We start from the raw sequence: 461,373 nt of genomic DNA, 5'->3' as shown, positions 1-461,373 counted from the left end.
CTGCAGGGCCGTCGGCTCCGGTGCAGTGCAATACAACCAAGTTCGGGGGAGAAGGCTGACGCCTTTTGATAACACTCCTTAAAAATGCCAGTGGGACCCCGTTCCCGTGAAACCTTGCGAGCTGATTCGGGTTCCTAACCCGGCTCCTTTAATCAAGGTGCGCGAATTGTAGAAGCCACTTTATATCAAGTCAATACTATTAAATCGATTTAATATAACTTTTAAGTCTTATTTTTGAGGGGGTATCCCTCCAAAAATCAATAGAATCAACCGTTTGCCCGGTCTACCTCATCTAAGGGCTGTACTCAAGAAAACCAGCGAAAAAAAATGAAATACACTGATTTACGCGATTTTATTTCGCAACTGCAACTTTCCGGAGAATTAAAACACGTCTCCGTACCCGTCTCTCCCTACCTCGAAATGACGGAAATTTGCGATCGCACCCTGCGCGCCTCCGGGCCGGCGCTGATTTTCGACAAGGTCGATGGTAAAAATATCCCGGTCCTGGCGAATCTTTTCGGTACGCCGCGCCGTGTGGCGCTCGGCATGGGCGCTGAAGATGTCAGCGAATTAAGACGCATCGGCCATTTGTTGGCGAAGCTGAAAGAACCCGAGCCGCCCAAGGGCTTTAAAGATGTCATGGGACTCGGCACGCTGGTCAAGTCGCTTTGGGACATGGCGCCCAAGGAGCGGAGTTCGGCCCCGTGCCAGGATATCGTCTGGGAAGGCAACGACGTCGACCTCGACCGCTTGCCTATCCAGCACTGCTGGCCCGGCGATGTGGCTCCTCTTATTACCTGGGGTCTGGTGATCACCAAAGGCCCTAATAAGAAGCGCCAGAATCTCGGCATCTATCGCCAGCAAGTCATCGGCCGCAACAAGGTCATCATGCGCTGGCTGGCGCATCGCGGCGGCGCGCTCGACTTCCGCGAGCACTGCATCGCCAACCCCGGCAAGCCTTATCCGATCGCCGTCGCTCTCGGCGCCGATCCCGCTACTATATTAGGAGCGGTCACACCGGTCCCGGACAGCCTGTCCGAATACCAGTTCGCCGGCCTGCTGCGCGGCAGCCGAACCGAACTGGTCAAAGCCATCGGCAGCGAGCTGCGCGTGCCGGCATCAGCCGAGATCGTACTGGAGGGGCATATCTATCCCGATGAGTCGCATCCCTCCGGCTACGAGCATGCGCTGGAAGGTCCGTACGGCGATCACACCGGTTACTATAATGAGCAGGACTGGTTCCCGGTCTTCACCATTGACCGCATCACCATGCGCCGCGATCCGATCTACCACTCCACCTACACCGGCAAACCGCCCGATGAGCCGGCTGTGCTAGGCGTTGCGCTCAATGAAGTGTTCATCCCGCTGCTGCAAAAGCAGTTCAGCGAAATCACCGACTTCTACCTGCCGCCGGAAGGCTGCAGCTATCGCATGGCGGTGGTGCAGATGAAGAAATCCTATGCCGGGCACGCCAAGCGCGTGATGTTCGGCGTATGGAGTTTCCTGCGCCAGTTCATGTATACCAAGTTCATCGTGGTGGTTGATGAAGACGTCGATATCCGCGACTGGAAAGAAGTGATCTGGGCCATCACCACGCGCGTCGATCCGGTACGCGACACGGTCATGGTCGACAACACGCCGATTGATTACCTCGACTTCGCCTCACCCGTCAGCGGCCTCGGCAGCAAGATGGGCATTGACGCCACCAACAAGTGGCCGGGTGAAACCAACCGCGAATGGGGCACCGTCATCACCATGACAGATGCGGTCAAGAAGCGTGTGGACAGTATCTGGGACGAACTCGGGATATAAATATCGGATGGCGTCGGAAGCAGTGCAGCTTGCGGGACATTGCAAGCTGCGCTTCATCAAAAAGTCAGTTGCGATCTTTGCGACTGCTGCAATTTATCCTGTCGCAGAGAACAGCGCTCGCGCCAGCGGCGCAGATGAGGTACAATTCCTGCCGGCGGGCCCCTGCGCATTGTGGCATGGTCAACCTGGTCAGGTCGGGAACGAAGCAGCCACAGCCATTTCCTGCAAGTGCCGCAGACAAGGCTCGCCTCTTCCTTCGAAGTTTTCTTCAGGAAGCATTCAACAAGTCGTGACGAATTCAATCCGTTACCGACAGTCCGGCTCTACCTTCTCTCAGCTATTTCAGTTCTGCAGGAAATCAATCAGCAATCAGCCTCAGGCCGCTTTGCCGCCGACAGTGAAGCCTATCGTCGTCATGCCGCCTCTGCTTGCTGCGAAGGCGGTGCCGCCATGCATCAGCGCAATCGCCTTGACGATGGCCAGGCCGAGTCCGTGGCCGTGGATGCCGTCGACTTCACGGCGTGCGGTGTCGACGCGATAGAAACGGTCAAACAGGCGCGGCAGATGGCGTTGCTCGATCGGCTCGCCGGGGTTGGAGACGGCGACCTGCACATCCTTGTTCTGCGCATCAATGGATATCTTGATGCGCGCGCCGGTGGGCGAATGCTGGATCGCATTCTGCAATAAATTGGTCAAGGCGCGACGGAACAGCGCTGTTTCTATCATTGACGTTGCGTCGATGTCGCCAGTGACTTCCACGCTCATTTCCATCTCGTCGAGCACGAATTCAAAGAACTCAATGGTCTTTTGCACCTCATCGGCAATTACCGTGTGTACCAGACTGGTAGCGGCTTCACCCTGATCGCAGCGGGCCAGGAACAGCATGTCGTTGATGATCGAGCGCAGCCGGTCCAGCTCTTCCAGGTTTGATTGCAGAACTGTTTCAAACTCGGGTGCGCTGCGTTCGCGCGACAGTGCAACCTGGGTTTCGCCGATCAGATTGGCCAGCGGCGTACGCAACTCGTGCGCAACGTCGGCATTGAAGGCTTCCAGCTGTTTATACGCATTTTCCATGCGGTCCAGCGCGCCGTTGAAAGCTTGCGCCAGGTCCGACAGCTCATCCGGCAGGGCAGAGATGGTCAGGCGCTCGGACAGGTTCTTCGGACTCAGCGTCTGCGCCTTGTCCGACATTTTCTTGAGTGGTTGCAAGCCGGTACGGGCAATCCAGTAACCGAACAGGATTACCAGAAAAACACCGATCAGCGACAAGCCGATCATCGCCGCAACGAAAGTGCGCAGCGTTTCAAAATAAGGTTCCGTATCCACGCCCACCGTGAGACGAATGGCGGGGCGGTCGAGATAGGCAGGCAGGATTTTGGTCAGCGTATGCAGTGGAAATTCTTTACCCTTGATGCGCAGCCTGCCGATATTCTTGGGGTCGTAGTCGAACTCGTGCAACTCGGCCAGATCCTTGCCATAGCTAAAGCGAGGGTCGTCGCTGAACACCCAGAAACGCACCTTGCCATCGGCCGGAGTCAGCGTATCGAGCTTGGCTTGCACGCGCGCCCAGCGGTCGACGGTACCGATGCGCGAGACCATGTATTCGATATCGTTGAAGGTGGTCACCAGGCCGTCGCGCTCATGACGCAGCAGCTCGTTCTTGACCACGGCATACAGCACGCCGCCGATCAGCGAGAAAATGATCAGCGCCGAAGCAGCAAACATCATCACCAGGCGCGTGATAATGGAATGCTTCATCCGTCTTCCTCTTCGTCATTGGCCTCATGTGCATCGTGTGCCGGCACCACCGCGCGCGGCTCAAGCACGTAGCCCATGCCGCGTATCGTATGCAGCAGCTTCTGTCCGAACGGTGCGTCGATCTTGGCGCGCAGGCGCTTGATGGCAACTTCCACCACGTTGGTGTTGCTGTCGAAGTTCATGTCCCACACCAGTTCGGCAATCGCCGTCTTAGACAGAATCTCGCCCTGGCGACGCGCCATGATTGCCAGCAGCGCAAATTCCTTGGCGGTCAGGTCGATGCGGACATTGTTGCGGAATGCCTTGCGGCTCAGCAGATCGATCTGCAGGTCGCCGATACGCAACTGCGCCGGTTCCTGCGAACGCCCGCGCCGCGTCAGCGCCTGCAGGCGCGCCAGCAGTTCGAGGAAGGAGAAGGGTTTGATCAGGTAATCGTCGGCGCCGTCGTGCAAGCCTTTGATGCGGTCTTCCACGCGGTCGCGCGCCGTCAGCATGATCACCGGCGTCTGCTTGACGGTGCGCAGCGAACGCAGCACCGAAAAGCCGTCCAGGCCGGGCAGCATCACATCCAGCACGATCACGTCGTAATCGTGCTGGATCGCCAGATGCTGGCCGTCGATGCCGTTGGCGGCCAGATCCACGGTGCACCCCTGCTCGGTCAGACCCTTGCAGAGGTACTCCGCCATCTTGTGCTCGTCTTCGACAATCAGAACTTTCATTCCTGCTCCTGGTACCGCGGTCATAGGCATGTGACTATTAGTGCGATTCTATTACAGGTGTGGAGCCTTTTTTGGCTGCCTTGCGTGCTGCGCGTGCTTCTTTCTTGTTCATGTACCAGTAGTGCGCGCGATCCAGATACAGATAGATCACCGGCGTCGTGAACAGCGTCAGCGCCTGCGACAGCACCAGGCCGCCGACCATTGCATAACCCAGCGGACGGCGCAGTTCGGAACCGGCGCCATGGCCCAGCATCAGCGGCAGACCGGACAGCAATGCGCACATGGTGGTCATCATGATCGGACGGAAGCGCAGCAAGCATGCCTGATAGATCGCTTCTTCCGGCTTCATGCCATGCTGGCGTTCCGCAGTCAGGGCGAAGTCGATCATCATGATGCCGTTCTTTTTCACGATACCGATCAGCAAGATAATGCCGATGAGGGCAATCACGCTGAGGTCGTAGCCGCCCGCCATCAGAATCAGCAGAGCGCCCACGCCGGCCGACGGCAGCGTCGACAGAATCGTCAGCGGATGGATGTAGCTCTCATACAGCAGACCCAGCACGATATACACAGCAATCAGCGCTGCTGCAATCAGGTAAGGCTGCGACGCCAGCGATTCGCCGAAAGCCTTGGCCGTACCCTGGAAGGCACCGGTCAGGGTGGTCGGCACGCCCATTTCCGCCTGCGCCTGATTGATGGCGTCGACCGCTTCACCCAGCGCTACGCCAGACGCCAGGTTGAAGGAAATCGTCACCGCCGGGAACTGGCTTTGGTGGCTGATCGACAGATACGCGGTCTTGGTCGTGTCGACCTTGATGAAGGTCGACAGCGGCACTTGCTGGCCGGTGATCGGCGAGGTCAGGTACAGCTTGTTGAACAGCGCCGGATCCTTCTGCAGCTCAGGCGTGACTTCCAGCACCACGTGGTAGCTGTTGATCTGCGTGAAGTACTGCGCCACCTGGCGTTGGCCGATCGCGTCGTAGATCGTCGCATCGATCAGCGACGGCGAGATGCCGAAGCTGGACGCGCGTGCACGGTCGATGGTGATGGTCGCCGTCGCCGCATTGTTCTGCTGATCGGACGCGACGTCGGTCAATTGCTTCATCTTGCGCAGGCGATCCACCACCTTCGGCGCCCAGGTGTTGAGCTCGTCCAAATTGGAATCGGTCAGCGTGTACTGATATTGCGTACGCGCCAGACGGCCGCCGACGTTGATGTCCTGGCTGGCCTGCATGAACAGGTTCACGCCCTGGATCTTGGCCACTTGCGGGCGCAGACGCGTGATGATCTCGCTGGCGTCGGCGGTGCGGCCTTCATCCTTCGGTTTCAGCGCAATGAAGAAGTTACCGGTATTGAAGGTCGTCGAACCGGCGCTCATTGCAAAACCGGTCACGTCGGGATCCTTGCGCACCACTTCGGCCACTTGCAGCAGACGGCGCTGCATGGCTTGTGAGGAAATATCCTGTGCCGATTCGGCAAAACCGACGATCACGCCGTTATCCTGTTGCGGGAAAAAACCTTTAGGAATGATCACGAACAGGAAGGCGGTGAACGCCACGGTGCCGATGAAAGTCAGCAGCGTGATGAACTGATGGCGCATCACGACATCGAGACCGCGCTTGTAGCCGTTCAGCAGAATGTCGAAGAAGCGCTCAAACAGCTGATACATCTTGCCATGTTGCTCGGCATGGCTGTTCTTGAGGAAGCGCGAGCACAGCATCGGCGTCAGCGTCAGCGAGATGATCACCGACACGCCGATGGTCAGCGTCACGGTCACGGCGAATTCGCGGAAGAGGCGGCCGACGATGCCGCCCATCAGCAGCAGCGGGATGAACACCGCCACCAGCGACACCGAGATCGAGATGATGGTGAAGCCGATTTCGCTGGAACCCTTCAACGCCGCTTCCATCGGCGACATGCCTTCTTCGACGTAGCGGTAAATATTTTCCAGCATCACGATCGCATCATCGACCACGAAGCCGACCGCAATCGTCAGCGCCATCAGCGACAGATTATCGAGACTGTAACCGACCAGGTACATCACGCCGGCCGTGCCCATCAGTGCCAGCGGCACGGTGATGCTTGGGATCAGCGTCGCCGCAACGTTGCGCAGGAAAACGAAGATCACCATCACCACCAGTGCGATGGTCAGGATCAGCGTGAACTCGACGTCTTGCACCGAAGCGCGGATGGTCTGGGTACGGTCAATCAGCGTGTTGATGTGTACGCTGGCTGGAATCGCAGCGCGCAGGCGCGGCATCGTCGCCTTGATGCGTTCCACGGTTTCGATCACGTTGGCGCCTGGCTGCTTGGTGATGGCCAGCACGATCGAGCGACCGTTGGTGAGCGTGTTGTCCTCCGCTGCTGCCGCGCCGGCAAAGGCCCATGCTGCGATCTTGTTGTTTTCCGGACCGTCGACGGCGGTGCCGATATCGCGCACGCGGATCGGCGCGCCGTTCTTGTAAGCGAGGACCATGTCGTTCCACGGTTCGGCGCTCAGCAACTGATCGTTGGTGTAGACGGTGAAACTCTGATGCGGGCCGTCGACCGTTCCCTTAGGCTGATTGACTGTGGTCGTGGCGATCACGCCGCGCACGTCTTCCAGACTCAGCCCCATCGTCGCCAGCTTGGCCGGATCGACCTGAATGCGTACGGCAGGTTTTTGCTGGCCGTTGACACTGACCAGGCCGACGCCGGAGATCTGCGAGATCTGCTGCGCCAGAATATTGTCGGCGTAATCGTTGACCTGCGTCAGCGGCAGTGCGTCCGATTGCACCGACATGATCATGATCGGCGAATCGGCCGGGTTGACCTTGCGGAAGGTCGGCGGGTTGGGCAAGTTGGCCGGCAACTGGCCGGTCGACGCATTGATCGCGGCCTGCACGTCCAATGCGGCGGCATCGATGTTGCGGTTGAGGTCGAACTGCAGGGTGATCTGGGTGCTGCCCAGCGCACTCTGCGAGGTCATCTGCGTCAGACCTGCAATCAGCGAGAACTGCCGTTCCAGCGGCTGCGCCACGTTGGACGCCATGGTTTCCGGACTGCCGCCCGGCAAGCTGGCGGAGACCTGGATGGTCGGAAAGTCAACCTGCGGCAGCGGCGCCACCGGCAGCAACGGCCAGACGGCGATACCGACCAGCAGGATAGCGATCGCGAGCAGCGTGGTGCCGATCGGACGCTTGATGAAGGTAGCGGAAACACTCACTTTGCGGATCCTTTCGCAGCAGCGGCGTTAGTTTTTCCTTCGACGATGCGGCTACCCGGTTTCAGCTTGTACTGACCGTCAAGCACGACGCGCTGGCCGGACTCCACACCCTTGGTGATGACCGCGATGCCGTCCTGAATGCGCGCCACCACGACCGGCTGGATGGCGGCAGTCTCGTCGGCCTTGACGATGTAGACATAGGTGCCTTCCTGATTACGCTGGATAGCTGCCGCCGGCAGCGTCAGCGCCGTGCCGTGATCGTCCATCTGCAGGTTGACGTTGACGTACTGGCCCGGCCACAGCGTGTGCTGCGGATTGGTGAAGCGCGCTTTCAACTGTACCGTGCCGCTGGTGGTGTCGATCTGGTTGTTCAGCAAAATCAGGTTGCCGGTACCCAGCGGGTCCTTGTTGTTGGTGCGCGCATAGGCGGTTACTTTGAGCGACTTGTGATTGGTCAGCTGGGCGCGGTTGATGGCGGGCACCGCATCTTCCGGCAAAGTGAACTGCACGGTGATCGGATCGATCTGGTTGATCACCACCAGGCCGTTCACATCGGCGGCGTGCACGATATTGCCGGCATCCACCAGACGCGCGCCGACACGGCCGCTGATCGGTGCGTTGATGGTGGTGTAGCTGAGCTGCACCTTGGCATAGTTGATCTGTGCTTCGTCAGTCTTGACGGCGGCTTCCAGCTGCGCGACCAGCGCTTTTTGCGTATCGAGCTGCTGTTGCGTGGCCGCGTCTTGCTGACGCAGTGTGGTGTAGCGTTGCAGGTCGATCCTGGCGTTGGTCAGTTGCGCCTGATCCTTGGCTTGCTGCGCCTGCACCTGCGCCAGCTGGGCTTGCAGCGCGCGTGGATCGATTTGCGCCAGCAACTGGCCGGCCTTGACGTCCTGGCCTTCGGTGAAGGCAACCTTGTCGAGCTGGCCGTCGATGCGCGCCTTGACGGTCACGCTGGCGTTGGCGGTGACGGTGCCGACGCCGGTCAGATACAAAGGCACATCGCGCTCCTCCACTTTTGTGGTGGTCACGGAAATTGCGGGACCTTGCTGTGCCTGCGGATTAGGCGCAGCGACGGCGTCGGTGCGATGCATCAGGGCCCAGGAGCCGCCCCCCACGAGAACGACAACCGCAGCGGAAATCAACAGAGTGGAACGTTTTTGAATGAATGAAGTAGTCATACTTTAACTCGCAAGATTGTTTTTCTTAGTTGGCTTTGGCGGCGGTTGTGTCTGCTGCCGCTGTTGCTGCCTGATTGATTTCACCGACGCGCCAGCCGCCGCCGACCGCCTTGATCAGCGCCACGCTGGCAACCAGCTGGCGGCCGAGCAAGGTCACGGCGGTGCGTTGATTGGTCAGCGATGCGGCCTGGGTCGTGACCACCGACAGATACGTCGTGGTGCCGGCCTGATACTGGCTCAGCGCCAGTCGTTCAGACAGCTGGGCCGCCTTGACCGCCTGGTCTTGTACCGCGCTTTCCTGATCCAGCACGCGCAGAGTCGAGAGGTTGTCTTCCACCTCTTGCAGGCCGCCGAGGACAGTCTGCTTATACGTCGCTACCGAAGCATCGAAAGCAGCTGTCGCCTGATCGTTGCGGGCGCTGCGTGCGCCACCGTCGAACAGCGTTGCCGCCAGCGTGGCGCCCAGCGACCAGACCCGGCTCGGCGTGTCGAACAATTGAGAGAAGGCGACCGCGCTATAACCGCCGGTCGCGCTCAATGTCAGCGTCGGGAAGTAAGCCGCGCGCGCCACGCCGATATTGGCATTGGCGGCGGCGGCCAGACGCTCGGCGTTGGCGATGTCGGGACGGCGTTCCAGCAGATCGGATGGCAAACCGGTCGGGGTCGGCGGCATGCTTGCCTGCAAGGCTGCGCCGTCGGTGGTTACCGGCGCCAGTGTAAATACGGCAGGCGCTTTGCCGACCAGAATGGCGATGGCATGCTCAAGCTGATTGCGCGTCGCGTCGAGGTCGATCAGCTGCGCCTGTGCGGAACGCAATTGCGTTTCCGCCTGCGCCACGTCCGACCGGAGGGCGACGCCGGCTTCATATTGATGCTGGGTCAGTTGCAGCGAGCGGGTGTAGGCGGCTACGGTGCGCGCGTACAGATCTTTTTGCAGATCGGTCACGCGCAACTGCAGGTAATCCTGCGCCAGCGTCGCCTGGATGCTCAGGCGCGCCGCCGCCAGGCTGGCCGCGCTGGCTTCGCTGGTCGCGTCGCCTGCTTCCACCGAGCGCCGCACGCGGCCCCAGATATCGGCTTCCCACGACGCATTCAGACCGACGGCATAGGTGTCCGTCAACCGGCTGCCTGATGTCGCGCTATTGGTCCGCGCACGGCTGGGACCGCCGGAAACACCGACCGTCGGCCACAGGCTGGCGCGCGCGATGGCGGCGGTGGCTTGCGCCTGGCGATATTGCGCTTCGGCAAAGCGGATGTTCTGGTTGGCTTTGTTGGCCTGATCGAGCAGATCGTTCAGCACCGGATCCTTATAGGCTTCCCACCAGCGGTGATTGCTGTCGATCTGGCCGGGTTCGGCGATTTTCCACGGGCCCTGTTCTTTATAGGCAGTGGGCAGATCCATTTGCGGACGAACGTAATCAGGGCCGACGGCACAACCGCCGAGCAAGGCGGCTGCGGCCAGGGTGATTGCGGACAAAGCTAAGGTTGGCTTGAATGCAGAGCTGGGTGGCGATTTGGCGGTCGCTGTCATTGGTAGATTCCGAAACATGGTTGGACGTGCATTTGGCTGACGATCATGGGATCAAAGGGAAATGCCGATGGGTGTAAGGCAGGATACCGGTCGACACCTTTCTACAGCATTACTGTAAGGGAGGGCTGTCAACGGGAGGCTGACGGAAATATGACAATTCTGTCAGTTTCGGGATGGCGGGTATGTTAGAGGCCTGGTTTCTTTTCGGCATTGTTTTTTCTGTGGAAGCTGATGCCGTGTTTTCTTCGATCACGCGTGGTTTGCCGGGCTACCCCCCGGCAGGGTTGATCGAAGAAGGAAAAGACGAGGCTACCTGGAAATAAGGTTGGAACAAAACACAGTCTCACCCCCTACGGCAAATTCTCCCGCAAAATTACACTGATGCGTACCGCCTCCACCCCCGACAACGCCTCCCGCCGCTCCCGCAAATTCCCAAATATCCGCACACAGTTGAGAATCATGTTCTGCGGATGCTGCGTCAAAATCGCGTCCATGGTGCCGTCGATCAGCAGCCCACGCGTGTCAGGCGTCAGTCCATGCCCGATAAAGACAATTTTCTGCTCGCGCCCGCTTTCCTTCAACGCCCGCCCGACGCCATCGGAAGCGCCGCCGATGTTGTACATGCCGGCCAGGTCGGGATGCTGTTCCAGCAGGGTACGTGCCTGCTTGTAATTGGTGTCGGCGTCGTCATGGCCTTCGCGCAGACCGACCACCTGCAGACGCGGGAACATCTCTTCCAGCACATGCAGGAACCCCATCTCGCGCTCTTCATGGCCGCGATAGCTGAGACTGCCGGCGATCATCGCAATCTTCATCGGCGTTTTGGGATTGCCGAGAAAGCGTCCCAGTAAATAACCTGCGGTCCGCCCGGCGGCGCGGTTGTCCATGCCGACGTATGCTGCCCGGCGCGAGTTGGACAGATCGGAGATCAATGTGACGACATGGATGCCTTCGGCGACCAGCGTATTGACCGCCTCGCGCACCAGCGGATGTTCCAGCGCCATGAAGGCGACTCCATCCGCCTGGCGGCCGTAGTGCAGCAGACGCTTGGCCAGCACGCTGGGATTGAAACCCTCGATGTGATGGCATTTGCACTTCACATTGAACGGCGCCAGCTGGTCTTCGGCGAAGGCGATGTAGTCGCCCAGCATCTGCATGAAGCGATTGCTCTGCGGCGGCAGCAAAAACACCAGCCGCATCGGCCGCGGCTGCATCGCTTTGTAAAGATCGGCTTCGGGCAGATAGTCCAGCGCGGCGGCGGCCTTCAGCACTTTTTGCATGGTCGCGGCGCGTACGCCGGGGCGCTGGTTCAGCACGCGGTCGACCGTGGCGGTAGAGACACCGGCGGTGCGTGCGATGTCGGTCACGCGTGCACGGCCGGTGCCTGGATAGTCGGAGAGGTCGTCGGAATCGATGGAGGTCGGCATGGTGTAGTTCAGTTGGTCACATCAAAAACCATCATTAATCAGCTTTGACGAGTACGGCTGTGAGGGAATATTCTCTGCATCAAGCAATCAGGTTAAATCAAATAACATCAAAAATATAGAGGGAGACAGCCTCGCTTTCCAAGGTGTCGGCGCGTGGTGCGGTGACACTGGCGTTGTCTTCCTCCGTCGAGATTCAACATAGATTCAAGACAGATCAATAACAATCCAGGAGATACCGCCATGCACGCAATGACCCGCCGCCGCTTCCTGCAAACCGCCTCCATCGCTTCGGCTGCTGCTGCGACCGGACTGTACGCAGGTCCGGCCAGCGCCGCCGCTGAGTTCACGCTGAAGTACGCCAACAACCTGCCGATGACGCATCCGATGAACGTGCGCGCCAAGGAAATGGCCGCCAAGATCGCCGCCGAATCCAAGGGCCGTGTCGACTTGCAGGTTTATCCCAACGGCCAGCTCGGCACCGATACCGACATGCTGTCGCAGGTGCGCGCCGGCGCCATCGACTTCTTCACCATCTCGCCGGAAGTGCTGGGCACGCTGGTGTCGGCCGGACAGATCAGCGGCGTCGGTTTCGCCTTCAAGGATTACAACCAGGTCTGGGCCGCGATGGACGGCGACCTCGGCGCCTACGTACGCAAGCAGATCGCCGCGACGACCTCGCTGTTCGCCTTCGAGCGCTGCTGGGACAACGGTTATCGCCAGGTCACCACCAGCACGCGTCCGATCATCAAACCGGAAGACTTCAAGGGCATGAAGCTGCGCGTGCCGCCGAGCCCGCTGGCGACCTCGCTGTTCCGCGCGTTCGACGCGGCGCCGACCAGCATCAATTTCGCCGAGGTGTATTCGGCGCTGCAGACCAAGATCGCCGAAGGCCAGGAGAATCCGCTGGCGGTGATTTCCACCGTCAAGTTCTATGAAGTGCAGAAATACTGTTCCATGACTAACCACGTGTGGAGCGGCTTCTGGTTCATGGGCAACAAGAAGTCGTTTGAAAAGATGCCGAAAGATTTGCAGGACATCGTCACGCGCAACATCAACGAAGCCGGCATGAAGCAGCGCGTTGACGTCAAGGCGCTCAACGAATCGCTGGTGGCCGAGATGAAGGGCAAGGGCATGCAGTTCAACGACACCGACAACGAAGCCTTCCGCACCAAGCTGCGCAGCGCCGGCTTCTATACCGAATGGCACAAGAAGTTTGGTCCCGAGGCATGGGCGCTGCTGGAAAAGTACACCGGGAAACTGGCGTAAATGGAAGCTGCAATGAACTACGCTGCACCATTGCCAGGCAACCCGCTGGCGCGTCTGCTGGCGGGCGTCAACCGCGGCGTAATGCACGTTGTCGCCGCCGTTGCCGCAGCACTGGTGGTGGTGGAAACCGCGGTGCTGCTGGCCGGCGTGATCTACCGCTACGCGCTGCACGATCCGCTGATCTGGTCCGATGAGCTGGCCTCGACGCTGTTCATCTGGCTGTCGATGCTGGGCGCGGTGCTGGCGCTGGACCGGGGCGAACACATGCGCCTGACCGCCATCGTCAACCGGCTCTCGGATAAATGGCGTATCTGGCTGGAGACCGTGGCGGCATTGATCGTCTGCATCTTCGTGCTGATGATTATCCATCCGGCTGTCGATCATGCCTCGGAGCAGATGGCGATCACCACGCCTGCATTGGAAATTCCTGACGGCTTGCGTGCTGCGGCCTTGCCGGTCGGCGCGATCCTGATGTTCCTGGCGGCGATTGCGCGCATGGCCAGCCGGTCCAGCATCAAACAGGTGGCTTCTGCGATAGCGGTGGTGGCGGTGATCGGTGCAGTCTTATGGATCAGCAAGCCGGCTTTGCTGGCGATGGGCAACTACAACCTGATCGTGTTCTTCGTGCTGCTGATCGGCGCCTGTGTTGCGGGCGGGATTCCGATTGCGTTTGCCTTCGGGACTGCCACCATGGCCTATCTGACGATCGCCACCGGCGCGCCGATGATGATTGTGGTCAGCCGCATGGACGAGGGCATGTCCAGTCTGATCCTGCTGTCGGTACCATTGTTCGTGCTGCTCGGTTCCTTGCTGGAAATCAGCGGTCTGGCGCGCACCTTGATTGATTTCATGGCGGCCTTGCTGGGCCATGTCCGCGGCGGCCTGCAATACGTGCTGCTGGGTGCGATGTTCCTGGTGTCCGGCATCTCCGGCTCGAAGGCGGCCGACATGGCGGCGATTGCCCCGGCGCTGTTCCCGGAAATGAAGAAGCGCGGCTCCAAGCCGGAAGAACTGGTGGCCTTGCTGTCGTCCTCCGGCGCCATGACCGAAACCATTCCACCGAGTCTGGTGCTCATCACCATCGGCGCGGTATGCAGCGTGTCCATCACGGCCTTGTTCATCGGCGGCCTGATGCCGGCGGTGATTGCGACCATTGCCATCGGCATCATCTGCTGGTTCCGCGCCCGCCGCGAACCGATGCCGGATGTCAAACGCGCCACCATCGGTGTGATCGGCAAGACCTTCATCGCCGCGATTCCTGCACTGGCCTTGCCGATGCTGATCCGCGTGGCGGTGATCGAGGGTGTGGCAACCGCAACCGAAGTGGCGACGATTGGCGTGGCCTACGCCATCATTGTCGGCCTGATCATGCATGCCTTCATGAAGCATCTCGACTTCAAGCGCATCTACCCGATGCTGGTGGAAGCGGCGACTTTGTCGGGCGCGATCCTGCTGATCATCGGCATGGCGACCTCGATGGCGTGGGCGCTGACGCAGTCGGGCTTCTCGGCCAAGCTGGTGGCGCTGATGCAGGGTGTGCCCGGCGGCGGCATGGGCTTCCTGCTGATCACCATCGTCATCTTCATCGTGCTGGGCAGCATCCTGGAAGGCATTCCGGCCATCGTGCTGTTCGGGCCGCTGCTGTTCCCGGTTGCGCGTTCACTCGGCATCCATGACGTGCACTACGCCATGGTGGTGATTCTGGCGATGGGCATCGGCTTGTTCGCACCGCCGTTCGGCGTCGGTTTTTATGCCGCCTGTGCGATCGGCAAGGTGTCGCCGGACAAGGTCTTCAACCGGGTCTGGAGTTATCTGGCGGCGCTGGTGGTGGCCTTGCTGGTGGTGGCTGCGGTGCCTTGGATTTCCATCGGATTTTTGAAATAACACATCGGTATTACAACGAATTTAACGAGACAAAGAGGTGAGCAATGAGCCGTTTTCTGGGTGAGATCAAACAATTGGGCTACGTCGTCGAAGACATTCAGGCCGCAATGAAATACTGGAGCGAAGTGCTCGGCGTCGGCCCGTGGTACTACATGGAGCGCGTGCCGCTGAAAAACTATCGCTACAAGGGCGAGCTGCACGACATCCATTCTTCGGTGGCGCTGGCCAACTCGGGCAACGTGCAGGTCGAGCTGATCCAGCAGCGCAACGACGCGCCATCGATGTATCAGGACTTTCTCAAGGCAGGCCGTACCGGCTTGCAGCATCTGGCCTACTGGACGGAAGATTTCGACAACGACCTCGCGCGCCTGCTGGAGAAAGGCTGGAAGATCGGCATGAGCGGTGAAGTCGGCGAGCGCGGCCGCTTCGTTTATTTCGAGACCGAATACCATCCCGGCACCGTCATCGAACTGTCGGAAATCGCCGGTCCCAAAGGCACGGTGTTCCGCATCATCCGTGAATCGGCCGAGGGCTGGGACGGCAGCGACCCGGTGCGTACGTTTCCTGATCTGAGCAAGATGTGATGGCGGGGATGATGGATAACAATCGTTTTTACGCCGACTACCTGATCGAGACGCCGCTCGACCCGATGCAGGTGGCCGAGGTGATGGCCGGTGAACAATCCTGCGGCACTTTCGTCCGCGTGCAGGGCGAGACCGAACAGCTGCGCGAACGCGCACGCGCGGTGGTGGTGTCGGTGGAAGAAACCGAAAGCGTCGCCGTGCCAAGCTTGCCCAACGCCTGGCAGCAACGCCAGAACATGCACGGCCCATATCGTCGCGCCAAGGTGCGCATCTCTTTCCCGATCGACAATGTCGGCGCCAACCTGCCGACGCTGGCGGCAACCGTCGCCGGCAATCTGTTCGACCTCGGCGAGGTGACGGGTTTGCGCTTGTTGTCGCTGTCGCTGCCGGAAAGCTATCGCAAACAGTTCGACATGCCGCGCCACGGCATCGCCGGTACGCGCAAGCTGGTGGGAGTGCCGCAGGCGCCTTTGCTGGGCACCATCATCAAGCCCAACGTCGGCCTGAGCGCCGCGCAGACCGGCGAGCTGGTCACGCAGTTGTGCGAAGCCGGCGTGGACTTCATCAAGGACGATGAGGTGTGCGCCAATCCGACCCATGCGCCGCTGGAAGAGCGTGTACGCGAAGTCATGAAGCGGGTGCGCGCCTATCAGGACAAATCCGGCCGCCGCGTGATGGTGGCTTTCAACATTACCGACGAACTCGACGCCATGCGCCGCCATGCGGAGCTGGTCGAGCGCGAAGGCGGCAGCTGCATCATGGTCGGGCTCAACTGGTGCGGTTTCTCGGCGCTGCAAAGCTTGCGCCGCAGCAGCGGTCTCGCCATCCACGGCCATCGCAACGGCTTCGGCATGATGTCGCGCCAGCCGGTGCTGGGCATGTCTTTCTCTGCGTATCAAAGCCTCTGGCGTCTGAGCGGCGTCGATCATCTGCATGTGCACGGACTGGACGGCAAGTTTTCCGAATTCAATGATGAGGTGGTGCAGTCGGCACGCGACTGCCTCACGCCGATGAGTCGCGGAGAAAATGGCGATGATGAAGTGATGCCGGTGTTTTCATCGGGGCAATGGGCGGGCACCGTGCCGGCGACCTTCGATGCGGTCAAGAGCACCGACGTCATCTTCCTGTCCGGCGGCGGCATTCTTGCGCATCCGGACGGCGCCGGCGCCGGCGTCGCGAGTCTGAGGCAGGCATGGGAAGCGGCGCGCGACGGTGTCAGTTTGCAGGAGCATGCACGCCACGCGCCGGAATTGCAGCGCGCGCTGGATTTTTTCGGTCCTCGCCTGAAGTGACAATGAAAGTGAAAGCGCTCCAGTGAACGAAACAATCCACCCGCCCAGGATCTGCTTTTACGGCGACGATTTCACCGGCGCGACCGATACGTTGGCGACGGCGACGGAAGCGGGGATGCGCAGCCTGTTGTTTCTGCGCATCCCCGATCAGCAGCAATTACAGGCCGCGGGTGAACTTGACTGCCTCGGCATCGCCGGCGCGGCGCGCTCGATGGCGCCTGCGGCAATGACGGCGGAACTGGAACCGGTGGCGCGCTTCTTCTCCACGCTGCAGGCGCCGGTGACGCACTACAAGATCTGTTCGACCTTCGACAGCGCGCCGCACGTCGCCAACATCGGCGTGGCCTTGTCGGTGTGGCGGCGTCACATCGCCAGCGACTTCGTCCCCATCGTGGGCGGCCAGCCGAATCTGCAGCGCTACTGCATCTTCAGCAACCTGTATGCGGCGGTGAACGCCGGTGGAGAGGTATTCCGCATCGACCGTCATCAGACCATGCGCAATCATCCCGTCACGCCGATGCATGAAGCGAACATGTGCGTGCATTTGCAGGCGCAGCAGATGAAGGTGGCCGCAGTGCATTTCCCGGCTTACGATCATGACGCCGGGCGCTTGAATGCCGAAATTGAAACCCTGCTTGGCGATGCGCCGGATGCGGTGTTGTTCGACGTGACGGACTCGGCCGATTTGCCGGTGATCGGTGCGCAGATCTGGCAACGCGCGCAGCGCCAGCGCTTGCTGGCCATCGGCGCCAGCAGCGTGGTGCAGGCCTTGTGCAGCCATTGGCAAGAAACCGGTGAGCTGGCTCGCAGTCTTGGGTCCGTTTCACATATTGCACCTGCCGACGGTCCGGTATTCGTCCTCGCCGGCAGTCTGTCGCCGGTGACGGCGCAGCAGGTCAGCGCGGCCGTGTCGTTTGAACGCGTCCAGCTGGATGCGCAGCGTCTGGTTGACGGCGACGGCGACTATGTGGCGGCTATGCTCGCGCAGGTTGCCCAACTGTTGCAGGATGGCCGGCATGTACTCGCGTGCACGGCAGACGGCATGCAGATCACCGGCGACCACGTGACGTACCGGCTGGCGCAGGCATGCGGAGATTTTTTGAAACGCCTGCTGCCGTTGACGACAGTGCGCCGCATCGGCGTCGCAGGAGGCGATACATCCAGCCACGCCTTGAAGGCGCTGGATATCTGGGGATTGTCCTATCTGGGAAAGCTGTCGGCAGGCGTAGCGCTATGCCGTGCACATGCAGATGGCGTGCGGGAGAACGGGCTGGAACTGATGCTCAAGGGCGGGCAGATGGGCGGCGAGGATTTGTTCGAGACGCTGGTGCGCGGTACGTCCTGATCATGCCGCTCACTGCGGCCAGGCACGCTGCAAGATAGCCTGTTGCAGCGCTGCCGTGTCCGTCGTGCCTGCGGGCAGCGTGCCATAGACACGGCCGTTGGCGGCGTCGCTGCGGCTGAGCACGAAAGCCTGCGCCATGGCTGACGGTGCATGCTGCAACATCAACGCGCTCTGAACGGTCAGGATCAGTTGCTGCACCAGCCTGCGCGCCAGCATTTCGCGTTGTTCCGGCGGCGTGGTCAGCAACTGCTTGAGCGCATTCAGCGGGGCCTGCAATAGCTCGTGGCCATCGGCGACACGCTGCAATTCTTCCAGCAACAGGACGCAGCCTTCCGGTTCGCGCTCCATGGCGCGCAGCACGTCCAGGCACATGACGTTGCCCGAACCTTCCCAGATCGAATTCACCGGTGCTTCGCGGTACATGCGCGCCATCGGCGCCGTTTCGACGTAGCCGTTGCCGCCCCAGACTTCCATGCATTCGCCGGTAAATTCCAGCGCGCGCTTGCAGATCCAGAACTTGGCCGCCGGCGTGACGATGCGCCGCCATGCGCGTTGCAGCGGATCGCTGGGCGATTCGAAGGCGCGCGCCAGGCGCAGCATCAGCAGCGTCGCCGCCTCGTTTTCCAGTGCCAGATCGGAGAGCACGTTGCGCATCAATGCCTGTTCGGCCAATTGCTTGCCGAAGGCGCTGCGATGGCGCGCGTGATGGATCGCTTGAATCAGCGCATAGCGCATCAGTCCGGCGCTGCCGATGACGCAGTCCAGGCGCGTGTGATTGGCCATTTCGATGATGGTGGGAATACCGCGTCCTTCATCGCCGACCATGACGCCATAGGCGTCGTCGAACTCCACTTCACTGCTGGAATTGGAGCGGTTGCCGAGCTTGTCCTTGAGGCGCTGCATCAGCACGCCGTTCTTTTGTCCATCGGGACGCCAGCGCGGCACGAAGAAACACGACAGACCGTTGCCGGTGCGCGCCAGCACCATGTGCGCATCGCACATCGGCGCCGAGAAAAACCATTTGTGGCCGATCAGCGTGTATGCCGCGCCGCGTCCGCTGCCATTGAGCGGGCGCGCAGCGGTGGTGTTACTGCGCACGTCGGAGCCGCCTTGCTTCTCGGTCATGCCCATTCCGATCAGCATCGAGCGCTTTTGCTCCAGCGGCAGGTCGCGCGGATCGTGTTCGCGCGAAAACAATTTGTCGCGCACCATCGGAAACAGCGCCTCTTCGCTGCGCAGCACCGGCAGCGAAGCAAAGGTCATGGTGGTCGGGCAGAGCGATCCTGCTTCCACCTGTGCATGCAGGAAGTAGCCCGCAGCGCGCGCTACATGCGCACCCGGCATGCCCTCGTAGGCAGGCATCCACGGCAGCGCGTGCAGGGCTTCGCGGCGCAGCAGCGCCAGCAGCGCATGCCAGCTGGGGTGGAAGTCGATGCGGTCGACGCGGTTGCCGAAGCGGTCGTGGGTTTGCAGTTCGGGAGTGTGGCGATTGGCCAGTTCGGCCAGTTGCAGCACATCGGCGCTGCCGAGTTCGGCGCCGTAGTTGGATAGCGTCGCGGCGTGCCAGCCGGCCTGTTCACGCTGCACGCCTTCGCTCAGGGTCAGATCGGTGCTGTACAGATTGACATCTTTCAGCTCGGGAACCTGGTTGGTGACTTCGTGCGTTTTCATTGCAGCTCCTCAGGATGGGCGGGCAGCCAACGGCGCGGACAGTGTACGGCATTCCCCGCAGGGAAAACTGCATTAGGTGAATTTGCTATAACTATATAAGTATCTTGTCGCTAGGGGCGTCCGGCACATGACAAAGACTCATATTAAAATGAGGCTTCTGAAAGGATTCCTCCGACCATGCCTTACCTGACCATCGAAGATACCATCGGCAATACGCCCTTGATTCAATTGCAACGCATCGGCGGCGAAGAAGTCGCGCGACGCAACAACATCATCCTCGGCAAGATGGAGGGCAACAACCCCGCCGGGTCGGTCAAGGACCGCGCCGCGCTGTCGATGATCCGCCGCGCCGAAGAACGCGGCCAGATCAAGCCGGGCGATACGCTGATCGAAGCCACCAGCGGCAACACCGGCATCGCACTGGCCATGGTCGCGGCAATGCGCGGCTACAAGATGGTCTTGCTGATGCCGGAAAACCTCAGCGAAGAACGCCGTCAAAGCATGGCCGCTTATGGCGCCAAGATCGTGCTCACGCCCAAGAGCGGCGGCATGGAATACGCGCGCGACCTGGCTGAACAGATGCAGAAAGAAGGCCAGGGCCTGATCCTCGACCAGTTCGCCAACGCCGACAATCCGCAGGCGCACTATGAAACCACCGGTCCCGAGCTGTGGCGCGACACCGAAGGCCGCATCACCCATTTCGTCAGCGCCATGGGCACCACCGGCACCATCATGGGCGTGTCGCGTTACCTGAAAGAACAGAATCCGGAGATCCAGATCATCGGCGCCCAGCCGGAAGAAGGTTCGTCGATCCCGGGCATTCGCAAGTGGCCGGAAGCGTATTTGCCGAAGATCTATGAAAAACCGCGTGTCGATCAGCTGGAATACGTGAGCCAGGCCGCAGCCGAAAACATGGCGCGCAAGCTGGCGATGGTCGAAGGCTTGTTCTGCGGCATCTCCGCAGCGGGCGCATGTGAAGTCGCGTTGCGCATCGCGCAGCAGGTGGAAAATGCAACGATCGTGTTCGTCGTCTGCGATCGCGGCGACCGCTATCTCTCGACGGGCGTGTTCCCGGCGTAAGCGCAGGGGAAAGCTTAAGTTGTCAATGAGGGATGAAAGTGGTGAACGGATGTTCGTGTGTTCGCCACAATAAAAAACGGAGCCTGAGGCTCCGTTTTCTTATTCGATACCCGGTGTCGCAGGCGAACCTGGCTTCGGCTTGAACTGCTTGTCGCTGATGCGGAATTTTTCGCGGCGATCGCCCATCAGTTCGCGCAGTTCGCGGATCGACAGTTCGCTGACTTCATGCATGCGAATCAGCAGCGACGCGCCTACCGGCAGGCGACGGTGACGGATCTTGCTGATCACCGGCGGAGCCACTTCCAGCGCGCGGGAGAGGGCGGCATCGTTCTTCAGATGCAGCTTCTCGATCAATGCGTCGAGCAGGTGGTTAGGATCATAGTTGACTTGATCCGAGAGAGAAGTATCGTTGGTGCCATTAGGTGTAGTCATGATCGGACGTTCCATTATGCAGATGTTTATAAGGGCCTTGTTTGTGCAAGTGCTATTAGTTCTTGGTAAAACTGCAAAACGTGGTTAACCAGTTTCCATTAAAGGTGCCATTCTTTTCCCACTGCAACATACACAACTCGAACCAAGGCCATCGGGATCAGTCGGTCTGACTTGCCAGCCTTCACTATTCGTTTCTTTGTTTCACACTTGGGTACTGGCAAAACGTCAATGTTGACGGCAGTACATCCAGTGAGAAAAGTCTATTACAAAATAGTTGCGAAAAATCACCTTGAATTTGTAACAGATATTAACAGGATTTTTTCTACATTTGGTGTTGTTTCTTTGATACGACAAAAGACAGCTGATTCCAGCCGTTTAAGCCGAGATCTCGCATGGTGGCGATGTTTCGCTCAAAAATGGCGCTTGCTTCGGGGAAAGCCTGGACCGCTTTATCGATGCTGCTTTCTCGCAACAGGTGCAAAACAGGGTAGGGAGAACGGTTGGTGAAGTTGTCGATATCGTCCGGCAGGGCGTCGGCGAATTGATAGCCGGGATGGAAACTGGCGATTTGCAGCTCGCCTTCCAGACCGGCATCTTCCAGTACCTGGTCGGCAACATCGAGGAAGCTGTTGTAGTCCAGAAAGTCTTGCAAGACCCGCGGATGGATCAGCACGGTGGTGTCGATCAGCTCCGGGTCGCTGTCTTGCAGATGCTGCAACTCGCGCGACAACTCTTCTGCGAGATCGGCTTCGGTTTCGGCGCGGCTGACGACGTAGCGGATCTGGTTCTTGACGTAAACCGATTTTGCAAAAGGACAAAGGTTGAGGCCGATCACGGCCTCGCTGATCCAGGCTTGCGTGAGCGCAATGACGTCGTCGTCGGAGGGAAACGGTGCGGTATTCATGGCGGCATTGTCTCATGACGTCTCAAGGGCAAACAGTAAGCAGAGCGAGGGAAACAGCGGAAACCGCCTGAAATCGGCTATGCTTCACATCCTCGTTTTCAATCTACGCACAAAATAAGACCTCCATGGCGCTCAAAGCAACCATCTTCAAAGCCGATCTGCAGATCTCCGACATGGACCGGCACTACTATCAGAACCACGCGCTGACCATCGCCCGCCATCCGTCGGAAACCGACGAGCGCATGATGATCCGCGTGCTGGCCTTCGCGCTCAACGCCAGTGAATCGCTGACCTTCGGCAAAGGCTTGTCGGATGTGGAAGAGCCGGACATCTTGCAAAAGGACCTGACCGGCGCCATCGATCTGTGGATCGAAGTCGGCCAGCCTGACGACAAACGCATCCTCAAGGCCTGCGGCCGTGCCGCACGCGTGATCGTCTACAGCTACAGCAGCGTCAGCAATATCTGGTGGAACCAGACCGGCAGCCGCGTCGAGCGCGCCAAGAACCTGACCGTCGTCAACATTGCCTCCGAAACCAGCCAGGCGCTGGAAAAGCTGGCGCAGCGAAATATGCAGCTGCAATGCACGATTCAGGACGGCCAGATCTGGCTGGGCAGTAATGAGGACATGGTGCAGATCGACCCGCAGGTGATCAAGCCGTAATCGCTTGCAGCGCCGTCAGCAGGCACCGGCAAACAGATAGCGCACCGACGGCAGCGTATCGAGTGATTTGAGGCGGGACAGCAACTGTGCGGCATCGCAGCCGCCACTCTGGGTTCCAGCTGCGACGCATTTCATGAACTTGTCCTCGATTTCTTCCTGACGCATCGGGCATTGCGCCGCACCGCGCGCATACGCCTGGAATCCTTCCACCCAATCACGGCCCGCGGCCTTGACCTGCACGTTGGCGCCTTCGGGCGCCGCTTCGCAGGCGCCGGCCAGACTCCAGCGCGGTCCGACGGTCATTTTGACGCGCGTCATCAGTGCAATGACGCGCGGGTCCTGCAGGACCGCGCCGTCCAGATGCGCCAGCGCCACGGTCCCATATAGCAGTGACACCGCCACGGCGAAGGGCATGCTGAACTGCGCTTCCTGCCGCGTCGCGGGTTTGTTGTAAATCAGATTGGCAAAAACAATTTGCGGCACGTCGCAGACGATTTCTTCAATGTCGTCCACATGAATGCCATGCCGGGTGACGATGCTCATGGCGGCATCGACGGCGGCATGCGAAGACAGACAGAGCGGAATGCGCTTGAGATCGACGCCGGGCGACTGCATGAACCACTGTGAACCGAGCTGCGCAATCATGGCAACGTTGAATTCGCCGTGATTGAACAAGCCGGTGAATCCGTTCCAATGTTCGAATGCATCATGCGGACCGCTGGCGCCTTGCGCCGCCAATAGCGCCGCGACCACGCCGGCTTCTGCTGCGCGGCCCGCCATCAGGGGCTTGGCGTCGGTGCCGAAGCAGGCTTTTAGTCCGCCCGTGCCGGCCACTGCCAGTCCCAATGCCGAGGCGGTCTGTTTGCGGTCCAGCTTGAGCAACCAGGCTGCCGCCGCGCAGGCGCCGACCGGGCCGAGCACGCCGGTAGTCCACCAGCCATGATCGTAAAGAATGCTGTTGGTGGCGGCGCCGACGGCGTATTCACATTCGGAACCGACGATGAACGCCGTCAGCAGATCGCTGCCGGAGGTATTGCGTTTTTGCGCGACTGCGAGGGCGGCAGGTGCAATTACCGCAGAACCATGGACGAAACCGGCATAGCAATTGTCGTCAAAGTCCAGTGCATGTGCCGATGCGCCATTGACGAACGCTGCCGCAGGCGCAGAAAACAATTGCGGACTGCCGACGATGGCGGCATCGCCGCGCGAACCGGCATCCGCGGCGATGGCGCGCGCGGTGCGGGCCACGGCTGTCGCCGCGCCGGCGAAAGCCACGCCGATGGCGTCGAGCAGGCAATTGGTGGCGATGGTGCGGACCGGGACAGGAATGTCGCTGTGCTGCAGGCCGCAGATCCAGTCGGCCAGGCGTTCAATGGCGGTAGGGTGAGTCATGGCGTGACGCTGTGTCGTGGAGGAGAAAATCGGCGAAAGCAGAGGAAGGCGCAGAGGTATGGCCTGCCTGATGCGATGCTGTCGCCGGAGCTGGTCCGGGGCAACACCGCATCAGGCAATGACGACGCAGGGGAACTGCGTCGCAGGCATGCTCCCGGCTTAATCCGGATTAAGCCTGATTATTCCGGCAGCGGACCTGCAGGTGCGCCCAGCCACTTCTTCGACATCTCGTCGATGGCGCCGCTGCTCTTGGCTTCGCGGATGATTTCGTTGAGCTTGGCGACCAGCTGCGGTTCACCCTTTTGCACGCCGATGTAGCACGGCGCGTTGGACAGGATGACTTTCAGGTCCATGCTTACCGACGGATCCTTGGTCTTGATCGTGGCCGCCACTGCGGTACCTGTCGCAAACATCTGCGCCTGGCCGGCGAGGAAAGCCGAGACCGTGCCGTTGTTGTCCTCGAAGCGCTTGATCACGGCGCCCGGCGCCAGACGCGACAGTTCTTCATCCTGCATCGAGCCGCGTGTCACGGCGATGACTTTGCCGGTGAGTTCACCATAGCTCTTGGCGATGATTTCCTGCTTGCCGAAGACCGCGTCGAAGAACGGTGCGTAGGCAATGCTGTAGTCGATGACTTTTTCGCGCTCAGGCGTTTTGCCGAGCGAGGAAATGGTCAGGTCGGATTTCTTGGTCTGCAGATAAGCGACGCGATTCGGGCCGGTGACGGGGATCAGTTCCAGTCTGACGCCAAGCTTCCTGGCGACCAGTGCCGCCATGTCGATGTCGTAACCGCGCGGCGTCATGTCGGTACCGACCGAGCCGTAAGGTGGATAGTCGGTCGGTACGGCTACGCGAATCACCTTGCGTGCAAGGATGGTGCTGAGGGCGTCCTCCGCCATGGCATTGCCGGAGACAGCGGCGGCAATCGAGACGGCAATCAGGCTAAGCAGGAGAGAGCGGCGTTTCATTTCGATATCCTTTCAGTGATATGCGTGGTGCACAAGTAAGTAATGAGGTGCGTCATGAAGTGCGGGTAGTGCTGAAGCGAATTCTTTGGTTTCGTTCTTGAACATCAGGTGTCGTTTTTGCGCATACGGGCTTTAGGTAATTCGCTATCTTCCGCGCCCCACCATTCGCCCATGCTCCACAGATTCCTTTCCGTCTCGGAGACTGAGGCCTTGACGTCGACCCTGGAGGTCGCCGCCATCAGCGCAACCAGGATTTCACTGACGAGAAAGGCGGGGACCAAGGTGTCGAAGAAGGAGGCGTTCTGTTTGCCGACCAGGATGGTCTCGGCCGCCATGCGCGCAATCGGCGAGCTGTCGCTGTCGGTGATGGCGATCAGCTTGACGCCGGCCTTGGCCAGATGCCCGGCAATCGACACCGCGCGGCGCGAGTAAGGCGCGATGCAGCAGACGAACAAGGCATCCTTGGAACCGGCCTGATGCATGATTTTCATCATGCCGCTTTCGCCGGCGCCGTCGATGAGCGTGATGTTCCTGGCGAAGTATTCCGAGACGTGAGAAAACTGAAACGCCACCGGAAACGACGAGCGCAATCCCAGGCAATAGATCGTGCGCGATGCCGAGAGGATTTTCACGGCACGCACGATGGCGGCCAGGGTGTCGGCGCTGCACAGCGCCTGGATATGTGCGATGGCGTTGTTGGCGACGTCCAGCGCGAGTGCGGTTTCGCCGATCTTCTGATTCAACTCCACCAGGCCGTGGGCGCGCTGGCTGTACTCGTTGCTGCGTGTGCGCAGATTGTTCTTGAACACTTCGCGGATGTCGTCGTAACCCTCCATGCCCAGAAATTTGGCGAGGCGCGTCATGGTCGACGGTGGAATGCCGGCCAGTCGCGCCTGCTCACGCATGGACATCACAGCCACTTCATGCGGATGATCAAGGACGAAGCTGGCAGCCAGACGCACTTGCCGCGGCAGGCTGTCGAAGCATTGCTTGATGTGCAGCACCAGCGCTTGCTGAGACCGCAGGGATTCAGACGGTTTCTGTGACTCTGGCGATGCTGATGTGGCTTGATTCACGTTGATGCTCCGCAATCGGGATATGCAGGGCATCAAGCAACATATGTGCCAATATTTTTTGTAAATGATTCAAATGAATCATTTTTGTGGCGCATTTCAGCGTTCAGGAAAATTGCTGCGCAGGAGAGTTTTGATTTTGATGATTCAAAAACAGATGGCTGCGTGAATCAAATTGTCCGCTGCAGGAGCTGCGCATTCCGTGACATGCATCGCCGATGCGCCACGATGGACATGGCGGCGCTGCAACATGGTGAGCTTAGTTTGAATTAGTTGCCCGGATGCAGTTCTCTGAGGATGTCGAGGAAGAGGTCGGCGCGATACGTCGATGGGCGAGACGATTCGGTGACGGCGCAAATCGGATGATGATAGGACGGACTGCCGCTTCTCACCTTGAGCGCATAGCGTTTGCCGAGCAGTTGTACATAGTGCACCGGCAGGATGCCGAGATAGCTGCCGGTTGCAACCAGCAAGCCGATAGCTTCCAGGCCGCCGGCATCCGGTCCGCGCGCGTAGCCTTCGGTCGCCAGCGCCTGGTCGACATAAGGATGTTGTCTGTATACCAGCGGCAGATCGTCGGCGCCGCGCTTCGGTTTTTTTGCCGCGCTATAGACGCGATGAGTTTCCGAGAACAGCGGCAGGTAGTTGAATTCCCCCTCGCGCGGATACTTGCCACGGATCGCAATGTCGACACGATGTTCGCGCAAAGCCTGGTTGAGATCGGGGAAGGTCATGACACTGATTTCCGGCCGCACGTTAGGTGCGCGCTCGCGCAGGATGGCCAGCGCCTCCGGGATCTTGCAATCGGGGTGCGTCAGCGTGTGTTCGACGATGCCGATCGACAGCGAGCCGGACAACACGCCATGCACGGCGTCGATCTCGGAACGGATCCGTTCCAGCGAACGCAAGGCATCCGACGCCAGCTTGAGCGCCACTTCACCCTCGGGCGTCAGCTTGAAACCGGCCGGGCCGCGCTCGCACAGGCGCACGCCGAGACGTTCTTCCACTTCGCGCACGTGGCGGCTGATGGACGCCTTGGACATGTGCAGACGCTTCTCCGCAGCGGCGAAGCCACCGGCCTGAGCTGCATTGCAAAACACGCGCAGAGAGCGCAGGTCGCGTTCGTCGAAGTCCAGATGGATCATGGTTGCCTGCCGGGAAGGTGACTAAATAAGTAGAGAGAGCAAAAAATGAAAGGTATTGAATTTCAAGACTATACCTGCAAAACAATCATTTTTTATTATCTGCATTGCTTGCTAGAGTCAAACGCACTCGGCTGTGTCGACACATGCGCTGGCGTTGATCTTGCATGGACATTGGTTGATTTTTCTCTCGCTTTTATATTCCGTCTACATTCCGCCCAAAGGATCCCAGGTCATGGAACAACTTACCGTAGCACCGCGCACCGGCCACAAAACACTGCTGTATTCGGAGCTGGTCACCGACATGACTGATCTGAAAGCGGACATCGCGATCCTCGGCGTGCCGTTCGGTTCGGCCTACACGCCGCGTCAATTCACCAACGATCAAAGCAATGCACCGCAAGCGATCCGCGACGTCACCGACCGCATCGTGCGCGCGCCGGAGCATTACGATTTCGACATCGATGGACCGATGCTGCAAGGACGCAGCGATATCCGTTTTGTCGATTGCGGCGATGTGCTGCCCGATCTCGCCGTGCCCGGTGATCATCAGCGCCGTGCCGAACTGGCGATCCGCCAGATCCTGCGCGGCGGCGGCATGCCTATCGTGCTGGGCGGCGATCACGGCATCACCAATCCGGTCTTGCGCGGTTTCGACGAAGTGGGGCCGGTGACTATCGTGCACATCGATGCACATCTGGATTGGCGCGACGAAGTCAACGGCGTGCGCGACGGTTTGTCGAGCGTGATTCGCCGTGCGTCCGAACTGCCTTTTGTGAAACACATTGTGCAGATCGGTTTGCGCGCACAGGGCAGCGGACGTCCTGCCGATTACGAAGCGGCCAAAGCCTGGGGCGCTGATCTGATCTCGGCGTATGAGCTGCACGATATCGGTATGGATGCAGTGCTGGCGCGCATCCCTGATGGCGGTAACTATTACCTGACCATCGATGCCGACGGTCTTGACCCGACAATCATGCCGGCCGTCGACGGCCCGGCGCCAGGTGGCGTGAGCTTCGTGCAGGCACGCAAGCTGATTCACGGACTGGTGAAGAAGGGACGCGTGGTCGGCATGGACATCGTCGAGATTCAACCGGTCAAGGACAATGCCAGCAAACTGACTTGCGTCACGGCCGGCCGCCTGATCGTCAATCTGATCGGCGCGACGATTCGTGCCGGCTATTTCGACAAGAAGAACAAAGCGTAATCAACTGACTCACTTCACCCCACACTTTCACTGAGGCTCTCATGGAACACACGCGCATTCGCAGATTCAATACCAAAGATACCTATCCGGAGCAAAAGATCGACAACGACCTGTGCCAGGCAGTCGTCGCGCGCGGTACGACCGTATTCCTGCGCGGTCAGATCGGACAGAACCTGGATACCTCGGAAAGCGTTTGCATCGGCGACGTGAAAGGCCAGACCGAGCAGGCGATGTACAACATCGACATGCTGCTCAAGGAAGCCGGCGGCAAGCTGGAGCACATCTGCAAGGTGACGATTTACATCTCCGATCCACGCTACCGCGAAGATGTGTATCGCGTGGTGGGACGTTGGCTCAAGGGCGTGTTCCCAGTGTCGACCGGTATCGTGGTGTCGGCATTTGCGCGTCCGGAATATCTGGTGGAGGTCGATGCGACCGCCGTCATTCCGGATTGATCATCACTGATTAAGAATGGCTGCGCGCTGCCCGATCTGTTCGAGCAGCCGCTGTCCTTCTTCGCTGTTGAACCAGGCTGCATGACCGAGGTAGTAGGTGTCGTAGGCCAGCGAGGCATTCTTCGCCGAGCGCGTGATGCCATGGAAGTAGGCCAGTTCGGCCAGCGCAAATTCTGCATGCACCAGCGGCAGCAGCGCGGCCAGAGCTTGCCATTGACGTGCGCTGAGCGGACGGATCAGGTGGTAGCCGTCCAGCATGGCGTCGAGCAGATCGGGATGGACCACGTTCTGCTTGCCCGTCTGCGCATGCTGTATTTCTTGTATCGCCAGCCACTCGATGACGTTGCGCTCGATCGCCGTCGCCAGATCGTGCAGAGCGCAGGTACGGTCGCTGAGACCGAAGTCGAGGATGGTTTCCACACCGGCGGCAGCGCTGCGGTCGGTCCACAGCAGATTCGAAGCGTGCCAGTCGTTGTGCGTCCACAGTGGGGTCAGTTCGTCCAGATAAGGACGCAGTCTGTCATGGAAGGGCTGCAGTGTCGTCGCGGTTTCTTCAAGCCAGTGGCGATGCTTCAGATAATCGCCGATGGCCGGACGCTGTTCGACATAGCGTTGCAGCGCCGGCAGCGGATCCTGCTGAGAAAAAATCGTGAAGCTCGACACCAGCGTCTGCGCCTTGCGTGCGGGCGCGGCGTAGTCTTCTGCGGCCAGATGCAGGCGCGCCAGCGCCTTGCCGGCTTCGTGCGCGTGCACGCGGCTGCTGAACGGCGTCCATGACACGGCATCGCGGTACAGGTCGATGCCCGAGGCGACGCCGTGCACTTCATAGGTCCAGTGATCGTCGGTGATGGCAGTAGCGCCGTCGCTGGTGGTCAGTATTTCGCTCACGGCGATGCCGCGGCTGCGCAGGTGATTGATGAAGCCGTGTTCTTCGCTCAGACCGTCGACGTCGCGCACCGAGATATGGTGGCGCTTGACGAACACTTCCATCGTTGACGTCGTCATCACGCAGCCTGCCGAGAACGGACGCGGGCTATGCCACACCAGACGCTTGGGGATTCCAGCCTGCGGATAGTGCTGCAGCACGCGCGTGACTTCCGCCGACGTCAGCGCCGGCCAGTCCGAAATCACCGCATCGGCATTCATGCCGTGGCTAAGGACGCGGGTCAGGTGATGGGAAGCGGCTTCCATGCAGGCGCTCGCCGGTCAGAAGTCGTATTGCACCGTCAGGCGCGCCAGACGCGGCGCACCGAGGTGCAGATAGCTGTCGCCAAGCGATTCGCCGGTGTCTTTCCAGTAACGCTTGTCGAAGATGTTGTCGACGGTCAGGCGCACCGTGGTCGGGTGTCCGCTCACACTGGTCTGATAGCGCAAGCCGGCGTTGAAGATATGGTAAGCCGGTACAGTGGCGCTGCCATCGCGCGTAGCGGCTTTGCTGCCGCTATACAGCCAGCTGCCTTGCAGGTTCAGGCCGGGCAGGGCCGCCAGTGCATAGTCGGCATATACCGCGCTGCGCACGCGCGGCACGTTGATCGCCTGCTTGCCGTCGTAAGCCGGCGTACCGGTGCCATCGGCGCGCGCCTGGATGAAGGCCACGCTGGCGGCCAGGCGCAGTTGCCGGGTGACATTGCCGGAGGCGCCGAGTTCGATGCCAGTGTGGGTTTCCTTGCCCTGTTGCACGTAGGTGAAAGTGGTGCCGCTGGCATCCGGTTGCGGATATTCGTAGGCCTTCTTCATGCGGAAGATTGCCGAGGTAAAGCTCAGGTCCTTGCTCCAGTCGTATTTGTAGCCGGCTTCCAGTTGGCGCGCCACCGACGGCGGCAGTGTGGTCGGGTAGTTGCTTTCCCAGAACGCTGCCGACGTACCCATGCTCAGCGTTTCGGCATAGCTGCCGTAGAGCGACATATTGGCTTGCGGTTTGAAGATCAGCGCAAGTTGCGGCAGGAATTGGTTGCGGTCGGTATCGCGGGTGGTGGTGCCGGTCGCGTCGTAGGTTTTTTCTTTCAGCCAGACCTGGCGTCCGCCGGCCAGTACTTGCCAGCGATCGCTGAACTGTATGCGGTCGGTAAAGAAGATTGCTTGCTGGCGGCTGTCCAGATTGCGATACGACGCCGGGATATCTGCACCCGATGGCGGCAGTACGGCAGGTGTCGCGCTGTAGATATTGTCGCTGCCGACCGGAATCGAAATGCCGTCCGACTTGTCGACCACGCGGCGCGACATGCTCAGGCCGGCGGTCAGACTATGCTTGACGAAGCTGGTGTTGAAGTTGCCCTGCAAAACCGCCTGGCCTTCGTCATTGCGCCGGGTATCATCGGGGCTGCGATAGTCGTAGACGTCAAAGTCGCCGTTGGCGGCGAAAGTCGGCGAGAAGCTGGTCGCGACATTGCTGCCGTACGGGAAGGCCAGATAGTCGTCGATGACGGCGCGGCTGCGGCCGACATTGAGGTAGGCGCGCCAGTCGGCGTTGAGCTCGACGTCAAAGCGCGTATTCATGTTGAGCGAATCGATGCGCACCGGCTGTGCCCAGGATTGCGGCGACAGCATGGTGCTTGGCGACACATTGGTCGGCACGGTTTTTCCGCCCAGCAGTTGATAGCCGGCGACCGATTTCTGCGCTTTTTTCTGATACTCGATGTTGAACTGCAGATGCGCCGTCGGCGTGATGTCCCAGTTTGCTGCAACCGAGGCGAAGTCGCGATAGCCGTCGCTGTTGTTGACGTAGGAATTGATGTCTTCGTGTGCGGCGTTGACGCGCAGGCCGAATTGCTTGTGGTCGCCGAACAACGTGCCCAGATCGGTCGACACATAGCGCGAACCGTTGGAGTCGGTGCCGAACATGACCGAGCGCACATCGGCCGGACGCTTGGTCACGTAATTGACCAGACCGCCGGCGTTGACGACACCGCCTTGCAGCCCGGACAAGCCCTTGATGATTTCGACCTGTTCCTTGTTCTCCAACGCGATGTTCTGTTCGCCGACGACGGACAGGCCGTTGATACGATAACCGCTCGCCAGATCCAGCGGAAATCCGCGCACGCTGATGTTCTCGTAATAACCGACCGGCGCATAGTTCTCACCGATGCTCGCGTCGTTCTTGATGATGTCGCTGAGCAGGCGGGCTTGCTGATCCTTCAGTTGCGCTTCGGTCACGACGGTGACGGAAGCCGGCGTATCGAGCAGCGGCGTGTCGCCGAAACCGGCGATGCTCGACGAGCGTGCGCGATAGGTCGGCGCGGCGGCGCTTTCGGCGGTGACGCTGACGGTCGGCAGCGAGCCGGCTTCAGCAGGTTCTTCGGCGCGGGCGCTGGTCGAGAAAACGCATGGCGCGCTGGCCAGCGTCAGGGAAATGGCGAGAGGAGAAAAACGTTTCATCGGTATTGCTTTACTTTTTTGAAGACGATACGAGCGGAAGATCGCTGATTATTGACTATTGCCCGCGCGCGGTACGCACAGCGCGCGCCAGGTCGACGACTGACATGGCGTAAAAATAGCTGCGGTTGTACTGCGTGATGGCGAAGAAGTTGTTGGTCGCCAGCCAGTGGTCAGTCGGCGCCGTGCCGTTCTGCAAGTCGACCACGCCGTAGCGCAGGCCGGCAGGCAGTTCGGCTCCCGGCACCACGCCGGCGGCTTTCAGCTCATCCGGTGAAAACTTGGCTTCGAGGCCCTGGTTGATCAGGTCTTCGGCTTTGGCTGTATCGGTGACGGTGGCCGGGAAGACGGTCGGTTCGCCGCGTTGCCAGCCATGAATCTTGAGGAAATTGGCAACGCTGCCGATGGCGTCCACCGGCGAGCTGCGCAGATCGATCTTGCCGTTGCCGTCGAAGTCGACAGCGTACTGGCGGATGCTGCTCGGCATGAATTGCGGCCAGCCGATCGCGCCGGCGTAGGACCCCAGCAGCGAGAACGGATCGACGTTGGATTCACGGGCAAACAGGAGAGTGTTTTCCAGTTCGCCGCGGAAGAAGGCCATGCGCGCGTCGCGGTTGGCGGTCTTGGGATAATCGAAGGTCAGCGTAGTGATCGCATCCATCACGCGGAAGTTGCCGGTGTTGCGGCCATAGACGGTTTCCACGCCGATGATGCCGACGATGATCTCGGCCGGCACGCCGTATTGGGCTTCCGCGCGCGACAGCGCCAGTTCATGCTCATTCCAGAAGTCGACGCCGGCATTGATGCGCTTCGGTTCGACGAAGCGGGCACGGTAGGCTTGCCAGTTCTTTGGCTTGCCGCTTGGCGCGGGTTTGATCAGCTGGATCGCGGTGTCGAGATAGCGGGCCTTGCTGAAGACCGCTTGCAGAGTCGCCTTGTCGAAGCCGTTGCGCTCGACCATTTCGTCGATGAAGGCGTTGACTTCCTTCCACTGGCTGAAATTGGCGAATTCACCGTCGTCGGCTTCTGCGGCCTTCTTCTTCGGCCTGGCTTTTTGCTTCGAAGCTTTGCTGCCGCCCTTGCTCTTTGACTGTGCCGTCGTCGATTCTGCATGAACGGCCGCCGGGTTCAGGCAAGCCAGGGAAAGTACGAACAAGCCAAGCAGGGAAGAGGGAAAACTGAAGCGGAAGCTATGTTTCATCGGCATGGGTAAGCGCAAGGTCAGGGAAAATCGGGATGTCCGGTCGCGCCGTTGTTCGTAAGCTGGCTGACAGGCAAGTCAGCCAGTATACATGAACGACTGGGCGGTCCGCGCCACGCCCGCCTCGGGGATGTACACTAGCACGACTCCGGTGTCTTTTGAGACGGATGCCAAGGAGATTGAGACAAGTCTGAGCGAGACAGGCCGACGCCTGATATTAAAGACAACAATGACCACCGCTTTCTACACCCATGCCGACTGCCAGCGCCACGAGATGGGCGAATGGCATCCCGAGACGCCGCTGCGCCTGCAAGCGATTGAAGATCAACTGATCTCCAGCCGCATCGACCAGTTCCTCGATCGCCGCGAAGCGCCGCTGGCCGAGATCGCGGACATCGAACGCATCCACACCGCCAATGCGGTATCGCTGATCCGCGACAATGCTGCTGCGCTGGCTGAGAACGGCGCCGCGCACTATCCGCTGGATGGGGACACCTCCCTCAATCAGCACAGCTGGAAGGCGGCCTTGCGCGCTGCCGGCGCCGCCGTGGCCGCCACCGACGCCGTTATCGCCGGCGAGCTGGAAAACGCTTTCTGCTCGGTGCGTCCGCCGGGGCATCACGCGACGCCGACCACGCCGATGGGTTTTTGCCTGTTCAACAACGTCGCCATCGCGGCGCGGCACGCCATTGATATGCACGGGCTGGAGCGTGTAGCTATCGTCGACTTCGACGTGCATCACGGCAATGGCACCGAAGAGGCTTTCAAGCATGATCCACGCGTGCTGATGGTGAGTTTTTTCCAGCATCCGTTTTACCCGTTCAGCGGCGCCGATCCGGCCGAGCCGCACATCCTCAACGAGCCCTTGCCGGCCTATACCGCAGGCGACGTGGTGCGCAAACTGGTGACGGACAAGTGGTTGCCGGCGCTGCATGCGCATCAGCCGCAGATGATCTTCATCTCAGCCGGTTTTGATGCTCACCGCGAAGACGACATGGGGCAAATGGCGCTGGTCGAGGCGGACTACGCCTGGATGACGAGACAGATCATGGACGTGGCGCGGCAATATGCGCGCGGCCGCATCGTCAGCTGCCTTGAAGGCGGCTACAACCTGTCGGCGCTGGGACGCAGCGTGGTGGCGCATCTCAAGGTGCTGGCTGATCTTGATTGATTGTTTCGGCCCAAATCCGGATTACGGCGCTTCCAGCTTGTCGTAAGCGGTGACAATCGCGTCCGCCACGGCACGCACGCGGGCGGTGCGGTTGAGGTCGTCATGCAGCACCAGCCACATGTCGTAAGGCTCGGAACGTTCCGGCCAGAGCCGCACCAGCTGAGGCAGCGTCTCCGCCATGTATGTGGGCAATTCCCCGATCCCCAATCCGGCGGCTACTGCTTCGATCAGCATCAATCCCGAACTGACTTCCATGGCTACGCGCGCGTTGGCGGTCGATTCGCCGCAGATGGTTTCGATTTGCGATGCATAAATGGCGCGCTGGTAGATCACGACGTCGTGCCCCGCCAGGGCGGAACCGGGCTGCGGTATGCCGCGTTTCTTCAGATACGCCTTTGACGCGTACAAGCCGACGGCCAGCCGCTTCAGGTGGCGCGAAATCAGATCGGGGCTGGTGGGGCGCAGGCTGCGCACGGCCAGGTCGGCTTCGCGCCGGGTAAGGTTGGAGACTTGCGTGGAGGTGGTCAGCACGACGCGGATAGCGGGATGTTCAGCCGCCAGCTGTTGCATGGCCGGCATCAGTATGTGCTTGGCCATGGTGTCGGTCGCCGCTACGCGCACTACGCCGCACAGGCGCTCGTCGATGCCCTGCATCTGGCGCTGTAGCTGGTCGGCGGCTTGTTCCATCTTTTCCACGGCGGCAATTGCCAGATCGCCCGCAGGCGTGGCGACGTAGCCGGCTGGCGTGCGCAGGAACAGACGCGCGCCCAGCGATTTCTCCATCGCGTTGAGGCGGCGGCCGACCGTCGCCTGGTCAATCTGCAATTGCTCAGCCGCGCCGCGCAATGTGCCGGCTCGCTGGATTGCCAGAAAAATACGGGCGTTATCCCAGTCCATGATCCCAGTCCATGCTTGCTTTCGAAGGAGTTGCAGGGTAATTGCGTGATGCATTTTTGCATCAGAGTCATGAGGTTATGCTTATTTATTGCATTGCGCAAGAAGCATAGAATGGCACCTTGCTCGTATTCCCGGTTGCCCGGCGGGTCTTGAGAAACAAGTTTGCCGGCAGCTCTTACAGAAAGAGAAGTGCCCCATGTCAACACAATGCCCCTCACAGGCGGCCACCGCCACCGCAGCCGCAGCAGCGATACCAGTAGTTGTACCCGCTGCGGCCAAACCACATGCGCATATCGGTTTGCTGCCCCTGATCACGCTCGCCATCGGTTTCGTGATGGCGATGCTGGATGTGACCGTCGTCAACGTCGGTCTGTCATCGATTGAGAAAAGCCTCGCTACGCCGCTCAGCATGCTGGTGTGGATCGTCGATGGCTACACGCTGAGTTTCGCCGCCATGCTGCTGGTCGGCGGCGCACTGGCGGATCGTTACGGCGCCAAGAATATTTACCTGCTCGGTCTGGTGCTGTTCGTGGTCGCATCGCTGCTGTGCGGTGCGGCGCCCAACGGCGGCATGCTGGTCGCGGCACGCTTGCTGCAAGGTTTGGGCGCGGCGTTCTTCATGCCAAGTTCGCTGAGCTTGCTGACCCATGTCTATGAAGACGACCGCGTGCGCGCCCGCATGCTGGGCGTGTGGTCGGCGACGGTCGGCGGCGCGGCGGCTGTCGGCCCGCTGGTGGGCGGCATCCTGATTCACTCGTTCGGCTGGCGCAGCGTGTTCCTGATCAACGTGCCGGTCGGCTTGCTGGGCCTGTTCATGGCGGTCAAGATGATTCCTGCGGTGGAGAAGCACATGCGCGCGCTGACCATCACCAGCCATTTCCTCGGCGTGCTGATGCTGGCGGCATTGAGCTTCGTGCTGATCCAGGGCCCGGTCTATGGCTGGACATCGATGCCCATCGTCACCGCCGTCATCGTGGTGCTGCTGGCGCTGGGGACGCTGGTGCAGCGTGAGCGCAGCGGTTCGGCGCCGCTGTTGCCGCGCGCCTTGTTTGCGACGCCACAGTTCGCGGCAGCCAACGGCATCGGCTTCCTGATCAATTTCGGCGTGTACGGCCAGTTCTTTTTCCTGGCGCTGTTTCTGCAACAGGCGCGTGGGGCAGATGCCTTGCAAACCGGTTTGCAGATGGTACCGATGATGGCTGTGATCTTTATCGGCAATCTGAATTCGGGGCGCATGACGGCGCGTTGGGGCCCTCGCTTGCCGCTGCGCCTCGGCCTGACGGTCGGCGCGGTGTTTTCGGCGTTGCAGATGGCGCTCACGCCCGAGACGCCTTACTGGATGGTGGCCGTGGCCGGCGCACTGGCCAATCTGGGCATCAGCACGGCGATTCCGGCGATGACCACTGCGGTGATGCAAGTGGCGGGCAAGGTCAATTCCAACAGCGCCGCCGCTGCGCTCAACGCCAATCGCCAGATCGGGGCGCTGGTCGGCGTGGCGCTGATGGGCGCGATCCTGCACACCTTTACCGGCTGGACGACCCGCATCGTGCTGGCTTACGGCGTGATTGCCATCGTCTATGTGCTGGCGCTGGTGCTGGTGTTGCGGTACGTTAATGCCCGCTCGGCCGCGACTTCTGTGGCCGGTGCGTCAGCAACGAAATAAGCGTCGGATTGACTTCTTTTTAAGAGCAAATGAAGGGTAAATAGGCCGCAGGCCGTAAAATAGCGGCTTATTTTGCAAAAAGAAGAATTCCGCATGTCTATTCAATGGTTCCCAGGTCACATGAACGCCGCCCGCAAGAAGGCGGCGGAAGCAATGGAAAAGGTCGACCTGGTCATCGAGGTGCTCGACGCGCGCCTGCCGCAGGCCAGCTGCAACCCGATGATCGAACAGATCCGTCTGTTTCGTCAGCGTCCCTGCCTGAAGATCCTCAACAAGAGCGATCTGGCCGACCCGGCCGTCACGCAAGCCTGGATCAATCACTACAACAGCCAGAAGAACGTCAACGCCGTCGCCCTGAGCTGCAAGAAGCCCAGCGACGTCGCCAAGGTGCCGAAGCTGGCGCTGGCATTGGCGCCGCACCGCGGCACGCCATTGAAGCCGCTGCGCATGATGATCATGGGCATCCCCAACGTCGGCAAATCGACGCTGATGAATGCGCTGCTCAAGAAGCGTGTGGCCGCCGTCGGCGACGAGCCGGCCGTGACCAAGACCCAGCAGCGTCTTTACCTCGGCAACAACATGGTGCTGATCGACACGCCCGGCATGCTGTGGCCGAAGATCATGCATCCCAGCGACGGTCTGATGCTGGCGGCCAGCCATGCGGTCGGCAGCAACGCGCTGATCGAAGAAGAGGTTGCCACTTTTCTCGCCGGCGAATTGCTCAAGCGTTATCCGCAGTTGCTGGCGGCGCGCTACGGTTTCAAGACCGAAGGCATGGACGGTGTGGCAGTGGTGGAGGGCGTGGCAGCCAAGCGCGGCTTCCGTCTCAAGGGCGGCGACTTCGACTACGAAAAGGCGGCGCACACTTTCCTGCAGGATTACCGTACCGGCGCGCTCGGACGCATCACGCTGGAAACACCGCAGACGCGTGCTGAACTGCTGGCGGCGTACCAGGAGGAACTGGCGATTGCTGCCGCGGAAGAGGCTGCCGAACTCGCAGCAGCCGAAGCGGAGGAAGCGGAAAGAAATCGCGGCCGTCCGGAGTAAAGGCGCCGTGTTCCGGTAAGGAAGAAAGCTCGCTCAGGCGGGCTTTTTTATTGCTGCCATGTATCAGATCGCACGCGGCCGTAATGAGTTGTAAAAACGTGGTCGCCGGGCATGCTTCGGTTTTACAGTACAGCGTACTCAACATTCCATCTTTACCGCTAAAGCGGGCGTGGATAGTCTTATTGCGGTGACGGAGCAATTCGAGCCCTCCATACAGGAAACGATGCATCTGCGGCGTTGCGGGTTTTATTCCTGGCATGCAACGACTGCGCGTACAGGAGGTAATCATGGCTGATAGCGTTTTTCTCAAGATCGAGTTTTATCTTCTTATCTTTTTCTCGCTGGTGCTGCCGGCAGCCATCTTCGCCACCATGCTGTTGAAGCGGGCGCTGGCGCGTTCCATCGTTCTGCTCTTCGGCATGTTGCTGCTGGTGCTGGCGGGGATTGATATCGTGCTGCTGAAGAAGCTGGCGTGGCTGGCGAGAGCCTCCTTGTCGTCGCTTGACGACAGCTTCTTCAATTCGGAAATGTCGCTGTGCCTGTATCTGCTGCCGGCCTTTTTGGGCGGTATCGGCACCAATGTGATCTCGCACATCCTGATCCGGCATCTGCGCGAGGCGGAGGACAAGTTCGATCGCGAGCAGCCGGGGCATTGGCGTTAGCGGTGATGCCCGAGAGAAAAACCATAAAAAAAGCCGCCCGTAGGCGGCTTTTTTTTGCAGCGTCCTGATTACCAGGAAGTCACGACCGAGTTCTTGTACTTCTCGGTGACAAACTTCTTGATTTCCGGGCTGTGGTAAGCCTTGATCAGCTTGGCGACCCATGGCTTGTCCTTGTCTTCGACGCGCACGGCGATCACGTTGACGTAAGGACCCTTGGCGGCTTCGATGGCGATGCCGTCCTTGGTTGGCGACAGGCCGGCGGATTCAGCGAAGTTGCCGTTGATGGCGGCAGCGTCGAAGTCATCCAGCGAGCGCGGCAGCTGAGCGGCGTCCAGTTCGACGATCTTGACCTTCTTCGGGTTGTCGATGATGTCCAGCGGCGTTGCCTTCAGGCCAGCATCAGGCTTCAGCTTGATCACACCTTGTGCTTGCAGCAACAGCAGCGCGCGGCCGCCGTTGGTCGGATCGTTTGGCACGCCGATGCGGGCGCCGTTCTTCAGATCGTTCAGGGATTTGATTTTCTTGGAGTACACGCCCATCGGGAAAGTGATGGTGGTGCCGACGCTGACCAGCTTGTAGCCGCGATCCTTGACTTGCGCGTCCAGGTACGGTTGATGCTGATAGCTGTTGGCATCCAGATCGCCGGCAGCCAGAGCGGCGTTCGGTTGGATGTAGTCGCTGAATTCAACGATTTGCAGCTTCAGGCCGTCTTTCTCGGCGAGCTTCTTCACTTGTTCCAGGATTTCAGCGTGCGGGCCGCCGGTGGCACCGATCTTGATCGGCTTGTCTTGCGCCAGGACGGGAGCGGCGACCAGGCTGGCAGCAACGCCGAGACCTGCGAAAAACTGGATTAATTGACGACGATTCATTGTTTCCCTTTCATTCTTCAAAGATGGCAGCGGATAGCTGCTTATATTTTTAACGCCTTAGCCGTGGTCAGTGGTGACTTAACGGTGGCTTAAGCGCCGCACCAGGATATCCCCCAGCGTTTGCACCAATTGCACAAATACGATCAGGATCAGCACCACCGCCAGCATGACTTCCGGCAGGAAGCGCTGATAACCGTAGCGGATGCCGAGGTCGCCCAGGCCGCCGCCACCGATCGCACCGGCCATGGCCGAGTAGCCGACCAGGCTGACGAAGGTGATCGTGAGACCCGCGACGATACCAGCAAACGCTTCCGGCACCAATACTTTATAAATGATTTGCCAGGTGGTCGCGCCCATGGCCTGAGCTGCTTCCACCAGGCCGTGATCGACTTCGCGCAGCGCGGTTTCCACCAGGCGGGCGATGAACGGCGCCGAGGCAATCGTCAGCGGCACGATCGCGGCGGCAGTGCCGATCGAGGTGCCGACGAAGAAGCGCGTGAACGGGATCACCGCCACCAGCAAAATGATGAATGGTGTTGAACGCACGGCATTGACCAGCAGGCCGGCGATGCGGTTGAAGGCGAGGTTCGGGAGGATGCCCTTGCGTTCAGTCAGATGCAGGGCGATGCCCAGCGGCACGCCGAACACGGCGCCCAGCAGGCCGGAGATGCCGACCATCATCAGGGTCTCGCCGAAGGAGCTGATAAAGAGATCAATCAGTTCAGATGACATGGTTCAGCTCCTCCACCACGACGCCTTGCGCACGCAGGTAATTCATTGCATTGGTAATGTTCTCAGGGGTGCCGTTGGCGAGGATCGCCAGCGAGCCGAACGCCTGACCCTGGATTTCATCGATCTGTCCGTGCAGGATGTTGAAGTCCAGGTCATAGCGACGCACCGCTTCCGACAGATGCGGCTGATCCACGCCCGAGCCGGTGAAGGCAAAACGGAACAGGTGATCGGTGCTTGCGCCATCCTTTGTATTGGCCAGACGCTCACGCAGGCGCGCCAGCACGCCCTTGGGCAGCTCATGCGCGATCACGTCGCCGATCAGGGCGCGCGTCACTTCATGCTTGGGTTCACGGAACACGTCCAGTACTTCACCCTGTTCGATGACCTGGCCGGCTTCCATCACGGCGACGCGGTCGCAGATCACCTTGATGACTTCCATCTGGTGCGTGATAAGGACGATGGTCAGACCGAGTTCCTTGTTGATCTTGCGCAGCAGTTCGAGGATCGAACGTGTGGTTTCCGGATCGAGGGCCGAGGTGGCTTCGTCCGACAGCAGCACTTTCGGATCGTTGGCCAGCGCGCGGGCGATGCCCACACGTTGTTTCTGGCCGCCGGAAATTTGCGCCGGATAGCGGTTCTTCAATGCGGTCAGGCCGACCAGCTCCAGCAGCGGCTCCACTTTCTTGGCGATCTCGGCCTTGGACAGGCCGGCCAGTTCCAGCGGCAGGGCGATGTTGTCATACACCGTGCGCGAGGACAGCAGGTTGAAATGCTGGAAGATCATGCCGATGTGGCGACGCGCATCGCGCAGGTCGTCGGACGACAGCGTGGTCAGATCCTTGCCGTCGATAACGATATTGCCGGTGGTGGGACGGTTCAGCAGGTTGATGGTGCGCACCAGCGTACTCTTGCCGGCGCCGCTGCGGCCGATGATGCCGAAGACTTCCCCCTTGCGGATGGACAGGTTGACGTCGCGTACTGCGTCCACCGTACCGTTGTCGCTTTGGAAGCGCTGGGTGACCCCCCGTATTTCAATCATATTGCTTTCGTTCATGTTGCAATGAAAAAGGCAGCAGGCCGGCCTCGTGGACCACCTGCTGCCTATATTTTTTATATAGAAGCGTGATTTTATGAGGATTTCGTTACACGAGGAACTACATTTTGCATATTCCCTAATGAGTAAAAGGCATAACCACGCGGTTTTGTGGGCGAAAAGACGAGAATAGAGCGATTTCGCCGATTGGTTTTTGAGGATATTGCCAAAAACGCAAGTGTATTTCTTGCAAAGCAAGACCGTGGGGCCGGGGGCCCGTGCGATCCGGCGTGATGGAACCCCTGCCCTGAAAGTTCTGTCTTCACACGCTAAGATAGCGGGCATCGTGTTCGGTGTTCAGTGTCCGGTGTTCCACCGCGGGTTCAAGGAGAAGCATGTCATACGTCTATAAAACAATGGAGTCGCCGGTCGGTCAATTGACGCTGGTAGGGCGGGGCGGAAAGCTCGCCGCCATCCTGTGGGAAAACGACAAGCCGACCCGGGTGAAACTCGGCGAACTGACGCCGGAACCCGCCAGCGCCGTCCTGCTGGAGACGGAACGCCAACTGAACGAATACTTTGCCGGCAAGCGCCAGCGCTTCGAGGTGGAGCTGGACTTCACCGGCACCGATTTCCAGAAGCGCGTGTGGGCCGCCTTGCTGACCATCCCCTTCGGCGAAACCCGCAGCTACGGCGACATCGCCCGCCAGCTCGGCGACATCAAGGCGGTGCGCGCAGTCGGCGCGGCCAACGGCAAGAATCCCATCTCCATCATCGCGCCCTGCCACCGCGTGATCGGCGCCTCGGGCGAGCTGACGGGTTTTGCCGGCGGCCTCAAGGCCAAGGAGCTGCTGCTCACGCTGGAAGGCGCGCATGCCTTGCATAACAAGCCCGGCACAGGTGTTCCGCAAAAGCGCCGCAGCAAGCTGCCGGATCCGAATCAGAGTTTGCTGTTTGCGGACTGACTGCGCATGACGGCGTAGAAGTAGAAATTCTCCGGACAATAAAAAAGGCCTCGATTGCTCGAGGCCTTTTTTGTACAGCGCGAAGCTGGTGTGGAAAGGTCTGTGCTTTCCGGTGCGCCCGCATTCCGGAGAATGCAGGCGCAGCCGAATTACATCATGCCGTCCATACCGCCCATGCCGCCCATACCACCCATGCCGCCTGGCATACCGCCAGCCGACTTGTCTTCCGGCAATTCAGCAACCAGTGCGTCGGTTGTCAGAATCAGGCCGGCAACCGATGCTGCGTTTTGCAGAGCGGAGCGGGTGACCTTTGCTGGGTCCAGAACGCCCAGTTCAACCAGATCGCCGTAGGTGCCGTTGGCAGCGTTGTAACCGTAGTTACCCGAACCAGCCAGAACCGCATTGATCACGACCGAAGGTTCGTCGCCTGCGTTGAACACGATCTGACGCAGTGGCTCTTCGACAGCGCGCAGAACGATCTTGATGCCGGCTTCCTGATCGGCGTTGTCGCCCTTCAGGTTCTTGACGTTAGCGCGAGCGCGCAGCAGGGCAACGCCGCCGCCTGGCACAACGCCTTCTTCGACAGCTGCGCGAGTAGCGTGCAGAGCATCTTCAACGCGTGCTTTCTTTTCCTTCATTTCGACTTCGGTGGCTGCGCCAACCTTGATCAGAGCAACGCCGCCTGCCAGCTTGGCAACGCGTTCTTGCAGCTTTTCACGATCGTAGTCGGAAGTCGCTTCTTCGATTTGCGCGCGGATTTGCTTGACGCGTGCTTCGATAGCGATGGCTTCGCCGTTGCCGTCGATGATGGTGGTGTTTTCCTTGCCGATTTCGATGCGCTTGGCTTGGCCCAGTTCAGCCAGAGTGGCTTTTTCCAGAGTCAGGCCGACTTCTTCAGCGATCACCTGGCCGCCGGTCAGGATAGCGATGTCTTCCAGCATTGCCTTGCGACGGTCGCCAAAGCCAGGAGCCTTGACAGCTGCAGTCTTCAGGATGCCGCGGATGTTGTTCACAACCAGAGTTGCCAGTGCTTCGCCTTCGACATCTTCAGCGATGATCAGCAGCGGACGGCCGGCCTTGGCCACTTGTTCCAGGATTGGCAGCAGGTCACGGATGTTCGAAACCTTCTTGTCGAACAGCAGGACGAATGGGTTTTCCAGAGCAACAACTTGCTTCTCTTGGTTGTTGATGAAGTATGGCGACAGGTAGCCGCGGTCGAATTGCATACCTTCGACGATGTCCAGTTCGTTTTCCAGCGACTTGCCGTCTTCCACGGTGATGACGCCTTCTTTACCGACTTTGTCCATTGCCTTGGCAATGATGTCGCCAATATCGGAATCCGAGTTAGCCGAGATCGAGCCGACTTGAGCGATTTCCTTGCTGGTAGTTGTTGGCTTTGCCAGCAGCTTGACTTCGCCGACGATGGCGGTGACAGCCTTGTCGATGCCGCGCTTCAGGTCGGTTGGGTTGAAACCTGCTGCAACGTACTTGAAGCCTTCGCGAACGATAGCTTGTGCCAGCACGGTAGCGGTAGTTGTACCGTCGCCGGCGTTGTCGGAAGTCTTGGAGGCAACTTCTTTAACCAGTTGCGCGCCCATGTTTTCCAGCTTGTCTTTCAGTTCGATCTCTTTCGCAACCGAAACGCCGTCCTTGGTGACGGTCGGGGCGCCGAAGCTACGCTCCAGAACCACGTTGCGGCCCTTAGGACCCAGAGTTACCTTAACTGCGTTTGCCAGGATGTTGACGCCATTGACGATTTTTGCACGTGCGTCATCGCCGAAAATTACTTGTTTTGCTGCCATGTTGGATTCTCCAAAATTCGTTTGTATTGCGATTGAACCGGCTTATTCAGCTTCGATCCGAGTGTTCGCTGCAGGCGCAATGCGTTTACATCGCGCCAATGCAGAGGAGGCCGATTATTTTTCGACGACGGCGAACAGGTCTTCTTCGCGCATGACCAGCAGTTCCTGGCCATCGATCTTCACGGCTTGGCCGGAGTACTTACCGAACAGAACGCGGTCGCCGACCTTGACTGCCAGCGGACGGACCTTGCCGTCATCCAGGATCTTGCCGTTGCCGACTGCCAGGATTTCGCCTTGATCTGGCTTTTCAGTTGCTGCGTCAGGCAGCACGATACCGGATGCGGTCTTGGTTTCTTGGTCGAGACGCTTGACGATAACGCGATCGTGCAAAGGACGAAGGCTCATGAAAACTCCTTAAAATTCAATAAGTTATAGATAATTGCGGCATTGGCTGCAAAGTTGTACTTAAGCCCTGCAGCAAGAAATCCGTGCCACATCGGAAAAGTGGGTAGGTCAGGAGGAGTTGTTAGCACTCTCCCCTAACGAGTGCTAAGTATAGGGGCGGAGTGGGGGTTTTTCAAGAGCGGGGTTGATTCAGGAGTTAATTAAACCGATCCCGGATCTTTGCCTGCGGTCTGCGCTGAGAGATTTGCATGTTGAAAACGTTCCGCCAGAGAGTCGACAGATGCTCGCATCCGGGGTGTCCACTTGAAACGACCGGCGCAGAAAACAATGCGACAGAGCCTCAGGCTGATGCCGCACACGCAAGATCGCGCGGCGTGTTGTCCAGATGCCGCGCCAGCACATCCAGAAATGCCTTGACCTTGGCAGATCCTCGCCGGCTGGCGGGATACATCGCATACACACCGACCCCCATCGGCCCCGGATTGACGCTGTAGCCATCCAGCACCCTGACCAGCGTGCCTGCTGCGATCTGGTCGCGCACCAGCCAGTCGGCGAGCATGGCGAGGCCGATGCCGTCCACGATGGCGCTGCGTAGCATCTCTGAGTTATTGATCGACAGGTTGCCGCTGACATCGATCTCCTCAATCGGCGCATTACTGTCACCCTTCAATTGGAAGCGCCAACCGCGGCGGGGTATGTCGAAGGGAAACACGACGCAATTGTGCTGCAATAAATCGTTTGGTTTCTGCGGCACGCCATGGGCGGCAAGATAGGCCGGGCTGGCGCAGATGAAGCGCTCCTGGCTGGTCAGCAGGCGGGCAATCAGATTGGGCTGCGTCTCCGGGGTGCTGATCCGGATCGCCACATCGATGGACTCGTCGACCATGTTGCTGAAGTTGTCGCTGAGATAGAACTCAAGTTGCAGTTTGGGATAGCGCCGGTTCATCTCGCCGAGAATGGGAGAGAAATGTACTGACGCCAAAGCAAAGGGCGCAGTAACGCGCAGCGGGCCTTGCGGTTCTCGGTCCTGAGTTGAGGCGGCATTGTCGGCGGCGTCCAGCGTCTCCAGGATATTCAGCGCATTTTCAAAATAGATGCGACCGCTATCGGTCAGCGTGACACTGCGCGTCGAGCGGTTCAGCAAGGTCGCGCCGAGACGTTTCTCCAGCGCATCAATCAGGCGGACCACCGAGGAGGGCGCCACACCCAGGTGGCGCGCGGCGGATGAAAAGCCGCCGGTGCTGGCAACCAGCGAAAACGCTTTCAATTCAGAGAATCGGTCCATGGCCACCTTTGCGTCTCACGCAATAGCATTTTCGAATTTCTCCATCTTATCAGGGCCAGGTCTAAAAGTTAGAGTGAGTCCGTCGCGCTAATGATCGGTTGATAAATAAAAATCAACAGGGAAGTTAGCCAGGATTTGGCACCTCTGCCAGCAGTTTCTCGTCATTTTCCCTTGTTCTATTTGCAGATCGTACAGGAGTACATCCATGAACCATACCGTCCGGGCCGCAACTGCTGACATTGCCGGTGTCTCCAATGTCGCCGATGTCGCCGATGTCGATGGCGGAGCCGTCATTACACCGGCGGCCGGCGATGCCGGTACAGGTAGCGACGCTGGTTTCCTGATCCGGGCGCCGCACATCAATATGGTCGACTTTCGCAAGACGCTGTCCGCCGTGATCGATTCGGACACCGCCAAACTGCCTGACGGCGCGACACCGGGATTGCTATGCAGCAAGCAAGGGGCCGCCAACGCGCGAGCTTATGTTGCGCTCTATCGGGAGTCTATCGGCAAGTTGTTGCCGGATCTGCTGCAAGGCGCCGGACAAGACCAACCTGATCTGCCGCGCCAGCTCGATACCTTGCTCGAATGCGCATTCCATGAACTGGGGGCGCTGGTTGACGTCAGCGCCGCCGCGAGCCGGCGCTCGCTGGATCGCTATCGTAATTACGCCGAGCATATTTTCAGCAGCACTCCGAACGGGCTGCTTGTGATGGACGGCAAATACAAGGTGCGTTCGTGTAACCCGGTGATGCGGCGCATTCTCGGACTGGCGCCGGAGCAAGATGTCGACGGCTTGTCCTTACAGGAAATTTTCAAAGTGCCGGCCTTGTACCGCTCGGCTGCCTCAGTCATCACCACCGGCATGCCGCATCAGGGCATCCATCTGGTCGACGACGACGGTGTCGATCGCACCGGCAATTACCAGTTCGGACTGTCATGCATCGATGACGGCGAGGAGCGTTTGCTGTTGCTGGTGGCGCATGACATTTCCACCGTGCTGGAAGCAAAGGCCGCGCTGAGCGAAAGCGAAGAACGTTTTCGCTTGTCGTTTCATCAGGCTGCGGTCGGGCTGGCTCACATCGGCGAGAACGGCGATATCCTGCGCAGCAATCAGAAGTTGCAGCAAGTGCTCGGTTACGGCGAGCAGGAATTGCGAAAGATGAGGCTCGATGATATTGCCCATCCGGACGATGCCGCTGACCACCGCGTCATGCGCCGCCGCATCTTGACCGGACAGATACGGGACTACGTGCGCGAGCGGCGCTACCTGCGCAGCAACGGCGACATCATGTGGGGGCAGGTGACTGTTTCATCGATGAAGGACAGTCACGGCAAGGTGCGTTATATCGCCGCCATCGAAGACATCACAGAACGAAAAACCGCCGAAGACACGATGCGCCATCTGGCCAGCCATGACACGCTGACGGGACTGCCGAATCGCAGTCTGCTGATGGAACGCCTGGCCGCGTCGATCGAGCGTGCTCATGGCTCGACGCAGTCGCTGGCATTGTTGTTCATAGATCTGGACCGCTTCAAGAATATCAACGACAGTCTCGGCCACGACGTCGGCGACCAGGTTATCGTGGAAGTGTCGCGCAGATTGAAACTCGGCGTGCGCGCCGGCGATACCGTGGCGCGCCTGGGTGGCGATGAATTTGTGGTGCTGCTGGACAATGCCGGTCATCCGGACAATGTCGGCACCGTCGCCAAGAAAATCATTGATGCCGTTGCCGAACCGATGTTCCTGAGCGGCCACGAACTGTACCTGAGCAGCAGCATCGGCATCAGCATGTACAGCAAGGACGGCGACAACAGCGCCACGTTGCTCAAGCACGCCGACACCGCGATGTACCAGGCAAAGCAGAGCGGCAAGGGCCGCTATAAATTCTACGTTCACGAAATGGGCAAGGACGCGCTGGAAGCGCTGCGTCTTGAAGCGGCGCTGCGCCGCGCGCTGGAACGCGAGGAGTTCGTGCTGGCCTACCAGCCGCAGGTTGATATCGCGAGCGGGCGTATCGTCGGCTTCGAGGCATTGATCCGCTGGCATCCGCCCGGCAAAGCCATGATCTATCCCGACAAGTTCATCGCGTTGACGGAAGAAACCGGTCTGATCGTGCCGATCGGCGAGTGGGTGCTGGAGACGGCCTGCCGCCAGATCACTGCATGGCAACGCGCCGGCCTCGGCCACGATCTGAAGATGTCCGTCAATTTGTCGGCTACGCAGTTTCGCCAGGACGACATCGTCGAGATGGTGCGTCGCACGCTTCTGCGTACCGGCTGCGTAGCTGAGAGCCTGGTGCTGGAGATCACTGAAAGCGTGGTGATGGAAAACCCGGAAGCGACCGTCGAGACTCTGCGCCAGCTGAGCGCGATGGGTGTGCGCCTGGCCATCGATGACTTCGGTACCGGCTATTCCAGCTTGAGCTACCTCAAGCGATTTCCGATTCATACCCTCAAGATCGATCGCAGTTTTATCCGCGACATCGATGTCGATAGCGACGACGCGGAAATCGTGAAGGCTGTCATCGCGCTGGCGCACGTCATGAACCGCAACATCGTCGCCGAGGGTGTGGAGGACGGTGTGCAGCTGGATTTCCTGCGGCATCACGGTTGCGACCAGGCGCAGGGCTATTACTTCGGCAAAGGTGTCGTGCAAGGCGACGCGACCAAATTACTGGAGCTACAGGGCTTGTGTGATCAGGCGGTAGGGCACGCAGGGCTGCGCACTGCCGGCATCAAGGAACTGCATTCAAGCTGATTGTTTTCAAATCTTCATTTAATACAAACTCAATTCCACAAAGGAAATTCCATGCGCAAACTGACATTTCAGAAGAAACTCTGGCTGCCGTTGGCGGCCAGCCTTCTCTCCATCTGCGCCATCTCGGTTTTCAACATCATCGAAGCGCGTACGCTGCGCGTCGATGAGCGCCGTGCCGATCTGAGCAACATCGATGAGGCTGCATTGAAGATCGTCGAAGGTTTCGCGGCGGAGGCGGCTGCGGGCAAGCTCACCACCGCCGAAGCGCAACGCCAGGCCAAGGCAGTACTGAAGAACATTCGCTATGGCGAAGACGGCTACGTCGCTATCCTCAGTCAGGACATGACGGCGATCCAGAATCCGATGAGTCCGGAAAACGACGGCAAGGACATGAGCAATTTCAAGGATCCCGATGGCTTCTACGTCTTCCGTGAAGTGGCGCGGCTGGCTGCTTCGCCGGCAGGCGAGGGCTTTCTGACCTATCAATGGCTGCGTCCGTCCAAATCGGAACCTTCGCCGAAACTGGCCCGCATTGTCAGTTACAAGCCATGGGGCTGGGCGCTGGTTACGGGTTTGTATGTTGACGATATCAACGCAGCATTCGCCAGTTCACTGACGAAGGCCGCCGGTATTCTTGCAGCGGTCAGCCTGATCCTGGCCGGCATCATCATCGGCGTGAACCGCAGCTTGCAAAAGGCGCTGGGCGGCAGCCCGGAGTATGCCGTCGAAGTAGCGATGCAGATTGCCTCCAGGGATCTGAGCACACCGGTGACGGTGAAGAATGGCGATCAGGCTAGCCTGCTTTACGCCATGGGACTGATGCGGTGGAATCTGGCGGAAATGATCGGCAATATCAAGTCGAGCGCCGAAACGATTGCCACGGCTTCGTCGCAGATCGCGACCGGCAATCTGGATCTGTCCGCACGTACTGAAATTCAGGCCAGTTCATTGGAGGAAACCGCCGCGTCCATGGAACAACTGACGCAAGCCGTCGTGCAGAACGCGGATAATTCGTTCGAGGCCAATCAGCTCGCCGCAGCGGCATCCGATGTGGCGCAACGCGGAGGCAGCGCGATGAGAGACGTAATCGCCACCATGGAAACCATCAATTCAAGGGCCACCAGGATTGAAGCCATCATTTCCTCCATCGACGGCATTGCCTTCCAGACCAATATCCTGGCGTTGAATGCGGCGGTGGAAGCCGCCCGGGCAGGCGAACAAGGGCGCGGTTTTGCCGTAGTCGCCAGTGAAGTTCGCAATCTGGCGCAGCGAAGCGCGGCTGCCGCGAAGGAAATCAAGGGACTGATCGACGACTCCGTCAAGAGCATCAACACCGGTTCGACGATGGTCCATCAGGCCGGCGTCACCATCAGCGAGGTGGTCGCCAGTGTAGATAATCTCAGCACCATTATTGCCGCCATCACAGCGGCGTCGAATGAACAGAAGACCGGTATCAGCCACGTCAATGTCGCCATCACTGAAATGGATTCGGTGACGCAGCAGAATGCTGCCCTGGTGGAAGAAGCCGCTGCTGCCGCCGGCAGTCTGAGAGACCAGGCGACCGGGCTGGCAGCGCTGGTGGGCAATTTCCAGCTGGAGGACGAGTCGCCCGCGCATGCCCGGCACACCATGCAAGCCATGCCGCATGGCGCAACTCCTTCGCATGGCAAGCGCATCGACTTGGCGAAAGCCGGTACGCCGAAACGCCTGGCGCTCTCTGCCCAGACAACGGACGTGTTTGCATAGCGAGGTGAATTTGACCAGTCCAGGCAAGCCTACCCTCAGACGGTTGTCTCCGGAACAGCGCGAGCAGCAGATATTGGCCAAGGCGATTGACTATTTCGCCACCAACGGCTTCTCGGCCAGCACGCGCGATCTGGCCAAGGAAATCGGCGTGACACAGCCGCTGCTCTACCGCTATTTTCCAAACAAGAAAGCACTGGTGGACCGTGTCTTCGAGACGGTCTACCTGTCGCGCTGGGAACCCGCATGGGAAACGCTGCTGGTGAATCGCAGCATCGGTCTCAGAGAACGCCTGCACGATTTCTATCGGCAATATTCAGGCGTCATCCTGAAGCGCGAATGGATCAGGATTTTCATTTTTGCCGGCATGACGGGGGAGTACATCAACGATCTCTACCTGAGCCGTTTGCGTGCGCGGATCTTTGATGTGGTGCTGGCGGAATTGCGGCATGAATTCAATATTGCGCCTCCCACGCCTCAGCAATGCGAACACGAAATCGAGTTCATCTGGGGACTGCACGCATCGATTTTCTACATCGGTGTTCGCAAGTGGATTTATGGCATGGCGACGCCGGAAGATCAGGACATGAGCATCGCAATCAAGGTCGATGCTTTCATCGACAGCGCAGCTGCGGTGATGCAAAAAATCCGTGCAGATTGATCCGCTCGAAAAAACGAAATGAACGCATGCCATTGCAGGTGAGTCCGGGAGATTTATTGCGCCGTGCCGACCTGATGCACAGCCGTCTCCGCATCTGTGCACCCCTCAGAAGACGGGTGCACAGATTGCGCGTCCGGGACTCTTAGAACTCTTGCTGAGTCGGACGCAACACGATTTCGTTGATGTCGACATCGGCGGGCTGTTCGATGGCAAACGCGATGGCGCGCGTGACGGAGTCTGCAGGAATGGCCATCTTATAAAACTCTTTGACGAAGTTGCTGCTTTCTTCGTGCGAGCTGCCAGCCTTCAATTCGGAATCGACGGCCCCGGGTTCAATCGTCGTGGTGCGGATGGCGCCGCCGACTTCATGGCGCAAGCCTTCAGAAATGGCGCGCACCGCAAACTTGGTGCCGCTGTAGACCGTACCGCCAGGGCTGAACACTTTGATGCCGGCTACCGAGGCGATGTTGATGAAGTGCCCGCTGCCTTGCTGCTGAAAGACCGGCAGCGCGGCCCTGTGCCGGCGCGCATTCGCCAGGTTTTCGACAGTTGCGTAGAGGCGATGGGAGCGTTGTAGGTCTAACGGATTGATGCGCTGCCGCCTGGCGCCGCCATCGGCGGCACAAGCGCTGTACGGCACGATACTGGCGCACACCGCCCGAATCGTGCCGTAGGCATCAGGTTTACGCGGCCGAGGCGCGGGCTGCGGTGCGACGTGCAGCGCTGCGTTTCATCAGCAAGGCGCCGACCACGAAAGCTGCCGCCACCAGACCCAGGTTACGTACCGAACCGTCCGCGACAGTAATCGCCCCTGCGCTGGCGCCCAGCGAAAAACCCAGATACATGAACGAGGCATTCAGCGACAGCGCAATCGGTGCGAGCTTGATGCCGGCGATATGGATCAGGTTGGTTTGCTGCGCCGGATAAAACGCCCAGCCTGCAATGCCCCAGACGATTACCGACACGAACACCGGCAGCACGGCCACGTTGGCAGGCAGCAGATACGCAATCGCCACCAATGTCAGGAAAGCCGCGATCAGGAACATCAATGCCGGACCGGTCACACGCTGGAAGCCGATACGATCCGCGACCTTGCCGCCGGCCATGACGCCGATGGCGGCTGAGATACCCCAGGCGAACAAGACATAACCGACGTGCGTGCCGTGGATGCCGGTGACCTGGTTCAGGTACAGCGCGAAATAGGTGTACATCGCGTAAGCGCCGGTCGCCCACAGCAGCGTGGTCAGCAAAGCGCGCAGCACGGCAGGGTCGCGCGCAGCCATCACGCGTTCACGCAAGCTGGCGACCGGCAGGTTGGCGCCGATGCCGCGCGGCAGTCCGCGCAACAGGCCGATGGTTGCCAGGGCCGCCAGGATCGCCACGCCGGCGAAGGTCATGCGCCAGCTGAGCTTGTCCGCGATCACGGTGCCCAACGGCGCCGCCAGTGCGACGGCCACGGTGATGCCGCCGCTGACCAGCGCCAGCGCGCTGCCGCGGCGTTCCGGTGCGACCAGTGCGCCAGCCAAGGCCATGGCGTTGGGTACATAGAGGCCGGCGGCAAACGCCAGCAGAATGCGCGCCGTCATCAGCGACCAGTAGCCGGTGGCTTGCCAGGCAAGCAGATTTGCCAGCGTAAATGCAGTCATCGCCCCGATCAGCAAGCCTCGGCGGTTGATGGCGCCGGTCAGCGCCGTCAGGATCGGCGAGCTGAGAGCGTACGCAGCGGTGAAGGCCACCACCAGTTGTCCGGCAACGGCGACGCTGACACCCAGATCGCGGGCGACGGTCGGCAGGATGCCGGCAATCATGAAACCTTCGGCGCCGACGGCAAAAGTGCCGAGCGCCAGCCAGTATAGTGGGGCGTTGCTACCGCTCTGCGTGTTGGCAGAGGGAGGGGATGAAGTGGAAGATGTGCTCATGGCGTTCTCACAAAAGTGGCAAACAGATTTTAAAATGACCAGTCGTCTTAATTTGGATGAAAAAATGCCGCCTCTGCTCTTTCGTACCAAGGCGGCTTTACTGCAAAATTCTTTGTCTTACTTCAGCATCTTGTTGAAGGCCAGATCCATGAACTGATCGAAGGCGTTCTTGTTGCGTTCCACACGGGTGCGCAAGGCTGCGCCTTCCCAGGCGTTCAGCAGAAAACCGGCCAATGCCTCAGGGCTCAGCTGCGTCGGGATCGTGCCTTCCTTCTGGCCTGCGGCAATGGCATAAGCCAGCTTGCCCGACCAGTTGGAATAGATCTTCACCAGCTCTTCACGTATCAGCGCACTTTGCTCGGACATCTCGGCACTCATGTTGCCGATCATGCAGCCGTGCTGAAAACCGCGGTCCACCAGCCTGTCGTTGAGCGCCGTGAAATAACGGCGCAGGCGTTCCAGTGCAGGCACGGCGTCGTCCACCAGAATTTCGCGCATCTTGCTGCGGCTGGCGTAATACGCCACGATTTCCGCACCCAGCACTTCCTTGCTCTCGAAGTGGTTGTAAAACGATCCCTTCGGCACGCCTGCCTCGGACGTGATGTCCTGCACGCTGCATGCGTTGTAGCCGCGCTCTGACAACAATTTCAGAGCGGCGTCGAAGATCTGGTCGCGGGTGTTTAACTTAGCCATGGCCGAATAATATGACCAGTCGTCTTAAAAATCAAGCGCCATTTGTCACGATGTTGGAAAAACGCGATGTTGCCGGTGATCCATACGGTCCGACTGGCGTAGTCAGACCGTATGCGGTGTTGATGAAAACATCAGAAACTCGGCCTTGCGTCAGGCCGGTTCGCTTTGCTCAAGCACGTATTGCGCAATCGCCAGCGAGGAAGTCAGTCCCGGCGACTCGATGCCGAACAAATTAATCAGCCCGGCATATCCATGCTGCGCGGGGCCGCTGATGAGAAAGTCTTCCTCTTTACTGGTGCCGGTGAGTTTCGGGCGCACGCCGGAATAGCTGGCTTGCAGGGCGGCGTCCGGCAACGCCGGCCAATAGCGGCGTATCGCCGCGTAAAAACGCTCCGAGCGGCGCAGGTCGACGGCGTAGTCCAGTTCCCGGTCGTCTTTGACGTCCAGCCATTCCACATCGGGGCCGAAACGCGCCTGGCCGGCCAGATCCAATGTCAGATGCACGCCGAGTCCGCCGTCTTCGGGCAGCGGATAAATCAGGCGCGAAAATGGCGTCTTGCCGCTCAGCGAAAAATAATTGCCCTTGGCGAACCAGGCGGCCGGAATGTGTTCCGGCGCCAGTCCCTCAAAGCAGCGCGCCAGTCTTGGCGCGGCCAGGCCCGCGGCATTGATGACCAGGCCGGCCGACAACTGCATCTGATCGCCGTCGGCCGTGACCACGTCCAGCGTGATGCCGTCGGCAGTACGGTGCGCCGCGACCACTTGGCTTTGCAACGCCAGCGTGGCGCCGTGTGCCTCGGCATCTGCCAGCAACTGCTGCATCAATCCATGGCTGTCGACGATTCCGGTAGAAGGCGACAGCAGGGCGCCAACACACTCCAGCGCCGGCTCCAGTTCTTTGGCATGCGCGGCATCAATGGCGGTCAGATCATGCACGCCGTTTTGCGCTGCATGCGCGGCAATTGCCTGCATCCGCTCGGCCTGTTCCACGCTGGTGGCGACCAGCAGCTTGCCGCAGCGCCGGTGGGCGACGTGGCGTTCTTCGCAATAGCGATACAGCAGCGCGCGTCCTTCAACGCACAGCCTTGCTTTGAGCGAGCCGGGGCGGTAGTAGATACCGGCGTGGATCACTTCGCTGTTGCGCGAGCTGATCCCGTTGCCGATGCTGTTGCCGGCTTCGACGATGACGACTTCGCGCCCGGCCAGCGCAAACGCGCGCGCGATGGCCAATCCGACGACGCCGGCGCCGATGACGACGCAATCGATGCGGTCAGTCATGATGTGAACAAGGTGGTGAACAAAAAAACTCCTGTCAGAGAAGCCGTCATCTTAGCGTACCTGATGCATCCCGGAGCGGATGAGTATCGTCTGAGTTCGTCGTCTGCACTAGGCGACTACCGGCAAGAATGTTATAAATGAAAAACATACCGGTTTCATGGCTGGTCAGCTGGCTGAGGCTCCATCACAACTCTTAACAAGAGCCTTGCTGCAACCCGATGTCGTTCATTTATGTTCATTTGTTGCAGAACTATAAAGACGGAGACCTATGGCCCTACAAGCCCGCTATAAGCGCTCTTCCACCGCAATCCTGGCGTCAGCCTTTGTGCTGCTGGCCTGCATTTCACTGATCGGATTGGACGCCTGGCGCACGTGGCAGGCACGCGCCGTCCAGGAGCGCGACGCCGGCGTTGCCGTCGCCAATATGGCGCGCGCGCTGGCGCAGCATGCCGACGATACCTTCAAGGAAGCCGATACCGTGCTGGTCGGCTTGCTCGAACGCATCCGTTATGACGGCACCGGGGCGGGGGCGCTGGAGCGACTGCATGGCTTGCTGAGACTGCAGGTAAAAGAGTTGCCGCAGCTCGGCGGCATTTTTGTCTACGACCAGACCGGGCGCTGGATCGTCAATTCACAACCGGTGACCGACACCAATCTCAACAATGCCGATCGCGACTATTTCATCTATCACCGCGATCACGCCGATCCGGGGCCGCATGTCGGCGCCCCGATCAAGAGCCGTTCCAGCGGCAAATGGATCGCTACCATTACACGGCGCATCAACAACGCCGACGGCAGCTTCGGCGGCGTGGTGCTGGCGACGATTGACATGGATTATTTCCAGCGTTTTTATGACAGCATGGACATCGGCAAGTCGGGCGCGATTCTGCTGGCACTCAACAACGCCACGATGGTGTTCCGGCGGCCGTTGCGCGAAGACTCGATCGGCAAGAGCATGGCGTCGGCGTCGATCTACCGCGATCACGCGTCGCAGCGCACCAGCGGTGTGGCCCTGATCAAATCCTCGCAGGACGGCGTCCTGCGCATCAACGGCTACACGCATCTGCAAACCTATCCGATGTTCGTCTCGGTGGCCTTGTCCAAGGATGAGGTGCTGTCGGAGTGGCGCGCCGATGCCTATATGCACATGGTGGGCGTGCTGATTCTGGTGACGTGTTTTGTCGGTGTCGGGCAGCGCATGGTGCGGCAGATCGACAAGCGCGCCATTGCCGAGGGCGAGGCCAATGAGGCGCGCGCCCAGGTGGAAGCGCTGAACAGCACGCTAGAGCGGCTGGCCATGCAGGACGGCCTGACCGGACTTGCCAATCGCCGCCATTTTGACGGCGCACTGGCGCGTGAGCTCAATCGCGCGACAAGAAAGGGCGAGAATCTGTCGCTCATCATGATCGATGTCGACCACTTCAAGCTCTACAACGACATGTACGGCCATTTGTCCGGTGACGAATGCCTGCGCAAGGTCGGCCAGTCAATCCTGAGCGGGGAGCGCCGTCCCGGCGATCTGGCGGCGCGTTACGGCGGAGAAGAGTTTGCGATGATCCTGCCCAACTGCGACGAAGCCGGAGCGTTGATCGTTGCGGAACACATCAGGCAGGAAGTGCGCCGGCAAGCGATTCCGCATGCCTCGAATCCCGACGGCATTGTGACGATCAGTCTGGGAATCGGATCATTCAATCAGACCCGGCGCGGTGCAACCACATCGGCTCTGGTGGGCGCCGCAGACCAGGCTCTGTATCGCGCCAAGGCCGGCGGTCGTGATCGGGTGGAAGTGTGATTTTCCGGGGATGAAAACCACTTGGGCTCAGTGGCGGCCGGCTGCTTTGTCAACCGGCTTGTCGGCGGCAACAGGCTCGGGCATGGGTTCAATGATCTCGCCTTCGACAACCTGCATTTCATCGCTGGCCGGCACTGCAGAAAACGATCTGCCGTCCATGGCGCGATTGAACGGATAGACATTGCTCTTCGCCTGCCCGTCGTTGACGATCTTCGCCATTTCTGTGATCTGATATTGCGCCAGATCATTTTCCCACTTGCGTTCGCGATAGTAGAAAAAGATCAGGAAGACCAGTCCGATGCTCAGATAAGAAGCGACCGCGACGAACATGTCTTGTTGCAATAGATCGGCTAGAAATTTCATTTGTAGGCTACTCGCTGAGTGGTGCGCCGGGACCCGGATGTGATATCAGCGTGGGTATCGGCAGGGCAGGGCTGAGCTGATGACTGAATGATAAAAAAAAGAGCGAACGTGCGGTATCGGGGAATTCCTTATTTCCGGGTTGAGATGCACTTCATGCAATCAACGTGCTGAGCTCATCACACACCGGAAACGAGCAGATCGGCCTAGTGCAGCAAGGTTTTTTTCAATGTCGCAGCGAGCTCTTCAATCGCAAATTTGGCGACATAGCCGTTGGCGCCGACGCTCTTGACGTGATCCTCGTTGGCGGAACCCGACAGCGACGAATGGATGACCACCGGAATGTTCTTGTAGCGCTGGTCGCTCTTGATGTTGCGTGTGAGTGTGAAGCCGTCCATCTCGGGCATTTCCAGGTCGGTCAGCATGAGCGCAACTTTATCGCCGATCTGCTTGCCTTCGCGCTGCGCTTCGGCCGCCAGCGACTGTAATTTCTCCCAGGCTTCCTTGCCGCTCTTGGTCATGACGTAGGGCACGCCCAGCGTCGACAAGCCGCTTTCAATCATGGCGCGCGCCACTTTGGAGTCGTCCGCAGCCAGCACGATAGAACCGGCTTTGATCAGGTCCTTGAGTTCGTTGCTATGGTCGCGATTGAGTGACTGCTTGACCGGCGAAGTCATGTCCAGAATCTGTTCCACGTCGAGCACCTGCACCAGGCGGCTGCCGTCGACGTCAGAATCCAGGCGCGCAATGCTGGTCACCATGTCGCCACCGGCGCTGGATTCCGCCGACAGCACCTGGCTCCAGTCGAGGCGCACGATTTCTTCCACCGATTCCACTGCGAAGGCTTGCGTATTGCGCGCGTATTCTGTGATCAGCAAAATGTTCAGGCCGGTCTTGGGCGTGCAGCCGGTCACTGCCGGCAAGTCGATCACCGAAATCACCTGGCCGCGAATATTGACCATGCCCAGCATCGGCGATTTGGTGCCGGCCGCTGTGGTGATCGGCACCATCGGCACGATCTCGCGGATCTTGAATACGTTGATGCCGAACAGTTCGCCGGGACCGTCGCCGGCTGCGCTGCCGAGACGAAACAGCAGCAGTTCGAATTTGTTGCTGCTGGTCAGGTTGGTCCGTTCATCAATCTCTTTTTGAAATGCATCCATGGGGTGGCCTCAATGTTGGTTTGGTGGGGGCGCGTTTGGGGCAATGCTTGTTTCAGAATTGTTCCCAGGAACCGGGATCGTCCTTGGGGACTGCCGATGCTTTGAGTGCAGGCTGCGCACCGCCTTTGATGACGCGCATGACAGGCGCAGCAGGTTTGGCGCCGACTGCACGCAGCGGCGGCGTGATGTCGACGGTGCGTTTTGGCATGGCTGCGGCAATGGGTTTGCTGACGGCGCTGCGTTCGTCGAGCTTGAACACGCCGACCACTTCCGATAGACGTCCAGCCTGTTCCTGCATGGATTGCGCAGCGGCCGCGGCTTGTTCCACCAGTGCAGCGTTTTGCTGCGTCACTTCATCCATTTGTGTGATCGCAAGATTGATCTGTTCGATGCCCTGGCTTTGCTCGTGGCTGGCGGCGGTGATTTCGCTGACGATGTCGGTCACGCGTCTGACGCTGTTGACCACTTCTTCCATCGTAGCGCCGGCCTGTTCGACCAGCTTGCTGCCGGCATCAACCTTGGTGACCGAATCGTCGATCAAGACCTTGATTTCCTTGGCGGCGGCGGCCGAGCGTTGCGCCAGATTGCGCACTTCGCTCGCCACGACGGCAAAGCCGCGGCCTTGTTCGCCGGCGCGTGCTGCTTCCACGGCGGCGTTAAGCGCCAGGATATTGGTCTGGAAAGCGATGCCGTCAATGACGCTGATGATGTCGAAGATCTTGCGCGACGATTCATTGATCGAACCCATGGTGTCGACTACTTTCCCCACCACTTCGCCGCCTGCACTGGCGACTTCCGAGGCGGTGACGGCAAGCTGATTGGCCTGGCGCGCGTTGTCGGCGTTTTGCTTGACCGTCGAGGTCAGCTCTTCCATGGCCGATGCGGTTTCTTCCAGCGACCCGGCTTGCTGCTCGGTGCGCGAGGACAGGTCCATGTTGCCGCTGGCGATTTCGTTGGAGGCGGTGGCAATGGTGTCGGTACCGGTGCGCACTTCGCCGACGATCTTCAGCAGATTGTCGTTCATGCCTTTGAGGGCTTCGAGCAACCGGCCGGTTTCATCCTTGCCGGCCAGCTGGATGTCCGCTGTCAGGTCGCCGCCGGCGACGCGCCGGGCCACCTCGACAGCTTCACCGAGCGGTTTGGCAATCACACGTGAAATCCAGACTGCCAGCGTCATGGCGGCAACCATGCAGATCGCCAGCATCGAGATGATCCACAGCCTGGCGCTGGCATATGTTGCATCAGCGTCGGCGCTCGACGTCTCGGAACCTTTCTCGTTGACTTCCACCAGTTTTTCCACCTGATCCAGCAGACTACGGTAAACCTTGGTCGATTCGCCCTTGAGCAGGGCGCGGGCATCCTCGTTCTTGTTGGTGCGCGAAATGTCGAGGATCTTCTTGTGTTCGGCGAGGAACACGACAATCGCTTTCTCCACATCAGGATAAATCGCCCGTTCTTCCGGTTCGCTGATCTGCTTCAGGTAATCGTCCTGTTGCTTTTTCAGATTGGCAATTTGCTTGTCGGCATTCTTCTCGATCTCTTCGAATTCCTGCGGTGTGGAAGAGAGGATGTGCTGCAGTTCAAAACTGCGGATGCGCGACAGCGACAGCTTCATCTGCGACAAGGTGCGGATGGTTGGCAGCCAGTTGGAGGCAATGTCGGTCGAAGCCTGGTTCACACGGCCCAGTTCGCGGATGGCGAAGGCGCCAAGCGCGGCTTCCAGGGCGATGACGACGCAGAAGACCGAGATCAGTTTTCTTGAAATTTTGAGATCGTAGAACCACTTCATAGTTTTCTCCAGGCGGACGAGGGACGGCAGGCGACATTGGGGCAATCGCTGAAAACATTCCGGCGCCGGTCGGGCGCGGATGAACATGTCTGGCCATCAGGCAGGGATCCTGCAGAACGCCGGAACCGGTGTGATGAAGAAGGCGGTTCAGACGCCGAGCTGGTGAAGATTCCGCTATGCCCGATGTATTGCCAGCTTAGGGGAGTGACATACTCTTCGGTATCAGTGTTTTCCTGATAGCGGAAAAGCAACTATATCGGGCGGTGCGGAAGGAGGCGCTGCAGTTTTCCAGTGAGTAACACTGCGCAAGGCTGCGCGGAGTGGTGCGATCGGGGATAATAGCGGCTTCACCCAAACCAAGGATCGTCGTGGCAGTCTCCATCAAAACTGAAAAACAGATCGCAATGATGCGTGTTGCCGGAGGGCTGGCCGCAGATGTGCTGGAGATGATCGGCGAATACGTGGTGCCGGGCGTGACGACCGAAGAGCTGGACCGACGCTGCCACGATTACATCCGCAAGGTGCAGAAGGCGACGCCGGCTAATGTCGGCTATCACGGTTTTCCCAAGACCTTGTGCACCTCGGTCAACAGCGTAGTCTGCCATGGCATCCCCAGCACCAAGGTGGTGTTGAAGGATGGCGACATCATCAACATCGACGTCACCGTCATCAAGGACGGCTGGCACGGCGACACCAGCCGCATGTACTTTGCCGGCACGCCGTCGGCCGAAGCGCAGCGTCTGGTACAGGTGACGCTGGACTCCATGCTGGCGGGCATTGCCGTCGTGCGCCCCGGCGCGCGGCTCGGCGACGTCGGCCATGCGATCCAGACGCTGGCCGAGGGGGCCGGTTATTCGGTGGTGCGCGAATATTGCGGCCACGGCATCGGCAAGGTCTATCACGAAGAACCGCAGGTGCTGCATTACGGCACGCGCAATTCCGGCTTGCTGCTGCGTGAGGGAATGACGTTCACGATCGAACCGATGATCAACCTCGGTGCGCGCGGCGTGCAGCAGTTGGACGACGGCTGGACCGTCGTCACGCGCGACGGATCCTTGTCGGCGCAGTGGGAACACATGATTGCGGTGACCGCCGATGGCGCCGAGATTCTGACGGCCTGGCCGACGAAATAAGCCGATAAGCCGGCTCATCAATTAATCGCTAAATTAACCGTTCAATTCGCCGGCGGCGTTTTTTACTGCAGCCGTGTTGGCATTCCTTGCCGGATGTGACGCGCGCATCGGTTATCATTTCTTGCCGCAAGGTATTCCGTACATTGTCTGTGCGACGCCTTCGCGGCGGTCGCCGTTCTTTTTCACCGTTCTGACAACGATAGATATCCCTCATGAAAATTTCCCCGTCGCTGCCGCTCTGGTCCATCGCATCGCCCGTCATCGGTTGGCTGGTGTATGCCGTCAACGGCTTACAGCCCGGTGGCTGGTTCTCCATCCTGCTGGTGATCGGCCTGATGGCGTCGGTGCTGGCGGCGGTGTATCACGCCGAAGTGGTGGCGCACAAAGTCGGCGAACCGTTCGGCACGCTGGTGCTGGCGCTGGCGGTGACGCTGATTGAAGTGGCGCTGATCGTGTCGCTGATGCTGTCGGGCGGCGAAGCCACGACCGGGCTGGCGCGCGACACGGTGTTCGCCGCCATCATGATCATCCTCAACGGCATCGTCGGCATTTGCCTGCTGGTCGGCGCCAGTCATCACCGCGAGCAATCGTTCGGACAACACGGCGTCAGCGCATCGCTGGCGACGCTGGCGGCCATCGCTGTGTTGACGCTGGTCTTGCCGAATTACACGCTGACCAGGATCGGCCCTTTCTACAGCCCCAGCCAGCTGGCGTTCATTGCCGTGATTTCACTGGTGTTGTACGGCACCTTCGTGCTGGTACAGACCGTGCGCCATCGTGACTACTTCCTGCCCGCCAACGCTGCCGCCAATGAAGAGGCGCATGCGGAGCCGCCTTCCAACAAGGTCGCCATCACCAGCGCGGTGCTGCTGCTGGCTTGCCTGGGGGCAGTGGTGCTGCTGGCCAAGGCGCTGGCGCCGACGCTGGAAACAGCGCTCGACAGCCTGGGTGCGCCGAAATCGGTGGTGGGTATCGTGATTGCCGCCATCGTGCTGCTGCCCGAGGGCCTGGCGGCGGTACGTGCTGCACGCGCCAACCGTTTGCAAACCAGTCTCAATCTGGCGATCGGTTCGGCACTGGCAAGTATCGGTTTGACCATTCCTGCGGTGGCGGTGGTGTCGCTGGCGACCGGCTGGACCTTGTCGCTGGGACTGGACATCAAGTCGACTGTGTTGCTGCTGCTGTCGTTCATCGTTGCCGGTTTTTCGCTGAGCACCGGCCGTACAACGGTGATGCAGGGGATGGTGCATCTGGTGATTTTCGCGGTGTATCTGTTCACCACGATCGTCCCCTGATGGAATGACAACCTGAGACGGCTACGATCAGCGTCTCAGGTTTTGCTGATCCTTGCGCAGCGGATCGAGCAACTGGCGCAGCGCATTGTGGTCCAGTTCGTACATCAGCGCCAGCAGGCTGCCCAACTCTCCGCGCGGAAATCCTTCACGCGCAAACCATCCCAGATAATGTCCCGGCAGGTCCGCCAGCAGGCGGCCTTTGTATTTCCCATAGGGCATTTCCATGCTGACCAGTTTCAGCAGATGTTCTTGATTCATGGCGCCGTTCAGGAAAGGGTGGTGTCGGTCTTGATTTCGTCATGGCGCGCGACGCCATTGCGGCCTTTGGCCTTGGCGATGTAGAGAGCGCGGTCGGCTTCTTCCACCAGCTGTTCCGGCGCATCCGACTGCAAGCTTGGACGAATGACGGCGACGCCCACGCTGATGGTGACGATGGTCAATGGGCTGGCGGCATGGTGGATATCGAGTGCGGCGATGTCGGCGCGCAAACGTTCGGCAATGATGGCGGCCGACTCCAGTGTTGTCTGCGGCAACAGCACGACCATTTCTTCGCCGCCGTAGCGCGCGGCCATGTCGCCGGTGCGTTGCGGTACCGCCTTGATCGTATCGGCAATGCGGCACAGACATGCGTCGCCGGCGCGGTGTCCGTAAATGTCGTTGTACTGCTTGAACCAGTCGACGTCGATCATGAGCAGGCCAAGCGTTTCCCGGTTGCGCAATGCGCGGGAAAATTCTTCGCTGAGCGCGATGTCGAAATGGCGCCGGTTCGCCAGGCCGGTCAGACCGTCTTCCAGCGCCAGATTCTGCAGATGCTTGTTCAACTGATCGAGATTGTCGCGTGCAATGACGAGCTGGGCTTCAGTTTCGAGGCGCAGCTTGATCTGCCTGAGCAGCCAGTTTCCCAGCACCGCCAGGATCAGGATGAGGATCAGGATCGCCGCCGTATGGCGCAGGGTATCGTCAATCCAGCCGTCGAGCACTTCATCCTTGGACAAGGCGATGGCCACGAACATCGGGAACTGGTTGAAGTGCCGGTAGGCGTTGATCTTGTCCTTGCCGTCCACTGTGGAGGGGGCGGTGTGCGTGCCGTCGTGATTCCTGGTAACGTAGTCGCGGAAGATCGGCACCTTGCGCAGGTCGGTGCCGACGTACTTGTCGAAGAAGGGACGGCGCACCAGCAGCGTGCCGTTGTTGAGGCCGAGGATGATCAGGCCGCTTTCGCCGATGTTGAAGGTGTTGTAGAAGTTGCGGAAGTAATCGATGTCGATCGCCGCCAGGACCACGCCGCCGAAGCTGCCGTCAGGATTGTTGACGCGGCGCGATACCGTCAGACGCCAGGCGCCGGCCGGATTCTTGACCAAAGGCCCGACGTACGGCCCCAGGCTGGCATGGTCGCGATGGTACTGGAAGTAATTGCGGTCGTTCACGTTGTTGCTGAACAGGACTTCGTTGGAGTCGACCACCGCATAGCCGTCTGCATTGAGGACGAACAGGCCCGCCAGTTGCGGCAACTCGGCGACGCGTGACTTCAGCAACTCGTGCAGGCGCGGTTTCATCCTGTCGGTGAGACCTTCTGCCGCCATCAGCTCGATCACGCCGCTGAGGATCAGGTCGGCGGCCTTGAGCGTATCGTCGCCGTGCTGCGCCAGCGCACGGGCCATGTTGACCATGGTGGTTTCGGTATCGCGCAGCTGTTCGGTACGATTTTTCCATGCTTGCCAGCCATCGACGGATAGCAGCGACAGGCAGACGAGGAAGAAAAAAATCTTGGCCCTGAAAACAATCGGGGATGTATCTCCCGAGCTTCCGGACTTCAGTTTTTTTAGTCGTCGTATTACGGTCATAACGGGCATCATATTTATTATCGGCTTCGCCCGTGCGTGCGGTCTCTTCGTACGCAGCAGGAATGGCAGGCGTCTGCGTCATCCATGCTACTAGAAATATGTATCAAATTCGCGGTAGTTTGTTCTCTTTGGGCAAATTATCCACATTACGATGGCAAGCTTGCGACAAGAGCGCATCCTTTTCGCTTGGGCGCGGTTTGGTGGCCGATGTATTGATCTGTGGAAATGCCCTCCGGCGACCTTATAATCGAACGCTTCTCTGCTCTTTTTTCCTTCTTCATGTCCGCATTGATCGACAACGACCCGCCGCCGGCGCCGCCGATAGAGCCTCAGCTCGAAGACTGCTGTCAGAGCGGCTGCGATCCCTGCATTTTTGATATTTATCAGGATGCGCTGGAGCGTTACCGCGTAGCCCTTGAGGCGTGGCAGGCGCGCCGCGACATGGCCGCGGCCGAATCTCCGAAACGCAGCCGGAAATCTTGACGTTCCGGCGGCCCGCGCCTGTCATTTGAGGGTCATATTCTTCGTGTATGTTCTGACGGTACCCTGACCGACAAACCGGGCGCCGGTCTTCCAGACCGGTTCAGGCCCAGATGGAGAAAAAATGAACGACGAAGAACTGGTACGCCGCATCCACCGCGAACTGGCGGACAGCTATGACGAAGAGCTGGAACTGGAAATCGAGGATCGCACCATCGAAGAACTGGCTGAAGGCGTTGACGCTCGCAGCGAGCAGGACAAGGCCGATCGCCGCCTGTATTTCCGCGAACTGTTCCGCCTGCAGGCAGAACTTGTCAAGCTGCAGGACTGGGTAGTCGCCACCGGCCACAAGGTTGTGATCCTGTTTGAAGGCCGCGATGCGGCAGGCAAGGGCGGTGTCATCAAGCGCATCACCCAGCGCCTCAACCCGCGCGTATGCCGCGTCGCCGCCTTGCCGGCGCCGAATGACCGTGAACGCACCCAATGGTATTTCCAGCGCTATGTCTCGCATCTGCCTGCCGCAGGCGAGATCGTGCTGTTCGACCGCAGCTGGTACAACCGTGCCGGCGTTGAGCGCGTCATGGGTTTTTGCACGGATGACCAGTACGAAGAATTCTTCCGCTCCGCGCCGGAATTCGAACGCATGCTGGCGCGCTCCGGCATCCAGCTGATCAAATACTGGTTCTCGATCACGGACGAAGAGCAGCACATGCGCTTTCTGAGCCGCATTCACGATCCGTTGAAGCAATGGAAGCTCAGTCCGATGGACCTGGAGTCGCGCCGCCGCTGGGAGGATTACACCAAGGCCAAGGAAATCATGCTGGAGCGCACCCACATTCCCGAAGCGCCATGGTGGGTGGTGCAGGCCGTTGACAAGAAAAAGGCCCGTCTGAACTGTATCCATCACTTGCTGGGCCAGATGCCGTACGGCGAAGTCGAACACTCGCCGATATCGTTGCCGGAACGCGTGCGTCATGACGACTACTTCCGCCGCGAAGTGTCGAGCGAAATCGTGGTGCCGGAAGTGTATTGATGCCGGATCGAACGCCCGCAGAGAAACGCGGACAATAAAAAACGGGAGCTTCGGCTCCCGTTTTTTATTGTCCAGAGGATCGCAGGATCGCTCAGAAATACTTTTTCAGCACTTCGCCGAATGCCTGTTCGGCCGACATGCCGGCACGCATCATGGTGGTGATTTCGGCAGAGTGCTCGCCGATGGTGTCCGGCAGCGTGGAGCGGTTGGCTTTGAAGTATTCATACTTCTCGCTGTCGACCAGATCCTTGGCGCGGGTTGCGGCGCTCGGTGCGCGCGTGGTGCTGGCGCGTTTGACGGTGCCGGTGCTAAGCGTACGCGCCGGCTTGAGCCCGCCGACCTTGGCCAGCTTGATCTGCTCCAGGGTGAACACGCCGGTAGCGTTGCCTGGTGCGAATTCGCCGTCTTCCGGATGATGCAGGTGATGGTTGCCGTCGAAGGCCATCTTCTTGCCGGCGCTGTTGGTGAGCTGGTAGCGCGGACCGTTGCCCGAGGTCACCAGCGCAAACTGCACGCGTTCGCCGTAAGTATCCATCTGGGTGATGACACCGTTGAGGTAGTCGGCCTTCAGGGATTCGATATTGCCGTTCCAGCGTTTGCTTCTTGTCGTAGTCAAAATATGTACTTCCAGTAATGATGGCGACCGCGCGCGAGGGGGATCGGAGGAGGGAATCAGCAATCCGTGGCGGCCAGCCTGATAAATCAGTTTGACCCTCCATTATCCTCTTCTCGGGCGGAGATTGACAGGGCGGCCGGGAAATTTGCCCTGATTTCATGCGGAATTCTCTTTCCATGCGCCGCAAAGCCTCTCCCATGGCGGATGTTGGTGAAAGACAATCATGTTATACGGAAATATTACGGCTATAATGTCCGGCAGCAAAGGCAGCCGGGGAGGGCCGCCTTGCGTCATACATCACACGCCGTTCAACCCGAGAGCAACAATAAAAAGGCAGGCATCATGGGGCAGGGAACCGTTTCGTTTCATCGGTCATGGAGATTGGCCGTCGCGCTGGCTTGCGCAAGTCCGCTCGCACACGCCGAGGTGCAGGACTACGTCCAGGCCGGCATCATCAAGGTGGTCCGCGGCGACGTGCAGGTGCTGCGCCAGGGCGGGGCGCAGAAACCGGCTCAGGCAGCCGCTGCACAATCACCTCAGGCGACTTCATCTCAAGCTGGTTCTCCATCGGCGGGCTCTACCCCCATTCTTGCCCATGTCGGCGACCGTGTGTTTTCCGGTGATCGCGTGGTGACCGCCGATGGCGCCGCCGTCGGCATTACTCTGCGCGACGACACGCTGGTGTCGCTCGGTCCCAAGAGCACCTTTGTACTCGAACAATACAATTTCAATGAAAGTTCCGGCGAAGGCAATGTCGCCGTGCGCGTCGTCAAAGGCACCTTGCGCTACGTCACCGGCCTGATCGGCAAGCACGCGCCGGAGCGTCAGCAAGTCATGACGCCGACCGCCACCATCGGCATACGCGGCACCGATTTCATCGTGGATGTGGCCAGTGAATAAGCACAGCGGCGGCGTACGCCTGGCCAAGCGCCTTGCATTGTGGAGCTGCCTTGCCGGCTTCGTCCTGCTCACCGGTTGTGCCGGACCGAAGGAGCGTTTCGTTCTGTTGCCGCAACCGGACGGCTCTTCCAGCAGCATCGTGGTCAAGACCACCAGCGGCGAAACGCCGCTGACCACGCCGTATGCTTCGGTGGAAACCGACGGCGGCAAGGCCGGCAAGACGCTGACCCTGAACGAAGCCCAGGTGCAGGCGCGCTATGCGCCGGTGATGGACAACCTGCCGCTGCGGCCGCGCACCTACGTCCTGCTGTTTGAACTCGGGCGTGATCGTCTCACACCGGCGTCGCGCAAATTCCTCGATCAGGCGATTGACGAGTTCAAGCAATTTCCCGCCGGTGAATTCATCGTCATCGGCCACGCCGACAATATCGGCAACGACACCTTCAACGACACGCTGTCGGTGCGTCGCGCGCGGTTGGTCGAGCGTGAATTGATCCGTGCTAAAGTCAACCTGATCAGCATCGAAGTGATCGGCAAAGGATCGCGTGAGCCGCGGGTACCGGCGAAGAAGGGTGTGCCGGAGCCTGCCAACCGCTACGTGGAAATCAAGCTGCGCTAAAAGAGCGTCAGCGAATGCATCTTAAAAAAAGCGTCATCACATTCAGAGACATGGCCACCATCTATCTGGCATATTCGCCGCAAACGCGCCTCAACTATTACGGCGAGCGCGCCTTGACGCGCTTGCAGGCACTGGGCGAGGTGTGGCTCAATCAGACTGAAACTCCGCTGACTCCCTCCGATCTGGTGCGCGAAGCCGCCGGGTGCGACATCATCGTCGCACCGCGCATTCCCGCCGCCACCGCCGACGTGTTCGACAAGCTGCCGCAGCTCGTCGCCTATTGCCGCGGCGCGGTCGACATTCGTACCGTGGATGTTGTTGCCGCCAGTCGCAACGGCGTGCTCGTGACGCACGCCACGCCGGGTTTCGCCGCTTCCGTGGCGGAATGGGTTCTTGCAGCGATGTTCGACCTCAGCCGCAACATCAGCGACGCCGCCATGGCCTACCGCAACGGCATCGTGCCTGCCGTCAGGATGGGACGCGAGTTGCGCGGCGCCACACTGGGCGTGGCCGGTTACGGCACCATCGGCCAGTATCTGTGCCGCATCGCCCAGGCGCTCGGCATGAAGGTATTGGTAGCGGATCCCTATGCGCGGATCACCGATCCTGCGCATGTCGCCGTCGGGTTCGGCGAGCTGCTCGCGCAATCCGACTACGTCGTCTGCCTCGCGCCCGCCAACGCCGAGACCGCGCACATGTTCAATGCCGCCGCCTTTGCGAAGATGCAGGCATCCGCCTTTTTCATCAACGCTTCGCGTGGCGAACTGGTCGATGAAGCCGCCTTGCTGCACGCTCTGGATCACGGCGTCATTGCCGCCTGCGCCATCGACGTCGGCATGGCGCCGGACCAGATGCCGTCGCCGCTGCTGGCCCGCCATCCACGCGTGATCGCCACGCCGCACATCGGCGGATTGACGCCGCAGGCGGCTGAACATCAGGCCATGGATACCGTGAATCAGGTCGCTGCCATCGTCGCCGGGCGCTTGCCGGAAGGCGCGGTCAATGCCGATCAGGCGACGCGGCTGGCGCGGTTTATTGCGTAAAAAATAAAATCGACGGAGACGATCATGACTGCATCTGCCCAGGCAACCGGCATGCCCGCCGGGGCCTGCGATTGCCACATCCACATCTACGATTACACGCGCTTTGAGTTGGCGCCGACGGCCTTGTCCAAACCACCGCAGGCCTTGTGGTCCGACTATCGCCGCGAACAGCAGGCATTGGGCCTGACGCGTGCGGTCGTGGTGCAACCGACCGGTTACGGTTTCGACAATCGCTGCACGCTCGACGCGCTGGCGCAGGCCGACGGCAGTGCGCGCGGCATCGTTGCGATTGCGCCCGATATCACGGAGAGCGAGTTGATGCAGATGGATTCGGCCGGCGTACGCGGCGTGCGTTTCATGATGATTGCCAATGGCGGCGGCGTGATGCGTTGGGACATGCTGGAACCTGTCGCCGCCAGGATCGCGCCGCTGGGCTGGAACATCAATCTGCAGATCGACGGCCGCGATTTTGAGCAATACGAAGCTTTGCTGAAGTCCTTGCCATGCCGTGTCGTGATCGACCACAACGGCAAATTCCTCACACCGGTCAAGCCCGATCATCCGGGCATGCAAAGCCTGTTGCGCCTGCTCGACACAGGACGCTGCTGGGTCAAGTTATCGGCGCCGTACGAGACTTCGCAAACCGGCGCGCCGTCCTATGACGACGTCAGTGTGTTGGCAAAGACCTTCGTCAACGCGTATTCCGAACGCTGCCTGTGGGCCAGCAATTGGCCGCACCCGGGCCGCAATCCGCAACCATCCAATCGCGACCTGCTCGATCTGTTGCCGTCGTGGGCGCCGTCAGCAGAAGTACGCAAACGCATCCTGGTCGACAACCCGGCCGCGCTTTACGGATTCTGAGCGTAATGCGACAAGGTGATCTTTTCGCTTGTGAGCAGGTTCATGGTTTTCATCTCTTTTTCCATCTCTTCCACACCGTCGACCTCATAGAGATCGTCCAGCGGCCACGCCAGCGATAAGGGCGTGAGCTGCACGCCGAAATGGGCCGCTGTCGCTTCCACGTCGCGCGGCACTTGCGTTCTGGCGATCAGGTCGATCACTGTGGCCGGCAATTCGGCGCCGGCGCCTGCTTGCGCAACTGCGATCGTCTCGACCGGCACCTGTCTGCCATTGACCAACTGCACCAGTTCCGCAAGCGTATGTTCATCCGGACCGCCCAATTCATAGGTGCCTGCGCTGCCCGCGCCGAGTGCGGCAGCTTCTGCGATGGTGGCGATGTCGCCCAGATTGATCGGCCGGCAACGCTGTTCGCCGCTGCCGTACAGGACCACCGACGCACCGGGAGCGCGCTGTTGCAGCGACAACTCAAACGGTAATGGTTGCGGGCTGCCGCGCACCACCGGTCCGTGGCGGAAAATCACGGCATTGCTCAGACGCTTGAGTGCCTGCTCGGCGAAACCCTTGGCTTTCAGATACCAGTTGCTTTCGGCAACGTCGGCGCCCAGGTGCGAAAAATAGATGACGCGCGTGTCGCTCCGGCCTACTGCCGCAGCAATGCGTTCGGCGGTATCGACCATGCCGCTTCGGTAAGCATCCCAGTTGTCGGCGGCGAAGACGCCGGTCAGCAGGATCACGGCATCGGCTTCGGCGATGACTTCAAAGCTGCGTTCGTTGCGCATCCAGTCGGCGACAACTTCATCGGCGACCAGCCGCACGGGATGCCGCACCAGCGCAGTGACATGCACGTCGGCATCACGCAGCAACAGCGTCAACAGACGGGCGGTGGGGCCGTTGGCTCCCGCGATGACGACGCGGCGCAATGGCGTCGTGGGCGCCGTGGGCGCCGTGGGTACGGCAGGTGCAGTGTGAAAGTAGTGCATGGCTTCTCCCTGGTTTGGCAGACATGCAGATGCAGACGTTTGAGATGGCGGAATATTGTGGTGCACAAATATATTTTTCTGCATGCACTTTCCGATGCCTACGCCTGTTACGCTGGCAGGCGATTTGATTGTTCTGCTGTCAGAAATGCATCATTGCAGGACAACCGGCAGCGCCTTTGCACCCGATTGCAAACCAGCCATTGAAATGCGTGTATGCATACCAACATGCACGGCAACACCATCCTTCTTATCCTTCGCGAGGTCCCATGCCGTCACGCTTTACCATTGTTTTCGTGCTTTCCGTACTGGGCGCCTTGCACGCATGGATAGGCTGGCGCATCCTGCCTGCGCTTGGCATTGACGCTGCCTGGCAGGCGACCGGCGCCTTGCTGCTGGTGCTGTCCTATCTGCTGATACCGGCCGGCTTGTTGTCGCGCGGAATCAAACAACAGCCCTTGTCGGATCGCCTGGCCTGGATCGGCATGCTGGTCATGGGACTGTTCTCGTCCTTGCTGCTGCTGACCATCGTGCGCGAAATCGGTTTGCTGGTGTTGTCGCTGATCGGTGCGTTGACACCTGAGGTAGCCGGAAGCACCGCCTGGGCCGTCATCGGCTGCGCGCTGTTGTTGACGGTAGTGGGCTATATCAACGCCCGCCGTCTGGCCGCCGTGGTCGACATCGATGTACCGATCAAAGGGCTGTCGCCCGCGCTGGAAGGTTTCACCATCGTGCAGATCAGCGACATTCACGTCGGTCCCACCATCAAGCGCCGCTATCTGCGCGCCATCGTCGACAAGGTCAACTCGCTGAAGGCCGACATGATCGCCATCACCGGCGATCTGGTTGACGGCAGCGTGCAGCAGTTGTCCGAACACACGGCGCCGCTGGAGCAGTTGCGTGCGCGTCACGGTGCTTACTTCGTCACGGGCAATCATGAGTATTACTCCAATGCGCATGCCTGGATCGAAGAGGTGCGGCGTCTCGGCCTGACCGTGCTGATGAACGAGCACGTGGTGCTGCAGCATCATGGCGCGCCGCTGGTGCTGGCGGGCGTGACCGATTTCACTGCGCATCATTTCGACGAGAAACATCGCAGCGATCCGCATGCGGCGATTCGCAATGCGCCGGTCAGTGCGACCAAAGTTTTATTGGCGCATCAGCCGCGGTCCGCTGCTGCGGCGGCGGATGCGGGGTTTGATTTGCAGTTGTCGGGGCATACCCATGGCGGGCAGTTTTTTCCGTGGAATTTCTTTGTGCCGTTGCAGCAGCCTTATGTGGCGGGCTTGAATCGCTTGAAGGATTTGTGGGTGTACACCAGCCGTGGGACGGGATATTGGGGGCCGCCTAAGAGGTTGTTGGCGCCTTCGGAGATTACGAGGTTGAGGTTGGTGCAGGCTTGATGGGTTTGTTAGTTGTTCCGACTGACTTCGTGATGTAGCTGATTCTGTTTTTTCTTCGATTAGCCTTTGCCCGGGGGCGGCCCGGCAGCCGCTCACTTTTCTTGCTCCGCCAAGAAAAGTGAGCAAAAGAAGGGTTGGAGCACTGCTCCAACACAACGGGATCCAACCCCTTCGGGACACCCGGCGCTGCGAAGCAAAAAATGGGAAGGGAAAACAACTCGCTTCACTCAGACATTTTTCCCTTCATTTTCCATTTTTCGCATCGCATCACTGGCTGGCTCCAAGCGCAACTGCCGAACCGGCTCGCTTCGCTTTGCCGGAGGGCTTGCCTTCAGCATCGTGTTTCAGGTACCGGAGATGCTACAGATATCGCCTCTATTTTTTAACTCCGTCGTCCCAGCGTCGTAAATACCTCCGCTTCACCTTCCACCTCAAAGATACAAAGCCTCCTGCTTTCGCTGCGCCCGCCTGATCGCCTGCGGCGGATAACCGAATACGCGCAGAAACGCGCGGCGCATGCGTTCCGGGTCGTCGAAACCGACGGCACGGGCGATGTTTTCCAGTGATTCTTCTCCGGCTTCCACACGCGGACGCGCCGCTTCTGCACGCAGCTTTTCAATCGCCTTGGCTGGCGTCTGCCCGGTCTCCGCGCTGAAAGCGCGGTCGAACTGGCGGCGGCTCAGGCAGGCGATTTCCGCCAGACGATCTGCACTCAATGATTCGTGCAGGTGGTTGCGCGCATAGCTCAGGGTTTCGCGGATGCGGCCTGATGGCGGATCCATTTCCAGCAGGTTGGAAAATTGCGACTGGCCGCCCGGACGACGGTGATACACCACCAGTTCGCGGGCGACGGCGCGCGCCAGTTCTACGCCCAGGTCTTCTTCGATCAAGGCCAGCGCCAGGTCGATGCCGGCGGAGATGCCGGCCGAGGTCCAGACGTTGCCGTCTTTGATGAAGATCTTGTCGCTGTCGACTTGCACCGCAGGGTGCATGCGTTGCAGGCGTGTCGCCATGCGCCAGTGTGTCGTGGCGCGCTTGCCGTCGAGCAGGCCGGCGGCGGCGAGGACGAAGGCGCCGGTGCAGACGCTGGCGACGCGGCGGGCCTGGCCTGCGGCGTGGCGAGTGTAGTCCAGCAAGCTTGCCGAGAGAACGCCTTCACGCGGTCCGGCGCCGCCGGCGATGATCAGGGTGTCGAAGGCGCTGCGGTCCAGCGGATGGGTGACGACCGCCGTGCCCGAGGCGCTCTCCAGCATGCCGCCTTGTTCCGACATCACGCGCAACTGATAGGGGCGGGAAGCGCCGGAGCGTTCTTCGCTGAGCCGGTTGGCGACGTCGAAGGCGGTCAGCGGCCCGGTGAAGTCGAGCAGGCTGCAATCGAGGAAGAGTAAAAAACCGATCTTGCGCATGGCAGTTTGTCCAAAAAGGATGATTGTCCAAAAACGAGGTTTTTATGTCATTTTGGACGCATGGTGGCACGGCACACTCTGGGTGTCAAATCACCACGGAGTCGCATCATGAACACAGCAGCGCGAGTTACGGCCGACGGACTTGCCGCCCGCAAGGACAGCCATCGCTGGAAAATTCTCGGCATCGGCGTGCTGGCCAACGCCAGCTTTTCCGCCGCCTTCGCCGGCATTCCCGTCACAGCCATTTTCATGCGTGCCGATTATCGGCTCGACAACACGCAGCTCGGTCTGGCGCTGGGGTCGCTCGGTCTCGGCGTGGCGGTGAGCGAATTGCCGTGGGGCGTGCTGACTGACCGCTGGGGCGACCGCAAGGTCTTGCTGTGCGGACTCATCACCACGGCGCTGGCGCTGGCGGCGATGGCTTTGTTCGCCGCGCCCGGCATCGATGGCATACCGCCGATGTGGCAACTGGCGCTGGGTTTGCTGACGGTCGGCTTGCTCGGCGGCAGCGTCAACGGCTCCAGCGGACGCGCGGTGATGGGCTGGTTTCGCGAAGGTGAACGCGGCTTGGCCATGAGCATCCGCCAGACTGCGGTGCCGGTCGGGGGCGGTATCGGCGCCGTGGTATTGCCGGCGCTGGCATCAGCGCACGGCTTTGCTGCGGTGTATGGATTGCTGGCGCTGTTCTGTTTGCTGAGCGCCGCCATGGCGTGGGTGTGGCTGCATGAGCCGCCTGCTGTTGCAGCCGGGACGGGAACGCATGCTCTGGCACAGACGCGCAGCGCCTTGCGCGACATCAAGGTGTGGCGCGTGGCGATGGCGATCGGGATTTTATGTTTTCCACAGGTGTCGGTGCTGACGTTTGCGACGATCTTTTTACATGACGTCGGCCACGCCGGGTTGACGCTGATCAGTGCGACCATGGCGGCGATCCAGATCGGTGCGGCGGTGATGCGGGTCTGGAGCGGACGTTGGACCGACCGTCACGGCAATCGCCGCAGTTATCTGCGTACCTGCAGCGCGCTCAGCGTGATTTTGTTCATCGGACTGGGCATGCTGGCGGCGCTTGCTCCGCATGACTGGCCGCAATGGATATTGGCACTCGTCGTGCTGATGCTTATTGCCGGAGGAGTTTGTGCATCGGCCTGGCATGGCGTGGCGTATACCGAACTGGCGACCCTGGCCGGTGCGCATCAGGTCGGCACGGCGCTGGGGCTGGGCAACACCTGCGTGTTCCTGGTGTTCTTCCTGACTGCACAGGCCATACCGGTTTTGCTGGCCTGGCAATCGTGGGCGGCGGTGTGGCTTGCCGGTGCGGTTGGCGCGTTGATCGCGTGGCCGATTTTCCTGAGGCCGGCGCGGTGATGCCGATGAACGCAGAAAGAAGCAGATTGATGCGGGCCGATGCGAGTTGATGTAATAATCGTCCACTTGAGCCACTTCTCCTTCTTGCCATGGATCGTCTGAGCGACATGCGACTGTTTCTGAGCGCGGCTTCCGCCGGCAGCTTTTCCGCCGCCGGGCGCAAGGCCGGTCTGTCGCCGGCAGCTTCAAGCGCAGCCATGCAAAGGCTGGAGCAGTCGCTCGGCGTCAAGCTATTTGAGCGCACTACGCGCCAGTTGAGGCTGACGGAAGAAGGGCGGCTATATCAGTACTACTGCCAGCAAGCCATCGACGCCATCACCGAAGCGGAACATCAACTGCAGGCCGGCAAGCAGCTGGTGCAAGGCACGGTGCGTATCTCGGCGCCGTCGGATCTGGGGCGCAATCTGCTGCAGGACTATCTGTTGGATTTCTCGCAGCAATATCCGGACGTGCGTTTCGTACTATCGCTGACCGACTCGCATGCCAATCTGGTGCTTGATGACGTCGACGTCGCCATCCGTTACGGCAAGCTGGCCGACAGCAGCATGGTTGCGCGGACGTTGGCGCCGAATCGCCGCGTGATTTGCGTGGCGCCGGCTTGCGATGACCGTTTTGATCCCTTGACGGAGTTGCCGCAACTGGCGCAACGGCCGGCATTGGTGCTGACGACCTCGGCCGGGCCGATGAACGTCTGGCAGTTCCAGAGCGGCAAGCGTGTCGAATCCATCCAGCTCGATCACTACCACGAGACCAACGACGGCGAGATCCTGCGCAAGTGGGCGGTACAGGGACGCGGTTACGCCTATAAGTCCGCGCTCGACATCGTCGATGACGTACGCGCAGCACGCTTGCGCATCGTGCTGCCCGACAAGCTGTCGGCGCCGGTGCCGCTGCATGCGCTGTATCACCGCAACAAGCACCAGCCGCCGCGCGTCAAGCTGCTGCTGGATTTCCTGCAGGAGCGTTTCGCTGCCCAGTCCGCGGGACTCGAAGAGCTGGGCATCGCGTTCTAAGCGATCGGCGAATAGTCGCTGTAGTCGCTATAGCCGCGCTGATCGCCGCCGAACAAGGTCGCGCCATCGAGATCGGCCAGCGCCAGATTCTCCTGCAGGCGTCTCGGCAAATCCGGATTGGCGACGAAAGGCCGGCCGAAAGCCACCAGGTCGGCCAGTCCATCGGCCAATATCTTGCCTGCGCGTTCCTTGTCATAGCGTCCGGCGACCACGATGCGTCCCGAGTAGGCGGCGCGCAGCTTGTGGCGGAAGTCTTCGGGAATCGTCGGCGCGTCGTCCCAGTCGGCTTCCGACAGATGGATGTAGGCGACCTTGAGCTTTTCCAGTTCACCGGCAGCGTAGAGGATGGTGTCGACGATTTCCGGATCGGCCATGTCCTTGAAGGTGATGTAAGGAGCGAGTCGCACACCGACGCGTTCAGCGCCGATTTCCTTGATCACTGCCGTCACCGCTTCGCGCAAAAAGCGTACGCGGTTGTCGACGCTGCCGCCGTATTGATCGGTGCGATGGTTGGATACCGTGCGCAGGAACTGGTCGATCAGGTAGCCATTGCCGCCATGGAATTCGATGCCGTCAAAACCGGCTTTCATCGCATTGGCAGCGGCTTGCCGGAAGTCTTCTACGATGTCGCCGATTTCCGCCACCGTCAGTTCACGCGGCATCGAGGTATCGATCATGCGGCCGACGCCATCGTCGCCCACGATCCACACTTGCGTGCCGCGCGGCTGGATCGCCGACGGCGCCACCGGCGCAGCGCCGTTGTGGAATACCGTATGCGACACACGGCCGACGTGCCACAGCTGCACGAAGATGTGTCCGCCCTTGGCATGCACGGCATCGGTGACCAGCTTCCAGCCGGCGATTTGCTCTGGCGTATGAATGCCCGGCGTGAAGGAGTAGCCCTGGCCTTGCGCAGAGATCTGCGTCGCCTCGCTCACAATCAGGCCCGCCGCTGCGCGCTGGGCGTAGTACTCGGCCATCATACGGTTAGGGATATTGCCCGGCTGCGTGGTGCGGGCGCGTGTCATCGGCGCCATCACGATACGGTTCGACAGATGGGACTCACCCAGTTGCAATGGTGAAAACAGGGTCGAGTCTTTCAATGGTGTGGTGTTGGTCATTACAGTAATCCTCCGCCTTCGATATCAATCACGGCGCCGCTGACGAAGCCGTTTTCCATGGCAAGCATGTATGCCTGCGCTACATCCTGCGGCGTGCCGACGCGGCCCACCGGCAGACTCTGACCGATGCGGGCCATCGCCGCCACGCGCGATTCTGCGCCGGCTTCGCCCCACAACTCCGTATCAATGACGCCCGGGCTGACGACGTTCACGCGGCGCGGCGCCAGTTCCTTCGCGAGGGTTTTTGCGGTTGCTTCCACCGCCGCGTTCAGCGTGCTCTTGAGCAAACCGCCGGGGCCGAACTTGCGCGACAGCAGGCCGGAGGTCAGCGTCACCGAGGCCTTGGGCATCAGGTAGGGCAGCGCCGCCTGGATCGCAAACAGCGAACCGAACAGCTTGACGTTGAAAGCCAGTTCCAGTTCATCGCGCTTGAGATCGGTCAGCTTGGGCGAGCCGACGCGGGCGCCGGCGGTCAGCACCAGATGATCGATCTTGCCGATGGCGGCGAAGGCTTGTACGAGGGCGGCGTTGTCGGTGACGTCCGCGGCGATCGCGGCAATACCGGGCAGATTGTCGCCGGCTTTCGCCGAACGGCCGATGACGGTGACGAAGGCGCCGCGTTGTGCCGCTTCTTTGGCGACTTCGCGGCCGATGCCGGAAGTACCGCCGATGACGACGACTTGCTGCTTGTTCAGTGAAGAGTCGGACATAGTAGTCTTTCAGTAGATGAGTAATGTGCTTCTGTTCTTATTGCTGGATGACGCCGAGTTGCTGCATCAGCGTCAGGTTGTCTTCCAAGTGCCAGTTCTCGGCGATCTTGCCGTCCTGGATGCGGTACAGGTCGTGGGCTTGAAAATCGATGGCTTGCCCTTTGCCTTGCAGCGTGCCGAACACACCGGTGAAGTGACCATGAAAGCGCAGATGCACTGCGACGCGATCACCGGCTACCGTCATGTCCTGCACTTCCGCGCTCAGATCGGGCACTGCCTTGCGGAAACCGGCCGACGCCTGCAAGGGACCGTCGATACCTTGCGGACGTCCGGCAGGCAGCGTGCGGTCAATGAAGGACGGGCTCAGCGCTTGTTGCGCCAACCGGGCATCGCCGGTATTCCAGAATGCTGCATAACGGCGCGCTGCCAGTACGCGGGCATCGGCGGCGCTTCCCGCCGGCGCGTCGATGGCGATGTGCTGCGGTGTCGGTAAATTGTTTTCGGCAGCCTGGGCAAGAGGTACATTCATCAGCGTCGCGGCCAGGCCGGTCAGCGTCAGGGCGCGTGTCCATTTCTTGTTGTTCATGGTATTTCTCCGGGTATCAAGGAAGTGAATGCATTGTCGGCTGCGGCGGCTTGATTGAGAATGTGTCCGGCGCTTGAATCATCTTCTTGATATTTTTGAAGATGGGCGAATTGCTCGTCCGGATCACTCCGTTTTTTGATCTTTAGACGACTGGTCTAATTTTTGGGTAAAATAGCCGGATCATGAGAGATACCTACGCCGAAACCAAACTCGCCATCCTGCTTGCAGGACGGGGCCTTATCGCCAAGAAAGGCTTTACCGGCGTGGGTTTGAGCGAGCTGCTGGCGGCAGCCGACATTCCGAAGGGCTCGTTCTACCATTACTTCGGTTCCAAGGAAGGCTATGGCAAGGAGCTGATTGAGCAATATGTTGCGGATTACCTGCAACTGATCGACAAGATTTTTACCTCCAGCGAGGGCAATGCCCGCGAGCGTTTGCTGACGTACTGGGGGCACTGGATCGAGACGCAATGCTGCGAGATGACCGAGCATAAATGTCTCGTGGTCAAACTCAGCGCAGAGGTGGCGGATCTGTCCGAAGACATGCGGGTCGCCTTGCATGAAGGTACGCAAGCCTTCATGGCGCGCATCGCCGGCCTGATTCAGGAGGGCGTCGATGAAGGTTCCCTGCACACCGCGCTGGAACCGGCCAAGACGGCGCAGATGCTGTATCAGCTGTGGCTGGGCGCGAGCCTGCTCAGCAAGCTGAGCAAGGGCCGCGACGCACTTGAAGGCGCCATGGATGTCACGAGACGCGTACTGGTTGCACCCTGAAGCCAGAGTCGCATCGCCCATTGAAATTTGAACGCAAGCACTGCTGACATGGTGGTCGGCAGGGACTCACTTTTTCCAAAGGAAAGCATCATGCCGCAATCCGCCACACAGTCTTCTACGGTCAATCGCCGCATCGTCCTGGCGTCGCGCCCTGCCGCCGCCCCCACGCCAGAGAATTTCCGCATCGAAGAAGTCGCCGTGCCGACGCCGGCAGCAGGGCAATTCCTGTTGCGCGCGGACTATCTCTCGCTTGATCCCTACATGCGCGGCCGCATGAGCGACGCGCCATCGTATGCACCCTGTGTCGAAATCGGCGGCGTCATGACCGGCGGCACTGTGTCGCGCGTGGTGGCGTCGCAGCATCCCGACTATCAGGAAGGCGACCTGGTGATGGCCTACACCGGCTGGCAGGACTATGCCTTGTCGGACGGCACCGGGGCCACCAAGCTGGACAAGAACATGCCGCGTCCATCGTACGCGCTCGGCCTGTTCGGCATGCCGGGATTCACCGCCTACGCGGGCTTGCTCGACATCGGTCAGCCTAAAGAAGGCGAGACCGTCGTCGTTGCTGCGGCAACCGGCGCAGTCGGCTCCGTGGTCGGACAAATCGCCAGGCTCAAGGGTTGCCGCGTGATCGGCATCGCCGGGGGCGCCGAGAAATGCCGCTACGCCGTGGAAGAACTCGGCTTCGACGCCTGCATCGATCACCGCAGCGACGACTTGCCGCAACAGCTCAAGGATGCCTGCCCGCAAGGTATCGACGTCTATTTTGAAAACGTCGGCGGCAAGGTGTTCGAAGCCGTACTGCCGCTGCTCAACGTGCATGCGCGCGTGCCGCTGTGCGGCCTGATCGCGCAATACAGCGGCGTCGCGCCGAATGCAGCTTTGCTCGCCACGTTGCCGCGCAACCTGCTGACCAGGCGCATCCGCATGCAGGGCTTCATTATTTTCGATTACTACCAGCGCGCCGGTTATTTCGCTGAGTTCTTCAAGGACATGAGTGCCTGGGTCGCCGCCGGCAAGATCAAGTATCGCGAAGACGTGGTGCAAGGTCTGGAGAATGCGCCGCAAGCCTTCATGGGCATGCTGGAAGGCAAGAACTTCGGCAAGCTCGTGGTGCAGATCGCCTAGTTCATATCGTTTCATTATTTTTGCAGCTTATTTCAGTCGCCCGTTTCAGGGCGTCAGCAAGGACACAGCATGATTCCGTTTTCCGTACTCGATCTGTCGCCGATCAATCAGGGCAGCACCGCTGCGCAAGCTTTCCACAACAGCAAGGAGCTGGCACAGAAGGCTGAAGCGCTCGGCTACAACCGCTACTGGCTGGCCGAACACCACAACATGACCGGCATCGCCAGCGCGGCGACCTCGGTGGTAATCTCGCATATCGCCGCCAATACCAGGACCATCCGCGTCGGCGCCGGCGGCATCATGTTGCCCAACCATTCGCCGCTGGTGATTGCCGAACAGTTCGGCACACTGGAGTCGCTCTATCCGGGCCGTATCGATCTCGGCCTGGGCCGCGCGCCGGGTTCCGATCAACGTACCGCGCGCGCCTTGCGCCGCCATCTTGCCGACAGCGCCGATACCTTCCCGCAAGATGTAGTGGAACTGCAGGAATATTTCAAGGAGGCCTCGCCCTATCAGGCCGTGCGCGCCGTGCCGGGCTACGGTCTGAACGTGCCGCTGTGGCTGCTCGGCTCCAGCATGTTCAGCGCGCAGCTGGCGGCGGAACTGGGCTTGCCGTTTGCCTTTGCATCGCACTTCGCACCAGGCTTCATGAAGTCGGCGATCGAGATCTACCGCAGCCGCTTCAAGCCATCGGAAGCGCTGGCGCGTCCGCACGTCATGCTCGGCCTGAACGTCTTCGCCGCCGAGACTGACCGTGAAGGTGAGCGCCTGTTCACTTCGCTGCAACAGCAGTTCGTCAATCTGGTGCGCGGCGTGCCGGGGCAACTGAATCCACCGCGCGAAACCATGGAAGACTACTGGCGTCCGGAAGAAAAATCCCATGTCGAGCGCTCTCTGTCCTGCGCCATCGTCGGCTCGCCGGAGACTGTGCGCGAAGGATTGCAGAACTTCATCGACGACACCGGCGCCGATGAGCTGATGATCACCGCACAGATCTACGATCATGCCGCGCGTTTGCGTTCGTTTGAAATTGTGGCGGAAGCGCGCGAGGCTTTGACGCCGAAAGTGCCGACGCTGGAGTTTTGAAGCGGGGAAAAGTTTGAAGTGCAGGGAAGCAGGAGACAAAAATAAAGGCCGGTCCATGAAAATGGCCCGGCCTTTTCATTTAACGATGAACGCTCATTCCATACCGAGCATGCGGGCCAGGCTGTTGGCCGATTTTTCGCTGACCAGATGGATGCGTTGTTCCAGCACCAGCAAGTGTTCTTCCATGGCGGCGATGGCACCGGCGACGTCGCCTTGTTCGATGAAGTCGACGATGCTGGTGTGTTCGTCATGTTCGCAGGCGGCGTAGCCCGCCGGTTCATGCAAGGCCACGATCAGCGAGCAGCGTGAAATCAGTTCGCTCAGATAGCGTTGCAGGATGGGGTTGCGCGACAACTCCGCTACGCGCAGGTGGAAGGCCGAGGCCAGCCGCGCCCAGTCGGTCTGTGCATAGTCGTGCATGGCGGCGTGTTCTTCCTTGAGCTGGCGGCGCAGCTTGGTCAGGTCGGACTTGGTGGCGTTCTTGACGGCCAGCGCCAGCACGGCGGATTCCAGCGAACGGCGCGCTTCGAAGATTTCACGGGTTTCTTCCGGCGTCGGCATGGCGACGATGGCGCCACGGTTGGGACGCAGTTCGACAATGTGTTCGTGCGCGAGTTTTTGCAGCGCCTTTTGCACCACCGTGCGACCGACGCCGAACAGTTCGCACAGCGCAGCTTCCGGCAGTTTGGTGCCGGGCGTCAGGCGCTGGCTCATCACGCTGGCGAAGACGGTCTGGTAGATGCGCTGGATGATATCGTCGCCGTCGTCGCCATTTACGCCGGCGGAAGCATCCGCCAGCGCGTCATGGCGCACCTTGGGACGGCCGGTGCGGGCCGCAGGTTTGGATGTCGGTTTGGGCCTTGCTGTGGCTTTTTTGCCTGTGCTGCGAAGAGAAATATCGTTCATCGTTTTCTGCAATATGCTGCGAATTTTTCTGCGAGAGACTGGCGGACATCTATGTCTGCAAGCGTTGCCACAAGGCCGTCGCCAGCCGAATCAACGCCAGGTCGCTGCCTGCCGGGCCCAGCAATGATACGCCGATCGGCAGCCCTGCGTCTGTAGCAAACGGCAGGCTGACCTGCGGCAGGCCCGCCAGTCCGGCGATGCACGTGATGCGGAAGGTGCGCGTGCGGACCTGATCGACTTCCGCGCCGGTGGCCGTCAGCAGCGGCGCTACGCTGGCCGCAGACGGGATGATCGCTACGCCGTCCGGACCAAGGAAGTTGCTGACTTGTCTCGCAATCTCTTGCCGGCGTTGCGCCGCCTGTGAGGCAGCGTTGGCGCTGATGCCGGCGGCGGTCCGCCAGCGTGCGGCAACGGCAGGGCCGAAGTCAGGTTGATTTTCCGAGATCCACTTGCCGTGCACTTGCCAGCCATCAAAGGCGGAGGCGGTGACATAGGTCTGGCGCCAGCTTTCCAGCGTGTCGGCATCGGCCAGCGTGCAGCGCGTGCGCGCGCCGTCGAAAGCGCCGAATACCTTCTCCGCCTTCTCGTGGAAGACTTCGTCGGCCTGTGCCAGCACGTCAGTCAGCAGGAGGGCGCGTTTGAAGTCATGCGATGGCGCCGGCAGCAAGGCTTTGCCCACGCGTTCGAAGACGTCCGCATCCTGCGCAAACCACGTGGCGGTATCGAAGGATGGTTGCAGCGGCACCATGGCCGTGCGCGGCAGCAGGCCGTGCGTGGTGCGCAAGCCCCACACGCCGCAGTAACTGGCCGGCACGCGCGTCGAGCCGCCGGTATCGGTGCCGAGCGCGAAGTCGCACAGCCCGGCCGCCACTGCGGCGACAGATCCGCTCGACGAACCGCCCGGCACACGGTCCGGCGCGCGGGTATTGATTGGCGTGCCGTAATGGACATTGTCGCCGTGGATGCTGTAGGCAAGTTCGTCGGTGATGGTCTTGCCGACCAGCGTGGCGCCGGCGGCCAGCAAGGTCGTGACGACAGGGCTGCTGGTGTGCGGCACCGGATGCGTAGCCAGCCATGCCGGGTTGCCGGCCCCGGTAGGATGGCCGGCGACGTCAAACACATCCTTGACCGCAAAGCGCAGGCCGCTCAGCGGCCCTTGCGGCGAGCCGGCGACGACGAAGTGGCCATGCGGCACCCAGGCGCGGGCATAGTCTTCGTGGGCCTGCCGGGCTTGAGCGGATTGAGCAGGTTGAGTGGAGGCAGATGTCTTCATGCGATTACCCCTGCACCAGCGACACGGCGGGTTCCGCTTTCAGGACTTCGAGTCCGTCGACGTGCTCGCAGATTGCGCCCGGCGTGGTGAACCAGACGTCACCCTTGTCGCGTGCCTGCGCAATGTGTTCCAGCGCGCGGCGCAGATGGCGCAGGCGGTAAGGCTGGCCGACCAGGTAGGGATGCAGGGCGATACCCATCACCAGCGGCTGCTTGCGCGATTGATCAAGCATTTCGTCGAAGTTGTCGATGATGAGTTGCGCGAAGTCCTTGCCGTCCATCTGACGCGCCACGATCATCGGGATGTCGTTGACCTCCTGCGGATAGGGAATCGACCACAGCGTCTTGCCGCTGCGCGTCTGCATGTGCGTCGGCTGATCGTCGTGGCACCAGTTGAGGTTATAGCGATAGCCGCTTTCCAGCAGCAGGTCGGGCGTGGCGACGGTTTCCGAAATCCACGGCGACAGCCAGCCGGTCGGCGCCTGGCCGCTGTGCTGCTGCATGCGCTCGCGGCAATGTTGCAGCAATGCCAGTTCGGCCGCTTCATCCAGTACGCCTTGCTGATGCGCGTTGGTGTGGCCATGGCCGATCAGCTCGTCGCCGCGCGCAACGAAGGCAGCAATCAGTTCCGGGCAATGGTCGTAGAGCGCCGTGTTGGCCAGCACACCGGCCGGCAAGCCGAGGCTGTCGAACAGTTCGAGGCAGCGCCAGGCGCCGACGCGGTTGCCGTATTCGCGCCAGGCGTAGTTGAGCACGTCGGGTTCCGAACCGGCCGGACCGAGCCGTGCGCCCAGGCCTTCGCCGAAGGCAAAGTGTTCGATGTTGAAGCCCAGGTAGACCGCGAGTCCGGCCCCGTTGGGCCAGCGGTAATGCGGACGTTGCGTGATGGCGGAGTAGCCGAAGCGGCCGTGGGCCGGCAGGGCGCCGAAGGCATCCCGGTCGTTCGATGATGGTGCATTCCCGGTCGCGCTGTGCATCATTTTGTTCATCTCTTTCCACTTTCTGCACATTGTCTGTGCATTATTGATTTCAATAGCTGATGGTTATTTGCATCAATAAAGTGAAGTTATTGCTGGTAATACTAAATACATATTGTCGGCAAAAACTAAATTTTATTGTGGCAGTTGGCATAGCCCTTGCATAAGTCATGCCGGGAAACACGCAAAACCAACGACCTCAGTGATCAACGCAGTATTCAATCAACTAATCAAGTTCCGGGAGAGCCACCATGATTCGTTTCAACCGCCGCACCATCCTCGCCAGCGCCATTGCCGCACTGGCAGCAGTCACCCTGTCGCCGCTGGCGATGGCCGCCGACAACATCAAGATCGGCCTGGTCACGGCCTTGTCCGGCCAGTCGGCGCAATCGGGCGAAGCGATCACGCGCGGTCTGACGATCGCCATCGACGAGATCAACGCCAAGGGCGGCCTGCTCGGCGGCCGCAAGCTGGAGCTGGTGCGCCGCGACGATGAAGGCAATCCGGCCAAGGGCGTGGTGGCGGCGCGCGAACTGATCTTCAAGGAAAAAGTGGCGGTGGTTTTCGGCGGTCTCGATACACCGGTATCGATGGCGATTGTGCCGATCATCAATGCAGAGAAAGTGCCGTTCATGGGGCCGTGGGCGGCCGGCACCGGCGTCACCAGGAATGGCGCCAATCCGAACTACGCCTTTCGCGTCTCGGCCGTGGATGAACTGGTCGACAAAGCCATGCTGACCTACGCACAGAAGACCTTCAAGACCACCAAGGCCGGTCTGATCCTGGTCAACAACCCATGGGGCGAATCGAATGAGAAGGGCATCGTCGCCGCCCTCGCGGAGAAGTCGATGAAGCCGGCCGGCATCGAAAAGTTCGAAGCCAATGATGTCGACATCGTGCCGCAACTGACGCGTCTGAAAGCCGCCGGCGCCGATACCTTGTTTTTGGTTGGTAACGTCGGCCCGTCGGCGCAGGTCGTGAAGTCGCTCGATCGCATGGGCTGGAAGGTGCCGGTGGTATCGCACTGGGGCCCGGCAGGCGGACGCTTTACCGAGCTGGCCGGACCGAATGCCAAGAACGTCCACTTCGTCCAGACCTTCAGCTTCTTCGGCAAGCTGTCGCCGGTCGGCGAAAAAGTGGTCAAGGACCTGAAGGCCAAGTATCCGAACATCAAGGGACCGGATGACATCACTCCGGCAGTCGGCGTCGCCAACGCCTATGACGGCATGCAACTGGCTGCACTGGCGATTGCCAAGGCCGGCTCCACCAACGGCGATGCGATCCGTGAAGGCTTCTACAAGATCGACCGCTACGAAGGCCTGATCAAGACCTACGTCAAACCGTTCTCGCCGACCGTGCATGACGGGTTGCAGGCCGATGACTACGTCTGGGCGCAGTTTATCGATAACAAGATTCTTCCCGTCGGCATGACCCAGTAAAAACTGGTGCAGGATCCTGCTGCGAAGCCGTCGCCGGCGGATGGCTTCTCGCTGCGGATCCTGAACTGGTTTTGGTGTAAGTAGTGAGCAGGACGATTTAGCTAAGAGAAATTTGGGGAGAGAAAGATGTTGCTGTTGTCGGCACTGATCAGCGGTCTGGGACTGGGCAGTATGTATGGCCTGATGGCGCTGGGTTTTTATATTACCTATGCGGTATCGGGCACGGTCAATTTTGCGCAGGGCAGTTCCATGATGCTGGGGGCCGTATTGTGTTTCACGTTCTCGCAGACGCTGGGCTGGCCGATGTGGTCGGCGATCTTGCTGGCGCTGGCCTTGTGCGCGCTGTATGGACTGGTGGTGGAAATCCTGGCCGTGCGCCCGTTCGCCAATCGCGGTTCCAACGCCTGGCTGATGTCGACGGTGGCACTGGGCATCGTGCTCGACAACCTCGTCATGCACACCTTCGGCAAAGAGCCGCGTAGCCTGCCGTCGCCGCTGGCGCTGTCGTCGATTGAAGTCGGCGGTGTTGGCCTCGGTGTGTATCCGCTGCAATTGCTGATCCCGGTAGTCGGTCTGTTGCTGGCCGCCGTCCTGCATCGCATTTCGCGCCGCACGCGCTGGGGCATCGCCATGCTGGCGGTGGTGCAGAACCGCGACGCTGCGCGACTGATGGGCATTCCCATCGTGCGCGCCATCGCGGTTGCCTTTGCCTTGTCGACGCTGCTGGCAGGGATCGCCGGCGTGCTGATCGCGCCGCTGTTCAACGTCAATGCCGACATGGGCACCTTGTTCGGACTGAAGGCATTCGCCGTCGCCATCCTCGGCGGCATTACCAGCGCCTGGGGTGTGATGATCGCCGGTCTGCTGTTCGGCATCGCCGAAGCGATGATCACTTCCACGCTCGGTTCCGGCTATACCCAGATCATCACTTTTGCGCTGGTGATCGTGGTGCTGGCAATTCGTCCCAACGGCCTGTTCGGCCGCGCACAGGTGAAAAAAGTATGATGACTACTCCTCCTTCTCCGGTTGTGGCAGCGGCGAAAAAAGCCGCCGCCGTATCGTCGTCGCCGCGTCGTTTGCTCGGTCTGGCTTCGCCGCTGCAGTTGTCGGTGGGCCTCGCAGCGTTTGTTGCGGTGTGCTGTCTGGCGCTGACCGTCAATAGTTATTATGTATTCGTGCTGACCGGCATCGCTCTGATGGCGATGGTCGGCATCGGCCTCAACGTCTTGCTCGGTCTGACCGGGCAGGTGTCGTTCGGGCATATCGGCTTCTACGCCATTGGTGCCTACACCGTGGCGATCCTCACCACCAAGTTCGGCGTCAGTTTCTGGATGGCGTGGCCGCTGGCGGCTTTGATCGCCGGTGCGCTGGGTGCTTTGCTGGCCTTGCCGGCGTTGCGCGTGAAGGGGCCCTATCTGGCGATGATCACGATCGCGTTCAGCTTCATCGTGCAGCACGCCATCATTGAAATGCGCGACCTCACCGGCGGCCAGAACGGCATCATGAGCATTGCCGCGCCCGGCTTCGGCGGCGTCGTACAGGGTGAGCGGGGCATCGCGTTACTGGCGATCTGCAGCGCCGCCGTGTTGCTCGCCGCATTTTGCTGGCTGGCGCGCGGCACCTGGGGCGCAGCGATGCGCGCCGTCAAGGACAGCGAAACCGCATCCGAATCCATCGGTCTCAATCCATTGGTGATCAAGACCGTTGCCTTCGCCGTCTCGGCCATGCTGGCCGGTCTTGCGGGCGGCTTGTTCGCGCCGCTGTCGACGTTCGTCACGCCGGACACTTTCGGCTTCATGCAATCGATTCTGTTCGTGCTGGTGGTCGTGGTGGGTGGAGCAGGTTCCACCATGGGGCCGCTGATCGGCGCGATCATCGTCGGCGTCTTGCCGGAATTGCTGTCCAGCCTGGAAGACTATCGCTTGCTGTTTTTCGGTGGCTTGCTGTTGCTGGTGTTGTGGATTGCGCCTGACGGCGTGATCGGCATGCTGCGCCAGCTTGCTCAAAAAATGGGCAGGAAGCCGGTTGCCGCGAATGATGTCATTACTCCTTCATTCGACGATGTACCGCATGCACCCGTGTTGTCGCAGCGCGATCGCCGTACTTTGCGCGCAGACGGCCTGACGATGATCTTTGGCGGCGTACGCGCGGTCGGCGATCTGAGTTTCGATGTGCCGGCTGCGGCCGTCACCAGTCTGATCGGTCCCAATGGGGCGGGCAAGACAACAGCGCTGAATATGCTGAGCGGTTTTTACAAACCGTCGCTGGGCGGCTTCTCGCTGCATGATAAAGCGCTCGCCGGTCTGCCTGCTTTCCGCATTGCACGTCATGGCGTGGCGCGCACCTATCAGACCTCGCAACTCTTTGGCACGCTGACGGTGGAAGACAATGTCGCGCTCGCCATGGGCAAGGGCAAGCTCGGCGGTCTGCTCAACGCCGGCCGTTTCAGCGCTGCGGCGATTCGCGAACGCAGCCGCCAGTTGCTGGCGTATTGCGGCTATGAAGGCGCGGTCGATATTCCATCCGCCGATCTCGCGCACGTCGACCGCCGTCTGGTGGAAATTGCGCGCGCACTGGCGACCGATCCCGATGTCCTGCTGCTGGACGAACCGGCTGCGGGCCTGTCGCGTGAAGACAAGGAAAAGCTGGCGCGCCTGCTGCAACGCATCGCCGCTGCCGGTATCAGCGTGGTGCTGGTGGAACACGACATGTCGCTGGTGATGGACATTTCGCATCGCATCGTGGTGCTCGATGCCGGCCAGCGTCTGGCACTCGGCACGCCGCAAGAGATCCAGGACAATCCCGCCGTACGCCAGGCGTATCTCGGCGAAGCGATGCAGGCCGAAGCGCGCATCCGCGGCAGCCGCTCCGGCAAGGAATTGCTCGGCGTCGGCGAACTGGTCACCGGCTACGGCGCGGAACCTGTCCTGCACGGCATCAACCTGCAGGTGAAACAGGGCGAGATGGTGGCGTTGCTGGGCGCCAACGGCGCCGGCAAGTCGACGCTGATGCGCGCATTGTCCGGCTTGCACCGGCCGGTGCGCGGCGGCATCCACGTCGGCGGCGTCAGCCTGATGCATCTGCGCGCCGAAGAGATCGTCAGACATGGCGTGGTGCTGGTGCCGGAAGGCCGCCAGGTGTTCCCGGAACTGAGCGTGCTGGACAACATCCGCCTCGGCGCCTTTCTTTATCCCAAGGACATGGATACGCGCGTGGAAGAAATGCTCACCCGTTTCCCGCGTCTGCGCGAGCGCCTGTATCATCGTGCAGGCCTGTTGTCCGGCGGCGAGCAGCAAATGCTGGCGGTGGCGCGCGGACTGATGTCGCGGCCGCGCATCCTGTTGCTCGATGAGCCGTCGCTTGGCCTCGCACCGAAGATAATCGCAGAATTGTTTGCCGCGCTGGATGCCTTGCGCGATGAAGACATGACGATCCTGCTGGTCGATCAGATGGCGGCGCTGGCGCTGGCATTGGCCGATCGCGCGTACGTCATCGAAGGCGGCCGCGTCGTCGCCGAAGGCAGCGCCGCAGAAATCGCCGCCAACGATGCGCTGGCAAAAGCCTATCTGGGCGCACACTGAAGAGACACTGAGAAAAACATGGAACACGAGATTAACCTGCCGGAAATCGTGGCCGAAGTCACGGCTGCCTTCGAGCGCTACGAATACGCGCTGGTCAGCAACGACCTCGCGATTCTGGACGAACTGTTCTGGAACAGTCCGCACACTTTGCGCTACGGCGCCACCGAAAACCTGATTGGTTACGATACCATTCAGGCTTTCCGCAACAGTCGCTCGCCCAAGAATCTGGCACGCGACTTGCGTCAGACCGTGATCACCACGTATGGCAGCGACTACGCCACCGCCAACACTGAATTCACCAAAGCCGGTGAAGCGCGCGTCGGTCGCCAGAGCCATACCTGGCTGCGCTTGCCGCAAGGCTGGCGGATCGTGGCGGCGCACGTGTCGTGGATGGACAATTAAGCCACACTAAGACAAGAACATCAGGAGTCCGAAACTATGTTGTACAGCAAGACTTGCATCGGTGGCATGGTCACCGCACCTCATCATCTCGCTGCTCAGGCAGGCGCCGCCGTATTGCGCGAAGGCGGCAATGCGGTTGAAGCCATGGTGGCTGCCGCTGCCGCCATCGCCGTGGTTTATCCGCACATGAACGGCATCGGGGGCGACGGCTTCTGGGTCATCAGCGAACCCGGCCGCGATCCGGTGGCGGTGCAAGCCTGCGGCCAGTCGGCTGCGCTGGCGACCAAAGATTTCTACGCGCAACATGGCGACGCCGCGATTCCGACGCGCGGCCCGCGCGCAGCGCTGACCGTGGCCGGCGCTGTCGGCGGCTGGGCGGCGGCACTGGATGTCGCCAAGGGCTGGGGCAAGAGTTTGCCGGTGTCGCGCCTGCTGGCCGACGCCATTCATCACGCGACTGCCGGCGTGCCGGTGACGCGTTCGCAGGCCGAACTGACCCACGACAAGTGGGACGAACTCAAGGATCAGCCCGGCTTTGCCGAGACCTACGCGGCACAGGGCGCGCCGAAACTGGGCGATATTCTGAAGCAGCCTGCGCTGGCGGCAACCCTGTCGCGTCTGGCCGAAGCCGGTCTCGACGATTACTATCGCGGCGATCTGGCGCAGAAGCTGGCCGCCGGTCTGGAGCAAGCCGGCAGCCCGTTGCGCGCCGCCGACCTGGCGGCCTATCGCGCGCAAGTGGTCAAGCCGCTGATGGTGCAGATGAAGTCCGGCAGCATCTACAACCTGCCGCCGCCGACACAGGGCGTGTCGGCATTGATGATCCTTGGTCTGTTCGATCGCCTGGGCGTAACACAGGCGCAGGCCGACGGCTTTGAACACATCCACGGTCTGGTCGAGGCGACCAAGCGCGCCTTCATCCTGCGCAACAAATACGTGACCGACACGGCGCACATGTCCGTCAATGCCGCCGACTGGCTGCTGGCCGAGGCATTGGATCGTGAGGCCAAACAGATCGACATGCAGCGTGCCGCGCCGTGGCCGCACGTGCCGAAGCCGGGCGACACCATCTGGATGGGCGCCGCCGATGCACAGGGCCGGGTGGTCAGCTATATACAGAGCATTTTCTGGGAGTTCGGCAGCGGTGTGGTGCCGCCCGGCACTGGTGTGGTGTGGCAAAACCGGGGCGCCAGCTTTACGCTGGACGATGGCGCCAATCAACTGCAACCGGGCAAGCTGCCTTTCCACACGCTCAATCCGTCGCTGGCGCGTCTCAAAGACGGCCGCACGCTTGCCTATGGCACCATGGGTGGCGAAGGCCAGCCACAGACGCAGGCTGCGGTGTACAGCCGCCATATCCTGTTCGGACAAAACATGCAGGCAGCCGTCAGTGCGCCGCGCTGGTTGCTGGGACGCACCTGGGGTGCCGCATCCACCAATCTGAAGCTGGAAGGGCGGGTGCCGGAGCATGTGGTCGATGCACTGAAACGTGCCGGCCATGACGTCGAAATCGTCGCCGACTACACCGACATGATGGGTCATGCCGGCGCCGTGTGCGTCCATCCGGGCGGCTTGATCGAAGGCGCTACCGACCCGCGCGCCGACGGAATTTGCGCCGGCGTCTGAATTCGGCGGCCAGACTGTTGTTTTCCTGAAAATCGCCCGCGATGCCGGGCGATTTCCATTTCGGGCCTGTTTACAGGGGGCGGCGCAATGGAGCGCGCATTCCGGGCGGTATGGAGTAATGACGAGTTGCTTATAGAAAATTGTCAAAAAGACATTTTCTATTTTGGCAACAAATCATTTATTGCTCCAACTACAATTCAGCAGCTAATATTTCGTTGTCCCTTACAAAAAACAACGAACTTTCCGGGACGTTCTGGCAAGATCCGCGTGATTGCGTCATTGCCTCCGGAATAATGTCGAATAGCAGCTGGAGTCACCTTGAGCATAAAGAAAATCACGTCGACGTTGAGCCTTTCATCATGGGTCACCATCGGCGTGGTGCTGTCGGTGCTGATTACCACGACGTCGGTGTTGATTCTGGTTGACCAATTTACCCGCAGTTACGCCCGCCGCGAGGCGGAAGCCAGGCTGAACCAACTGGCCTGGCAGATGCAGGATGCGCTCGACCGCAGCATGGCCGAACGCTATATCGACGTCAAAATCCTGGCGCAGCGCCCCTCGGTGCGCGAAGCCAAAGATCCTGCGCGCATGCGCGCCGTCTTCAACGATCTCCAGAAGAACGTTCCCAATTACGCCTGGATCGGCTTCGCCACGCCGGACGGTAATGTCCTGGCCGCCGCCAACGGCATGCTGGAAAACCAGAGCGTCGCACAGCGCCCCTGGTTCCAGCGGGCGCAGAAGGAATTCTTCGTCGGCGACTACCATCCCGCCGTGCTACTGGAAAAGAAGCTGCCGGTCATGAGCGACCCCTGGCGCTTTGTCGACATCGCCACGCCGATCATGGGACCGGACGGGCAGTTTCAGGGCGTGCTCGGCATCCACCTGAGCTGGACCTGGGCGCGCGACCTCGCCAAGAAATTGCTTAATCCCGCCAACGACCGTTATGACGTCGAGATCATGATCGTGCGTGAAGACGGCACGGTGTTGCTCGGTCCCAAGGAGCTGGAAGAAAAGAAGATCGCCACCGACAGCTTCAAAGCGTCATTGCGATTGCCATCGGGTTCCATGCGCGAAATCAGCGAAACCGGCGAGCCTTATCTGACCGGCTTTGCGCGCACCGGCCTCAACAGCGAATACACCGACATGAAATGGACCGTACTGGTGCGCCAGCCGGAGCAGGTCGCGATGTCCGGCTTCAAGGAGCTGGAACGCCAGGTGCTGTTCGTCGGCTGTCTGGTGGGCGTGTTGCTGATGCTGCTGGCCTTCTTCCTCACGCGCCGCCTGGTCTCGCCGATGAATGCGCTGAGCGCCGCGCTGGAGCGGCGTGCGAGCGGTGCGCAGGATGTTCATATTCCCATCGTCAGCACCTATTACGAAATCCAGCTGCTGTCGTCGACGCTGTCGGCCATGGTGCAGCGTGAAGAAAACTATCTGCGCGAAGTGCGTTCGCTCAACGAAGGTCTGGAACAGCGCGTCGAGGACCGCACCAGCCGCCTGCATGAAACCGCTATCGCGCTCCAGCAGTCGCTGGACAACCAGCGCGAGAATCAGATCAAGCTGGAAGAAAGCGAAAACGAACTGCGCGCCATTCTGCAAAACGCCCATGACGCTTTCATCGCCATTGATGAAGAAGGGCTGGTGGTGGAATGGAATCGCCAGGCCGAACAGCTGCTCGGCTGGTCGCGTAAGGAAGCCTACGGCCATGAACTGGCCCAGATGATCGTGCCGCCGGAACAGCGCGAAATGCACCGCCGCGGCATGAAGCATTTCCTCGCCACCGGCGAAGGCGTGGTGATCAACAACCGCATCGAAATCAATGCGTTGCGCCGCGACGGCAAGGAGTTGCCGGTGGAAATGACGGTCGGCTACGTGCAGCGCCGCACCGGCCATCTGTTCATCGCCTTCCTGCACGACATCACCGATCGCCAGGCCTTCCGCAACTCGCTGCAGGAAATGGCGCTGACCGACATCCTGACCGGCCTCCCGAATCGCCGCGCGTTTACGCAAAAACTCCCGGAAGCGATGGCGCGCGCCGTCCGCGAGCCGCAGCAGATGGGCTTGCTGTTCATGGATATCGACGGCTTCAAGGGCGTCAACGACAAATACGGCCATGAAGCCGGCGATGAATTGCTGGTGCAGTTTGCCGAGCGCCTGATTGACTCCGTGCGCGAAGTCGATACCGTGGCGCGCCTGGCCGGCGATGAATTCACCGTGATTCTCGAACGCCTGCACAGCGTTGCTGATGCGACTGCGGTTGCGGAAAAAATCCTGCTGACGATGCGCCGGCCCTTCATCCTCAAGGCGGCGACCGTCAACGTCTCCAGCAGCATCGGTGTGGCCATCTACGACCCGGGCCAGCACACCACGCAGGACAGTCTGGTGGCGCACGCCGACAAGGCCATGTACGCCGCCAAGAAGGCCGGCAAGAACCGGGTTGAGTGGAGCACCGAGGAAAACACCGCTTGAGCCGCGCAATGCCGTTCAGGCAAACCGGCCTCCATCTGTAAAATTCATCGTCGTCCCAGCGAACGCTGGGAACCAGTGGCGTGACAACCACCGATACGACGCGGGGTCCTGACTTTCGTCAGGACGACGGAGGTACGAGTTTTTGCAGACGTCGCTCACCTGGCTGCCGTGTTTTTATAACCGGCCGAAACTCGGACCGCTGCGCTGAAACCTTCCAGCACCTCTCTTCGCGCCATCATCTCCGCCGCCAGTCTCGTCATTCCCGCCGTCGCTCGTCGCTGCCCGGCGGATCGCGTCCTGCCGTCCGTTTGTTTACACAAAATTTATACCGTCCGCCGATAGTTTTATCCGGATTTGATGCCCTTCCCAATATCGTTTGCCTCGTAAGCATTTATCAAGGGAGTAGGACATGGATTTCGTATATATCGGCGGCTTGCTGGCTTGCAGCGTCGCGATGTGGGCATTTGTCGTTGCCTGCAAGAAGCTGGAGGACATGCAATGAGCGTCATGCAAATACTGGGGCTGGCTGTATCGGTCGGCCTGTTGGCGTATCTGATTTACGCCCTGATCAAACCGGAGGCCTTCTGACATGACTGCCTCGATTACCCAACTGGCGATCTATCTGGTCGTCCTGCTCGTGCTGTCGGTGCCGGTCGGCTGGTACATCGCCCGCGTGATGGAAGGCAAGTCCGCCGTCAATCGCGTGTTCGGCGGCATGGAAAATTTGCTCTACCGTCTGTGCGGCATCCGCGCCGACGCCGACATGGGCTGGAAGCAATACGCGCTGGCGCTGCTGCTGTTCAACATCGTCGGCCTGTTCGTCGTCTACGCCCTGCAACGCCTGCAACTGTGGTTGCCGCTGAATCCGGCCGGCATGGCCAACGTCAGCGCCGACTCGTCGTTCAACACCGCCGTCAGCTTCGTCACCAATACCAACTGGCAGGGCTATGTCGGCGAAAGCACGATGAGCTACCTGACCCAGATGCTGGCGCTGTCGGTGCAAAACTTCGTCTCGGCCGCCACCGGTATTGCCGTCGCGTTCGCATTGATCCGCGGCTTCGTACGCCACAGCAGCAAGAGTATCGGCAACTTCTGGGTCGACATGACGCGTTCCAGCCTGTACATCCTGCTGCCGTTGTCGGTGCTGGTCGCCGTGGTGCTGATGAGCCAGGGCGTGATCCAGAACTTCAAATCCTATGTGGAAGTGTCGACGCTGGAAACCACCGTCTACACAACGCCACGTCTCGATGCACAAGGCCAGCCGCTCAAGGATGAGAAGGGCAACCCGGTCGTCGATGAAATGAAGACCAGCAAGCAAACCTTGCCGATGGGCCCGGTCGCCTCGCAGGAAGCCATCAAGATGGTCGGCACCAACGGCGGCGGTTTCTTCAATGCCAATTCGGCGCATCCGTATGAAAACCCGACGCCGCTGTCGAACTTCGTGCAGATGCTGGCGATCCTGATCATTCCTGCCGCGCTCTGCACCAGCTTTGGCATGCTGGTCGGCGACCGCCGCCAGGGCTGGGCGATTCTGGCTGCGATGACCTTGCTGTTCGTCGTCATGACGCTGACGGTGATGCACTTCGAGCAGCAGCCCAACCCGGCGCTGGCTGCGGCGCATGCCACGCAAACCAGCGGCATGATGGAAGGCAAGGAGACCCGTTTCGGCATCGTTGCATCGAGCCTGTTCGCGGCGATCACGACGGCGGCTTCCTGCGGCGCGGTCAACGCCATGCATGACTCGCTGTCGCCGCTGGGCGGACTGGTGCCTATGCTGCAGATGCAACTGGGCGAAGTGGTCTACGGCGGCGTTGGCGCAGGTTTGTACGGCATGCTGATTTTCGCGGTGCTGGCGGTCTTTATCGCCGGCCTGATGATCGGCCGCACGCCGGAATACCTGGGCAAGAAGATCGGCGTGTTCGACATGAAGATGATGTCCATCGCCATCCTGATGACGCCTGCACTGGTGCTGGTGATGACCGCGATTTCGGTGATGGTCGAAAACGGCCTGGCCGGCATCGCCAACCCCGGCGCGCACGGTTTCTCGGAAATCCTCTACGCCTTCAGCTCGGCCGCCAATAACAACGGCAGCGCCTTTGCCGGCTTGTCCGCCAACACGCCTTACTACAACGTCATGACCGGTATCGCCATGTGGCTGGGTCGCTTCGGCATCATCGTGCCGGTGCTCGCCATGGCCGGTTCGCTGGCCGGCAAGAAACGCCTGGCGGCAACTTCGGGCACCTTGCCGACGCACGGCCCGCTGTTCGTCACGCTGCTGATCGGCGCGGTGATTCTGGTCGGCGCATTGACTTATGTCCCGGCCCTGGCGCTGGGTCCGGTGATCGAGCATCTGCAAATGATGGCGATTCACTAATGTCTGAATTGGAGAAAAACATGGCAAATAGTCCTGCCAAAAAAGTTGTTACCCCGACGGCTAAGGTTTCTGCCACGCAAGTGAGCACACCCGCAGCATCCGGCGCACAATCCGCAACCAAATGGATGTTCGATCCGGCGATCGTCAAACCGGCTGTGATCGACTCGTTCCGCAAATTGTCGCCGCGCGCCCAGTGGCGCAATCCGGTGATGTTCGTGGTGTATCTCGGCAGCATCCTGACCACGCTCTTGTACGTCCAGGCGCTGAACGGCCAGGGCGAAGCGCCGGCCGGCTTCATCCTTGCCGTCGCGGTCTGGCTGTGGTTCACGGTCCTGTTCGCCAACTTCGCTGAAGCATTGGCGGAAGGCCGCAGCAAGGCGCAGGCGGCATCGCTGCGCAGCGCCAAGAAGAGTGTGATCGCCAAGAAACTGCAACGGGCAAACCGCGGCGACCGCTTCGAACTGGTGGAAGGCGCGAGTTTGCGCAAGGGCGACTTCGTGCTGATTGAAGCGGGCGACTACGTCCCGGCCGACGGCGAAGTGGTCGAAGGCGTCGCCACCGTTGACGAGAGCGCCATCACCGGCGAATCGGCACCGGTGATCCGCGAGTCGGGCGGCGATTTCTCCGCCGTCACCGGCGGCACCCGCGTGCTGTCGGACTGGATCATCGTGCGCGTCACGGTCAACCCCGGCGAAGCCTTCCTCGACCGCATGATCGCCATGGTGGAAAGCGCCAAGCGTCAGAAGACGCCGAATGAAATCGCGCTGACCCTGCTGCTGGTCGCGCTGACCATCGTGTTCCTGCTGGTGACCGTGACCTTGCTGCCGTTCTCGGTATTCAGCGTCAACGTTGCGCATGGCGGCTCGCCCGTCACCGTGACGGCGCTGATCGCCTTGCTGGTGTGTCTGATCCCCACCACTATCGGCGGCCTGCTGTCGGCCATCGGCGTGGCCGGCATGAGCCGCATGATGCAAGCCAACGTCATCGCCACCTCTGGCCGCGCAGTGGAAGCCGCCGGCGACGTCGACGTGCTGCTGCTGGACAAGACCGGCACCATCACGCTCGGCAATCGTCAGGCTTCGACCTTCCTGCCGGCCAATGGCGTGAGCGAACAGGAGCTGGCCGACATCGCCCAACTCGCCTCGCTCGCCGACGAAACGCCGGAAGGCCGCAGCATCGTGGTGCTGGCCAAGAAGCGCTTCAACCTGCGCGAACGCGAAATGGCCAGCCTGGGCGCTGTCTTCATTCCCTTCACTGCGCAGACCCGTCTGTCCGGTGTCGATATCGGCAATCGCCAGATCCGTAAAGGCGCTACCGATGCGATCCGCAAGCTGGCCGAACAAGCAGGTCAACAGGTGCCGGCAGAAGTTGCAGCCGCCGTCGACATCGTCGCCCGCCGCGGCAGTACACCGCTGGTAGTCGCCGAAACCGACGCCTCCAATGGTTCCATCCGCGTGCTCGGCGTGATCGAGTTGAAGGACATCGTCAAGGGCGGCATCAAGGAGCGTTTCTCCGAACTGCGCCGCATGGGCATCAAGACCATCATGATCACCGGCGACAACCGCCTGACCGCTGCCGCGATTGCAGCCGAAGCGGGTGTCGACGACTTCCTCGCTGAAGCCACGCCGGAGAACAAGCTGTCGCTGATTCGCCAGCATCAGAGCGAAGGCAAGCTGGTCGCGATGACCGGCGACGGCACCAACGATGCACCGGCGCTGGCCCAAGCCGATGTAGCGGTTGCCATGAACACTGGCACGCAGGCGGCGAAAGAAGCCGGCAACATGGTCGACCTGGATTCCAATCCGACCAAACTGATCGAGATCGTCGAGATCGGCAAGCAGATGCTGATGACACGCGGCAGCCTCACTACCTTCAGTATCGCCAACGACGTCGCCAAGTACTTCGCGATCATCCCGGCGATGTTCGCAACTACGTATCCGCAACTGGCTGCGCTGGACGTCATGCATCTGAACAATCCTGCGTCGGCGATCTTGTCGGCCGTGATTTTCAATGCGCTGGTAATCGTCGTGCTGATTCCGCTGGCCTTGCGTGGCGTGCGTTATCGCGCACTGGGCGCGGCCGTGCTGTTGCGTCGCAATTTGCTGATCTATGGTTTGGGCGGGCTGATCGTACCGTTCGTCGGCATCAAGCTGATCGACGTGCTGCTCGGCGTATTCGGCCTGGCCTGATCTTATTCTGTACAAGGAGTTATTCATGAAAACCTATTTGCGCCCCGCCGTTTCCCTGTTCATCCTGATGTCGGTGATCCTGGGCGGTCTCTATCCTGCCGTCGTGACCCTGGTCGGGCAGGCCTTCTTCCCCAAGGAAGCCAACGGCAGCGTCATCGTGCGCGACGGCGTGCCGGTCGGTTCGGAGCTGATCGGACAGAACTTCACCGAGCCGAAATACTTCTGGGGCCGCATCTCGGCCACCGGGACGTTTCCGTACAACGGCATGGCCTCCGGCGGCAGCAACCTGGGCCCGCTGAACCCGGCGCTGGTGGATGCGGCGAAGGGACGTGCCGAGGCACTGCAAGCCGGCAATCCCGGTTCTGCACGTGAGATCCCGGTTGATTTGCTGACCTCGTCCGGCAGCGGCCTGGATCCGCAGATCAGCCCGGCGGCGGCCGAGTATCAGGTACTGCGCGTGGCGCAGGCGCGAGGTTTGTCGCTGGACAAGGTGCGCGAGATGGTGAAGGCGCAGACTGAGACCCCGCAGTGGGGATTGTTCGGGGAGCCTCGGGTGAATGTGCTGAAGTTGAATCTGGCGTTGGATGCCTTGAGCAAGACTTAAGATGTTCTGTTTTATTGTTTTTTGTTTGCTTGCTTTTGCTTTTTGGTAGCTTCGGCGTTCGCTCTTCGGACGAGCCGGGGTTGCCGGGAGTGGCCCGGCAGCCACTCACTTTCTTTGCTTCGCCAAAGAAAGTAAGCAAAGAAAGGCGACCGCGGTTCGCAGCCCCCTTCGGGGGTTCCCGGCGCCAGCAGGTGAAAATCGGGAAGGGAAAACAACTCGCTGCGCTCAGACATTTTTCCCTTCTTGATCCGATTTTCACCTGCTGGCGCCGGCTACTCTCAAGCGGACTTCGAGACTGGCTCGCTTCGCATCGCCAGGGGACAGAGGTGATTCAAGCTTCTCTGGCCTCTTTAGATTCGTCGTTCCAACGAAAGTTGGAACCCAGCGTCGTGAAGAAGGGTGAGTGACGCATTGACGTCACTGGGTCCCAGCGTTCGCTGGGACGACAACCTGGAAAGGCATCGCTGCACGTTGAAAGCGCGATGCCGAAGGCGAGCCGCTGGGGCAGTTACCGCTTGGAGCCAGCCGGTGATGCGATGCGAAAAATGGAAAAAGAAGGAAAAACTGTCTGAGCGGAGCGAGTTTTTTTTCCTTCCCATTTTTTGCTTCGCAGCGCCGGGGAGTCCGAAGGACCTGGATCCCGCGGTCGCCTTTCTTTGCTTACTTTCTTTGGCGAAGCAAAGAAAGTGAGTAGCCGCCGGGCTACCCCCGGCAAGGTCGTCCGAAGAGAGAGGAGCCGAAGCAACCAACAAAGCCAGGTCGGAACAAGACACAGCGAACCCAACCACCAAGTGAACCCAAGCACCAAGCGAACCCGCTAAAAAGCCCATTTCCAACTACAATACCCCCACCATGCCCACCCGCCCCAACCCCGACGAACTGCTCGACCGCGTCATGCGCGACGAAGACCGTCAGGCGCGTGGCCGTCTCAAGATTTTCTTCGGCTCCTCCGCCGGCGTCGGCAAAACCTACGCCATGCTCGCCGCCGCACAAAGCTTGCGCGAGCAGAATGAAGAAGTCATCGCCGGCATCGTGGAAACCCACGGCCGCGCCGATACCGAAGCCATGCTCGAAGGCATAGAACGCTTGCCTTTGCGCGCCTCCGAATACCGTGGCCGTACACTCTACGAATTCGACCTCGACGCAGCACTCGAACGCAAACCGACCGTCATCCTGGTCGATGAACTGGCGCATTCCAATGTCCCCGGCTCGCGCCACGCCAAGCGCTGGCAAGACATCGAAGAGCTGCTGCACGCCGGCATCCACGTCTACACCACCGTCAACGTCCAGCACATCGAAAGCCTCAACGATGTGGTCGGCCAGATCACCGGCATTCGTGTGCATGAGACGATTCCGGATCATGTCTTCGATGAAGCCGATGAAGTGACGCTGGTGGATTTGCCACCCGACGAGCTGTTGCAGCGTCTCAAGGAAGGCAAGGTCTATCTGCCGCAACAAGCGGAGAAGGCCGGCCGTAATTTTTTCCGCAAGGGCAATCTGCTGGCGCTGCGCGAGATCGCCTTACGCCGTACCGCAGATCGCGTCGATGCCGACATGCGCGAGTACCGTGCCGATCGTTCCATCGTGCAGCTGTGGCAAACCAAGGAACGCATCGTGGTCGCGATTGGTGCGCGTGCCGACGAAGACAAGCTGGTGCGCGCCGCGGCACGGCTGGCGGCCAAGCTGCAAGCCGACTGGCTGGCGGTGCATGTGGATGCGCCGGCATGGCCGCGTGTGACGCTGGCCGGGCGCGAACGCATACTCAAGAATCTCAAGCTGGCGCAATCACTCGGTGCGGAAACCGCCAGCATCACGGGCGAAGACGTGGCGCAGGCGCTGGTGCAGTTTGCACGCAGCCGCAATGCCGGCAAGCTGGTGATCGGTCAAACTCATGGAGGCCGTTGGATGCGCTGGTGGCGCAAGACGCTGGCCGAACGTATTGGCGCCGAAGGCAAGGACATCGACGTCTACACCGTGGCGCGTCCTGCCGGCGCCGGCCAGGAAGAAAGCATCAGAACACCGGCGGAGGAAACACACGACGATAGCGGACGCTTGCGCCGCCGCCGCGGCTATCTGTGGGCGACGGTCAGCTGCGCGGTGACCACGGCGCTGGCGTGGTGGCTGATTGCGTATCTGCATCCCGCCAACGTCATCATGCTGTATCTGGTCGGTGTGATGATCGTCGCGGTCCGCTATGGCCGGTCGGCGTCGGCGCTGGCGTCGATCATGAGCGTGCTGGCCTTCGACTTTTTCTTCGTTGCGCCGCGTTTTTCGATCAGTGTCTCGGATGCGCAATATCTGATTACCTTGCTGGTGATGCTGGCGGTGTCGTTGTTCATCAGCTCGCTGGCCTCGCGCATGCGGCATCAGGCCAACGTCGCCATGTTGCGTGAAGCGCGCGCGGGCAACCTGTACATGCTCGGCAAGGAACTGGCGGCGGTGCTGACCTTGGAGCAGATACTGGAAATCGGTCGCCGTCATCTCGGCGCCGTGTTCGGTGCGAAGACGGCGTTCTGCCTTCCCGACAGCGGGGAGAACGTGCGCGTGGCAGCGCCGGAGGAACATGATGCGCATGCCTTGCAGCACATCGACCTGGGCGTGGCGCAATGGGTCTACGACAACGATCAGGCGGCGGGCCGCGGCACCGCAACCTTGCCGGCGGCGCAGGCGCTGTACCTGCCGCTGAACGCCACCATGCGTACGCGCGGCGTGCTGGCGTTTGTCGCCGAGGATCCCTTGCAACTGGCCTTGCCGGAAAACCGGCAGATGCTGGAAATTTTCTGTTCGCAAATCGCCATGGCGATCGAGCGCCTGCACTATGCCGAAGTCGCGCAGGATGCGCTGGTGACGATGGAGTCGGAGCGTCTACGCAATTCTTTGCTGTCGGCGATTTCGCATGATTTGCGCACGCCGCTGACCTCGCTGGTCGGCAGCGCCGAAGCATTGGCGCGGCAACCGTCGCTGGGCGTCGATGAACGCGAAATGGCGGTCACCATCAGCGAACAGTCGCAGCGCATGTCGGGGCTGGTGGAAAACCTGCTCGACATGGCGCGCCTGCAGTCGGGCGGCATCACGCTTAACCGGCAATGGAATTCGATTGAGGAAGTCGTCGGCACCGCTCTGCGTTTGCTGAACAAGACGCTGGGCGAGCGCCGCGTCGAGACGCATCTGCCGGTCGACTTGCCGCTGGTGCGGTTCGATGCCGTGCTGATCGAACGCGTCTTCGCGAACCTGATTGAAAACGCCGTCAAATACGCGCCGGCCGGCGAAATCATCATTGTCGACGCCAGAGCGAATGCGGGCATGATGGAAATCAGCGTGATCGACCGCGGGCCGGGTTTTCCGGCAGGCATGGAAGAACGCGCATTTGAAAAATTCACCCGTGGCGACACGGAGTCGAGCACGCCCGGCGTCGGCCTGGGGCTGGCAATCTGCCGCGCTATTGTCGACGCACATGGCGGCACCATCCGGGCGTTGCAAGGCGATGCCGGTTGCGGTGCGCGCGTCTGTTTTACTTTGCCTCTGGACAAACCACCGGCACTACCCGAAGAGGAATAGCGATCATGTTGGATCACGCAGGCAATATTGTTTTCGTCGAAGACGATGCCCACATCCGCAAGCTGGTGCGCAGCGCGCTTGAGCAGGAGGGCTTCATCGTCCACGAGGCGCGCACCGCCCGCGAGGGCATGGTGGAAGCCGGCACGCGCAAGCCGGATCTGGTGATCGTCGATCTCGGTCTGCCTGACCAGGACGGCAAGCAGGTCATCGCCGACATCCGCTCGTGGAGCGACGTGCCCATCGTGATTCTGTCGGCGCGCACGCAGGAGGCGGAGAAGGTCGCTGCGCTCGACGCCGGCGCCGACGATTATCTGACCAAGCCGTTCGGCGTGCCGGAACTGCTGGCGCGCATCCGCGCCCAACTGCGCCGCCGCAGCCAGGCCAGCGCCGCTACAGGACGTTTCCGCCTCGGCGATCTGGTGATCGATCTGCCGGCGCGCACGGTGAGCAAAGGCGGCGAGCCGGTGCATCTGACGCAGATCGAGCATCGCCTGATTTCCACATTGCTGCGCGACGCCGGGCGCGTGATTACCCATCGCCAACTGCTGGCGGCAGGTTGGGGACCGTCGCATACCGAAGATCATCACTACCTGCGCATCTACATGCAGCGCCTGCGCCAGAAGCTGGAGCAGGATTCGGCGCAGCCCAAATATATCCTGACCGAAATCGGAGTCGGTTATCGGGTGATAAACGCCGAACCGGCGTAAAAATACGTCAAACCCTGCCCGGATACCGGCCTGAGCGGCAATCGGACGCTCTTTTTCACTCCTGATTTGTTAGACTGTTTGCCAAGAAGAAAACAGGAGTGTTTCATGACGCGCTTTTTGCAGCGGGTAAAACTGTGGCAACGCATGGTGTTGTTGGGGGGGATGGGTTTGTTGCTGGTGGGGCCGCCGCTTTATCTGTTTATGGACGGCGCCAACAAGAGCATCTTTGTTTCTCGGATGGAGCGAGCCGGGCTTGAACCCGGCAAGAAAGCGCTGCAGGCTTTGCAGCGGCTGCAACAGCATCGCGCCTTGTCGACCGCCTTCCTGGTTTCCGGTCAGATGGAAGACCAGCGCGGCGAGGCCGAGCGGCAAGGCAATCTGGCTCTGGACGACCTGGCGCAGTCGCTGCAGCGAGGCCTTCCCGAAGCAATGCCCTCGCTGCAAAAGATCCGCACCGAATGGAATGAGTTGTCCAAAGCGGTCGGCAAGCATGGCGTGACCCAGGCAGACAGCTTCACCCGGCATAGCCAGTTGTGCCAGAGTTTGCTGCTGCTGAGCGAAAAGATCGCGGACCGCTATGGATTGACGCTTGATTCGGATCCGGCAATCTACTACCTCGTTCACGCCGTCTATTTCGACCTGCCGCAGTACGGTGAATATCTGGGACAAGTGCGCGGCGCCGGCGTGCGCTATCTGATTGCGGGCCAGATCGACGATGAAGGCCGCGCCGTCATGCACAGCCTGATTGCGAGCACGCGCCTGTATGGCCGCAGCGTGCTGCGTTATTTTGACAAGACCTATGAATCCGCGCCCGCGCTGAAAGCGCAACTGGGACAAAGCTCAGCCACGTCCATCGCGCGCGGCCGCGCCATGCTCGATCTGTCGCGCGACAACATTGCTGCACCCGACAGGCTCACAATGACGCCCATGGATTATTTCTCCGGCACCAGCGGCGCTATCGATCAGCAATACCAGACGGCTTTTCTGGTTGCCGATCAAATACAGATACTGATCGACAAACGCATCGCGGAACAGGAAGAGCTGCGCAATCTGCTGACCGGCGGCGTGGTGCTGATCGCGATTCTGGCGGCGCTGTTCGGCTGGATGATCTGCCGCAGCCTGGTGCGTCAGCTGGGCGGCGAACCGGCCGATGTGATTGAAGCGCTGAGCAAAGTGGCGCAGGGCGATTTCACCACCAGCATCGATATTGCCGCCAACGACAGCTCCAGTCTGGTGTATCACATGAAGGATATGGTGGACAGGTTGTCGGTGGTGGTCGCTGATGTGGCCGAAGGCGCAGGCGTGCTGGCCGATGCCTCGCGCGAAATCAGCAGCACCGCGCAGTCGCTGTCGCAGGGCGCCAATGAGCAGGCGTCAGGCATTGAAATGACCAGCGCTTCGCTGGAAGAAATGTCGTCTTCGATTGCACAGAACGCCACCAGCGCGCGCGTGACCGATGCGCTCGCCGGCAAGACTGCCAATGGCGCGGGCGAGGGCGGCTCGGCAGTGCGCTCGACCGTGCTGGCCATGAAACGCATTGCGAAGATGGTGGAAGTGATTGATGACATTGCTTATCAGACTAATTTGTTGGCGCTGAATGCCGCCATCGAAGCAGCCAGTTCAGGTGGACAAAGCCGTGGTTTTGCGGTGGTCTCCGCAGAAATCCGCAAGCTGGCAGAACGCAGCCAGACCGCCGCACAGGAAATCAGCGAGGTCGCCGACAAGAGCGTCGAGTTGGCTGAGCAATCCAGCCAGTTGCTGGAAAGCCTGGTGCCCGATATCCAGAAGACCTCGGAGCTGGTGTTGCAGATTGCGCGCTCCTGCGCCGAACAATCCTCCGGCGTGAGCCAGATCAATTCTGCGGTGGCGCAACTGAGCATGACGGTGCAGCACAATGCCGCCGGCTCGGAAGAGCTGGCCGCGACTGCTGAAGAGATGAGTGCGCAGGCTGAGAAGCTGCGACGGTCGATTGCGTTCTTCAAAGTGCCGGGCATGGATATCAACGCTGCTGCGTGAATCTAAAGATCCCCCCAGATGTCGATCTGCCGACGGACCACGCCCGTGCGTCCGTCGCAGATGATCAACACCTCTCTGCTGCCGTTGCGCAGCACGAAGCGGAAATATTCCGCTTCGGCGCGCTGTACGAAACTCTCGCTTTCTATCTTGCCGCCTGCAGCGCCATTGGCCGCTGCCATTGTTTCCATGGCGGCACGGCGGCAGGCGGGCAGATGATTCCTGGCTTCTATCGACGGGCCGTAGTCTTCCGGGGAACGGTAGGGGACGACCGCGTGCGATGACTGCAGGCCCAGCGCCGCATACAACATGACCGCCAGCATCACGCTCCATGCCGCTTTCTTTTGCCGGCTGCGGCGCTTTGCCGCAGCGTTCAGGAAATCGCCGGGAACGTGCTTGTACGAAGGAATGAGGTAGTGGCGCATGATGGCCTCCGGAGCAATGGATACGGATGATCAGAACGTACGCGAGACCGCCAGCACCAGTTGGTCGCGGCCCAGGTTCTTGCCCTTGACGGTATAGCCGGCATCCTTGGCGTTGGTGCCGGTGTAATAGGCGGCGAGGACGTAGCCGGAGAAGTCGCGGTTCAGACCGAGTTTCCAGTCGGTGTAGGACAGGTTCGACGAGTTGGGGCCGGTATAGCGTTGATGGCCGACATGGGCGACGCCGTTGATGCCGGCGAACAGTTCATGCGTCAGCGACAGGTCGATGTAGCTGGAGCCGCGCGTGTCAGGGCTGCCAAAGGTATTGCCGAGGGCGTAGGAGTAGCGCAGCGTGACCCATTTTGCGTCGAGGCCGAGATACAGTTCATTGGTGTCGGCCTTGGTGTAGCCGCCGGGGAAGCTGCCGGGATAGGCGTAATGCAGGAAGCCGATGTCGCCGGTCAGCGTGTCGTTGAACGAATACTTGAAGCCGCCGTAGATGTCGGCTTCCAGGCTGGCCGAAGCGCCGGGTGTAGCGTCGCTGATCCAGCTGATGTTGGAAGCCCAGATGCCGGCATACAGACCGCTCTCGTGCGAGAGATCGAAGCCGCCTTGCAGGGCGGGTTTTTCATTGGTCTGGGTCAGGCCGCGGAAGACGTACTGGCTGTAGAGGCCGATGTTGGCGCTGGTGGTGAAGGCCGGTGCAGGTGCAGAGGCTGCCGGTGCATCGCTGCTTTCCGCCGCCATCGACGGTACCGCCTGCAGCAAGGCCGCTGCGCCTGCAGTCAGAATCAGCAGGCGGCCAAGCGCCAAAGGAAAGGTCTTCGGGGATGTCATTTTCTTGTACTCCACATGTCAGGTTGATGTGGACTACAAGATAAAAAAAGCGGCGTTTAATTCTTATAAAACTTCAGCCCGGCAGAATAAATATCTCGTAAAAATTCGAATAAATTTGTGCTTGAGTACGCACTGATGTCATCCGGGTGCCTGGTTTGCGTTTACATCACCCCCAGCACCGCTTCCAGATCTTCCTCTTCGCTCGGCGGAACCGACATGTCGAGCACTGCCTCGATGTGATGCAGATGCTCGATCATGGACGCCACGGCCTGTTCGGCATTGCCGGCGGCGATGGCGTCGATGATGTCGCCGTGTTCGTCGTGGGTGCATGCAGGGACGGTCGGTGAATCGTAGAGCACGATGATCAGGCAGGTCAGCGACGCCAGCTCGCGCATCATTTTGCTCATGACCGGATTCTCAACCATGTCTGCGATGCGGATGTGGAATTCGCCCGACAGGCGGATGATTGCGCGCCGGTCGTTGGCTTCGCGCGCCTGCGCTTCTTGCGCCACGTGCGCGCGCAGTTGGGCGATGTGTTCAGGTCTGGTCTGTTCGCACAGATGGCGCAGCAGCGCCGGTTCGATCAGGCGGCGCGCGGCAAAGATCGCGCGCGCCTCGCTCGGCGTCGGACTGGCGATGAAGGCGCCGCGATTCGGAATCGTCGTGATCAGGCCTTCGTGGCTCAGCCGCGCCAGCACTTCGCGCACACGCGTGCGGTTGACGTTGAAGATGCCGGCCAGCTTTTCTTCCACCAGCTTGGTGCCCGGCGTGAGGCGGTGTTCCATGATGGAAGTGAGGATGCGTTCATAAATGATGTCGCCGGCCATCGGGCGGGCGCTGACGGCTTGCGCCGGAAGAGGGCTGTTGTCCGGTTTGCCGGCGGCTTTCTTTCGGCCGGGGCCGGTTTTTGCGTTTGGGGTGATGGTGCTGGTCATTGCCTGGTCCTGAATGAGTGTCCTGCTCGCCTGTTCTTTTATTTAAGGGGGCAAGCCGGAATTAATTTTGTGGAGATATATTGTCACAATTAATAAAAAATTTCCCCACATTTATAAAATATTTTGTCGCACTGATTTGGTTTGATTTTTTCCTTTTTGCACCAGCGTGGACGCGGCGCTTTGTACGAAGGCAGTGAATTGAGGGTGGAATAGTGGCCAACAGGCTTCCACAAAAGCGATTCCGATCCAAAACTCTCCTGGCACATCTATTGCATACATTGTCGCAATAAAGAAATTGGATTGTCACAATTTAAATAGATGTTGCTCATTGTTGTTCTACTTACGGGAGAGTCACCATGCAATACCTGGCACAAGAAACACAAAAACCACCAAAAACTTCATCGCGGCTGTTCGTCTTCCGCACTGCGGCCGTGACGCTGGGCCTGGCATGCAGCCTGGTGTTTGCCGGTTCGGCGCAGGCCCAGTCCAAGCCGAAATTCAAACTGGCCTACGCCAAATGCGCGCATTGCATGTCCATGGCGCTGGTGCCGGAACTGGCCAAGAACGTCGATATCGAAGGCATCAACTTCACTGCCGGCAGCGATGCGCTCACGGCATTGGTATCCAAGAGCGTGGATATCGCGCAGGTCACTTATTTGTCCTTCGTCAGCGGTCTCGACAAGGGCTTCGATCTGGTGGCGGTGTCGGGACAGGTCAACGGCGGTTCTGAAATGCTGGTCGGCAAAGACACCGCGCTGGCGTCCGACGACTGGGCCGGCCTGAAGAAATTGATCGCCGACTACAAGGCACAGGGCAAGCCGTTCCGCATCGCGGCCTCGCGCGGCAATGCGCAGGATTTGCACATGCGCGGCGAACTGGCCTTGAACGGCATCAACCCGAATAAGGACGTGCAGTTCATCAATATCCCGAATCCGTCCGACCACGCCGCAGCCTTGCAGCGCGGCGAAGTCGAACTTATCTGCTCGGTTGAACCGTTCGCCTCGCAAATTCGCATGACCGGCGTCGGCAAACATTTTGCATTCCCCTACAAGCAAGCAGCAGGCCGCCTGACCAACCTGATCGTCACCCGTTCGGACGTGATCAAGGAACATCCGGCTGAGGTGAAGGAAACCGTCGCGGCCGTGGTGCGTCTGGTCGACAACCTGCAAAAGGACAAGGGCGCCTGGGTCGCCAGCATCGTCAAGGGCACCGGCCTGGACAAGACCGTCGCCACCGAGGCGCTGAAGAATTCCTATCCCGACTACAAGATGTACCGCGCACAGACGCAAGCCATCGGCACCATGATGAAAGATCTGAAATACATCTCCACCGACGTTTCGGCGCAGATCGACAAAAACATGGACTACAGCTTTCTGATGGAAGTGACCAAGAAGCCGAAGACCGAACTGGGCTACTGATTTCCATCGGTGTGCACGACGAACTTAGTTAGCTAGACGTTAGATAGAAAGCAGGTGATCACAATGAATGGATTGATGCGCTCCTTGTCGGAGGCGAAGTGGCGTTTCGCCGTACCGATTTTGCTGGTGTTGTTCTGGGAAGCATTTTCCCGTTCGGGAGCGATCCCTGCTTCCTTGCTGCCGGCGCCCTCGCGCGTGTTTGCAACCTGGATGGACTGGATCTTCGGCTACAGCGAAGCGGCGCAGGACAGCAGCGGCCGCTGGATCTTCGACGCCATAGCCAGTTGCATGCGCGTCACGGCCGGTTATCTGATTGCGGCGATTTCCGGCATTGCGCTGGGCGTGGCGATCGGCTGGTGGCGCTGGGTGGAACGCGCCATCGAACCGACCGTGCAGATGCTGCGGCCGATTCCGCCGGTGTCGTGGATTCCGCTGGCGATCATCTGGTTCGGCATCGCCAACAAGCCGGCGATCTTTCTGGTGTTCCTCGGCGCGTTCTTTCCGATTCTGATGAACACCGTGCACGGCGTCAAAACCTCCGACCGCAATCTGTTGCGCGCGGCGGCGATGGCCGGCGCCAATCAGAGCCAGTTGTTGCGTTTTGTGATCTTGCCGGCGGCGATGCCGAGCATCTTCGCGGGTTTGCGCATCGGCATCGGCAGCGCCTGGATGCTGACCGTGACGGCGGAGATGGTGGCGGTCAAGAGCGGTCTCGGCTACGCGCTATGGGATTCGTACTACTTCCTGCGCTACGACCTGGTGATTGCGGCCATGATCAGCATCGGTTTGCTCGGCTATCTGGCTGACCTGATCCTGAAACTGATCATGAATTCGGTACTGCGCTGGCAGCATGTGGCGACAGTGCAGGGCAAAGCGTAAGGAGAACAACATGGCATTTATCGAACTCAACAATATCGTCAAGGTCTTCAAGGACAAAAAACGTGGCACCGACATGCTCGCCATCGACAACGTCACACTGAAACTGGAGAAGAAGGAATTCCTCTGCCTGCTCGGCCCATCCGGCTGCGGCAAATCGACGCTGCTGAACATGATCGCCGGCTTCGAGCATCCGACCTCGGGCAGCGTGATCGTGGACGGCAAGCCGATCACCGGCCCCGGCGCCGATCGCGGCATGGTGTTCCAGCAGGCCAACCTGATGCCGTGGTTGCCGGTGTGGGACAACATCGCGTTCTCGCTCAAGCTGCAGGGAAAGAGCGCCGCCGAACGCCGCGCCGCGGCTCAGCCGTTCATCGAGACGGTCAAACTCAAGGGCTTTGAAAACCACTTCCCGGCCGAGCTCTCGGGCGGTATGGCGCAGCGTGTCGGCATTGCCCGTGCGCTGTTGCAGAACCCCTCGGTGATCCTGATGGATGAACCCTTCGCCGCGCTCGATGCGCAGACCAAGATGGAGATGCAGGAAGAATTGGTCACGCTGTGGCAGCGCTATGAGGGTACGATCGTGTTCGTCACGCACAGCGTCGACGAAGCGCTGGTGCTGGCGACCAAGGTCGCCGTCATGACGCATAGGCCGGGCCGCATCCGCGATCTGATCGACATCGACCTGGCGCGGCCGCGCGACACCACGACCACCGAATTCAACCAATACAAACGCCATGTGCTGAGCCTGATCCGCGAAGAATCTGCGCTCGCTCATGCTGATGCAGTCAAACTCGCAGCATAGATTTTAAGGAAACCATGATGACTCAACGTACTCTGCTCGGCATGCTGACGCCCTCGTCTAACACCACACTGGAACCGGTCACGACCGCAATGATCGGCGACATCCCGGAAGCCAGCGCACACTTCGGCCGCTTCCGCGTGACCGAGATTGCCTTGTCGAATCAGGCGCTGGCGCAATTCGACGACAGCGAAATTCTGCGTGCGGCCGAACTGCTGTCGCACGCCAAGGTGCAAAGCATCGGCTGGAACGGCACCTCGTCGGGCTGGCTCGGTTTCGACGCCGACGAACGCCTGTGCCGCCGCATCACCGAAGCGACCGGCATTCCGGCATGCACTTCGGTGCTGGCATTGAATGAAATTTTCGACATCACCGGCGTCAAGCGCTTCGGTCTGGTGACGCCTTACCTGGACGACGTGCAGGCCGCGATCATCAAGAATTACGCGGCATCAGGCATGGAATGCATCGCCGAGCACCATCTGCGCAAGCAGGATAATTTTTCGTTCTCCGAAGTCGGCGCCGACGAATTGCGCGCCATGGTGCGTGAAGTCGCTAAGGAAAAACCGCAAGCCATCACCATCTTCTGCACCAACCTGCGCGGCGCGCCGCTGGTGGAGGAGTTGGAACGCGAGGTCGGCATTCCGATCTACGACACCATTTCCACCGTGGTGTGGAAGTCGCTCAAGCAGGCGGGATCGGATCCGTCGCGCATCCGCGGCTGGGGTAGCCTGTTCCGCGACGTTCAATAAATCCGGAGCGGCATATGGAAGACTTTGATCTGGTAATCCGCAACGGCACCGTCGCTACGGCATCCGACATCATGCAGTGCGATGTCGGCATCGTGGGCGGCAAGGTCGTCGCTTTGGGGCGCAATCTTGCTCCCGGCAAGAAAGAAATCGATGCGGCCGGCAAACTGGTGTTGCCGGGCGGGGTCGACAGCCATTGCCATCTCGACCAGCCGATGGAAGAAGGGCTGGAGATGGCCGACGATTTTCGCAGCGGCACGATTTCGGCAGCTTGCGGCGGCACCACGACGGTGATTCCGTTTGCCGCGCAGGCCAAGGGCCAGTCTCTGCGGGCTGCGGTGGAGGATTATCATCGCCGCGCGGAGGGCAAGGCGGTGATCGACTACGCTTTCCACATGATCGTCAGCGACCCGACCGAAAAGGTCTTGAAGGAAGAGCTGCCGCAACTGATCAGCGAAGGCTACACCTCGTTCAAGATCTACATGACCTACGACGATCTGAAACTCAACGATCGCCAGATCATCGACGTGCTGGCCATTGCACGGCGCGAAGGCGCGATGGTGATGATTCATGCTGAAAATGCCGACTGCATTGCATGGCTCACCGAGCAACTGGAAGACGCCGGCCTGACGGCGCCGAAGTACCACGCGACTTCACGGCCGATGCTGGTGGAGCGGGAAGCCACGCATCGCGCGATCGCGCTGTCAGAACTGGTTGACGTGCCGATCCTGATCGTGCACGTATCGGGCAAGGAAGCCATCGAGCAGATCCGCTGGGCGCACGGTCACGGCCTGCGTATCTACGCCGAAACTTGTCCGCAGTATTTCATGCTGACGGCAGACGATCTCGATCAGGAAGGCTACCACGGCGCCAAGTGCATCTGCAGCCCGCCGCCGCGCGACAAGGAAAACCAGCAACACATCTGGGATGGATTGGCCAACGGCTTGTTCACGGTGTTCTCATCGGACCATGCACCGTTTCGCTATGCCGATCCCAAGGGCAAGATGCCGGGCGGGAAGGAGGTGCCGTTCCGCTACATTCCCAACGGCACGCCAGGGCTGGAAACGCGTTTGCCGCTGCTGTTTTCGGAAGGCGTGGGCAAAGGCCGTATCGATCTCAACCGCTTTGTCGCACTGACGGCGACCGATCCGGCCAAGATGTACGGCCTGTATCCGCAGAAGGGCACCATCGCCATCGGCGCCGATGCCGATATCGCGATCTGGGATCCGCACAAGGAAGTCGTGATCGCCAATGCCGATCTGCATCATAACGTCGACTACACGCCGTACGAAGGCGTCATGGTCACCGGCTGGCCCACGACCACGCTGTCGCGCGGCGAGGTGGTGTATGACGGCAAGGATCCGCAAGGCGCAATCGGCCGCGGTGAATTTTTGAAGTGCGGTTTGCCTGATCCCGCGCGTCCGCGCAAACGTTGAGTCGGTCTCACTACTCGTAAACGATAAGCACTCTCAACACAGCAATTTCAGCATGCTTCCATCACAGTTCTGCGTATGCGGAAGTGTGACGGAGGCATGTCACTGTGGTTATTTCGCCCTCGTATTTCAAAATCTCCGGCTCGTGTTCGATTTCTGATTGCCCGCGTCGGAGGCATGGTGCTAGCATCACGCCGGACGTTGCCTTCCGATGGCAGCGTCAGATTTTTGAAGACGGGGCAACACATGAAAAAACAAATCATGATCGCAACCATGGCCGTCCATGGATTGCTGGGGGTGCAGTCGGCATACGCTGCCGGTGCAATGAATGTCGACGACGCGCAGGTGCTCGACGCCAACAAATGCCAGCTGGAAGCCTGGGGTAAATTCAATCGCGACGGCACCGAGCGCTGGCTCAATCCATCGTGCAACCTCACCGGCAATCTGGAGATTTCCTGGGGCAATTCGTGGCAGCGCGATGCCAACGGCATGTATCTCTCGAACAGCCAGTTGCAGGGTAAAACAGTATTCAAGGAAATGTCGGCCAACAGCTATGGCGTCGGTATGCTCGGCGGCGTGGTGCGCCAGACCGACAGCGGCGACGGCAATGACGGCGTGCGCCAGCGCTCGTGGAATTACTATTCCAAGCTGCTGACTTCGTTCTCGTTCAAGGACGACGCGCTGCTGCTGCATACCAATCTCGGTTTCAACCACCGGGGCAAGGAACAAACCACGCGGTTGACCTGGGGTCTGGGCAACGAGACGCGCCTGATGGACAGGCTGTCGCTCATCGGCGAAGTCTTTGGCGAGAACAAGGGCAAGCCCGGCTATCAGGCGGGTATCCGCGCGAAGCTGGTGCCGGACCATGTCGAAATGGATCTGACCTATGGCAACACCTTCGGGCGCGAGACGCAAGGCCGCTATGTGGTGCTGGGCCTGCGTTTCATCACGCCGGAGCTGCGCCGCTGATTGTTGATGCCTCGTCAATCCGGCTTGCCGGATTGACATCGTTTTCTGACAACGCCTGTGGTCGTGGTAAATTACGTCTTGCGCTTGCAGCAACAGGCAAGAGCAGCTAACAAAACTTTCGCAGTTTTTCCCGTTTGCGATTTCTTCATTGCGCATCCGCGGTTCCACCCGGCGGACTTCGCGCTGTTTTGTTAGCTGTTCTTCAGCATCCGTAATTTCTTCACTACTCAATAGGTACCCTCGTTGGAAAACATCTTACTGATCGTCGCGGCCCTCTTTCTGGTCGCGCTGAACGGTTTTTTCGTCGCAGCAGAATTCGGTCTGGTCAAACTGCGCCAGACTCGCATCAGAGCCATCGTCAAGACGCAAGGTTTGCGCGGACGCATCCTGGCCACTGTCCACAATCAACTTGACGCTTATCTGTCGGCCTGCCAACTGGGCATCACGCTGGCGTCGCTGGGTCTCGGCTGGATCGGCGAGCCCGCCTTTGCGCGTGTGCTGGAACCGCTGTTTGCGCTACTCGGCGTGACGTCGCCGGAGTTGATTCACGGTGTTTCCTTCGTCTTTGCCTTCGTCATCATTTCATTCCTGCACATCGTCGTCGGCGAACTCGCGCCGAAGTCCATGGCCATCCGCAACCCGGAGCGTGTCGGCCTGTGGTGCGCGATGCCGCTGTACGGTTTCTACTGGACGATGTATCCCGCGATCTGGCTGCTGAACCTGAGCGCCAACTGGGTGCTGCGCATCTCCGGCCTGGGCGACGCGCATGGCCACGATTCGCACTATTCATCGGACGAGATCAAACTCATCTTGCGTGGCGGCGGCAAGGCGGCAGGCAAGTTCACCCGCGACGAGTGGAACGTGCTGGCGCAATCGCTCGACTTCGGCGATCTGAAGGTGATGGACCTGATGCGTCCCGCCAACGAGATCATTGCGCTGAGCGCCGGCAATACGCAGGAAGAAAATCTGGAGATCATTTACCGCAACCGTTTCAGCCGTTATCCCTACTTCGATGAAGACCGTCAGGAAGTGCTGGGGTTGCTGCATCTGAAGGACGTCTTCATCGCGCAGCAGGATGGCAAGGCGGTGGCCGATCTCCGTCTGTATCTGCGTCCGGTGCAATACATCTCACCGAGTTTGTCGGCGCAAGAATTGCTGCGCCGTTTCCGTACCGGCACGCCGCACTTCGCGATCATCGGCCGCCAGGGACAGCCGCCGCTGGGCTTCATCACGCTGGACAATCTGCTGAGCGTGCTGGTGGGCGAGATTCGCGACGAATTCCGTCATACCAATAACGAATGGACGCGTCAGGACGACGGCACTTTGCTGGGCAAGGGCAGTCTGCCTATCGTCACGCTGGAGCATATGCTGGGCATTGACTTTGAGTATGACGAGAGCGTCGACTCGGTGGGTGGTCTGGTGATGGAGAAGCTGGGTGAGGTGCCTAAGGAAGGGCAGAAGGTGGAGTTCCCTGCTTTTGACATCGTGGTGGTGAAGATGAAGGGGCCGAAGATTGTGTTGGTGAAGGTTTTTCCTAAGATGGTGGATGGGGAGTGGGTTGGGGAGTTGGAAGGGTAGTTGTTTGTTGTTTGTGTTTTGTTCCGACGTTACTTCTTCTCTGGCTTCATCTTTTCTTTCTTCGATCAACCATTCGCCGGGGGCGGCCCGGCAGCCGCTCACTTTTCTTGCTCCGCCAAGAAAAGTGAGCAAAAACTGGGTCCCAGCGTTTGCTGGGACGACGGCCTCAAAATCGTCGACGCACGTGTGACAGTGCGATGCCGAAGGCGAGCAGTTGGAGCCGTGCTCCACTCCTTTCTTTGCTCACTTTCTTTGGCGAAGCAAAGAAAGTGAGCGGCTGCCGGGCCGCCCTCGGCAAAGCTTGATCGAAGAAAGAAAAATCGAAGCTACCCGTAAAACCAAGTCGGAACAAAACAAATACAGACCATAAAAAAAGCCGCCCAAACAGGCGGCTTTTTGCATCCCAAGCAACAAGCGCTCGCGACGCTTACTGCATAAACCACCCATGGCTAACCACCACCGACTGCCCGGTAAGCGCATTCGTCGGAAACGCCGCCAGGAACACCGCCGTCTGCGCCACATCCGCAGTCGTCGTGAATTCACCGTCAACCGTATCCTTCAGCATGACCTTCTTGATCACGTCGTCTTCGCTGATGTTCAGTTCCTTGGCCTGCTCCGGAATCTGCTTCTCCACCAGCGGTGTGCGGACAAAGCCCGGACAGATCACGTTGGAGCGGATTTTGTCCTTTGCACCTTCCTTGGCGACGACTTTGGCCAGGCCGATCAGGCCGTGCTTGGCGGTGACGTATGGCGCCTTCAGCGGCGAGGCTTCGTGCGAGTGCACCGAACCCATGTAGATGATCGAGCCGCCGTTGCCAGCCTTGATCATCGCGCGCATTGCTGCACGGGTGGTCAGGTAGGCGCCGTCGAGGTGGATCGCCAGCATCTTGCGCCAGTTGTCCAAGGTGCTGTCGACGATCGGGGCGATGATCTGGATGCCGGCATTGCTGATCAGGATGTCGAGCGTGCCATAAGCGGCAACCGCGTCGGCGATGCCCTTGTCGACCTGCGCTTCGTCCACCACGTTCATGGCGACGGCCATGGCGGTGCCGCCGCTTTTCGTGATCTCTTCTGCTGTGGCTTTGGCGGCGTCCAGCGCCAGATCGGCGATGACGACCTTGGCGCCGGCCTTGGCGTATTCGATGGCGATTTCCTTGCCGATACCGCTGGCTGCACCTGTGATCAGGGCGACTTTATTTTCGAGTAGCATGACGTTCCTTTATTTAGCAAGATAATCAAAAGCAACCGTGCCCAGGGGCAGGGTCAGGTCAGACAAAATATGCACGGCCGATATGACTTCCAGCACGGGCAGGTCGGCGACAGGCGCCAGCGCGTGCGGATGCAGTTCCAGTGCGCCGGGGCCGGTCCAGGCGCCCTTGATGGTGATGTCGGACAGACTGTACTGTACCAGTTCGCAGATGCGCGGTGTGCCGTCGACGTGGGGAATGATCTTCAGCAGAAAACTCGGCGACCCCAGCGTCTTCGCAATGGCCTCATGATCGAGCGAGCGATGCTTGAATCCCATGGTGCCGGTGGCAATGCGAAAATCGCTGTAGTCGAGCGTGCCGACCAGCGTGTCGGTGTGCACGCGCAGCTCGGGACTGCCGAGCTTTTTGGGGAAGCCCCATAGTTCGCGACCGCCCGCAATCGGCGGATGGTCGTTGAGATACATGCTGTGCACGTAACCGCCGGCAACGCCGTTGAGCGTCACCGGGATCACCTGGCCCGATTCGCAATAGTGGCCGAAGCCGGTCGAGTCCGGCATGTTGATGAATTCAAACTTGACGATGGGCTCGACGAATTGCAGCGGGGCGGGAATGATCTTTCTGAGCGCTTCCGGATCGGTGCGATAAGTGATGATCAGAAACTCACGGTCAACGAAGCGATAAGGACCGGGTGGAAATGCCGGATTGTGAATCGGCATGGCGAAAGCATTGCGACGAATTTCATCTTCAGTCATATCTTTATCTTCCTATCCTGTAGGCCGAAAGAATCGGCAGCTTCGGTTCGACGGAGACGTTCGTTATAAAGTTCACATCATTTCCTTGCAGGAGGCTGACAGCGCCGTTGCAGGAGGGATTCGGCGGCAGTGTTGCAGGCTTGCCATGCGGCGGTCATGTGTCATTTGCCTGAAACAATCGACAGTTACGCTCTGCATCGTTGTCAACTGAAAAAGGACGATGCATGAGACTGCTCACCACTCCAGCAGATGCTAACCCGAGTTTTTCCAAACTGTCATTGAGTCTCGCCAGCACGCCGGAAGAGGTGCGCGAAGTACAACGTTTGCGCTACAAAGTCTTCATCGAAGCAATGAACCTGTCCGCTCTGGCCAACGCCGAAGGTCTGGACAAGGATGAATTCGACGACTACTGCGATCACCTGATCGTACGCGACAACAAAACACTGAGCGTGGTCGGCACCTACCGCGTCATGAGCCCGCATGCAGCACGCCGCATGGGCAAATTCTACTCGGAACAGGAATTCGACCTGAGCCGCCTCGACAATATCCGCAACTCCATTTGCGAAGCCGGCCGCGCCTGCATCCATCCGGATTACCGCAGCGGCGCCGTCATCATGTTGCTGTGGGCCGGCATTGCCGACTTCATGCGCAAGGAACGTTGCGACTACCTGATGGGTTGCGCCAGCGTCAGTCTCGCGGATGGCGGTCACAATGCGGCAGCGCTGTATCACGCTTTCAGAGAAAACAACATGGCGCCGCCGGATTACAGCGTGACGCCGCATACGGCGTTCCCGATCCAGGAGCGTGAAGCCGGTCACCAACCGCAAGTGCCGCCACTGTTGCGCGGTTACCTGCGCAGCGGCGCATGGGTGTGCGGCGAGCCGGCCTGGGATCCTGATTTCCACTCGGCAGATTTTTTCCTGTTGTTGCCGCTGGCGAAACTGGACAGCCGCTACGCCAAACACTACCTGAAAGAAACGAGAGCCGTATGAAACCACGCGATCAGTTTCTGGATGACGATGGTGTAGAAGCCTCTCTGGGAATGAAACGCGATCCCCTCCGTTTCAGGACAATCTGGATCTCCGACGTGCATCTCGGCACGACGGGGTGCCAGGCGCAAAGACTCCTTGAGTTTTTGCGTGCGACCGAATCGGAGACGCTCTATCTGGTGGGCGACATCATCGACGGCTGGCAGCTCAAGCGTCGCTGGTACTGGGAACAAAGCCACAACAACGTCGTGCAGACGGTGCTCAAGAAAGCCAAGAAGGGCACCAACGTCATCTTCGTGCCGGGCAACCATGATGAAGTCGTCCGTCAGTTCATCGACCTCGATTTCGGCGGCATCAAGATCCGCGACGAACTGATCCATACCACGGCCAACGGCAAGCGCATGCTGGTCATTCACGGCGACCGTTTCGACGGCGTCATCGCATGCGCCAAGTGGCTGGCCTACGTTGGCGACAACCTGTACACCATGATCCTCAAGTTCAACCAGTGGTTCAACAGCTGGCGCGCGCGTGCAGGATTACCGTACTGGTCGCTGTCGCAGTACCTCAAGGGCAAGGTCAAGAACGCGGTCAATTACATCACCTCGTTTGAAGACGCACTGGCCGCCGAAGCCCACAAAAAGGGTCTCGACGGCGTGATCTGCGGACACATCCACAAACCGGAAATCCGCGACATCAACGGTATCAAGTATTGCAATGACGGCGATTGGGTGGAAAGCCTGTCGGCCCTGGTCGAAGATCCCTCCGGCGAATTGCGCCTGGTGACCTGGGGCGAAATCATGCAGTTGAAGAAGAGTTCCAAATTAGCCGGAGTAGAAGATTTATGCGCATTGCCATCGTAAGCGACGCGGGCGAACCCCAAGTCAATGGCGTAGTCAACACCCTACGGGCAACCCAGAATTGCCTGCGAAACAAAGGTCATGAAGTACTGATGCTGGCGCCGCGCGATTTCCGCACGTTTGCCTGCCCGACTTACCCCGAAATACGGCTGGCCTACAAGCCGTATGCCAAGATTGCCGCCGCGCTGGATGCGTTCAAACCGGATTGCATCCACATCTCGACTGAAGGCCCCATGGGCCTCGCGGCGCGCCGCTACTGCCTCAAGAACAAGCTGGATTTCACCACCGCGTATCACACGCGTTTTCCGGAATACCTGAGCGCGCGCAAGCTGTTGCCCAAGGCGCTGACGTATCGCCTGATGCGCTGGTTCCACGGACCGTCCAAAGCCATCATGGTGCCGACGCCGAAGATGAAGGAAGCACTGGAAGAACACGGTTTCCGCAATGTGGCGCTGTGGGGCCGCGGCGTCGATACCGAGCACTTCAAGCCGGCGGCGGAAGATCATGCCTGCATCGTGCGTCCGCTGTTTCTGTACGTCGGCCGCGTGGCGGTCGAAAAGAATATCGAAGCCTTCCTCAAGCTGGAGTTGCCCGGTTCCAAATGGGTGATCGGTGACGGGCCGCAACGCGAAGAACTGGAGCAGCGCTATCCGCATGTCCGTTTTCTCGGCGCCAAGGGCCATGATGAATTGCCGGCGTATTACAACTGCGCCGACGTGTTCGTCTTCCCCAGCCGCACCGATACCTTCGGTCTGGTGCTGGCGGAAGCAATGGCATGCGGCGTACCGGTCGCCGCCTATCCGGTCGAAGGACCGATCGACGTGGTCTCCAACGGCTTCTCAGGCTCCCTGCACGAGGATCTCGACGTGGCCTGCATGGATGCCTTGCACCTGTCGCGCGATGACGTACGCGCGCATGCGATGACTTACTCGTGGGATGCCGCCACACAGCAATTCCTGCAGCATTTGCATTACGCGCGCAGCGTGGCGCCTGCAGGGTTGGCCGATGTGGTGGATGTTGCCTGATCAGGACATATCCGCCGTGTTCTGACGAGGTTGCAGTTTCCTGGTGGACAGTTTTGTCGGTGCAATACTGTCCGTATTTTCTCGATTTCCTGCCTTGCTTTTGTTGCCCGCGGGCGACTTCCGATCCGCTGCTCAGCACTACTTTTACCTGCCTGTTTTTCCTTTCCCATCTGAATCCCGTTATCCATACGCATCGGTATGGTTCTTGCGTTCTTTTTCCCCGAGTAGATTTATTTGCAATACCGCTATTCCGGTATAAAACGTGATGATGACCCGTCGATACGATGCGGGCCACTGACGTTCTGACCGGTTGCCGCCGTGCCTTGGGGAAATGAAGGGGGAATGTAATGAGAAACCTGTTTGCCAGCCTGCAATTGTGGAAAAAATTCGCCTTGCTGGGCGTGATCGGCATCGTGCTGTTTGGCGTGCCGACCGCGCTGTATATCAGCAGCGCCGAAGGCATCATTGCGCACAAGCAATTGGAAATCCGGGGCGTCAATCCGGCGCGCGCCTTATTGCGCACGATGCAGCTGATGCAGCAGCATCGCGGCATGTCGGCGGTGCTGATCGGCGGCAATGCGGGGATTGCGCCACAGCGTCTGGGCAAGGCGCAGGAAGTCGACAAAGCCTTCCAGACTCTGTCTGAAGAGCTCCGCAAGAATGGTGCGCGCAATCCCGCCATCGAGAAGAACCTGGCGGCCGTGCAGACTGCCTGGAACGGTTTGCGCGACGGCATCGGCGGCGGACAGGTAACGGGACCGCAGAGTTTCGCCGTGCACAGCGACCAGATCGCCAGGCTGTTCGAGATCAATGATCTGATACTCGATGATTTCAAGCTCAGCCTGGATGCCGACCTCGATAGTTCCAAGCTCATCACCGGCGCGTTCGTCGCGCTGCCGCTGCTGACGGAAGAGTTGGGAAAAACCCGCGCACGCGGCGCCGCCATCCTGACCAAACAGACCGCGACGCAAGAAGACAAACTGGGCGTGATTCGCCCGAGCCAGGCAGGGCAGGAACGCCTCCGCCAGGCCGACAAATTGTTCCAGCAAGCGTTCCTGATCAATACGTCATTGAAGGACAGTCTGGGCGCCACCGTCGACAGCGCCCGACAGCTTGCCGGCGGCGCCATTACCTTGGCGGATGAGAAAGTGCTCAAACCGGAGACGCTGGATTTTCCCTCGCAAGAATATTTCGCCAAATTCACTGAGGCCATCGACGCCCAGTTCAAAGTGGTCGATGTCGTGATTGCGAGCCTGGAGAGCACGCTCGGCCAGCAGACCGCTCAGTTGCGCCGCAATGAAATCTGGGTGCTGGGAAGCATCAGTGCGCTGGCCTTGTTTGCGGCATGGATCGGCACCATGTTGTCGCGTTCGATCACGGTGCCGATTTCAGAATCGGTGAGCATGGCGCAACGGGTTGCGTCCTGCGACCTGACGTCGCGCGCGGTCGTGGTCGGCAGCGACGAGTCGGCGCAACTGCTACATGCGCTCAACGACATGACCGGCAGCCTGGTGCATATCGTCGGCGACGTGCGCACCAGCATCGATGTGATTCACGTGGCGTCGAAAGAGATCGCCATGGGCAATGCCGATCTGTCCAATCGCACCGAGTCGCAGGCATCGAGCCTGGAGGAAACCGCCAGCTCGATGGAAGAGCTGACTTCCACCGTGCGACAGAATGCCGACAACGCGCGCCAGGCCAACTCGCTCGTCACCACGGCGTCGGAACTGGCGGTCAAGGGCGGCGAAGTCGTGGGCAGCGTCGTGCAGACCATGGGGTCGATCAAGGAAAGCTCCGGCAAGATCGTCGACATCATCAGCGTCATTGACGGCATCGCGTTTCAGACCAATATCCTGGCGCTAAACGCTGCGGTGGAAGCCGCACGCGCCGGCGAACAAGGCCGTGGTTTCGCGGTGGTGGCCAGCGAAGTGCGCAGCCTGGCGCAGCGCTCGGCATCGGCCGCAAAAGAGATCAAGGAACTCATCACCGACTCGGTCGGCAAGGTCGACGCCGGCGGCAAGCTGGTGGATGAAGCCGGCGCCACCATGGGCGAGATCGTGACTTCGGTCAAGCATGTGGCCGACATCATGAGCGAGATCACCGCCGCCAGCCAAGAGCAAAGCGTCGGCATCGAAGAGGTCAATCGCGCCATCACGCAGATGGATGAAATCACGCAGCAGAACGCCGCATTGGTGGAGCAGGCCGCTGCCGCTGCCGAGAGCCTGCAGGAACAAGCCGACATTCTTGCGCAGGCGGTCAGCGTGTTCAAGATCACGCCGGCCGAGCGCCATGCAGCGACACCGGCTGTGTTGTCCGCTGAGCCTGCCCGGAGGCTAACCGTCGCCGCCACATCCATGCCGCTAAAAAAGACCGTCGCGCCGTCGCTGAAAGTCTTGCCTAAGCCGGCCGCCGCATTCGCCAAAAAGCCCGCGGAAGCCAATGGCAACGCCAACGACTGGGAAGAATTTTAGGCCGCTCGCAGTGTCGGCCGCGTTTGCAGACACCGCAGAAAATGATGTCATCCGGTCATCTTCTGCGGGCTGCAATCGAGCGCCGGAAGGCCTTTTCAGATGATTATGCGAAAACCGTATAGTTGCATGCGCACAAAGCATTGGCCTACTTTTCGCCACTTATCTAAGATGCGGCCACGGGTCATTATTGAATGAAAATGGTCAGTGGAGCATTTGCCGCGAACGGACGCACCGCCGCGTGTATCGATCATCTCCAGCCATCCTAAGAAGAGACGCAGGCGCATCGGTTGCCGCGTCTTTTTTCATTTCTTCAATTGATTTTAATTGCCCTGCGACAAGAAAAATAAGTTCGGAACACGTACAATCAAACATATTGCAGGCAGGCACGAATCCTGCTGAGAATCATGTGACAGGCCGTTCGCCGCGATGCGAACGATCTGGCAAGTTGCACCTTCAGGGACGGCAGTTTTTTATCAGGGGAAGTTGAGTGGTTATGATCTCGAATATCAAAATCGGTGCGCGCCTTGCATTGGGATTCTGTCTCGTCTTGTTCTGTGCAGCGGCGATCCTGTTCAACGGTCTGTGGCGCATGAGTGAAATGGGCGCCAGCAGCGAATACATCATCAACCAGAAAGTCGCCAGCATGACCGCGGCGATGAGCATGCGCGAATCCGGCAGTGCGCTGGCGCTCGCGTTACGCAAAGTGGTCACGCCTACCGATGCCGCCGAAGGCCAGCAGGAAAATCAACGCCTGACCAAGATTCTGCAAGCCTATGCCGGCTTTGAAGGACAACTCACCAAACTGACTTCGACCGATAAGGGCAAGGCCTTGCTCGCATCTTCGACGGCCGAGCGCAAGGTGCTGTTCCCCATCGTGGAAAAAATTCGCGAGATGGTCGGCGGCGGCAACTACTTCGATGCCGCGCAATTGCTCAAGAGCGATTTCCTGCCTGCGTATGACAAGTGGATGGCCAGCGTCGGCGCCCTGGCGAGCTATCAGCAAGAAGACATGTCGGCCGCCTACGTTGCCTTTCAGGCAAGTTATCACACCGGCCAGATCAGCATGGTCGTCATCGGTATCGTGACGCTGCTGCTGGGCGCTTTCTTCACCTGGTCGATCACGCGCACCATTACTGCACCATTGCAACGCGCCGGCAGGATCACCGAGACTATCGCCAGCGGCGACCTCACCACCATCGTGGAAGAAAAGAGCCATGATGAAGCAGGCCAACTGGTGCATTCGCTCAACGCCATGCAAACCAAGCTGGCGTCGACCGTGAACGAGATCAAGCAAAGCGCGGCCATCATCGCGGTCGCATCGCAAGAAATTGCCACCGGTAATGCCGACTTGTCCAACCGCACCGAGTCGCAGGCTTCCAGCCTTGAAGAAACCGCCAGCTCGATGGAGCAACTGACATCGACGGTGAAGCAGAACGCTGAGAACGCGCATCAGGCCAATCAACTGGTGATGTCGGCTTCCGACTATGCGGTCAAGGGCGGCAAGGTGGTCGGCGATGTGGTGGCAACCATGGGTTCGATCAAGGCCAGTTCCAGCAAGATCGTCGATATCATCGGCGTGATCGACGGTATTGCCTTCCAGACCAACATCCTGGCGCTGAACGCGGCTGTCGAAGCAGCACGCGCCGGTGAGCAAGGCCGCGGCTTTGCGGTGGTGGCATCGGAAGTGCGCAGCCTGGCGCAGCGTTCCGCATCTGCCGCCAAGGAAATCAAGACACTCATCGGCGACTCCGTCAGCAAGGTCGATGCCGGTGGCAAGCTGGTCGATGAGGCTGGTGTGACCATGAGCGAGATCGTGACCTCGGTCAAACACGTGGCCGACATCATGGGCGAGATCACCGCCGCCAGCAAAGAGCAGAGCGCCGGTATTGCCGAAGTCAACAACGCCATTTCGCAGATCGACGAAATCACGCAGCAAAACGCCGCGCTGGTGGAGCAAGCCGCCGCTGCCGCGGAAAGTCTGCAAGAGCAGGCCGATTTGCTGGCGCGTGCGGTTGCCGTGTTCAAGGTCGATAACGCCGTGATGGCAACATCGGGCGCTCAGGCAAGCGTCGTGCCGTCGATGCTGAAGACGGTCAATCCTCCGCTGGAGTTGCAAGCCGAGCCTGCTGTCGCTAAACAGGTTGCTGCACGCAAGAAGACTTCTCCCGCTGTGCCGAAGAAACCGGTTGCAACACAAGACGAAGGAAGCTGGGAAGAGTTCTGATGCCCATCCTTGCGTAACGGCGAGGTCACAATCCTCATTTAATCTGCGGTTGTCGTGACGACGCAGACAAAGCCCGCAGGCCTTCCGGTCTGCGGGCTTTTTTAACAAGTTGCGCCGGTAATGTCCGCCGGGCAATACCGGAACACCAGATTTACCACATACAAGCTACAACTTTCTTCGAGGGTAGGAACATGTTTTTTTCCACACTGCGTATGCGCCTGATCGCCTTGTGCGTATCGGTTGTCGTGCTGGCGATGCTCGCCATCATCGGCGCCAATTTTTTGACGAGCAAATCGCGCATGCTGGATTCGCTCGACAGCCAGACACGCCAGTTGTCGGACAGTCACGCGGCAACCATTGCAGAATGGGTGACGTCGAAGAAGGCGGTGGTGACTTCCATCAAGCAGGCGGTCGATGCGGCTGAGCCGCTGCCGTTCGTCAAGTCCGCGGAACAGGCCGGAGGCTTTGATCTGGCCTACATCGGCTATGCCGACAAGCACACGGTTTTTTCGCAGGAGCGTACGCGTGCGCCGGATTATGATCCGACCAAACGCTCCTGGTATACGCTGGCCTCGCAGATGGCCGGTCCGGTGGTGACGTCACCTTACACCAGCGCCAGCACCGGCAGGCTGCTGGTGACGTTTGCCGAAGCCATCGGCCCGACCGGGCAGACCAAAGCCGTGGCGGCAGCAGATGTGCTGCTCGACACAGTCGTGCGCATTATCGTGGCGATCAAGCCGACGCCGGCGAGCTACGCCTTTCTGGTCGACAGCAAGGGCAAGATCATCGCTCATCCGGACACCAAACTGACCCTCAAGCCGATTGCCGATCTCGACAAGGATCTGTCGGTGCAGACGCTGACGGAAGTTGAAAGCACGCGTCAGAGCAAGCAAGTCCGTCTGAACGACCGTGATGGCATGCTCTATGTCTCCAAGGTTGCCGGCACCGACTGGCTGCTGGTGGTGGTGCTTGACCGTGCCGACGCCACGTCGCCGCTCAAGGCAATGCTGGGCTCATCGGCGGCGACCGCACTGGTGGTGACCGCGCTGGTCTGTCTGCTGCTGAGCGTGCTGATCGCCAGGGCCTTGCAGCGCCTGGCGCTGGTGCGCAACGCGCTGGGTGAAATCGCTGTCGGCGACGGTGACCTGACACGCCGCCTGGACGCCAGCGGCAAGGACGAGCTGGCGCAGATCGGTCTGGCGTTCAATCAGTTCGTCGATAAGATTTCGGCGGTGTTACTCGATATCCGCAAAGCCAGCGACACCATCAAGGAGGCATCGCGCGAGATCGCTGACGGCAACAGTGATTTGTCCGCACGCACTGAAGCGCAGGCAGGCTCGCTGGAAGAAACTGCTTCCGCCATGGAAGAGCTGACCGCCGGCGTCAAGAACAATGCCGACAACGCACATGAAGCCAATCTGCTGGTCGCGTCCGCCTCCGACATTGCCGCCCGCGGCGGCGACATGGTCGGTCAGGTGGTGGATACCATGGGCGCCATCAACGAGTCGTCGAAAAAGATCGTCGACATCATCAGCGTGATTGATGGCATCGCCTTTCAGACCAACATCCTGGCATTGAATGCCGCCGTGGAAGCGGCGCGTGCCGGCGAGCAGGGCCGCGGTTTCGCCGTAGTGGCTTCCGAAGTGCGCAGCCTGGCCCAGCGTTCAGCCACGGCCGCCAAGGAAATCAAGGTGCTCATCGGCGACTCGGTTGACCAGGTCGAGCAGGGTAGCCAGTTGGTTGAGCAGGCCGGTGCGACGATTCGTGAAGTGGTCGACAGCGTCAAGCGGGTGAGTGAAGTCGTGGCGGAAATCAGCGCCGCCAGCCGCGAACAAAGCCAGGGCATCAACCAGACCAATCAGGCGATCACGCAGATGGACGAAACCACGCAGCAGAACGCCGCGCTGGTGGAGCAGGCGGCAGCGGGCGCGCAGTCCTTGCAAGAACAGGCGATTCGTCTGGCCGGTGCGGTGAGTTCGTTCCGATTGAACTGAGGTCGCGAACCTCGGCGCCGCAGGCAATAGCGGCACCGATACGGAAGTAAAAAAGACGCCGGGCTGCTGATATTCTCAGCAGCCCGGCGTCTTTGTATCAGGCAATTTTTTTTACGCTTACTTGGCGATCAAGTCCGGCGCCATCACCGCGCGCAGATAATTGGTGGTGATGTCGCCGCGTTCACGCTGAGCGATCCACCACACATTGGCTTTGCGGATCGACCATTCCTGCTGCATGCCGCCGATCAGTTGCGCCGCAACCAGGCCCAGCGTCGGCTGATGGCCGATGACCAGCACCGGTTCGCGGCTGTCGGGCCAGTTGGCGGCGGCGAGCAGGTCTTCCGGGCTTCTGTCGGGCGCTAGGTCGGCGTGGATCTTGAACTTGCGTCCCAGCGCTTCAGCGGTCTGTACGGTGCGTGTGGCGGGGCTGACCAGGATGCGGCAGCTTTCCGGCAGGTTGCGATCAAGCCAGTCGGCCATTTTCCATGCCTGCTTGTGGCCTTTGCCGGTGAGGGCGCGGCCCTCGTCGGGTTCGCCTAGCTCCGCTTCTGCATGACGCCATAAAATCAGTTCCATGGGGACTCGCCTCTGGTTGATTGGTGGATTCTGCTCAATGGGGGGCCGTCACTCTTCGGCCAGCGGCGCCGCGATGCCGAGCGTATTCATCAGATGCGCCTGTGCGCTGAATGCGGCCTGGCGCGAGCTTGCCTTTTTGAGTACGTACACCCCGTCACAGTTCAAATGCCATGCATTGGTATTGTCCTTCAGATAAGGATCGAGTCCTTCGCTGATGATGCGCTTCTTGAGCGCCTTGTCCAGAATCGGAAAGGCCACTTCGATGCGGCGGAACAGGTTGCGGTTCATCCAGTCGGCGCTCGACAAATACACGTCATGCGCCAGATCGTTGCGGAAATAATAAATGCGCGAATGCTCCAGATAGCGGCCGATCACAGAGCGCACGCGGATGTTTTCCGACAAGCCCGCCACGCCAGGGCGCAGCGCGCAGGCGCCGCGCACGATCAGGTCGATCTTCACGCCGTCGGCCGATGCTGCATACAGCGCGCGGATGACCGACTCGTCGAGCAGCGCATTCATCTTTGCAATGATGCGGGCAGGGCGGCCTTCACGAGCGATCAGCGCTTCGTTGCGGATGGCGCGGATGATTTCCTTTTGCAGCGAAAACGGCGCCAGCCACAGATGGTTCAGGGTGCGGGGTTTGGTCAGCGTAGTCAGGTGGATGAAGACTTCGTTGACTTCGGCAGTCAGTTCACGATGCGAAGTCAGCAGGCCGAAGTCGGTATAGAACTTGGTGGTGGTCGGGTGATAGTTGCCGGTGCCGAGGTGGGCGTAGAAGTGCAGGGCGTTGTCTTCGCGGCGGATCACCAGCGCGATCTTGGCATGAGTCTTCAGACCCACCACGCCGTAGACGACTTGCGCACCGGCTTGCTCCAGTTTCACGGCCCAGTTGATATTGGCTTCTTCATCGAAGCGCGCCATCAGTTCCACGATGACGGTGACTTCCTTGCCGCGCTGGGCGGCATGGATCAGCGCCTCCATCAGGTCGGAGTTCATGCCGGTGCGGTAAATCGTTTGCTTGATCGCCACCACGTTCGGATCGTGCGCTGCGGTGCGGATGAAATCCACCACCGGCTGGAACGACTGGAAGGGGTGATGCAGCAGCACGTCGCGCTTTTTCAGCACCGTGAAAATGTTTTCGTTTTGCAGGTTCGGCGGCAGCGTTGGCGAAAACGGCGGGAAGCGCAGCGCCGGCACCGACGCCAGGTCGACCAGCTCCGACAGGCGCACCAGATTCACCGGACCCTTGACTGCATACAGGCGGTTGCGCTCGATGGAGAATTGATTCAGCAGGAACTGCGCCAGATGTTCCGGGCAGTTGCTGGCCACTTCCAAACGCACGCCGACGCCGAACTGGCGGCTTTGCAATTCGGTCTGCAAAGCCTGGCGCAGGTTCTTGACTTCTTCTTCGTCGACCCACAGATCGCTGTTGCGCGTGACGCGGAACTGCGAATAAGCCACGATCTCGCGGCCGGTAAATAATTCGGCAATATGCGCGTGAATGACCGACGACAGCAGGCAGAACGACACGCCTTTCTGATCCGACAGGCCGTCAGGCAAGCGGATGACACGGGGCAGTACGCGTGGCGCCTTGACGATGGCGATCGCCGTGCCGCGGCCGAAGGCGTCCTTGCCGGACAGCTCAATGATGAAATTCAGACTCTTGTTGAGCACCTGCGGGAAAGGGTGAGCCGGATCGAGGCCGATCGGCGTCAGCAGCGGGCGCACGTTCTGTTCAAAGTACTGCTTGACCCAGGCGCGCTGGGCGTCGTTGCGGTCTTCATGGCGCAGCAGATGAATGCCTTTATTGGCCAGCTGCGGCAGGATGTCCTTGTTCAGCAATTCGTACTGGCGCGCAACGATCTGATGACACTCGATACTGGTGCGCTCCAGCGCGGCGCTCAGTTCGGGCGGATCGATATGTTCGCCCTCGATGCGATTGGCCAGCAGGCTGGCGATGCGGACTTCGAAGAATTCATCGAGGTTGCTGCTGCATATGCACAAATAGCGCAGACGCTCGAGCAGGGGGATTTGTTTGTTTTCCGCCTGAGCCAGAACGCGGCGGTTGAATGCCAATTGTGACAGTTCGCGATTGAGATAAATGGCGGTCGGATTGATTTCTGTGTGAGCGCTGTCTTCCGGCTTCGTTTTTCTGGTCATGCGTTATTCCTGTATCCCTGGCAATTTTTTCGCAGTGTAGGGCGGCTGTATGACAAGTTAATGACAAGCCGGCCGGGCTTTGTCACAAACGCCCGCGCCCTTGATGTGACTGCGTTTCCGCATGGAAATTATTTATTTCTCTACGATTTTACTCTGAGCGCCATCCCCTGCGGATGTTGTCAAAAAGAAATCGAATCCTTTTCCTTCGTGACAAGTGTGGGTCATAAACTCGTCACATTTGCTGGTTAAAGTTCACCCCGTCCCTGGAACTCATTCCATAAATGGGCCGTTCAGTCAGGAAGGCCTTACGCATGAGACGGCATTTTATGAAATGGGTTCTTCGACAAACTATCTCGTCAAACAAAGGAGCAAGACATGGGGTTTAATCACATTCTTAAATCTGTTGCGGTAGCAGTGTGCGGCACGGTCGCGTTTTCTGCAGCAGCACATGCAGCAGAAATCACCGGCGCAGGCGCATCGTTTCCGTACCCGATTTACGCCAAATGGGCAGAATCGTACAAGGCTGCTACTGGTAACAGCCTGAACTACCAATCCATCGGTTCCGGTGGCGGCATCAAGCAAATCAAGGCAAAGACTGTCGACTTCGGCGCATCCGATGCTCCGCTGTCGCAAGCTGAACTCGACGCTGACGGCCTGACACAATTCCCAGCAGTGGTCGGCGGCGTCGTGCCGGTCATCAATCTGGACGGCACTACTCCAGGCCAGGTCAAACTGTCCGGTCAAGTTCTGGGCGACATCTACTCGGGCAAGATCACCAAGTGGAATGCTCCTGAAATCGCTGCGCTGAACGCAGGCGTCAAGCTGCCGGCAGAAGACATCACTGTGGTCTACCGTTCCGACGGTTCGGGCACATCGTTCGTGTTCACCAGCTATCTGTCGAAGGCTAACGCTGACTTCAAGTCCAAGATCGGCGCAGGTACAGCAGTCAAGTGGCCAGTCGGCGTGGGCGGCAAGGGTAACGAAGGCGTTGCAGCCAACGTGCAAAAGGTCAAGGGCGCAATCGGCTACGTCGAATACGCTTACGTGAAGAAGAACAAGCTGAATTACACCCAGCTGAAGAACAAGGACGGCACTTTCGTGTCGCCTGACGACGCGACATTCAAGGCAGCTACTGCTGCTGCTGACTGGGCCAAGACTCCAGGTTTCGCAGTTGACTTCACTGATGCAGCCGGCAAGAACAGCTGGCCTATCAGCAGCGCAACCTTCATCCTGCTGCACAAGGCACAAGCTGCTGACGGCGCCAAGGGTAAGGAAGTCCTGAAGTTCTTCGACTGGGCCTACAAGAACGGCGGCGCTGCTGCTGCCGATCTGGACTACGTGCCACTGCCAACATCGGTCACCAAGCTGGTTGAAGATTCCTGGAAAGCCAATGTCAAGGACAGCTCCGGCAAGGCAATCTGGTAATCAGTATTCAGTACTGCCCCGGGTACGCCCAAGCGGCGTACCAAATGTGCACTAACTGAAACAAGGCAGGGCTGCGGTGGATCATCGGTCTCCGCAGCCCGCTACTAAATGGTGAAAACAATGAGCTCAAACATCTCTGCCACGACCATGTCGAACACCGATCTAGGTAAGCCTCCCGTAGATACGTCTGCGCAGCAAGCTCACGAAGAGCTGTTGGCAACGATGCGCAAGCAACGCATTCAAGATTTCCTCTTTCATAAAGTCACGCTGATCTTCGCATTGTCGGTATTGCTGATGCTCGGCGGGATTATTGTTTCCCTCTTCATCGGCGCCTGGCCGGCCTTCCATGAATTTGGCCCCGGCTTCATCACGCGCGTGGAGTGGGATCCGGTCAATGACCAATACGGCGCAGCGATTGCCATCGTCGGCACGCTGACCACTTCGCTGATTGCGCTGCTGATCGCTTTCCCGGTCAGCTTCGGCATCGCACTGTTCCTTACTGAAATCTGCCCAAGCCGCCTGCGCCGTCCGCTCGGCACGGCAGTTGAGCTGCTGGCCGGCGTGCCCAGCATCATCTACGGCATGTGGGGTCTGTTCGTGTTTGCACCGCTGTTTGCGGAATACGGCCAGCCTTTCCTGAAAGCCACCATCGGCCAGTTGCCGGTGATCGGCGCCTTGTTCCAGGGGCCGACTATGGGTATCGGCATCATGACCGCCGGTCTGATCCTGTCGGTCATGATCATCCCGTTCATCGCTTCGGTGATGCGCGACGTGTTTGAAGTCGTGCCGGCCGTGTTGAAAGAATCCGCCTACGGCCTCGGCTGTACCCGTTGGGAAGTGGTGCGCAAGGTCGTGCTGCCATACACCAAGACCGGCGTGGTCGGCGGCGTCATGCTCGGCCTCGGCCGCGCACTCGGTGAAACGATGGCGGTCACTTTCGTGATCGGCAACTCGCACCGCTTGTCGTGGTCGCTGTTCGCCGCAGGCAATAGTATCGCCTCCACACTCGCCAATGAAATCGCCGAAGCCTCGTCGACGCTGCACGTTTCGTCGCTCTTCGCACTCGGTCTGATCCTGTTCGTGATCACCTTCATCGTGTTGTCCGCGGCGAAGATCATGTTGATGGGTATGACACGCAAGGAAGGTGCAAAATAATGAATCAACCTGTGAATCAAACGGCCGCTCCGGCGCAAGCAGCACACGCCAAGCCTGAAATCAATTCGCCGATGAACCCGGTGTATCGCCGCCGCCTGCTGCAACATCGCATCGGCATGCTGTTTTCTTTCCTGGCGATGGCAGCCGGCCTGATCGTTCTGGCCTGGATTCTGCTGACGCTGGTGATCAAGGGCTTCAGCGCGATCAACATCGGCATGCTCACGCAAAACACGCCATCGCCGGGCGGTGAGGGCGGCGGTCTGCTCAACCCTATCATCGGCAGCCTGATGATGGTCGGCATCGGTACCCTGATCAGCACGCCGATCGGTATCCTGGCCGGCATCTACCTGGCTGAATACGGCGAAGAGAGCAAGCTGGCCCAGACTACGCGTTTCGTCACCGACATCATGCTGTCGGCGCCATCGATCGTCATCGGTCTGTTCGTCTACGCGATCTACGTCGCCAACGTCGGCCACTTCTCCGGCTGGGCAGGTACCTTCGCCATTTCGCTGATTGCGATTCCGGTGGTGGTGCGCACGACCGACAACATGCTCAAGCTGGTGCCAAGCAGCCTGCGCGAAGCCGCATTCTCGCTCGGCGCGCCGCGCTGGAAGGTCGCCATGCTGGTGCGTCTGCGCGCCGTCAAGGCCGGCGTCGTGACCGGCGTGCTGCTGGCTGTTGCGCGTATTTCCGGTGAAACGGCGCCGCTGCTGTTCACTGCGCTCAACAACCAGTTCTTCAGCACCAACATGAATCAACCGATCGCCAACTTGCCGGTGGTGATCAACCAGTTCGCCATGAGTCCTTACGACAACTGGGTCGCACTTGCATGGGGTGGCGCCTTGCTGATTACCTTCAGCGTGCTCGCCCTGAACATCCTGTCCCGAACCATGTTTAGCCAACGCGTTCCAGGCTAAAAACAAGCGATCCCAGCGAATCCAGATAAGTGAATCGACAAGAGAACACTATGACTACTCAGACATCCGCAACTGCAGACAAGAAATCGACCATTGAAATTTCTCAGCTGAATTTCTACTACGGTGGTTTTCACGGCCTGAAGAACATCAACATGAACATCTTCGAAGGCAAGGTCACCGCCTTCATCGGCCCGTCGGGCTGCGGCAAATCGACACTGCTGCGCACCTTCAACCGCATGTATGACCTGTACCCGGGCCAACGCGCCGAGGGCAAGATCATGTACGCCGGCAAGAACATCCTCGAACCGGGTCAGGATCTGAACATGCTGCGCGCCAAGGTCGGCATGGTGTTCCAGAAGCCGACACCGTTCCCGATGTCGGTCTACGACAACATCGCTTTCGGTATCCGCCTGTATGAAAACCTGCCGAAAGGCGAAATGGACGAGCGCGTCGAATGGGCGCTCAACAAGGCGGCCCTGTGGGGTGAAGTCAAGGACAAGCTGAACAAGAGCGGCCTGTCCCTGTCAGGCGGTCAGCAACAACGTCTGTGCATCGCCCGCGGCGTTGCGGTCAAGCCGGAAGTGCTGCTGCTGGACGAACCGACATCGGCGCTGGATCCGATCTCTACCGCCAAGGTGGAAGAGCTGATCGGCGAACTGAAGAACGACTACACCATCGCCATCGTCACGCACAACATGCAACAAGCGGCGCGCTGCTCGGATTACACCGCCTACATGTACCTGGGCGAATTGATGGAATTTGGCGAGACCGACCAGATTTTCATGAATCCGGCACGCAAAGAAACCCAAGACTACATCACCGGCCGTTTTGGCTGATGAGGCACGGCATAAGCTACTGCGCGCACCGATCACCGAGTGGCGATGCTCGTCGTACCCCAGTACGGCTGCGTTTCTCACTCAGACCTCGGCGCTGCTCGCTACGCTTCTGCCGCACCCTTTGAGGTCAGTTGTTGTTTATAAATTTTATTTTTAAGGACGTGACATGACAGGCGATCACTCTTCCAAGCAATACGATGCTGATCTGGAAACCATCCGTTCCAACGTGCTGGCCATGGGCGGCATGGTGGAGCGTCAGTTCCAGGATGCGATTTCGGCTTTCCGTAACGGCAATCTGGAACTCGCAGCACGTGTGATGAAAGACGACGAGGCGGTCAATCGTCTGGAAGTCGAACTCGACGATGCCTGCAGCCACCTGATCGTGCGTCGCCAGCCTACTGCCAACGACCTGCGTACCGTGATGGCGACCATCAAGATCATTACCGATCTGGAGCGCGTCGGCGACGAAGCCACCAAGATCGCACGCAATGCGATCCATCTGCACAAGCGCGGCAGCGTCGGTCCGATCAATCATTTCGAAACCGTGCGCGTCATCGCCGAAGAAGCATCGGAAATGCTGCGCAGCGCGCTGGATTCCTTCGCCCGTCTGGATACCGACCAGGCGACTGCATTGATCGCACAGGATGCCAGCATCGACCACGGTTTCCGTTCGATCACACGCAGCCTGGCGACCTTCATGATGGAAGATCCGCGCACGATCTCGGCATCGATCGACACGCTGTGGGTGGCCAAGGCCATCGAGCGTATCGGCGACCACGCCAAGAACATCGGCGAATACGTGATCTACGTCGTCGGCGGCAAGGATATCCGTCACACCGATTTCGGTGCGGCCAAGATCCTGGCGACGGACGAAGACTAAGCGGTCGTTTCTCCTTGATCAATTCTGACGGCGCAACTCCATGACTACCATCCTGATCGTTGAAGACGAACCATCGATTGCTGAACTGATTGCCTTCACGCTCAAAGAGGCAGGCTGGTCCAGCTTCGTGGTCTCGAACACGGCAGCGGCGTGGGAGTTCGTCCAGCGCCGCGCACCGCAACTGGTGCTGCTGGACTGGATGCTGCCGGACCGCAGCGGCCTGCATCTGCTTTCGCGCATTCGCGGCGATCGCCAGTTGCAGCAGCTGTCGGTGATCATGCTGACCGCCAAGAGCATGGAAGAAGACAAGATCGCCGGCCTCGATAACGGCGCCGATGATTACATCACCAAGCCATTCTCGCCGCGCGAGCTGACGGCGCGCATCAAGGCGCTGCTGCGCCGCAAGAGCCCGGAATTCGCGCAGGAAGAAATGGTCGTCGGTCCGGTCACGCTGGATCCGGCAAGCTGTTCGGTCGCCCTGAACGGCGACAAGATCGACATCGGCCATGCCGAATACAAGCTGTTGAAATTCTTCATGGCGCATCCTGACCGCGTCTTTTCGCGCAGCCAGCTGCTCGACCGCGTCTGGGGCGACCACGTCGTCATCGAAGAGCGTACCGTCGACGTGCACGTGCTGCGTCTGCGCAAAGCCTTGCGTGATGCGGAACACCTGATCAAGACCGTGCGCAGCGTCGGCTACATGCTGTCTGCAAAATAACAAAAAAGATACACGCAGACAGGCGCGACCCCTCTGGAGACATTGGGAATCCCGAAAGACCTCTATACTGGATGCTCAATTATCATCGCGACAATCTGGTCAACCCGATTCTGAATAATGAGTTTTACATGAGTCCACAGCTGCTGTTTTGGGTTCCGGCTGCCTTGCGCTTTCTGGTTTGTCTCGCTGGCGTCGGCATCGTCTGGTTTTTCTTCGGCGCTACCGCCGGGCTGATCGTCGCCCTGATCGGCATGGGCGCGCTGGCGTTTACCCAGCTGCACTATCTGTTTCGCCTCGGCAGCTGGCTCGACAATCCGCACCAATCCAAGCTGCCGGACGGCTGGGGGGCCTGGACCGATATCTTCGCGCGCCTGTACCGCATGCGCCGCGACGATGAAAAAAATCAGATCGAACTGGCCGAATGGCTGGCGCGTTTCCGTCAGGCGATGAGCTTGTTGCCGGACGGTGTGGTCATCATGGACGACGTGCTGTTTCTCGAATGGTGCAATCCGGCGGCGCAGAAACATTTGGGTTTGCAGCTGGAGCGCGACAAGGGCATGCGCGTCACCAATTTGATCCGCAATCCTGCCTTCATTGACTACATCATTCTCGGCCGTTACGAGCAGCCGCTGATCCTGAGCGTGCAGGAACGCAAGCTGATTGTGCAGATCATTCCTTTCGAAAACCGCCGCCAGATTCTGGTCACGCACGACGCTACCGATTCCGAACGTATCGACATGATGCGCCGGGACTTCATCGCCAATGCATCGCACGAGCTGCGCACGCCGCTGACCGTGATTAACGGCTTCCTCGAAATTGCACTGGCGCAGCCTAATCTTGATCCCGATGTTCGCACCTCGCACCTCAAGCTCATGACTGAGCAAGGCCAGCGCATGCAAAACCTGATCGGCGACATGCTTACCCTGACGCGCCTGGAGTCCGTCGACTACCCGCTACGCTCCGAGCGCGTGCATGTCCGGCCGCTGCTGGAAGGCATCCTGGAAGAAGCCAAGGCGCTCTCATCCGGCAAGCACAAGATCACCTTGGAAGCGGACGGTCCCGATCTGCAAGGCAATGTCGACGAACTGCGCAGCGCCTTCAGCAATCTGGTTTCCAACGCGGTGCGCTATACGCCGCAAGACGGCGCCATCAAACTGTATTGGGAACGCAAAGCGGGCGGAGGCGCGCAGTTCGTGGTCAAGGACAACGGGATCGGCATCAGCCAGGAACACATCTCGCGCCTGACCGAGCGTTTCTACCGCGTCGACAAGAGCCGTTCCCGCGAGACCCAGGGCACCGGCCTCGGCCTCGCCATCGTCCGCCACGTCCTGCTGCGCCATCGCGCTACGCTGGGTGTTGAGTCGATACCGGACAAGGGCAGCACCTTCACGGTCTGCTTCCCGGCGAATTTGCTGATTGAGGAGTTTGTGCCGGTGGAGAGCAACTGACGCAATCCCGATGCGGAGAATAGGGCGAGTTCTACAGCCTGAGTCAATTTGATTGCAAAGAAAAAGGCCCGCTATTCGTCGGGCCTTTTCTTTTTACTGCGCAATCGCCATCGTTATTACGGAGCGGGCATTTCGATGCTGATGCCGTGGGACAAGCTCACTCCTTATAGACAACATTGTCTTCCACGATGTCTGTCCATTCGATTTTTTGTTTTTTCTTGCCGACTCCAATACAAATTAGCTTGCCATCAACTCGCACCCAAACCAATTTTGAGGACCGGTACATTGACCATATAGGAATGCTGAGTAAGACAGCCACACCAATAAGCGCCATCCATAGAGCAGTCATAGATTCCTTTTTTCGGGCGCTGAAATTGCACACTAAGTTTTTCGTATCTTCGGGAAATATTCGTCCGCTTCTGGCCGATAGCGAGCATCGGAACCAGTTGATTATCCAGTACGAAGCTCCAAGTTCTAGGTTCTGCGAATATGGCATGCTGCCCATGTCTTGAGAGAAGAAAATCTTTCTCCGCTTCTGACACGTAGGACAGATTAGGCTCGTTTCTTAATTTGATATCTCAGCCTTGCTGTTCGACTCCCCGGATATTGACAGCAATGCAGAATGCAACAAGCCCATCGCCAAGGTCAATCTGTGTTGGAAAGACATCATTGTTGTTTTGTTTCGCTCGTGCATCAAATATAACCAGAAAGCCACGTGTTGCATTCCGCTCGCGGAGGTATTGTTTGAGCTGATCAAATCCTCCTTCGGCGTATGTTTTCGAGTATCCCGCACCACAGATTTTTAGCTCGACGATGAATTCTGATCCAAGTACGTTGACGATCAGATCTATTCGCCCTCCAGCGACAATTACTTCTTTGTAGATTGTTGATGAGCTGCATTTTGCAATCAGATCCTGCACGAGAAGCGCTCGCGCGGCATTCTCCGGATTTTGAACGAGCTTTCCTTGCGAGCGGCTTTTCCAAAGTGAATCGGCATTCAATCTGGCCCGCATAACAAACATCTTTAAATACGAAAGGAACTCGCTCGGCGTTGTCGGTGCGAAATCTAATGTAAGTCTTCCCCCGGTTGGTAGCCCATTTAAGGTCCGCGCAGTTCGTTCTTTAGATACTTTCTTTAGAAAATCTTTGATTACTTGATCTTTCTCGTTACGGGCAACGGCTTCTCGCAACATCTGTTCTGCCAAGTCGTAGTTGGCATCCTTATATGCTTGCGATCCGACGATCAAGAATCCCACATGCGAGTCGGGGTGATCTCGTGCAATAGCTATTCCAACTTTGACCGCATCGGCGAAGCGGCCTAATTTTTGTAGGCAAACGGCCAAGTGCATCCGAAGAGGAAATGAAGCAGGATGTTCTGCAATGGCACGCATGTAGTAAGGTAACGCTCGATCTGGCTGCTCTAACTTTAGGAGCTGATCGGCAACATAGTTGAGCAGCAGTGCGCTAATCTCATATCTGCGCGTGCCGCCACGGCTCGATAGAGTTTCCAGAAAATGCTCGAGTTGATCGATAAGTTCAATTCCATTTAAGTCACCGAGCTTTTGGGTAAAATTTCGTAGTGATTTTTCCCAGGTTAATCCATCTGGAGCTGTGGCCCTCAATTCGGAAGCATCGTTGAAAAGAGCTTCAAGACGGCTAGATCGCAAATAGGGATTCTTAGCGAGAAAGTCAGAACGTTGCGTTCTTGCGTTTTCGGCAGCCTGGCGATCACCTAAGCCATCAAAGCAGATTGCTTTTAAAAGCATGCATCCTGCTAAAGTGTCGGCATCTTCATGAACTACGTTTAGGAGAGGTTCTGCGCGAACAAGATACTTTAAAGCTCCATCAAACTGCTTAAGGTCAATGCACCTAATACGCGCAGCATCATAAAGACAGTGAGCAATAATCCGTTCGGAATTATTGCCGCCATCTATCTCTGTACAAGCGATTATTTCATCGTAGATGGCTAAGGCAGCACGTGAATTTAATCTCTGCAAACTTGACGCGGCTGTGCCAAGCGTACGCGCAGGTTCATCTGCAATGCCCAAAGACCTTCTCAACGTTCCAGCTTGGCGCAAGTTTTCCAATCCCTCTTCAATACGCTCTAGCTGAAGATATGCAGAGCCGAGATTGTGGAAAATCCAGACACGAGTATGCTGGCTAGCAGTATGCTTTTGATCATTGAGTAGCGATTGGTAGATTTCGATGGCGGTATCTAGCCGCTGCTCTCGAGCGTATGAGTTTGCGATCTCTAGTTGGCAGTTGTAAAAAATCTCAGTATCGTCAGCTTTCAGACTCAGCACTTTCCTCAAGAAATCGCGTGCCGATCTGAAATCGCTGCGGCTTTCCGCTATCGCAGCGCCGTATGCGGCAATTCGCCAATGCTCATCTTTCCAGCTTGGCCGCACTAGCGCTTCATTTATACATAAGAGGACCACGCCCTGATCTGCGTCGCTAATTGGAGGAGAGAATAGCAACGCGCCAGAAAACGCAATCACATCGTCATCTCTCAACGCATCTTGTAGCTTTCGGGGATTTGTTCGAAGCGAAGCTGCGATAGCCTCTTTTACATCGTGCCCGATTCTGCGCGCCAATTCGTTATCTTCATTTCTGTTCTGAATTACCTCGGAACGTGTCGACAGCCGTCCTGTATGTGTATCGACTTCAATGGTCAGCATAATCTCAGGGGCCGCAGTGGGATTAAGCTCGAAACCTCCTTCTTTCATCGCTGTTAAAAAAGCCTCAAACGCCGTAGATGGATTAATAGACGCCGCCGCACAGAATTCGCTAGCGCATGCGTTGTAACAATCCGTAAATCCTTCTGGCGCTTCAGCGTTGTCAGGGACATGCATAACAAGGCAGTGTTTCTCATCAACTAGCGTATCTTGAATAACTAGCTTTATCCCCTGCTCAGTATCTGTATATTCCGCGCGCATATTTTCGTATTTTTAGATGAAATTTAGCCGGCTAAGGGTGGTATTTACATGTCTGTTTATGGCCGGTTGCGGTCATTGAGGTTCTTAATCATATCAGCGACTTGAGCCAGGAACCATCACGACTGCGGCCAGGCGCGCATTGCCTGCGCCACTGTCTTGTACAGGTCTGATTTGCTCGCCCCCGAGCGGGCGTCATGGGCCATTCCCCAGCCAACGGTGACAAAGTAACGTGCGAGGTCTCTGATATTGGTTCCACGGGGCAGCTCACCGTCGTTGATTGCCTTCTCAAGCCGCACGATCAATCTGTCTTTTCTGGCTTTCGAGAAAGACCGGAATTCCTCCCGTGTTGCATCAGATAGGTCTGTACCAGAAAACGCCAAGCTGGCGGCAAGGCACCCAGGGGGATGGGACGCATCGGTATAAAGTGCGGCCATTCGCTGCAGCATTAACTCCACAGCGCTTTCGGCATTCAAGTTGCTGTGCAAGGCTTCTTCGGTATAAGCAATACGCGTATCGAGGTAACGCTTCAGCGCTAGCTTGGCGAGACCTTCCTTGCTCTCAAAGGCGTAATAAAAACTGGGGGGAGTGACTCCCATTGCGTTGGTCAGGTCCGCCAAAGACGTCTTGTCGTAACCTTTCTCCCACAAAAGGGTGATGGCGATCTCGATTGCCTGATCTACTTCAAATACGCGTGCGCGCGCCATTCAATTTCCTTCCGATGAGTCAGGGCATTCATGCGAATCAACGCGTCTGCTTGACACGTCGGCTTTGCCTAATTATAGTGATTAATATATATAGTGATTGTTATATTTAAAAATAGCGCCGCCGATTTATATTTTCTGGAGTTCCAGCCATGCAATTTGCCAAATTTGGAAGCACCGGTTTGACAGTCTCCGCTTATGTTTAGGAACCGGCACTTTCGGGCACCAGACCGATGAATCCGAAGCCTTTCGCATACTCGATGCGGCGGCGGACGCGGGAGTCAATTTCATCGATACTGCAGACATGTCGCGGCGGACTATGAACTACCTGCCGAGACAAAGGCTAGCCTTGATGCAATGACCAGCGCTTATCGTATGGGCGACGCCGGGCGTTGACGTACCGTGACGGTAAACGTCTGAGGGTGGAAGAAATTTGTGGAGAATTCGCTACAATACGTGCATATGCATCTTGTCGCTGGAAATCGCAGATTGCCGCGAGTTCAGATGCCAACCTCACTTCCAGTCGGGAATGCCATGCGCAGTTTGAAAGATCCGTTGCTTTGCAATGGTGGAACATTGAGAAAAGCCAGCCGTCGTATATCGCAACTCTATGATTCGATCCTGGCGCCGTCCGGCCTGAAATGCTCTCAGCATTCAATCCTGGCGCACCTGAGTCGCCTCGGGCAGCCCAACGTCGCGGAATTGGCCGCGGCATTGGTCCTGGATCGTACGGCCCTGACCCACAATTTGCGGCCGCTGATGCGGGATGGCTTCATTGCGTTGACACCTGATGAATTTGACAAGCGCTCCCGGAGAGTGCAGTTGTCCAGCGCCGGCGAAGACAAGCTGGCCGAATGCAAAAAACTGTGGGAAGCGGCGCAGAGGAAGTTTGAAAAGGCATACGGGAAGGAGCCAGCCCTGGCGTTGCGTATTGCTCTCGCCGAGATTGTTTCTGAGGATTTTCTTGAAAAATTCGAGAATGCCTGACGTAGATGGGATCTCAAAGGGTGTGCCGTTTCGCGACATATTAAGTGCATATGCATCTAAATAGGTGCATATGCATGTTGTTGAATTTTGTTTTTGACGGATAAATCTAGGATACGGAAAGAAAATTTATGACCGAAAATCAACAGACCAGGCATTCCAGATGGGTGCTTTACGTCACTTGCATTGTGTCTTCCTTAGTCATGCTTGATTCGAATGTGGTGGCGGTCGCTTTACCAACCATTGCGCGTTCAATCAACGCAGATTTTTCCGCGCTTCAGTGGGTCATCACCGCCTATGTGCTTCCGTTTTCGGCACTTCTTCTGGCAGCAGGGGCGTGGGCTGATATTTATGGCCGCAAACGAGCGCTCCTGCTGGGCCAGGCAATTTTCGCGATTGCTTCGCTGGCCTGCGGGGTGGCTACGTCCGGGTTGATGCTCAACATCGCGAGAGCATGCCAGGGGGTTGGCGCAAGCATGTTGCTGACAGCTACGCTTGCGGTAATCAATCACCAGTTCCACGGAAAGGAACGCGCCAAAGCATACGCATTCTGGGGTTCGTGTTTAGGAATTGCGATCACCTGTGGCCCGGTCATCGGTGGCGTTATTTCAAACTATTGGGGCTGGAATTGGGTCTTCCTGATGAATATCCCAATTTGTGCGGTATTGATGACCGCTTCGCAAAAACTGATACCGGAATCGCGCTCGCCTGTCGCCAAAAGTCTTGATTATCCGGGGATCGTCACGTTCAGTGCAGGACTGTTTCTGCTGACGTGGGCGCTGATCGATGGCAATGCGCTGGGATGGAACAGCAACGCCATCATCGTGCGTATGGGGTCAGGTCTTGCTCTGCTTGCCATTTTTTACGTCGTGGAGAGAAATCAGGCTGATCCCATGGTCGACTTTCAGATTCTGGCGACCCGCAAGTTTGTTGGCAGTGCGTTCGCCATGCTGGGTTACGCCGGCGCTGCGCAGGTCATGATCTTCTATCTCCCGCTGTATCTTCAAAACACCTATGGTTTTGCGCCCGCCAAGGCCGGACTCGCGATGCTGCCTTTTGCCCTCCCGATGTTCCTCATTCCCAAACTGGGGGCGGGGCTATCGCAGAAAATCTCTGCTAAGACGATGTTGATAATTGGTTTGTTCGCCTCGGCGTCCGCCAACATGTTCATGGCTTTTTGCAGCGGTTCCGACGCGTCTTATGGACTCTTCGCATTCGCGATGATCTGGGCAGGTGTCGGCGCCGGTTTGCTCAACGGCGAAACGGCCAAGGTGTTGCAGGGAGCCATTCCACCCGAGCGCGCCGGCATGGGATCGGGAATCAGCGCCACCGTCAGGTTCATGGGGCTGCTGTTCAGCGTGGCCGGACTGGGTGCGTTGCTGGGAGAGGTAACGGGACGGAGGTTTGCAGACCTGGCTTCGGGTCAGGGATTGCCATTGGATGTCGCTCACCAGTTGGCAAAGGCGTTCTTGGCCGGAGATGTTGCGTCGATCGCAGGGCCGACCTTCCTGCAATATCAAGTGTCGCTGCATCACGCATTTGATTCCGGTTTCGGTTACATGTCAGGCGCCGCCGGAGGTGTTGGATTGGCTGCATTGCTCCTGGTATGGATTATTTATCCGGGAACGAACGCTGAAATTTCACATGCGGGCGGCAGCGGCGAGCATGTGGTTGTTCCGGGCGAATGATCCGACCGGGGGGGGGGCGGGATGCCATAGCCGCAGTTGGGCGAGGCATCCCATTCCATCCGAGGATGAGCGACGGATGATCAGGCCGGGAGCAACCCGCCCGCCCGGTAGCCCTCGACGATGGAGTCGTACAACGAAATGTCGCACCTCCCGCGCGCAACCAGCTGCGCACCGGCAATGGCGGCGAATATCGCGTAAGCCCGGCGCTCGCTCTCTTCCGGCGAGACGGTGCCAGCCAGCAAAACAAGTTTCTTCAACCAAGTGACATTGACGTCCGTGAAGATTTGCACCTCCTTCTGCACCTCCGCAGGGAGATCATCATATTCAGATGCCATGAAGCTGCACAAGCACATGCGATTGTCCGTCTCAAGCGCGACGCGAAATGTGCTCGGATATCTGCGCAGGCATTCCACAGGATCTTTATGTTCTTCGAAAATCGCATCGAAAGTGGCTGCGGCGTCTTCCCAATAGCGTTTTGCAACGGCTACGCCCAAATCCGCTTTGCTGGGGAAATGATGATAAATGCTGGCGGCTTTGATGCCGACGTCAACGGCTAGGTCACGGAAATTGAGTCCGTTATAACCATGCGCCTGAGCGGCTCGTGTCGCCGCCAATAAAATTAATTCACGTGAATTGGTGCTCATTGCGATCTCCGGTTACCCGTCATTTTAACAAATTACCCTACCAACTGCTAGACAGGCTTGACAGCATAAAATCTCCGGCCTATTATTTGCCTACCAAGCGCTTGGTAGGTTAATTTGATTATCACCAGCAACAATCATTCGTGGGATCGCAATGAACTCTGAAATTACATACTTTGATGCAACAAAATTGGCCGGCTTGATCCGCCAGCGTGAATTGTCTGCGACGGAAGTCGTGAAGGCGCATCTGGATCGCATTGATAAGGTCAACCCCAAGATCAACGCCATCGTCACACTGAATGCAAAGCAGGCGCTGGAAGCTGCGGCCGCAGCGGACAAGGCGGTCGCACAAGGCGCGCAGGTCGGGCCGCTGCATGGCGTGCCTTTTACCGTCAAGGACGCACTCGATACCGCCGGCATCCTTACGCAACGCGGCTCGAAACTGTTCGTTGGCAATGTCCCGGCCAAAGACGCAACCACGGTCGCACGCCTGAAGGCAGCCGGGGGGATCATTTTGGCAAAAACCAATGTGCCTGAATTCTCCACTTGGACCGAAACGGACAATCTGGTCACCGGCCGCACTAACAACCCGTGGAACCTCGATCGTACTCCCGGCGGCTCGTCCGGCGGTGAGTCGGCGGCAATCGCAGCGGGCATGTCCCCATTGGGTATCGGCAGCGATGTAGCCATCTCCGTGCGCGGACCTGCCGCCTTCACAGGCATCGCCGCGCTGAAGGCCACGCACGGTCGCATTCCCTACACCGGGCACTATCCCACTGTAACTTCGCAATGGTGGCACGTCGGCCCGATGGCCCGCACCGTGCGTGACGTGGCGCTGGCGTATTCGATCCTTAAGGGGGCTGACGGCGCCGACGGCTATGCGGTTCACGCCAGAAGCGCACAGGCAGATACAGGTCTCGTTGCCGGCCAGACTATCCGCGTCGGCTGGGTATCGGAGGCAGCATTCGGTCCGGTTGATCCGGAAATCACCGCCGCCGTCGCTACCGCAGCTCAGCAACTGGCGGATCTGGGCTGCGAGGTCGAGGAAGTCGAACTACCGTTCCTGGACGACCCGCTCTCGCCGTTGATGCAGATGGTGTACGCCGAGCAGGGGCCGGTAATTCGTGAGCTGGCCAAGGGAAAGGTGGATCAGCTGCATTTCATCGGCAAGTACATTTACGATTCACCGGACCCCTCGTTCACCGACTTCAATGCCGCACTGCGCAAGGCGGAGGCACTCCGTTCGGCATTCTCGGCATGGTTCGACAAGTACGACGTACTACTGTGTCCGGTCACACCGATGACCGCTACGCCTCATGGAGCGCAGGAACTCGTGGTCAACGGCAAGACTGTCTCGTGGCTGCATGTGATGAGCGCGACCTCTGCGTTCAATCTGACAGGACTGCCGGCGCTGTCTGTGCCGTATTCGCTGAGCTCAGAGCGATTGCCTATCGGCATTCAGTTGGTATCGCGTTGGCTCAATGAGGACGTTCTCCTGCGTCTGGGTAGCATCCTGGAGCGCAGTGGCGGTCTGGGTAACCAGTGGCCTGCACTCTGAGCGTGAAGGCCGCTCGCAATTAACCTGCGGCGCTCGCAACTGAGAGCGCCGCAGGGCTTTACCGATGATCGTATCGAGACGCCATGCCGCAGCCAGAAACGTTCGGTGCCTTCGGCGCATCGTCTGCGGCAGAACTGAATTCATTTCTCAACGCAAAGGATAGTCATGGACACTCAAGAATCTCTCACAAACCTCGGGCGTCGTAATCTGCTGCGAACAGCTGCCGGGGCAGCACTATCGGCAACATCCGTCGCAGGTATTTTCCAGGGAAACACCGTAGCTCAAGCCGCGGTTACCCAAGGCACAGTGGAAAACATCGGCTCAATCAAAGTGCTTGCCTTCGACTTTCAAGGGAGCTGCATGAATTTCTACGATCCCATCACCGAGATGGGGCAAGCCATCAATACCAGGAAAGGGTTGGCGCTGGACTGGACGAGCTTGACGAAGGGATGGGTGAACAACCTGTATCAACTGGTCGGTGCAAGCAGTAAGATCTACGTGCCGGCCGCACACTTGTATCGGCGTGCCCTGGATCAGCTGCTGGAGCAGCAGCATCTCTCTGACACATTCAATAATGCAGAGCGCGAGCAAATGATGACGGTCTGGGATCGCATGATTCCGTGGCCGGATACGGTCGAAGGATTGACGAGGCTGAAACGAAAGTTCGCGTTGACGACACTTTCAAATGCATCGATGGCTTCAGTTTTTCAATCGGTCCGACGACATGCCTTGCCTTTCGATCAGGTGCTGACCGGGGAGTTGGTGCAAGCCTACAAACCAGCGTCCCAAGTCTACAACCTCGTAGTGGCGATGCTTGGATACAAGGTGGAAGAGGTCCTGTTCTGCGCGACGCATCTTGTCGATTTACGGGAAGCAAAAAAATTCGGCTACAAAACGGCCTGGTGGCCACGTCCCACTGAGACAGGCCCCGGGCAGATCATCGACACCTCGCCAAAACCGTTTGTAGATATTAACGTACGAGACATCGTCGATCTTGCGGAAAGACTCGGCGCCTAGCAAATCAAAGCCTCCGTTCCCAATACGAACAGCATGGCAATGTGAATTGCCATGCCCTGTTTGCATCAACAGATATTTTTGCGTTCAGTTGCGCGTCATTATGAAACAAAAAATCGTGCTTACGACGCTTTTAAGATTTTGAATAGCTGCTTCTGGCCGGTTGCGGACATCAATTCTCAAACTGATTGCGATGAACGAGGCCGATAAAGTAGTGCGTCAGCCAGTTCATAGGAGGCCAAAGGCCCCTTCTTTACCATCTTCATTTCAAACTGTTCGGCTGGTTTCAGATACGCATATACCTCGATTGGATTTCGCGAATCGCCTTCCGTGGGAATGACGGATATCTGAAGTCGCCGGTATCCATCAGATTCGTGAATGCGCTCGAGATTGTCCATGGCTTTTAGTACGGCATCGCTTACTGAAAAAATCTGCCCCCTTACAGCCAGGCCGTCTCCCGGGCTTGCAATCATCCAGGGCGACATTCGCTCACCAATCAGGTAGAGCGGGAAACGTTCTGTGGTCACAAACTCACCTGGGTAGCGAATACCTCGATTAGTCGAGAAGTTGGGAAATCCCTCTTTCAAAGTACCGAATACGAAAACCAGGTGGTGGCTTGTGTCCATCGCGACATCCTTCATTTTTTACTAATTTTATCTAAATGTTGTCGGCTTCTGGCCGGTTGCCGGCATTCGAGACAGCCAAGCAAAAACAATACTTTTCCTCTGATCACATGGTAATCTGTAAAAACGCCAAGTAGGACAAGATCAATCTTTGTGCCGAAAGGTGCCTCTGTCATGCGAAATACGATCAATAACGAAAGCCCGGTCTCTTCTTTTCCGACTTTCGAACTAGTGGTCTTAAATACATGGACCGCGGCATTGATGGTGGTCGATGCTACGGCAGAAAATGCCCCTATTATCTTCGTCAATCAGGCATTCAGCGAATTGACCGGCTATCAGTTGCACGAAATCGTGGGGCGTGATTGTCGCTTTCTTCAAGGTCGCGAACGACCGGAAAGAGCTGAAGATGCCCTAAGACAAATGCAGCGGCAAGGACATACACGGCTGGTGGCTCGCAACTATCGCAAGGACGGTACCCCGTTTTGGAATGAAGTGACGCTGTCGCTAATGACCGATACCGCTGGCATGATTACTCATTTCATTGCGGTGTTGATTGATGTCAGTGATCGTTTTAATGGTTTGAGTCAAAGCGGCTATTCCTGGCGGCCCGACATTTATCCAACTCCGATTGTTGTTGATGAGCAGAGTCAGGTAGAGAAAGATCGCCTGTTTTTTGAGTCGTCATTAAGACAAGCGGTACTCGCCAAGAGTTTTTATCTTCAATACCAACCGGTTATCTCCATGCGTACGGGAGACATCATTGGATTGGAGGCATTGATCCGCTGGACCCATTCTTCTCTCGGCGTAGTACCTCCTTCGCATTTCATTTCTGTAGCAGAAGAATTGGGATTGGTTGAGGATATTGGTGATTGGGTTTTGCAAACCGCTTGTCTCGATATGCGGCAGCGGGCAACTGCAGGGTTAGCACCGTTACGCGTCGCCGTGAATGTGTCACCCTATCAATTCAGCAGTCCACGCCTGACTGACTTGATTCAGAATGCTATCGAACGCAACGATCTGGATACCTCAATGCTGTGCCTGGAGATCACTGAAGGCGCGGTCATGTTGGATACGGAAAATACCAGAACTACACTGCAACGATTAAAGGCGATGGGCATTGATCTGCTCTTGGATGATTTTGGTACAGGATTTTCATCTTTGAGCTACCTTAAGCGATTTCCCTTTGATCGAGTAAAGATCGATCGCTCATTCGTTACCAACCTTACTGAAAACAGCGATGACGCGGCCATTACCAAAGCGATCATCGCCATGGCACATAGCCTGGGTATCAAAGTGATCGCCGAAGGAGTCGAAACAGAAGCGCAGTTCGCAATCTTGCGGGATCAACAATGCGACGAAATGCAAGGCTATCTCTTTTCACGAGGCATTTCGTCCCAGGAACTCGAGATCCTGCTCAGGGAAAATAGGTGCCTGCCATCACGCTTATTCGGTGCAGGAAACGCCACTCGCACCATTTTACTGGTAGATGACGATGCGGAAATGCTTTTGCAATTGCAGGAGCCATTGCGCCGAGATAATTACGAAATTCTGATAGCAAGCAATGGCGAAGAGGCTCTCACAATACTAGAGAAACATAATGTGGACGTCATTCTGAGTGATCAAAGCATGCCTTATATGACAGGCGTGGAACTACTGCGCAATGCTCAGGCGCTCTATCCTGAAACCATAAGGATTATTCTTTCTGGTTTCTCAGAATTGCAGTCAGTGACGGACGCCATCAACGATGGTGCTGTCTATAAATTTCTGACCAAGCCATGGGACGAGACCAAGCTACGCGCGCATATCCATGAAGCATTCGTGCGAAAAGAACTCTCGAACGAGAATCGTCTTTTAGGCGACGAGATAAAAATTAAAAATCTGGAATTGAATGTCCTAGCCCGAAAATTGCATGAACTAGGCGTACAAAAGAAAACGACCGTTATGACCGAAACTTGATATCAGACTAACTCGCAAGAACGAGGCACGTCAGCGACTTTTCTCGCTGACTACTGAAGTAAAGATGGTAGCGACCGTAAGGATGTGTGAGATCTCGTTGAAGATATTTACAGACGCATGTGTGGAATACACGGAATTGCCGAGGACGGTGTGTTTTTAGCTCGCTTGGATTCCAGCACTGGATGAGCTATCAAGGAAATAAGCTCTAAATCGGCAGCGAGGGGATTCGGCGTACCTGGATCAAGCCGGCCCGGTCTTGCATGTGCTGTTGTCCTATGCACAAGAACTCATTGTCCAGATATCGCGCTCGGCCGTATCGGGCAGAGCAAAGGCAAGCGTCAAACTGATTTAGTTTTTTCAATATGCGCCGAGAATTTATCGACCGTCATATCGCAATGCATTCGCCAGCAATGTGAATGCAGGCGATGGTTGGCGACGACTGGGGTAATACAGGTGATACCCCGTAAATGTCGGCCACCAGTCTTCGAGCACCGGCACCAGTCCTCCGTTCGCGAGGGCGTCGCTGACCACATCTTCCAATGTGAATGCCAGACCTAGTCCGGCCAGTGCCGCACTCACCAATTGGGAAACGCCGTTCACCACGAGCTGGCCGTCCACCCTTACGTTCAGCTCACGCTTGCCCTTTTTCAGTTCCCAGGCATACAACCCACCCAAGGTCGGCAAACGCAGATTGATGCACAGATGCTCCGTCAAATCCTGAGGCGTCCTGGGCGGCGGTCGCTTGTCGAAGTATGAAGGTGATCCGACCAGCGCCATGCGCACGTCGGGTCCGATGCGCAGCGCAATCATGTCTTTGGCAACTTGTTCACCCAGCCGGACCCCCGCATCGTAGCGTTGCTCCACGATATCAATCAGGCGGTTTTCCGAATTGATTTCCACTTTGATGTCGGGATAGTCCGGCAGCAATTTCGCCAGTTTCGGCACGAGGATGGAATTGGCCGCATGTTCCGAGGCAGTGAGCCGCAATGTCCCCGATGGTTTGTCGCGCAGTTCGCTGAGAGCTGCCAGCTCGTTCTCGACCTCTTCCAAACGGGGAGCGATGGTCAGCATCATGCGCTCGCCGGCCTCGGTAGGGGCAACGCTGCGTGTGGTGCGGGTCAACAGGCGAATACCCAGCCGGGCTTCCAGCTCTTTTACCGTCTGGCTCAGCGCCGATTGCGACACGCCGAGTTGCGCGGCGGCCTTGGTAAAGCTGCCTTCGCGCGCAACCGCGATGAACGCCAGCAAATCATTCAAGTTTTCGCGCGCCATTTAATAAGCCCTGCTTATAGGTTTATCCCGATTATAGCCACTAATCAAATGACTCTGTATTGACTACAGTGTAGCTGTCATTGAAACCCATAGGACGCCAACAAGCTGTCTGCGCTTGTCGTCCTTGCGCAAGGGAAAGAAACCGAACATGCAATACGTCACTTTAAACACCGGGCACAAGATGCCCATCCTCGGATTCGGCGTCTTCCAGATCCCCGACGCACAGCAATGCGAACGCTGTGTGATCGACGCTATCGAGACCGGTTATCGGCTCATCGACACGGCCGCGTCATACCTCAACGAAGAAGCGGTCGGCAAGGGCATCAAGCACAGTGGCATTGCGCGTGAAGAGCTCTTTGTCACGAGCAAACTCTGGGTGCAGGATGCGGGCTACGAAGGGACGAAGAACGCCATCGAGAAATCCCTGTGCAAACTGCAATTGGATTATCTGGACTTGTACTTGATCCATCAACCCTTTGGCGATGTGCACGGTTCCTGGCGCGCGATGGAAGATGCGCATCGCGAAGGAAAGTTACGCTCGATTGGCGTCAGCAATTTTCATTCAGACCGGCTGATGGATATCAGCGCATTCAACCAGATACGCCCCGCAGTCAATCAGGTCGAAGTCAATCCCTTTCACCAGCAAGCGGAGGCCGTGTCGTTCATGCGCGATAACGATGTCCAGGCCGAAGCATGGGCGCCGTTCGCCGAAGGCCGGAACGGCCTGTTTCAAAATGCCTTGCTGGCCGGCATTGGCGCGAAGTACGGCAAGTCCGTAGGGCAGGTCGTCTTGCGCTGGTTAATCCAGCGCGATGTCGTGACGCTGGCCAAATCGGTGCGCCGCGAACGCATGGCTGAAAATCTGAGTGTGTTTGATTTCACGCTGGACGCCGATGAAATGGCGCAGATCGCCACGCTGGAAACTGGAGAAAGCAGCTTCTTCTCTCATCGCGATCCAAAAATTGTCAAATGGATGAGGGAACGGCGTCTCGACGTCTGAAGCGCATCGGTGACGCAAATGCAGGTGGCTTGTTCCGCCATACAAGGAATCGCCGTCCCTGCATCCGCTTGCTTGTTCGTTGGTCAACAAAATTCCGATTTGAAAGATTCATGATGAAAATTACACGTAACGGCTCCACACCTTCGGCCAAAGGTCCTGCCCGGTTTTTCACTGGCGCAGTTCGTATCGACAGCTTTTTCCAGGCCGAAGAACCGGGACGCAGTGGCGGCGCAATCGTAACGTTCGAACCCGGCGCGCGCACTGTGTGGCACACCCATCCGCTCGGGCAAACACTGATCGTCACCAACGGCGTTGGCTGGACACAGTGCGAAGGCGGCCCGCGCACGGAAATCCGCGCCGGCGATGTGCTCTGGTGCCCTTGCCGGAAGCGTCATTGGCATGGCGCCACCGACACCACCTCGATGACGCATGTCGCCATCACCGAAATGCTGGATGGCAAAAACGTCGAATGGATGGAGCCGGTCACCGATGAGCAGTACCTCGCGGGTCCGGTAGTGAAAGACTGAACGGCCAGACAGAAAAGGAAATGCCATGAAAGAAGTCATTGTCGTCATCGGATCGGGATCGATCGGTCAGGCAATCGCACGCCGGGTCAGTGCAGGAAGGCATGTCGTTCTGGCCGACTTGCGCGAGGAAAACGCCAATGCGGCGGCGAAGACCCTCAGCGAAGCCGGATTCGATGTGAGCATTGCTGTCGTGGATGTCACGTCGCGCGAGTCGGTGCATGCTCTGGTTGAAACCGCTACATCCTTCGGCACGGTCACTGGTCTTATTCATGCTGCGGGAGTTTCTCCCTCTCAGGCTTCGCCTGCCGCTATCTTGCAGGTCGACCTGTATGGAACCGCGCTGGTGCTGGAAGAGTTCGGTAACGTCATTGCTCGCGGTGGTGCAGGTGTGGTGATTGCATCGCAATCGGGGCATCGTCTTCCTGCCTTGTCGCCGGAGCAAAACAAGGCCCTTGCGACTACGCCGGCCGACGAGTTGCTCGCGCTGCCCATGTTACAACCGGATCGGGTGACGGACTCGCTCAATGCTTACCAAATTTCCAAGCGGGGCAACACGCTACGCGTCATGGCTGAGGCAGTGCGCTGGGGAAAACGTGGGGCGCGTATCAACACGATCAGCCCGGGCATCATCATCACGCCGTTAGCCAAGGATGAACTGTCCGGCCCGCGTGGCGCCGGTTATCGCCGCATGCTGGAACTGTCCCCTGCCGGACGGGCAGGAACTCCCGACGAGGTCGGCAACGTCGGTGCGTTGCTTATGGGGCCGGATGGTGCATTTATTACCGGCAGCGACTTCCTGATGGATGGCGGCGTCACAGCGGCTTACTGGTACGGAGAACTTGCTCCGACTTGAAACGGTTTGTCCGCTTCTGGCCAATTTCCGATTTCCGATTTCGGCGCTCCGCTTCAATTTTGCGGTAATTCGCATATTTTTCAGAAAAAATCCTGCTATTCGCAACTGGACACGATCGTCTGGAATCAGGTTATTGCTGTCCAGATCTTTGCTATCGGAAAAATAAAACGGTTTGCAGCGATGCAAACCGCTTTTTATTGAGGCTGGATGTTACCCTTCGCGCCGGTCATATTCCTCTTGGCACTTCCGTACGACCGCGCTGTGGCAGCAAGCGCTTTGCAACTGTACATTCCAACGCCAACTTGCTACAGTCCCCTGAACAAAAAATAATTCTTCATCGGGGGAAGTTTCATGAAACGTTTTGCCGCCTTATGCAGTGCGCCAGCCGTATTGCTGGTCTCGTCGATGGCCTGTGCAGCTGCGCCCAGTGCGATGCTGCGCGTCGTTTGCGAAGATGCCGACAAGGGGGCAGAGGTCATGGTTGACGGCAAATTCAAGGGTGAATGCCCGGTCGACATCATGCTCACAGAAGGATCGCATAAGTTGCGCGTGAGCAAGCCCGTCGGTTCCACGCAGGAGCAATTGTTCGAACAGGACGTCCGTCTTGGCGGCGGCACCAGCAAGCGCATTGATGTCGTGCTGTCGCAACCGCAAATGAACACTGCTGCGAAACGCGCGGCGGACGCTGCCAACAGCGAGCGTCGGCGGCAGGCCGAAGCGCGCCTGGCCAAGATGATCAAGTCGGCGCCCAACGATCCCCAGGCGGCCAATGAACTTGCGAAGTACTATTTTCTTGACGCCAGATCCTGCTACTTGTTCAAGCCGGTTCAGGGGGAGACCGTTTCCTGGACCGGTCCTTGCCGCGATGGCATCGCTTCGGGAAGCGGTGAATTGAAATTCGAAGCCAACGGTGCCGTCACTGCCCGCTACGTCGGTACGCTGGCGGCAGGCTGGGCAGACGGGCAAGGTACCCTGTACCTTAAAGACGGCGAGGAATACAGAGGAGACTTCGTCGAAGGCTTTCGGGATGGGCATGGCAAGCAGGTGCTCAATAACGGCGTCTTCGAGGGCGAGTTCAGCAAAGGCCTGCGTAACGGCAGAGGCGTGTATGCCTGGAACACCGGCGATCGCTACGACGGCAACTGGGTCGGCGGCAAGCGCCAGGGTAAGGGCGATTTGCTGACCAAGGACGGCTATCGCTATATCGGCGACTTCACCAACAATATGCGGCACGGCAACGGTGTCGTGATTGCACCTGACGGTACGCGTGTGGAAGGCCGGTTCGAAAACGACGACCGAGTCGGACCGCCGCGGTAAACGGACAGCGTGGCGGGGAATTCCAGGGCGCGTAATTGCGAAATTCAGCATCAGAACAAAAGGGGAAAGCTTTGAGTACAGAGAAGTTGGCCGTGGGGACGGTCCGCATTGCGAATGTCCTGCGCATACTGGTGCTGTCATGCGCCGGCCTGGCGATGGCTTCCGCGCAGGCCGGACCGCAGGATCTGCTGCGCATGAGCGAACAGCTGGATCGTGTCGACAAAGGCGATTTCGACGAAGCACTGTCCAAAGCCTCTCAATGCACGCGCGTGCGTGACTACACCTGCGCAGAAACCCAGTTGAAAAACGCAAGGAAGTTTTCCACCGATTCCAAATCCAAGAGTGCACTCAAGCGTGCAGAAGATGAGCTGCTTGCCGAACGTGCGCGCGAGAAGGAAGAGCAACGTCTGGCTGCGCAGCGTCAGCGTGAACAGGAACAGCGGGAAGCCGAGCTTCGCCAGGCCGAACAGCGTGCGCGCGACGCCGAACGGCAAGCGCAGGCAGAGGCCGAGGAGCGAGAGAATCTCAACAACCGCATCGCCGCTGCCGGCAACGCGTATTCGCAAACCATCCGTGCACAGGCCAATTCCAGAGCGGCGGAACAGGCGCGCAACCAGCAATTCGCACAACAGCAGGCTGATGCCGCCCGCAACGTGGCGAACGAACAGCGACGGCAGGCACAAGAGCGCTCCCAACTGGATTCTCAGCGTCTGCAACAGCAGCGCCAGGCCGAAGCGCAGCGCATCCAACTGGCGCAAGCCCAGCAGGATAACCAGCGCGCACAAGCTGCTGCAGCGGCAGCAAAGAGTGCGCCGGTGAGCCAGCCGGTGCGTGATGTGGCGCCGGCTGCGACCGCAGCAGCGCCGCAAAAGAAATCCAATTCGATCAACACCGGACGCGAGGCGATGCGCTGCGTCTCCGTCAGCCGCGAGAAAGAAGATCTGGGTTTCACCAACACCTGCAATATCCAGATCTTCGTCGTCTGGTGCGGCAATCTGAAATACAGCAAAAAGCAATGCGGAGACGGTCCGGCCGGCAACAGCTTTTACACGCACTCGGTCAACGTCGGACCGGGCGACAAACAATATGCGCGCGGCGTCGGCGACTATCACTATGCGGCTTGCGAAGGCGGGATCGCATTTGGCAAGGACGAGATTCAGGATCGTCCTGACGGCACATTTACTTGCGTTCCAAAATAGATTTTCGCAACGACGGGTAATGCAAATTCACCCTCCCATTATTGAAGCAGACAGTCGGTTGGCCGAGAGAAAACGAGATGAAAAAAATAACAAATAGCGGGTACTTGTTGCTTGCGTTCTTGCTCGCACATGGTCTGGCCGGTGCGGCTGAGCCAAAAGCAAAAAATGCCAGCGCGCAAAAACAGGCGCCGACGGAATTGTCTGCAATCCGTTTCCTTTGCGAAGGTAAAGCCGCCAATTCCGAAATCAGGGTCAATGGCGTCCTGAAGGGCGAGTGTCCGCTCGATATGGAGGTGAAGCCCGGTCTCATCGAGATCACGGCAACGAAGAAGCGTGATGACTATTACGAACAACTCTTTGAACAGAGCTTCACGCTCGGCGGAGGCGTCGCAAAACGGGTCGATATTGTGTTCAATCAGCGGCCGCGGTTCCGGCAGGATGCCATCGAGCGCACTGACAAGGCGGTTGAGGCCAGCGAGAGCGTGCTCGAAGCCCGGCGTCGCAATGAGATCCCCGCGCTGGAAAGTGCTGCTGCCGGCGGCGACGGCGCCGCCATGGCGCGCCTCGGTATGTTTTATAGAGCTGGACTGGCCGGGCCGGTCGACATGAAGAAGTCCGTGGACTGGTACAAAAAAGGCGCGGAAGCCGGCAATGCCGAAGCCATGTACGAATATGCGTGGCTGTCGGAGCAGGGCAATCGGGTACCCAAAAATATGGCGCTGGCTATCGGGTTCTATCAAAAAAGCGCAGCGCTGGGAGAGCCTCGCGCGCTGCAGAGAATGGGCATGTTCACGGAAAAAGGCAGCGACGGGTTTCAAAAGGATCTTCGTCTGGCAGGTACTTATTACTTCAAGGCTGCAGAGGCCGGCAGTAAATTGTCTTCGATCATGTATTGGGGAATTCTGCCCGAGGCCGAAAAGGATGCGGCCCTGGCGACGGAAGACAAGCTGGCGGCAACAGCGACCAGGATCCAGTTGAAGAAAGCTGAAGCCGGCGAGGACTTCGATGCGCTGACTGACGCGGCAGGAACCTACACCTTCGGCACCTATGGAAATGCGGCCAACCCTGAGCGAGCGCTGACTTACTATCGGATGGCATTGCGGCAAAAAAAGAAGCAGGCGGCAGCGGGGGATGCGGAAAGCAACTACCAATTGGGATACTGGTATGCAGAACGTGTTCTGGGTTTGCCCCGGGATAAAAAAGAAGCGGTGCGTTATTACAAACAAGCACAGCAGCTTGGTCATCCGAACGCTGCGGAGGCCTTGAGGAAACTGCAGTCGGAGTAAATCAGTTCACCGGTTCACCCGAGCGGCCGTTCAATTCTGCAATCTGCAGGGCGCGCGTGCCGCAACCCTCTTGTCATCGCCCCTGAATCGAAATCGCCCGTGCCGCCGACATCACCAGATCGGCGTGGCGGCGCTCATCCGCATCACCCGACCAGCGCGCCGTGGTGATCGCCATGTTGACGGCGCCGACCGCGCGTCCGATGCGTGAGTCGGTGACCACGGCTGCAGTGGAGATGTCTCCGAAAAAATATTCTTCACGAATGTGTGCATATCCCTGTTCGCGAAATCTGGCCAGACGTTGTTTGATCTGGCCGCGGTCGGCGATGGTGAAGGGGGTATATGTCTTGAGGTCGGTGTGGTCGAGGATGTCGTCGACTTCGGCTTCGCTCAAGGTCGACATGATTGCCAGTCCCGATGCCGTGCAGTAGGCGGGCAGGCGGGTGCCGGTGACGACATTGGGGTTGAGCACGTTGCGGCTGACGATACGCTGGACGAACACCACGTCGGGGCCGTCGAGGATGGTCAGGTTGGTGGTTTCTTCGGTTTCCTGGCTGAGCTGCTGCAGATAAGGCGTCGCCCGGCGCACCAGTTCGCTCGAGGTCAGGTAGTGGTACGCGAAGTTGAGCACCTTGGGCGCCAGCTCGTACTTGCGGACTACTTCATCCTTGGTGAGATAGCCGAGCGTCATCAGCGTGTAGGTGAAACGCTGTGCCGTGCTCAGGTCAAAGCCGGTCAGGGCGGCGATCTGCGACAGCGACAACTGGCGCTGCTGGCCGTCGAAGGCCATCAGCACGCGCATCGATTTCTCGACCGAGTTGACATATAGCGGCGAGTCTACGCCAGTGTTGTCCGGGCGGGCCGGTTCGGCGGCGGCTGTCGTTGCGGCCTCCTTAGCGGGCCTGGCCGCCTTGGTCTTTACCTTGAGGTTCGCGGTGGTCGATGGCGCTTTTGCGCCTGCGCTGTCAGTGGTTTTTCTCATCATGGGTGGTTTTGATCTGCCTGTCCTGGCTGTACGGCGTATGCGATTGTAAACCTTCCTGGCGCTTATTCCTGCATATCACCCGGCATGACGTTTTCGGGACGATATGCAGGGGTGGCTTTTTGTTTCTTGTCAGCTTCCGGTTTTGAGGGTGCGGTCGTTCATGTGCTGCCGGTCCCACGCTGCGCTGATGTCGCGCTTGAGCAGATGCTTCTTGATGCGTTCGCTGAGCGTGGTCTCAAAACTGTCGGCCTGCAGGTAATAGCGCGGCGTCTGGTAACTGGCCAGCTTCGACTTTGCCCACTCCGCCAGTTCGTCGAAGGCGCTGCTCCGGCCTTCCTTGAACTGAACGTACAGCAGGATTTCCTGTTCGCCGACCTCGCTTTCCACGCCGACAGCCGCCGCTGCGGCAATGGCGGGATGCATCACGAACACGCGCTCGATTTCCCAGGCGGAGACGTTCTCGCCGCGCACGCGCATGCTGTCCGTCTTGCGGCCGACGAAGTAGAGGTCGCCGTCGGCGTCCATGCGCGCCAGATCACCGGTATGGAGCTTGCCGTTTTGCAGCGCTTCCGCCGTCGCTTTCTGGTTGTCGAGATAGCCGGGCAGGAAACAGCCGTCGATGTCGCTCGACACCACGATCTGACCGATCTCGCCGGTCGGCACGGCGGCGCCGCTGTCGTCCAGCAGTTCCACCTTCAGCCAGGGCAGCGCGCGGCCGATGGAGCCGCGTTTGCCGGTGGCGTTGACCGTGGCGAAGCTGGAACCTTCGGTCATGCCGTAGCATTCTCGCAGTGTCAGTTGCAGGCGTTCGAGAATGCCGTCCCATGCCTTGGCGGAAACACCTGCACCCCAGGCCACGCGGATGCTGTGCTGCGCCGGCTGCATCTGTGGCGGCAGTTGCGCGAGGATGTCGAGGATGCCGCCCAGGTAGTGCAGATGCGTTGCCTGCGCGGTATCGATCTGCTGCCAGAACTTGCTGGAAGAGAAGCGCTCGACGATATGCAGTTCGGTCTTTTCGAGGAAGGGCACCAGCAGCATCTGCGCACCGCCGATATGGCACAGCGGTTCCCACACGAACATGCGGTCGCCAGCCTTGACGTCGGAGACGATGCGGGTGGCTTCGCTGGCGATACGCATCATGCGGTGGGTGAACACCACGCCCTTGGGCGCGCCGGTGGTGCCGGAGGTGTAGATCAGGCAGAGCGGATGATCGTTGGCGATGGCGGCCGCCACAGGCAGTTGTGCAGTGGATGCCTTGGTATCTTCGATGATTTCATCCAGCCAGACCAGCTTGCCGTCGAGATCGGTTAGTTCGCCCAGCGGTTCGGCAAACGTACGCTGCGCGATGAACAGGTCCGGCGTGCAGTGCCCCAGCAGATAGCTGATGCCGGGCGCCTTCAGCCGCGTATTGACCGGTACCCAGACCACGCCGGTCAGCATCAGCGCATAGATCATCGCCATGTGGTCGAGGCCGTTTTCCAGCATCAGCGCGACACGGTCGCCTTGTCTGACGCCGCGGCCGGCGAGCCAGGTTTGCATGGCGGCCACGCGCGAGGCCATTTCGCCGAACGAGGTTTTAACGCCGTTGAATTCGAGCAGCGTGCGCTCGCCGTTGCCGAGCAAGCCTTCGTGCAGCAAGGGGACGACGTCGAGTGCATCGCGTTCGGATCGGACGGGGAAGTAGTTGGTATAGCTGTGCATAGTCATCTGAAGTAAGAATGTATCGCCCGATCAGCGGCGTCGGAAAGTTTTATAAAGGGAAGGCGCCAGCACCAGCAGCGCGATGACGATCACCATCACCAGCGATACCGCGGCGAGGGTCGGATTGACTTGCAGGATCATGTCGTCCCACATCTGCTTGGGCAGCGTGTTCTTCATGCCGCCGCTGACAAAGATGGCGATCGTCAGTTCGTCGAAGGAAATGATGAAGGCCATTTGCAGCGCTGCCGCGACACTGCCGATCATCATCGGCAACTGGATGGTGCGCAGCCGTGCGAATGCCGAGGCGCCGAGGATCTTGGCCGCATCGTCGAGCCGCCAGTCGAAGCGCTTGAGCGCTGCCGCCATGGTGACGACGACATAGGGGATCGCCAGCACGGTGTGGCCGATGGTCAGGCCGAGATCGGTGCCGACCAGCCCCATCCGCGAGAACAGATAGAACAGTCCCACCGCCACCACGATGCGCGGCACGATCAGCGGCGCCAGCAGGAAGGCGAACACCGGCTTGGTCCAGCGCCCGGGCAGGCGCGTCAGGGCCAGCGCGGCGCCGATGCCCAGAGCGGTGGACGCCAGCGCCGTCACGATCGCCACGCCGAACGAGCGCAGGAAAGACGATTGCCATACCGGAGAGAACAGGAAGGCTTCAAACCAGCGCAAGCTGAAACCCTGCGGCGGAAACGAGAGGAAAGGCGAATTGGTGAAGGCGATCGGAAACACCACGATGATCGGCAGCGACAGCAGCGCCACGGTCAGCACGCTGTACAGCTTCAATCCTTTTACGCGCGTCAAGGCAGGTCCGCCTGCGCCATAGCCGGCGCCGCACACGCGGCCGATGGCGATCAGGGCGGTCGTCATGAAGGTGGAACTATTGCGCTTCGGCGCCGAGCGGGTTTCTCCGCTGAGCGAGGACAGGCCGACCAGCTTGTCGTAGAGCACGAACACAGCCACGGCGAAGATCAGCAGGATCGTCGACAGGGCGGCCGCATACGGCAGGTTGAACAAGTCGTTGATCGCAGAGATGACCAGTTGCGCCACCATGGTTTCCTTCGGCGTGCCCAGCAGCGCCGGCAGGATGAAGAATCCCAGACTGGTGATGAACACCAGCAGGCCCGCCGCCGCAATCCCCGGTCCCGCCATCGGCAGGAAGATCGAGAAGAAGGCGATGGAACGATTGGCGCCCAGCGTTTCTGCCGCCTGCAGCAATTGCGCATTGACGCCGCGCATGATCGGCAACATGTTGATCACCGCCAGCGGCAGCATCGCATGCACCATGCCGATCATCACGCCCATCATGGACGGCGCCATCGCTTGCGGATCGTCGACCAGCCCGAGGCTGACCGCCAGCGTCAGCAGGATCCCGGTCTTGGACAGCACCAGGATCCAGGCGAAGGTCTTCACCAGATAGCTGGTCCAGAACGGCACCATGATCCAGATCATCCAGCGCTCGCGAAACTTGTCGCTCAGCTGGCTCAGGAAATAGGCGATGGGAAACCCCAGCACCACCGACAGCAAAGCCGTCAGGCCGGAGATCAGGAAGGTATTGCCCAGCACTTTTGCAAACACCAGGTCGTTGGTCATGCGGCGGAACTGGTCCAGCGTGACGTGGCCGTCGACGTTGACCATGCCGGTCTGCAGGATCTCGACCACCGGCACGCAGAAGAAAGCGATCAGAAAGACGAAGCACGGCACGGCGGGAAGCCAGGCGCGCAGCGATTTACCGAAGGCCGACGTGCGCGAGGCGGCAGAGTGTGGAGCGTGAGAGGCGGAAGTCAGGAGAGTGGAAGTCGACATGGCGCGTCCCGGTTTGCTTAGCAGGTCACCACGGCGGTATGCGCCGGGTTCCACGTGACGCCGACGGTGTCGCCGGGCACAGGTGCGTCACGGCGTCCGCAGCGCAGCAGGAAGGGCTGGCTTTCGCCGATGTCGACCAGCACGCGGAAGTCCGATCCGGCGAAGACCACCTCGCGTACCGTCCCTTTGACGTAGGCGTCGTCGGCGGAAGACAGGCGCGCTTCCTCGGGGCGGATCACCAGCGAGATGTCATTGCTCCCGGCCGCTTTGCCGGCCGGCATCAGCGAGTGCACGGGCAGATGCGCAGGCACGTGGATCGGCACGCTGAAGCGTGTGTTGCTGAGGCGGATGTTGTCGTCGCCGGCATGTTTTTCCACGCGGCCCGACAACAGGTTGGAATAGCCGATGAACTGCGCCGAGAAGGCCGTCGCGGGACGATCGTACAAGTCCTGCGGCGTACCGATCTGTTCGATCTTCGACTGGTTCATCAGGCAGATGCGGTCGGACAGATTGAGCGCTTCTTCCTGATCGTGCGTGACATAGATGAAGGTTGCGCCGAGATCCTTGTGCAAGCTGCGGATCTCGGACTGCATGTGCTCGCGCAGCTTCTTGTCCAGCGCGCCCAATGGTTCATCCAGCAAGATCACCGAGGGTTTGTACACGAAGCAGCGCGCCAGGGCGATGCGCTGTTGCTGACCGCCGGACAGCTCGCGCGGCAAACGATGCGCATAGCTTCCCATCTGCACCATCTCCAGCGCATCCTTCACCGCAGCCGCCATGGCCGCCTTGTCCATCTTGCGCATCCGCAGCGGATAGGCGATGTTCTCCCACACCGACAGGTGCGGGAACAGGGCGTAGCTCTGGAATACCATGCCGATGCCGCGGTCGCCGGCGGCGGCATGGGTCGCATCCTTGCCGTTGATGAGCAACTGGCCGCCGCTGGGTTCGACCAGCCCGGCGAGAATTTGCAGCAGCGTGGTCTTGCCGGACCCGGACGGCCCCAGCAAGGTGAGGAACTCCCCGTCCCGTACTTCAAGATCGGTCGGGGAGAGCGCGGTGACGCTGTCGTAGTGCTTGCTGATCGCTATGGTTTGCAGTCTGGCAGTCATGATGTCTTCGCGATTGAGAGTAACTTGAGAAAACTACTTACGAGAGCAGCCAGGCGTTGAAACGATCCGACACGGCGTTGCGGTTCTTGTGCCACCACGGGCCGCTCGGCGGACGCATCAGCGCGATGTTGGCGGGCGCCGTCGGCAGGATCGAAGCGCGTGCAGCCGGGATGTCCTTATAGGCTTCCAGCGCCGTCGGTCCGTAGGCCAGCGTGTCGGTAAAACCGCTCTGGCGCTTGGCGTCGGCACAGAACTTGACGAAGTCCTTGGCGATGGCCGCTTTCGGATTACCCTTCGGCACGCCCCAGCCTTCGACCGAATAGAGACCCTGATTCCAGTTGATGGCAACCGGCGCACCGCCTTCGATGGCGGTTTGCGCGCGTGCATTCCAGGTCGAGATCATGTCGACTTCGCCGGACTGGATCAGTTGCATCGCCTGCGCACCGCTGGTCCACCAGACCGAGATGTGTTTCTTGATGCGGTCCAGGCTCTTGAAGGCGCGGTCGAGATCGAGCGGATAGAGTTTGTCCATCGGCACGCCGTCGGCCATCAATGCCTGTTCCAGCGTGTCGATGGCGTTACGGCGCAGCGAACGGCGGCCCGGGAATTTTTCCACGTTCCAGAAATCGGCCCAGGTCTTCGGCGGATTCTTGCCGAGCTTGTCGGTGCGGTAGGCGAGGATGGTCGCATACACGTCGACGCCGACGAAGTTCGACGTGATCGAACCCGGCAACATGTTCTTGAAGTCGGTCGGTGCGATGCCCAGCGGCTCCAGCATGCCGGTTTCTTCCAGGATAGGCACGTCTTGCTGCAGCGTCAGCGTAGTCACGTCCCAGACGAAATTCTTGGTCTGCACCATGGCCGTAAGTTGCGCCAGCGGCTGCGCTTCGCGCGCGACGTTGACGATCTTCACGCCGGTGGCTTTTTCAAACGGATCGTAGAACGCCTTGCGATACGCTGCGGTGTAAGGACCGCCCGGATCGGCGACCACCAGTTGCTTGGTTTGTGCGAACACAGCAGGAGCGGCGCCGACGCCGGCCGCTGCTGCCAGTCCGCCTGCCATCTTCAATACGGTGCGGCGTTGTTGATTGATTTGCTTAGTCATACCTACTCCCTTGAATAGTGAATTAGAGAACCATCAGACCTGCCATTACTGAAATGCAAAAACGTTGAAACCGGAGCTGCAATACAAAGTGCAATCTGTGCAGCCGTGCAACGGAGCCATCAGCCTGCGATGGAGCGGCCGCGCTTTTTAAAGAACTCTTCCATCATGCGAGCCGGTTCGCCGGTGGCGTAGGCTTCGGACTGAATGCGGCGGCCGGCGGCGATGGCGTCGACGAAACCCGGTTCGGTGATTTCGTAGAAGCGTTGCTTGTCCAGGCGCATGGCGACCGGCGGTTTGTCGGCGAGGTCGCGCGCGATCGCCAGCGACTTGCTCATGACTTCCGCTTGCGGGACCAGGTGATGGATCAGGCCGAGGCGGTGCGCTTCTTCCGCTTCCATCAGGCGGCCGGTCAGGGTCAGTTCAATGGTGCGCGACAGGCCCAGCATCTGAGTCATGATCCATGGACCGGTCACGCTCGGAATGCCCGAATTGATTTCCGGCTGGCCCATGCGTGAACCGGCGTGGCCGACGCGGATGTCGCCCAGCAAGGCAACCTGGAATGCCGAACCGGCGGCGGTGCCGTTGAGCGCCATGACCAGCGGCTTCTTCAGCGCGCGCAGCGTGCGGTAGTAGTTTTCCCATTCCGTCATCCACTCATCGGCGCGTGTCTCATCGAAGCCGTGCGCTTCTTCCAGATCCTGCCCCGCGCAGAAAGCACGGTCGCCGGCGCCGGTCATGATGATGGCGCCGATCGCGGCTTCCTGATCGAAGCGTTTAAGCGCAGCGATGATCTCGTTGCGCATTTCCGTATTCCAGGCGTTGAGCTTTTCAGGGCGATTGAGCGTGATGACCGCAACGTTTCCATCGATTGCCAGTTTGATAAACTTTTCCATAATTATTCCTATGTAATAACTAATGTTTTATAATGCTAGTAAGTGTTGCAGCAATAAATATGCCTGTCTATATGCAATGCAAAATGGCTTATTAAGCTCTGTGGTGGTGCATTTGGTGAGCGGATTACATTGCGCTGCACTACAAAAGTTCGGCGCGATGGCGTGGCGTGGTGCGGGGATGGATGGACTGCGGCGAGGGAAGCGAAGAGGGGAATCGGGGAAATGGCGTCGCACATCGTGCTGTGCGTGACGAAAAGAAAAAGCCCCGAGAGGGGCTTGATATTGCTGAATGGTTGTTGGATGAAACGTCCGCGAAAGATGCTTCTACGTTCGCCGTCGTCCCAGCGAACGCTGGGACCCAGTGTCGTAACGACGCTCAATAAGACGCTGGATCCTGACTTTCGTCAGGACGACGGCTATCGGTATTTGCAGAGGGGCGCTTGACGAATGCGCTCCGGCAGCCTACCTCTTCGCCGCCAGCCTGTCCTTGTGCGCCTTCACCATCGCACCCAGCATCTGGTCGCCGAATCCTTCTTTCACGCTCTGCTGCAAGGTCGCGGCGACGTGCGTGCCGATCATGGCCGGGTTGGCGAACTGCGCCGTCATGTTGTTGTAATAGCTGAGGTCCTTGCCGGCGTTGGCGACGCTGAACTTCATGCCGTCGGAGCGGCCCTCGAGGATGCCGCCGGCGATCATCTGGAAGATGCCGCTGTTGGCGCCGCCTTTGCTGATCACTTCAAAGAACTTGCGCTGATCGACGCCGACCGCATCGCACATGGCCAGCGCTTCCGTCGTCAGCGTGGCAATGCCGATGGCGATGAAGTTGTTGAGCAGCTTCAGCTTTTGCGCGCTGGTGGTGTCGCCGATATGGAAGATGTTTTCGCAGAAGGCTTCCAGCACCGGCTTCACTTTTTCAAAGGTCGCCGCGTCTGCGCCGACCATGGTGTTGAGACGGCCTTGCATGGCTTCTACCGGCGTGCGCGCCAGCGGCGCATCGACGAACTTCACGCCCTTGGCGGCCAGTTGCTCCGCAATGCGCGCGCTCGACATCGGTTCACTGGTAGAGCAGTCGATGATGATCTGGCCGCTGCGGCAGTTTTCCAGAATACCTCCGGCGCGGAACATCAGGTCTTCGACCTGCGGTGAGCCGGTGACGCACAGGATGATGGCATCGGTGCTCGCGACCAGATCTTGCAGACTGCTCGCCTCGCGCGCGCCTTCGGCGACCAGCTCTTCCACCGGCTTGCGATTGCGGTTACCCATGACAGTGACGTTGAAGCCCTTGATGACGAGGTTGTGCGCCATGCCCTGGCCCATCATGCCGACGCCTATGAATCCGATATTTTTCATGACTGGTGAATTGCTTTCTCTAAAGTGGAAAAAGCCGGCGCAACCGGAGGCTGCGCCGACGTGAAACGAGCTGTTGTGCGCTTACTTCGGCATGTATTGCGAGAGGTCTGCCAGCGGTGCGCCGGCGGCGGCTTCATACGATTTGGCCAGATTGCCGTTCTTCATATTGGTGACGACCCAGTTGTTGATCCACGCGAGCAGCGCCGTGTCTTCCTTGCGTACGCCGATACCGTGCGGGACAACCTTGACCGCGAACTTGGTTTCGATGTTGCGGCCCGGATTCTTGCGTGCGGTTGTGGTCACCAGTTCTTTGGCGGTGCCGATGGCGTCGACCTGACCCGACAGCAGCGCGGCGGCATTGGTCGAATCGTCGTCATAGCGCACCAGCGTCGTACCCTTGGGAACCAGCGGTGTCAGCAGCGTGTCTTGCAGGTTGCCGCGCACGACGCCGACGCGTTTGCCGGCCAGGTCGGCCAGGCTCTTGATCTGCATCGAGTGCTCGGCGCCGACCACCGATTCCGACGCGCTGTAGGGGACGCTGAAGTTGATGACCTTGGCGCGTTCCGGTGTGATGCTGAAGGATGCGATCACGATGTCGGCCTTGTTGGTCAGCAGGAAAGGCACGCGGTTGGGGCCGGTGACCTGGATGATTTCCATCTCGACGCCGAGGTCCTTGGCCAGCATCTTGGCGGCGCTGACGTCGGAGCCGTAGGGTTGCAGCTTGTCGTCGGTCATGCCGAAGGGCGGTGAGCCGAGGTCGATGGCGATGACGATTTTCTTGCGCTGGCGGATGTCGCTGAGCGTGTCGGCGCTGACCGACTGGGCAAGGCAGACCAGTCCGAGGAAGGCCGCGGCCACGTATTTAATGTTGACGAATTTCATTGCTATCTCCTGGATATAAGAATTGTTGTTCACTGCTGGCGTTGCGTTGTTGCTAAAGCGATGGCGGCAAAACGGATAACAAATTCTGGGTTTCGGAAAAGCGATTGCGTCAGAGCAAGAGGTCCGTAGCGGAGGGGGAGAAACGGCAGGCGCGGGTTCGCCGCCACCGTTCAGGCGCAGCAGCGCCGTCAACGATGGAACATCGGTGCCGCGTGAAAAATCCTGGTGTTGTCTCCGCCAATGGCCTGGCAATAATCTTGTATTGCCCGCCGGCTTTTATGGTTCTTGATTCTGTTGCGGGACCTTTGGTGAATCTGGCCCTCGTGTGGAAAGCGACACTACGCCCGGCGTCGGGCACTGTCTAATGAAAGTAATTCATCGCGTGATAACCGGCTGTGATAGCTCAGCGTAAGTCATACATCGCCTGCATCGTCCGCTCATCGGCGATTGAAACGCTCTATGTTCGCAGCTTCAATGCGGGCCTCAATGCAGGCCGTCCATGCGCGGCATATTGGCTCGGCGTCTTGCCCAGCACTTTGCGAAACATGCTGGTGAAGGCGCTGGCGCTCTTGTAGCCGAGTTTTTCGGCGATCCGCTCGACGGCATCTCCCTGCGCCAGCCGGAGCAGCGCCTCGGTGATATGGACTTGCTGCACCCAGTGACGAAACTGCAAGCCGGTCTCTTTGGGAAACAGACGGATCACCGTGCGCGCACTGGCGCCGCCGATTTCGGCCCATTGCTCCAGCGAGTTCAGGCTGCCGGGATTGCCGACGATGGCTTCGCAGATCGCCACCAGCCGGCGGTCGGACGGCCAGGGAATGGCGACGGGGATCGAGGCTGCCCCATGAATCTCGGACAGGATCAACTGCGCCAGATGGCCGCCGCGCGCCGCGATGTCGTAGTCCGCGTTTTCCTTGAGCAGTGCCAGGATCAGCTCGCGCAAGAGCGGACTGACTTCCAGCAGGCGGCAGGCGTCGCCGGTCTGCTGCGATTCGTCCTGCCGGATGTAGAGCGTGCGCAGATGCACTTCGCTGAGCATGCGGATTTCGTGTTCCAGTTCCGACGGCACCCACAGTGCGCGTTGCGGCGGGATGACCCACAGCCCGTGCGGCGTGCGCACCTGCATCACGCCTTCGGCGGCGTATAGCAGTTGTCCGCGCGGATGAGAATGCGGCGCCAGCAACTGGCCGGCATCGAAGTCGCGGCTGAAAGCGACCACCGCTTGCGGCAGTTGCTGGAGTTTGGCGGCCTTGGCGCTGGAATGGACGATTTTCATGGTGCTGGCGTTTTGTCACTTAATCGATGAAAAATGGCATTACGGTTTTTAAATGCCAATATACCATTCGCGTATCCCTGCATGTTTTTCGTTCATCGGTCGTTCATTTCCGTTCATTCATTCTTAGCCATGACAATCAATAGTTCATCGTCGCTCGGTGCGACGCTAGCCGATAAAGCTCCCACGATATCGGCCGCATCAAGTAACGCCGGCGCCACGCCTCTGGTGCTGCGCATCGTCCTCGCGGTCGGTTTCGCCCACATGATCAATGACCTGATTCAGGCCTTGCTGCCGTCCATTTATCCGATGCTCAAGCAAAACTACGGACTGACGTTCACACAGGTCGGGCTGATCACTCTGACGTTTCAGGTGACGGCATCGCTGATACAGCCCTGGATCGGCATGTACACCGACAAACATCCCAAGCCTTTGTTGTTGCCGTGCGGTGCGGTGTTTACGCTGATCGGCGTGGTGATGCTGTCGATAGCCGGAAGCTTCGGCTGGTTCCTGTTTGCGGCCGCGCTGATCGGTGTCGGTTCGTCGACCTTCCACCCGGAAGCATCGCGCATTGCACGCATGGCATCCGGCGGCCGTTTCGGACTGGCGCAGTCGACTTTCCAGGTCGGCGGCAACGCAGGCTCGGCACTCGGCCCGTTGCTGGCGGCGGCGATCGTGGTGCCGTTCGGCCAGCCTAACATTGCGTGGTTCTGCATCATCGCAGTGGTGGCGATCATCACCTTGTCGCGCGTGAGCAATTGGTATCGCCATCATCTGGCCGCCGGCGCCAAAAAAGGCAAGACCGGCGCGCACCACAATCTGTCGCCGGGCACCGTCAGGAAGGCGCTGGTGGTGTTGTCCTTGCTGGTGTTTTCCAAATACTTTTACATGGCGAGTTTCACCAGCTACTTCACCTTCTACCTGATCGACAAGTTTCATATCGCCGTGGGCGACTCGCAGATTCTGTTGTTTCTGTTCCTGGGCGCGGTAGCGTTGGGCACCTTTTTCGGCGGCCCCATCGGCGACAGGATCGGACGCAAGCGCGTGATCTGGTTCTCAATACTCGGCGCGGCGCCGTTCGCCTTGCTGCTGCCGCATGCCAATCTGTTCTGGACGGGTGTGCTGTGCGTGTGCGTCGGCTTCATCCTGGCGTCAGCGTTCTCGGCCATCGTGGTGTATGCGCAGGAGCTGGTGCCGGGCAAGGTGGGTTTGATCTCGGGCGTGTTCTTCGGATTGATGTTCGGCTTCGGCGGCATCGGCGCGGCGCTGCTGGGACATCTGGCCGACCTGTACGGCATCGCCTATGTCTATCTGCTGTGTTCCCTGCTGCCGCTGGCGGGCGTGCTGACGGTTTTCCTGCCGGACCTGAAAGAATAAGTCCGGTGCGTCATGACAAAAACGCCATCCGTTTGCGCGGATGGCGTTTTTTCTGAACGATTTACAGCCTGGTCACCGCCAGCACCGCGTCGGCGAATGCCTGCGGCGCTTCCTGCGGCAGGTTGTGACCGATGCCGCCGGTGATGTTGCGGTGTTCATATTTTCCCGAGAATTTGTCGCGATACAAGGCCGGCGGCAGGAAGGGCGCGCCGTTGGCGTCGCCTTCCATGGTGATGGTCGGGATGCCGATGACCGGGAGCTCGGCGAGGCGGCGTTCCAGCGCGTCGTACTTGCGTTCGCCGTCGGCCAGACCGAGACGCCAGCGGTAGTTGTGGATGACGATGGCGACGTAGTCCGGGTTGTCGAAGGACGCGGCGCTGCGGTTGAAGGTGGCGGCATCGAATTGCCATTTCGGCGAAGCCGTCTTCCAGATCAGCTCGGCAAATTCGCGGCGGTATTTGGTGTAGCCTTCGACGCCGCGATCGGTGGTGAAGTAGAACTGATACCACCAGTCGAATTCCGCCTTCGGCGGCAGCGGCTTTTTGGCTGCGGCCAGATTGGTCATCAGATAGCCGCTCACCGACACCAGCGCCTTGCAACGCTCCGGCCACAAGGCGGCCATGATGCACGCGGTGCGCGCACCCCAGTCAAAGCCGGCGATGACCGCCGACGGAATCCGCAATGCATCCATCAGCGCGATGATGTCCTGCGCCACGGCCGATTGCTGTGCGTTGCGCAACGCATCCCCGGACAGGAAGCGAGTGCTGCCGTGGCCGCGCAGATGCGGGATGATCACGCGATGGCCGGCTGCCGCCAGCAAGGGCGCGACATCGACGAAGCTGTGGATGTCGTAAGGCCAGCCGTGCAGCAGGATGACCGGCTGGCCGTTGGCCGGGCCGACTTCCGCATAGCCGATGTTGAGTACGCCGGCATCGATTTGTCTGATGCCGGTGAAACCCGCGGCACTTGTGGACGACGCACCTGCGACGATGCTTTGCGCATTGGCGAGCGCGCTGAAGCTCAGTTGCGCGGTGGCGACGGTGGCTGCGGCCGCGCTGAAGAAACGGCGGCGGCGTTGGTTGATCTGATCGGACATGTTTTTCTCCTTGAGTGTGATGGTGTTGCGTGTCTGGCGAGGCGCGGGTTTTGCGTTGCTCTGCTGCTTACTGTGGTTGCGCCAGCAAATTCTTGATGGCGGCTTCGGTCTGCGCGTACTGGCCTTCGCCGAAGTGCGTGTAAACCACTTGTCCCTTTTTATCGATCAGGTAGAACGCCGGCCAGTACTGGTTGTTGTACGAAGTCCAGGTGGCGTAGTGGTTGTCCTGCGCCACCGGATACGTCAGGCCGAAGCGCTTGATGGCAGTCTTGACGTTGTCGGTGTTGCGCTCGAACGGGTATTCGGGCGTGTGCACGCCGACCACCACCAGACCCTGGTCCTTGTATTTCTGGTACCAGGATTTGACGTAGGGCAGGGTGTTGATGCAGTTGATGCAGGTGTAGGTCCAGAAGTCGACCAGCACCACCTTGCCGCGCAATTGCTGCATGGTCAGCGGTTCGCTGTTGAGCCATTTGTCGATGCCGGTGAATTCCGGCGCGGCGACGCTTTTGCTGAGTGCGCCGGCGGAAGCGGTAGAGGTTGCTGCAGCCAGTACGGTCAGGGCGGCGAAAGTCTTGAGTCGGGAAAGCATGATGGAATCCTTTCAGATTTCAGATGGAAGAAGAAAACAAGGAAGAAAAGGCGGCAGTGATCAGCACGTCATACTGGAAATAAATCGCCAGCGCGGTCAGCATCACCAGCACGCCGAACAGTTGTTGCAGGCGCTGGGTGTGGCGCGACACGACACGGACATGGCGGGTGATGTACTGGCCGCCATACAGAATCGCGAGCATGGGGATGGCGGCGCCGATGGCGTACATCAGCAACAGCAGGGCCGACCAGCCGAGGTCCTGAGCCTTGACCACCAGCACCAGGATCGATGCCAGCACCGGCCCTGCGCATGGCGTCCAGACTGCGCCGAGCGACATGCCCAGTACAAAGCCGCCGGTGTTGCCGGCATGCACTCTGGGAGCCTTAGGCGCGGCGTGCATGCGTTGCAAGGAGGGCTGCAACTGCGCCACCAGCCATTCATAAGGACGCGGCCACAGGCGCAGCAGGCCGGACAACGCCAGCAATGCGATGGCGGTATTGCGCAACACGTCCTGCGCCACGTGGACAGTGCTGGAGACGGCGCCCAGCAGCATGGCGAAGGCGGAAAAACTCAGGATGAAGCCGGCGATGATAAACAGCGGCCGGGCGCGGTCGGGCGCGCTACCGTTTGTTCCCCCTGAAGTCCCCACTGAACTGCTCAGCAAGATGGGCAGCACCGGCAGCACGCATGGCGAGGCAATGGTCAGCAGACCGGCAAGCAGGGCGAATGGCGTTTCGAGGAAGCTGTGCATGGCGGCGATTCCAATGTTGGTTGCGATGACCGTATTGGAACGCCTGGACGTATCTGGCTTGTGTCCGCAAAACCGCCTGGGTGCAATGTTTTGTGTATGTGTATGCGCCAGATACATTGGGACACAAATCATCCCGGGACTTGTTTTATAAAGTGGTCATTGCCAACCACCTGAAGGAAAAGAAAATGATCGCTGAACGCTACAAAGGCTCCTGCCACTGCGGCGCCGTCCGTTTTGAAGTCCGCACCGCGCTGACGCCGGCCGGGCGTTGCAACTGCAGCCTGTGCCGCCGCAAGGGCGCTCTGATGACGCCGATGATCGACGTCGCCGACGTGAAGATCATCAGCGGCGAAGAGTCGCTGACGCTGTACCAGTTCAACACGCGAACCGCGAAGCACTATTTCTGCAAGCACTGCGGCATCTATCCCTTCCATCAGACCCGCAAGGCGTCCAATCTCTGGCGCGCCAATATCGGCTGCCTGGAAGGCGTCGATCCCTATGCGCTGGAAGCAAGCGTGGCCGACGGCGCCAGCCTGTCCGTGCTGGAGGATGCATGAAGCATCTGAGGCGAGTGCTGGCGATCTTTGCTTTTCTGGCAGGCGGCTTTGCGGCGGAGCTGGCAAAGCCGGTGTATTGCTCGCTGCTGAATGTGGCGAGTACGGCACCTGCACGTCGGCGCAAACGGGTATGATCGCCGCATGGAAAACCAAGACCACATCCTGATCGTCGACGACGACCGCGGCATCCGCGAATTGCTGGCTGCCTATCTGGAAAAGAACGGCATGCGCGTGTCGCTGGCGGCCAACGGGCGACAGATGCGCGCCGTGCTGGAGCAGGGCGCGCCGGATCTGATCGTGCTGGATCTGATGTTGCCCGGCGAAGACGGCCTGGTGCTGTGCCGCGAATTGCGCGTGGGCAAATTCAAGGCCGTGCCGGTGCTGATGCTGACCGCGCGCAGCGAAGAAACCGACCGCATCGTCGGACTGGAAATGGGTGCCGACGACTATCTCACCAAACCGTTTGCGGTGCGTGAGCTGATGGCGCGTATCCGTTCGGTGTTGCGGCGCGCGCGCATGCTGCCGCCCAATATGCAGGTGACCGAAGCGGTGCAGTTGCTCGGTTTCGGCGACTGGCGTCTCGACACCACGGCGCGCCATCTGCTCGATCAGGATGGCACCATGGTGGCGCTGAGCGGCGCGGAATACCGTCTGCTGCGCGTCTTCCTCGATCATCCGCAGCGCGTGCTCACGCGCGACCAGTTGCTGAACCTGACGCAGGGACGGGCGGCGGATCCGTTCGACCGCTCCATTGACCTGCTGGTCAGCCGCCTGCGCCAGCGCCTGCAGGACGGCGCGCGCGAACCGCGCTACATCAAGACGCTGCGCAACGAGGGTTATGTATTTTCAGCGGCCGTCACCCTGATGGAAGGTGAGCAATGAGCATGTCTTTTTTGCGCTGGCCGCGCACACTATTCGCCCGGCTGGCGCTGATCCTGTGCATCGGGCTGGTGCTGGCGCAGACCTTGTCGTTCTGGCTGACGCTGACTGAACGCGATCAGGCCACGACCAATGTCATGATGGGTTATATCGAGCGCGAAGCGGCCAGCTCGGTGGCGCTGCTCGACCATCTGCCGCCCGCCGAACGTCCGCAATGGCTGCCGCGCCTGGCGCGCCGCAGTTATGAATTCATCCTCGGCCCCGGCATCACCGGCACGCCGCCCGATGCACGCCTGTCGAAGATGGTGGCGAAATCGATCGCCGACGGCATCGGCACCGATTACGCGCTGACCGTCAATGCCGTACCCGGCGACAAGGAGCGCATGCAGGTGCACCTGAAGCTGACCGACGGCACGCCGCTGACCATCGATATGCGGCCGATGTCCGGCGTGCCGCTGTCGCCGTGGCTGCCGCTGGTGCTGGCGCTGCAGCTGATCGTATTGGCCGCATGCTGCTGGCTGGCAGTGCGGTTGGCGACCCGTCCGCTGCATGCGCTGGCGACGGCGGCCGACACGCTTGGGCCGGATCTCAAGGCGGCGCGCTTGCCGGAGGACGGCCCCTCGGAAGTGGCGCGCGCATCCAAAGCCTTCAATGCCATGCAGGATCGCATCGCGACGTACATGACCGAGCGCATGCAAATCCTCGCCTCGATTTCGCACGACTTGCAGACACCGATCACGCGCATGCGTTTGCGTGTCGACGTGATGGACGAAGACCCGCAGCATGCAAAACTGCAACAGGATTTGCAGGAGATGGAAAACCTCGTCAAGGAAGGCGTGGCCTATGCGCGCACCTTGCACGGTGCAGCGGAGGCGCCGATCCGCGTCGACCCCGACGCTTTGCTCGACAGTCTGATGTGCGACTACGTCGACGCCGGCAGCGATGTGTCTCTGGAGGGACATATCGGCGCGCCATTGGTGACGCGTCCGCAAGCGTTGCGGCGCATCCTCGGCAACCTGATCGACAATGCATTGAAGTACGGCGGCAGCGCGCGCATCGCGGTGGCGTCATCTCCCTCCGACGGATCGGTAACGATCTCCGTGCGCGACCGCGGACCGGGGATTCCTCCTGAGTTGCTGGAAGCCGTGTTCCAACCGTTTTATCGCGTGGAAGAATCACGCAACCGGCAGACCGGAGGCACCGGACTGGGGCTGGCTATTGCGCGGCAACTGGCGCTGGCGATGGATGCTTCGCTGTCCTTGCACAATTTGCCGGAAGGCGGGTTGGAAGCGCGGTTGAGTCTGCCGAAGATGCACTGAACGTTTTATATCTGCATGCTGCGTATTGCATGATGAGGGCCTGCCGCTACCGGACTGGTGACGGCAGGCCTTTTCCTTGGGCCGGGATCAGAACCAGTTCAGACCAGATTGATTTCCACACCGATGTTGCCGCGTGTCGCTTTCGAGTAGGGGCAGGTTGCATGCGCCGCATCCACCAGCGCCTGAGCGACTTCACGTTCGACGCCCGGCAGGCTGACATTGAGGCGCGCCTGCAGGAAGTAGGCACCGTCAGTGGTGCCCAGGTCGACTTCCGCATCCACGGCGAGGTCGGCCGGCAGCACAACTTTCATTTTGCCCGCAGCCAGGCCCATGGCGCCGATGAAGCAGGCCGACCAGCCGGCGGCAAACAGTTGTTCCGGATTGGTGCCGGCTCCTGTGCTGCCGGGAGAGGACAGCTGAATATCGAGACGACCGTCGGAACTGCGCGCAAAACCATCGCGGCCGCCCGAAGAGGTGTGTGTTTTGCCGGTGTACAGTACTTTTTCCAGTTTGGTCATGATGAAATTTTCTCTGAGTAATGAGATGCCAAGACATTTTTCATATCTGGCAAAGGTTTTAAGTTGTTTAAATCGCATCCGATGTAATCGAATGCGATGAATTATATCGATTAATTTAAAGATGTCAACGCATTCGATTAAATTGCATCCGATATATAATGTGGCAATTGCAAAGCACGCCTTTGCATCCACCAGGAGCCATAGCGTCATGCCGACAAACACTGATATCGCCGATCAAGCCAATCCGAAACTTTCAGAATTTCTGTGCTTCGCCATCTATTCGGCCAATCTTGCCTTCGGCAAGGCCTACAAGCCGATTCTGGAAGAGCTGGGTCTGACCTATACCCAGTACATCGCCATCATCGCCTTGTGGGAACAGGACAATCAGACTGTCGGCAGCCTCGGTGAAAAACTGTTTCTGGAGTCGAACACGCTCACCCCCATCCTGAAGAAACTGGAGACGATGGGATATCTGGTCCGCCAGCGCGACCCCGGCGACGAACGCCAGGTGCTGATCAGCCTGACTGATGCCGGCCGGCGTTTGCGCGAGAAGGGAATGGGCATGGATCTGGTGGACGCCTGCGGTCTGACGTCGGCGGAGTTTTCCCGCGTCCAGGAGGCGGTCGCCGCGTTGCGCGACAATCTGATCAAATCCACGCAGGCCAGAAACTGAGCTGCGCGGATTCATGTTCCAATCTTACTGCGGCTAAGCCAATACTCTGACCAGCAAACCGGCAATTGCACACGCAATGATGACGTGAATCACATTGCGTTTGAAGCGGAATAAGGCCACCACTGCGGCCAGTGCGATGAGTGCAGAGATCCAGTCAAAACCTTGCATCCATCCTTTCGGCCACAACACGTGCAAGCCGAAAAACGTCGCCAGATTCAGGATGACGCCTACGACTGCGGCTGTAATGGCCGTGAGCGGGGCAGTGAATTTGATATCTTGATGGGTCGACTCCACGAGCGGTCCGCCGGCAAGAATAAATAGAAAAGACGGCAAAAAGGTAAACCAGGTCACCAATGCTGCTGCAATCGCGCCGGCCAGAAACAGATGGTCCGGCCCCAGTATGGCTTTCGCATAGCCGCCGACGAAACCGACGAAGGCCACCACCATGATGAGCGGCCCCGGCGTCGTCTCTCCCAACGCCAGCCCGTCTATCATCTGGGTCGGCGTCAGCCAGGAAAAATGAGTGACCGCGCCTTGATAAACATACGGCAACACGGCATAGGCGCCGCCGAAAGTCATGAGCGCGGCCTTGGTGAAGAACCATCCCATTTGCGTATAGGTGTGATTCCAGCCATACCATGCGGTGAGTCCCCACATAGGAATGATCCACAAAAGCGCGCTTGTGAGGATAATCCTCAGCAATCCGGTCCAGCGAAATAAAGCATGGGAAGGCGTTGGCGTATCGTCGTCAATCAAAGCCTCCCCGAACGACTGCTTTGCCGCAGCATGTCCGCCGCCGACGGCGAATTTTGATGGCGCCACTTTTCCGCCTGCATAGCCGATCAGCGCCGCCAACGCGACAATCGCGGGAAACGGCACATTGAGCGCAAAAATGGCGACGAATGAAGCTGCAGCAATTGACCAGAGCACGCCGTTTTTGAGCGCTCGCGAACCGATGCGATGCGCCGCTTGCAAGACGATCGCAGTCACGGCGGGTTTGATGCCGTAGAACAGGCCTTCGACTACCGGCAGATTGCCGAAGGCGATGTACAGCCACGACAACACGATCAGGATCAGCAGAGAGGGCAACACGAACAAGACCCCGGCGACAATGCCGCCGGCCGTCCTGTGCATGAGCCAACCGATATATGTTGCCAGCTGTTGCGCCTCGGGGCCTGGCAATAACATGCAATAGTTCAGTGCATGCAAAAATCGCCGCTCCGATATCCAGCGGCGATTTTCAACAAGTTCCTGATGCATGATTGAGATTTGTCCGGCAGGACCGCCAAAGCTGATGAATCCCAATTTCAGCCAGAAAAGCAAAGCTTCTTTAAACCTTACGGATTGCGGAGCTTCCGCTTCAGCGTTCGGAGCAGAGTCGGTGTTGCTCATTGACAGGATCCTTGTCGGCACTTAATCGGTACTTAATTTTTGTTTGATGAAAAGCCGATTCTGCACGTGAACCGACACGCCGGGTGAGGTATTTTCTATTCGACGATTTCCGCTTTTCCATCCGGATAAGGATGCAGGCAATACACCTTGCCCGATTTTCCCTTCATGTGTTTCTGCGGCCAGATGCCGCCGATGCGGTAGAGCACCCGGTTGGAAAAAATGATCGGACCTTCCAGTACCTTCGCTTGTTTGAATCCGCTGTCGCTCAGACATGCCGCACGCGTGTCGGCTTTCAATTTTTCCCACTGATCCGCACTGGATGCATGCGCGCTGCCGGCCAGCATTAATGACGTTGTGACAACTGCTGCTTTTAATGTGGTCATACCCATCAGTTGTAATGTGCGTTTCCAACTTTGCTGCATGTTTTTTCCTTTTTTCAGTTTGCCTGATCGATAACATTGTCTGATCGTCAAATTGACGGGCGGTTCTGGGCCAAAAAATCATCATTCATCAAGGCGACATTTTCGAATGTTATCAATAGCGGTTGGCGTTTAAAACGAGAAATAGGTAGTAATACCTATAGCTCTCAAACGGCCTTATTACCGACAATACGGGCGGTTTCGGGGAGGACGAATATGTTCCGGTTTGCCGGAAGGGGCGGATTCCCGAATCGACATTCAAACAAGGATAACAATGAATTTTTTCGCCAACATGAATATCAGCAAACGCCTGAATCTCGGCTTTGCCATCATCCTTTTTTCCGCCATCGGCGTCATCGCGGTGAGTATCTGGCGTCTGCATACCGTCGCCGAAACCACGCAGGCGATGATGGAAAAACCGCTGGCGAAAGAACGTCTGGTTTCCGACTGGTATCGCACCATTCATACCAGCGTGCGCCGCACGACTGCGATCGCCAAGAGTTCCGATCCCAGCCTCGGCGCTTTCTTCGCTGAGGATGCGTCGACTTCCACCAAATTATCCAACGAACAGCAAAAGGCCTTGGAAGCGCTGCTCACCAGCGATCGCGAAAAAGAACTGTTCGCGCAGCTGAGCGCAGTGCGCAAGCGCTACGTCGCCGCGCGCGATGCGATCACCAAAGCCAAGACGGATGGCCAGGTTGAAGAAGCCAATCGCATCCTTGACAAAGTCTTCCCGATAGAAGCCAAGGGCTATCTCGACTCGCTGCAACAACTGCTCGACTTGCAGCGTTCCAGCATCGATCAGATCGCCGCCAGCATTCATGAGCTCTATATCATGAGCCGCAATCTGCTGATCGCGTTCGGCGTGCTGCTGTTTGTCGCCGGCTGGATGTTCGCCTGGCGTCTGGCGCTCAGCATCACGCGTCCGCTCAATCAGGCCGTGAGTATTGCCGAGACCGTGGCGGCGGGCGACCTGACGTCGCGCATCGACACCAGCCGCAAGGATGAAACAGGCAAGCTGCTGCTCGCGCTGAAAGCCATGAACGACAACCTTCTGCGCATCGTCGGTCAGGTGCGCAGCGGCACGGATACCATCGCCACGGCATCGAGCGAAATCGCCACTGGAAATCTCGACTTGTCGTCACGCACCGAACAGCAAGCCGGTTCGCTGGAAGAAACCGCTTCCGCCATGGAAGAGCTGACTTCGACCGTGAAGCAGAACGCCGACAATGCACGCCAGGCCAATCAACTGGCGGTGTCGGCGTCCGACGTCGCAGTACAGGGCGGCAGCGTGGTCGGTCAGGTAATCGATACCATGGGCGCCATCAACGAGTCGTCGCGCAAGATCGTCGACATCATCAGCGTGATTGACGGCATCGCTTTTCAGACCAACATCCTGGCGCTCAATGCTGCCGTTGAAGCAGCGCGCGCCGGTGAACAAGGCCGCGGTTTTGCGGTGGTTGCATCGGAAGTGCGCAGCCTGGCGCAACGGTCCGCCGGCGCCGCCAAAGAAATCAAGGAACTCATCGACAACTCGGTGCAAAAGGTCGACTCCGGCAGCAAGCTGGTCCAGCAGGCCGGCGCCACGATGACGGAAGTGGTCGCCAGCGTGCGCCGCGTGACCGACATCGTCGGCGAGATCAGTTCCGCCAGCCAGGAGCAGAGCGACGGCATCGAGCAGGTCAATCGCGCCATCGCGCAGATGGACGAATCGACGCAGCAGAATGCAGCGTTGGTGGAGCAAGCTGCGGCCGCTGCGCAATCCTTGCAAGATCAGGCGCATACCTTGACCGAAGTGGTCAGCATTTTCAAACTCGACAGTGCGGATGGTGGAAGCACTTTGCTGCGCAATGGAGCCAGACCTGCGGTCTCATCAGCGATGAGTGCGGCTCCTGTGGTGAAGCGTCAGCCGGCTATGAGCGCAGTGCGCACGCCGGCGTCGAAACTCCCGGCGGCATCTGCAGCAACATCGACGCCGGCCATCGCCACGCCAGCCAGGCAGCCCAAGCTGCCGGCAGCGACGTCGGATGACGATTGGGAACAGTTCTAAGCAGAGCGACGCTGCAGCAGCTTCAACAACTTCTGCCGCTTTTGTTTGAGCGGCAGAAGCGCTGAGGCTTCTTCACAACGAAGCCGGGGGCGACAGGAAGGTATTGCACAGCCAGCTGCCGGCTTGTCCCAATCCGCGATCACGCGACCAGATCAGATGCACCTGGATATTTTTGGGCCAGCCGTTGACCTGCAATTCCTTGAGGTCGGCGGCGCCGAAACGTTTGACGATCCAGCGCGGCAGCTCGGCCCAGCCGAATCCCAGTTCAGTCATTTCCAGCAAGATCAGATAGCTTGACGACGACCAGTGAAATCCCGAGCGCGGCGGTTTGACTTCGTCGCGATAGGTGTTCAGGCGCAGCTCGCGCACCTCGCGCAGCATGTCGCCGGTGACTCGCGTGGCGCGCGCCAGTGGATGTCTGGTGCTGACGTAGAGGCCGATCTCGGACTGGTCGGCGATGGTCTCAAAACCGATGTCGGGCGGATAGGAGGTTTGCGCCGCCACCAGCGCCATCTGCACACGCCCGGACTGCACCAGGTCGACGGCGTCTTCGTCTTCCGCAATCAGGCATTCCAGCCGCAGATCGGGATAGCGTTGCTCCAGCTGCGACAGGCTCTTTTCAAAGACATCGGATTGGTAGGTATCGGACAACGCAAAACTCAGCTGCGCTTCCAGGCCGCCGGACAATCTCTGTGCGGCGCGGCTCAGGCGGTCGTTGGCGTCCAGCATCTGCTGAGCATGAGCGAGCAGGGCGTGGCCGTGTTCGGTCAGCGTCGGTTTGCGTGTGCTGCGATGAAACAGCGTGACGCCGAGGTCGATTTCCAGGTTGGCGATGGCTTCGCTGACGGTGGACTGTTGTTTGTCGAGCTTGCGCGCCGCCGCCGAAAAGGAGCCGAGGTTGGCGGATTCGATGAACATCAGCAGGGCGTCGACGGAATGCAGCATGAGTCAGGAATTTGGTTGTATCGGTTTTTCCGATGATTAATGATTTTATCCTATCAGATTAAGTGGGGATAATCTTCTTCATTGAATCGAAGGAGAGCACCATGACTCTGGAAAAAACCTTATATGAACGCTTTTTGCACGCCGTCCTGTTCGAGCTGGTGGCGTTGCTGCTGTGCGCGCCCGTGATGTCCTGGTTGCTGGGCGTATCGTTTGCTCACGCGGGTTTGCTGACACTGATGATTTCGCTGGTGGCGATGGCGTGGAATGTGATCTTTAACACCATCTTCGATCGCCTGGAGCGTCGCTGGAAAGCGAAGGAGGCGGCGACCCTGGCGCAGCCGCGCGGTTTTTCAGTCCGCATCGCGCACGCCGTGGTGTTCGAAGCCGGACTGATCCTCGCCGTGGTGCCGATGGCCGCGTGGTGGCTCAATATCGGTCTGATCGAAGCTTTCGTGCTGGACATCGGCCTGGTGTTGTTTTTTCTTCCCTACACGCTAGTGTTCAACTGGTGCTACGACAAGGTGCGCGCCGGCATGTTCAAGAGCGCGACCTGCTGAGTTTGAAGCGGTTAACGGTTTTTACATGTTGGCAGGAAGGGATCCTGTTTGCTTCGGACTCGGAGAAGCTCGCCGTCAGGCATGATTGTCAAAATTGAAATAAAAAACGAGGACAAGCCGGCGATAACGCCGGCTTTTTTATTTCGCGGCAATTTCCGTCGTTGATCGAAGGAATGATGCACTTGCACCAAAGCTATACTGGCCCGCCATTTGCCGGGAATATCAATCAACCGGCAATCCTCGTTGTCAATTTTGCTATCCGCTTTATTGTCAATCCACCATCTTATAAAAATAGAGACGTTCATGAACATCATCGCCAATCTGAAAATCGGCAAACGGCTTGCGCTGGGATTCTCCGTTATTTTGCTGCTGGCCATCACCATCATCTGCATCGGCATCTGGCGCCTGCAAGGCGTGACCGATGCGACCAAGGCCATGATGCAAAAGCCGCTGGAAAAAGAACGTCTCATCAGCGACTGGCTTCCTTACGTGCAGACGTCGATCCTCCGCGTGACGGCGATTGCCAAGAGTACCGACCCGGCGCTGGCGCCTTTCTTCGCGAAGGAAGATGCGGCTTCGTCGAAGATATCCACCGAATTGCTGAAAAAGCTGCAAGCTATCCTGGAAACTGATCAGGAGCTGGTGCTGTTCAAAAAAATCGAAGAGCAGCGCCAACTCTATGTCGTGGCGCGTGACCAGATGCGCAAGGCAAAGGCGGCGGGCGAGCTCGATGAAGCGAACCGCTTGCTGGAAACTGCCTTCATGCCGCGCGCGAACGATCTGAAAGACGCTTTGCAAAACCTGCTGACGATGCAGCGCAAGAGCATCGACGATACTGCTGCCGACATCGAACGCATGGCGCAGACCGGCCGCACCTTGCTGATCGTACTCGGCGTGTTGATCCTGCTGTTCGGCATCTGCAGCGCCTGGTACCTGACGGTCAATATCACCGGCCCGTTGACGGTGGCGGTGGGCGTGGCGCGCGGGATTGCCGATGGCGATCTGACGGCGCGCATTGTGGTCAGGAGCAAGGATGAAGTCGGCATGCTGCTGAGCGCGCTGAAAGACATGAACGGCAGCCTGTTGCGTATCGTCGGCGACGTGCGCGGCGGCACCGATGCGATTGCCACCGCTTCCGGACAAATCGCCAGCGGCAATCTCGACCTGTCTTCACGCACCGAAGAGCAGGCCAGCTCGCTGGAACAAACCGCTGCTGCGATGGAGCAATTGTCGGCAACGGTAAAACAGAATTCCGAAAATGCCGTGCAGGCGAACGCGCTGGCAAGTTCGGCGTCAACTGTTGCAGCGGAAGGCGGCGACGTGGTGGGCGAAGTGATTTCGACCATGCGCTCGATCGACGCGTCATCGAAAAAAATCGTCGACATCATCAGCGTGATCGACGGCATTGCCTTCCAGACCAACATCCTGGCGTTGAATGCCGCGGTGGAAGCGGCGCGCGCCGGTGAACAGGGACGGGGCTTTGCAGTGGTGGCGTCGGAAGTACGCAGCCTGGCGCAACGCAGCGCTGCAGCAGCGAAGGAGATCAAGACACTGATCGGCGATTCAGTGGAGAAGGTCGGCGCCGGCACGCGTCTGGTGGAGAAGGCCGGCGTTACGATGAACGACGTCGTGGCCAGCGTGAAGCGCGTCACCGATGTCGTCAGTGAAATCTCGTCGGCCAGCCGCGAGCAAAGCGAGGGCATTGATCAGGTCAAGCACGCGGTCACACAGATGGACAGCGTCACGCAGCAAAATGCCGCGCTGGTGGAAGAGGCCGCCGCTGCGGCTCAATCGCTGCAACAGCAGGCGGACAACCTGGCGCGCATCGTCAGCGTGTTCAAGCTCACTCACGATGCCGTGCAGGTCGGTCATACGCCGCGCCGCATGAAAGATATTCCTGCAGATCCGATGCGGCTGGCGTAATCGTCATCGTACCGGCGAGGTACGGGTTTGTGCGTAGCCGGAGTAAAGAGAATCTGTGAAGCCGACGTGTTATCCGTGGCAACACAAGCGCAGCGGGTAAACGCAGCAGATAAAAAAACACCCCTTCGAGAGGGGTGTTTTTTTTCGCCCGTGAAGGGTGATTACTTTTGAACAGGTTCGCGGAAGTAGATGCGCTTCGGCAGAGCCCACAGCAATAGTGCGGCGCCAAGCAGACATTCCAGCGCCACCACGTACAGACCCAGCGATGCGCTGCCGGTAATGTCGCGAATCTTGCCGACCATGTAGGGCGTGATGATGCCGCCCAGTTGTCCGACCGAATTGATCAGCGCGATGCCGCCTGCGGCAGCGGCGCCGGTCAGCACGCGCGGCGGCAGGATCCAGAACAGACCGATGCCGGCGATGATGCCGGTTGCTGCGAACGACAGGCCGACCACCAGCACCAGCGTGTTGTTGCCGAAATAGGCGCTCACGGCATAGCCGAGCGCGCCGGCCAGTGCACAACCGGCCAGATGCCAGCGGCGCTCGCCGGTGCGGTCCGAGCTGCGGCCGATCAGGATCATGCCGATGGCGGCGCACAGGTAAGGGATCACAGTGATCAGGCCGATGATGAAGGTGTCGTCGGTGCCTGCTGTCTTGATCAGCTGCGGCATCCAGAACACCAGGCCGTAGATGCCGGAAGCCAGCACCAGATAGATCAGCGACATGGTGATGGTCGATGGTTGCTTCAGGGCGTCGCGGAAGGAGTGCACCGCTTCGCTCTTCGGCTCTGCTGCAAGGCGGGCCAGCAGCAGTTTCTTTTCATCGTCCTTCAGCCAGCGCGCGTCTTCGATCTTGTTGTCGATGACGATCCAGCAGATCACGCCGAGCACGATCGATGGAATGCCTTCCAGCAGGAACAGCCATTGCCAGCCGTGCAGGGCGCTCACGCCGTGGGTGAACTTCATGATGCCGCCGGAGATCGGGCCGCCGATCATGCCGCAGACGGCAATCGCCGCCATGAACAGCGAGTTGATGCGGCCGCGGCGTTGCGATGGGAACCAGTTGGTGAAGAAGTACAGCGCGCCGGGAACGAAGCCGGCTTCCAGGCTGCCGATGAGGAAGCGCAGGATGTAGAACCCGGTTTCATTGGTGACGAACATCATCGCCGCCGAGGCAATGCCCCAGGTGACCATGATGCGGGCGATCCAGCGCTTCGGACCGACCTTGTGCAAGATCATGTTGCTGGGGATCTCGAACAGGAAGTAGCCGACAAAAAAGATACTCGCGCCGAGGCCGTAGACGGCATCGGAAAAACCGAGGTCTTGCTGCATCTGCAGCTTGGCGAAGCTGATGTTGACGCGGTCAAGGTACGCAAACACAAAGCAGATCACCAGCAGCGGCACAAAGCGCAGGGTGATGCGGCGGTAAAGACTGGATTCCTGGATATCCTGCGCGGTGGCGGGATAGGGGACTGCTGCCATTTCTCTCTCCTCTGAAACATTTAAAAAGGCGCAGCGTGACCACCGGCGGTGCTTGTGGCAGCGCCGGGAGACAGGCTGGAAATATTGTTATTTTTGTGGGATGGCGCGGCGCATGTTCAATGCGCCGCGGCTGCCATCCTTATTGCGGTTTCTGGCGGAATCAGTAAGTCGCGCGGCCGCCCGACAGGTCGAAGACCGAGCCGGTGGTGAACGAGTTTTCTTCCGAGACCAGCCAGGTCACCATTGCTGCGATTTCTTCGACCTTGACGAAGCGTCCGCGCGGGATCTTCGACAGCATGTAGTCGATGTGCGCCTGGGTGCATTGCTCCAGGATGCGGGTTTGTGCCGCAGCAGGAGTGATCGCGTTGACGGAAATATTCTTGGTCGCAGTTTCCTTGCCGAGGCTCTTGGTCAGGGCGATCAGGCCGGCTTTGGCGGCGCTGTAGGCCGATGCGGTCGGATTGCCTTCTTTACCGGCAATCGACGCAACGTTGACGATACGGCCGTAGTTTTGCGCGATCATGCGTTGCACGACGACCTGATTGACGTAGAACGCGCCATTCAGATCGATGTCGATGACGCGGCGCCATTCTTCCGGCGAGTACTCTGCAACCAGACCGTTCTGGCCGGCGATCCCGGCGCTGTGCACCAGCACGTCGATCGATTGGGTGACTTTTTCAGTGGCTTCGATAGCGCGTTGCACCGCAGCCTGGTCGCCGATGTTGACGACGACGGTTTCGACGTTGCCCAGCGGCTCCAGCTTGACGCGTGCTTCTTGCAATACCTTCTCGTCCATATCCCACAGGACGACTTTTGCCTTGCCTTGCAGCAGGCGTTCAGCGATGGCAAAGCCGATGCCTTGCGCGCCGCCGGTGATGATCGCGCTGCGACCCTGGAAATCGTAGTGATTCATGTTGACTCCGTTCTCTTTACTCTTGAGGAAACCCGTGTTGTTTTGTCTGCCTTCTGCGGGCAGTTTTTATTTTTTCAAACCTGTTCTCGGTCCGTAGCGAGAGGCCGTCAGCTGGCGGCGGACAGCACGCAGAAACCGGAATGTACTGAAGTACATGAGGATTTCGAGTACTGCCCGACGTCAGATCACGGCCTCGCAGTAGGAGCGAGGATGGGTTTTTAGGCGTTGATGGTCTTTTGTTGCTGCTCGCCCAGGCCTTCGATGCCAAGACGCATGGTCTGACCCGCAACCAGATACACCGGATTAGGCTTGACGCCCATGCCCACGCCTGGAGGCGTGCCTGTCGAGATCACGTCGCCAGGCTGCAGGCTCATGAACTTGCTCAGGTAGGAAATGATGAATGGCACGTTGAAAATCATCGTGTTGGTATTGCCGTTCTGGTAGCGCTTGCCGTCGACTTCCAGCCACAGTTGCAGGTTGTTCGGGTTGGCGATTTCGTCGCGTGTCACCAGCCATGGGCCGATCGGACCGAAAGTGTCGCAACCCTTGCCCTTGTCCCAGGTGCCGCCGCGTTCTGTTTGATATTCGCGCTCGGAGACGTCGTTGACGACGCAATAGCCGGCGATGTGCGACAGCGCATCTTTCTCTTCGATGTACGCACCGCCCTTGCCGATGACGACGCCCAGTTCGACTTCCCAGTCGGTCTTCTTGGAGCCGCGTGGAATCTTGACGTCGTCGTTAGGACCGACCACGGCCGAAGTCCACTTGTTGAACACGACTGGTTCAGCAGGGATAGGCAGGTTGGATTCTGCAGCGTGATCGGCGTAGTTCAGGCCGATACAGATGAACTTGCCGATGTTGCCGACGCAGGCGCCGATACGCGGATTACCGTCCACCACCGGCAGGCTTTGCAGATCCAGTGCGCGGATCTTGGCCAGCGTGCCATCGTCCAGTGCTGCGCCGTTGAAGTCCTTGACGTGCGCCGACAGATCGCGAATCTTGCCAGCCTGATCCAGGATGCCTGGCTTTTCTTGGCCGACAGGGCCGTAACGGAGTAATTTCATTGCTCTTCCTTTGGTGGTTGATCTAAAGATAAAGCGCCATCTTGGCAAATGTGCGGCGCGTAGTCCTGCTTGGGAATCGAGATAATACCAATTAATTGGTAAGACCATCAAACAACTTTGCCGGAATGTAGATGAAAATATCTAATGCCGACGACCGGTAATTTAATCCCGTTTCGCCGGTTTTCATTCGATTTGAAATTGCTGGCCTTATAAATCAACGGCTTAGCTCAGGGATGCTGTTCAATCGACAAAGACCAGGGGCGGCACGTTGACGCACTCGCTGACCTATTGCTATCGGCTTGATCTTTTTTACGGAATATCTTGAAAATTAAGTTGCGCGCTAATTAATTGTGCGATATATTTCAACCCGTGCTGCTACCGGACTCCTTTTGAAGGAGTTTTTAAATCTCAATTGCTTAGTGCGCTAAGTAATATAATTTCCTGAAGGAATTACCATGAAACTGACCTCGATCGCTAACGCTGTTCTCGTTTCCACACTGTTGTCTGCCGCCGCAATGAGCGCGCAAGCAGCGCCTGTCGCTGCCGACGCTACCACCGTCGTCCTGGTTCACGGCGCTTTTGCCGACGGATCGAGCTGGGAGAAGGTGATCCCGCTGCTGCAGGCCAAAGGCTTGAAAGTCGTTGCCGTGCAAAATCCGCTGACTTCGCTGGCTGACGACGTCGCCGCCACCCAACGTGTTGTCGATGCGCAGACAGGTAAAGTCGTGCTGGTCGGTCACTCCTGGGGCGGCACCGTGATCACGCAAGCGGGCACCAGCGACAAGATCAAGGCGCTGGTCTATGTAGCCGCCTTTGCTCCTTCGGAAGGCGAAGCTGCCGGCGCTCTGGGTAAGGAATATGCTGTGCCGCCAGGCATCGCCACACTGCAGATGGATGCAACAGGTTACCTGTGGCTGCCAGCCGATTCGGTCGCCAAGAATTTCGCGCAGGACGTGTCGCCTGCGACCGCCGCGCTGATCGCTGCCACCCAAGGTCCGATCAACGCCAAGGCGTTTGGTGAACCAACGACCGTCGCCGCTTGGAGAAACAAGCCGAACTACTACATCGTGTCGAAGCAGGACCGTATGATCGCGCCGGAGCTGGAGCAGGCATTTGCGAAGAAAATCAACGCGACCACTACCGTCTTGAACACCAGCCATGTGCCGATGGTGTCGCAACCGGAAAAAGTCGCAGAAGTGATCTTTGCAGCATCACAGCGTTAATCTGCAAAGTTAATCTGCGGCGCTGATTTCCCCCGCAGTTCCCCGAAGTTGATGGAGGCCGGTCTTGCCGGCTGGCCTCCAATCTGTTCGTCACGATTTGCTTTGCCGGTGCGGAGCCGTTAGGCTAGCGGATTCCGACTTTCGCAGTATCTCCGTCATGGCCAAATTCACACCGCCCACACTTGAGCAGCACTTGTGCTTCTCGCTCTACAGCACCTCGCTGAAGATGACTCAGCTCTACAAGTCTCTGCTGGCTCCGCTGAATCTGACTTATCCGCAATACCTGGTGATGGTGGTGCTCTGGCAGCAGCAAGACCTTGGAGTGAAAGATGTGGCGCAGCGTCTGCAGCAAGACTCGGGATCGGTCACGCCGCTGATCAAGCGCCTGGAAGCAGAAGGCCTCATCAGCCGTACGCGCGACCCGCGCGACGAGCGTAACGTCATCCTCAATCTGACGCCCGCAGGCGAAGCCATGCGCGAAGCCGGTGTACGCGTCAGCGAAGCGATCGCCGATGGCTGCTCAGTCAGCAAGCCTGAATATGAGCGCATGATGGCTGATCTGGACAAACTCAATAAGACCCTCAGTTAGTTCGCAGGCCTGTCGCAGCAGCGCATATCGCCATGCCATCCAGGGCGGTGACGCCAGTCTGTCCGCCACCCAATCCGAACATACCCGCGTCTTGACCGGCATGCCGACAGCGGCAGGCGTGACGATATAGATCGCGCCTTTGTCTGGCAGCGAGAGGACCGTCGCGGTTGAGCAGTTGAGGGCGCTATTTCCGAAGTTCGCTCGGGCCTTTTCCGGTCCAGCGTTTCAGGGCGCGTCTGAAGTTCGCACCATCGCTGAAGCCCAGCAGCATGGCGATATCGTCAGTGCTCATCTGCGTGGTGCGCAGATATTCCGTGGCCAGTGAGCAGCGCACATCGTCGGTGATGGCGATGAACGAGGTGCCTTCTGCCTCGAGTCGCCGGCGCAATGTGCGGCTCGTCATTTTCAAGGCATCCGCCACGCCCTCCATGTTGGGGAACACGCCGGGTTTGCTCATCAGCACCTGATACACCTCGCCCGCAACACCGACCGATACCTTCGATTGTCCGATGAGACGATCACACATGTTCTGCAGCAGCTTTGCCGTCAGCTTGTGCGCCAGTTGCGGTTGTTGTTCCAGGATCGCGCTGTCGTAAATCAGCTCGCAAGCTTCCTGATCGAAATAGCAGGGACAACCGATGTAGTCGCTATAGATCGCAGCATGCGCCGGAGCCGGGTAGGAGAAGCACGCCTTGATCGGTGGGCAGCTGTAGCCTGCGACATCCTGCAGATGCGTGACGTGCTGCGTGAACTGCTGCTCGACGATAAACTCCCGCAGCTCCCGCGACGGGCTGGAAATAAACGCGTCGGGAAAGGACCACACCGCGCGATCAGGATATTCCTTCCATTCGATGGTCAAGGTCGGTGTCGCCAGCCGGTGATATTTCACGCCAAGTTTGAAATAGTCGCGCAACGACAGGCAAGACATCAGGGCATAGCCATACATGCCGTATGCCGACAGATGCAGTCGGCCGCCGACCTTGAAAGGCGTGGCCGGATCAGTCGACAGCGCGATTGCGTTCTTGCACACCGTTGCGTACTGGCGTACCGAGGTCAGCAGCGAAGCATCATAAATCTCCTCCGGCAGAACGCCGCTTCCTTCCAGGCTTTCCTCTGCAGAAATGCCCTGTTCCGCCAGCACCTCGACGAGGGCGGCGATCTTGTAGGGCGCATAAAGACGCTCGTTCAGCAATGTAATGGATGGCAAAAGGGCGCTCCCAAGAATGTCCGTAGAGGACTCCCGTGTGTCCGGGAAAGACCTTACTTTGATCAGCTTAACTGATTATTATCGATCCCACAATGAAGGTGACTGCCGGCAACTGGAAGTACTTGTGCAAGACGCCTTCTCAAAATGCATAGGCAAGGAGACGCATTGGCGATGACTGTTTTCATCTCCGGTTCTCGGAATGAAGGGCGTTCCAATGGAGGCTTGTTGTCGTTTTTTTAACCCGTTTCGGACGGCGCTCCGCATTTTCTGCAGCGTCACGGATGTGCAGCCGGCGTCGGTGCCGGCAAACGGACAACACAGAGCACTCAATGAGCAAATCCAGCAGGAAAGTCATCATTTCATGCGCCGTCACCGGCGCCACCCACGTGCCGTCGATGTCGGAGCATTTGCCGATTACACCGGCAGAAATCCGCGATCATGCGATTGAAGCTGCCCAAGCCGGTGCGGCGATTATTCACCTGCATGCCCGCAATCCGCAGGACGGCCGCCCGACACCGGACCCGGCTGTGTTCCGGCAGTTCATCCCGGACATCGTCAAGGCAACCGATGCCGTCATCAACATTACCACCGGCGGCAGTACCCGAATGACGCTGGAAGAACGTCTGGCTTATCCGCGCCTGATGAAGCCCGAGATGTGTTCGCTGAACATGGGATCGATGAATTTTTCCATTCATCCGGTCGCCTCCAAAATTTCGTCCTGGAGCTACGAGTGGGAAAAGGACTACGTCGAAGGCATGGAAAACATGGTTTTCAAAAATACCTTCGAGGACATCAAGAACATCCTGCGCGAGTTAAGCGAGCACGGCACCCGTTTTGAGTTCGAGTGCTACGACGTCGGCCATTTATACAACCTGGCGCATTTCGTCGAGCAGGGTCTGGTCAAGGCGCCGTTCTTTATCCAGGCTGCCTTCGGCATTCTTGGCGGCATCGGCGCCGATCCGGAAAACATGACCGTGATGCGCACCACCGCCGATCGCCTGTTCGGCCGCGAGAATTATCACTTCTCCGTGCTGGGCGCCGGCCGTCATCAGATGTCGCTGGTGACGATGTCGGCGATTCTCGGCGGGAATGTGCGTGTGGGTCTGGAAGACAGCGTGTATATCGCCAAGGGCGTGAGGGCGGAAAGCAATGCCCAGCAAGTGAAAAAGATCCGACGCATTCTCGAAGAGCTGTCTTTCGAGATTGCCACACCGGCGGAAGCGCGCGCGATGCTGGGACTGAAGGGCGGCGACAAGATTACGCCGTAGTTGTCGGCGCCGTAGCAAGCGGCATCGCGAAATCGGCGCTGTCCATCACCATCACCATAACAAGAACCTGATTTCTAGGAGACACCATGACGAATAACGCTGTCACAGGCGATACCGGTCTGCACCGGCTCGCCACGCACAAAGCATTCATCAAGCTCATTCCGCTGATGTGTGCGATTTACTTCATGTCCTTTCTCGACCGGACCAATGTGGCGCTCGCGAAGATCCATCTGGCGGCGGACGTCGGCATCAGCGCAGCGGCTTACGGTCTGGGTTCAGGCATTTTCTTCATCGGCTACGCCTTGCTGGAAGTACCCAGCAACCTGGCCGCGCATCGCTTTGGTCCGCGCCGCTGGATATCGCGCATCGCGGTGACGTGGGGCATTCTGTCCACCGCGATGATGTTTGTCGCGGGCGAATGGTCCTTCTACATCCTGCGCGTCTTGCTCGGTATCGCCGAGGCGGGATTGTTTCCTGCGCTGATGTACATGGTGACGCTGTGGTTCGCTCCCAAAGACCGGCCCGTCGCAATCGGCTGGATCTACACGGCGCCTGCGCTGGCGCTGATGCTCGGCAATCCCATTGGCGGCGCACTGATGCAGCTCGACGGCATGGCCGGCATGCATGGCTGGCAATGGATGTTTGTCATCGAAGGACTTCCCAGCGTGTTGCTGGGCGTCCTGCTGTACTTCAAATTGCCGGACCGTCCAAGCGAGGCGACATGGCTCACGCCGGCCGAGGCTGCCTCTCTGGAACAGCATGCGGTAATCGATGCGCCACAGCACGCGCAGTATTCATCCAAGGACTGGATGGCGGCATTGAAACGGCCGACCACGATCCTGATCGGGCTGATTTACTTCCTCAATCAGGTGGCGTTTGTTGGTTTGTATTTCTTCACGCCGGCCATGGTGAGCCAGATGCACATCAGCTCGCCACTCATCGTCGGCCTGCTCTCCGCCAGCGTCGGCATGGGCTTCCTGATCGGTGTACTGGTGCTGCCCCGGATTCACCGGCGCGTTAGCAGCGACTCCGTCTATCTTGGCGTGCTGACGGCAGGACTTGTGCTGTGCGCCATCGCTTTCATCGCCGTCGCCAGCTTTGGCGGAAAGATTGCGCTCTTTGTCGTTACCGCATTTTTTGCGGGAGGCGTCTTGCCGTCTTACTGGTCCATCGCCATGAAGCGTATGCAAGGCGTGCAAGCTGCCGCCGGGCTGGCCTTCATCAACACGATCGGATTGCTGGGCGGCTTTGTGGGACCCTATCTGTTCGGCATGGCAGAGACCGCAACCGGACGCAGCGATGCGGGTTTCAACATCATTCTCGTCGCAGCGGTGCTGGGCCTGATTCTTGTCCCCTTGCTGGCAAGGGCAATCAGGAACGAGTCCGGCAAGCCCTTGCAGGGATTGAATGCAGTATCCAAGGCCGATGCCTAGCATCCGGTGTTTTCAGAATTGAGTCCAGAAAGAAGTGCAATGAGATTACGTGGAAATGTAGCAATCGTGACTGGCGGCGCCCAGGGTATCGGCAAGGCAACGGCATTGAAATTCGCGCGTGAAGGCGCCACCGTGGTGGTGGTCGATCTCGACGCCGGCGCCGTGGCATCCGCCGTGGAAGAGTGCCGCGCCGCCGGTGGCGAAGCGGAAGGTTTTTGCCTGGACGTCACATCGCGCGAAAGCCTGGATGAAATGGTGGAGAAGGTTCGCGTCAAATACGGCCGCATCGACACCCTCGTCAATAACGCCGGGATCACGCGGGATGCACGCTTGCAAAAGATGACTGCGCGCCAGTTCGAGGAAGTCATCGACGTCAATCTGCGCGCGGTATTCCATGCATCGCAGGCAGTGGTCGACACCATGATTGAAGGCGGAGGCGGCGCCATCCTCAATGCCAGCTCCGTCGTCGGCATCTACGGTAATTACGGGCAGACCAATTACGCCGCAAGCAAATTCGGCGTGATCGGCTTCACAAAAACCTGGAGCCGCGAACTGGGCCCCAAGGGCATCCGCGTCAATGCCGTGGCGCCGGGCTTCATCGATACGTCCATTCTGTCCACTGTGCCTGAAGAAGTCTTGCAGAAAATGCGCGACCAGGTGCCGCTGGGACGACTGGGCAAGCCGGAAGAAATCGCCGATATTTATGCTTTCCTCGCCAGCAGCGAAGCGAGTTATATTAACGGCGCAGTGATCGAAGTATCGGGCGGGCTGACGCTGTAAGACGCAAGGCCGTTTAACGCCGATAGCGTGCTTTACCGCCTTTTTTTGAACGCCGGGCTTCGTGTGTGACAGCGCTTATGTTTCAGTGCACCGCGCGGCCCTCATGCCGGAATATTTTATGAAAACAGTTGATCTCTTAACGCCAAACGCAGGACTGCGCGTCTTCATCTCCGGAGCCGCCACAGGCATCGGCGCCGCCATCGCAGAAGCGTTCCTTGAAACCGGTGCGGCCGTCTACATCTGCGACATCAATCCCGCGGCCGTCGACGACATGAAAAAGAAGAATCCCGCCATCCACGCCGGTGTCGCCGATGTAGGCAAGTGGGAAGAGGTGGACGCCGTCATGCAGGATGCGCAGGCCAAACTGGGCGGACTGGACATCCTGATCAACAACGCAGGCATCGCCGGACCGACCGGAGCGGTGGAAGACATCACGCCGGACGCGTGGGACAAAACGATCACCACGAACCTGAACAGTCAGTTCTATTTCCTTCGACGTGCGGTGCCCTTGTTGAAACAAACCTCGGACAACCCCAGCATCATTACCGTGTCGTCCGTGGCCGGACGCCTGGGCTATCAATTCAGAACGCCTTACGCCTCGACCAAGTGGGCCATCGTCGGCCTCATGAAATCCCTGGCGATCGAATTGGGACCGGAAAACATTCGCGTCAATGCGATTCTTCCCGGTGTGGTGGAAGGCGAGCGCATGGACAAGGTCATTGCAGCGCGCGCCGAAGCGCTTGGCTTGACGTTTGAGGCAATGCGCGAAGACTACGTCAAAAAGATCTCGCTGCGCCGTCTGGTGACAACGCAGGATGTCGCGGCGATGGCGCTTTTTCTGTCGTCGCCGGCAGGGCGGAACATCTCGGGGCAGGCGATCAGTGTCGATGGGAATCTGGAATATTTGTAGATTGCCTCGGTATTCCGGTGCGTCGTCTTCAAAAGCTCGCTCAGGCGGGCTTTTTTCATGCAGAGCCATCCCCGCATCCCACCGCAGCGCAGCCATTGCGTGAGAGCGATTTCCTGTTGTCCTACATGCTAATGCGTGTTTGCCTACCTCGCCAATTTCTTTCGCGCTGGAGATACTGCATACTTAGGTGTCATTTCAGCAAGAATGATTGAAAGCACGGTAGCGCAAAAATAACGCCAAGAAATAAAGCCAACAAATCAAACAAATAAGTCGAACAATAATGTGGAAATACAAAGATCATGCATTTCTGCAACGGAAGGGGGCGGAATGGGAACAGCCAACAACAGCCCGGCAGGTAGCGCGCGTCATCAGCCGCCAACCATCCCGGGCCACAGTGCCATGCAGCCGTCGCGTTGCGGGCTGCGTCTTTCCGATATTGCCTTCGTTACCCGCAGCGCATCAGCGCGGGTTGTCCATGCGATTGATCGGTAGCGCACTCATCGGCAATATAAATACCTGAATTTTTTCGGCTTTTTCTGCACTGAGCAAGACGACATTGAATATGGACGAGCACGCAGATATCAGCAGCCAATGGCCATCCTCCGAGGGTGGCGGCCCGGGCCATCCCCGTGTCGGCTTCGAACTCCAGAGACGCTTGCTGCTGGCGCTGCTGATTCTGTGCATCCTGACGTCGCTGGTGTTGCTGGCGGTGCTGGGCATCGTGCAATGGCGCGACCTGCACGTGCAGGCATCGTTGGCGGCAGAGCGTGCCACCGTGGTTGCGAAAGAGCACGCCGATAAAGTCTTCGAGCTGGATACTTCGTTGACCGGGCGCATCGGTGACCTGCTTGCCGGCATGGACGACGAGGGTATTCGTGCGGAGCAGCGCATGATTCATCTGAAATTGCGCCAGATGATTATCGGCCTGCCGCAGATTACCGCCGTGGCAGTCATCGGCAAAAACGGCGAAGTGCTGGCGCATAGCCGCGACTATCCTTTTCCTCCCTTGTCGGTGGCGGACCGCGAATATTTCGTTGCGCTCAAGCAAGGCAAGCAGGAGTCGATTTCTTCCGTGGTGGTCGGCCGTCAGATGCAGCGGCAGGTCTTCACCGACGGTGTGGCGCGACGCGGGGAGAATGGCAACTTCCTCGGCGTGATTCTGGTGTCGCTGGATCCCGGCTATTTCTTGTCCTTCTATCAGGAGATGTTGCCGGGAGAGATGCATCAATCCTTGTCGCTGGTGCGTGAAGACGGCAGCATCCTGGTGCGCTATCCCAAGATGGTGGGCGATGTACCGAAAGTATCCTCTTCCTCGCCCTTCATGCGCGGCACGCGCGACAATATAGTGTCCGGCACCACCACGGGAATTTCGCCGCTGGATGGCGAACGCAAAATCATTTCCTACCGGCGTGTGACGAATCACGATGTATATGTCGTCTCAGCGCGGTCGCTGTCGCATCTCTGGAGCACATGGCTGTCTTATATGGTGTTGGCCGGCGCGTTGCTGCTGGTGCCTTGCAGTATTTTGTGCGGCATCATCATCTTCTCCATTCGCAGAGTCAAAGACCAGAAGGTCGCCTGGCAATACTGGCGGCGCGAGCTGGACTTGCGCCACAAGGTGGAATCGGATTTGCGCGAGTCGCAGAAGTTTGAAGCGCTGGGCAAGCTCCTCGGTCGCGTAGCGCACGATTTCAACAATTGCCTGATGGTGGTGACTACCGGTATCCAGATCATCCGGCTCAAGCGCGTACCTGGCGTGGAAAAGCAGCTTGATGCCATCGAGCGGTCCGTCAAAAGCGGCGAACAGCTGACACGCCAGCTATTGGGTGTCAGCCGGCGGCAACCGCTGAAACCGGAAGTATTTTCCCTGCAGGCCAAGATTCCCGAATGGCAGCCGCTGCTGTTCAATACCGTCGGCGCCACGCGCTGTCGTGTCGACATCGATGCCGAGACCTGGCCGGTCTGCGTCGACGCGGTTGAGATGCAACTGGCGCTGATCAACATCCTGCTCAATGCGCGGGATGCGAGTGCACCCGATGGACCGATCACGCTGAAGACGGAAAACATTCTCCAGCGCGGCGGCGCAAAGCAAGGCTATTTCGTTTGCATCTCCATCACCGATCAGGGCAGCGGCATGTCGGAAGCAACGCGCAAGCAGGCCTTCGACCCGCTGTTCACGACCAAGGAAGCCGGCAAGGGTACCGGGCTTGGATTGTCGCAGGTAGAGAATTTCGCCAAGGCCGCCGGGGGCTATGCGGAGATAGAAAGTACCGTCGGCATCGGCACCAGAGTGGCGGTCTATATTCCGGCGGCGGAAGGTGCGGTATTGACGCTGCGCGACGAAAGTTCGCAGCCGGTCCCGGCGCCGCTATTCCGGCCCTTGCGCATCTTGCTGGTCGAAGATAACCACGACGTCGCCGACGGAATCGTGACCTTGCTGGAGACGGCTGGGCACATCGTCACGCACGTGGCCGGCGCCGCTGCTGCCGAAGAATTCCTGTCGCAACGGCAACCGGAGGTGGTGATCTCTGATATTCACATGCCCGGCGGCATCACCGGTATCGAACTGGCCAAGAAACTCAACGTGCGCTTTCCCGACCTGCCGGTGATCCTGATCAGCGGTTATGCGGAAGATCTTCAGGCAGCGATCAAAGACGGCTTCCGCGTGATCTCCAAGCCGTTCACACTCGACAGCATCAATCGGCAGCTTGCTGTGCAGGTGAAGTAATCTGTGCAGGTGAAGTAATACTTCCTTCCATAAAAAAATCCATCCCGGGCCTGGTATGAATTTGCCATGCACTTGGCTGCTTGGCGCATCAGCCACACGGGCAAAAATATCTTGTCGGCGGCAGGTCGGAATGAGACCGGAGAGGAATAGCGAGTACGTGGCGGCCGGCCAGGGATGTACCTGATCGGCCGCAGCCATTTACCAGCCGTACTTGAGCGTCAGATAGACGTTGCGGCCATCGCCGTAATAGCAGCCTGCAGAAGACAGGCAGGCGGCAACGTAAGTCTTGTTGAGGATGTTGGAAGCATTCAAGGCCATTTTCAGACCTTTCAGCTGCGGATTGGCCTTGCCGAAGTCGAAGCGCAGCGCCGCGTCGAACAAGGTCACGCCCGGCATGTGATAGACGTTGGCGTTGTCGCCGTAGTTTTCACCGATGTGGCGTGCGCCGACACCCATGCCGAGGCCGGCCAGGGCTTCGCTTTGCACGGTGTAGTCAAGCCAGGCGCTGGCTTGATTGCGCGGGACGAAGGCGAGGCGGTTGCCGGTGGTATTGACGCCTGTGCCGCTGGCGTTGGCCTTGGTGATCTTGCTGTCGGTATAGCCGTATGACGCAATCAGGTCCAATCCCTTTTGCAGTTTGAATTTGCCTTCGAGCTCGATGCCGCGCATACGCACTTCGCCGGTCTGCACGCTGAAGTTGGTGTTGATCGGGTCAGGCGTGGTGACGTTTTGCTGGGTCAGCTCATAGGCCGACAAGGTGACCATGGTGCTGGAACCGTCAGGCTGGTACTTGATCCCGGTCTCGTATTGCTTGCCCTTGGTCGGCTGGAACGGTTGCAAGGTGCGGCTGGTACCCACCGCAGGCTGGAACGAGGTCGAATAGCTGACGTAAGGCGTGATGCCATTGTCGAAGCTGTACAGCAGGCCGAGGCGGCCGGTGAAGGCGCCGTCGCTTTGCTTGACATTGTTATTGGCGGTGCTTGTTACCGTGCGCGTGGTGGTGTCGGCCCAGTCATAGCGGCCGCCGGCTACCAGTGTCCAGCGGTCCAGTTTGATCTGGTCCTGCAGGTAGGCGCCGAGCTGTTCGCGGTTTTGTTCGATGTGCGTGGCGACCGGCGGAACGGTGCCGTTGTAGGTGTTGTAGACCGGCGCATAGACATTGAAAGGAGTTGTCAGCGGGCTTAATGTCGATTCGTCGTAGACCGAGCGTTCCTGAGAGTAATCTGCGCCGATCAGCGCGATGTGTTTGAACTCACCGGTATTGAAGGTCGCTTGCGCCTGATTGTCGACGGTGAACAGTTTCGATTTTTCCGGGAACGCCCACGCGTAGCGGCCCATGCTGGTCGGATTGCATGCGGTCGTCAGGCAGAACAGCTGCACGCGCCTGGTGTCGGACATGGTCTCGCCGTAGCGCAGGTTCTGGCGCAGGGTCCAGGTGTCGTTCAGGCGATGCTCGAACTCATAGCCGAGAAAATATTGCTCGTTGCTGTAGTGGTCGAAGTTGGGTTCGCCGGCAAAGGTGCCCAGCGGCAGTGCTTTGTAGACGCTGGTGTAGAGCGTGCCATTGGCAGGCAGCACCGGCGCGCCGCCACCGCCCTGGGAGCTGAGCTTCTGATACTGCGCCATCACGGTCAGGTGCGTGTCGTTGCTGGGACGCCAGGTGATGGACGGGGCGATGTAGGTCTTCTCTTCGTTGACGTAGTCGTAGGCAGTGTCGCTGCGACGCGTCAGGCCGACCAGGCGATAGCTGAGTTCGCCGGTTTCATCGAGTTTGCCGCCGAGATCAACGGCCAGTTGCTTGCGATTGTGGCTGCCGTATTGCAATTCCACTTCATGCACGGCGTCGGTGGTCGGGCGTTTGCTGACCATGTTGACCAGGCCGCCTGGCGTGCCCTGGCCGTACAGCAGCGAGGTTGGTCCCTTCAACACTTCCACGCGTTCCAGGCCGTAGGGTTCGATGCGCGGTTGCGAATAGCCGCGTGAACCGAAGGGCAACCGCAGGCCGTCGAGATAGCGTCCCGGGACGAAACCGCGTACGGTCAGCCAGTCGTAGCGCAGATCGGTGTTGCCGTATTGCGTAACGACGCCGGGCGTGTAACGCAGGCTTTCGGCGATGCTCTCTACGCCTTGCGCATCCAGTTGCTCGCGAGTGACGACGGAAACGGATTGCGGCGTTTCTTTGAGTGAGGTGTCGGTCTTGGTGCCGGTACGGCTGCGGGTGGCGACATAGCCGTTGGCCGGGCCGAGCGGATTTTCGCGTTCGCCGGCGGCATTGACGCTGACCACGGGCAAGGTCTGCGCAGCAGCAGTAGCACCGGCGCCGGGCGCCGGAGTTGCGCCGGGTTGCAGGACGTAGGTATTGGGTGCGCCCTCAATGGCGCGCAGGCCGGCATTGCCGAGCAATGCGGCGAAACCTTCGGCGACGGTGTAGTTGCCGTTGATGCTATTGCTGCGGCGGCCATCGACCAGGCGCGCGTCCATCTGGACGGTGACGCCGGCGATGCTGGCGAAGCGGCTCAGCGTGTCTCCCAGCGGCCCGGCGGCGATGTCGAAGTGGCGGCGGGCTGGTGCGCTTGCACCGGCGCCGGTGGCGTCAGCTGCCAGTGCGTACTGGAACGGCGCCGCCAGCGCAATACTCAGCAACGCGCCGCGTACGGCGCGATGCATGGAAGAAACCGCCGGAGCGGCGGACGGGTGTTGCCGAGAAAGTCGTTGCATGGTGAGTGTTCCCTGAACAAATGATCGGATAGCGTTGCGTGTTTTGTACTTCTTATCTCGATGACACGCGGGATCCGCAAAAGGGGACACAAAGGTGACAAAAAAATGAAAATATTTTTTAAGAAGAAAAAGGCGAGGGAATAACCGTTACCCAATAGCGCGAGCGAAACAACACCGCGACCGGCAAGGTGTCGGGCAAGGCATTAAGAATGCCGTCAGTATTGTCGAGCTGGAAAGCGCCTGTAATGCGCAGGGCCGCCACCGCAGGGTCGCAACGCAGCAGTCCGCTGCGATAGCGGCCGAGCTGGGCCAGGAAGTCATCCAGCAGCATGGCGCTGACGATCAGGCGGCCGTCGACCCAGGCCGTTGCAAAACGGTCGGCCGGTTCTGGTGCATCGATGACGGTGCCGGTGAAGCGAATCTGCTGGCCGGCTTCGATGACGCGGGTGCGTTCGACCGCGATGGCGGGACGGATTTCCACGGCATGCTCCAGCACGGTGACATGGGTGGCCGGCGCCAGATTGGGGTGGGTGTCGGGGGCCGAGACGACAAAACGCGTGCCTAGTGCGCGCACGTTGCCTTGCGCGGTGCGGACGATGAAGGGACGACCGGCGCCGGTTTGCGAGGTCTGGGCCAGCGGATCGCTGGCGGTCTCGATGAAGATTTCACCTGCATGCAGATGCAGCAACCGCTGTTCGGCATCGAAGCGGACGTCGACTGCACTGGAGGTATTGAGGATCAGTTTGCTGCCGTCGGCCAGTGTGACCGTGCGGCGTTCGCCGGCGGCAGTGCGCAGGTCGGCGCTCCATTGCTGCCACGGTAGCGTGCGATAGGAGGCGTAGCCAATCGGCACAGACATCAGCAGCAGGATTGATTTCAATACGGCGCGGCGCTCCACGCGGTTGCTGCGGCCGAGGCTTTGCAGGGCGATGCCGCCGGGCAGACCGGCGAGTTTGCCGCCGATGGCTTCAGCGCGTTGCCAGGCGCGTTCGTGTTCGGGATGGGCGGCGCGCCAGCGGGCGCATGCGGTGATATCGGCGGCGCTGACGTGTTCGTCATGCAGCTTGACCAGCCATTGTGCGGCTTGTCTGGCGATGGTGCGGTCGGGCGCGCCGGTCCGTTCGGACAAGGAAGATGACAAAGGCGAGGCCACGATCAGCTCTCCTGCATGATGCAGGCTTCAAAGGCCTGCGCCATATAGCGTTTGACGGTGCGCAGGCTGACATTCAGTTGTAGCGCAATGTCGGCGTAGGACAGGCCTTCGAGCTGCGACAGCAGAAAGGCGCTGCGCGCCTGGCCGGGCAGGGAGTGCAGCATGGCATCGATGTCGTTGAGCGTTTCCAGGATGAGCAGGCGTTCTTCCGGCGACGGCACGTAGGCCTCCGGGAGTTGCTCCAGCGCCTGCAGATAGGCTTGCTCCAGCGACAGGCGGCGATAGTGATTGAATAGCACGCGGCTGGCGACGGTCGTCAGGTAGGCGCGCGGCTCACGCAGTGCCTCCGGCATCGACTCGGAGGATGGCGCGGCAGACTGCTCGCGCTTGTGCGCAACGATGATGCGTACGAAGGTGTCCTGCGCCAGATCGGCGGCTTCGGCATTGCCGGAAACATGGCCCAGCTTGCGCCGCAGCCATCCGAGCAACCAGCCGTGATGGCTGTACAAGGACTGTACCTGCAGCATGGATGAATCGGTCGCCGCCATGAATTCCCCTGGCCCCCCGGCCGTCTGTTCAGAAAATAATCTATTAAATAAGAACTATTCTCAATTATACATGCCTGTGCGAATGTCTTGCAATTTGCGCGTTGGCCATGCTGAGAGTTCCAGGGGGAGGGGGAGGGGAGGCCGATTTAGCCTCGGATGGTTATTTGCTAAAAAAGCGCATTAATTCCTGCGCCAGTGTTTCAGGGATTTCTTCAGGCATGTAATGCCCGCAGTTTTCCATGATGCTGCCGCTCACGTCGGTGCCGATGTTGCGCAGTGTATTGAACAAGGCATCCTTGACGCCATGCTCAGCGCCGCATGCAAGGATGGGCATGGCCAGCATCTTTTCGGCTCGACCGCGGCTTTGTGCGAGACCTTCCGGGCTGAAGGCGACGCGGTAATACGACAAGGCTGCGCGCACTGCGCCGGGCGCGGTAAAGACGCGCTCATACTCATCCAGATCGGCTGGCGCGATGGTCCAGCGGTTGTCCGCCTTGGTGTGGAACAGATAGCTGAGGAAAGCGCGCTCATGGCCTTGCAGCAGAATCTCCGGCAGATCGTCGAGGCGGTTGAATGCGAAATGCCAGGTTCTGGTATTGACTTCCGCGGAAGGGATCCCCGCAGGAGGCGGCGTGATGCCGGGGAGGGCGGCGTCGAACAGGGCCAGCCTGCGTATATCATCGGGCCAGTCTGCGGCATAGGCATGGCCGATCCAGGTGCCGATGTCATGCCCGGCAACATCGAGCGGACCGTGGTTGCGCAAGCCCAGTGCATCGGTGAAGGCGTGCAGATCGGCCGCGACAGTTTTCATGTCGTATCCACTCGCCGGTTTGTCGGAATCACCCATGCCTCGAGGATCAATGGCGATGACGCGGCGTCCGCCGGCGGCAAGCAGAGGCATGACCAGGCGCCAGGCGTACCAGCTTTGCGGCCAACCGGGAATGAGCAGGATGGGCGCGCCGCTGCCGCCTTCGACGTAATGCAATCGCACGCCGTTGACGTGGACGCTGCCGTGGTGGAAGTCGTTCCAGAATGTGGTGGGAGAGAATGTCTGCATGGCGAGCCTTTCGGTATGAGTGAGGGAGCGTGGTTTTCATAAATAGGAAATGAATATTTCCTAAATTGGTAAAATTTTTTAGTCGAGCACTTTCAGGGCATTGTCGATCAGGCTGTTCATTTCCTTTTTGCTGCGGCCGGTTTTGCCGATTACGCGCATGCCTTGCAATATGCATAAGAGAAGCCGGGCCGTTGTCGCAGCCTCGACGCGCATGGGAATGCTGCCGTCCTCCTGTCCCTGGCGGATGAAAAGACTCAGCCGTTTTTCGTGCACGTCCAGCGATTGCGCGACGCGTTCTGCGATTTCCGGATCGGAGATGGAAAGTTCCACGGCGCTGCTGACGATGAAGCAGCCGCGACGCCCTTCTGCTTCATAGCTGGATGCGGCATAGAGCGCCAGCAAGGCATGGACGCGTTCACGTCCTGTGCTGGCGGGTTTCAGCGCCTGTTGCAGGCGCTCGGTGCGCAAGGTGATGTAGCGCTCAAGCGCGGCGACGAAGACGGATCTCTTATCGTCGAAGGCCTTGTAGATGCTGCCGGCGGTCAGCTCCAGGGCGGCGCTCAGATCATTGATGGAGGTGCCGTAATAGCCCTTCTCCGTGAAGACCACGATGGCCTTGTCCAGTGCTGCGTCGATATCGAACTCGCGTGGGCGGCCGCGGCTGCGCGTTGCGGTTTTGGTGGTCGTAGTGGAAGAGGTCATGCTTGTGATTATAGGAAATGATTGTTTCCAAATCAAGGATTAAGGTGGCAGAGTCTTTAGGCTAAAATGGCAGCGCCCGTTCGGGCTGAGATTCTCTGCTCTCGAAAACATGTCTGTTTTACATCGCGTCGTCTCCGTACTCTCCCTTTCTCTTCTGGCTGCCTGCAACAGTCTCCTGCCGTCCAAATCGGCCGCGCCGGTCGAGACCTCACCGGTTACGCCTGTTGCAGCGCCGACCAAGCCGCCGCAAAAGCCGCGCATCGCGCTTGCATTAGGCGGCGGTGCTGCGCGCGGGTTTGCGCATGTAGGCGTGATCAAGGCGTTGGAATCGCAAGGCATCGTGCCTGATATCGTGGTCGGAACCAGTGCCGGTAGCCTGGTCGGTGCTTTATATGCGGCAGGCAACAACGGCTTTGCCTTGCAGAAGCTGGCGCTGGATATGGATGAAGCCACCATTTCCGATTGGTCGGTGCCGTTTTTCTCCAAGGTCAGCGGCGTGTTAAAGGGCGAGGGCGTGCAGACGTATGTGAATCGCTCGGTCAACAATCTGCCTATCGAAAAATTCAAGATTCCCTTCGGTGCAGTGGCGACTGATCTGAAAACCGGCCAGCCGATTCTGTTCCGCCGTGGCAATGCGGGGATTGCGGTGCGCGCATCTTCGGCGGTGCCGGGCGTGTTCCAATCGGTCAAGATCGGCGATCACTACTATGTCGACGGCGGACTGGTGGCGCCGGTGCCGGTGCACTTTGCGCGCGAGATGGGTGCGGACTTTGTGATTGCAGTGAATATCTCGGCGCAACCGGAGGCGCAGGCTTCGTCAAGCTCCGTCGACGTGATGCTGCAAACCTTTGCCATCATGGGGCAGAGTATTAATTACTATGAATTGAAAGATGCCGACATCGTGATTCAGCCCGGTTTGGGCGCGATGAAGGGCAGTGATTTTGCGGGGCGCAATCTGGCGATTCTGGCCGGCGAGCAGGCGGCGATGAAGATCATGCCGGAGCTGAAGGCGAAGTTGAAGGCTAAAGGGGGAAATTGATGCTGATGTGTGTCTGGCAACGCGTTGCGGTATTGAGCGGTGCGCGAGGCGTCACGGAGGTATTCAGGATGTGCTTTAAGCCGGCGTTGGGCGGGTACTACTAATAAGAAGAGAAGAGCCGGCCGAATCTAGGAAGAGAACAGGAATCACAATCCCGTACTCTGGATGAAACGCTTATTGCTGATCTTCGGCAGTAGCGGAGATGCGGCGTGCACCATTAAAGCGCTTTTTCCAGTAGGCCACATCCATGTCTTCGATGCGCACCTGTCCGCCGGCGGACGGCGAGTGGATGAATTTGCTGTCGCCCAGATAAATGCCGACATGCGAAAAACCGCGGCGCAGGGTGTTGTAGAACACCAGATCACCAGGGCGCAGGTCGAGCTTATCGACCTTTTCGCCGACACGGCTGATTTCAGCCGATGTGCGCGGTAAGTCGGTGCCGAGCGCTTCCTTGAACACATAACGCACCAGGCCGCTGCAATCGAGACCGGTTTCCGGGGACGTGCCGCCGTAACGATAGTTGATGCCGAGCATGCTTAATGCCTGGACAGCCAGTTCGGAAGCGCGGTTGGTGATGTCTTGCAGTTTGGCGAGAGCGATGGTCGCTTTGCCGGGAGGGAGAGGGTCTTGCTGAGATTGCTGAATCTGTTGAATTTGCTGGATAGGAAGGTCAATGCTCCAGGCGGTGCTGCAGAACCAGAAACCGGCAGCCAGCACGCATGCTTTTGCGAGGTGACGTCGGTATCGGATGGTTTTTGCGGCGCTGCGTGTTGTCATCAGGACATTTCCTTATCGGTATGACTGCTGGAATGTAAACAATTTCATTGGCAATGTCAAAAGGTTATTTCGCGTTATCTTACAAAAATTGTAATGGAGTCAATACCTTACGCGTGTAGGAGGATGCCCTCAGTTAGGACGGGATCGCCGAGGTTTTGCATATTTTGTGCCAGCAGGCCATTCTCGCCTTACAATCAGCATTCTTTTTTACTTGAGACATTTGGGAGCATCATGCAAACGAAACCGTACCTGACACTCGACGACCTGAAAAAAATCGCTGCCGGCGCCGAAGCCGAAGCTAAAGCCAATAACTGGGCAGTTGTCATCTCTATCGTCGACGATGGCGGTCATTTGCTGTGGTTGCAACGTCTGGACGGCGCTGCGCCTGCTTCTTCGCATATCGCTCCGGCCAAGGCCAAGACCGCAGCACTGGGTCGTCGCGAAACCAAGATTTATGAAGACATGATCAACAACGGCCGCGTCGCTTTCCTGTGCGCGCCTGAGCTGGATGGTCTGCTGGAAGGCGGCGTGCCTATCGTTGTCGACGGTCAATATGTCGGCGCAGTCGGCGTGTCTGGCGTGAAGTCGTCGGAAGACGTGCAGATCGCTAAGGCAGGTATCGCTGCTTTGGGCCTGTGATAGCTCTGATCTGACGCTAATTAATTGATTTTTAGCCGGTTTTTGCTGACCGGCAAAGTCTTGAAATGCGCCTTCCGGCAATCTTAGGATTTGCTGGGGGGCGCATTTTGCGCTATAATCGAGCGGTTTAGCTAATTTAAATTCCGCCGTAGCGCATACCGAATCCTTCACCTCGTCCCAGCAGACCAAACAACCACCCCACGTGCATCAAAACGGGGCGTTTGCGCCGATTGCCTTGGGTACTGAGAATTGAGTGCAGAGTCTCAGCAGCACGATCTGGTCAGGCCAGCGGCGGTAACAATCTCAGGAGTTACCCTTGCTGCCTCTTCTTTCTGGCCCTACCGTTCCGGCCATCCTCGCGCTAGCAGACGGGTCCGTTTTTCTTGGTGTTTCCATCGGCGCTGCCGGTAACACGACTGGTGAAGTCGTTTTCAACACCGCCATGACCGGCTACCAGGAAATTCTGACCGATCCCAGCTACAGCCGCCAGATCGTCACACTGACTTACCCGCATATCGGCAACACCGGCGTCAATTCCGAAGACGTTGAAGCAGCGCAGATCCACGCTGCCGGCCTGATCATCAAAGATCTGCCGCGTCTGACCTCCAATTTCCGCACCAAGCAAACACTGACCGAATACCTGCAAGCCAGCAACATTGTGGCCATTGCCGATATCGACACGCGCAAGCTGACCCGCATCCTGCGCGAGAAGGGAGCCCAAAGCGGCGCCATCGTCGCCGGCGAAATGAATATCGAAGCGGCAACCGCCAAGGCGCTGGAACTGGCGCGCGGTTTCCCGGGACTGGCCGGCATGGATCTGGCCAAGGTCGTGTCGACCAAGCAAGCCTACAACTGGACCGAGACCGAGTGGAAACTGGGTCGCGGCTATGGTCAGCAAATTACACCGAAATTCCACGTGGTCGCGTTCGACTATGGCGTCAAGTACAACATCCTGCGCATGCTGGCTGAGCGTGGCTGTAAAGTCACCGTGCTTCCGGCGCAGGCAACTGCCGCTGAAGCACTGGCTCTGAATCCGGACGGCATCTTCCTGTCGAATGGCCCCGGCGATCCGGAGCCATGCGATTACGCGATTGCTGCTTCCAAGGAACTGATCGAGCGAGGCATCCCGACTTTCGGCATCTGCCTCGGCCACCAGATCATGGCGCTGGCTTCCGGCGCCAAGACGCTGAAGATGAAATTCGGCCACCACGGCGCGAACCATCCGGTGCAGGATTTGGATACCAAGCAAGTGCTGATCACTTCGCAAAACCACGGTTTTGCCGTGGATGCCGCGACACTGCCGGCCAACTGCCGCGTCACGCACGTGTCGCTGTTCGATGGCTCGCTGCAAGGATTTGCCCGTACCGATAAGCCTGCGTTCTGCTTCCAGGGCCACCCCGAAGCATCGCCCGGGCCGCATGACATCGCCCCCCTGTTCGATAAATTTGTGGCGATGATGGAGAAAAAGAAACATGCCTAAGCGTAACGACATTAAAAGCATCCTGATCATCGGCGCTGGTCCGATCATCATCGGTCAGGCCTGCGAATTCGACTATTCCGGTGCGCAAGCCTGTAAGGCGCTGCGTGAAGAAGGCTACAAAGTCATTCTGGTCAACAGCAACCCTGCGACCATCATGACCGACCCTGAAATGGCGGACGTCACCTACATCGAGCCGATTACCTGGCAAGTGGTGGAACGCATCATCGCCAAGGAAAAGCCGGACGCGATCCTGCCGACCATGGGCGGCCAGACTGCGCTGAACTGCGCGCTGGACCTGCACCGCAACGGCGTACTCGAAAAATACGGCTGCGAACTGATCGGCGCCTCGCCGGAAGCCATCGACAAGGCTGAAGACCGTTCCAAGTTCAAGGATGCCATGACCAAGATCGGTCTGGGCTCCGCGCGCTCGGGCGTGTCGCACACCCTGGAAGAATCGTGGGCAGTGCAAAAGGAACTGGGCTTCCCGGTCATCATCCGTCCTTCGTTCACCATGGGCGGCACCGGCGGCGGCATCGCCTACAACGCCGAAGAATTCGAAACCATTTGCAAACGCGGCCTGGAAGCTTCGCCGACCACCGAACTGCTGATTGAAGAATCGCTGATCGGCTGGAAAGAGTATGAGATGGAAGTCGTGCGCGACAAGGCCGACAACTGCATCATCGTCTGCTCGATCGAAAACCTGGATCCGATGGGCGTGCATACCGGCGACTCCATCACCGTCGCACCGGCGCAAACGCTGACCGACAAGGAATACCAGATCATGCGTAACGCCTCGCTGGCGGTGCTGCGTGAAATCGGCGTCGACACCGGCGGCTCCAACGTGCAGTTCTCGGTCAATCCGGCCGACGGCCGCATGATCGTCATCGAAATGAATCCTCGCGTCTCTCGTTCGTCCGCACTGGCATCGAAGGCGACCGGTTTCCCGATCGCCAAGATCGCTGCCAAGCTGGCAGTCGGTTTTACACTGGACGAACTGCGTAACGAAATCACCGGCGGCGCGACCCCGGCTTCGTTCGAACCGTCGATCGACTACGTCGTCACCAAGATTCCGCGTTTTGCGTTTGAAAAATTCCCGCAAGCCGACAATCATCTGACCACGCAAATGAAGTCGGTCGGTGAAGTCATGGCGATCGGCCGCACCTTCCAGGAATCCTTCCAGAAAGCGCTGCGCGGCCTGGAAGTAGGCGTCGACGGCATGAATGAAAAGACTACCGACCACGAAACCATCAAGGAAGAACTGGGCGAGCCTGGTCCTGACCGTATCTGGTACGTGGGCGACGCGTTCGCACAAGGTTTCACGCTGGAAGAAGTGCACGGCCTGACGCACATCGATCCGTGGTTCCTGTCGCAAATCAAGGAAATCGTCGACATCGAACTGTGGCTGGAAAACGGCCAGACGCTGGAAGGTCTGGACAAGGCGACCTTGTACAAGCTGAAGCAAAAGGGTTTTGCCGACCGTCGTCTGGCCAAGCTGCTGAAGGTCACCGACACCGCCGTGCGCGAGAAGCGCCATGCGCTGAACATTCGTCCGGTCTACAAGCGCGTCGACACCTGTGCGGGCGAGTTTTCGACCAACACGGCTTACATGTACTCGACGTATGAAGAAGAGTGCGAGTCGAAGCCGACCGACAAGAAGAAGATCATGGTGCTGGGCGGCGGTCCTAACCGCATCGGCCAGGGTATCGAATTCGACTATTGCTGCGTGCACGCAGCGCTGGCAATGCGCGAAGACGGTTACGAAACCATCATGGTCAACTGCAATCCGGAAACCGTGTCGACCGACTACGATACCTCCGACCGTCTGTATTTCGAATCGCTGACGCTGGAAGACGTGCTGGAAATCGTCGCGCTGGAGAAACCATACGGCGTGATCGTGCAGTACGGCGGCCAGACGCCGCTGAAGCTGGCGCTGGATCTGGAAGCCAACGGCGTGCCTATCGTCGGTACTTCGCCTGACATGATCGATGCCGCAGAAGACCGCGAACGTTTCCAAAAGCTGCTGCACGACCTGGGTCTGCGTCAACCGCCGAACCGTACCGCGCGTACCGAAGCCGACGCATTGCGTCTGGCGCAGGAAATCGGTTATCCGCTGGTGGTGCGTCCTTCCTACGTGCTGGGTGGCCGCGCGATGGAAATCGTCCACGAACAACGCGACCTCGAGCGCTACATGCGTGAAGCCGTCAAGGTTTCGCATGACTCGCCGGTATTGCTGGACCGCTTCCTGAACGACGCGATCGAAGTCGACGTCGACTGCCTGTCGGACGGCGAGCGCACCTTCATCGGCGGCGTGATGGAACACATCGAACAAGCCGGCGTGCACTCGGGCGATTCCGCCTGCTCGCTGCCGCCTTACTCGCTGGCGAAGGAAACCATCGACGAACTGAAGCGCCAGACTGCGCTGATGGCCAAGGGACTGAACGTGGTCGGCCTGATGAACGTGCAGTTCGCGATCCAGCAAACCGAAGTTGACGGCAAGCTGCAAGACGTCGTCTTCGTGCTGGAAGTGAACCCACGTGCATCGCGCACCGTGCCGTTCGTTTCCAAGGCAACCGGTCTGCAACTGGCGAAGATCGCCGCACGCTGCATGGTCGGCCAGTCGCTGGACAGCCAGGGCATCAAGAACGAAGTGATCCCGCCATACTTCAGCGTCAAGGAAGCCGTGTTCCCGTTCGTGAAATTCCCGGGCGTCGACACCATTCTCGGACCTGAGATGAAATCGACCGGTGAAGTCATGGGCGTGGGCAAGACTTTCGGCGAAGCTTTCGTCAAGTCGCAACTGGGCGCCGGCGTCAAGCTGCCAACATCAGGCAAGGTGTTTCTGAGCGTCAAGGGCAGCGACAAGCCGCGTGCGGTGCAAGTGGCGAAGGATCTGGTCGGCCTCGGTTTCTCCATCGTCGCCACCAAGGGCACGGCTGCCGCCGTCAGCGCTGCGGGCATTCCTGTCGCGACCGTGAACAAGGTTGTGGAAGGTCGTCCGCACATCGTCGACATGATCAAGAACAACGAAATCACACTCGTGGTCAACACGGTCGAAGAGAAGCGCACGGCGATTGCCGACTCCGGCGCGATCCGTACTTCAGCCTTGGCAGCGCGCGTGACGACGTTCACAACCATTGCCGGTGCAGAGGCTGCGGTAGAGGGCATGCGTCACCTGAATGCGCTGGATGTGTATGATTTACAAGGGCTGCATAAAGCTATACACTAAACCCACATACACGTTTTATTGCTAGTCACAGAGGGCATCTGAGTATTCGATGCCCTCTGTGTCTTTTTTAACGGCAAACTCTGTATTTGCCCGTCAGGGCTGTTGCAAAATTGATCTCGCACCGCATCGTGTTTCATGCGCGCTTAGTTTGATTTTGCAACAGCCTCCAGGGCAAGTCATACAAAAGTGCCTCATTTTTTTGTTGAGAGTTTTATGAGTACAGTTCCTATCACCAAGTACGGTGCAGAGCTTCTGAAGGAAGAGTTGCAACGCTTGAAGTCCAAAGAGCGTCCAGCGGTCATCAACGCGATTGCTGAAGCGCGCGCGCAAGGCGATTTGTCGGAAAACGCTGAATACGATGCCGCCAAGGAACGCCAGGCTTTCATCGAAGGCCGCATTGCAGATCTGGAAGGCAAGCTGGGCTCGTCGCTGGTCGTCGATCCTGCAACATTGAGCGCAGGCGCAGATGGCCGCGTGGTGTTTGCCGCCACGGTCGATCTGGAAAATCTGGATAGCGGTGAGAAAGTCACCTATCAGATCGTCGGCATCGACGAAGCAGACATCAAGGAATCCAAGGTTTCCGTGACCTCGCCGATCGCACGTGCAATGATCGGCAAGAGCGCCGGCGACGTGGTTGCTGTTGAGGCGCCGTCCGGTGTGCGCGAGTATGAAATTCTGGAAGTGCGCTACGTCTAAGTCGTAGCGTAAAGGCCGGCGCAGGTGCTGTTGATGACAAGCTGTAAATAATTTACAGCACTGCGATGGTGAAAAAATGCCCGCTGAAGCGGGCATTTTTTCTTGCTGGATTCCGACTTAAATCCAATTCGAATCCGATATGGATTTCAGCCGAAAGGGATGGCGGTCTCCACGGATCATGGTGAGCATCGCGGATAACAGCATCAACCCATGGATTTCTTGGCGCTTTTCTGACGTGGCTTGGCGCGCTTGATCGAGCCGCCCGCAGTAACGCGTTCGTTGCCCTTGAGCATGACCTTGGTGACCGATGGCCGCTTGGTGCCGCTGGCGCTAGGCTTGACGATGGTGACTTCGCGCATGCCCTTGCCGCGTGTTTCGCTGCGTTCTTTTGCGGCTTCCTTCTTGGGGCGGAAGATCACCAGCAATTTGCCGATGTGCTGCACCGGCGCTGCCTTGAGTTGTTCGCAGATGGTGTCGTAGATGGCGACGCGCGCTTCGCGGTCATCGCCGAACACGCGAACCTTGATCAGGCCGTGGGCGTTCAGGCTGGCATCGATTTCTTTGGTGACGCCGGCGGTCAGGCCGCCTTCGCCGATAATCACGACAGGGCTCAGGCCATGCGCTTCGGCGCGCAATTCACTGCGCTCTGCAGGAGTAAGTTTCAACATAGTTTGTTTCCGGTGGGCGAGCGGCTTGGCGCCTGAGGCCAGTTAAACCGGCCCGAACTCTGTCCCTCAATATTTAAAACCAGTATTCTACGCGAATGGCAAAGAACAAATTAAACAAAAACTGGCTGCATGATCACATTAACGACCCGTATGTGAAGCTTGCGCAGAAGGAAGGCTATCGCGCACGCGCGGCCTACAAGCTCAAGGAAATCGACGAAGATGAGAAGCTGATCAAGCCCGGCCAGGTCATCGTCGACCTTGGTTCGACGCCCGGCAGCTGGTCGCAGTACGCCCGCAACAAGCTGGCAGGGCTGGAGGGCGGAGGCATTCGCGGCACCATTATCGGTCTGGACATGCTGCCGATGGATCCGATCGCCGACGTTCATTTCATTCAGGGTGATTTCCGCGAAGAGGATTCCTTGCGCCAGCTGGAGGCCATTCTCGACGGGCGCCAGGTTGATCTGGTGCTGTCGGACATGGCGCCGAACCTGTCCGGCGTGGCAATTGCCGATGCGGCCCGGGTGGAGCATCTTATCGATCTGGCAATTGAATTCGCCCAGGCGCATATGAAACCAACCGGATCTGTGCTGGTGAAATGCTTCAACGGCACGGGTTACAACGAACTGGTGCACAAATTCCGTGCTGAATTCAAAACCGTCACATCGAAAAAGCCTAAAGCCAGCCGCGATAAATCGTCGGAAATTTTCCTTTTGGGCAAGGTTTTGAAAAATCCCCAATAAATCCGCCGACAATCTTGCATTTCGACCATTTTTCTTCTTGATTTCATCGATTCCGGCCACACATCCACTGCTGGAAGCTTTCGTTTTCTGTCCCTTGATGTGGTTTTTGCGGCGATTTGGAGATGTTTCTGCCTTCGCCCGCGATTCAAGTTTGCGCGCTGGTCTGCCGTAGTCAATTTACGTCAGCCAGGGATGGACGGTTTCCTAGTAAGCGCAGATGAATCCGAGTAAAATCGGATATATACAAGGTAATGAGGCGCGCTCGCGTCGGAGGAGTTCTAGTGAACAACATGTTTTCCAAAGCCGCCATCTGGGTGGTGATCGCCCTGGTGCTGTTTATGGTCTTTAAACAGTTCGATAGCCGCAGCCTGGCGTCGGGCGCTACACCGATCGCATACTCCGACTTCATCAGCGAAGTAAAAGCCGGCCACATCAAAGATGCCACCATCGAAGACCGCAGCATCGTCGCTACTACGCAAGACGGTAAAAAGGTCAAGACCGCCGCGACCTATCTGGACCGCGGCCTGGTCGGCGATCTGCTGAACAACGGCGTCAAGTTCGACGTCAAGCAACCTGAAGAGCAATCCTTCCTGTCGCAAGTCTTCATCTCCTGGTTCCCGATGCTGTTGCTGATCGGCGTCTGGGTATTCTTCATGCGCCAGATGCAGGGCGGCGGCAAAGGCGGCGCGTTCTCCTTCGGCAAATCGAAGGCACGCATGCTTGACGAGAACAGCAACTCCGTCACTTTCGCCGACGTCGCCGGTTGCGATGAAGCTAAAGAAGAAGTGCAGGAACTGGTCGAATTCCTGCGCGACCCAACCAAATTCCAGAAACTCGGCGGACGCATTCCTCACGGCGTGCTGATGGTCGGTCCTCCAGGTACCGGTAAAACATTGCTGGCGCGTGCGATTGCAGGCGAAGCGAAGGTTCCGTTCTTCACCATTTCCGGTTCGGACTTCGTTGAAATGTTTGTCGGTGTGGGTGCATCGCGCGTTCGCGACATGTTCGAAAACGCCAAGAAGCACGCACCATGCATCATCTTCATCGACGAAATCGATGCCGTCGGCCGCCATCGCGGCGCCGGCATGGGCGGTGGTAATGATGAACGTGAACAGACTCTGAACCAGATGCTGGTCGAGATGGACGGTTTTGAAGCCAACTCCGGCGTCATCGTGATCGCTGCAACTAACCGTGCCGACGTGCTGGACAAAGCGTTGCTGCGTCCGGGCCGTTTCGACCGTCAGGTCATGGTCGGTCTGCCGGATATTCGCGGCCGCGAACAGATCCTCTACGTCCACATGCGCAAGGTGCCTATCGCTCCTGACGTCAAAGCTGACATCCTGGCACGCGGCACTCCAGGTTTCTCCGGCGCCGATCTGGCCAACCTGGTCAACGAAGCCGCACTGTTCGCCGCACGCCGCAGCAAGCGTCTGGTCGAAATGCAGGACTTCGAAGATGCGAAGGACAAGATCGTCATGGGGCCGGAACGCAAGTCCGCCGTGATGCGCGAAGAAGAACGCCGCAACACTGCTTACCATGAGTCCGGTCATGCTGTTGTCGCCAAACTGCTGCCGAAGGCCGATCCTGTCCACAAGGTCACCATCATGCCGCGTGGCTATGCACTGGGCCTGACATGGCAGTTGCCCGAGCATGACCGCGTCAACATGTACAAGGACAAGATGCTGGAAGAGATCGCGATCCTGTTCGGCGGCCGTATTGCGGAAGAAATCTTCATGCACCAGATGTCGACCGGCGCTTCCAACGACTTTGAACGCGCAACCAAGCTGGCGCGCGCCATGGTGACGCGCTACGGCATGTCCGAAGCGCTCGGCACCATGGTCTATGAAGACACCGAGCAAGATGCCTATTTCGGTCGCATGTCGTCGAAGACCGTGTCCGAAGCGACGCAGCAAAAGGTCGATGCTGAAATCCGCAGCATCCTTGACACGCAATACGCGCTGTCGCGTCGTCTGCTGGAAGAGAATCGCGATAAGGTAGAAGTCATGGCACAGAAGCTGCTCGACTGGGAAACCATTGACGCCGACCAGATCAACGACATCATGGCGGGCAACGAACCGCGTTTGCCGAAGTATGGTGTGCCGGTCAAGAAATCTTCCGACAATACGCCAGGCGATATTTCGCCGACCGCGACTGCTCCTGCCTGATCGGGGGATCCGAAGCGTAGCTGGTCTGAGGGTGAGGAGTGATCCTCGCCCTTTTTCTTTGGGTATGGGCTCTTGCAGGATGTGCGGAGTAGTCTGAACGTCAGGTCGGCCCGGCCGGATCATTCGGCAACTTCGCCGGCAATGCTGAAACACCCAGAGCTTGAACATCGAAGCAACTGAATGAGCCAACAATATCTACAATGCGGGCGTTATCGCCTTCCTGTCACACCGGGGCGCAGGCCGCTGGTGATGGGTATCCTCAACGTCACTCCTGATTCATTTTCCGACGGCGGCAATTACCACGCGCTGGAATTCGCCATCTCGCGCGCCGAGCAGATGATTGCCTATGGTGTCGACATCATCGATATCGGCGGCGAATCGACCCGGCCGGGTATTCCACCGGTCCCGCTGGATGAAGAACTCAAGCGTGTGATGCCGCTGATCTATGCCTTGCGCGATTGCGGCAAACCTTTATCCATAGACACCTACAAGCCAGAAGTCATGCGCGAGGCGCTGATCGCCGACGCCGACATGATCAACGACATCAATGGTTTTCGCGCGGCGGGAGCCATTGATGCAGTGAAGGACAGCACCGCCGGCTTGTGCATCATGCACATGCAGGGCGAGCCGCAAACCATGCAGCAGAAACCGATATACAAGGATGTGGTCGGAGAAGTGACAGCGTTTCTGCAAGAACGCGTGGAAGCGTTTAAGGCTGCTGGCGTTGATCACGATCGCTTATGTATAGACCCTGGATTTGGTTTCGGTAAGAGCGTCGAGCACAACTATGCTTTGCTCAGAAATACCCAAAAGCTGATCCAAGCCTTGGACCTGCCCCTGCTGGCAGGGATGTCGCGCAAGTCCATGATCGGCGCGATCACCGGTAAGCCGCTGGATCAACGCCTGGCCGGAAGTCTCGGTGCGGCCTTGGCAGCGGCGGCGCAAGGTGCGATGATTATCCGCGTGCACGATGTCGCGGAGACTGTCGACGCGCTCAATGTCTGGCATGCAGGCATGGTGGACGCGATCGGCATCTGATAATTATTTATAAAAAAGAATCTTCAAGAGGAAACACAGGAATCATGGCTGGAAAATATTTTGGCACCGATGGTGTGCGTGGACGTGTTGGCGTTGCTCCGATTACTCCTGATTTCGTCATGCGTCTTGGCTACGCTGCCGGTAAAGTGTTGACGAAGTCGTGGGCGTCTTCGGCCAAGCCGACGGTGCTGATCGGCAAGGACACACGTATTTCCGGCTACATGCTGGAAGCTGCGCTGGAGGCCGGCTTTGCCGCGGCAGGCGTGGATGTCATGCTGGCCGGTCCAATGCCGACGCCGGCGATCGCTTATCTCACTCGCGCATTACGCCTGTCGGCCGGCGTGGTGATTTCAGCTTCGCACAATCCTTATCATGACAACGGCATCAAGTTTTTTTCGGCATCCGGCAACAAATTGCCGGATGCAGTCGAAGCGGAAATCGAAGCCGCGCTTGATACGCCAATGAGCTGCGTATCATCCGAAAAGCTGGGCAAGGCCAAACGCCTTGACGATGCGCAAGGGCGTTACATCGAATTCTGTAAAGGCACCTTTCCCAACGACCTCGACCTGCACGGCATGCGCATCGTCGTCGATTGCGCGCATGGTGCGGCTTACAACATCGCACCGCACGTTTTCCACGAGCTGGGCGCCGAAGTCATCAACATCGGCAATCAACCCAACGGATTGAACATCAATGAAGGTTTTGGCGCCACGGCGCCGGAAGCCTTGTCCAAGTCGGTACGCGCCAATCACGCGCACGTCGGCATCGCACTCGACGGCGACGCCGATCGCCTGGTGATGGTGGATGCCGCCGGCCGCATCTACAACGGCGACGAACTGCTCTATGTAATGGTCAAGGACCGTCTTGCCACCGGACCGGTGCCGGGAGCGGTCGGTACGTTGATGACCAACATGGCGCTGGAAGTCGCCTTCAAGAAAATGGGAATCGGTTTTGCGCGGGCCAAGGTCGGCGACCGCTATGTGCTGGAAACCTTGCAGGAGCGCGGCTGGCTGCTCGGCGGCGAAGGCTCCGGTCATTTGCTGTGCCTCGACAAGCATACTACCGGCGACGGCATCGTTTCGGCGCTGCAGGTCATGTCGGCGCTCAAGCGCTCTGGACAAAGCCTTGCCGAGATGACCGCCGACATTCGCATGTATCCGCAGGTACTGATCAATGTGAAGATTCCTGCCGGCTTCGACTGGAAAACCAATCCCGGCATGCAGGCCGAAAAGGATGCGGTCGAGAAGGAGCTCGGCGACGCCGGCCGTGTTCTGATTCGTCCATCAGGCACCGAACCGCTGATCCGCGTCATGGTGGAGGCGCAGCAGGCAGAGACGGCCCAGGCGATGGCACAGCGGATTGCTGATAAAGTAGCGGCCTGAGAGCTTAAGGCAAGGCAGGACAGCGGCGAGCCGTTGTCCAGAACACATCGCCAATCATTACAAGTCAAAATAGCAGCGCATGTCAAAAGATCAGCCACACATCTTGTTAGTCGAGGACGAGCCGAGCATCGCCGAGTTACTGCGTTTTACGATGCAGGGCGCGGGTTTTGCGACGACCGTCGCCAGCGACGCGGCAGAAGCGCGCAAATTCATCGGGGCCGCTTTGCCGCAACTGGTGCTGCTGGATTGGATGCTGCCGGATACTTCCGGGCTGGCGTTGCTGAGTGAGTGGCGCAGGGACTCGCGCACTGCCGCTTTGCCGGTCATCATGCTGACCGCGAAAGGCATGGAAGAAGACAAAGTCAAAGGTCTGAACGAAGGCGCCGACGACTACGTCACCAAACCGTTTTCACCGAAGGAACTGGTGGCGCGCGTGCAGGCGCTGCTGCGCCGCAAGGCGCCGGAAGTCGGCCAGCAGAGCTTGTCTTACGGCTTGCTCGGCATCGATACCGAGCGTCATCGCGTGACGGTCGACAAGGACGAGATCGAACTGGACCAGGCGGAATTCAAGCTGTTGCGCTATCTGGTCGCGCATCCGGAACGGATTTTTTCACGCGCCCAGTTGCTGGATAAAGTCTGGGGCGATCACACCTTCATCGAAGAACGAACTGTCGACGTCCACATCATGCGCCTGCGTAAATCGCTGGGCGCTGCGGCCGATTACGTGAAAACGGTGCGCGGCATGGGCTACAAGCTGAGCATGGAAACCAAGAGCAGCTGACTTCCGCATCTGGCTTTTACATCCAACTCCTGCATCCGATGATCCGACGATTCGGCACTCGGCCGAATCTCCTCCGGGTCCCAATTTCAACAATCAATCCAGCGGAATCGAGCGGTAGCGATTCACCTCTTGTGGCGAGACGAAGCCGGCGCGATTCTCCCAGCTGTTCCGGATGTACGACACCACCGCAGCGACTTCCTGATCATTCAAGGCCTGACCGAAAGGCGGCATACCGTAGGGGCGCGGATTGCCGTCGGTCGACGGCGGGAAGCCGCCATTCAACACCATGCGGATCGGATTGACCGCAGAACCCATCGTTAATGCGCGATTGCCGCTCATCGGCGGATAAGCCGGCGGCATGCCCTGGCCGTTGGCTTTGTGGCATTCGGCGCATTGCTGCTCATAGATCTTGCTGCCGGTTTGCAGAATGCGATCGCCGGTCGCTTTGTCCGGCTGTGCCGTGTCCAGTGCTGGGGGCGGATCGTTTTGCGGCAAGGCTTTCAGATAGACCGCCATGGAACGAATGTCATTGTCGTTCAGATGTTGCAGGCTCTGGCTCACGACTTCCGCCATCGGACCGAACACGGTGCTGCGTGGCGATACACCCGTTTTCAGCAGCGCGGCGATGTGTTCCGTTTCCCATTTTCCCAGTCCGGCCTCCGCATCCGAAGTCAGGGAAGGCGCATACCAGTTCATGATCGGGATCAGGCCGCCGGCCAGATCCGATTTGTCGACTGTCGCGCCGAATGCGTTACGGGTCGTGTGGCAGGCGCTGCAATGCCCAAGTCCCTGCACGAGGTAAGCGCCACGATTCCATTCCACCGATTGCTTATCGTCCGGCGCATAAGACCCGGGCGTGAAGTACAACGCGCGCCATCCGGCCAGCAGAATGCGATAGTTGTAGGGGAAGCGCAGCGCATGTTCCTGATTGGTCTGGCGCACCGGCTTGACGGTTTGCAGATAGGCGAACAGGGCGTCGGCATCTTCACGCGTGACTTTGGTGTAGTTCGGATAAGGGAATGCCGGATAGAGGAAGCTGCCGTCTTTCGATTTGCCGTGATGCAGCGCGCGCCAGAAATCTTTGGCATTCCAGCTGCCCAGGCCGGTTTCCTTGTCGGCGGTGATGTTGGGGGCGTATAGCGTGCCGAACGGTGTCGGAATGGCGCGTCCACCGGCGTAAGGTTGACCGCCGCGCGCCGTGTGGCAAGCCATGCAGTCGCCGGCGCGGGCCAGGTAGGTGCCGCGGACGACTTGCTGCTCGGGATTGTTCGGTGCGGACGATTGCGCAGGTACGTTGTCTTCATGATCGATAAATTGCATGCCGACCATGACGGCGGGAACGGCGATGATCAGCAGGAGGAGGGCCAGCAAGATGCGTTTCATGAACGGCCCCTTATTCTGTGACGCTGCCGCAAGCCAGCGGCAGCCTGACGGTCGTGGCCGGAGCCGGGACTGCACCTTCCGGTACGGTCTGGGCGGCGAGCCAACTGCTGGCGGCGTTGATGTCTTCCAGCGTCAGCTTTTGCGTGATCTGGGCCATGCAGTCTGGGGATTTTGCTTTGCGCACGCCGTTTCTCCAGGCGCCGAACTGCGAATTGATATAGTCGCGCGGCAAACCGATCAGGCCCGGGACGGCAGGTGCGACACCGGTCAGCGCCTGGCCGTGGCAGGCGATGCACGCCGGCACCTTCTTGCTGCTGTCGCCGTTCATGACCAGATTGCGGCCACGTTCCAGCACGGCTGGCGTCGCGTCACTCGGTTGCGGCGCGGGGTAGGGCGGATGCTGTTCGGAAAAGTACTTGGCGATCTCGTGCAGATAGGCGTCTGACAGGTGATCCAGCAGGTAAGTCATCAGCGGATACTGCCGGCGGCCGTCACGGAAATTGGTGAGCTGGTTGAACAGATAGCCTTCCGGCTTGCCTGCAATGCGCGGATAAAAGCCGTCGCTGGAAGCGCGGCCTTCCTTGCCGTGGCAGGCCGTGCAGGCGACGACACGCTGGGCGATCGTATCCGGCAATGTTTGCTGCGATTGGGCGTGCGCAGTGGGTAACAGGCAGGTCATCAGCAGCGCGCACAATGTCAGAGCGCAACGGCTGGCGGATAGCAGGGAAGACATAAGGCTGGCCATATAAATAGTCGTTTTAAGTTATATGCGGCGAGCTGATCGGGTAACCGATTGCATTGTATAAGAGCAGGCGTTTATCATGCCCACACACGAACAGCGCGAAAATCCAAGTACAGTAGCGTTTTTATCGTGTTTATTGCCGTACAGATCAATTTCAGAAGACAGACGAATCCCATGACCGACAAGTCGTTTGAACAGTCCGTGATTGCCGAGCGTAGCATGCTGGTCAAGTTTGCGCGGCTCCATGTGCAGGAAGATGCAGCCGAAGATGTGGCGCAGGAAACCTTGCTGGCGGCATTGCAGAACCCTGCCGGTTTCTCGGGGAAATCGTCGCTGCGCACGTGGCTGGTCGGTATCCTCAAGCACAAGATCGTCGATCTGATCCGCAAGGAAAAGAAATACGTTCAGGTCACGCAGGAAGAAACCGGCGATCCGACCGACTTCGATGTCCTCTTCGATGAGACCGGGCATTGGGCCGAGGCCCCCGCTGATTGGGGCAATCCGGCAGAAACTCTGCAACAGTCGCAGTTCTTCGACATCATGGATTTTTGCGTGAACAAACTCACGCCTGTCATGGCGCGGGTGTTTTCCATGCGCGAGCTGTTTGAGTTTGAGATTGCCGAGATCTGCAAAGAACTCAAGATCACCACCAGCAATTGCAGCGTGCTGCTCTATCGCGCACGCATGCAACTGCGCCTGTGCCTTGACCAGAACTGGTTTGAGGGCCGCACCAGCCGCGCGTGATTCTGCCCGCGCTCCTTTCCATACCTGCCCACACCCGCTACAATAGCGCCCACGCCCCCGTAGCTCAGTGGATAGAGCGATCCCCTCCTGAATGAATTGGGCACCGGCGTCCGAAAGGCGCCGTGTGAATGGAGTCAAATTCGGTGAACCCTGACAGCGCTTGCGATGTTGATGTTGCAAACGGCTGCTGGCAATACCGAGCCAAGCCGCACCGGGTTGTTATCGTGCGGAAGGTGTAGAGACTAGACGGCTCCGGCCTGCGGACTGCAAGTCCATGGCCAAGGTATAGTCCAGACCACAAACAAGTTACTTGGTGGCGAAAGCCATGGTGGTACGAAGGGATAGGTCACACGTTCGATCCGTGTCGGGGGCGCCAGACAAGAGGGACAAAAAAAAGCGCAGAAGATATTGTCTTCTGCGCTTTTTCTTTTTTGCGATCCGATCAGGGGGTCAATGACCCTGATAGATTTTGTCCCGGTCGACCTGTGCAGGCGCCGACGCCGGTGCACCAGTCGAGCCCGACGGTGGTGCTGGTGTTTCCGAATTCGGATTCTTCGACCAGCCGAAGAAGTTGGACAAGGCATCGACTACTCCGCCGCCTTCCGTACCCAGCGAAGCGACGAAGCCATCACCCGGTGCGAAATTGTCGTAGTAAGGCTCGTTGTCGACAAACCTGACGCCCGCCGGTGCAGGCATATCGAATTGCGGCACGCCCTTGAGCGCCACACCCATGTAATCCACCCAGATCGGCAAGGCCAGCTGCGCGCCGAATTCCTTGCTGCCCAGTGTCTTGGGCTGGTCGTAACCCATCCACACGACTGTCGTCAGCGTGCGTTGATAACCGGCAAACCATCCATCCATCGCATCATTGGTAGTGCCGGTCTTGCCTGCCAGGTCAGTGCGCTTGAGCGTGTTGCTGCGCGCGCCGGTGCCGCGTTGGGCGACCGATTGCAGCAGGCTCGTCATGACGTAGGCGTTGCGCTCGTCAATCGCGCGCGGCGCGTTGTTGCCGACGATCAGCGGATCCGCTTTGGACAAGACCTTGCCACGTGCATCGGCGATTTGCGTGATCAGGTAAGGATTGATCTTGTAGCCGCCGTTGGCGAAGATCGCGTAGGCAGATGCCAGTTGCAGCGGCGTGGTCTGACCTGCGCCAAGGGCCATCGGCAGGTAAGGCGGCACCTTGTCGACGTCGAAACCGAAATGGCTGGTGATGAAGTCTTGCGCGTACTTCACGCCGATGGCGTCGAGCGTACGGATCGCAACCAGGTTGACCGATTTTTGCAAGGCGGTACGCATCGACATCGGGCCGGCCGGCGGATCATCATCCTTCGGTTCCCAGTTCGGCTGACCATTGCCGGCAGGGTAGGACACCGGCGCGTCGTTGATGATACTGGCCGGGCCAAAACCTTTTTCCAGCGCAGCCGAATAGATGAATGGCTTGAATGTCGAACCCGGCTGGCGCCATGCCTGCGTCACATGGTTGAAGTTGTTTTGCGTGAAGTCGAAGCCGCCCACCAGCGCGCGGATCGCGCCGTTCTGCGGCGTCACCGATACCAGCGTGGCTTCCACTTCCGGCAACTGCACGATCTGCCAGGTTTTCTTGGCGTCCTGCATGACGCGGATCACTGCGCCCGGTGCGATGCGGATTTCCTTCTTGGCCTTCGGACCCAGCGCCGCGGCAACGAACTTGAGCGTGTCGCCGCTCAGCGTGATCTTGTCGCCGCTGCGGATCACGGCCTGGATTTGCTTCGGGTCGGCCGATATCACCACTGCTGCCAGGATGTCGTCGTTGTCCGGGTGATCGTCCATGGCGTCGTCGATGGCTTGCGAACGATCGTCGTCGCCCGACGGCAGTTCAATCGTTTCTTCCGGGCCGCGATAGCCGTGGCGACGGTCGTAGTCCATCACGCCCTTGCGCACGGCGTCATAGGCGGCCTTTTGATCGGCGGCGTTGATGGTGGTGGTGACGGTGATGCCGTGCGTGTAGGTGTCTTCCTTGTATTGCGCATAGACCATCTGGCGCACCATTTCATTCACGTACTCGGCGTGAACGTTGTACTGGTTGCCGGGTGCGCGTACCTGGATGTCTTCTTTCACGGCGGCGTCATATTGCGCCTGCGTGATGTATTCCAGATCCAGCATGCGTTGCAGGATGTACTGCTGGCGGATATGGGCGCGCTTGGGGTTGACGATAGGGTTGTAGGCCGACGGTGCCTTTGGCAAACCGGCCAGCATCGCGGCCTGCGCCAGCGTGACGTCCTTGATGTCCTTGCCGAAATAGGTGCGCGCAGCAGCGGCAAAGCCGAAGGCGCGTTGGCCCAGATAGATCTGGTTCATGTACACCTCAAGGATCTGGTCCTTGCTCAGTGTCGCTTCGATCTTGTTGGCCAGCAGGACTTCGTACAATTTACGGGAGAAGGTCTTTTCCTTGGTCAGGAAAACATTGCGCGCCACTTGCATGGTGATGGTGCTGGCGCCCTGACTGGCGTGGCCTTTGATCAGGTCGGTCGCCAAAGCGCGCGCGATGCCGATATAGTCGATGCCGCCATGCTGATAGAAACGATAGTCTTCAATCGCCAGCACCGCGTTCTTCACGTTGGCGGGGATGGCGTCGAGCTTTACCAGGCTGCGCTTTTCTTCGCCGAATTCACCCAGCAGGACGTTGTCGGCGGAATAGATGCGCAGCGGGATCTTCGGACGATAGTCGGTGATGACATCCAGCGACGGCAGGCGCGGGTTGATGAAGATCAGCGCGTAGGCAATGATCAGCGCGCCAATGATCGCCAGCCCGAGGACGGTGAAGGCGAGGAATTTGGCGATGTTGGGATTCAGAAAACCGCGTTGACGGGAAAACTGGGGCAAACGAGAGTTAAAGCGCATGGTCATTGTTAGTGAAGGGCGTGCCGTATCTTACAACATGGGGTGGGCCGGACTGCCGTTCTGAGGCCAAACCGGGCGGTGATTATGTTTCCAAATGTATGTGGAAGATTGCATTGCGCCGATTTTGGTGCAGGAACATGTCAAAAACATATCGTTTGTTGTTATCCGGTAATGATCGTTGTTGCGCTGCGGTGTTACGAGAGGAAGATCGTGCGCAGATCGACGTTAGATTCACCAAGCCCGCGCGCAATCGGTACAATGCGGTCTTTCTTCTTAATTCAGTCGCGGCAAAGCAGTTCTGCCCGGCCTTCGATTTCACCCCTCGGCATACTTATGGCAGTCATCTCTCTTTCCAATGCGCAGCTCGCATTCGGACACGTTGCGCTTCTCGATCGCGCGGAGTTTTCCCTCGAAACCGGCGAACGGGTCGGTCTGATCGGCCGCAACGGCACCGGCAAGTCGTCCTTGCTGAAAATCATCGCCAGCGTTTCCAAGCTGGACGACGGTCTGCTGGTGATGCAGCAAGGGCTGAAGATTGCCTACGTCGATCAGGAGCCGCATTTCCCCGCAGAGATGTCGATTTTCGACGCGGTCGCTTCCGGCCTCGGCGAGTTGCCGGCGCTGCTGGCCGAATATGAATCGCTGACCGGCCAGTTCGGCGGCGACAACGACGACGCACTGATGGAGCGCATGCACGACATTCAGGTCAAGCTCGACGCAGCGGACGCCTGGAGTCTGAATCATAAGGTCGAAACGACGCTCGACAAGCTCAACCTGAAGGGCGACTCGCTGATCGGCGAACTGTCCGGCGGTATGCAAAAGCGTGTGGCGCTGGCGTGCGGCCTGGTTGGCGCTCCCGATGTGCTACTGCTGGATGAGCCGACTAACCATCTGGACTTCGGCTCCATCCTGTGGCTCGAAGCGCTGCTGCGCGACTACAAGGGCAGCGTGCTGTTCATCACCCATGATCGTAGCTTCCTCGATAACGTGGCGACCCGCATCATCGAACTGGACCGCGGCAAGATCCTGTCTTTCCCCGGCAACTTCAGCACCTATCAGGCGCGCAAGGCCGAGCTGCTGGCCAACGAAGAAGTGGAAAACGCTAAGTTCGACAAATTCCTCGCACAGGAAGAAGTCTGGATCCGCAAGGGTGTACAGGCGCGTCGTACCCGCGACGAAGGCCGTGTGCGCCGTCTGGAATCCTTGCGCCTGGAGCGCAGCGCGCGCCGCGACCGCCAGGGGCAGGTCAAGCTGGAAGTTTCTTCCGGCGAGCGCTCCGGCAAGATCGTGGCGGAACTTGAAAATGTCAGCAAGGCTTATGGTCCGAAGACCATCGTGCGCGATTTCACCGGCACCATCATGCGCGGCGACAAAGTTGGCCTGATCGGCCAGAACGGCGCCGGCAAGACGACATTGCTCAAGCTCATTCTCGGCGAAGAAACCGCAGATGCCGGTACCGTGCGCCAAGGCACCAAATTACAGGTCGCGTACTTCGACCAGATGCGTACTCAGCTCAACGAAGAAGCCAGCCTGGCCGAAACCATTGCACCGGGTAGTGACTGGGTAGAAGTCAACGGTCAGCGCAAGCATGTCATGACGTATCTGAGCGACTTCCTGTTCGCACCGGAACGCGCACGTTCACCAGTACGCACGTTGTCTGGCGGCGAGCGCAACCGTTTGCTGCTGGCGCGCCTGTTCGCCAAGCCGGCCAACGTGCTGGTGCTCGATGAACCGACCAACGATCTCGATATCGATACGCTGGAATTGCTGGAAGAACTGCTGGAAGAATATACCGGCACCGTGTTTTTGGTCAGCCATGACCGCACCTTCCTCGACAACGTAGTGACGCAGGTGATTGCCTCCGAAGGCGACGGCGTATGGCGCGAGTATGTCGGCGGCTATAGCGACTGGGAGCGCGTGCGCGCCAACATGCAGGCGACGGCGAAGAAAGCGGACAACAAGCCTGAAGTCAAGCCGGTGGAAGTGCAGGCAGCGACTGCTGCCGCAACAGCCAAGCCGAAGAAGCTCAGCTACAAGGAACAGCGCGAGCTGGAAGAGTTACCCAAACTGATCGCCCAACTGGAAGAAGAGCAGGCGGCGATTTCCGCCAAGCTGGCCGATCCGGATTTGTACAAGCAAGGAGCGGACGAAGCAGTGCGCCTGAATGCGCGCTTTGCTGAAATCGACGGTTTGTTGCTGGAAAATCTCGAGCGCTGGGAAGTGATCGAAGCGCGTTCGAAGGGCTGATCAGTCGTGCAGGGCCGGTGTCTTCAATATCAATTGGGACGCCGGCTTGCATGGCGCAATTCCGGTAGTTTCTCGCGCATGATGTCGGCGTCTTCCGCATCGGGACGCAACGCCAGGTAGGCTTCCAGATCGTCCAGCGCAGCTTGCGGCTCCGCCATGTTTGCATATGCCAGCCCGCGGTCGCGGCGCTCAGTAATTTCATCCGGCAATAAAATCACCAGACGTTCCTGTACATCGAGCACGCGCTGCCAGCGTTGCGCGTCGGTGAAGATCGCCTTCAGATTGCGCAGCATGCGGGTGAGAATTTCGCGTGGATGCGCTGCCCGCAGATACGCGGCAAGCGGTAATTCGTCGCCGTATTCCTGTTGCTCCAGATAGGGTTCCAGCCGCTCTTCCAGCTCTTCGCGCGAGAGGCTGGAACCGTTCATCGGATCCAGCACGATGTCGCCGGACTGTACCGACAGCTTCATCAGGAAATGGCCGGGGAAGGAGATGCCCTTCATGTTCAGGCCGATCTGCTGGCCCAGTTCCATGTACACCACAGCCAGCGAAATCGGAATGCCGCGGCGCGAGGTGATGACGCGATGGATATAGCTGTTGTCGGGATCGTAATAATTGTTGATGTTGCCGGCGAAGGCCAATTCCTGAAAAAAGAAATGGTTCAGCATGCGCAGTTTTTGAATATGCGATGCATCGGCGGAAAGACGCTGCTTCAGCTTGAGCGCTAAAGTGTCCATCTCGATCTGGCAGGCGGAAAAATCCAGATCGGGATATGCATCCTGGCCCAACGCCAGAGCCGATTCAAATAGCGGAATCGAGTCGTCTTGACGAACCAGCGAAGAAAAATATTCGAGCGGTGTAAGCGTCATATGTCGATCATGCTATCAAAATATGCGCGCTTGTGAAATGTTTGTCCGGCAATGGGGCGCTAAAGCAACATTGCCGGCAAATAATTCAGGTGAACGACCAATCAGCGACCGATACGCTTGAAGTCGCGGAAACGGAAACCCATCGCCATCAACGCGCCGAAATAGGCGATGCCGCAGGCCGCAAACACCAGCACCAGCGCGCCCACGCGTTCGGCCGGATGCGCGCGCATGGCGATCCAGTCAAAATGCCGCGCCACCGCCAGCGCAACGCCGGCCAGCAGGAACAGGGCACCGGTCAATTTGATCAGGAACATGCGCCAGCCCGGTTGCGGCGTGTAGATATTGCGACGGCGCAGTCCCCAGAACAGAAATGCCGCATTCAGGCAGGCGCCCAGTCCGATGGACAAGGCCAGACCGGCATGGGCAATCCACGGCACAAAAATGTAGTTCATCAACTGCGTGGCGATCAGCACACCGATAGCGATCTTGACCGGCGTGCGGATATCTTGCTTGGCATAGAAGCCGGGCGCAAGAATCTTCACCAGAATCAGGCCGATCAGGCCGACGCCGTAGGCGACCAGTGCATTGCTGGTCATGGCGACCGACACCGTATCGAATTTACCGTAATGGAACAGCGTTGCGGTCAGCGGCTCCGACAGCGTCGCCAGGCCGACGGCGCAGGGCAGCGCCAGCAAGAAGGTCAGGCGCAGACCCCAGTCGAGCAGGGAGGAATATTCCGCCATGTCGTTCTCGGCATGCGCGTTGGACAGGCTTGGCAACAGGATCGTGCCGAGCGCGACGCCGAGCAGCGCGGTGGGAAATTCCATCAGACGGTCGGCATACGACAACCAGGACACGCTGCCATGTGCCAGACGTGAAGCGATGTTGGTATTGATCATCAGGCTGATCTGCGCGGCCGAGACCGCGAACACCGCTGGCCCCATCTTCTTGAGCACACGTTTGACGCCTTCGTCAGACAGGCCGATCATCGGATTGAGATACAGGCGCGGCAGCATGCCGATCTTGGTCAGTGCAGGAATCTGAAGCGCGACTTGCAATACACCGCCGACGAAGACCGCAAACGCCATCGCATAGATCGGCTGATCCATGTAAGGCGCGACGAACAGCGACGCGACGATGAAAGATACGTTCAACAGCACCGACGTAAAGGCCGGGATCTTGAATTCGCGCCAGGTGTTGAGGATGCCGCCGGCCAGCGCGACAAAGGCCATGAAGCCAATATACGGAAACATGATCCGCGTCATCATCACAGAGGCGTCGAAAGCGCCCTGATTGTATTTGAGACCGGTTGCGATGAAATAGACGATCACCGGCGTAGCGAGAATGCCGACGATGCTGGTGGCCAGCATGACCCATATCAGTACCGTTGCCACATGATCAACCAGGTTTTTGGTGGCGGCGTCGCCTTTCTGGTTCTTATATTCAGCGAGAATCGGGACGAAGGCTTGCGAGAAGGCGCCTTCGGCGAACAAGCGGCGCAGCAGGTTGGGGATGCGGAACGCGACGTTGAACGCATCCGTATAAGCGGAGGCGCCGAATGCGCGTGCGAACAGGATTTCTCTTGCGAGGCCGGTAATGCGGGAGAGCATCGTCATGCCAGAGACGGTGGCAAGCGTTTTATGCAAGTTCATGGGACGGCATTATAGCTTTCGTTTTTGTTGGGACAGGCGCTTTGATGCCATTGTCGGCCGGGATGATGGCGTTTGAGGAGGTGAGGGCGCGAAGGTTCGGCAAGGCGGGAAATGTTGTTGCCGGGTTTGTTGTCATATGGAAATCTGACTGGTTTGCAACAGGCGAGAGGCGATAGTGAGGCTGTATTTGCTAGTTTGATGAAAAATGGTTATAATCCGTGGCTTTACAGAATTCCGCCTCGCAAGTTATCAAGATTGCGATGCTCTCGATCTCGATTTAGGATAATTATTCATGGCAAATACCGCACAAGCACGCAAACGTGCTCGTCAAGCTGTTAAGCAAAACGCGCACAACTCCAGCCAACGTTCGACTCTGCGTACAGCAATCAAGGCTGTTCGTAAGGCAATCGAAGCAGGCGACAAGGCTGCTGCGGCTTCCGTGTTCCAGGCTTCGGTTTCGACCATCGATAGCATCGCTGACAAGAAAATCATTCACAAGAACAAGGCTGCTCGCCACAAGAGCCGTCTGGCTGCTGCCCTGAAGGCACTGGCTGCTTAATTCTTGTTGCTGATCGGGTCTTTGCTTCGGCGAAGATCTGCGCAATGTTGAATCGATAGCGATATTGATTCAAAAACATCAACCCGCCCAAGCGATTTGGCGGGTTTTTGCATTTCCAGGTGTTGTTGCAGTCAGGGAATGTTGTTTCCGGTGCTATCGGCGTGCGTTCTCTGGAGGCGAAGCAATCAATCCTGGCTTCCAAAGGCTTCTAGGGGCAGTGGTGGCGAACTCAGCGCCGTGACGTTGCTCTGAGCATCACGGGCTTGTCAGCCGTTTAACGCGGTAAACCTTCAATCACGGTGCCTGGTTTGATGTTCTTTTGTTTGAACCAGCCCTTGTTCATTTCCAGAGCGTAAGTCGCCGCCTTGGTCGCGCAATGCGAATCCAGGGTTTGCTCCTTCATTTCTTCGATGTTGATGATCTTGCCGGTTTCGTCCATGAAGGCGACCGACAGGGGGATCAGCGTGTTCTTCATCCACATGCAGACGCCGGCTGGCTGGCCGAATACGAATACCATGCCTTCATTGGCCCCCATTTTGTCCCGGAACATCAGCCCTTGTTCGCGCTGTGCCTCGGTCGAGGCGACTTCCGCCTTGATCAGATACAGGCCGGCATTGAGCGTGGTGGTGGGGAATTTCTGGAGTTGCTGGGAGTAAGACGGAAGGGCGGTCGCGAAAGCAGCAAGTGCGGTGAGCAGTGCAAGTGAACGGCGCATGATGATTTGATGTGATGGTGACGGACGATCAGCGGATTATAGCGAGGATAGAGATTGCCGGTGGCGTATCGGTGGCAGTCATGAGGCGTGAAGCATCTGCAGATCCGGCAGCGGATGCATTTGACTCGGATTCAGAAATGAAAAAAGGCAGGACAAGCCTGCCTTTTAGTGATGCAAAAGCCAGATTACTTAGCAGCGTCAGCAGCTGGAGCAGCCTTCTTTGCCTTCTTAGCCTTGTGGCTCTTCTTCGCTTTCTTTGCCTTTGGAGCAGGAGCAGCAGCGTCAGCAGCTGGAGCTGCTGGAGCAGCAGGAGCTGCAGCTTGTGCGAACACGGAAGTGGCGAACAGACCAGCGATCAGAGCGGCGATCAATTTTTTCATTTTGCAGTCCTTCAAATTTAACATGTTAAGAAAACGGTGATTCTCGTGAATCATTGCCAATAACGACGCGCAGAAAGCTTGGTTGACAGAAAATTCCAAAAAAGAAAATTTCTTTGCATCCCGCGTAGTATGAGGGTTTTTAGTCAGTCTATTGTCAGGTTTGGCGGCGTAGTTCAGATGGCTCCACGGCCTTCCATTCTCCCGGCATCAGTGGATGTGTGTGAAGAGAAAACGGGCCGATCGCGATGCGTACCAGGCGTAAGGTCGGCAGGTCGACTGCCGCCGTCATGCGGCGCACCTGACGGTTTTTTCCTTCCGATATCTTGATGGTCAGCCAACTGGTCGGCTGACTCTGTCTCACGCGTATCGGCGGATTGCGCGGCCACAACCATGCCGGCTCCTCGACATGCTTCACTTCACTCCGTTGCGTGACGAAATCGCCCAGATCGAGTGGATTGCGCAGGCGGTCCAATGCCTCACGGTCGGGGACGCCATCTACTTGCACCAGGTAAACTTTCGGCTGTTTGCGTTTGGGGTGGCTGATCTCATGCTGCAATTCACCATCGTCGGTCAGCAGCATCAGGCCTTCGCTATCGGCATCGAGGCGGCCGGCGGGATAGATGTCGGGAATGTCCAGGTAATTGGCCAGCGTGTCGCGTTCAGGGTGTGCCGAAAACTGGCACAAGACCTGAAACGGTTTGTTGAACAAGATCAGAGGCATGCTTGAGTGGAAGAGGTGTTGAGTCGAATATGCGGCGGTAATGGATGCGGCAGTGCGCCAAGGGTAAATGTTACAGCCTGGGTATTGCAAAGGCACGACATTCAGTAAAATACTCGTGCACGATAAAAGTGGTATCTTATGTCTTATATAAGACGTTGCTTTATTTTCTGCAGATGTTTTGCGCGGCCTGGATGCGGCAACACTGTCACAACTTGCCTGGTGGCTCGATATCTGACTCGCCCCGATTTCCTGATGCCGCTTGCGGGATTCTGGTTCAGAATGGCCAGCAGCGGCCACTCACGCATTTCGCTTCATTCAGTTTAGTTTAATTGTCGGAGACAACGATGTACCAACATATCAACGTGCCGTCTGAAGGTAAGAAAATTACCGTCAATGCAGACTTTTCCCTCAATGTTCCGGACAATCCGATCATTCCATTCATTGAGGGCGACGGCACCGGGAGCGATGTGACGCCTGTCATGCTCAAGGTCGTCAATGCAGCGGTCGAGAAGGCCTATGGCGACAAGCGCAAGATCAGCTGGATGGAAATCTACGCCGGCGAAAAATCGACCAAATTGTACGGCGACGACGTCTGGTTACCGGAAGAAACCGTTGCCGCCGTCAAGGAATACATCGTTTCGATCAAAGGCCCGCTGACCACCCCGGTCGGCGGTGGCATCCGCTCGCTCAACGTCTCGCTGCGCCAGCAACTGGATCTGTATGTCTGCCTGCGCCCGGTGCGCTACTTCAAAGGCGTGCCGTCACCGCTGCGCGAGCCTGAGAAAACCAATATGGTCATCTTCCGCGAAAACTCGGAAGACATTTATGCCGGCATTGAATGGCAGGCCGGTTCGGAAGGCGCCAAGAAGCTGATCGATTTTCTGGTCAGGGAAATGGGCGTCAAGAAGTTGCGCTTTCCTGAGACCTCCAGCCTCGGTATCAAACCGGTGTCGCAAGAGGGCACCGAGCGTCTGGTGCGCAAGGCGATTCAGTATGCGATCGACCACGACAAGCCTTCGGTAACCCTGGTCCACAAAGGCAACATCATGAAGTTCACCGAAGGCAGCTTCCGCGACTGGGGCTATGCCCTGGCGCAGAAGGAGTTTGGCGGTGTGATCATCGATGACGGCCCATGGGTGCGGGTGAAAAATCCGAAGACCGGCCGCGACATCATCGTCAAGGATTCGATCACCGACGCTTTCATGCAGCAGATCCTGTTGCGTCCGGCCGAGTACAGCGTCATCGCGACGCTGAACCTGAACGGCGACTACATCTCGGATGCGCTGGCGGCACAGGTCGGCGGCATCGGTATTGCTCCCGGCGCCAACATGTCTGACTCGGTGGCGATGTTCGAGGCCACGCACGGTACATCGCCGCGCTATGCGGGCAAGGATTACGTCAATCCGGGTTCGCTGATCCTGTCGGCGGAAATGATGTTGCGCCACATGGGCTGGACTGAAGCTGCCGCTATCATCGTCGAGGCGATGCAAACAACGATTTCGTCGAAGAAGGTGACTTATGACTTTGCGCGCCTGATGGAGGGGGCGACGCAGGTGTCTTGCTCCGGTTTCGGTGATGCCGTAATCGAAAATATGTGATTCGCAGTTCGTCGGCAACTGGAGCGATGCTGAAAAAGGCCGGGCAACCGGCCTTTTTTATTGCCGTCTTATTTTCAGCACGTACCACAGGCACAAAGAACAGGCATAAAAAAAGCTCCTGTCGAAACAGGAGCTTTTTAGAAGCAACTTAATACGAGATTAAGGGGCTTGGATGTTGGAAGCTTGCTTGCCTTTGGGGCCTTGCGTGACTTCGAACTGAACTTTTTGACCTTCTTTGAGGGTCTTGAAGCCGTTCATCTGGATTGCCGAGAAGTGTGCGAACAAATCTTCACCGCCGTCGTCCGGGGTGATAAAGCCAAAGCCCTTAGAATCGTTGAACCACTTGACTGTACCTGTTGCCATAAAAGCATCTTTCAATTAATAAAAAATCACACGAGCCGTTAAAGCAAGAAGCCTCGCGAGATTAAAACGTCCGCAGCCCCCCTTAAACTTGCCCCCTTCGTATTAACAAGCAGTAACTACTTATCAATGAATTCCATTGTTCTCGTTAAAAATACAAAAGTCAAGCTGTTTTCAGTGGAATTATTAAGCTTTTGTTCACTCGATGGGAAGGACGCCTCTTGATTTACGATAAATAAGCGTTATCTGCGGACTATCAGGAAAACGCGTAATATCTAATTTAATTTGGATATTTTCTTCATCGTTGTGCGTTGCACAGTTGATTGATAGTTTTAGAATAGATGCATGGCAACCAAGCACGATAATGATAACGGTACAGTCCTGGCGCGGCAGGAGCAGAAGCTCAAGCCGCCTCCTATGTACCAAGTATTGTTGTTGAACGATGACTATACGCCGATGGAATTCGTCGTCGCAGTCATTCAGGAGTACTTCAACAAAGACCGTGAAACAGCGACGCAGATTATGCTCAAAGTTCACCGCGATGGGAAAGGTATGTGTGGTGTGTATCCGAAAGATATCGCATCCACAAAAGTTGAACTCGTATTAACCCACGCTAGGAAAGCAGGGCACCCCCTGCAGTGCGTGATGGAGGAAGCATGATTGCGCAGGAATTGGAAGTCAGTTTGCACATGGCCTTTGTTGAGGCTAGACAATCCCGTCACGAATTTATCACGGTAGAGCATTTGCTCCTCGCCTTGCTGGACAATCCGTCAGCAGCGGAAGTAATGCGTGCGTGCTCGGTCAATATTGATGATCTGCGCAAGACGCTGACGAATTTTATTACCGACAATACGCCGACTGTTCCCGGCACCAATGAAGTCGACACGCAACCGACGCTGGGTTTCCAACGTGTGATCCAGCGCGCGATCATGCACGTGCAGTCGGCTTCCAACGGCAAGAAGGAAGTGACCGGCGCCAACGTGCTGGTTGCCATCTTCGGCGAGAAGGACTCGCACGCTGTCTATTATCTGCATCAACAGGGCGTAACCCGCCTGGACGTAGTCAATTTCATTTCTCATGGTGTGCGCAAGGATCAGCAAGTCGATTCGCAAAAAGCGCCTGAAGGAGCGGAAGACGTGCAGACCGAAGGCCAGCAAAAGGAAAGTCCTCTCGATCAGTTCACCCAGAATTTGAACAAGGCTGCCGCAGAAGGCAAGATCGACCCGCTGATCGGTCGCGATGCCGAAGTCGAGCGCGTGATCCAGACACTCTGCCGCCGCCGCAAGAACAACCCATTGCTGGTCGGCGAAGCCGGCGTCGGCAAGACTGCCATCGCCGAAGGCCTGGCATGGCGCATCACGCAAAGCGATGTGCCGGAGATCCTCAAGAACGCCGTCGTGTATTCGCTTGACATGGGCGCTCTGCTGGCCGGCACCAAGTATCGCGGCGATTTCGAGCAGCGCCTGAAAGCCGTCCTCAAGCAATTGAAGGACAGCCCGAACGGCATTCTCTTCATCGACGAAATCCACACCATCATCGGTGCCGGTTCGGCCTCTGGTGGTACGCTGGACGCATCGAATCTGCTCAAGCCGGCGTTGTCCAGCGGTCAGCTGAAGTGCATCGGCGCGACCACGTACACCGAATTCCGCGGCGTTTTTGAAAAAGACCACGCCTTGTCGCGTCGCTTCCAGAAGATCGACGTCAACGAGCCGACCGTCGAGCAGACCATCCAGATTTTGCGTGGTTTGAAGTCCAAGTTCGAAGAGCATCATGGCGTGAAGTATTCCGCTTCGGCGCTGACCTCGGCAGCCGAGCTGGCAGCGCGCTTCATCAACGACCGTCATCTGCCCGACAAGGCGATTGACGTCATCGATGAAGCCGGTGCAGCGCAACGCATCCTGCCGAAGTCGAAGCAGAAGAAGACTATCGGCAAATCCGAGATCGAAGAGATCATCTCCAAGATCGCGCGTATTCCGCCGCAATCCGTTAATCAGGACGACCGCACCAAGCTGCAAACGATCGATCGTGACCTCAAGAACGTTGTGTTCGGCCAGGATCCGGCGATTGAAGCCTTGGCGTCGGCCATCAAGATGGCGCGTGCCGGCCTGGGCAAGACTGACAAGCCGATCGGCTCCTTCCTGTTCTCCGGTCCGACCGGTGTGGGCAAGACCGAAGTGGCGAAGCAACTGGCATTCATCCTCGGCATCGAGCTGATTCGTTTCGACATGTCCGAATACATGGAGCGTCATGCAGTCAGCCGTCTGATCGGCGCGCCTCCAGGCTATGTCGGTTTCGACCAGGGCGGCCTGCTGACCGAAGCGATCACCAAGAAGCCGCACGCTGTGCTGCTCCTGGATGAAATCGAAAAGGCGCATCCGGATATTTTCAATATCCTGCTGCAGGTGATGGATCACGGCACGCTGACCGATAACAACGGCCGCAAGACCGACTTCCGCAATGTCATCATCGTGATGACCACGAATGCTGGCGCAGAAAGCCTGCAAAAGCGTTCGATCGGTTTCACGGACAAGAAGGAAGCCGGCGACGAGATGGCGGATATCAAGCGTATGTTCACGCCGGAGTTCCGCAACCGTCTGGATTCCATCATCAGCTTCCGTGCGCTGGACGAAGAAATCATCCTGCGTGTGGTCGACAAGTTCCTGATGCAGTTGGAAGAGCAACTGCACGAGAAAAAGGTGGAAGCCGTATTCTCGGACACGCTGCGCAAGTTCCTGAGCAAGAAGGGCTTCGATCCGTTGATGGGCGCGCGTCCGATGTCGCGTCTGATCCAGGACATGATCCGCAAGGCGCTGGCCGACGAATTGCTGTTTGGCCGCTTGGTCAATGGCGGTCGTGTCACCGTCGAGCTCGACGACAAAGATCAGGTCAAGCTGGAATTCCCCGAAGGCGACGATCCGACGCCTCCGCCGGAAGAGCCGCAGGAAAAGCTGGAAGTCGAATAAGCCGTCTCGACAATGCCGGCGCGTCGCAAGGTGTGCCGGAACAGTAAGCAGCAGGACCAAGAAAAAGGCCGGAACGTTTAATCGTTCCGGCCTTTTTACTTTGTTGCTCGTCTTGTTGCGTCGCTCAGGCGAACCAGAAGCTACTCTGACGCGTGCGATGGCACCCGGGTGCACCCGATGCATCACCGCATTCACATCACGGCGTCAGCGGCTTCCCGGTGGCCTGTTTTGCCTTCAGCGCCTGTGTCGACTTGTCGATCATGGTCATGCGATAAGCTGTCGCCGGATGCAGCGCCGTGTAACCGTTCGGTACGCTGGCGGGATACTGCGAAGCAAGGCGCTGCCAGAAGGCCGCGTAGCCGTCGATGCTGTAGCCGGCACGTACCAGCATGTACAGGGCCAAATTGTCAGCAGCGGCGTCCAGATCCTGCGGATACGGACGAATGCCGCCGGTGCCTGCTGTCGCAGTAGGATCCGGTTGTGCACGCATCAGGTTATCGATCACGCTACCGGTGGTCGCCACCATGCGCTGGCGAATGGCATGTCCCAGCGAGTTGTGCGCCATATCCTTGGCGATCAGATAGGCCAGTTCTTCGTCCGACTTCGCAAAATTCATCATGCCGCGCGTGATCAGCACGCGGCGGCCGTCGGCGTAGGTATTGACGTTGTCGGCGTTGCCCAGCTCGATGCTGAAGGCGCAGGCCAGCGTCAACGGCACGATCACGTTTTGCTGCGTCTTGTTGCGCATCACGGTCAGCTTGATCGGTGCACGGCCGTTGGTGACCAGCGGTCCCAGCAGATTGGCGGCCTGGCGCTCGGCGTCAGGACCTTGCTGCAATGGTTTGTCGGCAACCGCCAGCAACACGTCGCCGCGTTGAATGCCGCTCTTGGCGGCGCCGCTGCCGGGCAATACGCCGGTGACTTGCAGGCGGTCGTCAAAACCCAGCGATTGCGCTGCATTGACGAACTCGGTCGGATACGAATACTTGTTCTTGGCGGTGAAACCAAGCAGGTTGCGCGCGTTGCCGCGGCACAGCGGCGCGTTGCTGGTCAGCAGCGGCGCCGCGACGTTGTACAGGCGGTCCTGCTGCGCCGTCAGCGCGCGCAAGGCGATCTGATCGGGCGTCAGCACCGGCGGCTTCACAGCGACCGGTGCGGTCGTGGTTGGCGCCGGTGTATTGAGGGTAGTGCCATCCTGCGGTGTGACGCATGCTGCGAGTAATGCTGCCGGAACGACGGCCAGCGCTATTTTTATTTTTCCCCAATATCCCTGATGACTTGCGCGCATCCAATACTCCTTAAGATTCCTTAGTGTTTGCCGGTGCTGCCGAAGCCGCCTGCGCCGCGCTCGCTGCTGTCGAACTCTTCAACCACGTTGAAGCCGACCTGCATGACGGGAACGATCACGAGTTGTGCCAGGCGCTCCATGGGGTTTAGGACAAACTCGGTCTGGCCGCGGTTCCATGTGGAGACCATCAACTGACCTTGATAATCGGAATCGATCAGACCGACCAGATTGCCCAGCACGATGCCGTGCTTGTGGCCCAGGCCGCTACGCGGCAGGATGATCGCGGCATAGCCGGGATCTGCCACGTGGATCGCCAGGCCGGTCGGGATCAGATGCGTGGTTCCCGGAGCAATCGTCAGCGGCGCGTCCAGGCAAGCGCGCAGGTCCAGACCGGCGCTACCGGCGGTGGCGTAGGCAGGCAGTTGATCTTTCATGCGCGGGTCGAGGATTTTGACGTCGATAGTTTTCATGGGAACAAAAGTCGTTAAGTTGAAAGTCAGTGCCGAATTAGTGTGTGCCTGATGTAGACAGGCGATGCGCAATTTCGCGCACCAGTTGCCGCGCCAGCGTCTGCTTGTCGGCGCGCGGCAGGCTGGTGTTGCCTTTGTCGTCGAATAGCGTCAGCGCATTTTCGTCCTTGCCGAAAGTCTGATGGCCGATGTTGCCGACCAGCAGAGGAATATTTTTCTTCACGCGCTTGGCGGCGCCGTATTGTTCGAGGTTTTCAGATTCGGCCGCAAAGCCCACGCAATACGGACGCTTCGGCAACGCGGCGACATCGGCGAGGATGTCGGCATTCTGTTCGAAGGACAATTGCAGGCTGTCGTCGTCTGCGTTCTTCTTGATCTTCTGGTTGCTGACGTTGGCCACGCGCCAGTCGGCCACTGCCGCCACCGCGATGAAAATGTCCTGTCCCGAGACGTTGGCAAAGACCGCGTCATGCATCTGTTGAGCGGTCTGTACGTCGATACGGCGCACGCCGTAAGGTGTATCCAAAGCCGTCGGACCGGATACCAGCACGACGTCGGCGCCGGCTTCGCGCGCTGCGCGTGCGAGTGCGTAGCCCATCTTGCCGGATGACAGATTGGTGATGCCGCGCACCGGATCGATCGGCTCGAACGTCGGTCCCGCCGTCAGCAGCACGCGGCGGCCGGCCAGCAGCTTGGGCTGGAAGGCGGCGATGATTTCTTCCAGCAGTTGTTCAGGTTCCAGCATGCGGCCATAGCCGACTTCGCCGCAGGCCTGGTCGCCCGAATCGGGACCGAGCAGCTTGATGCCGTCCTGCTGCACCTGTGCGATGTTGCGTTGGGTCGCCGGGTTCTGCCACATCTCGACGTTCATGGCTGGGGCGATCATCAGCGGCACGCCGTGCGGACGCGCCACGCACAGCGTCGACAGCAGGTCGTCGCAAGCGCCGTGGGCCAGTTTGAAAATGAAATCGGTGGAACAGGGCACGATCACGATTGCATCGATGCCGCGCGTCAGATCGATGTGCGGCATGTTGTTCTCAATGCGCGCATCCCATTGATCGGTGTAGACCGTATTGCCGGTCAGCGCCTGCATGGTGATGGTCGTGATGAACTGCGTTGCCGCCTGCGTCATGACGACTTGCACCGACGCGCCGGCTTTGCCGAGGCCGCGTGCAAGCTCTGCAGCCTTATAGCACGCCACGCCGCCGGTCAGGCCGAGAAGGATTTTTTTGCCAGCGAGATCCATTGCCTTACTCCTTATAGAACTCATTCACAACGCTGCAGCAATCAACCGCAGCCTTGCCGTTCGTCATTTATTTGCCGACGCGGCGCAATTCATCCAGCACGAACAATACCGCACCCACGCAGATCGCACTATCGGCGATGTTGAACGCCGGCCAGTGCCAGCTGCCTACGAAGACGTCGAGGAAGTCGATGACGTGACCGTAGACGACACGGTCGATTACGTTACCGATGGCTCCGCCCAGGATCAATGCCAGCGCCCAGCAGAACATGCGCTGGCCGGCATGCTTGCGCAGCAGGTAAATGATGTAGATCGCCGCACCGATGCCGATGGCGGTGAACAGATGGCGTTGCCAGCCCGACTCGGCCGCGAGGAAACTGAATGCCGCGCCCTTGTTATAGACCAGCACCAGATTGAAGAAGCCGGTGACCGGACGCGATTCGCCGTAGTGGAACAGCTTGAGAATCGTGATCTTGGACAGTTGATCCAGCAGCAGCACGATCAGCGAAATACCCAGCCATGGCAACAGGCTGTTGTTATTGCTGGAGCTGGGCATGAGGCGTTTTTTATTGGAAGCCATGTGTGGTGAATGCGGACGTGGATGAGGTCATTGAAGAAATCCGGCGCGCACTTTTCGTCGCGTGCCGGATTGCCTGATGCTTAAGCGAAGTGGCGGTCTTCACCGCTGCCGAACAGATTGGCGACGCAACGGCCGCACAGACCGGCGTGTTCGGCATGCGAACCCACGTCGGCGCGGTAATGCCAGCAGCGTTCGCACTTCTGATTGGCCGACGGCGTCACGATGATGGCCTCATCGGCTTCCGCCGCCACTGCAGTGACCTTGGCCGCCGACGTGATCAGCACGAACTTCAGATCATCGCCCAGGCTTTGCAGCAGCGCCACTTTATCGCCGCTGACCTTGAGTTCGACTTCCGCCTGCAGCGACGAGCCGATGTTGCCGGCGATGCGGACTTCTTCCAGTTGCTTGGTCACGGCTGCGCGCACTTCGTGCAGCACGTTGAATTTGGCGACCAGCGCATCGGCTTGCGCCACTTCCGGCAGCGTGTAATAGGTTTGCGAGAAGATGGTTTCGCTGCTCTCGGCAAAGGCTTCCTTGCTGGCGAAGAAGCTCCAGGCTTCTTCCGCAGTGAACGACAGCGTCGGCGCCATCAGACGCAGCAGCGCCTGGGTGATGTGCCAGATCGCGGTTTGCGCCGAACGGCGTGCGTGCGAATCGACGCCGCTGGTGTACAAGCGATCCTTGAGGATGTCGAGGTAGAAGCCGCCCAGGTCTTCCGAGCAATACATCTGCAGCTTGGAGACTACAGGGTGGAACTCGTAGGTCTCGTAATGCGCCAGGATTTCCTTTTGCAGATTGGCCATGTTGGCGATCGCGTAGCGGTCGATTTCCAGCATCTCGGCGACCGGCACGGCGTTCTTGGCCATATCGAAATCAGCCGTGTTGGCCAGCAGGAAGCGCAGCGTGTTGCGGATGCGGCGATAGGCCTCGGTCACGCGCTTGAGAATTTCGTCGGAGATCGAGATCTCGCCGGAGTAATCGCTCGACGCCACCCAGAGACGCAGGATTTCCGCGCCCAGCGAGTCGGCCACTTTTTGCGGTTCGACACCGTTCTTAAGCGACTTCGACATCTTGCGGCCTTCGCCGTCGACCACAAAGCCGTGGGTCAGCAACGCCTTGTAGGGCGCGCGGCCGTTCAGCATCGAGGAGGTCAGCAGCGAGGAGTGGAACCAGCCGCGATGCTGGTCCGAGCCTTCCAGATACAGGTCGGCCGGGAATTGCAACTCTTGCTCGTGCGAACCGCGCAGCACGGTCTGATGGGTCGAGCCGGAATCGAACCAGACATCCAGCGTGTCCTTGTTTTTCAGGTATTGATCGGCTTCGTCGCCCAGCAATTCCTTGGGATCCAGCGCCTGCCATGCCTCGATGCCGCCTTGCTCGATGCGCTGGGCGATCTGTTCCAGCAGCTCAGGCGTGCGCGGATGCAGCAGGCCGGTTTCCTTGTGCACGAAGAAGGCCATCGGCACGCCCCATTGACGTTGGCGCGACAGCGTCCAGTCGGGACGGTTGGCGATCATGCCGTGCAGGCGCGCCTTGCCCCACGATGGGAAGAAGGCGGTGTCTTCGATACCTTGCAGCGCGGTTTCGCGCAGGCTCTTGCCTCCGTCCTTCGGCGTGTTGTCCATGCTCGCGAACCATTGCGACGTGGCGCGATAGATGATCGGCGTCTTGTGGCGCCAGCAGTGCATATAGCTGTGATCGAACATCACCAGCTTGAACAGCGTGCCGACTTCTTCCAGCTTGGCGCAGATAGGCTTCGAGGCTTCCCAGATCGTCAGGCCGGCAAACAGCGGCAGCGACGAGGCGTAGCGGCCATCGCCCATGACCGGGCTGATGATGTCGTCATCCTTCATGCCGTGCGCTTTGCACGAGATAAAGTCTTCGATACCGTAAGCAGGCGCCGAGTGAACGATGCCGGTGCCGCTGTCGGCAGTCACGTAGTCGCCCAGGTAGATCGGCGACAGGCGGTCGTAACCTTTGTCGGCGGTCGCCAGCGGATGATGGAAAGCGATCAGCGACAGCGCCTCGCCCTTGGCGGTGGCAATGACTTTGCCTTCCAGTCCGAAACGTTGCAGGCAGGATTCCACCAGGTCGTTGGCCAGGATCAGCAGCGTCGGTTCGCCGTTGCGCTCGGTCTGCACCAGCGCATAGTCGAATTCCGGATGCACGTTCAGCGCCTGGTTGGACGGGATGGTCCATGGCGTCGTCGTCCAGATGACGACATAACCCTTGTCGGTAGGCAGCTTGCTCAGGCCGAAGGCCTTCGCGATCTTGTCGTGTTCCGCAAACGGGAAGCCGACGTCGATCGCCGGATCTCGCTTGTCCTGATATTCCACTTCCGCTTCCGCCAATGCCGAGCCGCAGTCGAAACACCAGTTGACCGGCTTCAGGCCGCGATAGACATAACCCTTCTCCAGGATGGTGCCGAGCGCGCGCAGCTCATCGGCTTCGTTGGAGAAGTTCATGGTCTTGTACGGGTTGTCCCATTCGCCCAGCACGCCGAGGCGGATGAAATCCTTCTTCTGCAGCTCGATCTGCTCGTTGGCGTACGCGCGCGCCTTGGCTTGCACTTCCGCCACAGGCAGGTTCTTGCCGTATTTCTTTTCGATCTGGATTTCGATCGGCATGCCGTGGCAATCCCAGCCCGGCACGTATTGCGCATCGAAGCCGGCCATGTTGCGGGCCTTGACGATCATGTCTTTCAGGATCTTGTTGACGGCGTGGCCCAGATGGATTTCACCGTTGGCATACGGCGGGCCGTCGTGCAGGATGAACTTCGGGCGACCGGCCGATGCCTGGCGGATGCGTTGATACAGTTTCTTGGTTTGCCATTCCTTGACCCATTGCGGCTCGCGCTTGGCGAGGTCGCCGCGCATCGGGAAAGCGGTTTCGGTCATGTTGACCGGATATTTGCTGACCGGCTTGCCTTCAGGTTTGCCCGGCTTGTTTGGCTTGGAGGATTCGTTGTTCGACATAAGTTGTTTTCAGTTAAATTCTGGAAATCGGTGACGGCTGAGGTGGCTGATCCGGCTGCTGATACTGATGAAGCGTCGCCGCAAATCACTTTCGGCGAGCGGGGCGGGCCAGCGTCAAATTCGGTCGGTCGCGGACACGGCGAAACTCGCCTGTTCCTTGAACCAGGCACGCGCCTGTTGCGCATCGCGCTCAATGGCTGCCGTCAATGTCGGCAGGTCGACGTATTTCTCTTCGTCGCGCAATTTCTTCAAAAATTCCACGCGCAGCAACTTGCCGTAGCAATCGCCGTTGTAATCGAAGATATGTGTTTCCAGCAGCACGCGGCCGCTGTCGTCCACGGTCGGGCGCACTCCCAGGCTGGCCACCGCCGGCAAAGGCTTGTCGCCCAGTCCATGCACCTGCACGATAAAGATCCCCGACAACGCGGGACGCTTGTGGCCTACGCGCATATTCAGCGTCGGGAAGCCGATGGTGCGGCCGAGTTTCTTGCCGTGCACCACATGACCGGAGATCGCGTACGAATGACCCAGTAACTGGCGCGCATGCGGAAAATCCGTCTTCGCCAGCGCCGCGCGGATGGCCGACGACGAGATGCGCACGCCGTCATTGTTCACGTTCGGCATGGTGTGTACTTCAAAACCGTACTGCTTGCCGGCGTCGATCAGGGTCTGGATATTGCCTGCGCGGCGCGAGCCGAAGCAGAAGTCTTCGCCCACCAGCAGCCAGCGCACGTGCAGACCCTGAATCAGGATCTTTTCGATGAAGTCTTGCGGCGACAGGGCGGCGAAGTTGGCGTTGAAGTGTTCGACGATCACGCGGTCGACACCAGCGTTGGACAGCGATTGCAGCTTGTCGCGCAGGTTGGCGATGCGTTGCGGGGCTTTTTCAGGGGTGCCGGCCAGTTGCGCGAAGAACTCGCGCGGATGCGGTTCGAACGTCATCACGGCGGCATCCAGGTTCAGGCGGGTTGCAGCTTCGCGCACCTGCGCCAGCAGCGCCTGGTGGCCACGGTGCACGCCGTCGAAGTTGCCGATCGTCAGCGCGCAGGGCGCACGCGATTCAGCATTGGGAAGTCCGCGAAATACCTTCATGGAAGAGGTTAAAAGTGATGCCGTTGCAAAAGCCTTCCATTATAAATGTTTTCGGAGGCTTACCCCTGATTTGGCGGCGAAACGGCGGGAAACAAGCGATGACGAGGACTGTTCCGGGGCAATGACCGTGCTCGTGAGGCTGCTTAGTGCGGGGATGTTGTTGAGTTTGCATTATTTCAAAACGGCAATGTTGTTTGGCGTTAATGCCATCTTTCACATCTCTGGGCATAATGTCTGTATCGGACAGAAGTCTCGCCATCCATCGCCTCACGACCTCAGGGAAACAGCCATGCAGATAGAAGTGGACGACCTTTCGCGCCCCGCCATTCACGCCTTGCTCGAAGAACATTTGCGCAATATGCGAGAGATCTCGCCGCCTGAAAGCGTGCATGCGCTCGATCTCAGCAAGCTGCGCAGCCCGGACATCACGTTCTGGACGGTTTGGGAGGATGCGCAGTTGATTGGTTGCGGCGCGCTGAAGGAACTTGATCGTCTGCATGGCGAGATCAAATCCATGCGCACTCCCGAGGCGCTGCGTCGTAAAGGCGCAGGCCGGGCGATGCTGGCGCATATCATCGGGCAGGCCAAGGCGCGCGGCTACGAACGTCTCAGCCTGGAGACCGGATCGTTTGAGGTCTTCAAACCGGCCCGGCAATTGTATGAGAGCGTGGGTTTCGTCTATTGCGGCCCGTTCGGGACTTACGGCGAAGATCCGAACAGCATGTTCATGACTTTGCGCTTGTAAATCCGGGCGAGGCGTCGGAATGACTTGTTCCGGCGCTAAGGCAGCGTTTTCAATTGTTCCTGGCGCGCCTCGGCCAGCATCCAGATGGTGATCTTGCGCACTTCCAGCTTGCTTTGCGTAATGTGGGCGCGCAGCAGGATCTGTGCTTCGGTAGCCTTGCGTTTGGCGATCAGCTTGAGGATCTTGCCGTGTTCCTCATAGGTCGCCAGCACGCGGTTCTTCTTCAGGAAGTCGAGGCGGCGCACGATGCGGATCTTTTCCGTTACTTCGGTGTGGATGCGCGTCATTTCCTCGTTGCCGGCGGCAGCGACCAGATTGGTGTGAAAACTCTCGTCCAGCTCGGCCACCTTGACGGCTTCGCTTTCGCGCTCTTCTTCCGGCACCAGCCAGACGGCGTTGAGTTCCTGCAGACCGGGCGAAGGATCGGGGTTCTGGCACAGACGCTCAAGTGCCGCCATTTCCAGCACGATGCGCAGGTCGTAGAGATTATCGAGACGGTCGAAATCGATCGGCCGCACCTTCCAGCCGCGGCGGAAACCGACATCCAGATAACCTTCACGCTGCATCCGGAACAGCGCGTCGCGCAGCGGCGTACGCGAGACGCCGTAGGACAGTGCCATCTCGGTTTCGGTGAAATTGTCGCCCGGCAGCAGGCGGAAATTGAAGATGTCTTCCTTGAGCCGGTTGTAAACCTGTTCAGCAAGCGGATTTGCAGCAGTTACGGTCATGGCGGAACGTCATCAATACAAAAAGGAAATCGGATCAATCGGGGTCAGATCGCCAGGTCGCCAGGGCGCTATTGCATCAGACTGACATGGGCGGCGACGATACGCCATCCTGCGTCCATGCGCACCCAGGTTTGCATCTGGCGGCCGATCTTATCCGAGTCGTCGGCGGTGAACTCGGTACTGACAGTAGCATAGTCGCTGCCGAAGGTCGTGACCACCGTGCGGTGCAGCTTGCGCGAAGGATGTACCGGTGCGCAGGTCTGGCGGTATTGGCGTATCGCTTCTCCACCCAGCAGGATTTCGCCTACGCCATAGCGCACCGTCTGCGGGTCGTACCAGAACCAACGGTCCAGCGCGGGCACATCGTGGATCAGCAGGGCGTGTTCATAGTCGGCAAAGGCTTGTGCGACTTCGTCAACGACATGCGGCAGATTGACTTGCGGATTCATGATACGGATTCTCCGGCGGTTTCTTTGAATGAGGCTTGCAGCGTAGACAGCGGCGCTTTCCAGCCGACGATGCCGCCTTGCGCGGTCAGCATGGCCAGCGTGGCCTGATGGAATACGGGGAAATAGCTGGCGCAGGCGTCTTCGACGATCAGGCATTCGTAGCCGCGATCGTTGGCTTCGCGCATCGAAGTCTGCACGCAGACTTCCGTCGTGACGCCGGCGAAGAGCAGGTGAGTGATCCCGCGCGCCTGCAATTGCGCGTGCAGGTCGGTGGCGTAGAAGGCACCCTTGCCGGGTTTGTCGATCACCAGCTCGCCATCTTGCGGCGCCAGCAGCGGCAGGATCTGGTTGCCCGGTTCGCCGCGCACCAGGATGCGCCCCATCGGGCCTTCATCGCCGATGCCCAATGAGGGATTGCCGCGCTTGAGTTTGGCCGGCGGACAGTCAGACAAGTCGGGTAAATGCGATTCGCGTGTGTGCACCACCAGCATGCCATGGTCACGCGCCAGCGCCAGCAGTTTTGCGACTGTAGGTACGATGATCGCCAGCGGCCGGACGTCGTTGCCGAGCACGCTGCCGAAGCCGCCTTCCTCGACAAAATCGCGCTGCATGTCGATCACCACCAGCGCCGTATGGCGGCTGTCGAATTGATAAGGGTAGGGAATGGCGTCGACGGTAATCATGCGGTCTCCAGTTGCGCGTTATGCCCAGATGCGGACGACGTCTCTCCGTGTTGGCCGTGGCCTGCCATCCAGCGTCCCAGTTCTGCGCGGTCGGCGCCGGCGGCGTCGGTCGCATGAACAATGGCACCGTCGGTCATGACGAGGATGCGGTCGGACAGTTCCAGCAATTCATCGAGATCTTCGCTGACCAGCAGGATCGCCGTACCCAGCGCACGCGCCTGCAACAGACGCGCATGGATATCTGCGACCGAAGCGAAGTCGAGGCCGAACACCGGATTGGCGACGATCAGGACGTTCACCGCATCTTCCTGCCGCGTCGAATCGCCCAGCTCGCGCGCCAGCACGGCGCGCTGCACGTTGCCGCCCGAGAGCGTGCCGATGGCGCGTTCCGGCAACGGCGGCTTGACGTTGAAGGCGGCGATCAGGGCCTGCGCCTGCTTGCGCATGGCGGCCCGATTGACGCTCCAGCGCAGCCAGCCGCTGCGGCGGAAGGGCGCCACGTCGAAGTTGCGCAGCGCCATGTTTTCGGCGACGTTCATGCCGGCGATGCAGGCGTTGCGCAGCGGTTCTTCCGGCAACGCAAAGACCTTGCGCTCACGCATTTCTGTGCGGCTGGCCTGGTAGTCGGTGCCGTTGATCTGCACTTCACCGGACAAGCGGCGGCGCTGGCCGAGCAGGGCTTCCACCAATTCTTTCTGGCCGTTGCCGGAGATGCCGGCCAGCCCGACGATCTCGCCGCGCTTCACCTGCAGCGACAGCGTATTGACGGCGGTGACGCCACGGTCGTTGAGTACCAGCAGAGAATCCACCTTCAGACCGACCGGCGCATCGGCAGGCACTTGCGGGCGGGCCGCGGCTTCTTTTTCGACGCGCGCCTGTCCCATCATCCAGTGTGCGAGTTCGGCGGGGCTGGTATCGGCCACGGCTGCACTGCCGACCAGACGTCCCTTGCGTAGCACCGTGACGTCGTCGGCGTAGGCTGTGACTTCGTGGAACTTGTGGGTGATCATCAGTACGGTCAGCTCTTCGCGGCGCGTCAGGTCGCGCATCAGTCCCAGCACTTCATCGGCTTCCTGCGGCGTGAGTACCGAGGTCGGTTCGTCGAGGATCAGCAGTCGGCGTCGCAGGTAGAGTTGCTTGAGGATTTCGAGCTTCTGTTTTTCACCGGCGGACAGGCTGCTGATGAGGCGGTCGAGGTCGAGCCGGAACGGCATCGCCTCCATGAATTCTTCCAGCGCCTGGCGTTCCAGATTCCAGTGGATGCGCCAGCGCATCAGGCCGCGCGCCAGCAGCAGATTTTCTGCGACAGTAAGGCTGGGCGCCAGCGTGAAGTGCTGATACACCATGCCGATGCCCAGCGTGTTGGGCACGCGCGGACCGCGGATTTCCACTTCGCGGCGGTCGGCCTGGATGATGCCCTGATCGAGCGGGCTGTAGCCGACCAGGCCTTTGACCAGTGTACTTTTCCCCGCACCGTTTTCGCCAAGCAGTGCGTGGATGGTGCCGGCCTTGATCTTGATCGAGACCTCATCCAGCGCGCGGAATTCGCCGAAGGATTTGCCGGCGCCGATGACTTCCAGCTCGAGCGCGTGCATGATTATTTTCCTATCGTTTGCAGCAGCGAGGGCGAATCGGACACCGCGCCGAACACGCCGCCCTGCATCTTGATCATCGATAGCGCCGCCAGATGATTGTTGTGATCGGTGGCGCCGCAGCAGTCGGCCAGCATCACGCATTCGAAGCCGCGATCGTTGGCTTCGCGCATGGTGGTGTGGACGCAGACGTCGGTGGTGATGCCGGTCAGGATCAAATTGCGGATGCCGCGCGTGTGCAGCACCAGTTCCAGATCGGTGGCGCAGAACGAGCCCTTGCCGGGTTTGTCGATGATGATTTCGCCAGGCAGGGGAGCCAGTTCCGGAATGATTTCCCAGCCAGGTTCGCCGCGCACGAGGATCTTGCCGCACGGACCGTCATCACCGATGCCGACGCCGTTGGTGCCGATCTGGCGCGAGCGCCAGCGCTTATTGGCGGGCAGATCGGACAGATCCGGGCGATGGCCTTCGCGCGTGTGGATGATGGTGTAGCCGCCGGCACGCATGGCGGTGAGCACGTTCTTGATCGGCGCGATCGGCGCGCGCGTGAGCGACAGGTCGTAGCCCATCTTGTCGACGTAGCCGCCGATGCCGCAGAAGTCGGTCTGCATGTCGATCACGATCAGTGCAGTATTGCCCGGCTTCAGTGCGCCGTCGTAGGGCCATGCATAAGGTTCGGCTTTAATGAACAATTCGGACATGTCGTTTCTCCTGATTTATCTGGTAAGACTGAGTTCGCCCGGCGCGCTCGACAGCGTGCGGTCGGGACGGCAGGTAATGATCATGATCAGCAAGGTCAGCGCGTAAGGCGCAGCGTTGAACAGGTAATAGCCCGAGGTCACGCCGACCGCCTGCAAGGCCGGGCCGAGCGCGCCGGCGGCGCCGAACAGCAAGGCTGCGAGCAGACAGCGCAGCGGTTGCCAGCGCGCAAAAATCACCAGCGCCACCGCCATCAGGCCTTGTCCGCTGGACAGGCCTTCGTTCCAGCTACCGGGGTAATAGAGAGAAAGATAAGCGCCGCCCACCGCCGCCAGAAAACCGCCGCAGGCCGTCGCGATGATGCGCGTCAGATTGATGCGATAACCGAGGGCGCGTGCGGTTTCGGCATGATCGCCGACCAGGCGCAATGCCAGTCCCCAGCTGGTGCTCGACAAGCCCCATTGCAGCGCCGCCGCCAGCAGCACACCGATCAGAAACAGAGCATTGATCTGCAGCGCATGATGGATTTGAGGATTGCTGCTCCAGCCGCCGAGATCGATCGACGGCAGCATCGTCGCTTGCGGCTGGATGAACGGCTTGCCGAGGAAGAAGGCGAGGCCGGTGCCGAGCAGCATCAGCGCAATGCCGAAGGCGATGTCGTTGACGCGCGGCAGCGAACACACCAGCCCGTGCAAGGTGCCGAGCAGCATGCCGGAGACGCCCGCCGCCAGCACGCCCAGCCAGGCCGAACCGGAGAAGAAGGAGACTGCATAACCGGTCATCGCACCGCACACGAGAATGCCTTCCAGACCGAGATTCACGCGGCCGCCTTTTTCGGTCAGGCATTCGCCCAGGCTGACGAAGAGGAAGGGCGTGCCGACCCGGATCGCGCCGGCGAACAAGGCCAGCAGCAGCGTGGTGAAATCGAAATCAGACATGGCTGGTCTCCGCGACAGTGGCCGGCAAGGGTTGCGCCTGCTGCTGCCAGCGCGTCTTCAGTGCGCCGAGGCGGCCGGTGATCGCTTCCCATGCCAGCAGGTTGCAGAACAGCAGTCCCTGCAACACCAGCGTAGTGGCGTCGGGTAGATCGAGGCGGCGTTGCAGCAGGCTGCCGCTGGCTTCGACGCCGCCGATGACGACGGCGCAGACGATGATGGCGAGCGGATTCTGGCGCGCAGCAAAGGCAACCAGAATGCCGCTGAATCCATAGCCTGCCAGCAGCGCGCTGTTGGCGCTGCCATGCACGGCGGTGACTTCAAACATGCCGGCCAGACCCGCTGCAGCGCCACCCATGGCGCAGGCGATGACGACCAGCCGATTGACCGGCAGGCCGACCAGGCGTGCGGTGCGGCCGTTGCCGCCGGCAATCGCCATGGCAAAACCGGTCACGCTATGGCGCAGAAAAATCCATGCCGCCACACAAGCCAGCGCACCCCATACCAATCCCCAGTGCACGTCGAGGCCGGGCAGGGGATTGATCAGATAGGCGTCCGGCAGCGGCACTGTCGACGGTTTGTTGAGACTGGCCGGATCGCGCAGCGGACCTTCGACCAGATGTTTGAACAATGCGACCGCGATGTAAGAAAGCAGCAGGCTGGAGATGGTTTCGTTGACGCCGCGCCATTGCCGCAGAGCGCCGCATAGCGCGATCCAGAGTCCACCGGCGATCATGGCCACGATGGCCATGGCCGGCAGCATGATCCAAGGCGACAGCGCGGGTAAAAAAGAGGGAAGCACGGCGGCAAACAATCCACCCATTGCCAGCGCACCTTCGCCGCCAATGACGATCAGGCCGACGCGTGCCGGCAACGCTACGCATAGCGCGGTCAGCAGCAAGGGTGCTGCGCGTTGCAGCGTATTTTGCCAGGCGAACATGGAGCCGAAGGCGCCCTGGAAGATCAGCAGGCAAGCTTCGGTCGCGGGCTTGCCCTGCACCAGAAGAAACAACACGAACAGCAACAGTGCGCCGGCCAGTGCGCACAGCGTGGGCAATACCGGCGCCAGCGCGACGGCGGCACGGGCCCTAAGCCTTAAAGTGAAAACACTGTTTTCCGCGCGGTCGTGTGTGGTCATGGCGATCGATGAACGTGAAGGGCGAGAAAAATATTGCGGAGGTAGGCAAGGCGCGTTGCAGCGATCCGTCTCCGTCGCTGCAACGCGCTGCCGTCTCACATTGCGCTAAGCAGTTTTCATACCTGGCCGACGACGCCCGCCACCAGATAATTCATCTTCTCCAGCGCGACGTCGGTCTGCACCTGCGTGGTGCCGGCCGGAATCACCACCGCGCCCTTGTTATCCTTGATCGGTCCCTTGAAGATCTGGAATTTGCCGGCCAGCATTTGCGCCTTCACGTCGTCGGCTTTCTTCTTGGCAGCGGCGCTGACGTTGGCGCCGTAGGGCGACATCTTGACGAAGTTGTCCTTCAGGCCGCCGCGCAGGAAGTTGATCATCGGCTTGCCTTCGACCGTCGCCTTGACGATTTCTGTGTAGGGCGTGGCCCAGTTCCACTCGGCGCCGGTGAGATAGCCCTTGGGCGCGAGCGCGGCCTGGCTGGCGTGATAGCCGCAGGTCATGATGCCGCGCTTCTCGGCGGTTTCGACGATGACCTTGGGGCCGTCGACGTGGCAGGTGATGACGTCGCAACCCTGGTCGATCAGGCTGTTGGCGGCTTCTGCTTCCTTGACCGGCAGCGACCAGTCGCCGGTGAAGATCACGTGCGTGGTGATCGATGGATCAACCGATTGCGCGCCCAGCGTGAAGGCGTTGATGTTGCGCAGCACCTGCGGAATCGGCTTGGCGGCGATGAAGGCCAGCTTCTTGGACTTGCTCATGTAGCCGGCAACCACGCCGGACAGGTATTCGCACTCTTCGATGTAGCCGAAGAAGCTGCCGACATTCAGCGGATGCTTGCCTTGGGTCCACAAGCCGCCGCAGTGGGCAATGCGCACCTTGGGATATTTCTCTGCGACTTTCAGCACGTGCGGATCGAAGTAGCCGAACGAGGTCGGGAAGATCAGCGATGCGCCGTCTTGCTGGATCATCGCTTCCATGGTCTTTTGCACGGCCACGGTTTCAGGCACTTTCTCTTCTTCAATGACCTTGATGCCGGGCATTTTCTTGATGATCGCGGCCGCTTGCGCATGCGACTGGTTGTAGCCGAAATCGTCGCGCGCGCCGACGTAGATGAAGCCGACCGTCAACGGTGCGGCAGCCAGCAGGTCCAGCGGAAATGCTGCGCCCAGTGCAGCGGCGCCGGTCAGTTTGAGAAAGTCACGACGGTTGTTCATCTTTGGCTCCAGTCAAGGGAAACGTTGATAGTGTTGTTGGCAAAGTGGTGTTCAAAAAAAATCATGCAGCAAATTATTTGGGCGGTTGCGCCGTGGCTTCGCGCCGGACTTCCGTCTGGAAAATCTCCAGGCTCATCTTCTTGGCTTCGATGAAGCGCGGTTGTGTCAGGGTCTCCACCGTACGCGGACGGGCATCGTCGTAATGCAGGATGTGTGCCACCTTGGTCGGACGCTTGGTCAGCAGCAGGATCTCGTCGGCGAGATAGACGGCTTCTTCCAGATCGTGCGAGACCAGCATCATGGTGGTGCCGGTTTGCATGAAGACTTCCTGCAGCTTTTCACGGATGAACAGCGTCATCTCAAAGTCGAGCGCCGAGAACGGCTCGTCTAGAAACAGCACCTCCGGCCCCGGCGCCAGCGCGCGCATGATGGAGGCGGTCTGCTGCTGTCCGCCGGACATTTCATACGGATAGCGGTTGAGGTCGAACTTGACGTCGAAGGAGGCGACCAGTTCTTCCACGCGGCGGTTGATCTCGACCTTGGATTTGCCTTCCAGCTTGAGCGGATAGGCGATGTTGTCGATGGTGCGCAGCCACGGGAACATCGCTTCGCGATAGTTCTGGAAAACGTAGCCGATCTTGGTGTCGGCCAGCGACTTGCCGTCGAACAGGATCTGGCCCGAGTCGATCGGAATCAGACCGGCGATCATGTTGATCAGCGTCGACTTGCCGCAGCCATTGGGACCGAACACCGAGACGATCTTGTTCTTCGGGATGTCGAGATTGAAATCCTCGTACAGCGGCCAGCCTGCGAAATATTTGGTCAGGCCGCGGATTGTGATGTGCGTGCCGGGCGGGCCGGGAACGAAGGGAACGACCGGCTCTTCATATTTCAGTTTTGGGGAAATGACGACGCTCATCTTCCGCTCCAGTGGACGATACGTTTTTCAATCACGATGAACACCACGTTCAGGGCATAGCCGAGCGCGCCGGCAGCCAGGATGGCGGCATACATTTCGCGGACATTCAGCACTTGCTGGGCGTCGATGATCTTGTGACCAAGACCGTTTTCGGAGCCGATGAACATCTCGGCCACGATCACGATCACCAGCGCCATCGACACCGCGCTGCGCAGGCCGACGAAGGTCGGTTGCAGGCTTTCCCACAGCAGCACATCCTTGAAGATCTGCCAGCGCGACGCGCCCATGACCTTGGCCGCCATCACGCGCTGCTTGCGCGCGTTGAGCACGCCGTAAGCGCTGTTGAACAGCACGATCAGCAGCGCGCCGAACGCAGCGATGGCAACCTTGTTGATGTCCGACACGCCGAAGATCAGCAGGAACAGCGGGATCAACGCCGACGACGGCGTCGAGCGGAAGAAGTCGATCAGGAACTCCACACTGCGATAAGCGCGTTCATTACTGCCCAGCAGTACGCCGAGCGGCACGCCCACTACGGCGGCGATGACGAAGGCTTCCAGCGTACGCATCACGGTCACCAGAAAATCCACAAGCAGCGGGCCGCCGGCGAGACCGTTGACCAGCGTGATCAGCGTCGCCGCAGGCGTCGGCAGCAGGATCGCCTTGATCCAGCCGGCGCGCACCACCAGGTCCCAGATGATGAACAAGGCAATCGGGCCGACGATGGGCAGGAGCTTGCCGAAGGACGGCGGCGTGCGGCGCTTCTTGGCAACCGGCGCTGCTTTGATTTCAGCCGCCTGTGCGGTTGCAGCGTCCGGCGTCGAGGAGCCGTCAGCAGTGAGGGAGTCGGCCATGATCAACCCTTGTAAAGAAGTGAATCCACCATCACGCGCGAAGCGAAGATGCCCTTGTCCACGAACAGGTCGTAGAACTTCTGGAAGTAGGCGACGTCGCTGGCCTTGAACTCGTTGTAGAGCATGTAGGACGCCAGCGGTACTTCATTGGTGAGCGAGCCTTCGATGGCGGTGTAGCCCTTGAGGTAAGGACGCGCCTTGTCCGGTGTCTTGCGGATCAGCTCGATGCCGCGGGTGTAGGCGGCGATGTATTTTTTGGTTTCCGCCGGATGCTTCTTGATGAAGTCCGTGGTCAGTGCGGCGGCACCGCCATGCCATGGCGCGCTCGGATTGCCGAGGATGTACTTGGCGATGACGCCGGTTTCGAGCACGCGGGTGGTGTTGTTCATGCGACCGACGGTGCCGGTCGGTTCCAGCGTGTAGACGGCGTCGACCTGGCCGGCGGCGAGCGCGGCGACGTGCTGGCCGATCGGCAGTTCGGTGACGGTGGCGCCGGTTGCACCTGCGCGTTCGAGCACGGTCTTGGCCAGCGTGACGTTCTGGATGCCGGGACCGGAGGCGACCTTCTTGCCCTTGAGTTCCGCGATCGATTTGATGGTGCTGTCCTTCGGCACCAGAAATTCGTCGAGCACGTATTGCGCATTGCTCGGATTGGTCGCGAAGATCTTGAACAATCCCGGCTGGGCGATTTCACCGATGGCCAGATTGCCGGCGCCGGTGCCGTTGGCCGAGCCATCGGCGCGACCCGACAACATCGCTTCCATCACTTGCTGTGCACCAGCGAATTTGATCGGCTGTACGTCGAGACCGGCTTCCTTGAAGTAACCGGCTTCCACGGCAGCATAGAAGGGCAGGCCGGCGGCGACAGGCCAGTAGCCGATGCGGATCGGGACACTTTGTGCGCGCAAAATGGCAGGCGCGCCGCCCAACGCCAGCGTGGTTGCGACCGTACCCGCGGTGCCGAGAAAGCGGCGGCGCTGCATGGATTCAGCCTGCGGTTCAGCTTGCGTTGCGAGATTACTTGTCGTGTCCGGTTGTGCTGTCTTTTTCATGCTGGCTCCGTGAGTTGGGGGCGGAAATAAGTGTGAGAACTGGGTCAGATCTTTGCGGCGAGGTAGGCGATCCAGCCGCCGTAGCCGGTGATGTCGCGTGCGTTGTCGAGTGCTGCCGGCTCGCAGATGAAGCCTTTCACGTTGCTGCCGTCGGCCAGCTCCATGGTGCCGATGCCGAGCGGCGCCGGAATCGCGGCGACGAAGCTGCCGAAATTGCGCAGCGGCATTTCCCAGACTTCGCTGACGATGGCGGCACCGTCGTCGCCATTGGTACGCACCAATCCCGGCTTGGCCGGTGTCGTGTTGGCGAGTGCGTAGAGGCGATAGTGTTTGCTGGTGGTGGTGCTGGCATGCAGGCGAGCACCGGCTTCCAGCAATTGCCAGTTCAGCGGCTGGCCGCTCAGATGCGCACCGACTACGCCGACTTTGACTGTAGGTTCGTTAAAGGGCAGTGGCGCGGCGGCGACGGCATCGGCTTGGGCTGCGCCGCCCAGCAATTGCTGGAACTGCGCACCCGCTTCCGCCAGCAGATGATCGGACCCGGCCGGACCGATCAGCGTGATCCCTGCAGGCAGGCCATCCTTGCGCCACACCGCAGGAATCGCCAGCGCGGCCATGTCCATCAGGTTGACGAAGTTGGTGTAGTAGCCGAGCTGCGAATTGCGCACGATGGGATCGGCCTCCACTGCGGCGATGGTCGGCATGGTGGTGGTGGTCGGCACCAGCAGCAGGTCGGTGTTTTGCAGCAGGGTCTCGGCTTCGCGGCGCAGTTCGGCCAGGCGGTATTGGCCGTTGAAGGCATCGACCGCATCGAACTTGTCGGACTGCTCGGTGATCTCTCTTACCACCGGATGAATCGCTTCTTTATGGGCGTCAAAGAAATCGCCCAGCGCAGCGCGGCGTTCCGCCACCCAAGGACCTTGATACAGCAATTGCGCGGCGTCGGTGAAGGCGTCGAAAGGAATGCGCGTGATGCTGACGCCGGGCATGGCGGTGATTTTTTCCAGTGCCTGTTCGTAGGCCAGCCTGGCGTTGTCGTCGCCATAGAATTCCGGTTTTTGCGGCACGGCGATGCGGTAGCCGCGGCGCTTCACGCCGAGCATCGCCGGGCTGCGCGAATAGGCGTCGCCGGCGTCGAATCCTGCCGCGCTTTGCAATACGCGCCAGGCGTCGGCGACGTCATGCGCGAAGATGGAAATGCAGTCGAGCGTGCGGCAAGCCGGGAACATGCCGCTGGAACTGAGCAGGCCGCGTGTCGGTTTTAACCCCACCAGATTGTTGAAGGCCGCCGGCACGCGGCCGGAGCCGGCGGTGTCGGTGCCGAGCGAAAATAGCACTTGTCCCAGCGCGACCGCAACGGCTGAACCGGAGCTGGAGCCGCCCGAGACATATTCCGGCCGCAGCGAGTTGCGCACGGCGCCATACGGCGAGCGCACACCGACCAGGCCGGTGGCGAACTGGTCCAGATTGGTCTTGCCGACCAGCAGCGCACCAGCCTGTTGCAGGCGCGCGACCACGGTGGCGCTGACTTGCGGGACATGGCTGAATTCGGGGCAGGCGGCGGTGGTCGTCATTTCGGCGACGTCGATGTTGTCTTTCACCGCGAACGGGATGCCGAACAGCGGCAGCGATTCGAACACGGCCTCGCCCTTGATTTGCAACATCAGATCAAGCGCTGCCGCCTGCTGTTTGAGTGTTTTTGCCGGCACGCGGCTGATCCAGACTTCGCTGCGATCAGAGTGCTCGATTTGTGTGAGGAGGTCACCAATCAATTTGCCGGGAGTGAGGCTGCCGGCGCGATACGAAGCCAGTACATCGGCGATCGTCCGTTGTGGAGATTGGGTGGAATTTTGGCGGAGAGTATTTGCTGACATGTTTATATTCATTCTTGAATACAAGATGAAAAACATTAAGCAGGTACTGTGCCAGCGAGATTTTCAGGGTTTGAAAATGATGGGTCGGGAAAGTGGAAAGAGCCGGAATCGCACTGTAGTAGCCGGTTAAACGGTTGCGCGCGGTTTGGATGGGCGCCGCAAAAGGGCGGAGCCGGGATCGGGGATGGAGTCTCGGGGTGATCCGAACTGGCGCAGTTTGTGATGCCAAACTGGTGCCTGCACCAGTTTTCGGTGCAGGCGAGGGTTTTATATGGTCATGGATACTTACCTATTGGTAAGTTGGGGGTGAATTAAGCAGATTTGCCGCCGAGAAAGCCGCCCAGCAGATTGCCGATTTCAGATCCGAGGTCACCGCCGACGGATTCAGGTACCTGACCGTTGGGTGTCAGATGATCGACCAGCCCGGGAAGAATCTGCGCCAGATGACCGGCGATGTCGCCTTGCGGAATGCCGGTGGCTTGCGCCAGGCCGCTTAACTGATCGTCGCCCAGCGCCTGCGACACCTGGTCGCCGGAGACGGGTTGGTTCTGGCCGGTGCCGATCCAGGAGTCCACGATCTGCCCAAGACCGGCGTTTTGCAGCGTACCGAGCAGACCGCCCAGTCCACCCAGTCCGCCTAAACCACCCGGTGCGCTGCCGCCGGACTGATTGTTGGCGAGCATGCTCAATACGGCTTGAATCAATGCCGCCTTGGGATCGGCGGGTGCGCCGGAGGCATCGCCTGCATTGTTATTGAGTGCGCCAAGTACGCTGTCGAGTAAGCCCATGAAATTCTCCAGAATCAAAAGTGAGGAAGGCTTGCCGCCCACGATGCGGATCGCCGCAACGGTGACGCAAGCAAATTGGCAAGCTGGTACAACGGTCTGTCGCTCTCCGGCGTTGTCGAAGGATGTCGAGATACCCCGGCTTTCGGTTCTTCTGCGCTTCCTTCGTTCCTCTCCCTTTTTATCCTTATTTGGAACCTTTAATTACATCTCGCCCCAGATCGCGTTGATTGCCGCCAGGGCGCTCAGGCCGGCGGTTTCGGTGCGCAGCACGCGCGGGCCCATGGACAGCATCAGCGCACCGTGGTCGCAGGCCAGGTTTTCTTCGGCATCGGTAAAGCCGCCTTCCGGACCGACAATCAGGCTCAGCGCCTGCGCCGGATGGTGACGCGCCCAGTCCGACAGCGATTGTTCGCCGCGCGGCGACAGCAGGATGCGTTTGTGCAGGTCGCTCTGGCCGATCCAGCTGTTGAAGTCGGTCAGCGGCGACAGTTGCGCCAGCCGATTGCGGCCGCTTTGCTCGGCGGCGGCGTGGATGATGCCTTGCCAGTGGCTTTGCTTCTTTTCGGCGCGTTCGGTATTGAGGCGCACCACGCAGCGCTGTGCGGCCAGCGGCTGGATGGCTGTGACGCCGAGTTCGACGGCTTTTTCGATGATCCAGTCCATTTTGGACCCTTCCGGCAGGGCTTGCGCCAGCGTGACGGCATAGGACAGTTCCGCTTCGCGCGGGGAAAAGGTCTTGACCTCGGCGTAGACGCGCTTTTTTTCCATTTGGGTAATGACGGCGGTGTATTCGCCGCCTTCCCCGTTGAACAGCGTAATGGGATTGCCGGCCTGCATCCGGATTACCTGGACGTGATGCGCAACCTGGTCGGGCAGGGCGAGCGTCGTACCGATGGCGAGCGGGTCGGGGCAATAAAAGCGGGGCATGATCAACGGGTCCTGATGAGTGAGAGCGGTCAAATGAACAATTATGGGCGCCGGTCCGGCAGATAAAACGCAAGGGAAATTTGCGGAGTGCCTTCGGGTATGCTTTTTCGGCCCTGGCGGCGACGCTTGATTTTAATTCTTCGGGCTACTGTCTGGTAAAATAGTTGGCTCAGTCTGGCTTGGTCCGGGAGTTCATCCGGGTCGACCGGCAAGGCATTCGAAATGCGCGTTAATGACGGCAAACCGCAGCTATCTCGCGGAAACCGCCAGAACGGCAATGATTCGACCGCAATCCGCAACTCTTTGACATCGACATGACTTCCACACTCCCTACCGACAAGATGGCCAACGCGATCCGCGCGCTGGCAATGGACGCAGTACAAAAAGCAAACTCAGGACACCCAGGCGCGCCGATGGGGATGGCGGAAATCGCAGTCGCATTGTGGGCCAAGCACTATCGCCACAATCCGGCCAATCCGCAATGGGCCAACCGTGATCGTTTCGTGTTGTCGAACGGACATGGTTCGATGCTGCAATACGCCTTGCTGCACCTGACCGGCTACGACCTGCCGATGGAAGAGATCAAGAACTTCCGCCAACTGCATTCCAAGACTGCCGGTCATCCGGAAGTCCACATCACGCCGGGCGTGGAAACCACCACCGGTCCGCTGGGCCAGGGCGTCACCAACGCCGTCGGCATGGCGCTGGCTGAAAAGCTGCTGGCTGCTGAATTCAACAAGCCCGACCTGGCTGTGGTCGATCACTATACGTACGCTTTTGTCGGCGACGGTTGCCTGATGGAAGGCATCTCGCACGAAGCCTGCTCGCTGGCCGGTACGCTGCGCCTGTCCAAGCTGATCGTGCTGTACGACGACAATGGCATCTCCATCGACGGCCACGTTGAAGGCTGGTTCAAGGACGACACCCCGAAGCGTTTCGAAGCTTACGGCTGGAACGTGATTCCCGCGGTCGACGGCCACAATGTCGAAGCGGTCAATTCCGCCATTCATCAAGCCAAGCTGTCCGACAAACCGACCCTGATCTGCTGCAAGACCGTGATCGGCAAGGGCTCGCCAAATCTGGCCGGCACTGACAAGGTCCACGGCGCGGCATTGGGCGACAAGGAAGTTGCTGCTGTGCGCGAAGCGCTGGGCTGGACTTCGGCGCCGTTTGAAATTCCTGCCGACATCTATTCCGCATGGGACGGCAAGGCGCAAGGCCAGCAACTGGAAGCCGACTGGAACAAGCTGTTCCAGGCTTACCAGGCCAAGTACCCGACCGAAGCCGCCGAACTGGTGCGCCGCCTGAAGGGTGAGCTGCCGGCCGGTTTCGACGCGGCGGTGCAGGCTTACATTGCCAGCACCATCGAAAAGAAAGAAACCATCGCCACCCGCAAGGCCAGCCAGAACGCGATCCAGGCTTACGCACAAGTGCTGCCTGAATTCCTCGGCGGTTCAGCCGACCTGACCGGTTCCAACCTGACCAACTGGAAAGAATCGGTGGCTGTGCGTGCCGACGTCGCCGGCAACCACATCAACTACGGTGTGCGCGAATTCGGCATGAGCGCGATCATGAACGGCATTGCCCTGCACGGCGGTTACATCCCGTTCGGCGCGACTTTCCTGACCTTCTCCGATTACAGCCGCAATGCGTTGCGCATGGCTGCGCTGATGCAGATCCGCTCGCTGTTCGTGTTCACGCATGACTCGATCGGCCTGGGTGAAGATGGTCCGACGCACCAATCAGTGGAACATGTTTCGAGCCTGCGTCTGATCCCGAATCTGGACAACTGGCGTCCATGCGACACGGTTGAATCGGCTGTGGCGTGGGAACAGGCGGTCAAGCGCAACGACGGTCCGAGCACGCTGATTTTCTCGCGTCAGAACCTGCCGTATCAGGAACGTACAGCGCAACAAGTGGCCGACATCAAGCGTGGCGGCTACATCCTGAAAGAAGCCAAGGACGCCAAGGTGATCCTGATTGCTACCGGTTCGGAAATCGAACTGGCGGTCAAGGCAGCCGATGAACTGGCAGCGCAAGGCATTCCGGCACGCGTCGTGTCGATGCCATGTACCGACGTGTTCGATCGTCAGGATGCCGCTTACAAGGCAAGCGTCCTGCAGCGCGGCGTGCCGCGCGTGGCGATCGAAGCCGGCGTGACTTCGACATGGTACAAGTATGTCGGTCTGGAAGGCGCAGTGGTCGGTATCGACACCTTCGGTGAATCGGCGCCGGCAGGCGTGCTGTTCAAGCATTTCGGCTTCACCGTCGAAAACGTCGTCGCCAAGGCCAAGCTGATCCTGGCATGAGTGTGACCGGCAACGACATCATCAACGTCGTCGGTCCGGTAACGGTCCGGCGCGCGACGGTAGACGATGCTGCCCTGATCGCTCAGGTGCGCATCGACAGCTGGCGTGCCGCCTACCGCGGCATGATCCCGGATGCCTATCTGGACGGCATGAAACTGGAAGACAGCACGCGCATGTGGACGCGCGTGTTGAGTGCCGCATCCGATGCGGCCTGCACCTTCGTGGCGGAAGTCGAAGGTGAACTGGTCGGTTTCGCCGCCGGCATCACGCTGGCGCAACGCAAGCTCGATTTCGATGCCGAACTGACGGCGTTATATGTCTTACCTTCAGCTCAGCGCGCCGGCATCGGCCGCCGCTTGCTGACTGAAGTGGCCGCAACACTGGGCGCGGCAGGCGCGCCCAACATGCTGGTCTGGGTGCTGGCGCAAAACGGCAAGGCGCGCGATTTTTACGCACATCTCGATGCGCAGCTGCTGGCAGAACAGACCTTCAAGTGGGATGAGCTGGATTTGATCGAAGTCGCCTACGGCTGGCGCGACATCAGTTCGGTTGGAAAAATTACTACTGTTTCTTAAGGAGAAAACATGACTATCCGCGTTGCAATCAATGGCTACGGCCGTATCGGCCGCAATATCCTCCGCGCTCACTACGAAGGCGGTAAAAAACACGACATCGAGATCGTGGCCATCAATGATCTGGGCGATCCAAAAACCAACGCCCATCTGACCCAATACGACACCACCCACGGCAAGTTCCCCGGCACCGTGACAGTCGACGGCGACTCCATCGTCGTCAACGGCGACCGCATCAAGGTGCTGGCGCAGCGCAACCCGGCAGAACTGCCATGGGGCGAACTGGGCGTTGACGTCGTCCTGGAATGCACCGGCTTCTTCACGACAAAAGAAAAGGCCAGCGCTCACCTGAAGGGCGGCGCCAAGAAAGTCATCATCTCCGCACCGGGCGGCAAGGACGTGGACGCGACTGTCGTGTTCGGCGTCAACAACGGCGTGCTGAAGGCAAGCGACACCGTGATCTCCAACGCATCGTGCACTACCAACTGCCTGGCGCCGCTGGTTCAGCCGCTGCATGAAAAGATCGGTCTGGTCAACGGCCTGATGACAACCGTCCACGCTTACACCAACGACCAGGTCCTGACTGACGTGTACCACGAAGACCTGCGCCGCGCGCGCTCGGCTACCCAATCGATGATCCCGGCCAAGACCGGTGCTGCTTCCGCAGTCGGCCTGGTGCTGCCAGAACTGAACGGCAAGCTGGACGGCTACGCGATCCGCGTTCCGACCATCAACGTTTCGATCGTCGACCTGTCGTTCATCGCTGCACGCGATACGACTGTGGACGAAGTCAACGCCATCATGAAGGCCGCTTCCGAAGCCGGTCCGCTGAAGGGCATCCTGACTTACAACACCGAGCCGCTGGTGTCCGTCGACTTCAACCACAATCCGGCATCGTCGAATTTTGACTCGACCCTGACCAAGGTCTCCGGCCGTCTGGTCAAGGTTTCGTCGTGGTACGACAACGAATGGGGCTTCTCGAACCGCATGCTGGACACGACTGTGGCGCTGGTTTCGGCAAAATAAGGAGCGTCCCACCGGGCATTTCTCATTGATCCGGCCTAATTGGGCTTCTTTTCATCGCATGCTTGTCAGGCGTTGTCTAAGAAAATACAGTGGGCGGATCAATTACCAGACTTGCTGACGCGTTCTGGAAAGGCTGTTGCGAATCCGTTTGCGACAGCCTTTTTGTTGACGGTTTAATAATAATCAATCGAGGGATGTAATGTCATCGTCACCTTTTTCTATAGTGCGTAGCCACGGCGTCAAACTGATGGGCATGCTGGCGCTAAGTCTGACGCTGAGCGCTTGCGACTATGTCGCCAGTTTCAGCAAACCGAAACAGACACCGGAGGAAGCCAAGGCCGAAGGCATCGCTCTGGGCGCCGGCTGCCGTCAGGCCGGCCAAAGCCTGGAAGACTGCTATCAACGCAATCCCGACAGCCTGAAGGCGGGTATTTTCGCCGGCTGGAAGGACATGCACGAATACATGGCGGCCAAGAACATCCAGACCGTTGCACCGCCACCGCCGCCAGCGGCTGACAAGCCGGATGCCGAAGCGGATGCCGCCAAGGATGCGCCGAAAGATGACCGCGCCGCGCGCCGTGAGCGCCGTGAACGTGAGCGAGCCGAAAAAGACAAGGACGCCTCCAAGAGCAAGGATAGCGATAGCGACTCCAAAAGTAGCAGGAAAAACCGCGATGACGGTTCCTCCAAAAAATAAGCAGGCAATCCTTGGCATCGACAAGATGCGTCTGAACAGAGATTGATTCAGATATTGATAGGCTGTGATGTTTGTCATGACGCCCCGCCAGCCGGGGCGTTTTTCATGGTGCGCCTGATCTTGCGGTGATTGGCCTGACTGCATTCATGGCAGGCATGCTGACGGGGAGGATGTGGCAGATTTTGCTTTTCCCGGTCAGGCAGTGCATCATGCACGTCTTCACGCAGCCAACAACAACATGAACGCACCTCTGATCGTCAAATCGCCCGAGAGTCATCCGCACGTTCCCGAAACAGCCTTCGGCATCTGGTTTCTGCAAACGCATACCTGGACCGTGCATGTACTGGAAAGAGCGTTCAAGGATCTGGAACCATTGATTCCGAATCGTCTGCCATCCTATCCGGTGGTTGCTGATGTCGGTTGCGGTTGGGGGCGTTCGCTCAAGAAGCTGCATGACCGTTTCGCGCCGCAACGCCTGATCGGCATGGATATCGACCCGGCCATGCTGGACGCTGCCGGCAAAGAAGCGAGTGCTGAAGGCATTCAGGCTGAATTCATCCAATGCTCAAGCTCGCACATGACCTTGGAAGACAATAGCGTCGACCTGCTGTTTTGCCATCAGACTTTTCACCATCTGATCGAGCAGGAGGAAGCGATTCAAGAATTTTTCCGTGTGTTGAAACCGGGCGGCATCCTGTTGTTTGCCGAGTCGACCAAGCGTTACATCCATTCGTGGATGATCCGTTTGTTGTTTCGCCATCCGATGGAAGTGCAGAAGACCGCCGAGGAGTATCTTGCACTGGTGCGCAGCGCCGGCTTTCAGGTCGCGCCGGAATCCATCTCTTATCCTTACCTGTGGTGGAGTCGTGAAGATCTGGGCCTGATGGAGCGTGCGCTCGGCATCAAGCCCAAAGCAGATCGCGAAGAAACACTGATCAATCTGGTCGCTGTCAAACCTGCGCTCTGACGACCGTTTTTGCCGTATTTGTCACCAGAACTTTTGGCGGCGCTGTCTGCTGCAGCGAGCTGCGGCTGGTCTTTGCAGACCAGCCGTTTTCATTTCTATCCGCCGAACACTTCCGTCCAGAGCCGTTTGACGGCATAACTTTCTTTTTGCACGCGCTCGATGGTGGTGCGGGCGCGTTCTTCGCCTCGAAGCCGGATCTGATGCTGCAATTTACGGAATAAGCGATAAGCGTTTGCAACCTCATCAGCCAACGCCGCGTCGATCAGACCCAGCGAACCGCAGAGCTTCAGCAGAGCGATGTTGCCAATGTCATCGGTCAGCGCTTCGTATTGAACCGCATAGCGCAGTACTAAAAACTGTACGATGAATTCAATATCGATCATGCCGCCATCGTCATGCTTCAGATCGAACAAGGTGGTGTGATTGGGGTGGGCCTGATGCAGTTTCAGGCGCATGCCGAGTACTTCCTGCGTCAGCTTTTGCGGATCACGCTCCTGGCGCAGGAGGTCTTTGCGCAATGCTTCAAAACGATTGCCAATGGCACTGTCGCCGGCGCAGTAGCGCGCGCGGGTCAATGCCTGGTGTTCCCACACCCAGGCTGAGGTGCGTTGGTATTTTTCAAACGTGGCGAAGGATGACACCAGCAAGCCGCTGGCGCCGTCCGGGCGCAAGGCGATATCGATATCGAACAGCGTGCCGGCGGGCGTGTGCGAGGTCATCCAGGTAATGAAGCGTTGCGCCAGCTTGGCGTACAGGCCGGGGGCTTCCTGATCGTCATCGTCGTAAAGAAATACGACGTCGAGGTCGGAGACATAGCCCAGTTCTTTGCCGCCTAATTTGCCATAGGCGATGACGGTGAATTGTGGCGTTTCCCGATGTCGATTTGCGATGGTTTGCCAGACCGCCTGAATGGTGGCGGCAACCAGAATATCGGCGAGTGCAGACAGGTGGTCAGCCAGATGCTCGACGCTCAGATCGCCTTCAAGATCCTGCGCCAGCAGGCGGAACAATTGCGCATGGTGCACCTCGCGGAGAATATCCATCTGGCGTTCTGTGTCGCCCGGTGCGATGTCGAGCTGGCGCTGGCAGTCTTGTGCAAAAGCGGGCCAGTCAGGCGGTGCCTTCAGATTGCGGTCATCCAGCAGCTCGTCGAGCAGAATGGGATGCTGAGTCAGGTATTTTGCTGCCCAGTCGCTGGCGGCAATCATGCGGATCAGGCGTGTCAGTGCATGGGGATATTCCGTCAGCAGCGCCAGGTAGGCGGCACGGCGAGCAATCGCTTCGAAGAAATCGAGCAGGCGGCGCAAGGTCGGCAAGTTCTTGTCCGGCATCGCGCCGATGATCGGCAGGGCTGCGTTGATCAATGCGATCAGGCGCGCGCGGCTGGCCTCCGGCAGGGATTGCAGGCGTGGCGATTGCAGCGTTGCCAGCACGCGTTGGGTGGCGGTATCGACGTCGTCGAAGCCGAGCGAAGTCAAGGTGGCGGCAATCGATTCAGCGCTCTCGCCATCGCTCAGTTCGCAGGTGTTGTCGTGGTTGTCGCCACCGTCTGTGTTGCCATTATCCTGCTTGTCGTTGAAGATAGTGTCGAATTGCTGAGCCACGATGTGGCGGTGTGCCTCCAGCGCACTCAACAAGCTCGCTACGTCGGCAAAGCCCATCATATTGGCGATGATCTTCTGATCGTCCACGTTCGGCGGCAATGTATGTGTCTGCGCGTCTTCGAGATATTGCAGGCGATGCTCCAGATTGCGCAGGAAGGTGTAAGCCTCCAGCAATTGCGCGACGACTTCCGGCTCCAGCAGGGTTTTGTCGGCCAGTGTGCGCAAAGTGGTGCGGGTAGAGCGGTCACGCAACTCCGGATCGCGGCCGCCGCGAATCAGCTGGAATACCTGGCTGACGAATTCCACTTCGCGAATGCCGCCGCGGCCCAGTTTGACGTTGTTGCTGCGTTCCGGATGCAGGGATTCCTGGCGTGTGACTTCGGCGCGGATTTGGGCGTGCATGGAGCGCAGCGCATCGATCGAACCGAAATCCAGATAGCGGCGGTAGATGAACGGGCGGCTGATGCTTTCCAATGCGGTGATATCGGCCGGCGTGCCCGTCAGCGCGCGCGCCTTGGTCCAGGCATAGCGCTCCCATTCCCGGCCCTGGCGGATCAGGTATTCCTCGACCATGTTGTGGCTGGCCACCAGCGGGCCGGAGCCGCCATTGGGGCGCAGCGCCATGTCGACCCGGAAGGTGAAGCCGTCTTCGGTGATTTCAGACAGGGCGGCGATCAGTTTCTTGCCCAGCCGGACAAAGAACTCGTGATTCGACAGCGAGCGTTGCTCAGGCGCATTGGTGCGGGTATCGCCATCTTCCGGGTAAACGAAGATCAGATCGATGTCAGACGAGACGTTCAGTTCTCCTCCGCCCAGTTTACCCATGCCGAGCACGATCATTTCCTGCTCGTTGCCGGTTTCTTCGCCGATGGGCATGCCATAGAGCGCCACCATTTCCTGCATCAGAGCGCTCAGATGGGTTTGCACTGCAAAATCGGCAAATTCGCTCATCGTGCGCACTACCTCGGCCAGATCGGCCTTGCCGGTCAGGTCGCGTTCGATCAGCGTACAGACCACCAGATTGCGCAGGCGGCGCATGGGACCGTTGAGCGCGGCGGCGCCGCTAGCTCCGCTGGTGCCGGCTGAGGCGCTTATGTCATCTTGCAAGACGCGCTCGAAAACCGCGCGGTTCAGGGATAATTGGGAAAATTCCGCCAATTGCCCGGGCCGGGCCGGATTGGCATTTGCCCAGCGGTTGAGGAACCGGGAGGCTGCCATGCTGTCGAGGAGGGAGGTAGTCACAAATTGTCGGCGTGATGAGTTGAGTACGAAGTTAAAGATGGTAAAGCCGGGGGTTTTCCCTATGAGAACGCCGTCGGCAACTCTAGGTCAAAACTCGCTTCCATGCGATGATGCTAATCGTTTTATTCTACATTGAGTTTTTACTCTGACCCTTGATGTCCGAAGACCAAAAAGACGCTCCTGAGACCGCTGACCGCCCGGCTTCCGCCTGGCGTGCAGGATGGGGGAGGACATGGAGCGCGGCGCGAGGGACGTATTGCCATCTCAGTACTGCGACCCGTTGCGTTCTCGGCATCACCTTCAAGCTGGTGGTGCTGGTCTATTTTCTCTTTTGCGCCTTGTTCCTGACGCTGCGCTACGGCATTCTGCCGGAGATCGACCGCTACAAGGGCAACATCGAAAAAATCGCCTCCAACGCGGTCGGCCGTCCGGTCACGATTGCTGATATCGACGCCTCATGGAGCGGTTTGCGCCCGCAACTGGAGCTGACGCAGGTGGTGATCCATGATCAGACCGGGCAGCCGGCGCTGGCCTTGCCCAAAGTATCCGCGACGTTCTCCTGGGCCACCGTGCTGGTGGGCGAACTGCGCTTTGAAAATCTGACCATCACCAGGCCCGATCTGTCGATTCTGCGGGATGTCAATGGCAAGCTGTTTATTGCAGGCTTGCCGGCAGGCGGCGATACGGACAAGAGCGGCGGCGCCGACTGGGTGCTGGCGCAACGCGAAATCGTCATCCGCGACGGCAAGATTCGCTGGCGTGACGACAAACGCGGCGCGCCTGAACTGGCGCTGACAGATGTCAATCTGGTGTTGCACAATCAATGGCGCCTGCACCAACTGGCGTTGAAGGCCACACCGCCCGCCGAATACGCTGCGCCGCTCGACGTGCGCGCCAATTTTTACCATCCCAGCTTTGCCCGCAAAGTCTCCGACGTGACGCGTTGGAAGGGGACCTTGTACGCCGATCTGCGCAATACCGATCTGGCGGTCTGGAAAGCCTATATCGACTATCCCCTGGAGCTGAATCAGGGCACCGGCTCGGTGCGCGCCTGGCTGGATCTGGATCACACCAAGGTCGCCAACTTTACCGCCGATGTTAGCCTGTCGAACCTGTCGGCGCGGCTGGACAAGAAGCTGGAGCCCTTGCAACTGGCGCAGGTCAATGGGCGCATTTCGGGCAGCGAGATCTACGCCCCTGATCTGCAAGACGGCATTCCGACTTTCGGTGCGAATGGTCACAAGCTGACGCTGACCAATTTCTCGTTGCAAACGGCGGACGGCTTCACGTTGCCGCCGACCACGATTTCAGAAGTGTTTGAGCCGGCGACGCGTTTCCGTCCCGAAAAGATGCAAGTGGAAGCGAAGCTGCTGGATCTGGAAATGTTGTCGAATCTGGGCGCGCGTCTGCCATTGACGCCGTCGCAGCAAAAACTGCTCGGCGATCTGTCGCCGCGCGGCCAGCTCAAGGATTTTCTGGTGCAATGGGAAGGTAGTTATCCGGATGTGCAGGCCTATCGGCTGCGCGGTGATTTCGCCGGACTCGGCATGTCGCCGCAAGCCGCGCGTCCGGCGGTAGCAAAGACCGTGACCCAGCCCGGCCGTACCGGTGCGCCGGCGATTCCCGGATTTTCCAATCTGAGCGGACGTATCGACGCCACGGAAAAAGGCGGCACGCTGAATCTGGCGTCGCAGAATCTCGTGCTGCAGTTCCCGACCGTGTTTGCCGATCCTGATCTGCCTTTTGCTTCGCTCAATCTCAACAGTCATTGGGAGATGCAAAAGACCGACGCCGTGATGTTTCATCTGGACAGTATGGCGTTCGTCCAGGACGACATGGCCGGCACGGCAAGCGGCACGCATCTGATTCCGCTGCAGGGCAAGTCATCGGGCGTCATCGACATGAAGGCGAAGCTGTCGACCTTCAATCTGCAGAAACTCGGGCGCTTCCTGCCACTGCGTACCGCCAAGCCGGCGTCAGACTGGATTTCAGGCGCATTGATGGATGGCCGCGCCAGCGATGTCGACATCGTGGCCAAGGGCGATCTGGCCGATTTTCCTTTTCACAACGTCAAGCCGGGCAGCAAGGCCAAGGGTGAGTTCACGGTGTCCGGCAAGTTCGACAAGCTGAAGATCAACTATGCGCCCACACGCTTCGGCAAGGACGGCAAGTCGCCGGAATGGCCGTTGCTGGAAGATGTGAAGGGAACGGTTTCCATTGACCGTACGCGGCTGGAGATCCTGGCCGACTCCGGCAAGACGCATGGCGTAGCGGTGTCGGACGTGAAAGCGGTTATTCCCGATTTGCTGAATGCAGAATCGTCGCTGGAGATCGACGGCAGTGCCGCCGGCGCAATGCAAGACTTTTTGCACTACGTCAAAGACAGTCCTGTGGCGCATTGGATCGGCAATTTTACCGAAGACAGCAAGTCAACCGGCAATGGCAAGTTGCAGTTGAAGTTCCAATTGCCGCTGCATCATATGGTCGACGCCAAGGTCGACGGCGGGTTGCAGTTTCTCAACAACGACGTTACCTTGCTGGCGAATCTGCCGACGATGTATCGCGCCATCGGCAAGCTGGAATTCAATGAAAAGGGTTTCAATATTCCAGGCATCAAGGGCGTCTTTCTGAACGAACCGGTAGCCGTTGCCGGCGGGACGCAGCGCGACGGCAACACGCTGGTCAAGGTCGATGGCTCGGTGACTGCCGATGGCTTGCGCAAGGCCTATACGCAGCCTGTTCTCCAGCGCTTGCTGGAACGTCTGAACGGCTCGTCGCGGTATAGCGCAACGATCGCGATACGTCAGCATCAGCCTGAGATCACGATTGAATCCAACCTCCAGGGACTGGCGCTGAATCTGCCGATGCCGCTGCAGAAAAGCGCAAACGAAAGCTGGCCGATGAAGTTTGAAGTCATCGGTATGAACTCTGCTGATCCTTTGATTCAGCGAGACGAAATTCGACTGTCGCTGGGCTCTGTCATGTCGGCGCGCTATCGCCGCCAAAAGGTATTGGGCAATCAGGCCGAATGGCAAGTGTTGAATGGCGGCATCGGTATCGGCCAGCCGGCGCCGCAACCGGATAACGGCCTGGCGCTGTATGCCAATGGCAGGACCATGAACATCGACGACTGGACTGCGTTCCGCACTGCGATGACCAAGGACGCTGATGGCAACGCCAGCAGTACGCCAGCCTCGCCCGATACCGGCATGACCGCCTATCTCGAACCGGATGTGGTTGCCCTGCGCGCGACCGAGCTGATGGCCATGGGCAAGAAGCTCGACAATGTGGTGATCGGCGCTTCGCACCAGAACAAGAGCTGGCAGGTCAACATCGCCTCGGATCAGGCCAGCGGCTACGCGACCTGGAATGAATCGAACAGCGGCCGCGGCATGGGGCGCGTGACAGCGCGTCTGGCCACGCTCAATATCCAGAAGGGTGCCGGCAGCGATGCCAATGATGCCCTGGAAAGCAACAGCGACGCCGTCAGCCGGATTCCTGCATTGGATATCATTGCTGAAGATTTTCAGCTGTTCGGTAAAAAACTCGGACGGCTTGAACTCAATGCCAACAACGTGCGCGCCAGCGTGGGCAGTGAATGGCGCATCAACAAACTGGCCCTGATCAACCCTGAGGCCGAACTGCGGGCTGCGGGCAACTGGATGTCGTTCGGCAAGAACAATACGTCCAACCTGACCTACGCGCTGGACATCAACGATGCCGGCAAGCTGCTGGAGCGTTTCGGCTTCCTCGGCGTGGTGCGCGGCGGCAAAGGCAAGCTGGACGGCGATGTCAGCTGGAAAGGGTTGCCGTTCTCACTCGATATCCCGACCCTGAGCGGACAGGTCCACATGGATGTGCATACCGGCCAGTTCCTCAAGGTTGATCCAGGCGCCGCCAAGCTGCTCGGCGTGCTCAACCTGCAAGCCTTGCCGCGCCGTCTGGCGTTGGATTTCCGTGACGTGTTTTCAGAAGGTTTTGCGTTCGACAACATCGTCGGTACGGCTTCCATTGCGCAAGGCATCGCCACCACTGACAACCTCAAGATGACCGGGGTCGCCGCTTCGGTGCTGATGAATGGCTCGGCCGACATCGCCAAGGAAACGCAGAACCTGCATCTGGTGGTGATTCCTGAGGTCAATCTCGGCACGGCGTCGCTGGTGGCGCTGGCGATCAATCCAGTGGTCGGCGTCGGCACTTTTCTGGCGCAGCTGTTCTTGCGCAATCCGCTGATGAAGACTTTGACCTTTGAATATAATGTAACCGGGCCCTGGAGCGATCCGCTGGTCGTCAAGCAAGATCGGACTGCAGATGCCGGCGCAAATTCGAACACAAAGCCGGCTGCAAAATAACCGCATCTTGCCGTTCTGCGTCTTAAGCAGAATCTTGCAACCAGAGCTTTCAGAAAACGATTTCCAGCGGAGGCTGATATGAACGAACCCTACAAAGTCGCGGCGATACAAATGGTGTCGACGCCGGAGGTCGAACAGAATTTCGCCGCCGCAAGCAAGCTGGTCGCGCAGGCCGCGCAGCAAGGCGCGCAACTGGTCTTGCTGCCGGAATACTGGCCCATCATGGGCATGCACGAGAAAGCCAAGCTGGAGCATGCGGAGCCGGACAGCGCCGGCAAGATTCAGGATTTCATGGCCACGCTGGCGCGCGAGCACAAGATCTGGCTGATCGGCGGCACGCTGCCGCTGGCGTCCGGCGAAGACGGCAAGGTGCTCAACACCTCGCTGGTCTACGATCCGTCCGGCAAGCGCGTTGCGCGCTATGACAAGATCCATCTGTTCAGCTTTGTGCGCGGCGAAGAGGCCTACGACGAAGCACGCACCATCGTCTACGGCAATGACGTCCGGAGTTTTGAAGCGCCGTTCGGCAAGGTCGGCTTGTCGGTGTGCTACGACCTGCGCTTTCCCGAGCTGTATCGCGCCATGGGCGACTGCGCGCTGATCGTGGTGCCGGCGGCATTTACCTATACCACCGGCCAGGCGCACTGGGAACTCCTGCTGCGCGCCCGCGCCATCGAGAACCAGTGCTACATCCTCGCGTCCGCTCAGGGCGGCAAGCACGTCAACGGTCGCCGCACCTGGGGCCACAGCATGCTGATCGACCCCTGGGGCGACATAATCAGCGTCCTGCCGGAGGGCGAAGGCCTTGTTATCGGCGACATCGACCCCCATCGTCTACAATACGTACGTGAAAGCCTGCCTGCGCTCAAGCACCGCAAGCTCTGAATGCCCCAATAAGTTGCCGTAAATTAAATAAATTATTCATGAAAACATTCGAACCCAATCTCAGCGCGCTCGGTATTGCACGCGATGTCCTGCTCACGCCGTTCGGCCTGGACGAAGCCAAGTTGCTGAAAACACTGGGCACCATGTTTACGCACAAGGTCGATTACGCCGACCTGTATTTCCAGTTCACCAAGAGCGAGGGCTGGAGCCTGGAAGAGGGCATCGTCAAGACCGGCAGCTTCTCCATCGACCAGGGCGTCGGTGTACGCGCCGTGTCGGGCGACAAGACGGCGTTTTCGTATTCGGATGAAATCTCGGAAGCGATCCTGCTGGACGCCGCCGCGGCAACCCGCACCATCGGCCGCCAGGGCGCAGGCCGTGTCAAGATCGCCGGCAGCATGCAACCGAACGGCGGCCGTTCGCTGTACCTGCCGCATGATCCGCTCACTTCGCTGGACGCCACCGCCAAGGTCAATCTGCTGGAGCGCATCGAACGCATCGCCCGCGCCAAGGATCCGCGCGTAGTGCAAGTCATGGCCAGCCTGGCCGGTGAATACGACGTCGTGCTGGTGGCGCGCAGCGACGGCATCATCGCCGCCGACATCCGCCCATTGGTGCGCGTGTCGATCACTGTCATCGCCGAACAGAACGGTCGTCGCGAAATGGGCAGCAGCGGTGGCGGCGGTCGCTACAGCTATGCTTACTTCAGCGACGAGTTGCTGGAAAAATATGCCTCCGAAGCGGTCTCCACCGCACTGGTCAACCTTGAAGCGCGTCCGGCGCCGGCCGGTCCGATGACCGTCGTGCTCGGACCTGGCTGGCCCGGCATCCTGTTGCATGAAGCCATCGGCCACGGCCTCGAAGGCGACTTTAACCGCAAGGGTTCGAGCACCTTCTCGGGCCGCATCGGCGAGCGCGTTGCCGCCAAGGGCGTCACCGTGGTGGATGACGGCACCATCGCAGATCGCCGCGGTTCGCTCAACATCGACGATGAAGGCAATCCGACCCAATGCACCACGCTGATCGAAGACGGCATCCTGAAGGGCTACATCCAGGACACCATGAACGCGCGCCTGATGAAGATGCCGGTCACCGGCAACGCCCGCCGCGAATCGTTTGCGCATCTGCCGATGCCGCGCATGACTAACACCTACATGCTGGCCGGCGACAAGGATCCTGCAGAAATTCTGGCGTCGGTGAAGAACGGTTTGTACGCCGTCAACTTCGGCGGCGGCCAGGTCGACATTACCAACGGCAAGTTCGTCTTCTCGGCCAGCGAAGCCTACATGATCGAGAACGGCAAGATTTCCTATCCGGTCAAGGGCGCGACATTGATCGGCAACGGTCCTGACGTGCTGAACCGCGTTTCGCTGATCGGCAACGACATGAAGCTCGATTCCGGCGTCGGCGTATGCGGTAAAGAAGGCCAGAGCGTGCCGGTTGGCGTGGGTCAGCCTACCTTGCGTCTGGATGGCGTTACCGTGGGCGGTACGGCATAAATTGTGTATTGAGGGCATTGAGTGGCGGTTTAAATGCAAAAAAACGTCATTCAATGCGGTTTTTGTGAGAAATTAATGACTGGTGTTGCCAAGGACGGGAATTTGTTGCATCATCGTCTTTCGTTGTGATTAACTACAACTCGCCTAGATCAAACAATGTCTTTCGCCCGCGCTTACTTTTTTTATTTTTACTTTAGCTATTCCAGCCCCACGGCGGTGAAAAGCGGTAAGCGTTCGTAAGTAGAGACCAAACCGAATTTCTAAAAAACCGCCAGTGATGGCGGTTTTTTTTTACCCATTCGAATTCACCAAATTCAGATTGTAATCAGGAGAAAAAATGCCGCGCACCGACGATCTACGCATCAGAGAAATGAAAGAACTGACACCCCCATCGCACTTGATCCGCGAATTTGGCGGCAGCGAAAAAGTCGAGAGCACGACGGCAGAGTGCCGTACCGCATTGCATCGCATCCTGCACGGCCAGGACGACCGCGTCATGGTCGTGATCGGCCCATGCTCGATCCACGACACCAAGGCTGCGATGGAATACGCGCGTCGCCTGGTGGTCGAGCGCGAACGCTTCAAGGGCGAGTTGGAAATCGTCATGCGCGTCTACTTCGAAAAGCCGCGCACCACGGTTGGCTGGAAGGGGCTGATCAACGATCCGTACATGGACAACAGCTTCCGCATCAATGACGGCCTGCGCACCGCGCGCGAACTGCTGCTGAACATCAATGAACTGGGCCTGCCTGCCGGTACCGAATTCCTCGACGTGATCAGCCCGCAATATATCGCCGACCTGATCAGCTGGGGCGCCATCGGCGCCCGCACCACCGAATCGCAAGTGCATCGTGAACTGGCTTCGGGACTGTCGTGCCCGGTCGGTTTCAAGAACGGCACCGACGGCAACATCAAGATCGCCGTCGATGCGATCAAGGCCGCATCGCAGCCTCACCATTTCCTGTCGGTCACCAAGGGCGGCCACTCGGCGATCGTCTCGACTGCCGGCAATGAGGATTGCCACATCATCCTGCGTGGCGGCAAGACGCCGAACTATGACGCCGCCAACGTGGAAGCAGCCTGCCAGGACATCGCCAAGAGCGGACTGGCGGCGCGCCTGATGATCGACGCCTCGCACGCCAACAGCTCGAAGAAGCCCGAGAATCAGATTCCGGTCTGTGCCGACATCGCCGGTCAGATCGCCGGCGGCGACACCCGCATCGTCGGCGTCATGGTCGAATCGAACCTGGTTGCTGGCCGCCAGGATCTGGTGCCGGGCAAGGAATTGACTTACGGCCAATCGGTCACCGATGGCTGCATCGATTGGGATGAGAGCCTGGGAGTGCTGCAAGGTCTGGCGGATGCGGTCAAGCAACGCCGCCTGATCGGCGACAAGGAATAAGATCAGGATGTTGAGTGAGGCGAGGGCGGCTTTGACCGCCGCTCTTGCCAATAAAAAACGCCGGCCATCATGATGGGCCGGCGTTTTTTATTGCATGTTCAGAATCGGATGATCAGTCGCGGAAGTTATTGAATTCCAGCGGCAGATCCTTGATTTCCTTGCGCAGCATCGCCATGGCGGCTTGCAGGTCGTCGCGCTTGGCGCCGGTCACGCGTACGGCGTCGCCCTGGATGCTGGCTTGCACTTTCATCTTGCTGTCCTTGATGACGCGCACGATCTTTTTAGCATCCTCGGTCTCGATCCCGTTTTTGACCTTGATGACTTGCTTGACCTTGTCGCCGCCGATTTTTTCGATCTTGCCATGGTCGAGGAAACGCACGTCGACGTTGCGCTTGGTCATCTTGTTGGTCAGCACGTCGCAGACCTGGCCCAGCTGGAATTCGGAATCGGCGTAGGCAGTCAGATCGCGTTCCTTTTGTTCGACGCGGGCGTCGCTGCCCTTGAAGTCGAAACGGGTGGTGATTTCCTTGTTTGCCTGGTCGACGGCATTCTTGACTTCAACCAGATTGGCTTCCGAGACGGTATCAAACGATGGCATGGCGATTTCCTTTATGTTCTGTGGTGTCTTACTGGCGCGCACTGTAGACAATGATGCAAGGCGCCTGCACCTGAAAGACGTGATTTTAACGGACAACCGGGATTGCGGCTATGGCTGCGCCGCAGCCGTATAGCGCAGGCTATAATCCTGCCCTTATGTTTCCCATACCTGTACAGCGGGATTTCTCCCTGCGCCATCTCAATACCTTCGGCATCGACGCCAAGGCCGCCGCGTATTTGCCGGTCGACGGCGTCGATACGCTGCTCGCTGTCAACAACGACAAAGAGCTGTCGCTCCTGCCGCGCCTGATTCTCGGCGGCGGCAGCAATCTGTTGCTGACGCAGGATTTCCCCGGGCTGGTACTGCACATGCGCGGCGCCGGCATGCGCATCGCCAGTGAGGACGAGGATTTCATCTACGTCACAGCAGCGGCGGGCGAGAACTGGCATCGTTTTGTGCAGTGGACGCTCGATCTCGGTCTGGGCGGGCTGGAGAACTTATCCCTGATCCCTGGCAGCGTAGGCGCTGCACCGATCCAGAACATCGGCGCTTACGGCGTCGAAGTGAAAGACCGCTTTCACAGTCTGACGGCCTTCGACTTCATCGACGGCAAGACGCTGATACTGGACAGCGCCGCCTGCCGTTTTGGATACCGCGACAGCGTGTTCAAACAAGCGCTGCGTGATCGCGCCGTGGTGCTCGATGTGACGTTTGCCTTGCCCAAGCAATGGCAGGCCAACATGAATTACGCCGACGTCATGCAGGAATTGGCGCTGCGACAAATCACGGCCCCATCGCCACGTGATATTGCCGACGCGGTGATCGCCATCCGTACGCGCAAGCTTCCTGATCCGGCGCAGATCGGCAATGCAGGCAGCTTCTTCAAGAATCCCATCGTGCCGGCTCAGCTGCGCGAATCCTTGCTGGCGCAGCATCCACAACTGGTGAGCTACGCGCAGCCCGATGGCAGTTACAAGCTGGCTGCGGGCTGGCTGATTGATCAGTGCGGCTGGAAGGGCAAGTCGCTGGGTGCAGCCGGTGTGTATGAAAAACAGGCTTTGGTGCTGATCAACCGTGGCGGCGCCAGCGGCAAGGAAGTCGCGGCGCTGGCGCAGGCGATTCAGGCTGATGTGCATGCCAGATTTGGTGTGATGCTGGAGCCGGAGCCCGTATTCATTTAATCGCTTTGCGAGATCAAGCAAGAGCAAAACCAACGCACAAACAAAAACGCGGCCAGGTTTCCCCGGCCGCGTTTTTTTTGTTTGCTCTGGTTCCGGTGGTTAACCGAAGTGGCAGACGTAATCCACCGTCTCAGTCACTTCGATATCGAAGCTGGAATTGCCTGGGACAGTGAAGCTGGTGCCGGCGGCGTAAGTCTTCCAGGCTTCTTCGCCCTTCAGACGGACGTTGCAGCTGCCGCCGTTGATTTCCATGATTTCCGGCGCGCCGGTGTTGAAAGTCAGCGAGGACGGCAGGATCACACCCAGCGTCTTCTTGGTGCCGTCGGCAAAAATCACGGTGTGCGAAACGCACTTGCCGTCGAAGTAAACATTGCCCTTTTTCAGGACGGTAACGTTGTCGAATTGAGTCGTCATGTTGTCTTGTTTTCGTTGATGGGTTACGTGATTACTTCGCGTTCTTGTCTTTTTCCAGCAGCGGCAGCGACACGGCGTTGCTGGTTGCCAGCAGGCCGGTGCTTTGGTAAATCGCCAGCTTCTGACGGGTGTCGGTGATGTCCAGGTTGCGCATGGTCAGCTGGCCGATACGGTCTTGCGGCGAGAAGGCGCCTTCTCCCTTTTCCATGGTCAGGCGTTCCGGCTGATAGGTCAGGTTGGCGGACTCGGTGTTGAGGATCGAGTAGTCGTTGCCGCGGCGCAGTTCGATGGTGACTTCGCCGGTGATGGCGCGTGCAACCCAGCGTTGTGCGGTTTCGCGCAGCATGATGGCTTGCGAATCGAACCAGCGGCCTTGGTACAGCAGGCGGCCCAGCTTGCGGCCGTTGTCGCGGTATTGCTCAATGGTGTCTTCGTTGTGAATGCCGGTGATCAGGCGCTCGTAAGCGATGAACAGCAGCGCCAGGCCCGGAGCTTCGTAGATGCCGCGGCTCTTGGCTTCGATGATGCGGTTTTCGATCTGGTCGCTCATGCCCAGGCCATGACGGCCGCCGATGCGGTTGGCTTCCAGGATCAGGTCAGTCATGTTGTCGAAGGTCTTGCCGTTCAGCGCGACAGGACGGCCTTCTTCAAAGCGTATGGTGACTTCTTCGCGTTTGACTTCGACGTCGTCGCGCCAGAACGCCACGCCCATGATCGGTTGCACGATCTTGATGCCGCTGTTGAGGAATTCCAGGTCTTTCGCTTCGTGCGTCGCGCCGAGCATGTTGGAGTCGGTCGAGTACGCCTTTTCCACCGACATCTTGTAGTCGAAGCCGGACTTGATCATGAACTCGGACATTTCCTTGCGGCCGCCCAGTTCGTCGATGAAGGTGTTGTCCAGCCAGGGCTTGTAGATGCGCAGGTTAGGGTTGACCAGCAGGCCGTAGCGGTAGAAACGCTCGATGTCGTTGCCCTTGAAGGTGCTGCCGTCGCCCCAGATGTCGACGTTGTCTTCACGCATCGCGGCGACCAGCATGGTGCCGGTGACGGCACGGCCCAGCGGCGTGGTATTGAAGTAGGTGACGCCGGCGGTCGAGATGTGGAAAGCGCCGCTTTGCAGCGCTGCAATACCTTCGTTGGCCAGTTGTTCGCGGCAATCGATCAGTCGCGCCAGTTCTGCGCCGTATTGCATTGCCTTCTTCGGAATCGCGTCATAGTCAGGCTCGTCCGGCTGGCCCAGATTGGCGGTGTAGGCGTAAGGAATGGCGCCTTTCTGGCGCATCCAGGTCAGGGCGGCGCTGGTATCGAGGCCGCCGGAGAAGGCGATGCCGACTTTTTCGTTGACCGGAACGGATTGCAGGATGTTGGACATGATGTTCGTAGTGGCTAGTGATGACGGATTGATTGAACTTGCTTGTGCGTATTTAAGCCGGGTCGTGGCAGACAACTTCGATGTTGTGCCCGTCCGGATCGCGGACGAAAGCGCTGTAGTAATCGGGATGATAATGCGCGCGGATGCCGGGAGCGCCGTTGTCCTTGCCGCCGGCTTGCAGGGCTGCCTGGTAAAACGCGTCGACTTTAGCGCGTGTCGTCACGCGAAAAGCAAAATGCAGCGTCGGGCTGTGCGCCGGTTTGTCTGCGGTGGCGCGGGCCAGCCAGAAGTCCGGCTTGGGTGCTTCGCCGAAACCGGCAACGTCGGTGGTGCCGGTAACAGATGCCGGAAATTCCAGCAGCAGGGTATAACCGATAGGCTCGAACGCCTGTGTGTAAAACGTCTTGCTGCGATCGTAATCGCCGGGCGTAAAACCGGTATGGTCGATCATGCTACTTTCCCCAGGACGAGATATTCGAGCAAGGCCTTTTGCACATGCAGGCGGTTTTCCGCTTCTTCCCAGACCACCGATTGCGGGCCGTCGATGACTTCCGCGGAAACTTCCTCGCCGCGGTGCGCCGGCAGACAATGCATGAACAGCGCATCCTTGCGTGCACGCGACATCTTGGCCTGGTCGACGATCCAGCCGTCGAAGGCTTTCAGGCGGGCGGCGTTTTCGTCTTCGTAGCCCATGCTGGTCCAGACATCGGTCGTGACCAGATCGGCGTCCTGGCAGGCATCTGCCGGATTGGCGAAAAAGGTATAGCGCTGGTTGCCGGGGCTGACCTGTTTCATGTCGATGTCGTAGCCTTTCGGCGTAGAGACATTGACGTGAAAGCCGAATACTTCAGCCGCCTGCAGCCACGAATACAGCATGTTGTTGGCGTCGCCGATCCAGGCCACGACCTTGTCCTTGATCGAACCGCGATGTTCGATGTAGGTGAACACGTCGGCCAGTACCTGGCAAGGGTGCTGTTCGTTGGTCAGGCCGTTGATGACCGGTACGCGCGAATAGGCGGCGAAACGGTCGATGATTTCCTGGCCGAAAGTACGGATCATGATGACGTCGCACATGCGCGACATCACTTGCGCCGCGTCTTCGATCGGCTCGCCGCGGCCGAGCTGGCTGTCGCGGGTGTTGAGATAGATCGCCGCGCCGCCGAGCTGGTGCATGCCGGCTTCGAAGGACAGGCGGGTACGGGTCGAATTCTTCTCGAAAACCATGACCAGCGTGCGGTCGGCCAGCGAGTGATGCGGCTCGTAATTCTTGAACTTACGTTTAATCACACGCGACCGCTCGATCACGTACTCATACTCATCAAGCGTAAAGTCGGAAAACTGCAGGTAGTGTTTGATTGCCATAAATAAAAACGGCGGCCAGTGGCGCCTGCCGCCGATTGTTGTAACTGCTTCAATTATAAGGGATTTAGACTAAAAAGATACCTAAAAGGGGATGTCCAGAGGGGGGGATTGCGTGCAATTTGCGCTCAATCCCACGCTGGTTTTGATGCCCGGAGAGCGCCTTCCCTTGCAGTTTCCCATCATTTTTGCCTGGGTGTCATTGTAATTCTGGCAAATACAGGAGCAGGCCGGATGAATTCTCCGGCCTTAATCAATACAACTTCTGCGACGACTCATGCAGCAACTGTACATACAACTGATGCCGCATCGCCGCTATTTCGCCGCTCTTGACGGCGGCCAGTACTGCACAGTCGGGCTCGGTCAGATGGTGGCAATTGTAGAACCTGCATTTGCCGAGATATGGGGCGAACTCGCGGAAGGCGCGTTCCAGCATGCCCTCGCTCAACTGATACAGCCCAAACTCCTGAAAGCCCGGTGAGTCAATGATCGCCGTGTCGTCCGCCATGACATACAGGCGCGTGAATGTGGTGGTGTGCTTGCCGGTGTCGAGCGCAGCCGAGATTTCGCGTACGGCGATGTCGGCGTCCGGCACGATCAGGTTGATGATGGACGACTTGCCCATGCCGGACTGGCCGATCAGAATCGTGGTCTGGCCTTGCAGCAATGGCATGAAGGTGGCGCGGGTTGCGTCGGGTTGCGCCTGTGCCGAGACTTCGTGTACCGGATAGCCGAGTTTGCGGTACACCTCAAGGCGTTGGCGCGTGCGCGGCAAGGCGGCTTCGATGTCGGTCTTGTTGAGAATGATATGGGCGTCGACCCCCGCCGATTCCGCCGCCACCAGTGCGCGCGAAATCAGGTCGTCGGTGAAGCCCGGCTCCGTCGCCACTACGATGAACAATTGCGTGACATTGGCGGCCAGCAGTTTGGATTTGTATTGGTCCGATCGATACAGCAAGGTCTTGCGTTCGGCGATGGATTCGATGACGGCCTGATTAAGCGAAGTGCGTTTGAGATTGACCTTGTCGCCTACTGCGACGTCGCTCTTCTTGCCGCGGGTGACGCATTGCAGTTTCTCTTCGCCGACTTGCGCCAGGTAATGGCGGCCATGTGCGGCGATGACGGTTCCGACTTCAGTAGCGTTCTTTTGTGCAGTCACGGTCATGCTTAGGAAAACGTCTGGTGGAACACGGCGTCCACCTTGGCGGCGCAGATAAAATCGTTGATCGACAGACCGCCGCGTCCTTCGTTGACGCTGTGCGTGTCGAACTTCACCACGCAGCGGTTGTAGGTCACGACCAGTTCCGGATGATGGTCCTCGGCGTGGATGACGTAAGCGATGGCGTTCACGAAAGCCAGGGTCTCGTGGTAATCCTCGAATGCAAACGTCTTGCCCAGCTTGCCTTGTTCCAGCGCCCAGCCCGGCACCAGCGGCAGCGTTTGCTGTACCTCGGCATCGCTCAGCGCGGTGACCTGGTGTTGGCTCTTTTGCGTGAGCAACGATTGTGTGGTCAGTGTCATGATGTTATTCCTTTTGCCTTAGTGTGCCGGGTTAAGCCTGGCGTGCAGTTTGCCGATGCGCAGCGACGCCGGCGGATGCGAATCGTAGAACGCGGAATGCAGCGGATCGGGCGTCAGCGTCGAGGCATTGTCTTCATACAGTTTGACCAGTGCCGACACGAGGTCTTGCGCATTGGTGTGCTGAGCGGCGAAAGCGTCGGCTTCGAATTCATGCTTGCGCGACGACAGCGACGACAACGGCGACAGCAGGAAAGTGAAAATCGGCAAGGCCAGCATGAACAGAATCAGCGCCATGGCATCGTTGCTGCCGAACAGCATCGGATCAACGCCGAGTCCGGTGTAAAACCAGGCCTGGCCCTTGAGATAGCCCAGTAAGGCCATGAACACCAGCGAGATCGCGAACATGACGGTGATGCGTTTGACGATGTGCTTGAGTTTGAAATGGCCCAGCTCATGCGCCAGCACCGCTTCGATTTCATGCGGCGCCAGGCGCGCAAGGAGGGTGTCGAAGAAGACGATGCGCTTGCCCGCGCCGAAGCCGGAAAAATAGGCGTTGCCGTGCGCGCTGCGTTTGGAGCCGTCCATCACGAACAATCCCTTGGACGCAAAGCCTACACGCTGCATCAGACCCTCGATGCGCGAGCGCAGGCTATCGTCATCGAGCGGCGTGAACTTGTTGAACAGCGGCGCAATGACGGTCGGGTAGAGCACCAGCATCAGCAACTGGAAACCACTCCACACCAGCCACGCATAGAACCACCACAAGGAACCCGATTTGTCCATCAGCGTCAGGATCACCCACAGCAGCGGCAGACCGATGACGGCGCCGATCAGCGAATTCTTGATGGTGTCGGCAAAGAACAGGCCACGTGTCATTTTGTTGAAGCCGAAATGCGCTTCCAGCACAAACTGACGGTAGTAATCAAAGGGCAGGTCGATCAGGCCGGAGATCAGTGCGAACGCCACGATCAGTCCCAATTGATACAGCATGCCCGGACCGCCGAACCATTGCAGCAGGACGCTCGACAGCAATTGCAATCCTCCCAGCAGGGTAAAACCGACCAGCACGGCCGAATTGACGACCAGCGTCAGCAGGCCGAACTTGGTGCGGGCGACGGTGTAGTCGGCTGCCTTCTGATGCGCTGCGAGCGGGATTTTTTCGGCGAATTCGGCCGGTACCGCACTGCGGTGAGCCAGTACGTGGCGGATATGGCGCGAGCTGAGCCAGAACCGGACGAGCAGGGTCAACAGCAGAAAACCAACAAACAAAACCGAAAACGTGAGTGAATACATTCTTTCCCTGTGCGAAAATGGCGGTCAGCAAAACCGTTCAAAAAAATCGATGAAAATGGCGAGCCGGATGGGATGAGCGGTCGATCCAGGCACTAATCAAGCTGCAAATTAAGCAGCTACTCAAGCAACAAACTCAGCACCGAATTAAGCAGAACCTGCAGAAAGAACAATTATGTCACAAGCCACCGATGCCAACGTTGCCAATGCTGGCGCACCTAGCTATACGATCCCGGCCCGTCCGAACGAGTTCAACCTGATTTGGGTGGACATGGAAATGACCGGCCTCGATCCGGACAACGATCGCATCATCGAAGTTGCCGTGGTGGTAACAGATGCCCAGCTCAACGTGCTGGCCGAAGGCCCTGTGTTCGCGATCCATCAGTCCGATGAAATCCTCGATGGCATGGATGCCTGGAACAAAGGTACCCATGGCCGTTCCGGCCTGATCGAGCGCGTCAAGGCATCGACCGTCACCGAAGAAGAGGCCTCGGCGGCGCTGATCGCGTTTCTCAAGCCCTTCGTGCCGGCGGGTAAGTCGCCGATGTGCGGCAATTCGATCTGCCAGGACCGCCGTTTCATGGCGCGCGGCATGCCTAAGCTGGAAGCTTTCTTCCACTATCGCAACCTCGACGTGTCGACCCTCAAGGAACTGTGCCGTCGCTGGAAGCCGGAACTGGCCAGCGGTTTCAAGAAGCATCAGAAGCACACCGCGCTGGCCGACATCATCGAATCCATCGAAGAGCTGAAGTACTACCGCGAGCATTTCATCAAGGAATAATCCTCTGATGATCATGCCGACGACGGGATCGCGGTCGAGGGCCTTGCCTTGATCCAGGATCCGCTGTTCTATGCAGCGGCGATCCCCGCAGTGCTGATCGTCGGTATTTCCAAGTCCGGGATGGGCGGCGGCTCGCTCGGCATTCTTTCCATTCCCCTTCTGTCGCTGGTGACTTCTCCCGCAGTCGGTGCGGCCATCATGTTGCCTCTGCTGATCGCCATGGACATCATGGGACTGATCACCTTTCGCGGCAAAGGCGACCTGCGCAATCTGCGCATCCTGATCCCGGCGGCACTGGTCGGCATCACGGTCGGCGCATTGACTTTCCGCTTTACTTCCGACGCCATGTTGCGCGGCCTGATCGGCGTGTTGTCGATCAGTTTCGTCGCGCAGCGCGTCATGGGGCTGGGCAGTGCGGCTGTTCCGACGCAGCCCAGCATCGCCAAAGGCTCGGTATGGGGCGCCATGTCCGGCTTCACCAGCTTCATTGCCAACGCCGGCGGGCCGCCGTTCGTGATTTATCTTGCGCCTCAGCAACTCGATAAATTGATGTTTGTCGGCACTTCGGTGATTTTCTTTTCCGTGATCAATGCGGTGAAGGTCGTGCCCTTTATCGCGCTCGGCCTGTTCGACGCGCGCAACCTGACGACGTCGCTGGCCTTGCTGCCGCTGGCGCCGGTCGGTTACTGGCTGGGTTTGAAAATGCTGATGAAGGTGAACCAGGCGCGGTTCTATCAGATTACCGTCGCTGCGTTATTTGTTGCCGGGTGCAAGCTGCTGTGGGATGCCGCCAGGGTTTATTTTGGATAAACCCTGGCCTTGATCCGATGTTGCGTTGAGACTCATCGGGCGTTAAAAGCAACTACGCCTTGTCGGCGCCGCAGCACTTCTTGTATTTCTTGCCGCTGCCGCATGGGCAGTCGTCGTTGCGGCCTGCCTTGGGGCCGTCGCGGCGCACGGTTTCCACTGCCGATTTGCGATGCGGCAGCCAGTATTTGTAGATGTGCGGAATCGCTGATTCCACTTCCACCGCCAGCTTGTGCGTCTTGACCGGATCCTCGATCAGCGGGATTTCTTCCTCTTCCAGTTCATCCGAGCCCAGCAGGTAAATCGGGCGCATCAGCTCGGCCAGGTTGGAGTGGAAAATCGGATCCCACTCCTTGGCGCGCAACTGGATGCCTTCCCAGAAGCCGCCGGCCCAGGCTTCGCCGTCGAGCAGGCTCTTGCCTTCGTGCTCACGCTCGCAGAACAGCGGCTCATATTCCTTGGGTGCGACTTCCAGCGTGATGGCGATTTCATTCATCGACCGCGCGATCAGGCCGGTGATGCGTTCGGCTTCTTTCGGTGATTTGAACTTGGGCGTGTCTTCCGGCTTGCTGCCCCAGACGCGCGGCAGCCATTCAGCCATCAGGACTTCCTGCGGGCCGATCACCAGCGCGGTGAGGAAGCCGTGCAGCGTGTCCATGGTCATGGCGTCGTCGGCACAACGGTCGGATAACAGGAAATCGTCGAGTTCGTCGAACTCTTCGTCGGAGAGGGGCTGGTCAAGTTGCATGATGTGCGTCCGTGTTGCGAATAAAACCGCAGTTTAATTGCAATCGGCGGTGGAGGCGAGGATTACCGCCGTTTCTCTCCGTTCCGCGCCGTTCCTGTTTCCCGTTGCCTGCGCCGGGCACGTACAATACGGCCATGACCGATTCCACCACCGTATTCAACTTTGCCGGGCTGTCGCCGGACACCGTGCTCGATGCACTCGACAGCGTAGGCCTGTATGGCGACGGTCGCCTGCTGGCGCTCAACAGCTATGAGAACCGCGTCTATCAAGTCGGTATGGAAGAAGGGCCGCCGCTGGTGGCGAAGTTCTATCGTCCGCAGCGCTGGAGCGACGAAGCGATTCTTGAGGAACACGCCTTCGTCAACGAACTGGTCGCAGAGGAAATTCCGGTCGTCCCCGCCATGCAACTGGGCAACGGCCGCAGTCTGCAGGAATTCCAGGGCTTTCGTTTTGGCGCTTTCACCCGTCACGGCGGCCGCGCGCCTGAACTCGACAACCCCGACACGCTGGAATGGCTGGGCCGCTTCATCGGCCGCATCCACGCGGTCGGCATGCAGCGTCCGTTTGAACATCGTCCTGCCTTGAACATCGCCACCTTCGGCGAAGAGCCGCGCGATTATCTGCTGGCCAATGATTTCATCCCGATGGATGTACTGACGTCCTACAAGACCACGGTCGATCATGCGCTGGACGGCGTGCGTCGCTGCTTCGACCGCGCCGGTGACATCAGGCAGTTGCGTCTGCATGGCGACTGCCACGTCGGCAACGTCTTGTGGACCGACGCCGGTCCGCATTTCGTCGACTTCGACGACAGCCGCAGCGGACCGGCGATTCAGGATTTGTGGATGCTGCTGTCAGGCGAGCGCGGCGACATGGTGCGCCAGCTGTCCGATCTGCTGGCCGGTTATGAAAGTTTCTGCGAATTTGAGCAGCGCGAGTTGTATCTGATCGAAGCCTTGCGTACCTTGCGCCTGATTCATTACTCTGCATGGCTGGCGCGGCGTTGGGAAGACCCTGCCTTCCCGCAGGCTTTCCCGTGGTTCAATACGCAACGTTATTGGCAGGACCGGATCTTGGAGTTGCGCGAGCAAATCGCGCTGATGGATGAGCCGCCTTTATGGCCTTTATGATGCTTGGAAAATGAGTGAGGAAGCAATGAGCATACAACGCTGCGCCTGGGTCAATCTCGACAACCCGCGCTACGTGACTTACCACGATGAAGAATGGGGCGTGCCTTGCCACGACGAGACGCGCCTGTTTGAAATGCTCAACCTGGAAGGCGCGCAAGCCGGCTTGAGCTGGGAAACCGTGCTCAACAAGCGTGAGACCTATCGCGCCGCCTTCGATCAGTGGAATCCTGAAAAGATCGCGCGCTACACCGACGCCAAGGTGGCGAGGCTGCTGGCCGACCCGGGCATCGTCCGCAATCGTCTGAAGGTAGCTGCGACCATCACCAATGCGCAAAGCTATCTGCGCCTGCGTGACGAAGTCGGCGGCCTCGATCCTTTCCTGTGGGCGTATGTCGACGGCAAGCCGATTCGGAATAAGTGGAAGAGCCTCGGCGAAGCGCCGGCCAAGACGCCGCTGTCGGATCAGTTGTCCAAGGATCTTCTCAAGCGCGGCTTCAAGTTTGTCGGCTCGACCATCATCTACGCTTACATGCAAGGGATAGGCATGATCAACGACCATGTGGTCGGCTGTCATTGCCATGGCAAGAAACATAAATAGTCCTGTGGCCCTTGCCAATTTCTGTCGTTCCAGCGAACGCTGGAACCCAGCGTCTTTGCTTTGCTGAAGGCGTACGACACTCGATCCTGGCGTGCGTCAGAATGACAGACGGTGAAACAGGAGCAGTGTTGCGTCGACTTCTGTGACATGAAAAAAAGCCCGCGCTCGATGAAGAGCGCGGGCTTTTTTGTGATGAGGCAGGGTGCTTACACGTCCAGCTGCGAAACGAACTTGGTATTGACGTAAGCTTCGATCGCCTCAGTGCCGCCTTCGGAACCGTAGCCGCTGTCCTTGATACCGCCGAACGGTACTTCCGGCAAGGCCAGACCCAGATGGTTGATGGTGATCATGCCGCTTTCAACGCGTGTCGACAGGGCGTGCTTGGTTTGCGCTGACTTGGCGTAAGCGTAGGCAGCCAGGCCGAAGGGCAGGCGGTTGGCTTCGGCGATCACTTCGTCCAGTGTTTCGAAGGAATTGATCAATGCCAGCGGACCGAACGGTTCTTCGTTCATCGCGCGTGCCGACAGCGGAACGTTGGTCAGCACGGTAGGCTCGAAGAAGTAACCCTTGTCGCCGACGCGTTTGCCGCCGAAGCGCAGTTGCGCGCCTTGTTCCACCGCATCGCTGATCAGCGCTTCCAACGCAGGGATGCGGCGTTTGTTGGCGACCGGACCCATAGTGGTGCCGGCAGCCATGCCGTCGCCGACTTTCAACTGGCTGGCAGCGGTGATGAACTTGTCGACGAAGGCGTCGAACACTTTCTTTTGCACCAGGAAGCGGGTCGGCGAAACGCAGACCTGACCGGCGTTGCGGAACTTGGCCATCGCCAGTTGCTTGGCGGCGGCGTCGATGTCGGCATCGTCGAATACGATGGCCGGTGCGTGGCCGCCCAGTTCCATCGTGGCTCGCTTCATGTGCGTACCGGCCAGTGCGGCCAGTTGCTTGCCGACCGGGGTCGAGCCGGTGAAGGAAATCTTCTTGATGATCGGATGCGGGATCAGGTATTCGGAGATTTCCGACGGCACGCCGTAGACCAGATTGACCACGCCTTCAGGAATGCCGGCATCGGCAAACGCGCGGATCAGTTCAGCCGGCGAGGCCGGTGTTTCTTCCGGGGCCTTGACGATGATGGAGCAACCTGCCGCCAGTGCTGCGGAAAGCTTGCGCACGACTTGATTGAGCGGGAAATTCCAGGGGGTGAACGCAGCCACCGGGCCGACCGGCTCCTTGATTACCATCTGATACGCATTCGGCACACGCGCCGGCACCAGACGGCCATAGGTGCGGCGGGCTTCTTCGGCGAACCAGTCGATGGTATCGGCGGCGCCCAGGGTTTCTGCCTTGGCTTCCGCCAGCGGCTTGCCTTGTTCCAGCGTCATCAGTTGCGCGACTTCGTCGGCGCGTTCACGCAGGATGTTGGCGGCCTTGCGCATGATCTTGGAACGCTCGAACGCGGAGATATTGCGCCAGGTGTCAAAACCCTTTTGCGCGGAAGCCAGCGCAGCGTCGAGGTCTTGCTTGTTGGCGTGAGCGATGTGGCCGATGACTTCTTCAGTGGCGGGATTGACGACCGGAATGGTGCGATCCGAGACACTGGCAGTCCAGCGGCCATTGATGAAGAGTTGAACGTCTTTGTACATGATGAGTATCTCTTTGCGAATCAGATGAATGAAAGAATGCGAAGCAGGATGTTGAAATCGCATCCGGCGGAATGGCTTGCGGAAGCGAGTGGCGTATGCCGTGCGTTAGTTATACCACGGCGGGGAAAGTTGCGTCGGGTCAACCTGAAAATACGATCCCATCGAAGCAATCCGGGCGACACACCTTCGATATGTCGCCCTGGGATTATCGCGGCCGGATACGGGACCCGGGATTCGGGATTGCGATCAGGATCAGTCGAGGTCGCCGTAATCGACGTTCTCACGCAATGGCGTCTTGCTCGATGCGGCGCGCACATATTGCGGCGGCCAGGCGACGTTTTCCTTGAGCGCATCGGCGGCGCGCAGCGGCCAGTATGGATCGCGCAGCAGTTCGCGCGCCAGCAGCACGAGATCGGCTTGTTCGGTACGCAGAACGTGTTCCGCCTGGATCGCATCAGTGATCATGCCGACGGTGCCGGTAGCGATCTTGGCCTCGCTCTTGACCCGTGCGGCAAAGGCAGTCTGATAGCCGGGACCGGTCGGAATCGTCGCCGTGGCGATGTTGCCGCCGCTGGAGACGTCGACCAGATCGACGCCGAGGTCGCGCAACATGCGCGAGACGGCAACTGTCTCGTCGGCATTCCAGCCGCCCTCGGTCCAGTCGGTTGCCGACAGGCGGACGAACAGCGGCAGATCTGCCGGCCAGACTTTACGCACGGCGGTGACGGTTTCCACCAGGAAGCGCGCGCGGTTTTCCAGCGAACCGCCGTATTGGTCGGTACGCTGATTGCTCAGCGGCGAGAGGAATTCATGCAGCAGGTAGCCGTGTGCGGCGTGCACTTCGACGACTTTGAAACCGGCCTTGAAGGCGCGTTGTGCGGCATCGGCAAAGGCTTGCACGCGTTGCGCAATGGCTTCCACGCTCAGCTCCACCGGCGCCTTGAAGGTGGCGTCGAAAGGAATCGCCGACGGGCCTACGGTATCCCAGCCGCCTTCTGCGGCAGGCACGGTGCCGACCTTGCCGGCCCATGGACGCCAGGCGCTGGCCTTGCGGCCGGCGTGCGCCAGCTGGATGCCGGCGAAAGAACCCTGCGCTTCGATGAAGCGGGTGATGCGGCGCAGCGGTTCGATGTGCTCGTCTTTCCAGATGCCGACGTCTTCCGGCGTGATGCGGCCTTCGGCCAGAACGCCGGCCGCTTCCACGATCACCAGACCGGCGCCGCCGACGGCGCGGCTGCCCAGATGGACCAGGTGCCAGTCATTGACGAAACCGTCCTGCGCTGAGTACTGGCACATTGGCGAAACGGCAATGCGGTTCGGCAGAGTCAGTTCGCGTAACTTCAGCGGGGAGAATAATTTGCTGCTCATCGAAAGCTCCTGTTGGTTCGCGGTATGCGCAGAAAGGACGGCGCGCTCGCAAGTGGAAAGTGGAAGTAGGGGAGGTGGTTGTTTGGTGAAACCAGAAGTCTATTTTATTTTTTGAAATCGTGTTTGGCGCCGCCGGATTCTTTGGACGTTCTCCCGGCGGCGCGATTGATCTTAACCATTCCTCGCAACCATTCCATCGTTCAGTCGGTATTGAACTGCAGCGCAGCCAGGCTCGCGTACAGACCATTTTGCGCAATCAGCGAAGCATGTGTACCGGTCTCGACGATGCGGCCATGCTCCAGCACGATGATGCGGTCGGCGCGCTGCACGGTCGCGAGGCGGTGCGCAATGACCAATGTGGTGCGGCCGATCATGGCGGCTTCCAGGGCAGACTGCACCAGACGTTCGGATTCGGCGTCGAGGGCGCTGGTGGCTTCGTCGAGCAGCAGCAACGGCGGATTCTTCAACAGTGCACGTGCAATTGCAATGCGTTGGCGCTGACCGCCCGACAGACGCACGCCGCGTTCGCCGAGGAAGGATTGGTAGCCTTGCGGCAGGCGCTCGATGAACTCATGTGCAGCCGCCATCTTCGCTGCAGCAATCACTTCTTCATCGCTGGCATCGGCACGGCCGAAGCGGATGTTCTCCAGCGCGTTCTCGGAAAAAATGATGGTGTCCTGCGGCACGATGCCGATGGCGCCGCGCAAGGTTTGCAGGGATAGAAATTTGATGTCGACGCCGCCCAGTTTGATGGCGCCTTGCTGCGGATCGTAGAAGCGCAACAGCAATTGGAACAGCGTGGTCTTGCCGGCACCGGACGGACCGACGATGGCGATGGTCTCGCCCGGTTTGATATCCAAGGACAGATGCATCAGTGCGCTGCTGTCGGGGCGCGACGGATAGTGGAACACCACATCTTCCAGCTGCAACGCTGCGCCGTTGGCGGTACGCGGCGGCAGGGTTTCCGGCAGCAACACCGATTGCACCGGCGACTTGGCCGACAGCAGATCGAGCAAGCGTTCGGTAGCGCCGGCTGCGCGCTGGGTGTCGCCCAGCACTTCCGACAAGGCGCCGATGGAGCCTGCCACCAGCGACGCATACAGGATGAACTGACCGAGCTGGCCGCCGCTCATGCTGCCCTGGACTACGGCATGCGCGCCCAGCCACAGCACGAACACGATGGCGCCGAACACCAGCAGGATCGCCATCATCGTCAGTACCGAACGCGCGCGGATGCGCTGCATGGCGGTATGAAAAGCACGTTCCACCGAGGTGCCGAAGCGCCTGGCTTCGATCTCTTCGTGCGTGAAGGCTTGCACTGTCGGCATGGCGTTGAGGATCTCGCCGGCCAGCGCGGAGGCGTCTGCGACGCGATCCTGCGATTCGCGCGAGAGCTTGCGCACGCGGCGGCCGTAAAACACGATCGGCAGCACCACGGCTGCCAGCATCACGATGATGATGGACGACAGCTTGACGCTGGTGATGAACAGCATGACCATGCCGCCCATAAACAGCAGTCCGTTGCGCAACGCCATCGAGATACTGGTGCCCACCAGCGTCTGGATCAGCGTGGTGTCGGTGGTCAGGCGCGACAGCACTTCACCGGTCTTGGTGGTTTCAAAGAACTGCGGGCTTTGCGTGACCACATGCGCATAGACGGCACTGCGCAGATCGGCCGTCACGCGTTCGCCCAGCCACGACACCATGTAAAACCGCGCCGCCGTGGCCACGCCGAGGATGCAGGCGACACCGAACAGAGCAAGAAAATACAAGTCGATGTGCAGCGTGCTGGCAGCGGCGTCGGCACCGCCGATGCCGCTTTTGCCGAAGCCCAGATCGATCATTTGCCGAAACGCATACGGGATCGCCAGGGTTGCCGCCGCAGCGACGATGAGCGCCAGGCCGGCCAGCATGAATTGACGCTTATAAGGTTGCAGAAAGGGGAGCAGGCCGATCAGGGTTTTGATGCTGCCTTTGGCGGGTTCTGGTTTGACGCTAGATGACATGTTGGCAAGATTTATGATGTTGGTAAGGCAACTTATGGGCTGAATGTCAGAATTTTTATGGTGCGGTGAACCACATCGGCGATTGCAAGTCGATAGAATGTATAAGTATATGCATTCATCAACTATTCAATCTGACAACAGATTGACCTCTTGAAATGCGCCATGTGCGCTCAATATGCGGTTGCTAGTACTTTCTGAACGCGGTCTAGTGTATTGCATGCCCGGATACCGTGCCCATCACGTTCATGCAGTTGTTACATTGCGCGGTTACATTGTGCCGTTACATCATGCGGTTACAACAAGGAGAGCAAATTGGCTCAACGAATGTTGCAGGACATGCAGGACGATTGGTCAGAACCCTGTCCTATCCGGAACGAATTGCAAGACGGCCTGATGGCCGAAGCCGCCCGCATTTCTCCCAAATACTTTTACGACGCGCTCGGATCCACTTTATTTGAAGCGATTTGTGCGCTGCCGGAATACTACCCGACCCGCACCGAAGCGCAGATCTTCGACCAACACGCCGAGGATATTGCCGCGACCGTCGGCAAAGGCGTGACCATGATCGATCTGGGCGCCGGCAATTGCGCCAAGGCCGCGCGTCTGTTTCCGTCCCTTGAGCCGCGTCAGTACGTGCCCATCGATATTTCGACTGAATTCCTGCGTGAGGCGGTGAACGGTTTGCGGCAAAAATTTCCGGCGATTCCGATGCAGGAAATCGCGATGGATTTCTCTGCTTCGCTGCAATTGCCATCGACGGTCGGACGTGAAAATCGGCTCTTCTTTTATCCCGGATCATCGCTCGGCAACTTCGCGCCGGAAGAAGCGCTTCAGTTCCTGCGCCGCATGCGTCACGGTCTGCAATTGGGCGAAGCGGGCGGCGTCTTGCTCGGCATCGATCTGGTCAAGGAAAAGGCGGTACTTGATGCCGCCTACGACGATGCACTGGGCGTGACGGCAGCGTTCAATCGCAATGCTTTGTTGCACGTCAACCGTTTGCTGGGCAGTGATTTCGTGGTGGACGACTGGCAGCATCGCGGTTTCTTCAATCCTGAATTGTCGCGCATCGAGATGCATCTGGAAGCGCGCCGCGATGTCACGGTGGCATGGTGCGGCGGTGAGCGGAGTTTCCGCCAGGGTGAGCGCATCCATACAGAGAACAGCTACAAATTCACGCCGGACGGCTTCAGCGATTTGCTGCGGCAGGCTGGTTTTGGCCATGCCAAGATGTGGTTCGATCCGCAGAAGTGGTTCATGTTATGTTACGCGCGGCCGGTGTAAGCGGCTGGTACATGACATCTGCAAAGGGAGACAAGCAGCATGCATAAGGAAACGGCCGTCCTGGCCGCAACGAACGCAGCCATCGTCGATGATTTTTTGCGCACGCGCGAATACTCGATGATTCTCGCTACGCCCTTATCCGATGAAGATTGCGGCGCGCAGTCGATGCCCGACGCCAGTCCGGTCAAATGGCATCTGGCGCATACCAGCTGGTTCTTTGAGACCTTCATTCTCGAAACTTACGAGCCTGATTTTGCGCCGTTTCATCCCGCGTTCCGGGTCTTATTCAATTCCTATTACGAAGGTGTCGGCGACAAGCACCCGCGTCCGCAGCGCGGCTTGCTTACGCGCCCGTCGCTGGCCGAGATCCGCGCCTATCGCTCCAACATCGATCTGCGCATGCAGGCGCTGCTGTTGTCGGATGTCTGTGATGCAGACTGTCTGCGCCTGCTGGAGCTGGGCATGCAGCATGAGCAGCAACATCAGGAGCTGATGCTGACCGACGTCAAACATCTGCTGTCGCTCAATCCGCTCAAGCCGGCCTATCTGCCGCGCGCCTTACAGGCCATGCCGGTACAGACCGAACTGGAGTGGAATGCCTTCGATGCCGGTGTGGTGGAGATTGGCTATGGCAACAAAGCGCGCAGCGGATTCTGTTTCGACAACGAGCTGCCGTCGCACCGCCAGTTCGTCGAGGCATTTGCCATCGGTTCGCGCCTGATCAGCAATATCGAATACCTGATGTTTGTGGAGCAGGGCGGCTACGACAATCCGGCTCTTTGGCTATCGGCCGGATGGGACTGGCGCAGCAGCAACGGCATCAGACATCCTCTGTACTGGCATCGCCAGGACGACGGCGCATGGCAGGAGTTCACCTTGCATGGCATGTTGCCGCTGGATCCGCATGCGGCGGTGCTGCACTTGTCCTACTACGAGGCTGATGCCTATGCGCGCTGGGCCGGTGCGCGTTTGCCGACCGAGGCGGAGTGGGAATATGCAGCCGGTGCCCTCGGCAATGAGGGCCGGCAATTTTTCGGCACGGCGTGGCAGTGGACGTCAAGCAGCTACGCGCCTTATCCGGGTTATGCGATTCCGGACGGCGCCGTGGGTGAGTACAACGGCAAGTTCATGGTCAATCAATACGTCTTGCGCGGCTCATCCGGCGCGACCCCGCTGGGACATTCGCGTATCAGCTATCGCAACTTTTTCCCGGCGACCGCATGCTGGCAGTACAGCGGCATTCGTCTGGCCCGCTCGCTGTAACGATTCACGATTATCTGAAGCACAAAACAAAAAAGCCGCCGGTTGGATAAACCGGCGGCTTTTTTCATGTCGCTTGACGTGGGTTTGTCAGGCTGCTCAGGCGGCTTTCGCTTTTGGCGAAGAAGGCTGATTGGCGCTCTGGTCAATCGCGATCTGGCGATTGATGGCGCTGAGGACGGCTTTGAACGATGCGGTGACGATGTTGGCGTCAATGCCCACGCCGAAACCGGTCGGCGCTTCATTCAGGCGCAGCTCGATATAGCTGGCGGCTTGCGCATTGGCGCCGGCGCCGATGGCGTGCTCGTGGAAGTCCATCAGTTTGATGTCCAGACCCAGTGCATTGACGAAGGCGTCGATCGGACCGTTGCCGGTGCCGCGCAGGGTGGCCTTTTCGCCGTTGCGCTCGATGTCGATTTCAATCTTGATCGATTCCTTGTGCGAAGAATCTTCCGACATGCGGTGGGCGCGATAGACGTACGGTGTGGTGCGGTCCAGATATTCGCTCTTGAAGATCGTGTAGATGTCGCCGGCAACGATTTCCTTGCCGGTAGCATCGGCTTCGCGCTGGATGGCGCGGCTGAATTCGATCTGCAGACGGCGCGGCATCGACAGGCCGTATTCCTGTTCCAGCAGGTAAGCCATGCCGCCCTTGCCGGACTGGCTGTTGACGCGGATCACGGCGTCGTAGCTGCGGCCCAGATCGGCCGGGTCGATCGGCAGATAAGGCACTTCCCAGATGGCGTCCGCTTGCTGTTTGGCGAAGCCCTTCTTGATCGCATCCTGGTGCGAGCCGGAGAAGGCCGTGAAGACCAGGTCGCCGACATACGGATGACGCGGGTGGACCGGGATCTGGTTGCACTCTTCAACGCATTGACGCACGGTGTCAATGTCGGAAAAATCCAGTCCAGGGTTCACGCCTTGGGTGTACAGGTTCAGCACCAGTGTGACGAGGTCGACGTTGCCGGTGCGTTCACCGTTGCCGAACAAGCAGCCTTCGACGCGATCAGCGCCGGCCATGACGGCCAGTTCAGCGGAGGCAACGGCAGTGCCGCGGTCATTGTGCGGGTGTACCGAGATGATGGTGGAAGCGCGATGCTTGAGGTTGCGGCACATCCATTCGATCTGGTCGGCGTAGACATTCGGTGTGCTGCATTCGACGGTCGACGGCAGGTTCAGGATGACTTTGCGTTCGGGTGTCGCGCCCCAGGTTTCGCAGACGGCATCGCAGATTTCCTTGGAGAAGTCGAGTTCGGTAGTGCTGAACGATTCCGGCGAATATTCATAGCGCCATTGGGTTTCCGGACGGGCGTCGGTCAGTTCCTTGACGAGCTGGGTGCCGGTAACGGCGATGTTCTTGATTTCATCGCGCGACATGTTGAAGACGATCTTGCGGAAAGCCGGCGCCACCGAGTTATACAAGTGCACGATAGCTTGCTTGGCGCCTGCCAGCGAATCGATGGTGCGGCGGATCAGCTCTTCGCGCGACTGGGTCAGCACGATGATGGTGACGTCATCGGGAATGCGGTTTTCTTCGATCAGTTTGCGAACGAAATCGAAGTCGGTTTGCGATGCGGAGGGGAAGCCGACTTCGATTTCTTTCAGACCGATTTGCAGCAGCATTTCAAAGAAGCGCAGTTTGCGTTCCGGGCTCATTGGCTCGATCAGCGCCTGATTGCCGTCGCGCAGGTCGGTACTCATCCAGATCGGCGGCTTGGAAATGAACTGATTGGGCCAGGTACGATCAGATAACGGAATCGTTGGGAATGCACGGTACTTTGCTGCCGGGTTGCTTAACATCATGGTAAAACCTCTTTAATTTGTCACTACAGTGAAATTGGGGAAATCATCCGATGTGGCTCAAGGGCCGCCTGACTGCCACTAACGCGAGGCCAGGCAACCGATCGGTAGCGATAGCAGTAGCGGCGCCGATGGTGCAAAGTTCTTCGCGGCGATAAACCCTGCGACTTCGCCGAAAGTCGGAGTTGCAGCAATGGAGTGGGTATGCAAGAGCGGCATAACTGGCTTTTCAGTAAAAATTTACAACTTTTTAATTTGTGCTGCGATGTGATTCTGAGAATCCATTTCGGATACTTTCAGATCAATACGCCAGCGAGGAAACTGCAAAAACTAGGGGGAAACCTGGATTAGCGCGAAGCTGGTAGTAGCGTCACTCGTAGCAACGCTAGCAGGGCGCCAGCGAAGTGCGATAGTGATAGGGAGAATTGTGTTGCGGAGTTCATCTGGTCACTTTAGAAGATTGCCGTTTGGCTTGTCAAGCAATATCTGCCCGGCCCGGCCGAAAGCGAGCCCGAAGCGGGGTAAAAACGCCGCTTTTTGTTGTTAGAATCCAAGTTCCTGTCATGATGATGAAGCGGCAAGTCGTTAATGGTTTGGCTACATCTGTTCTTTATTCGGTTTATTTCCACTATTTATACAATTCATGCATAGACGTCCGGACCTGATCGTTTGCGAAGAGTGTGATGCAGTGCATCACAGGCCGGTACTCAAGCGCGCCGAAGTTGCGCACTGCCAGCGCTGCGGCGCAGAGATGGAGCGCGACACCGGCAGCCGCCAGCAACGCTTGCTGCCGCTGACGGTCGCCAGCCTGATCATGTTCGTGATCGCCAACAGCTTTCCGATTGTGCAGATCGAGTTGCAGGGGCTGACCAGCCAGACTACGCTGATCGGGGCCGTCAAGGTGCTCGGGATGGAAGGCATGTCGCTGGTGGCCATGCTGGTGCTGGCCACGACGATTCTGTTCCCCTTGCTGCAGTTGCTGGTGCTTTTCTATTTGTTATTACCGACTGCGCACGGCGTGCATCGTCCCGGCGTCAAGACCTTGCTGCGACTGATGCAGATGGTCCGCCCTTGGGGCATGGTGGAAGTGTTCCTGCTCGGCGTACTGGTAGCGGTGGTGAAGTTGTCCAATATGGCGACGGTGATCCCTGGGGTCGCCTTGTGGGCGTTTGGCGCCCTGACGATCGTATTGACTGCGGTGGTGTCGTTCAACCCGCGCTATCTGTGGCGCTCGCTGGTGATTGCACACCTTGACGACGCGCAGCCGGTCAAAGACGGAGAGCCGGTACGATGAGCGCCGACACCCATCCAATACCGCATCCTGCAAGCGATGCATCGTTTGCGGGTGAGCCCGCCGCACATGCCGCCCCTGCTGCCGAGCCGGTGATGAACAGCGCCATCGCCTCTAATCTTCGTCCTTGCCACCATTGCGGCACTGTCTGGGAGAATGTCAGCGATAACGAGAACTGTGAGGTCTGCCGCAGCCCGCTGCACGTGCGCAAGGTCGACAGCCTCAATCGCACCTGGGCCTTTCTGATCGCAGCCTGCATCATGTATATCCCGGCCAACCTGATGCCGGTGATGACTACCACGACCTTGCTGGACGAACAGCAGGATACGATCATGAGCGGCATCATCTACTTCTGGGTCGACGGATCGTGGGAGCTGGCGATCGTGGTGTTCATCGCCAGTTTTCTGGTGCCGCTGTTCAAACTGGTGTCGCTGATCATCCTGACGGTGAGCGCGCGCCGGCGCAGCAGTTGGCAGCGCCTGCAACGCGCCAAGCTGTATCGCGTGGTGGAGTCGATCGGAAGGTGGTCGATGCTGGATGTTTTTGTCGTATCCCTGCTGACCGGGCTGGTGCAGATCGAAGGTTTCGCAAAAATTACCGCAGGTATCGGCGTGGCGGCGTTTGGCTCGGTGGTGGTGCTGACCATGCTGGCTTCCCTGAGCTTCGATCCGCGTCTGATCTGGGATCAGGATGATCCGGTTCCCGATAAGAACACAGTGCCGCCGCCACATGCCGGCCTGCAAGAGCAACAAAAAAAGGATAGTGAATGACTGAACAAACGACGCCCTCAAATCATCTGCCGGAGCCGAAGCGCACCCGCCAGCGCAACTGGCTGCCGTCGCTGGTGTGGCTGATTCCCATCGTCGCCGCCGTGGTCGGTCTGACGCTGGTTGCCAAGATACTGATCGAACGCGGCCCGGTGATCACCATCAGCTTCGTCTCGGCGGAAGGCCTCGAGGCTGGCAAGACCAAGGTGAAATACAAGGACGTCGATATCGGCCAGGTGCAGTCGATTACGCTGAGCAAAGACCGCTCGCATGTCTTGACCACCGTGCAGTTGACCAAAGAAGCCGAGAGCTTCACCGCCGACGACACGCGCTTCTGGGTGGTGCGCCCGCGCGTGGCGGCATCGGGCATCTCCGGCCTGAACACCTTGCTGTCGGGCGCGTATATCGGCGCCGATGCGGGCAAGTCGGAGGAAACGAAAAAAGAATTCGCCGGACTTGAACAGCCGCCTATCATTACGCGCGACACCTCCGGCAAGCAGTTCGTGCTGCATGCCGCCGATCTCGGCTCGGTGGATATCGGCTCGCCCGTGTTTTATCGTCGCATCAAGGTCGGCCAGGTTGCCGCCTATGATCTCGATCAGGACGGAAAGGGGGTGACGCTGCGCATTTTCGTGAACGCGCCTTACGATAAATTTGTCGGTATCAATTCGCGCTTCTGGCATGCCAGCGGTTTTGACATGCAAATCAATGCCAGCGGCTTCAAGTTGCATACGCAATCGCTGGCAACGGTCGTGCTGGGCGGTATCGCTTTCAAATCGATGGACGAATTCGATACCAATACGGCTGCCAAGGAAAACACCAGCTTCCGCCTGGCCGAAGATGAAGCTGCCGCCATGAAGGAACCTGACGGACGCTCGCAAACTGTGCTGCTCTATTTCAACCAGTCGCTACGCGGTCTCGAGCCGGGCGCGGCGGTGGACTTCCGTGGCGTGGTGCTGGGCGAGGTCAAGTCGATCGGCATCGAATACGACGACAAGACGCGCCAGTTCCTGATGCCGGTGGTGGTGACTCTGTATCCGGATCGTCTCGGCCGCAAGTTCAACGAGCAGCAAGAATCGCGCTATACGCCGCGCCAGCGTCTGCGCTATCTGGTTGCACACGGACTGCGCGCGCAATTGCGCAGTGGCAGTCTGCTGACCGGTCAGGTCTATGTGGCGCTGGACTTCTTCCCGAATGCGGAGCCGGCTCAGATTGATATTGAGAAGACGCCGCTGGTCTTCCCGACGATTCCTAACAGTCTCGACGAGATCCAGAATCAGATCGGGGACATTACGCGCAAGCTGAGCAAGGTGCCGTTCGACAAGATCGGCGATGACTTGCGCAAGACTTTGGCTACGCTCAATCGTACGCTGAGCAGCGCCGAGCAGACCATGAACAAGATCAACAACGACGTCGCGCCGGAAATCACTGCCGCTATGCATGATGCGCGCAAGACGCTCAACGCCGCCGAACGGACCTTGTCCGACGACGCGCCGTTGCAGCAGGACGTACGCCAGACCATGCAGGAGCTATCGCGTGCGGCGGCTTCCATCAGGGTATTGACCGATTATTTGCAGCAACATCCGGAATCGCTGATTCGCGGCAAGCAGGAGGATAAATAATGCAGCGCAGATTCACACTTGTTTCGGCGGCGATGCTGGCGGCGTCGGTATTGACGATGGCGGCATGCTCGACGGCGCCGACGCGTTTCTATACCTTGGCGGCAACCGGAGCATCAGGTTCCTCATCGGCCCCATCCCAGACATCTGCAGCTGCACCCGCAAGCGGCCAGACATTCATCGAGGTCTTGCCGGTAAGCGTGCCGGAGCGTCTGGCGCGGCCGCAGATAGTCGTGCGCACGGACGATACGCGCGTCGATATTCTGGAGCAGGATCGGTGGTCGGCGCCGTTCAATAATGAATTGCGCGATGCGCTGGCCAGCGGTGTCGCCAATCGCCTCGGCGCCGTCGACGTGACGCGCGGCGGACGTCCGGTGAGTCAGCCGGTCTACCGCATCGTGGTTGAATTGCGCCAGCTTGATGCCGTCAAGGGCGGCAAGGTCGAGGCATCCTTCGGCTGGACCGTCACACGCAGCGACAACAACACCAGTACGGTGTGTCGTCTGGCGGTCGTGGAACCGGTCAGCGGCATCGGTATAGATGGCGTGGTGCAAGGCATGCAGCGCGCGGTCGCGAATGCGGCGGATGCGATTTCTGCCGACGTGACGGCCTTGCGGGCAGGGAAGGGCGGCGCCTGCAGCAGTTGAGACTGAAAACTGCGACGCCAATGACAAAGGCCGCTTCAATGAAGCGGCCTTTTGTTTTGTGACTTGCCTGCTTTCTGCGGCGATCATCGTTGGACGGTGATCGCCGATACAGCAGGCAGTGTTAATGCAAATTAACGATCGCCGTAAGAGCGACGTGCGCCGCCGTCGGCACGGGCGCCACCGCCCTTGTAACCGCCGCCACCGCCGCCTTCTTTGCGCGGACCACCGGCACCTGCCGGTTTGCCGCCGAAGCTGCGACCGCCGCCATTGCCGTTACCGCTGCCCGAACGTGGTGGGCCGCTGCGGTTGTCGCCTGGACGCCAGCCGCCTGGCTTGCGTGCGCTGCGTGCAGGCGCCGCTGTTTTCTTTGGCTCGTAGCCTTCCACGACATCAACCGGGATCGGTTGCTTGGTGAAGCGCTCGATACGTTTGACGTGCATGCCTTCTGCGTGATTGACCAGCGAGACGGCAACGCCGTTACGGCCGGCGCGACCGGTACGGCCGATACGGTGAACGTAGTCTTCCGGGAATTTCGGCAGATCGTAGTTGAACACGTGGGTGATGCCCGGCACGTCGATACCGCGAGCGGCGACGTCGGTGGCTACCAGCACGCGGACCTGGCCGCGACGCATGCCGTCCAGAGTGCGGTTGCGCGCGCCTTGATGCATATCGCCATGCAAAGCAGCGGCAGCGAAACCGGCGATGTTCAGACGGTCGGCGATGGTGTCAGCGTCACGCTTGGTGGCGGTGAACACAACAGCCTGATCCATGGTCACGTCGCGCAGCAGGAAGTCCAGCAGGCGATTCTTGTGCGACAGATCGTCGACGAAGTGGACACGCTGAGCGATGTTTTCATGCTTGGTGGCGGAACCGGCGATCTGGATGATCTGCGGTGCATTGGTGATGCGCTTTGCCATGTTGCCGACGACGCCATCCAGCGTTGCCGAGAACAGCATGGTTTGGCGGGTTGCCGGTGTTGCAGCAACGATCTTTTCGATATCTTCGATGAAGCCCATGTCCAGCATGCGGTCGGCTTCGTCCAGCACCAGGATTTCCAGTTCGGAGAAATCGATCTTGCCCGAATCCATATGGTCGATCAGACGGCCAGGTGTCGCCACCAGGATTTCAGGATTGCGCGACAGCAATTGCATTTGCTTCGGATAAGGCATGCCACCCAGGATGGACACGGCCTTCAGACGGCGCATGTGTGCGCAGTACTTGTCGGTTGCGGTAGTCACTTGCAGGGCCAGTTCACGTGTCGGCGTCAGCACCAGCATCTTTGGCTGTGCAGGACGGAAACGTGGACGGTCGCCGCGTGCCTTGGCGGCTTGCGCTTCCTGGTTTGGCGTCTTCGCGCCGGGAGCGGCAGGCGGCATGGAGGCAAACTTGTGCAGCGACGGCAGCATGAATGCTGCTGTCTTGCCGGAGCCTGTCTGCGACGATACCAGCAGATCCTTACCGGCGATGGCGGCAGGGATAGCTTGTTCCTGGACCGGAGTCGGCGCGGTGTAGCCGGAGTCGGTCAAGGCTTTGATAATCGATGGGTGCAGGCCTAGTGTTTCAAAAGTCATGTTTTCTTTCGTTTTATGTATGAGCGCCAGACAAATGCAATGCAGCGCAAGCTTACGGCCAACGAATCGGACGCAACGAGCGCACAACAAATGCGGTGAACGCAAAAAAGCAACGCCAACCAACGAAATGACTATGAAAAACAAAGAAATTTCGGCACAAAAGCTTTGCGCCGGGACGGTGTCGCTTAAAAACTAAGGACACTCAAGGCGGGAGGGCTTTTACTACGTACTGTCGTATGTCTAGCGCGACAGTTAGGGCTTGCGAAGCTACTGAGTAACCCGGTAGACCGGATTACGGTTTGTACGTCGTATTGCAACGCACAAACCGAATCATACAGGAAAATGTCGAAGTTAGCACTAGGGCTTATTCGGAGATTTACTTCGAACAGGCCCTAGTCGTTGTTCGTCTTACTCCGAGATCCCGCCGACAACGCGCGAGAAGCCGCCATCCACGTAGGTGATCTCGCCGGTGATGCCGCCTGCCAGGTCAGACAACAGGAAGGCCGAAGCATTGCCCACGTCTTCAATCGTTACGTTGCGGCGCAGCGGGGCGTTGTCGGACACAAAACCGAGGATCTTGCCGAAGCCCTTGATGCCGCTGGCCGCCAGCGTCTTAATCGGACCGGCAGACACGCCGTTGACGCGCACGCCTTTGGGACCCAGGGATTCCGCCAGGTAACGCACGCTGGCTTCCAGCGACGCTTTGGCCAGGCCCATGGTGTTGTAGTTCGGCACGACGCGCTCGGAACCGAGGTAGGTCAGGGTCAGCAGCGCCGAATTCGGACGCAGCATCGGCAGCGCCGCCTTTGCCATTGCCGGGAAGCTATAGGCCGAGATGTCGTGCGCGATCTTGAAGCCTTCGCGCGAGAAACCCTCCAGGAAGTCGCCGGCGATCGCTTCGTTCGGCGCAAAGCCGATGGCGTGCACCAGGCCGTCCAGCTGATCCCATGATTTGCCCAGATCGGCGAACAAGGCATTGATCTGCTCATCGCTGCCGACGTCGCAATCGAAAATCAGCTTGCTGTCAAATTCTTCGGCGAATTTGGTGATACGGTCCTTGAAACGCTCGCCGACATAGGTGAACGCCAGTTCCGCGCCTTCGCGCTTGCACGCCGTGGCGATGCCATAAGCGATGGAACGATTGGATAACAGACCTGTGATCAGGATTTTCTTGCCTTGCAAAAATGCCATGTTGACTCCGAGTGATCGCCGCGACGACGCCAAAAGCGGTGCCGGCCGGGACGAAATAAGGGGATTTCTATTCGATGCAGTATATTTGCGTCTGAACTGGGCAAGATTGTAGGGGCTTGCAGCGATGGGGGCAACCGATGGGACGATTTTTCGCGGACGGAAGATGGCGGCCGAGCGGGATGCCGGCTTGGCATTTTGTCATCGGCAGGCAATGCTGCTGAGTGCCATTGGGTAGAATAGGCATCAGTTTTGCATCTCAACAACTTTGCAGGAATTTCACGGGAATCCGACTCCGACAGGACGCATGCGTAAATTCATTCTTTCTTCCTTGCTGCTGGGCGCGCTCAGTCATCTCAGCCCCGCCAGTGCGGAACACGCCTTCTCGCTGTACGACACACCCAAATATTCCGCCGGTTTCACCCATTTCGACTACGTCAATCCTGACGCGCCCAAGCGCGGCACGCTATATCTGGCGAATCCGGATCGTCGCACCAGTTTTGATAAATTCAATCCGTTCTCCCTGAAAGGCGTTTCTGCCGCCGGGGTCGATAGCCTGATGTTCGAAACGCTGGCAATCAGTTCGCAGGATGAAATCACCACCATCTACGGCCTGCTCGCCGATGACATGCAACTGTCGGCGGACCGCATGTCCATGACGTTTCACCTCAATCCCAAGGCACGCTTCAACAATGGCGACCCGGTCACCGCGGCCGACGTGAAGTATTCCTTCGACACCTTGATCGCCAAAGGCGCGCCGCAGTACAAGTCCTATTTCGCCGATATCAAGCAGTGCGTCGTTCTCGACGGGCAAACGGTGCGTTTCGATTTCAAGACCAAGAATCATGAGCTGCCTTTGATCGTCGGCAGCGTTCCCGTGTTCTCCAGAAAGTGGGCGGCGGGAACGTCGTTCGACAACATTCAACTGACGCCGCCGATTGCCAGCGGACCTTATGCCATCGACAGCTACGACGTCGGCCGCAATATTACCTACAAGCGCCGCAGCGACTATTGGGGCACCGATGTGCCGGTGCGCAAAGGCACGTTCAATTTCGAGAACATCGTCTATCGGTTTTACAAGGACGATGTGGCCCGGCTGGAAGCATTCAAGGCGGGTGAGTTTGACGTTGTCGTCGAGTACAGCGCCAAAAATTGGGTGCGCGCATACAACGGTCCCAAATTCACCAGCGGCGAGATTATCAAGCGCAATCTGAAACATCAGAATGGCGCCAACATGCAAGGCTTTGTCATCAATCTGCGGCGTCCGCAGTTCCAGGACGTGCGCGTCAGGCAAGCCTTGGGATTGGCGCTCGACTACGAGTGGTTGAACCGGCAGTTGTTTTACAACCAGTACACGCGTATCGATTCCTTCTTTGCCAACAGCGAACTGGCCGCACGGGGCACACCGTCTGAAGATGAACTGAAGCTGCTCAATCCCTTGCGGGACAAGCTCAATCCGGTCGTGTTCGGCCCGGCTCCGGTACCGCCGGACACCAATCCTCCGCATTCCTTGCGTGAGAATTTGCTCAAGGCGCGCGAATTGTTGCGGCAGGCTGGCTGGGAGTATCGCGACGGCGCTTTACGCAATGCGAAAGGAGAGATTTTTTCGTTCGAAATTCTGGATGATCAATCTTCCATGTCGCGCGTCATCAACGTTTATGTCCGCAACCTCGACAAACTGGGCATTCAGGTGCACCAGCGTGTAGCAGACTACGCGCTGGTGCAGAAACGCATGGAAAACTTCGACTTCGACATGACCAGCCTGGCTTTTCCTGCGACCAGCAGTCCCGGGAATGAAATGTTCGATTTGTTCGGCTCGAAAGCCGCGGATGAAAAAGGCTCCAATAACGCCTGGGGACTGCGCAGTCCTGCCGTCGATCAATTGATTCAGGAGCTGGTTGCAGCCACCACACGCAAAGACCTGGTAACAGCGACCAGAGCCCTCGATCGCGTCCTGCTCCATGACTACATCATCATTCCGCACTGGTATTCGGCTTCGCATCGAGTCGCTTATCGCAACCGTTTCGGCATACCGGACAAACTGCCGTTGTACTACGAGGCCAACCCTTATGTCGTATCGACCTGGTGGGAGCAAAAGCCGCGATGAAACGAACCATGACAATTGAACTGATTTTTGCGGGACTCGCACAGCCATGAATATCTGGAGCTACATCCTCAAGCGCGTGCTGTTAATGCTGCCGACGCTGATCGGCGTTATCGCCATTACCTTCGCGGTCATTCAATTCGTACCTGGTGGTCCGGTAGAGCAGGCCTTGGACGAACTGAAAGGGCGAGCCGGCGTGCATGAATCCGCCGGTGGCGGTTCTGCCTATCGCGGGCGGCAGGGCGTCGACATCGACCGCGTCAACGAAATCAAGGCGCTCTACGGTTTCGACAAACCGCCGGCAGAGCGATTCTGGCAGATGCTCAAGGGTTTCCTCACCTTCGACCTCGGCAAGAGTTTTTATCACCATGGCGACGTCTGGCAACTGGTCAAATCCAAGATGCCGGTATCGATCACGATCGGTTTGTGGACCTTCTTCCTGACCTACCTTATCTCGGTGCCGCTGGGTATCGCCAAGGCGGTGCGCGAGGGCAGCCGTTTTGATTCGCTGTCGAGCGCGGTGGTGCTGGTCGGCTATTCGATCCCCGGGTTTGTGCTGGGCGTGTTCCTGCTGGTGGTGTTCGGCGGCGGTAGCTTCCTGCAATGGTTCCCGCTGCGCGGGCTGACCTCGGACGACTGGGCCACGCTATCGTTGTTCGGCAAGATCAAGGACTACCTGTGGCACATCACGTTGCCGGTGCTGGCCTCGGTGGCCGGATCGTTTGCGGTCATGACGATGCTGACCAAGAACACCTTCCTAGACGAAATCCGCAAGCAATACGTGCTGACTGCGCGGGCCAAGGGCCTGAGCGAAAACAAGGTGCTCTACAAGCATGTATTCCGCAATGCCCTGATCCCCCTGGTGACCGGATTTCCGGCAGCCTTCATCGGCGCCTTCTTTGCCGGCAGCCTGCTGATCGAGACGCTGTTCTCGCTCGACGGCCTCGGCTTGCTGTCGTATGAGTCGGTGATTCGACGCGACTATCCGGTTGTGATGGGCACCTTGTATCTGTTCACGCTGATCGGTCTTGTGGTGAAACTGCTGGGCGATCTTTGCTACGTCTGGGCCGATCCGCGCGTCCAGTTTGAAAGTCTGGCCAAATGAGCGTAACGACCTTGACTGCTTCTTCTCCTTCTTCATCGCCTTCGATTTCTCCGGGCCGTCGCATCTGGCTGCGCTTCCGCCAGAATCGCAACGGCTACTGGAGCCTGATTATTTTTCTGGTGCTGTTCATCGTCAGTCTCGGAGCTGAACTGGTTTCCAACGACAAGCCGCTGGTGGCCAGCTATCACGGCAAGATCCTGTTCCCGATTGCGCATGACTACTCGGAGAAAGAGTTCGGCGGCGATTTCGCCTCGCCCGCGGACTACCTGGATCCCTTCATCCAGGACCAGTTCAAGAAGGATGGCAACTGGGCCATCTATCCGCTCAATCGCTATCGCTTCGACACACTCAATTACTTCGCCACGCAACCCAATCCGGCGCCGCCTTCCTCGGAGAACTGGCTCGGTACGGATGACCGCGGGCGCGATGTGTTTGCGCGCTTGCTGTACGGCTTCCGCATTTCCATCCTGTTCGGTCTGGCTTTAACGGCAACGGGCGTGGTGCTGGGTTTGCTGGCCGGCGCGGTGCAGGGCTACTTCGCCGGACGCACCGACTTGTTCATGCAGCGCATCCTGGAAATCTGGGGCTCGATGCCGGAGCTGTATCTGCTGATCATTTTTTCATCGATCTTCGAACCCAGCATCGGTCTGCTGCTGGTGCTGTTGTCGCTGTTCGGCTGGATGGGGTTGTCGGACTATGTGCGCGCCGACTTCCTGCGCAATCGCAATCTGGAATATGTACAGGCTGCGCGCGCACTGGGTCTGTCGAATCTGCAAATCATCTGGCGCCATGTGCTGCCGAACAGTCTGACGCCGGTCGTCACCTTTCTGCCGTTCCGCATGAGCGCATCGATTCTCGCGCTGACCAGCCTCGACTTCCTCGGCCTCGGCGTGCCGCCTTCCACGCCGAGCCTCGGCGAACTGCTGGCGCAGGGTAAGAACAACCTCGATGCCTGGTGGATCGCCTTGTCGACCTTTATCGTGCTGACTGTGACGCTGCTGTTGCTGACTAATATCGGCGACGCCTTGCGCAATGCGCTCGATGTGCGGAGGAAGGCATGAGTCTGCTCAACATCCGCAATCTGTCGGTGCGCTTCGGCAATGCAACCGTCGTCGATGACGTCAGCTTCAAAGTCGAACCCGGCGAAAAATTCGCTCTGGTCGGCGAGTCCGGTTCCGGCAAGACGGTCAGCGCCTTGTCGGTGTTGCGTCTGAATCAGGATGCAAATTACGACGGACAAATCCTGTTCAACGGCGACGACATTCTGCAAAAGACTGAAGCCGCCATGCGCGGCGTGCGCGGCATGGATGCAGCGATGATTTTTCAGGAGCCGATGACGGCCTTGAATCCGCTGTTCACCATCGGCAACCAGATCGCCGAAGTGCTGATGCTGCACGAAGGCCTGAGCGCCAAAGCTGCGGCGCAACGCACCGTCGCCTTGCTGGAGAAAACCGGCATTCCGGAACCCGCGCGCCGCGCATTGGCTTATCCGCATCAGTTGTCGGGCGGTCAGCGTCAGCGCGCCATGATTGCCATGGCCCTCGCTTGCCGTCCCAAGCTGCTGATCGCGGATGAACCGACCACGGCGCTGGATGTGACGATTCAGGTGCAGATCCTCGAATTGCTCAATCACTTGCAGCGCGATGAAAACATGGCGGTGCTGCTGATCTCGCACGATCTCAACCTGGTCCGTCATTTTGCCGATCGCGTCGGCGTGATGGAAAAGGGCAAGCTGATCGAGACCGGCGTCACGGCGGATTTGTTCGCAGCGCCGCAGCAAGCCTATACGCGCAAGCTGCTGGCCAGCCAGCCCAAACGCAACGTCGACGAGATTGCGCCCGGCGCGCCGGTGCTGCTGACCGGAGAGCGCGTGCGCTGCACTTTCTCGATCAAGCAAGGCTGGCTGCGCCGCAAGCAGTTCGTCGCGGTGGATGATGTGAATCTGACGCTGCGCAAAGGTGAAACGCTCGGTATCGTCGGCGAATCCGGTTCGGGCAAGTCGACCCTGGGCATGGCCTTGTTGCGTCTGTCATCGGCGCAGGTGGAGGGCAAAATCCGTTTCGACGGCCAACAGGTCAGCGCCATGTCGTCGAGCGCCGTGCGGCCCTTGCGCGCACGCATGCAGGTTGTGTTTCAGGATCCGTTCGCGTCGCTGTCGCCGCGCCGGACGATTGAGCAGATCGTCGGCGAAGGGCTGGCGCTGCATCAACCGCACCTGAACGTTGCACAGCAGCGGGCCGAAGTGGTCGCCGCGCTGCAGGAAGTCGGATTATCCGAAGACATGCTGCAACGCTATCCGCATGAATTTTCCGGTGGTCAGCGCCAGCGCATTGCGATCGCGCGTGCTGTTGTGCTCAAGCCGGAACTATTGCTGCTGGACGAGCCGACCTCGGCGCTTGATGTTACGGTGCAGCAGCAGGTCTTGCAATTGCTGGCGCAGCTGCAACGCAAGCACGGCCTGACTTATTTGTTCATCAGCCACGATCTTGCCGTGATCCGCGCCATGGCGCATCAGGTGCTGGTCATGAAGGATGGCAAAGTAGTGGAGGGCGGGGCGGTGGCCGATGTGTTGCAGCAGCCGTCGCACGCCTATACGCAGCGCTTGCTGGCGGCGGCGACTTATGCGGCCGACAATATCAGCGACGATGTCGGCGATGATCCGGACCTTGCCGGCGGTTGAAGCGATCGGCCATAGTCATTTCGTCAACTTCTACTGTTTGATTTCATTCTTCTTCCCGGTACATGCATCACTGCATGTACGGCGGCGCTTCCTCTATTTTCTTGCTGCCATCTTTGCCGGCTTGGTGCTTCTGATTTTTCTCTGATTTATTTTGGCATTCCGGGAATAAAAATCCTGTAGCGCAGGTTTACTCGTGGTCGGAACGGCGCCATGCCCATGCAGGCGCGCTGGCCGGCGAACGCATGCCAACAGGGAGGAAGCAAGATGACATTCAGGAAACTTCGTATCGGACATCAGCTGGCTATCAGCTTCGGAGTGATCGCCATATTGTTGCTGGCGATTGTCTTTTTTACCTACGGCCGCATCGCCTCGCTGAACGCCAACATCGGACAGACCAATACCGATCTCTACCCCAAGACGATCCTGGCGCATCGTATCAAGGACAAGGTCAATGACGTTGTCATCGGCATGCGGAATGCTTTGCTGACCAGCGATGCAGACAAGATCAAATCCGAGTTCGCCAGGATTGAGGTCAACGCACACATCGTCGGTGCGACGGTGAACGAAATCGACAAGGCGACCTCCACGGAGCAGGGGCGTGAATATGTCGAGGCGCTTATCGCGGGACGGCAGAAGTTCGTCGCCGCGCGCGCTCACTTTACCGATGCGCTGCTGCAAGGCCGGAGGGACGAAGCGATGCGCTTGCTTTATGAGGAGGTCCTGCCGGTGCAGCAAGCCTACTTCACGACGCTGGACGGCACGATCGCTTTTCAGGAGCAGCGCATGGCGGATAATGTGCGGCGCTCGGCTGAGGAGGCGCGCCAGACTGAATATCTGCTGCTCGGCATTTCATTGCTGGCCCTGTTGTCGGGTACTGCGATTGCCTGGTACACCTCGGTCTCCATTGCGACACCACTGGCGCGTGCGGTCGCGATTGCGCGCACCGTGGCCGACGGCGATCTGAGCAGCATTATCGAATCCGATGCGCATAACGAAACCGGCCAGTTGCTGGCGGCACTGCGCGACATGAACGAAGGCTTGTTGAAGATTGTCTCGCAGGTGCGCTCAGGCACCGGCGCCATCGCCAGTGCGTCGGCTCAGATCGCCGCCGGCAACGCGGACCTGTCGACGCGTACGGAGCATCAGGCCGGTTCGCTCGAAGAAACCGTTTCGGCGATGGATGCGCTGACCTCCACCGTCAGGCAGAACGCCGACAACGCACGCCAGGCCAGTCAGTTGGCGACCTCGGCATCTGACATCGCGGTAGCCGGCGGCAATGTGGTGCGTGACGTCGTCCTGACCATGAATTCCATCAATGAGTCATCGAAGAAGATCGTCGACATCATCAGCGTAATCGACGGCATCGCCTTCCAGACCAATATCCTGGCATTGAACGCTGCAGTGGAAGCAGCACGTGCCGGCGAACAGGGACGTGGCTTTGCCGTGGTGGCGCAAGAGGTGCGCACGCTGGCGCAACGTTCGGCGGCGGCTGCCAAGGAGATCAAGACGCTGATCGGCGATTCGGTCGACAAAGTCGGCTCCGGTACGGCGCTGGTCGAGCAGGCGGGGGCCACCATGACCGACATGGTCGCCAGCGTAAAACGGGTCACCGACATCGTGGGTGAGATATCGGCCGCCAGCCGTGAGCAAAGCAACGGCCTGGAAGAAGTCAATCAGGCCATCGGCCAGATGGACCAGACCACCCAGCAAAACGCCGCCCTGGTCGAGCAGGCCGCCGGCGCTGCATTATCGATGCAACAACAGACGGACTCACTGGCGCAACTGGTCAGCGTGTTCCGGCTTGGCGACCGATACGAAGGAGGCGATCTCGTATCGCTCAAAAAGCCTGACGGCGCGCGTCCGCCGAAGGCTGTACGTTTGCCGGCGGTGCTGGCGATCGGCAAAGCTTGATGCAACTTGTTATTGTTTCGCCAACTGCCATTTGGCTTTTTAATGCCGGATGCGCGCAACGTGCCTATCCGGCGCCTTCTTTCTTCCCGTTTCCGGGCGCTCTCCCTATTTATTTTTACAGCGATGGAATAAAGCCGTCACGCCGTTCGTCTACCTGAGACCGGAGCGGCGCTTTGCCGCGGATCATCCCCGAATCAGGGACATCCAACCGGGATAGCGCGCCATCATTGAAGGGACGTCATGACATTCAGGAAACTCCGTATCGGGCATCAGCTCGCCATCAGCTTCGGTTTCATCGCCGTGTTGCTGCTGGCGGTGATTTTTCTTACCTACGGCCGCATCGCTTCGCTCAACGCGAACATCGGCCTGACCAACAGCGACCTGTATCCCAAGACAATCCTGGCGCACCGGATCAAGGACAAGGTCAATGAAGCTGTCATCAGCATGCGCAACGCCTTGTTGCTGAGCGACCCCGTCAAGATCAAAGCGGAGCTGGACAGCATTGAGACCGGTGCGCGGGTGATCGTGGCGTCCATCAATGAGATCGACAAAACCACCGCCGGCGAACAGGGCCGCCAATACGTTGCCGGTCTGGTCACGGCACGGCAGAAGTTTGTCGCCGCACGTACACATTTTGCCCAGACGCTGTTGCAAGACAAGAAGAGTGAAGCGGCGGAGTTGCTATTCAGTGAAGTACTGCCGGCACAGCAGGGTTACTTCGAGCAGATCGACGGCATGATTGCGCTTCAGCAGCAGCGCATGACGGACAATGTGCAGTCGTCCGGCGCCGACGCTCAACAGACGCAATATCTGCTGCTTGGCATCTCGCTGCTGGCCTTGCTGCTGGGTGCGTTGATCGCCTGGTACACCACGGTGTCGATCACCACGCCGCTGGCGCGGGCGGTAGCGATTGCGCGTACGGTTGCCGACGGCGATCTCAGCAGCACGATTGAAATCGACGCGCGCAACGAAACCGGCCAGTTGCTGGCAGCCTTGCGCGATATGAACGCGGGTTTGCTCAAGATCGTCTCGCAGGTGCGTTCCGGCACCGCCGCGATCGCCAGCGCTTCGTCGCAGATCGCTGCCGGCAACGCCGACTTGTCGTCGCGCACCGAGCAGCAGGCCGGTTCGCTGGAAGAGACGGTCTCGGCGATGGATGCATTGACTTCGACCGTACGTCAGAACGCCGACAACGCGACGCAGGCCAATCAACTGGCAACCTCCGCATCCGACATCGCGGTCGCCGGCGGCAACGTGGTGCGTGAAGTCGTGGCGACCATGAACTCCATCAGCGAGTCGTCGAAGAAGATCGTCGACATCATCAGCGTGATTGACGGTATCGCGTTCCAAACCAATATCCTTGCACTGAATGCGGCAGTGGAAGCGGCGCGCGCCGGTGAGCAGGGGCGCGGTTTCGCCGTGGTGGCGCAGGAGGTGCGTACGCTGGCGCAACGCTCGGCCTCGGCGGCAAAGGAAATCAAGACATTGATCGGCGACTCGGTGGAGAAGGTCGGCTCCGGCACCGTGCTGGTCGAGCAGGCCGGCGTGACCATGACGGACATGGTCGCCAGCGTGAAGCGCGTGACCGATATCGTCGGCGAGATATCGGCTGCGAGCCGGGAGCAAAGCAACGGTCTCGAAGAAGTCAATCAGGCTATCGGCCAGATGGACAAGGCGACGCAGCAAAATGCCGCGTTGGTGGAGGAGGCTGCCGGCGCGGCGTCATCGATGCAACAGCAGACGGCATTGCTGGCACAACTGGTCAGCGTGTTCCGGCTGGGCGATCACTATGAAATTACTGAGGCCGCACCATTGAAGACCGTTCACGGCGCTCGTCAGGCGATGCAGATGCAATCGTCGTCGGTGCTGGCAATCGGGAAAAGTTAAATCACAAGAAATTGGATCAGAACGTCACGCCCGAGACCAGAATGATATTGGCGTAAGGCGTGAACTCACCGGTGCGAATCACGGCGCGTGCCTGCTGGCTGCGGCGTTTGAAGTCTTCGTGCGGCATGGTTTGCTTGCCGGCCAGGCCGAGCAAGCTGATCTGCTGCGCGAGCTGCGGGCTGCGCCCGGCCAGTTCGTCGGCCAGCACGTGATGTTCCACCTGCATCTCGGCGAGGATGGTTTGCAGGGTATCCATGAATCCAGGCACGCCGCGCGTCAGCGCAAGGTCGATCAGCGGCACGCCGGACGGCACCGGCAGGCCGGCATCACCGATGACGATGCTGTCGCCGTGACCGAGCGAGGCAATCAGTTGTGACAGTGCGATGTTGAGCAGCGGCGTTTTCTTCATGTCAGTCTCCTGCTTCAATTACTCAGTTGGCAACTCAGTTGGCAACTTCCCGGCGCGTCGGAATGGACGTTTGCGCGCCCACCCGTGCGACGCTGATGGCAGCGGCGCGCTGGCCGAGTGCGATGGCATCGGCTTCGCTGCGGCCTTCCGCCAGTGCAGCGACGAAGCCGCCGATGAAGGTGTCGCCTGCAGCGGTGGTATCGACCGCCTTGACGGCTTGCGCATCGAAGTGGGTTGATCCGGCGGCCAGCGCAGCGTAGACGCCTTTTTCGCCCAGCGTCACCAGGACGTTGCTGGAACCGTTGGCGCGCAGTTTTGCGATGATGTCGGCGATCTGTTCGTCACTGTCGTTATCAATATTGATGCCGGCGGCAGGCACGCCGGCCAGCATGGCTGCTTCGATTTCATTAGGCACCAGATAGTCGATCTGTCCAAGCAGTTCTGCCGGCAAAGCCTGCGCAGGCGCCGGATTGAGCACCACAGTCTTGCCCAGTGAGTGCGCCAGCTTGATGGCGTGGATCACGGTCGGCAGTGGCGACTCCAGTTGCAGTACGACGATACGGGCTTGCTCGATCAGTGCACGCGCCGCATCGATATGTGCCGGACTGAGTTCGGCATTCGCGCCGGAAGCCAGCACGATGCTGTTCTGGCCGTTGTCGTCCACCAGAATCGAGGCGATGCCGGACGCGGTGTCTGGAATGATGCTGACATGGCTATCGTCGATGCCATCCGCGCGCAAGGCGGCGCGCAGTTCTGCACCGAAGGCGTCGTCGCCCAGGCACGCCACCATGGCGACCTTGATGCTGTCATCGCTCAGGCGCGCGCAGGCTACGGCCTGATTGGCGCCCTTGCCGCCGGGGATGGTGCGGAACTGGCCGCCGGTGATGGTTTCGCCGGGAAGCGGCATGCGCGGCACGCGCAAAACCAAGTCCATGTTGATGCTGCCGATGATGACGATCATGTTTATCTTAAGGTGAAATTTTTAACGTGAATAAACCAAAACGAATCAAAAACCGAGTCAACAATAATGCGCTCAGGCTCTGACAGTCGAACCCCGAATATGCAGCTGCGGCGTGATAGTTTGTCGCTGTACCGGGCGGCCTGGATCGGCAATGCGGTCAAGCAGGCATTGCGCAGTCAACTGGCCCAGTGTCCGCGTGTTTTGCGATACGCTGGTCAATGGCGGATGCACGAACTGCGCCAGGTCGATATCGTCGAAGCCGACCACCGACAAGGCATCCGGCACATCGATGCCGCGTTCCGCCGCAGCGCGCAGGGCGCCGATGGCCATCAGGTCGTTGCAGCAGAAAATCGCATCCGGCACTTCGCCGGAATCCAGCAACTCGCGTGCAGCGGTATAGCCTCCCGCGCTGGTGAAGTCGGCGTATTTCAGCATGTCGTCCTGCACGGTGACGCCGGCATCCTGCAAAGTCCGGCGCAGGCTGGCGATACGTTCATATGAAATATCCAGACTCTCCGGGCCGCCGATGCAAGCGATGCGGCGGCGTCCCAGCGACAGCAGATGTTCGGCTGCCAGTGCACCGCCGGCGGCGTTGTCGACCGCAACAAGATCGATGGCCATGTCTTTCGGTGCACGGTCCAGCAGTACGGTCGGCACCTTCATCTTGCGCAGCAGTTCACCATCGGTCTGCGCCAGCGTGGCGACGATCAGGCCGTCGCAGCGTTTGGTCAGCAGCACGTTGAGATAGTCGCGCTGCTTGGCCGGATCGTCGTCCGAGTTGCACAGGATGACGCTGTAGCCGGCGGCGTAGCAGCTGTCTTCGATGCCGCGCGCCACTTCCGAGAAATAGGGGTTGGTGTTGTTGGGAATGATCAGGCCGATACTGCCGGTGGCATTACTCTTGAGTGAACGCGCCAGTGCGCTGGGCACGTAAGCCAGCGCTTCGACGGCGGCGAGCACGCGGTCGCGGGCGTCGACGCTGACCGGCCGGGTTTTGTTCAACACATGCGACACCGTGGTGTAAGACACTCCGGCGTGGCGCGCTACGTCTTTGATGGTTGCCATGTTTTGCGATCACTGATGTTGTTAGTGCGTATGTTCGTGCGTATTAATGTGTATTGCGTTCGCCACGGCGACGATAGGTATCCAGCACTACGGCGGCGACAATCACCAGACCGGTGATGATGCGCTTCATCGGTTCCGAAACGCCGATCTGCGCCAGACCGGCTTCCAGCACCGAGATGATCAGCACGCCGATGAAGGTGCTGATGACCGAGCCGCGCCCGCCCATGAGGCTGGTGCCGCCGATGACCACCGCTGCGATCACTTGCAGCTCCATGCCGACGCCGCCGTTGGGGTCGGCCGCTTCCAGGCGCGATACCTGGAACAGCGCGCCGACGCCTGCCAGCAAGCCCATCAGGGCGAACACCAGAATCTTGCTTGGACGCGGATTGATGCCAGCCAGGCGCACCGCTTCTTCATTGGTGCCGATGCCGATCCAGTGGCGGCCCAGCACGGTGCGTGTCAGCACCAGATGGCCGACGATGACGACTACGATCGAAGCGATGAACGCAGGCGACAGGCCGAAGATGATCGGCGAACTGATGCTGTCGACGGCGCTGCCGATGTATTCGGTGCGCGAATTGGTGACCTGATAGGCCATGCCGCGGGCCATTTCCAGTACGCCCAGCGAGACGATGAAGGAGGGAATGCGCCAGCCCACCGAGATCAGACCGGTCAGCATGCCGCACAGGCTGGCGACCAGGATGCCGAGCAACCCGGCGGCAAACAGCGGCCAGCCCCAGCGCACCATCGCCATCGACAGGATCGAAGCCGCCAGCGCCATCACCGAGCCGACCGACAGATCGATGCCGCCGACGATCAGTACGAAGGTCATGCCGACCGCCATCACGACCAATGTCGGGATGTCGTTGGACAAGGTACTGAAGGTTGCCAGCGTGAGGAAGTTTTCGCTGAGGAAGGCGAACAGCACGCACATCGCGAGCAGGGCGATGATCAGGCCGAGATAGTTCTTGACGGCGGACAGGCCGTAGACAGAGAAGGTACGGTTGGGATGGGTCATGATCTTTGTTCGTTTTGATTGTGTGGGTGTCGTCACGCTCAGGCCGCCTGGGGCGCTGCAGCAGCAGGCGAGTTCATGTAGCCGCTGAACGCCGATGCAAGGATCTCTTCCTGGCTCCATTGACCGCGTTCAAAAGTATCGGCCAGCTTGCCCGCGCTCATCACGGCGATGCGGTCGCAGATCAGCATCAGTTCGCGCAGGTCGCTGGAAACGATCAGCAGGCCTTTGCCCTGACGCGACAGATCGGCCAGCAGTTTGTAGATATCAAATTTTGCGCCGATGTCGATGCCGCGCGTCGGTTCGTCGAATAGCATGATCGGGCAGTCGCGATAGAGCCAGCGCGCGATAACGACCTTTTGCTGATTGCCGCCGGAGAGTTCTCCTGCGGCCTGCGAGCCGTCGCGCGAGCGTATGCGCAGGCGTTTGATGTAGTCCTCGGCAACCGCGCTTTCCGTATCGCCGTCGAGCATGCCCATCTTGCTGACGGCGCCGAGTTTGGCCAGCGTGGCGTTGACGGCGATCGATTGCGGCAGCAGCAGGCCCTGGCTCTTGCGGTCTTCGGTGATCATGGCGATGCCGGAAGCGATCGCGTGTTTGGGCGAGCGTATGTCGGCGGCCTGGGTCTGGTCACCGACAAAAACTTCTCCCTGATCGGCGCGGTCGGCGCCGAAAATCAGGCGCAGCAATTCAGTGCGGCCGGAGCCGATCAATCCGGCGATGCCGAGAATTTCTCCGGCGCGCAGATCGAAGGATGCCGGCGCGACGACGTTGCCGCGGCCCAGATTGCGCACGCGCAGCAGCGGCGCGCCGATATCGCGGTGACCGAGGTCGAGTTCAGCTTCCGCAGCGCGGCCGACCATCAGCTGGACCAGCGCATCGCTGCTATAGCCGCCGATGGCGTCGTCGCAGACCAGCTTGCCGTCACGCAGCACTGCGATGCGGTCGGCGACCTGTTTCAATTCTTCCAGACGATGCGAGATGTAGATGATCGCCACGCCTTCCGATTGCAGGCGCGCAATCTGCGCGAACAGCAATTCCACTTCGCGGCTGGTCAGCATCGCAGTCGGCTCGTCCAGCACCAGCAGGCGGCAGCTGCCGATCAGGTTGCGCGCGATCTCCACCATTTGCTGGTGACCTACGCCAAGCTCGCCGACCGGCGTCCATGGATCGATGTCGGTCAGGCCGACGGCGGCCATTTGTGCTTGCGCCAAGGCGGCAAGCTTCGGCCGGTCGATCCAGCCGAAGCGTTGCGGCAGCTGATTGAGGAACAGGTTTTCTGCGATGCTCAGCGTCGGGATCAGGTTCAGTTCTTGCATCACCATGCGGATGCCGAGTTGTTCCGCTTCGGTGCGCGAGCGCGGTTGATAGGGCTGGCCGTCGAGCAGCATGGCGCCGGTAGTGGATTGCACCAGGCCACAGACGATCTTGGACAGCGTGCTCTTGCCGGCGCCATTTTCACCGGTGAGCGCCAGGATCTGGCCGGGACGGATTTCCAGCGAGACGTCGCTGAGCACGGGTTCGACATAAGTCTTGCCGACGCCGGTGAGTGACAGCAATGCGGGACCAAGCGCAGAAGCGGGCGCCGGAGCAGGGGATGGGTTGAACATTCAGCCTCCACCGTGAAGGTGTGGTAATTCGTGCGGTTCGGTGATTCGGTAACTGCGGTCTTGCAGAGAGAACGGAACGCTTCGGCATTCCGCTCTCTTTTGTTGATGCCTATTTGCCGCTTACTTGCTGTCCTTGGTCACCAACTGGACCTTGGTTTCCACGGTGCCGCCCAGACTGTTTTGCGGCTTCTTGTCGGTCAGCGCTTTCAGGACTGTTTCGATACCGAACACGGCTTGCTGCGAAGCGAACTGGTCGGCGGTCGCCAGCACGCGTCCGTCCTTGAGCATCGGCTTGATGGCGTTGATGTTGTCGTAACCGACCACCAGCACCTTGCCAGTCTTGCCCGCAGCCTTGACGGCGGCAACCGCGCCCAGCGCCATGTTGTCGTTGCCGGCCAGGATCGCCTTGATGTCAGGATGCGCATTCAGCATGGAGGCGGCAACCTTGTTGCCCGGATCGATTTCCCATTGGCCGGACTGCACCGAGACGACCTTGGCGCCGGCTGCGCCCATCGCATCCTGGAAGCCCAGGGTACGCTGCTGCGCGTTCACGGTAGTGGAGACGCCTTCGATGATGGCGACCTTGTCGCCGCTCTTGATCTGCTTGGCCAGGAAGTCGCCGACCAGCTTGGCGCCCTTGCGGTTGTCAGGGCCGACAAACGGCACGGTGATGCCCTTTTCCTTCAGGGCGGCGTCGTCGAACTTGTTGTCGATGTTGACCACGATGATGCCGGCGTCGATCGCCTTCTTGATCACCGGCACCAGCGCCTTGGAGTCAGCCGGTGCAATGACCAGGCCGCTGACTTTGGAGACGATCATCTGTTCGACGATCTTGATCTGGTTGGCGGTGTCTTGTTCGTCCTTGATGCCGTTGGCGATCAGGTCGTATTGCGCTGCGTGCGCCTTCTGGTGTTCTTTGGCGCCGTTTTCCATGGTCAGGAAGAACTCGTTGGCCAGCGACTTCATCACCAGCGCAACTTTTGGTTTTGCCGCGGTCTGGGCCATGGCCGGCAATGTCGGCAGCGCGCAGGCGAGGACGGCGGCGGCAATCAGCTTGAGGCGGATACGTGTATTCATCAAAGTCTCCAGATGGTGTTGTAAGCGGCAGGTTTCGTATGGGTCGAATGCCGGTATGAGCAATAACAAGCAAGGCGCAAACGTTTGCGCGACTGAATCATAGCACCGGAATTCGCATAAATGAAGGTCGATAACGAAACGATTTATGCGGCGGCGCGGCAGTTTCTGGCCATTTTGATCAGAATTTTTGCGAGGAAAAGTCTCGACTTAATCTGGCTACGTCAATGACGATGTACGAGATTGATTTGTTTTTGCGCTGCGGCAAAAGTGGGCAGGGAATTGCGGGAGACGGGGGCGTTACTACGAGAGGATGAAGCAAGCAGGCCGGAATCGATCCGGCCTGCAGGAGAGCAATTAACGGCGGCGTGTGCCGCTTTCGGAAGCCAGGGTGATCGGCGCGGCGGAGGCGGTCTTGCGTACCGGCGCGGCGCGAACGTTGTTCTTAGCTACGACAGGCGCCTTGCGGATCGGTTTGGCCGGGGCATGGATAACCTGATGCACGCGGATCGGGCCGGCTGCAGGCGCTTGCTGATAAGGCACTTGCAATTGCAGGCTCTGGCCGTTGGCCAGGACATCGCGATGCAAACCGTTCCATTGCTTGATCTGCATTACGCTCACGCGGTAGCGGCTGGCGATGGAAGCCAGCGTATCGCGCCTGCCGGCCTTCACGTAGATGCGCTTGAAGTCGGGGACATCCGGCGCAACCGCCAGGCGGGCGCTGTCAGCCATTTCAGGTGTGATCTCGGTCTCAATCGAAGCCTCTGTCTTCGGTACCAGAATCGTGGAGCCGGCTTTCAATACCATCTTCGGCGGGATCTGATTGACGCTGCGGATCACGTCGGGTGTGGTGCCGAACTTGCTGGCGATGGTTTCGATGCGTTCACGTGCGCTGGAGACGGTGTGTGCGGTCCACGACGACAAAGCCTGCGTGAACTTGGACATGTTGGCCTTGAACTTCTCGGCATTGCTTTCCGGGAGAAGGATCTTGGTGTCGTCGCCGCCGATGATGACCGGGCGGTTGAATTGCGGGTTCAGCGCCTTGAATTCGTCGAGCGACAATTCCGCCAGCTGGGCGGCAACCTTGACGTCGATGTTGCGGGTCTTGCCGATGGTCACGAAGTAAGGCTGGTTGTCGACCTTCGGCAGATCAATGTTGTAGTCGCCCGGCATGGCGATGATGTTCTTTACGGCTTGCAGCTTCGGCACGTAGTTGCGCGTTTCATTCGGCATCTGCGCCGACAGCGTGTTGAAGTCGATCGGTAGGCCGGCTGCCAGGTTGCGGTTCACGGCGCGCTGCACCGAACCTTCGCCCCAGTTGTACGCAGCCAGCGCCAGTTGCCAGTCGCCGAACATGCCATAGAGCTTTTGCAGGTAAGTCAGTGCCGCATCGGTCGAGGCCAGCACGTCGCGGCGCTCGTCGGTGAACATGTTTTGCTTCAGATTGTAGTCGCGGCCGGTCGACGGAATGAACTGCCACATGCCGGCAGCCTTGGCGGTCGACAGCGCTTGCGGATTGAAAGCGGACTCAATGAACGGCAGCAGCGCCAGTTCGGTCGGCATGCCGCGCTTTTCAAGTTCTTGCACGACGTGGAACAGGTAGCGCGATGCGCGCACGGTGGTGCGCTGAATATAGTCAGGACGCGAGCTGTACCACTGGGTCTGGTTGTCGACTAACGGATTTTCCAGATTCGGAATGCCGAAACCCTTGCGAATGCGCGCCCAGATATCGATGTCTTCCATGCCCGGCAGAGCGGACGAAGGATCGTTGGGATTGATGGCGTTGAAGGGAGCGGGGTAGATCGAGATGTCGTTGGCGTGGACGAGGAGTGGAGTACCTAGAGAGAAAAGCGCGGCTATCGCTAATTTCTTGAATGTTCGCTGCATGGGTACAAGATCCTGTGCCTGAGGCTGAAGAAAGCGTTGTCTGTTCATCGGTCGTTTTAGATTCACTGCACCTCCTGCTAAGAAGTATGTGAGAAATGCCTCTACAAGAGCGCAAGTGGATAACAACTGCGCTCTACCCGGTTCTGTTATTAAAAAACGACAAAACCGTGTGTTTATCTAAAAACGGCTTGCAAGCCGATGGGATTTGGAGATTAACGGAGTGTACGTAAGCCCCTTTTCACTCGTCAAGTAAAAATTGACGAATGTTACAAAGCTTAAGCCTTTGATTCCCTTGGGATTTGTACCGAAAAATCGGGATTTGCCCTTATTTGTAGCTATTCTTCCATTCGCGCAGGGCGGCAAATGTTTCCACCGGGTCAATTTGTGACGCCGCAGCAGGCAAGCGACTGGCTTCCTGCAGGCGCGCCACGACCGCTTTTTCCTTGTACCGGAGGAATGGGTTGGTCTGTATCTCCAGTGCAATAGTCGATGGCACGGTGGGTTCGTGGCGGCTGCGTTTGGCCTGCTCGTTTTCGATGCGCGCGGTCAATGCTTCGTTAGCCGGCTCAATTTCGCGGGCGAAGCGCAGGTTGGACAGGGTATATTCGTGGGCGCAGTAGACTTTGGTGGCGCCCGGCAGTGCCGTGAGTTTCGACAGCGAGGCTACCATTTGCGCCGCAGTGCCTTCAAACAGCCGCCCGCAGCCGCCGGCAAACAAGGTGTCGCCGCAGAACAGCCAGCCCTGGCGCGCGGCGTAGTAGGCGATGTGACCCTTGGTATGGCCGGGTACGTCGATGACCTTCAGGTCCAGCGACAAGTCGGCCAGATGCACCAGATCGTCTTCCCACAACGGTTGCGTAATCGTCGGAATCGCTTCGCCGGCGGGGCCGTAGACAGGAACTTGTGTATGCTGCAACAGTGCAGGCACGCCGCCGACATGGTCAGCGTGATGATGAGTCAGTAGAATAGCGGCCAGCGTCAGACCATGCGCATCGAGCGCGGCAATGATTGGCGCGGCATCTCCGGGGTCGACCACCGCAGCATGGACGCCGTCATGAATCAACCAGAGGTAATTATCGTCAAATGCAGGAACAGTTAACACATTCAATGATGCGTTCGGGATGGCTGACTCAATGATTGAGTTCGTGGCTGGCTGGACTGGCATGGTCGGAAGAGGGCTCGCGTAATGGCTGGGATCGATACGGATCTGGACAAGTCGATTATAGCCCTCGACGCCTGGCTGCATACGCCGATGGGCAATTACGTCCGCGCCTGGGAGCAGAAGCACCTCGACGTGCTGACGGCGGACATCTTCGGCTTCAACGCCGTGCAGATCGGCATGCCGCAGATCAGCGCGCTGCAAGCCAACCGCATGCCGTATCGCTGGCTTACCGACAACTGCCTGCCGACCGAATTATCTATCGGACTGCAGGAAGGACGCGAAATCCCCCTGGTGGTGGCGCATGATTTTTCCGAACTGCCGTTCGCCACGCAAAGTCTTGATCTGGTGGTATTGCCGCATGTGCTGGAATTCAGCGCCGAGCCGCATCAGGTGCTGCGCGAAGTCGAGCGCGTGCTGATTCCCGAAGGCCAGGTCATCATCTGCGGTTTTAATCCCACCAGCCTGTGGGGAGCGCGCCAGGTGGCGGGGCGCCTGACCGGCGCGCATTTCCTGCCGCAGGATGGCGAGTTTATCCGTCTGCCGCGCCTGAAGGACTGGCTCAAGCTGTTGAACATGGAAGTCAATCGTGGTCACTTCGGCTGCTATGCGCCACCTTGTGCCACGCAAAAATGGCTGGACCGTTTCGGCTTCATGGAAAAAGCCGGCGACCGCTGGTGGCCGTATTTCGGGGCGGTCTATATCGTGCAAGCGATCAAGCGCGTCAAAGGCATGCGGCTGATCGGCCCGGCCTGGAGCAAGCAAAAGGTCAACGTGCCGAAAGGCGTGCCGGCTACAAATCGGATCCATCGTATCCATAAAGAATAGAATGCCGCCTTCGCGGACAATCGATGACTTCCGCGCAGCGAACAAAGATTAGGCAACGATCAAGTAACAATCAAGTAACAACCAAGCAACTGAAGAAATGAACATGAGCAAAGAACAGATGGACAACGCGGAGATGGACAAAGTGGAGATCTATGCCGATGGCGCCTGCAAGGGCAATCCCGGCAAAGGCGGCTGGGGCGCTTTGCTGATCGCCGGGGGCCGCGAGAAAGAATTGTGCGGCGGCGAAAACAACACCACCAACAACCGCATGGAACTCAAAGCCGTCATCGAAGCGCTGGGCGCCCTGAATCGTCGCTGCGACGTAACCGTCTACACCGACAGCCAGTACGTGCAAAAAGGCATCAGCGAATGGATCCACGGCTGGAAAGCACGCGGTTGGAAAACCGCCTCGCGCGAGCCGGTCAAAAACGTGGATCTGTGGCAGGCGCTCGACGCCGCTCAGGCGCAGCACAAGATCGAATGGCGCTGGGTCAAGGGGCACGCCGGCCATCCCGGCAATGAACGCGCCGACCAGCTCGCCAATCGCGGCGTAGACTCGATCCGCTGAAGAACGCCAGGAGCACACCATGCGACAAATTATTCTCGATACGGAAACCACCGGCCTGAACCCGCGCACCGGCGACCGCGTCATTGAAATCGGCTGCGTCGAAATGCTGAACCGCCAGCTCACCGGCAACAATCTGCATTTCTACATCAACCCCGAGCGCGATTCCGATGAAGGCGCGCTGGCGGTACACGGATTGACCACCGAGTTCCTCAGCGACAAACCGAAGTTCGCCGAAATCGCCGACGAGTTCCGCGATTATGTGCGGGGTGCGGAGATCATCATCCACAACGCTCCCTTCGACGTCGGCTTCCTCGACGCCGAGTTCAAGCTGCTGGGATTGGCGCCATTCAAGGAACACGTCGACAACATCGTCGATTCGCTGCAGATGGCCAAGGAGCAGCACCCCGGCCGCCGCAACTCGCTGGACGCCTTGTGCGACCGCTACGGCATCTCCAACGCGCACCGTACCCTGCACGGCGGCTTGCTCGATGCGGCCCTGCTGGCAGAAGTCTATCTGGCCATGACGCGCGGCCAGAACAGCCTGACGATGGACCTGGCTGACGGCGGCGACAATGAAGATGGTTCTCCCATGCTGGAACTGGCGCCGCTGGCTGACGTCATCGTGGTCGCCGCCAGCGACGAAGAACTGGGGCTGCATGAAACCGTGCTCAATACGCTGGACAAGGAAGTCAAAGGCACCTGCGTCTGGCGCAAAGTGCCGGAAGAGGCGCCGCCAGCGTAAATTGTTTGAGAATAATTGCACAAAATAACAAGCGGCTTGCCCGGTTCGTCAATTCTGTGTCATAATTCGGGCCGCTTCACACCAAGCCTCTTGGCTGGTCGGGATAGCAAAATGGAAGGTTAGCTCAGGGGTAGAGCACTGCATTCACACTGCAGGGGTCGCAAGTTCGAAACTTGCACTTTCCACCAGAATTCAAAAAAGCCAGCGTTTGCGCTGGCTTTTTTTATTTCCATTCCACGATGATCATTATGATTTTTCGTTGGCGGATTTATGTGCGCTCATTGCCGGTGCCGGCCACTGATGAGGCCGGCAATGTGACGGTTACCGTCAAGCCTTTGCCTTCTGCATTCGTCCCCAGCACAATCGTCCCCTGCGACGCCTGCACAATCTCTTTCACGATCGCCATGCCCAGTCCCGCGCCATGCTGGTCCGGCGTAGCATTGCGATAGAAGCGCTCGAACACGCGCTCGCGTGCTTCGGCAGGGATGCCGGGGCCGTTGTCGGCGACGGTGATCACGACTTCTGATTTCTCTTCTCCGGCGTCTTTCATTGTTACGCCCACTGTCACTTTGCCGTGCTCCGGCGTATAGCGCAGCGCGTTGTCGATCAGATTCATCAACATGCCGGAGAACAGCGCCTGGCTGCCCATGGCCCAGGCTTCGTCGACGTTGGCTTCCATGCCGAGGTCGATGTGCTTGCGCTGGGCCAGACTGACTACCTCTTCCAATATTGTTGCCGTCAATGCCACCAGTTCGATCGGATGGCGCGGGAAGGCGGTGCTGTTGGAGGCTTCCGCTTGTGATAGTTGCAGCAGTTTGTTGGTCAGATCAGTCATGCTGCGGCTGCTGTCTTGCAAGGCTTGCAGCACTTGCGCCAGGCGCTGCGGATCTTCAAGCTGGCGCGCGAACTGAATCTGCGAATCGATGATCGTCAGCGGCGTACGCAACTGATGCGCGGCGTCGGCGATGAAGCGCTTCTGCACCGCGACTTGGGTATTGAGGCGCTGAATGTATTGGTTGATGGCTTCGACGATGGGGCGCAATTCCATCTGCAATTCACCGGCGCGCAAGGGCGTGAGCGAGTTCGGCTCGCGCGTGGCGAGTTCATCCTTGACGCGCAGGATAGGGCGCAGTTCCATGGTCAGGCCGACCACTACCAGTGCAATCGCCAGCAATAGCATGATGATTTGCCGGTGCAGGGCAGGGCGCCATAGTTCATCGAGCAATTGTTCGTGGCCGCGCATGGTCTGGCCCACCGACACCGCGACCATGCGCAGTGTGCCGTTGTCGTACAGTGCGCGCACGTAGCTGACCACGCGCAACGGCTGGTTGTTGAAATAGGTCGTGGCGTAAGCCGGCGCGATCAGCGAAAAGTCGACATCAACCGGAAAGTCGGGGCGACCGGCCAGCAAGGTCTCGTCGTCCATCAGTACCTGATAGTAGACCTCGTCGTGACTCGGCGAAGCGAACATTTCCAATGCCGCCGGCGGAATGTTGACGACCGGCGCGCCGTCTTCCCACGTGACTTGTCCGGCCATCATGCGGGCTGAGGCAACTAATGCACGGTCCTGGATCAGATCGGCGCTGGTGACCGCGCTGTCATAGGTGTAGCTGGTGCTGATGCCAACATAAACTGTGAGAGGGATCAGCAGCCACAACAGCAGCCGCAGGCGCAGGCTAACGATCATCTTTTTGTTTAAGCAGGTAGCCGAGGCCGCGCAGGGTCATGATGGCAGCTTGCGAAGCGTCCAGTTTTTTTCGCAGGCGGGAGATGTAGATTTCAATGGCGTCGGCGCTGGGTTCTTCCGAGAGATTGAAGATGCCGCTGACCAGCGCGTTTTTGGAGACCGTTTTACCTTGCTTGAGCATGAGGATTTCGAGCACGTCATGTTCGCGCGCCGGCAGCGCCAGTGTCTTGCCTGCAATGGCGAACTGGCGCGTGTTGCTGTCGTAGCTGAGATCGCCGCAATGAATTTCGGCCGCCTTGTCGGGCGTCTGGCGGCGGATCAGGACCTTGATACGGGCGACCAGCTCGCGTACTTCAAAGGGTTTGACCAGGTAGTCGTCAGCGCCGGCGCCGAGGCATTCAACCTTCTCATCGATGGAGCCGCTGGCCGTGAGGATCATCACCGGCACCGAATTGTGCCGCTCGCGCAGGCGGCGCAAGACATTCTTCCCACTCATTTTTGGCAGCATCAGATCGAGCAGCACAACGTCGTAATTCTCGGTGTGCAGGACGTGGTCGGCCATTTCGCCGTCGCTGGCGACGTCGACACTGAATTTGTTCTCTTTGAGGATCTGCGTGAGCCAATGCGCCAAGGGCGGGTTGTCTTCAATCAGCAGCAATTTCATGCAAAAGACCTATATTTTTGTTGCACTGCGGGGAAGAAACAGCAAATTTGGAAAGCTGGATGAAGGTTTGCAGTTCTTAGAATACCGACCAGTATATTAATAATAAGTTGAGTTAGCTGAGCAGGTATCAATCTGCCGGTCTTTTTTCTCACCAGGAGACATCATAATGCGTCAACGCTTCAATGTGTTTGCCAACGTCTTTACCCGCGGTACCGGTATATCTGCAGCCATCGCGGCTGCTCTGCTGGTCAATGTAGCCGCAGTGCCGACAGCGCAGGCTGCGGACAAGATCACCATCATGGTCGGCGGCATCAACAAGCTGATCTACCTCCCTCCCAAGTTGGCGGAAAACCTCGGGTACTTCAAGGCGGAAGGCCTGGACGTCGAACTGCAGTCGCAGCAAGCCGGTGTCGACGCCGAGAATGAGCTGCTGGCAGGTGCGGTACAGGCGGTGGTCGGCTACTACGATCACTCCATCGATCTGCAGAGCAAGGGCAAGGAAGTGCAGTCCATTACTCAATTGCTGGTAGTGCCGGGCGGCATGGAGATGGTCCGCAGCGACCTGGCGTCTCAGATCCGCAGCATGGCCGATCTCAAGGGCCGTACGCTTGGCGTGACGGGACTGGGTTCTTCTTCCAGCTTCCTGGCGCAATACCTGGCCAGCCGCAACGGACTCAAGACCAGTGACTATTCGATGTTGCCGGTTGGCGCAGGCAATACCCTGATCGCCGCGCTCAAACAAAAACGGGTGGATGTCGTCTGGACCACCGAGCCGACCACTTCGATGCTGCTGGCCAGCGGCGAAGCCAAGGTGCTGGTCGACATGAATAGCGCCGCCGGCACGCGTGCTGCGCTGGGCGGCCTGTATCCGGCGTCGGCAGTGTATGTACAGCGCGCATGGCTGCAGAGTCATAAAACCGAAGCCGCCAAACTGGCGCGCGCCTTCGTCAACACGCTGAAGTACATCCAGACCCACAGCGCGGAAGAGATCGCCGACAAGATGCCAGCCGACTATTACGGCGGCAACAAGAAACTGTACGTACAGGCATTGAAGGCTTCCCTGCCGATGTATTCGCCTGATGGCAAAATGCCGCCGGAAGGCGCCGAGGTGGTGCTCAAGGTAATGGCTGCATTCAATCCGAACATCAAGGGCAAGAAGATCGATTTGTCGAAGACCTACACCAACGAATTCGTCGATCAGGTGAAGTAAGTCCGACAAGAATACCGACAACGCTGCCGACAAGATTTTTATCGCATACCAACAAGGAGACTTCATGAACAAGAATATTCGTCGCACACTGATTTCACTGGCTGTCGCCGGCGCCACCATGATGGCTCTGCCAGGCACGGCGTCGGCCGCAGGCAAGATCACCATCATGGTCGGCGGCATCACCAAGATGGTTTACCTGCCCGCCAAACTTGCCGAGCAACTGGGTTACTTCAAGGAAGAAGGTTTGGACGTCGAGCTGCAATCGCAGCCGGCCGGCGTCGATGCCGAAAATGAGTTGCTGGCAGGTGCAGTGCAGGCCGTGGTCGGTTTCTACGATCACTCCATCGACCTGCAAAGCAAGGGCAAGGAAATCACTGCCATCGTGATCTTCGGCCAGGTGCCGGGCGAAGTGGAACTGGTCTCGACCAAAGCTTCCGCCTCGATCAAGAGCATGGCTGACGTCAAGGGCAAGACACTGGGTGTGACCGGTCTGGGTTCGTCGACCAACTTCCTGACGCAATACCTGGCGTCGCGTCACGGCATCACGTCGAAAGAGTATTCCGTGCTGCCGGTCGGCGCCGACAACACCTTCATCGCCGCGATGAAGCAGGGCCGCATCGACGCCGGCATGACAACCGAGCCGACCGTATCGCAAATGCTCAAGACCGGTGAAGCCAAGGTGCTGGTCGACATGCGTTCGGTAGACGGTACCGTCAAGGCGCTGGGTGGTTTGTATCCGGCGTCCAGCCTGTACGTGCAGCGCAACTGGCTGAACGGCCACAAGGATGACGCCGCCAAGCTGGCGCGTGCTTTCGTCAAGACGCTGAAGTTCATCAAGACTCATAGCGCCACCGAGATCGCCGACAAGATGCCGAAGGACTACTACGGCAACAACAAGGCGCTGTACGTCCAGGCGCTGGAAAACTCGCTGCCGATGTACTCGGCCGACGGCAAGATGCCGGTTGGCGGTCCTGAAACAGTGCTGTCGGTGCTGTCCGGCTTCAACCCGAACGTCAAGGGCAAGCACATCGATTTGTCCAAGACCTATACCAACGAGTTTGTGAATCTGGTCAAGTAACCGGCTTGAGCAAGATTTAGAACAACTGTTTCGACAATGATGCGAATCGACGTATCCGTTCAGCAGGACGGATACGCCGGGTTCGTTCGCTCGCAGCACGCAGCAATTCCGCAGCAATTGACGTTATTACGATGAAAGAATCCTCCATGAACCAAACTGCCACCGCCAAGCCAGCTGCAGCAGCAAAACTCGATACGCCGGCCATCGAGCTGGATAACGTGTCGTGCCGCTTCATCACTGCCGACGGCAATGTCACCGTCGCCTTGCGCGATTTTTCGATGAGCGTCGCCCGCGGTGAGTTCGTCGCCGTGGTCGGGCCGACCGGTTGCGGCAAGTCCACCACGCTGAGCCTGATTACCGGCCTGCTGAAACCGACCATCGGCGAAGTGCGCGTGATGGGTGAGCCTGTCAACGGCATCGACCCGCGTATCGGTTTCGTGTTCCAGAACGACGCCGTATTCCCATGGCGCAGCGTGCGCGACAACGTCGCCGCCGGCCCGCTGTTCCGTGGCAAGCCGAAGGAACAGGCCTATGAACTGGCCAACGAATGGATCCGCCGCGTCGGGCTCGACAAGTTCGGCGACCACTATCCGCACCAACTGTCAGGCGGTATGCGCAAGCGTGTGGCGCTGGCGCAAACCTTCATCAACAGCCCCGAAATTCTGCTGATGGACGAGCCGTTCAGCGCGCTCGACATGCAGACGCGCACGCTGATGCAAGATGAGCTGCTGCAACTGTGGTCGGCGCATTCCGGCTCGGTGGTGTTCGTCACCCACGATCTGGAAGAAGCGATTGCACTGGCCGACAAGGTCTATGTGCTGACCGCGCGTCCGGCGACCTTGAAGAGCACTTATGAAATCGATCTGCCGCGTCCGCGCGTGATGGAAGAGGTGCGCTATGAGCAGCGCTTCATCGATATCTCCAGAAAAATCTGGTCTGATCTGCGCGAAGAAGTGCAGATCAAATAAGCGTCTCAGGCATCTGATATCACGGCACCTTCTGCTTCTTACACCACACCAACGACAACACAGGTGAGTAACATGACACAAGTAAATACAAGCCGGGCGATGAGCCCGGAGGCAATCGCGGAAGTCGAGCGCGAAGCGCAACGCAAGATCAAACAGCGCTACTGGCTAGTAATTTCACTGCGGATCGCCATTCTGATCATTATCCTCGGCGGCTGGGAATTGTCCGCTACCATGCAATGGATCGATCCTTTCTTCTTCTCGCAGCCGTCGCTGATCGTGATCCAGATTTATGACTGGATCATGGAAGGCACTTCGCAAGGCCCGTTGTGGGTGCAAGTCATGGTGACGCTGGAAGAGACCGTGCTGGGCTTCCTCATCGGTTCGGTGGCAGGCATCATCGCCGGCATCGCATTGGGCCGCAACAAGCTGCTGTCGGATGTGTTCAGCCTGTACATCCAGATCGCCAACTCGATTCCGCGTGTGGTGCTGGGTTCGATCTTCGTGATCGCACTGGGCCTCGGCATGGCGTCCAAGGTGGCGCTGGCGGTGGTGATGGTGTTCTTCGTGGTGTTCGGCAATGCCTTCCAGGGCGTGCGTGAAGCCGACCGCTACATGATCGCCAATGCACAGATCCTCGGCGCATCGCGTCGCCAGGTGACGACTGCGGTGGTGATTCCATCGGCGCTGAGCTGGATTCTGGCGAGCTTGCATGTGAGCTTCGGCTTCGCGCTGGTCGGCGCCGTGGTGGGCGAATTCCTCGGCTCCAAGCAAGGCATCGGTCTGCTGATCTCCACAGCACAAGGCGCATTTAACGCCAGCGGCGTATTTGCGGCGATGATTGTGCTGGCAGTGGTGGCGCTGTTGGCGGACTACCTGCTGACATCGCTGGAAAAGCGCTTGCTGAAATGGCGCCCTGCCGCATTCTGATTGTGTCTTTCCGGGCCTGCCGACAATAAATCTCCGGATTGTCTTCGGATTGTCGTGCAGGCCCCGGGCAGGGACGATAAAATTCTCCTCCATGCCTCTCACTTCTTCCCGTTCTCAAAAAGCCCTTTTGTGGATCGTCGCATCGGGCTTTTTCATGCAGACGCTGGACACTACCATCGTCAACACCGCATTGCCGTCCATGGCCGCCAGTCTCGGCGAGCCGGTGCTGGCGATGCACCCGGTGGTGGTTTCTTATACGCTGACCATGGCGTCGCTGACGCCGGCTTCCGGCTGGCTGGCGGACCGCTTCGGCACGCGCCGCGTTTATTTCCTCGCCATTCTGATTTTTGTGCTCGGCTCGTTGCTGTGCGCCAATGCCCATTCCTTGTCGCAGTTGCTGCTGGCGCGCGTGGTGCAGGGTGTCGGCGGTTCCATGCTGCTGCCGATCGGCCGCCTGGCGGTGCTGCGCAGCGTGCCGGGAGCGCAGTATATTTCGGCGCTGGCCTTCATTTCGATTGCGGGGCAGCTTGGTCCGGTGGTGGGGCCGGTGACAGGCGGATGGTTATCGCAGACGATAGGCTGGCACTGGATCTTTCTGATCAATGTGCCGGTCGGTGTGATCGGCATGTTTGCCGTGCATCGCTTTCTGCCGGCGGAAGAAATTACGTCGCCGCCACGTTTCGACATGCTTGGCTGTGCGCTGCTGTCGACCTGCATGGTGACGTTTTCGCTGGCGCTGGATGTGCCGATGAACGAGCATCGCGAAGCGTGGAGCGCAGGCTTGTTTGCCTTGTCTGCATTGACGGTGTGGCTGTATGTCGCGCATGCGCGCCGCGATGAGCAACCTTTGTTCCGGCTGGGATTGTTCAATGAACCCAATTTCAGTGTCGGCCTGATCGGGAACCTCGTGTGCCGCATCGGTTCATCGGCCGTGCCTTTCCTGTTGCCGTTGCTGTTGCAGGTCAAGCTCGGCTTCTCGCCTTTGCATGCAGGACTGGTGCTGCTCCCTGCGGCGATTGCCGGTACCATCGCCAAGCCATGGATCGCGCCGCTGGTGCGCCGCTTCGGGTATGAAAACTTCTTGCTGGTGAATACGATTCTGGTCGGCGCGGCGATCGTCTCGTTCGCTCTGATTACGCCGACGTGGCCGATCTGGGTCGGCATCGTGCAACTGGCGATTTTCGGCGTGTGCAACTCGATGCAGTTCGCAGCGATGAATAGCGTCACGCTCAAGGGACTCAACAGCAAGGATGCCGGCAGCGGCAACAGCCTGTTCTCGATGGTGCAGATGCTGGCGCTCGGTTTGGGCGTCACCATTGCCGGTTCGATGCTGAGCGGGCTCGACGGCGTAGCGTGGGCGAGCGACTGGAGTTTTACGCTGACCTTCGTGTGCGTCGGTGTCGTGACGCTATTGTCGGCTTGGGTGTTTCGCCGGATGGATCCGCAGTATTTCAACTGAGTTCAACTGACCAGCGAGGCAGCGACTAGGTGTCGCTCCATTGGCGCAGCAGGTTGTGATAGCAGCCGACCAAGGTGCGCCGCGCCACTTCATCGGCATTGGTCTGGTTGAGCGTCTGGATGGCGTTGTCCATGTCGAACAGCATGCTGCGCTGGCCATCGTCGCGCACCAGGCTTTGCACCCAGAAAAAACAGGCAGTGCGTACACCGCGCGTGACCGGCGTCACCTGATGCAGGCTGGTGGCAGGGTAGACCAGCACGTCGCCGGCTTCCAGTTTGGCGCTATGCACGCCGTAGGTATCGTGGATTTGCAGCTCGCCGCCGTCGTAGTCGGACGGGTCTGACAAAAACAGCGTGGCGGAAATATCGGTACGCAGCTTGCGTCCGGTGTGCGGCTCGATGCGGACACTGCCGTCGACGTGTGCGCCGAAGGTCATGCCCTCGCTGTAGCGGTTGAACATCGGCGGATACACCATGTTCGGCAAGGCGGCGCTGATGAAACGGGGATTGCGTTCGAGTGCAGAGAGAATGATGCGCTGGCAATGCATTGCGATTTCCGAGCGCTCGTCGATTTGCTGGTTGTACTTGACCGGCGCACCTTGATAGCCCGCCGTCACACGGCCATCCACCCATGCCGGTCCCGCCTGATCCAAGAGTTGACGTATAGCGTTGAGTTGTTGCGCGTCGAGCAGCTTGGGAATGGCGATCAGCATGGATGGATTTCTTCCTACTTCAAATTACATACGATAGTTGACCGAGATCATGCCGGTACGACCGGTGCCGGGCACCGAGCGTCCGCCGTCGGACTGAATCAACGCATCGTAATACATTTTGTTGGTCAGGTTAAACAGGTTGAAACGGATATCGTATTGTTTTTGCGTGTAAGCGACGGTGGCGTCCCAGCGTGTGTAGCCGCCGACTTGTACCGTATCGGTGGCCGTGGCATAGCGTTGCGACATGTACGTCGCGCCGCCGCCGATTTGCCAGTGCGGCATAACGTCGTAAGTGGTCCAGGTCGTGAGCGTGTGCTTCGGCGTGTTGACAGGAATCTTGCCCAACGTGTTGTCCAGCGCAGAGGCGCTGATGACTTGCGCGTCCAGATAGGTATAGCCGGCAGCGACTTGCCACTGCTTGTTGATGCGGCCGGTGGCGCCTAAACGTGCGCCCTTGACGCGGACGGTGCCTTGCAGTTCATACACGCCGGTGCTGACCTGGCTGCGCGCGTTTTCCTTTTTGATCTGGAAGATCGCGGCATTGGTCGACAGGTTTTCCGCAAGATCCCATTTGCCGCCCAGCTCATACGACTTGTTTTTCTCTGGATCGAGATTGGTCTGGCCCGCAGTGCCGGTCAACTGCTCCAGCGACGGATTGAACGAGGTGCCGTAAGACAGGTAGTAAGACTGTGCTGCACTCGGCTGCCAGATACCACCAGCGCGAACGCTGAGGAAGTTGACGGTCTGATTGGCGCTGGCCAGCGCAGTATTTTTTGCAGCGGCCGGCGTATTGCTTGAGTTCAGCGAGTTGGTGATGCTGGCGACATAACGATCAAAACGCAGGCCGCCGACCAGCTTGAACTGTTTGCTCAGTTCCATCGTGTCGTTGAAATACGTCGCGATGGTGTTGGCGCTGCCGCCCTGACGGTTACCCGCCTGGCTGACGACGTTGGCGCCGGCAGCGCTATAGGTCGGACTGACGACGGAGATACAGTCTGCATAGCCGGTAGTCGGGGTGGTCGCGTCAGTCAGCGCAACGCCGTTGCAGGAACCGTTGCGGTAATAAGCCTGGTTGTCGTAACCATCATGGCCGACTTCCAGACCGACCAGCAATTCGTGTTTGATGCCCAGCGCATTGACCTTGGCAGATAGTTCGGTCTGGTTGTAGATCGAGTAATCCTGAATGTTGCGGTCATGGCTCTGTGCGCGAACGTACAGGCTCGACAGCGGCAGGTTGCTGGCGGCGCCGGTGAGGGCGGTATAGCCGGCACCCGATACGGTGCCGATGCCTTGCGGCGCCGTTTCGACCGCGTTGGTATGAACCCAGTTGAATTGGGTCTGATTACGGACGGTGACGTCCGGCGTGATCTTGTGCTTGATACCTGCATTCAACGACACCACGTCCTGATCGGTGCGATCGGTGTTAAGACCGTAGGAGGTATTGCGATCAACATTGACCGGATGGCCGTTCAGCGGCGGCAGGCCGTAGTCGGGTTGGTCATGGTTGTGCTGGATCAGCGCCGACAGCGTGACTTCTGTGGAGGTGCCGATGCCGTTGACATACGAGGCTGCAAGGCCGAAATCTTGCACATTGGTTTGATTGCGCGTTGATGCGGCGCCGTCTTGCACCATTGCCGAAATGCGGAAGGCTGAGGTGTCGGTCAGCGGATGATTGTGATCGACTGTTGTGCGCACCAGGCCATTGCTAGTAACGGAAGCGGAGACTTCGGCCGATTCCTTCAGGTTGGCTTTCTTGGTGACCTGATTGATCACGCCACCGGTTGAACCGCGGCCGAACAGCATGGAAGAAGGGCCCATCAGGACTTCAATTTCGTCCATGGCGAAGGTGTCGCGGTAGTACTGGCCGCGGTCGCGGAAACCGTCCAGATAGATATCGGTACGCGCCGAGAAGCCGTTCAGGTTGATATTGTTGCCGATCTGGCCACCTTCAGCGCCGCCCAGCGTGATGCCGGCGACATTGCGCAGAGCGTCGGACAGGGAGGTCGCGCCTTGCGACTGCATCAGTGCTTTGTTCACGACCACTACGGATTGCGGCACGTCATGCAGGTCGGCCGGCAGTTTGGTGATGGCGGTAGTGCCTGCGTTGAAATCATCGCGCTGGCCTTCGACCACGACTTCCTTCAGGGAAGAGGATGGGGCGGCAGGGGAAGTCTGTTGTGCATGCAGGGAGATGGGGGCGGCAAACAGCGCGACAAGCGCGGCAGCGATCGGCGTGAGACGGTTCATGTGGTCGTTATCGTTAGGTTAGTCACAGAATGGAGTGGCTGGCTACGACGGACAAATTCCCGTTTGGCTGGCTAAAATGCATCTGGAAACGAGAGCAGCTTCATCATTTGGAGATGATTTCGATTCTCATTTCGCATCAGTGAGCGCTAGACTAAAGCGCTGTCCTTTCGAAGCACTGACGATAAGCTGACTATTTGCTGACTGTCGTCAAAATGGCACAAATAAAGCACCGCCTATCCGATAGAGTGACAATGTAGGCATGCCGCAGAGCGCTACAATACGGAGCCTTGCCGGTTTCGGGCAGGGGATGATTTCTTGCTGCACATTGCAGTTTTACCCTCAATCTGGTCCTGATATATGAATGTTCTGCTGGTGGAAGATGACCTGGTCTTGGCGGACGGTCTGTCGCGCATGCTCAAATCGCATGGCCTGAGCGTCAACACGGTCAATAACGGCACCGACGCCGATGCCTTGTTGCAACGGTATACGGCTACGGTGCTGGTGCTCGATATTGGCTTGCCGGGGCTGGACGGTTTTGAAGTCGTGCGCCGCCTGCGCGCCCGCGGCAGCAATATGCCGGTGCTGCTGCTGACCGCGCGCGACACGATTCCAGACCGCGTGCACGGCCTGGAGCTGGGCGCCGACGATTATCTGGTCAAGCCTTTCGCGACACCTGAACTGGTCGCGCGCATCAAGGCGCTGATCCGCCGCAGTAGCCCGCAGCCGACGCAACTCACCATCGGCGGTCTGTCGCTCGACACCTCCTCCAAGCGCGCCACCATTGACGGCAAGAAGGTCGATTTCTCGGTGCGTGAATGGACGGTGCTGGAATACCTCATGCAGCAAGCTTCGCGCGTAGTGTCGAAGCAGCAGATCATCGACGCCGTCCTGCCATGGGGCGAAGACGTGACGCTCAATGCGGTGGAAGTGTATGTCTCGCGCATTCGCACCAAGACGGCAGGTTCCGGCGTAGCGATTCGCACCATCCGCGGCTTTGGCTACATGCTGGAAAAAAGCGACGCCTGATTTTGATGCGCCGGTCGTCTGCCTCCAATCCGACCCGCAAGGTCATGCGTCACAGCATCAAATTCAATCTGTTGAAATGGCTGATTGCGCCTCTGCTTGCGGTCAATCTGATCGGCGCCGGCCTGACCTACTGGCTGGCGTGGCTGCCGGCGCAAGACGCCTTTGACCAGAGTATTACCGACGCCGCCTGGGCCTTGACCTCGCAGATCAAGCGCGTGCGCGGCAAGACTTCTCTGGAGCTGACCAAGCAAGCCGAACAGATGCTGCGCTCGGATCATTTCGACACCATGTACTTCGTGGTGCGCGACGCCAACGGCGAAACGCTGGCCGGCGATCACAATTTTCCTGCGGTCAATCAGATTGCCGAAGCCAATGAGCCGGTGACTTACGATGGCGTCATGAATGGTGAACAGGTCCGGATTGCCGCCTTGTATGTCAGTATCGAACGCACGCCCATCTACATCGGCATTGCGGAGACCTTCCGCAAGCGCAACCAGACCCACTACGTCATCCTGATTTCGCTGCTGCTGCTCGACGGCGTGCTGACGGCGTTCTCCATCGTCATCGTGCTGGTGGCGGTCAACAAGGGACTGCATCCGCTGCGCGAACTGCAACAGAATCTCGACCAACGCAATCGCGACAATCTGACGCCGATTGACGTTGAGCAGACTACGGAAGAACTGACGCCGGTGGTCAGGGCGATCAACAGCCTGCTCGACAACATTCGCAAGGGAGCCACGGCGCAGCAGAATTTCCTGGCCAATGTGGCGCATCAGATCCGCACGCCGCTGACCGGTTTGCGCCTGCAGCTGGAGTGGCTGCAGCAGCGTCACGCGGCCGAGCCGGAAACGGCGCATTCGACCGAGTTGATGACCTCGTCGGTGGAGCGCATGGTGCGTCAGAGCAATCAGTTGCTGGCGCTGGCGCGCGCTGAACCGAGCCGCTTCAAGCCGACGCATCTGGAAGAACTTTCGCTGGACAAACTGGTGGAAGAATCGGTGCAGCATTTCATCGAACAGGCCGACAAGAAACAGATCGACCTCGGCTTCGATCTGCAGCCGGCGCGCGTGAAGGGCGACCGCTTCATGTTGCGCGACCTGATCGACAACCTGGTCGACAACGCCGTACGTTATTCGCCGCCGCAGAGTACTGTGACCGTCAGTTGCCGCGAGCACGAAGATGCGACGCTGCTGACTGTCGAAGATTCCGGCCCAGGCATTGCGCCGGAACATCGCGAACTGATCTTCGATCGATTTTATCGTGTCAATGACAAGATATCCGGCAGCGGTCTCGGCCTGGCCATCGTGCGCGACATCGCCAAGGATCATGGCGGTGAGATCACACTGACATCGGGCGATGAAGACTGCGGCACAGTGTTTACGGTGCGCTTTCCGCACGGCGTTAAAGTAGACGCATAGCGGTTTCTACGCACATCTCGTTTTTCATCTTCCTTGTTTGAAGGAATTATCTCGAACCAGTTCGAGATGCCTCTGTCCAATCCCTGTATCGACATTGATGGAGGTTTTATGACGGAGCAAGTACTACAAAGCGGTACACATATCGCGCGTTTTGATGCGGTAAAAAAAGACGATGACGTTTTTGAAGCACAAGTCTTCGTGCGCCTCACGCGCGAACCTGAAATCGCCGAAACCTATATCCCCGCTGGTTTGTTCGGTACCCTGCAGGAAGCGCTGGATAATGCCAGGCAACGCGCCGAGCGGGCATTGAAGGAGCATGAGTTCTGATGGTATTTGTTTCTCATGCGAAAAAAGTTGTCGCCGCATCCATCCTGTGCGCCGGTCTTGCCGCCTGCGCAACAGGTTATTCGCAATCCACCCGGTTTGAAATTCATGCCGCCAGCCTGACGGAAAGTCCGGATTGGCAAAAAGCCAACTTGCTTGATGATCCCGGCACCACGGTATATGTCGCGCCGGAAGTGTTGCTGGACAATTCCGACGTGGCGCTGGCCAATGCCAAGAAAGACCTCGGCGGGCAAGTCCTGATCATCATCCAGATGACGCCTGCCGGCACCATCCGGATGGGCTCGGCCTCCCGCGTGCTGCTACGGCAGCGCATGGCGGTAATGATCAACGGAGAAGTGCTGACAGCGCCGGTGGTATCGGCGCCGCTCAGCGGCAATCGCTTCGCCATCACCGGCTTCAAATCGTTTGAAGAAGCGCAACAGGTGGCCGAAGGCATCGCGCCAAGAAGATAAGCATAGGATCCTGATGCAATTCTTCGTCATTGACTTGGACGGTCTGTCGTCCTGACGAAAGTCAGGACCCAGGGTCGTATCAACCGTAGCCACGGCACTGGGTCCCAGCGTTCGCCGGGACGACGGCAACAAATGTGAAGAATTTTGGGCTACGGTATTTGCGTCGAATGCAGTGTCCCCATAAGAAGTTTGCTCCACAGTCATGGTAAGGTGACAGCAACTCAACTACTCGTTTCCACCATGTCCGTAGCCCGTCACATTGTTCAGGTTCATCCGCGTCTGCTGGTTGCCGTTGTCATCGGCGTATTGGGATTTCTGTTGTGGCCCGCGGGCGAAACCACCACTCGTTTGCTGGTCGGGTGGAACGCCGGGGTCTTGTGCTATCTGCTGTCGATCTGGTTCATGATGCTGGGCGCCAAAGCAGCCGACGTCAAACGTCTGGCCGAGACTGAAGACGAGAGCGCGCAACTGGTGCTGGTCATGGTGTGCGTTGCGGCCATCGCCAGCCTTGCCGCCATCATCGTTGAACTGGCCGGCGCATCGCATCTGGGCGAGCACAAGCTGCTGCGCTATGCCTTCACCGGCGGCACCGTGCTGGGATCCTGGTTTTTGATCGGCACCATGTTCACCTTGCACTATGCGCGGCTCTTCTATGGCGAAGACGATGATGCCGAACCGCCTCTGCGTTTTGCCGACGGCGAAAAAAATCCCGATTACTGGGACTTCCTCTACTTCTCTTTCACCATCAGCGTCGCGGTGCAGACCTCCGACGTGTGTGTCGGGACGCGCTCCTTGCGCAAGACCGTGCTGGCGCATTCAGTGATCGGCTTTCTCTTCAATGCGGCGATTCTGGGGCTGTCGATCAATATCGCGGCGAGCCTGACCAGCTGATCGAAAGCATCGCACACAAAGTAAAAAGGGATGTGTTTGCACACATCCCTTTTTTACATCCTCAACTACTTAGTAATTTATTGCCAGCCGTAGCGGTTGGTATACCACTTCTTCATCAGCTGGATCAGCGCGCCGTAAGCGATCAGGATTGCCAGCAGCCACGGGAAGTAGCTCAGCGGCAGTGCCTGCAACTTGAAGTAGCTGGCCAGCGGCGACATTGGCAGGATGATGCCGATACACATGATGATCAGCGTCATGCCCATCAGCGGCCACGAAGCGCGGCTCTGGATGAACGGAATGCGCTTGGTGCGGATCATGTGAACGATCAGCGTCTGCGACAACAAGCCTTCGATGAACCAGCCCGATTGGAACAGGGTTTGATGGTCCGGTGAATTGGCGCCGAACACGAACCACATCAGGGCGAAGGTGCTGATGTCGAAGATCGAGCTGATCGGACCGAAGAACACCATGAAGCGGCCGATTTCACCCGGATTCCAGCGTTGCGGCTTCTCAAGGAATTCCTTGTCGACATTGTCGAACGGGATGGAAATCTGCGAGACGTCGTACAGCAGGTTCTGCACCAGCAGATGCAAAGGCAGCATCGGCAGGAAGGGCAGGAAGGCGCTCGCCACCAACACCGAGAAGACATTGCCGAAGTTGGAACTGGCCGTCATCTTGATGTACTTGAGCATGTTGGCGAAGGTCTTGCGGCCTTCCAGCACGCCTTCTTCCAGCACCATGAGGCTCTTTTCCAGCAGGATCAGATCGGCGGCTTCCTTGGCGATATCGACCGCGGTGTCGACCGAAATTCCGATGTCGGCGGCGCGCAATGCCGGCGCATCGTTAATGCCGTCGCCCATGAAGCCGACCACGTGGCCCTTGTCGTGCAGCACGCGCACGATGCGTTCCTTGTGGGTCGGGCTGAGTTTGGCGAAGACGGTGGTCTTCTCGACGGCGACAGACAGCTCTTCGTCGCTCATTTTTTCCACGTGCGAACCGAGCAGCATGCCTTCGACTTCGAGGCCCACTTCGCGGCAGATCTTGGCAGTCACCAGCTCGTTGTCGCCGGTCAGGATCTTGACGGTGACACCGTGTTCGCGCAGTGCAGCCAGCGCAGGTTCGGTCGATTCCTTCGGCGGATCGAGGAAGGCGATGTAACCGATCAGCACCAGATCCGATTCGTCGGCGACGCTGTAGGTTTCCTTGGTCGGCGGCAGGTCCTTGGCGGCTACCGCCACCACACGCAGACCTTCGGAATTCAGGCTGGCGGTGGTTTCCTTGATCTCGGCAAGCAGTTCCGGCGTGAACGGCACGATCTCGCCGTTGTTGCGTGCATGGGTACAGATCGAGACGATTTCTTCGACGGCGCCTTTGCAGATCAGCTCATGGTGATCTTCACGTTCGCTGACCACGACTGACATGCGGCGGCGCTGGAAGTCGAACGGGATTTCATCGACCTTGCGATAGGCCGAGGCGATCGACATTTCGCGTTGCAGTTCGGCGTGTTCCAGAACCGCGACGTCGAGCAGGTTCTTCAGGCCGGTCTGGTAGAAACTGTTCAGATAGGCGTATTGCAGCACTTCGTCGTTCGGCTCGCCGAGGATGCCGGTGTGACGTTCGAGGAAAATCTTGTCCTGCGTCAGCGTACCGGTCTTGTCGGTGCACAGTACATCCATCGCACCGAAGTTCTGGATCGCATCCAGGCGCTTGACGATGACCTTCTTGCGCGACAACGCGACAGCACCTTTGGCCAGCGTCGAAGTGACGATCATCGGCAGCATTTCCGGCGTCAGGCCGACCGCAATCGACAGGCCGAACAGGAAGGCTTCAACCCAGTCGCCCTTGGTGAAGCCGTTGATGAAGAACACGATCGGCGTCATCACCAGCATGAAGCGGATCAGCAGCCAGCTGACCTTGTTCACGCCCGACTGGAATGCAGTCGGTGTGCGATCGGTGGCAGTGACGCGCTCGGCCAGCGCGCCGAAATAAGTGCGTTTGCCGGTGGTCAGGACCACGGCGGTGGCCGAGCCGCTGACCACGTTGGTGCCCATGAAGCAGAGGTTGTCCAGTTCCAGCGGGTTGCTGGCGTCGACGCCGCGATGCTCGGCGAATTTTTCCACCGGCAGCGATTCGCCGGTCATGGCGGCCTGGCTGATAAACAGGTCTTTGGCCGACAGCAGGCGCAGGTCGGCCGGAATCATGTCGCCGGCAGACAGCTGCACGATGTCGCCCGGCACCAGCTTCTTGATCGGCAACTCGATGCGCTTGGCGCCCTTGGGATGCAGGGTGACGTCGAAGTAGCGTTGTGCTTCTTCAGCGATGTCGGCGACGATGTCATGGCGGATCACGGTCGCGGTGTTGCTGACCATTTCCTTGAGCTTGTCGGCGGCGGTGTTGGAACGCGACTCCTGCACGAAGCGCATCAGCGTCGACACGACCACCATGGTGCCGATCACGATGGCGGCCTTCATGTCTTCGGTGTAGTACGACACGGCGGCGAGTACCGTCAGCAGCAGGTTGAACGGGTTCTTGTAGCAGTGCCACAGATGGACCCACCAGGTCAGCGGCTTTTCGTGCTCGACTTCGTTCGGGCCGACTTCGGCGCGGATGGCGTCGGCTTCTTGCTCGGTCAGGCCGTCGGCGCGGGAGCCCAGGCTCTTCAGCAATTCCGGCAGTTCGGTCTGGGAGGCGCTCACCAGGCTTTGCGCTACGGTTTGCGGGACTTCCTTGGTGGTCGGCGAGCTGCGGAACATGTCCACGCCGAGACGGCGGAAATGGCGATCCATGCCGCGTGCACGGATGAAGCTAGCGAAGGTTTCTTTCAACAGATCCAGATTCATGATGAAGCTCTTTTTCTTTGCAACAGTTTGCAGTACTGGGCCGGATAGCGCGCGGCAGTCCGGTTCGTGCAGTCATCGAAGGGGGAAAAATGAGAAAGCGTCAAACTGTAACGAATCCTCCTGACATATCGATGACAGCGGTGGCAGAGACGCCATTAATTCGGAAGTAAAGAGGGCATAAGGACTCCGCAGGTTAAGGTTGCGAAGCCGCTTTCGTCGACATCTGTTCTGCTGACGGCATGGACCGTCCACACCATACCAGCGAAGGTCGGTCATGAACGGATTCTTACCGGTAGGTGTGGTGTTGAAAAAACACGCACTGCCGGAAAAGAGCTGCGCCACGGGATCGGCAACGACGCGAACGCCAATTGCCGCGCCCGCAAGGAGGCGCGTCAGTCTGTGTTGTCTGGTGGTAAGGACATGCGCCTGAAGCGGCGGATGCCGGATGCCATCATCTGCTCATGCAAGATGACGGCAGGGAGAAGTCCTGCGTTATCTTGCCGAGGCGAGCCGGGTAATTTCCCGGCAACAACTATCACTCGAACAAGTGCCCATGAAAGGGACTCCATAAAATAAGAACGGGCGGATTCTACCCCCGGGCTTTCGGCATGGTCAAGGCCATTTAACAACAATCAGAGATGGCGGATCGGTTCAGGCACCGGTTCAAATGGCGCGCCGGTTGTGCACTGCGGGACGTGCCGCCTCGAAACTGCCCTTGTTTTATGCAGCAAGCGGCCTATACTCAAATCATAAAGAAAACATGTAGGAGACAAAAATCATGCCGAATATCGTCACCAATAATCTCATGTTCTTTTTGCCGATGGCGTTTGCCGGGTTGGTGTTATTCGGTGAAGTGCCGGTAGCGTCGAAATTTGTGAGGACGGTATTGCGTGGAATCGGTGCCCTAGGTGGAGCACTGATTGCGCTTTTAGTGCTGGAGGTACTGCCAGTGCTAATTTAACGAGCTTTCTTGCTCGTTCGCTGCGGATCAATATCCGATTCTGTGGCGGTGGCTGGAACGCCGGAGGGAGTGCGCATTTGTATAAATCGACTCCAGAGACTCGTCGGGCGTTCCACCTTTGATTGCGAGGCCGTTGCGTCTTCCCCTAAGATGACGCGGCGGCCTTTTTATTTGTGAAATGAGTTTTAGCTGCCTTCCACCACCAGGCAATCGCGCCCGCGATCCTTAGCCTGATACATCGCATGATCGGCGCGTTGCAGCCACGAATAGTGGGCCTCCATATCGCTGTGAAAACTCACCAGTCCCGCGCTGATGGTGCACCCCCACAACATGTTCTCCGCGTTGCGATGCTGGCGTACCTGCGCGATCAGGCGGGCGGCGAGCGTCTCCGCTTCGCGCAGGCTGATATCTTGCAGAATGACGACGAACTCTTCGCCACCGTAGCGGCCGATGAGGTCATTCGCGCGCAGGTTCTCTTTCAGCAGCTGCGCAAAATTCTTCAGCACTTCATCACCGACCAGATGGCCGTGCGTGTCGTTGATATTTTTGAAGTGATCGATGTCGAGCAGCAGCAGACATGAGCTGCGTTTTTTTTCGTGACAGATACCGAATTCTTCGATCAGCAAGGACTCCCAGTAACGCCGGTTGAGCAGGCCAGTGAGGCCGTCTTGCTGGCTGACGGTTTCAAATTCGCGTGAACGTTCCGCCAGTTTTTTTGACATGTCGTAGGTTGATTTACCCAGCGCCAGCGGATAGAGCGCAAGCATCGGCAGACAGGCGACGACGGTGTACAAATCAGCCTCCGGCGCAAACCGGAACTCAAGCAACAGCAGGCCGATCAGCGCGCCGAAGACGCTGCCCAGCAAGCCGCGCAGAAACAGCCTGGTGCCGCCGGCGGCGATGTTGTCCATCGACAGCATGGCGAGGATGACCGCGCTTGGCACCAGACTGCCGTGCATTGCAATGATCCAGAAGCCGCCGAATCCGGTGTCGGCGACCAGGTTCATACGTTCTGCGCGATAAGGGATCTTGCTGTTGAGCGCCACGCGATAGGCCACATGCGGCCAGATGTAGCCGTGGAATATCAACAGGGCCCAAAGCGGCCAGCCGACCGGGTTTTGCAGGAAAGCAGCGGCGACGCAGAAAAAACCGATCGACAAGCCAATGACGCGCAGCATGTAGATGCGTTTGACGAAACGCACACCTTTGCCGATGAGTTCTTCCGGCGAGGGGGAGTCGCCGAAAGCGCGCTGCGCCCGTTTGAACGAAAAAAACGATGCCGTTCGCGCACGCGATTTATCGCTTCGGGAACGAGGTCTGGGCGAGGGCATGGTGAGCAAGGGTCTCGGCGGCAATAGAGTAATCAAGGGCAGGGTGCAGACAGTGCCACGGCGTAACAAATAATGAAGCTGTTACGTAACTTGCGTTGAACCAATATAGCTAGGTTACAACATAAGTCGACGGTTCACCAGAATGGGGCGATGGAATGTACACATAAATACGCGCAAGGACAGACTTATAATGCCGATTCCTCTCTGATTGGCGTGTTATGCAGATTTTTAAAGAATTCCGGACCCTGGCATTTGTCATCACAACTGTTTGCAGCGTAGCAACGATCTCTCCCGCGACCGCGCAGGAACTGCCGCTGGTCATGAACGCGGCGCTTAAGCAGGCGAAAATTCCCACTAAAAATGTCGGCGTCTTTGTTCAGGAAGTCGATGCTGCACGCCCCGTGCTGGCCTATAACGCTGCGGCGCCGTTCAACCCGGCATCGGTGATGAAGCTGATTACCACCGACGCGGCGCTGGAGTTGCTGGGCCCCACCTTCAACTGGAAGACGCAGGCCTATGTCGAGGGCGCACTCAGCGGCGGCGTGCTGACCGGCGACCTTAGCATCAAAGGCAGCGGCGACCCCAAGCTGGTGATGGAAAATTTCTGGATGTTCCTGCGCCAGATCCGCGCCAAGGGCGTGCGTGACATTCGCGGCAATGTGGTGCTGGATCGCAGTGTGTTTGAGGATAACGTCTACGATCCTGCGCAGTTCGACGGCGATCCGCAAAAGCCGTATAACGTCGGCCCGGATGCCTTGCTGCTGAACTACAAAACCATCGCTTTGCGCTTTTTGCCGGATGAAGTGACGGGCCAAGTCAACGTGACGATGGAACCGCCGCTGGCCGGCTATACCCTGACGGCGCCGCGGTTGTCGAAGGAAACGATCTGCGGTGACTGGCAAGGCAAGCTGCAAGCCGACGCAGGCGCCAGTGCCGCGGCGTTCAATGGCAGCTATCCTGCTGTTTGCGGTGAAAAGGTCTGGTATATCCATCCTTACCGCATGAACTCAACTCAATATTTTGGCGGCGTGCTGCGCCAGATGTGGACTGAACTTGGCGGCACGATCTCCGGCAAGATCGTGCCGGGCAACGTGGCGCCTGTCGCGCGTCTGTTCGCAGAATGGCAATCGCCGGCCTTGCCGGAAGTCATCCGCGACATCAATAAATACAGCAACAACGTAATGGCGCGCCAGCTTTTGCTGACCATCGGTGCGCAAGCATCGCAAGCGCCCGGCAGCACCCAACGCGGTGCGAGCGCGATCCGCAACTGGTTGTCCGGCAAAGGCATCGGCGCCGATGAACTGGTGATTGAGAACGGCGCAGGCCTGTCGCGCAATGAACGCGTAGCGCCGAACACGCTGGGCCAGGTGTTGGTGGCGGCGTTTCATTCACCGGTGATGCCGGAATATGTCGCGTCGCTGCCGCTGGTCGGCTACGACGGCACCATGCGCAAGCGCTTGCGCAGCGAAAGCGTGGCGGGGCAGGCACACATCAAGACCGGCTCGCTCAATGACGTGCGTTCGGTTGCCGGCTTCGTGCAGGCGGCATCGGGAAAAATGTACGTCGTGGTGTGCCTGATCAATCACCCCAACGCACCATTCGGCCAGGCTGCGCAGGATGCCTTGCTGCAGTGGGTGTTTGAGAAGGGTTGATGTAGTGTGCAGTGATCTGTCCGGCCGCCCTCATGCGCAAGGGAAGAGGGCGGCAGTTTTTACGGCCATGTTTTTCAGAGTATCAATGGCCGGTCAGGCAGTTGATTCTTGTACTTGTCCTGATTGGGGAAATGTTCGCCAAGCAAGTCGTTGAGTTGAGCCAAAGCTTGCAGCAGGCTGTCATGATAATTTTTACTTGCAAAGCCATTGGTCATGGTCATGCACACTGCATGCCAGTCGTCGCGCTTGAGTGCCTTGCCGACGGTGCGATCGGGCAGGATCTCGACCTTGTGATCGGCGACATTGATGTAGATCAGGACGCCGCAATTCTCTTCCGTATCCCATATCCGATAGTGTGAAAACAACTCGTGCGCACGGGCGCGTGAAGACTCGCCACGCAACACGGCTGTCAGCGGCAAAGCTGCTTCGACAATGAGACGGATTTCAGCACGATGCTGTTTTTCGCCGGCGGCGATGCCGGCTTGAACAGCCTGTAAGGTAGCGCGCGGAAACAAACTTCGCGCCTGATTGCGTGTGGCGAAGACATGCTTGAGCAGGCGATTGAATTTAGCCATTACCAGTCTCCCGAGGCGCCGCCGCCGTCAAAACTGCCGCCGCCACCCGAAAGTCCACCGCCTGAGCCGCCGCTCGAACCGCCGCCAAAACCTCCTCCGCTGCCAAAGCCGCCGCTACGGCCGCCACGGCTCTGGACGGCATCGCTCAGAATGCTGCCGATGATGACGCCTGCCGTGTGTCCCCAGTCGTTGTTGTTGAGGCTGTTGCGAGGGCGGCGCCGTACGAACAGCAGCACGCCGAAAAAAACCGCCAGAAAAACGACGATGACAATCAATCCCAGCCAGCCGTTATCTTCGTCCGCCGCGGCTTGTTTGCTTTTCTCCGCCGCCGGCAACTGTTCTTCGTCCAGCAAGCTGGTCAGTGCAGATACGCCTGCTGCGAGCCCGCCGTAATAATCGTTCTGACGGAAGTGCGGGGCGATGACGTCCTCCAATATGCGTTTCGATTTCGCATCCGTGAGGCTGCCTTGCACACCGCGTCCGGCTTCGATGCGCAGGCGGCGCAAGGCTTTGGTATTGTCTTTGGCAACGATCAGGATGACGCCGTCGTCGATGCCTTTGCGGCCGAGCTTCCAGGCATCGGCGACGCGGATGCCGTATTGCTCGATGGCCTCCGGCGCAGTGCTGGAAATCAGGAGGACGGCGATCTGGCTGCCGGTGCGTGTTTCATATTCAGCGAGCACCTGATCCAGCGCGCGGCGTTGCTGTTCCTCCAGCATGTGCGCCTGGTCGATCACATGCGAACTCAGCGCCGGAACGGCGACAAAATCCTGCGCGCCGGCAAGTTGCAGAAAACCGGCAAGCAGGATGCTCAGAAAGAACGCCGGAAGGGCGCGAAAAGACGGCATAGGGAAACTTACTTGCTTACTTGCCGAAGTTGACGGCAGGCGCAGTGGAAATGGCCTTTTCGTTTTCAACGGTGAAGGACGGCTTGACCGGATAGCTGAAGATCTTGGCGGTGATGTTGGTCGGGAAGCTGCGCGCCAGCACGTTGTATTCCTGAACCGAGGCGATGTAGCGCTGGCGGGCTACGGTGATGCGGTTTTCGGTGCCTTCCAGTTGCGATTGCAGATCACGAAAGCCGGTGTCGGCCTTGAGCTGAGGATAGTTTTCCGACACTGCCATCAGGCGCGACAAGGCTGACGACAACTGGCCCTGGACTTGCTGGAATTTGTTGAAGGCTTCGGGATTGTTCAATACTTCCGGTGTGATCTGGAAACTGGTGGCGGCGGCGCGCGCCTTGGTCACGGCTTCCAGCGTGTCTTTCTCGTGCGCGGCATAGCCCTTGACGGTATTGACGAGATTAGGAATCAGGTCGGCGCGGCGCTGGTATTGATTGACGACTTCACTCCAGGCGGCCTTGGTGGCTTCGTCCTTGGCCTGGAAGTCGTTGTAGCCGCAGCTGCTCAGGGTCAATACGGAAGCGGCGATAGCCAGCCATGCGAACCATTTTTTCATTGTATTTCTCTCGAAAATTAACACATTCGCTACTGTGATCAGTCCTTCGAAGGACGTCAAGCACTGCCGTCAAATTGCGCAAGAGGAGGCGTCAAATACCGGGTTTTCGGCGCGGTCGCGTTACAATGTCGCATCTTTGCATACTAAAGTACTAAGGTTTCCTGTGACATTTATCGAAAAATTATCCGCTGCGTGGAAGGCCAACAATTCTCTGCTGTGCGTCGGTCTGGACCCGGATATCACGAAATTTCCGGCGGAATGGAAGAACCAGCCGGACGCGATTCTGGCGTTCTGCAAGGGCATCATTGACGCCACCGCTGACGTGGCGTGTTCGTTCAAGCCGCAGATTGCTTACTTCGCCGCCTTGCGCGCTGAAGACCAACTGGAAGAAATCTGCAGCTATATCCGCACCCGTTATCCGCATATCCCTATCGTATTGGATGCCAAACGCGGCGACATCGGCGCTACCGCCGAGCAATATGCGCGCGAAGCCTTTGAACGCTACGGCGCACATGCGGTGACGGTGAGCCCGTACATGGGATTCGATTCGGTGGCGCCGTATCTGGAGTGGAAGGATCGCGGCGCCATCGTGTTGTGCCGCACCTCCAATGCAGGCGGTTCCGATCTGCAATTTCTGAATGTCGACGGCGTGCCGCTGTATCAGCATGTGGCGCGTCTGGTAGCGGACAAGTGGAACACCAACGGTCAGTGCGGCCTGGTGGTCGGCGCGACTTTCCCGGAAGAACTGGCGCAGGTGCGCAGCATCATTGGCGACATGCCTTTGCTGGTGCCGGGAGTCGGCGCGCAGGGCGGCGATGTGGCTGCGACCGTCAAGTCCGGCAAAACAGCCGACGGCGCAGGCATGATGATCAATTCCTCGCGTGCGATCCTGTATGCAAAACCGGAAGACGGCGAAGACTACGCAGCCGCGGCACGCCGCGTGGCGCTGGAAACGCGTGATGCGATCAATCAGTATCGTTGAGATGTACCGCCTAAACCGCTAAGCGTCATCAAGAGACAAAAGAGCCGCTACGATCAGTCAGGTCGTAGCGGCTCTTTTTACGTCCGGCATGTGCATGCGTCAGGTGTTGATGATAACGCCGCCGCTCAGGTCAGCATGCGCAGCAAGCCTTGCAATGAATGCACGACAGCCTGTTCGCGCACGGCCTGACGGTCACCGGCGAATACCAGGCGTTCAGTGAAAGTCTGATCGCCGACCTTCCAGCCGAAGCAGACCGTGCCTACAGGTTTGCCGGGGACTGCGCCGCCGGGGCCGGCGATACCGGTAGTGGAGACGGCCACATCCGAGCTGCTGTTGGCAATCGCGCCTTCTGCCATGGCGGCGGCGATTTCTTCACTGACGGCGCCGTGCTGGGCGATCAACGCTTCCGAAATATCCAGCAATTCATTTTTCGAGACGTTGGAATAGGTTACGAAGCCGCAGTCGAACCATTCCGACGATCCTGCGATTTCTGTGATGGCTTGTGCTACGCCGCCGCCGGTGCAGGATTCTGCGGTCGAAAGCAGCAACTTCCTGGCTTTGAGCGCTTGGCCCACACGTGCGGCGAGGTCTGTCGAGGTGTCCATGTTGATGTCATCCTTCGTTGTTGGCGGGTGGTGGTCAACGTGTGATGAGAGGTAACTCTCATGTGCCAAGCATACTCTTGTTGGAAGCTCTTTAAAACCTGTTCACGATCTTACATGGAGCGCCAGAAAGCAAATACGAGCAAGGTATAAAACGCTGCGACGATGTCATCCCACATCACACCGAAGCCGCCTTTGAAGCGACGATCAAAATATGCAATCGGCGGCGGCTTGACCATATCGAAAAAACGGAACCAGACGAAGGCCCAGCATTGCGTTGCCAGATCGGCCGGCGTCAGCAAGACCAGCACCAGCCAGAAGGCAATGATTTCATCCCACACCATGCTGCCGTGATCCGGCGCACCCAGATCGCGGCCGGTACGATGGCAAGCCCAGACGCCCACGAAAAAACCCGCACCGATAATGAGCAGCCAGGCCAGCGGCGTAAAGATGGCGGGCCAGCGCACAGTCAGCACGGCATACGCCAGCCACGCGAACAAAGTGCCGGAGGTACCGGGCATGATCGGCGACAGGCCGCTGCCAAAACCTTGTGCGAGCCAATGCGCCGGATGCGTCAGCATGAAGCGCGCAGTCGGTCGCACGGACTTATTGAGTTGCGCCTTCCGGCCCGGTTCTATTGTTGTTGTCATGTGGTGAAATGGTCGAAAGAAGTCAGTGCAAGATCCAGCGGCTCGCCGCCGGCATCCACCAGGCGCAGGCCCGGCATAGATTCGATGACGCCGACGCGGGTGACCTCGGTGCCGGTTTTCTCGGCAGCGGCGAGGACTTGTTCGCGGCGGCTTTGCGGTGCGGTGAAGCACAGCTCGTAATCGTCGCCGCCGGAGAGCGTGAAGCGGCGGCGCAGGTCTTGCGCGTGCTGCTTCAGGATCGCGCCGGGAGGCAAAGCATCTGCGTCGAGGCGCGCACCGACGCGGGAGCGTTCGAGGATGTGGCCGAGATCACCGGCGAGCCCGTCCGAGATATCGATGGCGGCATGCGCGATGTTGCGCAGCGCCATGCCGAGCGCAACGCGTGGGGTCGGTTGGTGCATGCGTTGTGCTGCAATGTGGTGCGCCTCCGCCGCTAGTGTGAGTTCACGGCGATAGCCGGCCAGCGCCAGCCGCGCGTCACCGAGCGTGCCGGAGACCCAGATGTCGTCGCCGTCTTTTGCGGCGTCCCGGCGCAGGGCTTGCGTGAAGGGGATTTCTCCAAACACCGTGATGCTGATATTGAGCGGTCCCTTGGTGGTATCGCCTCCGATCAGCTCGCAGCCGTGTTCGTCGGCGAGTTTCAGCAATCCCTGCGAGAACGGCTCCAGCCATTCTTCGCGCGCTTCCGGCAGCGAGAACGCCAGCGTGAACGCGATCGGCTGCGCGCCCATGGCTGCCAGATCCGATAGATTGACGGCCAGGCATTTGTGTCCGAGTGCATAGGGATCGGCATGCGGAAAGAAGTGGCGGCCCTCGACCAGCATGTCGGTCGATATTGCCAATTGCATGCCCGGCGCAGGGGTGAGCAAGGCGCAGTCATCGCCGACGCCGAGCGCCGCGCGGCTGTCCGGCGCAGACGGACGCGTGAAATAACGGGAGATGAGTTCAAATTCGGAGAGCATGGGCATGATTGTAACGAATACGTCATCAACTCCCGGTAATTTATGCTGGTAATTCTTCGGCAGATTGATTGGTATGACCTTTGTCCGGCCTGTTTTGCGGGTGAAACCGGGCGCACCAACTTGCGCCCGAAGCCGCACCAGTATTGGGTCTCGGAATGCTGCGGTGCGCCATAGATCAGTAGTATCCACCCTATGAGAGCGAGCCGACCTCTGCTAAAATCGCAGGTCTTCGACAAGTCTAGAAAAGAGAACGCAGAGTATGGATTCGATGATCAGCAAGAAAGAAGAAGTGCGTCAGCAACTTCGCCAGGCAGCGCTGGAGTACCATGAATTTCCAACGCCGGGCAAGATCAGCGTCACGCCCACCAAGCTATTAACCAATCAACGAGACCTGTCTCTGGCGTACTCCCCGGGCGTCGCTGCAGCCTGCGAAGAAATCGTTGCGGATCCCGCCAACGCTTTCAAGTACACCGCGCGCGGCAACCTGGTTGCCGTCATCAGCAACGGCACCGCCGTTCTCGGCCTTGGCAACATCGGCCCGCTGGCTTCCAAGCCGGTGATGGAAGGCAAGGGCGTGCTGTTCAAGAAGTTCGCCGGCATCGACGTCTTCGACATCGAAATCAACGAAACCGATCCGGACAAGCTGTGCGACATCATCGCCTCGCTGGAGCCGACTTTCGGCGGCATCAATCTGGAAGACATCAAGGCGCCGGAGTGCTTCTACATCGAACGCAAACTGCGCGACCGCATGAAGATTCCAGTCTTCCATGACGATCAGCACGGCACCGCGATCATTGTCGGCTCGGCCATCCTGAACGGCCTCAAGGTCGTCGGCAAGAGCATTAAAGAAGTGAAGCTGGTGGTTTCCGGAGCGGGTGCAGCAGCGCTGGCTTGCCTGGACCTGATCGTTGACCTCGGCTTCCCGATTGAAAACATTTACGTCACCGATCTGGCCGGCGTGGTCTACAAGGGCCGCACCGAGCTGATGGATCCTGACAAGGAACGCTTCGCACGCGAAACCGATGCGCGCACCCTGGCCGACGTCATCCCTGACGCGGACATTTTCCTGGGCGTGTCTGCCGGCGGCGTGCTCAAGCAAGACATGGTCAAGAAGATGGCGCCGCGTCCGCTGGTGCTGGCGCTGGCCAACCCGACACCGGAAATCCTGCCGGAAGACGTCATGGCAGTGCGCGACGACGCGATCATCGCGACCGGCCGTTCCGACTATCCGAACCAGGTCAACAACGTCCTGTGCTTCCCGTACATCTTCCGCGGCGCGCTGGATTCCGGCGCGACCACCATCACGCGCGAAATGGAAATCGCCGCCGTGCACGCGATTGCCGAACTGGCGCAAGCCGAGCAATCCGACATCGTGGCTGCGACTTACGGCGTGACCAATCTGTCGTTCGGCCCTGAATACATCATTCCGAAGCCATTCGATCCGCGCCTGATGATCAAGATCGCCACTGCGGTTGCGCGCGCTGCCGAGACCTCCGGCGTGGCGGCACGTCCGATTCAGGACATGAACGCCTACGCGGAAAAGCTGGAACAGTTCGTTTATCACAGCGGTACATTCATGCGTCCGATCTTCCAGGCTGCGAAAAAAGCGCCGGAAGCCAAGAAGCGCATCGTCTTTGCCGAAGGCGAAGAAGAGCGCATCCTGCGCGCGGTGCAAGTCATCGTCGACGAATGCCTGGCCAAGCCGATTCTGGTCGGTCGTCCGGAAGTGCTGGAACAACGCATCAAGAAGTTCGGCCTGCGCCTGCGTCCGAATGTCGACTTCGAAGTCATCAACCCGAACTTCGACAGCCGCTATCGCGACTACTGGCAGACCTTCCTGGAAATGACCAAGCGTCGTGGCGTCACCGAGCAATACGCGAAGCTGGAAATGCGCCGCCGCCATACGCTGATCGGTTCCATGGCGATCCACAAGGGCCATGCTGACGGCATGATCTGCGGTACTTACGGCACCACGCAACTGCACTTGCATTACATCGATCAGGTGCTGGGCAAGCGTGAAGGCGTCAACGTCTACGCCGCCATGAACGGCGTCATTCTGCCAAGCCGCCAACTGGTTCTGGTCGACACGCACGTCAATGAAAACCCGACAGCAGAACAACTGGCGGAAATCACCATCATGGCTGCGGAAGAAATGCGCCGCTTCGGCCTGCATCCACGTGCTGCGCTGCTGTCGCATTCGAACTTCGGTTCCAGCAACAGCGAATCGGCCATCAAGATGCGTACTGCACTGAAGCTGATTCAAGAACAGGCTCCGGAGCTGGAGGCCGACGGCGAAATGCACGGCGACACCGCGCTCGATCCGAAACTGCTGGCGCAAATCATGCCGGATTCGCCGCTCAAGGGCGACGCCAACCTGCTGGTGATGCCAAACATCGACGCTGCCAACATCGCCTACAACCTGCTTAAGACAGCATCCGGCAATGGCGTGGCAATCGGTCCTATCCTGCTGGGTTGCGCCAAGCCGGTGCACATCCTGACCGCATCAGCAACGGTGCGCCGTATCGTCAACATGACCGCTTTGTGCGTCATGGACGCGATGTCGGAGCGTTGATCTGAACTGACCGGCCAGCAGCAGAACTAAGCCACCAAGCAAAACGGCGCATTTCGAAAGGAATGCGCCGTTTTTGTTTTTACCGCCAAGTGATTTTCAGCAGGGGCGAAACGCGTTTTTCTGGGGCAATGCCGGATCAGCAAATGCGAATTGAACGATTGCTGCGAATAGTTATTTTTGCTGCATAAGTACAACATACCCGATCCAATTTCATAAAAATCAGCATTTTGTAAGAATATCTTTACAAGTAGTTACATTTAAAAGTTAATATAAATAGGAATTATTACTATTAACATTTAAATTGGGTGTCTACATGCAGTTCCGCATCAAGCCGGGTTATCTGGCTGTCCTGACAACACTGTCGCTTACTTCCATTGCAACCAATCTCGCCTTTGCTCAGACCGCCGGCAGCCTGCCTGAAGTCCAGGTCAGCGGGGCCCGTGACGGTTACGTTGCGCCGACATCCGTCAGCGCCACGAAAAGCGAAGCGCCGCTGCGTGATATTCCGCAAACCATCAATGTGATCTCCGCTGAAGTCATTCGTGACCAGCACGCGACCTCCTTGCAGGACATCCTGAAAAACGTGCCGGGCGTTGGACTGTCAACCGGCGATGGGCAGCGCGACCAGGTGTTCATCCGTGGCTTTACAGCGATCGGCGATCAATTCGTCGATGGCTTCCGTGACGATGCGCTGTACTTCCGCGATCTGTCCAACGTTGAGCGCCTGGAAGTCATCAAAGGCCCTGCGGCTGTCTTGTACGGACGCGGTTCCTCAGGTGGTCTGATCAATCGGGTATCGAAGAAGCCGGGCGTTGACGTTACCGATGTCAGTCTCAGTTTGACCAGCACTGCCGGCCGTCGCGGGGAAATCGATCTGGGACGCAGCGGTGAGACAGTGTCATGGCGCCTGACCGGCGCACGCGAGCAATCCGACAGTTATCGCGCACAGCAATTCATCGACCGCACCGCAATTGCACCTTCGGTCGAGTTCAAATTTTCTTCCGATACCAAATTGCTGTTGCAAGCGGATTATCTGGAAGACCGTCGTTTGACTGACTTTGGTATTCCGTCGTATCAAGGACGGCCGGTCAGCGTCGATCCCGGTACATACTACGGCGCCGCCAATGCGCGTGACGCGGACTTCAGCCAGTCGCGTGTGGCATCGACATCGGCAACATTGACTCATCGTTTCAATGACAGCCTGTCGCTGCGCAATGCATTTCGCTACTACCAATACAAGCTGAACCGCAACAACACCAATATCAGCGGCAACGTCAATGAAGTGGCGCGCACAATGGCCTTTGGCCATGCAGCGTTGTACCGCGACGAAAGCGGCTGGTTCAACCAGACTGAACTGACACAGAAACTGACGATTGCCGGCACAAAACATGAAATCCTTTATGGCGTGGAAGTCGGCCAGCAAAGCAAGGATTCGGTAAGCTCCACCGGTCCGACGTCGGGACCGACCTCAATCTTCAATCCGGTTCTGCCTACCATCAACCCAAGCGCGGTGACTGTGACCAATCGCACCTTCGGCACCTATGACACGCTGGCCGGCTATGTGCAAGATACGATCGCATTCAGCGATCAATGGAAGGCGCTGCTCGGTATCCGCTATGACAGCTTCAAGCAGCAATCGCGCGTCGTCACGACCAGCACGGCCAATTTGTCGCGTACCGATAATGCCTATAGTCCGCGTGCCGGTTTGGTCTGGCAGCCAAGCGAAACGCAGTCGTACTATTTGTCCTGGAGCCGCTCGTTCCAGCCGTCGGGTGAAACCTTGCCGCTGGCGACCAACAATGCCGACCTCGCACCAGAAAATACGCGCAATACCGAAATCGGTGCGAAGTACGATTTCTGGGAAGGCCGCGCCAATGCGACCGTGTCGATCTTCCGCCTCGAACGTGACAACATGAAGGCGACGATTCCTGGCACGACGACGATCATCCCTGTCGGAAAACAACGTACAGACGGCGCTGAAGTGACGTTCGCTGCCGACCTGAAGCAAGGCTGGAAGGTATTGGCCGGTTATGCCTACCTGGATGCGAAGGTGATTGAGTCCGTGGCTGTCGATGGAAGCGTGAACAGCCCGGCGAACGTCCCGTTCAAAGGAAAGGCTGCAACACTGACTCCCAAGCACAGCGCCAACCTGTGGCTGACCAAGGACATTGGCTACGGCTTCACGGTCGGCGGCGGCGCCAATGCAGTAGGCAGCCGGTTTGCCAATCCAGGAAATACCGTCACGTTGCCAGGCTACTTCACCGCCGATGCAATGGCCGTCTACAAGGCAGCAAAGTACTCGGTACAGCTGAATGTCAACAACATCTTCAACACCGGCTACATCGTTTCCGGCCACGGCACCAGTCCGAACCTGAGCTTGCCGGGTGCGCCGCGTAACGTTGCGTTGACTCTGCGTTATTCGATGTAAGCAGCAATCGCTGTTGTTTCAATAAAAAAAGCCTCCGATGCGTTTTGCGTCGGAGGCTTTTTTCATGGCGCTGTCGGATCTGTTACTGTGCGCTTATTTCGGCAATACTCGCGCCAGCCAATGGCCGATATCTTCAATTTCTTCCAGGCAGACGGAGTGCTGCATCTGGTATTCGCGCCATTCAATCTGATAACCAAATGTGTTCAGCAAGTCGCGCGATTGCTCGGCGCGCTGCATCACGACGACCGGATCCTGGCGGCCATGCGCCATGAATATCGGCGTTGACTGATTAACGGCGTTGGCTTCGGCGGCAATGGTTCCAGCCAGCGGCAGGTAGCCGGACAAACACATCAGACCGGCAAGTTTCTCCGGATGGCGCAAGCCGGTTTGCAGAGTCATTGCACAGCCTTGCGAGAAGCCTGCCAGCACGATGCGTTCAGCCGGAATGCCGCGCGCTTTTTCCTGGGCGATCAATGCCTCTACCATCGCCTGCGAAGCACGCAGGCCGGGCTCGTCTTCGCGGCGGACCAGGTCCGGCCCAAAGATGTCGTACCAGGCGCGCATCACATAGCCGCCGTTGACTGTCACCGGCATGGTCGGCGCGGTCGGGAAGATGAAGCGAATCGGTTGAGATCCCGACAGATCGAGTTCACGCACAATCGGCACGAAGTCGTTGCCGTCGGCGCCGAGTCCGTGCAGCCAGATGACGGCGGCAGTAGGGTTGGGCGCGGTTTCGATTTCGATGGTCTGGAGCAGGGGGGCTTGTGAGGACATGGACGTTTTCTTCGGTTCAGGATTGTGCGGCTTTGGTGCACAATACAGGTTTGCTGTGGAGAGCGTTCTGGGGTGGGAAAGCGCCATGATACGACGATATCGCCGGAAAATCTCTGCACCGTTTCAATGGAGACCATGATGAAAAAATTGTTGGCCTTGTTGCTGCTTCAGACAAGTCTGATCATGTCCATGCCGTCGCACGCGGCGCTGCTCGAGGGCAACGTGTTTCAGCCGCTTGGTGAGAACCTGATCGTGCAGCCGCCCGCAAGCTGGCGTATGGCGTACATGAATGGCAGTCCGACCGGCGACTACGTCGTTGAATTCATGCCGCAGAACGAGACCCACGAAAATTGGCGCGAAGGCTATATGTCGGTGCAGCGCGGCGCAGCGGACGCCAGCGCCGGTACGCATCTTTCGACGCAGATCGTCCAGCGCGTGCTGCAAAGCGCGCAGCGCAATTGCGCCGGCCATTTCACGCCGATGAAGCAAAAAGACAGCATGACCAATGGTGTCTACAACTCCATCAGCGGCGGCTTTTGCGACCGCTTGGGAAGCGCTGCGCCGTTTGGCGAGGGCAGCCTGATTGCAGTCTTTGAAGGAACGAAGAATCTGTTCCTGGTGCAGTTCGGCTGGCGGCCGGCAACCGAGAACGAACTGAAGGGAAATCCTTTACGCATTACGCCGCAGAAGCTGCAGCAGTATCTCGATCTGCTGAACCGCGCGACTCTGTGCGGTGGCGGTCAGGATCAATTGACCTGTCCGCGCTAAGCGATACCACGCACGTAAATACATCATGCCGGGGATGAGCTCCCGGCTCACCCGAACGATCTGACTTTCAACCGCCTGGAAAAGCGTAAATTATTTCGCCGGGCGAATTGCCGACTTGGGACGGAAGGCCTTGCACACAGCCTCGTTGGTCTCGACGTACGGGCCGCCGATGAGGTCGATGCAGTAAGGCACGGCAGCAAAAATGCCGGGTACGAGCTGCTTGCCGTCGGCGTCCTTGACGCCTTCCAGCGTTTCCTTGATGGACTTGGGCTGGCCGGGCAAATTCATGATCAGGGCGGCGTGATCGGTACCGTCAGCACTTTCCCGGATCACGGCGACCTGACGCGACAAAATCGCTGTAGGAACGAATTGCAGGCTGATCTGGCGCATTTGCTCGCCGAAACCGGGCATTTCCTTGGTGGCAACTGCCAGCGTGGCTTCCGGCGTCACATCGCGGCGCGAAGGTCCGGTGCCGCCGGTGGTCAGCACCAGATCGCAGCCGATGTCATCCACCAGTTCGATCAAGGTCTTTTCGATTTGTGCGCGCTCGTCGGGAATCAGGCGGGTTTCCATGCGCCAGGGGCTGGTCAGCGCAGCGCCGAACCAGTCTTGCAAGGCAGGGATGCCTTTGTCTTCGTAGACACCACCGGAAGCGCGATCAGAGATCGACACCAGGCCGATCAGCAATTGGTCCGGATCAGTCTTCTTGCTCATCTTCCAACTCGTCCGCGCCGTCACCTTCTGTGGCATTGGCGCCACGCGAAGCGGCTTGCAATTGCTTGAGGATCTGGAAAATTTCGCGATACGCCTTGGGCGGCTTGTTTTCAGCCTGTTCCTTGCGAGCATTGCGAATCAGCGTGCGCAACTGCTGCACGTCGAGATCAGGATGCTGGGCAAGCAACTCGGTGAGGGCATTGTCGTCTTTCAACAACTTTTCACGGCGGCGCTCAAGCGCGTGCATGGCCGCAGTGTCCGCTTTGGAAAGCCCGCGCCAGCTGTCGAGGGTGCGCTGGATGGCGGCGATCTCGTCTTCATCCAGGGAGCGCATCTTCTTGCCGACGTATTGCATCTGGCGGCGACGGCCTTCGTGATCCTTGATTTGCTGGCATTCGAGAATGGCGTCGCGCACGTCTTCCGGCATAGGCACGCGTTTGACGCGGTCGCGCGGTTCGGCAACCAGTTCTTCGCCCAATTTCTGCAACGCAGTCATTTCGCGCTTCAGTTGGGATTTGGAGGGACGGTCGTATTCCTGCTCGAATTCGTTGGATTGGAAGCCGCAGGACCCGCGATTGGGATTTGGCATGATTCAGATAAATAAGCTAAACGACTGCTATGATACCCGTTTTATCCGCATCTCGAAGAAAACAGGCCAATGAGCGATACCGTATTTACCCACAGTCAAGACCAATTGAAGCAGCTTGCACAGGATGTGTTGCGTTACGCCAAGGAAAAGGGCGCGTCCGACGCAGCGGTTGATATCAGCGAGGGTAGCGGGCTGTCTGTAGCGGTGCGCAAGGGCAAAGTCGAAACCATTGAGCAGAACAAGGACAAGGGTATCGGCGTTACCGTCTATATGGGCGAAGGCCGCAACGTGCGCCGCGGCAACGCCAGCACCTCGGATTTCTCGCAACAGGCGCTGAAGGAAACGGTGGAAGCGGCCTACAACATTGCCCGTTTCACAGCCATCGACGATTGCGCCGGCTTGCCGGACGAAGAAAATCTCGAAATGCACCCGCGCGACCTCAAGCTGTGCACGCCATGGCTGATCACGGCGGAAGAAGCCGTCGAACTGGCGCAACGCTGCGAAGCGGCGGCGCTGTCGGTCGACAAGCGCATCACCAACAGCGAAGGCGCCAGCGTCTACGCGCAGCAATCGCATTTCGTCGCGGCCAACTCGCGCGGCTTTATCGGCGGCTATCCCTTCTCGCGTCACACCATTTCGGTCGCGCCGATCGCCGGCAAGGGCGGCAACATGCAGCGCGACGACTGGTATTCGTCAATGCGCGATCCTAAAAAACTGGCCAAGCCGGAAGCTATCGGCCGCTATGCCGCAGAACGCGCCCTGGCGCGCCTGAACGCGTGCAAGCTGTCGACCCGCAAGTGCCCGGTCTTGTTCGAAGCGCCGCTGGCTGCCGGTCTGCTGGGTGCTTTCGTGCAGGCAGTATCGGGCGGCGCGCTGTATCGCAAATCGACTTTCCTGCTCGACTCGCTGGGCAAGCAGGTCTTCCCGGATCACATTCAGATTTTGGAAGATCCGCACGTCGTCGGCGGCGTCGGCTCCGCACCGTTCGATGAAGAAGGCGTCAAGACGCATCGCCGCGAGGTCGTCAAGAACGGCGTCGTGCAAGGTTATTTCCTGTCGACCTATTCGGCGCGCAAGCTGGGGATGCAAACCACCGGCAACTCGGGCGGTTCGCACAATCTGTCGCTGACTTCGTCGCTGACGACCGCTGCAGACACCTTCAAGGGCATGCTGAAGAAGCTCGACACCGGCTTGCTGGTCACCGAATTGATGGGGCAGGGCGTGAACTACGTGACCGGGGATTATTCGCGCGGGGCGTCGGGCTACTGGGTCGAGAAGGGCGTGATCCAGTATCCGGTGGAAGAAATCACCATCGCCGGCAACATGAAAGACATGCTGCGCCAGATCGTCGCTATCGGCAACGACACGCTGATCCGCGGCACAAAGGAGACCGGCTCCATCCTGCTGGAAAACATGACGATTGCCGGCGACTAAATGCCGTTGTCGTTGATGTTGTCGATGCGCTGCATCGCAGCGCTGCAATTCCACCGCCCGATCACACATGATGTTCTTGTGCTGATCGGGTAGTCGTACGGGTAGTCATAGTTTCTCTCCCACTCCTCGTTTTCTCACCACTATCCGTTTTTCATTTGCACGCGAGTCCAGGGCAGATTTTGTCCTCGCGTATCGTCCTCCACATCCTCGATTTTGTTGCAGATTTGTTGCCGTATTGCAGTGCTCCCGGCAAACTACCGCCGCTGTTGATAAAATAGACGACTCAGTCACTTCAGGCTGGCGCCTGTGACGGATGTGGTCGTTCAAGACAAGCACGCATCAAGCAGTCATCGGCTTTGCTTGTTTTTTCGCCAACATACGTCGGCAAGCTTCAGCCAAACGATTCTCCCAACATGTCTCCACATAAAGAAGCCGCGCATTCGAGCGGTCAAGTCTTGCCTTTCCGCGAATCCCTGATGGCCACCCTCGGCATCTGCTTCGTCATCATGCTGGTGGCGCTGGATCAGACCATTGTCGGAACCGCTTTGCCGACCATCGTCGCCGAGCTCAAGGGCTTCGATCTCTATGCGTGGGTGGCCACTTCGTATCTGCTGACCTCGGTGATCACGGTGCCGATTTTCGGGCGGCTGGGAGATTACTTCGGGCGCAAGCCTTTTCTGATTGCATCGATCATCATTTTTGTCGTTGCCTCGATGCTGTGCGGGATGGCCAACAGCATGCTGTTCCTGGTGCTGGCGCGCGGTCTGCAAGGCATCGGCGGCGGCATGCTGGTCGGCACGGCATTTGCCTCGGCGGCAGACCTGTTTCCGGATCCGCATATTCGTCTGCGCTGGCAGATCATCCTGAGTGCGGCGTATGGCATTGCGACCTCGATCGGGCCATCGCTGGGTGGTTTCCTGACGCAGTCGCTGGGTTGGCGCTGGACCTTTTACGTCAACCTGCCGGTCGGTTTGATCTCACTGTTTTTTGCGATGCGCTATATCCCGCACATTCGCCACATCAAGCACGAGGGCAAGATTCGCCTCGACTGGTTCGGTGCGGTGTTGATCACCATTGCATTGGGAAGCCTGCAATTGCTGGTGGAGATGCTGCCTAAACGTGGCCTGACTATCGGCATGGCGGTTCTGCTGGTCGCCAGCGTCGCCGCTTTCTACGCCTTGTGGAAATGGGAACGCCACGTCGAGCAGCCTATCCTGCCGTTCGAGATGGTGAAAGATCCTGCCTTGTCGAGCCTGTTCCTGTTGTCGATCCTGGCCGGTTTTTCGATGTTCTCGATGCTGATGTATTCGCCGCTGTTGTTCCAGGGCGGTTTCGGCATGTCGCCGCGCGAAGCGGGTCTGCTCATCACGCCGCTGGTGGCTTGTATCACCGTGGCGAGTATCGTCAACGGCCGCGTCGTCACACGTATCCCCAATCCCAACATGATGATGTATGTCGGCTTCGCATTGATTGCGATTTCCTGTCTCGGCATCGTGTTGTCGCAGCGCGGCACGCCGACGGCCTTCATGCTGACGGCGATGCTGGCGGGCGGTTTCGGCCTCGGTCTGGTGTTGCCGAACCTGACGGTCTTTGCACAGCAGGCTGCAAGCCGCGAACATCTCGGCATCGCCACGGCCCTGCTGCAATCTTTGCGCATGATCGGCGGTATGCTCGGTACGGCGGTCACCGGTACGCTGGTGACGCAGATGTACGGCAGCGGAGTTCAGCGCGCGCTGGAAAGCGATCACGCCGCGCAATGGATGGCTGAATTCAAGGATCCGGAAATTCTCGTCAATCACGACATCCAGTCGACGCTGCTGGCGCAGATGCTGCAAGCCGGCCATAACGGATCGGCCTTGCTCGATGCGGCGCGCGATGCGCTGGTCGGAGCGATTCACATGGGCATCGCGCTGGCGATCGTGTCGGCGCTGATTGGTTTGTGGATGGTGCGCCGGGTGCCTTTGATCCGTTTTTCCAACAAGGCAAAAGTGGAACCGGTGATGTCTGAATAAAGACCCGGTAACGATTAAAAATGGCGCGCCGCTGCTATCAGTCGGCGCGCCATTTTTTTGAGCGTCAGTGTTTTATTCAGACGATCAGTCCGACCACAGCTTTCCTGCCGTCGCCCAGTTCTCTTTCTTGACGTCCTGGATAATGATGTCGACCGACTCCGGGCCGCATTGCAAGGTCTTGCAGGTTACTTCGGTGATGGCCTTCACGAGTTCGCGTTTTTGCTCGATGCTGCGGCCTTCAAACAGCTGGATGTTGAATGTGGGCATGTGCTCTCCTTGGTAAAAATCAGTTCTTGTACGACGCATCGAGTGTGTCCAGTTTGCGCAGCAGCGCCGGCCATTCGAGCAAGCCTTCCGGGCTGCCGTCGCCGAGCAATTGCTGGTGCGTCTTTCTGCACACGTCGGCAGCGGGCATGTGCAGCGCTTGTCCGCCGGCTTGGGCCAGCAGTTGGATGCGGCAAGCCTTGTCGAGCGTATCCATCAGCACGTAGGCCTCAGCGATGGTGCGGCCGCAAATCAGGCTGCCATGGTTGCGCAACAGCAGCGCAGGATAGTTGCCCAGACGTTCGATCAGCTGTGTCTGCTCGCCCGGCGTCAGCGCCAGTCCCTCGTAATCGTGGCAAGCAATCTGTTCGTAAAAGCGCAATGCGTGCTGCGACAGCGGCAGCAATCCCTGAGGCAGAGCGCTGACGGCAACCGCATGGTCGTTATGCAAATGCATGACGCAATGCGCATCGGTGCGTGCTGCATGCACCGCGCCGTGGATCGCGAAACCGCTGACATTGATGCGGTAAGGGCTGTCGCCGACGATCTGGCCGTGCTGGTCGATCTTGACCAGGTTCGATGCGCAGATCTCGTCGAAACGATAGCCGAACGGGTTCAACAAAAAATGTCCCGGCTCATCCGGCACCGTGGCCGAGATATGCGTGTAGATGACGTCGTCCCAGGCCTGCAGCGCACATAGCCGGTAACAGGCGGCGAGATCGACACGGGTTTGCCATTCGGCGTGACTGATATGAGCTGGCTTGACAGAGTCGATCATGGCATTGGTGACAACAGGGGAGCAGGAATGAAAAAGGGGACGCAACAGCGTCCCCCGGCATGTTACACCCAGACCTAGAAGTGGTATTCCGCGCGGATCATCGGTGTCTTGGCGAAGGAGCCCGGCACCTTGGATTGGTTGCCGAACTTATTGCGCCAGTATTGATATTCCAGACCGATGCGGAAGGTGTTCTTGCCCAGTCCCATCGGCGTGCCGACGTCGTACATGACCTGGCCGTCGAAGTTCAGTTCAGGGCTGGTCGGGCTGCCGAACTCATCCTTGCCCTTGGCAGCGATGTAGTTCACATAGCCTTCAAACGCAAAGCCGCTGGTGCCGAAAGGAATGCCCCATGCGGCGGTCAACATCGGGTGCACATCATACGAATAGCGGCTGGAGATACCGACCGGCTGGTTGCTTTCCCACAGCGCCAGCAAGCTGATATTCAGGAAGCCGGGCACATCCATCATCAGCGTCGGACCGGCGACGATCATGCGTTTCTTGGAGCTGTAGCCCGGATCGTTTTTGGTATTCCAGTCGAAGCCTGCGGTAAAACCGACGCCGCGTGCCGGTCCGAAGGACAAGTCCTTGCCGGCGATCTTGCCGATGTCCAGCGTATGGCGGTAGGTGATGTAGGCTTCCTGGGCATTGCTGTCCTTGTTGTCGGACATCAGCAGGTCCACGTTCAGGAAGTTGGTGCCGTACTTGTAACCGCTGGCGTGCGTGAAGTTGATGATGTTCTTGCTGATGTCCTGCGTGTTGTACGGCTCGGCGAACTTGGTGCCGTAGCGGTAGCCGATGGAATTGTCGGCCCAGTCGGCGGCATGCGCCTGCTGTATGGCAGCCATTGCGGACAGCCCTATCAGGCCTGCCGCTGCGAGATGTGTGCTTACTGGCTTGCGCAGGATTGCGTTTGCTTGTTGCATGGTGTCTCCTCCATTAAATGGTATGTCGAACTGCTTTTTTATAGTGTTCCGTGGATCCGCCACGGCGGTAGATCAAACCTTGCCGAACGTGTGCGGATGGGGATGTGTCTTGCGCCAGTGATCCGCGATGTCGATGCGGCGCGTCACCCAGACCTTGTCGTGTTGTTGTATGTAGTCGAGGAAGCGCGCCAGCGCCGCTGCACGTGCAGGGCGGCCGACGATACGGCAGTGCAGGCCGATCGACAGCATCTTGGGGCGATCCAGTCCGGCCGGATCGCCTTCGGCATAAAGCACGTCGAAGGCGTCTTTCAGATAGTCGAAGAACTGCGTCCCCGAGTTGAAGCCCTGCGGCGCGGCAAAGCGCATGTCGTTGCTGTCGAGGGTGTAGGGGACAATCAGTTGCGCCGCCGAGGCCGATGAGCCGTCGGCATTGCGCACAGCTACATTCTCCCAATATGGAAGGTCGTCGGCATAACTGTCGGCGTCGTAGGCGATGCCGCCATGCTCGGCGACCAGGCGGCGCGTGTTGGGGGAATCACGGCCGGTGTACCACCCCAGCGGCGCGTTCCGGGTGATGTCCTTGATGATGGCGACGGCTTCGGCGATGTGTTGGCGTTCGGTCGCCTCATCGGTGTTCTGGTAACTGATCCAGCGCAGGCCGTGGCAGGCGATTTCGTGACCCAGCTCGAGGAAGGCGGCGGTCGCGTCCGGATTGCGCTGCAACGCGCGCGCCACGCCGAAAATGGTCAGCGGCAGCTTGCGGTCTTCAAACATACGCAGCAATCGCCACAAACCAGCACGCGAGCCATACTCGTAGATCGATTCCATGCTCATGTGGCGCGCCGGGAAGCTCTGTGCGCCGATGATTTCGGACAGGAAAACTTCCGAACCGGCGTCGCCGTCGAGTACGCAATTCTCGGCGCCTTCTTCGTAGTTCAGCACGAACTGCAAGGCAATGCGCGCGCCGCCCGGCCATTGCGCGTGCGGCGGCGTGCGGCCGTAACCGGCCAGATCGCGTGGGTAGTTGGAATCTTTCATGTCTCCTGCCTTCTGCTCGTTCTTTTGATTTGTTTCATGTGATCGCCGAATTATGTCTTTAGAATTGATTGTGGATATAAGCTGGAACGTATATAGACCTCAGCACTGCGGTATATCATTTGACGGTCAAAGAATGTACAAAAATCTGCTAAAGAGAGGAAGCACAATGGGAAAACTGAGCACCCACGTCCTGGACGTGACCCAAGGCAAGCCGGGCGCAGGCGTCAAACTGGCCCTGTATGCCATCAAGGGAAATGAAAAAGTGTTGCTGAAAAACGCCGTTACCAACAGCGACGGCCGTTGCGACGCGCCGTTGCTGCAAGGCGACGAATTGCTGGCCGGACGTTATGAGCTGGTGTTTGGCGCGGGCGACTATTTCGCCGGCCAGGGCGTGCAATTGCCGGCGCCGCGCTTTGTCGACGAAGTCGTCATCGCTTTCGGCATCGCCGATCCGGCGCAGAATTATCACGTGCCGCTGGTGGTTTCGCCATGGTCGTATTCGACTTATCGCGGTAGCTGATCGCTCAGCTTGGAACATAAAAAATCCGGCCCTCCCGAAAGGAGCGGCCGGATTTTTTTATGGGCTGCAGAAATACTGAACGCAGAACCGCAGAATCAGAATTCGTTCCGCAGCTTCTTGTAGCCTTGCACCAGTTCATTGTTGGTGCGGGGCACATCTTCGGAGAACTCGGATGCCTGTGCCGACACGCGCGGCAGGGCGTCGAGATCGGTCTGTGGGCCGATGCGCAAGGTTGAGGGCAGAGAAGCCCGGCGGCAGATGGCAGCAGTCCACTACGGCGTTGTAGCGCACCACGCAGCCGTCGCCGATCACGCAGTTAAACAGCACACCGTCCTGGATGGGGGAATGGGTGCCGATGGTGATGGGATCCATCTCGCCTTTTTCATTGACCTCATCGGGGCGGATGACGGCGTAGGGGCCGATGAAGACGTTTTGGTGCAGGGTGTAAAAGGCGCGTCGATTGTATGGGTTTTGTTTGTTCAGGGTTTTGTCAGGAAGTGATTGTCTCTGTCCGCATCAATCTCTATAATGATAATCATTCTCGATAGTTAAAAGGCGCCGCTTGTTGAACAAATCAACAAGCCAACAAGACGCCTCCATGTCCGTATCCAGCGGACAAATCCCGATTTATCCAGAGCCCGCCAAGCCTCAAGCCAGGCCAGATGTGCGTTGCAGCGATGCGGTTCCACGATTTTATATCGCCGCTGCGAACGCGCCCGAAAGTAATTCAGCAATGTCCGGTACGCCCGATGTTTCCAGTCCCGTGAAGATCGTGGCTCAGGAAGGGACTGTTTTGCGTCCGGTCTGTTTGTCTTATTGCATCACTATTTCATTGACCCTGAAAGGAAGCACTACATGAAACGTCTTGTCATTCCCGCTTTGTTGTCCACCATGCTGTTCGCTGCATCGGCGCAAGCCCACCACGTCTGGCTGCAACAGGACGCCAAGTCGGCCAATTTCTACTTCGGCGAATTTGCAGAAAACCTGCGCGAAGTATCGCCGGGCCGCCTCGATAAGTTCGAGCAGCCGACAGCCATCCTGCTGGGCAGCAATGGCGACAAGACGCTGGATCTGAAAAAGGGCAAGAACGGTTTTGCGCTATCCGCACGCGCCGGCAAGAACGAATCCATCATCGCCGAAGAAGCGCATTACCCGGTGCTGGAGCGCAAGACCGGCGACACCGTCGTGCGCACCGCATGGACACCGGCTGCACGTCTGGTGACCTCCGATGCAGAGCAGGCGCCACGCCTGACGCTGGATGTCGTGCCGACCGGCAAGCGCGGCGAGTTCAAGCTGTTCTACAAAGGCCAGCCACTGCCGAAGACCAAGATCAATATCCAGGTGCCGGCCGGCTGGAGCAAGGAAAGCCACACCGATGAACAAGGCGTCGTGAAATTCGATCTGCCATGGCAAGGCACTTATGTCGTCGAAGCGCACCACACCGACAAGACCGCCGGTGAACGCGACGGCAAGCCTTACGATATCGCCAGCTTTGTCACCAGCCTGACACTGACGCAAACCAAGGGCATCAAGGCGGTGCCTGCAGCGCCTGTGATGGAACCAAGCCCGATCAAGTAAGGACAGGTTCCGGTCGCGGCGGGCAACTGTACGCTTGCCCGTCAACGCCGGTTTTCATGGGGTGCGGCAATTTGTCGCACCCTGTTCTTCTCTCGTTTTTCTTCCTCTTTTTCTATAACTCGATTCCTCGTAATGCCTTGTCTGTAAAGGCTTACGGTCGATATGCCAATTCTCGTTGCTCGCCGCCTCGTTAGTTCTGCGGCGCTCCGTCACAGTGCGCGGCGACACCTCTGCGTGCTACAGTCGCCGGATGGGGAAGCGATCAACAATCAAACAAAAAATCACCGCCTGGACCGCCATTTTTGCGGTGCTGCTGATGGTGCTTGCGCCGACGCTGTCGCGCGCTTTTTCGTCTGAATCCTCTTCTCCGAATTTTTGGATGGAAATCTGCAGCGCCTACAGCGGCAAGAAAGCTGACGCGCCTGCTTCCGGAAATGAACAACTCGCCGCATCGACAAAATGTCCCTACTGCGTAATGCATGCCGACGTGCTGACGCCGGCACCCGCTGTCGCTGTCAATGAAACCGTCTTCACGATTGCGCATTTGTTGCCGCGCTTGTTCTATCGTGCGCCGCAGCCCCTGTTTGCATGGACCGTCGCGCCGTCGCGTGCGCCACCCGCAACGGCCTGAAGAAGCTTGTCTCCAGCTTGCCGGGTTTGTCGGCAAGCGAATCAAAACATCCTTATTCACCTGCTTCTGCACGCGCCTGTCTTGCTGCGTAACGTGCGGAAGCCGCCGGTCACCAATACATGAAAACATCTACACCATTCCCAGGAACCTTGCGTCCGTTATTGCTCGCGCTGATCGCCGCCTGGACGCCGCTGAGCCAGGCTGAGGGTAGCGATCCCGCCTTGCCTGAAGTCGTCGTCAAAGAATCGCAATCCATCAGCGAAAAGAACAAGCTGCCGACCACCACCGAAAGCATCACCGCCGCCAGGGTCGCCGACACCATCAACGCGATGAACGTCGAAGACACGTTGAAGTACATGCCCAGCGTGATGGTGCGCAAGCGTTTCATCGGCGACACGCAGGCGCCGATGTCCACGCGCACCACCGGCATCAACGCCAGCGCGCGCAGTCTGATCTATGCCGACGGCATGCTGCTGTCGGCGCTGATCAACAACAACAACGGCAACGGTTCGCCGCGCTGGTTCATGGTGGCGCCGGAAGAGATCGAACGCATCGATGTGCTGTACGGTCCCTTCGCAGCGGAGTATCCCGGCAACTCCTACGGCGCCGTCACCGCGATCACGACGCGCATGCCAGAGCATTTCGAAGCCAGCGTCAAGGCCAACACCGCCTTCCAGGACTTCAATCAATACGGCACCAGCAATACCTATCGCTCGCAAGAGTTTGCCGCCACGCTCGGCAATCGCAGCGGCGACTGGTCGTGGTGGTTCAGCGCCAATCATCTGGACAGCTACAGCCAGCCCGTGACCTACATCACGGCGGCCACAGCGCCTGCGGGCAGCAGCGGTGCTTATCTCACGCAGGATCGCACCGGCAAAAACATGTACGTCCTCGGCGCAGGCAACCTGACGCACACGGTGCAGGACAACGCCAAGATCAAACTGGCCTACGACTTCTCGCCGACGCTGACGGCGACATACACGCTGGGCTACTGGCAGAACCGGGCCGATGCGCATGCGCAGTCCTACCTGACCAATGCCGCCGGCGCGCCCGTCTACACGAGCGCCTTCTCCAGCAACGACACCGAGCAGGAACAATGGATGCAAAGTCTTGCGGTCAGAAGCAAGACGCAAGGAGTCTGGGACTGGGAAGCCGTTGCCAGCAGTTTCTATGTCGCCAAAGATCAGACGCGTACCTCGACCGGCGCCTATCCTGCCGCACAAAACGGCGGCGCCGGCACCATCGCCGACGCCGGCGGCACCGGCTGGAACACGGTCGATCTCAAGGGCATCTGGCGGCCGCAGGGTAATGGCGGTGCGCATATCGTCAGCTTCGGCAGCCACTACGATCAGTACAAGCTGGTCAGTCCGACTTACCTGACCGGCAACTGGATTTCCGGCGGCAACGGCGCCTTGTCGGTCGACTCGCGCGGCAAGACCGAGACCAGCGCCTTGTGGGCGCAAGATGTGTGGCGTCTTTCGCAAAACTGGAAGGCGACCCTGGGTGGACGTTACGAATGGTGGCGCGCCTTCGGCGGCTATAACTATGCCGTGGCAAGCGGCGGCATCAATCAGCCCGAAGTACGCAATTCCGGATTCTCGCCGAAGCTGTCAGTAGCCTGGGCGCCTGACGATCAGTGGCAGGTGACGGGTTCGTTCGGCAAGGCGCTGCGCTTTCCGACCGTTGGCGAGCTCTACCAGAACGTGCAGGGCAGCGACGGCATTTTCCGCCAGCCGAATCCCAACCTGAAACCGGAACGCGTCCTGTCGAGCGAACTCGCCATCGAACGCGCCCTCGACAAAGGCAAACTGCGTCTGTCGCTGTTCCAGGAAGAAGTCTCCGACGCCTTGATTTCGCAAACAGCCACGCTGGGTTCGGTGGTGTCGTCCTTCACGCAGAACGTCGACAAGACGCGCCAGCGCGGCGTCGAATTTGTCGTGCAAAAAGACGATGTGCTGATCCGGGGACTGGAGATCAACGGCAGCGTGACCTATGTCGATGCGCGCATTCTCGCCAACAGCAGTTTCGCCTCCAGCACCACGACCTCGGTCGGCAAGCGCACCCCGTATGTACCGGAATGGCGCGCCACGCTGGTGGGCACCTATCGTCCCGACGATCACTGGGCTTATACACTGGCGGGACGTTATAGCGGGCGTCTCTATTCGACGGTCGACAACAGCGACGTCAACACGCACACCTACCAGGGCTTCGACGGTTTCATGGTGTGGGATGCGCGGGTGCGCTACAAGATCGACAAGCACTGGAGCACGGCGGTCGGTATCGACAATCTCACCAACAAGAACTACTTCCTGTTCCATCCCTTCCCGGAGCGGACCTTGTTTGCGGAGTTGAAATACGACTTCTGATTTTGCTGTTTCAAAAAAACAAAAGCCGCCACGCAATGTATAGCGCGGCGGCTTTTTTTATTGAATTGAAAATCAGGCGGCAATGCTGGCGCGCGGCGCAGCCAGCCCCATCTCCTTGCGGAACAGTGCTTCCATCTCACGGCGGATACGAACCGACTCCAGGCTGCTGTCGATCGCGACGTCGCTCCAGCGTACAGTCTGGCCGGCGGCAACCGGACGCTGCAGCACGAGGTGATGCGCCAGACCGATCGGCAGCGCTTCCGCATTGAGTGAATCCACCGCCGGCATCAGCTTGCCATAGACCATGTGGCCGCCTTCGCCGTCGAGTTTTTCACCAGGCTTGAGATCGCGCTTGGCGGTGGCGACGGTGTCGCCGCTGAACGCCAGCGTGTTGCCGGTCGGCTGGCCGCGTACCGCGATGTTGGCGACCGAGATGCCCAGTTCCAGACCGATCAGATGGTAGGGTTTGTACATGGTGGCGTAGCGGCCGCTGGAATCGGTCTTGAGGCCGTATTGCGCGAAGCAGTCGCGTACATAATCGCTCGGCGCTTCGAAGGTGACGTACACGCCCCAGCGCAGATCGCGGAACACCGGACGGCCGTCGCGCTCCAGCGACGACACCACTTCCACCGTACCCGAATGCGACAGGATGCCGCCCGCCGATACCGGCTTGAGAATGTTCGGCAGGTCATCGACGCCGCACGGCGGAAAGGCCAGTCCGTTTGCGCCCGGCGTCAGGCCGCAGGCGTTGGCGACCGCGCCCATTTCCAGAGCCGACTTGGTGCCGTCGAGGAAGGAGTTGAACATCTGTGCATTGAAGTCTCCCGACGCTACCTGCGCTTCGCTGAAGCCGTAATGTCCCCACACCGTATCCGGCGTCGACTGATGATAGACCGGCAGATACTTGGTGCCTTTGCCGGCGCAGACGACTTCAAAGCCGGAGGTGCGCGCCCAGTCGACCATCTCGGCAATCAGTGCCGGCTGATCGCCGTAGGCCATCGAATAGATGATCCCGGCTTCGGCGGCGCGGCGCGCCAGCAGAGGGCCGGCGAGAGCGTCGGCTTCGACGTTGACCATGATGATGTGCTTGCGATGCTTGCAGCACAGCAGTGCGTGACGGATGCCGGCGGCGGGGCTGCCGGTGGCGTCAATGACGATGTCCAGCTGCGGATGCGAAATCATCGCTTCGGCGTCATCCTGCACAAAGGTGCTGCCGTCGCGCAGCGCCTCGTCCCAGGAGCGTGCGGCATGCATGTCGTCTTTCCAGCCGACGCGCGCCAGCGCCTGTTTTGCGCGCGTGGGCGACAGGTCGGCAATCCCCAGCAGATGCACGCCGGGTGTGCGCGGCACCTGCGAGAGGAACATCGAACCGAACTTGCCCGCGCCGATCAGGCCTACGCGCACCGGTTTGCCGGCTTCGGCCAGCGCCTTCAATTGTTGGAACATGGTTGCCATGCTGTCTCCTGATGTTGTCGTTATGGCGTCTGCAGATATCCGTCTATACGGTCGCAGCCTGGAAAAAGAGTAGCATTGGGATTTTTCGTGGTAAATGCCGAATATCACACACTTCGTGTGCAAAAAATCCCATGTAAAAACACCATGCGTAAATTCGACTGGAACGATCTGCAAGCCTTTCTCGCCGTGGTGCGCGCCGGCCGTCTGACGGTGGCGGCGCGTCAGCTCGGTATCGATCATTCGACCCTGAGCCGGCGCATCGCCGGGCTTGAGGCCTCACTCGGTGCGGTGTTGTTTGACCGCCGCTCGGCCGGTTATGCCCTGACGACCGACGGCGAACGGCTGGTGGCCGATGCCGAAGCCATGGAAAGCCTGGCCGTGCGTATCCGCGCGCGTCAGGACGATCCCGCGCAAGGCCTGACCGGATCGATTCGCATCGGCACGCCGGAAGCCTGGGGCACTTACTTCCTGGCGCCGCAACTGAATTTGCTGGCGCAACAACATCCCGAGCTGGAAGTGGAGCTGATCGCCAATCCGCGCATGTTCAGCCTGTCCAAGCGCGAAGCCGACATCGCCATCAGCATGACGCGTCCGGAGCAGGGACGTCTTTATGCGCGCCGGCTGAATGATTACGAACTGGGGATTTATGCGGCAAAGGATTATTTGCAGCAGCATGGTCATATCGACAATAAAGTCCAGTTGGAGGCGCATGCCTGGGTCGGCTATGTGGAAGACCTGATGTGGTCGCGCGAGCTGGACTATCTCTCTGAAATATCGCCGTCGCTGCGGCCGCGCATCCGGATTTCCAACATCATCAGCCAGATGGCGGCGGTGGTCGGCGGAGCAGGGCTGGGTGTGTTGCCGTGTTTTATGGCGCGCCGAGAGGAAAGGCTGGTGCGGCTGTTGCCGGAGATCCGTCTATACCGATCCTACTGGCTGATCACCCATGCCGATGCGCGCGACATCTTGCGGGTCAACGTGGTGGCGGACTTTATTGCGGAGCGTGTGCAGGCAGAAGGGGAGAGATTCTGGATCGATCATCCGGCCGCAAGATGACATGCCGGCATGGCGTTCAACGAGAAGAGAATCAAATCGATGCTGGGAAAAATTAACTGCTGCGGGCCTTCTCTATCGTCGACCGCGCCGCTTCCATGAGCGCAGCAGGCTCTTCAGCGTCGGAATCCAGATACTGGTTTTCCAGATTAATTGCCAGATTGCTCATCTTTTCAGCAAGGTCGGCAAGTGCGACGCTCAGTTCGCACATCAGGCTGGAGATGTTTTTAGGTGAGTTCGCCATGTCTCTTTTCCTTAAACGGACTCGACAGGCGGACCTGTCAAACACACTTCTGGACTACACAGACGGCCGGACAAGATGCCCTGACCAGAGGCTTACAAAAACTTATTTTAAGCCTATTCTCGATTTGACTGTGACTTGCGTAAAAAGTGCGAGCAAGAAATGTGCTTGTTGTGATATCGCTAAAGAAAGAGTGCAATAAAAAAGGGCCCACATGTGCGGGCCCTTTTTTGTCGCCCGGCAAACTACCGGCTGATCACGGTCAGAAGGTCTCCCAATCCGAGTCCGAATCAGGTGTTGCTGCTTTGGAGGCGCTGGCCGGCTTGGCGCTTGCGCTGTTCAGGCGGGGCGCCGATGCCGGAGCCGGTTTGGCTTTGGCGATGGCAGCGGCTGGCTTGGCCGGTCCTTTCACTGCGGCCGGCGTTTTCACCTGCGGCTTGAACGATTGCGGTGCGCTGCTGCGCAACGGTACGGCAGCAACCTGATGCGCCTGCGTTGCGTCCAGCTTGAAGCGACCGACCAGATTCGCCAATGTAGCCGCCTGATCCTGCAACGATTGCGCTGCCGCAGCAGCTTGTTCCACCAGTGCGGCGTTCTGCTGGGTGCCTTCATCCATCTGCGTGATCGCCTGGCCGACTTCACTGATGCCGGCGCTTTGTTCCTGGCTGGCCGAGCTGATTTCACCCACGATGTCGGTCACGCGCTTGACGCTGGCGACCACCTCGTTCATGGTCTCACCCGCTTGTTGGACCAGCTTGCTGCCGACGTCGACCTTGGCGACGGAGTCGTCGATCAGGGTCTTGATTTCTTTGGCGGCAGCGGAAGAGCGTTGCGCCAGGCTGCGCACTTCGGATGCTACTACCGCAAAGCCACGGCCTTGCTCGCCGGCGCGTGCCGCTTCGACGGCGGCATTGAGCGCCAGAATGTTGGTCTGGAATGCAATGCCGTCGATGACGCTGATGATGTCGACGATCTTGCGCGACGAATCATTGATCGAACCCATGGTGTCGACCACCTGGCCAACCACGGCGCCGCCTTGCACCGCGACTTCCGATGCGGACACGGCGAGTTGATTTGCCTGGCGTGCGTTATCGGCATTTTGCTTGACCGTCGATGTCAGCTCTTCCATGGCCGAAGCGGTTTCTTCGATCGAGCCTGCCTGCTGTTCGGTACGGCTGGACAGATCGAGGTTGCCGCTGGCGATTTCGCTCGATGCCGTGGCAATCGTGTCGGCGGAGGACTTGATGTTGGCGATGGTATGCGTCAGCGAATCGCGCATCCGTTTGAACGCGTAGACCAGGCTGGAGGTGTCGCCCGGCTCGGTGTGAATGTGCAGCGTCAGGTCACCGTCGGAGATCTTGTTGGCGATCTCCGCCGCATCGCCCGGATCGCCGCCGATGGTGCGCAGGATGCTGCGGTTGTTCACCACGACCAGGCCGATCAGGATGATGGCGAAGCCGAGGAAAATCGCCCCGCCTTGATAGAGCGAGCGCATGAACACAGCATTGATGTCATCGACATACACGCCGGTGGTGATGATCCAGTCCCATGGCTCGTAGCGGAACGCGTAGGAAGTCTTCGGCACCGGGTCAGGCGAACCGACCTTGGGCCAGACGTAATTGACGAAGTCGCCGGCAGGATTGGCGCCAGCTTTGGAGATGTTCACGAACACCAGATTGCCGAGCGGGTCCTTGAATGCCGACAAATCTTTGCCATTGAGCTCCGGCTTGATCGGGTGCATCAGCGTGACGGCCGCCGAATTGGATACGGAGAAGTAGCCGTCGGTGCCGTAGCGCATGTTTTTTACGCGCAGCAGCGCAGCCTTTTGAGCGTCTTCCTTGCTCATTGCGCCGCTTTTCGCCAGTTCGCCGTATTCCTTGATGGTGCTCATGGCGACTTGTGCGACGTTGATCAGATCCTTCTTGCGTTCTTCCACACGGATGTCGCGTGCCTGATACGCATTGAAAATGGAGAGGGCCAGCAGCGCGATCAGACTGATCACGAGCGGTGTCCACAGCCGTTGTTTGAATGAGAGTTTCATCCGATGATCTCCAAAGTTTTCCTTGATTAAGAATTGTGGTCGTCGGCGTGTCTTCGCACGCCTTGGAAACTTGGATAGCGATACCCGAGTTGTTGTCGTTTTTTAATTATTAACGGCTCGGCAACAGACTAACTTTAAACGTGCTAGAAAAAAAGAAAGCCGCGATTAGTGCGGCTTTCATGGGCTTTATCTCGTCTTGTCCCGGAGCTTGTACCAGAGCAATCCTATCCATTCATGGAGGGCGTAGTTGCTGCGCCGCAAGCCTTCGCCGCTGGGAAGGTAGTCATACAGGCTCAAGCGTTCACGGCTGAAAAAAACGGTGGGCGCCGGTGTTATCTCAAGTCCTGTCTTGCGAAAACTGGCCAACGCTCTTGGCATATGGATCGCATCCGTGACCAGCAGGATCCGCTGTATGCCTGCCTGACGCAACATGGCAGCCGACAAGGATGCATTTTGCGCTGTGTCGTTGGCGTCGTTTTCCCGCCAGCGTACCGTTACGCCAAAATCGTCCTGCAGGCTGCGCGCCATGACTTCGGCCTCGCTTTCGGTTGCATTATCGGTTTTGCCGCCAGTCACCAGCAACGGCAGCCGGCTGGTGCGATGGAGTCGGGCGGCATATTGCAAACGAGCCAGCGCGAGGTAACCGGGAGCATCCCGATTACCGTACTCGGGCGCGTTGGATTGCCGGCGTGCACCGAGTACTACGATGGCCTGCGTCGTTGCCGGTACCGTGGTGAGTGCCGTCGTTTGCGCCTCCAGCGGCGCTACCAGAAGCAACGCGCCGGCACGGGTGCTGACCAGCCATAGCAGCGCCAGTGCGCCCCAGCTCAGCCAGATTGCACGGCGGCAGCGATGGCGCAGCAATAATCCCAGCGCTGCCAGCAGCAACAGGTTGGCGGGAAACAGCAGGAGGGCGCTGGCGATCTTGATGAGCAGGGACATATCGAAAGTGATGAGGGTGATCGGTCATTATCGCCGCGCGGCCTCGGGCTTGTCACGGATGTCGTCGTACGAAATTACATGCGAGAGGACATAAATATCAACGACGTTAAAATGAGCAGGTAAATGAGTAAGTAAATAAGTAAATAAGTAAGTACGCGCTATCGTCAATTGACGAACAGCACGCGATTTTAAACATGGAGAGGGACAGTAGTGATACGTCTGGCTTTACTGCTGCTGGGAGCAGATTTCATTCGCCGTTATTGGCATGTGCTGGCGTTGATCGGGCTGGCATGGGGCGTGATCGGCGTCAGTTTGTGCATTGATGCGCTCGACGGTGTCCTGGTGTTTCCGTTGACGCTGTTCGGCTATCTGCTGTTGCTGGAGAGTCTGGCGACGCTGTTCCTGGCGTCCAGCGGCATCGGCGCGCAAAAGTCGCTGCGTTATCTGAAAGGCGGTTTGTTCCTGTTGATCTCGCTGCTGGTGATTTCACTGCACCCGATAGGCGACATGGTGCTGGCCATGTTGTTCGGCGCCGCCTTCACCATCGGCGGCGGATTACAGATCGCCTCGGCGCTGGTGGTGCGTTTTCCGCGCTGGCGCATGGCGCTGGCCGGCGGCATCGGACAGATCCTGATTGCGATCTTTTTCTTCCAGCCGTATCCGACGCATTACAAAGGAACGCTGCCGTACTGTATCGGGATGGGGCTGATCTTCAGCGGCTGGAGTCTGATCTGGCTGGCCAGCCGTACGCGTCGTCTGCCGCATTCGGCATCGATTTCTCAGCTGTCTTTTCGCAATGCCGATTCCGATCGTCCGCTTGATGCCGGCAGCCACGACGGTCGGATTCCTGCTGCCGATGTCGTGGCCGATACCGCAAGCGCGGCGCCGATGACGGTGCATGTCTGGACGCCGGTCGGCTCCGCCAAAGAACAGACCTTGAACCGTCCCATTGTCAATCGTTACATCGCAGCAGTCGACGCCAGCGGTACGGTTTCTACCGGCCATGCCGCACTGGAGATCGCGCCGGATTTGTACATCAGCTTGTATCCGGCAGAGGAAATCGATCGTTCGCCGGATCAGTTCGCCCGCTTGCTGCGCGCCACCCCGGACAACAATGTACGGGGCCGTTACCTCACCGACTATCCGTCCGAGGCGGCGTCTTGGTGCCCCTCGACTGAGAAGATTTTATTCCGTGACTACGACTTGCGGCGTCTGCTGCAGTTCTGGCAGCGCTACCGGCAGGAAGAAATTTATAACCTGACCTATCGCAATTGCTCCAGCACCGTTGCGCATGCGCTGGAGGCTGCTTTGGAAGGTGTCATCGGACGCCGCGCCGGACATTGGCTGGCCTTCGTGAAGATTCTTTTCACACCCGAGGTCTGGGTCGCCAGCCAGATTCACAAGCGCGCGGCGACCATGGCCTGGACGCCGGGATTGACGCTCGACTACGCACGCGCCTTGCGCGCCGTGGTGCATCCGCGCCCGCTGTCATGGGTGGCAAGCCTGCAGCTGGCGATACGCCGTAGCAGGCGTTTTCGCCGTGACGATGCCGCACGGCGCGCCCAGCCTCACGTTGGTGAAGAGGCGGCGGTGCAGGGGAGAGGTGATCAAGCGTAGCGGGAGTTTGTCCTACACGCCAATCCGGCGTCGTCCGATTGGTGGCGATGTGGTGGCAACCGTACTATCTGGTCTCCACACCGGAGTTGGCGGTTAAAAAATATACCAACACCAATTCAAGGGGATGCGCGTTCTGCGCATCCCTTGTTTCATCCCTTGTTTCAAATCCTCACACGTTTGCTTTCATGCGGCCGATCAGGTCTTTCCGTTCCCGGTAGGTGAACGGCCTGCTGCGCAAGATGAACACGGCAATCGGACTGGTGAACGGCGAGAGGCTTGTGAAGGTCGGAAATTCGCGTCGTTCGGGCGTGTCGTTGAGCGTGGCGAGCATGTCGATCTCACCGTTTCTTGCACCCGTCAGTTGTGAGCCGTCGTACCAGTGCAGCGGCGGATAATCCTAACCTCCCGATATAATGACCCTGAAGCATTCTGCCGAATGCACCTGCATCGTCTTGCGATTTTGTGCAGATCGTCCATGTTCCGCCCCCGTCCTGCCTGTTGGTTCTGTTGGTTGTCTGAATATGCCAGATCGCCTGAGGGCAACAACAATGCATGTTCTGCTTTGGATTGTCCATGGGCGTCGTCATCTATGACACTGTGTTTGCATACACTTCACCGATTCAGGCCCGTATTCAACCTCACCGCTAACCTTACGCCTCATGCCGATCAATAACGAAAATACCGGATTCCTTCAGGCCAGTGACGGTACCGCCTTGTTTTACCGTGAGTGGCGACATCGCCAGCCGCGGGGCGCGATCGTTCTCGTACATGGATTGGGCGAACATGGTGGACGCTACGGCGAGCTGGCAGGGTTGTTCCATGATGCAGGCCTATCCGTGCGCATTCACGATCATCGCGGGCACGGGCAATCGGGCGGGGTACGTGGCAGCTTGCATAGCGACGCCGATTTCCTGACCGATCTGAAGCTGGTGTTTGACGATTTCGCGCAGCAGTGCAATAGCACGCCGTTTCTGTTTGGTCACAGCCTTGGCGGACTGGTGGCGGCGCGCTTTGCCACCGGCGGCTTGTCCAAAGTGCGCGGCTTGTTGCTGTCGTCGCCCGCACTGGCGATCCGTATGACTGCATTTCAGAAAATCTTGCTGGCCCTGACCACGCGCATTGCGCCGGGCCTCGCCGTACCGACCAGCTTGCCGGCGCACCTGGTGTCGCACGATACCGAAGTGGTGCAGGCGTATCGCCGCGATCCGCTTAATCACGGCAAGGTCGCGGCGCGGGTAGTCAATTTCATGCTCTCGGCGATGGCGCAGGTACAGCGTGACGCTGCCACGTTCACCTTGCCGCTGCTATTGCAGATTGCCGGTGACGACGCTTTCGTGGATCCGCAGGGAAGCCGCTCCTTCTTCGCCGGCGTGCCGCAGGTCGACAAAACCCTGTACTGCTACGACGATGCCTATCATGAGATTTTCAATGAATCCAGGGAGCGGCGTTTGCGTGTCCAGGCGGACTTGCAATCGTGGCTGGCGTTACACCTGGAGTGACTTGGATGTGACCGGGGGTGAAGGCTTTTTTGTTGCGACGCACACCGCATCGGACGATCAACGGCGAGGTGGATTCTCAGTGGTGATGGACAGGATAAAAATTAACCTCTATTTACAACTGAAAAGACGTCTCAAGGCTGACCGCTGGGGAAGTTCAGAAAGCTGCAGCGACTGTCAAAGCCAACGAATCCCGGAGCGCAGGCACAGCCGGTGAGCGCCAGCGCCAGTGCTGTGGAGAGGATGATGGTCATGATGCGCTGCATGAGCAATCTTTCAAAATAAATGAAGAGCAGGGAGAGTAACAGCAAGAGGCGACAAGGCCCCAGCAGCATATCGACGGCGCCGGGTTTTTCTTGAGCGAGGGGAAAGGATTGTAAAGATTGGTTGGCAGAAGTGCCCGACCTGAAAAGCGGGGAAGAGACAGGAGAAACGGCCAAAAAACAAAAGGGCAGATCAACTCTGCCCTTTGATGCCTCTTCGACAACTGCTCCAGGCTCGAATCAAGCGGGAGCAGCCGGTACTGACTGCCGGATTAGCGTGTCGATGCGAAGTAGCGTGCGACCATTGCAGCGATCAGCAGGGTGTATGGCAGGATGTCGATCAGAATACGCATGGCAGGCTCCGCAAGAAAGTGATTTATGTTGCGTTGCAGTATGCGTGTTTCGCCCCCGTTTTTCCAATTTTGATTCCCAATATCAGTTATCGGGTTGTTGAATATCTGGACCTTTCTTCGCTCAATCGACCGATCGCTCAACCCATCAGATAAGCAGGCGACACCGCGGGAGCGATGCTCTCCAGTACGCCGGTACGGATCTGGTTGCGGCCGTGTTCCTTGGCTTCGTACAGGGCTTTGTCGGCCGCCAGGGCCAGCATGGTCGTGCTGTTGCCCGTGCCGGGCACGATAGCCGACACGCCGATGCTCAGCGTGACGTATCCGGACGGCACATTCTGCGCATGGGGGATCGCCGCCTGCGACAGGTTGTAGAGCAGGCGTTCGCCGACCAGCCGCGCGCCGCCGGCGTCGGTATTGGGCAACATCACCACGAACTCTTCGCCGCCGTAGCGTGCGGCCACATCGCCGGGACGGTTGATCACGGCCAGCAGATGACTGGCGATCTGGCGCAGGCAATCGTCGCCGGCCAGATGGCCGTAGCAGTCGTTGTATTTCTTGAAGAAGTCGACATCGATCATCAGCAGCGCCAGCGAGCGCTTGTCGCGGCGGGCTCGATTCCATTCGATTTCCAGCACCTTGTCGAAGCAGCGCCGGTTGGACAGTGCCGTCAGGCCGTCCTGATTGGCCTGCGTCATGAGGATCTTGTTAGCGCCGGCGATGCTGTTATAGAGCCGCGTGATGCCATATAACTGCGAAATCAGCACCACCAGCGAGGTGAACAGGCTGGTCATTTTGGCGAAATACCAGCCCAGCGAAAAGCGCGAACCGCCGTACAGGGTCAGCCACACATCGATGCAGGCGGCGAACATGCCGACCATCACCCACAACTGTTCGGGCCGGCTGTCGCGCATGCGCATCACGCACAGCAGGCCGATCAGATTGACGCCAAACACCAGCACCGGAATCACCAGCGTCGAATCGTCGAAGAAGTTTTTACCGTTGCGGAACACGGCAGGCATGTACGGCAAACCGATCGTGGCGCTCGCCGTCAGCAAGGCCACCACGGCGATGACCGCAATGACGGAAGTGCGCACGCTCGCCGCTGTGCCGGCGGTATCGTCGGCGCTCAGCGCGTAGCGAATGATCAGCAGACCGAAACCCATGTGCCAATAACACCACAGCCAGACTGCGCTGCTGGTGGTGCCGATGATGGGCTCGGACATCAGGCCGCCGGGAAACGCAGCAATCAGCGGAACGAAAATAACGGTGACGAAGAAGTAGGCGGTGCCCAGGCGTATCGTGCGCTCCTTGCTTTCGATCAGGCCTTTGGCGAACAGCAGCGCGCCGAGAATGACGTTGATGATGACCATGGCGATGCCGAACGCGCTCATGTACCCCGGAATCGGCAATAGCGGCACCATGGCCAACGGTGTGGCGATAGCGGCAGACAGCAGCAACAAAGTGACGACTACCTTGGCCAGGCCAATCTGGCGATTGCCCACTTCTGCTTCTTTGATCAGATAAAGTTCGTCTTGCATGTCGCTCTTCTTCTAGTTCATTTTTTCCACATCTTAGTGCGGAAGAAGACCTCCGACTGAGAAGAATCATGTCCGCTTGATAATTTATTTGGGAGTGTTGTAATTTGGCTGAGATAGTTTTTCGACGGCAATAATAAAATGCGAAAAAGGCCTGAAAGCCACGCCAGCTGGGCTTTGTTTTGTTGCGACCCGGCATTGGTTGGCGTCTGGCAATGGAAGTGCGGTCGCCGGGCCGCAGACGTAAAAAAGCGCGGACTTGCCGCGCTTTTTTTGGTACCGGAATAGCTGCTTTGCCTTGTCCTTAAATTCAGTTCTGCGATTGCAGCGTGAGTCCCTTTTTATCAAAGCCGATGCGTACCTTATAGACGGTTGGCGCTTTGAGATCGAGTGTCAACGTAGCAGGCGGAATCGTGTAGTTGGTGTTGAGCGAGCGCATGGGTTTGACGCTGAAGGTGTAGCTGGCGCCCGGCTTGAGCCAGATGCTCAGGCGTTCTCCTTCCCAGATCTCTGCCAGTACGACGTCATTGATCGCCAGTTCTTCAGGCGAGCTGCCGATAAAAAATCCCGACTCGCGCGAGAACTGCACTTCGGCCAGGTCTGGCAGTTGCGCCGTCATGCTCTTGATATAGATACGCGCCAGCGGGACTTGTCCGGTCGGTGTCGTCTGTTGGTTCGGCGGCGTCGTACTGCATGCCGCCAGCGTCAATGCCAGCAGGCAGGCGGTGATCGGTGTCTTCATTGCTGCTTCCTTATAAGGATGAAATGATTGTTCTCTGGATTCGCGACAATGATTTTGACACGAAGCGACCATGATGTGGAGCAATACGGAAAGAAGGGCGGCTAGCCCCGGCTGTGAATGCGATAGACACAGCGCCGGGCTCCGGCCAGCAGATGCTCTTCGCGCGTCACCGATGCTTCGTCGCCGATCACTTCCTGAAACAGCTGCAGCTCGGAGCGGCAGAATCCCTGGCAGCTTTGCGCGGCCGCACAGATCGGGCAATGGTCTTCGATCAGCAGCCAGTCCTTGCCCTGTTTCTCGACGCGCGCCATGTAGCCTTCCGCCGCGCGCAGACCGGCCAGTTTTTCCAGTTTTTTCGGAATGCTGCTTTGCCCTTGGCAGGCACGCAGATAGTCGCTGCGCATTTCGCCTTCGCGTTGCGCAATCAGGCGGTTCAATCCTTCTTCGCCAAACAATTGCCTGATTGATCCTATCAGTTGCACCGTCAGGTAAGCGTGCGAGTCAGGGAAACGGGCATGGCCGGCCGCACTCAGTTCCCAGTTCTGCTTCGGCCTTCCGGCGCCGGAGGACGCTTCCTGCGCACCCATGATCAGATCGTCCGCCAGCAGCTTCTGTACCTGTAGCCGCGCCGCTTCCGCCGTCATCGCCAGTTCCTGCGCCAGCAGCGCGGTCGAGGCCGGTCCTTTGGTCTTGAGACGGAACAGGATGCGCTCAGCTGTCGACATGGCATCGTTATTTTCCAAGTGTTTACTTGTATATTTCATGGGGCGGGTTTAGTATGCGTTTGAATAAATATCCAATTAAACACTTGCATATTATGCTTTCTCCATCCGATTGTCGAGGTGCGCCATGAGCGACACGAGCAACACCAGTAACATCAGCAACATCGCAAACACCAGCCGCATCGGCAACGATGCCGTTGTCCTGGCTGAATCCGCCAGCTGGAGCGAACTGCTTTCCGGCGGCAATGCCTTGCGTGCCGTTGCGCTGACCGGCGGCGTTGCGCTGCACGCGATCAACGTCCATATTGTCACGACCATCCTGCCCTCGGTGGTGCGCGACATCGGCGGCCTGGCTTACTACGCCTGGAACATTACGTTGTTTGTCGCGGCATCGATTTTCGGTTCGACGCTGATCAGCAAGCTGTTGGATGTGCTTGGACCGCGGCGCACCTATTTGCTTGCGCTGGCGGTTTTCTCGACCGGCTCCATCCTGTGCGCCACGGCACAGGACATGTTCTGGATGCTGGGCGGACGCAGTGTGCAAGGCGTCGGCGGCGGGCTGCTGGCGGCGCTGAGCTACGCCTTGATCCGTATCGTCTTTGAGCAACGGCTGTGGTCGCGTGCTGTATCGCTGGTGTCGGGCATGTGGGGAATCGCCACGCTGCTCGGGCCGGCGGTTGGCGGCGTGTTTGCTGAAAGCGGCGCATGGCGTCTGGCGTTTTGGTGCCTCTTGCCGGTGTCGCTGGCGCAAGCGCTGATGGTGATGACACAGCTGCGCGATAAATCGGACAGCGGCAAGCCGGCAGTGCGAATGCCCTTGCTGAAAATCGCCTTGCTCACTGTTTCAGTCTTGCTGGTGGCACTGGCCGGACAAGCACCGGATGACGGCAGCAAGCTTCTCGGCGTGGCGGCGGGGCTGGCATTGGGCGTGCTGGTTGCCCGGCTCGACCTGCGCCCCGGCGTTGCCCTGCTGCCGACCGGTGCTTACACTTTGAAAAGCACCATGGGAAAAGTCTTCGCAAGTCTGTCCCTGTTGATGATCGCGGGCATGACAGAAATCTTCGTGCCGTACTTCCTGCAGACGCTGCACGCCTATTCGCCACTGCAAGCCGGTTACATGACGGCCGCCATGGCCGGCGGCTGGAGCCTGGCGTCCTTGCTCAGTTCGGCGAGCAGTGAAGCGGGAGCCGATCGCATGGTGCGCGCGGGGCCGGTCATCATGGCGCTGTCGCTGGCGGCCCTGGCCTTGCTCTTGCCGGGAGACCTGCTCGATGGCATCGCGTCGACGACTGCGGGCGTGTGTTTTGCGATCGCGCTGGCCGGCGTCGGACTGGGCATCGGTATGGGATGGCCGCATCTGGTGACACGTGTGATGAAGTCGGCGAAGGCCGGTGAAGAAAACCTGGCCTCAGCCGGCATCAGTACCGTGCAGCTGTATGCGATGGCCATCGGCGCGGCATTGGCCGGATTGACTGCTAACGCCGCCGGACTGAGCAATCCCGGCGGTGCAGATGGCGCCCGCATGGCGGCGTATTGCCTGTTCGGATTGTTTGCGCTGGGGCCATTGACCGCGATAGTTCTGGTGCGCAGATTGACGGCGAAGTAAGCAAGGACAGGGGATAAGGAGCCGCATCATGCCAGCCAGCGTACTGCAAGCCAGTCTGCCATCGGTGATCAGCGAGGGCGAATATCACCTGATCATCGCCGAGTTCGATTTGCTCTGGGGATGTACGCGGCGCCTCAGCGCTGCCGAATCCGCGAGGATGGATTACATGATAGGTCTGATTGAAGCGTTTGAAGCCAGCCGCGGCAAGGATTCCTTCAACTGATCCAGATCGGCGGCAGGCAGCCGCACGTGCAGCCGCGCCAGTGTGTCGTGGCTGCTGCCGACCAGCGTGTATTGTTTTTGTTGCAGCCAGTAGCGCAGATGCGATTCATCGGCATAGGCGATGGCGATTTCCACTTCGGCCCAGGCGATGCGCTCAATGCGCCGCGCCTGCTTCAGGGCCGACGCCACGGCATCGGTGTAGGCGCGCACCAGTCCGCCCGATCCCAGCTTGATGCCGCCGTAGTAGCGCACCACGGCCGCCAATACGCCATCCAGTTCGTGGTGGCGCAAGACTTCCAGCATCGGGCGTCCGGCGGTGCCTGAGGGCTCGCCGTCGTCCGACATGCCGGACTGGCCTCCGGCCATCAAGGCCCAGCACACATGCGTTGCCGCGCGATGTTGTGCGCGCAGGCGCTCCAGTTCAAGCTGTGCCGCGTCGCGGCTGTCGACCGGCATGACGATGCCGATGAAGCGGCTCTTGCGGATTTCCGCTTCGACCTCGACGGCAGCGGCGAGCGTGTAGGCCGGCAAAATGCGTGGCTGCTATCTGGCTCAGGCGGCGACGCCGCGCAGCGCATCGACTTCCGCCTGCAGGGCCTGGTTCTCGGCGGTCAGGGCGGCGATACGTGCGTTCAAGGCCGCGATCTCTGCACGCAAAGCGGCAGGATCGTTGCTGCCGACCGGGGACGAGCCGGAGAAGGGCGCGCCGTCATCCGATTCGCCGTCTTCCGACAATGCACGCGGTGCGGGTGGCGTGCGTGGCGTGCGATTGGCGGCCTGCTGCTCGCGTACCATTTTGGCGGCCTGACGCAATTCCTTTTTGCCGCCGGCAACTGCGTTGACCTGTTCATTGCTGGGCAAGGATGCGACAGCCGCCGCCGCGTTGATCGAAATGGTGCCGGCGCGCACCGCCTCAACCAGTTCCGGCGCAGCCGTCTTGCGGATTTTTTCGATCTGGCCGACGGTGTTGCTGCTGATGCCGGCAACACGTGCGATGTCTTCGCGGGTCTTGATGGACGCGCTTGGAATAGCGGAGTTGGCTGCTGCATCCTCAGCAGGTTTGGCGGCGCCATCGCCTACGGGTTCATAAGCGGAAGCATCCTTGGATTCGATGGAAGCATCCATCTCCGCCTTGACGCGGGCCGAGATGATGTCGCGCTTGCGCAGCGCCAGCACGCCGCGCTGGAAGTCGGTGACGCTGCGGCGGCCGAGCTGGTTGTCGATCATCCACAGCATGACGTCGTCTATCGACGCAAAGCTGGTGTTTTGTACGGTCTTGAATTCGATGCCGTGCTTGCGGCAGATTTCGTAACGGTTGTGACCGTCGACCAGCACTTCGCCCCACAGCACCAGCGCGTCGCGGCAGCCTTCTGCCAGCAGACTGCGTTCGAGAGCAGCGTATTCGTTAGCGGTGAGCGGATCGATGTATTGGAGGAGTTCGTTATTGATGGTGATGTTCATGGCTTTCCTGGTCCGCCCCGGCGAGTCGGTGGCGGACCGGAATTTTACACTACCGCGACCAGGCTCTACGCGCTGCGGCCGTCGTAGTGGATGTGTTTGAGGGCGCTCAGGTCGACTCCTTCGACGCAACGCACATTGATCGCCGCCATTTTATTGCCCTGAGGATCGACGCCGAAACCGAAAGCCTGGCAGCCGCAGCGCTTGCAAAACTGATGGTCGATCACGTGCTTGTTGAAGTGATAGGTGGCGATAGCGCTCTCCGGGGTTTTCAGCCGAAACTTGTCGCGCGCGACGAACCACAGCAGCGTGCCCTTGCGGCTGCAATACGAACAGTTGCAATCGACCACCGGGCCGATGTCGCCTTCGGCCTCGAAGGCAATGTCGCCGCAATGGCAGCTTCCCTGATAGATCATGTCGTCTCCTTCGGTCTGGTTGATTTACTTGGCTTGCAATTTCGCCATCAGTGCATCCAGGCGGTCGAGGCTGCCAGACCATCCTTCGTTGATGCCCATCTTCTTCAGGGCTTCCAGGATGGCAGGGGTTGCCGCGCGGGTGCGGATGGTCAGGCGGGTTTTGCCGTCAAGGTCTTCGAAGCTGACCGTTTGCAACATGATGCCGGCCGGATTGGCGCTAGTGCGCTGCGGGTCGATCATGTCGTGCCAGGCGGTCGGATGCTCCGAGCAATCCATCGTCATCACCAGCAGCGACGGCGGCGTCACTTCCATGAATTCACCCGTGATCGGATAGTCGGTGCCGTCCGGGCCGCGCATGGTGATGCGATGCCGGCCGCCGGGACGCAGGTCCAGTTCGCAGACGGGATTGTCGAAGCCTTTGGGACCCCACCATTGGGTCAGGTGGCGCGGATCGGTCCATGCCAGAAACACCAGTTCGCGCGGTGCGTTGATGACGCGGCTGAGGAAGAACTCATCGTTGCCGACGGGATTGGAAAAATTGGGAGCAATAGTCATGATGTGATGTCGCTGAATGTGTAGGTGAGTCAGAACGCGGCGCTGGCAAGATAATCGACGAAACGATCGAAGCTGCCGTTCCATCCACCCTGATGACCATCGCGCTCGGCGACCGACTGGAACGGCGTCTGGCGAAAGCGCATCTGCGTCTTGCCGTCCTGTTCGGTGAAGTCGATGGTGACCAGCGTTTCCAGGCCGCGTTCGCCTTCTTCATCCCAGGCAAAAGTGAACGCCAGCCGTTCCGGCGCCTTCACCTCCTGAAAGATGCCGCCTTGCCAGAGCTTGCGGCCATCTTCTACGCCGTGCAGACAACCGCGCCAGGCGCCGCCCGGACGTACGTCCATCTCCAGTACGGCCGCGGGATGGGCCGGCGGCCCCCACCAGCGCCGGACATGTTCGGCATCGGTCCAGAGCTTGAAGACCAGTTCGCGTGGCGCGTCAAAGGTGCGCGTGATGTTGAGCTCTCCCGCTGCACCCGATAGTGACGAAAATGTCGAGGGCATATTCATGGCATATCTCCTTGATCGCCTCCCTGTATGCAGCAAGGGAGGCCGCAGCGCCGTTTGTCTTATTGTTTTTCGGCGAGATTTTTGAGGTTGTTGAGTCCGTCTTCAAAGTCCTTGCCGACCATGCGATCCATGTCGAAAAATACATGGATGATCCTGATGGGGAAGGGCGCCGCCCCCGACATTGCCCACGTCACTTCCGTGACGTCGCCTTTGGCGGTCAGCGTGTACTCAACCATGTTGTTGGCGGTGAAGGGCTTGGTGAAGTCGAGCTTGATGACCACTTTCGACGGCACGGATTCCTCCACGATTTCCATGCGTCCCTGACCCGCTTTGCTCGAACCTTCCCATTCATACGTCGCGCCTTTGCCGCTGGCGACACCGTTGTAGCTGCGCTTCATGTCCGGATCGAGTTTTTCAAACGGCGACCATGCAGTGAAGTTGTGCATGTTGTTCAGGTAGGGAAAGATTTTTTCCGGCGCAGCCTTGATGCTGACGCTGCGTTGCACCGTGAAGTGGTCAGGCTTGCGCGCAGCCAGGATCAGGATGGCAATGACGATGACGGCAAGGATGATTATTATGGTTTTGAACATCGTGTCTCCAAAGATGGATTGCTAAAAATATGCTCGAGCGGGAAAGGCTGAATCAGGCCGGCATCGGCCGTTCGCAGTTGACCATCCAGGGGATGCCGAAGCGATCGGTCAGCATGCCGAAACGCATCGCCCAAAAGGTCTCTTCCAAAGGCATGCGCACTTCTGCGCCGACGTTCAGGGCGTTGAAGACACGCTCGGCTTCGGCTGGATCCGGCGTATTGATCGTGATACTGAAGCCTTGCGGTTTTTCCGCGTAGTCTTCCTGCACGTCCGAGCCCATGACGATCTGGCCGGCGATCATGATGCGCGCATGCATGACGCGGTTGAGCCGCTCTGCGGGTATGTCCTTGGCCATAGGCGAGTCGCTGTTGCGCATCATGAACAGGATGTCGCCGCCGAAGATGCTCTTGTAAAACTGGAAGGCTTCTTCGCACTGGCCGTTGAAATTGAGATAGGTGTGCAATTGCATGGTCTGCTCCTCATTCAAAAGTATTGGGATAAATATGGGGCAAGAAGGGCGCCGCTGCGGTGGCGACTTGTTATTTTTTGACTGCGACTTTTGCGCTACGTTTTTTGCCGGGTGGTGTTTTCGGCGGCGCTGACTGTATTTTTTCGGTTTGCAGATTTGTTTCGGGCAGGTTCTCCGGTTTTGCCTGCAAATCGCGCAAATAGTCTTCGAGGCGGTCCAGACTGGCTTCCCAGAACTGGCGGTACTGGTCGATCCATGCATGCACTTCGTGCAGGGGCTGGGCCTCAAGCTTGCATGGCCGCCACTGCGCTTCGCGGCCCCGCGTGATCAGGCCGGCGCGCTCCAGCACCTTGAGATGCTTGGTGATCGCCGGCGGGCTCATCTCGAATGGCGCCATTAACTCCTTTACCGATGCCTCTCCGGAAGCCAGCCGTGCCAGGATTGCTCGCCGGGTCGGATCGGCCAGGGCGGAGAAGGTCACGCTGAGGTGGTCGGGAGGCATGGTGTTCGCGGTTCATTAATTAACTAATTGGTAAAGTAAGGCTTCTGTGCTGGCATTGTCAAGCGTTTTATGAGTCGCCGTACGGATGCGCATCAGGTCGTCAACAGTACAAGAGCGGCAGCGGAAAAGCGATGCGGCTGTTAAAATCAGCGCTCTTCCCATGCTTCAGACGGAATCGCAATGGACGCCTTTTTCTTCATCCCCGTCGCCATCATGTTGGCGCTGGTGCCTGGTCCGAACAATTTTTGCGCGCTTAACAACGGCATTCGCCGCGGTGTCGGCGTGGCTTTGCTGGCGACCTTCGGGCGCGTGACGGCATTTGCAATTTTTCTGACGATTTCCGCGGTGGGACTCGGCGCCATGCTGCTGGCTTCCGAAACTGCATTCACGGCGGTGAAGTGGTTGGGGGCGGTTTACCTGTTTTATCTCGGTTACCGCGCCTGGCGCAGCCGTGAGTTCCATGGGCTGGAGCTGGCCGACGGCGTGGAGAAGGCAGGTAGTAGTGCGCCGGTGCAAAAGAGCGTGCGCGCGCTGGTGATGCAAGAGTTTTTGCTTGGTATCACCAACCCGAAGGCGATCATGCTGTTTGCGGCAATCTTTCCGCAATTCATCGATGCTGCGCGTCCGGCGCCGCATCAGTTCCTGGTGCTGGGATCGATTTATCTGTGCGCCGAATTCGTGTCGAGCACGGTCTATTCTCTCTGCGGCAAGCAGATCCGCCGCTTCATCCGTACCTCGCGCGGCGTTGCGCGCCTGAACAAGGCGACCGGCGGTTTCTTCATCGGCGCGGGTGCGCTGCTGCTGGCGGCGCGTCAGTAGTCGCAGCCGGTCGTCAGGCCTTGGTTGCCGCCGTCAACCGGCGGCGAGCTTGCTCAGGAGTCCTGATGGATGGCGTTGAGCAGTTGCAGATGCCGTTCGATTTCAAACACATGAGCATCTTCTTTCCCCAGTTCACGTAAAGCGACGGCAAGGCCGAGCAGGTAATCGGCATTGCGTCCGCTGGGACCTTCCGCGCCGGCGATCTGGCGCGCAATGTCGCGTTCCGACGCCGGGCCGAGGAAGGCCGCATTCTCTTCCGTCGCGATATAGATCAGTCCTTCGGCGCTGCTGTGATCCTCAAAAATGATGTCGGTCGACAGGCGCAGGTAGCCGTTTTTCTCTCGGTAATCAAGGTGGTCGAACACTTCCGGCGTAATCAGATACGCCATGCCGGCGCACGTCGCGCCTTCATCCTGAATCAGCGTCACCACGCGGCCTGGCGCATGCACCGTGCCGCGATGATCGTGCGAGCCCTGCCAGAAGCGCCGGCTCCAGCCGACGATGTGCGCCGGGCGGCGTTCAATGAAGGGAAAGTCCGCCTTGAAGATCAGCGAGCCGTAACCGAACAGCCAGACACTGTCGTGCTGGTCGAATTTGGTCATGGCTTTGTTGCGGGAAATGGTGTTGTCGGACATGTGCTGGTTTCGTGACTTGATGCCATCGGGAGATGGAAATTATAAAGGCAAGGGCATTTGGCTTCAGTACGTGATGATTGTTGAGGCAGAGATCAGCCGTGTCCGGGCAATCGGGCTGAACGGTTAGTGTAGTTCGGATGTGGAAGGATGTTGCCGGACCTCATTCCGAAGAAGGGGGGGGGCTCAATATGTGATCAGGAAGCAGTTGTTGCAGAGCAGCGAGAGAGATATAGCGGGAAGAGAGCGGAGACTTGTTGCGGTCGGGGAAGGAGATCAATTGAGACGATCCGTCCGACGGAGGGGCGAGGTAATGCAGAACCTTCCCGTCCGCCGATGGCGTGCGGGAAGGGAAAAGAGGTTCAGTCCTTGTCGTGGCTCTGGTATGTATCGGACAGGCCGGAATACATGCCGCAGCAATGCGGCTCGCCACGATGGGAGCCGGTCGTCAGGGCACTGGAGTCGTTCAGATAGTCGACCAGTTTTCTGTAGAGCGTTGCGAAGTACCTTTTCATGATGTCCCCCTTTTCCTTGTTGAGACATTGTTGCCAACCGCATGTAATTACGTATTGATGTAATCGTTTGCATTTTTACCGCAAACCGTAAAAGCATGCGACCTGTAAATAGTTTATATCATTTATTCTATGAGGGGCGAGCTTTCGCGTCTATCGGGCTTTTCCTTAGAGGTTTGTGGCTTTTTTGTCCCGTTTTCCGGCTTCTTTTCGGTCGTTATCTCGTGTTAATGAGATTTCTCATCGATCCCGGCGGCATGCGCCAATAGCCAGTTGCGAAAAGCCTGCATGGCCGGTGTCGGTTGTTTCGACTTCAGGCGCGTGAGCCAGTAGGCGCCGTGACTGATGGAAATCTCGAATGGGCAGGCCAGCCGTCCTTCCCGCAATTCACGCTCGAACATGTTGACCGGCAGCAAGGCGACGCCGGCCTGCTGCGCCACTGCCTCCGCCATCGTCAGTGACGAGTCGAATACGAAACCGCGTATCGGCGGGCAGGGTGTATTGGCGGCGGCGAACCAGCTATTCCATTCGTCGGTGCGATACGAGCGCAGCAGCGCTTCGCCGGCCAGATCCTGCGGCCGGCGCAGGCGCGGCGCAATTGCCGGTGCACACATGGGCGACAGCGGCGCGGCGAACAGGCGCTCGGCATCGGTTCCGTGCCAGGCGCCGTCGCCGAAGCGGATCGCATAATCAAGTCCCTCGCCGGCAAGGTCGACGCGATTGTTGTTGGTCAGCAGGCGCAGATCGACGAAGGGATAAGTTTTCTGAAATTCACGCAGCCGCGGCATCAGCCAGCCGACTGCAAAGGTGCCGACCACGCCCAGCGTCAGCACTTCGCGCATCTGGCCGTTTTCAAACTGGCCGAGCACAGTGCCTATGCGTTCAAAGGATTCGGCCAGCACCGGCAACAGCGCCAGGCCTTCATCTGTGAGCGCAAGGCCGCGCGGCAGGCGGCGAAACAGCGTCACGCCCATGCGTTCTTCCAGATTCTTGACCTGCATGCTGACGGCCGTCTGGGTGACGTTGAGTTCGTCCGCAGCGTGGGTGAAGCTCAGGTGGCGCGCCGCCACTTCGAAGGCGCGCAAGGCATTGAGAGGTAAGTGCATGAGGTTGGGCGATATCAGTTTTTCTGGGGTTTGATGCCAGTTATCGTGAATTGCGAGGGCATCCGTTGCTACCTATCATTTCGCTTCACACTCATTTTTGCAAGGAAAAATTATGATTGCGAGAAGACAATTTCTCACGTTGACGGGTCTGGTATTGGGCGGCGCAGCGACCGGCGCTCTGGCCGCTGGAAATACAGAGGTAAAAAAATCTATGGGCTCGTCCTCCGTCGTTTCCCGCCTGGCGAAACTGGAAGCAAGCGTCGGCGGCCGTCTCGGCGTGGACATCATCGACAGCGCCACGCAGCGGCGCTGGGGCTATCGCGCCGACGAGCGCTTCCCGATGTGCAGCACCTTCAAGTTTCTGGCGTCTGCCGCCGTCCTCAAGCGTGTCGATGCGGGACAAGAGCAGCTCGATCGCCGCATCATCTATGGCAACGACGTGCTTGTGCCGTATTCGCCGACGACCAGCAAACATGTTGGCGGTGATGGACTGACGCTGGGGCAATTGTGCGAAGCGGCGCTGACCCTGAGCGACAACACCGCCGCCAATCTGATGTTGAAAAGCCTCGGCGGGCTGGAACCCTTCAACAAATTCATCAGGTCGCTGGGCGACAAGCAGAGCCGTCTGGATCGTTTCGAAACCGAGCTCAACACCGCCATCCCCGGCGATCTGCGCGACACCACCACGCCGGCCGCCATGAGCGACAACCTGCAACGCGTCCTGCTGGGCGACGTGCTGTCGCCGTCTTCACGCGAGCAACTGATTGCCTGGATGCGCAGCAACAAGACCGGCGACCGGCGTGTGCGTGCCGGCATGCAGCCGGGCTGGACGGTGGGTGACAAGACCGGCTCTGGCGACTACGGCACGACCAACACTATCGCCATCATCTGGCCACCGCAAGGCAAACCTCTTCTGGCGTCGATCTATCTCACCAGGACCAGGGCGCCGGAGGAGCAACGCAATGCCGTGCTGGCCGAAGTCGGCAAGATCATCGTCGGACTGGATCGCTGAGATCTTGCATAGGAGATAACGAGGACAAGGTCGCTTGTTGTTCAAAGATAAATTATTTCATTGATTTTTCATCCCAGGTGGCTGTTGTAGATGCCAAAGCCCTGATTTACGGGGCTTTTCGGCTGATGTTGCCGCAAATTAAATGACTGGTTCTGATGTGTAATAGCGGACCCTGCCAATGGACCGGCAGAGCAGGTAAGCAGCACGGGAATATCGAAAACAAGCCGCAGCAGCGGCGGAAACCAGGGATGAAAAACAAGCAATGAACATTATCGGAAACATGAAGATCGGCAAGCGCCTCACCTTGGGCTTTGCCGTCATTCTGGCATTCTCCATCGTGATTACCGGCATCGGCATCTGGCGCTTGCAGGCCGTATCGAGCGCCACGCGCGACATGATGAGCCAGCCGCTGCTGAAGGAACGTCTGATCGGCGACTGGTACGCCAATCTCGCCAGCGGTATCCGCCGCACCATCGCCATCGCCAAGAGCAGCGACCCGTCGCTCGGCCCTTACTTCGCGGCCGAGGCCGTTGCCTCCTCCAAGAGCTCCGGCGAATTCCAGAAGAAGGTCGAAGCGCTGCTGGAAACCGATGAAGAGAAGAAGCTGTTTCAGAAAATCGGCGAACAACGCAAAATTTACCTGACGTCGCGCGACGACATCAACAAAGCCAAGGCGGCCGGCAATATCGAAGAAGCCGAGCGCGTGCTGGATAAAGTTTTCGTGCCGGCCTCCAATGCCTATCAGGACACCATGCGTCAATTGGTCGAACTGCAACGCAAGGACATTGATGAGACCGCCAGGAGTATTGACGTGATCGCTGAAGAAAGCCGCGTCTTGCTGCTGGCGCTGGAAGGCCTGATTTTGGCGCTGGGAGTGCTGTGCGCGTGGTATCTGACGGTCGGCATCACACGCCCGATCAACACCGCGGTCGTTCTTTCGCGCCGCGTGGCCGAAGGCGATCTGACTGCCGAGGTCACCGTCAATAGCAAGGATGAAACCGGCCAGTTGCTGCAAGCTCTGCAGGATATGAACACCAGCCTGCGCGGTATCGTCACCAACGTGCGAAGCGGCACCGACACTATCGCCACTGCGTCGAGTGAGATAGCCGCCGGCAATCTGGACCTGTCTTCGCGCACCGAGCAACAGGCCAGCGCGCTGGAAGAAACCGCCTCGTCGATGGAAGAACTGATTTCCACCGTCAAGCAGAATGCCGACAACGCGCGCCAAGCCAACCAGCTGGCTGTATCCGCCTCCGAGATCGCTACTCAGGGCGGCGGCGTGGTCGGTCAGGTAGTCGACACCATGGGATCGATCAATGAATCGTCGCGCAAGATCGTCGACATTATCAGCGTCATCGACGGGATTGCTTTCCAGACCAACATCCTCGCATTGAACGCCGCTGTCGAAGCGGCGCGTGCCGGCGAGCAGGGCCGCGGTTTTGCGGTGGTTGCATCCGAAGTGCGCAGCCTGGCGCAACGCTCAGCCGCAGCAGCCAAGGAGATCAAAGTCCTGATCAACGACTCGGTGGAAAAAGTCGGCAACGGCAGCAAGCTGGTCGAGCAGGCCGGCGCTACGATGCAAGAGGTCGTCAATAGCGTCAAGCGCGTGACGGACATCGTTGGTGAGATCAGCTCCGCCAGCCAGGAGCAGACCACTGGCATTGAGCAGATCAACCACGCGATCACGCAGATGGATCAGGTTACTCAGCAAAATGCCGCACTGGTGGAGCAGGCCGCCGCCGCCGCCGCGTCGATGCAGACTCAGGCCGACAGTCTGGCGCAACTGGTGAGCGTCTTCACGATCAATGGCACACCGGCATTGCCGCAGGCGCGCCGCACTATCGACATCACGCCGAGGGAGCCGCGCTTGCCGTAGCCCGGCATGACGCTGTTCTGCGCATATCAAGCCCGGTTCTGCAAAGGTCCGGGCTTTTTTATCGGTTTTTTTATCGATTTTTTCCAGGATCAGGCTGGATATCCGGAATGCCTGCTTCTTCGATTCCGGTTTTCCGCACATCCGGCCCTTTGCATCTGCCGCCGGGATTTTTAAATCCTCTTTTAAATCAAGGGATTGCTGTTTTTTATCTGCCGTATCGCCGATTGGCACGAAGCCTGCATTAAGAACTCCAAAAAATAAAATCAGGAGACAGATGTGACGCCAACTTCCTCGCACTAAATCAACGTCCTTTTCTAGCTCTTGTCGCGCCGCTTCTGAATCTGAAGCGGATGGCGATTGCAGGCGTCTTTTTGCCCTCTTTCGGCAGCATACGGAATAAAGCGAGCATGTTCATCGACATGTCCTGCATGTGCCGTGTACCGCCTTCTTAATAAATACAGGGATACATCCGGAGATAACGATGATCAAGCAAGACCTTTCCAAAGCCGCTGATACGCGGCAGCGCATTTTCGCCATTCTGGGCGCCTCGTCCGGCAATCTGGTGGAGTGGTTTGACTTTTATGTCTACTCCTTTTGCGCCATTTATTTCGCCCCGGCATTTTTCCCCAAGGGCGACACCACGACGCAACTACTGAACACCGCCGGCGTGTTTGCTGCGGGCTTTCTGATGCGTCCGATCGGCGGCTGGCTGTTCGGACGCATTGCCGACAAGCATGGGCGTCGCCGTTCGATGATGATTTCCGTGCTGATGATGTGCGGCGGTTCGCTGATGATCGCCTTCTTGCCGACCTATGCCACGATCGGCACGGCGGCACCTTTCCTGCTGCTGGTGGCGCGCTTGTTCCAGGGCTTGTCGGTAGGCGGCGAGTACGGCACCAGCGCGACGTACATGAGTGAGGTCGCGCCCAAGAACAACCGTGGCTTCTTTGCCTCATTCCAATACGTCACGCTGATCGGCGGCCAGTTACTGGCGGTGCTGGTATTGGTCGTGATGCAGCAGACTCTGAGCAACGATGAACTGCGCGCCTGGGGCTGGCGAGTGCCGTTTGTGCTGGGCGCTGCCGGTGCGCTGATCGCGCTGTATCTGCGCAGCTCGCTGACCGAAACTGCCAGCGACGAAACTCGTAACAAGAAAGAAGCCGGCACCTTTGCCGGCTTGTGGAAGCACAGAGGCGCCTTCTTCACGGTGGTTGGTTTTACCGCCGGCGGCTCGCTGATGTTCTACACCTTCACCACCTACATGCAGAAATACCTGGTCAATACCGCCGGCATGAACGCCAAGACCGCCAGCGCAGTGATGACCGGTGCGCTGTTCGTCTACATGCTGCTGCAACCTTTGTTTGGCGCGTTGTCCGACAAGATCGGTCGTCGCAACATGATGTTGTGCTTCGGCGTGCTCGGCACTTTGTGCACCGTACCCATCCTGCATTTGCTGAAGGATGTTACCGATCCGTATGCCGCTTTCGGCCTGGCGATTCTGGCGCTGGCGATCGTCAGCTTCTATACCTCGATCAGCGGTCTGATCAAGGCCGAGATGTTCCCGCCGGAAGTGCGCGCCTTGTGCGTAGGTTTGTCGTACGCCGTGGGTAACGCAATATTCGGCGGTTCGGCGGAGTTCGTTGCACTGTCGTTCAAGTCGATGGGCATGGAGTCGAGCTTTTACTGGTATGTCTCCATCATGTGTGCGATTGCCTTGCTGATATCCTTCCGCATGAAGGATCCGACCAAGGTCGGCTACCTCAAAGATGAGGACTGATGTCTCTGCGGGAAGCATGTCCGTGCAGCGATCCGGGCAGGAGTGAGAGGGACGGGTATCATAGCGGGCACTGCCGCGGTGCTTTGATGCCCTGCCTTTACCCCATTCAGAACGGATCGATTTGCTTTCCATGACTTCTCGCAAGACTCCGATATTGGTGACCGTCGTCGCGCTGTGCGCGATGGCGGTTTTTTTTGCGACTTACGATATTGCCGCCGGCAAAGCCGGCAACGACTTGCGTGCCGCCGGTCAGCGCCAGCTGCAGCTCGTTGCGCTCGACCTGCAGTCGATACTCGACAAATTCGAGACCATGCCCTTCGCGCTGGGCGCTTTGGCTGACGTTGATCAGGTGCTGCATCATCCTGACGATGCCCAGGCGATTGCGCGGCTGAATCAGACGCTGCAATCAATCCAGCGCCAGTCGCGCGTGCTGGCGATTTATATGATGGACAACAAGGGCAAGACCCTGGCCGCCAGCAACTGGAATGAAGAGACCAGTTTCATCGGCCGCGATTTCGGCTTCCGGCCTTACTTCATTGAGGCGCTGGCCGGTCGCGCCGGGCGTTTCTACGGCATCGGCAATGTCTCCAGCGAGCCGGGATATTTCATGGCGCAGCCGATCTATCCGGCAGGCGTGCCGCGCGGACAGGGCGCACCGATCGGCGTCATGACCGTCAAAGTCGATTTGTCCGAATTCGAACACACCTGGCGCAGTAGCGATGACCCGATTACGCTGGTCGACAGCAGCGGAGTGGTGTTCCTGAGTAACCGGCCGCAGTGGAAATACCACAGCCTGCGGCCGCTCGACAGCCGCAGGCTGAAAGAGCTGGCCGGCACGCATCAGTACGCCGACCAGCCGATTACGTCGGTGGCTTCCCTGCGCAAGGATTTGCGGCGCGGTTTTGGCGAGCACATCATGCAGCCGATCTCCAGGCAAGGATGGCAACTGATGCTGTTTCCTTCCCAGGCACGCATTGCCCGCGCGGCCCTGTTGTGGGCGATGTGGGTGGCGCTGGTGATGGCGATTGCCGCCATTTCCTTGTGGGCGCTGTATCAGCGCAGGCGGCGTTTGCAAGAGCGGCTGGAATCGCGCGATGCCTTGCGCCGTGCGGCGCAGGAGCTGGATGCCACCATTGCGGTTCGCACGCAGGAGTTGCGCGTCGCCAATCAGGCACTCGAAGGGCGGTACGCCACGCTGAAGCACACCGAACGCATGTTGCGCTCGACCCAGAGCGAATTGGTGCAGGCCGGCAAACTCGCCATGCTGGGCCAGATGGCAGCCGGCATGACGCATGAGCTGAACCAGCCGCTGGCCGCGATCCGCGCCTTTGCCGACAACGCCGTGCAGTTCATGCGGCGCGACCAGCTGCCGCAGGTGGAAGAAAACCTCGAACACATCAGCAGCGCCAGCGCCCACATGGGCAAGATCATCGCCCAGCTCAAAGGTTTTGCACGCAAGAGCAGCGATGCCATCGCGGTGGTGGATTTGCCGCAGACCGTGGAGGCAGCCGTGCTGTTGCTGCGTAATGAATTCCAGCAACAGGCGGTCGCCATCGAGATCGACGTGCGCCATCCCGTACAAGTCATGGGTGACGCCGTGCGTACCGAGCAGGTGCTGATCAATCTGCTGCGCAACGCCATCGATGCTGTCGACGGCGTGGAGCTGGTGGCCGACAAGCGCGTGACCGTAATCCTCGACCGTGAAGGCAAGGAAGTCGTGATCCGCATCCGCGATACCGGAGCGGGCATTCCCGACGATGTGGCGCCGCACTTGTTTGAGCCGTTCTTCACCACCAAGTCCACCGGCAAGGGATTGGGGCTTGGTCTGGCGATTTCCTCATCGATTGTGCAGGCGATGAACGGCCAGCTGTCGGCGCACAATCTGCCGGAAGGCGGCGCCGAATTCATCGTGCGGTTGCCGGACATCTCAGAAACAAGCGGGAACAAATAATGGACAAGCAATCACCGCCGCCGGTCGCGCTGGCAGTATTGATCGAGGATGAGCAAAGCGTGCGCAAGGCCACCGCGCAGACGCTGGAACTGGGCGGTTTTACCGTGCAGGCCTGCGCCGATGCGGAACAGGCTCTGCCGCTGCTGCACGCAGGCTTTGCCGGCATCGTCGTCACCGACGTGCGGTTGCCGGGGCGTTCCGGGTTGGAAGTATTAGCGCATGTTGTCGCTGCCGATGCCGATCTGCCGGTGATCGTGGTGACCGGTCACGGCGATGTCGGCATGGCGGTAGAAGCGATGCGCGCCGGCGCTTACGACTTCATTGAAAAACCGTTCGCCGCCGAGCGCCTGGTGGAGACTGCGAAGCGCGCTCAGGAAAAACGCAATCTGGTGCTCGAAAACCGCCGCCTCAAAGAAGCCTGGCAAGCCGATCCCGATACGCCGCCGCTGGTCGGGCAGTCCGCCGCCATCGAGCGCGTGCGTACGCTGATCCGCAGTGTCGGTCCGACTGCCGTAGATATCCTCATCAACGGCCAGACCGGTACCGGCAAGGAAGTCGTGGCGCGCCAATTGCATGCCGCCAGCGAGCGCAAGGGACCGTTCGTCGCGATCAATTGCGGCGCATTGCCGGAGAGCGTGTTCGAGAGCGAAATCTTCGGCCATGAAGCCGGCGCCTTCACCGGCGCGCAAAAGCGCCGCATCGGCAAACTCGAATATGCCAACGGCGGCACGCTGTTTCTCGATGAAATCGAAAGCATGCCTATGGCCTTGCAGGTCAAGCTGCTGCGCGTGCTGCAGGAGCGCCGGCTGGAACGCCTGGGCGGCAACGAATCCATCGTCATCGATTGCCGTGTGATCGCCGCCAGCAAGGCTGACTTGCTGCAATTGAGCGGGCAGGGGACCTTTCGCGAAGATCTGTACTACCGCATCGGCGTGGTCAGTATCGACCTGCCGCAATTGCGCGAGCGGCGTGACGATATCCCGCTGCTGCTGGCGCACTTCGTCCATGCCGCTGCGATTCGATACGGGCGTGAAGCACCGGTATGGACGGCCGCGCAGATGGTGCAATGGCAGCAGCGCGACTGGCCGGGCAATGTACGTGAATTGCGCAATTTTGCAGATCGCTGGGTGCTGGGTGTGGCTGACGCTGCTGTGATGGACGCGGTTGCCGGCGGGATTGCCTTGCCACAGCAGATCGATGCTTACGAGCGCAGGCTGATCGAGGCTGCTCTGGCGGCCGCCGACGGCAATGTCGCGCTTGCCGCCGAACAACTGGGTATTCCCAGAAAGACGCTTTATGACAAGATCAAGAAATACGATCTGGCCACGATACGTGGAATCAGCGGAACCGGCGGAACCGGTGGCATAAGCGGCTGATCGCGCTATATTTAATGTATGTCCTTTGTTTTTGGCATGGGCTGAGTTAGACTTTTGGCCTAGGGAAATATTGGGTGCGATTCCAAGCTGCCTCGTTATCACCAAGCAGCATCGGACCCGTCAATATGGGGAATGTCATGAAGCGCTTTATCGCCTTGTCGCTGGCCGCCTGCATCGCTTTTATCTTGTGCGCCTGCGAACGTACAGAATTCGAAAAAAAATCCGAGCGTGACGCCGATGCGCGCCGTGCCGTCAACACCAAGCCAAAGCCACAATACTGATTGCAGCGATTGTGTTGAGTGCTGGTTCCGGAATGCCTCAGTAACGCTGCGGCCAGGATTTCGGCGTCTTGTACGCGTGGCTGACGACGATACGCGTAGCCGCAATCAGGCCGCTCAGCCCCAGCACCAGTTGCGTCAGCGTGTCGCCGGGCAGAGCCCAGACCGATGACCCGGGCGCAGCGACGCCTGTTGCCGCGGTAATTACCGGCGCCACCCATTCAGCCTCTTCGGTAACATCAAGCAGAATGTCGCCTTCGGAAGTGGTGTGCATATAGATTTCGCCGCCCAGCTCCATGCAAAAGCAGATCCCGTAGCCTTTGGTGTTGTCCTTCTTGACCGCCTGTTGCAAATTCCGGTTGTAGTTGTCTATCCACGCTTCCACGTCATAGGTGGTCGAGAGGACGATCCACGGGCGGGTAGGCTGGATATCGGCGGAATCCGGGTTCTGGTCTTGCATGGGGCGAGCTGCGAATGGATGGTCGTGTGAAGAGACGCATTATCGCCTTATTTCGAAATCGAATTGAAATTCATTCGATTGCCAGAATAGACGGCCCTTTAGGTTCGCCGGGACTGAAAGCCATTGATCGGCGTCGCCGAGAAATAGGCTTTGGTATTTTCATGCACAGCTTCACTGTGTAACAGGTCGTCAAGCTGCCACCATTGGAATTCGGCATGTTGCTCGTCTGTTGTCGCTATCGCGTCATCGGCGATGGTGCATTGGTAGCCGACGACAACGTAATGCGTACTGACGTCCGGCAATTCCAGTGCATTGTCTTCATAGAAATGTTCAAACACGCCAAGCAAGACGCCATCCTGAACCGGCTTGCCCAATTCGGTCATGGCGATTCGGTGCAGTGCATCTTCCAGATGCTCGCCCTTTCTGACACGCCCTCCGGGAACGAACCAATAGTGCTGTGCCGGGCGATTGCGTCGCTGGCCCAGTAAAATCTGCCCATCCCGGTTGCGGACAATCAAATCTATCGACAATAGCGGCGTGTGTTTGATGATTTGGCCGAAATCGTTACTGTTTAATTTCATGGCGAGTATGGGAAGGTCGTGACAATGGAATTGCAGTTTAGCGGACTTCCTGCGTGCTTAGCCAATATCTGCGCCGCTCCCATTTGATGTTTGAACTCAGCGAAGTCTCAATGGAAGGCCGCCTCGCGTTGCAGCGCCGCTTGTACTGAAGAACGTGCGCCGATGCGTTCCAGATAGGTGGCGATGGCTGGCCAGTCGTTGAGGTCGATGGCGAAGTACCGGGTCCATTGCAGCACGGTGAAGAGATAGGCGTCTGCCACGGTGAATGTCTCGCCGAGCAAATAATCGTGCTGCTGCAAGGTGCGGGCGATCTGGTCGAAACGTTTGTTCAGCTTGTCTTTGAATATCCGTTTTACCTCGTCCGGAATCTCCGCATTGAACAGCGGGCTGAGGCCGGCGTGGATTTCGCTGGTGATGAAGTTCAGCATCTCCTGCAGGCGCACACGTTCCCACGTGCCATTGGCCGGGGCCAATCCGGCTTCAGGCTTCAGATCCGCCAGATATTGCAGGATGGCGGGACCTTCCGTCAGCACTTCGCCATTGGCAAGCTGCAGCGCCGCGACATATCCCTTGGGATTGATCTTCAGGAAATCTTCGCCGTCCGAGGTCTGCTTGGTCTTGTTGTTGACCCTGACCAGATCGAACGGCAAGCCGAGTTCGTGCAGGACAATGTGGGGAGAGAAGGAACAGGTTTCAGGTGCAAAATACAGCTTCATACAATCTCCTTGATGGCAGGGAGAGGTATTATCTCGATGGTAGTTACTGTTGTATAGAAGGTAGTTTTTTGTGGTGTAGGTACAAAAACTATACCGCTGCTCGCGCACAGGGTTGAGGAAAAAGAGATGAAAGAAAACGTGTCCGGCTGTCCGGTCGAAGAAGCGATGAGTCTGGTCGGCGGCCGCTGGCGCATGTTGATTGCGCACTTCTTGCTCGACGGGCCGAAGCGGTTCAATCAACTGCGCCGGGACATCCCCAATATCTCGCAGCGCATGCTCACGCTGGAGTTACGCGCTTTGGAAGAATCCGGAATGGTCTTGCGCACCGTCTACCCGGAGGTGCCGGTGCGCGTGGAATACGCGCTGACCCGCGAAGGGGAAAGACTCAAGCCGCTATTGGAAATGTTGCACAGCTTCGGTCGCTGGCTGAAGGCCCGGCCGCCGCGTGAAGCGGCTGAGCCGGAAGCAGAGAGCGACGAGATGACACACAATGGCGTGACAAAGAGAACCATTAAAAGAATGGTGAAGTAAGCTCTCGTCGCAGCGCGAATGAACTGGCGCTAAATCCGGCGCTGGAGCTTGTATACCACCGTATCGAGCCGGCTCACGCCACGATCCAGAAACTTCGGTTCCTTCTCCAGAATATCGCGCCGATCAATGATGAGCGCGTCGGAATGCGCGGCATAAATCGCCTGCACCTCGGCGTCTTGCACCGAGAACGGCGGACCATCCATCTGTTCTTGCGGGTAATCGAGCGTGATCAGGATGCCGCGATAGTCGTTTGCCAACTGACCGCAGACATGCTGTGCATACTGCGCGCGCATTGCGGCAGGCAAGGCTACCAGCGCCGCGCGGTCATACACGCCGGAGCAGGTCGACAGGATTGCTGCGTCGAGCTTGAAGATATCGCCGCAGATGATCTCGATATTGCCCGCGACATAATGACTGCCGTATGCCGATTCATGGATCTGCGCCGACAGATTGTTCTCGCTGAAAAACTGCTCCACCGCCAGTTGCGACAATTCAGCACCCAGCACGCGATGCCCCTGTTCCGCCAGCCACACCATATCCAGTGACTTGCCCGCCAGCGGCACCAATACGCGGCTATCTTTTGGGAGTGCCAACGTCGGCCAATATTTTTGCAGCAGCGGCGTCACGCGCGTTTGATGAAAATGCGTGCGCCCGTCGCGCCAGCGCTCCAGCCAGAATTCTGCTTCCATGTTTTGTCCCGTCGAATTGTTTAGCGCTTATTGTACCGTCCGGGCGACGGCAAGCCATGGATGCAGCAGGGCAAAACAGCGCTACCTTTCATGTTAGGATTCGACGATCTCATGGAGGAACAAATGGAAACACCAGAAACACCGGCAACACCAGAAGTCCCCGCAGCGCCAGACGCATGGGCAGAACGCGCCAGCGAATTGATGGCAAAAATCGAAGTCATGCTCGAGGTACAGCTCGGCGAATATGAGTTGCTGAATTCGAAGCTTGAAGAGTGGAAAAAGAATCCCGGCCAGGAGTGGCTGACCATGGCCGACTATGAGCCTTGGCAAAACGCCCTCAAGGCGCTTGAGGAAGCGCAGCGTGAATTTGATGCGCACATTGCTACTCGTTCAGAGTAACTTGATTTGAAAACATGGCCGCCATTGCGCGCGGTCATGCTGCAGTCTGGGAAACAGTCAATTAGTATTCGTCGTTGCGAACACATATCGAGTTTGCGATTGCTTCGCGCAAAAGAAAAGGACTTGAATCTTTCGATTCAAGTCCTTTGTATTCTTTGGTGGGGCGTGAGTGGCTCGAACACTCGACCTACGGATTAAGAGTCCGCTGCTCTACCAACTGAGCTAACGCCCCCCGATGAAGAGGCGTGATTATAACCTGATTAATTTCAAACTTGGAAGCCCCTTTTTGAAAAAATCTAAAAAATAATGGATTCCCTCTGAAAACGCGGTCAACTGCACCGCAATCGGCAAACTAGAAATTGCTCTTGATCCCATTCACCCACGATTTCGCCGGCAGCCTGGTGGTGGCGGTGATGGCGGCTGCGCGTTCATACAGGGCGGGGAAATCCGGCTCGAACTTGTTCTTGAAGGCGAGTGCCACGACGTTGCCGTCGTGGACTTCCGGCAGCGAGATCACCTGGTCGAAAGCGTAGCGCATCGCCTTGAGGTTCTTGGCGTAGCTGGGATGGTCGCCGAACAGGTTGACCGTCATCACGCCGTTTTCGCTCAGGCTGTCGCGGCAGGCGACGTAGAACTCCGGTGTATCGAGCACCGGACCGCGTGCGGTGGCGTCGTACAGATCGACTTGCAAGGCGTCTATCGTGCCTGCGCGTTGCGGGTCGAAGATGAAATCGTTGGCATCCATTTCGAGGATGGACAAGCGGTCGTCTTCCGGCGGCAGTTTGAACATGCTGTTGCAGATCCCGATGACCGAAGGATTCAATTCCACCGCAGTCACGCGCGCTTCCGGAAACTGCCGGTAGCTGAATTTGGTCAGTGCCGCAGTGCCGAGGCCGAGCTGCACGATGTTTTCCGGCGCGTCGTTGAACAGCATCCAGCTCATCATCTGCTGGGCGTATTCCAGTTCGATCCAGTCGGGTTTGCGGATACGCATGGCGCCCTGTACCCATTCCGTGCCGAAGTGCAGGTAGCGGATGCCGTCCTGTTCCGACAGCGTCACCGGGGCAAATTTGGGTTTGCGCGGTGCAGCGGCTTTCGGTTTTGATTTTTCCTTGTCAGGACCGGGTCCGGCTTTGGTATTGGCTTGCGCCTCAATGGATTTTCTTCTGATTAACATGATGATGCCCGAATTCGAATGCCGAATGATACCTTGTCGGGCGATCTTGCACCGGCAAGCCGCCGACGCGATTGAGCGACACGTAGTCGTAGAGGTCGAAGCTCTTGCCATTGGATTTAAGGACGAAATTCTTCTGTTGCTTGTCGCTGGCCGGCAGCGGCTAGGCGTTGCCGGAGGCGGGAGCGGTGCGCGTCGACAGCAGGCGGTCGATATTGCGGAAAGTGTTGGCCTGGAGTTGCAACAAGGAAATTCCGGGTGGCGCGCAGGACAATTCTTCCACCGCCGTGACATGATCGTCGGCTGTCATCGGCTACACTTCTGCCATGCTGAAAAAAATACTCTTCATTCTCAGGCTGGCTATCGTCTTCGCCGGCATCGTTTTGTTCGGACGAGCAGTGGAGTACCTCATTTTGAACGGCGGATTCAACGGCTCGTTTTACGACATCATTTTTTTCCGGTCCTGATGCCCGCTGGTGTGTTTCTGCACCGAGTTGACGCAGCGCGATTGCTGTCTCAGCTGCGCATGCCGCGCACCTGGCGTGCATGTCATGGCATCATCCTTGCAGCATCGAAGCAATGTAGCAATGCAGCATCGCATTATCGTTTTAGCGCTACCCACCTGACAATAAAGGATCCACAGAAATGAGTCACATCCACTTCATCGGTGGCGAAAAAGGCGGTGTTGGAAAATCGCTGGTCTCCCGCGTGCTGGCCCAATACTTCATCGATTGGAATATTCCGTTTTTCGGTTTCGACACGGACAAGTCGCACGGTGCGCTGCTGCGCTTCTATGCAGATTTTTCCGCTCCGCTGGTGCTTGACCGGCATGACAGTCTTGATCCTATCATCGAACGTGCGCTGGAAGACCCGCAGCGCCGTATTCTGGTTGACCTTGCGGCCCAGACTCAGCAGTCGCTTTCGGCATGGATAGAAGATTCCGGCGTACTCGATTTTGCGCAAGAACAGGGAATGACGCTGACGTGGTGGCACGTCATGGATACAGGCCGCGATTCAGTGGATCTGCTGAAGAAGTGGCTCGATCAGTTCGGTGGGCGACTCAAGCTGGTGCTGGTGCTTAATGAACTCCGCGGTGATCGCTTTGAAATTCTGGAAGCGTCCGGTGAGCGTGAGCGCGCCGAAAAACTTGGCGCGAGCGTGGTGTCGCTGCGACGCCTGCCCGACACGACCATGCAAAAAATCGATCAGCAAAGCGCGAGCTTTTGGGCGGCCCTGAATCAGCCGGGCGGTGCGAATGCCGGACTCGGCATGTTGGAACGCCAGCGCGTTAAAGTTTGGCTAAACCGCGCTTACGCCGATATCGGCAAGCTTGCCTTGTAGGGAAATACTCGAAGCAGCTGGAATGAAATACCGGCTGCTTCGGACTTGCAGGTTTGAACTGAACGCGCGCGAATATCGAATATCAGTTCGCCGCCAAGAACGCCTCCGCCAGCCTGACCCAATAGGTTGATCCGATCGGGAGCAGATCGTCGTTGAAATCGTAGCTTGGATTGTGCAGATTGCATGGGCCGATGGCATGGCCGATGTCGCGGTGGTCGCCTTCGCCGTTGCCGATGAATACATAGCAGCCCGGCTTGTGCAGCATCATGTACGAAAAGTCTTCACCCGCCATCGACGGTTCGACATTGGTGTTGACCTGTTCCACGCCGACGATGCTTTGCATCACGCCCACGGCGAAGGCGGTTTCCTTGGCGTGATTGACCAGCGGCGGATAGCTGCGCAAAAGTTTGAACTCGACTTCGGCACCGAAAGCAGCGGCGGTGTGTGTGGCGATATCGTGCATGCGGCGCTCAACCAGATCCAGCACTTCCATGCTGAAGGTCCGCACGGTGCCGCTCAGCGTGGCGTTGTCCGGAATCACGTTGATGGCGCTGCCGGTATGAATTTGGGTCACTGACAGTACTGCAGAATCATTGGGGTTGGTATTGCGCGCGACGATGGTTTGCCAGCTGATGGCAATCTGCGCCGCCACGATCACCGGGTCAATGCTTTTGTGCGGCTGCGCTGCGTGCGAGCCCTTGCCCTTGACCGTGACTTCAAACGCGTTGCTCGACGCCATGATCGCACCGGGGCGCACGCCGAAACTTCCGACCGGCATACCCGGCCAGTTGTGCATGCCGAAGACGGCATCCATCGGGCATTTCTCGAACAAGCCATCCTTGATCATCTTGTCGGCACCGTGGCCGCCTTCTTCTGCGGGCTGGAAAATCAGATAAATCGTGCCGTCAAAATTGCGCTGCTTTGACAGATGATGGGCCGCGCCGAGCAGCATCGCGGTATGGCCATCGTGGCCGCAGGCGTGCATTTTTCCTGCATGGCGCGAGGCGTGTGGGAAAGTGTTGAGCTCCTGCATCGGCAATGCGTCCATGTCGGCGCGCAGGCCGACGGAGCGTTTGCTGGTGCCGTTCTTGAGAATGCCGACTACGCCGGTGCCGCCCAGACCGCGCAGGATGGGAATGCCCCATTCGGTCAGTTTGGCGGCGATGGTATCGGCGGTGCGGTGCTCTTCGTAACGCAGTTCTGGATGCGCGTGCAGATCGCGGCGGATCTGCTGGATTTCCGATTGAAATCCGACAATGGGATCGATTAACTTCATGGGGACCTGCCTTTGTGTTCTCTTGCGTGTTTGATTCCGGATGCGGATTGCAATGAATACCGCCATCGGGAACCTGGATAAATCTACTGCGCAACCTTATTTCGTTGCTGTGACATCAGTCATCATTCGCTGTTCGCCATCACATGGTGTGCGCCAATGCTGCTCGCTGCACGTGATGGCTTATAGAAGTTCTTTGTGGCCCTGCAGTTTTACATTCGCTTATTCAAACTGCTTTGCCATTTTTTCCGGCAGTGGAACGTTGAGCCATTTCTGCACGATCGCATTCAGCTCGTTGTTCTTTTTCGCTTGGGTCAATGCAGTATTGACCTTGGCCATCAGCGCTGGTTCATCCTTGAGCAAGCCGACGTAGCAGCCGGATTCCTGAATGACGTATTTCATTTGCGGCTTGTTGGAAGGCATCTTTTCGGCCAGCGCAACTGCAACAAAATCACCGGTGCCGACCAGTTGCACCTGACCCGACAGATAGGCGGAAATCATGCCGTTGTTATCTTCGTAACGTTTGATGGTGGCGCTGGAAGGCGCTGTTTCGGTAAGCTGGATATCCTGGAAAGTGCCGCGCGCGACACCCACGACTTTGCCGGCCAGATCGGCAGGACCCGCAACCTTGAGGTTGGCCGGACCGAAGACGCTATTGTTATACGGCGAATAGGGCTGCGAGAAAGCGATCACTTTTTCGCGCTCGGCATTTTTGCCCAGTGTCGAAATGGCCAGATCCGCCTTATGCGTTTGCAGGTAAGCGATGCGGTTTGCGCTGGTGACCGGCACCAGTTCCAGTTTTAGCCCCATGTTCTTAGCGATCAGGGTGGCCACGTCAATGTCCAGGCCTTGCAGTTTCAGGTCGGATGTCACTGAACCAAACGGCGCAAAATCCTGCGGTACGGCAATACGCAACACGCCGCGTTTCTGGATATCGCTCAGCGCATCGGCATGGGCGTTGGTTGCAGCGATGGAAAACAGATTAATGGACAACAACAGCAGCAGCTTTACAAATTTCATCGGTATCACCTGAGATATATTGATCAAGGCCGTTCCGGCATGAAAACGCCAGAGCGGATGTGCAAAAATAAGATTTCAATTAAGCAATATATATGCCACGGCTTAAAGAAAACCTGGAGAATTTGCTGCGCGCCACACTCACGCTGTGATTTGAACGTAGTCCCTATGTGGCGATGTCTATCCTACCTGAAGTCATGCTATGAGATTGCGCCTCTCCTGTTGATGTTCTGTTCGACGGGTTTCATGTCACAGATGCGGGCGGTCAGGCGTTTGCGATTTTCAATTGGTCCCATTCGCTTTTTTTCTCCGCATAAGGGCGGGTAAAAGCGGGGCTGCTCGACGGCAATCTGATGATCCGATAATTGTTTGCGATATCGCCCAAGGCCTTCAGGCCAAGCTTCCCGGCGGTGCCGCCATTGAAGGCAATGATGCGCAACCGGGGCAAGGTGCTCAGGAGCTGGATCAGGTCGTTGTGAACATGCTCGCGGATATTGCTGTCGAGGCTTCCCTCCCGTCGCGCTTCGGCGACGACATCCCACAAACCGACACCGTTTTCCAATAGCGTTTCCAGCCGCTGCGGGTACGGCAATGACACCAGGTCGGTGCCGATCACATCGGACATCAATGCCCAGAATTTGTTTTGCGGATGCGCGTAATACTGGCTGTGCGCCAGCGACGCTTCGCCGGGCAGGCTGCCGAGGATCAGCAAGCGGGTGTTGGCATCGGTGACGTGAGGAAAGCTGCGTTTGCGCGACATGGTAATGAAGGATGATGTTGAGCCCGGCGGCAACACGGCCGGGTGAATAAGGCTACACTATTCGGCGGAGGTTTTCTTCATCCACACCAACTCACAAGGATAACTACATATGGGACAACCAGTCATTATCGTCACCGGCGGCAGCCGCGGTATTGGTGCTGCAGTTGCACAATCGGCAGCGGCACGCGGCTATGCCGTCGCCATCAGCTATGTATCGAATCGCGCCGCGGCTGATGCCGTGGTGGACGGCATCGTCAAAGCCGGCGGACGCGCCATTGCGGTCAAGTCGGACGTCGCCGTCGAGGCGGACATTCTGCATCTGTTCCAGACCGTCGACAAAGAGTTGGGCACGCTCACAGCGCTGGTCAACAATGCCGGCATCCTTGAACATCAGACGCGCGTCGAAGAAATGACTGCGGAACGCATCAACCGCGTGCTGCTGACCAACGTTACCGGCAGCTTCCTGTGCGCGCGCGAAGCGGTGCGCCGCATGTCGACCAGACACGGCGGCAAGGGCGGCGCCATCGTCAACCTTTCGTCGATGGCGGCCAAGCTGGGCGGCCCCGGCGAATACGTTGACTATGCCGCCTCGAAAGGTGCGATTGACGCCTTCACTATCGGCTTGTCGAAGGAAGTTGCCGCCGAAGGCATTCGCGTCAATGCGATTCGTCCAGGTCTGATTTACACCGACATCCACGCCAGCGGCGGTGAAGCCGGGCGAGTCGATCGCCTCAAGGATGCGGTGCCGATGAAGCGCGGCGGTACTGCCGAAGAAGTCGCCAACGCCGTCTTGTGGCTGTTGTCCGACGAGGCATCGTACGCTACCGGCACTTTCATCGATGTATCGGGCGGCCGCTGATCAGCTGATCATTTCGTCTGGAGGCAGACATGAGCGTTATCACCCATCGCCGCATCGACCTCTTGCTGGCGCGTTATGCGGAAAGCCATTGCCATCCGCTCAATGAAGCGATTCACTGTATCTGCGTGCCCGCCATCGTGCTGTCGCTGCTCGGTTTATTGTGGGCAGTGACGCCGGTGCTGGCGGCAGTAGTGGTTGCCGTATCGCTGGCGTATTACTTCATCCTGTCGCCGTCGTTTGCGATCGGCATGCTGATTATGGCGGGCGCGATGCTGTTGATCTTGTCGCAGCTGCCAACCGCATCGGTGGTGCCGGCTTCGGTCGCGATTTTTGTAGCGGCGTGGATAGGGCAGTTCATCGGGCACAAGGTCGAAGGTAAGAAACCATCGTTTTTTGAGGACTTGCGGTTTCTGCTGATTGGCCCGCTGTTCGTACTGAGCCTGCTGTACCGGCATTGGCGCATCCCGTATTAAGTCAGAACGGGCGGGGGAACGAATCGCGCAAATCCGGGTCAAGAGGCGGTCTGTATTAAAATATCAATAGTTGTTTGCGGCAAGTGCTGCGCCCGAAAGCGGCGTCGGTATTGAATCTGCTGCAAAGACATCGCCCCGGAAGGGGCATACTTTCCGTCGGAGTTTTGCATGAAAAAATTGATCCTCATCGCCGCCATCAGCTCGCTCGCAGCAGGTTGCGCCGTTACGCCGAATTCGGCCAGCGTCTACAACACCCGTCAGGCTCAGGGCGAACAAACGGTGCGCATGGGCGTGGTTGAGTCGGTGCGCAACGTCACCATCGACAAGGGCGCCAGCGGCGTCGGCACGGTGGCCGGCGGCGCACTGGGCGGCATCGCGGCCGGTTCTGCGATCGGCGGCGGCAATGGTGCATTGGCAGCCGGTATCGTCGGCGCACTGATCGGCGGCGTGGCCGGCAATCAGGTAGAGTCGCACATCGCCAACAAGCCAGGCCTGGAAATCACCGTGCGTCTGGATAACGGCGAACTGCGCGCCATTACGCAAGACGCGGATGAAATCTTCCGCGTCGGTGAACGTGTCCGTCTGTTGTCATCGGGCCGCACCACGCGTGTGACGCACTAAACATTGGCACCAAGCATCGGGAGGTCTGCAATCGCAAACTTGCCTGATCGCCGAGTGCTAAAGAAACCGCCGCCGGTTCAGCCCCAACGCTGACCGGCGGCGGTTTTTTTATGAGCGTTCGTCAAGCAGTCCGGTAGATCCGGTCAGTCCGCCGGCAGCGGTATAGGCCGACTGCAGCAGCCACTGTTCGCGGCGCAGGCGATACAGCACATGCACTCGCAGTGGATGCCCGGCAGGCAGGCGCGGATGTTCGAAGTTTTCTTCCACGCGGGTGTGCATGCCGATGCGCCGCATCACCGCTTGCGAGCGTTTGTTGCCGGCAGTGGTGAAGGAAACGATTTCCTTCATGCCGAGTACATGGAAGGCGTGGCTCAATACCGCTTGTGCGGCTTCCGTTGCATAACCCTTGCCCCAGGCCTGCGGCACCAGTCGCCAGCCGATTTCCACCGCCGGCGTGAAATGTGCATCGAACGGCACCCGCAACAAACCGACGAAGCCGGCAAAAGCCAGCTCGCCGGGAATCTCCAGCACCCACAGGCCGAAGCCGTGTTCGCTGATGTGCTCTTCGATACGCTGCACCAGATAATCGCTCTCGCTGCGGCTGAGCACGGCGGGAAAATAGCGCATCACTTCCGGATCGGCATTCATCGCCGCACACGGCGCCAGATCGCTTTTGCGCCAGGGGCGCAGCAAGACCCGTGAGCGCCGTGCGTCAGTCGACATGGCGCAGACGATTGACGAAGCCGATGTACACCACGGTCTGTAGCAGAGCGACCGTGCTGCCGGTGATTACCTCGGCCACGCGCAGCAAGGCCAGATGCAATTCCTCATGCAAGCCGCCGCCGGCGAATGCCGCTGACATCAGAATCACCACCGTCGCCGGGCCGAGGCGCCAGTTGGTGGGATAGTTTTGCCACAGCATCGCGACCAGCACTGCTGTCGTCAGCGCGATCAGCATCGACAGGAAGGTCGCGCCGAAGATGATCAGGCACAGACACGCGATGATGGCGCCGGAGATCGTATTGATGAGCCGTGCGCGGAAGTTGGCTTTGGCGATCATCATGTCAGGTTCGGTCACGATGATCAGCGAGATCATGGCCCAGTACGGCTCCGGCAAGCCGACCGCGCGCAGGCCGAACCACAGGATCAGCGAGCCGCTGAGAATCTTGATAAGGTAGACCAGCGCGTTCTTGCGCGGCGAGAGGAAATGGAATTCCATGTTGTCGTTGTGTGATGAGGCGCATCCTTGCCGGGGATGCTGCTTCCATCGTATGTCGGGTGATGCAGAATATCAGATGCGGTAACCGGTCATATCGATTGCCGGTAGCCGGCTACCGCAAGTTTCAGCGTGCTGATTGTTTTGTTCGACTACTGCCTACCTGGAAAGCGCATCCTTGGCGGTTTGCAGTTCGGCTTCGGCATCTTTCAGTTTCTTTTCCTGCTGAGCGATCTTTTTGGCCTTGCCCTTGGCTTGTGCTTTTTCCAGATCGGCTTTGCGGGCAGCGACTTTTTCTTCCTTCTTCTTGACGTCGGCTTCGCGCTCACGGCGCAGGCCTTCGTCGGTGCAATGGCTTTCCAGATTCTTCTGGGCGATCTTCAGCTTGGCTTCCTGAGCTTTGTTGCCATGGGCATGCGCCTGTTCGATTTGCATTTGCACATCTTGCTTCTTTGCGGCGCATCCGGTGAGACCGGAATCTGCGGCATAGCTTGCAGATGCGGTGCTCAAGCCGCCCAATGCGATGACGAGGCCAAACGAAATAACCGGGGATATCTTCATGACTCGGCTCCTTGCCGTGAGGGAATGTCGTCCTACTGTATAGGAACAGACATCGGCATTGCAACAGGAAATCCATCGTAAAAAATGAGGTCTGAAATGACTGCGGCGACCCGAAGGCCGCCGCAGTCTGTACCTGGCGCTGTTGTCGGTATTATTTCGACGCCATTCCCAGCAGCATGTCGTTGAGGCGTTTGACGAAGCCGGACGGATCCGTCAGCGCGCCGCCTTCGGCCAGCAGAGCCTGATCGAACAGGATGTTGGCCCAGTCGTCGAACTTGGCTTCTTCATACTTCAGGCGTTGCACCAGCGGGTGATCCGGGTTGATTTCCAGAATCGGCTTGGCGTCCGGCGCAGCTTGTCCGGCAGCCTTGAGCATGCGCACCAGATTGCCCGACAATTCGTCTTCGTCCGCCACCAGGCAGGTCGGCGAATCGGTCAGGCGGAAGGTCACGCGCACATCCTTGGCCTTCTCAGCCAGCGAGGTCTTCATCTTCTCGACCAGATCCTTGAACTGGGTCTCGGTTTCTTCGTGCTGCTTTTTCTCGGCTTCGTTTTCCAGCGAGCCCAGATCGAGTCCGCCCTTGGCCACCGATGCGAGTTCCTTGCCCTCGAAATCCTGCAGGAAGGACAGCATCCATTCGTCCACGCGATCGGTCAGCAACAGGACTTCCACGCCTTTTTTGCGGAAAATTTCCAGATGCGGACTGTTCTTGGCCGCATGGTAGTTCTCGCCGGTGACGTAGTAGATCTTGGTTTGACCTTCCTTCATGCGGCCGATGTAATCGGCGAACGAAGTGGTCTGTGCATCGGAATCATTTTGCGTCGAAGCAAAGCGCAACAGTTTGGCGATGCGCTCCTTGTTGGCCGCGTCTTCGCCGATGCCTTCTTTCAGCACCTGGCCGAATTCGGTCCAGAAACCGGCGTACTTGTCTTTCTGTGCCTGCTCGTCGCTGTTGGCCAGTTCTTCCAGCAGGCTCAGCACGCGCTTGGTCGAACCTTCGCGGATCGCCTTGACGTCGCGCGACTCTTGCAGGATTTCACGCGAAACGTTCAGCGGCAAATCGGCCGAGTCGATCACGCCCTTGACGAAGCGCAGGTAGACCGGCATCAGTTGTTCGGCGTCGTCCATGATGAACACGCGCTTGACGTACAGCTTGATGCCGCCGCGCTTGTTGCGGTCCCACATGTCGAACGGCGCGCGGGTCGGGATGTACAGCAGCTGGGTGTATTCGCTGCGGCCTTCGACGCGGTTGTGCGTGTAAGCCAGCGGCGCGCCGAAGTCGTGCGAAATGTGCTTGTAGAACTCTTCGTACTGTTCAGGCGTGATGTCCGACTTGCTGCGCGTCCACAGGGCGCTGGCCTGGTTGACGGTTTCCAGTTCGTCCTTCTGGACGGTTTCTTTCTTCTCTTCGTCCCATTCTTCCTTCTGCATCAGGATAGGCAGGGAGATATGGTCAGAGTACTTGCGGATGACGGACTTCAACTGCCACGAGGACAGGAATTCGTCTTCGCCTTCGCGCAGGTGCAGGATGATGTCGCTGCCGCGGTTCGGTTTGTCGATCGCTTCGATCGAAAACTCGCCGGCGCCTTCGGATTCCCAGCGCACGCCTTCATTGGCCGGTGTACCGGCGCGGCGCGTTTCGACCGTGATGCGGTCGGCGATGATGAAGCCGGAGTAGAAGCCCACGCCGAACTGGCCGATCAGCGCTGCGTCCTTTTGCTGGTCGCCCGACAGTTTCGAGAAAAACTCCTTGGTGCCGGATTTGGCGATCGTGCCCAGATGGGAGATCGCTTCATCGCGGTTCATGCCGATGCCGTTGTCGGAGATGGTGATCGTGCGTGCCGCCTTGTCGAAGCTGACCTTGATCTTTAGTTCAGGATCGTTCTCGAACAGCGCGCTGTTGTTGATCGCTTCAAAGCGCAGCTTGTCGGCGGCGTCGGAGGCGTTGGAGATCAGTTCGCGCAGGAAAATTTCCTTGTTGGAATACAAGGAGTGAATCATCAGTTGCAACAGCTGTTTGACTTCGGCCTGAAAGCCCAGGGTCTGTTTCTCGGGTGCTGCCATGTACTTACCTCGTAAATAAAAGAGTAGTTTTTTGACCACGTCTCAGGGAATGCCTGAGTGTCGCGACCGCGTATTGTAAGGAGAATGCGGCTAATTGGGCGATTTTCAATGGACTGCGGAAGAAATTGTTTGCGAGCAATGAAGTGCACGAACGGTCGTATATGTAACCATAAATTCATATTTCCCTTGAAGAAACTTGATAGAATTTATTGTTTTTTTTGTAACGCGAGCAGCTTGTTTTTGATGCCTCACGTATAATTCGGCAGCAACTAAATGCCCCAAAAGAATACACAACAAGAAAATATGGCAGTTACCGGGGACGATCGAAGTCGCTCTGTTTGATGGCTTGTTGAATTTCTTTCGTATGAGGGGAGGGGGACCAGTTCTCATGCTGGTCTGTTGTATCTGATAATGACATATAGAAGAAACACGAAGTTAGTCCTTGGTGCATTGGTTTTCTCGGTCGCGTCGCAGGCATTTCCTGCATCTGACACGCCCGCTACCTTTCCGCTTCCTAATGAAAAATTTCCATCCGGAAAATTAAAATCCGGAGTGTTTTCGCTCGCGCAGGCAAAAATCGACGAGAAGCCCCTGGATGTGCCTCCGCAAATGCGAGTAAGTCCGGAAGGTGAGGCGGATTCGATCGTCCGGGCCGGCAAAACCGCCGATAGCAAGGATGAACTGACCAGCGCCGATTCCAATGACGAAATTCTGGCGATGTTGCGTCAATCCGATCCGGATTTCTCTGGAAGCTCAATCGACTTGCCCGCTGTGCAGGTCGAAACGATCGACGACAAGGAAGTCCCGTTTCTGACTCTGGATCAGGTCCTGGAGCTGGCGCTCAATAACAGTTACAGCTACGCCGCCACTGCCGCGCAGGCCGATCAGGCCGGCTATGCGGCAAAAGCGTCGCTCGGACAATTGGGGCCGACGCTCGATGTACGTACGCAAAAAGGCCGGGAATACACTTCGCCGGCCTCGATTCGCGACGCAGATGGCAACATCATCCAGGCCGACCAGCATAAGCGCTGGGACGCCACGCTGATCGGCCGTCAGCCGATCTTTGCGGCGGGCTCCTACTTCGATTTTCAGAAGCAGCGCGCGATGTCGCGTGCCGCCGATCAGCGTCGCGACGATGCACGCGAGTCGCTGTATTACTCCGCCATCAAGGCCTATTACGATGTGGTGCGCGCCTACGCCTCGTTGTCGTTCGCACGCAGTTACGCCAAGCGCATGAATGATTTGCTTGAGTACATGCGCAAGCGCGTGGAGGGCGGCGGCGCCAGCAAGCTCGACTACAATCGCGTGCGCGGCCGCGCGCTGCAGGCTGAAAGCACCATGGCCGAGAGCGAAGGGGCGCTGGAAAGCGCCATGGTCTCGCTGGTTCAACTGATTGGCCGGCGTGTGCAGCAAGTACAAGTGCCGGAACGCATGATGCCGATCGTGCCGCCGACATCACGCGTTGCCTTGCAGGATGTCTATGAGTCCAATCCCGGTATCCGCGCCGCTCGCAGCGACACCGACGCCGTTCGTGAAGAATTGAAGTCGGCGCGTTCGAGGTTTACGCCGACCTTTGCCGTCGAATGGACCCAGACCAAAACCCGCGGCGCCGGCGGCGACCCGACGCTGACGACTGACCGCCGCCTGATGCTGGTGATGACCATGAACTTGCTCAACGGTGGGAGCGACGCATACTACCAGAGCCAGATCGGCGCCAAGCTGGTAGAGAAGAGCAACACCGCCGCCGATCTCGAACGCAAGCTCAAGGAGCAGATCGAGATCAACTATCGCACTTTGGGTGCAGTGAAAAAGCGCATGCCTCTCTCGCGAGATGCCTATGAAACCAACGCCGGTGTTGCGGATGCATCTCTGGAACAAATGTTTACCGGCGGCAAGCAACTGCTCGACGTGCTCGATGCCTACCAGCAGGCCTATCAGACGCGCATGGATTTTGCATTGCTGTTATTTCAGCAAGCGGACATCAGTTATCAAATTTTGCGAAATACCGGCCGGGCATGGACGCCGCCGGGAGACAAAGCGCCTGCGGGCAAATAGGGAAGGTCTGAGGATCGATGGATAGCGGAAAAGAACAGAATTTCTGGCCGGGGTTTGTGGACGCGCTGTCCAACGTCGTCTTGGTCATGATCTTTGTGGTGGTCGTGTTCGTCGTGACGCTCTTCTACTATTCGCAGAAGCTGGCGGAAATCCGCGTCAACAAGATGGTCACCAAAGGCATGGTGCAGACCCAGACCGGTTCCACCAAGGTCAAGCCTGACCAAGTCAACGCCCCCGAAGGCGAAGACGCCGACACGGCTCGTCTGAAGAGCGAGAGCCGCGAAAAGTCCGACGAGATCGAAAAACTCAGGCGCGAAATCTCCCAGCTCAAGACGCAGCAGGCCTCGCCGCCTTTGCAGGCCTCCGCCGGCAGCCTGCGCAGCAACGCCGGCAGCAGCGGCAACAACAATATCCAGGTGCGCGTCGAGAAGGCCAAGGAAATTGCGCCTGGCGTAGCTATTCAGGGCGGTGACAAAGCCGTCGTGCTCAACTTCGACAATGCCGCCACCGAGCTCACCGAAGCGAGCAGCAAGACCCTCGACGGCAGCATCGGCGAGTGGGTCAAACAGGTCAAGTCGCAACAGGGCAAGATCGTCATCACCGGCGTGATCGGCTCGGCCGAGTTCAGCGAAGCGCGCCGCCGTGCTTACTACCGTACCGTCGCGGTGCGCAACCATCTGATCGACGCCGGGGTCGCCAAAGAACGCGTAGTCAGCCGCGTGGCGACATCCGAGAACAGCACCGAGAGCAACGCGCGCGTGATCATCCAATATCTGGCGGATACAAAATGAGCGGGTTGCCCAACCAAAATTTGCGTTGGGACCTGCGCCTGCGGCTGTGGTTGAAGCATCGCAGCTATCTGATGATGCGTCTGATCGCACCCAGGGTCGACCGGCAATTGGGCGATCATCAGCAATTACCGCGTCCCCGTCTTTTCATTCTGATTACGGTCGGCATATTGCTATGCCTGCTGGTGTGGTCGTGGTTTGCGAAGATCGACATGGTGGTGCGCGGCGCCGGCCGCATCGTCGCTTCCGAGCACAATCAGATCATCCAGCATCTGGAAGGCGGCATCGTCTCCGCCATCCTGGTGCGTGAAGGCGCCGCCGTCAAAAAAGGACAGACCCTGATTTCGATTGCCGACGTGCGCGCCAATGCGGACCTCGGCGAAGGCAACGTCAAGATCCTCGGCCTGCGCGCCCGCGTGGCGCGCCTCAAGGCAGAAGCAGGCGGCGCCTCTTCGGTGACCATGCCCGCCGATCTTAAAACCGACGACCCGGCGGTGCAGAGCGAACTGGCTTCCTTCACCGCGCGCCAGGCCAAATTGATGCAAGAGCTGAGCGTGCTGCGCGAGCAGTCGGCGCAGCGCCAGGCGGAAGTCGGCGAAGCCGTCAGCCGCCAGAAGAGCCTGATCTCCGAATACGATCTGGCGCAGCGCCAGTACAAGCTGGTGCATGGCATGTTCGAACGCAATGCCGCCTCGCAGCTGGAAGATATCCAGGCGCAGTCCAAGGCGCAGGATGCGCAGAGCCGCCTCAGCGCCACCAATGCCATGATCCCGCGCCTGACGGCGGCGATCGCTGAAGCGCAGGCCAAGATGGGAGAGGCGTCGTCACGCTTTCGCGCGGATGCGCGCGGCGACCTGACCGTCAGCGAGAATGAACTGGCGCGCCTGCAGGAAGAAATCAAATCGCGCAACGACCGCGTCTCGCGTTCCGAAGTGCGCGCGCCGATGGACGGCGTGGTCAATCGGGTGCTGATGAACACCGTCGGCGGCGTGGTCAAGCCGGGCGACGCCATTATCGAAATGACCCCGACCGACGACAAGCTGGTGATCGAAGCCAAGGTCTCGCCGACCGACCGCGCTCAACTGGTGACCGGCGCCCCGGCACGGGTGAAGGTGTCGGCCTATGACTACGGCGTCTACGGCGCGATGAAGGGCGTGGTGACCGAAGTCAGCGCCGATACCGTGCCGGAGGAACGCGGCGAACGCTTTTACCGCGTCAAGATTGAAGTCACGCGCGATCCGCGCGAGATTGATCACAGTGTGGCGCTGATGCCGGGCATGACCGCCACCGCCGACATGATCGTCGGCCGCCGTACCGTATGGCAATACCTGATGTCGCCGCTGAACCGTTTTGGCCAGACGGCGCTCAGGGAACCGCGCTAAAGGCCTGATTCCGCTGCGATGGCGTCATGAGGCCGCAATGAACAAGCTGTATCTTGATTATTTAACTATTTGTTTTCCTTTTTTCGGAACCTGATCGTATGAAAAACCTGCGCAATTTTTATGCACTCGCTGCGATTCCGTCCATGTTCTTGTTACTGGGCGGTTTCCTGTTCAGGGACTTCGTGATGCATGCGATCCGGATCAATCCCTTCCTGAACCTGTTCATCATCAGCGTGGCCGTGTTCGGCGTTTCGCTGATCGTCTACAACATCTGGCGCGTGAACTGGGAATACAACAAGCTCATGCTGTTCTACGCCCGCGTCAATGGCGGCGAAGAGATGATGGAGCTGGCCAAGGCGCCGGAATTCCAGAACAGCGAAATCGGCAAGGTGCTGACCAGCGTCGCCAGCACCAAAGGCCGCCTGACTTCCCGTATCGAACAGGAAACCATCGAACGTTCCTTGTCGGACTTGCAGGCCCATCTGGAAGCCAAGACCGAATTCCCGCAATTCCTGACCGGCTTCATGATTGCGCTCGGTCTGCTCGGTACCTTTATCGGTCTGCTGGAGACGCTGGTCGGTACTGCCGCGCTGATTGACGGCTTCGGCAAGGCGACGCAAGGAGGCGACATGGATGCGTCCTTCATGCATCTGGTGTCCGACCTGCAAAAACCGCTGGCCAGTATGGGTACAGCGTTCTCGGCATCGATGTTCGGTCTGATCGGTTCGCTGGCATTGGGCCTGACGCTCACGCCGCTGCGCGCTGCCGGCAAAAAACTCACGGGCAGTGCGCGTGAGTGCATCAGCGACATGGTGCAGCACGTCATTCACGACATGAACGGTCCCGCCGCAGGCGCTTCCGGCCGTCAGGGCGTATCGGAGCAATTCCTGGCCGAGTTCCTGCAAGATTTGATGGTGCTGCAGCGCGAATCCATCATGGCGTCGCGCGCCAGCTCGGAAGCTTCGATGCAGGCCGGCATCAAGCTCGAAGGTATGAACGAGCGCCTCCACAACATCGTCGAGCTGTTCCACGCCAGCATGGAAGAATCGAAGAACCTGCGCCAGCTGGTTTCTTTCGGTCCGCGCATGCATGAAGTCGGGCAGCAGACGCTGGAAGAAATCCGCAACGTGGGCCAGATCATCAATCAGAAGATGACCTCGGCGCGCGATCTGACGCAAAGCCTGTCGCTGCTGGAAGAACGCCTGTCGGTCAACGGCGACATCGCCCTGCGCAGTTTCGACATGCTGCCGAAGATCGTCTCGACCATGGAAAGCGGTCAGATGTCACTGTCGTCGGCGCTGACATCGCTGCAGGCGCAGCAATCGGAAGCGGCCAACATGACCGAAAAAACGGCGCAGCACATCGCGCAGATGCCGACCTTGCTCAACCAGATCTCCATCCGGATGGCAGACGAACTCGGTGCGATCCAGCATCAGGGCGAAATCCACTCGGCCGTGTCCGAGCGTCTGGGCGAACTGGGCAAGGCCATCGGCGAGAACTCCAGCAACATGACGCGCGACGCCTTGTCGTCGCGCCAGCTGCAGATCGACCTGGCCAAGCACATGGCGATGATGAACGACCGCGTCAAGAACCTTGGCGCCATCCCGACTTCGATGACCTCGATCACCGAAGCACTGATGCGTCAGAACATCAATACCCAAACCGTTATCGACGAAATGCGCAGCGGCCGCCAGACTATGGTCAAGGATCTGCGTCTCGAAATCCGCGAAGCCATCCGCGAAATATCCGCCAACAAGGGCAACGGCTGATTCTCATGGCGGCATAAACAGAACTTGGACCCGACAATCTCATGAACGAAAGCGACCAAATCTACGTCGATCAGCCGCAAGCCGATTTGCGCTCCCTGCGCAAGGACCCGGTGTATCTGACGCTGATGCGGGCCTACGGCAGCCGCTTTGTCGAGATCATCGTGGCCGGCGTGCTGATCAACGTGTTCGGCCTGTTCTTGCCGATCTATTCGCGCCTGGTCTACGACAAGGTGATCGGCAACCACATCCCGGAAACCTTATGGGCGCTGACGCTGGGCATGGGGCTGTTTATCGTGCTGGAGCTGATCCTGCGCGTGATCCGGGTGTACTACGTCGAGCAACTGGCAGGGCGTTTCGACATCGAGTTCGATGCCTCATCGGCGCGCCGCTTGCTGGAGTCCAAAGTCTCGGCGCCGGTCGGCGTGGTGCTGGCGAAATACCGCGATCTCAGCAACGCGCGCGATCTGCTTTCCTCGAACTACATGCTGGTGCTGGTCGACTTGCCTTTCCTGCTGCTCTACCTGGTGGCACTCGGCATGATCGGCGGCCATATTGCTTGGGTCATGCTGATCGGCGGCGCAATACTGGTGAGCGCGCAACTGTTGTGCAAGATTCCCGGCACCGACTACGGCAATGCCGCCCTGAAAGCCGGCATCGGCAAGACCGACAAGCTGGCCAGTCTGGTGTTCGGCATGGAAACACTGAAGACCTCGCCGTTGCAGTACCGGCTGGTCAAGACTTTTTTGGCGGATGCTGCCGACAACGCAGTAAGCCAGGCCAAGAGCCGTTTCTGGATGAATGTCGGCTACGCCACGTCGGCGGTGGGCAATACATTCATTTCGGTTGCGACGCTGGTGGTCGGCGTGTATCTGGTGGAGGACAATCAACTGACCGTCGGCGCACTGATCGCCAGTTCGCTGCTGATCAGCCGTGCCACCTCGATGACGTCGTCGGTGGCGACGGTGCTGGGACGTCTGGAAATGTTCAAGCGCGCGCGCACCGCGTTCGAGGACATGTTTGACGACGAAGCACCGCAAGAAGTCGCCGATGTCCTGCGGCAAGACATGAGCGGGCTGATCCAGGTGATCAACCTGACGCTGCATCTGGACAAGAACGAACGGCCGGCGCTGGACAACGTCTCGCTGGCAATCAAGCCGGGAGAGAAGGTCGGCATCGTCGGCCGTTCAGGTTCCGGCAAGAGCAGCCTGTTGCGTGCCCTGGCCGGACTACACAAAGCCGAGCCGGGCAAAGGCCAGGTGCTGATCGACGGCGTTGCGGTGACGTCGTATGCCACGCCGGTGCGCATGCGCTGCATCGGCTACAAGCCGCAGGAACCCTTCATTTTCGATGGCAGTCTGGCGTCCAATATTTTTGTCGGTGACCGCATCGACAGCAAAGTGTATGAAACAGCGCTGGCGGTTTCCAGCGTCGACGACCTGATCGCGCGCGGCGAACTGCGTCTGGATCAGGTGCTCAAAGCGCCCGGTAATCTGTCCGGCGGCCAGCGTCAAATGGTGGCGCTGGCGCGCACTGTGGCCGGCATGCCGGCCGTCATGCTGCTCGATGAACCGACCACCGGCATCGATCTGGCGACCGAGGCACGCATCATCGAGCGGCTGCGCGCGTTTTCGGTCCAGCGCACGGTGGTGATCGCAACGCACAGCACCGCGCTGCTCAGGCAGATGGACCGCATCATCGTGCTCAACGACGGCAAGATCGTCGCCGACGGGCCGAGTGCACAGATATTGCAGCAATAGCTGAAGTGATATTGAAGCAAACAAGAATTCGTGAATTTGTAATTAATCTCCGATAGCGAGGTTCTCCATGGCAACTGCACCAAAACCGACGCCGGCAAAATCCGGCGATGCCGCTAACATCGCCAATGCCGCCAATCCCATTACCGGTTCGGCCGGCGTCGTGATGCCCGATCAGAGGGGCAGCTACCATCTGCAAGTACCGCGCAGCGCGGTCAAGCATGTGCAGGTGGTGGACGTCGACATGGTGCTGGAGATGGCGGACGGCAGCAAGATCGTGCTGGCCGGCGGTGCGCTGGGAGCAATGGACGACAATTCTCAGATCATCTTCAGCGATGTTCCGCAGAATACTTCGGGTTTGTTTGACCTCGTCGGCAAGATCCCGCTGGCGAACAGCGATCAGTCGAAGATCCTTAATTCGGATCCTGTCGCTGACGCCGCTGCGGACAATCACTTCACCTCCGACAACAATGCGCAGGCCAATCCGGCCGCGACCAGCCAGTTGGCGAAGATCATTCAGGACAATGCGGGTTCGCTGACCAGTAACGGTTTGCAGAATCTGGCGCTGCCATCGATTCCGATTCCGCCTGCACCACCGGTGTCGAACGGCGCCGACGCACAAATCAAGCTGGTCTCCCCTGTGATCCAGGAACGTCCGGGTGCGGCATTGACGGATCCCGTGGTGGGGCCGCAGACGCCAGCGATGACATTGAATTTGCTCAACCTGACAACACAGACTCAGGTCGGCAGCACGCTGTTCGGCAGCGGCGGTAACGCGGCTTCGGCGACGGATGGTTCCAATGCTGTACAGTTTGCGCCGCAGATCATCAATGCCGGCAACGACGTGCATACGATCTATGCCACCGCCAGCACAACGCAGAGCGACTTCATCAAGATCTTCGAACTGAACGTGACTGGCGACGGCACCGTCAAGACGATTACCATTACCGGTGTCCCGTCGACGATGACGATCCTCAATGCCGTCAATCTCGGCGGCGGTGTCTATCAAATTACACCGAACGGCACTGACAAGAGTTTTGCCTTGCAGGTGCAGTACTCGACGGAGGCTGCTGATCCGACGCAGCCGACGGGGGCTACCTCGACCATCAGTTTCGATGTCGCCGTGCTGACTGCGGATGGCATTACGCATCTGATGGATTCGCGCGTGGTTGTCATCAAGGACGCCAGCGTCTACACCGATCTGACCTATCTCGATCCGGCTACCGGCAAGAGTGTCTGGGTCCTGCCTGCGCAGGGCGTGCCGCACGAGATCCATGCCGGCGATGGGGGAGTCACTATCTATGGCAGTAACGCCAACGATTCGTTGTATGGCGGCGCTGGTGTCGACACCATCATCGGCGGCAGCGGCAATACTTACTTCCAGGGCAATGGTGGTGCTGACGTATTGACCGGCGGAACGCAAGGCGTCAATACCGCAGGTTACAAGACATCCGCTGCGGGCGTGACAGTCGATCTGACGACCGGCCATGGAACCGGCGGCGATGCGCAAGGCGATGTACTGACCAATATCCAGAACCTGATCGGCAGCGCCTTCAGCGACACCTTCGTGGCGAATGACAAGATCAATCGTCTCGATGGCGGCAGCGGTGGCTCGGATACCGTATCCTATTCCGCCTCGACGTCCGGTGTAACGGTCAACCTGATTACCGGTACAGGCGCCGGCGGCTATGCAGAAGGCGACACCTATGTCGCCATTCAGAACGCAACCGGCAGTGCTTTTAATGATGTGTTTATTGCCAATACGCTGGCCAATCACCTGGACGGCGGCAGCGGTGGTTCGGACACCGTGTCTTATGCAACAAGTCCTGTCGCTGGCGACGGTACGGGAGTAACGGTCAATTTGACTACCGGCGTGGGTACCGGAGGCTCTGCCGCCGGAGACACCTATGTCCACATTCAAAACGTCATCGGCTCAGCCGGAAACGATACTTTCGTCGCCAATATCGACGCCAATAGCTTCGACGGCGGCAGCGGCGGGCTGGACACGGTCAGCTACGCCAACTCGGCGGCCGGCGTGTCGGTCAACCTGGTCAGCGGCCGCGGCGTCGGCGGCGATGCCGAAGGCGACACCTACAACCGCATCCAGAACGTCATCGGCAGCGCCTTCGACGACGTGTTCATCGCCGGTCCCGACAGCCGCACGTTCAACGGCGGCAGCGGTGGTTCCGACACCGTCAACTACGGTGCATCGAACGCCGGCGTCACTGTCGACATGGTCAACATGACCGGCAGCGGCGGCTATGCGCAGAACAATAAGTACATCAACATCCAGAACGCTACCGGCAGTTCCTATTCGGACACCTTCATTTCCAGCGCCGTGGCCAATCATTTTGACGGCGGCCTGGCGGGTTCTGATACGGTCAGTTATGCGCAGTCCAACGCCGGCGTCACCGTCAGCCTCTACGATGGCACTGCCAGTGGTGGCTATGCGCAGGGCGATACGCTGGCGCACATCCAGAATGTGATCGGCAGTAATTTTGACGATACCTTCATCGCCAGTTCCGAAGTCAACAATTTCGAGGGCGGCGGCGGCGTCAACACCGTGAGCTATTTCTACGCCACGGGTTCGGTAACGATCGACCTGACAAGTACCATCGGTACCGGCACAGGCGGCAGCCTGTATGCCAACGGGGATTCCTTCTCGAACATCCAGAATCTTATCGGCGGCGCTTCGGACGATACTTTTGTTGCCAGCCTGGCCGCCAACAAGCTCGATGGCGGCGTCAGTACCGCTGGATCGCACAATCGCGTCAGTTATGCAGCATCGACTTCCGGCGTCACGGTGGATCTGAATTACACCAACGGCTTTGGCACCAGCGGCGGTTTTGCGCAGGGCGATCAGTTGCTCAATATCCAGGATCTGACTGGCAGCAATTTCGACGATACCTTCGTTTCCAACGCCGCAAACAACAATTTCGACGGCGGTGGCGGTTCGTTGCACAACCGCGTGAGCTATGCTGCCTCGACGTCAGCGGTGACGGTTGATCTGACGCAAACCGATGGTTCCGGCACAAGCGGTGGATTTGCGCAGGGCGACACGCTTATCAATATCCAGGATCTTACCGGCAGCCAGTACAGCGATACTTTCATCGCCAGCGCTGCAGCCAATGCCTTTGACGGCGGCAGCGGCGGGAGCGATACCGTCAGCTATGCGCGCGCCAGCGACGGCGTGGGCGTCACGGTCAATCTGGTGACCGGCGCCGGTAGCAACGGTTTTGCGGCAGGCGATACCTATACCAATATTCAGAACATTATCGGTTCGTCCTATAACGATATTTTCGTCGCGTCTACCGCCGTCAATCGTTTTGACGGCGGCGGCGGTTCGGATACTGTCAGTTACGCCTCGTCAGCAGCGGCCGTCACTGTCGACCTGGTCGGTGGCACGGGTACCGGAGGTTCTGCCCAAGGCGATACATACGTCAACATCCAGAATGTGATCGGTTCATCTGCGGACGATTTGTTTATCGCCAGTACAGCGGCCAATGCATTCGAGGGAGGGGTCAGCACGGCGGCTTCGCACAATCGCGTGAGCTACGTCAATTCGACCGTGGCGGAAACGGTCAACCTGTTCACCGGGAACGGCACCGGCGGTCTCGGCAGCTTTGCCAACGGCGATACCTATAGCAATATTCAGGACGTCACCGGCGGTTCGGGAGACGATGTTTTTGTGGCGAATGCAGCTGCAAATAACCTCGACGGCGGCGTGAGCACGGCGACTTCGCATAACCGTGTGAGCTATGCCAATTCGAACGTCGCTGAGACGGTCAATCTCTTTACGGGCGCCGGCAGCGGCGGCGCCGGCAGCCTGGCCAACGGCGACACCTATACCAATATCCAGGACGTCACCGGCGGTACGGCTGACGATTTGTTTATCGCCAGTGCAGCCGCCAATAAATTCGATGGCGGCACCAGCACCGCGACCTCGCACAATCGGGTCAGCTATACCAATTCGACCGTGTCGGAAACTGTCGACCTGTTCCTCGGCACCGGTAGCGGAGGCGCCGGCAGTCTGGCGAATGGCGACACCTACGTCAATATTCAGGATGCCACCGGCGGTACGGCTGACGATACCTTTGTCGCTAATACGGCAGCCAATGCGTTCGACGGCGGTACTGGCTCGCTGCACAACCGCGTGAGTTACGCCAATTCGACAGCGGCGGAAACTGTCGACCTGTTCCTCGGTACCGGCAGCGGCACGTTCGCCGCAGGTGATACCTACGTCAATATTCAGGACGTCACCGGCGGTTCCGGCGACGACACCTTTGTCGCCAGTGCGGCAGCCAATAGTTTCGACGGCGGTACCAGCACTGCGGCTTCGCACAATCGTGTCAGCTATGCCAACTCGACCGCCTCGGAAACCGTCAATCTGTTTACCGGCGCCGGTACCGGCACGCTGGCACAGGGCGACACCTACGTCAACATCCAGGACGTCACCGGCGGCACCGCCGATGACTTGTTCATCGCTAACGCAGCCGCCAACAAATTTGACGGTGGTACCGGCTCCCTGCACAACCGGGTCAGCTACACCAACTCGACGGCGTCGGAAACAGTCGACCTGTTCCTCGGCACCGGCACCGGTACCCTGGCACAGGGCGACACCTACGTCAATATTCAGGATGTCACCGGCGGCACTGCCGACGACACGTTTGTTGCCAGCGCTGCAGCCAACAACTTCGACGGCGGCACCGGTTCGCTGCACAACCGTGTCAGCTACGCCAATTCGACTGTGTCGGAGACGGTCAACCTGCTCACCGGCGCAGGCACTGGTGGCACCGGCAGTCTGGCGAACGGCGATACCTATACAAACATTCAGGACGTGACCGGCGGCTCAGCCGACGATCTGTTTATCGCCAGCGCGGCCGCCAATAAATTCGATGGCGGCACTAGCAACACGACGTCACACAATCGTGTGAGTTACGCCACCTCGACCGTATCAGAGACGGTCAATCTGTTCACCGGCAACGGCAGCGGTGGCGTGGGTAGTCTGGCCAACGGCGACACGTACACCAACATCCAGGATGTCACCGGCGGCACGGCGGACGATATCTTTGTCGCCAGCGCGGCAGCAAACAACTTCGACGGCGGCACCGGGTCCTTGCACAATCTGGTCAGCTATGCCAATTCGACGGCATCGGAAACGGTCGACCTGTTCCTCGGCACCGGCACCGGTACGCTGGCCCAAGGCGACACCTACGTCAACATCCAGGATGTCACCGGCGGCACTGCAGACGACACATTCATCGCCAGCCTGGCCGCCAACAAGTTTGACGGCGGCACCGGATCGCTGCATAACCGCGTCAGCTACGCCAATTCCACAGCATCGGAAACCGTCAACCTGTTCACCGGCAACGGTACCGGTACATTGGCGCAGGGCGACACCTACGTCAACATTCAGGATGTCACGGGCGGTTCGGCCGACGATATTTTTGTCGCCAACTCGGCCGCCAATAAATTTGATGGCGGCACCGGCTCCTTGCACAACCGTGTCGACTATTCCAATTCGACCGTCGCGGAAACCGTCAATCTGTTCACCGGCAACGGTAGCGGCGGTGCGGGCAGCCTGGCGAATGGCGACACCTATGTCAATATTCAGGACGTCACGGGCGGTACAGGCGACGATATTTTTGTCGCCAGCGCGGCAGCCAATAAATTCGACGGCGGCACCAGCACGGCGGCGTCGCACAATCGTGTCGACTATTCCAATTCGACCGTCGCGGAAACCGTCAACCTGTTCACCGGCAACGGCAGCGGCGGCGTCGGCAGCCTCGCGGCAGGAGACACTTACGTCAATATTCAGGACGCAACGGGTGGTACAGGCGACGACATTTTCACCGCCAACGCAGCGGCCAACAGGTTTGACGGCGGTGCCGGTTCAGACACGGTCAGCTACGCGGCGGCCAATGACGGCAACGGCGTGAATGTAAATCTGAATACGGGTGTTGGTACCGGCGGATTTGCCGCCGGTGATGTCTACGTCAGTATCGAAAACGTCATCGGCACACAATATGACGACACCTTTGTCGGCAACGGCTCCGCCAATACTTTCGACGGCGGCACGGCCGGCAGCGATACAGTCAGCTATGCCGGTTCGAGCGCGGCCGTCACCGTCAACCTGAGCGTGGGCGGCGGCACGGGTTCAGGCGGTTTTGCCCAGGGTGATACCTACATCAGCATTGAAAACGTCATCGGCGGCAGCGGCAACGATTTCCTGACCGGCGCCACCACCGGCGCGACAGTGCTGACCGGCGGTGCAGGCGGCGATACGCTGGCCGGTGTCTCGACGAATCGCGCCAATACTTACGCCAGCTATGCCGGCTCCGGCAGCGCTGTGACGATCGATCTGAACTTTACCGACGGCACCGGCACTTCCGGCGGTGATGCGGCCGGCGACAAGCTCAGCTTCATCGACAACCTGATCGGCAGCGGCAACGACGATATTTTCATCTCCAACTCGCAGGCCAACAGTTTCGACGGCGGTGCCGGTTCCGATACGGTCAGCTATATCAGCTCGAACGCAGGCGTCACTGTCAATCTGAGCGACGGCTCTACCGGCAGCGGCGGTTATGCGCAAGGCGACCGCTACGCCAACATTGAAAACCTCATCGGCAGCACCTTGGTCGACGTACTGACTGGCGCCGCAGCAGGCAAGACTGTGTTGACCGGTCTGGGCGGTGGCGACACATTGGCAGGCACAGCAGCTAATCATGCCAATACCTATGCCAGCTATGCCGGCTCCGCCAGCGGAGTAACGGTCGATCTGAATTTTACCGACGGCACCGGCACCTTTGGCGGTGACGCCGCAGGCGACAAGTTGAGCCTGATCGACAATCTGATCGGCAGCAGCGGCAGCGATACTTTCGTTGCCAACAACGTCGCCAATATATTCGACGGTGGGGCAGGCGGCAGCGATACGGTCAGCTATCTGGCGTCAACTGGAGCGGTGACTGTGGATTTGTCCAACACTACCGGCGCAGGCACCAGCGGAGGCTATGCCGCCGGCGACAAATTTATCGGTATCAGCAATATCATCGGCAGTAACCTGGACGACACCTTCTTCGCCAGTGCCGCAGCCAATGCCTTCAACGGCAGCGGCCACGGCGCCAACGGCGACACGGTCAGCTATGCGCGCTCCAACGTTGGCGTGCTGGTGGACTTGTTCAACCACGTCGGCGGCGATGCGGTGACGGGAGTGACTTCATTTGCAAACGGCGATACCTACACCAATATCCAGAATGCAATTGGCGGCGGCGGCAACGATACCTTCGTGGCCGATGGCAATCTGAACCGATTCGACGGCGGTGCCGGTATCGATACGGTCAGCTATCAGTATTCCAACTCCGGCGCGCTGACTGCCAATCTGGCGACGCACGTAGGCACTGGCGGCGATGCGGCTGGTGACACCTATGCCAACATCGAAAACCTGACCGGCAGCGCCAACGTCAACAGCACGCTGATCGGTGACGCCAACGCCAATACCCTGACGGCGCTCGGCACCAGCAATACCAACGTCCTGACCGGCGGCGGCGCCAGTAGTGGCACCGACGTCTACAATGCCCAACTGGGCGGTACGAATAGCGTCACGGTCGGCAGTGGCCTCAATACGGTCAACGTCAGCGCCGGTTCTCACAGCGCGCTGGGGGCGCAGAGCGATATGGTCAATCAGACTACGGGTACGTCCAATATTGCCAGCATCAGCGGCGGCGCCGGAACCACGACCTTGCACTTTGAGGATCTGGGCAGCTCAATCACGCTGGCCAATTTCTCGAACAAGGTTACCGGCATCACGACCCTGGACATGACGACCGGCAACGGAACGAACATCGTGATCACCGCTGACGACGTCATCAAAATGGGCATCGCCAGCGGCTCGTCGCATATTCTCACCGTCAAGATGAGCAACACCGAGAGCTTGCAGATCGCCGCCAACGGATCGGATCACTATGTCTACTTCCCGGGCACGACAGACTATGCGTTTTACAACGCCTCCAATCAGGAAGTTGCACGGATTCACCTGGCCTGATGTTTTTATTACGCCGCTACCTGATGCAAACAGGTAGCGGACGTTTCATCTCCCCAGTTCGTCATCCAGAAAACGCCAGATGCCGGGATCGCTCATGCTGGCGACATTGATGCGCATCCTGGTCGACGGCAACTGATTCGGCGAGAACAGGCTGCCCGGCGCCAGCAAGAATCCTTGCGCCATCGCTTTCTCGGTCAGTACATTGGTGTCGCGCTTGGCGTCGGCCCAGATGAACATGCCGCTGGCGGTCGCCAGGCCGGTATCCAGTCCGACCTTTTCCAGTTGCCGCACGATCTTGTCGCGCACGCTGTTAAGGCGATTACGCAGGCGTTCGGCATGTTTGCGGTAGTGGCCTTCCGACAGAATCTTGTAGATCACGCGCTCGCCGATTTCGCTGGTGGTCAAGGTCGACAGCATCTTGCGGTCCGCCAGATGGCGTGCGAGATCCGGCGAGGTGGCGATGAAGCCGACGCGCAGATTGGCCGACAGCGTCTTGGAAAATCCGCCCAGATAAATCACCCGCTGCAACTGATCCAGCGCGGCGATGCGTGTGGCCGCCTGCACGCCCGCGCCGGGGTGCATGTCACAGTAGATGTCGTCTTCCACGATGGTGAAATCGTGTTCCTCGGCCAACCGCAGAATCTGGAACGCCTTGGCCGCCGACAGCGAGGTCGAGGTCGGATTATGCAAGACCGAATTGATCACATACAGACGCGGCTTGTGCAGCGCCGCCAGCTCGGCCAGCTTGGCGATATCGGGGCCGTCGGCCAGACGCGGGATACCGACCACCTTCGCGCCCATCGCCGCAAACGAACCGAACATCAAAAACCACGCCGGGTCGTCGACAAAGATCACATCGCCGGGGCGCAGGAAATGGCGCGCGACGATGTCCAGCCCTTGCGTCACGCCCGAGGTCATGACGATCTGTTCCGGTGCGGCGGTGATTTCCAGTTCGGCGAGTTTGAGTTGCAGTTGCTGGCGCAGCGGCAAAAATCCTTGCGGCGTGCCGTAGGTCAGCAGCAGCGACTGGTTTTGCCGTCCCACCGAACGCAGGCCGTTGCCGATCAGGTCGCCGTCCAGCCAGTCCGGCGGCAGCAGGCCGCCGCCCGGCATCTTTTGCGGCGGCATCTGGCGGAACATGTTGCGTACCAGCCATACCACATCGAGTTGCTGCGGCTGGGAAGGGCCGTTGTCGATTGCGCCATGCTCATTGCCGGAATAACCAGAATTGCTGCGCAGCGGTAAAACTGTACCGGTCGTAGCAGCACCGGCGACAGGTGAACGCTCCCGCACATAAAACCCCGATCCGCGCCGCGATTCCAGAAAACCTTGCGCCACCAGACGGTCATAAGCTTCCACTACCGTGAAGCGGGAAACGCTGTGCAAATCCGCAAATTGCCGTATTGACGGCATACGCGCACCGGTGCGCAGCAGCTTGTCGTCAACGCGCGACTGCACGGTGCGCACGATCTGATCGACCAGCGAATCGCCGCTCTCGCGCGACAGCAGGGGCAGCGTGGTCGGTGCATTGCCGGAAGGGGCTGGAGAGGTGACAGGCTTAAGTCGGGTAGCTGTATTGGTCATTTTGCCGTGACAATGTTCGGGATTATTTGTCTAAGTGTACTGGTACTGTACTGGTAATGTCGATTAGGATAGACCCATGTTATGACAGCAGTCAATCAGCGCATAGCGGATAGACGACAGTTGATGAAGTGACTACGACGCTTATTGTTTGCGAACGCCCGGAAGACCCAGATGCAGGAGATGAATCATGAATGACTTGTTGCCAACCCCCGCCGAGATCGAGCAAGCCGCCAATGCCGTGTATGCCGCAATGCCGGCCACACCGCAATATTCCTGGCCGCTGCTCAATGCCGCACTCGGCACCGAGGCCTGGGTCAAGCATGAAAATCATACGCCGACCGGCGCCTTCAAGATTCGCGGCGGCCTGGTCTACCTGCAAGCGTTGGCGCAGTTGCCGCAAGCCCGGCGCGTGCGCGGCGTGATTTCCGCCACACGCGGCAACCACGGACAGTCGGTCGGTTTCGCCGCGCGCCGCTATGGCATCGCTGCGACCATCGTCGTCCCGCAAGGCAACAGCAAGGAAAAGAATGCCGCCATGCAGGCGCTCGGCGTCGAGCTGATTGAGCACGGCAAGGAGTTTCAGGAGAGCCGCGAGCATGCCGCAATGCTGGCCGAACGCGATGCGCTGCACATGATTCCGTCGTTCCACCGCGACCTCGTTGCCGGCGTGTCGACTTACTGGATGGAGTTGCTGCGTGCCCAACCGGATCTCGACGTCCTGTTCGTGCCGATCGGCCAGGGTTCGGGCATTTGTGCCGCCGCCGCCGCACGCCGCGCACTGAATGTGCGCACTCGCATCATCGGTGTGGTGTCGGCCCATGCGCAGGCTTACAAACTGTCATTTGAAAGCCGCAGCAAGATCGAGTCCCCGGTGAGCACGCTGATCGCCGACGGCATGGCTTGCCGCGTGCCGGACGACGCTTCGCTGGCGGTGATCCTGGATCAGGTGGACGAAGTCATCGCGGTCAGCGATGACGAAGTGGCCGACGCGATGAAGCTGTATTTCACCGCGACGCATAACGTTGCCGAAGGCGCGGGCGCTGCGGCACTGGCGGCGGCGATGCAAATCCGCCACCGCCTGCAAGGACAACGCATCGGCCTGACGCTGTCGGGCGGCAACGTGGATCACGACATGTTCGCGCAGATTCTCAGCCGTCCGGACACCGAACAAGAACAACAGCAAACATCGACAGATAACAGGAGGGTGGCATGACTAAGCTGACACAACAACACCATCATCTGCATCTCGGCAGCGGCGCGCTGGCGACCGGCAAGTTTGAGCGCAGCCGTCTGCTGCTGGTGCGTCGAGGCCATGTCTGGATTACGCAGGAAGGCCGGGCAGAAGATTTCTGGCTCGGCGCCGGCGATGCGCTCATCGTGCAGCCGGGCAAGATGCTGGTGATTGAAGCCGCCATCGCCAGTGAGATCTATCTGGAGCATCGTGCCGAACTGACAGTGACGCTGTGGCTGAAAACGCGCTGCCTGGCAGTGCGGTCCGTGCTGCAACGGCGGTTTGCACGCTTGGGCATGATGCCGCGGCAGGGAGGATATTGAGATGGAAACATTGTTGCCGCTGGCTTCATTCGCCTTCGTTACTTCCATCACGCCGGGGCCGAACAACATCATGCTGACGTCGTCGGGCGTGTGGTTCGGCTTTGTGCGATCGATTCCGCATATGCTGGGCATCACCTTCGGCTTTGCTGTGCTGCTGGCAATTTGCGCCGCCGGCATCGGCAGCCTGGTAGTGGCGGTGCCTGCGGTGCACGTGCTGCTCAAGATCGCCGGTTCGGGTTATCTTCTTTATCTGGCGTGGAAGCTGCGCAGCATGAGTTTCAGTCAGGAGGTACGCGCTGATGTGAGACCGATGTCCTTCCTCGGTGCGGCCTTGTTCCAGTTCGCCAACCCCAAGGCATGGGTAATGGCGATCACCGGCGCGTCGGCTTTCTTGCCGTTGATTCAACCGGTGTGGCTGGCGATTGCGATTTATTGCCTTGTGTTCAGCGTGGTGAATTTGCCGTGCGTCAGTGTGTGGGCAGGCGCCGGTGCGGTGCTGCGGCGTTATCTGACACAGCCGCTGTGGCGCGCGATGTTCAGCGGCGTGATGGTGGTGCTGACGATCTACTCGGCAGTGGCGATCTGGCTTTAAATCTTCAATTTACGTCTTCACACCCGTCATCAACGGAGAGCAAAAAGGAAACCGATGACCGCAAAAACAATGAGCACGACGCGTCTTGAATCCAGGGGCATGTGGCTGGGCTTTATCGGCGTCGCCATCTTCAGCCTGACCTTGCCGTTTACCCGCATCGCTGTGGCCGAATTGAATCCGGCCTTCGTGGCCTTTGGCCGTGCCGTGGTTGCGGCGATCTGCGCCATCGGCATGCTATGGCATCTGAAGGCGCCGCGGCCGACCCTGGCGCAGGTGCGCGGTCTGCTGATCACCGCGCTCGGCGTGGTGGTCGGTTTTCCCTTGTTCTCGTCGATCGCCATGCATTACGTACCGGCGGCGCATGGCGCAGTAGTGGTTGGCCTGTTGCCGCTGGCGACGGCGTTGTTCGGCGCCTTGCGTTTTGGCGAGCGTCCTTCTCTCGGCTTCTGGATCGCTGCCCTGATCGGCAGCTTCATCGTGATTGCCTTTGCATTGCGCCAGGGCGGCGGCAGTTTTCATCTGGCTGATTTCGCTTTGTTTGCGGCAGTGTTTGCCGCCGCGATGGGATATGCCGAAGGCGGTCGTCTGTCGCAGAGCATGGGTGGCCAGCAAGTGATCTGCTGGGCGCTGGTGCTGTCTCTCCCGGTGCTGTTGCCGGTGACCGTCTGGCTCGGCTGGCAGTACGGCGTGGACGCGTCGCCGCGGGCATGGGGTTCGTTTGCCTATGTGTCGTTTTTCTCGATGTTCATTGGATTTTTCTTCTGGTACAAGGGGCTTGCACTCGGCGGCATTGCGCGAGTCGGGCAAGTGCAATTGCTGCAGCCTTTCATGACCCTGGTAGGCGCAGCCGTGATCGTCGGTGAGCCGCTGGATGCGAGCAACCTGTTGTTTGCGACAGCGGTTATTGTTGTTGTGGCAATCGGCAAGCGGATGTCCATCCGGCGCTAATTCAGTCCTGACAATGCTTTTAACGATGTTCTCCGTCACAAAGTCGCGATATTTGCGATAATGGCGGATTCCAGTTGTTTTCTCAGTTTCTTACCTTAAACGTGCTGACTTGCCGGGCGTCAATGCCGATATTGATGCCGGACATTCCAGCCACAGCAAACAGGAGCACCGCATGTCCGTCTACGAAAAACTCAAAGCCCTGAATATCGAATTGCCAGCCGTCGCAGCACCAGCTGCCGCCTACGTCATGTACGCGCAAGCAGGCAACACCGTATTCCTGTCCGGCCATCTGGCCAAGAAGGACGGCAAGGTCTGGGTTGGTCAGTTCGGCAAGAACATTACGACGGAAGAGGGCAAGCTGGCAGCCCGCGCGGTAGCGATTGATCTGCTGGCGACATTGCAAGCAGCTTGCGGCGGCGACCTGACACGGGTCAAGCGCATCGTCAAGCTGATGAGCCTGGTCAACTCGACCGGCGATTTTACGGAACAACATCTGGTGACCAACGGCGCATCCGAGCTGATCGGCGAATTGTTCGGCGAGCAAGGCAAGCATGCGCGTTCGGCGTTCGGCGTCGCACAAATCCCGATGGGTGCGTGCGTCGAGATCGAAATGATCGCCGAACTCTCCTGAGAAGCTGAATTCACTTCGGGAAGTTGCCGGACCGGCAGATGACCGGTTCAGGCTTTCTCATTTACCTTACTTATACGGTACCCAATTTTTGGCAGGCAATATGAAAATCGAAAACCCCAATCCACTGCAGTGGAATTTCTCCAAACGTTCGCAGCAACTGCAAAGCTCAGCCATCCGCGAAATCCTGAAGATCACCATGCGTCCGGAAATCACCTCGTTCGCTGGCGGTCTGCCATCGCCGGCGACCTTCCCGGTCGAGCGCATGAAAGCGGCTTTCGATACTGTGCTGACCAATCAAGGCAAGATCGCGCTGCAATACGGCCCGACCGACGGTTACGGCCCGCTGCGTGAATGGGTGGCCGATTCGCTGTCGACCGACGGCGCCAAGATCCTGCCGGAACAAGTGCTGATGGTCTCCGGTTCGCAGCAGGGCCTGGACTTGCTGGGCAAAGTGCTGATCGATGAAGGCAGCAAGGTGCTGGTCGAAACGCCGAGCTATCTGGGCGCGTTGCAGGCGTTCTCGATCTACGGTCCGGATTTCATCTCGGTGCCGAGCGATGAGCAAGGCCTGATTCCTTCGGCGGTGGAAGAAATGGGCAAGGGCGCGCGTCTGCTGTACTCGCTGCCGAACTTCCAGAACCCTACCGGCCGCACGCTGCCGCTGGATCGCCGTCTGGCGCTGGTGGAAGCCTGTGCCCGCATCGGCCTGCCGCTGATCGAAGACGATCCGTACGGCGCGCTGAGCTACCGCAACGATCCGCTGCCGAAGATGCTGAACATGAATCCATCCGGCGTGATCTATATGGGTTCGTTCTCCAAGGTGCTGACGCCTGGTATCCGTCTCGGCTACGTCGTGGCGCCGGTGCCGCTGATCCGCAAAATGGAACAAGCCAAGCAAGCCGCCGACCTGCACACTGCGCAATTGACACAGATGGTGGTGTACGAAGCGGTCAAGGACGGCTTCCTGCAAACGCATATCCCGACCATCCGCAAGCTGTACGCCGATCAGTGCCAGGCCATGCTGGATGCGCTGCAAACCTACTTCCCGGCCGGCACCAGCTGGACCAGACCGGAAGGCGGCATGTTCATCTGGGTCACGCTGCCGAAGCATATCGACAGCGGCGAACTGCTGAAAGAAGCGGTCGAACAGCACGTGGCCTTCGTGCCGGGCGCGCCGTTCTACGCGAATGAACCGCAACACAACACGCTGCGTCTGAGCTTCGTCACCGTGCCTCCGGAAAAAATCCGCGCCGGCATCGAGCGTCTGGGTAAGCTCATCGCCGCCAAACTGTAATGGAAATCGGCAATTTGCCGTTCGGTACGACCGACTGGAACACGGTCGAGCGTACCGAGCACAAGGGCGACAGCGGCATGGCCTATTGGCGCACGCGCCAGTTCGGCCCCATCCGCGTGCGCATGGTCGAATACACGCCGGGTTACCTGGCCGATCACTGGTGCAAAAAGGGCCACGTGTTGTTGTGCATGGAAGGTGAATTGCACACCGAGCTGGATGATGGCCGTACCTTCTTGCTCACCGCGGGCATGAGTTATCAGGTGGCTGACAATGCCGAGGCGCATCGCTCGTCGACGGCAACCGGCGCCAGACTGTTCATCGTCGACTGAGCGTTTAGCATTATTATTTTTGTTTTGCGGCTGTATATGCTGTCGTCCCAGCGAACGCTGGGACCCAGTGTCTCGATGGTTTGAAACGAGTCTTTTCGTCAGCGATGCGACAATGGTCTTTAAGTCGCTGGGATGACAGAGATAAGGGGGAGAGAAAATATATTTTTTCTCTCTTCGCTTTTAAAAACATCAATCGCTGTAATCCAGCTTCACCGTCTCACCGTGTTTCAACACGGTAAATTCCCCCTCCGGCAATCCCGCTTTCTTCACTGCTTCAACCAACAGCTTCGGCGGCTCATCAAGCGGCTCGTCCGCCAGTTCGAAGGTGCCCCAATGGATGCCGATAGAGCGTTTCGCATGCACGTCCTGGTGGATCTGCACGGCCTGTGCGGGATCGACGTGTTGGCCTTTCATGAACCAGCGCGGTGCATAGGCGCCGATCGGTATCAGCGCCAGGTCGAAGCTGCCGAACTTGCGCCCGATATCCTGAAAGTCTTTCGAATAGCCGGTGTCGCCGGCAAAGAAGACCGAGAACGGATGCGGAGCGCCTTCGCCGGTCTTGATCACCCAGCCGCCCCACAAGGTCTCCGACCTGTCCATCAAGCCGCGCGCCGACCAGTGCTGCGCCGGGACGAAGCTGATGTCCAGTTTGCTCACCGCCGTCTTGTCCCACCAGTCCATCTCACGCACATTGGTGATGCCGACACCCGTCATCCAATCCTTCACGCCCAGCGGCACCAGGAACAAAGGCGGGCCGCCGGCCTGTTTGTTCAACTGCTCGACGCTGGCCTGATCCAGATGGTCGTAGTGGTTATGCGAAATCACCACCACGTCAATATGCGGCAATTGTGCCGCCGTGATGTTGAGCGGCACCTTGCGTTTCGGTCCAACAAAGCTGAACGGCGATGCGCGCTCCGAAAAAATCGGATCGGTGATGACGTTCATGCCGCCGATTTGCAGCAGCGCGGTTGCATGGCTGATCCAGGTCACGCTTGGCGTCGTCTTGTTGGCTTGCAGCCAGGCGATCTCCGGCGTGGCCATCGGGAACTGATAATTGTTGGCCGGCGCTTTCGGCAAGCCTTGCGTGATGCGTTCCCACTGCCATTTCAGCAGCGACGCGCGCGGCTCTTGCGGATAGTTGTTGCGGAAGCCTGATGGCGTGCGGTTGGGCTTGTCGGGGTCGTAGTACTTGCCTGCGGCTGCGCAGCCGGCGCTGATCAGTGCGAGTACGAGCGCAATGCGGTGAAGATGTTTGCGCAGGGGCTTGCGCGTGGAAGAAAGTTTTGTGGGCACTGGAAACGCACATGGCAGGTTGATCGGACCTGCCATGCTATCAGGCTACAGCGCGTATTGCGCGAGGCCGTTGCCGAACGACCAGTTTTCCTTCAACACCTCCACCAGATTGATGAAAATATCTTCGGGACGAATACCGGGATCTTTGCTCAGCCGCTCGACGATACGCGCATACAGCGCCTTCTTTTGCTCGATCGTGCGCGTGTTGTTGGCGGTGATCTGGATCAGCACAAACTTGTCGCTGCGCTCGATATCCAGATAGGTCTTGTCGAAAACGAAATTATCGGGGTCGTATTCGTCGATCGTCATGAATTTGTCGTTCTTGGGGACGTTGAAGGTTTCCAGCATCGATTCGTAGACGTTGTCGAGGATGGCTTTGCGATATTCGCGGGTTTCGCCGCGGCGGATGAATACACGGACAAATGGCATGGTGTTCTCCTTTAAGAGTGCTGAATCAAGGTGATGAATCACGATAGGTACGCCTGCATCTTAGATCAGGAGTATGATTTTAAGAACGCATTGCTGATTATTTCAATGATATGTGATTGAAATGACTGACGGCAATTCATGAGCAACCATAATGACCCGAAAATGGAACCGACCCAACGCCCGCTAGACCTCGACGCCGTACAAGCCTTCGTCCTTGTTGCCGATCTGCAAAGTTTCACGCGGGCAGCGGAAGCGCTGTATACGACGCAATCGGCCATCAGCCTCAAACTCAAGCGCCTCGAAGACCGGCTCGGCCGCAGGCTGCTGGAGCGCACGCCGCGCCAGGTTCGGCTGTCCTCGGACGGCGTCAGTTTCCTCGATGCCGCGCGCAGTTTGCTGGCGGCGCATGAGAGGGCGCTGGGGCGCATGGAGAGTGCAACGGTACGCTTCACCCTTGGCATCAGCGATCACGTCGCAGGCGACGGTTTGCCGGCGATGCTGGCGCAGGTCAACGCCTTCGATCCGGGCGTGGTGGTGGAAGTGCGCATCGGCGCCTCGCGCGATTTGCTCGCCATGTACGACCGCGGAGAGCTCGACGCCGTGATCGTGCGGCGCGACGGCGAGCGCAGCGACGGCGAACTGATCCAGGAAGAGCGCATGGGCTGGTTCGCCGCAGCGCACTGGCAGCCGCGTGCAGGCGAGCCGCTGCGGCTGGCGACGTTTTCGCATACCTGCGGCATTCGCGAACTGGCGGTGCGGCGTCTGGAAGACGCCGGCATTCCTTGGCAGGAAGTCTTTGTCGGCGGCGGCGTTCATGCCGTGGCGGCAGCGGTGACGGCGGGGCTGGCGGTGACAGCGCTGCTCTATCGCGTCAAACCGGCCGGCGCCATCGACGTCGGCAAGAGCATGAAGCTGCCATCTTTACCCCTTGCGCAAGTGATGTTGCATACCAATGTGCGAGACAGTCGGGCGCAGGCGGTCTTGCGCACGGTGGTTGCGGCGATGAAAAACGACGGTCGATAAAACAAGGGGGCATCGCTAAAAAAACCGTAAAAAAACATTGCAAAAAAGCTTGATAAAAAACCTCTTGAAAAGAAAAAGTCCGTACGTATATCGGTAACAAGGCGGCAGGAAATGTCCAGCCAGCCTTAGCGAATGCTCAGTGGAGGTTCGCGCTTTTTTCTTATTTAGCTATCGCTTCTTTTCAAAAAGGATACTGTCATGCGTACTTACGATTTCTCCCCACTTTATCGCTCCGCAATCGGCTTCGACCGCCTGGCTCAACTGTTTGACAACGCGCAGCGCGCGGATTCGCAACCGAGCTACCCACCGTACAACATCGAACTGGTTGCCGACGATAAATACCGGATTACCATGGCTGTGGCCGGTTTCAGCAATGCTGAAATCGACATCGAAGCTGAAAATGACACACTGAAAATTGTCGGCCGCAAACAGAAGGAAGACCAGGCCGTCAACTTCTTGCATCGCGGTATCGCCGCACGCGATTTTGAGCAACGCTTCCAGCTCGCCAACCACATCAAGGTGGTCGGCGCCCAACTGGAAAACGGTCTGCTGAGCATCGAGCTGGTGCGCGAAGTACCTGAAGCACTGAAGCCGCGCAAGATCGAAATCAACGGCGACAATGTGCATCGCCTGGAACGTAATGCTGCCTGATTGCAGCCTTCAAGTCTCTGAGTAGTTGATGTTGTTGTAGTTGTACCTGTAGTTGTATTTGTAGTTGCACCAGCTGTAGAAGTAGTTGCATCACAAGTAGCAGAAGTAGCTGTACTCGCTGTAGAAGCAACGCCGGTGGTGGTTCACGCCGGCGTCTGACAAAGCCCGCCTCGTGCGGGCTTTGTCGTATCTGCATTGCTCGCACGCCGTGCGCGGCAAGCTTCTCGCGAACTAGACACAAATAAAAACTATTCTGTATAATCGGCCGCAAATAACGAAACAGAACTTCGTGAGTTAAGCTAAATCAGCTTCGAATCAGCTTTCTCTGGTAAGCCTCCTGCCTCGTTACGTAAGCGTTAACGTCAACCAACGCGTCATTCACGTGCCGTGCCTGAAGCTTTCAGGCAGCGATTTTGTCGCCGCGCACGTGCATAACGCTATGGTGAAAAATTGACGATACACATACTCCCTCCGGGCTTGCCTGCTTTGCGTGCTTTGCCCCGCACACACTCTGTGATCTCCGCACTCGCTGCACCATCTTTCCCCGACGACAAGCCTGCCGCCATGTTGCGTCGCGCGCGTTCGTTCACCTCTACACGGGACCAATAACATCATGAACACAATCAACAAATCCGCTGATGCTTCCGCTGAAACCACCGCCAGCAGCTTGCTGCCACTGGTGGCTATCGTCTTCACCAGTTTTCTCTGCATCGGCATTCCCTTGCCGGCTTTGCCCTTGCACGTCAACGGCGTACTCGGTTTCAGCGCGCTGACGGTGGGCTGGGTGGTGGGGATTCAATCCTTCTCGACCATCTTGTCGCGTAAATTTTCCGGCTCCTATTGCGATCGCCACGGCCCCAAGCGTGCGGTCTCCGTCGGTTTGCCGATGGCCTCGGTTGCGGGCTTGCTGTATCTCGCCTCCACCATGATTGCCGATGCGGGCGCCAGCCTGGTCGTGCTCTTTATCGGCCGTTTGCTGATGGGGCCGGCGGAAAGCCTCTTCCTCACCGGCACCATGACCTGGGGCATCGGCCGTGTCGGCATGCAACGTACCGGCAAGGTGATGGCATGGCAGGGCATCGCCATGTTTGCCGCATTGGGCCTGGGTGCGCCGGTCGGCATCGCGATTCAGCAGCGCTTCGGCTTTGCCGGCGTGGCGCTGACGACGATGCTGCTGCCGATGATTGGTCTGGCGATTGCGGCCGTCCTGCGCGGCTTGCCTGCGTTGGGCAGCAAGGGCGGCGGCGTGGCGATGTCGGAGGTGTTGCGCCTGATCTGGCGTTTCGGCCTGGCGCTGGCATTGAGCGCAATGCCGTTCGCCATCATCACCAGCTTCCTGGTGCTGCTGTACGCCAGCAACAACTGGTCGGGTGCAGGGATTGCGATTCTCGGTTTCTCGGCGGGTTACGTCGGCGTGCGTTTGTTTTTCGCGCATCTGCCGGATCGCATCGGCGGCGCCAAAGTCGGCGCGGTGTCGGTGGCGATCGAGCTGGTCGGGCAATTGCTGTTGTGGCAATCGCATGATCCGATCATGGCGGGTCTTGGCACGCTGCTGACCGGTATTGGTTTCTCGCTGGTGTTTCCGTCGATGGGCGTGCAGGCAATGGCGCGCGTGCCGGCGCATTCACGCGGTCTGGCCGTGGCGACCTTCATGGCGTTCATTGATCTGGCGGCAGGTTTGACCGGCCCGGTCGTAGGCGTGCTGATCGGCTTCTTCGGCTACGGATCGGCATTCCTGGCGGGCGCGGTTGCCTGCGTGCTGGCCTTGTTGCTGATGGTGTCGGGCATGTCGCGGGCACCGGCAGGGCAACAGGCGTAATTTGCTCAAGCTGTAGACACCGACGCCAGCGCTTGTAACAACTGTAAGAGATTGTTTACAACTAGCTGGCACTCGAAACTATTCGGGAATAATGCATCTAAAAATTTGTCTTGTTCGCGGCAGGACATTCAAGCAGCCGGCTTTCGATGCAGTGCGATGCAGCATCCCTAATTTTTTACAGAGGCGTCATCATGAGAACAATTCATAAAATTACAGTCGTCGGCATCACGGTGTGTGCTCTGACAGTGTTGAGCGGCTGCAGCAATATGTCGCGTCGCGACAAGAACACCGCTGTAGGTGCGGGTATCGGCGCAGTGGCCGGTGCAGTGCTGACGGGCGGCAGCGGTATTGGTACTGCGGGTGGCGCTGCAGTGGGTGGCGTCATTGGTCACCAGATCGGCCGATAGTTGGCGAGAGTTGACATCGGTTGCTCGATGCATCGACATAAAAAAAGAGGACCGCAAGGTCCTCTTTTTTTTGAGCGGTGTTCCGCTCAGAACGCGTGAAACTCAAGACAGCATGGCGCCGCCGGCGACCAATCCAGCGATGCCTGCAAGATAAGCGAAAAAGAACTTTGCATAGAAACCATGCCGCTTCGCAATCAGCAGTGCATAACCGGGAATCACAAGGCACAACACGCCTTTGACCGGGCTCACTGCGAATGTTTTGACGGTTGCATAGAGTTGAGCAGCGATCAACACGGCTAAACCTGCAAGCAAGATGACGGTTCCTAATGCGTTCATTCTTTCCCCTTTTTCTATTGTTATGTCTTAGATTACGGCGGCCAGCGCCGTCGCTTTCAGCTTGGACTCCAGCGCCTTGCCTTTGCGGGCGCGCTTGCCGATGTGCAGGCCCAGCGCCACGGCGGACAGCGACACATTCTGCTCCTTGCCGCCGCGGCCGGTGCCGGAGACCAGCACGCCCTTTTGGGTGATGGCCTGTGCGGCCAGCAGTTTTTCGTTCTTTTCCAGTTCCATCAGGATCACGCCGCGGCCACCGCTGGACAGGGTCTTGATTTCATCCAGACCGAACACCAGCAGACGTCCCTGACCCGACAGGCAGGCGATCGCGCTGGCGCCGGCCGGCATCGAACGCGGAGCCAGCGGCAGATCGCCTTCGTCCAGCGTGATGAAGGCCTTGCCGCCCTTGACGCGGCTCAGCATGTCGCCCAGCTTGGCGGTGAAGCCGTAACCGGCGTCCGAGGCCAGCAGCATCTGCGTATCAACCGGACCGGCGAAGTAGTGCAGCAGGCTGTTGCCGCTGCCGAGGTCGACCAGGGTGGTGATCGGCACGCCATCGCCGCGCGCGTTCGGCAGCGAATTGACGCCGACCGTGTAGATGCGTCCGTTGGAGCCGAAGCCCAGCAGGTTGTCGACGGTGCGGCACTCGAAGGCGCCGTACAGGCCGTCGCCGGCCTTGAAGGTGAATTGCGTTGCGTCGTGGCCATGGCCGCTGCGTGCGCGTACCCAGCCCTTTTGCGAAATGATGACGGTGACCGGTTCGTCGATGATCTTTTGTTCGACCACGGCTTTTTCGGCCTCTTCGATCACGGTGCGGCGGTCATCGCCGAACTGCTTGTCGTCGGCTTCGATTTCCTTGATGACCAGTCGCTTCATCGATGATGGATTTTCGAGCAGATCTTGCAGCGTCGACTTCTCGTTGCGCAGCTCGGCCAGTTCTTGCTGGATCTTGATGGTTTCCAGACGCGCCAGTTGGCGCAGGCGGATTTCCAGGATGTCTTCGGCCTGGCGGTCCGACAGCTTGAACGCTTCGATCAGCGCCGGCTTCGGCTCATCCGACTCGCGGATGATCTTGATGACTTTGTCGATGTTGAGCAGGATGGCTTCGCGGCCTTCGAGGATGTGGATGCGGTCCTCGACTTTTTGCAACTTGAATTGCGTACGGCGCGTGATGGTGGCGAAGCGGAAGCTGATCCATTCGCTGAGGATGTCGCCGAGGCCCTTCTGGCGTGGACGGCCATCGCCGCCGATCATCACGAGGTTGATCGACGAGCTGGTTTCCAGGGAAGTCTGGGCCAGCAGCGTATTCATGAACTCGGTCTGATCCTGGTTCTTGGACTTCGGCTCGAACACCAGGCGCACCGGCGCTTCACGGCCCGATTCATCGCGCACGGCATCCAGCATCGCCAGGATGCTTTGCTTCTGCGCCTGTTGTTCCGGCGTGAGGGTCTTCTTGCCGAGCTTGATCTTGGGATTGGTCAGCTCTTCGATTTCTTCCAGCACCTTCTGCGACGACACGCCCGGCGGCAATTCGGTGATGACCGCCTGCCACTGGCCGCGCGCCATGTCTTCGATTTTCCAGCGTGCGCGCACCTTGAGGCTGCCCCGGCCGCTCTGATACATCTCGGCGATGGTCGACGACGGCGTGATGATCTGACCGCCGCCGGGGAAGTCGGGGCCGGTGATGTGCATCATCAGTTCTTCGTGCGTGATCTTGGGATTGCGGATCATGGCCACGGCGGCGCGCGCCACTTCACGTAAGTTATGCGAAGGAATTTCCGTCGCCATGCCGACCGCGATGCCGGAGGCGCCGTTGAGCAGCAGGAAGGGCAGGCGCGCCGGCAGCAGCTTCGGCTCTTCGGTCGAGCCGTCGTAGTTCGGCTGGAAGTCGACCGTGCCCATGTCGATTTCATCGAGCAGCAATTTGCTGATCGGCGTCAGGCGCGCTTCCGTATATCGCATCGCCGCCGCACCGTCGCCGTCGCGCGAGCCGAAGTTGCCCTGGCCGTCGATCAGCGGATAGCGCAGCGAGAAATCCTGCGCCATGCGCACCAGCGCGTCGTACACCGACTGGTCGCCGTGCGGGTGCAGTTTACCGAGCACGTCGCCGACCACGGCCGCCGATTTGCGCGGCTTGGCGGTGGCGTTCAGGCCGAGTTCGTTCATCGCGTACAGGATGCGGCGCTGCACCGGCTTCTGGCCGTCGGCGACGTCGGGCAGGGCGCGGCCCTTGACCACCGAGATGGCGTAGTCGAGATAGGCACGCTCGGCGAAGGTCGACAGCGTCAGCGATTCGCCGTCGGATGGCGCGGCTTGTTCAAACAGATTGGCTTGTTCAGTCATGTGGCTGGGTTGCGTTGATGTCGTTGTGTGAATTATTCGATGGAGGTCGGCGGCGGCATGCTGCGGCGGCCCGGCAGGATGATTTCGATGCGGCGCGGTTTTTCGCCGTTTCCCGTGTTGTTGCCGGCGCTGCCGCCCGGCTGGTACAGCTGATAGAACTGCGCCACCAGTTGCACGTAGTTGCGTGTTTCCGGATAGGGGGGAATCTGGTTGTTGTACTTCTGCACGGCACCTTCGCCGGCATTGTAGGACGCAATCGCCAGTTCCAGTCGCTTCGGAAACAGCACCTGCAAGTCGCGCAGGTAGCGCGCGGCCAGGCGGATATTGATCTTGGGATCGGTCAGTTTTTGCTGGATGGTCTTGCGGCGGTCGCCTTGCACGCCGTAGCGCTCGGCGGTCTCCGGCATGATCTGCATCAGGCCGATGGCGCCCTTGGGCGAGACCGCGCTCGGGTTGAAGCCGGACTCGGCCGCCATGATCGCTTTCAGCAAGGCCGGGTCGACCGAGAATTCCTTCGCGCTCTGATCCAGCATGGCTTCATACTTTTTCAGATTCGGATGCTGCAGCATCAGCTTCATCAGCGGCGACGACATGTTCTGCTTGGTCTCGACGCCGGGAATGCCCTTGGCGATCTTGTCGGAGTCGAAGGTGGCGTCGCCGCGCATGAACAACTGATAGCGGTCGTCGAGTTTTTCCGTCGAGACGTGCGCCATGCCGTCGGTGTCGATGTAGCCGTAGACGTCGGCATGCGCCGCGATCGCCGTCAACGACAGCACCAGCGCAGCAGTCACCGTCAACGCTCCGGAGCGGAGGCGTTGGCGCAGGCTGTTGCGGCGGATGTCGGAGGCGGCCATGGGCATGATTTAAATATCGGCTTCCGCTTCGTTGCCGTGCTCTTCGATCCAGGCGCGGCGCGAGGCGGCTTCGCCCTTGCCCATGAGCATGGTGAAGCGCGCTTCCGAAGCGATGTGGTCGAGTTCGCCCAGAGCGACCGGCAGCAGGCGGCGGGTGTCGGGGTTCATGGTGGTTTCCCACAATTGTTCCGCGTTCATTTCACCCAGGCCTTTGAAGCGCGAGATGCTCCATGCGCCTTCTTTCAGACCGTCCTTGCGCAGCTTGTCTTCGATCGCTTCCAGTTCACCGTCGTCGAGCGCGTACAGCTTCTGCACCGGCTTCTTGCCGCGCGCAGGCGCATCGACGCGATACAGCGGCGGACGCGCGATGCAGATGTGGCCGTGGTCGATCAGCTTGGGGAAATGCTTGAAGAACAGCGTCAGCAGCAACACCTGAATGTGCGAGCCGTCAACGTCCGCATCGGAGAGGATGCAGATCTTGCCGTAGCGCAGACCGGTCAGATCAGGCGTATCGGTATGGCCGTGCGGATCGACGCCGATAGCCACCGCGATATCGTGGATTTCATTGTTGGCGAACAGACGGTCGCGCTCGGTTTCCCAGGCGTTCAGCACCTTGCCGCGCAAGGGCAGGATCGCTTGAAATTCTTTGTCGCGGCCCATCTTGGCCGAGCCGCCGGCGGAGTCGCCCTCGACCAGGAAGATTTCATTGCGGGTGATGTCGTTGGATTCGCAGTCGGTCAGCTTGCCTGGTAACACGGCCACGCCGGATGATTTTTTCTTCTCGACTTTTTGTGCCGAACGCAGACGGCTTTGTGCCTGCTTGATGACCAGATCGGCCAGTTTCTTGCCGTATTCGACGTGCTGGTTCAGCCACAGCTCCAGCGAAGGACGCGAGAAGGTCGACACCAGACGCACGGCGTCGCGCGAGTTCAGGCGTTCCTTGATCTGGCCCTGGAATTGCGGGTCGAGCACTTTGGCCGACAGCACGAAAGAGACGCGTGCGAACACGTCTTCCGGCAGCAGCTTGACGCCCTTGGGCAGCAGCGAATGCATTTCGACGAAGCTCTTTACCGCCGAGAACAGACCTTCGCGCAGGCCGGATTCATGCGTGCCGCCGGCCGAAGTCGGGATCAGGTTGACGTAGGATTCGCGCACCACGTTGCCTTCTTCGGTCCATGCCACCACCCATGCCGCGCCTTCGCCTTCGGCAAAACCTTCGGCATCGGCGCCGGCGTATTGCTCGCCTTCAAACAGCGGAATCAATGGATCGGCGCTGGTCGATTGCGCCAGCGACTCCATCAGATAACCGCGCAGGCCCTGGTCGTATTGCCAGCTTTGCACGTCGCCGGTCTTGCCGTTGACCAGCGACACCTTTACGCCCGGCAGCAGCACGGCCTTGGAGCGCAGCAGGCGTTGCAGCTCTTGCTGCGAAATCGTCGGCGAGTCGAAGTACTTGGGATTCGGCCACACCGTCACGCGGGTGCCGGACTTCTTGTCTTCGCGCGTCATCGGACGCGACTTCAGCTTCTCGATCAGATCGCCGTCGGAAAAGGCCAGCGTATGCACGCCGGCTTCTCGCCAGACTGTGATTTCCAGGCGCGAAGCCAGCGCATTGGTAACCGACACGCCGACCCCGTGCAGGCCGCCCGAGAAGGCATAAGCGCCGCCGCTGCCCTTGTCGAACTTGCCGCCGGCATGCAGGCGGGTGAAGACGATCTCCACGGTCGGCACGCCTTCTTCCGGATGCAGACCGACCGGAATACCGCGGCCGTCGTCCTCGACGCTGACGCTGCCGTCGGGGTTGAGCGTGACCATGATGTTCTTGCCATGACCGCCCAGCGCCTCGTCCGAGGCGTTGTCGATGACTTCCTGGAGGATGTGCAGGGGATTCTCGGTCCGGGTGTACATGCCCGGGCGCTGCTTGACCGGTTCCAGGCCCTTGAGGACGCGGATGGATGATTCGCTGTAATCAGACGGGGATGTTTTTTTAGTTGCCATGCAGGTGAGGTACTGGAATCTGGAAATCGGTGAGTCGGTGAGTTGACGATGCATCGGGGCAAGCCGCCGACGAGGCTCCGGAAAGCTGAGCCAAATGCGCATTCTAATGAAAAATTGGCGGCGGCAGGAAGTTTGGCTTGTTTCCAAATTGAAAGATTGTCAATTTGGAATTGCAGCGCCTATCGCGTCGCCACCGGGATTTGGCCGCAAGCCGGTACGATAGGCTATATTGACGCCCACTTAAGCCATTTTAGTCCTATGCGCCGCGGTATTTCCGGCGCAGACGCATTGTCATGTCCGATTCTCATTTGTCGTTTTCTGCCTTACTTAATTCCCGCAATTCCACGCGGGGCTTCCTCGATCGTCCGTTGCCGCAAGGCATGCTGGCGGAATTGCTGGCAATGGCGCGCCGTGCGCCCAGCGGCGCCAACCTGCAGCCGGGCGAATTCATTGCGCTGGAAGGCGCGGCGCGGGCGCGGCTGTCGGCATCGCTGGTGGAGGCTTTTCGCGCGGGCAAGCAGGAGCCGGAGGACTACAGCTACTTTCCCCAGCCGATGCCGCAGTCCTTGCGCCGCCGGCAGGTTGCGGCCGCCAAGGAGCTGTACGGCGCCTTGCAGACCGGACGCGATGACCGTGCCGGACGCGACCGGCAGTTCGAGCGTAATTTCAATTTCTTCGATGCGCCGGTGGCCTTGCTGGTGACCATCGATGCGCGCATGGGCAGCGGTTGCTATATGGACCTTGGCATGTGCCTGTACGGCCTGATGCTGGCGGCGGCTGCGCATAGCCTGGGCAGCTGCGCTATCGGCGCGTTGGCGTCGTATCCGGGACTGATCCGTTCTACCTTGGAGCTGGACGATGAACATCACATCGTCTGCGGGATCGCTTTGGGTTATGCCGATCCTGATGCGCCGGAAAATACGGTGAGGACTGAGCGTCTGAAGCCGGAAGAGTTTTTCAGAACATTGCGCTAGTCTTTGGTGCTCCCGGTGCATCTGTCGTCCTGACGAAAGTCAGGACCCAGTGTCGTATCAGCGTGCGTCAAGACACTGGGTCCCAGCGTTCGCTGGGACGATTGCAATAAACTCGCGTCCCTGAATTCAGCAGCGCTCGACAATTGCCGCTGCACCGAGACCGCCGGCCGCTGCGATAGACGTCAGACCTGATGCACCTTCCGGCGCAGCCTGACGCATATCGGCCAGCAATCTCACCAGACTGATCGCCCCCGACGCGCCGATGGGATGACCGCGCCCCAGTCCGCCGCCGTGGCGATTGAGCAGCGCCGGCGACAGCTTCAGTGTTTCGCAGAAGGCGATCGCCTGTGCCGCGAAGGCGTCGTGCAATTCCACTCCCCACATATCCCCGATCTTGTTCTCCGTACGCATCAGCGCAGCCTGTGTGGCATCGATGGCGGCCAGCATCGGCGTTTCGGGCAGGGCGCCGATGCTGATGCCTGCACGCCATGCAAATTGCGGGCGCAGGTTCAGACGGCGTGCGGCCTCGCGCGTGGCGATCACGACAAACGCGGCGCCGTCGGCGCTCGGTGAAATGGAGATACGGCTGACAGCGTGCGCTTGCCGTATCGCCTCATCGATGCGCTCATCGTCGGAGACGGCTGCAACTGGCATGCGCGTGAGGTGGCGCTGATCGAGTGCACGTGGATAACTATCGTGTGCGGCGTTGCCGATGGCGATGATTTCGTTTTGAACATGGAGGCGCGCGGTGACGGCGCGCGCATGGCTTTGCGTGGCCCAGTCGTCTTGTTGCTCGCGCGTGATGCCGGCGGCAAGCGCATGGCGTGCAGCAGCCAGCAGCATGCCGGGATCGCGCGCCGGATCTGGAGCGAAGGCGGGGCTGTCGTAGGCAATTGCCGCTTCGCCGGGATGGCGAGGACGATGCTGTCGTATCGGTGCGCGGCTCCATGCTTCGACGCCGCCGGCCACCACCACCTCAGCATTGCCTGCTGCAAGCAAGCCGTTGGCCAAAGCAACGGCATCGAGTCCTGCGCAGCACTGGCTGTCCACCGACAGGGCCGGGATGCGATCTGCGCAGCCCGCAGCCAGCGCCAGCATGCGCGCAGGATTGCCACCCGCGCCCATGGCGTTGCCGGCGATGACGGCATCGATGGCCGCGAGCGGAATGCCGAAGCGTTGCAGCATGCCCAGCAACACCGGCGCGCCGATTTGATGCGGCTGCAATGACGACAGCGCGCCACCGACCGGGGTAACCGCGCTCCGGCCCCAGCCGAGGATGACGGCTTCGCTCATTGTATTCACGGCGCTCATAGCGGGCGCAGCGATGACAAGGAAGAATCAAGTGCGCTCAGGCGCAACGCCAGTTGCTTGTGATCGCTCTTGCCGCTGGGCGTGAGAGGCCAGTCGTCGCAGACGTAAAAGCGGCGGGGAATCTTGTACGGTTCCAGCCGCTCGCGGCACCATGCGCTCAATGCGTCGGCGCCGACTGCTTCGTTCAGTTGCAGCAGCGCCGCGACCTGAACACCGCGCACGGCGTCGGGGACGCCTTGTACTGATGCGGCGTTTACTGCAGGGTGTGCCGCCAGCACGCTTTCCACTTCTTCCGGAAACAGATTCTTGCCCTGTGCCAGCAGCATGCGCTGTTGCCGCCCGAGCAAATGCAGCCGGCCCAGTTCGTCCAGATGGCCGACGTCGCGCACCGACAGCCAGTCGCCGTCGCGTAACAAGGCGGGCTGATCGGATTGTTCATTGAGCGTGACGTAGTCTTTGAAGACCATCGGGCTGCGCACGTAAATCAATCCCGGCGTATTGGGAAGATGCGGTTCCGGCGCATCGATGCGCACTTCAACGTTGCTGAACGGCTTGCCGACGACATGGTCCGGCAGAGCGCTGTCGCTATCGGTCCAGGCGATGAAGCTGGTCTCCGATGCGCCATAGAATTCAATGATGCGCGCGCGTGGAAACAAGGCATGCAGCTCCGGCGTGCGGGCGCGTGTCCACGGTGCGCCGCCGATCATCAGCAACTGCACGTCCGGCATTGGCGGCAAGGCGCGGCGTTGCGCCAGGTCCAGCATCAGGATCAACTGGCTCGGTACTGCAACCATGGCGCCGGCGCCTTGGTCACCCTGGCCGGCCAGGGTATCGAGCGCAGCCGTCGGAGAAAAGCGCGACTGCAAACGGATGCCCGCGCCGCTCCACAATCCCAGCAAAGCACCGAACAGGAAAGTCGAATGCGACAAGCGTCCCGGCACCAGCATGGTCGCACCGGCGCCTGCACCGAAGGAGTCGAGGGAGATGTCGAAGCTGCTGGTCCACGAGCCGTGATCGCGGCGGAAGCCCTTGGGCAAGCCGCTGCTGCCGGAAGTAAAACCAATGTAGAAAGGTGTGGAAGCGGTGGCGACGTCAGGTGCTGTCTCTGCACCGACGCCGGCGGCAACGCGTGCAAGGATTTGTTCGCGCACGGACGGCGGCCAGTCGGGATCGCTGACGGCAGCGGTGCGGTTGGCGCAAATGATGGATAAAAAACTCAGCAGCAGAGGGATAGCATTGTCCGCTTCAGCGACATCGTCGACCCAGCAGACTGCCGCTGAGTGAGATTGCTTGAGGATCTCCGCGCGTGCAGTAACTTGCCGGAAGAGTTCTGCAAAATCGAGGCGCGTCCCGCCATCGTCAATCGCGATGGCATGCGGTTTCGTCTCCGCCCAGTGCGCCAGCGGCGCGTGGACGGTGTCAAAGGCCGGTCTCACTGCGTTCGGTATGCTCGGTGCGCTCAATGCGCTCAATCGCGATCCAGACGCCATGCCGGCATGCCGCGCACCACGCTTTGCACGAGTACTGCGCAAATCACGCATTTGACCAGATCGCCGGGAATGAACGCCAGTACGGCCAGTGAGGCTTGCACCAGTGTCAGATGTGCGGCCAGCATCAGGCCGAGGATGCCGAACAGGTACATCGCCAGGATGCCGCCGATTACCGACGACAGGAAGGCTGCGATCAGCAGGCCCTTGCCTTGGGCGTCCGGTATGCGGCGCATGAACTGGCGCATGCACAGACCGCACACCACGGCGCCGACCCACCAGCCCAGCAGGAAGCCGGCCGACGGTGCGACGAACACGCCCAGACCGCCGCGGCCGCCCGACAGCAAAGGCAGACCCAGCGCCACCGCCACCAGAAACAGTCCGATCGTGTAGAACGCGCGCTTCGGTCCCAGCAGGCAGCCGACCAGCATGATGCCCAGCGATTGCAGCGTGATCGGCACGCCGAACGGCAGGTCGATTTTTGGAATCAGGCCGAATACCGCGATAACGGCGGCGAACAGAGCGATGTAGGAAAGCGAACGGGTAGAAGTCATGGTGCCGGTTGTTGTCATGGAAGGGTCACTCATCAAAAGAAAATCGGTTATCGGAATTTATCGTTTAACCACCAAGGCGGGCGGTCAACGCATCGGCCACGCGTTCTGCAGTTTGCAGCGCGCGGATCGCCAGCGGCGCCAGCAGACGCACGCCGCCGCCGCGACCGGTACGGGCGCGATGGGCATCGTCAAGACGCTGCCATTGCGCGTAGAAATTTTCAGCAAAGCGCAGCGTCAGGCCGATGCCCAGCGCGATGCGTTCCACCGGCACGCCGAAGCGGCGCAACGGCGACAGTATTGTTTCCAGCACGGTGAGCAGATCGTCGAAGCGGGTGGTGATGGTCAGCATCAGCGCCAGCATCGACGCCGCCATGATACGCAAGGCGCTGATCACGCCGACTGCGGGATCGCCGGCCAGCCAGTGAAATCCGGCAATCAGCGTGCAGGCGATCAACAGGCCGCGCAGCATGCGCCATTGGCGCCAGCCCGCCGGACCCAGCGAAAGAAACAGCGCCAGCACGATCGCCGCCGCAACGGCAAGCTGGCCGAGCGCGCCGGTCAGCATCAGTACCGTGCCGCCGACGGACAGCGCCAGCAGCTTGATCCAGGCCGGTACGCCGTGCAGCCAGGTGCGGCGTGTGGAGTAGAGGCTACGCATCGGAAGTACAGGCCTGCTTCAGCGGCACATCGTCTTGGACGGCCGCATCGCCGGCGCAACGTTCGCGCACGTTCTGTGCATACGCCGCGCATACTTCACGTCCGGGACCATCGCCGCGCAAAACGCCATTATTCAGCCACAGGACGCGTTCAAAGTCCTGCACGTGTTCCAGCAGATGCGTGGAGAGAATGATTTGCTGACCGGTAGCGCGGATCTGCGCCGACAGCCGCAACTGGCTCGGCATGTCGAGACTGGAGTAGGGCTCGTCCAGCAGCAGCGTCGCCGGATGCGTGATTTGCAGCGCCATCAGGCAAACTTGCTGGCGTTGGCCCTGGCTCAGTTCGCCGATGGCGCGCGGCGCCCATTCGGCACGATCCCGTTCAGTCAGGAACGCAAGCGCCTGCTCGCGCGCCTGCTTTTTGTCTGTCCCGGCGGCAGTCAGGCTGAAGGCAAGTTCTTCGGCGACGGTAGGGAAGATGATCTGATCGTCGGGACTCTGAAACATCAAACCGACCTGGCGCGGCAGCACGCGGCGGTCGGCAGCTTTGGCGGTGTCGTAGCCGTGCACGGTCACGCGGCCGGCCTGCGGCTGATCCAGTCCGCAAATGAGGCGGAACAGGCTGCTCTTGCCGGCGCCATTGTCACCGATCAGGCCGATGCGCGACTCCGTCAGGTGCAGCGTCAATTGCTCGAAGACCAGGCGGTCGCCGCGTTTGAGCGTCACCGAATCCAGTCTGATGCCGTGCGCGCTATGCTGCGGCACGCCGGGCTGGGTCATTGTGTTTTGGTTCATATATAGATCGGCCTGTTTCCGCCGTAGGGTCGCCATTATATGACAGGCTGCGAGCGCATCCGGCAAGGGTTGCTGCGATGCAATGTATTGCGCCGCATCGCATCCGGCCCCGCATCGTTAGTGCTGGCCGAAGTTGTCTGCCTGACATGCCGGGTGCATATGCTACGATGCCCTAATTCTTCTTATTATTTTCAGGCGGTTACATGGCGCAGTACGGATTGGACTATCGTGGCAGACACATCACCGTGCTCGACAGCATTCATTCAGAAAAGGGCGGCGTCGCCTGCACCGTGCATATCGGCGGCGACATCTATCCCAACATCAAGGGCGCGCCGTTCGCCAACGTGGGCGCAGCCCAGGCTGCCGGCGCCGCATTTGCGCGCGCGCTGATCGATGCCACGCTCGATGGCGACGCGGTGGAGCATCAAGGCTATTTCATTCGCGCCAGCAGCCTGGAACAGCGTGACGGTTCCTGGCTCGGCAGCTATCAATTGCATCGCAACGACAATCCGGTGCCGTTCCGCCGCGCCACTTGCGATGAGTTCCGCGGCAACAGCTCGGCAGAAGCCGAAGAACACGCCATCACCGTAGCGCGGCAGGTCGTCGATGCCGACGTCGCCGCCGGCAAACTCTAAGTTTCTTCAACGCTCCTCTTCAGCGCTCCTCTTCAGCGTGCAGCATTGGCGGCCAGCGCCGCCCGTTGCTGGATCCCGCGGCTCAGACGCCAGACCAGCGTCAATGCCACCAGCGACGTGCCGACCACCACATAGCCGATGACGTCGAAGTTCTGCAACTGGCCATCCGTGCCGAAGGCGACGATATGGCCTGCCACCACGGAAGCCAGGCCGCCCGACAATTGCTGGATGGAGGCGCTGATCGCATTGAACGAACCACGCTGATTGGCCGCCGGTACCGACGACACCAGCGCCTGGAATGGAATCATGCGCGAGAAGATCCCCACGAACAGCACCACATTGACGAAGATCACCACCGGCAGCGTCACGCGGCCCAGATGGGTGTAGATCAGCACCATCACGATCGACAGCCCGGTGCCGAACATGAACACGCGGAACTTGCCGACATTGTCCGCCGCCTTGCCGATCATCGGTCCGATGAAGATCGTGAACAGGCCGGTGATCAGGTACACCGACGGCAGGTGGTGCAGATCGATACCCAGATTCGCGACCAGATAAGCGCTGCTGAACGGCATCAGCATGAAGCCGCCGGTCATCAGCAGGCCGGTCGTGGCAAACGCCATCAGATAACGCGATTCGGTCACGGTGTGGAACAGATGCATCCACGCGCTGTGCTCGCTCGGCATCTTCAGATGGTCGGCAACGGGTTGCATTTTCCACATCACGACGAGCCCGCCGACGGCGCCCAGAGCTGCCATCGCCAGGAAAGGGATGTGCCAGTTCCAGCGATTCGACAGATACAGCCCGATCGGAATACCCAGCACCTGGCTGGCGGCAAAGGCGGTCTGGATCATGCCCATCACGCGGCCACGCATGCTCAGCGGGAACAGGTCGGTCGAGATCGCCAGCACGATGGAGCCGATCACGCCGCCGAACAAGCCGGTGACGATCCGCGCGGCTAGCAGGCTTTCAAAGCTTTGCGCCAGACCGCACCACAGCGTGCCGAGAATGAAACCGGTATAAAAGAACAGCAGCAGGCGCTTGCGATCAAAGCGGTCGGCAAAACCGGCCGTCAGCAAGCCTGAGATGCCGGCGCTGAACGCGTAGGCCGACACCACCAGTCCGAACTGGCTGGGCGCAATCTGCATGGCAGGCATGATCACGGCGCCGAGCGGCGACATCAGCATGAAGTCGAGAATCACGGCAAATTGCAGGAAGGCCAGCATGCCGACGACAAATTTCTGGTAGCGAGAGAACTGCGTAGGGGGAGATGCGGTTGCGGTAGTCATGTTTTCTTTCTTGGACGGACGGGCGCGGAGAGACTGGGATAGCCATGTAGACGTATCTGAGCGCGGGATATTGTATCTGGCCTGAAAAACAGGGCGAAATTTTCATAAAAGGCGCGATGCAGCTTGGGCGCGCGGATTTTTTCAGGTTTCACGAAACCAGCGCGAAGCGGCCTGAGCCGCTTCTTGCGGATCGGGTTTGCCCTCGCTGACCCAGGCAACGATGCCGTCAGGGCGCACCAGTACTGCGGATAAGCCGAGCTTATTCTCGGCATCGCTTGCGATGTACATGATGCGCTCACGCCATCGGCTTGTTGTCGCTTGCAGAGGTTTGTCAGCATCGAAGTCCAACATGACGCCTTTTCCGTTGCGGAGATGATCGCCAAGTCTGCTCCCGTCTTTGAGAACAAACTCGGGTACGCTGCGGCCTGCCAGCGGGTGGCTGTCGCCAAGATCGTAGCGCAGCGACAGACCCCAGACGCGTTCGGCGAAATAGGTCGCGCCGTTGCGTGTCTCAATGAGATCGCGGATGATCGCTCCGAGCGCGCGCGAACTCCGCTCCGGCCGCATGAGCCCGACTTGCGCGCGCGACCAATCCAGTATCTGCGCGCCGACCGGATGCCGTTCCGAACCATAACTGTCGAGCAGGCATTCCGGCGCATCGCCGCGAATGGTGGATGCCAGCTTCCAGCCGAGATTCATGGCGTCGCCCAATCCGAGATTAAGTCCCTGGCCGCCCAACGGAGAGTGTACGTGTGCGGCATCGCCTGCAAGCAGCACACGCCCCATGCGATAAGCCGTCGCCTGGAAGGCGCGATCAGTCCAGGTAGCCGCTTGCTTGAGCGCCGCCACTCTGACGTCAGTGCCGGAGACGCGTTGCAACACCGACTGCACATGCTCCAGCGTGATCGGCTGCGTCCGATGAAAAGCGCCACCGTCAAAATCAACCATGGCGACTGTGCCGGGCTGTTGGTAGGTGTACATCCCTGTAGGCGTGTAATGGCGTCCCGGAGCGAGTCGGTCCGGATCAGCCAGCTCGACACCGACGGAATAGCCGGTAAATTCCGGCTCGGTGCCGGTAAATCCGAAGCCGCCCAGCTTGCGTACGGCGCTGCGGCCGCCATCGCATCCGACCAGCCAGCGCGCGTGAAACATCTGGCTTCCGGCATGAATGCTCACGTCGTCATGAGACTGCTCGAAGGCATCGACAGCGAAGCCTCGTTTGATCTCTGCGCCCATCGCACCTGCACGCGCCGTCAATACGGATTCGATATGCGCCATATCGCTGACCATGATCGCGTCAGCCTGACCTGGCAGGCGATAGGGCCAGCTGGAGCTGTCGATATTGTCGCGGTAAAACTGAATGCCGGCGAAATGACCGCCTGCAAGGCGCGGTTGCTGCATCCAGTGCGCGGCCGGCGCGCTGTGCCCCGATGGATCAGGCGAAGCTTGTTGTGTCCTGATCTGGTCCAGCAAGCCGCGCCGGTAGAACGATTCGATGGTGGGAATGGAAAGGCCGCGCATCCCGAAAGGAAGCTGTTTCAGCGGTGAATGCGGATCTGCGGCTTGTTCCAGCACCAGCACGGAGAGACCGGCAAGGCGCAACTCGCAAGCGAGGAACAGGCCGACAGGACCGGCGCCGGCGATGGCAACATCGTAAATGAATGACTCGTGCATGAAGACTCCTTAGTGGTCGTTCGACCAGGACGGTTCGTTGTCTTTGAGAACCGCACGGACGAACAAAGAACGCCGGGATGGCGTTGATATTCGTCGTGGGACTCATGCACGGGCATGGACAGAGCTTCAGCTGCAGAAGGACCTGGGCTGGACCACACCAAGTCTGCCTTTTTCGACGTGCGTAATATAGCCGTTGGCCGGCTGGCGTGCAAGAGCGGAGTAAAGACGGAACGTTCCTGCTGAACGCCGGCCACTGTCCGCTGGCGTACATCGGACAACAGAACCTCAATCCGCGCAAGTTGCCGTCTACCGGTCAACTACACGATGTTGCCGCTGCCGACCCTGGCAAGCTTTCAATGCAACTCCCTTGCCTTGTCGACAACTATCACAGCTGATTCTCTCACCTGTCTCTTTTTCACCCTTATCCAACATCCTCGCTAAATAAATTTCAGATGATGGTTGACATCTGAAATGCCAATTAACTATCATTATGAAAGTTAATAAGGAATTCAACATGAACATCCGGCAGGAACAGAAAGAGCAGAGCCGTCAGCGGATTCTCAACATTGCTTCGCAAATGCTGCGAGAACGCGGGCTGCAGGGCGTTTCGGTTGCCGAGGTCATGGCTGCGGCAGAAATGACGCATGGCGGCTTCTATCGTCACTTTGCGGATAGAAATGAACTTGTGGAGCATGCGATAAAAAGTTTGCTGGCACGCGCCTATGAAGATGGACCGACCGATATCGGCGTTTTTGCCGAGGAATATCTCAGCATGACGCATCGTGACGATACCGCCGGAGGCTGTGTCTTTACCGCATTGGGAGCCGATGCCGCACGAAATGAAGATGCGGCGCGACATGCAATGACGGAGGCGATGAAAAGCCGGATCGCGGGGTTTGAAGCGTCATTGGCTGCGACAACAACCGCTACGCCGGCGCTGACGCGACAAACTGCGATCGGCAGCTACGCCACGATGGTCGGCGCATTGCTGCTCGCACGCATCGCTGATGACAAGGATTTTGCAGAAGAAATTCTTGAGCAAGCTCACACCTGGGTGGCATCAGGCCAGCCCCCGGGCATGGAAGACAAACCGGCAGATCCCGGATCGGAATAACCGGATGGACATCTCAGAGACCGGCGGTGCTGTCCGTACCGCCGCGCCCATCCAGGCCTCTCATCAAACAAAGGAAAGCAAGATGAACAATGACGTTTTATTCAATGAATTTCGTACAGAAAAACTGGTGCTCCGAAATCGCATCGTGATGCCGCCGATGACACGCCGTGCGAGCCCAGGCGGTGTGCCCACTGAAGAAGTTGCGCGTTACTATCGCCGTCACGCAGAAGGCGGCGTTGGTCTGATCATCACCGAAGGAACAACGATCGGTCGTGCAGCGGCGTCCAATGATTCGGCGATTCCCAATATCTATACGGAAGAAAGTCTGCGCGGCTGGGGCCGGGTCGTCGCCGCTGTTCATGAGGCCGGCGGCAAGATCGCGCCGCAGCTCTGGCATCAGGGATTAGGTCGCAATGCCGGCACGGGACCGCATCCGGATGCAATTTCCGAGGGGCCTAGCGCGCTTGATGGCGGGCGCGCCATGACAGATACAGACATTGCCGACACGATTGCGGCGTTCGCCTCTGCCGCAAAAAATGCGCAGCAGTCAGGTTTTGACGCGATCGAGATACATGGAGCTCACGGCTATCTGATCGATGAATTTCTGTGGTCGCACACCAATCAGCGAACCGACGGTTATGGCGGGGGAGCGCGCGAACGTACGCGCTTTGCCGTCGAAGTCGTGCAGGCGATCCGGCGTGCGGTAGGGCCTGATTTTCCTTTGATTTTCCGTTTCTCTCAATGGAAGGTGCAAGACTACTCCGCCCGTCTTGCAAGTACGCCGAAAGAACTGGAAGAAATTCTCGAGCCATTGAGCAATGCCGGCGTGGATATTTTTCATGCTTCCACACGCCGGTTTTGGCAGCCGGAGTTTGCCGGTTCTCAATTGAATCTGGCCGGCTGGGCTAAAAAGATCACGGGACGGCCCGCCATTTCGGTCGGTTCGGTCAGCCTCGGCGGCGCCGATTTCATGGAGCATTTGCGCCGTCAGGCAGATGGTTCGCCGACAGAAGGCATCGATGAATTGCTACGTCGCATGCAGGCAAACGAATTTGATCTTATCGCAGTCGGCCGGGCGTTGATTGCCAATCCGGACTGGCCCAAAAAGGTACACGATGGCCGGCAATCCGAGTTGCATGCCTTCGATCGCGCACTGTTGGCGTACCTGACGTAGCGACCGATCCTTCAGCCGCGCGACGGTTGCCGGCACCTTCAGAACTGTATCCCCGTCCTGATGACTGATGTGTGCCTCTTGCGTGCTGCGAGGCAGCGTTAGACTCGCATCGTCAAGATTGTATTAAGTGCGGTCCTCGTCGCGCTCTTGATTGCTGACGCGTATGGAAAGTGTATCCAAAGAAAGAGAACGAGATGAACATTGAAGTTATCGGGAAGTATGAAGTGGTACTGGAGGCCTTTCCGGCGCTGAGCGAGCGCGAGTGGACTCCTTATCTGACCATTTATCAGGGGCATGCGGGTTCCTATCATAGCCAGTGCATTTTTCCACGCCAGGCGATTCATGGAGCGACACCTTTCCGGCACCAGCAACATGCAATAGAAGCTGCTCGGATTTACGCCGCCAGGAGAATCGCGGCCGAGAGATGAGGATCCTTCGATGCGTGCATTCCCGGATCAGTGTGGCAAAGGTGCTGAGTCCAGCGTCCAGAGATCGGGAAGAGGCCGCGAGGGAATCGGCGTCATGCGGATGGTGCAATATTTCCGGCTGACGAAGAGCGAGCCTGTGTCGGTCTCATGATCGCTTCAGAAGCATCGATACGGAGAAGCGTTCAGCCGGATGGATTGAAACCGAGACTTCGAATACCTCGCCAGCTGCATCTGAATACCAGCGGATGATTTTCAATGCCGTCGTGCCGACTTCTACCTGCAATGCATGCGCCATCGATTCATCAATCGTCACGGCGCGGATTTCCTGTTCCACCTGCTCGATGCGTCTTCCGTAACGTTTTTCTATCAGGGTACTTATCAGCAAGCCCGGCGTATGCCGAACAAGCTCTGCGATTTCGGCATATGCCGTTGGAATATAAACATCGGTCCACCCGACGGGCAGGCGATCACTTGCGCTATCCATGCGCAGGCTGGAAATGCGCAGCCACGTGCTTCCGGCTTTGCAGCGGAGATCTTCCGCGAGATCTTTCTTTATCTTCTGGCTCACAACATCCTGGAGCTTGCGGACATGGGTATTGCCGAACTGGATCAGATCATCCAGTGACGCCAGCGATGGCCGGAATTCATTGGTTGCCTGGATTGCTTCCACGCGTGTGCCG

406 protein-coding genes, 2 tRNA genes, 2 other RNA genes and 2 pseudogenes (1 of these 412 only partly in view) are annotated in these 461,373 nt (G+C 59.0%); 207 read left to right on the top strand and 205 right to left on the bottom strand.

All coding sequences use genetic code 11. The annotated features are described in order from the left end of the window. Positions 1-327: 327 nt before the first annotated feature. On the top strand, positions 328-1,812 hold the full coding sequence (ubiD, locus tag AC1RN6_RS04135) for a 4-hydroxy-3-polyprenylbenzoate decarboxylase (protein WP_493003238.1): 1,485 nt from the start codon (positions 328-330) through the stop codon (positions 1,810-1,812). Positions 1,813-1,965: 153 nt separating this feature from the next. Next, positions 1,966-2,064: signal recognition particle sRNA small type (gene ffs / locus AC1RN6_RS04130), an RNA gene on the top strand. 123 nt (positions 2,065-2,187) lie between these two features. On the opposite strand, the gene AC1RN6_RS04125 is transcribed toward ffs, so the two are convergent. The 5 genes from AC1RN6_RS04125 to AC1RN6_RS04105 are packed head-to-tail and all read right to left on the bottom strand — an operon-like array spanning position 2,188 to position 10,206. Beyond that, positions 2,188-3,570: a heavy metal sensor histidine kinase gene (locus AC1RN6_RS04125; protein WP_493003237.1), complete on the bottom strand. Its 1,383-nt coding sequence runs from the start codon at positions 3,568-3,570 to the stop codon at positions 2,188-2,190. Beyond that, positions 3,567-4,289: a heavy metal response regulator transcription factor gene (locus AC1RN6_RS04120; RefSeq protein WP_493003235.1), complete on the bottom strand. Its 723-nt coding sequence runs from the start codon at positions 4,287-4,289 to the stop codon at positions 3,567-3,569. Before AC1RN6_RS04120 ends, AC1RN6_RS04125 begins: the two co-directional genes overlap by 4 nt. 37 nt (positions 4,290-4,326) lie before the next feature. Then, complete coding sequence (locus AC1RN6_RS04115) at positions 4,327-7,494, bottom strand: efflux RND transporter permease subunit (RefSeq protein ID WP_493003233.1); 3,168 nt, start codon at positions 7,492-7,494, stop codon at positions 4,327-4,329. Continuing rightward, positions 7,491-8,675: an efflux RND transporter periplasmic adaptor subunit gene (locus AC1RN6_RS04110; protein WP_493003231.1), complete on the bottom strand. Its 1,185-nt coding sequence runs from the start codon at positions 8,673-8,675 to the stop codon at positions 7,491-7,493. Before AC1RN6_RS04110 ends, AC1RN6_RS04115 begins: the two co-directional genes overlap by 4 nt. Before the next feature lie 25 nt (positions 8,676-8,700). Then, a complete protein-coding gene (locus AC1RN6_RS04105; protein ID WP_493003230.1) occupies positions 8,701-10,206 on the bottom strand; it encodes an efflux transporter outer membrane subunit in 1,506 nt (501 codons plus the stop codon). Between the two features lie 182 nt (positions 10,207-10,388). Between AC1RN6_RS04105 and AC1RN6_RS04100 the strand changes: the two genes are divergently transcribed. Beyond that, positions 10,389-10,529 (top strand): hypothetical protein, encoded by a 141-nt coding sequence (locus AC1RN6_RS04100; protein WP_493003228.1) that lies wholly within the window; start codon positions 10,389-10,391, stop codon positions 10,527-10,529. A 27-nt stretch (positions 10,530-10,556) separates the two neighbouring features. Here the strand turns inward: AC1RN6_RS04100 and AC1RN6_RS04095 are convergent, their stop codons facing one another. Next, positions 10,557-11,633 (bottom strand): LacI family DNA-binding transcriptional regulator, encoded by a 1,077-nt coding sequence (locus AC1RN6_RS04095; RefSeq protein ID WP_493003227.1) that lies wholly within the window; start codon positions 11,631-11,633, stop codon positions 10,557-10,559. 240 nt (positions 11,634-11,873) lie between these two features. On the opposite strand from AC1RN6_RS04095, the gene AC1RN6_RS04090 reads away from it, so the two are divergent. The 5 genes from AC1RN6_RS04090 to AC1RN6_RS04070 are packed head-to-tail and all read left to right on the top strand — an operon-like array spanning position 11,874 to position 18,004. Next, complete coding sequence (locus AC1RN6_RS04090) at positions 11,874-12,899, top strand: TRAP transporter substrate-binding protein (protein ID WP_493003226.1); 1,026 nt, start codon at positions 11,874-11,876, stop codon at positions 12,897-12,899. Between the two features lie 12 nt (positions 12,900-12,911). Continuing rightward, a complete protein-coding gene (locus tag AC1RN6_RS04085) occupies positions 12,912-14,783 on the top strand; it encodes a TRAP transporter large permease (protein WP_493003224.1) in 1,872 nt (623 codons plus the stop codon). Positions 14,784-14,827: 44 nt separating this feature from the next. Then, the gene (locus tag AC1RN6_RS04080; protein ID WP_493003222.1) at positions 14,828-15,367 is read left to right on the top strand and encodes a VOC family protein; all 540 of its coding nucleotides are present in this window, start codon (positions 14,828-14,830) and stop codon (positions 15,365-15,367) included. An 11-nt stretch (positions 15,368-15,378) separates the two neighbouring features. Then, entirely contained in the window at positions 15,379-16,659 is a 1,281-nt protein-coding gene (locus AC1RN6_RS04075; protein WP_493003512.1) for a ribulose-bisphosphate carboxylase large subunit family protein, read from the top strand. 22 nt (positions 16,660-16,681) lie between these two features. Next, on the top strand, positions 16,682-18,004 hold the full coding sequence (locus AC1RN6_RS04070; protein ID WP_493003221.1) for a four-carbon acid sugar kinase family protein: 1,323 nt from the start codon (positions 16,682-16,684) through the stop codon (positions 18,002-18,004). 9 nt (positions 18,005-18,013) lie between these two features. On the opposite strand, the gene AC1RN6_RS04065 is transcribed toward AC1RN6_RS04070, so the two are convergent. Beyond that, positions 18,014-19,675 (bottom strand): isovaleryl-CoA dehydrogenase, encoded by a 1,662-nt coding sequence (locus tag AC1RN6_RS04065; protein WP_493003219.1) that lies wholly within the window; start codon positions 19,673-19,675, stop codon positions 18,014-18,016. 177 nt (positions 19,676-19,852) lie between these two features. On the opposite strand from AC1RN6_RS04065, the gene cysM reads away from it, so the two are divergent. Further along, positions 19,853-20,755: a cysteine synthase CysM gene (gene cysM / locus AC1RN6_RS04060; RefSeq protein ID WP_493003217.1), complete on the top strand. Its 903-nt coding sequence runs from the start codon at positions 19,853-19,855 to the stop codon at positions 20,753-20,755. 99 nt (positions 20,756-20,854) lie between these two features. Here cysM and AC1RN6_RS04055 read toward each other — a convergent pair whose 3' ends face one another. Together AC1RN6_RS04055 and AC1RN6_RS04050 are read right to left on the bottom strand one after the other, a co-directional pair. Beyond that, a complete protein-coding gene (locus AC1RN6_RS04055) occupies positions 20,855-21,187 on the bottom strand; it encodes a hypothetical protein (RefSeq protein ID WP_493003215.1) in 333 nt (110 codons plus the stop codon). A gap of 322 nt (positions 21,188-21,509) precedes the next feature. Further along, positions 21,510-22,091, bottom strand: a complete 582-nt coding sequence (locus tag AC1RN6_RS04050; RefSeq protein WP_493003213.1) for a DUF1415 domain-containing protein — start codon at positions 22,089-22,091, stop codon at positions 21,510-21,512. Positions 22,092-22,216: 125 nt separating this feature from the next. Between AC1RN6_RS04050 and AC1RN6_RS04045 the strand changes: the two genes are divergently transcribed. Next, positions 22,217-22,753: a YaeQ family protein gene (locus AC1RN6_RS04045; RefSeq protein WP_493003212.1), complete on the top strand. Its 537-nt coding sequence runs from the start codon at positions 22,217-22,219 to the stop codon at positions 22,751-22,753. A 15-nt stretch (positions 22,754-22,768) separates the two neighbouring features. Here the strand turns inward: AC1RN6_RS04045 and AC1RN6_RS04040 are convergent, their stop codons facing one another. The 3 genes from AC1RN6_RS04040 to AC1RN6_RS04030 all read right to left on the bottom strand — a co-directional run bounded on the left by AC1RN6_RS04040 (position 22,769) and on the right by AC1RN6_RS04030 (position 26,189). After that, positions 22,769-24,145 carry an MmgE/PrpD family protein gene (locus AC1RN6_RS04040; RefSeq protein WP_493003211.1) on the bottom strand — a complete coding sequence of 459 codons (1,377 nt, stop codon included), beginning with the start codon at positions 24,143-24,145 and terminating at the stop codon, positions 22,769-22,771. A gap of 179 nt (positions 24,146-24,324) precedes the next feature. After that, positions 24,325-25,113 carry a transporter substrate-binding domain-containing protein gene (locus tag AC1RN6_RS04035; protein WP_493003209.1) on the bottom strand — a complete coding sequence of 263 codons (789 nt, stop codon included), beginning with the start codon at positions 25,111-25,113 and terminating at the stop codon, positions 24,325-24,327. Between the two features lie 104 nt (positions 25,114-25,217). Then, entirely contained in the window at positions 25,218-26,189 is a 972-nt protein-coding gene (locus tag AC1RN6_RS04030; RefSeq protein WP_493003207.1) for a MurR/RpiR family transcriptional regulator, read from the bottom strand. Between AC1RN6_RS04030 and AC1RN6_RS04025 the strand changes: the two genes are divergently transcribed. Next, the gene (locus tag AC1RN6_RS04025) at positions 26,181-26,459 is read left to right on the top strand and encodes a hypothetical protein (protein WP_493003205.1); all 279 of its coding nucleotides are present in this window, start codon (positions 26,181-26,183) and stop codon (positions 26,457-26,459) included. The two genes, AC1RN6_RS04030 and AC1RN6_RS04025, sit on opposite strands and share 9 nt — an antisense overlap. Here AC1RN6_RS04025 and AC1RN6_RS04020 read toward each other — a convergent pair. Then, positions 26,456-27,331: a LysR family transcriptional regulator gene (locus tag AC1RN6_RS04020; protein WP_493003203.1), complete on the bottom strand. Its 876-nt coding sequence runs from the start codon at positions 27,329-27,331 to the stop codon at positions 26,456-26,458. The genes AC1RN6_RS04025 and AC1RN6_RS04020 overlap by 4 nt on opposite strands. A 232-nt stretch (positions 27,332-27,563) precedes the next feature. Here AC1RN6_RS04020 and AC1RN6_RS04015 point away from each other — a divergent pair, with 232 nt between their 5' ends. Beyond that, positions 27,564-28,535: an agmatinase gene (locus tag AC1RN6_RS04015; protein WP_493003201.1), complete on the top strand. Its 972-nt coding sequence runs from the start codon at positions 27,564-27,566 to the stop codon at positions 28,533-28,535. A gap of 41 nt (positions 28,536-28,576) precedes the next feature. Further along, a complete protein-coding gene (locus tag AC1RN6_RS04010; protein ID WP_007882150.1) occupies positions 28,577-28,990 on the top strand; it encodes a RidA family protein in 414 nt (137 codons plus the stop codon). 3 nt (positions 28,991-28,993) lie between these two features. Here AC1RN6_RS04010 and AC1RN6_RS04005 read toward each other — a convergent pair whose 3' ends face one another. From AC1RN6_RS04005 to mltB, 3 genes are read right to left on the bottom strand one after another with little or no spacing between them, the layout of a single operon-like run. After that, the gene (locus AC1RN6_RS04005) at positions 28,994-30,181 is read right to left on the bottom strand and encodes a phosphotransferase enzyme family protein (protein ID WP_493003199.1); all 1,188 of its coding nucleotides are present in this window, start codon (positions 30,179-30,181) and stop codon (positions 28,994-28,996) included. A gap of 15 nt (positions 30,182-30,196) precedes the next feature. Continuing rightward, a complete protein-coding gene (locus AC1RN6_RS04000; protein WP_493003198.1) occupies positions 30,197-32,365 on the bottom strand; it encodes a TonB-dependent siderophore receptor in 2,169 nt (722 codons plus the stop codon). 55 nt (positions 32,366-32,420) lie between these two features. Then, positions 32,421-33,569 (bottom strand): lytic murein transglycosylase B, encoded by a 1,149-nt coding sequence (gene mltB / locus AC1RN6_RS03995; RefSeq protein ID WP_493003197.1) that lies wholly within the window; start codon positions 33,567-33,569, stop codon positions 32,421-32,423. 223 nt (positions 33,570-33,792) lie between these two features. Between mltB and AC1RN6_RS03990 the strand changes: the two genes are divergently transcribed. Next, on the top strand, positions 33,793-34,734 hold the full coding sequence (locus tag AC1RN6_RS03990; RefSeq protein ID WP_493003195.1) for a histone deacetylase family protein: 942 nt from the start codon (positions 33,793-33,795) through the stop codon (positions 34,732-34,734). 21 nt (positions 34,735-34,755) lie between these two features. On the opposite strand, the gene AC1RN6_RS03985 is transcribed toward AC1RN6_RS03990, so the two are convergent. After that, the gene (locus AC1RN6_RS03985; protein WP_493003194.1) at positions 34,756-35,631 is read right to left on the bottom strand and encodes a LysR family transcriptional regulator; all 876 of its coding nucleotides are present in this window, start codon (positions 35,629-35,631) and stop codon (positions 34,756-34,758) included. Between the two features lie 196 nt (positions 35,632-35,827). Here AC1RN6_RS03985 and AC1RN6_RS03980 point away from each other — a divergent pair, with 196 nt between their 5' ends. From AC1RN6_RS03980 to AC1RN6_RS03970, 3 genes are all read left to right on the top strand, one after another. After that, the gene (locus tag AC1RN6_RS03980; protein ID WP_493003192.1) at positions 35,828-37,294 is read left to right on the top strand and encodes an MFS transporter; all 1,467 of its coding nucleotides are present in this window, start codon (positions 35,828-35,830) and stop codon (positions 37,292-37,294) included. 93 nt (positions 37,295-37,387) lie between these two features. Beyond that, the gene (gene ylqF, locus AC1RN6_RS03975; protein WP_493003190.1) at positions 37,388-38,341 is read left to right on the top strand and encodes a ribosome biogenesis GTPase YlqF; all 954 of its coding nucleotides are present in this window, start codon (positions 37,388-37,390) and stop codon (positions 38,339-38,341) included. 287 nt (positions 38,342-38,628) lie between these two features. Beyond that, a complete protein-coding gene (locus tag AC1RN6_RS03970; protein ID WP_493003189.1) occupies positions 38,629-39,003 on the top strand; it encodes a hypothetical protein in 375 nt (124 codons plus the stop codon). 68 nt (positions 39,004-39,071) lie between these two features. On the opposite strand, the gene AC1RN6_RS03965 is transcribed toward AC1RN6_RS03970, so the two are convergent. The 3 genes from AC1RN6_RS03965 to AC1RN6_RS03955 all read right to left on the bottom strand — a co-directional run bounded on the left by AC1RN6_RS03965 (position 39,072) and on the right by AC1RN6_RS03955 (position 41,643). Next, a complete protein-coding gene (locus AC1RN6_RS03965) occupies positions 39,072-39,872 on the bottom strand; it encodes a MetQ/NlpA family ABC transporter substrate-binding protein (protein WP_493003188.1) in 801 nt (266 codons plus the stop codon). A 78-nt stretch (positions 39,873-39,950) separates the two neighbouring features. Next, positions 39,951-40,604: a methionine ABC transporter permease gene (locus AC1RN6_RS03960; RefSeq protein ID WP_493003186.1), complete on the bottom strand. Its 654-nt coding sequence runs from the start codon at positions 40,602-40,604 to the stop codon at positions 39,951-39,953. Beyond that, positions 40,594-41,643: a methionine ABC transporter ATP-binding protein gene (locus tag AC1RN6_RS03955; RefSeq protein ID WP_493003184.1), complete on the bottom strand. Its 1,050-nt coding sequence runs from the start codon at positions 41,641-41,643 to the stop codon at positions 40,594-40,596. The genes AC1RN6_RS03960 and AC1RN6_RS03955 overlap by 11 nt, the downstream gene beginning before the upstream one ends. Before the next feature lie 389 nt (positions 41,644-42,032). Between AC1RN6_RS03955 and AC1RN6_RS03950 the strand changes: the two genes are divergently transcribed. Then, positions 42,033-42,602 (top strand): methylated-DNA--[protein]-cysteine S-methyltransferase, encoded by a 570-nt coding sequence (locus tag AC1RN6_RS03950; RefSeq protein WP_493003182.1) that lies wholly within the window; start codon positions 42,033-42,035, stop codon positions 42,600-42,602. A gap of 149 nt (positions 42,603-42,751) precedes the next feature. On the opposite strand, the gene groL is transcribed toward AC1RN6_RS03950, so the two are convergent. The 3 genes from groL to AC1RN6_RS03935 form a co-directional block, all read right to left on the bottom strand. Next, positions 42,752-44,404 carry a chaperonin GroEL gene (gene groL / locus AC1RN6_RS03945; RefSeq protein WP_493003180.1) on the bottom strand — a complete coding sequence of 551 codons (1,653 nt, stop codon included), beginning with the start codon at positions 44,402-44,404 and terminating at the stop codon, positions 42,752-42,754. A 114-nt stretch (positions 44,405-44,518) separates the two neighbouring features. Beyond that, the gene (groES, locus tag AC1RN6_RS03940) at positions 44,519-44,809 is read right to left on the bottom strand and encodes a co-chaperone GroES (RefSeq protein WP_007882171.1); all 291 of its coding nucleotides are present in this window, start codon (positions 44,807-44,809) and stop codon (positions 44,519-44,521) included. A 340-nt stretch (positions 44,810-45,149) separates the two neighbouring features. After that, positions 45,150-46,094 carry a LysR family transcriptional regulator gene (locus tag AC1RN6_RS03935; protein WP_493003178.1) on the bottom strand — a complete coding sequence of 315 codons (945 nt, stop codon included), beginning with the start codon at positions 46,092-46,094 and terminating at the stop codon, positions 45,150-45,152. Positions 46,095-46,299: 205 nt separating this feature from the next. Here AC1RN6_RS03935 and AC1RN6_RS03930 point away from each other — a divergent pair, with 205 nt between their 5' ends. From AC1RN6_RS03930 to AC1RN6_RS03920, 3 genes are read left to right on the top strand one after another with little or no spacing between them, the layout of a single operon-like run. Next, positions 46,300-48,855 carry a sensor domain-containing protein gene (locus AC1RN6_RS03930; RefSeq protein ID WP_493003177.1) on the top strand — a complete coding sequence of 852 codons (2,556 nt, stop codon included), beginning with the start codon at positions 46,300-46,302 and terminating at the stop codon, positions 48,853-48,855. A gap of 51 nt (positions 48,856-48,906) precedes the next feature. Beyond that, positions 48,907-50,601: a methyl-accepting chemotaxis protein gene (locus tag AC1RN6_RS03925; RefSeq protein WP_493003176.1), complete on the top strand. Its 1,695-nt coding sequence runs from the start codon at positions 48,907-48,909 to the stop codon at positions 50,599-50,601. A gap of 4 nt (positions 50,602-50,605) precedes the next feature. Continuing rightward, positions 50,606-51,259 carry a TetR/AcrR family transcriptional regulator gene (locus AC1RN6_RS03920; RefSeq protein WP_493003174.1) on the top strand — a complete coding sequence of 218 codons (654 nt, stop codon included), beginning with the start codon at positions 50,606-50,608 and terminating at the stop codon, positions 51,257-51,259. A gap of 142 nt (positions 51,260-51,401) precedes the next feature. On the opposite strand, the pseudogene AC1RN6_RS03915 reads toward AC1RN6_RS03920, so the two are convergent. The 4 genes and pseudogenes from AC1RN6_RS03915 to AC1RN6_RS03900 form a co-directional block, all read right to left on the bottom strand. Beyond that, positions 51,402-51,773 (bottom strand): annotated as a pseudogene (locus AC1RN6_RS03915) (SDR family oxidoreductase); the annotation flags it as partial. Positions 51,774-51,942: 169 nt separating this feature from the next. Beyond that, positions 51,943-53,178 (bottom strand): MFS transporter, encoded by a 1,236-nt coding sequence (locus AC1RN6_RS03910; RefSeq protein ID WP_493003172.1) that lies wholly within the window; start codon positions 53,176-53,178, stop codon positions 51,943-51,945. Between the two features lie 117 nt (positions 53,179-53,295). Next, positions 53,296-53,871 carry a TetR/AcrR family transcriptional regulator gene (locus tag AC1RN6_RS03905; protein ID WP_493003171.1) on the bottom strand — a complete coding sequence of 192 codons (576 nt, stop codon included), beginning with the start codon at positions 53,869-53,871 and terminating at the stop codon, positions 53,296-53,298. Positions 53,872-54,021: 150 nt separating this feature from the next. Continuing rightward, complete coding sequence (locus tag AC1RN6_RS03900; RefSeq protein ID WP_493003169.1) at positions 54,022-55,149, bottom strand: NAD(P)/FAD-dependent oxidoreductase; 1,128 nt, start codon at positions 55,147-55,149, stop codon at positions 54,022-54,024. Positions 55,150-55,417: 268 nt separating this feature from the next. Between AC1RN6_RS03900 and AC1RN6_RS03895 the strand changes: the two genes are divergently transcribed. After that, positions 55,418-56,941, top strand: coding sequence for a diguanylate cyclase (locus tag AC1RN6_RS03895; RefSeq protein ID WP_493003167.1), 1,524 nt, complete (start codon positions 55,418-55,420; stop codon positions 56,939-56,941). A gap of 27 nt (positions 56,942-56,968) precedes the next feature. Here AC1RN6_RS03895 and AC1RN6_RS03890 read toward each other — a convergent pair whose 3' ends face one another. The 3 genes from AC1RN6_RS03890 to AC1RN6_RS03880 form a co-directional block, all read right to left on the bottom strand. Continuing rightward, positions 56,969-57,304: a hypothetical protein gene (locus tag AC1RN6_RS03890; RefSeq protein WP_493003166.1), complete on the bottom strand. Its 336-nt coding sequence runs from the start codon at positions 57,302-57,304 to the stop codon at positions 56,969-56,971. Between the two features lie 203 nt (positions 57,305-57,507). Continuing rightward, complete coding sequence (locus tag AC1RN6_RS03885; protein WP_493003164.1) at positions 57,508-58,464, bottom strand: chemotaxis protein; 957 nt, start codon at positions 58,462-58,464, stop codon at positions 57,508-57,510. Between the two features lie 52 nt (positions 58,465-58,516). Beyond that, complete coding sequence (locus tag AC1RN6_RS03880) at positions 58,517-60,253, bottom strand: methyl-accepting chemotaxis protein (RefSeq protein WP_493003163.1); 1,737 nt, start codon at positions 60,251-60,253, stop codon at positions 58,517-58,519. A gap of 362 nt (positions 60,254-60,615) precedes the next feature. Here AC1RN6_RS03880 and map point away from each other — a divergent pair, with 362 nt between their 5' ends. Both map and AC1RN6_RS03870 read left to right on the top strand, forming a co-directional pair. Further along, positions 60,616-61,386, top strand: coding sequence for a type I methionyl aminopeptidase (gene map / locus AC1RN6_RS03875; protein ID WP_493003510.1), 771 nt, complete (start codon positions 60,616-60,618; stop codon positions 61,384-61,386). A 212-nt stretch (positions 61,387-61,598) separates the two neighbouring features. Next, positions 61,599-62,681, top strand: a complete 1,083-nt coding sequence (locus AC1RN6_RS03870; protein WP_493003161.1) for a calcium:cation antiporter — start codon at positions 61,599-61,601, stop codon at positions 62,679-62,681. Positions 62,682-62,708: 27 nt separating this feature from the next. Here AC1RN6_RS03870 and AC1RN6_RS03865 read toward each other — a convergent pair whose 3' ends face one another. Both AC1RN6_RS03865 and AC1RN6_RS03860 read right to left on the bottom strand, forming a co-directional pair. Beyond that, positions 62,709-62,939, bottom strand: coding sequence for a DUF3820 family protein (locus AC1RN6_RS03865; protein WP_493003159.1), 231 nt, complete (start codon positions 62,937-62,939; stop codon positions 62,709-62,711). Positions 62,940-62,947: 8 nt separating this feature from the next. Continuing rightward, positions 62,948-64,525, bottom strand: coding sequence for a sensor domain-containing diguanylate cyclase (locus AC1RN6_RS03860; RefSeq protein WP_493003157.1), 1,578 nt, complete (start codon positions 64,523-64,525; stop codon positions 62,948-62,950). Between the two features lie 225 nt (positions 64,526-64,750). On the opposite strand from AC1RN6_RS03860, the gene AC1RN6_RS03855 reads away from it, so the two are divergent. Together AC1RN6_RS03855 and ppk2 are read left to right on the top strand one after the other, a co-directional pair. Then, positions 64,751-65,008 (top strand): oxidoreductase-like domain-containing protein, encoded by a 258-nt coding sequence (locus tag AC1RN6_RS03855; protein ID WP_493003155.1) that lies wholly within the window; start codon positions 64,751-64,753, stop codon positions 65,006-65,008. A 121-nt stretch (positions 65,009-65,129) separates the two neighbouring features. Next, complete coding sequence (ppk2, locus tag AC1RN6_RS03850; RefSeq protein WP_493003153.1) at positions 65,130-66,038, top strand: polyphosphate kinase 2; 909 nt, start codon at positions 65,130-65,132, stop codon at positions 66,036-66,038. A gap of 91 nt (positions 66,039-66,129) precedes the next feature. Here ppk2 and AC1RN6_RS03845 read toward each other — a convergent pair whose 3' ends face one another. Then, a complete protein-coding gene (locus AC1RN6_RS03845) occupies positions 66,130-66,654 on the bottom strand; it encodes a hypothetical protein (protein ID WP_493003152.1) in 525 nt (174 codons plus the stop codon). Positions 66,655-66,996: 342 nt separating this feature from the next. On the opposite strand from AC1RN6_RS03845, the gene AC1RN6_RS03840 reads away from it, so the two are divergent. From AC1RN6_RS03840 to AC1RN6_RS03825, 4 genes are read left to right on the top strand one after another with little or no spacing between them, the layout of a single operon-like run. Continuing rightward, positions 66,997-67,554: a FecR family protein gene (locus AC1RN6_RS03840; protein ID WP_493003150.1), complete on the top strand. Its 558-nt coding sequence runs from the start codon at positions 66,997-66,999 to the stop codon at positions 67,552-67,554. Continuing rightward, positions 67,547-68,173 carry an OmpA family protein gene (locus AC1RN6_RS03835; RefSeq protein ID WP_493003149.1) on the top strand — a complete coding sequence of 209 codons (627 nt, stop codon included), beginning with the start codon at positions 67,547-67,549 and terminating at the stop codon, positions 68,171-68,173. The genes AC1RN6_RS03840 and AC1RN6_RS03835 overlap by 8 nt, the downstream gene beginning before the upstream one ends. A 50-nt stretch (positions 68,174-68,223) precedes the next feature. After that, positions 68,224-69,216 (top strand): NAD(P)-dependent oxidoreductase, encoded by a 993-nt coding sequence (locus tag AC1RN6_RS03830; RefSeq protein WP_493003147.1) that lies wholly within the window; start codon positions 68,224-68,226, stop codon positions 69,214-69,216. A 24-nt stretch (positions 69,217-69,240) separates the two neighbouring features. Further along, on the top strand, positions 69,241-70,077 hold the full coding sequence (locus AC1RN6_RS03825) for an amidohydrolase family protein (RefSeq protein WP_493003145.1): 837 nt from the start codon (positions 69,241-69,243) through the stop codon (positions 70,075-70,077). On the opposite strand, the gene AC1RN6_RS03820 is transcribed toward AC1RN6_RS03825, so the two are convergent. Further along, positions 70,065-71,057 carry an SDR family oxidoreductase gene (locus AC1RN6_RS03820; RefSeq protein ID WP_493003143.1) on the bottom strand — a complete coding sequence of 331 codons (993 nt, stop codon included), beginning with the start codon at positions 71,055-71,057 and terminating at the stop codon, positions 70,065-70,067. The two genes, AC1RN6_RS03825 and AC1RN6_RS03820, sit on opposite strands and share 13 nt — an antisense overlap. 266 nt (positions 71,058-71,323) lie before the next feature. Here AC1RN6_RS03820 and AC1RN6_RS03815 point away from each other — a divergent pair, with 266 nt between their 5' ends. Further along, positions 71,324-72,457: a metallophosphoesterase gene (locus tag AC1RN6_RS03815; protein WP_493003142.1), complete on the top strand. Its 1,134-nt coding sequence runs from the start codon at positions 71,324-71,326 to the stop codon at positions 72,455-72,457. A gap of 431 nt (positions 72,458-72,888) precedes the next feature. On the opposite strand, the gene AC1RN6_RS03810 is transcribed toward AC1RN6_RS03815, so the two are convergent. Beyond that, positions 72,889-73,863: a GlxA family transcriptional regulator gene (locus AC1RN6_RS03810; RefSeq protein WP_493003141.1), complete on the bottom strand. Its 975-nt coding sequence runs from the start codon at positions 73,861-73,863 to the stop codon at positions 72,889-72,891. A gap of 108 nt (positions 73,864-73,971) precedes the next feature. Here AC1RN6_RS03810 and AC1RN6_RS03805 point away from each other — a divergent pair, with 108 nt between their 5' ends. Both AC1RN6_RS03805 and AC1RN6_RS03800 read left to right on the top strand, forming a co-directional pair. Continuing rightward, on the top strand, positions 73,972-75,228 hold the full coding sequence (locus tag AC1RN6_RS03805; RefSeq protein WP_493003139.1) for an MFS transporter: 1,257 nt from the start codon (positions 73,972-73,974) through the stop codon (positions 75,226-75,228). A gap of 107 nt (positions 75,229-75,335) precedes the next feature. Then, positions 75,336-76,241, top strand: a complete 906-nt coding sequence (locus AC1RN6_RS03800) for a LysR family transcriptional regulator (RefSeq protein ID WP_493003137.1) — start codon at positions 75,336-75,338, stop codon at positions 76,239-76,241. Here the strand turns inward: AC1RN6_RS03800 and AC1RN6_RS03795 are convergent. From AC1RN6_RS03795 to AC1RN6_RS03785, 3 genes are read right to left on the bottom strand one after another with little or no spacing between them, the layout of a single operon-like run. After that, positions 76,238-77,362 carry an alkene reductase gene (locus tag AC1RN6_RS03795; protein WP_493003136.1) on the bottom strand — a complete coding sequence of 375 codons (1,125 nt, stop codon included), beginning with the start codon at positions 77,360-77,362 and terminating at the stop codon, positions 76,238-76,240. The genes AC1RN6_RS03800 and AC1RN6_RS03795 overlap by 4 nt on opposite strands. Then, positions 77,362-78,072, bottom strand: coding sequence for an SDR family oxidoreductase (locus tag AC1RN6_RS03790; protein ID WP_493003135.1), 711 nt, complete (start codon positions 78,070-78,072; stop codon positions 77,362-77,364). Before AC1RN6_RS03790 ends, AC1RN6_RS03795 begins: the two co-directional genes overlap by 1 nt. A gap of 37 nt (positions 78,073-78,109) precedes the next feature. After that, positions 78,110-78,658 (bottom strand): ester cyclase, encoded by a 549-nt coding sequence (locus AC1RN6_RS03785; protein WP_493003133.1) that lies wholly within the window; start codon positions 78,656-78,658, stop codon positions 78,110-78,112. A gap of 182 nt (positions 78,659-78,840) precedes the next feature. Between AC1RN6_RS03785 and AC1RN6_RS03780 the strand changes: the two genes are divergently transcribed. The 3 genes from AC1RN6_RS03780 to AC1RN6_RS03770 all read left to right on the top strand — a co-directional run bounded on the left by AC1RN6_RS03780 (position 78,841) and on the right by AC1RN6_RS03770 (position 81,648). Further along, on the top strand, positions 78,841-79,431 hold the full coding sequence (locus AC1RN6_RS03780) for a TetR/AcrR family transcriptional regulator (protein ID WP_493003132.1): 591 nt from the start codon (positions 78,841-78,843) through the stop codon (positions 79,429-79,431). Between the two features lie 90 nt (positions 79,432-79,521). Beyond that, entirely contained in the window at positions 79,522-80,562 is a 1,041-nt protein-coding gene (curA, locus tag AC1RN6_RS03775) for an NADPH-dependent curcumin/dihydrocurcumin reductase (RefSeq protein WP_493003130.1), read from the top strand. A gap of 69 nt (positions 80,563-80,631) precedes the next feature. Further along, positions 80,632-81,648 carry an LLM class flavin-dependent oxidoreductase gene (locus AC1RN6_RS03770; protein ID WP_493003128.1) on the top strand — a complete coding sequence of 339 codons (1,017 nt, stop codon included), beginning with the start codon at positions 80,632-80,634 and terminating at the stop codon, positions 81,646-81,648. 93 nt (positions 81,649-81,741) lie between these two features. On the opposite strand, the gene AC1RN6_RS03765 is transcribed toward AC1RN6_RS03770, so the two are convergent. Genes AC1RN6_RS03765 through AC1RN6_RS03755 form a run of 3 tightly spaced genes read right to left on the bottom strand, consistent with a single transcriptional unit; the run spans position 81,742 to position 84,806 of the window. Further along, positions 81,742-82,554 carry a GntR family transcriptional regulator gene (locus AC1RN6_RS03765; protein WP_493003126.1) on the bottom strand — a complete coding sequence of 271 codons (813 nt, stop codon included), beginning with the start codon at positions 82,552-82,554 and terminating at the stop codon, positions 81,742-81,744. A gap of 49 nt (positions 82,555-82,603) precedes the next feature. After that, positions 82,604-83,827: an amidase gene (locus tag AC1RN6_RS03760; RefSeq protein ID WP_493003124.1), complete on the bottom strand. Its 1,224-nt coding sequence runs from the start codon at positions 83,825-83,827 to the stop codon at positions 82,604-82,606. A 4-nt stretch (positions 83,828-83,831) separates the two neighbouring features. Further along, complete coding sequence (locus AC1RN6_RS03755; RefSeq protein ID WP_493003509.1) at positions 83,832-84,806, bottom strand: polysaccharide deacetylase family protein; 975 nt, start codon at positions 84,804-84,806, stop codon at positions 83,832-83,834. Positions 84,807-85,054: 248 nt separating this feature from the next. On the opposite strand from AC1RN6_RS03755, the gene AC1RN6_RS03750 reads away from it, so the two are divergent. The 10 genes from AC1RN6_RS03750 (at position 85,055) to kdpC (ending at position 99,484) form a co-directional block, all read left to right on the top strand. Then, the gene (locus AC1RN6_RS03750) at positions 85,055-86,242 is read left to right on the top strand and encodes an ABC transporter substrate-binding protein (RefSeq protein WP_493003122.1); all 1,188 of its coding nucleotides are present in this window, start codon (positions 85,055-85,057) and stop codon (positions 86,240-86,242) included. Positions 86,243-86,368: 126 nt separating this feature from the next. Further along, entirely contained in the window at positions 86,369-87,247 is an 879-nt protein-coding gene (locus AC1RN6_RS03745) for a branched-chain amino acid ABC transporter permease (protein ID WP_493003121.1), read from the top strand. After that, positions 87,244-89,823, top strand: coding sequence for a branched-chain amino acid ABC transporter ATP-binding protein/permease (locus tag AC1RN6_RS03740; RefSeq protein WP_493003119.1), 2,580 nt, complete (start codon positions 87,244-87,246; stop codon positions 89,821-89,823). The genes AC1RN6_RS03745 and AC1RN6_RS03740 overlap by 4 nt, the downstream gene beginning before the upstream one ends. Before the next feature lie 18 nt (positions 89,824-89,841). After that, complete coding sequence (gene hpxZ, locus AC1RN6_RS03735; protein ID WP_493003117.1) at positions 89,842-90,225, top strand: oxalurate catabolism protein HpxZ; 384 nt, start codon at positions 89,842-89,844, stop codon at positions 90,223-90,225. A 36-nt stretch (positions 90,226-90,261) separates the two neighbouring features. Further along, the gene (locus tag AC1RN6_RS03730) at positions 90,262-91,851 is read left to right on the top strand and encodes a gamma-glutamyltransferase family protein (RefSeq protein ID WP_493003116.1); all 1,590 of its coding nucleotides are present in this window, start codon (positions 90,262-90,264) and stop codon (positions 91,849-91,851) included. 318 nt (positions 91,852-92,169) lie between these two features. Then, positions 92,170-94,317, top strand: a complete 2,148-nt coding sequence (locus AC1RN6_RS03725) for a diguanylate cyclase domain-containing protein (protein ID WP_493003115.1) — start codon at positions 92,170-92,172, stop codon at positions 94,315-94,317. Positions 94,318-94,815: 498 nt separating this feature from the next. After that, positions 94,816-94,905, top strand: a complete 90-nt coding sequence (kdpF, locus tag AC1RN6_RS03720; RefSeq protein WP_053195662.1) for a K(+)-transporting ATPase subunit F — start codon at positions 94,816-94,818, stop codon at positions 94,903-94,905. Position 94,906: 1 nt separating this feature from the next. Next, positions 94,907-96,691 (top strand): potassium-transporting ATPase subunit KdpA, encoded by a 1,785-nt coding sequence (gene kdpA, locus AC1RN6_RS03715; protein WP_493003114.1) that lies wholly within the window; start codon positions 94,907-94,909, stop codon positions 96,689-96,691. Positions 96,692-96,816: 125 nt separating this feature from the next. Further along, on the top strand, positions 96,817-98,880 hold the full coding sequence (gene kdpB, locus AC1RN6_RS03710) for a potassium-transporting ATPase subunit KdpB (protein WP_493003507.1): 2,064 nt from the start codon (positions 96,817-96,819) through the stop codon (positions 98,878-98,880). A gap of 25 nt (positions 98,881-98,905) precedes the next feature. Beyond that, the gene (gene kdpC, locus AC1RN6_RS03705; RefSeq protein ID WP_493003111.1) at positions 98,906-99,484 is read left to right on the top strand and encodes a potassium-transporting ATPase subunit KdpC; all 579 of its coding nucleotides are present in this window, start codon (positions 98,906-98,908) and stop codon (positions 99,482-99,484) included. An 11-nt stretch (positions 99,485-99,495) separates the two neighbouring features. Here kdpC and AC1RN6_RS03700 read toward each other — a convergent pair whose 3' ends face one another. Next, positions 99,496-99,717 carry a hypothetical protein gene (locus AC1RN6_RS03700; RefSeq protein WP_493003109.1) on the bottom strand — a complete coding sequence of 74 codons (222 nt, stop codon included), beginning with the start codon at positions 99,715-99,717 and terminating at the stop codon, positions 99,496-99,498. 619 nt (positions 99,718-100,336) lie between these two features. On the opposite strand from AC1RN6_RS03700, the gene AC1RN6_RS03695 reads away from it, so the two are divergent. The 3 genes from AC1RN6_RS03695 to AC1RN6_RS03685 all read left to right on the top strand — a co-directional run bounded on the left by AC1RN6_RS03695 (position 100,337) and on the right by AC1RN6_RS03685 (position 105,765). Further along, the gene (locus AC1RN6_RS03695; RefSeq protein ID WP_493003108.1) at positions 100,337-103,042 is read left to right on the top strand and encodes a DUF4118 domain-containing protein; all 2,706 of its coding nucleotides are present in this window, start codon (positions 100,337-100,339) and stop codon (positions 103,040-103,042) included. A 5-nt stretch (positions 103,043-103,047) separates the two neighbouring features. Beyond that, positions 103,048-103,749, top strand: coding sequence for a response regulator (locus AC1RN6_RS03690; RefSeq protein WP_493003107.1), 702 nt, complete (start codon positions 103,048-103,050; stop codon positions 103,747-103,749). A 105-nt stretch (positions 103,750-103,854) separates the two neighbouring features. Further along, positions 103,855-105,765: a methyl-accepting chemotaxis protein gene (locus AC1RN6_RS03685; protein WP_493003104.1), complete on the top strand. Its 1,911-nt coding sequence runs from the start codon at positions 103,855-103,857 to the stop codon at positions 105,763-105,765. A gap of 2 nt (positions 105,766-105,767) precedes the next feature. Here AC1RN6_RS03685 and AC1RN6_RS03680 read toward each other — a convergent pair whose 3' ends face one another. The 3 genes from AC1RN6_RS03680 to AC1RN6_RS03670 all read right to left on the bottom strand — a co-directional run bounded on the left by AC1RN6_RS03680 (position 105,768) and on the right by AC1RN6_RS03670 (position 107,956). After that, complete coding sequence (locus AC1RN6_RS03680) at positions 105,768-106,187, bottom strand: hypothetical protein (protein ID WP_493003103.1); 420 nt, start codon at positions 106,185-106,187, stop codon at positions 105,768-105,770. A gap of 30 nt (positions 106,188-106,217) precedes the next feature. After that, positions 106,218-107,021 (bottom strand): TorF family putative porin, encoded by an 804-nt coding sequence (locus tag AC1RN6_RS03675; protein ID WP_493003102.1) that lies wholly within the window; start codon positions 107,019-107,021, stop codon positions 106,218-106,220. Between the two features lie 161 nt (positions 107,022-107,182). Continuing rightward, a complete protein-coding gene (locus tag AC1RN6_RS03670) occupies positions 107,183-107,956 on the bottom strand; it encodes a GntR family transcriptional regulator (RefSeq protein WP_493003100.1) in 774 nt (257 codons plus the stop codon). Positions 107,957-108,312: 356 nt separating this feature from the next. Between AC1RN6_RS03670 and AC1RN6_RS03665 the strand changes: the two genes are divergently transcribed. The 7 genes from AC1RN6_RS03665 (at position 108,313) to AC1RN6_RS03635 (ending at position 115,778) form a co-directional block, all read left to right on the top strand. Continuing rightward, positions 108,313-109,374: an ABC transporter substrate-binding protein gene (locus tag AC1RN6_RS03665; RefSeq protein ID WP_493003099.1), complete on the top strand. Its 1,062-nt coding sequence runs from the start codon at positions 108,313-108,315 to the stop codon at positions 109,372-109,374. A gap of 63 nt (positions 109,375-109,437) precedes the next feature. Next, positions 109,438-110,253 (top strand): ABC transporter permease, encoded by an 816-nt coding sequence (locus AC1RN6_RS03660; RefSeq protein WP_493003098.1) that lies wholly within the window; start codon positions 109,438-109,440, stop codon positions 110,251-110,253. 10 nt (positions 110,254-110,263) lie between these two features. After that, the gene (locus AC1RN6_RS03655) at positions 110,264-111,055 is read left to right on the top strand and encodes an ABC transporter ATP-binding protein (protein ID WP_493003096.1); all 792 of its coding nucleotides are present in this window, start codon (positions 110,264-110,266) and stop codon (positions 111,053-111,055) included. A 17-nt stretch (positions 111,056-111,072) separates the two neighbouring features. Further along, positions 111,073-111,801, top strand: a complete 729-nt coding sequence (locus AC1RN6_RS03650) for a maleate cis-trans isomerase family protein (protein ID WP_493003094.1) — start codon at positions 111,073-111,075, stop codon at positions 111,799-111,801. Positions 111,802-111,815: 14 nt separating this feature from the next. Further along, positions 111,816-113,234: a dihydropyrimidinase gene (gene hydA, locus AC1RN6_RS03645; protein WP_493003092.1), complete on the top strand. Its 1,419-nt coding sequence runs from the start codon at positions 111,816-111,818 to the stop codon at positions 113,232-113,234. Positions 113,235-113,477: 243 nt separating this feature from the next. Then, on the top strand, positions 113,478-114,200 hold the full coding sequence (locus AC1RN6_RS03640; protein ID WP_493003091.1) for a PA4824 family protein: 723 nt from the start codon (positions 113,478-113,480) through the stop codon (positions 114,198-114,200). Positions 114,201-114,443: 243 nt separating this feature from the next. Next, positions 114,444-115,778 (top strand): hemolysin family protein, encoded by a 1,335-nt coding sequence (locus AC1RN6_RS03635; RefSeq protein ID WP_493003089.1) that lies wholly within the window; start codon positions 114,444-114,446, stop codon positions 115,776-115,778. Between the two features lie 427 nt (positions 115,779-116,205). Here the strand turns inward: AC1RN6_RS03635 and AC1RN6_RS03630 are convergent, their stop codons facing one another. Together AC1RN6_RS03630 and AC1RN6_RS03625 are read right to left on the bottom strand one after the other, a co-directional pair. Further along, complete coding sequence (locus tag AC1RN6_RS03630) at positions 116,206-116,988, bottom strand: 3-hydroxybutyrate dehydrogenase (protein ID WP_493003087.1); 783 nt, start codon at positions 116,986-116,988, stop codon at positions 116,206-116,208. A gap of 9 nt (positions 116,989-116,997) precedes the next feature. Further along, on the bottom strand, positions 116,998-117,738 hold the full coding sequence (locus AC1RN6_RS03625) for an acetoacetate decarboxylase (protein WP_493003086.1): 741 nt from the start codon (positions 117,736-117,738) through the stop codon (positions 116,998-117,000). A gap of 224 nt (positions 117,739-117,962) precedes the next feature. On the opposite strand from AC1RN6_RS03625, the gene AC1RN6_RS03620 reads away from it, so the two are divergent. The 6 genes from AC1RN6_RS03620 (at position 117,963) to AC1RN6_RS03595 (ending at position 127,298) form a co-directional block, all read left to right on the top strand. Beyond that, on the top strand, positions 117,963-118,730 hold the full coding sequence (locus AC1RN6_RS03620) for a GNAT family N-acetyltransferase (RefSeq protein WP_493003084.1): 768 nt from the start codon (positions 117,963-117,965) through the stop codon (positions 118,728-118,730). Beyond that, a complete protein-coding gene (locus tag AC1RN6_RS03615; protein ID WP_493003082.1) occupies positions 118,727-119,587 on the top strand; it encodes a UDP-2,3-diacylglucosamine diphosphatase in 861 nt (286 codons plus the stop codon). The genes AC1RN6_RS03620 and AC1RN6_RS03615 overlap by 4 nt, the downstream gene beginning before the upstream one ends. Then, positions 119,569-120,609, top strand: coding sequence for a glycosyltransferase family 4 protein (locus tag AC1RN6_RS03610; RefSeq protein ID WP_493003080.1), 1,041 nt, complete (start codon positions 119,569-119,571; stop codon positions 120,607-120,609). The genes AC1RN6_RS03615 and AC1RN6_RS03610 overlap by 19 nt, the downstream gene beginning before the upstream one ends. A gap of 347 nt (positions 120,610-120,956) precedes the next feature. Next, complete coding sequence (locus tag AC1RN6_RS03605; RefSeq protein ID WP_493003078.1) at positions 120,957-123,080, top strand: methyl-accepting chemotaxis protein; 2,124 nt, start codon at positions 120,957-120,959, stop codon at positions 123,078-123,080. 493 nt (positions 123,081-123,573) lie between these two features. Beyond that, positions 123,574-125,304 (top strand): methyl-accepting chemotaxis protein, encoded by a 1,731-nt coding sequence (locus tag AC1RN6_RS03600; RefSeq protein ID WP_493003076.1) that lies wholly within the window; start codon positions 123,574-123,576, stop codon positions 125,302-125,304. 191 nt (positions 125,305-125,495) lie between these two features. Continuing rightward, complete coding sequence (locus tag AC1RN6_RS03595) at positions 125,496-127,298, top strand: methyl-accepting chemotaxis protein (protein ID WP_493003074.1); 1,803 nt, start codon at positions 125,496-125,498, stop codon at positions 127,296-127,298. A gap of 117 nt (positions 127,299-127,415) precedes the next feature. Here the strand turns inward: AC1RN6_RS03595 and AC1RN6_RS03590 are convergent, their stop codons facing one another. Both AC1RN6_RS03590 and ppk1 read right to left on the bottom strand, forming a co-directional pair. Then, a complete protein-coding gene (locus AC1RN6_RS03590; RefSeq protein ID WP_493003072.1) occupies positions 127,416-127,874 on the bottom strand; it encodes a SixA phosphatase family protein in 459 nt (152 codons plus the stop codon). Positions 127,875-127,922: 48 nt separating this feature from the next. After that, positions 127,923-130,034: a polyphosphate kinase 1 gene (gene ppk1, locus AC1RN6_RS03585; protein WP_493003070.1), complete on the bottom strand. Its 2,112-nt coding sequence runs from the start codon at positions 130,032-130,034 to the stop codon at positions 127,923-127,925. 375 nt (positions 130,035-130,409) lie between these two features. On the opposite strand from ppk1, the gene pstS reads away from it, so the two are divergent. The 7 genes from pstS to phoR all read left to right on the top strand — a co-directional run bounded on the left by pstS (position 130,410) and on the right by phoR (position 137,413). Further along, positions 130,410-131,459, top strand: a complete 1,050-nt coding sequence (pstS, locus tag AC1RN6_RS03580) for a phosphate ABC transporter substrate-binding protein PstS (RefSeq protein ID WP_493003068.1) — start codon at positions 130,410-130,412, stop codon at positions 131,457-131,459. Between the two features lie 120 nt (positions 131,460-131,579). Next, positions 131,580-132,614 (top strand): phosphate ABC transporter permease subunit PstC, encoded by a 1,035-nt coding sequence (gene pstC / locus AC1RN6_RS03575; protein WP_493003066.1) that lies wholly within the window; start codon positions 131,580-131,582, stop codon positions 132,612-132,614. Further along, complete coding sequence (gene pstA, locus AC1RN6_RS03570; protein WP_493003064.1) at positions 132,614-133,531, top strand: phosphate ABC transporter permease PstA; 918 nt, start codon at positions 132,614-132,616, stop codon at positions 133,529-133,531. The genes pstC and pstA overlap by 1 nt, the downstream gene beginning before the upstream one ends. Before the next feature lie 50 nt (positions 133,532-133,581). Beyond that, positions 133,582-134,367: a phosphate ABC transporter ATP-binding protein PstB gene (gene pstB / locus AC1RN6_RS03565; RefSeq protein ID WP_007881586.1), complete on the top strand. Its 786-nt coding sequence runs from the start codon at positions 133,582-133,584 to the stop codon at positions 134,365-134,367. Between the two features lie 166 nt (positions 134,368-134,533). Continuing rightward, a complete protein-coding gene (phoU, locus tag AC1RN6_RS03560) occupies positions 134,534-135,247 on the top strand; it encodes a phosphate signaling complex protein PhoU (protein ID WP_493003062.1) in 714 nt (237 codons plus the stop codon). A gap of 40 nt (positions 135,248-135,287) precedes the next feature. Further along, complete coding sequence (locus AC1RN6_RS03555; RefSeq protein WP_050475625.1) at positions 135,288-135,965, top strand: response regulator; 678 nt, start codon at positions 135,288-135,290, stop codon at positions 135,963-135,965. 128 nt (positions 135,966-136,093) lie between these two features. Next, complete coding sequence (gene phoR, locus AC1RN6_RS03550; RefSeq protein ID WP_493003060.1) at positions 136,094-137,413, top strand: phosphate regulon sensor histidine kinase PhoR; 1,320 nt, start codon at positions 136,094-136,096, stop codon at positions 137,411-137,413. Positions 137,414-137,570: 157 nt separating this feature from the next. Here the strand turns inward: phoR and AC1RN6_RS03545 are convergent, their stop codons facing one another. The 3 genes from AC1RN6_RS03545 to AC1RN6_RS03535 all read right to left on the bottom strand — a co-directional run bounded on the left by AC1RN6_RS03545 (position 137,571) and on the right by AC1RN6_RS03535 (position 141,053). Beyond that, positions 137,571-137,762 (bottom strand): hypothetical protein, encoded by a 192-nt coding sequence (locus AC1RN6_RS03545; RefSeq protein WP_493003059.1) that lies wholly within the window; start codon positions 137,760-137,762, stop codon positions 137,571-137,573. A gap of 229 nt (positions 137,763-137,991) precedes the next feature. Continuing rightward, positions 137,992-140,349, bottom strand: a complete 2,358-nt coding sequence (locus tag AC1RN6_RS03540) for a tetratricopeptide repeat protein (RefSeq protein ID WP_493003057.1) — start codon at positions 140,347-140,349, stop codon at positions 137,992-137,994. A gap of 116 nt (positions 140,350-140,465) precedes the next feature. Continuing rightward, positions 140,466-141,053 (bottom strand): TetR/AcrR family transcriptional regulator, encoded by a 588-nt coding sequence (locus AC1RN6_RS03535; protein ID WP_493003055.1) that lies wholly within the window; start codon positions 141,051-141,053, stop codon positions 140,466-140,468. A gap of 97 nt (positions 141,054-141,150) precedes the next feature. Here AC1RN6_RS03535 and AC1RN6_RS03530 point away from each other — a divergent pair, with 97 nt between their 5' ends. The 3 genes from AC1RN6_RS03530 (at position 141,151) to AC1RN6_RS03520 (ending at position 143,722) form a co-directional block, all read left to right on the top strand. Next, complete coding sequence (locus tag AC1RN6_RS03530; protein WP_493003054.1) at positions 141,151-141,411, top strand: aldo/keto reductase; 261 nt, start codon at positions 141,151-141,153, stop codon at positions 141,409-141,411. A 173-nt stretch (positions 141,412-141,584) separates the two neighbouring features. After that, complete coding sequence (locus tag AC1RN6_RS03525; protein ID WP_493003053.1) at positions 141,585-142,037, top strand: MarR family winged helix-turn-helix transcriptional regulator; 453 nt, start codon at positions 141,585-141,587, stop codon at positions 142,035-142,037. Between the two features lie 128 nt (positions 142,038-142,165). After that, positions 142,166-143,722, top strand: a complete 1,557-nt coding sequence (locus AC1RN6_RS03520; protein WP_493003052.1) for an MFS transporter — start codon at positions 142,166-142,168, stop codon at positions 143,720-143,722. An 80-nt stretch (positions 143,723-143,802) separates the two neighbouring features. Here AC1RN6_RS03520 and AC1RN6_RS03515 read toward each other — a convergent pair whose 3' ends face one another. After that, positions 143,803-144,366 (bottom strand): TetR/AcrR family transcriptional regulator, encoded by a 564-nt coding sequence (locus AC1RN6_RS03515; RefSeq protein WP_493003050.1) that lies wholly within the window; start codon positions 144,364-144,366, stop codon positions 143,803-143,805. Between the two features lie 187 nt (positions 144,367-144,553). Here AC1RN6_RS03515 and AC1RN6_RS03510 point away from each other — a divergent pair, with 187 nt between their 5' ends. Continuing rightward, positions 144,554-145,921 carry an amidase gene (locus tag AC1RN6_RS03510; RefSeq protein WP_493003048.1) on the top strand — a complete coding sequence of 456 codons (1,368 nt, stop codon included), beginning with the start codon at positions 144,554-144,556 and terminating at the stop codon, positions 145,919-145,921. A gap of 165 nt (positions 145,922-146,086) precedes the next feature. After that, entirely contained in the window at positions 146,087-146,938 is an 852-nt protein-coding gene (locus AC1RN6_RS03505) for a haloacid dehalogenase type II (protein ID WP_493003046.1), read from the top strand. A gap of 176 nt (positions 146,939-147,114) precedes the next feature. Here the strand turns inward: AC1RN6_RS03505 and AC1RN6_RS03500 are convergent, their stop codons facing one another. Continuing rightward, complete coding sequence (locus AC1RN6_RS03500) at positions 147,115-147,561, bottom strand: gamma-glutamylcyclotransferase family protein (RefSeq protein WP_493003045.1); 447 nt, start codon at positions 147,559-147,561, stop codon at positions 147,115-147,117. A gap of 171 nt (positions 147,562-147,732) precedes the next feature. Between AC1RN6_RS03500 and AC1RN6_RS03495 the strand changes: the two genes are divergently transcribed. Beyond that, positions 147,733-149,514: an EAL domain-containing protein gene (locus AC1RN6_RS03495; RefSeq protein WP_493003044.1), complete on the top strand. Its 1,782-nt coding sequence runs from the start codon at positions 147,733-147,735 to the stop codon at positions 149,512-149,514. Positions 149,515-149,889: 375 nt separating this feature from the next. On the opposite strand, the gene AC1RN6_RS03490 is transcribed toward AC1RN6_RS03495, so the two are convergent. Beyond that, complete coding sequence (locus AC1RN6_RS03490) at positions 149,890-150,786, bottom strand: LysR family transcriptional regulator (RefSeq protein WP_493003042.1); 897 nt, start codon at positions 150,784-150,786, stop codon at positions 149,890-149,892. A gap of 148 nt (positions 150,787-150,934) precedes the next feature. Between AC1RN6_RS03490 and AC1RN6_RS03485 the strand changes: the two genes are divergently transcribed. The 6 genes from AC1RN6_RS03485 (at position 150,935) to AC1RN6_RS03460 (ending at position 156,968) form a co-directional block, all read left to right on the top strand. Next, the gene (locus tag AC1RN6_RS03485) at positions 150,935-151,786 is read left to right on the top strand and encodes an aldo/keto reductase (protein WP_493003041.1); all 852 of its coding nucleotides are present in this window, start codon (positions 150,935-150,937) and stop codon (positions 151,784-151,786) included. Between the two features lie 113 nt (positions 151,787-151,899). Beyond that, positions 151,900-152,313 carry a (R)-mandelonitrile lyase gene (locus tag AC1RN6_RS03480; protein ID WP_493003505.1) on the top strand — a complete coding sequence of 138 codons (414 nt, stop codon included), beginning with the start codon at positions 151,900-151,902 and terminating at the stop codon, positions 152,311-152,313. A gap of 25 nt (positions 152,314-152,338) precedes the next feature. Next, positions 152,339-153,166, top strand: coding sequence for an SDR family oxidoreductase (locus tag AC1RN6_RS03475; protein ID WP_493003040.1), 828 nt, complete (start codon positions 152,339-152,341; stop codon positions 153,164-153,166). A 351-nt stretch (positions 153,167-153,517) separates the two neighbouring features. Next, a complete protein-coding gene (locus AC1RN6_RS03470) occupies positions 153,518-154,483 on the top strand; it encodes a PEGA domain-containing protein (RefSeq protein ID WP_493003039.1) in 966 nt (321 codons plus the stop codon). Between the two features lie 71 nt (positions 154,484-154,554). Continuing rightward, positions 154,555-155,682: a hypothetical protein gene (locus AC1RN6_RS03465; RefSeq protein ID WP_493003037.1), complete on the top strand. Its 1,128-nt coding sequence runs from the start codon at positions 154,555-154,557 to the stop codon at positions 155,680-155,682. Positions 155,683-155,759: 77 nt separating this feature from the next. Further along, positions 155,760-156,968: a tetratricopeptide repeat protein gene (locus tag AC1RN6_RS03460; RefSeq protein ID WP_493003036.1), complete on the top strand. Its 1,209-nt coding sequence runs from the start codon at positions 155,760-155,762 to the stop codon at positions 156,966-156,968. Between the two features lie 73 nt (positions 156,969-157,041). Here the strand turns inward: AC1RN6_RS03460 and AC1RN6_RS03455 are convergent, their stop codons facing one another. From AC1RN6_RS03455 to AC1RN6_RS03415, 9 genes are all read right to left on the bottom strand, one after another. After that, complete coding sequence (locus tag AC1RN6_RS03455; protein WP_493003035.1) at positions 157,042-157,950, bottom strand: IclR family transcriptional regulator; 909 nt, start codon at positions 157,948-157,950, stop codon at positions 157,042-157,044. A gap of 129 nt (positions 157,951-158,079) precedes the next feature. Continuing rightward, on the bottom strand, positions 158,080-159,651 hold the full coding sequence (locus AC1RN6_RS03450; protein ID WP_493003034.1) for an AMP-binding protein: 1,572 nt from the start codon (positions 159,649-159,651) through the stop codon (positions 158,080-158,082). A gap of 30 nt (positions 159,652-159,681) precedes the next feature. Further along, a complete protein-coding gene (locus AC1RN6_RS03445) occupies positions 159,682-161,460 on the bottom strand; it encodes an ABC transporter permease subunit (protein WP_493003033.1) in 1,779 nt (592 codons plus the stop codon). A gap of 17 nt (positions 161,461-161,477) precedes the next feature. Then, entirely contained in the window at positions 161,478-162,569 is a 1,092-nt protein-coding gene (locus AC1RN6_RS03440; protein WP_493003031.1) for an ABC transporter ATP-binding protein, read from the bottom strand. A gap of 37 nt (positions 162,570-162,606) precedes the next feature. Then, complete coding sequence (locus AC1RN6_RS03435; RefSeq protein ID WP_493003030.1) at positions 162,607-163,674, bottom strand: ABC transporter substrate-binding protein; 1,068 nt, start codon at positions 163,672-163,674, stop codon at positions 162,607-162,609. Positions 163,675-163,793: 119 nt separating this feature from the next. After that, positions 163,794-164,567, bottom strand: a complete 774-nt coding sequence (locus AC1RN6_RS03430) for an enoyl-CoA hydratase/isomerase family protein (protein ID WP_493003029.1) — start codon at positions 164,565-164,567, stop codon at positions 163,794-163,796. A gap of 462 nt (positions 164,568-165,029) precedes the next feature. After that, a complete protein-coding gene (locus tag AC1RN6_RS03425) occupies positions 165,030-165,917 on the bottom strand; it encodes an NAD(P)-dependent oxidoreductase (protein ID WP_493003027.1) in 888 nt (295 codons plus the stop codon). An 81-nt stretch (positions 165,918-165,998) separates the two neighbouring features. Then, positions 165,999-166,799 (bottom strand): transporter substrate-binding domain-containing protein, encoded by an 801-nt coding sequence (locus tag AC1RN6_RS03420; protein WP_493003025.1) that lies wholly within the window; start codon positions 166,797-166,799, stop codon positions 165,999-166,001. Between the two features lie 457 nt (positions 166,800-167,256). Further along, positions 167,257-168,075, bottom strand: a complete 819-nt coding sequence (locus tag AC1RN6_RS03415; protein WP_493003023.1) for an AraC family transcriptional regulator — start codon at positions 168,073-168,075, stop codon at positions 167,257-167,259. 129 nt (positions 168,076-168,204) lie between these two features. On the opposite strand from AC1RN6_RS03415, the gene AC1RN6_RS03410 reads away from it, so the two are divergent. Then, the gene (locus AC1RN6_RS03410) at positions 168,205-169,449 is read left to right on the top strand and encodes an MFS transporter (RefSeq protein WP_493003021.1); all 1,245 of its coding nucleotides are present in this window, start codon (positions 168,205-168,207) and stop codon (positions 169,447-169,449) included. A 61-nt stretch (positions 169,450-169,510) separates the two neighbouring features. Here the strand turns inward: AC1RN6_RS03410 and AC1RN6_RS03405 are convergent, their stop codons facing one another. The 3 genes from AC1RN6_RS03405 to AC1RN6_RS03395 all read right to left on the bottom strand — a co-directional run bounded on the left by AC1RN6_RS03405 (position 169,511) and on the right by AC1RN6_RS03395 (position 171,888). Next, on the bottom strand, positions 169,511-170,545 hold the full coding sequence (locus AC1RN6_RS03405; RefSeq protein WP_493003020.1) for an alpha/beta fold hydrolase: 1,035 nt from the start codon (positions 170,543-170,545) through the stop codon (positions 169,511-169,513). Between the two features lie 67 nt (positions 170,546-170,612). Beyond that, positions 170,613-171,137 carry a thioredoxin family protein gene (locus tag AC1RN6_RS03400; RefSeq protein ID WP_493003018.1) on the bottom strand — a complete coding sequence of 175 codons (525 nt, stop codon included), beginning with the start codon at positions 171,135-171,137 and terminating at the stop codon, positions 170,613-170,615. A gap of 19 nt (positions 171,138-171,156) precedes the next feature. Continuing rightward, positions 171,157-171,888, bottom strand: coding sequence for a cytochrome c biogenesis CcdA family protein (locus tag AC1RN6_RS03395; RefSeq protein WP_493003017.1), 732 nt, complete (start codon positions 171,886-171,888; stop codon positions 171,157-171,159). Positions 171,889-172,073: 185 nt separating this feature from the next. Here AC1RN6_RS03395 and AC1RN6_RS03390 point away from each other — a divergent pair, with 185 nt between their 5' ends. Genes AC1RN6_RS03390 through AC1RN6_RS03375 form a run of 4 tightly spaced genes read left to right on the top strand, consistent with a single transcriptional unit; the run spans position 172,074 to position 174,643 of the window. After that, positions 172,074-172,445: a GFA family protein gene (locus tag AC1RN6_RS03390; RefSeq protein ID WP_493003015.1), complete on the top strand. Its 372-nt coding sequence runs from the start codon at positions 172,074-172,076 to the stop codon at positions 172,443-172,445. Next, entirely contained in the window at positions 172,442-172,579 is a 138-nt protein-coding gene (locus tag AC1RN6_RS03385) for a hypothetical protein (RefSeq protein WP_493003014.1), read from the top strand. Before AC1RN6_RS03390 ends, AC1RN6_RS03385 begins: the two co-directional genes overlap by 4 nt. Before the next feature lie 7 nt (positions 172,580-172,586). Beyond that, positions 172,587-173,327 (top strand): response regulator, encoded by a 741-nt coding sequence (locus tag AC1RN6_RS03380; protein WP_493003013.1) that lies wholly within the window; start codon positions 172,587-172,589, stop codon positions 173,325-173,327. Then, a complete protein-coding gene (locus AC1RN6_RS03375; RefSeq protein ID WP_493003012.1) occupies positions 173,324-174,643 on the top strand; it encodes an ATP-binding protein in 1,320 nt (439 codons plus the stop codon). Before AC1RN6_RS03380 ends, AC1RN6_RS03375 begins: the two co-directional genes overlap by 4 nt. A gap of 98 nt (positions 174,644-174,741) precedes the next feature. Here AC1RN6_RS03375 and AC1RN6_RS03370 read toward each other — a convergent pair whose 3' ends face one another. Further along, the gene (locus AC1RN6_RS03370) at positions 174,742-175,161 is read right to left on the bottom strand and encodes an organic hydroperoxide resistance protein (RefSeq protein ID WP_493003009.1); all 420 of its coding nucleotides are present in this window, start codon (positions 175,159-175,161) and stop codon (positions 174,742-174,744) included. 208 nt (positions 175,162-175,369) lie between these two features. Between AC1RN6_RS03370 and AC1RN6_RS03365 the strand changes: the two genes are divergently transcribed. Then, positions 175,370-175,834 carry a MarR family winged helix-turn-helix transcriptional regulator gene (locus tag AC1RN6_RS03365; RefSeq protein WP_493003007.1) on the top strand — a complete coding sequence of 155 codons (465 nt, stop codon included), beginning with the start codon at positions 175,370-175,372 and terminating at the stop codon, positions 175,832-175,834. A 33-nt stretch (positions 175,835-175,867) separates the two neighbouring features. Here the strand turns inward: AC1RN6_RS03365 and chrA are convergent, their stop codons facing one another. Continuing rightward, the gene (chrA, locus tag AC1RN6_RS03360) at positions 175,868-177,226 is read right to left on the bottom strand and encodes a chromate efflux transporter (protein ID WP_493003005.1); all 1,359 of its coding nucleotides are present in this window, start codon (positions 177,224-177,226) and stop codon (positions 175,868-175,870) included. Between the two features lie 95 nt (positions 177,227-177,321). Next, positions 177,322-177,609 carry a hypothetical protein gene (locus tag AC1RN6_RS03355; RefSeq protein ID WP_493003004.1) on the bottom strand — a complete coding sequence of 96 codons (288 nt, stop codon included), beginning with the start codon at positions 177,607-177,609 and terminating at the stop codon, positions 177,322-177,324. Positions 177,610-177,919: 310 nt separating this feature from the next. Between AC1RN6_RS03355 and AC1RN6_RS03350 the strand changes: the two genes are divergently transcribed. After that, positions 177,920-179,695: a methyl-accepting chemotaxis protein gene (locus AC1RN6_RS03350; protein WP_493003002.1), complete on the top strand. Its 1,776-nt coding sequence runs from the start codon at positions 177,920-177,922 to the stop codon at positions 179,693-179,695. Between the two features lie 72 nt (positions 179,696-179,767). Here AC1RN6_RS03350 and AC1RN6_RS03345 read toward each other — a convergent pair whose 3' ends face one another. Continuing rightward, positions 179,768-180,640, bottom strand: coding sequence for a LysR family transcriptional regulator (locus AC1RN6_RS03345; RefSeq protein WP_493003001.1), 873 nt, complete (start codon positions 180,638-180,640; stop codon positions 179,768-179,770). Positions 180,641-180,741: 101 nt separating this feature from the next. On the opposite strand from AC1RN6_RS03345, the gene AC1RN6_RS03340 reads away from it, so the two are divergent. Further along, positions 180,742-181,197, top strand: coding sequence for a multidrug/biocide efflux PACE transporter (locus tag AC1RN6_RS03340; protein WP_493002999.1), 456 nt, complete (start codon positions 180,742-180,744; stop codon positions 181,195-181,197). A gap of 11 nt (positions 181,198-181,208) precedes the next feature. On the opposite strand, the gene AC1RN6_RS03335 is transcribed toward AC1RN6_RS03340, so the two are convergent. Then, complete coding sequence (locus tag AC1RN6_RS03335) at positions 181,209-181,502, bottom strand: hypothetical protein (protein WP_493002997.1); 294 nt, start codon at positions 181,500-181,502, stop codon at positions 181,209-181,211. On the opposite strand from AC1RN6_RS03335, the gene AC1RN6_RS03330 reads away from it, so the two are divergent. Then, positions 181,501-183,120 carry a methyl-accepting chemotaxis protein gene (locus tag AC1RN6_RS03330; RefSeq protein ID WP_493002995.1) on the top strand — a complete coding sequence of 540 codons (1,620 nt, stop codon included), beginning with the start codon at positions 181,501-181,503 and terminating at the stop codon, positions 183,118-183,120. The genes AC1RN6_RS03335 and AC1RN6_RS03330 overlap by 2 nt on opposite strands. A gap of 161 nt (positions 183,121-183,281) precedes the next feature. Here AC1RN6_RS03330 and AC1RN6_RS03325 read toward each other — a convergent pair whose 3' ends face one another. From AC1RN6_RS03325 to AC1RN6_RS03310, 4 genes are all read right to left on the bottom strand, one after another. After that, on the bottom strand, positions 183,282-184,601 hold the full coding sequence (locus tag AC1RN6_RS03325; protein WP_493002994.1) for an MFS transporter: 1,320 nt from the start codon (positions 184,599-184,601) through the stop codon (positions 183,282-183,284). A 160-nt stretch (positions 184,602-184,761) separates the two neighbouring features. Next, positions 184,762-185,514 (bottom strand): SDR family oxidoreductase, encoded by a 753-nt coding sequence (locus AC1RN6_RS03320; protein WP_050475662.1) that lies wholly within the window; start codon positions 185,512-185,514, stop codon positions 184,762-184,764. A gap of 81 nt (positions 185,515-185,595) precedes the next feature. Further along, positions 185,596-185,670: non-coding RNA, sX9 sRNA (locus AC1RN6_RS03315), on the bottom strand. Positions 185,671-185,732: 62 nt separating this feature from the next. After that, complete coding sequence (locus tag AC1RN6_RS03310; RefSeq protein ID WP_493002992.1) at positions 185,733-186,578, bottom strand: ureidoglycolate lyase; 846 nt, start codon at positions 186,576-186,578, stop codon at positions 185,733-185,735. Positions 186,579-187,033: 455 nt separating this feature from the next. Here AC1RN6_RS03310 and AC1RN6_RS03305 point away from each other — a divergent pair, with 455 nt between their 5' ends. Together AC1RN6_RS03305 and AC1RN6_RS03300 are read left to right on the top strand one after the other, a co-directional pair. Then, positions 187,034-187,801 carry an alpha/beta fold hydrolase gene (locus tag AC1RN6_RS03305; RefSeq protein ID WP_493002990.1) on the top strand — a complete coding sequence of 256 codons (768 nt, stop codon included), beginning with the start codon at positions 187,034-187,036 and terminating at the stop codon, positions 187,799-187,801. Positions 187,802-187,958: 157 nt separating this feature from the next. Then, the gene (locus tag AC1RN6_RS03300) at positions 187,959-188,390 is read left to right on the top strand and encodes a MarR family winged helix-turn-helix transcriptional regulator (RefSeq protein WP_493002989.1); all 432 of its coding nucleotides are present in this window, start codon (positions 187,959-187,961) and stop codon (positions 188,388-188,390) included. Positions 188,391-188,574: 184 nt separating this feature from the next. Here the strand turns inward: AC1RN6_RS03300 and AC1RN6_RS03295 are convergent, their stop codons facing one another. After that, a complete protein-coding gene (locus AC1RN6_RS03295) occupies positions 188,575-189,597 on the bottom strand; it encodes an AraC family transcriptional regulator (protein ID WP_493002988.1) in 1,023 nt (340 codons plus the stop codon). A gap of 329 nt (positions 189,598-189,926) precedes the next feature. Between AC1RN6_RS03295 and kce the strand changes: the two genes are divergently transcribed. The 5 genes from kce (at position 189,927) to AC1RN6_RS03270 (ending at position 196,716) form a co-directional block, all read left to right on the top strand. Next, positions 189,927-190,865, top strand: a complete 939-nt coding sequence (gene kce, locus AC1RN6_RS03290) for a 3,5-dioxohexanoate:acetyl-CoA acetone transferase (protein WP_493002987.1) — start codon at positions 189,927-189,929, stop codon at positions 190,863-190,865. 86 nt (positions 190,866-190,951) lie between these two features. After that, entirely contained in the window at positions 190,952-192,298 is a 1,347-nt protein-coding gene (locus AC1RN6_RS03285) for an MFS transporter (RefSeq protein WP_493002986.1), read from the top strand. A gap of 39 nt (positions 192,299-192,337) precedes the next feature. After that, positions 192,338-193,078, top strand: coding sequence for a beta-ketoacyl-ACP reductase (locus AC1RN6_RS03280; protein ID WP_493002985.1), 741 nt, complete (start codon positions 192,338-192,340; stop codon positions 193,076-193,078). A gap of 118 nt (positions 193,079-193,196) precedes the next feature. After that, the gene (locus AC1RN6_RS03275) at positions 193,197-193,988 is read left to right on the top strand and encodes an SDR family oxidoreductase (RefSeq protein WP_493002983.1); all 792 of its coding nucleotides are present in this window, start codon (positions 193,197-193,199) and stop codon (positions 193,986-193,988) included. 562 nt (positions 193,989-194,550) lie between these two features. Then, positions 194,551-196,716 carry a hybrid sensor histidine kinase/response regulator gene (locus AC1RN6_RS03270; protein ID WP_493002982.1) on the top strand — a complete coding sequence of 722 codons (2,166 nt, stop codon included), beginning with the start codon at positions 194,551-194,553 and terminating at the stop codon, positions 196,714-196,716. Between the two features lie 198 nt (positions 196,717-196,914). Here AC1RN6_RS03270 and AC1RN6_RS03265 read toward each other — a convergent pair whose 3' ends face one another. The 5 genes from AC1RN6_RS03265 to AC1RN6_RS03245 form a co-directional block, all read right to left on the bottom strand. Continuing rightward, positions 196,915-199,434, bottom strand: coding sequence for a TonB-dependent siderophore receptor (locus AC1RN6_RS03265; RefSeq protein ID WP_493002981.1), 2,520 nt, complete (start codon positions 199,432-199,434; stop codon positions 196,915-196,917). Positions 199,435-199,552: 118 nt separating this feature from the next. Further along, positions 199,553-200,587 carry a FecR domain-containing protein gene (locus AC1RN6_RS03260; RefSeq protein ID WP_493002979.1) on the bottom strand — a complete coding sequence of 345 codons (1,035 nt, stop codon included), beginning with the start codon at positions 200,585-200,587 and terminating at the stop codon, positions 199,553-199,555. A 2-nt stretch (positions 200,588-200,589) separates the two neighbouring features. Further along, positions 200,590-201,135 carry a sigma-70 family RNA polymerase sigma factor gene (locus tag AC1RN6_RS03255; RefSeq protein WP_493002978.1) on the bottom strand — a complete coding sequence of 182 codons (546 nt, stop codon included), beginning with the start codon at positions 201,133-201,135 and terminating at the stop codon, positions 200,590-200,592. Between the two features lie 160 nt (positions 201,136-201,295). After that, entirely contained in the window at positions 201,296-202,192 is an 897-nt protein-coding gene (locus AC1RN6_RS03250) for an alpha/beta fold hydrolase (protein ID WP_493002976.1), read from the bottom strand. A gap of 78 nt (positions 202,193-202,270) precedes the next feature. Then, positions 202,271-202,894: a TetR/AcrR family transcriptional regulator gene (locus AC1RN6_RS03245; RefSeq protein ID WP_493002974.1), complete on the bottom strand. Its 624-nt coding sequence runs from the start codon at positions 202,892-202,894 to the stop codon at positions 202,271-202,273. A gap of 109 nt (positions 202,895-203,003) precedes the next feature. On the opposite strand from AC1RN6_RS03245, the gene AC1RN6_RS03240 reads away from it, so the two are divergent. After that, a complete protein-coding gene (locus AC1RN6_RS03240) occupies positions 203,004-203,933 on the top strand; it encodes a patatin-like phospholipase family protein (RefSeq protein WP_493002972.1) in 930 nt (309 codons plus the stop codon). A 174-nt stretch (positions 203,934-204,107) separates the two neighbouring features. Here the strand turns inward: AC1RN6_RS03240 and AC1RN6_RS03235 are convergent, their stop codons facing one another. Further along, positions 204,108-204,710: a C40 family peptidase gene (locus AC1RN6_RS03235; protein WP_493002971.1), complete on the bottom strand. Its 603-nt coding sequence runs from the start codon at positions 204,708-204,710 to the stop codon at positions 204,108-204,110. Positions 204,711-204,941: 231 nt separating this feature from the next. On the opposite strand from AC1RN6_RS03235, the gene AC1RN6_RS03230 reads away from it, so the two are divergent. The 4 genes from AC1RN6_RS03230 (at position 204,942) to greA (ending at position 210,751) form a co-directional block, all read left to right on the top strand. Next, complete coding sequence (locus AC1RN6_RS03230; protein ID WP_094563024.1) at positions 204,942-205,349, top strand: GlcG/HbpS family heme-binding protein; 408 nt, start codon at positions 204,942-204,944, stop codon at positions 205,347-205,349. Between the two features lie 316 nt (positions 205,350-205,665). After that, on the top strand, positions 205,666-206,829 hold the full coding sequence (gene carA, locus AC1RN6_RS03225) for a glutamine-hydrolyzing carbamoyl-phosphate synthase small subunit (protein ID WP_493002970.1): 1,164 nt from the start codon (positions 205,666-205,668) through the stop codon (positions 206,827-206,829). After that, entirely contained in the window at positions 206,822-210,055 is a 3,234-nt protein-coding gene (gene carB / locus AC1RN6_RS03220) for a carbamoyl-phosphate synthase large subunit (protein WP_493002969.1), read from the top strand. The genes carA and carB overlap by 8 nt, the downstream gene beginning before the upstream one ends. A gap of 213 nt (positions 210,056-210,268) precedes the next feature. Beyond that, positions 210,269-210,751 carry a transcription elongation factor GreA gene (greA, locus tag AC1RN6_RS03215; RefSeq protein ID WP_493002968.1) on the top strand — a complete coding sequence of 161 codons (483 nt, stop codon included), beginning with the start codon at positions 210,269-210,271 and terminating at the stop codon, positions 210,749-210,751. 203 nt (positions 210,752-210,954) lie between these two features. Here greA and AC1RN6_RS03210 read toward each other — a convergent pair whose 3' ends face one another. Next, on the bottom strand, positions 210,955-211,419 hold the full coding sequence (locus tag AC1RN6_RS03210; RefSeq protein ID WP_007880202.1) for a YhbY family RNA-binding protein: 465 nt from the start codon (positions 211,417-211,419) through the stop codon (positions 210,955-210,957). A 95-nt stretch (positions 211,420-211,514) separates the two neighbouring features. Between AC1RN6_RS03210 and AC1RN6_RS03205 the strand changes: the two genes are divergently transcribed. The 5 genes from AC1RN6_RS03205 to phoB all read left to right on the top strand — a co-directional run bounded on the left by AC1RN6_RS03205 (position 211,515) and on the right by phoB (position 217,525). After that, on the top strand, positions 211,515-212,159 hold the full coding sequence (locus AC1RN6_RS03205; protein WP_050475687.1) for an RlmE family RNA methyltransferase: 645 nt from the start codon (positions 211,515-211,517) through the stop codon (positions 212,157-212,159). Positions 212,160-212,440: 281 nt separating this feature from the next. Beyond that, positions 212,441-214,324 carry an ATP-dependent zinc metalloprotease FtsH gene (gene ftsH / locus AC1RN6_RS03200; RefSeq protein WP_493002967.1) on the top strand — a complete coding sequence of 628 codons (1,884 nt, stop codon included), beginning with the start codon at positions 212,441-212,443 and terminating at the stop codon, positions 214,322-214,324. Positions 214,325-214,504: 180 nt separating this feature from the next. After that, complete coding sequence (gene folP, locus AC1RN6_RS03195; RefSeq protein WP_493002966.1) at positions 214,505-215,362, top strand: dihydropteroate synthase; 858 nt, start codon at positions 214,505-214,507, stop codon at positions 215,360-215,362. A 44-nt stretch (positions 215,363-215,406) separates the two neighbouring features. Continuing rightward, positions 215,407-216,744 (top strand): phosphoglucosamine mutase, encoded by a 1,338-nt coding sequence (gene glmM / locus AC1RN6_RS03190; protein ID WP_493002965.1) that lies wholly within the window; start codon positions 215,407-215,409, stop codon positions 216,742-216,744. A gap of 79 nt (positions 216,745-216,823) precedes the next feature. Then, positions 216,824-217,525, top strand: coding sequence for a phosphate regulon transcriptional regulator PhoB (phoB, locus tag AC1RN6_RS03185; RefSeq protein WP_493002964.1), 702 nt, complete (start codon positions 216,824-216,826; stop codon positions 217,523-217,525). A 93-nt stretch (positions 217,526-217,618) separates the two neighbouring features. Here the strand turns inward: phoB and AC1RN6_RS03180 are convergent, their stop codons facing one another. After that, positions 217,619-218,908: a cytochrome c gene (locus AC1RN6_RS03180; RefSeq protein WP_493002963.1), complete on the bottom strand. Its 1,290-nt coding sequence runs from the start codon at positions 218,906-218,908 to the stop codon at positions 217,619-217,621. A gap of 10 nt (positions 218,909-218,918) precedes the next feature. Continuing rightward, a complete protein-coding gene (locus tag AC1RN6_RS03175; RefSeq protein WP_493002961.1) occupies positions 218,919-219,641 on the bottom strand; it encodes a c-type cytochrome in 723 nt (240 codons plus the stop codon). Positions 219,642-219,824: 183 nt separating this feature from the next. Between AC1RN6_RS03175 and AC1RN6_RS03170 the strand changes: the two genes are divergently transcribed. After that, positions 219,825-220,394 carry a sigma-70 family RNA polymerase sigma factor gene (locus tag AC1RN6_RS03170; protein WP_493002960.1) on the top strand — a complete coding sequence of 190 codons (570 nt, stop codon included), beginning with the start codon at positions 219,825-219,827 and terminating at the stop codon, positions 220,392-220,394. Positions 220,395-220,844: 450 nt separating this feature from the next. Here the strand turns inward: AC1RN6_RS03170 and AC1RN6_RS03165 are convergent, their stop codons facing one another. Continuing rightward, positions 220,845-223,277, bottom strand: a complete 2,433-nt coding sequence (locus AC1RN6_RS03165; protein ID WP_493002958.1) for a penicillin-binding protein 1A — start codon at positions 223,275-223,277, stop codon at positions 220,845-220,847. A gap of 333 nt (positions 223,278-223,610) precedes the next feature. Here AC1RN6_RS03165 and AC1RN6_RS03160 point away from each other — a divergent pair, with 333 nt between their 5' ends. Then, positions 223,611-225,524: an ATP-binding cassette domain-containing protein gene (locus AC1RN6_RS03160; RefSeq protein ID WP_493002957.1), complete on the top strand. Its 1,914-nt coding sequence runs from the start codon at positions 223,611-223,613 to the stop codon at positions 225,522-225,524. Between the two features lie 29 nt (positions 225,525-225,553). Here the strand turns inward: AC1RN6_RS03160 and AC1RN6_RS03155 are convergent, their stop codons facing one another. Both AC1RN6_RS03155 and murJ read right to left on the bottom strand, forming a co-directional pair. Then, positions 225,554-226,393, bottom strand: a complete 840-nt coding sequence (locus AC1RN6_RS03155) for a SirB1 family protein (RefSeq protein ID WP_050475695.1) — start codon at positions 226,391-226,393, stop codon at positions 225,554-225,556. 101 nt (positions 226,394-226,494) lie between these two features. Beyond that, on the bottom strand, positions 226,495-228,045 hold the full coding sequence (gene murJ, locus AC1RN6_RS03150) for a murein biosynthesis integral membrane protein MurJ (RefSeq protein ID WP_493002956.1): 1,551 nt from the start codon (positions 228,043-228,045) through the stop codon (positions 226,495-226,497). 292 nt (positions 228,046-228,337) lie between these two features. Here murJ and rpsT point away from each other — a divergent pair, with 292 nt between their 5' ends. Next, a complete protein-coding gene (gene rpsT, locus AC1RN6_RS03145) occupies positions 228,338-228,604 on the top strand; it encodes a 30S ribosomal protein S20 (RefSeq protein WP_050475697.1) in 267 nt (88 codons plus the stop codon). Positions 228,605-228,878: 274 nt separating this feature from the next. Here rpsT and AC1RN6_RS03140 read toward each other — a convergent pair whose 3' ends face one another. The 3 genes from AC1RN6_RS03140 to AC1RN6_RS03130 form a co-directional block, all read right to left on the bottom strand. Continuing rightward, positions 228,879-229,319, bottom strand: a complete 441-nt coding sequence (locus AC1RN6_RS03140) for a DUF192 domain-containing protein (protein ID WP_050475698.1) — start codon at positions 229,317-229,319, stop codon at positions 228,879-228,881. Between the two features lie 185 nt (positions 229,320-229,504). Beyond that, entirely contained in the window at positions 229,505-229,699 is a 195-nt protein-coding gene (locus AC1RN6_RS03135) for a hypothetical protein (protein WP_050476083.1), read from the bottom strand. A gap of 154 nt (positions 229,700-229,853) precedes the next feature. Further along, positions 229,854-230,420, bottom strand: coding sequence for a pseudouridine synthase (locus tag AC1RN6_RS03130; protein WP_493002955.1), 567 nt, complete (start codon positions 230,418-230,420; stop codon positions 229,854-229,856). Positions 230,421-230,764: 344 nt separating this feature from the next. Between AC1RN6_RS03130 and icd the strand changes: the two genes are divergently transcribed. Then, positions 230,765-232,018 (top strand): NADP-dependent isocitrate dehydrogenase, encoded by a 1,254-nt coding sequence (gene icd / locus AC1RN6_RS03125; RefSeq protein WP_493002954.1) that lies wholly within the window; start codon positions 230,765-230,767, stop codon positions 232,016-232,018. A 159-nt stretch (positions 232,019-232,177) separates the two neighbouring features. Here the strand turns inward: icd and cspE are convergent, their stop codons facing one another. Further along, the gene (gene cspE / locus AC1RN6_RS03120) at positions 232,178-232,381 is read right to left on the bottom strand and encodes a transcription antiterminator/RNA stability regulator CspE (RefSeq protein ID WP_009665919.1); all 204 of its coding nucleotides are present in this window, start codon (positions 232,379-232,381) and stop codon (positions 232,178-232,180) included. A 342-nt stretch (positions 232,382-232,723) separates the two neighbouring features. Between cspE and clpS the strand changes: the two genes are divergently transcribed. Both clpS and clpA read left to right on the top strand, forming a co-directional pair. Beyond that, positions 232,724-233,038: an ATP-dependent Clp protease adapter ClpS gene (gene clpS / locus AC1RN6_RS03115; RefSeq protein ID WP_007880228.1), complete on the top strand. Its 315-nt coding sequence runs from the start codon at positions 232,724-232,726 to the stop codon at positions 233,036-233,038. Continuing rightward, positions 233,035-235,341 carry an ATP-dependent Clp protease ATP-binding subunit ClpA gene (gene clpA / locus AC1RN6_RS03110; RefSeq protein ID WP_493002952.1) on the top strand — a complete coding sequence of 769 codons (2,307 nt, stop codon included), beginning with the start codon at positions 233,035-233,037 and terminating at the stop codon, positions 235,339-235,341. Before clpS ends, clpA begins: the two co-directional genes overlap by 4 nt. Before the next feature lie 196 nt (positions 235,342-235,537). On the opposite strand, the gene AC1RN6_RS03105 is transcribed toward clpA, so the two are convergent. From AC1RN6_RS03105 to AC1RN6_RS03080, 6 genes are all read right to left on the bottom strand, one after another. After that, a complete protein-coding gene (locus AC1RN6_RS03105) occupies positions 235,538-236,629 on the bottom strand; it encodes a M48 family metalloprotease (protein WP_493002951.1) in 1,092 nt (363 codons plus the stop codon). A 20-nt stretch (positions 236,630-236,649) separates the two neighbouring features. Then, positions 236,650-237,099 (bottom strand): dUTP diphosphatase, encoded by a 450-nt coding sequence (gene dut, locus AC1RN6_RS03100; RefSeq protein ID WP_007880233.1) that lies wholly within the window; start codon positions 237,097-237,099, stop codon positions 236,650-236,652. Between the two features lie 37 nt (positions 237,100-237,136). Further along, a complete protein-coding gene (coaBC, locus tag AC1RN6_RS03095) occupies positions 237,137-238,345 on the bottom strand; it encodes a bifunctional phosphopantothenoylcysteine decarboxylase/phosphopantothenate--cysteine ligase CoaBC (protein WP_493002950.1) in 1,209 nt (402 codons plus the stop codon). 67 nt (positions 238,346-238,412) lie between these two features. Then, positions 238,413-238,922 (bottom strand): signal peptidase II, encoded by a 510-nt coding sequence (gene lspA / locus AC1RN6_RS03090; RefSeq protein ID WP_493002948.1) that lies wholly within the window; start codon positions 238,920-238,922, stop codon positions 238,413-238,415. Positions 238,923-239,002: 80 nt separating this feature from the next. Then, positions 239,003-241,897, bottom strand: coding sequence for an isoleucine--tRNA ligase (gene ileS, locus AC1RN6_RS03085; RefSeq protein ID WP_493002945.1), 2,895 nt, complete (start codon positions 241,895-241,897; stop codon positions 239,003-239,005). 114 nt (positions 241,898-242,011) lie between these two features. Continuing rightward, complete coding sequence (locus AC1RN6_RS03080) at positions 242,012-242,989, bottom strand: bifunctional riboflavin kinase/FAD synthetase (RefSeq protein ID WP_493002943.1); 978 nt, start codon at positions 242,987-242,989, stop codon at positions 242,012-242,014. On the opposite strand from AC1RN6_RS03080, the gene AC1RN6_RS03075 reads away from it, so the two are divergent. Next, a complete protein-coding gene (locus tag AC1RN6_RS03075; RefSeq protein ID WP_493002942.1) occupies positions 242,988-243,734 on the top strand; it encodes a GNAT family N-acetyltransferase in 747 nt (248 codons plus the stop codon). The two genes, AC1RN6_RS03080 and AC1RN6_RS03075, sit on opposite strands and share 2 nt — an antisense overlap. A 35-nt stretch (positions 243,735-243,769) precedes the next feature. Here AC1RN6_RS03075 and AC1RN6_RS03070 read toward each other — a convergent pair whose 3' ends face one another. The 14 genes from AC1RN6_RS03070 to AC1RN6_RS03005 form a co-directional block, all read right to left on the bottom strand. Continuing rightward, positions 243,770-244,462, bottom strand: a complete 693-nt coding sequence (locus AC1RN6_RS03070; RefSeq protein WP_493002940.1) for a GntR family transcriptional regulator — start codon at positions 244,460-244,462, stop codon at positions 243,770-243,772. Positions 244,463-244,530: 68 nt separating this feature from the next. Then, entirely contained in the window at positions 244,531-244,911 is a 381-nt protein-coding gene (gene hpxZ / locus AC1RN6_RS03065) for an oxalurate catabolism protein HpxZ (protein WP_493002939.1), read from the bottom strand. Then, complete coding sequence (locus tag AC1RN6_RS03060) at positions 244,908-245,594, bottom strand: cysteine hydrolase family protein (RefSeq protein WP_493002937.1); 687 nt, start codon at positions 245,592-245,594, stop codon at positions 244,908-244,910. The genes hpxZ (AC1RN6_RS03065) and AC1RN6_RS03060 overlap by 4 nt, the downstream gene beginning before the upstream one ends. Then, positions 245,591-247,189 (bottom strand): ABC transporter ATP-binding protein, encoded by a 1,599-nt coding sequence (locus AC1RN6_RS03055; RefSeq protein ID WP_493002935.1) that lies wholly within the window; start codon positions 247,187-247,189, stop codon positions 245,591-245,593. The genes AC1RN6_RS03060 and AC1RN6_RS03055 overlap by 4 nt, the downstream gene beginning before the upstream one ends. Positions 247,190-247,191: 2 nt before the next feature. Continuing rightward, on the bottom strand, positions 247,192-247,887 hold the full coding sequence (biuH, locus tag AC1RN6_RS03050; RefSeq protein WP_493002934.1) for a biuret amidohydrolase: 696 nt from the start codon (positions 247,885-247,887) through the stop codon (positions 247,192-247,194). A 15-nt stretch (positions 247,888-247,902) separates the two neighbouring features. Beyond that, positions 247,903-248,823: an ABC transporter permease gene (locus AC1RN6_RS03045; RefSeq protein ID WP_493002932.1), complete on the bottom strand. Its 921-nt coding sequence runs from the start codon at positions 248,821-248,823 to the stop codon at positions 247,903-247,905. Next, entirely contained in the window at positions 248,816-249,958 is a 1,143-nt protein-coding gene (locus AC1RN6_RS03040; RefSeq protein WP_493002931.1) for an ABC transporter permease, read from the bottom strand. Before AC1RN6_RS03040 ends, AC1RN6_RS03045 begins: the two co-directional genes overlap by 8 nt. A gap of 116 nt (positions 249,959-250,074) precedes the next feature. Next, complete coding sequence (locus AC1RN6_RS03035; RefSeq protein ID WP_493002929.1) at positions 250,075-251,172, bottom strand: BMP family ABC transporter substrate-binding protein; 1,098 nt, start codon at positions 251,170-251,172, stop codon at positions 250,075-250,077. Between the two features lie 73 nt (positions 251,173-251,245). Beyond that, the gene (locus AC1RN6_RS03030) at positions 251,246-252,091 is read right to left on the bottom strand and encodes an ABC transporter ATP-binding protein (protein ID WP_493002928.1); all 846 of its coding nucleotides are present in this window, start codon (positions 252,089-252,091) and stop codon (positions 251,246-251,248) included. Further along, positions 252,088-252,945, bottom strand: a complete 858-nt coding sequence (locus AC1RN6_RS03025; RefSeq protein WP_493002926.1) for an ABC transporter permease — start codon at positions 252,943-252,945, stop codon at positions 252,088-252,090. The genes AC1RN6_RS03030 and AC1RN6_RS03025 overlap by 4 nt, the downstream gene beginning before the upstream one ends. Positions 252,946-252,947: 2 nt before the next feature. Continuing rightward, positions 252,948-253,928, bottom strand: a complete 981-nt coding sequence (locus AC1RN6_RS03020; protein WP_493003503.1) for an ABC transporter substrate-binding protein — start codon at positions 253,926-253,928, stop codon at positions 252,948-252,950. Between the two features lie 113 nt (positions 253,929-254,041). After that, positions 254,042-255,871 (bottom strand): allophanate hydrolase, encoded by a 1,830-nt coding sequence (gene atzF, locus AC1RN6_RS03015; RefSeq protein ID WP_493002925.1) that lies wholly within the window; start codon positions 255,869-255,871, stop codon positions 254,042-254,044. Between the two features lie 311 nt (positions 255,872-256,182). Then, a complete protein-coding gene (locus AC1RN6_RS03010; protein WP_493002924.1) occupies positions 256,183-256,659 on the bottom strand; it encodes a YidB family protein in 477 nt (158 codons plus the stop codon). Positions 256,660-256,860: 201 nt separating this feature from the next. After that, positions 256,861-257,586 carry a 16S rRNA (uracil(1498)-N(3))-methyltransferase gene (locus AC1RN6_RS03005; RefSeq protein WP_493002922.1) on the bottom strand — a complete coding sequence of 242 codons (726 nt, stop codon included), beginning with the start codon at positions 257,584-257,586 and terminating at the stop codon, positions 256,861-256,863. A gap of 314 nt (positions 257,587-257,900) precedes the next feature. Between AC1RN6_RS03005 and tkt the strand changes: the two genes are divergently transcribed. The 5 genes from tkt (at position 257,901) to AC1RN6_RS02980 (ending at position 263,157) form a co-directional block, all read left to right on the top strand. Then, a complete protein-coding gene (gene tkt, locus AC1RN6_RS03000) occupies positions 257,901-259,895 on the top strand; it encodes a transketolase (RefSeq protein WP_493002921.1) in 1,995 nt (664 codons plus the stop codon). Continuing rightward, on the top strand, positions 259,892-260,470 hold the full coding sequence (locus AC1RN6_RS02995; protein WP_493002920.1) for a GNAT family N-acetyltransferase: 579 nt from the start codon (positions 259,892-259,894) through the stop codon (positions 260,468-260,470). The genes tkt and AC1RN6_RS02995 overlap by 4 nt, the downstream gene beginning before the upstream one ends. Before the next feature lie 9 nt (positions 260,471-260,479). Continuing rightward, positions 260,480-261,493: a type I glyceraldehyde-3-phosphate dehydrogenase gene (gene gap, locus AC1RN6_RS02990; RefSeq protein ID WP_050475722.1), complete on the top strand. Its 1,014-nt coding sequence runs from the start codon at positions 260,480-260,482 to the stop codon at positions 261,491-261,493. Between the two features lie 199 nt (positions 261,494-261,692). Then, on the top strand, positions 261,693-262,190 hold the full coding sequence (locus tag AC1RN6_RS02985; RefSeq protein ID WP_493002919.1) for a hypothetical protein: 498 nt from the start codon (positions 261,693-261,695) through the stop codon (positions 262,188-262,190). A gap of 238 nt (positions 262,191-262,428) precedes the next feature. Then, complete coding sequence (locus AC1RN6_RS02980) at positions 262,429-263,157, top strand: class I SAM-dependent methyltransferase (RefSeq protein WP_493002918.1); 729 nt, start codon at positions 262,429-262,431, stop codon at positions 263,155-263,157. 95 nt (positions 263,158-263,252) lie between these two features. Here AC1RN6_RS02980 and glnE read toward each other — a convergent pair whose 3' ends face one another. Then, entirely contained in the window at positions 263,253-265,979 is a 2,727-nt protein-coding gene (gene glnE, locus AC1RN6_RS02975; protein WP_493003502.1) for a bifunctional [glutamate--ammonia ligase]-adenylyl-L-tyrosine phosphorylase/[glutamate--ammonia-ligase] adenylyltransferase, read from the bottom strand. 179 nt (positions 265,980-266,158) lie between these two features. Here glnE and AC1RN6_RS02970 point away from each other — a divergent pair, with 179 nt between their 5' ends. The 4 genes from AC1RN6_RS02970 (at position 266,159) to aroG (ending at position 274,141) form a co-directional block, all read left to right on the top strand. Beyond that, entirely contained in the window at positions 266,159-270,355 is a 4,197-nt protein-coding gene (locus tag AC1RN6_RS02970; RefSeq protein WP_493002916.1) for a YhdP family protein, read from the top strand. A gap of 78 nt (positions 270,356-270,433) precedes the next feature. After that, positions 270,434-271,240: a carbon-nitrogen hydrolase family protein gene (locus tag AC1RN6_RS02965; RefSeq protein ID WP_493002914.1), complete on the top strand. Its 807-nt coding sequence runs from the start codon at positions 270,434-270,436 to the stop codon at positions 271,238-271,240. A 38-nt stretch (positions 271,241-271,278) separates the two neighbouring features. After that, a complete protein-coding gene (tldD, locus tag AC1RN6_RS02960) occupies positions 271,279-272,739 on the top strand; it encodes a metalloprotease TldD (protein ID WP_050475727.1) in 1,461 nt (486 codons plus the stop codon). A 337-nt stretch (positions 272,740-273,076) separates the two neighbouring features. Then, a complete protein-coding gene (gene aroG / locus AC1RN6_RS02955; RefSeq protein ID WP_493002913.1) occupies positions 273,077-274,141 on the top strand; it encodes a 3-deoxy-7-phosphoheptulonate synthase AroG in 1,065 nt (354 codons plus the stop codon). Between the two features lie 112 nt (positions 274,142-274,253). On the opposite strand, the gene AC1RN6_RS02950 is transcribed toward aroG, so the two are convergent. Beyond that, positions 274,254-274,739: a YajQ family cyclic di-GMP-binding protein gene (locus AC1RN6_RS02950; RefSeq protein WP_050475729.1), complete on the bottom strand. Its 486-nt coding sequence runs from the start codon at positions 274,737-274,739 to the stop codon at positions 274,254-274,256. A 155-nt stretch (positions 274,740-274,894) separates the two neighbouring features. Here AC1RN6_RS02950 and murB point away from each other — a divergent pair, with 155 nt between their 5' ends. Beyond that, positions 274,895-275,920 (top strand): UDP-N-acetylmuramate dehydrogenase, encoded by a 1,026-nt coding sequence (murB, locus tag AC1RN6_RS02945; protein WP_493002912.1) that lies wholly within the window; start codon positions 274,895-274,897, stop codon positions 275,918-275,920. Positions 275,921-276,019: 99 nt separating this feature from the next. Here the strand turns inward: murB and ppnP are convergent, their stop codons facing one another. From ppnP to AC1RN6_RS02910, 7 genes are all read right to left on the bottom strand, one after another. Next, positions 276,020-276,334: a pyrimidine/purine nucleoside phosphorylase gene (gene ppnP, locus AC1RN6_RS02940; protein WP_493002911.1), complete on the bottom strand. Its 315-nt coding sequence runs from the start codon at positions 276,332-276,334 to the stop codon at positions 276,020-276,022. Between the two features lie 31 nt (positions 276,335-276,365). Then, on the bottom strand, positions 276,366-277,706 hold the full coding sequence (gene argG, locus AC1RN6_RS02935; RefSeq protein WP_493002910.1) for an argininosuccinate synthase: 1,341 nt from the start codon (positions 277,704-277,706) through the stop codon (positions 276,366-276,368). A 52-nt stretch (positions 277,707-277,758) separates the two neighbouring features. Then, entirely contained in the window at positions 277,759-278,157 is a 399-nt protein-coding gene (locus tag AC1RN6_RS02930; RefSeq protein ID WP_493002908.1) for a VOC family protein, read from the bottom strand. After that, positions 278,154-279,068, bottom strand: coding sequence for an ornithine carbamoyltransferase (argF, locus tag AC1RN6_RS02925; RefSeq protein ID WP_493002906.1), 915 nt, complete (start codon positions 279,066-279,068; stop codon positions 278,154-278,156). The genes AC1RN6_RS02930 and argF overlap by 4 nt, the downstream gene beginning before the upstream one ends. A gap of 250 nt (positions 279,069-279,318) precedes the next feature. Next, positions 279,319-280,230 carry a ribosome small subunit-dependent GTPase A gene (gene rsgA, locus AC1RN6_RS02920; protein WP_493002905.1) on the bottom strand — a complete coding sequence of 304 codons (912 nt, stop codon included), beginning with the start codon at positions 280,228-280,230 and terminating at the stop codon, positions 279,319-279,321. 2 nt (positions 280,231-280,232) lie between these two features. After that, a complete protein-coding gene (locus AC1RN6_RS02915) occupies positions 280,233-280,586 on the bottom strand; it encodes a 4a-hydroxytetrahydrobiopterin dehydratase (protein WP_493002904.1) in 354 nt (117 codons plus the stop codon). An 18-nt stretch (positions 280,587-280,604) separates the two neighbouring features. Further along, on the bottom strand, positions 280,605-281,879 hold the full coding sequence (locus AC1RN6_RS02910) for a M48 family metallopeptidase (RefSeq protein ID WP_493002903.1): 1,275 nt from the start codon (positions 281,877-281,879) through the stop codon (positions 280,605-280,607). Between the two features lie 172 nt (positions 281,880-282,051). On the opposite strand from AC1RN6_RS02910, the gene orn reads away from it, so the two are divergent. Continuing rightward, complete coding sequence (orn, locus tag AC1RN6_RS02905; RefSeq protein ID WP_493002901.1) at positions 282,052-282,657, top strand: oligoribonuclease; 606 nt, start codon at positions 282,052-282,054, stop codon at positions 282,655-282,657. Positions 282,658-282,705: 48 nt separating this feature from the next. Next, positions 282,706-283,467 carry a sulfite exporter TauE/SafE family protein gene (locus tag AC1RN6_RS02900; RefSeq protein ID WP_493002900.1) on the top strand — a complete coding sequence of 254 codons (762 nt, stop codon included), beginning with the start codon at positions 282,706-282,708 and terminating at the stop codon, positions 283,465-283,467. A 52-nt stretch (positions 283,468-283,519) separates the two neighbouring features. Here AC1RN6_RS02900 and AC1RN6_RS02895 read toward each other — a convergent pair whose 3' ends face one another. Next, positions 283,520-284,212: a UPF0149 family protein gene (locus AC1RN6_RS02895; protein ID WP_493002899.1), complete on the bottom strand. Its 693-nt coding sequence runs from the start codon at positions 284,210-284,212 to the stop codon at positions 283,520-283,522. A 134-nt stretch (positions 284,213-284,346) separates the two neighbouring features. Here AC1RN6_RS02895 and AC1RN6_RS02890 point away from each other — a divergent pair, with 134 nt between their 5' ends. Together AC1RN6_RS02890 and AC1RN6_RS02885 are read left to right on the top strand one after the other, a co-directional pair. Beyond that, positions 284,347-285,342: a serine/threonine protein kinase gene (locus AC1RN6_RS02890; RefSeq protein WP_493002898.1), complete on the top strand. Its 996-nt coding sequence runs from the start codon at positions 284,347-284,349 to the stop codon at positions 285,340-285,342. A gap of 25 nt (positions 285,343-285,367) precedes the next feature. Next, entirely contained in the window at positions 285,368-285,940 is a 573-nt protein-coding gene (locus AC1RN6_RS02885; RefSeq protein WP_493002896.1) for a DNA-3-methyladenine glycosylase I, read from the top strand. 206 nt (positions 285,941-286,146) lie between these two features. Here AC1RN6_RS02885 and AC1RN6_RS02880 read toward each other — a convergent pair whose 3' ends face one another. The 3 genes from AC1RN6_RS02880 to AC1RN6_RS02870 form a co-directional block, all read right to left on the bottom strand. Further along, positions 286,147-287,580 (bottom strand): NAD-dependent succinate-semialdehyde dehydrogenase, encoded by a 1,434-nt coding sequence (locus AC1RN6_RS02880; protein ID WP_493002894.1) that lies wholly within the window; start codon positions 287,578-287,580, stop codon positions 286,147-286,149. Between the two features lie 252 nt (positions 287,581-287,832). Continuing rightward, positions 287,833-288,948 carry an NADH:flavin oxidoreductase/NADH oxidase gene (locus AC1RN6_RS02875; protein WP_493002892.1) on the bottom strand — a complete coding sequence of 372 codons (1,116 nt, stop codon included), beginning with the start codon at positions 288,946-288,948 and terminating at the stop codon, positions 287,833-287,835. A 200-nt stretch (positions 288,949-289,148) separates the two neighbouring features. Beyond that, positions 289,149-290,954, bottom strand: a complete 1,806-nt coding sequence (locus tag AC1RN6_RS02870) for an ABC transporter transmembrane domain-containing protein (protein WP_493002891.1) — start codon at positions 290,952-290,954, stop codon at positions 289,149-289,151. Positions 290,955-291,278: 324 nt separating this feature from the next. On the opposite strand from AC1RN6_RS02870, the gene egtD reads away from it, so the two are divergent. Both egtD and egtB read left to right on the top strand, forming a co-directional pair. Beyond that, positions 291,279-292,235: an L-histidine N(alpha)-methyltransferase gene (egtD, locus tag AC1RN6_RS02865; protein WP_493003501.1), complete on the top strand. Its 957-nt coding sequence runs from the start codon at positions 291,279-291,281 to the stop codon at positions 292,233-292,235. Between the two features lie 39 nt (positions 292,236-292,274). After that, a complete protein-coding gene (egtB, locus tag AC1RN6_RS02860) occupies positions 292,275-293,498 on the top strand; it encodes an ergothioneine biosynthesis protein EgtB (protein WP_493002889.1) in 1,224 nt (407 codons plus the stop codon). A 96-nt stretch (positions 293,499-293,594) separates the two neighbouring features. Here the strand turns inward: egtB and leuA are convergent, their stop codons facing one another. After that, positions 293,595-295,298, bottom strand: a complete 1,704-nt coding sequence (leuA, locus tag AC1RN6_RS02855; protein WP_493002888.1) for a 2-isopropylmalate synthase — start codon at positions 295,296-295,298, stop codon at positions 293,595-293,597. Positions 295,299-295,938: 640 nt separating this feature from the next. Here leuA and AC1RN6_RS02850 point away from each other — a divergent pair. From AC1RN6_RS02850 to AC1RN6_RS02835, 4 genes are read left to right on the top strand one after another with little or no spacing between them, the layout of a single operon-like run. Next, positions 295,939-296,589, top strand: coding sequence for a paraquat-inducible protein A (locus AC1RN6_RS02850; RefSeq protein WP_493002886.1), 651 nt, complete (start codon positions 295,939-295,941; stop codon positions 296,587-296,589). Then, complete coding sequence (locus AC1RN6_RS02845; protein WP_493002885.1) at positions 296,586-297,356, top strand: paraquat-inducible protein A; 771 nt, start codon at positions 296,586-296,588, stop codon at positions 297,354-297,356. The genes AC1RN6_RS02850 and AC1RN6_RS02845 overlap by 4 nt, the downstream gene beginning before the upstream one ends. After that, positions 297,353-298,975: a PqiB family protein gene (locus tag AC1RN6_RS02840; RefSeq protein ID WP_493002884.1), complete on the top strand. Its 1,623-nt coding sequence runs from the start codon at positions 297,353-297,355 to the stop codon at positions 298,973-298,975. Before AC1RN6_RS02845 ends, AC1RN6_RS02840 begins: the two co-directional genes overlap by 4 nt. Continuing rightward, a complete protein-coding gene (locus tag AC1RN6_RS02835; protein ID WP_493002881.1) occupies positions 298,975-299,619 on the top strand; it encodes a PqiC family protein in 645 nt (214 codons plus the stop codon). The genes AC1RN6_RS02840 and AC1RN6_RS02835 overlap by 1 nt, the downstream gene beginning before the upstream one ends. Before the next feature lie 131 nt (positions 299,620-299,750). Here AC1RN6_RS02835 and AC1RN6_RS02830 read toward each other — a convergent pair whose 3' ends face one another. After that, on the bottom strand, positions 299,751-301,190 hold the full coding sequence (locus AC1RN6_RS02830) for a DEAD/DEAH box helicase (RefSeq protein WP_493002879.1): 1,440 nt from the start codon (positions 301,188-301,190) through the stop codon (positions 299,751-299,753). 408 nt (positions 301,191-301,598) lie between these two features. Beyond that, the gene (gene fabI / locus AC1RN6_RS02825) at positions 301,599-302,381 is read right to left on the bottom strand and encodes an enoyl-ACP reductase FabI (protein ID WP_094563099.1); all 783 of its coding nucleotides are present in this window, start codon (positions 302,379-302,381) and stop codon (positions 301,599-301,601) included. Between the two features lie 304 nt (positions 302,382-302,685). Between fabI and AC1RN6_RS02820 the strand changes: the two genes are divergently transcribed. The 6 genes from AC1RN6_RS02820 (at position 302,686) to AC1RN6_RS02795 (ending at position 312,065) form a co-directional block, all read left to right on the top strand. After that, positions 302,686-304,485 carry an extracellular solute-binding protein gene (locus AC1RN6_RS02820; protein WP_493002878.1) on the top strand — a complete coding sequence of 600 codons (1,800 nt, stop codon included), beginning with the start codon at positions 302,686-302,688 and terminating at the stop codon, positions 304,483-304,485. A 46-nt stretch (positions 304,486-304,531) separates the two neighbouring features. Continuing rightward, positions 304,532-305,587: a microcin C ABC transporter permease YejB gene (locus tag AC1RN6_RS02815; protein ID WP_493002876.1), complete on the top strand. Its 1,056-nt coding sequence runs from the start codon at positions 304,532-304,534 to the stop codon at positions 305,585-305,587. After that, positions 305,584-306,648, top strand: a complete 1,065-nt coding sequence (locus tag AC1RN6_RS02810) for an ABC transporter permease (protein WP_493002875.1) — start codon at positions 305,584-305,586, stop codon at positions 306,646-306,648. Before AC1RN6_RS02815 ends, AC1RN6_RS02810 begins: the two co-directional genes overlap by 4 nt. Then, the gene (locus AC1RN6_RS02805; RefSeq protein ID WP_493002874.1) at positions 306,645-308,267 is read left to right on the top strand and encodes an ABC transporter ATP-binding protein; all 1,623 of its coding nucleotides are present in this window, start codon (positions 306,645-306,647) and stop codon (positions 308,265-308,267) included. Before AC1RN6_RS02810 ends, AC1RN6_RS02805 begins: the two co-directional genes overlap by 4 nt. 264 nt (positions 308,268-308,531) lie before the next feature. Continuing rightward, entirely contained in the window at positions 308,532-310,178 is a 1,647-nt protein-coding gene (locus tag AC1RN6_RS02800; protein WP_493002872.1) for a methyl-accepting chemotaxis protein, read from the top strand. A gap of 240 nt (positions 310,179-310,418) precedes the next feature. Beyond that, positions 310,419-312,065 (top strand): methyl-accepting chemotaxis protein, encoded by a 1,647-nt coding sequence (locus AC1RN6_RS02795; protein ID WP_493002870.1) that lies wholly within the window; start codon positions 310,419-310,421, stop codon positions 312,063-312,065. Between the two features lie 16 nt (positions 312,066-312,081). On the opposite strand, the gene rbsD is transcribed toward AC1RN6_RS02795, so the two are convergent. The 8 genes from rbsD to gloB all read right to left on the bottom strand — a co-directional run bounded on the left by rbsD (position 312,082) and on the right by gloB (position 321,251). Next, a complete protein-coding gene (gene rbsD, locus AC1RN6_RS02790) occupies positions 312,082-312,474 on the bottom strand; it encodes a D-ribose pyranase (protein WP_493002868.1) in 393 nt (130 codons plus the stop codon). Positions 312,475-312,508: 34 nt separating this feature from the next. After that, positions 312,509-313,435, bottom strand: coding sequence for a ribokinase (gene rbsK, locus AC1RN6_RS02785; protein ID WP_493002866.1), 927 nt, complete (start codon positions 313,433-313,435; stop codon positions 312,509-312,511). Between the two features lie 72 nt (positions 313,436-313,507). Further along, complete coding sequence (locus tag AC1RN6_RS02780) at positions 313,508-314,500, bottom strand: LacI family DNA-binding transcriptional regulator (RefSeq protein ID WP_493002864.1); 993 nt, start codon at positions 314,498-314,500, stop codon at positions 313,508-313,510. A 43-nt stretch (positions 314,501-314,543) separates the two neighbouring features. Continuing rightward, complete coding sequence (locus AC1RN6_RS02775; RefSeq protein WP_493002862.1) at positions 314,544-315,518, bottom strand: ABC transporter permease; 975 nt, start codon at positions 315,516-315,518, stop codon at positions 314,544-314,546. Positions 315,519-315,556: 38 nt separating this feature from the next. Further along, the gene (locus AC1RN6_RS02770; protein WP_493002861.1) at positions 315,557-317,125 is read right to left on the bottom strand and encodes a sugar ABC transporter ATP-binding protein; all 1,569 of its coding nucleotides are present in this window, start codon (positions 317,123-317,125) and stop codon (positions 315,557-315,559) included. 120 nt (positions 317,126-317,245) lie between these two features. Beyond that, complete coding sequence (locus tag AC1RN6_RS02765) at positions 317,246-318,202, bottom strand: sugar ABC transporter substrate-binding protein (protein WP_493002860.1); 957 nt, start codon at positions 318,200-318,202, stop codon at positions 317,246-317,248. A gap of 354 nt (positions 318,203-318,556) precedes the next feature. Next, complete coding sequence (locus AC1RN6_RS02760) at positions 318,557-320,086, bottom strand: transglycosylase SLT domain-containing protein (RefSeq protein ID WP_493002859.1); 1,530 nt, start codon at positions 320,084-320,086, stop codon at positions 318,557-318,559. Positions 320,087-320,411: 325 nt separating this feature from the next. Further along, positions 320,412-321,251: a hydroxyacylglutathione hydrolase gene (gloB, locus tag AC1RN6_RS02755; protein WP_493002858.1), complete on the bottom strand. Its 840-nt coding sequence runs from the start codon at positions 321,249-321,251 to the stop codon at positions 320,412-320,414. 21 nt (positions 321,252-321,272) lie between these two features. Here gloB and AC1RN6_RS02750 point away from each other — a divergent pair, with 21 nt between their 5' ends. The 4 genes from AC1RN6_RS02750 to AC1RN6_RS02735 all read left to right on the top strand — a co-directional run bounded on the left by AC1RN6_RS02750 (position 321,273) and on the right by AC1RN6_RS02735 (position 323,571). Beyond that, on the top strand, positions 321,273-322,073 hold the full coding sequence (locus AC1RN6_RS02750; RefSeq protein WP_493002856.1) for a class I SAM-dependent methyltransferase: 801 nt from the start codon (positions 321,273-321,275) through the stop codon (positions 322,071-322,073). Between the two features lie 133 nt (positions 322,074-322,206). Then, complete coding sequence (gene rnhA / locus AC1RN6_RS02745) at positions 322,207-322,641, top strand: ribonuclease HI (RefSeq protein WP_493003499.1); 435 nt, start codon at positions 322,207-322,209, stop codon at positions 322,639-322,641. Between the two features lie 19 nt (positions 322,642-322,660). After that, positions 322,661-323,383, top strand: a complete 723-nt coding sequence (gene dnaQ, locus AC1RN6_RS02740) for a DNA polymerase III subunit epsilon (RefSeq protein WP_493002855.1) — start codon at positions 322,661-322,663, stop codon at positions 323,381-323,383. Between the two features lie 113 nt (positions 323,384-323,496). After that, positions 323,497-323,571: transfer RNA gene (locus AC1RN6_RS02735), tRNA-Val, on the top strand. Positions 323,572-323,651: 80 nt separating this feature from the next. Here the strand turns inward: AC1RN6_RS02735 and AC1RN6_RS02730 are convergent. Beyond that, positions 323,652-325,070, bottom strand: a complete 1,419-nt coding sequence (locus AC1RN6_RS02730; RefSeq protein ID WP_493002853.1) for a sensor histidine kinase N-terminal domain-containing protein — start codon at positions 325,068-325,070, stop codon at positions 323,652-323,654. Continuing rightward, positions 325,060-325,734: a response regulator gene (locus AC1RN6_RS02725; RefSeq protein WP_493002852.1), complete on the bottom strand. Its 675-nt coding sequence runs from the start codon at positions 325,732-325,734 to the stop codon at positions 325,060-325,062. Before AC1RN6_RS02725 ends, AC1RN6_RS02730 begins: the two co-directional genes overlap by 11 nt. 166 nt (positions 325,735-325,900) lie before the next feature. Here AC1RN6_RS02725 and AC1RN6_RS02720 point away from each other — a divergent pair, with 166 nt between their 5' ends. From AC1RN6_RS02720 to mdtD, 5 genes are all read left to right on the top strand, one after another. Further along, positions 325,901-326,944, top strand: a complete 1,044-nt coding sequence (locus AC1RN6_RS02720; protein ID WP_493002851.1) for an ABC transporter substrate-binding protein — start codon at positions 325,901-325,903, stop codon at positions 326,942-326,944. Between the two features lie 64 nt (positions 326,945-327,008). Next, on the top strand, positions 327,009-328,022 hold the full coding sequence (locus tag AC1RN6_RS02715; RefSeq protein WP_493002848.1) for an ABC transporter substrate-binding protein: 1,014 nt from the start codon (positions 327,009-327,011) through the stop codon (positions 328,020-328,022). Between the two features lie 146 nt (positions 328,023-328,168). Beyond that, positions 328,169-328,990 (top strand): ABC transporter ATP-binding protein, encoded by an 822-nt coding sequence (locus tag AC1RN6_RS02710; RefSeq protein WP_493002847.1) that lies wholly within the window; start codon positions 328,169-328,171, stop codon positions 328,988-328,990. 72 nt (positions 328,991-329,062) lie between these two features. Beyond that, positions 329,063-329,917: an ABC transporter permease gene (locus AC1RN6_RS02705; RefSeq protein WP_493002845.1), complete on the top strand. Its 855-nt coding sequence runs from the start codon at positions 329,063-329,065 to the stop codon at positions 329,915-329,917. Between the two features lie 91 nt (positions 329,918-330,008). After that, complete coding sequence (mdtD, locus tag AC1RN6_RS02700) at positions 330,009-331,376, top strand: multidrug transporter subunit MdtD (RefSeq protein ID WP_493002844.1); 1,368 nt, start codon at positions 330,009-330,011, stop codon at positions 331,374-331,376. Positions 331,377-331,401: 25 nt separating this feature from the next. On the opposite strand, the gene AC1RN6_RS02695 is transcribed toward mdtD, so the two are convergent. Together AC1RN6_RS02695 and AC1RN6_RS02690 are read right to left on the bottom strand one after the other, a co-directional pair. Beyond that, on the bottom strand, positions 331,402-332,088 hold the full coding sequence (locus tag AC1RN6_RS02695) for a Fe2+-dependent dioxygenase (protein WP_493002843.1): 687 nt from the start codon (positions 332,086-332,088) through the stop codon (positions 331,402-331,404). A 24-nt stretch (positions 332,089-332,112) separates the two neighbouring features. Further along, on the bottom strand, positions 332,113-334,335 hold the full coding sequence (locus tag AC1RN6_RS02690; RefSeq protein WP_493002841.1) for a TonB-dependent receptor: 2,223 nt from the start codon (positions 334,333-334,335) through the stop codon (positions 332,113-332,115). Between the two features lie 357 nt (positions 334,336-334,692). Here AC1RN6_RS02690 and AC1RN6_RS02685 point away from each other — a divergent pair, with 357 nt between their 5' ends. The 5 genes from AC1RN6_RS02685 to AC1RN6_RS02665 all read left to right on the top strand — a co-directional run bounded on the left by AC1RN6_RS02685 (position 334,693) and on the right by AC1RN6_RS02665 (position 338,467). Further along, positions 334,693-335,361 carry a response regulator transcription factor gene (locus tag AC1RN6_RS02685; protein ID WP_007880395.1) on the top strand — a complete coding sequence of 223 codons (669 nt, stop codon included), beginning with the start codon at positions 334,693-334,695 and terminating at the stop codon, positions 335,359-335,361. A gap of 44 nt (positions 335,362-335,405) precedes the next feature. Then, positions 335,406-336,779: a sensor histidine kinase gene (locus AC1RN6_RS02680; RefSeq protein ID WP_493002839.1), complete on the top strand. Its 1,374-nt coding sequence runs from the start codon at positions 335,406-335,408 to the stop codon at positions 336,777-336,779. A gap of 66 nt (positions 336,780-336,845) precedes the next feature. Further along, positions 336,846-337,106, top strand: coding sequence for a hypothetical protein (locus tag AC1RN6_RS02675; RefSeq protein WP_493002838.1), 261 nt, complete (start codon positions 336,846-336,848; stop codon positions 337,104-337,106). Further along, positions 337,106-337,576, top strand: coding sequence for a SecDF P1 head subdomain-containing protein (locus AC1RN6_RS02670; RefSeq protein WP_493002837.1), 471 nt, complete (start codon positions 337,106-337,108; stop codon positions 337,574-337,576). The genes AC1RN6_RS02675 and AC1RN6_RS02670 overlap by 1 nt, the downstream gene beginning before the upstream one ends. A gap of 240 nt (positions 337,577-337,816) precedes the next feature. Beyond that, positions 337,817-338,467 (top strand): DUF1345 domain-containing protein, encoded by a 651-nt coding sequence (locus AC1RN6_RS02665; RefSeq protein ID WP_493002836.1) that lies wholly within the window; start codon positions 337,817-337,819, stop codon positions 338,465-338,467. Between the two features lie 77 nt (positions 338,468-338,544). Here the strand turns inward: AC1RN6_RS02665 and mgtA are convergent, their stop codons facing one another. Further along, positions 338,545-341,307, bottom strand: coding sequence for a magnesium-translocating P-type ATPase (gene mgtA / locus AC1RN6_RS02660; RefSeq protein WP_493002833.1), 2,763 nt, complete (start codon positions 341,305-341,307; stop codon positions 338,545-338,547). A 778-nt stretch (positions 341,308-342,085) separates the two neighbouring features. On the opposite strand from mgtA, the gene AC1RN6_RS02655 reads away from it, so the two are divergent. Beyond that, entirely contained in the window at positions 342,086-342,268 is a 183-nt protein-coding gene (locus AC1RN6_RS02655; protein WP_007880411.1) for a hypothetical protein, read from the top strand. A gap of 185 nt (positions 342,269-342,453) precedes the next feature. Here the strand turns inward: AC1RN6_RS02655 and AC1RN6_RS02650 are convergent, their stop codons facing one another. Next, on the bottom strand, positions 342,454-343,599 hold the full coding sequence (locus tag AC1RN6_RS02650) for a diguanylate cyclase (protein ID WP_493002832.1): 1,146 nt from the start codon (positions 343,597-343,599) through the stop codon (positions 342,454-342,456). 218 nt (positions 343,600-343,817) lie between these two features. On the opposite strand from AC1RN6_RS02650, the gene dacB reads away from it, so the two are divergent. Further along, complete coding sequence (gene dacB, locus AC1RN6_RS02645; RefSeq protein ID WP_493002831.1) at positions 343,818-345,251, top strand: D-alanyl-D-alanine carboxypeptidase/D-alanyl-D-alanine endopeptidase; 1,434 nt, start codon at positions 343,818-343,820, stop codon at positions 345,249-345,251. 74 nt (positions 345,252-345,325) lie between these two features. Here the strand turns inward: dacB and AC1RN6_RS02640 are convergent, their stop codons facing one another. From AC1RN6_RS02640 to AC1RN6_RS02630, 3 genes are read right to left on the bottom strand one after another with little or no spacing between them, the layout of a single operon-like run. After that, on the bottom strand, positions 345,326-345,826 hold the full coding sequence (locus AC1RN6_RS02640; protein WP_493002830.1) for a TPM domain-containing protein: 501 nt from the start codon (positions 345,824-345,826) through the stop codon (positions 345,326-345,328). Continuing rightward, positions 345,826-346,674: a TPM domain-containing protein gene (locus tag AC1RN6_RS02635; protein WP_493002828.1), complete on the bottom strand. Its 849-nt coding sequence runs from the start codon at positions 346,672-346,674 to the stop codon at positions 345,826-345,828. Before AC1RN6_RS02635 ends, AC1RN6_RS02640 begins: the two co-directional genes overlap by 1 nt. Positions 346,675-346,690: 16 nt before the next feature. Beyond that, the gene (locus AC1RN6_RS02630) at positions 346,691-347,284 is read right to left on the bottom strand and encodes a LemA family protein (protein WP_493002826.1); all 594 of its coding nucleotides are present in this window, start codon (positions 347,282-347,284) and stop codon (positions 346,691-346,693) included. Positions 347,285-347,447: 163 nt separating this feature from the next. Here AC1RN6_RS02630 and pyrF point away from each other — a divergent pair, with 163 nt between their 5' ends. Beyond that, positions 347,448-348,266: an orotidine-5'-phosphate decarboxylase gene (pyrF, locus tag AC1RN6_RS02625; protein ID WP_493002825.1), complete on the top strand. Its 819-nt coding sequence runs from the start codon at positions 347,448-347,450 to the stop codon at positions 348,264-348,266. Between the two features lie 125 nt (positions 348,267-348,391). Here pyrF and AC1RN6_RS02620 read toward each other — a convergent pair whose 3' ends face one another. The 3 genes from AC1RN6_RS02620 to thiL all read right to left on the bottom strand — a co-directional run bounded on the left by AC1RN6_RS02620 (position 348,392) and on the right by thiL (position 350,480). After that, a complete protein-coding gene (locus tag AC1RN6_RS02620; RefSeq protein ID WP_050475787.1) occupies positions 348,392-348,871 on the bottom strand; it encodes a CinA family protein in 480 nt (159 codons plus the stop codon). 110 nt (positions 348,872-348,981) lie between these two features. After that, complete coding sequence (locus AC1RN6_RS02615) at positions 348,982-349,518, bottom strand: phosphatidylglycerophosphatase A family protein (protein WP_493002824.1); 537 nt, start codon at positions 349,516-349,518, stop codon at positions 348,982-348,984. After that, the gene (gene thiL / locus AC1RN6_RS02610) at positions 349,515-350,480 is read right to left on the bottom strand and encodes a thiamine-phosphate kinase (protein WP_493002823.1); all 966 of its coding nucleotides are present in this window, start codon (positions 350,478-350,480) and stop codon (positions 349,515-349,517) included. Before thiL ends, AC1RN6_RS02615 begins: the two co-directional genes overlap by 4 nt. 259 nt (positions 350,481-350,739) lie before the next feature. Here thiL and AC1RN6_RS02605 point away from each other — a divergent pair, with 259 nt between their 5' ends. Further along, the gene (locus AC1RN6_RS02605; RefSeq protein ID WP_493002822.1) at positions 350,740-353,052 is read left to right on the top strand and encodes an NADP-dependent malic enzyme; all 2,313 of its coding nucleotides are present in this window, start codon (positions 350,740-350,742) and stop codon (positions 353,050-353,052) included. 313 nt (positions 353,053-353,365) lie between these two features. Then, positions 353,366-355,480 (top strand): TonB-dependent receptor, encoded by a 2,115-nt coding sequence (locus tag AC1RN6_RS02600; protein WP_493002821.1) that lies wholly within the window; start codon positions 353,366-353,368, stop codon positions 355,478-355,480. A 93-nt stretch (positions 355,481-355,573) separates the two neighbouring features. Here the strand turns inward: AC1RN6_RS02600 and AC1RN6_RS02595 are convergent, their stop codons facing one another. Continuing rightward, entirely contained in the window at positions 355,574-356,254 is a 681-nt protein-coding gene (locus tag AC1RN6_RS02595) for an alpha/beta hydrolase (RefSeq protein ID WP_493002820.1), read from the bottom strand. A 138-nt stretch (positions 356,255-356,392) separates the two neighbouring features. On the opposite strand from AC1RN6_RS02595, the gene AC1RN6_RS02590 reads away from it, so the two are divergent. Further along, positions 356,393-357,022: a hypothetical protein gene (locus AC1RN6_RS02590; RefSeq protein ID WP_493003497.1), complete on the top strand. Its 630-nt coding sequence runs from the start codon at positions 356,393-356,395 to the stop codon at positions 357,020-357,022. A 90-nt stretch (positions 357,023-357,112) separates the two neighbouring features. Here AC1RN6_RS02590 and mog read toward each other — a convergent pair whose 3' ends face one another. Then, positions 357,113-357,736 (bottom strand): molybdopterin adenylyltransferase, encoded by a 624-nt coding sequence (gene mog / locus AC1RN6_RS02585; protein WP_493002818.1) that lies wholly within the window; start codon positions 357,734-357,736, stop codon positions 357,113-357,115. Then, positions 357,720-358,325: a ribosome biogenesis factor YjgA gene (gene yjgA / locus AC1RN6_RS02580; RefSeq protein WP_493002817.1), complete on the bottom strand. Its 606-nt coding sequence runs from the start codon at positions 358,323-358,325 to the stop codon at positions 357,720-357,722. Before yjgA ends, mog begins: the two co-directional genes overlap by 17 nt. Before the next feature lie 69 nt (positions 358,326-358,394). Between yjgA and pmbA the strand changes: the two genes are divergently transcribed. Further along, the gene (pmbA, locus tag AC1RN6_RS02575) at positions 358,395-359,759 is read left to right on the top strand and encodes a metalloprotease PmbA (RefSeq protein ID WP_493002816.1); all 1,365 of its coding nucleotides are present in this window, start codon (positions 358,395-358,397) and stop codon (positions 359,757-359,759) included. A 413-nt stretch (positions 359,760-360,172) separates the two neighbouring features. After that, complete coding sequence (locus AC1RN6_RS02570) at positions 360,173-361,771, top strand: MDR family MFS transporter (protein WP_493002815.1); 1,599 nt, start codon at positions 360,173-360,175, stop codon at positions 361,769-361,771. Positions 361,772-361,855: 84 nt separating this feature from the next. On the opposite strand, the gene AC1RN6_RS02565 is transcribed toward AC1RN6_RS02570, so the two are convergent. The 4 genes from AC1RN6_RS02565 to puuE all read right to left on the bottom strand — a co-directional run bounded on the left by AC1RN6_RS02565 (position 361,856) and on the right by puuE (position 364,774). Further along, on the bottom strand, positions 361,856-362,038 hold the full coding sequence (locus tag AC1RN6_RS02565; protein ID WP_232511910.1) for a 4-oxalocrotonate tautomerase: 183 nt from the start codon (positions 362,036-362,038) through the stop codon (positions 361,856-361,858). Positions 362,039-362,057: 19 nt separating this feature from the next. Then, the gene (locus tag AC1RN6_RS02560) at positions 362,058-362,813 is read right to left on the bottom strand and encodes a class II aldolase/adducin family protein (protein ID WP_493002814.1); all 756 of its coding nucleotides are present in this window, start codon (positions 362,811-362,813) and stop codon (positions 362,058-362,060) included. A 74-nt stretch (positions 362,814-362,887) separates the two neighbouring features. Continuing rightward, positions 362,888-363,736, bottom strand: a complete 849-nt coding sequence (locus AC1RN6_RS02555; RefSeq protein WP_493002813.1) for an outer envelope protein — start codon at positions 363,734-363,736, stop codon at positions 362,888-362,890. A 72-nt stretch (positions 363,737-363,808) separates the two neighbouring features. Then, the gene (gene puuE / locus AC1RN6_RS02550; RefSeq protein WP_493002811.1) at positions 363,809-364,774 is read right to left on the bottom strand and encodes an allantoinase PuuE; all 966 of its coding nucleotides are present in this window, start codon (positions 364,772-364,774) and stop codon (positions 363,809-363,811) included. Between the two features lie 166 nt (positions 364,775-364,940). Between puuE and uraH the strand changes: the two genes are divergently transcribed. Beyond that, entirely contained in the window at positions 364,941-365,294 is a 354-nt protein-coding gene (uraH, locus tag AC1RN6_RS02545) for a hydroxyisourate hydrolase (RefSeq protein WP_493002810.1), read from the top strand. 95 nt (positions 365,295-365,389) lie between these two features. Here the strand turns inward: uraH and AC1RN6_RS02540 are convergent. Continuing rightward, positions 365,390-365,735, bottom strand: a pseudogene (locus AC1RN6_RS02540) (LbetaH domain-containing protein); the annotation flags it as partial. A gap of 157 nt (positions 365,736-365,892) precedes the next feature. Here AC1RN6_RS02540 and AC1RN6_RS02535 point away from each other — a divergent pair. The 4 genes from AC1RN6_RS02535 to AC1RN6_RS02520 all read left to right on the top strand — a co-directional run bounded on the left by AC1RN6_RS02535 (position 365,893) and on the right by AC1RN6_RS02520 (position 369,869). Next, on the top strand, positions 365,893-366,153 hold the full coding sequence (locus AC1RN6_RS02535; RefSeq protein WP_493002809.1) for a hypothetical protein: 261 nt from the start codon (positions 365,893-365,895) through the stop codon (positions 366,151-366,153). Then, complete coding sequence (locus AC1RN6_RS02530) at positions 366,150-366,872, top strand: cobalt ABC transporter substrate-binding protein (RefSeq protein ID WP_493002808.1); 723 nt, start codon at positions 366,150-366,152, stop codon at positions 366,870-366,872. The genes AC1RN6_RS02535 and AC1RN6_RS02530 overlap by 4 nt, the downstream gene beginning before the upstream one ends. Before the next feature lie 250 nt (positions 366,873-367,122). Then, positions 367,123-367,503: a DUF2946 domain-containing protein gene (locus tag AC1RN6_RS02525; protein ID WP_493002807.1), complete on the top strand. Its 381-nt coding sequence runs from the start codon at positions 367,123-367,125 to the stop codon at positions 367,501-367,503. 119 nt (positions 367,504-367,622) lie between these two features. Then, positions 367,623-369,869, top strand: coding sequence for a TonB-dependent receptor (locus tag AC1RN6_RS02520; protein ID WP_493002806.1), 2,247 nt, complete (start codon positions 367,623-367,625; stop codon positions 369,867-369,869). Between the two features lie 72 nt (positions 369,870-369,941). Here the strand turns inward: AC1RN6_RS02520 and AC1RN6_RS02515 are convergent, their stop codons facing one another. Next, the gene (locus tag AC1RN6_RS02515) at positions 369,942-371,324 is read right to left on the bottom strand and encodes an NAD(P)H-dependent oxidoreductase (RefSeq protein ID WP_493002805.1); all 1,383 of its coding nucleotides are present in this window, start codon (positions 371,322-371,324) and stop codon (positions 369,942-369,944) included. Between the two features lie 144 nt (positions 371,325-371,468). Here AC1RN6_RS02515 and AC1RN6_RS02510 point away from each other — a divergent pair, with 144 nt between their 5' ends. Continuing rightward, the gene (locus AC1RN6_RS02510) at positions 371,469-372,380 is read left to right on the top strand and encodes a LysR family transcriptional regulator (protein ID WP_493002804.1); all 912 of its coding nucleotides are present in this window, start codon (positions 371,469-371,471) and stop codon (positions 372,378-372,380) included. Positions 372,381-372,432: 52 nt separating this feature from the next. On the opposite strand, the gene AC1RN6_RS02505 is transcribed toward AC1RN6_RS02510, so the two are convergent. The 3 genes from AC1RN6_RS02505 to AC1RN6_RS02495 all read right to left on the bottom strand — a co-directional run bounded on the left by AC1RN6_RS02505 (position 372,433) and on the right by AC1RN6_RS02495 (position 375,601). Beyond that, on the bottom strand, positions 372,433-372,621 hold the full coding sequence (locus AC1RN6_RS02505; protein WP_050475805.1) for a hypothetical protein: 189 nt from the start codon (positions 372,619-372,621) through the stop codon (positions 372,433-372,435). 259 nt (positions 372,622-372,880) lie between these two features. Beyond that, positions 372,881-374,659 carry a methyl-accepting chemotaxis protein gene (locus AC1RN6_RS02500; RefSeq protein WP_493002803.1) on the bottom strand — a complete coding sequence of 593 codons (1,779 nt, stop codon included), beginning with the start codon at positions 374,657-374,659 and terminating at the stop codon, positions 372,881-372,883. Positions 374,660-374,845: 186 nt separating this feature from the next. Continuing rightward, on the bottom strand, positions 374,846-375,601 hold the full coding sequence (locus AC1RN6_RS02495; RefSeq protein ID WP_493002801.1) for a YdcF family protein: 756 nt from the start codon (positions 375,599-375,601) through the stop codon (positions 374,846-374,848). A gap of 210 nt (positions 375,602-375,811) precedes the next feature. Here AC1RN6_RS02495 and AC1RN6_RS02490 point away from each other — a divergent pair, with 210 nt between their 5' ends. Next, complete coding sequence (locus AC1RN6_RS02490) at positions 375,812-377,218, top strand: HdeD family acid-resistance protein (protein ID WP_493002800.1); 1,407 nt, start codon at positions 375,812-375,814, stop codon at positions 377,216-377,218. Positions 377,219-377,387: 169 nt separating this feature from the next. On the opposite strand, the gene AC1RN6_RS02485 is transcribed toward AC1RN6_RS02490, so the two are convergent. After that, positions 377,388-377,549, bottom strand: coding sequence for a hypothetical protein (locus tag AC1RN6_RS02485; protein ID WP_493002799.1), 162 nt, complete (start codon positions 377,547-377,549; stop codon positions 377,388-377,390). Between the two features lie 328 nt (positions 377,550-377,877). Here AC1RN6_RS02485 and AC1RN6_RS02480 point away from each other — a divergent pair, with 328 nt between their 5' ends. Further along, complete coding sequence (locus tag AC1RN6_RS02480; protein WP_493002798.1) at positions 377,878-378,717, top strand: alpha/beta hydrolase; 840 nt, start codon at positions 377,878-377,880, stop codon at positions 378,715-378,717. 750 nt (positions 378,718-379,467) lie between these two features. On the opposite strand, the gene AC1RN6_RS02475 is transcribed toward AC1RN6_RS02480, so the two are convergent. The 3 genes from AC1RN6_RS02475 to AC1RN6_RS02465 all read right to left on the bottom strand — a co-directional run bounded on the left by AC1RN6_RS02475 (position 379,468) and on the right by AC1RN6_RS02465 (position 382,332). Further along, complete coding sequence (locus AC1RN6_RS02475) at positions 379,468-380,868, bottom strand: GGDEF domain-containing protein (protein ID WP_493002797.1); 1,401 nt, start codon at positions 380,866-380,868, stop codon at positions 379,468-379,470. Between the two features lie 307 nt (positions 380,869-381,175). Continuing rightward, positions 381,176-381,607 carry a hypothetical protein gene (locus tag AC1RN6_RS02470; protein ID WP_493002795.1) on the bottom strand — a complete coding sequence of 144 codons (432 nt, stop codon included), beginning with the start codon at positions 381,605-381,607 and terminating at the stop codon, positions 381,176-381,178. A 101-nt stretch (positions 381,608-381,708) separates the two neighbouring features. Continuing rightward, positions 381,709-382,332: a helix-turn-helix transcriptional regulator gene (locus AC1RN6_RS02465; RefSeq protein WP_493002794.1), complete on the bottom strand. Its 624-nt coding sequence runs from the start codon at positions 382,330-382,332 to the stop codon at positions 381,709-381,711. A gap of 124 nt (positions 382,333-382,456) precedes the next feature. Between AC1RN6_RS02465 and AC1RN6_RS02460 the strand changes: the two genes are divergently transcribed. Together AC1RN6_RS02460 and AC1RN6_RS02455 are read left to right on the top strand one after the other, a co-directional pair. After that, positions 382,457-383,935 (top strand): MFS transporter, encoded by a 1,479-nt coding sequence (locus AC1RN6_RS02460; RefSeq protein WP_493002793.1) that lies wholly within the window; start codon positions 382,457-382,459, stop codon positions 383,933-383,935. Between the two features lie 28 nt (positions 383,936-383,963). Continuing rightward, positions 383,964-384,158 carry a hypothetical protein gene (locus AC1RN6_RS02455; RefSeq protein ID WP_493002791.1) on the top strand — a complete coding sequence of 65 codons (195 nt, stop codon included), beginning with the start codon at positions 383,964-383,966 and terminating at the stop codon, positions 384,156-384,158. Here AC1RN6_RS02455 and AC1RN6_RS02450 read toward each other — a convergent pair. The 8 genes from AC1RN6_RS02450 to AC1RN6_RS02415 all read right to left on the bottom strand — a co-directional run bounded on the left by AC1RN6_RS02450 (position 384,098) and on the right by AC1RN6_RS02415 (position 388,656). Beyond that, entirely contained in the window at positions 384,098-384,688 is a 591-nt protein-coding gene (locus AC1RN6_RS02450) for an IMPACT family protein (protein WP_493002790.1), read from the bottom strand. The two genes, AC1RN6_RS02455 and AC1RN6_RS02450, sit on opposite strands and share 61 nt — an antisense overlap. A gap of 21 nt (positions 384,689-384,709) precedes the next feature. Next, positions 384,710-385,618, bottom strand: coding sequence for a hypothetical protein (locus AC1RN6_RS02445; RefSeq protein WP_493002788.1), 909 nt, complete (start codon positions 385,616-385,618; stop codon positions 384,710-384,712). 65 nt (positions 385,619-385,683) lie between these two features. Next, positions 385,684-386,031: a GFA family protein gene (locus AC1RN6_RS02440; RefSeq protein ID WP_493002787.1), complete on the bottom strand. Its 348-nt coding sequence runs from the start codon at positions 386,029-386,031 to the stop codon at positions 385,684-385,686. 24 nt (positions 386,032-386,055) lie between these two features. Continuing rightward, positions 386,056-386,586 (bottom strand): SRPBCC domain-containing protein, encoded by a 531-nt coding sequence (locus AC1RN6_RS02435; protein WP_493002785.1) that lies wholly within the window; start codon positions 386,584-386,586, stop codon positions 386,056-386,058. 29 nt (positions 386,587-386,615) lie between these two features. Further along, positions 386,616-387,095, bottom strand: coding sequence for an SRPBCC domain-containing protein (locus AC1RN6_RS02430; protein ID WP_493002784.1), 480 nt, complete (start codon positions 387,093-387,095; stop codon positions 386,616-386,618). A gap of 59 nt (positions 387,096-387,154) precedes the next feature. Beyond that, complete coding sequence (locus tag AC1RN6_RS02425) at positions 387,155-387,685, bottom strand: SRPBCC family protein (protein WP_493002781.1); 531 nt, start codon at positions 387,683-387,685, stop codon at positions 387,155-387,157. Positions 387,686-387,737: 52 nt separating this feature from the next. Next, the gene (locus AC1RN6_RS02420) at positions 387,738-388,154 is read right to left on the bottom strand and encodes a VOC family protein (protein ID WP_493002779.1); all 417 of its coding nucleotides are present in this window, start codon (positions 388,152-388,154) and stop codon (positions 387,738-387,740) included. Between the two features lie 70 nt (positions 388,155-388,224). Beyond that, a complete protein-coding gene (locus tag AC1RN6_RS02415) occupies positions 388,225-388,656 on the bottom strand; it encodes an ArsR/SmtB family transcription factor (RefSeq protein WP_493002777.1) in 432 nt (143 codons plus the stop codon). Positions 388,657-388,836: 180 nt separating this feature from the next. Here AC1RN6_RS02415 and AC1RN6_RS02410 point away from each other — a divergent pair, with 180 nt between their 5' ends. After that, on the top strand, positions 388,837-389,475 hold the full coding sequence (locus tag AC1RN6_RS02410; protein ID WP_493002776.1) for a LysE family translocator: 639 nt from the start codon (positions 388,837-388,839) through the stop codon (positions 389,473-389,475). Between the two features lie 53 nt (positions 389,476-389,528). Here AC1RN6_RS02410 and AC1RN6_RS02405 read toward each other — a convergent pair whose 3' ends face one another. From AC1RN6_RS02405 to AC1RN6_RS02395, 3 genes are all read right to left on the bottom strand, one after another. Then, on the bottom strand, positions 389,529-390,110 hold the full coding sequence (locus tag AC1RN6_RS02405; protein WP_493002775.1) for a gamma-glutamylcyclotransferase: 582 nt from the start codon (positions 390,108-390,110) through the stop codon (positions 389,529-389,531). Positions 390,111-390,469: 359 nt separating this feature from the next. Then, the gene (locus AC1RN6_RS02400) at positions 390,470-390,622 is read right to left on the bottom strand and encodes a hypothetical protein (RefSeq protein ID WP_493002774.1); all 153 of its coding nucleotides are present in this window, start codon (positions 390,620-390,622) and stop codon (positions 390,470-390,472) included. A gap of 224 nt (positions 390,623-390,846) precedes the next feature. After that, complete coding sequence (locus tag AC1RN6_RS02395) at positions 390,847-391,725, bottom strand: LysR family transcriptional regulator (protein WP_493002772.1); 879 nt, start codon at positions 391,723-391,725, stop codon at positions 390,847-390,849. A gap of 115 nt (positions 391,726-391,840) precedes the next feature. On the opposite strand from AC1RN6_RS02395, the gene bla reads away from it, so the two are divergent. The 6 genes from bla to AC1RN6_RS02365 all read left to right on the top strand — a co-directional run bounded on the left by bla (position 391,841) and on the right by AC1RN6_RS02365 (position 399,998). Continuing rightward, entirely contained in the window at positions 391,841-392,737 is an 897-nt protein-coding gene (gene bla / locus AC1RN6_RS02390) for a class A beta-lactamase (protein ID WP_493003496.1), read from the top strand. Between the two features lie 262 nt (positions 392,738-392,999). Next, a complete protein-coding gene (locus AC1RN6_RS02385) occupies positions 393,000-394,613 on the top strand; it encodes a methyl-accepting chemotaxis protein (RefSeq protein ID WP_493002771.1) in 1,614 nt (537 codons plus the stop codon). 481 nt (positions 394,614-395,094) lie between these two features. Continuing rightward, positions 395,095-396,390 carry an MFS family transporter gene (locus AC1RN6_RS02380; protein ID WP_493002770.1) on the top strand — a complete coding sequence of 432 codons (1,296 nt, stop codon included), beginning with the start codon at positions 395,095-395,097 and terminating at the stop codon, positions 396,388-396,390. Positions 396,391-396,520: 130 nt separating this feature from the next. Next, positions 396,521-398,341, top strand: coding sequence for a sensor histidine kinase (locus AC1RN6_RS02375; protein WP_493002769.1), 1,821 nt, complete (start codon positions 396,521-396,523; stop codon positions 398,339-398,341). Next, positions 398,341-399,717, top strand: coding sequence for a sigma-54-dependent transcriptional regulator (locus AC1RN6_RS02370; RefSeq protein ID WP_493002767.1), 1,377 nt, complete (start codon positions 398,341-398,343; stop codon positions 399,715-399,717). The genes AC1RN6_RS02375 and AC1RN6_RS02370 overlap by 1 nt, the downstream gene beginning before the upstream one ends. A gap of 137 nt (positions 399,718-399,854) precedes the next feature. After that, positions 399,855-399,998 (top strand): hypothetical protein, encoded by a 144-nt coding sequence (locus AC1RN6_RS02365; protein WP_198361802.1) that lies wholly within the window; start codon positions 399,855-399,857, stop codon positions 399,996-399,998. Positions 399,999-400,035: 37 nt separating this feature from the next. On the opposite strand, the gene AC1RN6_RS02360 is transcribed toward AC1RN6_RS02365, so the two are convergent. The 3 genes from AC1RN6_RS02360 to gstA form a co-directional block, all read right to left on the bottom strand. Next, entirely contained in the window at positions 400,036-400,455 is a 420-nt protein-coding gene (locus AC1RN6_RS02360; RefSeq protein ID WP_493002765.1) for a hypothetical protein, read from the bottom strand. Between the two features lie 98 nt (positions 400,456-400,553). Next, positions 400,554-401,036 carry a GDP-mannose mannosyl hydrolase gene (locus AC1RN6_RS02355; protein WP_493002763.1) on the bottom strand — a complete coding sequence of 161 codons (483 nt, stop codon included), beginning with the start codon at positions 401,034-401,036 and terminating at the stop codon, positions 400,554-400,556. Positions 401,037-401,143: 107 nt separating this feature from the next. After that, complete coding sequence (gene gstA, locus AC1RN6_RS02350; protein ID WP_493002762.1) at positions 401,144-401,752, bottom strand: glutathione transferase GstA; 609 nt, start codon at positions 401,750-401,752, stop codon at positions 401,144-401,146. Positions 401,753-401,878: 126 nt separating this feature from the next. Between gstA and AC1RN6_RS02345 the strand changes: the two genes are divergently transcribed. Further along, positions 401,879-402,283, top strand: a complete 405-nt coding sequence (locus AC1RN6_RS02345; protein WP_493002759.1) for a winged helix-turn-helix transcriptional regulator — start codon at positions 401,879-401,881, stop codon at positions 402,281-402,283. Positions 402,284-402,312: 29 nt separating this feature from the next. Here the strand turns inward: AC1RN6_RS02345 and AC1RN6_RS02340 are convergent, their stop codons facing one another. Next, complete coding sequence (locus tag AC1RN6_RS02340; RefSeq protein WP_493002758.1) at positions 402,313-402,972, bottom strand: thiopurine S-methyltransferase; 660 nt, start codon at positions 402,970-402,972, stop codon at positions 402,313-402,315. Positions 402,973-403,095: 123 nt separating this feature from the next. Between AC1RN6_RS02340 and AC1RN6_RS02335 the strand changes: the two genes are divergently transcribed. After that, complete coding sequence (locus tag AC1RN6_RS02335; RefSeq protein WP_493002756.1) at positions 403,096-403,371, top strand: hypothetical protein; 276 nt, start codon at positions 403,096-403,098, stop codon at positions 403,369-403,371. Between the two features lie 156 nt (positions 403,372-403,527). Here the strand turns inward: AC1RN6_RS02335 and AC1RN6_RS02330 are convergent. The 3 genes from AC1RN6_RS02330 to AC1RN6_RS02320 all read right to left on the bottom strand — a co-directional run bounded on the left by AC1RN6_RS02330 (position 403,528) and on the right by AC1RN6_RS02320 (position 404,855). Beyond that, positions 403,528-403,603 (bottom strand) — tRNA-Lys (locus AC1RN6_RS02330). A gap of 120 nt (positions 403,604-403,723) precedes the next feature. Beyond that, positions 403,724-404,548 carry a class I SAM-dependent methyltransferase gene (locus AC1RN6_RS02325; protein WP_493002754.1) on the bottom strand — a complete coding sequence of 275 codons (825 nt, stop codon included), beginning with the start codon at positions 404,546-404,548 and terminating at the stop codon, positions 403,724-403,726. A 160-nt stretch (positions 404,549-404,708) separates the two neighbouring features. Then, positions 404,709-404,855, bottom strand: coding sequence for a hypothetical protein (locus AC1RN6_RS02320; RefSeq protein ID WP_493002753.1), 147 nt, complete (start codon positions 404,853-404,855; stop codon positions 404,709-404,711). A gap of 335 nt (positions 404,856-405,190) precedes the next feature. Between AC1RN6_RS02320 and AC1RN6_RS02315 the strand changes: the two genes are divergently transcribed. Further along, positions 405,191-405,886, top strand: coding sequence for a P-loop NTPase family protein (locus AC1RN6_RS02315; protein ID WP_493002752.1), 696 nt, complete (start codon positions 405,191-405,193; stop codon positions 405,884-405,886). Positions 405,887-405,968: 82 nt separating this feature from the next. On the opposite strand, the gene AC1RN6_RS02310 is transcribed toward AC1RN6_RS02315, so the two are convergent. The 3 genes from AC1RN6_RS02310 to AC1RN6_RS02300 form a co-directional block, all read right to left on the bottom strand. Next, positions 405,969-407,162, bottom strand: coding sequence for a M20 aminoacylase family protein (locus tag AC1RN6_RS02310; protein WP_493002751.1), 1,194 nt, complete (start codon positions 407,160-407,162; stop codon positions 405,969-405,971). Positions 407,163-407,381: 219 nt separating this feature from the next. Then, positions 407,382-408,179, bottom strand: a complete 798-nt coding sequence (locus AC1RN6_RS02305; RefSeq protein WP_493002749.1) for a transporter substrate-binding domain-containing protein — start codon at positions 408,177-408,179, stop codon at positions 407,382-407,384. 262 nt (positions 408,180-408,441) lie between these two features. Next, the gene (locus AC1RN6_RS02300; protein WP_493002748.1) at positions 408,442-408,936 is read right to left on the bottom strand and encodes a DNA-deoxyinosine glycosylase; all 495 of its coding nucleotides are present in this window, start codon (positions 408,934-408,936) and stop codon (positions 408,442-408,444) included. 109 nt (positions 408,937-409,045) lie between these two features. On the opposite strand from AC1RN6_RS02300, the gene AC1RN6_RS02295 reads away from it, so the two are divergent. From AC1RN6_RS02295 to AC1RN6_RS02285, 3 genes are all read left to right on the top strand, one after another. Further along, complete coding sequence (locus AC1RN6_RS02295; protein ID WP_493002747.1) at positions 409,046-409,795, top strand: SDR family oxidoreductase; 750 nt, start codon at positions 409,046-409,048, stop codon at positions 409,793-409,795. 29 nt (positions 409,796-409,824) lie between these two features. Beyond that, entirely contained in the window at positions 409,825-410,268 is a 444-nt protein-coding gene (locus AC1RN6_RS02290; RefSeq protein WP_493002745.1) for an Mpo1 family 2-hydroxy fatty acid dioxygenase, read from the top strand. Positions 410,269-410,436: 168 nt separating this feature from the next. After that, positions 410,437-410,889: an outer membrane lipoprotein gene (locus tag AC1RN6_RS02285; protein WP_493002744.1), complete on the top strand. Its 453-nt coding sequence runs from the start codon at positions 410,437-410,439 to the stop codon at positions 410,887-410,889. 108 nt (positions 410,890-410,997) lie between these two features. Here the strand turns inward: AC1RN6_RS02285 and AC1RN6_RS02280 are convergent, their stop codons facing one another. From AC1RN6_RS02280 to htpG, 4 genes are all read right to left on the bottom strand, one after another. Then, on the bottom strand, positions 410,998-411,612 hold the full coding sequence (locus AC1RN6_RS02280) for a GNAT family N-acetyltransferase (RefSeq protein ID WP_493002742.1): 615 nt from the start codon (positions 411,610-411,612) through the stop codon (positions 410,998-411,000). Next, the gene (locus AC1RN6_RS02275; protein ID WP_493002740.1) at positions 411,602-412,108 is read right to left on the bottom strand and encodes an FUSC family protein; all 507 of its coding nucleotides are present in this window, start codon (positions 412,106-412,108) and stop codon (positions 411,602-411,604) included. Before AC1RN6_RS02275 ends, AC1RN6_RS02280 begins: the two co-directional genes overlap by 11 nt. Before the next feature lie 156 nt (positions 412,109-412,264). Beyond that, positions 412,265-412,666: a DUF1090 domain-containing protein gene (locus AC1RN6_RS02270; protein ID WP_493002739.1), complete on the bottom strand. Its 402-nt coding sequence runs from the start codon at positions 412,664-412,666 to the stop codon at positions 412,265-412,267. 151 nt (positions 412,667-412,817) lie between these two features. Continuing rightward, the gene (gene htpG, locus AC1RN6_RS02265; RefSeq protein WP_493002738.1) at positions 412,818-414,731 is read right to left on the bottom strand and encodes a molecular chaperone HtpG; all 1,914 of its coding nucleotides are present in this window, start codon (positions 414,729-414,731) and stop codon (positions 412,818-412,820) included. 609 nt (positions 414,732-415,340) lie between these two features. Between htpG and AC1RN6_RS02260 the strand changes: the two genes are divergently transcribed. The 6 genes from AC1RN6_RS02260 to AC1RN6_RS02235 all read left to right on the top strand — a co-directional run bounded on the left by AC1RN6_RS02260 (position 415,341) and on the right by AC1RN6_RS02235 (position 430,520). Further along, positions 415,341-416,786 (top strand): TolC family protein, encoded by a 1,446-nt coding sequence (locus AC1RN6_RS02260; protein ID WP_493002737.1) that lies wholly within the window; start codon positions 415,341-415,343, stop codon positions 416,784-416,786. 17 nt (positions 416,787-416,803) lie between these two features. Continuing rightward, positions 416,804-417,577: an OmpA family protein gene (locus AC1RN6_RS02255; RefSeq protein ID WP_493002736.1), complete on the top strand. Its 774-nt coding sequence runs from the start codon at positions 416,804-416,806 to the stop codon at positions 417,575-417,577. A 71-nt stretch (positions 417,578-417,648) separates the two neighbouring features. After that, complete coding sequence (locus AC1RN6_RS02250; RefSeq protein ID WP_493003495.1) at positions 417,649-418,956, top strand: HlyD family type I secretion periplasmic adaptor subunit; 1,308 nt, start codon at positions 417,649-417,651, stop codon at positions 418,954-418,956. A 98-nt stretch (positions 418,957-419,054) separates the two neighbouring features. After that, positions 419,055-420,725 carry a biopolymer transporter ExbB gene (locus AC1RN6_RS02245; protein WP_493002734.1) on the top strand — a complete coding sequence of 557 codons (1,671 nt, stop codon included), beginning with the start codon at positions 419,055-419,057 and terminating at the stop codon, positions 420,723-420,725. A 41-nt stretch (positions 420,726-420,766) separates the two neighbouring features. After that, complete coding sequence (locus AC1RN6_RS02240) at positions 420,767-422,482, top strand: peptidase domain-containing ABC transporter (protein WP_493002733.1); 1,716 nt, start codon at positions 420,767-420,769, stop codon at positions 422,480-422,482. 67 nt (positions 422,483-422,549) lie between these two features. Then, positions 422,550-430,520: a beta strand repeat-containing protein gene (locus AC1RN6_RS02235; RefSeq protein WP_493002732.1), complete on the top strand. Its 7,971-nt coding sequence runs from the start codon at positions 422,550-422,552 to the stop codon at positions 430,518-430,520. Positions 430,521-430,565: 45 nt separating this feature from the next. On the opposite strand, the gene AC1RN6_RS02230 is transcribed toward AC1RN6_RS02235, so the two are convergent. Next, complete coding sequence (locus AC1RN6_RS02230) at positions 430,566-432,104, bottom strand: aminotransferase-like domain-containing protein (RefSeq protein ID WP_493002731.1); 1,539 nt, start codon at positions 432,102-432,104, stop codon at positions 430,566-430,568. Positions 432,105-432,291: 187 nt separating this feature from the next. On the opposite strand from AC1RN6_RS02230, the gene AC1RN6_RS02225 reads away from it, so the two are divergent. The 7 genes from AC1RN6_RS02225 to AC1RN6_RS02195 all read left to right on the top strand — a co-directional run bounded on the left by AC1RN6_RS02225 (position 432,292) and on the right by AC1RN6_RS02195 (position 437,452). Then, a complete protein-coding gene (locus AC1RN6_RS02225; RefSeq protein WP_493002729.1) occupies positions 432,292-433,317 on the top strand; it encodes a threonine dehydratase in 1,026 nt (341 codons plus the stop codon). Then, entirely contained in the window at positions 433,314-433,658 is a 345-nt protein-coding gene (locus AC1RN6_RS02220) for a DUF2917 domain-containing protein (protein WP_493002728.1), read from the top strand. The genes AC1RN6_RS02225 and AC1RN6_RS02220 overlap by 4 nt, the downstream gene beginning before the upstream one ends. Before the next feature lies 1 nt (position 433,659). Continuing rightward, positions 433,660-434,250 carry a LysE family translocator gene (locus AC1RN6_RS02215; RefSeq protein ID WP_493002727.1) on the top strand — a complete coding sequence of 197 codons (591 nt, stop codon included), beginning with the start codon at positions 433,660-433,662 and terminating at the stop codon, positions 434,248-434,250. Positions 434,251-434,304: 54 nt separating this feature from the next. After that, the gene (locus AC1RN6_RS02210) at positions 434,305-435,198 is read left to right on the top strand and encodes a DMT family transporter (protein WP_493002726.1); all 894 of its coding nucleotides are present in this window, start codon (positions 434,305-434,307) and stop codon (positions 435,196-435,198) included. Positions 435,199-435,370: 172 nt separating this feature from the next. Continuing rightward, entirely contained in the window at positions 435,371-435,829 is a 459-nt protein-coding gene (locus AC1RN6_RS02205) for a RidA family protein (protein ID WP_094566196.1), read from the top strand. 100 nt (positions 435,830-435,929) lie between these two features. Further along, a complete protein-coding gene (locus AC1RN6_RS02200) occupies positions 435,930-437,123 on the top strand; it encodes an aminotransferase-like domain-containing protein (RefSeq protein ID WP_493002725.1) in 1,194 nt (397 codons plus the stop codon). Then, on the top strand, positions 437,123-437,452 hold the full coding sequence (locus tag AC1RN6_RS02195; protein ID WP_493002723.1) for a DHCW motif cupin fold protein: 330 nt from the start codon (positions 437,123-437,125) through the stop codon (positions 437,450-437,452). Before AC1RN6_RS02200 ends, AC1RN6_RS02195 begins: the two co-directional genes overlap by 1 nt. Before the next feature lie 189 nt (positions 437,453-437,641). On the opposite strand, the gene AC1RN6_RS02190 is transcribed toward AC1RN6_RS02195, so the two are convergent. Together AC1RN6_RS02190 and AC1RN6_RS02185 are read right to left on the bottom strand one after the other, a co-directional pair. Then, entirely contained in the window at positions 437,642-438,745 is a 1,104-nt protein-coding gene (locus AC1RN6_RS02190; RefSeq protein ID WP_493002722.1) for an MBL fold metallo-hydrolase, read from the bottom strand. A 45-nt stretch (positions 438,746-438,790) separates the two neighbouring features. After that, positions 438,791-439,174 carry a tautomerase family protein gene (locus AC1RN6_RS02185; protein WP_493002720.1) on the bottom strand — a complete coding sequence of 128 codons (384 nt, stop codon included), beginning with the start codon at positions 439,172-439,174 and terminating at the stop codon, positions 438,791-438,793. 138 nt (positions 439,175-439,312) lie between these two features. Between AC1RN6_RS02185 and AC1RN6_RS02180 the strand changes: the two genes are divergently transcribed. The 4 genes from AC1RN6_RS02180 (at position 439,313) to AC1RN6_RS02165 (ending at position 443,074) form a co-directional block, all read left to right on the top strand. Then, on the top strand, positions 439,313-440,197 hold the full coding sequence (locus AC1RN6_RS02180; protein ID WP_493002719.1) for a LysR family transcriptional regulator: 885 nt from the start codon (positions 439,313-439,315) through the stop codon (positions 440,195-440,197). A 198-nt stretch (positions 440,198-440,395) separates the two neighbouring features. Next, positions 440,396-440,848 (top strand): Hsp20 family protein, encoded by a 453-nt coding sequence (locus AC1RN6_RS02175; RefSeq protein WP_493002717.1) that lies wholly within the window; start codon positions 440,396-440,398, stop codon positions 440,846-440,848. A gap of 613 nt (positions 440,849-441,461) precedes the next feature. Continuing rightward, positions 441,462-442,667, top strand: coding sequence for an MFS transporter (locus AC1RN6_RS02170; RefSeq protein WP_493002716.1), 1,206 nt, complete (start codon positions 441,462-441,464; stop codon positions 442,665-442,667). 191 nt (positions 442,668-442,858) lie between these two features. Beyond that, positions 442,859-443,074 (top strand): YMGG-like glycine zipper-containing protein, encoded by a 216-nt coding sequence (locus tag AC1RN6_RS02165; RefSeq protein ID WP_493002714.1) that lies wholly within the window; start codon positions 442,859-442,861, stop codon positions 443,072-443,074. Positions 443,075-443,176: 102 nt separating this feature from the next. Here AC1RN6_RS02165 and AC1RN6_RS02160 read toward each other — a convergent pair whose 3' ends face one another. The 4 genes from AC1RN6_RS02160 to AC1RN6_RS02145 are packed head-to-tail and all read right to left on the bottom strand — an operon-like array spanning position 443,177 to position 448,602. After that, a complete protein-coding gene (locus AC1RN6_RS02160; RefSeq protein WP_493002712.1) occupies positions 443,177-443,410 on the bottom strand; it encodes a hypothetical protein in 234 nt (77 codons plus the stop codon). Positions 443,411-443,437: 27 nt separating this feature from the next. Beyond that, the gene (parC, locus tag AC1RN6_RS02155; protein ID WP_493002710.1) at positions 443,438-445,750 is read right to left on the bottom strand and encodes a DNA topoisomerase IV subunit A; all 2,313 of its coding nucleotides are present in this window, start codon (positions 445,748-445,750) and stop codon (positions 443,438-443,440) included. A gap of 32 nt (positions 445,751-445,782) precedes the next feature. After that, entirely contained in the window at positions 445,783-446,604 is an 822-nt protein-coding gene (locus tag AC1RN6_RS02150) for a lytic transglycosylase domain-containing protein (protein WP_493002709.1), read from the bottom strand. A 9-nt stretch (positions 446,605-446,613) separates the two neighbouring features. Then, on the bottom strand, positions 446,614-448,602 hold the full coding sequence (locus AC1RN6_RS02145; RefSeq protein ID WP_493002707.1) for a DNA topoisomerase IV subunit B: 1,989 nt from the start codon (positions 448,600-448,602) through the stop codon (positions 446,614-446,616). 293 nt (positions 448,603-448,895) lie between these two features. On the opposite strand from AC1RN6_RS02145, the gene AC1RN6_RS02140 reads away from it, so the two are divergent. Beyond that, a complete protein-coding gene (locus AC1RN6_RS02140; RefSeq protein ID WP_493002706.1) occupies positions 448,896-449,576 on the top strand; it encodes a nitroreductase in 681 nt (226 codons plus the stop codon). A gap of 126 nt (positions 449,577-449,702) precedes the next feature. On the opposite strand, the gene AC1RN6_RS02135 is transcribed toward AC1RN6_RS02140, so the two are convergent. Genes AC1RN6_RS02135 through AC1RN6_RS02115 form a run of 5 tightly spaced genes read right to left on the bottom strand, consistent with a single transcriptional unit; the run spans position 449,703 to position 454,379 of the window. Next, complete coding sequence (locus tag AC1RN6_RS02135; protein ID WP_493002704.1) at positions 449,703-450,878, bottom strand: acetyl-CoA C-acyltransferase; 1,176 nt, start codon at positions 450,876-450,878, stop codon at positions 449,703-449,705. Positions 450,879-450,883: 5 nt separating this feature from the next. Then, on the bottom strand, positions 450,884-452,359 hold the full coding sequence (locus AC1RN6_RS02130; RefSeq protein WP_493002703.1) for an AMP-binding protein: 1,476 nt from the start codon (positions 452,357-452,359) through the stop codon (positions 450,884-450,886). Then, entirely contained in the window at positions 452,356-452,946 is a 591-nt protein-coding gene (locus AC1RN6_RS02125; protein ID WP_493003494.1) for a biotin transporter BioY, read from the bottom strand. The genes AC1RN6_RS02130 and AC1RN6_RS02125 overlap by 4 nt, the downstream gene beginning before the upstream one ends. A gap of 46 nt (positions 452,947-452,992) precedes the next feature. Further along, a complete protein-coding gene (locus AC1RN6_RS02120) occupies positions 452,993-453,586 on the bottom strand; it encodes an energy-coupling factor transporter transmembrane component T family protein (RefSeq protein WP_493002702.1) in 594 nt (197 codons plus the stop codon). Beyond that, positions 453,579-454,379 (bottom strand): energy-coupling factor ABC transporter ATP-binding protein, encoded by an 801-nt coding sequence (locus AC1RN6_RS02115; protein ID WP_493002701.1) that lies wholly within the window; start codon positions 454,377-454,379, stop codon positions 453,579-453,581. The genes AC1RN6_RS02120 and AC1RN6_RS02115 overlap by 8 nt, the downstream gene beginning before the upstream one ends. A 203-nt stretch (positions 454,380-454,582) precedes the next feature. Here AC1RN6_RS02115 and AC1RN6_RS02110 point away from each other — a divergent pair, with 203 nt between their 5' ends. Continuing rightward, on the top strand, positions 454,583-455,014 hold the full coding sequence (locus tag AC1RN6_RS02110) for a hypothetical protein (RefSeq protein WP_493002699.1): 432 nt from the start codon (positions 454,583-454,585) through the stop codon (positions 455,012-455,014). Between the two features lie 32 nt (positions 455,015-455,046). Here AC1RN6_RS02110 and AC1RN6_RS02105 read toward each other — a convergent pair whose 3' ends face one another. Together AC1RN6_RS02105 and AC1RN6_RS02100 are read right to left on the bottom strand one after the other, a co-directional pair. After that, positions 455,047-456,303, bottom strand: a complete 1,257-nt coding sequence (locus AC1RN6_RS02105; protein WP_493002698.1) for an MFS transporter — start codon at positions 456,301-456,303, stop codon at positions 455,047-455,049. Between the two features lie 141 nt (positions 456,304-456,444). Beyond that, the gene (locus AC1RN6_RS02100; RefSeq protein ID WP_493002696.1) at positions 456,445-457,977 is read right to left on the bottom strand and encodes an FAD-dependent monooxygenase; all 1,533 of its coding nucleotides are present in this window, start codon (positions 457,975-457,977) and stop codon (positions 456,445-456,447) included. A gap of 514 nt (positions 457,978-458,491) precedes the next feature. Between AC1RN6_RS02100 and AC1RN6_RS02095 the strand changes: the two genes are divergently transcribed. The 3 genes from AC1RN6_RS02095 (at position 458,492) to AC1RN6_RS02085 (ending at position 460,693) form a co-directional block, all read left to right on the top strand. Further along, positions 458,492-459,091: a TetR/AcrR family transcriptional regulator gene (locus tag AC1RN6_RS02095; RefSeq protein WP_493002694.1), complete on the top strand. Its 600-nt coding sequence runs from the start codon at positions 458,492-458,494 to the stop codon at positions 459,089-459,091. A 4-nt stretch (positions 459,092-459,095) separates the two neighbouring features. After that, on the top strand, positions 459,096-460,265 hold the full coding sequence (locus AC1RN6_RS02090; RefSeq protein WP_493002690.1) for an NADH:flavin oxidoreductase: 1,170 nt from the start codon (positions 459,096-459,098) through the stop codon (positions 460,263-460,265). 194 nt (positions 460,266-460,459) lie between these two features. Further along, a complete protein-coding gene (locus tag AC1RN6_RS02085) occupies positions 460,460-460,693 on the top strand; it encodes a hypothetical protein (protein WP_493002688.1) in 234 nt (77 codons plus the stop codon). 145 nt (positions 460,694-460,838) lie between these two features. Here the strand turns inward: AC1RN6_RS02085 and AC1RN6_RS02080 are convergent, their stop codons facing one another. After that, positions 460,839-461,373, bottom strand: the 3' portion of a protein-coding gene (locus AC1RN6_RS02080) for a GntR family transcriptional regulator (protein ID WP_493002686.1). Its footprint extends 203 nt past the window's final position; 535 of the gene's 738 nt are visible here — the last part of the coding sequence; its start codon lies beyond the right edge, outside the window; its stop codon occupies positions 460,839-460,841.

Source organism: Herbaspirillum sp. GW822-FHT03A08 (genome assembly GCF_058801885.1).
The sequence above is the reverse complement of the archived record's forward strand: the minus strand, read 5'-3'. Positions and strand labels throughout refer to the sequence as shown.

Coding starts and splice junctions, on each gene's coding strand:
- ubiD (WP_493003238.1), top strand. CDS start 328: ATGAAATACACTGATTTACGCGATTTTATTTCGCAACTGCAACTTTCC.
- AC1RN6_RS04125 (WP_493003237.1), bottom strand. CDS start 3,570: ATGAAGCATTCCATTATCACGCGCCTGGTGATGATGTTTGCTGCTTCG.
- AC1RN6_RS04120 (WP_493003235.1), bottom strand. CDS start 4,289: ATGAAAGTTCTGATTGTCGAAGACGAGCACAAGATGGCGGAGTACCTC.
- AC1RN6_RS04110 (WP_493003231.1), bottom strand. CDS start 8,675: ATGACTACTTCATTCATTCAAAAACGTTCCACTCTGTTGATTTCCGCT.
- AC1RN6_RS04105 (WP_493003230.1), bottom strand. CDS start 10,206: ATGACAGCGACCGCCAAATCGCCACCCAGCTCTGCATTCAAGCCAACC.
- AC1RN6_RS04100 (WP_493003228.1), top strand. CDS start 10,389: ATGTTAGAGGCCTGGTTTCTTTTCGGCATTGTTTTTTCTGTGGAAGCT.
- AC1RN6_RS04095 (WP_493003227.1), bottom strand. CDS start 11,633: ATGCCGACCTCCATCGATTCCGACGACCTCTCCGACTATCCAGGCACC.
- AC1RN6_RS04090 (WP_493003226.1), top strand. CDS start 11,874: ATGCACGCAATGACCCGCCGCCGCTTCCTGCAAACCGCCTCCATCGCT.
- AC1RN6_RS04085 (WP_493003224.1), top strand. CDS start 12,912: ATGAACTACGCTGCACCATTGCCAGGCAACCCGCTGGCGCGTCTGCTG.
- AC1RN6_RS04080 (WP_493003222.1), top strand. CDS start 14,828: ATGAGCCGTTTTCTGGGTGAGATCAAACAATTGGGCTACGTCGTCGAA.
- AC1RN6_RS04075 (WP_493003512.1), top strand. CDS start 15,379: ATGGATAACAATCGTTTTTACGCCGACTACCTGATCGAGACGCCGCTC.
- AC1RN6_RS04065 (WP_493003219.1), bottom strand. CDS start 19,675: ATGAAAACGCACGAAGTCACCAACCAGGTTCCCGAGCTGAAAGATGTC.
- cysM (WP_493003217.1), top strand. CDS start 19,853: ATGCCTTACCTGACCATCGAAGATACCATCGGCAATACGCCCTTGATT.
- AC1RN6_RS04055 (WP_493003215.1), bottom strand. CDS start 21,187: ATGACTACACCTAATGGCACCAACGATACTTCTCTCTCGGATCAAGTC.
- AC1RN6_RS04050 (WP_493003213.1), bottom strand. CDS start 22,091: ATGAATACCGCACCGTTTCCCTCCGACGACGACGTCATTGCGCTCACG.
- AC1RN6_RS04045 (WP_493003212.1), top strand. CDS start 22,217: ATGGCGCTCAAAGCAACCATCTTCAAAGCCGATCTGCAGATCTCCGAC.
- AC1RN6_RS04040 (WP_493003211.1), bottom strand. CDS start 24,145: ATGACTCACCCTACCGCCATTGAACGCCTGGCCGACTGGATCTGCGGC.
- AC1RN6_RS04035 (WP_493003209.1), bottom strand. CDS start 25,113: ATGAAACGCCGCTCTCTCCTGCTTAGCCTGATTGCCGTCTCGATTGCC.
- AC1RN6_RS04020 (WP_493003203.1), bottom strand. CDS start 27,331: ATGATCCATCTGGACTTCGACGAACGCGACCTGCGCTCTCTGCGCGTG.
- AC1RN6_RS04015 (WP_493003201.1), top strand. CDS start 27,564: ATGGAACAACTTACCGTAGCACCGCGCACCGGCCACAAAACACTGCTG.
- AC1RN6_RS04010 (WP_007882150.1), top strand. CDS start 28,577: ATGGAACACACGCGCATTCGCAGATTCAATACCAAAGATACCTATCCG.
- AC1RN6_RS04005 (WP_493003199.1), bottom strand. CDS start 30,181: ATGGAAGCCGCTTCCCATCACCTGACCCGCGTCCTTAGCCACGGCATG.
- AC1RN6_RS04000 (WP_493003198.1), bottom strand. CDS start 32,365: ATGAAACGTTTTTCTCCTCTCGCCATTTCCCTGACGCTGGCCAGCGCG.
- mltB (WP_493003197.1), bottom strand. CDS start 33,569: ATGCCGATGAAACATAGCTTCCGCTTCAGTTTTCCCTCTTCCCTGCTT.
- AC1RN6_RS03990 (WP_493003195.1), top strand. CDS start 33,793: ATGACCACCGCTTTCTACACCCATGCCGACTGCCAGCGCCACGAGATG.
- AC1RN6_RS03985 (WP_493003194.1), bottom strand. CDS start 35,631: ATGGACTGGGATAACGCCCGTATTTTTCTGGCAATCCAGCGAGCCGGC.
- AC1RN6_RS03980 (WP_493003192.1), top strand. CDS start 35,828: ATGTCAACACAATGCCCCTCACAGGCGGCCACCGCCACCGCAGCCGCA.
- ylqF (WP_493003190.1), top strand. CDS start 37,388: ATGTCTATTCAATGGTTCCCAGGTCACATGAACGCCGCCCGCAAGAAG.
- AC1RN6_RS03970 (WP_493003189.1), top strand. CDS start 38,629: ATGGCTGATAGCGTTTTTCTCAAGATCGAGTTTTATCTTCTTATCTTT.
- AC1RN6_RS03965 (WP_493003188.1), bottom strand. CDS start 39,872: ATGAATCGTCGTCAATTAATCCAGTTTTTCGCAGGTCTCGGCGTTGCT.
- AC1RN6_RS03960 (WP_493003186.1), bottom strand. CDS start 40,604: ATGTCATCTGAACTGATTGATCTCTTTATCAGCTCCTTCGGCGAGACC.
- AC1RN6_RS03955 (WP_493003184.1), bottom strand. CDS start 41,643: ATGATTGAAATACGGGGGGTCACCCAGCGCTTCCAAAGCGACAACGGT.
- AC1RN6_RS03950 (WP_493003182.1), top strand. CDS start 42,033: ATGTCATACGTCTATAAAACAATGGAGTCGCCGGTCGGTCAATTGACG.
- groL (WP_493003180.1), bottom strand. CDS start 44,404: ATGGCAGCAAAACAAGTAATTTTCGGCGATGACGCACGTGCAAAAATC.
- groES (WP_007882171.1), bottom strand. CDS start 44,809: ATGAGCCTTCGTCCTTTGCACGATCGCGTTATCGTCAAGCGTCTCGAC.
- AC1RN6_RS03935 (WP_493003178.1), bottom strand. CDS start 46,094: ATGGACCGATTCTCTGAATTGAAAGCGTTTTCGCTGGTTGCCAGCACC.
- AC1RN6_RS03930 (WP_493003177.1), top strand. CDS start 46,300: ATGAACCATACCGTCCGGGCCGCAACTGCTGACATTGCCGGTGTCTCC.
- AC1RN6_RS03925 (WP_493003176.1), top strand. CDS start 48,907: ATGCGCAAACTGACATTTCAGAAGAAACTCTGGCTGCCGTTGGCGGCC.
- AC1RN6_RS03910 (WP_493003172.1), bottom strand. CDS start 53,178: ATGAGCACATCTTCCACTTCATCCCCTCCCTCTGCCAACACGCAGAGC.
- AC1RN6_RS03905 (WP_493003171.1), bottom strand. CDS start 53,871: ATGGCTAAGTTAAACACCCGCGACCAGATCTTCGACGCCGCTCTGAAA.
- AC1RN6_RS03900 (WP_493003169.1), bottom strand. CDS start 55,149: ATGACTGACCGCATCGATTGCGTCGTCATCGGCGCCGGCGTCGTCGGA.
- AC1RN6_RS03895 (WP_493003167.1), top strand. CDS start 55,418: ATGGCCCTACAAGCCCGCTATAAGCGCTCTTCCACCGCAATCCTGGCG.
- AC1RN6_RS03890 (WP_493003166.1), bottom strand. CDS start 57,304: ATGAAATTTCTAGCCGATCTATTGCAACAAGACATGTTCGTCGCGGTC.
- AC1RN6_RS03885 (WP_493003164.1), bottom strand. CDS start 58,464: ATGGATGCATTTCAAAAAGAGATTGATGAACGGACCAACCTGACCAGC.
- AC1RN6_RS03880 (WP_493003163.1), bottom strand. CDS start 60,253: ATGAAGTGGTTCTACGATCTCAAAATTTCAAGAAAACTGATCTCGGTC.
- AC1RN6_RS03870 (WP_493003161.1), top strand. CDS start 61,599: ATGAAAATTTCCCCGTCGCTGCCGCTCTGGTCCATCGCATCGCCCGTC.
- AC1RN6_RS03865 (WP_493003159.1), bottom strand. CDS start 62,939: ATGAATCAAGAACATCTGCTGAAACTGGTCAGCATGGAAATGCCCTAT.
- AC1RN6_RS03860 (WP_493003157.1), bottom strand. CDS start 64,525: ATGACCGTAATACGACGACTAAAAAAACTGAAGTCCGGAAGCTCGGGA.
- AC1RN6_RS03855 (WP_493003155.1), top strand. CDS start 64,751: ATGCCCTCCGGCGACCTTATAATCGAACGCTTCTCTGCTCTTTTTTCC.
- ppk2 (WP_493003153.1), top strand. CDS start 65,130: ATGAACGACGAAGAACTGGTACGCCGCATCCACCGCGAACTGGCGGAC.
- AC1RN6_RS03840 (WP_493003150.1), top strand. CDS start 66,997: ATGGGGCAGGGAACCGTTTCGTTTCATCGGTCATGGAGATTGGCCGTC.
- AC1RN6_RS03830 (WP_493003147.1), top strand. CDS start 68,224: ATGGCCACCATCTATCTGGCATATTCGCCGCAAACGCGCCTCAACTAT.
- AC1RN6_RS03825 (WP_493003145.1), top strand. CDS start 69,241: ATGACTGCATCTGCCCAGGCAACCGGCATGCCCGCCGGGGCCTGCGAT.
- AC1RN6_RS03820 (WP_493003143.1), bottom strand. CDS start 71,057: ATGCACTACTTTCACACTGCACCTGCCGTACCCACGGCGCCCACGGCG.
- AC1RN6_RS03815 (WP_493003142.1), top strand. CDS start 71,324: ATGCCGTCACGCTTTACCATTGTTTTCGTGCTTTCCGTACTGGGCGCC.
- AC1RN6_RS03810 (WP_493003141.1), bottom strand. CDS start 73,863: ATGCGCAAGATCGGTTTTTTACTCTTCCTCGATTGCAGCCTGCTCGAC.
- AC1RN6_RS03805 (WP_493003139.1), top strand. CDS start 73,972: ATGAACACAGCAGCGCGAGTTACGGCCGACGGACTTGCCGCCCGCAAG.
- AC1RN6_RS03800 (WP_493003137.1), top strand. CDS start 75,336: ATGCGACTGTTTCTGAGCGCGGCTTCCGCCGGCAGCTTTTCCGCCGCC.
- AC1RN6_RS03795 (WP_493003136.1), bottom strand. CDS start 77,362: ATGACCAACACCACACCATTGAAAGACTCGACCCTGTTTTCACCATTG.
- AC1RN6_RS03790 (WP_493003135.1), bottom strand. CDS start 78,072: ATGTCCGACTCTTCACTGAACAAGCAGCAAGTCGTCGTCATCGGCGGT.
- AC1RN6_RS03785 (WP_493003133.1), bottom strand. CDS start 78,658: ATGAACAACAAGAAATGGACACGCGCCCTGACGCTGACCGGCCTGGCC.
- AC1RN6_RS03780 (WP_493003132.1), top strand. CDS start 78,841: ATGAGAGATACCTACGCCGAAACCAAACTCGCCATCCTGCTTGCAGGA.
- curA (WP_493003130.1), top strand. CDS start 79,522: ATGCCGCAATCCGCCACACAGTCTTCTACGGTCAATCGCCGCATCGTC.
- AC1RN6_RS03770 (WP_493003128.1), top strand. CDS start 80,632: ATGATTCCGTTTTCCGTACTCGATCTGTCGCCGATCAATCAGGGCAGC.
- AC1RN6_RS03765 (WP_493003126.1), bottom strand. CDS start 82,554: ATGAACGATATTTCTCTTCGCAGCACAGGCAAAAAAGCCACAGCAAGG.
- AC1RN6_RS03760 (WP_493003124.1), bottom strand. CDS start 83,827: ATGAAGACATCTGCCTCCACTCAACCTGCTCAATCCGCTCAAGCCCGG.
- AC1RN6_RS03755 (WP_493003509.1), bottom strand. CDS start 84,806: ATGATGCACAGCGCGACCGGGAATGCACCATCATCGAACGACCGGGAT.
- AC1RN6_RS03750 (WP_493003122.1), top strand. CDS start 85,055: ATGATTCGTTTCAACCGCCGCACCATCCTCGCCAGCGCCATTGCCGCA.
- AC1RN6_RS03745 (WP_493003121.1), top strand. CDS start 86,369: ATGTTGCTGTTGTCGGCACTGATCAGCGGTCTGGGACTGGGCAGTATG.
- AC1RN6_RS03740 (WP_493003119.1), top strand. CDS start 87,244: ATGATGACTACTCCTCCTTCTCCGGTTGTGGCAGCGGCGAAAAAAGCC.
- hpxZ (WP_493003117.1), top strand. CDS start 89,842: ATGGAACACGAGATTAACCTGCCGGAAATCGTGGCCGAAGTCACGGCT.
- AC1RN6_RS03730 (WP_493003116.1), top strand. CDS start 90,262: ATGTTGTACAGCAAGACTTGCATCGGTGGCATGGTCACCGCACCTCAT.
- kdpF (WP_053195662.1), top strand. CDS start 94,816: ATGAGCGTCATGCAAATACTGGGGCTGGCTGTATCGGTCGGCCTGTTG.
- kdpA (WP_493003114.1), top strand. CDS start 94,907: ATGACTGCCTCGATTACCCAACTGGCGATCTATCTGGTCGTCCTGCTC.
- kdpB (WP_493003507.1), top strand. CDS start 96,817: ATGTTCGATCCGGCGATCGTCAAACCGGCTGTGATCGACTCGTTCCGC.
- kdpC (WP_493003111.1), top strand. CDS start 98,906: ATGAAAACCTATTTGCGCCCCGCCGTTTCCCTGTTCATCCTGATGTCG.
- AC1RN6_RS03700 (WP_493003109.1), bottom strand. CDS start 99,717: ATGTCTGAGCGCAGCGAGTTGTTTTCCCTTCCCGATTTTCACCTGCTG.
- AC1RN6_RS03695 (WP_493003108.1), top strand. CDS start 100,337: ATGCCCACCCGCCCCAACCCCGACGAACTGCTCGACCGCGTCATGCGC.
- AC1RN6_RS03690 (WP_493003107.1), top strand. CDS start 103,048: ATGTTGGATCACGCAGGCAATATTGTTTTCGTCGAAGACGATGCCCAC.
- AC1RN6_RS03685 (WP_493003104.1), top strand. CDS start 103,855: ATGACGCGCTTTTTGCAGCGGGTAAAACTGTGGCAACGCATGGTGTTG.
- AC1RN6_RS03680 (WP_493003103.1), bottom strand. CDS start 106,187: ATGCGCCACTACCTCATTCCTTCGTACAAGCACGTTCCCGGCGATTTC.
- AC1RN6_RS03675 (WP_493003102.1), bottom strand. CDS start 107,021: ATGACATCCCCGAAGACCTTTCCTTTGGCGCTTGGCCGCCTGCTGATT.
- AC1RN6_RS03670 (WP_493003100.1), bottom strand. CDS start 107,956: ATGACCAGCACCATCACCCCAAACGCAAAAACCGGCCCCGGCCGAAAG.
- AC1RN6_RS03665 (WP_493003099.1), top strand. CDS start 108,313: ATGCAATACCTGGCACAAGAAACACAAAAACCACCAAAAACTTCATCG.
- AC1RN6_RS03660 (WP_493003098.1), top strand. CDS start 109,438: ATGAATGGATTGATGCGCTCCTTGTCGGAGGCGAAGTGGCGTTTCGCC.
- AC1RN6_RS03655 (WP_493003096.1), top strand. CDS start 110,264: ATGGCATTTATCGAACTCAACAATATCGTCAAGGTCTTCAAGGACAAA.
- AC1RN6_RS03650 (WP_493003094.1), top strand. CDS start 111,073: ATGACTCAACGTACTCTGCTCGGCATGCTGACGCCCTCGTCTAACACC.
- hydA (WP_493003092.1), top strand. CDS start 111,816: ATGGAAGACTTTGATCTGGTAATCCGCAACGGCACCGTCGCTACGGCA.
- AC1RN6_RS03640 (WP_493003091.1), top strand. CDS start 113,478: ATGAAAAAACAAATCATGATCGCAACCATGGCCGTCCATGGATTGCTG.
- AC1RN6_RS03630 (WP_493003087.1), bottom strand. CDS start 116,988: ATGCTACTCGAAAATAAAGTCGCCCTGATCACAGGTGCAGCCAGCGGT.
- AC1RN6_RS03625 (WP_493003086.1), bottom strand. CDS start 117,738: ATGACTGAAGATGAAATTCGTCGCAATGCTTTCGCCATGCCGATTCAC.
- AC1RN6_RS03620 (WP_493003084.1), top strand. CDS start 117,963: ATGAGACTGCTCACCACTCCAGCAGATGCTAACCCGAGTTTTTCCAAA.
- AC1RN6_RS03615 (WP_493003082.1), top strand. CDS start 118,727: ATGAAACCACGCGATCAGTTTCTGGATGACGATGGTGTAGAAGCCTCT.
- AC1RN6_RS03610 (WP_493003080.1), top strand. CDS start 119,569: ATGCGCATTGCCATCGTAAGCGACGCGGGCGAACCCCAAGTCAATGGC.
- AC1RN6_RS03605 (WP_493003078.1), top strand. CDS start 120,957: ATGAGAAACCTGTTTGCCAGCCTGCAATTGTGGAAAAAATTCGCCTTG.
- AC1RN6_RS03600 (WP_493003076.1), top strand. CDS start 123,574: ATGATCTCGAATATCAAAATCGGTGCGCGCCTTGCATTGGGATTCTGT.
- AC1RN6_RS03595 (WP_493003074.1), top strand. CDS start 125,496: ATGTTTTTTTCCACACTGCGTATGCGCCTGATCGCCTTGTGCGTATCG.
- AC1RN6_RS03590 (WP_493003072.1), bottom strand. CDS start 127,874: ATGGAACTGATTTTATGGCGTCATGCAGAAGCGGAGCTAGGCGAACCC.
- ppk1 (WP_493003070.1), bottom strand. CDS start 130,034: ATGACCAGAAAAACGAAGCCGGAAGACAGCGCTCACACAGAAATCAAT.
- pstS (WP_493003068.1), top strand. CDS start 130,410: ATGGGGTTTAATCACATTCTTAAATCTGTTGCGGTAGCAGTGTGCGGC.
- pstC (WP_493003066.1), top strand. CDS start 131,580: ATGAGCTCAAACATCTCTGCCACGACCATGTCGAACACCGATCTAGGT.
- pstA (WP_493003064.1), top strand. CDS start 132,614: ATGAATCAACCTGTGAATCAAACGGCCGCTCCGGCGCAAGCAGCACAC.
- pstB (WP_007881586.1), top strand. CDS start 133,582: ATGACTACTCAGACATCCGCAACTGCAGACAAGAAATCGACCATTGAA.
- phoU (WP_493003062.1), top strand. CDS start 134,534: ATGACAGGCGATCACTCTTCCAAGCAATACGATGCTGATCTGGAAACC.
- AC1RN6_RS03555 (WP_050475625.1), top strand. CDS start 135,288: ATGACTACCATCCTGATCGTTGAAGACGAACCATCGATTGCTGAACTG.
- phoR (WP_493003060.1), top strand. CDS start 136,094: ATGAGTCCACAGCTGCTGTTTTGGGTTCCGGCTGCCTTGCGCTTTCTG.
- AC1RN6_RS03545 (WP_493003059.1), bottom strand. CDS start 137,762: ATGACTGCTCTATGGATGGCGCTTATTGGTGTGGCTGTCTTACTCAGC.
- AC1RN6_RS03540 (WP_493003057.1), bottom strand. CDS start 140,349: ATGCGCGCGGAATATACAGATACTGAGCAGGGGATAAAGCTAGTTATT.
- AC1RN6_RS03535 (WP_493003055.1), bottom strand. CDS start 141,053: ATGGCGCGCGCACGCGTATTTGAAGTAGATCAGGCAATCGAGATCGCC.
- AC1RN6_RS03525 (WP_493003053.1), top strand. CDS start 141,585: ATGCGCAGTTTGAAAGATCCGTTGCTTTGCAATGGTGGAACATTGAGA.
- AC1RN6_RS03520 (WP_493003052.1), top strand. CDS start 142,166: ATGACCGAAAATCAACAGACCAGGCATTCCAGATGGGTGCTTTACGTC.
- AC1RN6_RS03515 (WP_493003050.1), bottom strand. CDS start 144,366: ATGAGCACCAATTCACGTGAATTAATTTTATTGGCGGCGACACGAGCC.
- AC1RN6_RS03505 (WP_493003046.1), top strand. CDS start 146,087: ATGGACACTCAAGAATCTCTCACAAACCTCGGGCGTCGTAATCTGCTG.
- AC1RN6_RS03500 (WP_493003045.1), bottom strand. CDS start 147,561: ATGGACACAAGCCACCACCTGGTTTTCGTATTCGGTACTTTGAAAGAG.
- AC1RN6_RS03495 (WP_493003044.1), top strand. CDS start 147,733: ATGCGAAATACGATCAATAACGAAAGCCCGGTCTCTTCTTTTCCGACT.
- AC1RN6_RS03490 (WP_493003042.1), bottom strand. CDS start 150,786: ATGGCGCGCGAAAACTTGAATGATTTGCTGGCGTTCATCGCGGTTGCG.
- AC1RN6_RS03485 (WP_493003041.1), top strand. CDS start 150,935: ATGCAATACGTCACTTTAAACACCGGGCACAAGATGCCCATCCTCGGA.
- AC1RN6_RS03480 (WP_493003505.1), top strand. CDS start 151,900: ATGAAAATTACACGTAACGGCTCCACACCTTCGGCCAAAGGTCCTGCC.
- AC1RN6_RS03475 (WP_493003040.1), top strand. CDS start 152,339: ATGAAAGAAGTCATTGTCGTCATCGGATCGGGATCGATCGGTCAGGCA.
- AC1RN6_RS03470 (WP_493003039.1), top strand. CDS start 153,518: ATGAAACGTTTTGCCGCCTTATGCAGTGCGCCAGCCGTATTGCTGGTC.
- AC1RN6_RS03460 (WP_493003036.1), top strand. CDS start 155,760: ATGAAAAAAATAACAAATAGCGGGTACTTGTTGCTTGCGTTCTTGCTC.
- AC1RN6_RS03455 (WP_493003035.1), bottom strand. CDS start 157,950: ATGATGAGAAAAACCACTGACAGCGCAGGCGCAAAAGCGCCATCGACC.
- AC1RN6_RS03450 (WP_493003034.1), bottom strand. CDS start 159,651: ATGCACAGCTATACCAACTACTTCCCCGTCCGATCCGAACGCGATGCA.
- AC1RN6_RS03445 (WP_493003033.1), bottom strand. CDS start 161,460: ATGTCGACTTCCACTCTCCTGACTTCCGCCTCTCACGCTCCACACTCT.
- AC1RN6_RS03440 (WP_493003031.1), bottom strand. CDS start 162,569: ATGACTGCCAGACTGCAAACCATAGCGATCAGCAAGCACTACGACAGC.
- AC1RN6_RS03435 (WP_493003030.1), bottom strand. CDS start 163,674: ATGACTAAGCAAATCAATCAACAACGCCGCACCGTATTGAAGATGGCA.
- AC1RN6_RS03430 (WP_493003029.1), bottom strand. CDS start 164,567: ATGGAAAAGTTTATCAAACTGGCAATCGATGGAAACGTTGCGGTCATC.
- AC1RN6_RS03425 (WP_493003027.1), bottom strand. CDS start 165,917: ATGAAAAATATCGGATTCATAGGCGTCGGCATGATGGGCCAGGGCATG.
- AC1RN6_RS03420 (WP_493003025.1), bottom strand. CDS start 166,799: ATGAAATTCGTCAACATTAAATACGTGGCCGCGGCCTTCCTCGGACTG.
- AC1RN6_RS03415 (WP_493003023.1), bottom strand. CDS start 168,075: ATGAAAATCGTCCATTCCAGCGCCAAGGCCGCCAAACTCCAGCAACTG.
- AC1RN6_RS03410 (WP_493003021.1), top strand. CDS start 168,205: ATGACAATCAATAGTTCATCGTCGCTCGGTGCGACGCTAGCCGATAAA.
- AC1RN6_RS03405 (WP_493003020.1), bottom strand. CDS start 170,545: ATGTCCGATCAGATCAACCAACGCCGCCGCCGTTTCTTCAGCGCGGCC.
- AC1RN6_RS03400 (WP_493003018.1), bottom strand. CDS start 171,137: ATGCTTTCCCGACTCAAGACTTTCGCCGCCCTGACCGTACTGGCTGCA.
- AC1RN6_RS03395 (WP_493003017.1), bottom strand. CDS start 171,888: ATGCACAGCTTCCTCGAAACGCCATTCGCCCTGCTTGCCGGTCTGCTG.
- AC1RN6_RS03390 (WP_493003015.1), top strand. CDS start 172,074: ATGATCGCTGAACGCTACAAAGGCTCCTGCCACTGCGGCGCCGTCCGT.
- AC1RN6_RS03385 (WP_493003014.1), top strand. CDS start 172,442: ATGAAGCATCTGAGGCGAGTGCTGGCGATCTTTGCTTTTCTGGCAGGC.
- AC1RN6_RS03380 (WP_493003013.1), top strand. CDS start 172,587: ATGGAAAACCAAGACCACATCCTGATCGTCGACGACGACCGCGGCATC.
- AC1RN6_RS03375 (WP_493003012.1), top strand. CDS start 173,324: ATGAGCATGTCTTTTTTGCGCTGGCCGCGCACACTATTCGCCCGGCTG.
- AC1RN6_RS03370 (WP_493003009.1), bottom strand. CDS start 175,161: ATGACCAAACTGGAAAAAGTACTGTACACCGGCAAAACACACACCTCT.
- AC1RN6_RS03365 (WP_493003007.1), top strand. CDS start 175,370: ATGCCGACAAACACTGATATCGCCGATCAAGCCAATCCGAAACTTTCA.
- chrA (WP_493003005.1), bottom strand. CDS start 177,226: ATGAGCAACACCGACTCTGCTCCGAACGCTGAAGCGGAAGCTCCGCAA.
- AC1RN6_RS03355 (WP_493003004.1), bottom strand. CDS start 177,609: ATGACCACATTAAAAGCAGCAGTTGTCACAACGTCATTAATGCTGGCC.
- AC1RN6_RS03350 (WP_493003002.1), top strand. CDS start 177,920: ATGAATTTTTTCGCCAACATGAATATCAGCAAACGCCTGAATCTCGGC.
- AC1RN6_RS03345 (WP_493003001.1), bottom strand. CDS start 180,640: ATGCTGCATTCCGTCGACGCCCTGCTGATGTTCATCGAATCCGCCAAC.
- AC1RN6_RS03340 (WP_493002999.1), top strand. CDS start 180,742: ATGACTCTGGAAAAAACCTTATATGAACGCTTTTTGCACGCCGTCCTG.
- AC1RN6_RS03330 (WP_493002995.1), top strand. CDS start 181,501: ATGAACATCATCGCCAATCTGAAAATCGGCAAACGGCTTGCGCTGGGA.
- AC1RN6_RS03335 (WP_493002997.1), bottom strand. CDS start 181,502: ATGAACGTCTCTATTTTTATAAGATGGTGGATTGACAATAAAGCGGAT.
- AC1RN6_RS03325 (WP_493002994.1), bottom strand. CDS start 184,601: ATGGCAGCAGTCCCCTATCCCGCCACCGCGCAGGATATCCAGGAATCC.
- AC1RN6_RS03320 (WP_050475662.1), bottom strand. CDS start 185,514: ATGAATCACTACGATTTCCAGGGTCGCAGCGCGATCATCACCGGCGGC.
- AC1RN6_RS03310 (WP_493002992.1), bottom strand. CDS start 186,578: ATGAAATTACTCCGTTACGGCCCTGTCGGCCAAGAAAAGCCAGGCATC.
- AC1RN6_RS03305 (WP_493002990.1), top strand. CDS start 187,034: ATGAAACTGACCTCGATCGCTAACGCTGTTCTCGTTTCCACACTGTTG.
- AC1RN6_RS03300 (WP_493002989.1), top strand. CDS start 187,959: ATGGCCAAATTCACACCGCCCACACTTGAGCAGCACTTGTGCTTCTCG.
- kce (WP_493002987.1), top strand. CDS start 189,927: ATGAGCAAATCCAGCAGGAAAGTCATCATTTCATGCGCCGTCACCGGC.
- AC1RN6_RS03285 (WP_493002986.1), top strand. CDS start 190,952: ATGACGAATAACGCTGTCACAGGCGATACCGGTCTGCACCGGCTCGCC.
- AC1RN6_RS03280 (WP_493002985.1), top strand. CDS start 192,338: ATGAGATTACGTGGAAATGTAGCAATCGTGACTGGCGGCGCCCAGGGT.
- AC1RN6_RS03275 (WP_493002983.1), top strand. CDS start 193,197: ATGAAAACAGTTGATCTCTTAACGCCAAACGCAGGACTGCGCGTCTTC.
- AC1RN6_RS03270 (WP_493002982.1), top strand. CDS start 194,551: ATGGACGAGCACGCAGATATCAGCAGCCAATGGCCATCCTCCGAGGGT.
- AC1RN6_RS03265 (WP_493002981.1), bottom strand. CDS start 199,434: ATGCAACGACTTTCTCGGCAACACCCGTCCGCCGCTCCGGCGGTTTCT.
- AC1RN6_RS03255 (WP_493002978.1), bottom strand. CDS start 201,135: ATGGCGGCGACCGATTCATCCATGCTGCAGGTACAGTCCTTGTACAGC.
- AC1RN6_RS03250 (WP_493002976.1), bottom strand. CDS start 202,192: ATGCAGACATTCTCTCCCACCACATTCTGGAACGACTTCCACCACGGC.
- AC1RN6_RS03245 (WP_493002974.1), bottom strand. CDS start 202,894: ATGACCTCTTCCACTACGACCACCAAAACCGCAACGCGCAGCCGCGGC.
- AC1RN6_RS03240 (WP_493002972.1), top strand. CDS start 203,004: ATGTCTGTTTTACATCGCGTCGTCTCCGTACTCTCCCTTTCTCTTCTG.
- AC1RN6_RS03235 (WP_493002971.1), bottom strand. CDS start 204,710: ATGACAACACGCAGCGCCGCAAAAACCATCCGATACCGACGTCACCTC.
- AC1RN6_RS03230 (WP_094563024.1), top strand. CDS start 204,942: ATGCAAACGAAACCGTACCTGACACTCGACGACCTGAAAAAAATCGCT.
- carB (WP_493002969.1), top strand. CDS start 206,822: ATGCCTAAGCGTAACGACATTAAAAGCATCCTGATCATCGGCGCTGGT.
- greA (WP_493002968.1), top strand. CDS start 210,269: ATGAGTACAGTTCCTATCACCAAGTACGGTGCAGAGCTTCTGAAGGAA.
- AC1RN6_RS03210 (WP_007880202.1), bottom strand. CDS start 211,419: ATGTTGAAACTTACTCCTGCAGAGCGCAGTGAATTGCGCGCCGAAGCG.
- AC1RN6_RS03205 (WP_050475687.1), top strand. CDS start 211,515: ATGGCAAAGAACAAATTAAACAAAAACTGGCTGCATGATCACATTAAC.
- folP (WP_493002966.1), top strand. CDS start 214,505: ATGAGCCAACAATATCTACAATGCGGGCGTTATCGCCTTCCTGTCACA.
- glmM (WP_493002965.1), top strand. CDS start 215,407: ATGGCTGGAAAATATTTTGGCACCGATGGTGTGCGTGGACGTGTTGGC.
- phoB (WP_493002964.1), top strand. CDS start 216,824: ATGTCAAAAGATCAGCCACACATCTTGTTAGTCGAGGACGAGCCGAGC.
- AC1RN6_RS03180 (WP_493002963.1), bottom strand. CDS start 218,908: ATGAAACGCATCTTGCTGGCCCTCCTCCTGCTGATCATCGCCGTTCCC.
- AC1RN6_RS03175 (WP_493002961.1), bottom strand. CDS start 219,641: ATGTCTTCCCTGCTATCCGCCAGCCGTTGCGCTCTGACATTGTGCGCG.
- AC1RN6_RS03170 (WP_493002960.1), top strand. CDS start 219,825: ATGACCGACAAGTCGTTTGAACAGTCCGTGATTGCCGAGCGTAGCATG.
- AC1RN6_RS03165 (WP_493002958.1), bottom strand. CDS start 223,277: ATGCGCTTTAACTCTCGTTTGCCCCAGTTTTCCCGTCAACGCGGTTTT.
- AC1RN6_RS03160 (WP_493002957.1), top strand. CDS start 223,611: ATGGCAGTCATCTCTCTTTCCAATGCGCAGCTCGCATTCGGACACGTT.
- AC1RN6_RS03155 (WP_050475695.1), bottom strand. CDS start 226,393: ATGACGCTTACACCGCTCGAATATTTTTCTTCGCTGGTTCGTCAAGAC.
- murJ (WP_493002956.1), bottom strand. CDS start 228,045: ATGAACTTGCATAAAACGCTTGCCACCGTCTCTGGCATGACGATGCTC.
- rpsT (WP_050475697.1), top strand. CDS start 228,338: ATGGCAAATACCGCACAAGCACGCAAACGTGCTCGTCAAGCTGTTAAG.
- AC1RN6_RS03140 (WP_050475698.1), bottom strand. CDS start 229,319: ATGCGCCGTTCACTTGCACTGCTCACCGCACTTGCTGCTTTCGCGACC.
- AC1RN6_RS03135 (WP_050476083.1), bottom strand. CDS start 229,699: ATGAAAAAATTGATCGCCGCTCTGATCGCTGGTCTGTTCGCCACTTCC.
- AC1RN6_RS03130 (WP_493002955.1), bottom strand. CDS start 230,420: ATGCCTCTGATCTTGTTCAACAAACCGTTTCAGGTCTTGTGCCAGTTT.
- icd (WP_493002954.1), top strand. CDS start 230,765: ATGTACCAACATATCAACGTGCCGTCTGAAGGTAAGAAAATTACCGTC.
- cspE (WP_009665919.1), bottom strand. CDS start 232,381: ATGGCAACAGGTACAGTCAAGTGGTTCAACGATTCTAAGGGCTTTGGC.
- clpS (WP_007880228.1), top strand. CDS start 232,724: ATGGCAACCAAGCACGATAATGATAACGGTACAGTCCTGGCGCGGCAG.
- clpA (WP_493002952.1), top strand. CDS start 233,035: ATGATTGCGCAGGAATTGGAAGTCAGTTTGCACATGGCCTTTGTTGAG.
- AC1RN6_RS03105 (WP_493002951.1), bottom strand. CDS start 236,629: ATGCGCGCAAGTCATCAGGGATATTGGGGAAAAATAAAAATAGCGCTG.
- dut (WP_007880233.1), bottom strand. CDS start 237,099: ATGAAAACTATCGACGTCAAAATCCTCGACCCGCGCATGAAAGATCAA.
- coaBC (WP_493002950.1), bottom strand. CDS start 238,345: ATGGATCTCGCTGGCAAAAAAATCCTTCTCGGCCTGACCGGCGGCGTG.
- lspA (WP_493002948.1), bottom strand. CDS start 238,922: ATGGCTTCCAATAAAAAACGCCTCATGCCCAGCTCCAGCAATAACAAC.
- ileS (WP_493002945.1), bottom strand. CDS start 241,897: ATGTCGAACAACGAATCCTCCAAGCCAAACAAGCCGGGCAAACCTGAA.
- AC1RN6_RS03075 (WP_493002942.1), top strand. CDS start 242,988: ATGGAAGAGGTTAAAAGTGATGCCGTTGCAAAAGCCTTCCATTATAAA.
- AC1RN6_RS03080 (WP_493002943.1), bottom strand. CDS start 242,989: ATGAAGGTATTTCGCGGACTTCCCAATGCTGAATCGCGTGCGCCCTGC.
- AC1RN6_RS03070 (WP_493002940.1), bottom strand. CDS start 244,462: ATGACCGTAACTGCTGCAAATCCGCTTGCTGAACAGGTTTACAACCGG.
- hpxZ (WP_493002939.1), bottom strand. CDS start 244,911: ATGAATCCGCAAGTCAATCTGCCGCATGTCGTTGACGAAGTCGCACAA.
- AC1RN6_RS03060 (WP_493002937.1), bottom strand. CDS start 245,594: ATGATTACCGTCGACGCCATTCCCTACCCTTATCAATTCGACAGCCGC.
- AC1RN6_RS03055 (WP_493002935.1), bottom strand. CDS start 247,189: ATGCACGCGCTCGAGCTGGAAGTCATCGGCGCCGGCAAATCCTTCGGC.
- biuH (WP_493002934.1), bottom strand. CDS start 247,887: ATGTCCGAATTGTTCATTAAAGCCGAACCTTATGCATGGCCCTACGAC.
- AC1RN6_RS03045 (WP_493002932.1), bottom strand. CDS start 248,823: ATGTCTGATTTCGATTTCACCACGCTGCTGCTGGCCTTGTTCGCCGGC.
- AC1RN6_RS03040 (WP_493002931.1), bottom strand. CDS start 249,958: ATGACCACACACGACCGCGCGGAAAACAGTGTTTTCACTTTAAGGCTT.
- AC1RN6_RS03035 (WP_493002929.1), bottom strand. CDS start 251,172: ATGAACAACCGTCGTGACTTTCTCAAACTGACCGGCGCCGCTGCACTG.
- AC1RN6_RS03030 (WP_493002928.1), bottom strand. CDS start 252,091: ATGAGCGTCGTCATTTCCCCAAAACTGAAATATGAAGAGCCGGTCGTT.
- AC1RN6_RS03025 (WP_493002926.1), bottom strand. CDS start 252,945: ATGGCCGACTCCCTCACTGCTGACGGCTCCTCGACGCCGGACGCTGCA.
- AC1RN6_RS03020 (WP_493003503.1), bottom strand. CDS start 253,928: ATGCAGCGCCGCCGCTTTCTCGGCACCGCGGGTACGGTCGCAACCACG.
- atzF (WP_493002925.1), bottom strand. CDS start 255,871: ATGTCAGCAAATACTCTCCGCCAAAATTCCACCCAATCTCCACAACGG.
- AC1RN6_RS03010 (WP_493002924.1), bottom strand. CDS start 256,659: ATGGGCTTACTCGACAGCGTACTTGGCGCACTCAATAACAATGCAGGC.
- AC1RN6_RS03005 (WP_493002922.1), bottom strand. CDS start 257,586: ATGCCCCGCTTTTATTGCCCCGACCCGCTCGCCATCGGTACGACGCTC.
- tkt (WP_493002921.1), top strand. CDS start 257,901: ATGACTTCCACACTCCCTACCGACAAGATGGCCAACGCGATCCGCGCG.
- AC1RN6_RS02995 (WP_493002920.1), top strand. CDS start 259,892: ATGAGTGTGACCGGCAACGACATCATCAACGTCGTCGGTCCGGTAACG.
- gap (WP_050475722.1), top strand. CDS start 260,480: ATGACTATCCGCGTTGCAATCAATGGCTACGGCCGTATCGGCCGCAAT.
- AC1RN6_RS02985 (WP_493002919.1), top strand. CDS start 261,693: ATGTCATCGTCACCTTTTTCTATAGTGCGTAGCCACGGCGTCAAACTG.
- AC1RN6_RS02980 (WP_493002918.1), top strand. CDS start 262,429: ATGAACGCACCTCTGATCGTCAAATCGCCCGAGAGTCATCCGCACGTT.
- glnE (WP_493003502.1), bottom strand. CDS start 265,979: ATGGCAGCCTCCCGGTTCCTCAACCGCTGGGCAAATGCCAATCCGGCC.
- AC1RN6_RS02970 (WP_493002916.1), top strand. CDS start 266,159: ATGTCCGAAGACCAAAAAGACGCTCCTGAGACCGCTGACCGCCCGGCT.
- AC1RN6_RS02965 (WP_493002914.1), top strand. CDS start 270,434: ATGAACGAACCCTACAAAGTCGCGGCGATACAAATGGTGTCGACGCCG.
- tldD (WP_050475727.1), top strand. CDS start 271,279: ATGAAAACATTCGAACCCAATCTCAGCGCGCTCGGTATTGCACGCGAT.
- aroG (WP_493002913.1), top strand. CDS start 273,077: ATGCCGCGCACCGACGATCTACGCATCAGAGAAATGAAAGAACTGACA.
- AC1RN6_RS02950 (WP_050475729.1), bottom strand. CDS start 274,739: ATGCCATCGTTTGATACCGTCTCGGAAGCCAATCTGGTTGAAGTCAAG.
- murB (WP_493002912.1), top strand. CDS start 274,895: ATGTTTCCCATACCTGTACAGCGGGATTTCTCCCTGCGCCATCTCAAT.
- ppnP (WP_493002911.1), bottom strand. CDS start 276,334: ATGACGACTCAATTCGACAACGTTACCGTCCTGAAAAAGGGCAATGTT.
- argG (WP_493002910.1), bottom strand. CDS start 277,706: ATGTCCAACATCCTGCAATCCGTTCCGGTCAACGAAAAAGTCGGCATC.
- AC1RN6_RS02930 (WP_493002908.1), bottom strand. CDS start 278,157: ATGATCGACCATACCGGTTTTACGCCCGGCGATTACGATCGCAGCAAG.
- argF (WP_493002906.1), bottom strand. CDS start 279,068: ATGGCAATCAAACACTACCTGCAGTTTTCCGACTTTACGCTTGATGAG.
- rsgA (WP_493002905.1), bottom strand. CDS start 280,230: ATGACCGTGACTGCACAAAAGAACGCTACTGAAGTCGGAACCGTCATC.
- AC1RN6_RS02915 (WP_493002904.1), bottom strand. CDS start 280,586: ATGACACTGACCACACAATCGTTGCTCACGCAAAAGAGCCAACACCAG.
- AC1RN6_RS02910 (WP_493002903.1), bottom strand. CDS start 281,879: ATGTATTCACTCACGTTTTCGGTTTTGTTTGTTGGTTTTCTGCTGTTG.
- orn (WP_493002901.1), top strand. CDS start 282,052: ATGTCACAAGCCACCGATGCCAACGTTGCCAATGCTGGCGCACCTAGC.
- AC1RN6_RS02895 (WP_493002899.1), bottom strand. CDS start 284,212: ATGCAACTTGACCAGCCCCTCTCCGACGAAGAGTTCGACGAACTCGAC.
- AC1RN6_RS02890 (WP_493002898.1), top strand. CDS start 284,347: ATGACCGATTCCACCACCGTATTCAACTTTGCCGGGCTGTCGCCGGAC.
- AC1RN6_RS02885 (WP_493002896.1), top strand. CDS start 285,368: ATGAGCATACAACGCTGCGCCTGGGTCAATCTCGACAACCCGCGCTAC.
- AC1RN6_RS02880 (WP_493002894.1), bottom strand. CDS start 287,580: ATGTACAAAGACGTTCAACTCTTCATCAATGGCCGCTGGACTGCCAGT.
- AC1RN6_RS02875 (WP_493002892.1), bottom strand. CDS start 288,948: ATGAGCAGCAAATTATTCTCCCCGCTGAAGTTACGCGAACTGACTCTG.
- AC1RN6_RS02870 (WP_493002891.1), bottom strand. CDS start 290,954: ATGTCATCTAGCGTCAAACCAGAACCCGCCAAAGGCAGCATCAAAACC.
- egtD (WP_493003501.1), top strand. CDS start 291,279: ATGTTGCAGGACATGCAGGACGATTGGTCAGAACCCTGTCCTATCCGG.
- egtB (WP_493002889.1), top strand. CDS start 292,275: ATGCATAAGGAAACGGCCGTCCTGGCCGCAACGAACGCAGCCATCGTC.
- leuA (WP_493002888.1), bottom strand. CDS start 295,298: ATGATGTTAAGCAACCCGGCAGCAAAGTACCGTGCATTCCCAACGATT.
- AC1RN6_RS02850 (WP_493002886.1), top strand. CDS start 295,939: ATGCATAGACGTCCGGACCTGATCGTTTGCGAAGAGTGTGATGCAGTG.
- AC1RN6_RS02845 (WP_493002885.1), top strand. CDS start 296,586: ATGAGCGCCGACACCCATCCAATACCGCATCCTGCAAGCGATGCATCG.
- AC1RN6_RS02840 (WP_493002884.1), top strand. CDS start 297,353: ATGACTGAACAAACGACGCCCTCAAATCATCTGCCGGAGCCGAAGCGC.
- AC1RN6_RS02835 (WP_493002881.1), top strand. CDS start 298,975: ATGCAGCGCAGATTCACACTTGTTTCGGCGGCGATGCTGGCGGCGTCG.
- AC1RN6_RS02830 (WP_493002879.1), bottom strand. CDS start 301,190: ATGACTTTTGAAACACTAGGCCTGCACCCATCGATTATCAAAGCCTTG.
- fabI (WP_094563099.1), bottom strand. CDS start 302,381: ATGGCATTTTTGCAAGGCAAGAAAATCCTGATCACAGGTCTGTTATCC.
- AC1RN6_RS02820 (WP_493002878.1), top strand. CDS start 302,686: ATGCGTAAATTCATTCTTTCTTCCTTGCTGCTGGGCGCGCTCAGTCAT.
- AC1RN6_RS02815 (WP_493002876.1), top strand. CDS start 304,532: ATGAATATCTGGAGCTACATCCTCAAGCGCGTGCTGTTAATGCTGCCG.
- AC1RN6_RS02810 (WP_493002875.1), top strand. CDS start 305,584: ATGAGCGTAACGACCTTGACTGCTTCTTCTCCTTCTTCATCGCCTTCG.
- AC1RN6_RS02805 (WP_493002874.1), top strand. CDS start 306,645: ATGAGTCTGCTCAACATCCGCAATCTGTCGGTGCGCTTCGGCAATGCA.
- AC1RN6_RS02800 (WP_493002872.1), top strand. CDS start 308,532: ATGACATTCAGGAAACTTCGTATCGGACATCAGCTGGCTATCAGCTTC.
- AC1RN6_RS02795 (WP_493002870.1), top strand. CDS start 310,419: ATGACATTCAGGAAACTCCGTATCGGGCATCAGCTCGCCATCAGCTTC.
- rbsD (WP_493002868.1), bottom strand. CDS start 312,474: ATGAAGAAAACGCCGCTGCTCAACATCGCACTGTCACAACTGATTGCC.
- rbsK (WP_493002866.1), bottom strand. CDS start 313,435: ATGATCGTCATCATCGGCAGCATCAACATGGACTTGGTTTTGCGCGTG.
- AC1RN6_RS02780 (WP_493002864.1), bottom strand. CDS start 314,500: ATGGCAACCATCAAAGACGTAGCGCGCCACGCCGGAGTGTCTTACACC.
- AC1RN6_RS02775 (WP_493002862.1), bottom strand. CDS start 315,518: ATGACCCATCCCAACCGTACCTTCTCTGTCTACGGCCTGTCCGCCGTC.
- AC1RN6_RS02770 (WP_493002861.1), bottom strand. CDS start 317,125: ATGTTCAACCCATCCCCTGCTCCGGCGCCCGCTTCTGCGCTTGGTCCC.
- AC1RN6_RS02765 (WP_493002860.1), bottom strand. CDS start 318,202: ATGAATACACGTATCCGCCTCAAGCTGATTGCCGCCGCCGTCCTCGCC.
- AC1RN6_RS02760 (WP_493002859.1), bottom strand. CDS start 320,086: ATGCAGCGAACATTCAAGAAATTAGCGATAGCCGCGCTTTTCTCTCTA.
- gloB (WP_493002858.1), bottom strand. CDS start 321,251: ATGCCAGTCCAGCCAGCCACGAACTCAATCATTGAGTCAGCCATCCCG.
- AC1RN6_RS02750 (WP_493002856.1), top strand. CDS start 321,273: ATGGCTGGGATCGATACGGATCTGGACAAGTCGATTATAGCCCTCGAC.
- rnhA (WP_493003499.1), top strand. CDS start 322,207: ATGGACAAAGTGGAGATCTATGCCGATGGCGCCTGCAAGGGCAATCCC.
- dnaQ (WP_493002855.1), top strand. CDS start 322,661: ATGCGACAAATTATTCTCGATACGGAAACCACCGGCCTGAACCCGCGC.
- AC1RN6_RS02730 (WP_493002853.1), bottom strand. CDS start 325,070: ATGATCGTTAGCCTGCGCCTGCGGCTGCTGTTGTGGCTGCTGATCCCT.
- AC1RN6_RS02725 (WP_493002852.1), bottom strand. CDS start 325,734: ATGAAATTGCTGCTGATTGAAGACAACCCGCCCTTGGCGCATTGGCTC.
- AC1RN6_RS02720 (WP_493002851.1), top strand. CDS start 325,901: ATGCGTCAACGCTTCAATGTGTTTGCCAACGTCTTTACCCGCGGTACC.
- AC1RN6_RS02715 (WP_493002848.1), top strand. CDS start 327,009: ATGAACAAGAATATTCGTCGCACACTGATTTCACTGGCTGTCGCCGGC.
- AC1RN6_RS02710 (WP_493002847.1), top strand. CDS start 328,169: ATGAACCAAACTGCCACCGCCAAGCCAGCTGCAGCAGCAAAACTCGAT.
- AC1RN6_RS02705 (WP_493002845.1), top strand. CDS start 329,063: ATGACACAAGTAAATACAAGCCGGGCGATGAGCCCGGAGGCAATCGCG.
- mdtD (WP_493002844.1), top strand. CDS start 330,009: ATGCCTCTCACTTCTTCCCGTTCTCAAAAAGCCCTTTTGTGGATCGTC.
- AC1RN6_RS02695 (WP_493002843.1), bottom strand. CDS start 332,088: ATGCTGATCGCCATTCCCAAGCTGCTCGACGCGCAACAACTCAACGCT.
- AC1RN6_RS02690 (WP_493002841.1), bottom strand. CDS start 334,335: ATGAACCGTCTCACGCCGATCGCTGCCGCGCTTGTCGCGCTGTTTGCC.
- AC1RN6_RS02685 (WP_007880395.1), top strand. CDS start 334,693: ATGAATGTTCTGCTGGTGGAAGATGACCTGGTCTTGGCGGACGGTCTG.
- AC1RN6_RS02680 (WP_493002839.1), top strand. CDS start 335,406: ATGCGTCACAGCATCAAATTCAATCTGTTGAAATGGCTGATTGCGCCT.
- AC1RN6_RS02675 (WP_493002838.1), top strand. CDS start 336,846: ATGCCTCTGTCCAATCCCTGTATCGACATTGATGGAGGTTTTATGACG.
- AC1RN6_RS02670 (WP_493002837.1), top strand. CDS start 337,106: ATGGTATTTGTTTCTCATGCGAAAAAAGTTGTCGCCGCATCCATCCTG.
- AC1RN6_RS02665 (WP_493002836.1), top strand. CDS start 337,817: ATGTCCGTAGCCCGTCACATTGTTCAGGTTCATCCGCGTCTGCTGGTT.
- mgtA (WP_493002833.1), bottom strand. CDS start 341,307: ATGAATCTGGATCTGTTGAAAGAAACCTTCGCTAGCTTCATCCGTGCA.
- AC1RN6_RS02655 (WP_007880411.1), top strand. CDS start 342,086: ATGCCGAATATCGTCACCAATAATCTCATGTTCTTTTTGCCGATGGCG.
- AC1RN6_RS02650 (WP_493002832.1), bottom strand. CDS start 343,599: ATGCCCTCGCCCAGACCTCGTTCCCGAAGCGATAAATCGCGTGCGCGA.
- dacB (WP_493002831.1), top strand. CDS start 343,818: ATGCAGATTTTTAAAGAATTCCGGACCCTGGCATTTGTCATCACAACT.
- AC1RN6_RS02640 (WP_493002830.1), bottom strand. CDS start 345,826: ATGGCTAAATTCAATCGCCTGCTCAAGCATGTCTTCGCCACACGCAAT.
- AC1RN6_RS02635 (WP_493002828.1), bottom strand. CDS start 346,674: ATGCCGTCTTTTCGCGCCCTTCCGGCGTTCTTTCTGAGCATCCTGCTT.
- AC1RN6_RS02630 (WP_493002826.1), bottom strand. CDS start 347,284: ATGAAAAAATGGTTCGCATGGCTGGCTATCGCCGCTTCCGTATTGACC.
- AC1RN6_RS02620 (WP_050475787.1), bottom strand. CDS start 348,871: ATGGACACCTCGACAGACCTCGCCGCACGTGTGGGCCAAGCGCTCAAA.
- AC1RN6_RS02615 (WP_493002824.1), bottom strand. CDS start 349,518: ATGACAACAACAATAGAACCGGGCCGGAAGGCGCAACTCAATAAGTCC.
- thiL (WP_493002823.1), bottom strand. CDS start 350,480: ATGCTCTCCGAATTTGAACTCATCTCCCGTTATTTCACGCGTCCGTCT.
- AC1RN6_RS02605 (WP_493002822.1), top strand. CDS start 350,740: ATGGATTCGATGATCAGCAAGAAAGAAGAAGTGCGTCAGCAACTTCGC.
- AC1RN6_RS02600 (WP_493002821.1), top strand. CDS start 353,366: ATGCAGTTCCGCATCAAGCCGGGTTATCTGGCTGTCCTGACAACACTG.
- AC1RN6_RS02595 (WP_493002820.1), bottom strand. CDS start 356,254: ATGTCCTCACAAGCCCCCCTGCTCCAGACCATCGAAATCGAAACCGCG.
- AC1RN6_RS02590 (WP_493003497.1), top strand. CDS start 356,393: ATGAAAAAATTGTTGGCCTTGTTGCTGCTTCAGACAAGTCTGATCATG.
- mog (WP_493002818.1), bottom strand. CDS start 357,736: ATGAGCAAGAAGACTGATCCGGACCAATTGCTGATCGGCCTGGTGTCG.
- yjgA (WP_493002817.1), bottom strand. CDS start 358,325: ATGCCAAATCCCAATCGCGGGTCCTGCGGCTTCCAATCCAACGAATTC.
- pmbA (WP_493002816.1), top strand. CDS start 358,395: ATGAGCGATACCGTATTTACCCACAGTCAAGACCAATTGAAGCAGCTT.
- AC1RN6_RS02570 (WP_493002815.1), top strand. CDS start 360,173: ATGTCTCCACATAAAGAAGCCGCGCATTCGAGCGGTCAAGTCTTGCCT.
- AC1RN6_RS02565 (WP_232511910.1), bottom strand. CDS start 362,038: ATGCCCACATTCAACATCCAGCTGTTTGAAGGCCGCAGCATCGAGCAA.
- AC1RN6_RS02560 (WP_493002814.1), bottom strand. CDS start 362,813: ATGATCGACTCTGTCAAGCCAGCTCATATCAGTCACGCCGAATGGCAA.
- AC1RN6_RS02555 (WP_493002813.1), bottom strand. CDS start 363,736: ATGCAACAAGCAAACGCAATCCTGCGCAAGCCAGTAAGCACACATCTC.
- puuE (WP_493002811.1), bottom strand. CDS start 364,774: ATGAAAGATTCCAACTACCCACGCGATCTGGCCGGTTACGGCCGCACG.
- uraH (WP_493002810.1), top strand. CDS start 364,941: ATGGGAAAACTGAGCACCCACGTCCTGGACGTGACCCAAGGCAAGCCG.
- AC1RN6_RS02535 (WP_493002809.1), top strand. CDS start 365,893: ATGTCCGTATCCAGCGGACAAATCCCGATTTATCCAGAGCCCGCCAAG.
- AC1RN6_RS02530 (WP_493002808.1), top strand. CDS start 366,150: ATGAAACGTCTTGTCATTCCCGCTTTGTTGTCCACCATGCTGTTCGCT.
- AC1RN6_RS02525 (WP_493002807.1), top strand. CDS start 367,123: ATGGGGAAGCGATCAACAATCAAACAAAAAATCACCGCCTGGACCGCC.
- AC1RN6_RS02520 (WP_493002806.1), top strand. CDS start 367,623: ATGAAAACATCTACACCATTCCCAGGAACCTTGCGTCCGTTATTGCTC.
- AC1RN6_RS02515 (WP_493002805.1), bottom strand. CDS start 371,324: ATGGCAACCATGTTCCAACAATTGAAGGCGCTGGCCGAAGCCGGCAAA.
- AC1RN6_RS02510 (WP_493002804.1), top strand. CDS start 371,469: ATGCGTAAATTCGACTGGAACGATCTGCAAGCCTTTCTCGCCGTGGTG.
- AC1RN6_RS02505 (WP_050475805.1), bottom strand. CDS start 372,621: ATGGCGAACTCACCTAAAAACATCTCCAGCCTGATGTGCGAACTGAGC.
- AC1RN6_RS02500 (WP_493002803.1), bottom strand. CDS start 374,659: ATGAAACTCTCATTCAAACAACGGCTGTGGACACCGCTCGTGATCAGT.
- AC1RN6_RS02495 (WP_493002801.1), bottom strand. CDS start 375,601: ATGTCCCTGCTCATCAAGATCGCCAGCGCCCTCCTGCTGTTTCCCGCC.
- AC1RN6_RS02485 (WP_493002799.1), bottom strand. CDS start 377,549: ATGCTCGCCACGCTCAACGACACGCCCGAACGACGCGAATTTCCGACC.
- AC1RN6_RS02480 (WP_493002798.1), top strand. CDS start 377,878: ATGCCGATCAATAACGAAAATACCGGATTCCTTCAGGCCAGTGACGGT.
- AC1RN6_RS02475 (WP_493002797.1), bottom strand. CDS start 380,868: ATGCAAGACGAACTTTATCTGATCAAAGAAGCAGAAGTGGGCAATCGC.
- AC1RN6_RS02470 (WP_493002795.1), bottom strand. CDS start 381,607: ATGAAGACACCGATCACCGCCTGCCTGCTGGCATTGACGCTGGCGGCA.
- AC1RN6_RS02465 (WP_493002794.1), bottom strand. CDS start 382,332: ATGTCGACAGCTGAGCGCATCCTGTTCCGTCTCAAGACCAAAGGACCG.
- AC1RN6_RS02460 (WP_493002793.1), top strand. CDS start 382,457: ATGAGCGACACGAGCAACACCAGTAACATCAGCAACATCGCAAACACC.
- AC1RN6_RS02455 (WP_493002791.1), top strand. CDS start 383,964: ATGCCAGCCAGCGTACTGCAAGCCAGTCTGCCATCGGTGATCAGCGAG.
- AC1RN6_RS02445 (WP_493002788.1), bottom strand. CDS start 385,618: ATGAACATCACCATCAATAACGAACTCCTCCAATACATCGATCCGCTC.
- AC1RN6_RS02440 (WP_493002787.1), bottom strand. CDS start 386,031: ATGATCTATCAGGGAAGCTGCCATTGCGGCGACATTGCCTTCGAGGCC.
- AC1RN6_RS02435 (WP_493002785.1), bottom strand. CDS start 386,586: ATGACTATTGCTCCCAATTTTTCCAATCCCGTCGGCAACGATGAGTTC.
- AC1RN6_RS02430 (WP_493002784.1), bottom strand. CDS start 387,095: ATGAATATGCCCTCGACATTTTCGTCACTATCGGGTGCAGCGGGAGAG.
- AC1RN6_RS02425 (WP_493002781.1), bottom strand. CDS start 387,685: ATGTTCAAAACCATAATAATCATCCTTGCCGTCATCGTCATTGCCATC.
- AC1RN6_RS02420 (WP_493002779.1), bottom strand. CDS start 388,154: ATGCAATTGCACACCTATCTCAATTTCAACGGCCAGTGCGAAGAAGCC.
- AC1RN6_RS02415 (WP_493002777.1), bottom strand. CDS start 388,656: ATGCCTCCCGACCACCTCAGCGTGACCTTCTCCGCCCTGGCCGATCCG.
- AC1RN6_RS02410 (WP_493002776.1), top strand. CDS start 388,837: ATGGACGCCTTTTTCTTCATCCCCGTCGCCATCATGTTGGCGCTGGTG.
- AC1RN6_RS02405 (WP_493002775.1), bottom strand. CDS start 390,110: ATGTCCGACAACACCATTTCCCGCAACAAAGCCATGACCAAATTCGAC.
- AC1RN6_RS02400 (WP_493002774.1), bottom strand. CDS start 390,622: ATGAAAAGGTACTTCGCAACGCTCTACAGAAAACTGGTCGACTATCTG.
- AC1RN6_RS02395 (WP_493002772.1), bottom strand. CDS start 391,725: ATGCACTTACCTCTCAATGCCTTGCGCGCCTTCGAAGTGGCGGCGCGC.
- AC1RN6_RS02385 (WP_493002771.1), top strand. CDS start 393,000: ATGAACATTATCGGAAACATGAAGATCGGCAAGCGCCTCACCTTGGGC.
- AC1RN6_RS02380 (WP_493002770.1), top strand. CDS start 395,095: ATGATCAAGCAAGACCTTTCCAAAGCCGCTGATACGCGGCAGCGCATT.
- AC1RN6_RS02375 (WP_493002769.1), top strand. CDS start 396,521: ATGACTTCTCGCAAGACTCCGATATTGGTGACCGTCGTCGCGCTGTGC.
- AC1RN6_RS02370 (WP_493002767.1), top strand. CDS start 398,341: ATGGACAAGCAATCACCGCCGCCGGTCGCGCTGGCAGTATTGATCGAG.
- AC1RN6_RS02365 (WP_198361802.1), top strand. CDS start 399,855: ATGAAGCGCTTTATCGCCTTGTCGCTGGCCGCCTGCATCGCTTTTATC.
- AC1RN6_RS02360 (WP_493002765.1), bottom strand. CDS start 400,455: ATGCAAGACCAGAACCCGGATTCCGCCGATATCCAGCCTACCCGCCCG.
- AC1RN6_RS02355 (WP_493002763.1), bottom strand. CDS start 401,036: ATGAAATTAAACAGTAACGATTTCGGCCAAATCATCAAACACACGCCG.
- gstA (WP_493002762.1), bottom strand. CDS start 401,752: ATGAAGCTGTATTTTGCACCTGAAACCTGTTCCTTCTCTCCCCACATT.
- AC1RN6_RS02345 (WP_493002759.1), top strand. CDS start 401,879: ATGAAAGAAAACGTGTCCGGCTGTCCGGTCGAAGAAGCGATGAGTCTG.
- AC1RN6_RS02340 (WP_493002758.1), bottom strand. CDS start 402,972: ATGGAAGCAGAATTCTGGCTGGAGCGCTGGCGCGACGGGCGCACGCAT.
- AC1RN6_RS02335 (WP_493002756.1), top strand. CDS start 403,096: ATGGAAACACCAGAAACACCGGCAACACCAGAAGTCCCCGCAGCGCCA.
- AC1RN6_RS02325 (WP_493002754.1), bottom strand. CDS start 404,548: ATGTTAATCAGAAGAAAATCCATTGAGGCGCAAGCCAATACCAAAGCC.
- AC1RN6_RS02320 (WP_493002753.1), bottom strand. CDS start 404,855: ATGACAGCCGACGATCATGTCACGGCGGTGGAAGAATTGTCCTGCGCG.
- AC1RN6_RS02315 (WP_493002752.1), top strand. CDS start 405,191: ATGAGTCACATCCACTTCATCGGTGGCGAAAAAGGCGGTGTTGGAAAA.
- AC1RN6_RS02310 (WP_493002751.1), bottom strand. CDS start 407,162: ATGAAGTTAATCGATCCCATTGTCGGATTTCAATCGGAAATCCAGCAG.
- AC1RN6_RS02305 (WP_493002749.1), bottom strand. CDS start 408,179: ATGAAATTTGTAAAGCTGCTGCTGTTGTTGTCCATTAATCTGTTTTCC.
- AC1RN6_RS02300 (WP_493002748.1), bottom strand. CDS start 408,936: ATGTCGCGCAAACGCAGCTTTCCTCACGTCACCGATGCCAACACCCGC.
- AC1RN6_RS02295 (WP_493002747.1), top strand. CDS start 409,046: ATGGGACAACCAGTCATTATCGTCACCGGCGGCAGCCGCGGTATTGGT.
- AC1RN6_RS02290 (WP_493002745.1), top strand. CDS start 409,825: ATGAGCGTTATCACCCATCGCCGCATCGACCTCTTGCTGGCGCGTTAT.
- AC1RN6_RS02285 (WP_493002744.1), top strand. CDS start 410,437: ATGAAAAAATTGATCCTCATCGCCGCCATCAGCTCGCTCGCAGCAGGT.
- AC1RN6_RS02280 (WP_493002742.1), bottom strand. CDS start 411,612: ATGTCGACTGACGCACGGCGCTCACGGGTCTTGCTGCGCCCCTGGCGC.
- AC1RN6_RS02275 (WP_493002740.1), bottom strand. CDS start 412,108: ATGGAATTCCATTTCCTCTCGCCGCGCAAGAACGCGCTGGTCTACCTT.
- AC1RN6_RS02270 (WP_493002739.1), bottom strand. CDS start 412,666: ATGAAGATATCCCCGGTTATTTCGTTTGGCCTCGTCATCGCATTGGGC.
- htpG (WP_493002738.1), bottom strand. CDS start 414,731: ATGGCAGCACCCGAGAAACAGACCCTGGGCTTTCAGGCCGAAGTCAAA.
- AC1RN6_RS02260 (WP_493002737.1), top strand. CDS start 415,341: ATGCGAGTAAGTCCGGAAGGTGAGGCGGATTCGATCGTCCGGGCCGGC.
- AC1RN6_RS02255 (WP_493002736.1), top strand. CDS start 416,804: ATGGATAGCGGAAAAGAACAGAATTTCTGGCCGGGGTTTGTGGACGCG.
- AC1RN6_RS02250 (WP_493003495.1), top strand. CDS start 417,649: ATGATGCGTCTGATCGCACCCAGGGTCGACCGGCAATTGGGCGATCAT.
- AC1RN6_RS02245 (WP_493002734.1), top strand. CDS start 419,055: ATGAAAAACCTGCGCAATTTTTATGCACTCGCTGCGATTCCGTCCATG.
- AC1RN6_RS02240 (WP_493002733.1), top strand. CDS start 420,767: ATGAACGAAAGCGACCAAATCTACGTCGATCAGCCGCAAGCCGATTTG.
- AC1RN6_RS02235 (WP_493002732.1), top strand. CDS start 422,550: ATGGCAACTGCACCAAAACCGACGCCGGCAAAATCCGGCGATGCCGCT.
- AC1RN6_RS02230 (WP_493002731.1), bottom strand. CDS start 432,104: ATGACCAATACAGCTACCCGACTTAAGCCTGTCACCTCTCCAGCCCCT.
- AC1RN6_RS02225 (WP_493002729.1), top strand. CDS start 432,292: ATGAATGACTTGTTGCCAACCCCCGCCGAGATCGAGCAAGCCGCCAAT.
- AC1RN6_RS02220 (WP_493002728.1), top strand. CDS start 433,314: ATGACTAAGCTGACACAACAACACCATCATCTGCATCTCGGCAGCGGC.
- AC1RN6_RS02215 (WP_493002727.1), top strand. CDS start 433,660: ATGGAAACATTGTTGCCGCTGGCTTCATTCGCCTTCGTTACTTCCATC.
- AC1RN6_RS02210 (WP_493002726.1), top strand. CDS start 434,305: ATGACCGCAAAAACAATGAGCACGACGCGTCTTGAATCCAGGGGCATG.
- AC1RN6_RS02205 (WP_094566196.1), top strand. CDS start 435,371: ATGTCCGTCTACGAAAAACTCAAAGCCCTGAATATCGAATTGCCAGCC.
- AC1RN6_RS02200 (WP_493002725.1), top strand. CDS start 435,930: ATGAAAATCGAAAACCCCAATCCACTGCAGTGGAATTTCTCCAAACGT.
- AC1RN6_RS02195 (WP_493002723.1), top strand. CDS start 437,123: ATGGAAATCGGCAATTTGCCGTTCGGTACGACCGACTGGAACACGGTC.
- AC1RN6_RS02185 (WP_493002720.1), bottom strand. CDS start 439,174: ATGCCATTTGTCCGTGTATTCATCCGCCGCGGCGAAACCCGCGAATAT.
- AC1RN6_RS02180 (WP_493002719.1), top strand. CDS start 439,313: ATGAGCAACCATAATGACCCGAAAATGGAACCGACCCAACGCCCGCTA.
- AC1RN6_RS02175 (WP_493002717.1), top strand. CDS start 440,396: ATGCGTACTTACGATTTCTCCCCACTTTATCGCTCCGCAATCGGCTTC.
- AC1RN6_RS02170 (WP_493002716.1), top strand. CDS start 441,462: ATGAACACAATCAACAAATCCGCTGATGCTTCCGCTGAAACCACCGCC.
- AC1RN6_RS02165 (WP_493002714.1), top strand. CDS start 442,859: ATGAGAACAATTCATAAAATTACAGTCGTCGGCATCACGGTGTGTGCT.
- AC1RN6_RS02160 (WP_493002712.1), bottom strand. CDS start 443,410: ATGAACGCATTAGGAACCGTCATCTTGCTTGCAGGTTTAGCCGTGTTG.
- parC (WP_493002710.1), bottom strand. CDS start 445,750: ATGACTGAACAAGCCAATCTGTTTGAACAAGCCGCGCCATCCGACGGC.
- AC1RN6_RS02150 (WP_493002709.1), bottom strand. CDS start 446,604: ATGGCCGCCTCCGACATCCGCCGCAACAGCCTGCGCCAACGCCTCCGC.
- AC1RN6_RS02145 (WP_493002707.1), bottom strand. CDS start 448,602: ATGGCAACTAAAAAAACATCCCCGTCTGATTACAGCGAATCATCCATC.
- AC1RN6_RS02140 (WP_493002706.1), top strand. CDS start 448,896: ATGTCCGATTCTCATTTGTCGTTTTCTGCCTTACTTAATTCCCGCAAT.
- AC1RN6_RS02125 (WP_493003494.1), bottom strand. CDS start 452,946: ATGACAACAACCGGCACCATGACTTCTACCCGTTCGCTTTCCTACATC.
- AC1RN6_RS02120 (WP_493002702.1), bottom strand. CDS start 453,586: ATGCGTAGCCTCTACTCCACACGCCGCACCTGGCTGCACGGCGTACCG.
- AC1RN6_RS02115 (WP_493002701.1), bottom strand. CDS start 454,379: ATGAACCAAAACACAATGACCCAGCCCGGCGTGCCGCAGCATAGCGCG.
- AC1RN6_RS02110 (WP_493002699.1), top strand. CDS start 454,583: ATGGCGCAGTACGGATTGGACTATCGTGGCAGACACATCACCGTGCTC.
- AC1RN6_RS02105 (WP_493002698.1), bottom strand. CDS start 456,303: ATGACTACCGCAACCGCATCTCCCCCTACGCAGTTCTCTCGCTACCAG.
- AC1RN6_RS02100 (WP_493002696.1), bottom strand. CDS start 457,977: ATGCACGAGTCATTCATTTACGATGTTGCCATCGCCGGCGCCGGTCCT.
- AC1RN6_RS02095 (WP_493002694.1), top strand. CDS start 458,492: ATGAACATCCGGCAGGAACAGAAAGAGCAGAGCCGTCAGCGGATTCTC.
- AC1RN6_RS02090 (WP_493002690.1), top strand. CDS start 459,096: ATGGACATCTCAGAGACCGGCGGTGCTGTCCGTACCGCCGCGCCCATC.
- AC1RN6_RS02085 (WP_493002688.1), top strand. CDS start 460,460: ATGAACATTGAAGTTATCGGGAAGTATGAAGTGGTACTGGAGGCCTTT.